We start from the raw sequence: 445,223 nt of genomic DNA on the forward strand, positions 1-445,223 counted from the left end.
GCCTCGACCACGGGCCACGGCACCAACATCATCGCGGGCCTGGGCGTGTCGATGCGTTCGACGGCCTGGCCGGTGATCTTCGTGTGCATCGCCATCCTGGCCTCGTACGCGCTGGCCGGCCTGTTCGGCATCGCGGTGGCCGCGACCTCCATGCTCAGCATGGCCGGCATCGTGGTGGCGCTGGACGCCTATGGCCCCATCACCGACAACGCCGGCGGCATCGCCGAGATGAGCGAGCTGCCCGCGAGCGTGCGCGACATCACCGACCCGCTGGACGCGGTGGGCAACACCACCAAGGCCGTGACCAAGGGCTACGCGATCGGCTCGGCCGGCCTCGCGGCGCTGGTGCTGTTCGCCGACTACACGCACAAGCTCGAGAGCTTCGGCCTGAACATCACCTTCAATCTCAGCGATCCGATGGTGATCGTCGGCCTGTTCATCGGCGGCTTGATCCCCTACCTGTTCGGCGCGATGGCGATGGAGGCCGTGGGCCGCGCCGCGGGCTCGGTGGTCGAGGAAGTGCGCCGGCAGTTCCGCGACATCCCCGGCATCATGGAAGGCACCGCCAAGCCCGAATACGGCAAGGCCGTGAGCATGCTCACTGGCGCGGCCATCAAGGAGATGATGATCCCCTCGCTGCTGCCGGTGCTGGTGCCGATCGTGGTCGGCCTGCTGCTCGGACCGAAGGCCCTGGGCGGCCTGCTGATGGGGACCATCGTCACGGGCCTGTTCGTCGCCATCTCCATGTGCACCGGCGGCGGTGCCTGGGACAACGCCAAGAAGTACATCGAGGACGGCCACTTCGGCGGCAAGGGCAGCGAGACGCACAAGGCCGCCGTCACCGGCGACACCGTGGGCGATCCCTACAAGGACACGGCCGGCCCGGCCGTGAACCCGCTGATCAAGATCATCAACATCGTGGCGCTGCTGCATCGTGCCGCTGGTGGTGAAGTTCCATGCCGGCGATGCGACGGCGGCCGTGCCGCCCCCGGCACCCGTGGCCGCCACGGCACCGGCCGCGGTCAGCACGCCTGCGGGCGCCGTGGTTTCGGGCGCGGTGACCGCGGCCGAAGCCGCCGCGATCAAGGTCGAGAACGGCGTGGTCAAGTCTACTTCGCCACCGGCAGCGCCGAGGTCGCGCCCAATGCCAGGGAGGCGCTGGCCGACGTGATCAAGGCGGTGCAGAGCGGCAACACGGTGCTGGTGAGCGGCTACCACGACGCCACCGGCGACGCCGCGAAGAACGCCGAGCTCGCCAAGCAGCGCGCGATGGCGGTCGGCGATGCGCTCAAGGCCGCCGGCGCGCCCGAGGACAAGATCGAGCTCGCCAAGCCCGAGCAGACCCAGGCCGACGGCCCCGCGGGCGAGGCGCGGCGCGTCGAGGTGAAAGTGAAGTCCTGAGGCTCGCGCCCGACTGAAACGCCATTCCGGAAGGGGCGATGCCGCATCGGCGTCGCCCCTTTTTCTTGCGCGCTCGAGAACGCGTGCCATCGAAGCGAGGTGCACGCGCCACGTTTCGCGTGACCGGGCCGCGCCGGCCCGCTACGCTTGCGCGCCAGGCCTTTCGAATCCGATGACACACCTTCACTGTCGCAACGCCCTCCTCCAGGCCTTGGCGCCGCTGCTGCTCGCGGCCACCGGCGGCGCGGTTTTCGCGCAGGCTTCTTCATCAGCCGACGAGGCCACCGCGATGAGCTTCGACGCCGCGCGCGCCCGCATGCTCGACCGCTCCGACAAGCTCGCGGCCGCGCGCGCCGCGGTCGAGGCCAAGCAGTTGCAGGGCGATGGGCTCAAGCGGCTGGGCGGCCCGGTGGTCAGCGTGTCGGGACTGGCCTATGCGTACAACGCCAACCTGAACCTCGACCTCGATCCGCTCAACCAGAAGCTCGGCCAGATCGGGCAGGCGCTGCCGCCGTCGATCCAGAACTTCATCGCGCGCGTGCCGATCCCGCAGCTGCCCAACAGCTACACCCTGAACCGGCACGACACCGGTTCCAACGCCTCGGTGTCGGCGGTCTGGCCGATCTACCTGGGCGGTGCCACCGACGCGGTGCGCGGCTTCGTGTCGGCGCAGACGCGCGAGGCCGAGGCCGATGCCGAACAGACGAGCCACGAGGTCGACACGCTGCTGGTGCAGCGCTACTTCGGCGCCCAGCTCGCGCAGCGCGCGGCGCAGTTGCGCGCGCAGGCCGAGCGCACCATCGCGCAGCACGACGCGGCGGCGCAGAAGATGCTCGCGGCCGGCGTGATCTCGCGCGTCGAACGGCTGCAGGCCAGCGCGGCCTACGAGGAGGCGCGCCGCAACGCGCGCAAGGCCGAGAACGACGCCGCGCTCGCGGCCGTGGCGCTGGCGCGCACGGTGCGCGCCGAGGGCCGCGTGGCGCCGCAGACGCCGCTGTTCGTGATCAGCGCACCGATAGAACCGCTGGGCTGGTTCATCGATTCGGCGCTCAACCGCCATCCGGGCCTCGACAAGGTCGCGGCCAAGAAGTCGCAGGCCGAACAGCTGCACGAGGGCGAGGAAGCGCTGCGTCGCCCGCAGGTGATCGCCTTCGGCACGCGCCAGCTCAAGAGCGGCAATGCCGACTGGGTGGCCGGCCTGGGCGTGCGCTGGACCTTGTACGACTCGGTCGACCGCGATGCGCTCTCGGCCGCGTCGCAAAGGCAGGTCGAGCAGGCCGAACGCACCGGCGCGCAGGCACGCAGCGACATCTCGCTGCTGGTGGAACGCAACTGGCGTGCGCTCGACAACGCGCGCCGCCAGTACCTCGAGATGCAGGCCTCGGTGGAACTGGCGCGCGAGGTGCTGAAGCTGCGCACCTCGGGCCTGCGCGAAGGCACCAGCACCACGCTCGACCTGATCGACGCCGAGACCAACCAGGCCAAGGTGCTGACCGAGCGCGCGCAGGCCGCCAACGAGTACGTGCAGGCGCTGGCCCAGTTGCTCGAGAGCGCGGGCCTGTCCGACCGCTTTTCCGACTACATCGCGCGTGCCGACGTGAAGGTGAACTGAATGATGAGTGCCAAGACCCGCCAACTGATCGCGATCCTGGCCGCGCTGCTCGTGCTGGCGCTGCTGGCCTGGGGCTTCTGGCGCGCCTCCCGGCCCGCGCCCGAGGTGTTCCAGGGCCAGATGGAGGCGCGCGAGACCGACGTGGCCGGCAAGGTGACGGCGCGCGTGGCCGAGGTGCTGGTGAAGGAAGGCGACCGCATCCAGGCCGGCGCGGTGCTGGTGCGCATGGACAGCCCCGAGGTGCGCGCCAAGCTCGCGCAGGCCACCGCCGCCGAGCAGGCCGCGCAGGCTGTGGCCCAGAAGGCGCAGAACGGCGCACGGCCGCAGGAGATCGAGATGGCGCGCATGCAGTGGCAGCGCGCCGAGACCGCGGCCCAGCTCGCGCAGACCTCGTTCCGTCGCGTCGACGGCCTCGCGCGCGAAGGCCTGGTGGCCGACCAGAAGCGCGACGAGGCCGAGGCCAACTGGAAGGCCTCGCGCGACGCGGCGATCGCCGCCAGGGCGCAGTACGACATGGCGCGCGCCGGCGCGCGTCCCGAGGACCAGGCCGCGGCCAGCGCGCAGGCGCGCCAGGTGGCCGGCGTGGTCGCGGAAGCCGAAGCCGCCAGGGCCGAGACCGAGCTACGCAGCCCGGTCGCCGGCGAGGTGGCCAAGGTGCTGGCCAAGGTCGGCGAACTCTCGCCGCAGGGCGTGGCGGTGGTCACGGTGGTCGACCTGGCCGACCAGTGGGTGGTGCTCAACGTGCGCGAGGACCGGCTGCCGCGCTTCGCGATGGGCAGCGAGTTCGAGGCCCGCCTGCCCGCGCTGGCCGAGGACCGGCGCACGGCGCGCTTCAAGGTCTACTACAGCGGCGTGCTGCCCGACTTCGCGACCTGGCGCGCCACCCGCGGCGGCGCCGGCTTCGACGTGCGTACCTTCGAGGTCCGCGCGCGGCCGCTGCAGCCGATCGAGGGTGCGCGGCCCGGCATGAGCGTGCTGGTCGACTAGCACATGAGCCTTCGCGGCTTCTCCACCGCCAGCGCACGGCGCGAGTTCGCGCTGCTGCGCACGCGGCCCTGGGACCTCGCGATGATCACCTGGGTGCCACTGCTCGCGGTGCTCCTGATCTGGTGGATCTTCTCGGCCGGCCTGCCCGAGCGGCTGCCGATCGGCGTGCTCGACCAGGACCGCTCGGCGCTGTCGCGCCAGATCGTGCGCTTCCTCGATGCCACGCCGGGCCTGCGCGTGGTGCAGCGCTTCGACGACGAAGGCGCGATGGCGCGCGCGCTCACCAGCGGCGCGGTCGATGCCGCGGTGCAGCTGCCGCGCGATCTCAACCGCGAGGTCAAGCAGGGCCGCACCGGCCAGGTCGTGCTGCTGCACAACGCCCAGCTCGGCACCCATTCGAGCCTGATCCAGCGCGACGTGCGCACCGTGGTCGCCACGGTCTCGGGTGGCGTCGAGCTCGCGGTGCGCAACAAGCGCGGCGAATCGATGATCGCCGCGCGCGCGACCATGGAGCCGCTGAAGGCCGGCACCGTCGCGCTGTTCAACACCTCGGGCGACTACGAGCAGTTCCTCGGCGCCGCGCTGATCCCGGCGCTGCTGCACATCCTCGCGATGACCGCCGGCGCCTGGGCCGTGGGCCGCGAGCTGCGCGACCGCAGCATCGGCGGCTGGCTCGGCGCCGCGCCGCGCTGGCACGAGGCGCTGGCCGCGCTCGCGGGCAAGCTCGCGCTACCGTTCGCGAGCCTGTCGCTGGTGGGCATCGCCGCCATGCTGTGGATCACGGCCGGGCGCGGCTGGCATCCGGTGGGCTCGCTCGGCTGGACGCTGTTCGCGCTGGTGGTGTTCCTCGCGCTGTCGATCGCGCTCGGCGGCTTCGTGGCGGCGCTCACGCGCTCGCTGCGCACCGCGCTGTCGGCCACCGGCTTCATCACCGCGCCGGCCTTCGCGTTCGGCGGCGTGGGCTTCCCGCTGGTGGCCATGCCCGCGCTAGCGCAGCGGTGGGCCGCGCTGCTGCCCTACACCCACTACATCCGCGTGCAGATGGAGCAGCTGCAGATGGGCGCGCCGCTGGCCTATTCGGCCGCAACGCCGCTGTGGATGGTGCTGGGCAGCGCCGTGCTGCTGGCCGCGACGGCCACCGCGCTGGGCCGCGCCGCGCGCGCACCCGATTCGTGGGGCGGCCGCTGATGGAGCGGCAGCGCGCCCTCGCCCGCTTCGGCGCCGCCTGGAGCGACACCGCGCTGGCCGTGCTGCGCGACAAGGGCGTGCTGCTGATCATGCTGCTGGCGCCGATCATCTACGGCTTCTTCTACCCCTGGCCGTACGGCTCGCAGGCCGTGACCCGCGTGCCGGTGGGGGTGGTCGACCAGGACCACACCGGGCTGTCGCGCCAGATCGCGCGCTTCGCGATGGCCAATCCGCGACTGGACGTGCGCCTGGTGACGGCCGACGTGCACGAGGCGCAGCAGGCCCTGTGGCGAGGCGAGATCGAGGGCTATGCATTGCTGCCGGCCGACCTCAAGCGCAGCGTGCTGCGCGGCCTGCCGGCGGTGGTGAGCATCGAGGGCAACGGCGCCTACGCGCTGCTCAACAAGGCGGTGCTCTACGGTTTCTCGGAAGCGGTGGGCACGGTCTCGGCCGGCGTCGAGATTCGCAAACTGCAGGCCGGCGGCCAGAGCGCCGTGCAGGCGGCGCGCAGCCGCAGCCCGCTGGTCACGCAACTGGTGGCGCTGTTCAATCCCACCGAGGGCTACGGCAGCTACGTGGTGCCGGCGGTGGCGCTGCTGATCCTGCAGCAGACGCTGCTGATGGGCACCGCGATGCTGGCCGGCACCTGGGCCGAGGCGCGGCGGCTGCGCGCCTCGATGAGCGCCTGGCTGGGCCGGCTGGCGGCGCTGTCGGGCTTCGGCGTGCTCAGCGGCATCTTCTATTTCGGCTGGGTGTTTTTTTTGCAGGATTACCCGCGCGGCGGCAACCCCTTCGGCGCGCTGGTGCTGCTGGCCTTCTACGTGCCCGCGATCTGCACGCTGGGCCTGCTGCTGGGCTGCTGGTTCCGCGACCGCGAACGGGCGCTGCAGGTGCTCCTGTTCACGGCCCTGCCGATGGCTTTTCTGTCGGGTTTCTCGTGGCCGGTCGAGGCCCTGCCCGCGCCGCTGCAGGCCCTGCGCTGGCTGTTCCCGAGCACGGCGGGCATCCAGGCCTCGCTGCGGCTCAACCAGATGGGCGCGCCGCTGCACGACGTGCTGCCGCACCTGGGCGTGCTGCTGGCCCTGCTGTTCGCCGGCCTGCTGGCGCTGTGGCTCGCGGCGACGCCGCGGCGGGCGGCACCCGCCTAACGCTGGCTCTCCGCCGCCACCGCGCGCACCAGCCGCGTGGCCGGCGCGACCAGCTCGCGCAGGTCGCCCGCGCGCTCCTGCTCGATGGCTTGCAGCACCAGCTCGTTGATGCCGCCGACCACCGTCATCGCCATCTCGCTCGTCAGGTGCGCCTGCGGGCCCGGGCCGGTCGTGCCGCTGCTGTTGATCGCGGCCTGGATGAAATTCGCGATCTCGTCGTTGACCCGGCGCCGCGCCACCAGCCCCGGCATGCCCAGGCCCAGGATCTCGACGAACAGCGTGCGCAGCAGCACCGGGTCCTGCGCGAGGTAGTCGAGGTAGGCCGTGATCGCGCGCTCCACCTGCGCATGCCAGGGCTGCACCGGGTCGAAGGCCTCGCTGACCGCCTGCAGCGCCAGGTGGCTGGCCGCCTCGTAGAGCGCGATCAGGCATTCGGTCTTGGTCGCGAAATGCTCGTAGAAGGTGCGGCGCGACACCGAGGCCTCGCGCACGATGTCGGCGATGGTGGTGTCGGCATAGCCCTTGGCGGCCACCGCGCGGGCCATGCCCTCGAGCAGCCGGCGGTAGTGCTCGTTGCGCGATTCGGCCGGAGTCTGGGAGGTGTTGTCGGTGACGGCACTCATGAACGGAACATTTTCGTACGCACTGGTACTTGACAGTACCAAGCACCCGGAGGCACCATGCAGGCATTGCGGTACGCATCTGTACCACGCCCCTTGCCACCACCATTCCGATTCACGAGGATTGTCTTCATGAGCACCGAACTCGTCGTCCGCCGCCTTCTGATCGACCTCCAGGCCCCGTTTGCCCGCGACTGGTGCGGCGGCGACGCATTCTCCACCGCCTTCTTCAACGCCCTGTCGATGAGTTTCCCCTTCGGCGAGCAGTTCTTCATCGACGCCGTGCGCGACGCCGTCGCCACCCTGCCGCCCGAGACGCAGGACCAATACCGCGCCGACGTGCGCGGCTTCATCGGCCAGGAGGCGACGCACCGGCGCATCCATTCGCTGTTCAACGCCCACCTCGAGAAGCAGGGCCTGGTCGACCGCTGGACCGAGCGCGCGAGCAAGCGGCTGTCGCTGATGGAAGGCGCCGATCCCCGCCACGCGCTCGCGGTGACGGCCGCCACCGAGCACTTCACGGCCATGTTCGCCGAGTGGCTGCTCGCGCATCCGCAGATCCTCGACGGCGCCGAGCCCCGGCTGCGCACCATGTGGCTGTGGCACAGCGCCGAGGAGCTCGAGCACAAGAGCGTGGCCTTCGACGTCTACCGGGCCGCGGGCGGCTCCGACGAATGGCGCACGCGCTGGTTCCGCCGCGTCACGCTGATGTTCCTCGGCGACCTGATGCACCAGACGCTGGCCAACCTGCGGCACGAGAAGCAGTTGTGGAAATGGTCGACCTGGAAGAGCGCCGCGCGCATCCTGCTCGCGCGCGACGGCCTGCTGCGCGGCAACTACGCGATGTGGCGCCGCTACCTGCGCGCCGATTTCCATCCCACCCAGCAGGACAGCAGCCTGTCGGAGCGCTGGCTGGTGGACAACCGCGCGGCTTACGTGCCGGTCGGCGGAGCGGCCAAGGCGCAGCCGGAAGCGGCCGCGGCCTGAGCGCGGTTCTTCAGAAGAAGCTGGTGCGGTGCTGCGGCACCGTGCCGCTCGCCTGCTGCTGCGGGTCGACGCGCAGCGGCACCTCGTGCAGGGTGTCGAAGTCCGAGGGCGCGTCGGGCACGCGCATCACGGCCTCGAGCTCGTGCATCGAGGCCACCCAGCGGCCGGCCGGCGACTCGGCCGGCTCGTCGTTGGCGAAGGTGCCGTCGCGGATGTAGAAGGTCTCGCCCTCGGGACGCTCGCCGTGCAGCTCGACCAGGCGGGCGATCGAGAAGTTGTAGGTCACCAGCTTCTCGCGCGTCAGGCGGTCCTTGCCGCCGCAGTTGAACGAGCCCTCGGACGCGATCACGATGCACGAGCCGTCCACGCTGCTGTCGGTGCCATGGCCCGAGCGCCAGATGGCGTTGGGCAGCCGCACCCGCACCTTGTCGATGACCAGGTCGCGCTGCTTGTTGAGGCTGCCCAGCGGCGGCACCAGCGAACGCAACTGCCGCAGGCGCTCGGCAAAGTTGTCGTCCATCAGGAATTCCACATGATGCGACGCGCTGCCCGAAGACCGCTTGACCACCTGCATGACCACGTGACGCGGTTTAGCCACGGCAGCTTCCTTTCGCGCGCGCGAACTGTCGCACTACGCCAAAAGCATTCATTGCCTTGCTGCAAATCATCTGATGTCGGCCTGAAATTAGAACTTTTTGACCAATGCAATTACATGCATCAATTGTTTCTAACTGTATAACTATTGCAGTCAACTTGGAAGCCGGACGACGGCATGCCCGCACGGGCATGTCGCCAACGCGTCGCCCCGCCGTGCTAGGCGAGACGGATCGATAGACGCCCCCGCGGGCGTTGGGTCATTCGGGCGACGACGGCGCGGCCGCGGCGGCTTCCAGCGCCTCGTCGAGCGCCTTGCAGGACGGCGCGCAGACGGTCTGGGACTTGCCGAGCACCTGGCGGGTGCGCAGCTGCGAACGCACGCGGTGCTTGCCGCACATGAAGCACGACATGGTGGCGCCGCTGAACGACGCGGAGGCGCGGAACGGGGACCCCGGCGTCTTCGACTTGTAGCGCAGGCCGTCTTCCAGGACGGCAGTCTTCACCTCAGCCTTGGCCATCGGTTTCTTCCTTCTTGTTCGGTTCGGGGCGGCGCATGGCGCGCGCGATTGCTTCCCTGGCGCGGGTCTCGGCCGCCAGCGAGGCGTCGAGCGCGGAGCGGCACAGGCCGGCGTGCTGGTAGTTGAGGTTCTCGTACACCTCGGCGGCGGCCGGATAGGCGTCGAGCAGGCGGCTGAGGTCGGCGCCCGATTCGACGTCTTCGAACTCGTGCACCAGGTGCGCGACCACCGAGCGGTACTGCTCGGCACCGACGGGCACCTTGCTGTGTTCCAGCCGCTCGAGCAACTGGGCCAGCACATGGGTCACCGACAGATCGGTCTTGGGGGACGGAGTGTGGGTCGTGTTCATGGTCTGCATCTGGGGACAGCATACCCCTATGCAAGTGGCGGGGTGTCGGCCGAAGCCCCTTCCCCGGCCGGGACGAAGCCGGATTCGCCGCCCTCGCCGCTCCTCGCGGCCTTCATGCGCTGCAGCAGGCTGTGCAGCATTTCGGTCGAGAGGCCATGGATCACCAGCCGGTGCCCGGCCCGCAGGGTCGACAGCGGCACCAGCGGATGCTTGTTGTTGACCAGGATCAGGTGCTCGGGCGCCGCGAGGATGGTGGCGGCATAGATGCCGATGGTTTCATCCAGTTGCAGCGAGTTGGCGGCGCGCCAGAAGTCGTTGTCGGTCAGCATCAGCTGGTAGAGCGGCGTGAACAGCTCGATGGCGCTCTGCAGATCGAGGAAGTTGAGCCGCCCATGCGGCATGTCCTCCAGGCGCAGCGCGGGCTCCCGGATCATCGAGAAATCGGGCGCGTCCGCCTTGCCCAGCGCCAGCCCGCGGTCGCGCAGCGCCTGGTTCAGCCGGATCACGAAATTGAAGAGGTTCAGGTCGTGCTTGAGGAACATGTCGTCCTTCAGCGCCTCGATGTCCGGCGGCTCCAGCGGTGAGGTGACCACCGGCGCCGGTGAATTGCGCCCGATGAAGGCCAGCACCTGCGAGCCCAGGTGGAAATGCCGCAGGATCAGCCAGTTGGCCTCGGGCGAGACGAAATGCTGGAGCCCCCAGGCCAGGATGCGGTGCAGCAGCCGCGAGTGCGACCAGTTGCGCGGCACGAACACCTTCACCACCTGGATCAGGATGATGGTGGCGCGCGCGATCGGCCGCAGGAACGGCAGCAGGTACTGCCGCGAGCCCGAGCTCGAATCGGCGAGCCAGGCGGCCTTGACCTCGTCGGGCAGCGGCGTGCTCTGGTCGAGGTAGAGCGCCAGCCAGGGGCTGGGGTCGCGCTCGTCGTGCCCGCGGGCCAGGAATTCAGGCGTTCGCATGGGAAATCCGCTCGGTGATGTGCTGGAACTGCATCAGGTAGAGGGCGGCCGTGTGGCGCGCCGTGTCGGCGATCTGGCGCGCGGCGCGGGCCTGGCCCTCGACGGCCATCACCATCTCGACCGCGAGCAACCAGCGGTTCAGGTGGTTCTCGTCGTTGTGGCCGTGGTATTCGAGGAAGCGGAAGGCATCGGGCGGCAGCCGCAGGCTGGCCTTGAGCAGCGGCAGCAGCGCCGGCACGATGCGCTGCCCCGTGCCCTCGATGATGTAGATCGCGCCCAGCAGGCCGATCGGGTCGCGCGTGGCGGCCAGCGCATGCAGGTAGGCGTTGAGCGCCTCGCCGCCCGGGTTGCGGCGCAGGTCCTCGATGCGCTCGACCGTGCCGCCGGCCTTGCGGTAGTCGCTGAACAGGATCTGGAAGTCGTTCTGCTCCTCGCCCGCGTGCACGCCGATCAGCGAGGACAGCGCCTGGTACGGCTCGCTCAGCGAGGCCGCGCCCTCGCGCATCCAGAGGCTGCCTTCGCGCACTTGCGGCACCCACTGCTCCATCCAGTTCAGGTAGTCGGGCACGGCGAAGCGGCGCTCGCGGATCTGCCGCACGAGCGGCGTGCGCCAGACGCGCGAGCGGTAGTCGTGCCAGATGGCGGCCAGCTCGGTCAGCAGCGCGCCCAGGCCCGCGGGCGCGGCGGCCGGGTCGTGCGGCGGCGCGATCACGAGCTCGTCGTCGGCCGTGGCCACGGTAGCGCGCGGCGCGACCATCACGGGCGGCGCCTCCACCGCCTCCACCTCGAACAGCATGTAGGCCGCCATGAAGCGCCCCGACTCCGGCACGTAGCAGAAGACCTGCTCGCCGGGCTTCAGCGCGCGGGTGTGGAGGAACTCGGCCAGCATCACCAGGATCGACGCCGCCCCGGTGTTGCCGCGCCACGCGAGGTTGCTCCACCAGCGCTCGCGCGGGATCGACAGCTCGGCCTTGGCCATCAGGTCCTCGACCACGGGGATGAACTTCTCCGACGAGTAGTGGCAGAGGAAATGGTCGACGCGCTTGGGATCGACCCAGCCGTCGCGCACCAGCCCCGCGTACTCGTGGATGCCGATGTCGAACAGGTGCGGCAGCAGCCGGATGTCCTGGCGCAGCGACAGCGCGCCGGCCGCCTCGGCCTCGGACCAGGAAGCGAAGTCGAGGTGGCCGCGCGCGCGGTCCTCGGTCAGGCCCAGCTGCATGCAGACCGGGTAGTCACCCGAGAACGAGCGCTGGTGCACCCACTTCAGGCGCAGCCGCAGGCCCGGCGAACCGGCCAGCGCGGGTGCGCCATCGGACAGCAGCAGCGCCCCGGCGCCGTCCGACAGCATCCAGCGCAGGAAGTGCGAGTCGAAGTCGGTCTCGTAGCCGCGCGCCGCGAAGCGCGAGCGCTTGAACAGCCGCGAGGGCATCTCGCTGGCCACCGCGAGCGCCGAGCGGTGCGCGCCCAGCTCGATGCCCTGCGCCGCGGCCTGTATCGCCGACACGCCGGCCGCGCAGATGCCGTGCACCGCGAGCGTTTCCATCGGCGCTGCCGCGAGCTCGCCCTGGATCATGTTGGCGAAGCCGGGCATCAGCGTGTCGCCGCCCGAGGAGCCGCTGGCCAGCAGCGACACGCGCGACAGCTCGGCGCCGCCGCGTTGCAGGCAGTCGCGGATCGCGCCGGCCGCCATCTGCGCATTGGTGTGGCGCGTCGCGCCTTCGGCATCGATCGCGTAGTGCCGTGTCTGGATGCCGTTCTCGGCCAGGATGCGGCGCTTGATGCGCTCGGACATCCGGTTGAGCGGCGCGATGAAGTCGTCCATGCGCTCGTTGGGCACGGGGTCGCCAGGCATGAAATAGCCGGCGCTTTCGAGGTAGACGCGTTGGAAGGGAACTGGCATGTGTCAGGAAGTGAAGGAATCGCCCGGCATCAGCGGTCGGCTGCGCCATCGCGGCCAGAGCGCGCCGAGCACGAACACGCGCGCCATGTACGGCACCAGCCCGCCCTCGTTGAGCGACGGATCGACCCGCGCGCGGTAGTGCGTGCGATGCAGATGCGTGAGCTCGGACCAATGGGCATGCGGGTTCTCGTGGTGCGCTGTGTGGAGCCCGATGTTGAACAGCAGCGGATTGACCCAGCCCTCGAAATTGCGCGCGTAGTTCAGCGGGGTACCCGGGGTATCGCCGCGCGCCCCTCGTTCGGGCCGGCGGCCGTCGGCGTGCGCGTGCTGCAGGTAGTTGGTGGCCAGCAGCCAGTGCAGGCCGTGCAGCTGCGGCAGGATCACGAACACCAGCGCCTTGCGCCAGTCGAGCGCGAGCAGCGCGGCCCAGCTCGCGAGCCACAGCGCGTACTGCGCCATGCAGTAGCGCCAGGCCCCGCGCCGATGGCGATGCAGCCGCCCCAGCCACGCGATGAACAGCGGGAACAGCACCCACACCGCCTGGAACGGATGCAGCAGGTAGCCGCGCAGATGGTTGCTGTCGCCGCCGAAGCGGTAGGTGCGCGCCACATCGTTCGGGCCATGGCGATGGCGGTGGTGGTTCGCCACGTGCGCGGGCCAGAACACGAAGGTCGGATGGCCCTGCAGCAGCGTGATCCAGGAGTCGGTCAGGCGGTTCATGCGCCGGCCGCGCCACATGCGCAGGTGCACGTGGTTGTGGTGGATCACGCCAACGCCGAGCGTGAGGAACAGCATCGGCGCATAGAGCCAGAGGCTGAACCCATGCACCCATTGCCAGGCGGCGAGCGCCGGCAGGGCCGCGAGGTAGAGCAGGCTCTGCCAGTCGCGCCAGTGACGCAGCCGCGGCATCTCAGGCCGGCCTGCCATCGTGCGTGGCCGCACGGCCGCGCTGCCTGTCGCGAAAGCCCCGGAACAGCGGCTCGGCCGCGTCGGCCGCGATGCGGGTGCCGAAGAGCCGGTCCATGAAGGTGAACTGGAAGCCGTAGTTGCCGTTGTGGCAGGCGTGGTGCAGGTGGTGGCGGCGGCTGGCCGCGAACCAGTGGCTGTACGACACGCGCGGGAAGAAGTCGTAGTTCGAATGCCCGACGCTGTTGAAGAACAGGCTGAACACCGGCACCGAGGCCAGCGACCAGAAGCTGAAGTCGTGCAGCACCATCGGCAGCAGGATCACGTTGCCGAGCATCGCGGCCTCCAGCGGATGGAAGCTGTAGGTGGCCCAGGGCGTGGTCACGAAGGAGCGATGGTGCGGCCCATGGAAGCGCCGCAGCCAGCGCGTGTGCAGCAGCCGGTGGTTGAGCCAGAAATGCACGTCGTTCCACAGCGCGAGCACCACGATCTCCAGCACGACCTGGCGCCAGCCCGCATCGGGATCGAGCCGCGCCCAGCCCAGCTGCAGCAGCCCCCAGGGAAACACCATGCCGAGCCCGAAGATCAGCACCGAGATGCCCGATTGCGTGAGCTCGCGCCGCAGTTGCCCGGGCTGCAGCGGCCGCGGATCGAGCACCCGGCCGATCCCCAGCGCCGGCAGCACGCGCTTCGTCAGCAGGGTGTTGAGCGCGCCGAAGCCGAGGTAGATGCCGCCGAAGAACAGCAGCCCCCACAGCATCACCTGCGGGGCGGAAAGGGACGTGAAGGTCTGCGCCATCCCCCCGAGGCTACAGCAGCATCTCGGGCACGATCGGGGCGATCAGCATGTTGTAGAAGCGCTGGAAGAAATCCGACTCGGGCTCGGCGGTCAGGATCAGCTCCTTCTCGCCGTCGGTCGTGAGCCATTCCAGGGTGCCCGTGCCCTTGGCCAGGCGCAGCCGGTAGGAGTTCTGCAGCTTGCTGATGTTGATCACGCGCAGCATCTCGCGCGCGAGCTGCGGGCTGTCGGCCACCACGCCCATCTCGGTGTTCTGGCTGGCCGAGCGCGGGTCGAGATTCATCGAGCCGATGAAGATGCGGCGCTTGTCGATGGCCGCGGTCTTGGCATGCAGCCGGCCCAGCGACTTGCCGAACATGCCGAAGCGCTCGCCCGCGCTGGTGCGCTTGGGGCTCAGCTCGTAGACGTCGGCGCCGCTGCGCAGCAGCCGTTCGCGGTAGCGCACGTAGCCGGTGTGCACCAGCGGCTCGTCGTTGGCGGCCAGCGAGTTGGTCAGCAGCGTGAGCTTGACCTTGCGCTTCGTCAGTTCCTCGAAGGCCGCCATGCCGCGCTCGCCCGGTACCAGGTAGGGCGAGGTCAGGTCGACCTCGCTCTGCGCATCGAGCATCAAGGTCCAGACCTTCATCGTCACGCTGGTGGCGATGGCCTCCTCGGCGGTCATGGTGGTCGGCTTGGTCGGCGGATCGGCGATGGCGCGCGCCTCGCCCCACAACAGGCCCATGCGGCCCGCGTCGAGCTCCTCGGCGATCGGTCCGTAGCCGAGGATGTCGACCGACGGCAGCACGATCTTCGGCGGCGGCGCGGCCATGCCGATCCAGGCATCGAAATCGGCCGCACCCGGCGCACGGCCGCCCTCGCCCGTCACGATGTCGGCCACCGGCCAGACCTGCCGGCTGTTCCAGTAAGTGTCGAAGATCGATTCGAGCTGCGGCACCACCTTGCCGACCACCAGCGCGTCCATGTCGATGAAGTTCTGCGCCTCGCTGAGCACGAAGTACTCGTCGGCGATGTTGCGCCCGCCCACCACCGCCATCGCGCCGTCGGCGATGAACAGCTTGTTGTGCATGCGGTGGTTGAGCCGCGCGATCTCCAGCGGCGAGGCCGCGAAGCGCGACAAGAGCCCGCCGCCGCGCCCGCAGCAGAAGGGATTGAACAGCCGCACCTGCACGTTGGGCACGGCGGCCAGCGCCAGCAGCAGTTGCTGGCTCTTCATGGTGTAGAGGTCGTCGACCAGCAGGCGCACCTGCACGCCGCGCGCGGCCGCCTCGCGCAGCGAACGCAGCAGCAGCCGGCCGGTGGCGTCGTTCTCGAGCTGGTAGTACTGCACCACGAGCGAACGCTGGGCCCGCTGCGCGAGCTGGATGCGCGCGTCGAGCGAATACACGCCCAGCGGCATCAGCCGGAAGCCCGAGTGCTCGCCGGGCGGCGTCGAGGCCTCGGCGATCTTCGCCAGCCGGGTCGAGGGATCGAAGGCCGCGGCATGCTCGGCGGGCCGTTCGCGCGCGGGCGGCAGCGAACCGCAGGCGGCGAGCGTCGCGGCCACGCCGAGGGCGTACACGAGGCGCAGCGCGCGCCGGATCCAGGCATTCGTCGTCATTTTCCGTTCTTCCCCGCCATCGGCGCGATGAGCGCGCTCCCGGGGCCGCATCTTCCCTCTTTTCGAGCGCGGCCCCTGCGGCAAGTACGGCGCGCACGCCGCGCCGGTTTCAGCGGCGGCATCGTCCTAGAATCCGCCCCCACAGCGACCGGAGCACACCGCCATGCAACTTCCGACCTTCTCGCGCGCGGCATTCGGAGCACTCGCGCTGGCCGCGGCGGCGCTCTGCGCACCCGCGCGCGCCGCGCTCGACATCGGCGACCCCGCGCCCCGCTTCACCGCCACCGCCGCGCTCGGCGGCAAGACCTTCCGCTACTCGCTGGCCGATGCGCTCGCCAAGGGGCCGGTGGTGCTGTACTTCTTCCCGGCCGCCGACTCGAACGAGTGCTCGATCGAGGCCCATGCCTTCGCCGAGGCCATCGACCAGTTCGCGGCCCTGGGCGCGACGGTGATCGGCGTCTCGGCCGACGACATCGACACGCTGTCGAAGTTCTCGGTCAAGTCCTGCCAGAGCCGATTTCCGGTCGCCTCCGACGAATCGAAGAGCGTGATCCAGTCCTTCGACGCGGTGATGCAGACCCGGCCCGACTTCGCCAACCGGCTGTCGTACGTGATCGCGCCCGACGGCAGGGTCGCCTCGTACTACCAGAACCTCAATCCCGACAAGCATGTCGAGCGCATGCTCAATGCGGTGAAGGCGCTGCCCAAGGCCGCACGGTAGGCGCCGCGCGGGGTTTCGCCGCTTCGCGCAAAATCCCGGCCCATGCAGCTCAACTTCATCGCCAACGCCGACGTTCCCTCGGCCTCCGGCCGCACCCTCCCCGTCATCGACCCTTCCGACGGCCAGCCCTACGACGAGATCCAGCGCAGCAATGCCGCCGACATCGACAGCGCGGTGCGCGCCGCGCGCGACTGCTTCGAGGGCGTGTGGCACAAGGTCAGCGCGGCCGACCGTGGCCGGCTGCTGTTCAAGCTCTCGCAGAAGATCGCCGAGCATGTCGACGAGCTCGCGGCGATCGAGCAGCGCGACTGCGGCAAGCCCGTGAAGCAGGCGCGCGCCGATGCGCTCGCGCTGGTGCGCTACTTCGAGTTCTATGCCGGTGCCTGCGACAAGCTGCACGGCGAGACCATCCCCTACCAGGACGGCTACAGCGTCTTCACCTGGCGCGAGCCGCACGGCGTGACCGGCCACGTGATCCCCTGGAACTACCCGATGCAGATCTTCGGACGCAGCGTGGGCGGCGCGCTCGCGGCCGGCAACGTCTGCGTGGTCAAGCCGGCCGAGGACGCCTGCCTGTCGCTGATCCGCGTCGCGCAGCTCGCGGCCGAGGTCGGCTTTCCGGCCGGCGCGCTCAACATCGTCACGGGTTACGGCCACGAGGTGGGCGACGCGCTCGCGCGCCACGAGGGCATCGACCACATCAGCTTCACCGGCAGCCCGAAGATCGGCACCTTGATCCAGCAGGTGGCGGCCGAGCGCCATTGCCCGGTCACGCTCGAGCTCGGCGGCAAGAGCCCGCAGATCATCTTCGCCGACGCCAACCTCGACGCGGCGATCCCGGTGCTGATCAACGCCATCGTGCAGAACGCCGGCCAGACCTGCTCGGCCGGCTCGCGCGTGCTGGTCGAGCGAGCCATCTACGAGCCGCTGCTCGAGCGCCTGGGCCACGCCTTCGAGGCGCTGCGCGTGGGCCCGGCCGCGATGGACCTCGACGTCGGTCCGCTGATCCGCCAGACCCAGCAGCAGCGCGTGTGGGACTTCCTCAGCGACGCGCAGGTGGCCGGCATCCCGATGGTGGCGCAGGGCATCGTGGTCGACGAGGCGCCCGAGACCGGCTTCTACCAGGCGCCCACGCTGCTGCGCGACGTGCCGGTGACCCACCGCCTCGCACAGGAGGAAGTGTTCGGCCCGGTGCTCGCCGCCATGGCCTTCGCCGACGAGGACGAAGCGGTGGCACTTGCCAACGCCACCCAGTTCGGCCTGGTCGCCGGCATCTGGACCGAGAACGGCGCGCGCCAGTTCCGCATGGCCAAACGCGTGCGCAGCGGCCAGGTGTTCATCAACAACTACGGCGCCGGCGGCGGCGTCGAGCTGCCCTTCGGCGGCGTCAAGTCCTCGGGCTACGGCCGCGAGAAGGGCTTCGAGGCGCTGTACGGCTTCACCACGCTGAAGACTGTGGCGGTGAAGCACGGCTGAGATCGCCTCCCTTCAAGAAAAACGCGGCGGACCGCCAGGCCCGCCGCGTTTTTCTTGCGGCTAGCAGCCGCTCAGCCCAGCGCCGTATCGAGCAGCATCATCAGCACGAAGCCCACCATGAGCCCGCCGGTGGCGAAGGCCTCGTGCCCCTTGCGGTGCGACTCGGGAATGATCTCGTGGCTGATCACGAACAACATCGCGCCCGCCGCGAAGCCGAGCCCCCAGGGCAGCAGCATCGCCGAATGGCCGACCACGGCCGCGCCGAGCACCGCGCCCAGCGGCTCGACCAGGCCCGAGGCCATGCCGATCAGCACGGCGAACATGCGGCTGTAGCCCGCGGCCAGCAGCGCCACCGCCACCACCAGGCCCTCGGGCACGTCCTGGATCGCGATGCCGGTGGCCAGCGCGTCGGCGCGCAGGCCGTTGTTGCCCGCGTAGCCGACACCGATCGCCAGCCCCTCGGGCACGTTGTGCAGCGCGATCGCGAACACGAAGAGCCAGGTGCGCCGGATCTGGCGCGCCGCCTGCCCCTCGCGGCCCTTGATGAAATGCTCGTGCGGCAGCACGCGGTCCATCACCATCAGCGCGATGCCGCCGAGCAGGATCGCACCGCCGATCACGCCGCCGGCGGCCCAGTCGCCACCGCCGAAGACGCCGATCGACTTGGCGGCCTCGAGGCCCGGAATGATCAGCGAGAAGGCACAGGCCGCGAGCATCACGCCAGCGCCGAAGCCGAACAGCGTGTCCTGCACGCGGTCGGGCAGGCGCTGCGAGAAGATCACGGGCGTGGTGCCCAGCGCCGTGGCGAAGGCCGCCACCGAGCCGCCGAGGAACGCGTTCCAGACCACCGGGTCGGCGGTCACGAAACGCCAGAAGTGCGCCACCACGACGAGCGCGCCGGCCGCCACGATCGCCAGCCCGAGCCATTCGCGCGCGCTGCGGGCGGGACGCGGGCCGTGCATGGCGGGGGCCGCGGCCGGTTGCTCGGAGCTGTCGGGGTTCATGCGTCGGGATTTCCGCCGCGCAGCGCCGCGGCATGGCGACGGGCCACCTCGGCCCAGTTGACGACGTTGTAGAAGGCCGCGATGTATTCCGGGCGGCGGTTCTGGTACTTGAGGTAGTAGGCGTGCTCCCACACGTCGAGCCCGAGGATCGGCACGTTGCCCGAGCCGATGCCGCGCATCAGCGGGCTGTCCTGGTTGCCGCTGCTCTCCACCGCGAGCTTGCCGGCGGGCGTGACCGTGAGCCAGGCCCAGCCGCTGCCGAAGCGCGTGAGCGCGGCCTTGGTGAAGGCCTCCTTGAAGGCCTCGAAGCCGCCGAGGTCGGCATCGATGGCCTTGGCGAGCTCGCCTTCGGGCAAGCCGCCGCCGCCCTGGCCCACGGGCGCCATCACGGTCCAGAACAGGCCGTGGTTGGCGTGGCCGCCGCCGTTGTTGCGCACCGCCGCGCGCAGGGCCTCGGGCAATTGCTCGACGCCGGCGATCAGCGCCTCGACCGGCTGGCCTTCGTGCGGCGTGTCCTTGAGCGCGGCGTTGAGGTTGTTGACGTAGGTCTGGTGGTGCTTGCCATGGTGGATTTCCATCGTCTGCGCGTCGATGTGCGGCTCGAGCGCGTCGAAGGCATAGGGCAAGGCGGGAAGAACGTAGGGCACGATGACAAAGCTCCTGGTTGAAAGAAGCCCTTTGCGTCGTCCATTCGCTACGTACTCAGGCGCACAAATGATAATAGTTCGCATTGTCCATGTCCAGACAGGCGGCACGAGAATGACGAGAACCCGCCAGACGGTTTGCGGCCGATACACTGGCCGGGCCGTCGCCGCCCGAGCAAAGAACGCCCGATGAACGCTCCACGCCCCCTGCCCTTCGTCCGCCTCCTCCCCGTGCTGGCGCTCGCGGCCGCCGGCCTCGCCCGCGCCGACTTCGCCTCGCCGCCGCCCGGCGAGTACATCTACGAGGGCGGCAACGGCGCGCTGCGGATCAAGCCCAACGGCCATTTCGACATCACGACCATCGGCGCCAACGCCCACACCTGCGCCCTCGACGGCACGCTCGCGCGCGGCACGGCGAAACTCGACGACTCGAGCTGCGTGGTGAATTTCACCGTCGACGGCGGCACGGTCAAGGTCGGCAGCAACGGCGTCGACCAGTGCCGCGACAGCTGCGGCGCCCGCGCCACCTTCGAGGGCACCTACACCCGCCCGGCGCCGGCCTGCACCGACCGGGCCGTGGCCGCCTCGCGCCAGGGCTTCAAGCGCCGCTACGACGCGCGCGACTACGCCGCCGCCCTCACCACGCTGGCGCCGGTGCTCAGCCAGTGCGACAAGACCCTGGACTGGATCAGCAAGGGCTGGATGCGCAACGACCTCGCGCTGACCCAGTACAAGCTCGGCGACCGCGCCGCCTGCCTGCAGACCCTGGCGCCGCTGGCCGAGAGCGCGGGCAAGAGCGACGAGCAGATCCAGGAGGAGTACCCGCCGGCCGACGCCGAGATCTACCTGCCGGTGGTGCGCGCCACCCGTACCAACCTCAAGCTCTGCCGCGGTTGAACGGCCCCGAATCGCCGAAGCTTGACCGCGGGCAAGGTCCGCCGCGGCGCGATCCAGTAGCCTGCGCGGCACGGGCCCTTGGCCCATGGCGCAAAATCGGAGCTTCCGCCCCATGAACAACCGCAGCAGCCACAGCACCGTCATCCCGATCGCCGAGATCGGCCGCGCGCGCCCCGCCCCCGTCGTGCCCGGCGTTGCACTGCCCGCCACCGGCGTGCTGCACGACCGCCTGGGCCGGCCGCTGACCGACCTGCGCATCAGCGTGACCGACCGCTGCAACTTCCGCTGCAGCTACTGCATGCCGAAGGACGTGTTCGACAAGGACTACCAGTACCTGCCGCACAGCGCGCTGCTGAGCTTCGAGGAGATCACGCGGCTGGCGCGCCAGTTCGCCGCGCACGGCGTGCGCAAGATCCGGCTGACCGGCGGCGAGCCGCTGCTGCGCAAGAACATCGAGGGCCTGATCGAACAGCTCGCCGCGCTGCGCACGCCCGCGGGCGAGCCGCTCGAGCTCACGCTCACCACCAACGGCTCGCTGCTCAAGCGCAAGGCCACCGCGCTCAAGGCCGCCGGCCTGCAGCGCGTGACCGTGAGCCTCGACAGCCTCGACGACGCCGTGTTCCGCCACATGAACGACGTCGACTTTCCTGTCGCCGACGTGCTCGCCGGCATCGAGGCCGCGCATGCCGCGGGCCTGGGCCCGATCAAGGTCAACATGGTGGTCAAGCGCGGCACCAACGAGCAGGAGATCCTGCCGATGGCGCGCCACTTCCGCGACCAGCTCGACGGCAAGGTCGTGCTGCGTTTCATCGAATACATGGACGTCGGCGCCACCAACGGCTGGCGCATGGACGAGGTGCTGCCCTCGGCCGAGGTCGTCGCGCGCATCGGCGCCGAGTTCCCGCTGCGCCCGCTCGAGGCCAGCGCGGCCGGCGAGACCGCCCAGCGCTGGGCCTATGCCGACGGCCGCGGCGAGATCGGCGTCATCAGCAGCGTCACGCAGGCCTTCTGCCACGACTGCAGCCGCGCGCGGCTGTCGACCGAGGGCAAGCTCTACCTGTGCCTGTTCGCGAGCGCCGGCCACGACCTGCGCCCGCTGCTGCGCGGCGGCGCCAGCGACGAGGAGATCGCCTCGGCCATCGGCCACGTCTGGCAGGGCCGCGCCGACCGCTACTCGGAACTGCGCGCGCTGCGCGGCCCCGACGACGGCGGCGCCAAGACGCAGCGCCGCGTCGAGATGAGCTACATCGGCGGATGAGCGCTCCGATGGGCCGCATCGCCGACATCGCCGCCGGCCTCGCCGGCCACGACCCCCAGGACCTCGGCGTCGACGGCGTGCGCGGTTTCATCGAGCGGCTGGTCGAAGGCGCCGTCGTCGCGCAGCATGAACAGCTCGGCCTGCGCCAGGCGCTCGGCCGGGTGCTGGCCGAGGACATCGTCTCGCCCGTCAGCGTGCCGCCGCACGACAACTCCGCCATGGACGGCTTCGCCTTCGACGGCGCGCTGCTGCGCGACGACGCGCCCAGCGATGCCTCGGTCTCGCTGCGCATCGCCGGCACCGCGCTGGCCGGCGCCACCTGGCGCGGCGCCCTGGCCCCGGGCGACGCGGTGCGCATCATGACCGGCGCCGTCATGCCCGCCGGGCTCGACACCGTGATCCCGCAGGAGTTCTGCCGCGTCGAGGACGATCGCCTGAGCTTCCCCGCGCGCGTGGTGCGCCGCGGCGACAACCGCCGCCTCGCGGGCGAGGACCTGATGCAGGGACAGCCCGCGCTGCGCCGCGGCCAGCGGTTGTCGCCCGCCGCGCTCGGCATGGTCGCGAGCCTGGGCCTGACCGGCGTGCCGGTGCTGCGCCGGCTGCGCGTGGCCTGCCTGTCGACCGGCGACGAGATCCTCGAGGTCGGCGACACGCCGCGCGAGGGCGCGGTCTACGACAGCAACCGCTACACCGTCACCGCCCTGCTCGAGCGGCTGGGCTGCGAGGTCATCGACCTCGGCCTGGTGCGCGACGATCCCGCTTCGCTGGCGGCGGCCGTGCAGCGCGCGGCGCGCGAGGCCGATGCCATCGTCACCAGCGGCGGCGTCAGCGCCGGCGCGGCCGACCACACGCGCGACGTGATGCGGCAGCTCGGCGACATCGCCTTCTGGCGCGTCGCGATGCGTCCGGGCCGGCCCATGGCCGTGGGCCTGATCCCGCGCGAGCCCCAGGGCTCGGAATCTGCCGTGCTGTTCGGCCTGCCCGGCAACCCGGTCGCCGTGATGGTCACCTTCCTCGCCTTCGTGCGGCCCGCGTTGCTGCGCATGATGGGCTGCCATGCCGCCGCTGCCGCGCACCCGCCGCTGCTGCGCGCGCGCAGCCTCGGGCCGATCCGCAAGAAGCCGGGCCGCACCGAGTACCAGCGCGGCTTCGTGCAGTCGGTGCCCGGCACGCTGCCCGAGGTGCGGGTGGCGCTCAACCAGGGCTCGGGCGTGCTCAGCTCGATGGTCGAGGCCAATGGCCTCGTGGTGCTGCACCACGACCAGGGCCCGGTGGCCGCGGGCGACGAGGTCGACGTGATGATGTTCGACGGGATCGTCTAGGGCCTTTTCACTCCGCCGTGATGTTCGCGGCCTTGATGATCTGGGCCCACTTGCGCGTCTCGCTGCCGATGAACGCGCTGAACTCTGCGGCGCTGCCGCCACGCAGTTGCAGTCCTGCCGCCTCGGCCTTGCGGCGCACGTCCGCGTTGGCCACGGCCGCGTTGATCTCGGCATTCAGGCGCTCGACCACCGCCGCCGGCGTGCCCGCGGGCGCCAGCATGCCGTACCAGCCGTAGCCCACGACCGATGGCAGGCCCTGCTCGCGCAGGGTGGGCGCATCGGGGTACAGCGGCGAACGCTCCTCGTTGGCCACGCCCAGCACCCGCAGCTTGCCGGCCTGGATGTGCGGCACCGCGGTCGAGATGGCGGTCAGCGTGGCGTCGATGCGCCCGGCCAGCAGTTCGGTGTAGGCCGGCGCGTCGCCGCGGTACTGCACCACCACGCCCTTGGCGCCCGCCGCGCGCAGCAGCAGCTCGGCCGTCAGGTGCGGCGCGGAGCCCGCGCCCGGCGAGCCGAAGGTGGCGCCCCCGGGCTGCGCCTTCGCATGCTTCACGAACTCGGCCAGCGTCTTGTAAGGCGCCTGGGCATTGACCACCAGGAACAGCGGCGCGATCGCGGTGCTGGCGATGGCGGCGAAGCTCTTGTGCACGTCGTACGGCAGGTCCTTGTACAGCGCCTCGCCGATGGCGATCGGCGCAGCCGCGTGCAGCAGCGTGTAGCCATCGGGCGGCGCCTTGGCCACGAAGTCGTTGGCGATGCGCGTGCCCGCGCCCGCCTTGTTCTCGACCACGATGCCCTGGCCCAGCCGGCGCCCGAGGAAGTCGCCGAGCACGCGCGTGAGGATGTCGTTGGAGCCGCCCGCGCCATAGGGCGAGATCATGCGGATCGGCCGCGCGGGCCAGGCCTGCGCGAAAGCCGGCGCGCTCCAGGGCAGCGCCAGGCCGGCGGCCGCGGCGAGAAGGTGGCGGCGGTTCAGGGTCGTCATGCGTGTCGTCTCCATTTTTTTAAGTGTGTTCGTTCGTCGTGTCTCAAGCCTGCCGGATCGGCGGATAGTCGAAGCGCAGCGCCAGATGGTCGGCATGCGGCTGGTAGAGCCTCAGCACCACATAGAACCGCTCGTCGCGCGGCGCGGGCAGCCAGTTCATGCCCGGCCCCGGATCGTCGGCCTGCAGCCGGATCGCGAGGCTGCCGTCGGCCTCGTGGCGCAGGCCCGGCGTACGGTCGCCGATCGAATAGCGCGCGATCGGGTTGGCCACGAACAGGCAGTCGCTGCGTCGGTACATCGTGAGCGACCAGAAGGCGCCCACCTTCGGCGCCCGGCCCGGCGCGAAGCGCAGCTCGTAGCGCCGCGATCCATCGAGCGGCTCGCCCCGCGCGTCGACCTCGGCCGTCGGGTACATCGCCTCGTCGATGCCGAGCGCACCGATGAAGTTGCGCGCGATGCGCGCGCGCGTCGGCAGATCGTCGCCCCAGTGCGTGCGCACCATGACCGGGATGGCCCAGCCGCCGCCGAGGTCGTGCGGCTGGCCGGCGTTGCGCAGGCCTTCGTAGACGGCCGGCAATGCGGCCTCGAGCGCGCCGGCCGCGGGCGGCCATGCGAGCCGCTCGCCCTCGGGCACGGGATTGCGCCGCAGCGCGGCCTCCACGACCTGGCGATACAGCTCGGGCGCGGGAATGCGCGTGTCGCGGCCGTCGAGCACGGTGTCGACGCGCATCGCCGCGTCGGCGCCATCGAGCCGCACGAGCCGCAAACCCGCCTGCAATGCGCGCACGCGCTCGGCATCGGCGCCGTCGTCCTCCACGAGGATGCGGCCGATCAGCCAGACGTCGTCGCCCGCCGCGCGGATCGTGTGCGTGATGCCCTCGGGCACTGCGCCGCGCCAGCCCGGCCCATGGACCAGCGTGCGCTGCGCCCGGTTGCCGGTGGTGCGCCGCCCCACGTAGGCGAAGGGGTTGGTCCAGGCATCGAGCAGCCCGAGGGTCCAGTAGCGCTCGCCCATGTCGGGCGACTCGATGACCACCGGCCCCTCGCGGAGGTCGAGCCAGGCGTTGCTGTAGACGGTGTCGTTGTTCGGGCTCACCACCTCCCGGTCCTCGGGCCCGAGGCGGCGGTGCGTGTGGGTGAACTGGTTGACCCAGCGCATGCCGGTGCCCGGTTCCGTCGCGGCGAAGCCCAGCCGCGGATGGCGGCGCGCGGTGGTCGCGGCGCGCATGCGCATCATCTCGAACAGCGGCAGCGTCTGGATGACCGCGGCTTCGTCGGGGTGTGTGAACAGGTCCATGGTGTCTTTCTCTCTCATCCGGCGCTCAGGCCACGGCGCCGTCGCGGCGCAGCTCGGCGATTTCCTGCGCGCCGAAACCCAGCGCGCCCAGCACCTCGTCGGTGTCCGCGCCGCAGGCGGAGGCGGCGCGCGGCCGGGCGCGCGGCGCGTCGCCGAGGCTGTAGGGCAAGGCAAGCGAGGGGTAGCGACTGCCGTCGGCCGCGACCGCATCGACCAGCATGCCGCTGGCCTGCACGTCCTCGCTGTCGAGCACCTGCCGGTAGCTGCGCACCGCGCCGACGACGATCTGGTTGCGGCTCAGCAGCGCCACGCACTCCTCGCTGGTGAAGGCAGACAGGCACTCGCGCAGCACCGCGCGCAGTTCGGTGCGATGCCGCACGCGCAGGGCGTTGCTGCGAAAGCGCGGATCGTCCGCGAGCGCCTCGCGCCCCACGACGCGGCAAAAGCGCGCCCAGTGCTCGTCCGCATAGGCCGACAGCACGATATGCCCGTCGCGCGTGGGCACCACCTCGGCGGCTGGCGCGTTGTTCGGCTGGCCGTCGCCGATGCGCGTCGGCTCGGGCGCGCCGCCCAGGTAGTCGCACCAGGTGGTGGCCTGCAGGTGCAGCGCCACCTCGAGCAGCGAGGTGCGCAGCGTCTCGCCCCGGCCGGTGCGCGTGCGGCCATAGAGCGCCGCCAGCACCGCCTGCGCGCCCAGGTGCCCCGCGGCCGCGTCGATGACCGGCACGCCCACCTTCTGCGGCAGCCGGTCCGGCTCGCCCGTCACCGACATCAGCCCGCTCTCGGCCTGCGCGGCCACGTCGTAGCCGGGACGCGCGCTCGAGGGCCCGCGGTTGCCGAAGCCCGAGATCGAGAGGTAGATCAGCTTCGGGAAGCGCTCGCGCACCGGCTCCGGCCCGAAGCCCAGGGCTTCCACCGCGCCCGGGCGCAGGTTCTGGATCAGCACGTCGCTGCCCTCGATCAGCCGCCACGCGACCGCGCGCCCGGCCTCGCTCTTGAGGTCGAGCGCAATCGAGCGCTTGCCGCGGCTGTAGGCCCGGATCATCGACTCGCCGTAGCGCCCGATGTGGCGCGCCTGGTCGCCCGCGATCGGCTCGATCTTGATGACCTCGGCGCCCAGCTCGGCCAGCACCATCGCCGCGCCCGGGCCGGCGATGTACTGCCCATGTCGATCACGCGCACTCCCGCCAGCGGTGCCGCGGGGCCGGATGTCTCGGTCGTTATATCGGTCGTTGTCTCGGTGTTCATCGGCCCGGACCTTATCCCCTTCCCCTATTCTTGAAAATTCGATAATCGTGAGGGAGCGATCACGATCAGCTATCGCCTCCGACACCGGGAATGCCCATGGACGCCAAGACCCACCATCTCGTGCGCAAGCTGCGCCTGCGGCACCTCGAGCTGCTCGCCGCGCTCTCCGAGACCGCCACCATGCGCGGCGCGGCGGCACGGCTGCACCTGAGCCAGCCCGCGATCAGCAAGATGCTCGGCGAGATCGAGGGCTGCTTCGGCGCGCGGCTGTTCGAGCGCAGCCACCAGGGCATCCACGCCAACGCGCTGGGCGCGAGCGCCGTGTTTCGCGCGCGGGCGGTGCTCAACGAACTCGCGCGCGCCACCGAGGACGTCGACGCGCTGCAGGGCGGCGCCGCGGCGGTGCTGCGGGTCGGCGCGCCCTCCGTCACCGCCACCATCCCGGCCGCCATCGCCGAGCTGCGCCGACGCGTGCCGGGCGCCGCCGTGCTGCTGCGCGAGGGCCGCGTCCACGAGCTGATCGAACGGCTGCTCGAGGGCGAGCTCGACTGCGTCTTCGGCGCCATCACGCCCGAGCTGTCCGCGAGCGACATCGCGCCGCGGCTCGAGCCCGTGGTGCTGCTCGAGGACGAACTCTGCGTGCTCGCCTCCACCGCTCACCCCGGCAACGACGACGGCGCCCGGCGCAAGCTGCGCTGGGCCGACCTGGCCCAGGCCTCCTGGGTACTGCCGCCGCGCGAGACGCTGGTGCGGCAGGCCTTCATGACGGCCTTCCTCAACGACGGCGCGACGCCGCCGATGCCGGTCGTCGAGGCCCTGTCGTCGGTGACGGTCGGCGCGGTGCTGCGCCGCGATCCGTCGCTGCTGTGCGCGGTGCGGCTGGAGCATGCGATCGACGAGATCGCGCGCGGCGGCGTGCGCCGGCTCGCCGTCGCGCCGAAGGTGAGCTTGCCGTCTTTCGGCCTGTTCCTGCGCCGCGACGGCATGGAGCGCCCGCCGATCCTGGCCGAGTTCGCCGAGGCGGTGCGGCGCGGGGCCGCGACGATGGCGCCGAAGCGGCGCGCCAGGCCCGCGGCCTGAGCGGACTCAGGGCGCCAGATACTCCTTCGAGATCCCCGCCCCCACCGTGTACTTCGGATCCACGAAGTTGCCCAGCCGCACCTTGCCGCACTGGCTCAGCATCATGTAGGCGTCCCAGCGGTCGTAGCCGTACTCGGCCTCCATCCACAGCACCAGTTCCTTGTAGGCGATGCGGGTGGCGTCCTCGAGCGGGCGGGCGCTGCCGATGGCCATGATCATGGCCTCGGTCTCCAGCCGCGGCCACTCGAGCTTCCAGCCCTTGATCAGGTCGACGCGGATGGTCGTGAGGCTCGGGTACTCGACCGCGGTGCCGCAGACCTCGCCGTCGCCCTGGCAGGCGTGGGCGTCGCCGATGAACAGCCGCCCGCCCGGCGTGCGCACCGGCAGGTAGGTGATGCTGCCCGGGCCCATGTCGGGCAGGTCCATGTTGCCGCCGTGCTGGTCGGGCGTGAGGCTGTTGATGGAGTCGAGCTCGGGCGAGCAGCTCAGCGTGCCGATGTGCGGGCGGTACGGCAGCGTGACGCGCTTGCTCCAGTACACGCCCTCCTCGTCCACGTCGATCTTGCGCACGGTCTCGGGCAGCGGCTGGTTCAGCAGCGCGGTGAAGGCGGTGCCGCTCAGCGCGCCGAAGTCCGGGATCATGCAGCAGGTGCCGCGCGGGTTGGGCCCGCGCGGCGCCATCGATTCGATGTGCACCGCGATCGCGTCGCCGGGCTCGGCGCCCTCGATCATGATCGGGCCGTTCTGCGGATTGACGAAGGGCATGGTCAGCACCTTCGAGGGCAGGTCCTGCTCGGTCCTGACCTTGCCGTCGAAGGCATCGCGCGTCTCGACCACGATGCGGTCGCCGGGCTTCACCGTCAGCACGGGCTGGGTGTAGGGACCGATGGTGAAGTGGTAGGTGCCCTGCTTCGCCTCGGTGAGTTCGTGGGTGGCCACGCTGCGGCTGCGGCCCTCGCCGCGCGTCTGCATGATCGATCGTTCGAGCCAGCTCATGGATTGGGTCTCCTTTGGGGTTGCTTCACAGCGAGAGGTGCTCGCGCACCGCCTGCGCGTTCATGGCGCCGGGCTCGATGCGCCCGACGATGCGGCCCTTCTCCATCACGTAAGCGCGCTCGCCCACGTCGAGGATGGTGTCGAGGTTCTGCTCGACGAAGAGGATGGTGGTGCCGAGGTCGCGCCGGATCGCGCGCAGCACGTCGCAGATCAGCTGCACGATCGAGGGCTGGATGCCTTCCGAGGGTTCGTCGAGCAGCATCAGCGCCGGGTTGCCCACCAGCGCGCGGCCGATGGCGAGCTGCTGCTGCTCGCCGCCCGACATGGTGCCCGCGAGCTGGTCGCGCCGCTCGGCCAGGCGCGGGAAGTACTGGTAGACCAGCTCGGGCTGCTTGCGGCCGCGCGGCCCGCCGATCAACTCGCCCACCATCAGGTTCTCGGCCACGGTCATGCGCGGGAACACCTCGCGCCCCTGCGGCACATAGCCGATGCCCAGTCGCGCGCGCGCATCGCTGGCCAGGGTCTCGATGTCGCGCCCCAGGAAGCGGATGCCGCCGCCGCGCGTGCGCAAGAGGCCCATGAGGCAGCGCATGGTGGTGGTCTTGCCCACGCCGTTGCGCCCGATCAGCGCCACGATCTCGCCCTTGCCCACCGTCAGGTCGACGCCCTGGAGGATCGGCGTGGCGCCATAGCCGGCCTGCAGGCCGCGGATCTCGAGCACGGTCTCAGTGGTGTTCATGCGTCTTCCCCAGGTAGATCTCGGCCACGCGCGGGATCGGCGATCACCTCGGCGATCGAGCCCTCGGCGAACACCTTGCCGAAGTGCAGCACGGTCACGCGCTGCGCGATCTGGCGGATGAAGGCCATGTCGTGCTCGACCACCAGCACCGTCATGCCCTCGGCATTGAGCTTCTGGATCAGCTCGCCGGTCTTGAAGGTCTCCTCGGGCGACAGCCCCGCCGTGGGCTCGTCCATCAGCAGCAGCACCGGCTTGAGCGCCAGCGCCATGCCGATCTCCAGCCATTGCTGCTGGCCGTGGGCCAGCTCGCCCGCGGGCTTGTCGGCATCGGCCGCGAGGTCCAGCAGCTCGAGCAGCCGGTCCTCCTCGCGCCGCAGCTCGGCCAGCCGCGCATGGTGCTGCAGCGCGATGTGGATGTTCTGCCGCACCGGCAGTTCGCGGAACACGCTGGGCGCCTGCATCTTGATGCTCATGCCCTGCTGCACGCGCTGGTAGGGCCGCTCGCCGGTCACCTCGCGGCCCTGGAACTCGATGCGCCCCTCGCTCGCTTCGTGGGTGCCGACGATCAGCTTGAACAGCGTGCTCTTGCCCGCGCCGTTGGGCCCGATCAGGCAATGGATCTCGCCGCGGCGCACCGAGAGGTCGACCTCCGACACCGCCGCATGGCCGCCGAAGCGCTTCGACAGGCCGTGGGTCTGCAACAAGACCTCGTTCATGCGCGCACCTCCGCGGTCGTGGCTTCGGGCAGCTTCGACGGTGCCGCAGGCTTGGCCGCGCCGCGCCGCGCGAACAGCCGCCGCACCGCGTTCGCCACGCCGATCACGAAGCCCTGCGGCGCCACCATCACGGTGCACAGCAGCATCGCGCCCATCAGCAGCAGCGCCGCCTGCTGGCTGTAGACCGTCAGCGCCTGGAAGGCCCAGAGCACGAGGAAGGACCCGACCAGCGTGGCCGTGATGTCGCCGCGGCCCGAGAACGCGACCCAGACGATCGGCATCGCCGCGGCCGGCAAGCCGATGCTCGCGGGCGTGATGAACTGGCCCCAGGAGGTGTAGAGCACGCCGCTCAGACCCGCCAGCGCGGAGCCGATCACGAAGGTGGCGAGCTGGTACTTGCGCACGTCGTAGCCGAGCAGCTCGGCGCGCTGCGGGTCCTCGCGCACCGCCACCACCACGTTGCCGAAGCGCGAGTTCAGCAGGATGCGCAGGCCCAGGTAGACCACGAGGATCAGCGCCACCACCAGGTAGTACAGCGCCACGCCCTCGAAGAACAGCGGCTCGCCGCCGAACCACGGGATGTTCAACGGCGCCATGTCCTTCATGCCGTTGAAGCCGTTGAGCCGCGCGTTGCCGATGTGCCATTCGGGCCCGGCCGTCTGGCCGAGGAAGAAGGCCAGCACCAGCGTGGCCGACAAGGTGACGATGCCGAAGAACACGCCGCCCACGCGGCCCCAGATCATGAAGTAGCCGAGCACCGCCGCCGCCAGCGCGGCCAGGCCGAGCGCCAGCGCCAGCGCGAGGAAGGTGGTGCCCGACTCGCCGCCCAGGTTGGTGGCCAGCACGCCGTAGCCGTAGCCGGCCACGCCGAAGAAGAAGGTCTGGCCGAAGGACAGCATGCCGCCGTAGCCCCAGACCAGGCACAGGCCCATGGCCATGAAGGTCCAGGTCAGCAGATAGGCCATGTTGCCGACGTCGTAGGAATCGGCGACGGCCGGGTATGCGAGCACCAGGACCAGCACGGCGAGGAAGGGAAGCCAGAAGACGCGGCTGGCGCCCAGCGTCTGCGGCCCGTTGATGAGTTGGAACATGCGAGAAGGACTCCGTGCAGGGGAAGACACCGTTCAGCGGGTGCGCCGGGCCAGCCAGCCCGACACCCCTTCGGGCAGGATGCGGATCACCACGATCACCGCCAGCAGCATTCCGATCTGGCCCACGATCTGGCCGCCCCAGCCGTTGAGGCCGGTGCGGATGACCGCGAGCAGGATGCCGGCCGGCGCGGTGCCCAGCAGCACGTTGGCGCCGCCCACCACCACGGTGACGAAGCTCTCGACCAGGAAGGCCGCGCCCATGGTCGGGATCAGGGTCATGGTCGGCGCATAGAGCGCGCCGCACAGCCCCGCGAGGCCGGCACCGATGCCGAAGCTCAGCGCGTACACGCGGCCCACGCGCACGCCGGTGGCCTGCGCGATCGAGGCGTTCTGCATGGTGGCGCGCGCATGCACGCCGAAGCGGGTGCGCATGAAGACCAGGTAGATGCCGCCGAGCACCGCCACCGCGGCCCCGAACAGCACCAGCCGGTAGACCGAGAAGCTGTAGCCGCCCACGCTGAAGCTGCCCTCGGGCGTGCCCACGCCCGCGAGCGTGGAGCCGAACACCAGCAGCATGCCCTGCGTGACGATCAGGCTCAGGCCGAAGGTGGCGAGCAGCGAGTCGAGCGGCCGCTTGTAGAGCTTGCGCACCAGGCTCCACTCCACGGCCATGCCGATCAGGCCGGCCGCGAGCGTGCCGCACAGCTGCGCGAGCGGCAGCGGCAGCCCGCCGTGCACCAGGCCCACGGTGACGTAGGCGCCGCACATGATGAACTCGCCGTGCGCCATGTTGATCACGCCCATCATCCCGAACACCACGGCCAGGCCGGCCGCGGAAAGGATGAGGAACGCGAACACGTCGGCGAACTGGTAGAGGAAGGAGAAGATTTCGGCGAACACCGCGGCTCCCGGTCAGTGGCTGGCTGCTGCGGACACGCTCAGGACTTCTTCGGCAGGTCCGAGGGCGTGTATTGCTTGCGGTCGTTCTTCTTCGTCAGGTCGCAGCCGATCTGGCCGAGCCAGTAGGGCTGGATGGTCGCGTAGTCCTTGAGCACCTTCACCGCATGCTTGTCGTCGACCGAGATCAGCCGCATCTGGTGCGACACGTGCTGACTCTTGGGATCGATGCAGATCTTGCCCTCGGCGGACTCGATGCAGGCGTCGCCGGTGGCGATCACCTTGCGCAGGTCGGCCAGCTTGGTCGACTTGGCCTTCTCCACCAGCGCCTTGTACATGTAGAGCGCGTTGTAGGCGTTGTAGCCCATGTCGTTGATGTAGGGCTCGTTCGGGAACTTGGCGTGCCAGCGCTTCTTGAACTCGGTGGCCGCGGGCGTGTCGATCTCCTCGAACCAGTTGGCCGTGGCATGCATGCGGTTGAGCGCGGGCGGCGCGAAGCGCTTGTGCTCGAAGCCCAGCATCACCTTCACCGACGAGCCCATCGGCAGGTTCAGCTTGGCGGCCGCGGCCTGTTCGAAGAAGGAATCCTGCGCCGCCCCCACGTTGAGCATCAAGAGCCAGTCGGGCTTGGCCTTCTGGATGTTCTGGATCGTCTGCGCGAACTGCGACACGCCCAGCGGGATGAACTCCTCGCCCACCACGGTGCCGCCCAGGTCCTTGAGGATGGTGCGGTTCCACTCGGCGGAGATCTGGCCGAAGTTGTAGTCGGCGGCCACCACGTAGACCTTCTTGCCGAAGGTCTGGACCATGTAGGGGATCAGCGTGGAGAACTGCTGCTCGGGCACCGCGCCCATGCTGATCATGTTGGCGTCGCACACGCCGCCCTCGTACTGGTTGGTATAGAAGTACGGGGTCTGCGTGCGGTCGACGATCGGGCGCACCGCCTCGCGCGAGGCCGAGGTGATGCCGCCGATCAGCAGGTCGACCTTGTCCTTGCTCAGGAGGCGCCGCGTGAACTCCTGGTAGCGCGCGTTGTCGCCCTGCGGATCGAGGTGGATCAGCTCGATCTGGCGGCCCATGATGCCGCCGGCCTTGTTGATCTCCTCCACGGCCAGCAGCGAGCCGTTGAGCTTGGGCTTGCCGAGCACGGCGAGGTCGCCCGAGACGTCTTCCATCAGGCCGATCTTCAGCGGATCGGCGGCCATCGCCGAGGTGGCCAGCGCCAGCGTGCAGCCCAGGGAGAGAAGCGCATTGCGTAGTGTCATGGTGGTGCTTTCGAGGGAAGGAGAAAAGAACGAGGGAGAACGAAGGAATGGGAAGCCCGCGGCGCTCACAGCGCGGGGTGGCGGCGGTGCCAGTCGGTGAGCTGCTGGAAGGCCGCGCCGGCGCGCACCAGCAGCGCCTCGTCGAAGTGGCGCGACACGAACTGGAAGGCCACCGGCATGCCCGCGGGCGTGAAGCCGCCGGGCAGCGTGATCGTGGGGCTGCCGGTCATGTCGAAGGGACAGGTGTAGCGCAGCATCGCGGCCATCAGCTCGGCATCGACGCCCATCTGCGCCATGCGCTCCATGGTCGGCGAAGCGATGCCCGTGGCCGGGATCAACAGCAGGTCGATGTCCTCGAACATCGCGCGCACGCGGCCGCTGAAATCGTGGCGGTGCAGCACGATCTTCTGGTAGTCGGTGCCGCTTTGCGCCAGGCCCAGCTCGATCAGGCCGGCCACGGCCGGGCCGTACATCTCCTTGCGCGCCGGATAGGTCTTCTCGTGCACCACCGCGGCCTCGATGCCGCACAGCGGGAACCAGTCGGCCAGCGCCTGCGCCGGATCGGGAAAGCGCACCTCGCGCAGTTCGCCGCCCAGCGTCTTCACCGCGGCGACGGCGGCATCGAAGACCTCGCGCGTCGGCGCGTCCACGCCCTCGGTGGCCCAGCGCAGGTCGATGCCCACGCGCAGCCCGGCCAGGCCCCGGCCGATGTCGGCCAGGTAGTCGGGCACCGGCAGCAGGCTGGCGGTGGGATCGTTCGCGTCGGCGCCCGCGATGGCGCCGAGCATCGCGCCGGCATCGGCGGCGCTGCGCGTCATCGGGCCGATGTGGTCGAGCGTGGCGGCGAGCTCGAAGGCGCCATGGCGGCTCACGCGGCCCCAGGTCGGCTTCAGGCCCGTGAGGCCGTTGGCGGCCGAGGGAAAGCGGATCGATCCTCCCGTGTCGGTGCCCAGCGAGCCGTAGCACAGGCCCGCCGCGGTGGCCACGCCCGAGCCGCTCGAGGACACGCCCGGCCAGTGCGCCGCATTCCAGGGATTGACCGGCGGCGACACGCTCGGATGGTGGTCGGCATAGGCGCTCTCGGTGAGTTGCAGCTTGCCGAGGATCGGCGCGCCGGCCTCGCGCAGCTTGCGCACCACGGTGCCGTCGACCTCGGGCACGAAGTCCTGGTAGAGCGTCATGCCCGCGGCCGTGGGCACGCCCGCGGTCCAGCACAGGTCCTTCACCGCCACCGGCACGCCGTGCAGCGGGCCGCGCGATTCGCCGCGCGCGATCTCGGCATCGGCACGCCTGGCCTCGGCCAGCGCCGAGTCGGCCATCACGCGCACATAGCTGCGCAGGCCGCCGTCGACCTGCCCGATGCGGTCGAGCTGGGCCTGCGTGACCTCGACGCTCGAGAGTTCCTTCGACTGGATCAGGCGGCCGACTTCGAGCAGTTCGAGGTAGTGCAGATCGGTGTTCGGCATGGTGTGGAGGCTCCGTTCGTTGTGGATGGAAAAGGGGTCGGCCTGTAGGAAGACGCCGACGTCGAAGGTATAGAAGCACCGCCTTCGCGGCTTGGCTCGCAGCGCCATCGCGATGTGCTGGCGCGGCCAGTCGTGGGTGGGTTGGCGCTTTCAGGCCAGCGCGGGCGCGCGGCGGTGGAAGTCGGTGGCCTGCTGGAACGCATGGCCCGCGCGCAGCAGCGCGGCCTCGGCGAAGGGTCGGCCGATCAGTTGCATGCCGATCGGCAGGCCATCGGGATCGAAGCCGCAGGGCACGTTGAGCGAGGGCAGGCCCGTGAGGCTGGCCACGCCGGTGAACTGCATGATCGCGGACAGCATGTCTTCGGGCCGGCCCGGCTCGATCTCCACGCTGGTTTCGCCGATGCGCGTGGCCGCGAAGGGCAGCGAGGGACAGACGAACACGTCGACGCGGCGGAAGGCCTCGAGGAACTCGGCGCGCAACAAGGCACGGTAGCGCTGCGCCTGCAGGTAGTGGGTGGCCAGCAGCATCTCGCCGGCCTCGAGCAGCGTGCGCACGTCGTCGCCGTAGTCGCCGGGCCGCTCGCGCAGGTTGCGCTGGTGGTAGGTGCTGGGCTCGGCCGACTCGATGGTGAGCTGGGCCGAGATGTTGCCGTGGATGTGGCCGATGTCGACCTCGACCACCTGCGCGCCGAGTTCGACGAATGCCGCGATCGCGGCCTTCACGGCGTCGTGCACCGGCGCCTGCAGGTGCTCGAAGAAATAGCCCGGCACGATGCCGATGCGCAGGTGGCGGCAGCCGCCCTCGAGGTCCTGCAGGTAGTCGTCCACCGCGCGCGGCGCGCTGGCCGCGTCCTTCGGATCGAAGCCCGCGATGGCGCCGAACATCAGCGCGCAGTCCTCCACGCTGCGGGCCATCGGGCCCACCGTGTCCATGCTCCAGGCCAGCGGGATCACGCCGTGGTTGCTGACCCGGCCATAGGTGGGCCGCAGCCCGACGATGCCGTTGATGGCCGAGGGTAGCCGGATCGAGCCGCCGGTGTCGGTGCCGATGGCGCCGAAGCACAGGCGCGCGGCCACCGCCACGGCCGAGCCGCCGCTGGAGCCGGCCGGGAAGCGATCGGTGTCCCAGGGGTTGCGCACCGCGCCGTAGTGCGGGTTGGCCGAGGTGCCGCCCCAGGCGAACTCGTGCATGTTGGTCTTGCCGATGAACAGCGCGCCGGCCTGGCGCAACCGTGTGGCGACAGTGGCGTCGGCCTCGGGCACCCAGTCGGCCAGCAGCTTGCTGCCGGCCGTGGTGCGGCTGCCGCGCAGCGCGACGTTGTCCTTGAGCGCCAGCGGCACGCCGTGCAGCGGTCCGAGCTCGTGGCCCGCGGCCGACAGCATCTCGGCCGCGCGCGCGACCTGCAGCGCCTGTTCCTCGAACACGGTGATGAAGGACCTGAGAACGCCGTCGTGGGCGCGGATGCGCGCGAGCGAGGCCTCGACCAGTTCCACGGGCGAGACCTGGCGCGCGCGCACCAGGCGCGCCGCTTCGGCGAGGCCCAAGTTCGCGATGTCGTTCATGCACCCTCCTCCGGCAGCTCGTGCGCATGCGTGAAGGCCGTGACCGGCATCAGCGCCTGCCGCGCGGGATCGCTCATCTGCGCGCTGAGCGCATGGGCGGCGGGGATCCATGCCTGTAGCACGGCATCGACCGCGGCCAGCCGCTCGGGGCTCAGTTCGAGGCCGGCGCAGCGCGCCAGCGCGGCGGTGTCGATCGCCGGCGGTGTACCGGATGGGTCGGATGGATCGGAGGGGGAGGAAGGCATCGTCGTTTCCTTGCGTGAAGCGCCCGTCGGGGGGCTGGCTTCACGATAGGCAACGACGCCGTTCGCGGCTTGGCTGCGCCTGCCATCGCGATGGGCTGGAACCGCCAGCCGCGCAGCGCCGCGCTCAGTGGCGGCGCAACAGGGTCTGCGGCGTCACGCCGTAGGCCTTCTTGAACACGCGGCAGAAATGCGAGAGATCGCTGAAGCCGTGCTGGAACGCGGCCTGCGTGACCTGCCGCACCCGGCCTTCGCTGAGCGCCGCATGGCTGGCCTCGAGGCGCTGCTTCCACAGGTGCTGGATCGGCGTGCTGCCGTGTTCGGCGAACACGCGCGCCAGCGTGCGCGCCGACACGTGCTGCGCCGCGGCGATCTGCTCCACGTCGAGCTCGCAGTCGTCGAGGTGCGCGGCGATGTACTCGCGCGTGCGCTGGTAGAGCTGGGCATGCGAGGACAGCGCGGCCTCGGCGCCGTCGCTCTGCACCTGCAGCACGGCCGAGAGCATGTCGAGCATCGAGCCCGCGAGGCTGGCCTCCATGGCCTCGCTACCCGAGAGCTCGAGGCTCGCCGCCTCGCGGATCATGTGGCCGAGCAGCCGCGCCGTGGGATGGCCCTCGGCCAAGTGCATCGCCGTGAGGTTGTGGGCCTCGGGAAAACGGCACAGCAGTTGCCGGCGCGGAATGCGAACCAGCAGCGTGGACTCGGGCGCGAGGTCGAAGCTGAAGGGCCGCGCGGCGTCGTAGAGCACGATGTCGCCGTTGCGCTGCACCACTTCCCGCCCCGACTGCGAGAGCACGCCGTGGCCCGACACCATCAGGCTCAGCATGAAGTCCTCGTTGGGGCCGCTGCGCAAATGCTGGGCATCGCGCTCCCAGACATGGCGCGGCGAGGACATCTCGGCCAGCGCGAGCTTGCCGAGCGAGCGCAGCTTGAAGCGCGCGTTGAAATGCTGGCGGTCGGGCACCACGCTCTTGGCCGGGATCAGGTGCTGGCACACCACGTCGCTCCAGTAGGCAAAGCGCTGGGCGTCGTCGACCGTGTCGGTGGAGTAGTCGATGTGCATGCTGCGAGCGAAGGGTTGGAAACCATCTCTCGATGGCCATCGCAACGCCTCAAGCAACATCCATGCCCTTGCCGAGGCCTGCCCGCGCACTCGAGCGCGCGGGCCCCGCTTCCCTCTGAGGGCTGACCCGTAGTCGCCGCGTGTCCAGCCGCGCGCTCAGCCGCGGCCGAGCGCCTTGTCCACGCCCTTGTTGGCCAGCATGTCGGCGCGCTCGTTGCCCGGGTCGCCCGAATGGCCCTTGACCCAGCGCCACTCGATGGCGTGGCCGCCCTCCTGCACCAGCTTGTCCAGCCGCTGCCAGAGCTCGACATTCTTCACCGGCTGCTTGGTCGAGGTGAGCCAGCCCTTGGCCTTCCAGCCGCGGATCCATTCGGTGATGCCCTGGCGCACGTACTGGCTGTCGAGGTAGAGCGTGACCTTGCAGGGCCGCTTGAGCGCGCTCAGGCCTTCGATCACGGCCGTGAGCTCCATGCGGTTGTTGGTGGTGTTCAGCTCGCCGCCGAACAGCTCCTTCTCGGTGGGGCCCGACTTGAGCCAGGCGCCCCAGCCTCCGGGGCCGGGATTGCCCTTGCAGGCACCATCGGTGTAGATCACGACTTCGTTCAAGCTCTCTGTTCCTTCATTTCTTCACTGTCGATATTCATCATTCGCTCTCGGCTCGGCGTCCTTCGCGGTGCACCTTGCCCGCTATCGGCACCGGCGCCGTGGCGCGGGCGCTGGCGCGGCGCCATTCGGGGCTCAGCAAACGCATGCCGCGCACGCGCTTGACCGCCACCAGGAAGTAGGCCGCGCCGAAGATCGGCCACCAGCGCTCGCCGGCCACGTCCATCCAGCGGCTGCGCTCGAGCCAGGCCTCGCTGCGCGCGGACGGCCGGTAGACGCCGAAGCGGCCCGACTCGACCTCGAAGCTCAAGAGGCGCAGCCAGTCGCGCATGCGCCAGTAGCCGATCAACTCGCCGCCCTCGGGCAGGAAGAGTTCGCCGAAGCCCAGGCGCCGGTACAGGTGCGCGCGGCGCTGCCGCATGCCCCAGAGGCTGGTCGGGTTGAGCCCGCAGATCACCACCCGGCCCTCGGGCACCAGCACCCGCTCGACCTCGCGCAGCGTGGCGTGCGGATCGGGGCTGAGCTCGAGCGCATGCGGCAGCACCACCAGGTCGAGGCTGTTGGCCGCGAACGGCAGCGCCGCGAAATCGGTCAGCAGCACGGCCTGCGGCGCATGCGCCAGGTGCGCCGGATCGTCGAGCGCGAGCCAGCGATGCGGCATGCGGTTGGCGCGCAGGCCCTCGACCTGGGCGGCCCCGAGCTGCAGCGCGTGGTAGCCGAACACGTCGGCCACGGCCTGGTCGAACTGGGCTTGTTCCCAGGCGAGAAGGTAGCGTCCGGGGGGGGTCGCGAACCACTCCTGCAAACCTATAATTTGACCGCTCATGACCCTCGTTCCGCTGCCCGCCTTCGCCGACAACTACATCTGGATGCTGCAGGACGGGTCCAACGCGATCGTGGTGGACCCGGGCGATGCCCGGCCGGTGCTCGACGCACTGGCAAGCGGCAAGCTGCAACTGGCCGCGATTCTAGTCACGCACCATCACGCCGATCACACGGGCGGCGTGGCCGAACTGCGCGCCGCCACCGGCGCCGCCGTGGGGGGCCGAGGCACGAGCGCATCCCCGAGCCCTACGCGCCGCTGGTGCAGGGCGACCATGCAGACGCGCTGGGCCTGCGCTTCGAAGTGATCGACGTGCCGGGCCACACGGCCGGCCACATCGCCTACTTCCTGCCAGCCGCCGAGGGCCGCGCGCCGCTGCTGTTCTGCGGCGACACCCTGTTCTCCGGCGGCTGCGGCCGCCTGTTCGAGGGCACGCCCGCGCAGATGCTGGCCTCGCTCGACGCGCTCGCCGCGCTGCCCGGCGACACCCGCGTATGCTGCGCCCACGAATACACACTTTCTAACCTGCGCTTCGCCCAGGCGGTGGAACCCGGCAACACCGACCTGACTCAGTACCGGGCGCGTTGCGAAAGCCTGCGCGCCCAGGGCGAGCCCACGCTGCCGTCGCAGCTGGCCCTCGAACGCCGGATCAACCCCTTTCTTCGCAGCCGCGAAGCCACTGTCCTTCGAGCGGTGCGCGCGCATGCCGAGCTGTCCCCCGAAGCGGGCGAAGCCGACGTGTTCGCCGCGCTGCGCCAATGGAAAAACGACTTCCGATGAAACTCACCGCTGCCGCCTGCCTTGCAGGCATCCTGTTGCTCGCCGGCTGCGCGGGCACCGGCACCCCCTCTTCCTCGTCTTCCTCCCCTTCCCCCTCCTTCCCCCCACCGCCGGCGGCACCGGCTCCCTCGCCGCCGGCCGCGCCGCGCCCATCTACCCGAGCGGCCAGCTCGCCCCCATCGCCAGCAGCGAGGCGCGCTCGCAGAGCGTGGTCACGCTGGCCCCGCCGGCCGACATGTGGGACCGCATCCGCCGCGGCTTCAAGATGCCCGACCTCGACAGCGACCTGGTGCGCGATCGCGAGCAGTGGTATGCGAGCCGGCCCGACTACATCCAGCGCATGACCGAGCGCTCGAACAAGTACATCTTCCACATCGTCGAGGAACTCGAGCGGCGCAACATGCCCACCGAGCTGGCGCTGCTGCCCTACATCGAGAGCGCCTTCAATCCGCAGGCCGTGTCGAGCGCGCGCGCGGCCGGCATGTGGCAGTTCATGCCGGCCACCGGCACCGACTTCGACCTCAAGCAGAACATCTTCCGCGACGACCGCCGCGACGTGGGTGGCCTCCACGCGCGCCGCGCTCGACTACCTGCAGAAGCTCTACAACATGTTCGGCGACTGGCAGCTCGCGCTGGCCGCCTACAACTGGGGCGAAGGCAGCGTGAGCCGCGCCATCGCCAAGAACCAGCGCCTGGGCCTGCCCACCACCTACAGCGACCTCACGATGCCGGCCGAGACCCGCATGTACGTGCCCAAGCTGCAGGCGGTGAAGAACATCGTCGCCAACCCGCAGGCCTTCAACGCCGAGCTGCCGGTGATCGCGAACCACCCCTACTTCCAGACCGTGCCGCTCACGCGCGACCTCGACGTGGAACTGGCCGCCAAGCTCGCCGACGTGCGCATCGAGGACTTCCGCGCGCTCAACCCGGCCGCCCACAAGCCGGTGCTGATCGCCGCCGGCACCTCCGAGATCCTGCTGCCCTGGGACAACGCCGCCGTGTTCCAGCGCAACTTCGACGCCTACACGCAGGGCCAGTACGCGAGCTGGACCGCCTGGGTCGTGCCCACCACCATGACCGTGGCCGACGCCGCCCAGCGCGCCGGCATGAGCGAGTCGGACCTGCGCGCGCTCAACAACGTGCCGCCGCGCATGCTGATCAAGGCCGGCTCCACGCTGATCGTGCCGCGCGGCGCGCGCGTCAAGGAAGACGTGGCGGCGGTGGTGGCCGACAGCGGCCACCTGAGCTTCCAGCCCGAGATCGTCACGCGCCGCACCACCGTCAAGGCCGGCCGCAGCGACAACGTGGCGAGCATCGCGCGCCGCTACAACCTCAAGCCCGCGAACGTCGCCGAGTGGAACGACGTCAAGCCCAACCATGCCTTCAAGCGCGGCATCAGCGTGGTGGTCTACCTGCCGGTGCGTGCCGCCCCGGCCGCGCGCGTCGGCTCGGGTGCCGGTCCCCGCGGCGCGCAGCAACGCGCGCGGCCGCCCGGTGGTCCAGGTCAAGCGCGGCAGCAACGTGAGCAAGGTGCCGGCCAGCGCGCCGAGCAAGCAGGTGGTGCGCGAGAAGCGCGGCGGCACGCCCTCGAAAAAGAAGCGCTGAAGCGGCGGCAAGACCGGCGCATCGCCTTTCGCGGCGCCGGTCATGGATAACTAGATCAGGAGGGCCACGACATGGCAGTGGAAGGAAGCGCGGGCGATCTCGTCAAGGTCGTCACGCTGTTGGGGGCCGCGGTGGTCGCGGTGCCGCTGTTCAAGCGCATCGGGCTCGGCTCGGTGCTGGGCTACCTGGCCGCGGGTCTGGCCATCGGCCCGTTCGGCTTCGGCCTCTTCACCGATCCCCAGACCATCCTGCACACGGCCGAGCTCGGCGTCGTGATGTTCCTGTTCGTGATCGGCCTCGAGATGCGGCCCTCGCACCTGTGGAGCATGCGGCGCGACATCTTCGGCCTCGGCAGCCTGCAGGTGGTGGTCTGTGGCCTGCTGCTGACCGGCGTGGGCATGGCCTTCGGCTTCCCGCTCGCCGTGTCCTTCGTCTGCGCGATGGGCTTCGTGCTGACCTCCACCGCCATCGTGATGCAGTTGCTCGGCGAACGCGGCGACATCGCGGCGCCGCGCGGCCAGAAGATCGTCGCCGTGCTGCTGTTCGAGGACCTGCTGATCGTGCCGCTGCTGGCCATCGTGGCCTTCATCGCGCCGGCCGACGCCACGCAGCACGCGGTCGAGGCCGGCTCGCGCTGGGTCGGCGTGGGCATCGCGCTGGCCGCGCTCGCGGCGCTGGTGGCGGCCGGCATCTGGCTCTTGAACCCGCTGTTCCGCGTGCTCGCCAACTCGAAGGCGCGCGAGGTCATGACCGCCGCCGCGCTGCTGGTGGTGCTGGGCGCCGCGCTGCTGATGCAACTCGGTGGCCTTTCGATGGCCATGGGCGCCTTCATCGCGGGCGTGCTGCTGTCCGAGTCCACCTTCCGCCACCAGCTCGAGGCCGACATCGAGCCCTTCCGCGGCCTCCTGCTCGGGCTGTTCTTCATCGGCGTGGGCATGTCGCTCGACCTCGCGGTGGTGGCGCGCAACTGGCAGCTGATCCTGGCCGGGGTGCTCTCGATGATGGTCGTGAAGTCGCTGTGCATCTACGTGGTGGCGCGGCTCGCGAAGAGCTCGCGCGCCGACGCGCTCGACCGCGCGGTGCTGATGGCCCAGGGCGGCGAGTTCGCGTTCGTGCTGTTCTCCTCCGCGCTCGCCGCGGGCGTCATCAGCCCGGTGGTCAACGCCAACATGACGGCGGTGGTGGTGCTCTCGATGGCACTCACGCCGCTGGTGGTGCTCGCGCACCGCCGCTTCGCGCCGGCCGCGGCCGCGTCGATGGACGGCATCGACAAGGCCGAGGACCTGGTCGGCAATGTGCTGCTGATCGGCTTCGGCCGCTTCGGCCAGATCGCGGTGCAGGGCGCGCTGGCGCGCGGCGCCTCGATCTCGATCATCGACACCGACACCGAGGCGATCCGCGTCGCCGCCCTGTTCGGTTTCAAGGTCTACTACGGCGACGGCTCGCGCGCCGACGTGCTGCATGCCGCCGGCGCCCACGGCGCGCGCGTCATCATGGTGTGCGTGAACGACAAGGCCGCGACCACGCGCATCGTCGAGCTGCTCAAGGCCGAGTTCCCGCATGCGCAGCTGCTGGTGCGCGCCTACGACCGCGAGCACATGCTCGAGATCGGCAAGCTCAACGTCGACTTCCAGATCCGCGAGACCTTCGAATCGGCCATGGCCTTCGGCCGCCAGGGCGTGCTGGCGCTCGGTGCCTCCGACACCGAGGCCGACGAGGTGATCGACGAACTGCGGCGGCGCGACGCGGAGCGCGTGGTGCTCGAGATGGCCGGCGGCATCTTCGCGGGCCGCGCGCTGGTGCAGGTCAACGCCGAGGCGCACGGCAAGAACGCCTGAGGGCGTCCGCACACGGCCGCGCGGCTTAGAGCTTCTCGGTCTCGCCGCTGCGCGGCTGCCACTTCATGAGCCGCTTCTCGATCAGGCCCACCAGCGCGTCGAGCGCGAGCGCGAAGGCCGTCAGCACCACGATGCCCGCGAACACGGTGTTGACGTCGAAGGTGCCCTCGGCCTGCAGGATCAGGTAGCCGACGCCGCGCGCCGAGCCCAGGTACTCGCCCACCACCGCGCCCACGAAGGCCAGGCCCACCGAGGTGTGCAGGCTCGAGAACACCCAGCTGGTGGCGCTCGGCAGGTAGACGGTGCGCAGCAGCTGGCGCTGGTTGGCGCCCAGCATGCGCGCATTGGCCAGCACCACCGGGCTCACCTCGCGCACGCCCTGGTAGACGTTGAAGAACACGATGAAGAACACCAGCGTGACCGCCAGCGCCACCTTGCTCCAGATGCCGAGGCCGAACCACAGCGCGAAGATCGGCGCCAGGATCACGCGCGGCATCGAGTTGGCGGCCTTGATGTAGGGATCGAGGATCAGGCTCGCGGTGGGCGCGAGCGCGAGCCACAGGCCGCAGCCCAGGCCCAGCACGGTGCCGATGCCGAAGGCCAGCACGGTTTCGAGCAGCGTGGTGCCCAGGTGCAGGTAGATGTCGGCATTGCCCTTGAGCCCGTCGGGGAACAGCGGGTTCGCCGGCACCTCGAAGGGCAGGAACCAGCTCCAGATGCGACCGGCCACCTGGATCGGCTCGCCGAGGAAGAAGGCCACCTGCTGGTTGCGCGAGGCCAGGTGCCAGCCCACCAGGATCACGACCAGCAGCACCAGCTGCCAGAAGCGCGCATTGCGTTCGTTGAGGGCCAGGCGCGACATCATGCGGCCTTCTTCAGTTGCTGCGCGTAGCCCTTGAGCACCTCGTCGCGCAGCACTTCCCAGATCTGGGTGTGCAGCTCGACGAAGCGCGGCTGGGTGCGCACCTCGGCCACGTCGCGCGGACGCGGCAGGTCGATCTCGAACTCGCCGATCGGATGGGTGGCCGGCCCGGCCGAGAGCACCACCACGCGGTCGCTCATCGCGATCGCCTCGTCGAGGTCATGGGTGATGAACAGCACGGCCTTCTTCTTCGCGCTCCACAGGTCGAGCACCTCGTTCTCCATCAGCTGGCGGGTCTGGATGTCGAGCGCGCTGAAGGGCTCGTCCATCAGGATGATGTCGGGGTCGAGCACCAGCGTCTGCGCCAGCGCCACGCGCTTGCGCATGCCGCCCGAGAGCTGGTGCGGATAGCGGTCGCCGAAGCCCGAGAGGCCCACGCGCGCGAGCCAGGCCTCGGCCTCGCGGCGCGCCTGCGCATCGGGCACGCCGCGGTATTGCAGCCCGACCATCACGTTGTCGATGGCGCTGCGCCAGGGCATCAGCGCCTCGGTCTGGAACATGTAGCCCGCGCGCGCGTTGATGCCCGAAAGCGGCTGGCCGAACACCTTGACCGTGCCGGACGAAGGCTGCAGCAGCCCCGCGCCGATGTTGAGCAGGGTCGACTTGCCGCAGCCCGTGGGGCCGACCACCGACACGAACTCGCCGGCGCGCACGCGCAAGGTGGTGTCGGCCACCGCGGTGTAGCGCTGGCCGGGGTCGTCCTTCGAATGGAAGATGCAGCTGATCGAGAGGAGTTCGAGTGCGTGGTCGGACATGTCGGAACTGGATGGCTGGCGGTGCGCGTCCCCCAGAAAAAACCCGGCCGAAGCCGGGTCGCGGGACATCGAGGTCAGGCCTTGAACCTGTCCTTCGCTCGCCGTGCGAAATCGTTGGTGTAGGTTTTCGCGAGGTCGATCTTGTCGGCCTTGACGGAAGTATCGAAGCTCGCGATCGCGGCCAGCGCGGTCTTGGGCCCTTCGGACGGCACGATGCCGTCGGGCGCGATCGATTCGCGCACCTTGTCGAACGAGGCGAGGTAGAGCGCGCGGTCGCCGAGCAGGTAGGTCTCGGGCACGGTCTTGATGATGTCGCCCGGGCCCGCGGTCTGCAGCCACTTGAGGCCATGCACGATCGCGTTGGCCAGCGCCTGGCAGGTGTTGGGGTTCTTCTGCACGAAGTCGACCGGCGCGTAGAGGCAGGCGGCCGGCATCGGCCCGCCGAACACCTGCTGCGTGCCCTTGAGCGTGCGGGTGTCGCTGATGATCTTCACGTCGCCCTTCTGCTCGAGCATGGTCATCACCGGGTCGGTGTTGCTGATGGCGTCGATCTGGCCCGAGCGCAGCGCGGTGAGCGCGCCGGCGGCGACGCCCACGCCGATGTAGCTCACGTCGCTGGCCTTGAGGCCGCCGCGCGAGAGCACGAGGTTGGCCACCATGTTGGTCGACGAGCCCGGCGCCGAGACGCCGATCTTCTTGCCCTTGAGGTCGGGGATGCCGGCATAGCTCGACATGTTCTTGGTCGACACGCCCATCGCGATCTGCGGTGCGCGGCCCTGCAGCACGAAGGCCTGGAAGAACTGGTTCTTGGCCTGCAGGTTGATGGTGTGCTCGTAGGCACCCGAGCACACGTCGGCCGAGCCGCCGACCACCGCCTGCAGCGCACGCGCGCCGCCCGCGAAGTCGGAGATCTCGACGTCGAGTCCCTCGGCCTTGAAGTAGCCGAGCTGCTCGGAGATGGTGAGCGGCAGGTAGTAGAACGCCGCCTTGCCGCCGACCGCGATCGAGATCTTGGTTTTCTCCAGCTTCGGCTGCGCGAACACCCGCGGCAACGCGATGGTGGCGGCGGCGATGGCCGAGGCGGAGATGAGGGTGCGGCGGTGAAGCATGGAACGTGGCCTGCGGCGGCTTGGGGTGGCTCTGGGGTGCGTCGAAAGTGAATCGAGCTTAGGGGCGCGCGCAGGGTCGCTGCATCGGGGTCATCCCGTGCGGGTTTTCACGTAAGCATGAAGGCCTCTCACAGAGTGAAAAAGGCCGGGTTCGGTCGCGCTACTTCGCGAGGAACAGGATCGCGATGTTGACCACGAACGCGGCCGCCCAGACCGCGCTGCGCAGCGCCGGGATGCCCTTGATGTAGAGCGCGAGATAGGCCACGCGCAGCAGCACGTAGGCGATCGCGAGGCGGTCGATCCACAGCTGCGCGGCGCCGAGCTGGTGCGCGATGAGCACCGCGCCGATGAAGAAGGGCAGGCCCTCGAAGCTGTTGGCCTGCGCGGCATTGGCGCGCGCGCGCCAGCCCGCCTGCCTGGCGGCCCAGTCGCGCGGCTGCGCGTTGTCGCTGGGACGGAAGGCGCCGGCCTTGGCGATCCAGGCCGCGAGGTACGGCAGGCCGCAGGCGATGAAGACGCACCAGTGGGCGACGGTGAGCAGCGACAGGGTCATGGTGTCTCCGGAATCTCCTGGATGCGCGGCGCGGTACGGGCGCCGCGCTGCGGCGGTGGCCGCCGCGGGATCAGCGCCGGTCGACCAGCGCGTGCGCGATGGTGCCGAGGTCCACGTACTCGAGCTCGCTGCCCGCGGGCACGCCGCGCGCGAGCCGCGTGACCGTGAGGCCGCGCTGACGCAGCGCATCGCCGATGACGTGCGCCGTGGCCTCGCCCTCGGCCGTGAAGTTGGTCGCGAGGATCACCTCGGCCACGGTGCCGTCGAGCGCGCGCTCGAACAGCTTCTGCAGGCCCAGGTCCTTGGGACCGATGCCGTCGAGCGGACTGAGCTTGCCCATCAGCACGAAGTAGTAGCCGCGGAAGGCGTTGGTGCGTTCGAGCGCGGCCTGGTCGGCCGGCGTCTCGACCACGCAGAGCTTGGTCGGGTCGCGCCGCACGTCGAGGCAGACGTTGCACACCGGCATCTCGGTGAAGGTGTTGCAGCGCTCGCAATGGCGCACCTGCCCGGCCGCCTGCTGCAATGCGCGCGCGAGCAGTTGCGCGCCCTCGCGGTCGTGCTGCAGCAGGTGGAAGGCCATGCGCGAGGCCGACTTGACGCCCACGCCCGGCAGGCGGCGCAGCGCATCGACGAGCGCGTCGAGGGAACCGGCGTCGGACACGTCAGCCTTGGTGGCGCGGCGGCATCAGAACGGCAGCTTCATGCCCGGGGGCAGGCCCGGCATGCCGGCGGTCAGCTTGCCCATCTTCTGCTCGCTGGTCTCCTCGGCCTTGCGCACGGCGGCATTGAAGGCGGCGGCCACGAGGTCCTCGAGCATGTCCTTGTCGTCGGCCAGCAGGCTCGGGTCGATGGTGATGCGCTTGACGTCGTGCTTGCAGGTCATCACGACCTTGACGAGGCCGGCGCCCGATTCGCCCTCGACCTCGATGTGGGCCAGTTCTTCCTGGGCCTTCTTGAGGTTGTCCTGCATTGCCTGCGCCTGCTTCATGAGGCCGGCCAGTTGTCCTTTGTTGAACATCGTTGGTCCTGTGGATCGGTTGGGTGGATGGGGAAGGATAAGAGATGGAAGCGCGGAGGGCGGCGAAGCCTCGCCGCCGCAAGGGCCACGGCCGATTGTCGCCGCTGCGCGTGGCCCGTCCGCTCAGGCCGGTTTGAGCGAGCCCGGGACGATCCTCGCGTCGAAGTCGCGCATCAGGGCCTGGATCTCGGGATCGCTGCGGATCGCCTCCTCGGCGATGCGCTGGCGCTCGTCGGCGGCGGCCTTGTTGCGGCGCGCCGGGCTGTCGACCACGCCGCCGACCTCGATCGCGAGCTTGACCTCGTGGCCGATCGCGGCCAGCGCGGCGATCAGCTTCTCGCGGCTCGAGGGCTGGTTGAGCGACTCGCGCTCGATGCGCAGCAGCCACTGGTCGGTGTCGCGCGCCACCAGCTGCGACTGCAGCGCGAGTTCGCGCGTGAGCGCGGCGATGCTCTCGGCCGCGATCAGCTGCGTGACCGTGGCGAACCAGAAATCGCCCTCCTCGCTCGGCGGGATCGGCGCGGCGGGGGCCTGAGCGCCATCGCGCGGCGTGTCGCGCGCGCCGGGGCGGCGGCTGCACGCGCATCGGCACGGCGACCACCTGGGCGGGATCGGGTTCGGGCACGTCCTCGGGCGGACGCGCCTCGGGCCGGCGCGCGGGCTGGTCGACGACCGGCAAGCGGTGGCCCGCGGGGGCGGCGGTCGACGGTTGCGCAGGTGCGGCACTTGGCGCCGGACGCGGCACTTCGGCCGACATGCTGCGCACCGGGATCGGCCGCGGCGGCTGCACGGGGGCGGCAACGGGTGCCGGCGCCGCCGCCGGGGCTTCATTCAGAGTTTTTTTTTCCGCGGAGGCCGAGCCGGCCGCGTTCTGCGCAGGCTTGAACGCCAGCAAGCGCAGCAGCACCATCGTGAGCGCGGCGTATTCGTCGGGTGCGAGGCCGAGCTCGCCGCGGCCGTGCAGGCACAGGCTGTAGAGCAGTTGCGTTTCGTCGGCCGGCATCAGCAGCGCGAGCCGCGCGGTGTCGGCCGCATCGGGATCGGTGGCGGACGTGGCGGCCTCGGCGCGCGAAGGCACGGCCTGCAGCACCGCCATGGCCTGCAGCACCGCGGTCATCTCCTCGAGCGTGGAGGCGGCCGACATGCCGTCGATGCGCAGCGCCTCGGAGGTCTCGACCACGGTCTTGCCGTCGCCCTGCGCGAGCGCCTCGATCAGGCGGAACACATGGCCGCGGTCGACGCTGCCGAGCATCTGGCGCACGCCGGCCTCGACCAGCTCGCCGTTGCCGAAGGCGATCGCCTGGTCGGTCAGCGAGAGCGCGTCGCGCATCGAGCCGCGTGCCGCGCGCGCGAGCAGGCGCAGCGCCTGCGGCTCGGCCGGCACCTGTTCGGTCTGCAGCACCGAGGTCAGGTGCTCGAGCACCGTCTCGGGCGCCATCGGGCGCAGGTTGAACTGCAGGCAGCGCGACAGCACCGTGACCGGCACCTTCTGCGGATCGGTGGTGGCCAGCACGAACTTGAGGTACTCGGGCGGCTCCTCGAGCGTCTTCAGCATCGCGTTGAACGCGGTGTTGGTCAGCATGTGCACTTCGTCGATCATGAAGACCTTGAAGCGGCCCTGCACCGGCTTGTAGACCGCCTGCTCGAGCAGCGACTGCACCTCGTCCACGCCGCGGTTCGAGGCCGCGTCGAGCTCGGTGTAGTCGACGAAGCGGCCGGCGTCGATGTCGCGGCAGGCCTGGCACACGCCGCAGGGCGTGGCGGTGATGCCGCCCTGCCCGTCCGGGCCCTGGCAGTTGAGCGACTTGGCCAGGATGCGCGAGACGGTGGTCTTGCCCACGCCGCGCGTGCCGGTGAACAGGTAGGCGTGATGCAGGCGCTGGGTGGTGAGCGCGTTCTCGAGCGCCTGCACCACGTGCCCCTGACCGACCATCTCAGCGAAGGTTTTCGGACGGAACTTGCGGGCGAGCACGATATAGGACATTGCACCCATTCTAAAAGCCGCGAAGGGACGCTTCGGCGCCCGCCTCCTCGATGTTTCTCATCGATCGATTCACCGCCCCGGCGAAGGGGGCAACGCGAGCGAGGTTAGAATCGATCCTGACGGGCCTCCCTGCATGGTGAAGTGGCCAACCGGGTCAGGTGGGGAACCAAGCAGCCCTAACTGCGTAGTCAGTGCCAGGGGTAAGGCTCGTCAACTTCTTCAGCGCTCTCGTTCCGCCCCGGAACGGGAGCCGCGCCGAAAAATCCAAAGCCTCACGACAGCCCCAGCCGCGCGAGCACGCCACGCGCGGCCGCGACGCCGCTGGCCATCGAGGCCGTGAGCAGGTAGCCGCCGGTCGGCGCTTCCCAGTCGAGCATCTCCCCCGCGACGAACACACCGGGCAGCGCGCTCGCCATCAGTTGCGCATCGAGCGCCTCGAAGCGCACGCCGCCCGCGGTGCTGATCGCCTCGTCGACCGGGCGCGCGGCCAGCAGCCGCAACGGCACGGCCTTGATCGCTTGCGCGAGCTGCAGCGGATCGTGCATCGCCTCGCGGCTCAGCACCTCGTAGAGCACGCCGGCCTTGATGCCCTCGAGGCCGAGCCGGCTCTTGAGGTGGCTGCCGAGCGAACGCGCGCCGCGCGGATGCCTGACCGCGGCCAGCACCTGCTCGGCGCTGCGGTCGGGCAACAGGTCGAGCAGCAATGTGGCGCTGCCGTTCGCGGCGATCTCGTCGCGCAGCAGGGCCGAGACGGCATAGACGAGGCTGCCCTCGATGCCGCCCGCCGTGGCGACGAACTCGCCCTTGCGCGCGAACTGCCGGCCGCGGCTGTCGGTGAACGACACGGCCACCGACTTGAAGGGCTGGCCCGCGAAACGCTCCGAGAAATGCGCGCTCCAGCCGCTGCCGTCGAAGCCGCAGTTGGCGGGTTGCAAAGCGGCCACCGCCACGCCCTGTGCCTGCAGCCGCGGCGCCCAGGCGCCGTCGGAGCCGAGCCGCGCCCAGCTCGCGCCGCCGAGCGCGAGCACCACCGCATCGGCCGAGGCCTCGACCTCGCCCGCGGGCGTTTCGAAGCGCAATACGCCGGGCGAGACCGCGGCATCGCCGATCCAGCGATGCCGCATGTGGAACTGCACGCCGGCCTCGCGCAGCCGGTGCAGCCAGGCACGCAGCAGCGGCGCGGCCTTCATGTCGGTGGGGAACACGCGGCCCGAGCTGCCGACGAAGGTCTCGATGCCCAGGCCCGCGGCCCATTCGCGCAGCTGCGCGGGACCGAAGGCCGCGAGCATCGGCTCGAGCTCGGCGCGGCGTTCGCCGAAGCGGCCCACGAAGGCCTCGAAGGGCTCGGAGTGCGTGAGGTTGAGCCCGCCGCGACCCGCGAGCAGGAACTTGCGCCCCACCGAAGGCATGGCGTCGTAGAGGTGCACGCTCGCACCGGCCGCGGAGAGGATTTCCGCCGCCATCAGGCCGGCGGGGCCGCCGCCGATCACGGCGACGGTGGAAGAAGAAGTCATTCGAGGTTCACCAGTTCGCCCTGCCCGGTCAGGAACGCGGCGCGTACCGTGGCACCGGGATGGGCCTGCTGCACGGCCGCGCGGTAGCGCTGCATCTGTGCGATGAGCGCGGCATCGCGCTCGGGCCTTGCGGCCGATTTGTAGTCGAGGATCCACCAGGTGCCGCTGGCGCGCTCGCGCACCAGCCGGTCGATGCGCAGCGTGTCGCCTTGGTGCACCAGCGTGACCTCGTTGCCGTGCCAGTCGATGGCCTCGAGGTCCCAGGCCCAGGCACCCGCGCCGGCGCGGATGCGCGCGGCCAGCGCCGCGGCGCCGCGCGCCTGTTGCGCGTCGAGCAGGAACTCCTGCGCCGCCGCGCGCACATGGGCCGCGGCCAGGGGCTCGCCGGGCACCGACCATTCGAGCAGCCGGTGCATCGCCTGGCCGAAGGCCGCGGCGCGCGCGTCGAGGGTGGCCGCCTTCTCCTTGCGCGCGACGCGCACCGGCGGCGTCGCGGAAGCGAACGGCGGCAGCTCGTGGATCGCGAACACGGCCTGCGCCTGCGCCGCGAGCGGGGCCACCAGCGGCTCGTCGGCATCGACGGTCTCGCAGGCCTCGGCCAGCCGCGCCCACCAGCTGCCCTCGTTGGCGCGCGCGGGGCGCACCGACGACAGCACCAGCCGCGCGCGGGCGCGCGTGGTCGCGACATAGAGGCCGTTGAGTTCCTCGCGGTGGCGCGCGCGCTGCTCGTCGAGCAGCAGCGATGCCGCGCAGGCCGGCGGCGTCTTCTCGCTCGCGAGGAAGACGAAGCGCGTCGGCACGCGGTCGCCGCCCTTCCATTCGACCAGCACGCCCATGGTCTGGGCGCGCGGCGGCGGCGCGTCGCAGTCGAGCATCAGCACGGTGTCGGCCTCGAGGCCCTTGGCGCCGTGCACCGTCAGCAATTGCACCGCCTCGGGCGCGGCCACCGACGGGGCGCGCACGCCGCCGGCACGCAGCGCGCGCACCAGCGCGTAGGGCGTGACGAAGCGCGCGCCGTCGATATCGAGCGACGCGGCCAGCAGGCCCCGCAGGTTGGCCAGCGCGCCCTGGCGCAGCGCGGCGGGCACGGCCGCGCCGAACTTCGCGAGCACGTCGCCTTCATGGAAGATCGCGTCGAGCGCATCGTGCGGCGGCAGCGTGGCGAGCCAGCGCTGCCAGCGCTTGAGACGCGGCGCGGCCTCGGCCAGCGCGGCCGGCAGGTCCTCGCCGGTCTGCAGCAGCCGGAACCAGCTCCAGCCCGGCAGCGCGCGCTGGCGCAGCGCCAGTTGCACCAGATCGTCGTCGCCGATGCCGAACAGCGGCGACTTGAGCGCGCGCGCCAGCGAGAGATCGTGCGCGGGCGAGACCAGCGCATCGATCAGCGCCACCATGTCCTGCACCTCGGGCGCATCGTGCAGCTCGTTCTTCTCGGGCTGCTGCACCGGGATGTGGCGCTGGCGCAGCGCGTCCTGCATGGCGGCGAGCCGGCTGCGGCGGCGCGACAGCACCATGATCTGGCGCGGCGGCGTGCCGTCGGCGATCAGTTGCGCGATCCAGCGCGCGGCCTGCTCGCATTCCTTCTGCAGCAATTGCTCCTCGGGCAGCACGCGCGGCGTGACCAGGCTGTCGCGCCAGTGCAGCATGCCGTCGTCGGCCGGTGCCGCTTCCGCCGCGGCTTCGGCGGCATCGCGCTCGATGGCAGGCAGCTTCAGCAGCGCGCCCTCGTCGCTGCGCTCGGTGGTGTGGGCACGGAAGCCGTCGAACTCGCCGGCCTCCTGCGCGGCCAGCATCGCCTGGTTGACCAGGCCCACGACGGCGCGCGCATTGCGGTGCGTGTGGTCGCAGTTGAGCAGCTCGCCGCCGAGGCCCTCGCGCACGAACTTCTTCGCGGCGATGAAGACCTGCGGCTCGGCGCGGCGGAAGCGGTAGATGCTCTGCTTCGGATCGCCCACGACGAACACGCGCGGCGCGCTGCCGCCCGCGCCCACGTAGGCACTGAGCCAGCCATAGAGCGCCTGCCACTGCAGCGGGTTGGTGTCCTGGAACTCGTCGATCAAGAGGTGCGCGATGCGCGCATCGAGCCGCTCCTGCACCCAGCCCGACAGCGCCGACTGGCCCAGCAGCAGTTGCGCGGCCTGCTCGACGTCGTTCATGTCGACCCAGCCATGAGCGCGCTTGACGCCCGCGAAGGCGTCGATCAAAAGGCGCGTGAGCCGCGTCATGCGCTGCTGGTAGAGCCAGGCCGCGTGCTGGGCCTGCGCGGCGCACAGCAGTTGCAGTTCGGCCTCGGCCTCCTGCGCGGCCGGGTACTTCTGCAGGTTCTTGTTGAGCCGGTCTTCGGTCGCGACGAAGAAGCTCTTGCGCAGCAGCGCGAGCGCCGACGGCAGCGCGGACTCGGCCGGCTCGCCGGTGCCGAAGATGTCGACGACGGCCTCGGCCGCCTTCTGCGGCGTCTTGTTGGTCTCGCGGCCGAGCGCGGCGGCGCGGTCGAGCCAGCGCCGGCGCACGGCCTCGCCGCGCAGCGCGTCGGTGGGCGTGTCGAAGCCGGCCAGCGCCGGATGCAGGTCGGCGAAATGCCGCACCGCATCGGCCGGTTCGGCGAGCGAGAACTCCACGCGCCGCGTGAGCGCCTCGCCGAGCGCCTTGGCGGTCTGCGAGCGGCCGTAGGTGGCGACCACCGCGTAGTAGTCGGCCAGCGCGTCGGGGTCGGCGGTCACGGCCTCGAAGAAGGGGCGCCAGGTGCGCGAGCGCGCCTCGGCATCGTCTTCGAGCAGTTCGTAGTTCGACGGCAGGCCGAGCTCGCGCAGCACCGCCAGCGGCGCATTGCGCAGCAGGCCCGCGAACCAGGCGTGGAAGGTGCGGAACTGCACCGGCCGGCCGCCTTCGAGCAGGTGCCGGTACAGGCCCTTGAGGCGCGGCGCGGCGGCCAGCGCCTCGGCCGGCGGCATGCCGCGCATCACGAGTTCCTCGACCAGCTTCTCGGGCTCGCGCTCGGCGAAGGTCTCGAGCCACTGGTCGAGCCGCTCGCGCATCTCGCCGGCCGCCTTCTTGGTGAAGGTGATGGCGAGGATCTCGTGCGGCTGGCAGGCATTGGCGCCGTCGTCGAGCAGCGCGCGCACGATGCGCGACACCAGCATCCAGGTCTTGCCCGCGCCCGCGCAGGCCTCGACCGCCACCGAGCGCCGCGGATCGCAGGCAACGGTGTAGAAGGCCTCGCGCGGCACGCGCTGGCCGTTGTGTTCGTAGGCGGCGCCGTTCATGGCGTGCTCCCCTGCAGCACGGCGGCGCCGGCATCGTCGCTCCAGAAATCCTTGCGGCACAGGCCGCGCGCGGTGCAGTGCTCGCACACCGTGCCCTCGCCCAGCGGCGGCAGCGGCGTGCCGTCGGCGATGCGCCGGAAGTCGTCGAGGATGCCGGCCACCAGCGCATCGCGCGCCTGCACCACCACCGGCTGCTCCACCGTCTGCGTGCCCGAGGACTTCTCGCCCACGTTGACGTAGGCCGCGCGCAGCGTGTCGTCGGCCACCAGCGCGGCATAGAAGGCCAGCTGCGTGTCCTCGGTCGGCTCCTTCACGCGCTCCTTGGTCACGGCCGAGGACTCGGTCTTGTAGTCGATCACGAAGGGCTGGCCATCGGGCATGCGGTCGATGCGGTCGAGCCGGCCCACCAGTTGCAGCGCGCCCAGCGGCTGCTCCTTCCAGGGTTCGGACTCGACGAAGACCGCGCCCGCTGCCTCGTGGCCCGCGAGCCAGTCGAGGTAGCCGTCGCGCACCGCGGGCCAGGCCGCGGCGAAGGGCAGGAACTCCGCGTCCGACAGACCGTATTCGCGCGTGGCGCGCACGGCCGCGTCCTCGATGAAGCGCAGGCGCTCGCCGGCGTCGCGCGTGGGCGTCTGCTGCAGCGTCTCGTGGAAGTGGCCGAGCACCGCATGCAGCCAGTTGCCGAAGTCGCGCTTGTCGACCTCGGCATCGAGCTCGTCGACGCTGCGCAGGCCGAGCTGGCGCAGCGCGAAGAAGCGATAGGGACAGCGGCGCAGGTCCTCGTAGACGCTGGTCGACACGTTGCGCAGCGGCAGCAGCGCGCCCGAGGGCATCGGATAGAGGGTGGGACGCACGGGCACCTCGCGCCGCGTGCGCGGGATCGTCGGTGAACGCGAGCGCGTGGTCGAGCTCGAGGCCCTGCACCAGCGGGCTGGGCCGCACGGGCTCGCCACTGGCATCGGCGCCGCGCCACAGCAGTTCGCACCAGGGATTGCACAGGGCCGCGTTCCAGGCCGCGCGCTGCGCCGCCTCGAGCGCCTCGCGCGAAGGCAGGCCGAGCTCGAGCCGCTGCGCGGCGCTCCAGTTGCCGGGCGGCTCGGGCGATGCGGGCAGGCGGCGGTCGTCGCAGCCCGGGATCACGATCGCGCCGAAGGCCCGGCCCAGCAGCTGGTGCAGCGGCAGCACGATCACCTGCGGTATCTCGCCCATGACCGGCGGCACGAAGCTCGCGTCCTCGAGCACGTCGCGCACCCAGGCCGTGAATTCGGACAGCGTGTGACGGCCTCCAGGAAAAGCCTCGTCGTCGCCGTGCGCACCGGCATCGAGCCACAGCGCCGAGATCACCTTGCCGCCCGCGAGGTCCGCTTCGAGCGGCTCCCACTGGCCGGCTGCCTCGAGCAGCGCGCGCAGCGCACCCAGCCATTCGGCGAGCGGGCGCGCACGTGCCATCGGCGCGCGGCGGGCCTCGATCTCGTTCGTGAAGGGCATCAGCGCGACGTCCTGCGGCTTCTCGCTGCGCGCGGCCTGCGCGCACCAGGCCGACCAGTCGCGCACGCCCTCGCGCCGCAATCTCGACTCGAGTCCCTGCACCGCGAGCGCATCGCCGTCGGCGCCGCTCTTGAGCCAGTCGAGCACCTGGTCGCTGCCGGCGTCGTGCGCGCAGGCGCGCAGCGCGCTCATCAGCATGGCGGCGGCCGGCGTGGTCGAGAGCTTCCAGCCGGTCTCGTCCTGCGCCGTGACGCCCTGCCCCTTGAGCCGCGCGCCGATGCGGCGCGTGAGCGCGCGGTCGGTCGCGACCAGCGCGACCGGGCTGCGGCCCTCGGCCAGGTGGCGCAGCGCGCAGGCCGCGGCAAGCTCGGCCTCGTCCTCGGGATCGATGGCCACATGGGCCGCGGACTGCCCGCGCGGCGCGATGGCCGGCACCAGCGACAGGCGCACGGCGCGCTCGCCCCACAGGCTGCACAGGGTCTGCGTCAGCGGATCGGTCTGGAAGCCCTCGAGCACGATCAGCACGTCGATCTGCGCGCGCGCGGGCTCGCGCAGCAGCACGTCGGTGGCATAGCTCGCGTTCGCGGCCCAGGCGACCGCGATGCGGATCAGCGCGCTCTCGATGCGGAACCACTCCGATTCGCTGCCCGCATCGGCCACGCCCGCGGCGCGCTCGGCCCAGGTGCTGCCGCGTTCGTCGGGCGCGACCGCGGCCGCGAGCGGCGCGAGCTGATAGGCCAGCTCGACCACGCGGCCCGCGAGCGCGAAGCGTTCGGCGCCGAAGCCGGTCTGCGAGAGCAGGCCCTGCGCGGTCACGAGGTCGCGCGCCATGTCGAAGGCGATGTCGTAGTCCGAGGGCACGAAGCCGCCCGCGCTGCGCGCCCAGTTGCGCGTGGTCTCGAAGCGCGGCACGAAGCCCGGCGAACCGCAGCGCGCCCACATGGCCTGCGCCACGCCCATGAGCTGCGCATAGGGCACCAGCACCATCGTGCGCGCCGCATGCGCCTGGCGTTCGGCGAGCACGCGCACGATGCGCGCGACCACACCATCGGCAGGGTCGCACCACAGGGCCTGGACGGGATGGCCTTCGTTCATGTTCTGTCGCGGGGGATTCGGTGGCGGGGCGGGTCGCGACGAGGGCTCTGGCTATCGGCGCCATAGCCTTCGTGCATGCCACGTCACCCCTTGGTTTCTGTCACAATGACCCGCACTGTAGCTGCACCGAAACTCCCCGCGCACAAGGACTCCATCATGGCCAGCGAGCTGATCAAACACATCTCCGATTCCTCCTTCGAAGCCGACGTGCTCAAGTCCAGCCAGCCCGTGCTGGTCGACTACTGGGCCGAATGGTGCGGCCCCTGCAAGATGATCGCCCCGATCCTCGACGAAGTGTCGAGCGCCTACGAAGGCAAGCTGCAGATCGCCAAGCTCAACGTCGACGAGAACCGCGACATCCCCGCCAAGTTCGGCATTCGCGGCATCCCCACGCTGATGCTGTTCAAGGACGGCCAGCTCGCCGCCACCAAGGTCGGCGCCATGAGCAAAGCCCAGCTCACCGCCTTCATCGACCAGCAACTCGCCTGAGTGCTTTCTAACCGGCCAGCGCGCAACGCGTTGGCCGGCGCGTTTTTCCTGTCATAATCACCAGCAGATCGCCGGCCCTTTCAGGTAGCCGGTTCGAGTTCCCCGGTCAGTGAGGCAGTTCTCGTCTCACATCGAACCACCCCCCTGTTCTCCGTTTCCCCTCGATTGCCCCCGCAAGGGGTCGTTCCATGCACTTAAACGAACTCAAGGCACTCCACGTGTCTGAAGTCCTCAAGCAGGCCGAAGCCCTTGAGATCGAAAACGTCGGCCGCATGCGCAAGCAGGAGCTGATGTTCGCGATCATCAAGAAGCGCGCGAAGGCCGGCGAACAGGTCTTCGCCGACGGTGTGCTCGAAATCCTGCCCGACGGCTTCGGCTTCCTGCGCAGCCCGGACACCAGCTTCACCGCCAGCACCGACGACATCTACATCAGCCCGAGCCAGGTGCGCCGCTTCAACCTGCACACCGGCGACATGATCGAGGGCGAGGTGCGCATTCCGAAGGACGGCGAGCGCTACTTCGCGCTGACCAAGCTCGACGCCGTCAACGGCGGACCGCCCGAGCAGAACAAGCACAAGGTGATGTTCGAGAACCTGACGCCGCTGTTCCCCAAGGAACAGATGCGCCTCGAACGCGACGGCATCAAGGGCGAAGAGAACATCACCGGCCGCGTGATCGACATCATCGCGCCCATCGGCAAGGGCCAGCGCGCCCTGCTCGTGGCGCCGCCCAAGAGCGGCAAGACGGTGATGATGCAGCACATCGCGCACGCGATCAGCGCCAACTACCCCGAGGTCCACATGATGGTGCTGCTCGTCGACGAGCGCCCCGAAGAAGTGACCGAAATGCAGCGCACGGTGAAGGGCGAGGTCATCGCCTCCACCTTCGACGAGCCTGCTGCGCGCCACGTGCACGTGGCCGAAATGGTGATCGAGCGCGCCAAGCGCCTGGTCGAGCTCAAGAAGGACGTGGTGATCCTGCTCGACTCGATCACGCGTCTCGCACGCGCCTACAACAACGTCGTGCCCTCGTCGGGCAAGGTGCTGACCGGCGGTGTCGACGCCAACGCACTGCAGCGTCCCAAGCGCTTCCTGGGCGCGGCGCGCAATGTCGAGGAAGGCGGCTCGCTCGACCATCATCGGCACCGCGCTGATCGACACCGGCAGCCGCATGGACGAAGTGATCTTCGAAGAGTTCAAGGGCACCGGCAACTCCGAAATCCACCTCGACCGCCGCCTCTACGAGAAGCGCGTGTTCCCCTCGATCCAGCTCAACCGCAGCGGCACGCGCCGCGAGGAGCTGCTGCTCGCGCCCGAGATCCTGCAGAAGACCCGCATCCTGCGCCAGCTCATGTACAACATGGACGAGATCGAGTCGATGGAGCTGATGCTCAAGAACATGAAGGCGACGAAGACCAATGTCGAGTTCTTCGACATGATGCGTCGCGGGGGTTGAGCCGGTCTTCGACCGAAGCTCGCCTCCCAAGAAGCGCGTTGCATCGCAAGATGCAGCGCGCTTTTTTTCATGGGCGCGCGACCGGCAGCGCGCGGCCTTCCTCGGCGCTGCGCCGGCCGAGATCGAGCAGTTCCATCAGCGCCACCGCCTGCGCGGGCGGCACGGGATTCGGGCCCTGGCCGAGGATCGCGTCGCGCACGGCCGCGTAGTAGGCGACATAGTCGCCCGCGCGCGTGGGCCAGGCGCGCTTCGCCACGGTGCCGTCGGCCGCGGGCAGCACGAGTTCGCCATCGAGCGGATCGGCGCCCCACCCCACCATCGGCGGCCGCTGGCCGGCGCGCAGCGCGTCCTCCTGCGGATCGACGCCGTGCTTGACGTAGCTGCCGCGGGTGCCGTGCACGAGGTAGCGCGGCGCCGCATGGGCGGCGAGCGTGGTCGAGTGCAGCACCACGCGCAGCGGCGCATGCGGCCCCGACTCGTAGCGCAGCACCGCGTGGAAGTAGTCCTCGACCTGGGCACCGTCGCGCAGCACGGCGGTGTCGAGCTGCAGGGTGTCGGGCATGCCGAACAGTTGCACCGCCTGGTCGACCAGGTGCGCGCCCAGATCGACCCAGATGCCCGCGCCCGGCACCTTCTGCTCGCGCCAGCGCTCGCGCACCTCGGGCCGGTAGCGGTCGAAATGCGACTCGAAATAGACCGGGCGGCCCAGTTCGCCGCTGGCCAGCAGTTCCTTCAGGGTCAGGAAATCGGCGTCGTAGCGGCGGTTCTGGTAGACCGCGAGCACCAGCTTGTTGCGCTCGGACAACGCCTGGAGCTCGCGCGCCTCGGCGGCATCGAGGGTGAAGGGCTTGTCGACCACCACGTGCTTGCCGGCCAGCAATGCCGCTTTCGCGACCGGATGGTGCTGGGCATTCGGCGTGGCGACCACGACGAGGTCGATGTCCGGCCGCGCGACCAGCGCCGCCGTGTCGGGCACCACGGCCACGCCGGGCCAGTCGGCATGCACCTTGTGCGGCTGGGAACTGGCCACGGCCGCCAGTTCGAGCCCGGGCACGGCCGACAGCACGGGGGCATGGAAGGTCTGGCCGGCGAAGCCGTAGCCGACGAGGCCGGCGCGCAGGGGTCTGGAGGTCATGGGAGGGCTGGTTTCGCTGGGGACGGGCCAAAGTGGCCGCCATCGGCCCAGTATGCGATAATCGGCGGCTTCGCGAAAAGTGCGGCCGGCGTCCTGCCCGCCAGTGGCTCTCGCATCGACCCCCAAGGAAAGACCATGGCAAAAGAAGGCATCCACCCGAATTACCGCGAAGTCCTGTTCGTCGACATGTCGAACGGCTTCAAGTTCGTGACCCGTTCCTGCGTGAACACGAAGGAAACCGCCAAGGCGGACGACGGCCGCGAGCTGCCCCTGTTCAAGCTGGACACGACCAGCGAATCGCACCCGTTCTACACCGGCACCCAGAAGTCGGTCGACAACATGGGCGGTCGCGTCGAGAAGTTCCGCAACCGCTTCGGCAAGACGACCGGCGCCGCTGCCTCCAAGTAAGGCACGCACCCAGGCTCAGGCCTGGCGTCGAGGGCAGCCCGGTTTACCGCGCTGCCCTTTTTCTTTCCCCCACCCGCCGCCGCCCATCGCCCTTTGAACCAGCCCACGCCCGCGATCGTTGCCCAGAATGCCGTGCGCCGGCTGCCGCGCATCGCGCTGCTGCTGCTGTGCGCCGCCTACCTGCTGCCGGGTCTGGTCGGCCGGGGCCCGTGGAAGAGCGCCGACATCACGGCCTTCGGCTACATGGCCGAGCTGGCGCGCAGCACCGAGGGCCTCGCGCGCTGGTTCGATCCGCGCCTGCTGGGCATTGCGCCCGAAACGCCCGCGCTGGTGCCGTACTGGATCGGCGCGCTGGCGATCAAGATCGCACCTGCCTGGCTGCATCCCGACTTCGCGGTGCGCATCGTGTTCGCGCTGCTGCTGTGGGGCACCTTCACCGCGACCTGGTACGCGGTCTATTACCTGGCGCGCACCGCGCGCGCCCAGCCCGTGGCCTTCGCCTTCGGCGGCGAGGCGCGGCCGACCGACTACGCGCGCGCCATGGCCGACGGCGCCCTGCTCGCGCTGATCGCCTGCCTGGGCCTGGCCCAGCTCGGCCATGAAACCACGCCCGCGCTGGCCCAGCTCTACTTCGCCTCGCACCTGTTCTACGGCGTGGCGGCCCTGCCCTACCGGCGCGCCGGCCGGTCATCGCGCTGGTGGTCGGCACGCTGGGCATGACGCTCAGCGGCGGCCCGACCGTCGGCCTGGCCCTGGCCACGGGCAGCGTGCTGTTCATCGCCTACGAGCGCCGCCGCATGCGCCGCGCCGCCGAGCCCGCGAGCACCGGCTGGTCGGGCATGGGCGAGGACGAAGGCCCGGGCTACACGCGCGGCGCGCTGTTGACCATGGCCGGCGTGACGCTGCTGGCCGCGGCGCTCGCGATCGGCCTCGGCCTGCTGCAGTGGAAGATCGACCTGCCCGGCGCCCATCCCGGCACCTCGGTCGCGGGCGACATCCGCAGCCAGGCCCGGCTGCTGCTGTGGTTCACCTGGCCGGCCTGGCCGCTCGCGCTGTGGACGCTGTGGCGCTGGCGCCGCCAGCTCGCGGCGCGCCACGTGGCGCTGCCGTTCTGGTTCGCGCTGGTGCCGCTGGCCGCCACCTGGACCACCGACTACTCCGACCGCTCGCTGATGCTGGCGCTGCCGGCGATGGCCACGCTCGCGGCCTTCGCGCTGCCGACCTTCCGGCGCAGCGTGGCGGCGCTGGTCGACTGGTTCACCCTGCTCTTCTTCAGCGGCCTCGCGCTGCTGGGCTGGATCTACTGGATCGCGATGCAGACCGGCTACCCGCCCAAGCCCGCGGCCAGCGTGGCGCGGCTGGTGCCGGGCTTCGTGCCCGAGTTCTCGCCGATCGCCTTCGTGCTCGCGCTCGCCGCCACCATCGCCTGGTGCTGGCTGGTGCGCTGGCGCACCGGCCGCCACCGCGCGGCACTCTGGAAGACGCTGGTGCTGCCGGCCGGCGGTACCGCGCTGTGCTGGATGCTGCTGATGACGCTGTGGCTGCCGCCGATCGACTACGCGCGCAGCTACGCGCCGCAGGTGCGCGCGGTGACCGAGCGCGTGGGCCATCCCAAGTGCGTGGCCGAGCTGGCGTTCAGCCGCGCCCACATCGCGGCGCTGCAGTACCACGGCCGCTTCGACCTGCAGCCGCTGCTGCTGGGCACCGACTGCCCGTGGCTGCTGGTGGCCCCGGAGACCATCGAGCGGCTGCACACCATCATCTCGCTCGACCAATGGCGCTTCGCTGGGACCCTGCGCCGCCCCAGCAGTCCCTCCGACGACCTGCTGCTGTACGAGAAGATCGCGCCGCGGTGAGGGGCGAACGCGGACTGATCGCCCGCCACGCGGGCACGGTGCTGGTCGGCCAGCTGGCCGTGATGGCCTTCGGCGTGACCGACACCATCGTGGCCGGCCGCTATTCCGAGGACGCGCTGGCCGCCCTGTCGGTCGGCGCCGCCATCTTCGTCAGCGTCTACGTCTCGCTCATGGGCGTGCTGCAGGCCCTGCTGCCGGTGTGGGCCGAGCTGCACGGCGGCGGCCGCGGCGCCGAGGTGGGCCGCTCGGTGCGGCAGTCGCTCTACCTCGCGGGACTGGCGATCGTGGTGGGCATGGCGCTGCTGCTGCTGCCGGGCCCGGCGCTGCAATGGACCCAGGTGCCGCCCGCGATGCGCGGCGAGGTCGAGGCCTACCTGATGGTGCTGGCTTTCGGGCTTGCACCCGCGCTGCTGTTCCGCCTCTTCAGCACGCTGAGCCAGAGCCTGGGCAAGCCCCAGCTCGTGACCTGGCTGCAGCTGGGCTCGCTGGCGATCAAGCTGCCGCTGTCGGTCTGGTTCCACCTTCGGCGGCGCGGGCCTGCCGGCCATGGGCCTGGTCGGCTGCGGCTGGGCCACGCTGGTCGTCAACTGGGCGATGCTCGGCTGCGCCGTGTGGCTGCTGCGCGCCAGTCCGTTCTACCGCGGCTACCGGCTCTGGCAGGCGATCGAGAAGCCCGACTGGGCGCAGATCGGCCAGTTCGCGCGCCTGGGCGTGCCGGCCGGCCTCGCGGTGCTGGTCGAGGTCACCTCGTTCACGCTGATGGCGCTGTTCATCGCACGCCTGGGCACCACCGGCGGCCGCCGCGCACCAGATCGCCGCCAACCTGCTGGCCGTGGCCTACATGGTGCCACTGTCGCTCGCGATCGCCACCAGCGCGCGCGTGAGCTTCTGGCTCGGCGCCGGCGATCCGGTGCTGGCGCGGCGCGCCTGCCGCACCGGCTTCGAGCTGACGGTGCTGTGCGCGCTGCTGTTCGCGCTCGCCATGTGGGGGCTGCGTTTCCAGCTCGCGGCCGTGTACTCGGACAAGCCGGCCGTGATCGCGCTCGCGGGCGCGCTGCTGCTCGTGGTGGCGCTCTACCACTTCGCCGATGCGCTGCAGACGCTCTGCGTGTTCGTGCTGCGCTGCTACCGCGTCACGCTCGCGCCGCTGGCGATCTACTGCACGCTGCTGTGGGTCGTGGGCCTGGGCGGCAGCTACCTGCTGGCCTACCGCGGGCTCGGCCCCTGGCCGGCCATGCAGTCGCCGCTGGCGTTCTGGATCATGGGCGCCGCGGCGCTGGCCGTCACGGCGCTGCTGTTCGGCGCGTTGCTGCGCTGGACCATGGCGCACCGCGTGCGCGGCTGAGCGGCTGAACGGTGAAAGCGCCGCGGCCGTTCAGGCCGGCTGCCGCGCCATCACCCGCGCCTCGCGCACGCGCGTGGCCGGGAACAGCAGCGTGAAGCGCGACCCCTTGCCCACCGTGCTCTCGATGCGCAACTCCGCGCCGTGGCGCTGGGCGATGTGCTTCACGATCGCCAACCCGAGCCCGGTGCCGCCGGTCTCGCGCGAGCGGCTGCGGTCGATGCGGTAGAAGCGCTCGGTCAGCCGCGGGATATGCTCGGCCGCGATGCCCGGGCCGGTGTCCTTCACCGCGTACTCGCCGCGGCCGTCGGGCAGCACGCGCCAGCTCACCGCCACCTCGCCGCCGCCGGGCGTGTAGCGGATCGCGTTGCTCAGCAGGTTCGACATCGCGCTCTGCAGCTCGGTGGCCGCGCCCGACACTTCCGAATCGGCATCGATGGCGAACGACAGCTTGTGGCCCAGCTGCGGCGAGAGCCGGCCCGACAGGCCGCGGCCCTCGTCCTCGCACTGCGCGAGCAAGGCGCGGATGCGCGTCCACTGGGTGCCGCCCGGGGCGGCGCTGCCCTCGAGCCGCGACAGGGTCAGCAGGTCGTTGACCAGCGTCTCCATGCGATGCGACTGCTGTCCCATCAGGCCGAGGTAGCGCGCGCGTTCGTCGGCATCGAGCGGCAGGTTCTGCAGCGTCTCGACGAAACCGGCCAGCACCGTGAGCGGCGTGCGGATCTCGTGCCGAGACGTTGGCGACGAAGTCGCGCCGCATCGCCTCGGCCTGCTCGAGCGCGGTGATGTCGCGCGTGAGCAGCATGCGGCGGTTGCCCGCGTAGGGATGCACCTGCACCGACAGCCGCACCGGGTGGCTGCGCTGGGCGCCCAGGCCGTGGCCGTCGATGACGACGTCGCGGCTGTAGTTCCACGACGCGAGGTAGGCCACGAACGCCGGATCGCGCACGAGGTTGGCCAGGTGCTGCAGCAGGTCGCGCTCGGCATCGATGCCGAACTGCGCCGCCGCGGTCTGGTTGCACCACTCGATGCGGCCCTGCTCGTCGAGCAGCACCACGCCGTTGGGCGAGGCCTGGATCGCGGCCAGGAACTCATGCAGCCGGTCCTCGGCCTGACGGATCTGCTGCTCGCGGTCGCGCAGCAGCTTGCGGATGCGCTCGGCCAGCTCGCCCCACATGCCGACGCCGCGGCTGGGCAGGCCCACCGCGTCGTTGCGCAGGATCAGCAGCAGCCGCTTGGCGCGCCAGGCATCGAAGCCCAGCCAGACCACCGCGCCGGCCCAGGCGCCGAGCCAGCCGAGTTTCCAGCCGAAAAAGGCTGTAACGCCCGCTCCGCCAAGGAGAGACGCTATTAAAAATGTAGCGATGCGAAACGGCATGGCGGGCGATTATCCGCGCCCGCGGGCGGAGACGCTCACGGCGGTCAAACGGTGGCTTGGGCCGTCAGGCGGTAGCCGGCGCCGCGCACCGTCTCGACCATCGGCGAGGCCGCGCCCAGCGATTCGCGCAGGCGCTTGACGTGCACGTCGACCGTGCGCTCCTCGATGTAGACGTGGTCGCCCCACACCTTGTCGAGCAGCTGGGCCCGGCTGTGGACGCGCTCGGCGTGCTGCATCAGGTAGGCCAGCAGCTTGAACTCGGTCGGACCAACCTTCAGCGCATTGCCCTGCCAGGTCACGCGGTGGGTGGCGGTGTCGAGCGCGAGCTCGCCGATCTCGACGCGCTCGGTCACCACCTCGGGCGCGCGGCGGCGCAGCACGGCGCGGATGCGCGCCAGCATCTCCTGGGTGGAGAACGGCTTGGTGATGTAGTCGTCGGCACCGGCATCGAGGCCGGCCACCTTGTCGGGCTCGTCGCCGCGCGCGGTCAGCATCAGGATCGGGACGGCCTTGGTACGGGGGTCCTTGCGCCACTGGCGCGCGAGCTGCAGGCCGCTCTGGCCCGGCAGCATCCAGTCGAGCAGGATCAGGTCCGGCAGGAAGGCATCGATCTCGCGCTGGGCCGCCGCGCCATCCTCCGACCAGATCGGCTCGAAGCCGTTGTGGCGGAGGTTGACGGCGATCAGCTCGGCGATCGAGGACTCGTCTTCGACGATCAGGACTCGGGGTTTTTTCATGCTTTCTTGGGAGTCTTGCCGCAGTCGTACTGGCCGTTACTGCAGCGCCGACTCGATTTCCTGCATCGAAGTGTGCCGCACATCGGCACCCTTGACGATGTAGATGATGAACTCGGCGATGTTCTTGGCGTGGTCGCCGATGCGCTCGATGGCCTTGGCCAGGAACAGCAGGTCGAGGCTGGCGGAGATGGTGCGCGGGTCTTCCATCATGTAGGTGACCAGCTTGCGCACGAAGCCGTCGAACTCCTTGTCGATCAGGTCGTCGTCCTTGAGGATCGACAGCGCCGCGGCGGTGTCGAGGCGCGCGAACGCGTCGAGCGCGGTGCGCAGCAGGTTCGACGCCAGGTCGGCCGCGATGCGCAGCTCGGTGGTCGGCAGCATGCGCGAAGCGCCGCTCTCGATGATCGACTTGACCATGCGCGCGATCTTGTTGGCCTCGTCGCCCACGCGCTCGAGGTTGGCGGTGGTCTTCGAGATCGCGATCAGAAGGCGCAGGTCGCGCGCGGTCGGCTGGCGACGCGCGATGATCGACGACAGCTCGCGGTCGATCTCGATCTCCATCGCATTCACGCGATGCTCGGTCTCCATCACGCGGTCGGCCGCGTCCGAATCGAACTGCAGCAGCGCGTAGATCGCCTGGTGGATCTGCGACTCGACCATGCCGCCGAGTTCCATCACGCGCGACGAGACGCCGTTGAGTTCGCTGTCGAACTGGCTGGAGAGGTGTTTTTTCAGTCATGGTGTCGTCCTCTTTGCGTTGTTGCATCAGCCGAAGCGGCCGGTGATGTAGTCCTCGGTCTCCTTGCGCTGCGGCTTGAAGAACATCTGCTCGGTGGCGCCGAACTCGATCAGGTCGCCCAGGTACATGTAGGCGGTGTAGTCGCTGCAGCGGGCGGCCTGCTGCATGTTGTGGGTCACGATGACCACCGTGTATTCGTTCTTCAGCTCGGCGATCAGTTCCTCGATCTTGGCGGTCGAGATCGGGTCCAGGGCCGAGCAGGGTTCGTCGAGCAGCAGCACTTCGGCTTGATCGCAATGCCGCGCGCGATGCACAGGCGCTGTTGCTGGCCGCCCCGAGAGGCCCGAGCCGCTCTGCTGCAGCTTGTCGCGCACTTCGGTCCACAGGGCCGCCTTCTTCAGCGCCCATTCGACGCGGTCGTCCATGTCGCTGGCCGAGAGGTTCTCGAACAGCTTCACGCCGAAGGCGATGTTGTCGTAGATCGACATCGGGAACGGCGTCGGCTTCTGGAACACCATGCCGACCTTGGCGCGGATCAGCGCCACGTCCTGCTTGCTGGTCAGCAGGTTCTCGCCGTCGAGCTCGATGGCGCCTTCGGCGCGCTGCTCGGGATAGAGCTCGAACATGCGGTTGAAGGTGCGCAGCAAGGTCGACTTGCCGCAGCCCGAGGGGCCGATGAAGGCCGTGACCTTGTTCTCGGGGATCTCGAGGTTGATGCCCTTGAGCGCGTGGAACTTGCCGTAGTAGAAGTTCAGGTTCTTGACCGAGATCTTCGCGGGCGATGCGGCGACGGTGGGAGCGGTGATGGGTGCCATGTTGCGTTTCTCTTGTTCGTTCTGTGCTGTGTGCATGAAAGCCGCGTCGGCTTCAGTGCTTGGAGCGCGTGAGGACCCGCGCCAGGATGTTGAGGGCGAGCACCGCGACGGTGATCAGGAACACGCCGGCCCAGGCGAGCTGTTGCCAGTTCTCGTAGGGGCTCATGGCGAACTTGAAGATCGTCACCGGCAGGCTGGCCATCGGCTGCGTCACGTCGGCGGTCCAGAACTGGTTGTTCAGCGCGGTGAACAGCAGCGGCGCGGTCTCGCCGGCGATGCGGGCCACGGCCAGCAGGATGCCGGTCACGACACCGGCGCGCGCGGCGCGCAGCGTGATGCTCAGGATCACCTTCCACTTCGGCGTGCCGAGGGCGTAGGCGGCTTCGCGCAGGCCCGGGGGCACCAGCTGCAGCATGTTCTCGGTGGTGCGGATCACGACCGGGATCACGATCAGCGCGAGCGACAGCGCACCGGCCAGGCCCGAGAAGTTCTTGAAGTAGGCCACGACCACCGCGTAGACGAACAGGCCGATGACGATCGACGGCGCCGACAGCAGGATGTCGTTGACGAAGCGCGTGACCGAGGACAGCATGCCCTTGGGGTTGTATTCGGCCAGGTAGATGCCGGCCATGATGCCGATCGGCGTGCCGACGAAGGTCGCCAGCAGCACCATCACGAAGGAGCCGAAGATCGCGTTCAGGATGCCGCCCGCTTCGTTCGGCGGCGGGGTCATCTCGGTGAAGGCCGCGATCGACAGGCCGCCGATGCCGAGGCGCAGGGTCTCCCAGAGGATCCAGACGAGCCAGAACACGCCGAACACCATCGCGGCGAGCGACAGCGTGAGGGCGATCTTGTTGACGCGGTTGCGCGAGGCGAAGCGGGCCTGGCGGGTTTCGGCCAGGGTCTTGGCGTTGATGAGGGATTGGCTTGTGCTCACGACTTCTTTCCTTCGCTCTTCTTCATCTGCGCCAGCAGCACCTTCGACAGCGACAGCACGACGAAGGTGATGAAGAACAGCACGAGGCCCAGGTACATCAGCGCGGCCTGGTGCAGGCCGGCACCGGCTTCGGCGAACTCGTTGGCGAGCGCCGAGGTGATGCTGTTGGCCGCCTCGAACACCGACAGCGAGTTCAGCTGGTTCATGTTGCCGATCACGAAGGTGACGGCCATGGTCTCGCCGAGCGCGCGGCCCAGGCCGAGCATGATGCCGCCGACGACGCCGGCCTTGGTGTAGGGCAGCACGACCTTGGAGACGACCTCCCAGGTGGTGGAACCGAGGCCGTAGGCCGATTCCTTGAGCAGCGGGGGCGTGACCTCGAACACGTCGCGCATCACCGAGGCGATGAACGGGATGATCATGATCGCGAGGATGATGCCGGCCGAGAGGATGCCGATGCCCACCGGGGGACCGGACACCAGCGCGCCGAGGTAGGGCACGCCGGCCAGCAGCTTCTGCAGCGGCTGCTGGACCCAGGTCGAGAGGATGGGGCCGAACACCAGCAGGCCCCACATGCCGTACACGATGGAGGGCACGGCGGCCAGCAGTTCGATGGCGGTGCCCAGCGGGCGCTTGAGCCAGCCGGGCGAGAGTTCGGTGAGGAAGAGCGCGATGCCGAAGCTCACGGGCACCGCGATCACCAGGGCGATGGCCGAGGTGGCCAGCGTGCCGTAGATCATCACGAGGCCGCCGTATTCGTTCTGGACCGGGTCCCACACGCTGCTCGTGAGGAAGCCGAGGCCGTACTTGGTGATGGCGGGCCAGGCACCGACGATCAGCGACAGCAGGATGCCGATCAGCATCGCGAGCGTCAGCAGCGCGGCACCCTTGGCGGCCAGGCCGAACAGGCGATCGACCATGGGACCGGAGCGCGATGCCTTCATCGGCGGCGGTGCGGTGGTGCGGCCCTGCTCGGCGGAAAGATCGAGCGCGGTGGCGGCGGCGGGGAAAGTGGATGACACGTGTCGCTCCGGCAAGGACGAAAGCGGCGCGCCATCGAGCGGATTGCTGCTCATGGACGCGCCGTGTTTTCTTTTTCTGATCGGGAAGGAGAAGGCTTACTTGAAGGCGACGGGCTTGCCCGAAGCGTCCTTCACCTCACCCCAGGCCTTGGCGATCGTGGCCTTCACGGCGTCGGGCATCGGCACGTAGTCCAGGTCGTCGGCCGTCTTGTCGCCGCTCTTGTAGGCCCAGTCGAAGAACTTCAGCACGGTGGTGGCATTGGCCGGCTTGTCCTGCGTCTTGTGCAGCAGGATGAAGGTGGCGCCGGTGATCGGCCATGCACCCTTGTCCGACTGGTTCGTCAGCACTTGATAGAAGCTCTTGTTCCAGTCGGCACCGGCGGCGGCGGCCTTGAAGGCGGTGTCGTCGGGCGAGACGAAGTTGCCGGCGGCGTTCTGCAGCTGGGCATAGGTCATCTTGTTCTGCTTGACGTAGGCGTATTCCACGTAGCCGATCGAGTTCGGCAGGCGGCCCACGAAGGCGGCGACGCCTTCATTGCCCTTGCCGCCCGCGCCGGTGGGCCAGTTCACGGCCGTGCCTTCGCCGACCTTGCTCTTCCACTCGGCGTTGACCTTCGACAGGTAGTTGGTGAACAGGAAGCTGGTGCCCGAACCGTCGGCGCGGCGAACTGGGGCGATGGCGGCGTCGGGCAGGTTCAGCGAACCGTTCAGGGCCTTGATCGCGGGGTCGTTCCACTTCGTGATCTTGCCGAGGTAGATGTCGCCCAGCACCTGGCCGCTGAGCTTGAGTTCTCCGGGCTTGATGCCCTGGATGTTCACGACCGGGATCACGCCGCCGATGACGGTGGGGAACTGCATCAGGCCCTTGGCCTGGAGTTCCTCGTCCTTCAGGGGAGCGTCCGACGCGCCGAAGTCGACGGTCTTGGCTTCGATCTGCTTCAGGCCGGCGCCCGAACCGACCGACTGGTAGTTGATCTTGACGCCGGTGGCCTTGTTGAAGTCCGAAGCCCACTTGGCATACAGCGGTGCGGGGAAGCTGGCGCCGGCACCGGTCACGTCCTGGGCGAACGCGGGAAGAGCGAAAACCGCGGCGACGAGGCCGGCGGTTGCAAATTTGAACGTCGTTTTCATGAAGCTTCCTTTAGAAGTAAGAAGTAGTCCCCTTGCGGGCTTGCGACGGACTCTAGAAAGCTTGTGTGACATCGATGTGACACCCCTCTGTCGAGGGAAAATGGGGCTGTGGAGCCCTCCGGCTCTGTGACGCTGTCACACAACCGTCATGCGCCCCAACTAGCCTCTCGAACCTCGCTGCGGTGGGGTTGGAAGGCGGTGGGGAAACCGTCAACGACATACGAATCAGGCTCCGCCTCTTTACTACAACATGCAAAACGGCACCCGCCTCGCAGCGGTCGATCTCGGTTCCAACAGCTTCCGGCTCGAAATCGGCCAGGTCGACCACGGCCAGATCCACCGCACCGAATACCTGAAGGAGACCGTGCGCCAGGGCAACGGCCTGGACAGCGCGCGCAACCTCACGCCCGAAGCCATGCAGCGCGGCTGGGACGCCCTCGCCCGCTTCGGCGAGCGGCTGGCCGGCTTCAAGCGCTCGCAGGTGCGGGCCGTCGCCACCCAGACGCTGCGCGAGGCGCGCAACCGCGAGGAATTCCTGCTGCGCGCGCGCACCATCCTGGGTTTCGGCATCGACGTGATCCCGGGGCGCGAGGAAGCCCGCCTAATCTATCAGGGCGTGGCGCACATGCTGCCCCACAACGACGCCTCGGACCGCGAACGCCGGCTGGTGATCGACATCGGCGGGCGCTCCACCGAAATGATCATCGGCCGCGCCCTCGAAGCCGAGCTGATGGAGTCGTACCGCGTCGGCAGCGTCGCCTGGTCGATGAAGCACTTTCCCGAAGGCCAGTTCACCGCCGCCGCCTTCCGGGCCGCCGAGGTCGCGGCCAAGGCGGTGCTCGACGACGCGCTCGGCAGCTACACGCGCGACCAGTGGGACGTGGCCTATGGCGCCTCGGGCACGATCGGCGCGGTCGGCGACGTGCTGGCCGCGGCCGGCGGCGAGCCCGGCGTGGTCCGGCGCGAGGGCCTCGACTGGCTGCTCGACCGGCTGCTCAAGGCCGGCGGCGCCGACAAGCTGCGCATCGAGGGTATGCGCGATGACCGCAAGGCGGTCATCGGCGGCGGCCTCAGCGTGCTGCGCGCGGTGTTCGACCTGCTGGGCATCGAGGAGATGAAGGTGGCCCAGGGCGCGCTGCGCCATGGCGTGCTCTACGAACTGCTCGAACGCGACGAGAGCGTGGCCGACATGCGCACCACCACGGTCGCGCGGCTCGCCACCCGTTTCGCGGTCGACCCCATCCAGGCCCGCCGCGTGGGCGATGCCGCCGCCGCCCTGTTCGTGCAGCTGGCGCCGGCCGCGCGCGGCGGCAGCACCACCAGCCGCGCCGGCCGCGCGCTGCGCAAGCTCGGCTGGGCCGCGCAGCTGCACGAGATCGGCGCGCTGGTCTCGCACAGCGACTATCACAAGCACGGCGCCTACATCCTCGACAACACCGACGCGCCCGGCTTCGCGGTCAACGAGCTGCACGCCCTCGCCCAATTGGTGCTGGGTCAGCGCGGCAAGCTGCGCAAGCTCGAGGCCTCGCTCGACGACGAGACCTTCGTCATGCAGCTGCTGGCGCTGCGGCTCGCGGTGATCCTGTGCCACGCGCGGCGCGACCCCGCGCCCGACGCCCTGCACCTGTCGACGCTCGGCACCCGCACCTTCTCGATCGCCTGCGCGCCCGACTGGGCCGAGGCCTTTCCGCAGTCGGCCCACCTGCTGCGCGAGGAGGTGCTGGCCTGGCAGAAGATCAGCACCTGGCGCGTGGACCTGGCGGGCTGCTGAGCCGTCCGGCCGGATGGCCGGCGGACAGCCGGCAGCGCTGCCCGCGGAGCCGGCACCGAATGCGCGGCGTGGCCGCGCGCAGCCTCAGAGCAGTTCGGGCGACTGCACCGTCACCACGACGGTCTGCACGTCGCCATCGCGCTCGCGCGTGCGGATCCACCACAGCGCGCCCTTGCGCACCGGGCAGCTGTCCTGCTTCAGGCCCAGCAGCAGCGAGATCGCCTGCCCCAGCGAGGGCTGGTGGCCGATCATCAGCACCACCGACTTGCCGTTGGGCCAGCCGGCCGAGGCCAGCAGCGCGTCGGCGGTGGTGTCGGGCGCCAGTTCGCTGCGCAGCTTGTACTTGCGCCCGAGCGCCAGCGCGGTCTGTTCGCAGCGCCGCGCGGGGCTGCTGATGATGCGCGTGCCGTCGGGCAGCTGGCGGTCGAGCCAGCTGGCCATGCGCTTGGCCTGCTTCTCGCCGCGCGCGGTGAGCGAGCGCTGCATGTCGTCGCAGCCCTCGGTCCAGTCATCGGCTTCCGCATGGCGCCAGAAGATCAGGTCCATGGTCATCGTCTTTCGAACTTCGGCTTCATTGACCGGATGCGACGTCACGGGGCCCTCGCGCTGCGTAGCGGTTCATCAGGGCCGCCTGCGCGCCATGCGCCTCGATCGCGCGCGACGCGCCGGCCTCGCCCGGGTGCGTGTCGTGGTCGACCCGGGTGTAGACCCCGTCGGCGCCCAGGTCCCAGGCATCGCGTCCGTCGTGCAGGTAGGCGACCAGGCACTCGTCGATGAGGCGCTGGCGCAGCACCGGGTCGGTCACGGGCCAGGCGAGCTCGATGCGCCGCATCATGTTGCGGTTCATCCAGTCGGCGCTCGAGAGGTAGAGCGACTCGTCCTCGCCATGGCGGAAATAGAACACCCGCGAATGCTCGAGGAAGCGGCCGATCACCGAGCGCACGCGGATGTTGTCGGTCAGCCCCGGCACCTGGGCCGGCAGCGTGCAGGCACCGCGCACGATCAGGTCGATCTTCACGCCCTTCTGCCCCGCATGCACCAGCGCCGCGACCAGCTCCTCGTCGGTCAGCGCATTCATCTTGGCGACGATGCGCGTGGGCTCGCCGCGCTCGGCAGCCGCGGCCAGCGTGGCGATCTGTGCGCGGATGTTGCTGTGCAGGTCGAAGGGCGCGAGCCATACGCGGTGGAGCTTGGGCAGCTTGCTCTGGCTCGCGAGGTGCACGAACACCGCTTCCATGTCGGCGGTCAGCAGCGGATCGGCCGTGAGGTGGCTGATGTCGGTGTACAGGCGCGCGGTGCGCGGGTTGTAGTTGCCGGTCGACAGGTGGCCGTAGCGGCGCATCTGCTTGCCCTCGCGGCGCGTCACCAGCAGCATCTTGGCGTGGGTCTTCAGTCCCACCACGCCGTACACCACCTGGGCGCCGATCGACTCGAGCATCTCGGCCCAGTTGATGTTGGCCTCTTCGTCGAAGCGCGCCTTGAGCTCCACCACCACGGTGACTTCCTTGCCGCGGCGCACCGCCTCGCGCAGCAGCTCCATCAGCTCGGAGTCGGCGCCGGTGCGGTAGATGGTCTGCTTGATCGCCAGCACCTGCGGGTCCTGCACCGCCTCGCGCAGGAAGGCCAGCACGCCCTCGAAGCTCTCGAAGGGCTGGTGGATCAGCACGTCGCCGCGCTGCAGCCGCTCGAAGAAGGACTGCGAGGGCGACAGCGTGATCGGGTAGGAGGCCTGGTAGGGCTTGAAGCGCAGCTTCGGCTCGTCGAGCAGGTCGGCCAGCTGGGTGAAGCGCGCGAGGTTGACCGGGCCGTGCACGCGGTACAGCGCCTCGGGCGGCAGGTTGAACTGCTCGAGCAGGAAGCTCGCGAGCGACTCGGCGCAGCTGGCCGACACCTCCAGGCGCACCGCCTGGCCGAAGTGCCGGTGCTGCAGGCCCTGGCGCAGCGCGGTGCGCAGGTTCTTCACGTCCTCCTCGTCCACCGCGAGGTCGGAATGGCGCGTGACGCGGAACTGCGAGAAGTCGCCGACCTCGCGCCCCGTGAACATCGAGGACAGGTGCGCGCGCACCACGCTCGACAGCGCCACGAACAGCGTCTTGCCGTCCGACACCTTGGCCGGCATCTTGATGAGCCGCGGCAGCACGCGGGGCACCTTGACGATCTGGATCGGGTTCTCGCGCCCGAAGGCGTCCTTGCCGCCCAGGCGCACGATGAAGTTGAGCGACTTGTTCGCCACCTGCGGGAACGGGTGCGAGGGATCGAGCCCCACGGGCAGCAGCAGCGGGCGCACCTCGCGCTCGAAATACTCGGCCACCCACTTGCGCTGCGCCGGGTTGCGCTCGCCGTGCGAAATGATGTGGATGCCGTGCGTGCCGAAGGTCGGCATCAGCTCGTCGTTGTAGAGCGCGTACTGGCGCGCCACCAGCTTGTGGACCGCTTCGGCCAGCCGGCGGAACGACTCGACCGTGTAGGTGCCCTTGTGGTCGTCGGCGCTGCCCGCGATCAGATGCGGCGCGGCGCGGACCTCGAAGAACTCGTCGAGGTTCGACGAGACGATGCACAGGTAGCGCAGCCGTTCGATCAGCGGTACCTCGGGGCGATGCGCCCAGTCGAGCACCCGCTCGTTGAACGACAGGATGCTGTGGTCGCGGTCAAGCAAGGTGAATTTCGGCGTCTCGGCCACCGAAGTCAGCGAATCGGCCGGATCTGAAGGCATGGACACGGATTCTGGAACAAGCGGCACCACTGCCGTGCTCGATAAAGGGAATGTGACAGTGTCATGCGGGTTTGTGACATTTGCATGACTGTCCCGTGACGCTGCCGACATGCCTACTTTCGACCGCTCTTCCCCGTCCGCAGGCAGGACGGACGACCCGTTCGCGGGTCGGACGACCGCTGGTTTCATGCGCCCAGGAAGTGCTTGCGGTAGCGCGCCGGCAGGTCGTCGATGCGCATCAGCATCGGCAGGTCGGCGGTGTTGAAGTCCGGGTCCCAGGCCGGCGCGCCGAGCACCTTGGCGCCCAGGCGCAGGTAGCCCTTGATCAGCGCGGGCGGTTCCACGTCGAGGCTGCCGTCGAGGCGCTCGACCGGCAGCGCGAGCCGCGGCTGCACCTGGTACTGGATCGGCGCCATGTGGCTGGCCGAGAGCTGGCGCCAGATGCTGGCCGCCGCGTCGCCGCAGGTCACGCCGTTGTGCGACATCGGGATGCTGGCGCAGCCGATCATCGTGTCGAGCTTGTTGCGGTGCATGAAACCGGCCAGCGCGCCCCACAGGGCCAGGATCACCCCGCCCTGGCGGTGCTCGGGGTGCACGCAGCTGCGGCCCAGCTCCACCATGCGCTCGCGCAGGTCGCGCAGGCGGGTCAGGTCGAATTCGGTGTCGCTGTAGGTGCTGCCCACGCGGCGCGCCTGGGCCGGCGTCAGCACGCGGTAGGTGCCGATGACCTGCTGCGTCAGTTCGTCGCGCACCAGCAGGTGCTCGCAGAAATCGTCGAACAGGTCCACGTCGTGGCCGGGCAGCGAGGTGGAGATGCGGGCCCCCATCTCGCCGACGAACACTTCATAGCGCAGGCGCTGGGCGGCACGGACGTCGTCCTGGTGACGGGCCCAACCCACGGTGATGCCCTGTTTGGCCTCGATGACGGGGGCCGGCAGCACGACCGCGGGGCCGATGGCAGCGGGGGCCTTGGGCGTCGCGCTGACGGCGGCGGCGGTGCCGGCGACGACGGGCGCGGGCCAGAGGGCTGCGCGGAGCCCGATCTGCGACAGCGGAAATGTCGGGTTGGGCAGTTCTTTCATGTGGAAACCCTTTCTGCTGGGCGAGTCTCGGCACCCGTGGTGAAAAGCGCGTGTCATGGCCGTGGCAATTGCATGACGATGTGACGGGCCGCCGGGCGCCCTTCTTTGGCGTCTAATGCCCCGACCGCCGACGCTCGGCACCCCCCACCGGAGACCCAGGACCGATGGCCACCGCAGACACTTCCAGCACCGCCGCCGCCGGCGGTAACCGACAGTTGCAGACCTTTCCGGTGCTCAACGACACCGAGATCGCGCGCATCGCGCGTTTCGGCAGCGTGCAGCACTTCGCGCGCGGCAGCCGGCTGTTCACCGCCGGCGAAGTCGGCGCCGGCATGTTCGTGCTGCTCAAGGGCGTGGTCTCGGTCACCCAGCGCGACGGCCTGGGCCACGTGGTGCCGATCGTGCGCCAGGGGCCGGGCGAGTTCCTGGCCGAGGTCGGCCAGCTCAGCGGCCGCCCCGCCCTGGTCGACGGCCATGCCGAGGAGGACGTCGAGGCGCTGGTGCTGCCGCCCGCGCAACTGCGCGCGCTGCTCGTGGCCGAGGCCGACCTCGGCGAGCGCATCACCCCGCGCGCTGATCCTGCGGCGCGTGGCGCTGATCGAATCGGGCGCCGCCGGCCCGGTGCTGATCGGCCAGCCGCAGTCGCCCGACATGGCGCGGCTCGAGAACTTCCTGCGCCGCAACGGCCATCCCTATCACCTGGTCGACGCCGACCAGGACCCCGACGCCGCCGCGCTGCTGGCGCAGTACGGCGACCACCAGCTGCTGGCCGTGTGCCCCAACGGCTCGGTGCTGGTGAACCCGAGCGAGGACGCGCTGGCGCTGTGCCTGGGCATGGTCGATGCCGCTGCGCACGACGAGCTCTACGACGTGGCCGTGGTCGGCGCCGGCCCGGCCGGCCTCGCGACCGCCGTCTATGCCGCCTCCGAAGGGCTGCGCGTGATCGTGCTCGACTGCCGCGCCTTCGGCGGCCAGGCCGGCGCCAGCGCGCGCATCGAGAACTACCTGGGCTTTCCCACCGGCATCTCGGGCCAGGCACTGGCCGGCCGGGCCTTCGTGCAGGCGCAGAAGTTCGGCGTCGAGATGCTGATCCCGGCTAAGGTGGCCTCGCTCGACTGCGCGCGCACCAACCCCGACGGCAGCCTCGCCATCGCGCTGGCCGATGGCCGCCGCATTTCGGCACGCACAGTGGTCGTGGCCAGCGGCGCGCGCTACCGCCGCCCCGGCGTGCCCAGGCTGCACGAATTCGAGGGCCGCGGCATCTGGTACTGGGCCTCGGCCATCGAGGCCAAGCTCTGCGCGCAGCAGGAGGTCGCGCTGGTCGGCGGCGGCAACTCGGCCGGCCAGGCGGCCGTGTTCCTCTCGCACCATGCGGCCAAGGTCAACGTGCTGGTGCGCGGGCCCTCGCTCGCGGCCAGCATGTCGCGCTATTTGATCGACCGCATCGAGGCCACGCCCAACATCTCGCTGCAGCCGCACACCGAACTCGTGCGACTTCATGGCGACCCCGACGCGGGCCTCACCGGCGCCACCTGGCGCTGCCACAGCACCGGCGCCGAGCACGACTGCCCCGCGCGCAACATCTTCCTGTTCGTCGGCGCCGAACCCGAGACCGATTGGCTCGCGGGCTGCGGCGTCGCGGTCGACAAGCACGGCTTCGTGCAGACCGGTTCCGACGCCAGCGCCGGCTTTCCCGCGCGCCCGGCCACCGCGCTCGAGACCAGCGTGCCCGGCGTCTTCGCCGTCGGCGACGTGCGCTCGGGCTCGGTCAAGCGCGTGGGCGGCGCGATCGGCGAAGGCGCGGCGGTGGTCGCGCTGATCCACCAGCACCTGGCCTCGAACTCGGCCGTGGCCTGAGTCCCGATCCCTCACCCATTCATCCAGGAGAACCCGCGCATGCGCATCAAGCCCTGCGAACACGTCCCCGCGGAGATCGCCGCGCCCCACACCTTGCGCGGCTGCGAGGAATGCCTCAAGACCGGCGACAGCTGGGTGCATCTGCGCCTGTGCGTGCACTGCGGCCACGTCGGCTGCTGCGATTCGTCGAAGAACCGGCATGCCACGCGCCACTCGCAGGCCGAGGGCCATGCCGTGATCCAGTCGCTGGAACCCGGCGAGGACTGGATGTGGTGCAACGCGCACGAGCGACAGGTGGGCTGAGGCGCGCGCCGGTCATTGGCCGCGCCATGCACGTCCGCGCGGCCGCCTGTATATGCTGGCTGCCGCGTCGAGGAGCCCCTCTTCGCCGCCCCCCATCCAGACCGGAGACTCGACAACATGCCCGAACCGAAGACCATCGAGGTCTATTCCTGGCCCACGCCCAACGGCCACAAGATCCACATCATGCTCGAGGAGTGCGGCCTGCCCTACCGCGCGCATCCCATCGACATCGGCAAGGGCGACCAGTTCGCGCCCGACTTCCTGCAGATCAGCCCCAACAACAAGATCCCCGCCATCACCGACCCCGACGGTCCGGACGGCGCGCCCATCTCGCTGTTCGAATCGGGCGCCATCCTCGTCTACCTGGCCGGCAAGACCGGCCAGTTCCTGCCCCAGGGCGACCGCGCGCGCTACGACGTGCTGCAGTGGCTGATGTTCCAGATGGGCGGCGTCGGCCCCATGCTCGGCCAGGCGCATCATTTCCGCCTCTACGCGCCCGAGAAGATCGCCTATGCCATCGACCGCTACACCAACGAGGCCAGGCGCCTCTACGGCGTGATCGACAAGCAGCTGTCGAAGCACCGCTTCATCGCCGGCCCCGACTACAGCATCGCCGACATCGCCATCTTCCCGTGGCTGCGCAGCTGGCAGAACCAGGGCATCACCCTCGAGGACTATCCGCGCCTGAAGGACTGGTTCGACGGCATCGCCGAGCGTCCCGCCGTGCAGCGCGGCGTGAAGGTGCTCGCCGACCTGCGCAAGCCCATCACCGACGACAAGGCGCGCGAGATGCTTTTCGGCAAGACCCAGTACGAGAAGCGCTGAGACCGCCTCATATTCGGGCTAGAATAGAAGGCTTGTCGGGGTGTAGCGCAGCCTGGTAGCGCATCTGGTTTGGGACCAGAGGGTCGAAGGTTCGAATCCTTTCGCCCCGACCAAGAATCTTCTTTCCTGCTTTGCTTTCTGTTCCGCCTGGAATCTGCCCGTAGCTCAGTTGGATAGAGCACCTGCCTTCTAAGCAGGTTGTCGGGGGTTCGATCCCCTCCGGGCAGGCCAACTCCGTTGTTGATTTCCCTGGGTTTTTCCGACACACCGCGAAAAACCGAACCGCCCAAAGCGACTCAGAACGACCCTCCGCTACCCCGAAAGGTAGCGGCACTACTCGCCCGTTCTCGTACGCATCTGCCATGGCGCAGAACATCCAAGCAGGCGACGGGCGCTACCGACTTCGCATCGAGCACAAGCGGCTTGATCGCCACAACTTCTCCACCTTGAGGCCGAAGCAGTCGAATATCGCGACAGGCTCAAGTCCTATTTGAGAAGCGCGGCATGGTGCCACGAGGCATCCAATTCGATGCGCAGACGACGAAACGTCCGCTCATGATGGCGATGGCCTCAGCCACCTGGCGGTCCTGACTCCCGTTGAACAGCGCGTGACCCAGCCAGAGGATGGCGATCAGCGTGGTGCCGGGCCTTCAGGATGACGTTGCGGTGCCAGGGCCGCATGATGAAGCGCCGCTGGGCCCGGTTGGGCTTGAACGGCATGACGAACGAATCGCCCTCGTCGATGACCTCGCCGTCCTCGTTCTTGGGTGACTCGCCCTTGGCGATGATCCGGTAGAGGCAGCCACTGAACAACCGCCATTCCGGGTCACGCAGGCAGCGCTCGAGCTCGGCCGCGTCCCTGGACACTTGGTCGGCGTGCTTGGCGATGTGCGGCCCACGCTTGGGCCGGCGGCGGTTGTCCCAGCGGTGGCCGAGCTGCGTGTCGACGGCGCCGCCGGGCGCGACGTCCAGCGCGGTGTCGTCCTCATCCAACGTGCCCGGGTCGACAGGGCGCGCCGACGCCTTAGCCTGGAGTGCCATCGTCCACGTCCTGGCGCAGCATGAAGCCGCTGGTGCCGGCCGGTGCCTCGGGGTCGTTGGCCACGGGCCGGAACCCGTTGCCGTTGCCGTTTGCGATGCTGTGCAGCAGGGCAGCCAGCGGGTCGGTCTTCTGCTGGTTGTCCTTCTCGTAGAGGCCCAGGTGCTTGAACAGCTTCTCCATCGCCGCGCCCTTGTCGTGCATGGAGATCTCGATGCCGTACTTCGTCATCTTTGCGCCCGCATAGAGCGCGACCGCCTGGGGCGACAGGCGGCGCGTGTCGGCGAGCACCGTGCGCGGATGGCCGTCGCCGCCGCAGTCCGGGCAGGCCGGGTGCGGCGGCATCAGCGGGTCGAAGCCGATGCCGCCCTTCTCGTCGAACTCAGCTGGCGCCGCGTTCTTTAGGGCGTGCTGCTCGCGATCGTGGTTGAACTCGCCGACCGTGCGCTGGTACCTGAAGCCCTCGCCCCAGCAGTGCCGGCAGCAGCCGACCTTCACCTGCACCAGCTCGCGCGGGTCGGCCAGCACGATGTTCCAGGCCTCCGTCACCACGCGGTCGGCATCCACCTGGGTGCGCTCCTGCTGCGCCTTCCGGGCGTCTGCGATCGCGGCCTGGATGTACGGTTTTGACAGGTTCTCGGACGCCATCTGCCGCGCGCTGTCCGGGCTGTAGCCGGCGCGGATGGCAGCCTGCGTGCCGTTGAGGTCGACCAGGTATTCGTCGACGAAGCGCTGCTGCAGGTCGGTGAGCCCGAACTGGGCCGGCTCTGCTGCTGGTCGGCGTGGCTTCTTCGCCTTGGCGGCCGGGGCCTTCTTGCGCGCAGGCGAACCCGCGGCCTTCTTGCGGGCTGCGGGCTTGGTGGTGGTCTTCTTCGGTGCGGGCGTCTGCTTCTTCGCCGGCTTGGGTGCTGCCATGCAGCCAAGTCTTCCGCGCGCGGACGCGAGGGGCGAACCCTATAGGGGTGACTGGGCTATTCTTCGCCCTAAACGAGGAGCTGCAATGGCCGGTTTAGTGGACGAACTTGTCGAAATGGCAACAAATGAGAGCGCGGCCATCGGCGCGTTGCTCCGCCGAGCACTTGTTGTTGCCCAGCGCCTCGAGGCTCCGGAAATCAAGGACTGGATCGAATCAGAGCTTGCAGGCTTTGCCGACAAGGAGTGCCCGCCCTACAGGAAGGTAGTCGGGCAACTCAAGGTGCGCAACCCGTTCCACGGTTGGCAACCCGTGCACATTGAGGACCAGGCACTCTCAGATGCCCTGTGCGTTCGACATGTAGCGCAGTCCGCGATCGAGCTTTCAGATCTTCTTGATGGCGCTAAACGGACTCTGATATACCGCTATCCTGGACCCCAAGCGCTTGAAATCATGCGTCTGATTGGCACCGATCTCGAGCCAGGTCTTTACATTCCTCGCCCGTCCATTGTTCGAGTACTTGGTTCTGTTCGGGACAATGTGTTGAGGTTTGCCCTCGACCTTGACCGACGGGGCATCAAGGGGGAAGGCCAGACCTTTACCCACGGAGAAAAAGCGTTGGGACAGAGCAATCACTACAACACCACGATCCACAACCATATTGGATCGATGGTTGATTCGCAACTCCAGCAGTATTCATCTGGTACGCAGCAGATGGGTATGAACACGCAAGCGATCGCCGCCTTCACCGAAGCCATACGAGCAGCAATGGAGGAACTGCGCCTGTCAAAGGAATCGCAAGCAGAACTTGAGGCTGAAATCACAACCATCCAGGCCCAACTCAACTCGCCCAAACCCAAAGGTGGGGTGGTGCGCGCCTGTCTGACAAGTGCGAAGACAATTCTTGAAGGTGCGATGGGGAACGTCGCAGCCGCACCACTCCTCGCTCAACTCCATCTTCTTCTACCTACACCACCGGTGTCAGAAAAGCCCGCCAGGGTGATCCTGGCGGGCGAACGTGCGACCGAGGCCGCTCGGGAGACAACTGGCCGGCGTAGCGCCGGGGGTTCGGTCCATCCGACTTACGCGCTGCTCGCGCGCTGGACCGTGCGGTTCTCGTCCCACCCTGCAACCCCTGGGACGAGCAGGAGGAAAAATCCGGAGTGGCTTACCCCTACTCCAGCACCAGGGCTGGCGCCGTGTTCGGGGTGCGTGCTCGGCGAGGTGATGTTCGCGCGGGCTGTCGATACGGCGAATCCCTACAGGGGAGGGCCGGCTGCCGACGCCGGGACCCTGTATAAATTAGTCGCCCGCATGGGCGACAACAAGCAGCATGGAGAAGGAGACGTCAGGTGACGAAACTGTCTACACGACAAAGTGAGGTTGAAAAGCTCGAGGGCTTCAAAATCAACATATTCGACGGGAAAGGCGCGATCGCAGACCCGTCGACACAGGGCATTCCGGATTACGACTTCAAGCGGAAGTTGGCCGGCTCGGATACGGTCGTTGGGTTCCGCAACCGTTTCGAAAGCGCGTACCCCGGCTATACATGCGAGGTGCTCGACGGCACCGGCGCCGTCGCTCACGGCAATACGCAGCTCAAAACGGTCCGAAAAACCTACTGAGAGACAGCGGCACTTTACGAGCCCGCCATGCGGGCTTTTTTTTATGTCCCCCTGCGTGAAGGGTGAGAGTGGGTCGGCTTTCTCCAAACCTTGCTCCGTCCCATCACCCGTTGCGCGGGTCGAATGCAGATAGGTTCGGCGGTCACGCTTCGCAAACGTCGGGTTGCGATGGACGAATTTGAACCGCCGACCTCTGAGTTATGAGCCCTGTGCTCAACCAGGCTGAGCTTCACCGCGATCAAAGTGTGCGCCATTGGCTGCCGGCTTGCTCGCCCTACAGAAGGGAGTGTCGAACAGCTGTGCCTGGCTCGGGTCGGTCGGCGCTTCGAGCGCGGCGACGCGACGACGCAAGCGCTTGATCTCCTCGGCCAACTCGGCGGCCAGCAGCGCGGCGTTGCGCCCGGTCTCGATCGCGATGGCCTGGGCGGCCGCGCCAGCCTGCAGCGTGGCCAGCATGCGATCCTCGCGGGAGGTCAGCGTCAGCACCATGTCACCGATCTCGATCTTCACCCAGCCGTCGGGCAGCAGCGTCTTCGACATGGCGCGCGCCGGCGGGTGCTGGACGGCCGGCACGTACACCCCGCGCTGCACGCGCAGGATGTCGCCGCGGTCGACCAGCGTACCGATGTGGTCGTCGATCACGCTGAGCGTCAGGCCGGTGAACCAGCAGCAGGCAGCGCTGGCCGCGCGCCATGTTGAGCCGCGTGCGATTCCCCAGGTTCTTCGTCTTCAGCCACAGCCTCCTGAAGTCAGTGTCGTTGGTCGCCGCCATGCGTACGATTCGGCCAACAGCAGGCTCCGGCGGCACGAGCACGTTCACGCTCGGCTCGCGCGCCATGTCCACGTCGAACAGCCTTGGCTGCGGCGCTGAAAGACGGTGCGTTGGAGCGGCGCGCTGTGTTCATGGCATGCCCTGGGCTAAGTCGATGTCTATCTCGTGCGCGATGGTCGGCGCGATCTGGTTGCTCCCCTTCCGGGATGAAGCGTGGAGCCACGCTACGATGAACCGATGCCCGATCACCTAAAACGACACGCTACCTTCCTGCTGTGTGCCGCGGCCCTCGTGAGCGCCTGCAGCACCCCCGCCGATCACGAACCTGATCCACCTGCGCGCACAACGAAACCCCAAACCACCACCCTCCCCCCTGCCCAAGCCCTGACCCCGCAAGCCCAAGGCAAACGCATCCACTGGAGCGGCGGCATCAACGCCATCACGCCAGAGGAAGGCTCTCGCCAGTGCTTCACCCTGCTGCACGCCACCTTCGATGCGCAAGGCGTGCTGCAGTGGCCGCGCAACGAACAGGAGTTCATCGCCTGCGGCGCGGGTTACTACGACGGCAACCTCGTGGCCCAGTACACGCTGGTGAGCTTCGATGGCCGCGTGGCCGGGCAGCGGATGATCCTGGGCAAGCCGGTGCCGGTGATCGAGATCGAGGCCCTGTACCGGCACTCCGACTGCACGCAAGGCAACGAGAAGATTCCCGAGTGCTACTCGGGCCTGCTGCAGCCCCGGAAGCCCTGAGGGCGCGCCGAATCCGAAGCGCGCTTGCGTGCGTATCAGTGGCGCGTCATGGCAACGAGCATTTCCGCTCCGCGCGGACATCGAAGACGCGGGAGACCTATGAAGCCTTCGATCCGCCTTGCGCGCCGGCCCTGGATGTTTGGCGCATTGCTCAGCAGCGCCACGGCCTGGGCCCAGCCCGTCCACCTGCCGCCCATCGAAGTGAGCGGCCCGCGCGACGCGGCCATCGGCACGGCCGACAGCGCGAGCGAAGGCGCGGTGGAGAAAGCCTCGTTCCAGGCCCGCCCCAAGCTGCGCCCCGGCGACATCGTCGAGGCCGTGCCCGGCGTGGTCGCCACGCAGCACTCGGGCGACGGCAAGGCCAACCAGTACTTCCTGCGCGGCTTCAACCTCGACCACGGCACCGACTTCGCGGTCACGGTCGACGGCATGCCCGTCAACATGCCATCGCACGGCCACGGTCAGGGCTTCGCTGACCTCAACTTCCTGATCCCCGACCTGGTCTCGGGCGTGCGCTATCGCAAGGGACCCTACTTCGCCGACGGCGGCGACTTCGCGCTGGCGGGCACGGCCTCGCTCGACTACGTGAGCGCGCTCGATGCGCCCTTCGCCGAAGTCACGCTGGGCGCGAACAACTTCCGCCGCCTGCTCGCGGCCGGCTCGCGCACCGTGCAGGACCAGACCTGGCTCGGTGCCATCGAGCTCGAAGGCAACAACGGGCCCTGGGACACGCCCGAGCGCCTGCGCAAGGCCAACGCCGTGCTGCGCTATTCGCAGGGCTCACCCGTGCGCGGCCTCAGCATCACGGCCATGGCCTACCAGAGCCGCTGGAACTCGACCGACCAGATCCCCGAGCGCCTGGTCGACAGCGGCGAGCTCTCGCGCTTCGGCTCGCTCAACACCACCGATGGCGGCAAGACGCGGCGCCTCAGCCTGTCGGGCAAGTGGTTCGACAACAGTCCCGAAGGGCAGACGCAACTCAGTGGCTATGTCATCGACTACCGCTTCGACCTGTTCTCGGACTTCACCTATTTCCTCAACAACCCCGAGCAGGGCGACCAGTTCGAGCAGACCGACCGCCGCCGGGTCTTCGGGCTGCAGGGCACGCACAGCCGGCCGAATCAGATCGGCGGACTGGATGGCGTGCTGAGCTTCGGCGGAAGCTGGCGCGGCGACCGCATCGGCGAGGTCGGGCTCTACAACACGGTGGCGCGCGAGCGGACCTCGACCGTGCGCAACGACAAGGTGCAGCAGGACCTGTTCTCCGTTCATGCCCAGCAGCTCGTGAACTTCAGCGAACGCTGGCGCGGCTACGTGGGCCTGCGCGGCGACCTGTTGCGCTACGACGTGCAGGGGCGCGAACCGCTCTACGGCCCAGTCAACAGCGGACGCGGCCACGATTCGCTCGTGAGCCCCAAGGCCGGCCTGGCCTTCACCGTGACGCCGGCGCACGAGCTCTACCTCAACCTGGGCACGGGCTTCCACAGCAACGACGTGCGCGGCGCGACGATCAACGTCGATCCGACGAACGGCCTGCCCGCGGACCGCGTGCCCGCGCTCGTGAAGGGCCGCGGCGCCGAGATCGGCTGGCGCTTCCAGCCCAGCGACGACTTCAGCCTCACCACGGCGCTGTGGCAGCTACGACTCGACTCCGAACTGGTCTATGTCGGCGACGCCGGCACCACCGAGCCCGGCCGCGCCAGCAGCCGCCGCGGCATCGAGGCCACGATGCGCTGGAAGCTCGGTTCGCGCTGGCGCTTCGAGGCCGACGCGGCGATCTCGCGCGCGCGCTTCCGGGGCCTGGCGCCCGAGGGCGAAGGCAACTACATCGACAACGCGGTGGAGCGGGTGTTCGCCGCGGGCGTCATCTACACCGAAGGCCCGCTGACGGCCTCGCTTCGCCTGCGCTACATGGGCCCGCGCGCGCTCGACACCTTGAACACGGTGCGCTCGCGTGCCACCACGCTGCTGAACTTCGGCGCGCGCTATGCGGTCAACAAGCAGCTCACGCTGGGCCTGGACGTGTTCAACCTCGCGGGCAGGAAGGGCAACGACATCGAGTACTTCTATGCCTCGTGCAGCGCGGGCGAAGTGGCGCGCGGCGCCTGCGGCGACGGCATCGACGGCCGCCACATCCATCCGATGGAGCCGCGCAGCGCGCGGGTCAGCGCACGCTGGACCTTCTAGATCGGGCGTCCCCGTTCAGGCGAACGGCAGGATCTTCACGTCGAACACGCGCTCGCAGAACCAGATGGCCGCCACCGCCACGGCCACGACCGAGCCACCGCGCAGCACCACCGGCGCATAGCCGCGCCAGCCGCGCAGCGACAGCAGCACGACCAGTGCCACGGCCACCACCATGAGCTGGCCCGCTTCGACGCCAAGGTTGAACTGCAGCAGCGCGAGCACGAAGCCGCGCAGCGGCAGGTCGAGTTCGCCGAGCGCGCCCGCGAAGCCGAAGCCATGGATCAGGCCGAACAGGAAGCTGAAGAGCTTGCGCCGGCCGCGCAGCAGCGGCCGCAGGTTGTCGACGGCCGCGAGGATGATGGTGATCGCGATGCCGGGCTCGACGATGCGCGGCGAGAGGCTCACGATCTTGAGCCCGGCCAGTGCCAGCGTGATCGAGTGCGCGATGGTGAACATGGTGACGATGCCGAGCATCGGCCAGATCGCATCGCGCCAGTGCCTCACCGGTGTCCAGCCGCCATCGCCGCGCCGCAGCAGCACGGCGGGCAGCAGCAGGCACAGCAGGAACAGGATGTGGTCGTAGCCGATCAGGATGTGATGGATGCCATCGCGGAAGAAGCCGGGGCTGTCGCTCTCGGCGTTCGCCGCGGGCGTTGAAGATCCGGCCACTGCGCCCGGCCATGGCAGCGCCACGCCGCCGGCCGCGGGATCGAGCGAGTGCACGGCGGGCGAGCCGCCGCCGTCCGAAGCCAGCCGCAGCAAGCCGCGGTGCGTCGGATCGATCTCGCGGAACAGCCGGTAGTCGATCTCGAGCGTCGGCCCCGTATCGCATCGCGCATGCAGTTGCAGCACGAGGTAGGCACCGTCGACGCGGTCCTCGACCGCGGGCGGCCGCGCCTCGGCCAGCGCGCAGCGGCCCTGCTGCAGTTGCAACCGCGCGAGCGCATAGGCGCGGATGTCGTCGAGCCGCGAACGCACCTCGCCCCAGCGCAGCTGGCGGTCGCCGTCGCGGTCGAGCTCGAGCGTCGCGTCGAGATCGCGCAGCGCAATGTCCCAGCGCAGATCCAGGCCCTCGGCATCGCGCTGGATCTGCAGGTAGGCATCGCTGGCCTTGTGGGCGCGCGCGCTGCCCGGCGCGAACGCCAGCAGCAGCGCCAGCACGAACAGCAAGGCGGTCGCCAACCCGATGCGGCGTCGTTCAGGGAATGGCATCGACACGGGCGTCCTTCAGTCCGATCTCGCGCATCAGCGCCCTCGCCTCCTCGCGCGCTGCCGCATCGCCGGCGGCCGAGGCCGCGCGCGCGAACACCAGCATGTCGACCGGCTCGCGCTGCAGGCGCACGTTGAGGCGGGCCAGCTCGACGGCGCGCTTCGCATCGCCCTGCACGTCGAGCGCGAACATCGCTTCCTCGCGCGCATGCTGCGCGGTGGTGCCGGGGCGCAATGCCGCGGCCTCGAAGCGCTCGCGCAGTTCCTCGGCTTCGGGAACCACCGCGCGCGATGCCGGCGGCTTGCCTGCCTGCGTGCGCGCGATGGCCAGCCGCAGCAGCACCGCATCGCTGCGCGCTTCCTTCGCGAGCAGCGACGGGATCTCGCCCGCGCGCCCCGCGCGCTGCAGGAAGTCGCTGTACGCCAGCAGCAGATAGCCGGAACGCTCGGCCGCGAGCGCCTTGCGGTACGCAGCATCCGCCTCGGCGGGCCGGCCCGCGAGTTCCTCGATCTCGGCGATCGAGGTCCACAGCCATTGCCGCGTGCCAGCCTGTGGCGATCCGGCCAGCGCGGGGTCGGCCAGCAGGCCTCGCAGCGCGTCGCGCGCGGCGGCATGGTTGCCGCGCAGGCCGGCGTTCTCGGCCAGGCAGGCCACGCCATAGAGCGCCGGGCCCACGCGGCCGAGCGCGCGGCAGGCGGCATCGGACTCGTTGTAGCGCCCGCGCACGCGCAGCACGGTGGCGAGCGTGATCCACCCTTGGGGATCGGCGGGCCGGCGCGCCAGCGCGGCCTTCAACAGGGATTCGGCGCCGTCGAAGTCGTGCAGGAACTGGGCCACGGTGGCGCGCATCACCAGCACCGCGGGCGGCGTCTGGGCGATGGGCGTGGTGTCCCAGGCCTGCAGCGCGGCCGCGGCCTGGCCGGCGTAGCGCGCATCGCCCTGCGAGCGCGCGAGATCGAGGTAGGTGGTCGCGGCCTCGATCGCGGTGGCCTCGTCGCCGGGCCGCTGCGCGAGTTCGCGGCGCAGCTTGCGCTGCGCATCGAGCCAGCCGGCGATCGCGGGCAGCTTCTCGACCACCTCGTCGTCGCTGGCCGGCACGCGGGGCGCCGCGAGCGCGGCGCCGGCCGCGGCCAGCGACAGGAGCAGCGCCGCCGCGGACCGCTGCGCCAGCCTCATTGCGTGGCGACGGGGTCCTTGGTCTCCGACGTCGGCGCCGGGTCGAAGGCCGCCACGTTGGCCGGCTCCGCCGTGTCGAGCACCGAGGCGACCAGCGACTGCACGTAGGCGATGAAGCTGTCGTACGCGTCGGCCTGCGGCGGCGGGTTCTCGGGCGGGTTGTTGCCGCTCACCGGCGGGAACGGATAGAACGCGGCGCCACCGCCGCCGCCCCCGCCGCAGCCGGCGAGGAAGGCAGCCACCAGCAGCAGGCCGGCGATGCGAGGAATGTTGCGGTTCATGCCGGCATCCTCCTCAGCGCGCGGCCGAGACCGAGGTCGAACCCGGCAGCGGCGTGTTCAGGTACGGGAAGGCATCGGGGAACTCCGTGGGGCTCTGCGCGGCGCCGTCGGTCAGAGGGGCACTGCCCGCGGGCGCGTCGGCCGGCTTGCAGCCGACCTTGAAGGTGTCGTTGGCACCGGTGGCCACGCACAGCACCCCCATCGCCACGCGCAGTTCGGCATCGACCACGTCGTCACCCGGCCGGCGTCCGTTCGGGAAGCCCGCGAGGTCGTTGCCGAGCACGCCGAGGTTGCTCTGGTTCGCCTTGATCGTGGGCACGATCGAGGTGTTGAGCCGCAGCATCTCCGAGGCCTTGACGTTGGCCGGCTTGTTCAGGCCCTCGACGCCCGTGAGGAAGGCCGCGACCAGGTCGGTGCGCGGGAAGTTCGTGGGCGCGGGCGCCTGGAACAGCGTCTGCACCAGCGCCGGCAGGGTCGGGTTGGTCACGTAGTCGGCGAACTGCGCGTCGTCCTGCGGCTTGGAGCTGTTGAAGCGGTCCTTGTCCTTCAGGCCGATCACCACCTCGTTGACCAGCGGCATGCCCAGTCGCGAGACCTGCGCCCAGGCACCGCCGTTGATCGCGGTGGTGCCGTGGCCGCTCTTGGGCGGGCTGGCGATCAGGCGGCCCTGGCGCACGCTGGCCGTGGTCCAGCCGCCCACGATCGGCTGGCCGGCCGTGGTGATGCACGAGATCGGCACCTCGAGCGCCATCGTCGTCACGTTCTTGCCGGCCAGCGCGTCGGGGTTGGCCGAGCTCGAGCCCACCGGATTGAGGTTGATCAGGTCGAACACCTGGCCCAGGGCCACGCTGAACGGGTCCTTGCGCTGGCCGACGAACACGCGGCCCGGCGTGGCGCAGCCCGGGATGTTGACCGTGTAGAGGTGCTGGTTGGCATAGCTGGCATAGCCGGTCGGGCCGCCGAAGGTCTTGTCGCCGATGTTGTCGGTGGGCTTGTCGAACTCGGTGCCGCCGCCGGCCTTGGTCACGGCCTCCACCTTGCCCTTGCGGCGGTCGCCGCGCACGATGTTGAGCGTGTAGGTCTCGCGCAGGTTGCTGGTGGCCTGGTTCGGCCCGCTGATGCCGCCGGCCTGCACCAGCGGAATCGACACCTGCTTGCCCGCGATCGGCAGCTGGATGTCGCGCAGCGTGTTCTTGAACCTGAACTGGAAGGTGATGTCCTCGACCGCGTTGCCGTCGGTGTCGAGGTGGATCTCGTACAGGCCGTTCGGGTCCATGGTGAAGTAGTTCGGGCCGCCGTACGGGCTCTGGTCGGGCTGGTAGTTCGCGATCAGCGTCACGAAGTCCTGGCGACCGGCTTCGTAGCTGCGGAACATGTAGAAGTCGGTGGCATCGAGCTTGGGCATGCCCGCGATCGACGGCGCCTCGCGGTGGCTGGATGCGATGGCACCCACGGCGGTCACGGCAGTCAGCACGAAGACACAGGCCCTCGCGGGCGGCAGGGAGAATTTCATCGGCATCACCTCGGTGTAAATGGTGGATTCGGCAGGCACGACTCGTCCGACGCGAACGTCGGCTCTGGATGAGTACGGGCCACAAGTTCAACCGGATGCGCTTTTTTACCGAGGGTATTCACCGCGCCGCGCGGGCGTGGAAGTGCTATACGCGCGCTCCCGCGAGGGCGCGCGCGGTGTCTGCTTGCGTCACCGGAATGCCGCGAACTCAGCGGCTCGCGAAGACCAGCACCGAGCGCCCGGTCGCGAGATAGTCGGCGCGCGCCGCGTCGTCGCCCAGGGCCGGATCGGCCGTGTCCAGCACCAGCGTCCACGCACCGGCGGGTGCGGCCGGCAGGGTGAAGGGCACGGCCTCGTGCCAGGCGTTGAACACCAGCAGCACGCTCGCGTCGTGCGCCGTCACCGGAATCGCCGACACCGGCGCGCGGCCGTCGAGCAGCAGCGCGAACGAGCGCGTCTGCGGATCGTCCCAGTGCGAGGGCTGCATCTCCTCGCCGGCCGGGGTGAACCAGGTCGAGTCCTTGGCGCCGATGTCCTCGAACCAGGCGCCGGCCAGGAAACGGTTGCGCCGCAGCACCGGGAATTCCTTGCGCAGCGCGAGCAGGCGGGCCGAGAACTCGCCGAGCGCGCGCCCCGCGTCGCCACCGGCCGTGGCCCAGTCCACCCACGAGATCTCGTTGTCCTGGCAGTAGGCGTTGTTGTTGCCCTGCTGCGTGCGGCCGAACTCGTCGCCGGCCAGCAGCATCGGCGTGCCCTGCGACAGCAGCAGCGTGGCCAGCAGGTTGCGCTGCTGGCGCGCGCGCAGCGCGAGCACGGCCTCGTCGTCGGTCGGGCCTTCGACGCCGCAGTTCCACGAGCGGTTGTCCGAGTGGCCGTCGCGGTTGTCCTCGCCGTTGGCCTCGTTGTGCTTGTCGTTGTAGCTCACGGTGTCGGCCAGGGTGAAGCCGTCGTGCGCGCTGATGAAGTTGACGCTGGCCCAGGGCCGGCGACCGCGGTGGTTGAAGCGCTCGCCGCTCGCGGTGAGGCACTGCGCGAGCTTGCCGGCCATGCCCTCCTCGCCCTTCCACCAGGCGCGCACGGTGTCGCGGAACTGGTCGTTCCATTCGGCCCAGCCGGGCGGGAAGCCGCCGACCTGGTAGCCGCCCGGCCCGATGTCCCAGGGCTCGGCGATCAGCTTCACGCTCGAGAGCACGGGGTCCTGCCGGCAGCTCTTGAGGAAGCCGCCGCCTTCGTCGAAACCGTGCGGCTCGCGCGCGAGGATGGTCGCGAGGTCGAAGCGGAAGCCGTCCACGCGCATCTCGGTCACCCAGTAGCGCAGGCTGTCGGTCACCATCTGCAGCACGCGCGGATGGCTGAGGTTCACCGTGTTGCCGGTGCCGGTGTCGTTGATGTAGTAGCGCGGCGTGTCGGGCAGCAGCCGGTAGTAGCTCGCGTTGTCGATGCCCTTGAACGAGATCGTCGGGCCGAGCTCGTTGCCCTCGGGCGTGTGGTTGTAGACCACGTCGAGGATCACCTCGAGGCCGTGCGCGTGGAAGCGGTCGACCATGTGCTTGAACTCGTCGATCTGCGGCCCGTCCATGTAGCGCGGATCGAGCGCGAAGAAGCCGATGGTGTCGTAGCCCCAGAAGTTGGTCAGGTCCTTCTCGAGCAGCGAGGACTGGTTCAGGAACATCTGCACCGGCAGCAGCTCCACGCTGGTCACGCCGAGCGCGCGGATCGGCGCCAGCACCTCGTCGCGCGCCATGCCCGCGAAGGTGCCGCGGAACTGCTCGGGCACCTGCGGGTGCTTCATGGTGAAGCCGCGCACATGGGTCTCGTAGAACACGGTCTCGGGCCAGGGCACGCGCAGCGCATCGGTCTGGGTCCACTCGAAGCGCGAATCGACCACCACGCACTTGGGCACCAGCGGCGCGCTGTCGCGCTCGTCGAAGCTCAGGTCGCCGTCGGCATGGCCCACGGTGTAGCCGAACAGCTCGGGGCCCCACTTCAGCTCGCCCATGTAGGCCTTGGCATAGGGGTCGAGCAACAGCTTGTGGTGATTGAAGCGATGACCCTTCTCGGGCTCGTAGGGACCGTGCACGCGCAGGCCGTAGCGCGCGCCGGGCTGCAGGCCGGGCACGAAGCCGTGCCAGATCTCGTCGGTGTACTCGGGCAGCGTGACGCAGCCGACCTGCGTGGTGCCGGCCTCGTCGAAGATGCAGACGTCGACCCGCGTGGCATGGGCCGAGAACACGGCGAAGTTGACGCCGTCGCCATTGAAGGTGGCGCCCAGCGGGTGCGCGGTGCCTTCGAGCACCGTCAGGGGGGTCGTAGCGTGAGGGGTGTCGGCCATGGCGTGTGGGTGATCGGGCTGGGAGTTGCGGAAAGGGACGGCAAAGTCTCCGTGTCCCCCGCGCCCGCGTGCGGCAGCACTTGGCGCGGCCTCGCGTAGGCGGCGCGCCCGTCATCCGCCGAGGCGGGTGCGGCTCGATAATGCGGCCCGTCGCCGGACCCGGAACCCCGGGCTCCCCGCCCGAGTCCACCACGGCTCCTTCGCAACCGCCTTCCCCTCCCATGACCGACAAAGAACGCCTCGACTACCTCCAGGGACAAGTGGCCGCGCTCAAGAGCTTCTGCCTCGCCCTGATGTCCTCGCACCCCAATCCCCGGCTGCTGTTCGACCGGATGGAGCGCTTCGGCAACCAGCAGGCGGGCATCCTGCTGGGCCAGCCCACGTCGGACGCGCTGCTGCAGGGCGCCGATGCCATGCGCGACCAGCTGCTGGCCTATGCGCGGGAGCTGCAGGCGGCGATCGACAAGAAGGCGGACGCCGACAAGGCCTGACGCCCGCGTTCGGCTGCAGCGGCGACCCGGGCCGCTATCGCGCGTCCAGCTCGGTCGAGGTCTCGAACTCGATGCCGCCGACGAACTTCTGCAGGACGTTGTAGATCAGGCAGCCGATGGCCACCGCGCAGTAGGCGAAGACCAGGTACATGAGCGGCGCGAGCAGCAGGAGCAGCAGCGACGGCCCGCTCTTGCCGGCCGGCTGCACCAGCGCGAACAGCAGCGCGAAGGGAATGAGGAACACCAGCGAGGTGACCGCCATCATGACGCCGAACACCTTGCCGTTCTGATGCGGCGAGAGCCGCGAGATCTGTTGTTTCATGGGGCGGCGCCTCCTCGCGCCTGGGGTCGAAATCGAACGGATAGCGTACCAGCGCGGGCCTGGCGGCGACGGTGTTACGCTCTCGGGCGCCCTCCTGCCCGCCCCCGTGCAGGCAGTGAAGGCCCAGCCACCCGCGGCCCGTCCGCCACGCAAGGAAGCCAAGGCCACGGCCTGCAGCGCAACCTTCCCCGACATTCCATTTCCATGTCCACCTCCACCCCGATCACCTCCTCCCGCACGCTGTCCTACGTCGCGCTGTTCGCCGCGCTGATCGCCGCGCTCGGCGCCGTCCCCCGCATCGACCTGGCCCTGGGCGTGCCGATCACCCTGCAGACCCTCGGCGTGATGCTCGCGGGCTGCCTGCTCGGACCGCGCCGCGGCTTTCTCGCGGTGGCGCTGCTGCTCGTGGGCGTGGCGCTCGGCCTGCCGCTGCTGTCCGGCGGCCGCGGCGGTCCCGGCGCGTTCGTGACGCCCTCCGCCGGCTTCCTCGTGGGCTGGCTGTTCGGCGCCTTCGCCTGCGGCTGGATCATGCGGCGCTTCGCCGCCGCGCGCGGACGCGCGCTGTTCGCCGCGGCGCTGGCCGCCTCGTTCATCGGCGGCATCGTCGTGGTCTACCTGTTCGGCATCGCGGGGCTGTCGCTGGTGGCCCACCTGCCGCTGCAGAAGGCGGCGCTCGCGAGCCTGGTCTTCGTGCCCGGCGACCTCGTCAAGTGCGTGGTCTGCGCGCTGGTGGTGCAGACCGTGGCGCGCGGCCTTCCGAGCTGGCGCCTCGATCGCGACTGATGACCGGCCCGGCGCCCGATTTCCAGACCGTTCACGCGCCGCTCGCCTGGTGGGCGCGGCACACGCCCGATGCCCTCGCGCTCGACGATGGCCACACGCGACTGAGTTTCGCCGCGCTCGCGGACCGCGTCGCAAGTGAGGCCGCCGCACTCGACGCCGCGGCCACGCCGACGGTCGCCTGGGCCAGCGCGAGCGCCTCGCCGGCCGACCAGTTGGTGAGCTTCCTCGCGATCCTCGCGAGCAACCGCACGGCGGCCGTCGGCGATCCCGACTGGCCCGAAGCCGTCCGCGACAAGGTAAGGGCGCGCATGGCGCAGCACCTGGGCGCGGCCGCCGGCATCGAGGAAGCGCGCGCGAGCACGCCCTTCTACATCGGCTTCACCTCGGGCAGCACCGGCGTGCCCAAGGGCTTCCGACGCACGCACGGATCGTGGACCCACAGCTTCGAGATCTGCGTGCAAAGCTTCGGCCCCGCCACCGGCACCACCGTGCTGGTGCCGGGCCGGCTCTCGCATTCGCTGTTCCTGTTCGGCGCGCTGCTGGGCCTGTGGACCGGCGCCGGCATGCGCCTGCAACGCCAGTTCTCGGCGGCGGCCGCGCTCGACACGCTGCAGCGCGGCCTCGCGGGCAGCCTGGTCGCCGTGCCCAGCCAGCTGCTGCTGATGCTCGAGCATGCGCAACGCCATGGCCTGGCGCCCATCACGGGCACGCGCCTCCTGATGATCAGCGGCGCCCCGTGGCCGCGCGCGCGCACCGCGGCGCTGCGCGCGCTGTTTCCCGCGGCGCGCATCGTCGAGTTCTACGGCGCCTCGGAAACCTCGTTCATCGCCTGGGCCGACAGCGACGAGGCCCTGCCCGACGACGTGGTCGGCCGGCCCTTCGCCGATGTCGAGCTCAGGATCGAGCCGCCCCTGCCCGGACTGATCTACGTGCGCAGTCCCATGGTGTTCAGCGACTACGTGACGCTGACGGCCGAGGAAGACGGCACCGCCGTGCTGCGCGACGGCGACTGGCTCTCGGTGCGCGACATGGGCCATGTGGATGCGGACGGCTTCCTGCACCTGGTCGGCCGGCAGCAGCGCATGCTGCTCGTGCAGGGCAAGAACCTGTTTCCCGAGGAAGTCGAGAACGTGCTGGCCGGGCATCCGGCGATCGCGGCCGCGTCGATCCAGGGGCTGCCGCATCCGCTGCGCGGCATGGAGGCCGTGGCCCTGCTCGCGCTGTCGCAACCGGTCTCACGCGAAGAACTGCAGGCCTGGTGCCGCGACCGGCTCGAGCCCTTCAAGCTGCCGAGGCGCTTCTACCGCGTCGATGCCTGGCCTCGCACACCGAGCGGCAAGACGGATCACGCCGCGCTGGCGCGACAGTTGGCCGACGCGTCCTCGGAGCCATGGAGCCGGCTGTGAATCCACCCGTGATCCTCGGCTGGGCCCGCAGCGCGGTGGTGCCGGTCGGCGGTGCACTCGGCGCGCTGGCCGCGCACGAGATCGGCGCACCGGTGCTGCAGGCCTTGCTGGCGCGTTCGGGCGTTCCGGCGCAGGCGGTCGATGCGGTCGTCGCCGGCAACGCGCTGGGCGCGGGCGGCAATCCCGCGCGCATGGTCGCGCTGGCCGCCGGCCTGCCAGACCGCATCGCCGCGCTGTCGGTCGACACCCAGTGCTGTGCCGGCCTCGATGCCCTGACCCTGGCCGCCGGCCTGCTGGCCAGCGGCAATGCCGCCATCGCGATCGCGGGCGGCGTCGAGGCCTGGAGCCGCGCACCGATCCGCCAGCATCGCCCGCGCGATGTCGGCGAGGCGCCCGTGCCCTACGACCGCCCCGCCTTCGCGCCCGATCCGGCGCGCGATCCCGACCTGCTGCTCGCCGCCGCGCGCCACGCCGCGCTGCATTCGATCGGCCGCGCGCAACAGGATGAGTTCGCCGCCCAAAGCCATGCGAAGGCGCTCGCATGGCGCGAACGCATGTCGCCGGAGATCGTGCCCATCGGCGCCGCCACCCACGACAGCTACGCGCGCGAACTCACGGCCTCGCGCATGGCCCGCATGCCGATCGAGGCGGTCGCCGACACGCTATCCGACCCGGTCGTTGCGCTAGAGATGGCCGTCAGCCGCCTCGCGATCGCCCCGCGCGCCGACGGCGCCGCCTTCGTGCTGCTCGCCACGCCGCAGGCCGCGGCCGCGCTGAAGATCGCGCCGCGCTTCCATTGGCTGGGTGGCACCTCGATCGGCGTGGCGCCGGAGATGCCGATGCTCGGCGCCTCCACCGCCGCCGAAGCCCTGCTGCGCCGCGCCGGCCTCGATGCGGGCGCGCTCTGGGGCGCGGAACTGCACGAGGCCTTCGCCGTGCAGGCGCTGTCGTTCATGCAAGCCCTGGGTTTGCAGCCCTCGCGTCTGAACCGCGGCGGCGGCGGCCTGGGCCGCGGGCATCCGATCGGCGCCTCGGGCGCGATCAGCCTGGTGCGCCTGCTCGCCGACATGCAGCACGATGCCCCATCGGGCGCGCACGGCCTCGCGGCGATCGCCGGCGCGGGTGGCCTGGGCGCGGCGGGGCTGGTGCAGCGGCTCTAGCTAGCGCATCACGCGGAAGAAGTCGTCGAGCGGCCGCCGCGCGGTCCGCACGGCGTTCTCGGGCGCCCGCGGATCGGCATAGCCCAGCGCCAGGCCGCAGACGATGTGGTGCTCGTCGCCCAGCCCCAGCGTCGAGCGCACCAGGCCCGGATAGGACGCGATCGCGCCGATCGCGCAACTGCCGATGCCCTGCGCGTTCGCGGCCATCATCAGCGCGAACAGGCACATGCCCAGGTCCATGTAGCAGCCGCTGCCCATGCGCGCATCGATCAGCACCAGCAGCGCCACCGGCGCATCGAAGAAGCGGAAGTTGCGCTCGAACTGTGCATCGCGCGCGGCACGGTCCTCGCGCGCCGCCCCCAGCGCGCCATAGAGCGCCTGCGCCGCCGCGACCTGGCGCCGGCGCAGGCTGTGCGGCATCGGGCGCGGAAAGTAGCTGTAGTCCTCGGCCTCCTGCTCGCCGTTGCGGAACGCGCCCACCAGCGCCGCGCTCAGGCGTGCGCGGGCATCGCCTTCGAGCGAGATGAACTCGCCGGGCTGCAGGTTCGCGCCACTGGGCGCGCGGCGCGCCTGGATCAGGAGCTGCTCGAGGCAGCCCTCGGGCAGAGCCTGGTCGGTGAAGCCGCGGGTCGAGCCGCGTTGCGCGAGCAGCGTCTGGAGTGCGAGGGGGTCGGGGACGGGAGAAGCGGCTGCCGGGTCGGAATCGAGGAGGCTGTGCATGCCGCATTTTCGCAAGCAATCGAGGACACGACCGGCTCCCAGCGGGGCAACCGCCCTCAGCACCTCGCCCTGAACTGCTGGTCGCGAACCTCCTTGCGCCGCTCCGCGATCCACGACTGGGATGCTCCGCTCTGCGGTTGCCGCGCCAGGCGGTCGTAGTACTCGACCTGCTGGTTGAAGTAAGCGCACCGCGAGGCATCCCCACCGCCGCCCGTCACGCCCGGCGTGCTCGCGCCGCGTTGCTCCATCGCCTGCTGCTGCACCGCATGGCCTTGCCGCGTCTGTTGGTCGGCAATCTGCACCTGCTGTTCCCACGACAAGCCGGCCGGGACCGACTCGATGCGTTCCACCAGCGCGCCGCGCTCACGGCAATGGGTCGACGACCAGAACCGCCCGCCGCTGTTGCTCACGCACAGGAACACCTGAGCCGCGCCGGCCGCATCGAGATTGCGCACCGGCGGCGACACGTCGACCACTCGGCCCTTGCCGTTGCCGCAGGGTTCGCTGCCGTACTGGTTGCCGCAGCGATAGACCTGCTGGGCATGCGCGACGCCGCCGACGCACAGAAGAATGAAAGCGATGGGGATGAGACGCATGAGGAGGTGCATGGATGAAGCCGCCGGGCAGACCATCTGGATTTCAAAGAGCCTTCGTGTAGAGAAACCGATCCTTCACCATCCAGACGATCACCGCCTTCGGCTGCCTCGTCAACGACAGCATGAACCCCGGATCGTTCGGCTTCATCCACAGCTGCATGCCACCCGCCACGGTCGTCGGCGGGCCGAGGGCGGCCACGAGAAAAGCCTCGACGTTCTCGGCGCCCAGCGCCTCCAGCTTCGCCGCGAAGCCCCGCTCCTCGGCCGTCATCGCCGCCAGTGCCTGCGCGTTCCTCGCCGCCGGCGATTGCCCGGATCGAATCCGTAGAGCAGGCGGTTCAGCACGCCGTTCGAACTCTCCACGCCCAGAATGCCCATCAGCTCCTCGAAGTAGCCCACCGCGCGCTCGCGTTCCTCGGTGTCCTCGTTCTCCCAGGCGGGATAGGCGGCCTTGAACGCGGCCATGAGCTTGTCCTTGGGATTCGGCCGGTCTGCGAGCGGCTGCAGCTGCATGGCCAGCGCATTGATGGTGGCCTCGAAGCGCAGGCGCGCCGGCTCGTTCATCGCGCCCGGGTACAGGGCTTCCGGCAGGAACTTCTTCTTGGCGATGAACGCGGACAGCGCCCGGGCCTGGGGGCCCGGCGGCGTGGAAGGCGAAGGTGGAGCGGCCATGGCGAGCTGACAGAAGAGGACGAGGGCGAGCAGGAAGACGCGCATGCCGCGCACCATACCTGCAGTCGACGCCGCCGGGCGCCCCCGCTTTCCCCACTCCCCGCATATCCATGCATGGATTTCTTCGTTGGTCCGGCACCGGCCGCTTCCTAGCATCGGCCATCCCTGTTCAGAGGCAGTTCCGCTGCCGGTCGCCATGTCCATCGAGAAGCTCTCCCCCTCCCGCGAATCCGCAACCGATGCGCTGCGCGCGCCCTCGCGCCGCGGCCTGCTGCAAACCCTCGTCTCGCTGGGCACGGTGGGCAGCCTCGGCGGGCTCGGCGCGGCCGCGCTCGTCGGCTGCTCGCGCGACGAGGCGAAGTCCGCTTCGGCCAATGCGCCGGCCGTCGTCAGGAAGACCGGCGACAAGGTCGCGTTCAAGTACCCCGACAACCCCTCGTTCGACCTGATCTACCTGGCCGACCAGCTCGGCTACTTCGAGGGCACGAACACGCGGCCGCAGTACGTGGGCAAGATCGCGGCGCCGCAGATCATTCCGCTCGTGGGCACCGGCGAGATCGACTTCGGCAGCCGCATGGTGCCGCTGGTGATCTCGGCCATCGCCTCGGGCGCCGACCTCAAGGTGGTGGCGGCCGGCGGCAAGACGCTGGAGGAAGCGCCGCACATGAAGTACTTCGTGCGCAAGGACTCGGGTATCTCCAAGCCCAAGGACCTCGAGGGCAAGACCATCGGCTTCAACAGCTTCGGCGCCTGCGCCGAGTTCGTGACCAAGAAGTACCTGCGCCAGCATGGCGTGGACGTGAACAAGATCAACTTCGTGGTGGTGCCCGACGAGCAGGCCGAGCAGACGCTGGTCACGCGCAACACCGACCTCGCGATCATCCACGCGCCCTTCTCGGGCCGCGCCGACCATGCCGACGCGCTGGTGCGGCTGTGGAGCGACTTCGACCTCGACGGCGGCCTCGGCGGCATGGCGCCCTACAGCGCGCACGGCCGCTTCATCCGCGAGCATCCCGAGGCGGTGCGCGACGTGGTGACGGCGCTGGCCAAGGCCGGCAACTGGGTCAACGCGAATCCCGAGGAAGCGCGCAAGCTGGTCGCCAAGCGCATCAACATGGACCTGCGGAACGTGGACCGCTACGCCTACGTCGAGGACCTGGTGGTGACCGAGCCGCCGATCGAGTACTACGTCGACATCCTGCAGTCCGAGGGCAAGATCCCGGCCGGCAAGGTGGCGGTGAAGGACGTCTACACGAACGAGTTCAACCCCTACGCGCAGGCGCCCTCGCAGCCCGCCGCGGCGAAGACCTGAGCGGCGCGCGCATGAGCGGCATCAAGATCTCGGCGCGCGACGTGCGCATGGACTACGCGGCGCGCGGCGCGAGCGAGCGCGTGCGCGTGCTCGAGGGCTTCGACCTCGACGTGCGCGAGGGCGAGTTCCTCTCGGTGCTCGGCCCCTCGGGCTGCGGCAAGTCGACCTTCCTAGGCATCCTGGCCGGGCTCACCGAGCGCACCGGCGGTCGCATCGCCATCGACGGCCAGCCGGTCGCGGGCGTGCACCGCAACCAGGGCGTGGTGTTCCAGGGCTATGCGCTGTTCCCGTGGCTCACGGTGCTCGACAACATCGCGGTGGGCCTCGAGATCCGCGGCATCGGCAAGGCCGCGCGCCGCCGCACCGCGCAGGAGTACCTCGAGCTGGTGGGCCTGCACGGTTTCGGCGAACGCTATCCGCACGAGATCTCGGGCGGCATGAAGCAGCGCGTGGCGATCGCGCGCTCGCTGGCCTACCGGCCCGACGTGCTGCTGATGGACGAGCCCTTCGCCGCGCTCGACGCGCAGACGCGCGAGATCCTGCAGGGCGAGCTGCTGCGCATCTGGGAGCAGTACCGCAAGACCATCGTCTTCATCACGCACAGCCTCGAGGAGGCGGTCTACCTGTCCGATCGCGTGGCCGTGATGACGCAGCGGCCCGGCCGCATCAAGGCGATCATCGACATCCCGCTGGCGCGGCCGCGCTCGGCCGAGCTGCGCCATTCGAGCGAGTTCGCGGCCCTGCGCCAGCGCGCCTGGGAGGTGCTGAAGGACGAGGTGCAGGTCGGGCTGAAGCCGCGTTCCCTCGAAGGAGTGGTCTCGTGAGCGCCGTGCTCGAAGGCGCGCCCGCCGCGCCAGCGCCGCGCCGCACGCTGGCGCGCTTCGCCCGGTTCGCGGGCCGCTTCGCCGAACGCGCCGCCGGCATCGTGCTGTTCCTCGCGCTGTGGGAAGCGCTGCCGCGCCTGGGCATCGTGAGCGACGCCTACCTGAGCCCGCCCTCGGCCGTGCTCGCGAGCATCGGCCAGTTGCTCGACAACGGCCAGCTCTGGAAGCACGTGGCCGCGAGCCTGCAGCGCTCGCTCTGGGGCCTGGTGCTCGCGAGCGGCGCGGGCGTGCTGCTGGGCCTGCTGGTCGGCGGCTTCCGCCGGCTCGCGGCCATCGTCGACCCGGTGCTGCAGCTGTTCCGCCAGACCTCGGCCTTCGCGCTGTTCCCGGTCTTCATCCTGTTCCTCGGCATCGGCGAGCTGTCGAAGGTGGCGATCATCTTCTGGGCCTCGTTCTGGCCGGTGCTGCTGAGCACGGTGAGCGGCGTGAAGCAGGTCGACCGGCTGCTGGTGAACTCCGCGTTGTCGATGGGCGCCTCGCGCCGCTTCGTCTTCTTCAAGGTGGTGCTGCCGGCCTCGCTGCCCTCGATCTTCACGGGCGTGCGGCTCGCGGGCGCCTACAGCATCACGGCGCTGGTGGCGGCCGAGATGATCGGCGCGCACTCGGGCCTGGGTTTCCTCACGCTCAACTCGCAGGAGACCTTCCAGATCCCGACCATGTACGCCGGCATCCTGCTGCTCGCGGTGCTCGGGCTGCTGCTGAACTACCTGCTGGCGCTGCTCGAGCGCCGGCTGCTGCGCTGGCGGCGCGGGTTGAGCCTCGATGAGTGAGAACCCGCGTCCGCCCTCCGCCGTGGCCGGCCTGCTCGACGGCATCGGCCGCTGGCCCAGCCTGGTCGCGGCCGGTCCGGTGCTCGCGGTGGTCGCCGCGCTGGCCGCCGCCGGCGGTGCCTGGCCGAATGCCGACAACGCGCCGCGCGAGCGCGGCCTGTCGGGTCCCGCGACCTGGCTCGCGTGGCTGCCTCCGCTGGCCGTGCCCGCGCTGGCCACGCCGCTGAACCAGTTGCCCAAGGGCCCGGTGCTCGCGCGCGCGATCGCGCGCGGCGAACTGGTCGTTGGCGTGCGGCGCTATCCGCGCCCTGCTCCGCCCGGCTCGCCAACGCCGCCCGAACCCGATGCCTTCGACGCCACCCTGGCGCGCGAACTCGCCGCCTCGCTGGGCGTGAAGGCCGTGCTGGTCGGCCTCGCGCCCGACGAACGCGACGAAGCCCTGCGCGACGGCCGTGTCGACCTGCTGGTGGCCGGCGTGCCGGCCCAGGGGGCGCGCACCGACGAAGGCGGCGCCGGCATCGATGCCGCGCCCGGCAGCTACGACACCGGCCGCGGCCAGGTGGTCGCGCTGCGCCGCGGCCGCGTGCAGGACGAGGAGGCGCTGCGCGGCGCCTCGGTCTGCGTCGGCGAAGGCTCGGGCTATGCGGGCGCGGTGGCGCTGCGCTATGGCGCGCAGCCGCGCAACTATCCCTCGGCGGTGCATGCGGCCTCGGCCTTCATGGCCGGCGAATGCGCGGCGCTGGCCGAAGACGCGCAGGTGCTCGAGCGGCTGATGGGCAACGAGGAATGGCGCTTCTACAAGCCGGTGGCGCAGGACCTGCGCGCGCCGGCCGACGCGGCCGTGCGGCTCGCGGCCGGAGACGCCGTGTCGCGCGACTACATCGCCGCCGCGCTGCGGCGCTGGCGCGCCGACGGCACGCTGGCGCAGGCGCGGGGGGCGCGTGCGGGGAATCTGCAGTTCGAGATCACCTTGTTAAAGGATGGGTTGGTCTGCCATTCGTGAGGAACGGGCAGCCAACACGCAGCCGCTCAAAAACCGTTCTCGCTGAGCTTGTCGAAGCGCCGCGCGAGGCTTCGACAGGCTCAGCCCGAACGGTTTGGAGCGTTCAGCCTTCCATGCCTTCACGCGACGCCCACTGCCACTGCCCCAACGCGAAGTCCTGCGTCACCAGCTTCTCCGTCAGCAGGAACTTCTTCACCTCCTCGATCAGCCCCAGCCCCTCGGCGGGATAGGCCGCCTCGGGGTACTGGCTCAGCGGATGCGAGGCCTTGACCGCCTCGAGCGGGAAGCCACTGACCTCGGCATGGAAGGCGTAGTAGGCCGCGCTGTCGGCGCGCATCTCGGCGATGGCGGCGCGGCGCGCGCGGGTCCAGGCGGCCGGCAGGCCGGGCGCAGTGGCGAGCAGCTTCGACGAGGCGACGATCACCGAGGTGCCGCGCAGGGTGGGATGGCGGTCGGCCTCGTCGATCACGGGGTAGCCGCGCGATGCGAGCAGCGGCCCGACGTCGATCTGGGCCGCGAAGGCGGCGATCGAGCGCTGGTCGAGCGCGGCCTCGCCGTCGCGCGGGAACATGTGGATCACCTTCACCGACTTCTGCAGGCCATGCTCCTTGAGCAGGCCCAGCACGTAGCGGTGCATGTAGGAACCGCGCGCCACGCCGATGGCCTGGCCCTCGAGCTCGCGCACGCTGCGCACGCCGTCGCGCGGCGTGAGCAGCCAGACGTTCATGCCCACGGTGTCGAAGCCGATCAGCCGCGCATCGAGCCCGCGCGAGCGCGCGACCACGGCGGGCGTGTCGCCGTAGATGCCGACGTCGAGCACGCCCGAGATGAAGGCTTCGTTGAGGTCGGGTCCGTTCGGGAAGTTGCGCGTGACCACCTCCTTGAAACCCAGCGGCGCGAGCTCGCGCTGCAACAGGCCCTGGCGCAGCGCCCAGCCGGTGGCGGCCGCGGGCTTCCTGCCCGGACCGATGTAGCCCAGGCGCAGCACGCCCGCGCCCGGTGCACCCTGCGCGATCGAGAACAGCGGCAGTGTGGCGGCGGAAGCGGCAACGGCGCCGCGCAGCAGCCGCCGGCGGCCGGTATCGACGGGCGCCGCCATCAGTGCGCGCGCCGCAGCAGTTCGAAGCTGGCGTCGGCCGAGGCCGTCGACTGGCGGCCGCGCCCCCAGCCGATGTCGCGGCGGTAGCTGCCCATCAGCGCCTGGGCGGCCACGTCGCGCTCCTCGGCGGTGGCGCCGCGGTCGGCGATCGGCGCGACGTAGAGCGCGTCCTCGGGGCAGTAGAGCTCGCACATGAAGCAGGTCTGGCAGTCGTCCTGGCGCGCGATGCGCGGCAGGCCGCCGGGCACGGCCTCGAACACGTTGGTCGGGCAGGCGCTCACGCAGATGTTGCAGGCGGTGCAGCGTTCGGCGCTGATGAGTTCGATCATGCGGCCACCTCTTCCTCGGCGCGCCGTTGCACGGCGTGGTGCTGTACCCAGACCTCGTCGAGCCCGCCGCTCAGGAGGCGATGGCGCTGGGTCGGGTCGATGGCCGAATGCTCGCGCCGGCGGTGCATGCCGCGCGTCTCGGTGCGCTGCAGCGCGCTGCGGTACATCCAGCGCGAGGTGGCCAGCATGGCGGCCGCTTCGCGCGCGCGCACCGCGTCGGCCGCGCTGGCCGCCGGCGCGCCCTGGCGCAGGCGCTCCCACAGGGCGTCGAGCCGCGCGAGAGAATCGCGCAGCGCATCGCCTTCGCGGAACCAGTTGCGTTCGTAGGGGAAGACCTCGGCCTGCACCGCGCGCACCACGGCCTGGCTGTCCCAGGCCTGCGCGCCGCGCGTGGACAGCGCGACGCCGCCGGCACGCAGGGCCGTGCGTTGCGAACGCGCGCGTGCATCGCGCCCGAAATCGGCCGCGCCGGCGCCGGCCCAGAAACCCGAGGACAGCGCCCAGGCCGCGTTGTGGCTGCCGCCGCCGGTGAAGCCGCCGCAGATGAGCTCGCGCGTGGCCGCGTCGCCCGCGGCATAAAGGCCGGCCACGGTGGTGGCGCAGCTGTCGTCCACCAGGTGCAGGCCACCGGTGCCGCGCACCGTGCCCTCGAGCCGCAGCGTGACCGGGAAGTGCTGCGTGAAGGGATCGATGCCCTGGCGGTCGAAGGAGACGAAGAAGTTCGGCTGCGCGGTGCGCATCCAGGCGCGGATCTGCGCGTCGGCGCGGTCGAGGCAGGCGTAGACCGGTTGGGTCTGCAGCGTCTGCGCGATCACGCCGCGGCCCTTGGACGAACCCGCGCCCTCGATCGCCACGCCATCGGCCGTGTAGAAGGTGGCCCAGTTGTAGAACAGCGACTTGGTGACCGACGAGAACGCCGGGCCGAGCCCGTAGGCGTTGGAGAACTCCATGCCCGACAGGGCCGCGCCGACTTCGGCCGCCATCAGCTGGCCGTCGCCGGTCAGCACGTTGCAGCCCAGCGCGCGGCTCAGGAAGGCGCAGCCACCGGTGGCGATGACCACCGCGCCCGCGCGCACCACCCAGCTTTCGCCGCTCTGTCGGTTCACGCCGGTGGCGCCGCAGACGGTGCCGTGCTCGTCGACCAGCAGCTCGAGCACCGGACTGTGGTCGAGGATGCGCGCGCCCGCGGCCTTCACGCGCTTGCGCATCAGCCGCATGTACTCGGGGCCCTGCAGCGAGGTGCAGCGCAGCGCGCCCTGGTCGTCGACCGGGAACGGATAGCCCCATTCCTTGAGCGTCTCGACATTGGTCCAGGTCTGCTCGAGCACGCGGTCCATCCAGGCGTGCTCGGCCAGCTGGCCGCCCATGGCGAAGCGGCTGGCCTTGGCCTCCTCGCGCGCCGTGCCTTCGGCCGGCACGTGCCACAGGCCGGTGCCCGAGGGCGCGGTGGCGCCCGAGGTGCCGCAGAAGCCCTTGTCGGCCAGCAGCACGCGCGCGCCGCGCGCGGCAGCGCTCACCGCGGCCCAGGCGCCGGCCGGGCCGCCGCCGATCACCAGCACGTCGGCCTCGTGGCGCGTGCCGCCATCGGCGCCCGAAGAAGCTGCCGCTCGAAATCCCTGGCGCCCATGTCGCGTGTCCTCTGCTGCAAGAAAGAAAAGAGGACCGACCGTAGCGCCGGCTCGGGCGCGGCACAAAGAAGGAATGCGTGCTTCGATATGCGCGGCCCTGGAATGCCGCTCAGGTACCCAGCCGCAGCCTGAGCCCGGCCCCAGACCGCCAGCAGCACGGCCGCGCCGAACACCCAGCCCGAGAGCGCGCCGGCCATGGTGCCCGACAGCAGGTTGCCGACGGTGCAGCCCAGGCCGGTCATCGCGCCCCAACCGAGCAGCAGGCCGCCGCCGAGCCCGCGCGCGACCTGCGCCGGCCGCGGCCACGCGGGCCGGAACTGCCCGCTCGCGAGCGCGGCCGCGAAGGCGCCGGCGACGAGGCCGCCGACCAGCAGCGCGTTCGGCGTCTGCCACAGGCTCTGCGCCACGGCCGTGACGCAGCCGGCGAAGCCGTCGAGGCCCTCGAGCCGCTGCGGCAGCAGGCCCTGCCCTTCGCCGGCCGCGCGCGCCGCGCTGCCGAGCGCGGCCGTCACGCCCAGCGGCCGCAGCCGCAGCACCACGATCACGGCGATGGCACCCACCGCGAGGCCGCCCCAGACGTAGGGCCAGCGCCCCTGCAGCAGCGCGCGCAGCGCGGCGCCGAAGCTCGCGGGCGCGGCGGCGTTCCGCGCGGGCGGCAGGCGCCGCCACAGCAGCGCGCTCGCGAGCGCCAGCACCGCGAGCTGCAGCGCCGCCGAGCCCGCATAGCCGAGGTGGTGCGGCAGCCAGGGCACGGGCGCGGTGGCGATGGTCGCGCTGTAGAGCGGGTTCCAGGTGTTGAAGCCGAGCACGAAGCCCAGCGCCGCGCCCGCGAGCGCGAAGGGCGCGGTGGGCGAGCCCTCGCCGAGCCGGTACCAGTGCGCGCTGATGCACGAGCCCGACACCACCATGCCCGCGCCGAAGGCCAGGCCCGCGAGCACCAGCGCCCAGCTCACCGGGCCGATGTGCGCATCGGGCGGCAGCCGGCCCGGCTGCGGCACCGGCAGCCAGCCGCTCATCACCACGTGCATGCCGAGCGTGCCCACCGCGAGCGCCGCGACGATCGCGAGCAGGCCGCGCGCATCGCCACGTTCGAAGTAGTCGCGCGCATGGCAGTAGAAGCAGAAGCGCGAGCGCTGCAGCACGATGCCGAGCACCGCGCCGATGCCCAGCGCGAAGGCCAGCGCGCGGCCGCCGCTGCGCTCGCCGAGCAGGTGCACGCCGGTCGCGAGCAGCACGAGCACGACCGAGGCCACGGCCAGCGCGGGCCAGCGCGCCGCGCCCGTGCCATCCAAAAAAAACGAGCCCGAAGGCTCGCCCAATGCCGTCCGCGCTTCCGGCGGACGGCCACCCAACTCCTGGTGACTCATTGAAGTACCTTCGTGCTTCGCACTACGGTGCGAGCTTGCTTGGGGCGGCCCGGCGCGGCGCTCACGCACCCTCCTCGTTCTTCTTCTCTCCTCGCATCACTTCGATGCCCAGACGGTGCCGCTCGGGTTGTTCACCGGCACGCCGACCGCGTTGCCGTACTCGGTCCACGAGCCGTCGTAGTTGCGCACGTTCTTGTAGCCGAGGATGCGGTGCAGCGCGAACCAGGTGTGGCTCGAGCGCTCGCCGATGCGGCAGTAGGTGATGACCGGCTTGCTGCCGTCGATGCCGGCGGCGGCGTAGAGCGCCTTCAGCTCGGCCGGCGACTTGAAGGTGCCGTCCTCGTTGACCGCGCGGCCCCAGGGCACGTTGGCCGCGCCGGGGATGTGCCCCGCGCGCACCGCGAGTTCGGCGGCACCCGGCGGCGCGAAGATCTTGCCGCTGTATTCGTCGGCCGAGCGGATGTCGACCAGGCGAGTGTCCGACTTGCCGTCGGCCACCGCCACCACGTCGGTCAGGCGCGCGCGCAGCGCCGGGTCGGGCCGGCTCGCCTTGAAGGCGGTGGCGGCGTACTCGGGCGTGCGGTTCTCGAGCGTGCGGTTCTCGGCCTCCCACTTCTTGCGGCCGCCGTCGAGCAGCTTCACGTTGTTCAACCCGTACTGCTCGAACACCCAGGCACCCCAGGCCGCGAACCAGTTGTTGTTGTCGCCGTACAGCACGATGGTGGTGTCCTTGTCGACACCCGCCGCCGACAGCAGCTTCTCGAACTGGGCCTGGCTCACGATGTCGCGGCGCACGCGGTCGTTGAGGTCGTTGTGCCACGAGAAGTTGACCGCGCCGGGGATGTGGCCGCGCTCGTAGAGGCCGGGGTTCACGCTGACCTCGATCACGCGCACCTTGGCGTTCCGGAGGTTCTTCTCGAGCCACTCGGTGGACACCAGCGCCTCGCCGGCCTCGGTCGTGGATTGGGCGAAGGCCGCGGGGGCGCTCGCGAGGAAGGTCAGCGTGGCAAGGGAGGCGACTCGCCACCAGCGGCTCAGGATCGACATGCGTAACTCCTTGTGAAAAGTGCAGGCCGCACTGTAGGGAGTCGACGCACGCTCACCAACGAAGCGTTTGCGATATGGCTATGACCAATGCATCTGAAAGCGGCACCCGCTTCGGCGCGATCAGGCCGAGGGCTTCGCGCCCTTGCGGCCGAACACCTCGGGCGCCACCAGCATGAAGGCGCGCACGCGGTCGGCCAGCACCGCGTCGAGGTCCTCGGGCATGGCCTCGGCGTAGATCCAGCGCCGCACGCCGATGTAGAAGATCCCGCCGTGCATGCCCCACATCAGCTCGCGCTCGCGCTCGGTGGGCCTGGCGCGCCCCGTGAGGCCGAGCTCGTGGCGCATCTCGCGCCAGATGTGCGGGAACAGCCGCTCCTTGAGCAGTTCCATGTACTGTCCCGGCACGTAACCGTCGGACAGCCCCGAGAACACCAGGATGCGCACCCACTCCTTGGTGAGGATCGCGCGCGCATAGGCGCCGTAGAAGCGCACGCCAACCGCGCCTCGAGCGGCGTGGAACGGTCGGACAGCCACTCCTCCCACTCCTGCTGCCAGCGCTCGAGGTAGACCTCCTCGTACACGCGCTCGATCAGCGCGCGCTTGTTCGGGAAGTAGTGATAGAGCAGCGGATGCGTGATGCCGATCTGCTGCGCCAGCTCGCGCGTCTGGCCGTCGAGGCCGCGCTCCGAGAAGAAGGCGATCGCGCCGTCGAGGATCTGGCGCTCGCGGTCCTCGGTCGAGAGCCGCTGGCGCGCGGGTTTGACGGCCACGTTCTTCGGGTCTTCGGATGCGTCTTTCATGAAACGGCTGTTGTCTTCGGTGTTGTCGTTGGAGGGTCGCAATTTACCTCATGGTAAGTACCAATGATCTTATTGACCAATCGTTAAATACTCCGGCCCATGCGAACGGCACCGGCTCCCGGTGCGCCACCGAAGAAAGAGACGACGGATGGAACTGCAAGGCGAACAGTGGATTCCCGCGGGCCGCGAGACGGTCTGGCGCGCCCTCGACGATCCCGAGCTGCTGGCGCGCTGCGTGCCCGGCTGCGAGGAGATCCGCCGGCTCGGCGAGAACGAGATGGAGGCGCGGCTGCTCGCCAAGATCGGCCCGGTGCGCGCGCATTTCAGCGGCCGCATCCGCCGGCTCGACGTGGTCGAACCGCAGAGCTGCCGCATCGCCTTCGAGGGCAGCGGCGGCGCGGCCGGCATGGCCAAGGGCGAATCGCGCGTCACGCTCGCCACCGAGGGCAACGGCACGCGGCTGACCTACACGGTCGAGGCGGCCGTCGGCGGCAAGCTCGGGCAGATCGGCGGCCGGCTCGTGAATGCCTCGGCACGCAAGATGGCCGACGAGTTCTTTCTCGCGCTCAACGAGCAGCTCGCGCCCAAGCCCGCGGCGCAGGTGCTCGAAGCCGCGGCGGACATGCCCGAGGCACGGCGCGAACCGGCCCCCACGTTGGCGGCACCCGTGCGCGCCGCCGCCGCATCGGCCGGCTTCGGCCCCTGGTCCGGCGAACTGCAGCGCCTGCTGTGGCTCGCGATCGGCAGCGGCATCGGCTGGCTCGCGAGCCGCGCGTTCTGAGCCAGGAAAGCCCGCGATGAAAGCCCCCGCCTTCTCCTACCTGCGCGCGCAGAGCCTGGCCCAGACCTCGGCCCTGCTGCGCGAGCACGGCGACGCGGCCCGCGTGCTGGCCGGCGGTCAGACCCTGCTGGCCACGCTCAACATGCGGCTGTCGAAGCCGCAACTGCTGATCGACATCGCCGCCCTGCCCGAGCTGCGCGGCATCGAGCTGCGCGGCGACTTCCTGCGCATCGGCGCGCTGGTGCGGCACGTCGACATCGAATGCTCGGAACTGATCGCGCAGCGGCTGCCGCTGCTGTCGCAGGCCGCGCCGCACGTGGCGCATGCGGCGATCCGCAACCGCGGCACGCTCGGCGGCTCGATCGCCTTCGCCGATCCCGCGGCCGAGTGGCCGGCCTGCGCGCTCGCGGCCGATGCCGAGCTGATCGTGAGCGACGGCCAGCGCGAGCGCCGCGTGATGGCCGGCGACTTCTTCATCGACCTCTACCAGACCGACCTGCGCGCGCATGAGGTGCTGGTGGCGCTCGAGTTCCCGCTGCCGGGCCCGGCGCGCCGCTTCGCCTTCGCCGAACTCGCGCGGCGCCATGGCGACTACGCCATCGTGGGTATCGCGCTGGCCGCCGACGTGCACGAGGGCCGGCTGTCCGACCTGCGCATCGCCTTCTTCGGCATGGGCAACACGCCGATGCGCGCGCTCGGCGCCGAGACCCGGCTGGCCGGCACCCGGGCCGACGAAAGCACGCTCGAGGCCGCCGTGCTGAGCCTCGACGAAGACATGCAGCCCGATGCCGACCTGCACAGCAGCGCCGCGGCCAAGCGCCACCTGGCCGGCGTGCTGCTGCGGCGCGCGGTCGAGCGCGTGCTGCAACCGGAGACCGCCCAGTGATGGACACCACCGACACCCACGACCTCAAGCTCGCGGTGCGCATCGAGGTCAACGGCGAGGTGCACGCCTGCCGCGTGGAGCCGCGCCAGCACCTGGTCGACTGGCTGCGCGACGAGCTCGGCCTCAAGGGCACGCGCGTGGGCTGCGAGCACGGCGTGTGCGGCGCCTGCACGGTGCTGATCGACGGCGAGATCGCGCGCGGCTGCCTGGTGCTCGCGGTGCAGGCCGACGGCCGGCGCATCGAGACCATCGAGGGCCTGTCCGACGCCGGCACGCTCGCCGACCTGCAGCGCAGCTTCTCGGCGCGCAATGCCGCGCAGTGCGGCGCCTGCACCTCGGGCATGCTGCTGACCGCGCATGCGCTGCTCGAACGCACGCCCTGCCCGGGCCGCGAAACGATCCGCGAACAGATCTCGGGCAACTACTGCCGCTGCACGGGCTACCACGCGATCGTCGACGCGATCGCGCTGGCCGGGCAGGAACGGCAGGCACGATGCGGCGGCTGTACCGGCGCCGCGGGGAGTGCGGCATGAACGACCTCACCCTCCCCGCGCCGGTGCGCGAGATCGAGGCGCAGCGCTACATCGGCCAGTCGGTCGAGCGACCCAGCATGCAGCGGCTCACGCAGGGCCGCGCGAACTACGTCGACGACCTCGAGCTGCCGCGCATGCTGCACGTGGTCTACCTGCGCAGCCCGCATGCGCATGCGCGCATCGTGCGCATCGATGCCGAGGCGGCGCGCCGCATGCCGGGCATCGCGGCCATCGTCGACGGCCGCCAGCTCGCGGCGGTCTGCGCGCCCTGGGTCGGCACGCTCAAGCACCTGGCAGGCATGCGCTCGCCGCCGCAGCATGCGCTGGCGATCGAGCGCGCCACCTGGCAGGGCGAGGCGGTGCTCGCCATCCTCGGCCGCACCCGCGCGCTGGCCGAGGACGCGCTCGACGCGGTCCAGGTCGAATGGGAGCCGCTGCCCGCCGCGGTGCACATGGACACGGCGCTCGATGCCGCCACGCCGGTGATCCATCCCGAGCTCGGCAGCAACCTGTGCTTCCACCGCGAGATCGACACCGGCGGCGTGGAAGCGGTGTTCGAGGGCGCCGACGTGGTGGTCGAGGACGAGTTCCGCTTCGGCCGCCACACCGGCGTGACGCTGGAGCCGCGCGCCGTGCTGGCCGACTTCACGCCCACCGGCCGGCGTCTCGTGGTGCACCACTCGCACCAGGCGCCGCACATGATGGCCGACCTCTATGCGCGCCAGCTCGGCCTGCAGGAGGCCGACGTGCGCGTGGTCTGCCGCGACGTCGGCGGCTCCTTCGGCATCAAGGTGCATGCCTATGCCGACGACTTCGCGACGGTGGCGCTGTCGGTGCTGCTGGGGCGGCCCGTCAAGTTCGTCGCCGACCGGCTCGAGTCCTTCGTCACCGACGTGCATGCGCGCGAGCACCGCGTGAAGGCGCGGCTCGCGCTGGCACACGACGGCCGCATGCTGGCGTTCCAGATCGACGACCTCACGGGCATCGGCCCGTTCTCGATGTTCCCGCGCACCAGCGCGATCGAGGGCAACCAGGTCATCAACATCACGGGCGGCCCCTACAAGCACGCGCACTACAAGGCCACGCTCGATGTCGCCTTCCTCAACAAGGTGCAGACCAGCCAGTACCGCGGCGTCGGCCATCCGATCGCCTGCACGGTGACCGAGGGGCTGGTCGATCTCGCCGCGGCGAAGCTGGGCATCGACCCGCTCGAACTGCGCCGCCGCAACGTGATGGAGGACGGCAGCTATCCGCGCCAGGGTGCCTCGGGCATCCTGCTCGAGGGGCTGTCGCACCAGGCCTGCCTGGACCGCATCGAGACGCTGATGGACTACGGCGCGCTGCGCCGCGAGCAGGCCGCGCTGCGCGAGCGCGGCGTGCACCGCGGCATCGGCTTGGCGGCGCTGATCGAGCTGACCAATCCCGGCCCGGCCTTCTACGGCGTGGGCGGCGCGCGCATCGCGGCGCAGGACGGCGCGACCGTGCGGCTCGACCCCACCGGCGTGGTGCACTGCGCCACCGGCGTGGGCGAACAGGGCCAGGGCACCGAGACCATCTTCGCGCAGATCGTGGCCGACACGCTGGGCCTGCCGATGGCCTCGGTGCGCGTGCTGACGGGCGACACCGCGGCCACGCCCTACGGCGGCGGCACCTGGGCCTCGCGCGGCGCGGGCATCGGCGGCGAGGCCGTGCTGCTCGCGAGCCGCGACCTGCGCCGCCACATCCTGGCGCTGGCGGCCGCGCACCTGAAGCGGCCGGCCGAGGGCCTGACGATCGCGCACGGCGAGGTGCGCTGCCTGGCCACCGGCGACACGCTGTCCGACCTGGCCGAGCTCGGCCGGCTCGCGCACTTCCGCCCGACCTGCTGCCCGCGGGCTTCCAGCCCGAGCTGGTGGTCACGCGCCACTATGCGCAACGCGACTATCCCTTCGTCTTCACCAACGGCGTGCAGGCCTCGTATGTCGAGGTCGACGTCGACACCGGCTTCGTGCGGCTGCTGCGCCACTGGGTGGTGGAGGACTGCGGGCGCGTGCTCAACCCGATGCTGGTCGACGAGCAGATCCGCGGCGCCGTGGTGCAGGGCATCGGCGGCGTGCTCTACGAGGAATGCCTCTACGACGACCACGGCCTGATGCGCAACGGCAGCATGGCCGACTACCTGGTGCCGATGGCCTTCGAGATGCCCGACATCGAGGTGGCCCACATCGAGACGCCCACGCGCACCTCGCAGCTCGGCGCCAAGGGCGCGGGCGAGGCCGGCACGGCGGGTGCGCCGGCCGCCGTGCTCAACGCGATCAACGACGCGCTGCGGCCCTTCGGCGCCCACGTGTCGGAACAGCCCGTGACCCCTGAGAAAGTGCTGCGCGCCCTCGGGCGCATCTGATCCCCGGCCGCGCGGGCGCCCTCCCCCGGCCCGCGCCTTCATCGCTTGCATTGACCCGAACGACAAGGAGACACGCCATGACCTCGCCCCTCGACCTTCCCTCCCCCTCGCTGCGCCGGCGCACCGTGCTGCAGGCCGCCGGCGGCGCCCTGCTGGCCTCGGGCGCCGCGCTGCCGCTGCGCGCGCTGGCGCAGAACGAACCGTTTCGCGTCGGCCTGCCGATCCCGCTGACCGGGCCCTTCGCGGCCGAGGCGCGCGCGGTGCAGCAGGGCGCCGAACTCGCGGTCAAGGAGTTCAACGCGGCCGGCGGCCGGCGCGCCGAGCTGCTGGTGCGCGACGACAAGCTCAACCCGCAGGAGGCCGTCACGCGCACGGTCGAGCTGATCGAGAAGGACCGCGCGCACTTCATCGTGGGCTCGGTGTCGGCGGCGGTGCAGCTGTCGGTCAACAACGCCACCAAGCAGCGCAAGATCATCTACAACTCGGTGAGCCAGTCCGACTCGATCAACGAGGCCAAGGACTTCAGCAAGTACACCTTCCACGAGTGCCTGAACCCGCACATGACCGCGGGCGCGGTGGCGCGCTACGCCTTCCCGAAGATGGGCAAGCGCGTGGTGTTCCTCACGGCCGACTACGCCTACGGCCACGAGATGTCGCGCGGCTTCCTCGCGGCCGGCAAAGCCTTCGGCATCGAGGTACTGGCCGACATCCGCCATCCGCTGGGCCAGACCGATTTCTCGAGCTACTTCCCGCGCATCCTCGCGCTCAAGCCCGACGTGCTGGTGGTCTGCAACTTCGGCCGCGACCAGTCGATCGCCTTCCGCCAGGCCGGCGACTTCGGCGTCAAGCAGAAGTCGAAGATCATCGCGCCGCTCTTGATGCACTCGGGCCGCATGGTCGACGGCCACGAGGTGTATGCCGACATCATCGGCGGCACCGGCTACTACTGGGGCATGGAGGAGAGCACGCCCTCGGCGCGCGCCTTCAACACGGCGTTTCGCGCGGCCAACGGCGGCACCGCGCCGACCGACTACGCGGGCCTGGGCTATGCGGGCGTGCGCAACCTGCTGGCCGCGGCGAAGCAGGCCGGAAGCACCGACAGCGACCGCGTGGTCGAGGCGCTGCAGGCCCTCAGGAGCGACGCCTACAAGGGGCCGACCTACTACCGCGCCTGCGACCACCAGTCGGTGCAGTCGGTGCTGATCGTGGAGTCGAAGCCCGCCGCGCAGGCCAAGGGCAAGGACGACATCTTCCGCATCGTCGCCACCGAGGCCCCCGACGAGGCACGCATGCGCAGCTGCGCCGAGCTGGGCCACGCCTGAGAGCCTCGCCGTGGAACTCTCCGTCTCCCTGCTGCTCCAGCAGCTCTTCGTGGGCCTGGCGCTCGGTGCCATCTACGTGCTGGTGGCCGTCGGCCTGTCGCTCATCTTCGGGCTGCTGGGCGTGGTCAACTTCGCGCACGGCGCCTTCTACATGCTGGGCGCCTACGTGGCGGTCTATGCCTACGGCCTCACCGGCAGCTTCTGGTGGTGCCTGCTGCTGGTGCCGCTCGCGGTCGGCCTGCTGGGGCTGGTGGCCGAGCGCTGGCTGATCCGGCCGCTGTACGGCCGCGGCGTCGACTACCCGCTGCTGCTGACCTTCGGCCTGGCCTACGTGCTGGTCGACGGCGTGCGCATGGTCTGGGGCGTGCAGGGCGAGGCCTTCGCCACGCCCGAGGCGCTGCGCGGCGCGGTCGACCTGGGCTTCGGCGTGTTCCCGCTCTACCGGCTGTTCCTGCTCGGCCTGTGCGCGGCACTGCTGCTGGCGCTGTGGCTGTTCATCGAGAAGACGCGCCTGGGCCTGGTGATCCGCGCCGGTGCGCGCGATCCGCTGGTGCTCAAGGTGCTGGGCATCGATGTGGGCCGCGTGTGGCTCTTGATCTTCGGCCTCGGCACCGCGCTCGCGGGCCTGGCCGGGCTGCTGGCGGCGCCGCTGCGCGGGGTGAATCCCGAGATGGGCGGCTCGGTGCTGATCGAGGCCTTCGTGGTCACCGTGATCGGCGGCATGGGCTCGCTGGTCGGCGCCATCGTGGCCGGCCTGCTGGTGGGCGTGGTGGTGGCGATGACCACGCTGTTCCAGCCCGAGCTCGCCGAACTCGCCATCTTCGCGCTGATGGCCGCGGTGCTGATCCTGCGGCCCAACGGGCTGTTCGGCGCGCGCGACTGAAGGCGCGCCCTTCGCTTCCAACGCTTTCCAGACCATGTCCACCACCACTTCCTCCTCCCCGCCCCCGCTGCGCGCGCCGCGCGCCGAAGCCGCCGCGGCCCCGGGCGCGCGACGGCTGCGCGAGGCGGCCACGCGCCACCGCGTGCCGCTGAGCATCGCGGTGCTCGCGCTGTTCCCGCTGGTCGTTCCCTTCCACGCGATGGCGATCAACATCCTGCTGTTCGGCCTGTTCGCCGCGGGCTACAACCTGACCTTCGGCTACACCGGCAAGCTGTCGTTCGGCCACGCGGCCTTCTACGGCAGCGGTGCCTACGCCTGCGGCATCCTGATCGCCAGCTACGGCCTGCCCTGGCCGCTGGCCGTGGCGGCGGGCATCGCGCTCGGCGGGCTGGTGGCGCTGGCCATCGGCGCGCTCGCGATCCGCACGCGCGGCATCTACTTCGCGATGGTCACGCTGTCGCTCGCGCAGTGCGTGTACTTCGCGGCCTTCCACGCGACCTCGCTGACCGGCGGCGACAACGGCCTGCGCGGCGTGAACGTGCCCACGCTGCGCCTCGGCAGCTGGCAGGTCGACCTGCTGCAGCCGCTGAACCGCTACTACTTCATGCTCTGCTTCGTGGCGCTGGCCGTGTGGCTGCTGTCGCGCATCCTGCAGTCGCCGTTCGGCGCGGTGCTCGAGGCGGTGCGCGAGAACGAGCAGCGCGCCCGCGCTTCGGGCTTCGACGTGGAGCGCGCCAAGCTGCTGTCGTTCGTGATCTCGGGCCTGTTCTGCGGGCTGGCCGGCGCGCTGACGGCGATCAACCTCGCGACCGTGGGCATCGACACCCTGTCGTACCACACCTCGGGCCAGGTGATGATGGTCACGCTGCTCGGCGGCATGGGCACCTTCTTCGGGCCCTTCGTGGGCGCCGGCGTGTTCCTCGCGATGGAGCATGCGTTGACGGCCGTGACCGAGCGCTGGCAGCTGATCGTCGGGGTGATCTTCATCGCGCTGGTGCTGTTCTTCCCGAAGGGCATCTGGGGCACGCTTCTCGCGAGGATGGAACGATGACGACCACGCATCGGGACGCCATCCTCGAGACGCGCGGCCTCACCAAGCGCTTCGGCCAATTCACCGCCAACGAGGACATCGGCGTGAGCTTCCCGCGCGGGCAGCTCACCGCGATCATCGGTCCCAATGGCGCGGGCAAGTCGACCTTCTTCAACATGGTCTCGGGCGCCTTCGCGCCGAGCGCCGGCGAGATCCGCTTCGACGGCCGCGACATCACCGGGCTGGCCCAGCACCGCTTCGCGCACCTGGGCATCGCCAAGTCCTTCCAGGTGACCAACCTGTTCCCCGACCTCACCGTGCTGGAGAACGTGCGCGTGGCGGTGCAGGCGCTCGACAGCGGCTTCGACTGCTGGCGCCCGCGCGCCGCGCGCCGCGACTGGATCGAGAAGGCCGAGCGGCTGCTCGAGCGGGTGCAGCTGCAGGACAAGCGCGGCTTTCGCGCCGAGCGGCTCTCGCACGGCGAGCAGCGCGCGCTCGAGATCGCGGTGGCGCTGGCGAGCGACCCGAAGCTGCTGCTGCTCGACGAGCCCACGGCCGGCATGAGCCCCGAGGAGACGCGCTCGGTGATGGACCTGATCCTCGCGCTGGTGGCCGAACGCACGGTGGCGCTGGTGGAGCACAAGATGAAACTGATCATGGGCGTGAGCGACCGCATCGTGGTGCTGCACCAGGGCCGCCTGCTGGCCCAGGGCAGCCCCGCGGAGATCCGCGCCAACGAGGACGTGCAGCGCGTCTACCTCGGCCACGGAGGGCAACACCGATGACCCCAACGCAACCACCGCTGCTCGCGGTGCAGAAGCTCGAGGCCTGGTATGGCCGCAGCCACATCCTGCAGGGCGTCGACCTCGAGGTGCACGCGGGCGAGATCGTCTGCCTGATCGGGCGCAACGGCGCGGGCAAGACCACGATCATGCGCAGCATCATGGGCCTGATGGGCCGCACGCGCGGCAGCGTGCTGTTCGACGGCGTGTCGCTGCTGGGCCTGCCGCCGCACCGGCGCTTCCACCAGGGACTGGCCTACGTGTTCGAGGAACGCCGCATCGTGCCCGGGCTCACGGTGCTCGAGAACCTGCGCTTGGGCATCCTGGCCTCGGGCCGGCGCGCGCGCGAGCAGGAGCTGATCGACGAGGTGGCGCAAACCTTTCCGCGCCTCAAGGAGCGGCTCGCGCAGGTGGCGGTCACGATGTCGGGCGGCGAGCAGCAGATGCTCGCGATCGCGCGCGCGATGGTGGCGCACCCCAAGCTGGTGATGCTCGACGAGCCCAGCGAGGGGATCATGCCGGTGCTGGTGGACGAGATGTTCGCGCTGTTCGCGGCCTGGAAGCGCGCCGGCAAGACGCTGCTGCTGGTGGAGCAGAACGTCGAGCTGGCGCTGTCGATCGCGGACCGCGCCTACATCGTCGACCAGGGCTGCATCGCGCACCACGCGGGCGCGGCCGAGCTGCTGGCCGACCGCGAGATCCAGGAGCGCTACTGCTCGGTGTAGCGCGCCCGGGCCTGGCTCAGGCCCCGTCGACCACCGGGTTCGACAGCAGGCCCACGCCCTCGATCTCGACCTCGCAGACGTCGCCGGCCTTCATGAACACCTGCGGCTTGCGCGCCAGGCCCACGCCCGAGGGCGTGCCCGCGATGATGATGTCGCCGGGCTGCAGCGCGAAGGGCTCGGAGCACACCGACACCAGCGTCGCTACGTCGAAGATCATGTCGCGCGTGTTGGCGTCCTGCAGCACCTGGCCATTGAGCCGGGTCTGCAGCCTGAGGCCGGCGGCGCCCGCGGGCAGCTCGTCGGCGGTCACGAACTCGGGACCGAACGAACCCGAGCGATCGAAGTTCTTGCCCATCATCCATTGCGCCGACTTGAACTGGTAGTCGCGGATCGAGCCGTCGTTGAACACCGAGTAGCCGGCCACGTGGTCGAGCGCCTGGTCCTTGGCGATGTAGCGGCCGGCCTTGCCGATCACGATGACCAGTTCGCCCTCGTAGTCGAACTGGGTCGAGACGTGCGGGCGCTCGAGCGCCTTGCCGTGGCCCACCCACGAGGAGGCGAAGCGGTGGAACAGCACCGGGTAGGTCGGCGGGTCGAACTTGCTCTCGGCCGCATGGTCGATGTAGTTGAGGCCGACCGCGATCGCCTTGGCGGGCGACTGCACGGGCGGCAGCCAGTCGAGGCCGGCCAGCGGCAGCCGGCTGCGCGCGGTCTCGCCGGCGCGGCGCGCGGCGGCCAGGCCCTCGGGGCCGGCGCGCAGTAGCTCGTCGAGCGTGGCGGGCAGGCCTTCGGCGCTGAGGTTTACGACTTCGTCGCCAAGACGAAGACCGAGGGCGGGCTTGCCGCTGCTTTGAAAGGCCAGGAGGCGCATGGGAGTTCCTTGTGGTGGGTGAAAGAGGAAGGGGAAGGCGAAAGGATCAGGCGGCGGGATCGGCGGCCGGCGGCGCGGGCTCGATCTCGAAGTTGGTGACGAAGTCCTCGGGCACGCGCGGGCCCCAGGCATAGAAGGAGTCTTCGGGCGGATGGTCGGCGGCGGGCCAGTCGAAGTCGCCGGGCACGAAGTCGATGTCGTACGAATACTCGGAGTAGCTGCCCCAGGGATCGCGCACGTAGTGGAAGTAGTTCGAGCCCAGCACGTGGCGCCCCACGCCCCAGCCACGCACGTGGCCGGCGGCCAGCATCTGCTCCATGCCGCGGCCGACCTCGTCGATGTCGGCCACGTCCCAGCTCAGGTGATGCAGGCCGGGCCCGCCCGACTTGGCCATCGCGATCAGGTGGTGGTCGCTGCCGTGCACGCCGTGCATGAAGACGATCAGATCGCCCGAGCGGTCGGAGACGCGCAGGCCCAGCGCCTCCTCGAAGAAGCGCACCGCTTCCGGCACCTTGGCGCTGAACAGCAGCACGTGCGAGAGCCGGCGCGGCTGCACCTTCGGGATGCGCGCGCGGTTCAGCGAAGCGCCCACGCCCGGCGGCGGACGCGGCGCGAGCACCCGTTCGCCCGCGGCTTCGGGCGAACTCTTGGCGGCCACCACGACCTGCACCGGAAAGCCGTCGGGGTGCAGCAGCCAGAGGCCGGCCTCGCCGCCCTGCCCCGCGCTCAGCGGATGGGCCTCGCAGCGCGGCAGGCCGAGCTGTTGCGCACGCGCGGCGATGGCGTCGAAGTCTTCCGCGAAGCAGCCGAAGCGCAGGTACTGCAGCTTCTTGGGCTGGCCCGGCGCTTCGTACAGCGAACCCCAGGCCTGCGGATGGCCCACGGTGTGGAGGTCGAGCCGGCCGCCATCGCGGCGCGGATCGAGGCCGAAGGCGGCATAGAAGCGCTCGGCCTCGGCGAGGTCGGGCACGGTGAACACGAAGCGGTCGAGCGAATGCACGGCCTGCAGCGCGGCGCGCGGCGGGTTCTTGACGGTGCGAAGCGAGGTGTCGGTCATGGTGGCTTGTCTCCAGTGGACGGGTGGATCCGTGGTTTTTCGTTCGAATAATATATTATTTATTGAATCATAGATTTAAAAGCCTGCCAAGTATGATCCGGGCCAACGCAACGCCACGGCGCGAAAGGACGCGATGAACGAGAAGACCAAGGGCATGAGCCAGACCCGGCTGGTGTTCACCCACCTGCGCGCCGCCATCGTCGGCGGCCGCCTGCTGCCCGACGCCAAGCTCAACATCGCCGCGCTGGCCGAGGAGCTCGACGTGAGCGCGGGCGCGGTGCGCGAGGGGCTGGCGATGCTCGAGGCCGAATCGCTGGTGGTGTCGGAGCCCGCGCGCGGCTTCCGGGTCAGCCCGATCTCCGAGCCCGAGCTCGAGGACCTGGTGCAGGCACGCATCGAGATCGAGAAGCTCTGCCTGGCCGAGGCGATCCGCCACGGCGGCCTCGAATGGGAAGGCCGCGTGGTGTCGGCCCATCACCGGCTGTCGCGGCTGGCCGAGCTGCAACACGAGCTGCCGCGGACCTTGCTGAGCGAGGACTGGACCACCGCCCATGCCGAGTTCCACCATGCGCTGGTGAGCGGCTGCCCCAACGGCTGGCTGCTGCGCATGCACCTGATGCTCTACCAGCAGAGCGAGCGCTATCGGCAGCTGTCGGCACCACTGGGCGGCGACCAGCGCGATGTGCGCGGCGAGCACCAGGCGCTGGTCGACGCGGTGCTCGGCAAGGACGTGCAGGCCGCGCAGGCGCTGATCGTGGAGCATCTGCAGACCACGGGGCGCCTGCTGGTCGAGGGCCTGCGCGCGCAGGCGCCGAAGGCCGCGAAGCGCCGGGCGTAGCCGCGCGGCCATCCCTCGGCCATTGCGCCGCCACATCACAGCTATATCGCGCGGCCCCTTCAACCGGCCCGCCCGGCATCGCAAGCTTGCTGCATCTTCAACAAAGCATGCAAGGAGCGACACGATGTTCGCGATGCAGTATTCGCACCGGCTGCCGGCCGGCCACGACATGGAAGCCATCCGCCGCCGCGCGGCGCAGCGCGGGCCGCTGTGGGACGACACCGAGGGCCTGGTGTTCAAGGCCTTCGTCTCGCAGGAGCGCGGACGGCATCGTGCCGTCGGCAACCTCTACGCCTCGGTCTACCTGTGGCGCGAACCGGCGGCCGCGACCTCGTTCCTGATGACCGAGCGCTTCCAGAACGTGATCGACAGCTTCGGACGGCCGAGCGTGGAGAGCTGGCTGCCGCTCGATGCACGCGCCGGCGCGGCTCGCACCGAACGCGCGGTCTGGCTGCGACGCAGCGAACAGACGCTCGACGCCGATGCCGACCGCGCGGCGGTGTTCGCCGCGCAGGCCCGCGAGCCGGAAGCCGGCGTGGTCGCGACCTGGAGCGCGCTCGACCTCGCCGCCTGGCGCATCGTGCGCTTCACGCTGCTGACCGACGCGCCCGAGCCGGCCGACGGCGAAGCGATCTACGAGGTGCTGCACCTCGCGAAGCCGGGCCTGGCGGCGCTGCCATGAGCACCGCCTTCGACCTGCTCGCCGGCCATCTGCTGGCCGTGCTTTCGAGCGCCGCCGTGCTGGCGATGGCCACCGCCGTGGCGGCCATCGCCCTGCGCGCGTTCAGCGCCTGAAGCCGCCGGCCGTCGCGCGCATCGCATCCGACAGCGACTTCAGGGCGCGCCGCGCGGGCGCGTCGGACACGCCCGCGTGCAGCACCACGTCGCGCGCGGGCAGCGGCGGCAGGCCCAGCACCGGGCCGATCTCGATCGTGCCGGCCGGCGCCACGCGGCGCCCGAGCGCGGCCACCGCGAGTCCGGCCGAGACGGCCGCGCCCACCGTGAGGATGCCGCCGCCCACGAACACCTCGGACCAGGACACGCCGCCCTGCGCCAGCGCCGTGATGGCCATCTGCCGCACGCTGCAGGGCTCGGCCTGTGTCGCCAGCGGCAGCGGTTCGCCCGAGTGGTGGATGAAGTCGGGCGCGGCCATCCAGCCGAAGGGCTCCTCGAACAGCACCTCGCCGTCGAGCCGGCGGCTGTCGTGGCGCAGCACCAGCACGGCATCGAGCGCGCCGCGGTCGAAGGCCTCGAGCAGTTCGCGCGAGGTGGAGACGCGCACCTCCATCACCACGCCGGGCTCGGCCTGCTTCACGCGGCGCAGCAGCAGCGGCAGCTCGGCGCCGACGATGTGATGGCTCAGGCCCACCACCAGCCTGCGGCGCGGCGCCGCGAAGGCATCGAGCGCGCCGCTGTGCGCGGCCAGCAGGTTGCGCGCGAAGGGCAGGAAGGCATCGCCCTCGGCCGACAACCGCACGCTGCGCGGCGTGCGTTCGAGCAGCCGGCGGCCCAGGCCGTCCTCGAGCCGCTTGATGCGCAGGCTCACGGCCGACTGGGTGCCGTCGAGCGCCTCGGCCGCGCGCGTGAAGCTGCGCAGGTCGGCGACCAGCACGAAGGCCTGCACGGCCTCGATGTCGAGCGCCTTCATGGCGCGCGCCCGTCGAAGGCTCGGGGATCGGTGGGGACGATGGAAGGCGCGCTCATTTCGATGCGATCATTTCACAAGGCATTCGCCCGCGTGTTCCGGCGCGGCACATCGACCCTCCACAGAAAGAGACATCCCGTGTCCCTCGAAACCCACTCCCCCGTGAATGCGCCGCTGATCGGCGTGCCCGGCGGCCGCCAGCAGCTCGACACGCCGGCCCTCTTGATCGAGCTGAGCGCGATGACGCGCAACATCGAGCGCATGGCCGCCTTCGCGCGCTCGCGCGGCGTGGGCCTGCGGCCGCACGTGAAGACGCACAAGTCGGTGGCGATCGCGCGCATGCAGGTCGCGGCCGGCGCCATCGGCGTGAGCTGCGTGACGGTGGGCGAGGCCGAGGTGATGGTCGCGGGCGGCATCCCGGGCGTGCTGCTGACCTCGCCCGCGGTCACGCCGAGCAAGATCGCGCGCGTGCTCAAGCTCGCGCGCCAGGCCGGCCCCGGCGGGCTGATGGTGGTGATCGACGATCCGCGCAATGCCGCCGAGCTCGCGCGCGCGGCCGCCGCCCTGCCTCATCCGCTCGACGTGCTGGTCGACTACGGCGCGGGCTACAACCGCACCGGCGCCGCCACCGAAGCCCAGGTGCTGGCACTGGCCGCGGCGATCGCGGCCGAACCGCGGCTGCGGCTGCGGGGCCTGCAGGCCTATGCGGGCAACCTGCAGCACATCGTGGAGCGCGAACACCGCAGCGCCTCGGCCGCGGGCCTGCGCCAGACGGTGGCGCGGATCGTGGCCGCGGCCGAGCGCCAGGGCATCCGCTTCGAGATCGTGACCGGCGCCGGCACCGGCACCCACGACCTCGATGCGCAGGGCGACGGCTTCACCGAGCTGCAGGCCGGCTCGTACGTGTTCATGGATGCCGAGTACGCGCAGGTGCTGGCCGGCAACGGGCCCGGCCAGGCGTTCGAGGTTTCGCTGTTCGTGCAGACCGCGGTGGTCAGCACGCAGGCGGCCGACTGGGTGACCGTGGACGGCGGCAGCAAGTGCTTCGCCACCGACAGCGGCGTGCCGCTGGTGGCGCGCGGCGCCGGCACGGGCAGCCGCTATGCCTTCTTCGGCGACGAGCACGGCAAGCTCTTGGTGCCGGCCGACGCGCGCCCGGCGCTGGGCGCGCGTGTCGAGTTCGTGACGCCGCACTGCGATCCGACGGTGAACCTGCACGACGTCTACCACGTGGTCGAGGACGACACGCTGGTCGCCATCTGGCCGGTGGATGCGCGCGGGAAGCGCTGAGGAAGAGGAAGAAGGCCGCTCAGACGCGCGGCAAGGCGGCCAGGTAGGTCGACACCACGATCGCCGCCGCGCGGTCGAGCTGCAAGATGTCGGCCACGTCGAAGGCATGCGGCGCGGTGCGCCCGGTCGCGCCCAGCGGCTTGCGGATCTCGACCAGCACCTCGGCCGCGAGCTCGCGATCGCTGCGCGGACGGCCGTCGGCATGCATCACCCAGGCATCGACGTCGTCCATTGCGATGGTGCGGAACACGCCGACGATCGGGACGTACTTGTAGCGATCCTCGCCCACCAGGATGGGGACGTTCAGATTGCAGAAAAACGTGGTCGTCGACATGCAGGATCGCTGCCGTTTGGCAAGGTTCTTTTAGTAGTTGATGAAGGTGATACGAAGAATTTCCCGGAACTGGCGTGAACTGACCATCAGTCCGTGACCTACTGCACACAAGTGGCCTGAAAAGCCTCAGGACGCCAAAAAGAATACTTACATTTTACATGAACGTAAATCTTTGTGTCAGATCCGCATCAATTTGTTAATCGTTTGAGCGAAAAAGATCACATGTGACGGCCATCAGGCAGGCGGCGCCGGGCTGACGCGCAGGCGCGCGCCGCGGCGCGGGACGCGTCGCGGCGCGGGACGCGTCGCGGACGAGAACGGACCGCCTCGCGGGCGGTGACGGTGAGATTTCCCCGGGAGGGTGTCGCGGTCGCTCAGCCGGGCGCGGTAAAGCGCGGCGCGCGCCGCTCGATGTTGGCGCGCACCGCCTCGACCTGGTTCGGGCTGCCGATCAGCGCCTGCTGTTCCACCGACTCGGCGATCAAGAGCTCGGCCGCGCTGTGCGCCAGCGAGGCATTGAGCAGCCGCTTGCCGGCGCGGATCGCGTCGGGGCTCTTGCCCGCGATCTCGTGCGCCATCGCGAGCGCCTCGGCCAGCGGATCGGCCGCAAGGCGCGTGGCGAAGCCCAGCTGCAGCGCCTCCTCGCCCGAGAACACGCGGCCGGTGTAGGTGAGCTCGCGCACCACGTCGCTGCGCGCGAGTTCGCGCATCAGCACCATGCCGCCCATGTCGGGCACCAGGCCCCACTTGATCTCCATCACCGACAGCCTGGTGTCGGGCGCGACGATGCGGATGTCCGCGCCCAGCGCCACCTGCAGCCCGCCACCGAAGGCCACGCCATGCACCGCGGCGATCACCGGCACCGGCACCTCGCGCCACACCATCGCGACCTGCTGCGCGGCATTGGCCAGGCCGTGCGTGCGCGCCACCAGCCCGGCGCCATCGGCCGACTGGCCCAGCACCTCGCCGGCCGCGCCCTGCTCCATGCGCTGGAACGAGGCCATGTCGAGCCCCGCGCAGAAGGCCTTGCCGCGACCGGCGATCACCACCGCGCGCACCGTGGCGTCGGCGCGCAGCGCTTCGCCGGCGGCGATCAGCGCATCGAACATCGCGGGGTCGAGCGCGTTCATCTTGTCGGCGCGGTCCAGCTGCAGTTCCACCACGCCGTCGGGGTGGCGGATCGTTTCGATGCGTTCGGTCATGCGGTGTGTCTCCTGGGGTCGTTGGCAAAGTATCGCGCGCCGCGGCGCTCGGCGATGATGGCGGCTGTCGCCGACCCAACACCGCACCGCCGCCCATGTCCCTCGACCGCCGCCGCTTCCTGCAATCGGGCACCGCCGCCGTGGTGGCGCTGCTGGCCCAGCATCCCGCCGGGGCCACCAAGCCCACGGTGTCCATCGAAGGCGCGGAAGCACTGGGCTTCACGGCCGTGCCGGCCTCGCTGCGCGACGCGGTCGTGGTGCCGCCCGAGTACGAATGGCAGCTGCTCTACCCCTGGGGCACGCCCACCGGCATCGCGGGCCAGCCGATGCCCGCCTTCGCGCCCGACGGCGGCAACAGCGCGGCCGACCAGGCGCTGCAGGCCGGCATGCACCACGACGGCATGCATTTCTTTCCGCTCGCCACGCCCGGGCGCGCGCTGCTCGTGATGAACCACGAGTACACCGACGAGCAGCTGCTGCATGCCGACGGCGCGAAGGAATGGAACGCGCAGAAGGTGCGCAAGTCGCTGCATGCGATGGGCGTGTCGGTGATCGAGATCGCGCGCACGCCCGAGGGCGGCTGGCGCCAGGTGCTGCCCTCGCCCTATGCGCGCCGCGTGCACGGCAACACGCCGATGCGCATCGCCGGCCCGGCCGCGGGTTCGCCGCGCCTGCGCACCGGGCTCGATCCCACCGGCACCGAGGTGCTCGGCACCTTCGCCAACTGCGCGATGGGCGTCACGCCCTGGGGCACCTATCTGACCTGCGAGGAGAACTTCCACGGCTACTTCGGCGGCCCGAAGGAGGCGGCGAAGGAAGCCACGCCCGCGCAGCGCCGCTACGGCACGGTGGCGGGCTCGCAATGGGTCGAGTACTGGCGCTTCGACGAACGCTTCGACCTGAGCCGCCATCCCAACGAGCCGCACCGCTTCGGCTGGGTGGTCGAGATCGACCCCTTCGATCCCGCCGCCAGGCCCGTCAAGCGCACCGCGCTGGGCCGCAAGCGCCAGGAGAGCGCGACCTGCACCGTGACCAGGGACGGCCGCGTGGCGGTCTACATGGGCGACGACGCGCGCTTCGAATACATCTACAAGTACCTGAGCAGGGACCGCATCGCGCCCGCCGGCGCGGGCTCGCGCGCGGCGGCCAACGCGCGGCTGCTCGACGAGGGCACGCTGTACGTCGCGCGCTTCGACGCCGACGGCCGCGGCCGCTGGATCGAGCTGGTGCACGGCCGCCCCGGGCTCGACGCCGCGGCCGGCTTCGCCGACCAGGCCGAGGTGCTGGTCCATGCGCGGCTCGCGGCCGACGCGGTGGGCGGCACGAAGATGGACCGCCCCGAGTGGATCGCGATCAGCCCCGGCGGCGAGGTCTACGTCACGCTCACCAACAACAGCCAGCGCGGCGACCTCGGCAAGCCCGGCCCCGATGCCGCGAACCCGCGTGCCGACAACCTGTTCGGCGGCATCCTGCGCTGGCGCGAGGACGACGGCGACGCGGCGAGCGCGGGCTTCGCCTGGGAGCATTTCGTGCTCGCGGGCGACACCGCGCAGCCCGCCAGCGGCGCGCGCTATCCGAGCGCCGACGCCGACCTGTTCGGCAGCCCCGACGGCCTGCACTTCGACAGCGGCGGCCTGCTGTGGATCCAGACCGACATGAGCGGCCAGCTGATCGGCAAGCCGCCCTACACCGCGCTGGGCAACAACCAGATGCTGGTGGCCGACCCGGCCACGGGCCGCATCAAGCGCTTCCTGACCGGGCCCAGCGGCTGCGAGATCACGGGCTGCGTGGTCGCGCCCGACCGAAGCGCGCTGTTCGTCAACGTCCAGCATCCGGGCGAGTCGCGCGACGATGGCAGCGCCACGCACAACAGCGCCTGGCCCGATGGCACCGCGCCGGGCAGCGCGCGGCCGCGCTCCGCGACGCTGGTGATCCGGCGGCGCGACGGCGGCATCGTCGGCACCTAGATCGGCACCGGAGGAGACGCCCATGAGCATCCGCATCGTTCGACTCGGCACGCCGCGCAGCCCCGGCGAAGGCCTGCGCGTGGGCACCGTGCGGCGCCCGCCGCGCGGCGTGCCCAGGAGCGAATTCGCATCGCAGGACTGGTACGACGTCTGGTACCCGAACCTCGCGCCCTCGACCGAGACCATGAAGCTGGGCCAGGCCGCGCGGACGCCGGCCGAGTGGACGGCCTTCATGCGCAAGTACAAGGCCGAGATGGCCGAAGCCGACGCGAGCCGCAGCCTCGACCTGCTCGCGGCGCTCTCGCACCAGACCGCGCTGGCCGTGGGCTGCTATTGCGAGGACGAGTCGCGCTGCCACCGCTCGCTGCTGCGCGGCCTCTTGGCCGAGCGCGGCGCCGACCTCGCGGCCTGATCAGGCCTGCGGCAGCGCCGCGAACACCGGCAGGGCCTCGGCGCGCGCGGCATGGGCCGCGAGCGCCGGAAAGCGTGCGGGGTCCACCAGCTCGGGCAGCATCAGCTGCGTGAACGACCAGGCCACGGCCGCCGAGACGGCGTCCTGCGTCAGCGCCGCTTCGTCGGCGGTCCATGGCGCCGCCGCCACCTCGCGCTCGAGTTCGTCATAGGCCGCCAGCAATTGCCCCAGCACCCGGTCCACCCAGGGCTGGTGCAGCTTCTCGGCTGGCCGGAGGTCACGCTCGTAGACGATCTGCACCGTCTTCTCGCAGGCCGCGAGCGCGAGCCCCGTGAGACGCAGCGCGCGCAGCCGCGCCGCCGCTTCGGCCGGCCACAGGCTGCGGCCGGCGAGGAACTCCGCGTACTCGACGATCAAGGTCGAATCCATCAGCACCGCGCCGTCGTCGAGCACCAGCGTCGGTGCCTTGACCACCGGGTTGATCGCCTGGAATCGGTCGAAGGTGCTGAACACCGAGAGCGAATGGTGTTCGTAGGGAATGCCCAGCAGCCGCAGCGAGATGGCCGCGCGGCGCACATAGGGCGAGTCGAGCATGCCGACGAGTTGCATGGGGGTTCCTCCTTGGGTCTTGAACGAAGCCACGACCTTAGCGGCGCCCTCGGCGCGCGGGCCACGGGCATTCATCGAAAATCGGCGCTCCCGGCCGATGGACCATCGGCGAACCTTTCCGCTCATCGCGCATGGACATCGACAAGAAAGACCGCCTGATCCTCGAGGCCCTGCAGGCCGACGCGCGCCAGAGCCTCGCGGCGCTGGGCAAGCGCATCGGCCTGTCGCAGCCGGCCATGAGCGAGCGCGTGCGCAAGCTCGAGGACGCGGGCGTGATCGAGGGCTACGGCGCGCGCGTCAACCTGCGCGCGCTCGGCGTGGGGCTGCAGGCCATCATCCGCATCGACACCACGCATGCGGGCATCGCGCGCTACCTGAAGCTGTTCGAGCAGATGCCCGAGGTGCTGAGCGCCGACCGCGTGACCGGCGAGGACTGCTTCATCGTGCGCTGCGCGATCGCCGAGCCGGCCGACCTGGAGCGCGTGGTGGACGCGCTCGCGGTCGACGGCGCGGTCACCACCTCGCTGGTGCTGTCGAGCCCCGTGAACAAGCACGTCACCGTGCAAGCGGCGAAGCCGCCGAGGAAGTAGCGCGCAGGCTCAGCGCTGCGTCTTGTCCTTCTGGTTCTGCGCCTCGATGCGCTCGCGCGCGGCCAGCCAGTCGCCGTCGCTCCACTGGCGCAGCTCGTAGAAGTTGCCGCCATTGGCCAGCGCGTTGGCGCCGTCCATCATGATGCTCTGGCCCGTGAGCCAGTCGCACTGGCCCGGCGACATCAGGAAGGCCGCGAGGTTCTGCAGCTCGCTCATGCGGCCGGTGCGCGCCATCGGGCTCATCGCGATGGTTCGCGCGCCGGGCTCCTCGCCGGGGTTCAGGCGCTTGCTCATGCCTTCGGTCGGGATCTCGCCCGGGCCCACGGCATTGAGCCGCACGCCGTAGCGCGCCCACTCCACCGCGAGCGACTTGGTCATCACCTCGATGCCGGCCTTGCTCATTGCCGAAGGCACCACGTAGGGGCTGCCGTTGTCGACCCAGGTCACGATGATGCTCATCACGCTGCGGAAGGCGTCGCCGGCCTTCCACTGGCCCGACTTGGCCTCGGCCACCCAGCGCTTGCCCACGGCCTGCGTGACGTAGAAGCTGCCGTGGAAGACGATGTTCGCGATCGCGTCGAAGGCGCGCGGCGAGAGGCTCTCGGTCGGCGAGACGAAGTTGCCGGCCGCGTTGTTCACCAGGCCGGTGAGGCCGCCGCTCTGCCAGAGGCTCTCGACCATCTCGTCCACGCTCTGGGCAACGCGGATGTCGACGCCGAAGGTGTCGATGCGCCGTTCGGGAAACCGCTGGCGCCATTCGGCCGCGGTCTCCTCGCAGACCGACTGGCGCCGGCCGCAGATCGCGATGTCGGCGCCCAGGCCGAGGAAGCGCTCGGCCATCGCGCGGCCGAGCCCGGTGCCGCCGCCGGTCACGAGGATGCGCTGGCCGCTCATGAGGGAAGGTTGGAACATGCGTCGTCTCCTGGAGGTTTGCCTGACGGCGGCCATGCTACGCGCGGCGGGCGCCGCGCGCATCGGGGGGCCGGGTCGCGGGCGCGACGCGGGGCTGGGGCGAGAATGGCCGCTTCCGCAGACTGCCCCGATCCCCTCGCCACCCATGCCCGACTCCATCGACGCCTCCTCGCAGCCGCTCGCCGGCATGCGCATCCTGAGCCTCGCGCTCAACTTGCCCGGCCCGGCCGCGCTGCTGCGCTGCCGCCGCATGGGCGCCGATTGCCTGAAGTTCGAGCCGCCCGCGGGTGACCCGATGGCGCTCTACAACCAGGCGGCCTACGCCGCGCTGCACGAGGGCATCGCGATCGAGCAGGCCGACCTCAAGAGCGAGGCCGGCCAGCGCGCGCTGCACGAGGCGCTCGCGCGCACCGACGTGCTGCTGACCTCGTTCCGTCCCTCGGCGCTGGCCAAGCTCGGGCTGGACTGGCATGCGCTGCATGCGCGCCATCCGGCGCTGTCGCAGGTGGCGATCGTCGGCGCCCACGGCGAGCGCGCCGAGGAGCCGGGCCACGACCTGACCTACCTCGCCGAGAGCGGCCTGGTCACCGGCACCGCGCTGCCGGCCACGCTGTTCGCCGACATGGGCGGCGCGCTGCTCGCGAGCGAGGCGGTGCTCAAGGCGCTGCTGCTGCGCGCGCGCGGCGCCGTGGCCGAGGGCGTGTACCTCGAGGTCGCGCTCAATGTCTCGGCCGACTGGCTCGCGCTGCCGCGCGCCTGGGGCCTGACGCAGCCGCAAGGCGCGGTCGGCGGCGCGCATGCGGGCTACCGCGTCTATCCCTGCGCCGACGGCCGCGTGGCGGTGGCCGCGCTCGAGCCGCATTTCGCCGACCGGCTGTGCGAGGCCGCGGGCCTGGCCTCGCGCGACATGATGGCGCCGGCCACGCACGAGGGCGTGGCGGCCTGGATCGCGCAGCGCAGCCGCGCCGAGCTCGAGGCGATGGCGCGCGAGCGCGACGTGCCGCTGCTCACGCTCGCCGACTGAAGCGCTCCGGCGGACCTCAGAGCTTGATACCCGCCGCCTTCACCGTCGGCCCGAGCACCGCCACCTGCTCCTTCACGATGCCCTCGAAGCGGGCCGTTGTCTCGGGCTTGGCCACGATGCCCAGCTCGATCAGCTTCTTCTGCACCTCGGCCATGGCCAGCACCTCGTTGCAGGCGGCGTGCAGGCGCGCCACCACCTCGGGCGGCAGCTTCGCGGGGCCGCTGAGGCCGAAGAAGTTCTCGAGCACCAGCTTGGGCTGACCGACTTCGGCGATGGCGGGCACCTCGGGCATCAGCGGCGAGCGCGCGTTGCCCGTGACCGCCAGCGGCACCAGTTGGCCGCTCTTGAAGTACGGCACGTAGGCGGTGATCACGTCGATCCCCACGGGGATGGTGTTGGCGATCAGGTCGGTGGTCATCGGCGCCCCGCCGCGGTAGGGCACATGCTCCAGGTGCAGCCCGGTCACGCGCCGGATCAACTCGCCGTGGATGTGGCCGATCGAGCCCGGACCGCCCGAGCCGAAGTCCAGCCGCCCGTCCTTGCGCGCGCGGGCCTCGAGGTCGGCGAAGCTCGCGATGCCCGAACCCTTGCTGGCCATCACCACCAGCGGCGCCGATCCCAGCGCGGCGATGTGGCTGAAGGCCGCGACCGGGTCGTAGGGCTGCTTGTCGAGCGTGAACGGGCCGAGCGCGATCGGCGTGGTGTTGGCGAGCATCAGCGTGTAGCCGTCGGGCGCCGCGGCCGCGACCTGGGCGCCGCCGATGGTGCCGCCCGCGCCGGGCTTGTTGTCGATCACCACCGCCTGGCCGAGCCGGCGCGCGAGCTGCTCGCCCATCACGCGCGCCAGGATGTCGCTGGAGCCGCCGGGCGGGAAGGTCACGACGATCCTGATCGGACGGTCGGGCCACTGCGCGAAGGCCGGCAGCGCGAGCGCGGCGGCGCCGGCCGCCAGCAGTTGCAGCGCGCCGCGGCGCGAGGGTCGAGCGAGGGAGAGGTCGGTGGAGGTCATGGCACGGTCCAGCAAGAGCGATGCCCGCACTCTAGGAAGCGGCCCATGGCACGCCAATCGCTAGCGCGTTATGTGCGGCATAGCAAAGCGCCGGGCCTGCACGATGGCTCGGCACCAAAGCTGTGCGGCGCCCTTCCCTCCATGTCCCGCGCCAACGACCCTTTCGACACCTACCTGCTGCGCGTCTTCGCCGTGCTGCTGGCCGAGCGCAGCGTCTCGCGCGCCGCCACCCGGCTCAACCAGTCGCAGCCGGCCGTGAGCGCGGCGCTCAAGCGGCTGCGCGAGATCTTCGACGACCCGCTGCTGGTGAAGGACAAGCAGCGCATGGTGCCGACCGAGCGCGCGCTGCGGCTCGAAGCCTCGGTGCGCGTGGTGCTCGGCGAGATCGACGCCCTGCTCGCGCCGGCCGACAGCTTCGATCCCGCGACCACGCGGCTGACCTTCCACCTCGGCACGCCCGACTACCTGGCGCCGCCGCTGATGGCCGCGGTGGTGCAGTACCTGCGCGGCACCGCGCCGGGCGCGCGCCTGTTCATGCATCCGCTGGGACCCGAGTTCGATGTCGAGGCCGCGCTGGCCGACGGTTCGCTCGACGTGGTGGTCGGCAACTGGCCGCAGCCGCCCGAGCACCTGCACACCACCTTGCTGATGGAGGACGAGATCGTCTGCCTGGTCGACCGCGACCATCCGGGCGCGCACGGACTCACCTTGAGCGACTACCTGCACGGCGCCCACGTGGTGCCGCAGCTCTACAGCACCCTGCAGCGCGGCGTGGTCGAGAGCCACCTGGCCACGCTGCGCCTGGCGCGCACGCCGACCGTGACGGTGCCCTACTTCTCGATGGCGCCGCAGCTGCTGCCCGGCACCGACCTGATCTTCACCACCAGCCGGCATTTCGCGCAGCACTACGCCGCGCTGCTGCCGCTGGCGATCGTGCCGGCGCCGCTCGACTTTCCGCCGATGCGCTTCTACCAGCTCTGGCATGCACGCCACCAGCGCGCGCCGGGGCATGTGTGGTTCCGCTCGCTGCTGTCGGCCGTGATGCGCACGGCCGGCGCCACGCGGCATCTGCGGATGCCGCCGGCGCCGGAACCCGGGAAGCCGGAACTCAGGAAGGCAGCCGCAGCGCCCCGAGCTTCCTATCGAGCTTGATCAGCCACAGCCGCGTGGGCCGCTCGAGGTCGGTGCCGCGCGTGAGGCGCGCACCGGTCACGCCCTCGGGGCAGCCGCTCACGATCGTGCCGGCCGCATTCACGGTGCAGTCCTCGACGCTGCCGGCCACGGTGTTGCCGTTGGCGTCGAGCAGGATGGTGCGCAGGCCGAAGTCGTCGTCGTTGACCAGCGCCAGCGTCTGGTCGTCCACGACGGTCAGGCCCTCTGCCTTCTCGGCCAGCCAGCCCAGCGCATTGAGGTCGAGCAGCTCGGTCTTGCGCATCGTCACGACCTTCGAATAGTCGGCCGCACCCGAGGGCGCCTGCGTGATGCTGCTGATCTCGAGCTCGTGCCCTTGCGCTGCGATGTCGGTCGCGTTGGCCGGCAGCTCCACCAGCATCAGCTTGTTGACCACCTTGGCGTCGCTCTTGCGCGCGCCCTGCTCGATCACGATGAAGCGGCCGTTGCCCAGGCTCACGACGTCGCCGAGCTTGGCGTTGCCGGTGCGGTCCTTGTCGTACTGGCTGCCGTCGATCGGGTAGGCGTAGAGCTTCGAGGTCTCGGTCGCCGGATCGAACTCGAGCCAGCGCGTGAACTTCGCGATGTGGCGCACGTCGGTGTTGCTGCCGCCGGGCGGCTTGGCCTTGATCGACTTGCCGCTCTCGTCGCGCGGATCGATCGGGCTCTGCAGGAAACCGTGCAGCCGGCCGCTGGCGACGTCGAGCGTCAGGCCTTCCATGCCGCGGTTGGGACGGCGCTTGGCCAGCACCAGCGGCAGGTCGTGCGCCGAGGCGCCGGGCGCGTACTTCTTCTCGATCACGCCGGTGGCGATGTTCAGGCGTGCGATGAAGGGGCCGTACTCGTCGCTGGTCCACAGCACGTTGCGCGCCTTGTCGAGCACCAGCGTCTCGGGGTCGAGGCCGTTGGCGTCGTAGCCGGCCTTGGCTTCGTCGAACACGTAGCGGTCGGTCAGCGGCGTCTCGCCGGTCGAGCCGATGCCCGAGCGCGGCGGCAGGCCGGTGATCTTGCGGTTGGCGTCGATCTTGAGGGGCACGCTCGAGCTCAGCACCGCGCCGGTCTTGCCGATGCGGATCAGGCCGAAGCTGGGCGCGAACGACGGCGCCGGGAACACCTTGCTGATGCTGAGCGTGTCGCTGCCGGGGATCGGCGCGTTCGGGCCGTCGCCGTTCGGGCCGCGGTCGGTGATGGCATAGAACTCGAGCGCGCCGTCGTCGGCCTTGCCCTTGAAGGCCAGGCCCGAGCCATAGGCCGGCAGGAAGCCCTTGGGGAAATCGGCCTGCACCTTCGGGTTCGCGCCCTCGTAGGGCACGTTGAACTTCTGGTCGGCCTGCAGCTGGTAGCGCGTGACGCTGGCGCCGATGCTGCCGAGCGCGTTCGACTGGGTGAAGGCCTCGGTCACGGGTGCGTCGAGGCGCGCGGCCAGCGTGTTCTCGAAGTGCTCGCGCGCGAGCATGCGGCGCGCGGCATCGACGCTGCGGCTCGCGTAGGGCGCGGGCAGCCCGGCCAGCACGGCGTTGAGCGTGGTGTTGAAGGCCTCGGCCGAGGCCGCGAAGTCGAGCGAGCCGGCCTTGAGCGCGGCCTTCAGCGCGGGCGCGAGGCGGATGCCGTTGGAGGGATCGAGGTCCTCGTCGAAGCTCTGCAGCGCGAGCAGGCGGTTGACCACCGCGTCGGCCTTGACGTCGCTGCCGCCCACGAGGGTCAGCGGCGTGACCGTGCTGCCGCAGGCGGCGCTGCCGATGGCGAGCGCGCCGACCGAGAAGCTCACGGTCTCGCCGTCCTTGCATGTGAACTCGCCGTTGGCATTGGTCGCGGCCTTGGCGCCGCCGCCGGCCACGTAGTCCAGGCCCTCGACCGCGGCATCGAGGAAGGTGCCGGTCTTCGATGGCGCGGCGGGCGGGTTGTTGCCGCCACCGCCGCCGGGCTGGAACACGAAGCCACCGCCGCCTCCGCTGCCGCCGCCACAGGCCGCGAGCAAGGCGCTCGCGCCCGCGAGCACCAGCCATCCGATCCCCGGCCGCGCGGCCGCCCTCTGCATCTTCTTCGTCATGTGTCTTTCATCTCCGTGTCATGGCCGCGCGCGGTTGCGCGCGGGCCGGGCGATTAGCTCCGGCGCGTGTGACAGGAAAGTGAAAGCGCGGGCCGGACCGTCAGCGGCCCAGCCCCTCGCGCTGCCGGTCCTCGCGCTTGAGCGCGAGGTAGGTGTCGAGGTCGATCTCGTGCAGCTGGCGCGGGAACTGCTCGGCGGCCGCGAACCAGTGGCGCTGCCGCTGCTCGGACTGGCCCTTGGCATCGGCCGCGAGGTAGGCGTCGAGCGTGAGGAAGTAGCGCATCGCATTGCGCTCCACCAGCCCGCGCATGCCGCGGATGTACTCGGGCTTGCCGTCGGGCGCCTGCCCCACCACGGTGAAGCCGACCTTGTCGCGCCCGAAGGTCGCGAGGTAGGCCTGGGTGGCGAGCTTCACCATCATGCTGTGGTCGTAGCTGTAGCTGAAGTGCAGGAAGCTCTTGCGCTCGTCGAGCGCCACCGCCTCCAGCGTGACGTGGTAGTTGCTGGTGCCGAAGGGGCCGCTGGCGGCCGACAGGTCGATCATCAGGTGCTCGGGCGTCGCGCTCGCCACGCGGTAGGCGAAGGGCAGCTCGAAGGCCTGGTCGACCGGCTTGTCGTAGCGCCGCACCACGTAGAGCGTGAGCGTCTCGCGGCCCGGCGCGCCGCTCACGCGGCAGCGCCGGTTGTTGACGTGCAGCAGCATCAGCTCGCACCAGTTGGCCGAGCCCTTGAGCGCGCTGCCGACCTCCGACAGCGGATGCTCGACCACCGCGTAGACGTCGCCTTGCAGCCCGTCGGGCGTCTCGATCGAATCGAGCTGTATGGGGCGGCCGAAGCTGCTGCGCTCGAGCTTGTCCTTGATCTGCTTGTGCCGGGCGCGCAGCGCCTGCGCGGGCGCTTCGCCGGCCGCCGGCTCGGTGGCCGTGGGCGCGGCGCCGGCCTGGAGACTGCCCGCCAGCAGCCAGCCGCACAGGACGGCGCCACAGGCACGCCCCAGGCGTCGCGCTGGCGAGAACATGCCGGGACCGGGCCGGTGGAACGAAATGCGCATCGGGCCACACCATACAACGGCGTGGCCCTTCGCGTGCTCGGGCGCTTCCCGCCCCGCGACCACGCCGATCTAGCACGACCCCAGTGCGCCGTGAGGGACGTGTTCATCAGCCTGGTCGAGGTGGTCGAGGAGAACCGGTCGTTCGGGAACGCAGCGATGCAGTACGCGCAGTCCAGGCGCCGCCCGCCAACGCCACGCCCGGCAGCACCAGCGCGAGCGCGAGCCAGGTCGAGGCCGTGAGCGGCTCGCGCAGCAGCCAGGCCGCGCCCACGGCGGTCATCAGCGGCACCAGCGCGCCCGAGAGCGAGGCGCGCGCCGCGCCCAGCCGCGCGACGGCCACGCCGTAGAGCGCGAGCCCGAGCAGGCCCGCGAACAGCCCCTGCCCCACGGCCTGCAGCGCCACGTCGCGCAGGGGCGCGCTCAGCAGCTTCGGCGCGCCCGCGAACCACAGCAGCGGCAGCAACAGCACCGTCGAGCCGATGTTGATCGCGGCCGCGCCCTGCCAGGCCGTGAGCCCACTGCGGCGCAGCGCCAGGGTGTAGCCCGACCACAGCAGCGCGGCGAGCAGGAACAGCAGGTCGCCGCGCCATGCCGAAGCGGTCGCGGCCAGGCCGCCGAGGCCGGACACCGCGAGCCCCGCGGCCATCAGCGCCAGCCCGACGCAGCGCGAGCGCGCGGGCCGCTCGCCATCGAGCCACCAGCCGCCGAGCGCGGTGAACAGCGGCACGCTGCCGGCCACGAACACGCCCATGTGGGCGGCCGGCGCCCACTGGGCGCCGGCCATCACCACCAGCCCGAACGGCAGGCCGCCACCGAGCACCAGCAACGCGCCCTGCCGTGCCGGCAGCGCGCGCAGCACCGCGCCCGAGGCCCACGCCACCGGCAGCAGCACCAGCGCGGGAATCGCATAGCGCAGCACCGCGAGTTCGAGCGGGCCGAGCGAGGTGGTGACGCCATGGCGCGAGGCGATCTGCCAGCCGCTGCCGATCAGCGCGGTGGCGAGCGCGGCGAGCACGCCTGTCCAGGGAAGGGATCGGTTCATGCGGCCAGTCTGGCCGTGCGCGCCCGGCGGCGCTATCAAGATCCTGCGCAGCTGCGTGCGGACTTACGCGGCGTGCAGCGCGCGGCGCGCCTCGCCGGGCGTCACGCCGACCTCGCGCAGGAACAGCGCGCCGAGGTGGCTCTGGCTGCAGAAGCCGAGCGCGTGCGCCAGGCCCGCGAGATCGCGTTCGCCGGCATCGAGCTGCGCGAGCGCCGCGGCCAGCCGCAGGTGCAGCCGGTACTGGTGCGGACTCAGGCCGGTGCGGCGGCGAAAGCTGCGGGCCAGATGGAACGGCGAACTGCTGGCGGCTTCGGCCAGTTCGTGCAGCGACAACGTGCGGCCCTCCGCCGCCTCCGCCACCAGGCAGCGCCGCGCGCGGCCCACGGCGCCTTCGCTGTGCGCGAGACCACCGGCCGCGAGAGCGTCGGCGATCAATCGTGGCGTGGCATCGACGCCATCGAGCCCCGCTTCGAGGCGACGCCAGTGCAGGCGCAGCCGGTACAGGGCGCGCGGCGACAGCAGGCGTTGGGCTGCGTCGCCGGTCCAGGGCGCGTCGGCCACGCCGTCGGCGGCGCTCACGACCACGCTGCAGCGCGACTCGCGCGCCTGGGGGGCGCAACTGGTAGCGCTGGGCGGGCGCGACGCGCAGGGCCGTCAGCGCATCGATCCAGGCGCCGCGGCCGTCGTCGCCGCGGAACTCCACCGCGGCGACATCAAAGGGCAGCACGAGCCGGCCCGAGAGCGCGGTGTAGACGGGACTCCATTGCGGCGCGGTCGCGTGCGAACGCACGCGCTCCACGCGCCAGCGCGGATCGGTCGCCAGGAGGATGCGTTGCTGTGCCATGGCGGCCGGGGCGATCGCCGGAGCCGGATCGCCCGCCGCTTCAGCGCACCTTGCGCGCCGAGGGCTTGCCGCCGGCGGGCTTGGCCGAGGGGCGGCCCGAACCGGTGTCGCGCGGCGGCAGCCCGGTGTGCTGCGTGAGGATGCGCCCCTTCGATGGCTTGACCATCGGCAGCTTCACCGAGGGCGCGGCCTTGGCGGTCTTCACCGGGGGTGCGCTGGTCGAGTTCTTGCGGCGCGCGCTGGTGTAGCCGCCGTCGGTCAGCGGCTGCCAGGTCGGGATCAGGTGGTGCTTGCCGTTGCCGATCAGGTCGGCGCGGCCCATGGCCTTGAGCGCCTCGCGCAGCAGCGGCCAGTTGTTGGCGTCGTGGTAGCGCAGGAAGGCCTTGTGCAGCCGGCGCCGCTTCTCGCCGCGCACGATGTCCACCGTTTCGCTCTCGCGCGTGATCTTGCGCAGCGGGTTGCGGTTGCTGTGGTACATGGTCGTGGCCGTGGCCATCGGGCTCGGGTAGAAGGTCTGCACCTGGTCGGCGCGGAAACCGTTCTTCTTGAGCCAGATCGCCAAGTTCATCATGTCCTCGTCGCTGGTGCCCGGATGCGCGGCGATGAAGTACGGGATCAGGTACTGCTTCTTGCCCGCCTCGGCCGAGTACTTCTCGAACATCTGCTTGAACTTGTCGTAGCTGCCGATGCCGGGCTTCATCATCTTGCTGAGCGGGCCCTGCTCGGTGTGCTCGGGCGCGATCTTCAGGTAGCCGCCCACGTGGTGCTGCACCAGTTCCTTCACGTACTCGGGCGACTGCACGGCGAGGTCGTAGCGCAGGCCCGAGCCGATCAGGATCTTCTTGATGCCGCGCAGCGCGCGCGCGCGGCGGTAGATCTTGATCAGCGGATCGTGGTTGGTGTTGAGGTTCTGGCAGATGCCCGGGTACACGCAGCTGGGCTTGCGGCAGGCGGCCTCGATCTCGGGCGACTTGCAGCCGATGCGGTACATGTTGGCCGTGGGGCCGCCGAGGTCGGAGATGGTGCCGGTGAAGCCCTTCACGCTGTCGCGGATGGCCTCGACCTCCTTGATGATCGAGTCTTCGGAGCGGCTCTGGATGATCCGGCCCTCGTGCTCGGTGATCGAGCAGAAGGTGCAGCCGCCGAAGCAGCCGCGCATGATGTTCACGCTGAAGCGGATCATCTCCCAGGCCGGGATCTTGGTCGCGCCGTCGTGGCTGCCGTTCTCGTCGGCATAGCGCGGATGCGGGCTGCGCGCATACGGCAGGTCGAACACGTGGTCCATCTCGGCCGTGGTCAGCGGGATCGGCGGCGGGTTGATCCAGACGTCGCGCGCGGTCGTGCCCTCGCCATGCGCCTGCACCAGCGCGCGCGCATTGCCGGGGTTGGTCTCGAGGTGCAGCACGCGGTTGGCGTGCGCATAGAGCACCGGGTCGGCGCGCACCTGCTCGTACGAGGGCAGGCGGATCACCGAGCGGTCGCGCGGCGGCACCTTGGTCTTGCCGCGGCCCTGCAGCGCGGGGTTGGGCACGAACTGCAGCGGCTTGATGGCGGGGTTCAGCACCGCTGCGGCGGCGGCCGGCGAACCGGCGACCTCGGCCGCCTTGGCGACCGCCTCGGCCTCGTCCTCGCGCGCGCAGCTCGCGCCGTTGGCCTTGGCCTGGTCCGAGACCATCAGGTAGGGGTTGACGTGCGCCTCGACGCGGCCGGGCTCGTCGACGCTGGTGGAATCGATCTCGAACCAGCCCTCGGGCGTTTCGCGGCGCACGTAGGCGGTGCCGCGCACGTCGTCGATCTGGTGCACCGGCTCGCGCGCGGCGAGGCGGTGCGCGATCTCGACGATGGCGCGCTCGGCGTTGCCGTACAGCAGCAGGTCGCACTTGGAATCGACCACGATCGAGCGGCGGACCTTGTCCTGCCAGTAGTCGTAGTGGGCGATGCGGCGCAGGCTGCCTTCGATGCCGCCGAGCACGATCGGCACGTCGTTCCAGGCTTCCTTGCAGCGCTGCGAATACACGATGGCCGCGCGATCGGGCCGCGCACCGCCGACGTCGCCGGGCGTGTAGGCGTCGTCGCTGCGGATCTTGCGGTCCGCGGTGTAGCGGTTGATCATCGAATCCATGTTGCCGGCGGTCACGCCGAAGAACAGGTTCGGCTTGCCGAGCGCCTTGAAGGGCTCGGCGCTCTGCCAGTCGGGCTGGGCGATGATGCCCACGCGGAAGCCCTGCGCCTCGAGCATGCGGCCGATCACCGACATGCCGAAGCTCGGATGGTCGACGTAGGCGTCGCCGGTGACGATCACCACGTCGCAGCTGTCCCAGCCGAGCGCCTCCATCTCCTGGCGCGAGGTCGGCAGGAACTTCGCCGTGCCGAAGCGGGCTGCCCAGTACTTGCGGTAGCTGGTCAGCGGCTTGGCGGCGCGCGCGAAAAAGGAGACGTCGACGGGGGCGTTCATCAAATGGGGGTGGTGCGGCAGGCGGCCTCGAACGGAAACGAGAGGTGCGGCTGCGATGGGTAACCCGCGATTTTAGGGTTTTCCACCCTTCCTGTCCCGTGAAAGCGATGGGACGGGGTCTCGATTAGGGGCATCGGCCCAGGCTGGGCTCTCTTTATTGAAAGCCAAAGTCATTCAATTACTTGCTTTTGTCAATGAATTGACGCACAGTCGGGCCCATGCCGTCCACCGAATCCCCCGCTGTTCCTGTCGAGGCCGTCAAGGCCGTGCGCCGTTTCAACCGCTTCTTCACGCGCCAGGCCGGCGTGCTCGAGCCCTACCTCGGCGGCGCGCTGCCGCTGACCGAGGTGCGCGTGCTCTACGAACTCGCGCACCGCGACGCACCGGTGGCGACCGACCTCGCACGCGAGTTGGGCCTGGACGGCGGCTACCTGAGCCGCATCCTCAAGCGCTTCGAGGCCGAGGGCTGGATCGTGCGCTCGCCGAGCCCGCGCGACGCGCGCCAGAGCCTGCTGACCCTGACCGAGACCGGCCATGCCGCCTTCGCGCCGCTGCAGCAGAAGTCGCGCGAGGAAGCCGCCGCCCTGCTCGCGCCGCTGCCGCCGCGCGAGCGCGAACAGGTGGTCGAGGCCATGGGACGGATCGAGCGCCTGCTCGACCCCACCGCGCCGCGCGCGCCCACGCGCACGGTGGTGCTGCGCGATCCCAAGCCCGGCGACATGGGCTGGGTGGTGCAGCAGCACGGCGAGCTCTATGCGCGCGAATACGGATGGAACGGCGAGTTCGAGGCGCTGGTCGCGGAGATCGTGGCGCAGTACATCCGCAAGTTCCAGCCCGAATGGGAGAAGGGCTGGATCGCCGAACTCGACGGCGAGCGCGTGGGCGCGATCTTCGTGGTGCGCAAGTCGGCCACCACCGCGCAGCTTCGGCTGCTGCTGCTCACGCCCTCCCGCGCGCGGCCTGGGCCTGGGCAGCCGGCTCACCGACGAATGCATCGCCTTCGCGCGCGCCAGGGGCTATCGCAAGATGGTGCTGTGGACCAACAGTTGCCTCACGGCCGCGCGTGCGATCTATGCCAAGCGCGGCTTCGAACTCGAGAAGACCGAAGCCTACGAGGGCTTCGGCCAGCAACTGGTCGGCGAGACCTGGTCGCTGAAGCTCTGATCCTGCCTTGCTCCCTCCCCCAGCGGGGGAGGGAGAAGACTCGATTGCATGTACCAGCCGTGGCTCACCACCAGCGACTGGCCGGTGAGCGCATTGGTCGGGAAGGCCGCGAACAGCAGCGCCACGCGCGCCACGTCGTCGGTGGTGGTGAATTCGCCATCCACCGTTTCCTTGAGCATCACCTTCTTGATGACTTCCTGCTCGCTGATGCCCAGGGTCTTGGCCTGCTCGGGGATCTGCTTCTCGACCAGCGGCGTGCGCACGAAGCCCGGGCAGATCACGTTGGCGCGCACGCCGTGCTTGGCGCCTTCCTTGGCCACCGTCTTCGCGAGGCCGATCAGGCCGTGCTTGGCCGTGACGTAGGGGGCCTTGAGCAGCGAGGCTTCCTTCGAGTGCACCGAGCCCATGTAGATCACGCTGCCGCCGCGGCCCTGCGCATACATGTGCTTGAGGCAGGCCTTGGTCGTGAGGAAGGCGCCGTCGAGGTGGATCGCGAGCATCTTCTTCCAGTCGGCGAAGCTGAACTCCTCGACCGGATGCACGATCTGGATGCCGGCGTTGCTCACCAGGATGTCGATGCCGCCGAAGGCCTTGGCGGCCTCCTCGACCGAAGCGTCGACCTGCGCCTCGTTGGTCACGTCGACCGCCACGCCGATGGCCTGCGCGCCCGTGGCCTTGAGCTCGGCCGCGGTGGCGTCGGCCGCTTCCTTGTTGAGGTCGGCGATGACGATCTTCGCGCCTTCCTGCGCGAAGAGGATCGCGATCTCCTTGCCGATGCCGCTGGCCGAGCCGGTGATGTAGGCGACCTTGTCCTTGAGTTGCATGTGGGTTCCTTGGGTTAGGGTTGCGAAGAAGACGAAGAAGGCGAAGCGAGATAGTCGAGCTCGACCGTGCCGAGCGCGAGCGTCATGTCGGCGATGTAGTGCACGGCCGATTCGACCTTGCGCACCGGCAGCTCGGCCACCGGCGCGAGCGCATGCGGATGCAGCTCGAGCGAGGCCGGGCCGGTCCAGGCGCCGTGCAGCGTGACATCGACCATGTGGTAGCGCACCAGCTCGCAGATGCGCGGCGTGCCATCCACGTGCGGAATGATCTTGAGCAGGAAGTTGGGCTGCGCGATGCCTGCAAGGATCGGGCCGGGCTCGAGCGCGCGGTGCTTGAAGCCCATCGTGGCCTTGGCCACGCGCAGCTTGCCGTAGTCGAGGGTGCCGACGATGGTGTCGGTCTCGTAGTCGAACTGCGGCGAGGCCAGCTTCTTCGGAAAGCCCAGAGCTCGCGCCCGCCGGCGATCGGCGGATGGTCGTTGAGGTACATCGCATGCACGTAGGCGCCCTGCTCCAGGCCGCGCGCGGTGCGCAACTGCACCGGGATGACCTGGCCCGACTCGGTGTAGTCGCCGAAGCCGGTGGAGTCGGGCATGCGGGATGAACTCGTACTTGACGAGCGGCTCGACCACCTCGAGCGGCTCGGGCACCACGGCGCGCAAGGCGTCGAGGTCGGTGCGGTAGGTGATCACCATGAATTCGCGCCGCATGAAGCGGTACGGTCCGGGCGGAAAGGCGGGGCTGGTCAGCGGCATGGCGAAAGCCTGGCGCCGCACGTCTTCAATGTTCACGACATTCCTCCTTTGAAGCATCTTGAATCCGGCAACCAGTCTCATGCCGGTTTCTTAGCCGGGGCTGAATCGTGAGGGCGATTCCTCTCGTCAGCGTGACAGGCCGGGCCGCTTCACGCGGCCGCTGCCGCCCTCGCCGAGGTCGAAGGTGGTGACGCCGTTGACCGCGGCGTCGCTGCGCAAGGTCTCGGGATGCGCGAGCACGCGGCGCATGTCGCGCGCGCCCGACTCCCAGTGCTCCTCGACCGCCGCGCGCGAGAACTCGTAGTCCTTCGACTCGAGCTCGTAGGGCTTGTCGCGGTAGATCAGGTGGAAGATGTCGATCGGGTGGTGCGTGAGCTCGGCCTGCACCGCCTCGACCGCGGCATCGCGACGCAGATGCGGCGGCAGCTTCTCGATCAGGTCGGCGATCGCCTGCTGCAGGTTCATGTTGGCCGCGAGCGCATCGGTGTTCATGCGCGTGCGGCTCGAATAGGTGATGTCCTTCTGCCGCTCCATCACGCCCGACAGCGTGCGCGGCATCTCGCCGCGCGCATTGAACAGGTCGACCTGCAGCACCACCAGCGGCTCGCTGCGCGGATGAAGGTCGAGCACGTACTGCAGCGGCGTGTTCGAGACGATGCCGCCATCCCAGTAGTCGTCGCCGTCGATGTGCACCGGCGCGAAGCCCGGCGGCAGCGCGCCGCTGGCCATGATGTGCTCGGGCCCGATGCGCTGGCGCGTGTTGTCGAAGTACACCGAGTTGCCGGTGCGCACGTTGACCGCGCCCACGCTGAAGCGCGCCTCGCAGTGGTTGATGCGGTCGAAGTCGACCAGGCGCTCGAGCGTGGCCTTCAGCGGCGTGGTGTCGTAGTAGCTCAGAAGCGGTGCCGCGCCGCCGAGCAGCAGGGCCGGCGAATAGCGCGGCTCGAAGAAGCCGGGAATGCCCACCAGCGAGGCCATGGTCGCGCTCCACTGGTTCTGCGTGGCGCGGTCGCCGAGCCAGGAAGGCAGGCGCTGCGAAGGGCCCGAGGACACGAGGTGCCAGAACTCGCGCAGCCGGTCGACCCGGTGCTCGGGCGCATTGCCCGCGATCAGCGCGGCGTTGATCGCGCCGATCGACACGCCCGCGATCCAGTGCGGCTGCAACTCGGTCTCGCTGAGCGCCGCATAGACGCCGGCCTGGTAGGCGCCGAGCGCGCCGCCGCCCTGCAGCACCAGGGCCTTGCGCGCGGAGCGCATGTCCTCGCGCCGCGCCACGAAGGCTTCGAGCTTGCGGGCCGCGGAAGCGGCCTGGCTCTTGCGGCGGGTGGTAGAAGACGGGGAACGGGGGGAAGGAGAGACAGGGGAGGAACGGGGCTTCTTCGGGGACGTCGTCATGCGGGCATTTGACATCAGCCCCGTGACCCCCGACTGACCAGGGGACACTCGAAGCCGCGTTCAGCGGACCTGCTTCACATCTTCGGCAGCAATTGCCCGCGGATCTCGCCGCCCGGATTGGCGGCCGTGTGGACGTTGGCGTACCACTTGCCCGCGCTGAGGTCGGCCGCCTGCGCCGGCGTGAGCGTGGCCTCGCCCTCGATCGGGCTGGCCGCGTTCGAGAACGGCAGCACCACGCCGGCATTGGCGCCGGCCGGTGCCGGACCATGGAAGTGGGCCGCCGTGGCCGGACCGCTGAGGCCGGTGTAGGTGATCTTGTACTTGAGGACGTTGGTGTCGCGGTTGAGCCAGGCCTCGGCCATGCCGCTGCCGCGCGTCATGTTCGGTGGCACCTCGCTGGCCGCGTTCATGGTGCCGCTGAAGCTCGCGACATTGGCCTTGGACATCATGCCGCAGCCGGCCAGTGCCGCGCTGGCCGCGCCGGCGACGAGGGCGGCGCGCAAGAGGGTGCCGTATCGGTTCATGGGAAGTCTCCTGATCGTGAATGGATGCGGACCAGCATAGGCAGGGCATCCGCGATCCCTTGTCGGCCACCACCCCGAGTTCGCCGTGCGCACGGCGCCGGCCTCGCCATTGAAAGTCGATTGAAAGAAGACAATGCCGCGATGATTTCCGCCCCCGAATCCTCAACCTCCCCCGCCCTGCCCTCGGCGCACGATGTGGTGCAGTTCTGGCGCGAGGCCGGCCCCAAGCGCTGGTTCGCCAAGGACGAGGCCTTCGATGCCGAGTTCGCCCATCGCTTCGTCGAGGTCCACCATGCCGCCGCGCGCGGCGAGCTCGACGGCTGGATGCACGATGCCGAAGGCACGCTCGCGCTGCTGGTGCTGCTCGACCAGCTGCCGCGCAACGCCTGGCGCGACAACGCCCACATGCTGGCGACCGACGGCAAGGCGCTGGCCGTCGCGCACCTTGCAGTCGACGCCGGCTTCGATCGCCAGCTCGAGGAAGTGCTGCGGCCATTCTTCTACATGCCCTTCATGCATTCCGAGGTGCTGGCCGAGCAGGAGCGCTCGGTCGTGCACTGCAGCGCGCTCGATGCCAACACCCATCGCTTCGCGGTGCTGCACCGGGACATCGTGGCGCGCTTCGGCCGCTTTCCGCATCGCAACCGGATGCTGGGCCGCGCGAGCACGCCCGAGGAGCTTCAGTTCCTCGCCGAGGGCGGCTTCAAGGGCTGAGCGCGTTCAGAGATCGCCGCCCGAGCGCGTGCGCGCCGGCACGTGCTCGTCCTTGCCGGCGCCGATGCCGACGTCGGAGTGCTTGAGCGAGCCATAGCTGCGCGCATAGACCCAGGTGAACTCGGCGCCCAGCAGGAAGATCTGCGCCGAGTAGTAGACCCACACCAGCACCACCACCAGCGAGCCCGCGGCGCCGTAGCCCGAGGCCACGCTGCTCTTGCCGATGTACAGCCCGATCAGGTGCTTGCCGACGGTGAACAGCAGCGCCGTCACCGCCGCGCCCACCCACACGTCGCGCCACTGCACCTTGGTGCGCGGCATGATCTTGTAGATCATCGCGAAGATCACGGTGACCATGCCGAAGCTGAACACGAAGTTGACCCACTGGGCCAGCGTCTCCCAGGCGCCGAACATCGGCGACCACCACTTGCCGAGCGCGGCCAGCGCGGCGCTCGCCACCAGCGACACCATCAAGAGGAAGCCGATGCCCATCACCATGCTGAAGGACAGCAGGCGCACGCGCAGCAGGTTGAAGATGCCGCTGCTCTTGGCGCGCGCGGGGGCGCGCCAGATGCGGTCGAGCGCGTCCTGCAGTTCGCCGAACACGGTGGTGGCGCCGACCACCAGCAGCGCGATGCCGATCAGGGTGGCGACGATGCCCTCGCGCGGCTTGTTGACCGCCTGCAGCATGCTCTGCACCGCGGCCGCGCCCTGCTCGCCCATCAAGCCCGAGAGCTGCAGGAGGATCTCGCCGCGCGCGGCCTCCTGCCCGAACACCAGCCCGGCGACGGCGATCACGATCAGCAGCAGCGGCGCGATCGAGAACACGGTGTAGTAGGCGAGCGCGGCGCCCATGCTCGGGGCGTAGTCGTTCGACCAGGAGGCGACGGCGCGGCGGCAGAGATCGAAGAGGGGTCGCAGGTACATGGCGCAAAGTCTCCTGTCGGTGAGCGGTGCCGTCCTGTCGGAGCGGCACCCGGCATCTTGCCGTCTGCCTACGATAATCGCTCAAACATGCAACCGTCTCCCCCAGCCTCCGGCGCGGCGGCGCCCTCCACGCCCTCGCACCCGCAGTCGCCGCGCGACCTCTTCGTGTCCTTCACCTTCCTGGCGCTGCAGGGCTTCGGTGGCGTGCTGGCCATCGTGCAGCGCGAGATGGTCGAGAAGAAGAAGTGGCTCACGCCCGAGCAGTTCCTCGAGGACTGGGCCGTGGCCCAGGTGATGCCGGGGCCCAACGTGATCAACCTCGCGCTGATGATCGGCGACCGCTACTTCGGCCTGCGCGGCGCGCTCGCCGCGGTGGCCGGCATGCTCACGGTGCCGCTGTTCGTGATCCTCGCGCTCGCGGTGCTCTACGCGCACTACGCGGGCAACCCGCAGGTCGCGGGCGCGCTGCGCGGGCATGGGCGCGGTATCGGGCGGGCTGATCGCGGCCACCGGCATCAAGCTGATCCCGCAGCTGCGCAAGCATCCGCTGGGCTTCGCCACCTGCCTGGCGTTCGTGGCGCTGGTGTTCGGCGCCATCGCGTGGGCGCGCATCCCGCTGGGCTGGGTGCTGCTGGTGCTCGGCGGCGTGGCCTGCGGCTGGACCTGGAAGAGGATCGAGCCATGAACATCGTTATGCACTGGCACGACTGGCTCGCGTTGTTCGGCCAATACATGCTGCTGTCGATGCTCTCGATCAGCGGCGCCATCACCACCGTGCCCGACATGCACCGCTACCTGGTGGCGCAGCACGGCTGGCTCACCGACGCGCAGTTCACCTCCTCGGTCGCCATCGCGCAGGCCGCGCCCGGGCCCAACGTGCTGTTCGTCGGACTCATGGGCTGGAACGTCGGCCTCAACGCGGGCGGCGGCATCGGCGCCGGGCCCTCGGCCTGGCTGCTCGGCCTGTTCGGGCTGGCCGTGACCATGGTCGGCATCATGCTGCCGAGCACCACCCTGACCTACTTCGCCACCCGCTGGGGCCACCGCAATCGCACCCGCCGCGGCGTGCGCGCCTTCAAGCAGGGCATGGCGCCCGTGGTGGTGGGCCTGTTGATCGCCACCGGCTGGGGTGCTGGCCGCCGGCAACCACGTGGGCAACGCACCGGCCTGGCACCTGTGGCTGCTGACCGGCGTGGCCGCGCTCATCGTCTGGCGCACGCGCATCCACCTGCTGTGGCTGCTGGGCGCCGGCGCGGCGCTCGGCGCCATCGGTTTCGTCTCGAACTTCGCCTCCTTCTTCGTCCACCCCCTTCTTCCTTCCTCAGGAGCTTTCCCATGTCGCAACTTCGCCCCCTCGGCCGCTCCGGCCTCCAGGTGTCCCCGCTCGCCTTCGGCGGCAACGTGTTCGGCTGGACCGTCGACGAGGCCGCCTCGTTCAAGCTGCTCGATGCCTGGCTCGACGCCGGCTTCAACTTCGTCGACACCGCCGACGTCTACTCGTACTGGGTGCCGGGCCACAGCGGCGGCGAGTCCGAGACCATCATCGGCAAGTGGCTCAAGCAGAGCGGCAAGCGCAGCCGCGTGGTGCTGGCCACCAAGCTCGGCAAGTCGATGGGCGAAGGCAAGGTCGGGCTCTCGCCGGCCTACATCCGCGAGGCGGTCGAGGCCTCGCTCAAGCGCCTGCAGACCGACTACATCGACCTCTACCAGTCGCACGACGACGACGCCAACACGCCGCTCGAGGACACGCTGGGCGCCTTCGACGACCTCGTGAAGGCCGGCAAGGTGCGCGCCATCGGCGCCTCGAACTTCACGGCGCCGCGGCTGGCCGAGGCGCTCGACGTCTCCGAGCGCCTGGGCATCGCGCGCTACGAGAGCCTGCAGCCGCTGTACAACCTCTACGACCGCGCCGTGTTCGAGGACGATCTCGAGCCGCTGTGCCTGAAGCGCGAGGTCGGCGTGATCAACTTCTATGCGCTGGCCGCCGGCTTCCTCACCGGCAAGTACCGCACCGAGGCCGACGCGGCCAAGAGCGCGCGCGGCGCCAGCACCACCAAGAAGTACCTCAACCCGCGCGGGCTGCGCATCCTCGAGGCGCTCGACAAGGTGGCCCAGCAGTACAACGCGAAGCCGGGCCAGGTCGCGATCGCCTGGCAGATCGCTCGCCCCTCGGTGACCGCACCGATCGCGAGCGCGACCTCGATCGCCCAGCTCGACGAACTGGTGACCGCCACCCAGCTCAAGCTCGACGCGGGCACGATCGCGATGCTCGATCGCGCGAGCGAGGAAGAAGGCAAGGCGGCCGCCTGAGGACGCGGCGATGAGCGACTTCGAAGCCATCGCGGCGCCTTCGCTCGAACACTTCGCCGACCTGCGCGTGGAGGTCGGCCAACCCCAGGTGCTGGGCCAGGGGCCGGGCGGCCTGCGCCGCGTGGTGCCGATCACCGGCGGCCAGGCGCAGGGCCATGGCTGGACCGCGCGCGTGCTGCCGGGCGGCAGCGACTTCCAGCTGATCGTGGGCGAGACCCTCTCGGTGCTCGATGCGCGCTACGGCCTCGAGACCGATGCGGGCGACCTCGTCTACGTGCAGAACCATGCGATCCGCAGCGCCTCGCGCGAAACCATGGCGCGGCTGCTGCGCGGCGAGCCGGTCGATCCGGTGCAGGTGTATTTCCGCTGCACGCCGCATTTCGAGACCGCCTCGCCCGCGCTGGCCTGGATCGCCGAACGGCTGTTCCTCGGCGCCGGCGTGCGCCGGCCGGCCCAGGTGGTGATGCGCTTCTGGGCCGTGAACTGAGGATCAGCCGTCGACCGGCTCGGCGGGCGTGGCCAGGATGCGCTGGTAGAAGGCCACGTCGAGCCACCGGCCGAACTTGAAGCCCGCCTGCCGCACCGTGCCCGCGTGCTCGAAGCCCAGGCGCTCGTGCAGCGCGATGCTGCCGGCGTTCTGGGCGTCGATCGCGCCGACCAGCACGTGCACCTCGCGCGCCTGCGCCTCGGCCACGATCGCCTCGAGCAGCGTGCGGCCCAGGCCCTTGCCGCGGTCGGCGGCATCGACGTACACCGAGTGCTCGACCGTGTACTTGTAGGCCGGGAAGGCGCGGAAGCTGCCGTAGCTCGCGAAGCCCATGAGGCGGCCGTCATCGTCCACCGCGCCGATCACCGGGAAGCCGTTGGCGCGCTTGGTGGCGAACCAGCCGGCCATCTGCTCGGGCGTGCGCGGCTTGTAGTCGTAGAGCGCGGTCGAGGTGACGATGGCGTCGTTGAGGATCGCGAGGATGGTGCCGGCGTGGGCTTCCTCGGTGCAGGGGATCAGGCGCATGGGGCTCCTTTGCGGCATTGCGCGGTTGTTCACTATAGGAGAATAATAGTCTCTTATGAGAAACGACGCATCCTCTTCCGCCACGGAACCCGCCGAGCCCATCGATGCGCTGATCGCCCGGCGGCTGCTGGCGCTGCGGCAGGCGCAGGGCCTGAGCTTGGCGGAGCTGGCCGAGCGCTCGGGCGTGAGCAAGGCGATGATCTCCAAGGTCGAGCGTGCGCAGAGCAGCCCCACGGCCGTGCTGCTGGGCCGGCTGGCCGCGGGGCTGGGCGTGCCGCTGGCGCAGTTGCTGACGCAGGACGAGGGCCGCGACACGCAGCGGCTGCGTCCCCGCGCCGCGCAGGCGGTGTGGCGCGATCCCGGCGCGGGCTACCTGCGCCGGCAGGTGCTCGAGCGCGGCGCGGCCGGCGGCATCGAGCTGGTCGAGGTCGAGCTGCCGCGCGCGGCGCGGGTCGCCTATCCGCGCTGGAGCGGCAAGCCCTACCGCCAATGCCTGTGGCTGCTCGAGGGCGAACTGCAGGTCGACTATGGCGAGGAGCGCTTCCGGCTCGCGAGCGGCGACTGCCTGGATTTCGGGGTCGACCGCGCGCTGGTGTTCCAGGCGCTGGGCGACGGCGGTTGCCGCTACCTGCTGGTGGCCGACCAGGACCTGCGCCCCCAGTAGGCCCGCTCCCACAGCCGCTGGCGGCACCGGCCGGTGCGGGCGGCCCGCGCGCTCCAGATACTGCGAGACATCACAGCTTCGGAGGAACACGCATGTCGTTCGCGCTCTACATGATCGGTTTTCTGATCTTCATGGCCGGCCTGATCTGGGGCGCCTCGGTGGCCGGCGTGCCAACGCTCTACATCGGCATCGGCTCGCTGATCCTGCTGGGCATCGGCATCTTCAGCGCCGTGGGCCGCACCCGCGGCAAGGATCCGTCGCAGTGAGGACGCGGCGCGGCGTTCAAGCGCCGCGCTGACGCATCGCCTCGTAAAGGCACACGCCGCTGGCGACCGAGACGTTGAGGCTCTCGACCGCACCCGCCATCGGAATGCTGACCAGCTCGTCGCAGGTCTTGCGCGTGAGCTGGCGCATGCCCTCGCCCTCGGCACCGAGCACCAGCGCCAGCGGGCGCTTGAAGTCGCTCTGGTAGATGGTGCCGGGCGCGTCGTCGCTGGTGCCCACGCACCAGATGCTGCGCTCCTTGAGCTCGTTGAGCGTGCGCGCGAGGTTGGTCACCATGAAATAGGGCACCGTCTCGGCCGCGCCGCTGGCGACCTTGGCCACGGTGGCGTTGATGCCGGCCGCATGGTCCTTGGGCGCGATCACCGCATGGGCACCGGCCCCGTCGGCCACGCGCAGGCAGGCGCCGAGGTTGTGAGGATCGGTCACGCCGTCGAGCACCAGCAAGAGCGGCACGGTGCCGGCCTCCTCCAGGCCCTCGAGCAGTTCGTCGAGCGAATGGATCTGAGCGGCCGGCTCCACGCGCGCCACCACGCCCTGGTGGCCGTGGCTGCCGCTGAGCTTGGCGAGCCGCGCGCCGTCGGCCTCGACCAGCCGCACGCCGGCATCCTGGGCCCGCGCCATGAACTGTTTCATGCGCGCATCGCGCCGGCTGGCGTCGAACAGCACCTCGAGCACGGACTTGGGCGCGGTCTTGATGCGCACGCCCACGGCATGGAAGCCGAAGATCACTTTGGGAGAAGACATGCGCCGATTATCGAGGGAGCCCGCCCTCGCCCGCCCTCGCCCGGCTTCAGGCCAGCGGCAGGCCGGCGCGCGCCTGCGCCAGCTCGTCGTGCAGCTGCTGCACCGCGAGCGCGCGCGGATGCACGCGCTGCGCGTCGCCCACGCTCTCGAGGTACTCGCAGGCCGAGAAACGGTCGGCCATCTGCTCGTAGCGCGCCACCCAGGCCTCCCGTTGCGCGAGCCGCTCGGGTGCCACGGGCCAGACGCCGGGGCGCGGCCGCATCGGATCGCCGATGCCGATGCGCCAGGGCTTGGCGCTCACACGCGCGCGAAAGCAGTTCTGGTTGCGGCACATGCGCGCATAGACCTTGTCGGCGCCCAGCGTCTGGAAGACGTCGGCGACCGCGGCATCGGAAGGCGCGAACACGTCGTGCATGGCGAGCGCGCGCAGGCCCGCGGGCGTGCGGTAGAGCCGCAGGTGCCAATCGGGATGCTGGTGGATGAAGCGCTCGATGCGCGCGCGCACCGCCGCCAGTGGATCGCCCTGGGGTTCGGCCAGGCGCAGGCCCTCGGCGCGCACGCGCCAGAAGCCGAAGCCCGCCACCAGCACGGCGGCCGCCACGGCCAGCGGCCACGACTTGGTGGCATAGCCCGCGACCAGCGCGCCGATGAGCGCGGCGACGATGACGGTGAGCCCGCGCGCATTGCCGCGCTGGGCGTCCTCGAAGTCGACATCGACGAACAGCACGTCGGGCGTGTTGAGGCAGCGCGCGCCATAGCCGTTGCGCGTGACGATGTCCTCGCCATGGCGCTCGACGATCTCCTCGCGGATCGGCATGCCGTCGGCGCCGTTGTAGGCCACCTTGCGTTCGCGGCGCTCGAGCTTCTCGCCGCCGACGATGCGCTCGAAGGCCTCGCGCGTGCGCTGGTCGGCGTGGGCCTGCGCGGCCACGGGGCTGTCGTCGGACCAGCCGAAACGGCGCACCGTGAGCTGGCGGCCGTCGATGCGTTCCTGGATGCGGCCTTCGGCCCAGAACTGCGGAACGATCATCGGGCTCAGGCGCTGACGAAAAAGAAGACGGCGGCCGCCACGGCGACCACCAGCACGATCGCCAGCCACTTGACGCCGCCGCCCGAAGGCACGCGGCCGGGCTCGGCCATCGGGTCGAAGGCGCCATGCGGCACCGACTGGCCGTGCTCGCCATGCTCGTCGACCCGCTTCAGCGATTCGGCCAGGCCGAGGCCGGTGGCCTCGCGCACGATCTTCACCGCCTCGACCTTGCGGCCCTGCGCCAGAGCCGCGATCGCCTCGGCCGGCAGGCCCTGCGCGCCGCCGCTCAAAAGCCGGTTCCATTCATCGGTCTCGGGCGCGGGTTCGCCCTCCACCGCGTTGGCATGCCGCTCGACCAGTTCCTTGGACTCCTTGAGGCCGAGGCCGGTGCGGTCGCGCACGATCTTGATGGCCTCGATCAGGTTGCCGCGCTGCAGCGCGACTCGGGCATCGGGGGGTAGCTCGTCCTGCATCTTGAATCTCCTCCTGCAGGCCCGGTTGTACCCGAAGCCCTCAGACTGCCGCGTCGGCGTTCTTCTCGTTGAGGATCACGCGGCCGGCCTCGATCATGATGCGACGCTCGCACTGGGCCGCGATCCCGCGGTCGTGCGTCACCAGCACGAGCGTGGTGCCGAGTTCGCGGTTGAGGTCGAACATCAGCCGCATCACCTGCTCGCCGGTGGCGAAGTCGAGGCTGCCCGTGGGCTCGTCGGCCAGCAGCAAGGCCGGCTGCACCACGAAGGCCCGCGCCAGCGCCACGCGCTGCTGCTCGCCGCCCGACAGCACCTTGGGATAGTGGTTGAGCCGCTGGCCCAGGCCGACGCGGCCCAGCATCTCGGTCGCGGCCTTGCGGGCATCCTTGCGGTTGGCCAGCTCCAGCGGCAGCATCACGTTCTCGAGGGCGCTGAGGTTGCCCAGCAGCTGGAAGCTCTGGAACACGAAGCCCACGCGCTGCGCGCGCAAGGCGGCCCGGTCATCCTCGTCGATGGCGAAGATGTCGTCGCCGGCCAGCTTCACCGTGCCGCGCGTGGGCGTGTCGAGCCCGGCGACGATCGACAGCAAGGTGCTCTTGCCCGACCCCGACGCACCCACGATGGCCGCGGTTTCCCGGGCCCCGAGGGTGAAATCGATGTCCTGCAGAATGTCCAGGGTACCGGTCGAGTCGGTGACGGACTTGAACACATGCTCGACGGCGACAATCGCATTGGACGGGGGTTGGGACATGGAAAGGCTTTGGTTTTGAATCGACGTGACTTTATCTTGACCACTGCCGCGCTCGGCAGTTCCGGGCCATGGCGTGGGGCGATGGCGCAGGGCGCCGCCGCGCGCAAGCCGGTGATCCTCGTGCTCGGCGATTCGCTGAGCGCCGAGTACGGCTTGAAGCGCGGCGAAGGCTGGGTGCCGCTGCTCGAGAAGCGCCTCGCGCAGCAGAAGCTCGACGCCACCGTGGTCAACGCCAGCATCAGCGGCGACACCAGCTCGGGCGGACGCGCGCGCTTCGCGGCACTGCTCGCGCAGCACAAGCCCAGCCATCTGGTGCTCGAGCTCGGCGCCAACGACGCGCTGCGCGGCCTGCCGCTCGCCGACACCGAGGCCAACCTGCTGCAGATCACGCAGTCCGCGCAGGCCGCGGGCGCCAAGGTGCTGATCGTGGGCATCCAGGTGCCGCCCAACTACGGCGGCGACTACACGCGGCGCTTCGAGGCGGTATTCGCCAAGGTGGCGTCCACCACCAGGTCGGCGCTGGTGCCCTTCCTGCTCAAGGGCGTGGCCGATGCGCCGAACGCGATGTCGCTGTTCCAGGCCGACCGCATCCATCCGACGGCGGCGGCGCAGCCGCAGCTGCTCGACAACGTCTGGCCCGAACTGCGCAAGCTGCTCGCCGCCAAGTAGGGCCGCGCCCTTCACCGTTCGCGCCAGCAAAAAGCCGCTGCGGGGCCGACAGGCCCCCAGCGGCTTCGTCATCGAGAACGGAAAAGGTTCCGGGCGGGACAGCGTTCAACCGTTCTTGGTCGGCAGCTCCGGCACGGTCGGCGGATCGCGTTCGAGCGAGGCCACGTCGTCTTCCGGATCGCCCGGCGCGAGGCCGTCGCTGCTCGGGGAAAGCTTGCGGTTCGCCTTTTCGCGGAGCTTTTCTTCCTTCTTCTTCTTGCGAGCCAGCTCCTTTTGCCGCTTCTCGTAACCGTAATTCGGTGTTGCCACTGATCTCTCCTTCAGGCGAAGCAGTCGACGACTGCGCGTCGGGGTACTGTAAGCGATAACCGGAGCGCCTCCGGCGCGGGCCGGTCAGGCCATCCGCGCGAGCGCCTGCTGCAGGTCGGCGCGCAGATCGTCCACGTCCTCCAGGCCGATCGAGAAGCGCACCAGCGTGCCCTTGTAGGGCCAGGGTGCGACGTCGGGGTCGCGCATCAGGCCGATGTCGTAGGGCACCACCAGGCTGATCGGCCCGCCCCACGAGTAGCCGAGGCGGAACAGCTGCAGGCTGTCGCAGAAGCGGTCGACCTGCTCGGTGCCGTAGCGCTCGTCGAAGACGATCGAGAACAGGCCCGCCGCGAGGTCGGCCTCGCCGCACAGCGCGCGCCAATGGCGGTGACCGGGCGAGCTCTCGATCGCCGGATGCAGCACCTGCGCGACCTCGTCGCGGTCGGTGAGCCAGCGCGCGAGCTCGCGCGCCGCGCGGTCGTGCGCCGCATAGCGCAGCCCGATGCTCGGCAGCGAGCGCAGCAGCGTCTCGACGTCACCCACGCCCACGCCGAAGCCGATGCGCATGTGTGTGAGCTTGAGCGCGCGGTGCAGCCGCTCGTCGCGCGTGACCACGCTGCCCATGAGCACGTCGCCGCCGCCGCTCGGGTACTTGGTGAGCGCATGCACCGAGATGTCGACGCCCTGCCCGCTGCCGTTGAAGTCGAAGGGCGCGAAGGCCAGGCCCGCGCCCCAGGTGTTGTCGAGCGCGCTGAGCACGCCGCCGCGCGCGGCAGGCGGCCGCGAGCGCGGGCAGGTCCGGGAACTCCATCGTCACCGAGCCCGCGGCCTCGAGCCACACCAGCTTCGTGCGCGGCGACATCTTGGCCGCGAGGTCCTCGGGATTCATGGCGTCGTACAGGCGGTACGCGATGCCGAAGTTCGCGAGCTCGCCGGTGGCCAGCGCCTTGTTGGGGCCGTAGGCGTTGTCGGGGATCAGCACCTCGTCGCCGGTCTTAAGGAAAGCGAAGGCCACGAGCGAGATCGCCGCGAGGCCGCTGGGCACCAGCAGGCATTCGGTGCCGCCCTCGAGGGTGGCCAGGCGCTCCTCGAGCGTGAAGGTGGTGGGCGTGCCGTGCAGGCCGTAGGTGTAGCCGGCCTTGGTCTTCCAGTCGCGCGCGCGCATCGCGGCCACGTCGGCGAAGAACACCGTCGAGGCCTTGTAGACGCCGGGCTGGGGCGCGTCGAAGGTGGCGGGCGGCACGTAGGGGTGATGGATCAGGGTCGTGGAAGGCTTGCTCATGCGGTCGATGCTAGCGCGCCCCCGTGGGCCGAGCTTTCGTGTGCTTTTTTAAAAACAGTTCTTGTGTTTAAATCAAGTGTATGAAATCGAACCCACCCTCCCCGGCGGCCTCCTATGCGCTCGCGGACCTGTGCGTGCTGGCCGACCTGCCGCCGCGCACGGTGCGCTACTACGTGCAGATCGGCATCGTCGACCGGCCCGAAGGCGAGACCCGCGCGGCGCGCTACGGCGCGCGCCACCTCGAGCAGCTGCTGCTCATCAGGAAGTGGACGGCGGCCGGCGTCTCGCTCGAGCGCATCCGCGAGCTGCTGCAGGGCCAGGAGGCGCCGGTGCCAGCGCGCCCGCGCATGGCCGGCTCGGTGGAGGTGCGCAGCCACCTGACGGTGGCCGACGGCGTCGAGGTGGTGATCGAACCCGGCCGGGCCGGGCTGTCGCCGGAGCAGGTGCGCGGTTTCATCCAGGGCGTGATGGCGGCCTTCGCCGCGGCTTGCGCCCCCTCCCCCGTCGACGGCCCCGCCGCCGACGTTCCGAAGAAGAACTGACGACACAGGAAAGGGCAATCCCATGAGCTATCAGGAACACGCACGCATGACGACCGCGAACGGCGACAGCATGCTGCTCGAAGGCGTGAAAGCCAGCGGCGACCTGCGCGGCGTGCTGCTCGAGATGACGGTCGAGCAGCGCTTCCGCAATCCGGGAGCCTCCAACGTCGAGGTGGTCTACGGCTTTCCGCTGCCGTGGGGCGCGGTGCTGCTGGGCGTCGACGTGCAGCTCGGCGAGCGGCAACTGCGCGGCACGGTGGTCGAGAAGGCCGAGGCCGAGGTCGCCTACGAAGGCGCGCTGGCCGAGGGCCACGCGGCCATCATGCTGGAGAAGAACCACGACCGCAGCTACACGCTGAACCTCGGCAACCTCGCGGCGAACGAGGCCTGCGTGGTCACCCTGCGCTATGCGCAGACGCTGGCCTTCGAGCAGCAGGGCCTGCGCCTGCTGATCCCGACGGTGATCGCGCCGCGCTACGGCGACCCGGTCGCCGACGGCGGGCTGCAGCCGCACCAGGCCCCCGCGTACAGCCCTGTGGCGTCCTACCCCTTCGACATCGAGCTGCGCCTGCATGGCGAACTGGCACGAGCGCGCGTGGCCTCGCCCAGCCATCCGGTGGGCGTGGCGATGCGGCCCGCGAGCGGGCTGCTGCAGGTGTCGCTGGCGCGCCGCAGCGCGCTCGACCGCGACTTCGTGCTGGTGGTCGACCAGCTCGCGCAGGCCTCGGTGGCCGTGGTGGCGCGCGACGATGTCGTGCCCGGCGGCATCGTCGCGCTCGCGAGCTTCTGCCCGCAGGTGCCGGCGCGCGGCCCGGCCAGCACCGACGTGCAATTGCTCGTCGACTGCTCGGGCTCGATGGCCGGCGACAGCATCGATGCCGCCCGGCGCGCGCTGCAATCGATCGTTACGCAGTTGGGCGCGGGCGACCGCTTCTCGCTCTCGCGCTTCGGCACCACGGTCGAGCACCGTTCGCGTGGCCTGTGGCAGCTCACCGAGGTCACGCGACTGGCCGCGCAGCGCTGGATCGGCGCGCTGCAGGCCGACCTGGGCGGCACCGAGATGGAGAGCGCGCTGGCCTCGACCTTCGCGCTGGGCACCGGCGCGTCGAGCGACGTGCTGGTGGTCACCGACGGCGAGATCAGCGCCATCGACGCGACCGTCGAATCGGCCAAGGCCTCGGGGCACCGCGTGTTCGTGGTCGGCATCGGCAGCAGCCCGGCCGAGAGCCACCTGCGGCGCCTGGCCGAGGCCACGGGCGGGGCCTGCGACTTCGTCTCGCCCGGCGAGGCGGTCGAGCCGGCCGTGCTGCGCATGTTCGCGCGGCTGCGCTCGCCGCGGCTCGATGCGCTGCGCGTCGAATGGCCCGGCGGCGCGCGGCCGCGGTGGACCTCCGCCCTGCCGCTCTCGGCCTTCGGCGCCGACACGGTGAACGTGTTCGCGCTGTTCGACGTGGTGCCCGAAGGCGAGGTGCGGCTGCTCGGCGTGCGCGCGGGCGGCGATGCGGCCGAGGAAGTCATCGGCAATGCGCGCGTGAATGCCGTGGCCGAGCCGATCGACGCGCTCGGCCGGATCGCCGCGCACGCACGGGTGGCCGAGCTCGGCACGGAGGACGTGGCGCAAGCCCGCCGCCTCGCCGTCGCCTACCAGCTCGTGACCGACCTGACCAACTACCTGCTCGTGGTCGAACGCGCAGAGGGCGAGCGCGCGACCGACATGCCCGAACTGCGCAAGGTGGCGCAGATGGTGCCGGCGGGCTGGGGCGGCACCGGCTCCGTGCAGTTCGACGCCATGCTCGCGGCACCGGCGTCGGCGCCGATGCTGATGCGCACGCGCGGCATGCCGATGGCGGCCGCCGCCGGTGGCGCGCCCCGCCGAATGATGAAGATGCAGGCGAACTCGGCGGCCGAGTCCGTGGCGATGGCCCCGGCGGGCACGCCGCGCGCGCTCGCCGCCTGGCTGCGCAAGGCACCGCCGAACGCCTGGCCGACCACCTATGCCGCGCTGACGGCCCAGGGCATTCCGCAGGAAGTGGTCGACTGGCTCGAGCTGGTGATGGCGGCGCTGGACGGCACGCAGCGCACGGAGGCGACCGTGGTGGCCTCGTTCCTTCACCTGCTGGCCAACGTGCGGGTCTTCGAGCAGTCCGGCCAGCCCGAAGGCGTGCTGCGCGGCACCGCCCATGCCGTGCGCCGCCTGCGCGAGGCCTTCGGCCGCGGGCCGGCCAGCATGGCCCCCGAGGTCGACATGCGCTTCGTCGAGCAACTGGCGACCCAACTGGCCGGCATGACGCCCGAGCGCTGGCCCGACCCGGTCTACGCGCTGCACGCGGAGGCCCAGGCCTGAGATGCGGCAGCTCACGCGCGCGCCCGTGCCGCACCTGCGGCCCTTCGTGCGGCAGGTCTGGGCCTGGGCACCCGGCGCCGAGGGCGCCGGGGCCGAACGCCCCGGCGCGCGCGAGCATGTGCTGCCCACGGGCGGCATGCACCTGGTGTTCCGGCTCTCGGGGCCGCCGCTCAAGCTGTTCGGCCACGCGGCCGACACCGAGGGTCGGACCTACGGCCATGCCATCGTCGGCGGCGCGCGCAGCAGCTTCTACCTGCGCGACGTCTCGGTGGCCACGCGCTCGGTCGGCGCCCAGTTGCAGCCCGGCGCGGCGCGCGCACTGCTGGGCGCGCCGGAAGACGCGTTGTCGGGCCAGCACACGCCGCTCGACGCGCTCTGGGGCGCGCGCGAGGCGGCGGATGCGCTCGAGCGGCTGCATGCCGAGGACGACCTGGCGCGCCAGCTCGCCCTGTTCGAGGCGATGCTGTCGGCGCGGCTGGCACTCGCGCTGCGCGCCGGCCTGCGCGGGCTGCATCCGGCGATCGCGGCGGCGCTCGGGCCGCTCGCGGGCGAGAACCCGGCCATCGGCGCGCTGGTGGCCGACAGCGGCTACAGCCACCGGCGCTTCATCGCGCTGTTCCGCGGTGCCATCGGGCTCTCGCCGAAGGAGTACGCGCGCGTGATGCGCTTCGACCGCGCGCTGGCGCTGGCGGCCGATCCGGCGCGGCCCTGGGCCGAGATCGCGTTCGAGGCCGGCTATGCCGACCAGGCGCACCTGAGCCGCGAGTTCTCGGCGCTCGCGGGCATGGCGCCGCAGGCCTGGCGACGCACGGGCGCCACGTCGCCACGCCACGTGGCGGCGCCCGCGGACGCCGCTACCGGTCAAATTCGTTCAAGACGGCCACGCTGAAGGCTTCCAGAATCGGTGCCGACACGCGATTTCTTCCACGAACCACGACGAGAGGCACCCCATGGCGATCCACGAGCTCTTCCCCTACATCTGCGTCCACGATGCCAAGGCCGCGGTCGACTTCTACTGCGAGGTGTTCCAGGTCAAGGAGATCTTCCGCCTGGTCGAGCCCAGCGGCCGCGTCGGCCATGTCGAGCTCGACTTCCACAACGGCGCGATCCTGATGATCTCGGACGAGTACCCCGAGTACGGCATCCCGAGCGCGAAGACGCTGGGCGGCAGCGCGGTCACCCTGCACCTGCACGTGGACGACGCCGACGCGGTGGTCGCGCGCGCGGTGGCGGCCGGCGCCACGCTCGAGATGCCGACCGAGGACCGCTTCTACGGCGAGCGCTCGGGCGTGTTCCGCGATCCCTTCGGCCACCGCTGGAACGTGGGCCACAGCATCGAGAAACTGTCGCCCGAGGAGATGCAGCGGCGCTACACGGCGATGTTCGAGAACGGCGACGGCGCCTGCTGACGCGCCATGAAAAACGCCCCGGCAGGCCGGGGCGTCGAGATTCGGCGTCTGGCGACAAGCCTCAGACCGACCACTTCTCGATCAGGTTCTCGGGCCGCAGCGAGTCGTAGCCCTCGAAGGGCTGGTGGATCCACGGATTGGTCTGCAGGAACTCCACCGAGTAGTCTGGCGTGAAGGTCGAGAGCGCCTTGGTCCACAGCACCGCGCTGCGCAGTTCGGTGATCGGCGCGTAGTTGTTGCGCAGCATGTTGATCACCGCATGCAGCGTGTGGCCCGAGTCGGCCAGGTCATCGACCAGCAGCACCTTGCCGGCGATCTCGCCCTTGGGCGTGGTGATGTAGCGCGCGATGTCGAGGTGGCCCTGGATGGTGCCGGCATCGGCCCGGTAGGAACTGGTCGACATGATCGCCAGCGGCTTGTCGAAGATGCGCGACAGCACGTCGCCCGGGCGCATGCCGCCGCGGGCCAGGCACAGGATGGTGTCGAACTCCCAACCCGACTGGTGCACCTTGATCGCGAGCTTCTCGATCAGGTTGTGGTACTCGTCGTAGCTCACGTAGAGGTGCTTGCCGTCTTCGGTCAACATGGGGGATGGGCTCCTGGATGAATAGCGGATGTCGCCCGGGTCAGCGGGCGCAGGGGGCTTCTTTTTTGGGGTTGTCGTCGAGCCGGGAAATCAGTCGGCCAGATAGGGGTGGCGCATCATGATCGTGTGATCGCGGTCGGGGCTGGTCGACACCATGTGGATCGGCACGCCGGTGACCTGCTCGATGCGCTGCAGGTACAGCCGCGCGTTGACCGGCAGCTTGTCGTACTGCGTCACGCCGACCGTGCTTTCGCTCCAGCCTTCGAGGGTTTCGTAGATCGGGGTGCAGCGCTCGATCTCGTCGGCGCCCATCGGCAGGATGTCGGTGGTCTCGCCATCGAGCTCGTAGCCGGTGCACAGCTCGAGCTTCTCGAGGCCGTCGAGCACGTCGAGCTTGGTGATGCACAGGCCCGACAGGCCGTTGACCTGCGCCGAGCGCTTGAGCAGCGCGGCATCGAACCAGCCGCAGCGGCGGCTGCGGCCCGTGGTCACGCCCTTCTCTGCGCCCACGGTGCTCATGTGATAGCCGGGGGTGCCGGGCGTGGCCCAGTCGAGCTCGGTCGGGAACGGACCGCCGCCCACGCGCGTGCAGTAGGCCTTGGTGATGCCGAGGATGTAGTGCAGCATGCCCGGGCCCACGCCCGAACCGGCGGCGGCGTTGCCGGCCACGCAGTTGCTCGAGGTGACGTAGGGGTAGGTGCCGTGGTCGACGTCGAGCAGCGTGCCCTGCGCGCCTTCGAACAGCAGGTTGGCGCCGTCGCGATGGGCGTCGTTCAGTTCGCGCGACACGTCGGCCATCATCGGCTTGAGCAGCGCGGCGTGGCGCATGGCTTCGTCGAACACGGTGTCGAAGTCGATCGCGGTCGAGCCCAGCACCTCGACCAGCACGTGGTTGTGCAGCTCGAGCAGCACGCGCAGCTTGGCCGCGAAGCGCTCGGGGTGCTTGAGGTCCTGCACGCGCAGCGCACGGCGCGCGATCTTGTCTTCGTAGGCCGGGCCGATGCCGCGGCCGGTGGTGCCGATCTTCTCGACGCCGCCCTTTTCGCGGTAGGCCTCGCGCGCGATGTCCAGCGCCGAGTGGAACGGCAGGATCAGCGGGCAGGCCTCGCTGATGCGCAGGCGCGAACGCACTTCCACGCCGGCCTTCTCGAGCCCTTCGATCTCCTCGAACAGCTTGGCCGCCGACAGCACCACACCGTTGCCGATGTAGCACTTCACGCCGGGACGCATGATGCCGCTGGGGATCAGGTGCAGCGCGGTCTTCACGCCGTTGATCACGAGCGTGTGGCCCGCGTTGTGGCCGCCCTGGAAGCGGACCACGCCCTGGGCGCTCTCGGTCAGCCAGTCGACCAGCTTGCCTTTGCCCTCGTCGCCCCATTGGGTGCCGACGACGACCACGTTTCTTCCGGTGGTTACGCTCATGCTCGTTCCATTGCTAAAAATTCAGATCGTTCGGACTTGCCACTGGCCGGCCTGCTCGACGAGCTCGCGGTCGCAGTGGAACTCATCGATTTCGCTGCCATGGCCCGGCAGCACGCACACCACGGTTTCGCCGGCCTTGCGCAGCCCGGCGATGGCCTGACGCAGGCCGGTTTCGTCGCTCCACGGCGCGCGGATCGCCGCGCGCAGCGGACGCTTCGGCAGCACGCCGACCAGCTCGCGCACGTCGAGGCTGAAGCCGACCGCCGGACGGTTGCGGCCGAACACCGCCCCCACCTCGTCGTAGCGGCCGCCGCGCACCAGCGAATCGGCCGCGCCCGGCACGTAGATGCCGAAGCGCATGCCGCTGTAGTAGGCATAGCCGCGCAGGTCGGCCAGGTCGAATGTGATCTTGCGGCCCGCCACGCCGTCGAGGCCGGCGGCCAGCAGCTTCAGGTCGGACAGCGCCGCGCGCACCGCGGGCGTGCCCTGCAGCGCCTGGGCGGCCTCGTCGAGCACGGCGGCGTCGCCGTAGAGCTGGATCAGGGCCAGCAGGCCTTCGCGCGAGGCCGCGGGGAAATCGCGCGTCAGCGCGCGCAGCTCGCTCGCGTCCTTGGCGGCCAGCGCCGCATGCACGCGCGCCAGCACGGCCGCGTCGACCGGCACGCCGGCGAACAGCGCGCGCACGATGCGGGCATCGGCGAGGTCGACGATCACGCCCTCGCGCAGGCCGGCCGCGTCGAGGCAATCGAGCGCGAGCAGCAGGGTTTCGGTGTCGGCCTCGAGGCCGGCATGGCCATAGATCTCGGCGCCGAACTGCAGCGGCTCGCGCGTGGCGTGCGGGCGGTCGGGACGGGTATGGAGCACCGGGCCGCAGTAGCACAGCCGTGCCACGCCATCGCGGTTGAGCAGGTGGGCATCGATGCGCGCGACCTGCGGCGTGGTGTCGGCCCGCAGGCCCATCGAGCGGCCCGAGAGCTGATCGACCAGCTTGAAGGTCTGCAGGTCGAGCGCCTCGCCGGTGCCCGAGAGCAGCGACTCCAGATGCTCGAGCAGCGGCGGCATCACCAGCTCGTAGCCGTAGCTGCGGGCGGTGTCGAGCAACTGGCGGCGAAGTTCTTCGATGTGGCGCGCCTCGGAGGGCAGCACATCGGCAATGTGATCCGGGAGGACCCAGGCGGACATGGGGATCGGGGGCGTGGTTAAACCGGAATTCTACCGGCAGCCGAAAAGCGCCCCGGCGGCGCCCGCTCGAAGCGGGCGGCGAGGCGGTCGAAAAGCAGCGCTGCCGGCCTCAGGCCAGCAGCCAGAGCAGGCACAGGCCGAGCACGATGCAGCACAGGCCGAAGAAGCGCAGCTGCCCGTCGCGCAGCTGCATCAGCTGACCGAAGCCGCGGCGCCAGCCGCCGGGCGACACGAAGGGCAGGATGCCCTCGATCACCAGCACCAGCGCCAGCGCGCTCCAGAAGGTGTCGGAACTCACGTTCCCGAAACCGAGGCGAGCGGAGGCGTCAACGGCGCGGGGCGCCGGCGGCCGAACCCGAGCCCTGCATCGCGCGGAAGAAGTCCGACGAGGGATCGACCACCATCACGTCGCTCTTCTTGTTGAAGCTCTGCTTGTAGGCCTCGAGGCTGCGGTAGAACTGCGCGAACTGCGGATCGCGGCCGAAGGACTCGCTGTAGACCGAGGCGGCCTGGGCATCGCCCTCGCCCTTGATCTTCTGCGCGTCGCGGTAGGCATTGGCGACGATCACTTCGCGCTGGCGGTCGGCGTCGGCGCGGATCTTCTCGCCTTCGGCCGTACCGGTGGAACGCAGCTCGTTGGCCACGCGCTTGCGCTCGGCCTCCATGCGGCGGTAGACCGATTCGGTGATGGCTTCCACGTAGTCGACGCGCGTGATGCGCACGTCCACCACATCGACGCCCCAGGGCTTGGCGCCCTTCACCACGGTCAGCACCTCGCGCTGCACGTCGGCCATCAGGGCCTCGCGGCGCACCGAGATCAGGTCGCGCACGGTGCGCTTGTTGATGTTTTCCTGGAACGCGTTGCGCACCACGCGGTTGAGCTGCATGGCACCGGCGTTCTCGTCGAGGCCGACGTTGCGGATGTAGGCCTGCGGGTCGGTGATGCGCCAGCGCACGTACCAGTCGATCACCACGCGTTGCTTCTCGGCCGTGAGCATGGGCTCGGTGTCGAGGCTCGACAACGTGAGCAGCCGCTTGTCGATGTACGACACGTTCTGGAACGGCGGCGGCAGCTTGAAGTTGAGGCCGGGCTCGGTGATGACCTGCTTGATCTGGCCCAGGGCGTAGACCACGCCGAACTGGCGCTGGTCGACCACGAAGAGGGTCGAGCTCAGCAGCACCAGCAGCACGAGGATCGACGAAGCGATGAATCCGATTCTGTTCATGTTCTTGTTGCCTTCCAGGTTCAACGCACGTCGCGGTCACGCGAGCGGCCGTCGCGGGCACGCATGTCGTTGGTCGGCGCGACCGGGATCACCGAGGACTGCACCGGCGCGGTACCGGCGACGCTCGGGCTGGCGGCATCGACCGGGGTGGCCTGGTTGTTGCCGGTCTGCTGGATCAGCTTGTCGAGCGGCAGGTACAGCAGGTTCGAGCCCTGCTTGCTGTCGACCAGCACCTTGGTCGTGCTGGCGTAGATCTGCTGCATCGCGTCGGTGTACATGCGGTCGCGCGTGACCTGCGGCGCCTTCTGGTACTCGGTCAGCACCGAGGCGAAGCGGCCGGCATCACCCTGGGCCTGCGCCACGATGCGTGCCTTGTAGGCCTCGGACTCTTCCTTCAGGCGCGAAGCGGTACCGGTGGCCAGCGGCACCACGTTGTTGGCATAGGCCTGCGCCTCGTTCTTGGCGCGCTCGCGTTCCTGGCCGGCCTTGAGCACGTCGTCGAAGGCGGCCTGCACCTGCTCGGGCGGACGCACGCCGCCCTGCTGGAGGTTGATGCCGACCACTTCGACGCCGACCTGGTAGCGGTCGAGGATGTTCTGCATGAGCTGGCGCACGCGCGGCGCGATCTGGTCGCGTTCCTCGGCGAGGGCCGCGTCCATCTTCATCTTGCCGACGACTTCGCGCACGGCGGTCTCGGCCACCTGCACCACCGTGTCGGCGGGCGTCTTGCTCTCGTAGAGCCAGGCGCGCGCATCGCTCAGGCGGTACTGCACGGCGAACTTGATCTCGACGATGTTCTCGTCCTCGGTCAGCATGGCCGACTCGCGCAGGCCGGTGGAACGCACGATGGCGTCGCGGCCGACGTCGGTCGAGCGGATCTGCGTGACGACCACGGTCTCGTGGCGCTGGATCGGGTACGGCAGGCGCCAGTTGAAGCCCGCGCCCACGGTGGTCTTGTAGCGGCCGAACTGGGTGATGACGGCCTGCTGGCCTTCGTTCACGATGAAGAAGCCGGTGCCGAGCCAGATCAGCAAGGCGACGATGGCCACCAGGCCGATGCCGAAGCCGGCGTTCTTCATGTCGGGTTTGTAGCCATTGCCGCCACCGTTGCCGCCGCTGGGACGGTTGTTGTTGCCTCGGCCACCGCCGAAGAAGCCGCCGAGCTTGCGGTTGAGATCGCGCCAGAGTTCGTCGAGGTCCGGCGGACCCTGGTTCGGACCCTGGCCGCGCGGGCGGTTGTTGTTGCCGTTGTTGCCCGAAGGCGGGGGCGTGGGGGCACCCGGGGGATCGGCGTCGGGAGGCCTGTTGCCCGAAGGGCGATCGCCATTGGAGGAGGACGAATCGTCGCCCCGCCCCCATCGGCCATCGTTCAGGTTGAACATGCCCAAGAACCCTTTCCACACTGGCTTTGCATTCATTCGCGTCGTTCTCTTGTCAGTGGCGGGATTGTGCCCAATCAATGGGTGGCGCCGTGCAATTCAGCGTCACCCTCAGGGGTCATGGTATCGGCGATCGAGCCCGAGAGGCGGGCCAGCTCCGCGCGCAGCAGGGGCAGGCCCTCGCCGCTGCGGGCGCTCAGGAAGATGCGCGGAACCTGCACGCCGTCGATCTCCATGTCGTCCTGCAGATGCAGCGGACGTTGCGTGCTTTCAAGGGCATCGAGCTTGTTGAAGACCAGCAATTGCGGCACGGTGTCGGCGCCGATCTCGCGCAGCACCGTCTGCACCTCGGCCATCTGCTCGGGATGGTGCGGGTTCGAGGCATCGACCACGTGCAGCAGCAGGTCGGCATCGACCGCTTCCTGCAGGGTCGCCTTGAAGGCGTCGACCAGGCCGTGCGGCAGGTCGCGGATGAAGCCCACGGTGTCGGAGATCGACACCTGCCGGCGCGCATCGCCGAGGTAGAGGTTGCGCGTCGTGGTGTCGAGCGTGGCGAACAGCTGGTCGGCCGCGTAGGCGCGGGCCTTCACAAGCGCATTGAACAGCGAGGACTTGCCCGCGTTGGTATAGCCCACCAGCGAGATGTTGAAGGTCTCGCGGCGCTCGCGCTGGCGCCGCTGCGTGCCGCGCTGCTTCTGCACCTTGGCCAGCCGCTCGCGCGTGCGCTTGATCGACTCGGCGATCATCCGGCGGTCGAGCTCGATCTGCTTCTCGCCCGGGCCGCCGCGCACGCCGGCACCGCCGGTCTGGCGCTCCAGGTGGGACCAGCGGCGCACGAGGCGCGTGCTCAGGTACTGCAGGCGGGCGAGCTCGACCTGCAGCTTGCCTTCGTGCGAGCGCGCGCGCTGCGCGAAGATCTCGAGGATGAGGAAGGTCCGGTCGTACACCGCGACGTCGAGCTGGCGCTCGAGGTTGCGCTGCTGGGCCGGGCTCAGCGACTGGTCGAAGATGACCTCGCTCGCGCGATGCATCGCGGCGAGCTCCTTGATCTCGTCGGCCTTGCCGCTGCCCACGAAAAGCGCCGCATCGGGCACCTTGCGCTTGCACACGAGGCGCGCCACGGGCGAGAGGCCCGCGGTTTGCGCGAGCAGGCCGAGTTCTTCGAGTTCGCTGTCGAAATGGGGCAGCCCGAAGTCGACGCCGACGAGAACGACGGCGCCTTCCTGGCGGGAATTCAGTTCAGACAAGCGGTATCAGAAAAGGGGAAAAGCGCGGCGGGTTTGACACCGCCGCGCTCCGCGCCGATCAGGCTGCGGCGTCGTCGTTCTCGTTGGCCGAGAAGTTGACGGCACGACCCGGCACGATGGTGGAAATGGCGTGCTTGTAGACCATCTGTGTCACCGTGTTGCGAAGCAACACGACGTACTGGTCGAAAGACTCGATCTGACCCTGCAGCTTGATACCGTTCACCAAATAAATGGAAACCGGCACATGCTCGCGACGCAGTGTGTTCAGAAACGGGTCTTGTAGAAGTTGCCCTTTATTGCTCACGATATTCTCCGTGTTCAAGAGTAGTTGTTGGAAAAGGGACCTTAACACAGGCCTCCCGCGCTGCAGCATTCCGCGCCAAAAGCCTTTGAAAAATAACGGTTCTCAAAAGGCGGAACTTCCGTTCCGGCGCCCGCTCATCGGCCGCCAACAGCCCTCAAAGACTCATTCGTCCTTGTCGGCGTAAGGATTGTGGGAGCTCTTGAATTCGATTCGCAGCGGCGTTCCGACCAGATCGAATTCCTTGCGGAAGCGTCCTTCGAGAAAGCGCTTGTAGGCGTCGGTCACATGCTCGAGCGAATTGCCGTGGATCACGATCAAGGGCGGATTCATGCCGCCCTGGTGCGCATAGCGCAGCTTGGGACGGAACATGCCGGTGCGCTTGGGCGTCTGGAATTGCACCGCCTCGAGCAGCAGCCGGGTCAGCACCGGCGTCGACATCTTGCGCGTGGCCGACTTGTGGGCCTGCGCGATGGCCTGCCACAGCGGTCCCAGGCCCTGGCGCTTGATGGCCGAGATGAAATGCAGCGAGGCGAACTTGAGGAACACCAACCGGGTCTCGATCTGGCGCTGGATCTGCTCGCGCTGATAGCTGTCGACCGCATCCCACTTGTTGATGGCGATCACCACCGCGCGGCCGCTCTCGAGGATGTAGCCCGCGATGTGGGCGTCCTGGTCGGTCACGCCCTGGGTCGCGTCGAGCAGCAGCAGCACGACGTTGGCCGACTCGATGGCCTGCAGCGTCTTGACCACCGAGAACTTCTCGATCGCCTCGAACACCCTGCCCTTGCGGCGCAGTCCGGCGGTGTCGATCAGCTCGAAACGCTGGCCGTTGCGCTCGAAGGGCACCGAGATCGCGTCGCGCGTGGTGCCGGGCATGTCGAAGGCCACGAGCCGCTCTTCGCCGAGCCAGGTGTTGATCAGCGTGGACTTGCCCACGTTCGGCCGCCCCGCCACCGCGAGCTTGATCGGCTTGTTGACGTCGTCCTCGCCGTCCTCGTCGTCTTCGGGCTCGGGCAGGTTCAGCGACTCGAGCGCCAGTTCGACCAGGCCCCGGATGCCCTGCCCGTGCGCGGCCGAGACGCCATGCACCTCGCCCAGGCCCAGCTCGTAGAAGTCGACCAGCTTGGCGCCGTCGTGCATGCCTTCGGACTTGTTGGCCACCAGGATGCAGGGCTTGCCCAGGCGGCGCAGCTCGTTGGCGATGTCGTGGTCCTGCGCCGACAGCCCCTCGCGGGCGTCGACCACGAACACCACCACGTCGGCCTCGGCCACGGCCTGGCGCGTCTGCTTGGCCATCTCCTTGAAGATGCCGCTGCCCGCGTCGGGTTCGAAGCCGCCGGTGTCGATCACGATGAACTCGTGCTTGCCCAGGCGGCCGTTGCCGTAGTGGCGGTCGCGCGTCAGCCCGGCGAAGTCCGCCACGATGGCGTCGCGCGTCTGGGTCAGCCGGTTGAACAGGGTCGACTTGCCGACGTTGGGACGGCCCACCAGGGCCATGACGGGTTTCATGGCCGCTCCTTCGCGGATTCGCAATTCATGGCCATGCCTGGAAAGAAGATCAGTCGGGACGGTAGCCGAAAACGCCGCCGTTGGCCGTGACGACGACCACCGTGTTGCCCACGACCACCGGTGCTGCCGCGATGGCCGAGCCATCGGGCGTGACGCGGTTCAGCAGGCCGCCGTTCTCGCGCGAGACGAACAGCAGCAGACCGGTGCTGTCGCCGATGACCAGCGAGCGGCCCACGGCCAGCGGCGCGGTCAGCGTGCGATTCTTGAAGGTGGTGGTCTGCCAGGCGCGCTCGCCGTCGGCACGGCGCCAGGCGTTCACGCTGCCATCTGCCTCGGTGCCGTAGACGAAGCCGTCGTCGCCGCCCAGGCCTTCGGCGCCCGAGGCCGGCTTGCTCCAGGACAGCGTGCCGCGCAGGGTGTCGACGCAGCCGACGCTGGCGTAGTAGGCGCGCGCGCAGACGGTGTCGCCCACGCGGCTCACGCTGCCGGTCAGGTCGACCAGGCGCTCGACGTCGTTGGTGCCGCGCGGGGCCGCGATCGGCGATTCCCAGCGCGAGGTGCCGTTCGCCGGGTTGATGCCCGCGAGACGGCCGCCGATGCCGGCCACCAAGGTGTCGCCCACGGCGAGCAACACGCCCGGCTTCTCGAGCACGAGGTTCTCGCCGGTGCGCTGCTGCGACCAGAGGCGGCGGCCGCTCTCGCCGTCCCAGGCGCTGAGGTTGCGGTCGGCGGTCTGCACGAAGACGCGGCGGCCGGCCACCAGCGGCGCGGTGAAGGCCTGCGCCGTGAGGCGCTGCTTCCAGATCACCTTGCCGCCCTGCAGCGCGACCAGCTCGTTGCCGGTGGTGACCACGGCAGTGATCGAGCCGTCGCTGCCCACGCCCGCCGCCAGCGGCGCGCCGACGCTGGCGCGCCAGGTTTCGCGGCCCGCGCGGGCATCGATGCCGACCACGGTGCCGTCGGCCGCGGCCACGGTCACGATGTCGCCGCTGATGTCGGTGGTGAGCGGGAACTTGACCGCCGGGATCTTCACGCTCCAGGCCTGGCGCACGCCGATCAGCGAGGCATTGGTCGGCAGTTCGGCCGGCTTCGGCTTGGAGGTGCTCGAGCAGGCGGCCAGGACCGCTACCAGAACAAGAGCAGACCCCGCGCGCACGGCGGTCGATTCAGGCATGAAACGCATGAAATTCATGATGGCGGGCGATCAGGATTTGGCAGGAACTGCGGGGGTGACGGTGATGCTGGGCGCCAGGCTCTTGGGGTCGACGCCGACCGCGTTGAGCTTGAATTCGACCAGCCGGCGGTATTCGGAGGCGGCCCCCAGGCCGGTCCAGGCCTTGCGGTACTCGGCCTGCGCCTCGTCGCGCTTGCCCTGGGCCATGTAGATGTCGCCCTTGCGGTCGGCCACCAGCGGTTCGAATTCCTTCGGCACGTTGCCCGAGAGCTGCTTGATCGCGTCGTCGTAGGACTTGGCGTCGAGCAGCTCGGCCGCGAGACGCAGCCGGGCAATGGCCTGGTAGCCGGGATCGGTGGCCTTGTCGGCCACCCAGCCGAGCGCGGCGCGCGAGGCTTCGGCATTGCCCTTGTCGTAGAGCGTCTTGGCGGCCAGCAGGCCGGCCTGCTGCGCATAGGCGGTGCCGGCGAAGCGTTCCTTCATGTCGTTGAACACGCGCTCGATGCGGGCGGCATCGCCCGACTGGGCGCTGCGCTCGACCTCGTCGTACAGCGCCGCCGCCTGGGCCGCCTTGCTGCGCTGGAAGTATTGCCAGCCGTTCCAGGCCACGAAGGCGCCGGCGACGAGCAGCACGACCCAGGTGATCAGGGTGCCGTAGGTGTTCCAGAAATGCTTGAGCTGGTCGAGCTGTTCCTGTTCTTCGAGATCGAGATGGGTTGCCATGCGCTGTCAGTGGTTGGAAGGACTCGAGGCCGCGGTGCGCCGGATGCGCCCGTGTGTTTTCATGATCCGCCTCCGTGAGGCTGAAAGACTCAAGTACGGCCCGATGATTCCCCGGGAGCCGGCGATTGTAGGGTGGCGGCCCAGCCGGCCACGTCCGCGAGCGGACGGGCCACCTGCGAACCGCTGCCGTCGCGCAAGGATTTCACGGTGACTTCGCCGCGCGCGAGTTCGTCCTCGCCGAAGATCAGCGCAAAGCGCGCCCCGCTCGCATCGGCCTTCTTGAACTGCGCCTTCATGGCGCCGCCGCCCGCATGCTGCACCACGGCCACGCCGGCCGCGCGCAACTGCTCGAGCACCACCATCGCCTGCGGCAGCGCCGTGGCCGAGGGCACGATGGCATAGGCCGCGGGCGCGCTGCCGGGCACCGGCAGCCCGAGCTCCTGGATCAGCAGCAGCAGGCGCTCGATGCCCAGGCCGAAGCCCACGGCCGGCGCGGACTTGCCGCCCATCTGGCCGATCAGGCCGTCGTAGCGGCCGCCGCCGCACACCGTGCCCTGCGAGCCGAGCTGCTCGGTGACCCACTCGAACACGGTCAGGTTGTAGTAGTCCATGCCGCGCACCAGGCGCGGATTGACGCGGTAGGCCAGGCCCGCGGCGTCGAGCACCGCGCGCACCGCGGCGAAGTGCGCGCGCGATTCCTCGCCGAGGAAGTCCATCAGCTGCGGCGCGGCCTCGACCATCGCCTGCATGGCGGGATTCTTGGTGTCGAGGATGCGCAGCGGGTTGCTGTGCAGGCGGCGCTGCGCATCGGCGTCGAGCAGTTCGGCATGCGCCTCGAAGTGGCGGATCAGCGCCTCGCGGTGCGCCTGGCGCTCGGCCGGCTGGCCCAGGCTGTTGAGCTCGAGCCGCACGTGCTGGCCCTCGACCAGCCCGAGCTCGCGCCACAGCGCGCGCACCATGAGGATCAGCTCGGCATCGACGTCCGGCCCCGCGAAGCCCAGCGCCTCGACGTCGAGCTGGTGGAACTGGCGGTAGCGGCCCTTCTGCGGCCGCTCGTGGCGGAACATCGGGCCCATGGTCCACAGCCGCAGCGGGCCGTTGTAGAGCGCGTTGTGCTCGACCATGGCGCGCACGATGCCGGCGGTCGCCTCGGGACGCAGCGTGAGCCGGTCGCCGTTCATCGAGTCGGTGAAGGAGTACATCTCCTTCTCGACGATGTCGGTCACCTCGCCGAGGCCGCGCACGAACAGCGCCGTGGGCTCGACCACCGGCGTGACGATGTACTGGTAGCCATAGCGCGCGAGCAGCGAGCGCACCGTCTGCTCGAACCACGACCACAGGGCCGAGTCGGGCAGGCGGTCGGTGCGCGGCACGCTCGCCGGCAATATGTCGTTCATGCCTTTGACGGCATTGATCTTGTCAGCCATGGGAGAGGGAGTGGTCAGGCGACGTCGGCAGCCTGGGGCTGGCCGAAGCGCTTTTCGATGTAGGTTTCGACGAGCTGGTGGAACTCGTTGGCGATATTGTCGCCGCGCAGCGTGAGGGCCTTTTCGCCGTCGATGAAGACCGGCGCGGCGGGTGCCTCGCCGGTGCCGGGCAGGCTGATGCCGATGTCCGCGTGCTTGCTCTCGCCGGGGCCGTTGACGATGCAGCCCATCACGGCCACCTTCATCGTCTCGACGCCCGGGTACTTCTTGCGCCAGACCGGCATCTGCAGGCGCAGGTAGTCGTCGATCTGCTTGGCCAGTTCCTGGAAGGTGGTGCTGGTGGTGCGGCCGCACCCCGGGCAGGCGGTGACGCTCGGCACGAAGATGCGCAGGCCCAGCGACTGCAGGATCTCGGAGGCGATCACCACCTCCTGCGTGCGCGACTCGCCCGGCTGCGGCGTGAGCGACACGCGGATGGTGTCGCCGATGCCTTCCTGCAGCAGGATCGACAGCGCGGTGGCCGAGGCCACCGTGCCCTTGGTGCCCATGCCGGCCTCGGTCAGGCCCAGGTGCAGCGCATAGTCGCAGCGCCGCGCGAGTTCGCGGTAGACCGAGATCAGGTCCTGCACGCCGCTGACCTTGCACGACAGGATGATCTGCTCGCCGGCCATGCCCATGGATTCGGCCAGCTTCGCGGATTCGATGGCCGAGGTGATCAGCGCCTCGTACATGACCTGCTTGGCGTCCCAGGGCCGCGCGCGCAGGCTGTTGGTGTCCATCAGGCTGGCCAGCAGCTCCTGGTCGAGGCTGCCCCAGTTCACGCCGATGCGCACCGGCTTGTTCCAGCGCATGGCCGCGTCGATCATCTGGCCGAACTGGCGGTCCTTCTTGTCGCCCTTGCCCACGTTGCCGGGGTTGATGCGGTACTTGCTCAACGCCTCGGCGCAGGCCGGATAGTCGGTCAGCAGCCGGTGGCCGTTGTAGTGGAAGTCGCCGACCAGCGGCACGTCGATGCCCATGCGGTCGAGCTGCTCGCGGATGTAGGGCACCTGCGCCGCCGCCTCGGGCGTGTTGACCGTGATGCGGACCATCTCGGAGCCGGCCTGGGCCAGTTCCTTGACCTGGATCGCGGTGCCGATCGCGTCGACCGTGTCGGTGTTGGTCATCGACTGCACGCGCACCGGCGCATCGCCGCCGACCGTGACCACGCGCGGGCCCCAGACCACGCGGGCCTGGCGCGAGCGGCGCGCCTTGGGCGCCGCGGATTCGATCGGCTGGGGTTCGCTCACGATTTCACCTCGAAGCGCGCAACGCCGCCGTTGCGCGTGAAGGGTTTGAGATCGAAGGGCTTGCCGAGCACCTGCACATCGACGCTCGATGCGCGCCCCGACCACCACCGAGAGCGGCAGCGCCCCCGACAGCCCGACCGTCTCGCCGGCCAGCAGGCTGCGCCGCAGCAACTGCTTGCCCGCCGAGTCGGTGACGGTGATCCAGCATTCCTCGCGCGCCACGAAGACCAGCGCCTGGCCGCTCGCGGCGGCAGCGGAGGCCGCGGCAGCGGGCGGCGTGGCGGCGGGCGTTGCCGCGGCCGGCGTCGCCGGGGCGGTCGCAACGGCCGGCGCCGGCGTGGTGGCGCTGCCGATGGCGGCGGCCGGAACCGGCACGTTCTCGGTCGCGATGCCTGGCGTGGCGCCGGCGGCCGCGGGCGCTTCGCCGGCGTTCGGCCCGATCTCGGCCGCGCCGCGCGCCGTGATGCGCGACATCGTGGCGCCGATGCGGTCGAACACCGATTGCGGCAGCCAGAAGATCGCGGCCGCGCCGACCAGCAGCAGCGCGACCACGGTCAGCAGCGCGCGCGACGGCAGCCCGGTCGAACGACCGCTGCCCCAGCGCGAGGTGCCGGAGACGATGTGGGTCTTGAGATTGCGGTCGGCCATCGCCACCGTGGCCTTGGGCGCGCCCGGCAGCTTGGCGAGCACCGGCGCCGGATCGACGCGCAGCGCACGGCAGACGCTGCTGGCGAGCGCGCGCGCGAACACCGGATCGGGCAAGGCGGCGATGTCGTCGGCCTCGAGCGCCAAGAGCTTCTGCGCCGGCACCTTGAGGGCGGCCGCGACCATCTCGATGTGCAGGCCGTGCGCCTCGCGCGCCTCGCGCAGCATGGTGCCGGCGGACTTGTCGCTGTTGTCGGCTTCCTCGAGCGGGACCACCGCGGAAGTGCCGAATTCGGAAACCCGTTCAGTCATTGAAATTCCCGCGCTCGAACGCCGAAGCTTCGCGCGACTGCGGGAAGCGGCGCTGCAGCTGCCCGCCCAGCTGCGCGACCGCCTCGCGGTTGTTGAGACTGCGCTCGATCTTGATCCCCAGCCACAGGGTTTCGGCATTGGCCGAGGGACCGTTGTTGACACGGCGCACGTAGAACTGCGCGCGCGACCATTCCCCGCGCTTCGCGAGCAGCGAGGCGAGGTTGAAGCCGACCACCGGATTGCCGGCATCGATCTCGTAGGCCGCCTGCAGCGAGCGCTCGGCTTCGACGGGCTGGCCCGCGCGCATCTCGCACAGGCCCTGCGTCATCAGCGTCTTGGCGCGTTCGGTGTAGGCCGGCGTGGCCAGCGCCTCGGTGAACTGCTGGGCCGCGTCGCGGTAGCGGTTCTGCTGGCACAGCAGCCAGCCGTAGTTGTGACGCGTGTTGCCGTCGCGCGGATTGAGCGCCAGCGCGCGGCGGAAGCTGTCCTCGGCCAGGCCTGCGTCTTCCATGCGCATGTAGACCAGCCCGCGCAGCGCGAAGGCGTCGGCATAGCTGGGGTCGGCGTTGAGCGCCTGCTTGATCTCGTCGAGCGCGACCGTGTTCTGGCCATGCTCGAAATAGCCGGCCGCGAGCTCCATGCGCAGGCGGGCGCGGCGGCGCGCGTTCGACTCGTCCGACTCGGTGACGAGCTGGGTGCCCGCGGACGAGCTGGCCGAATCGAGGCTGGTGGTCGTGGTGCGGGTGTTCACGCACCCCGAGAGCAGCAGCGCCGCGAAGCCCGCGACACTGACGGCCAGCACGCGTTGCAGCCCGGCGCTCGCCGTCGGAAAAGCCATGCTGATCGGTTCAATGCTCCTGGGAGGCGGTGGAAGCGGCCTTTCGGACCGGATGCAACACGACCGTTCGCTCCGTTCCCGAGGCGGACGACGCCAGGCGGCGCTGCGCCATCCGCTCGGCCGCGCGGGTGCGGTCCTTGACGTCGCCGGCCAGCTGGCCGCAGGCGGCGTCGATGTCGTCGCCGCGCGTCTTGCGCACCGTGGTCACCAGGCCGGCTTCGCTCAGCATCTTCGCCGAAGGCCAGCACGCGCGGCTGCGGCGAGCGCAGCAGGCCGGATGCCGGGAACGGGTTGAACGGGATCAGGTTGAACTTGCACGACACGCCGTGCGTGCGCACCAGCTCGATGAGCTGGCGAGCATGTTCGGGCTGGTCGTTGACGCCGTCGAGCATGCAGTACTCGAAGGTGATGAAGTCGCGCGGCGCATGCACGAGGTAGCGCTTGCAGGCCTCGAGCAGCTCGGCGATCGGGTACTTGCGGTTCAGCGGCACCAGGTCGTCGCGCAGCGGATCGTTGGGCGCGTGCAGCGAGACGGCGAGCGCCACCGCGCAGTCGGTGCCCAGGCGGTCGATCATCGGCACCACGCCCGAGGTCGAGACCGTGACGCGGCGGCGCGAGAGGCCGTAGCCGTTGTCGTCGAGCATGGTGCGCAGCGCGGGCACCAGCGCCGAATAGTTCTGCAGCGGCTCGCCCATGCCCATCATCACCACGTTGGAAATGACGCGCTCGTCGCGCTTCAGGTGCTTGCGCAGGAAATGCTCGGCGAACCACAGCTGGGCGACGATCTCGCCCGTGCTCAGGTTGCGGCTGAAGCCCTGGTGGCCGGTCGAGCAGAAGCGGCAGCCCACCGCGCAGCCGGCCTGGGACGACACGCACAGCGTGCCGCGGTCGTCCTCGGGAATGAAGACGGCTTCGACGGCATTGCCGTCACCGACGTCGAACAGCCACTTGATCGTGCCGTCCTTGGATTCGTGCTGGGTGATGACCGGTAGCGCCTCGACGCGCGCGGTCGTCGCGAGTTTCTCGCGCAGCGACTCGGCCAGATCGGTCATCTGGGAGAAGTCGCTGGCGCCACGCTGGTGGATCCAGCGGAACAGCTGCGTGGCGCGGAATTTCCTCTCGCCGAGTTTTTCGCAGAACGCAGCCAACCCCTCGAGATCGAAATCGAGCAGGTTGGCCGTGGTCATGGATTCGGTCGAGATACGGCTTCAGCGTGCGTAGACGTTGAGGCCGGCGAAGAAGAACGCCACTTCGTTGGCGGCGGTTTCGGGAGCGTCCGAACCGTGCACGGCGTTGGCGTCGATGCTGTCGGCGAAGTCGGCGCGGGATCGTGCCGGCAGCGGCCTTCTTCGGGTCGGTGGCGCCCATCAGGTCACGGTTCTTGGCGATCGCGTTCTCGCCTTCGAGCACTTGCACGAACACCGGGCCCGAGATCATGAACTCGACCAGGTCCTTGAAGAAGGGACGTTCCTTGTGCACGGCGTAGAACTGCTCGGCTTCGTTGCGCGACAGGTGGACCAGCTTGGCGGCCACGATCTTCAGGCCGGCGGCCTCGAAGCGGGAAACGATCTTGCCGATGACGTTCTTGGCGACGGCGTCGGGCTTGATGATGGAGAGGGTACGTTCGATAGCCATGGAAGTGCTTTCTGAGCTTGCTTGATTCTGAAGTTTTTTGTCACAACTGCAACGATATTGTTGCGCTGTATCCCGACAAAGCCCGCGATTTTAACCGGCGCGGCTCACCATCCTGGTGAAAACCCCGCGAAAGGCCGCGCGGGCGCGGCTGTTTTTGTTCAGCGTCCGCGGCGCCGGCCACCGCCGCCGCCCTGCCCGCCGAAGCCGCCGCCACCACCCCCCCGCCGCCGCCGCCCCCACCGCCACGGCGGCCGGAGCCGCCCTGGCGCTGTTCCTTGCGCTGGCGCGTGAAGCTGTCGGCGCCGATGTAGCCCAGCGAGGTCTTCATCGGATCGGGCTGGTTGGCACCGCTCGGCGGACGATCGTCGCCGCCCTGCCGATTGCGGTTGCCGCCGTTGTTGTTGTTGCGCCGGCCCTGCTGCTGTCGCGGCGGACCGCCGTTGCCGCCACCCGGGCCGCGGTTGTTGCGCGGGCCGCGCGGCGGGCGTGCCTCGCCCATCGGGCTCGGGATCGGACCGTCGTCGCGCGCCTGGGCACCGGCACCGCCATTGCGGCCGCCGCGGCGCTTCTTGTTGCGGCCGTTGCGGCCACCGCCGCCATCGGGCCCCTGGCCGCGCTGCTGCTGCGGGCCCGGCCGCGCCTGCGCGCCACCCGAGGCCTGGAACAGCGCGCGGATGTCGCGCTCGTCGAGCTCCATCCAGGCGCCGCGCTTGAGGCCGCGCGGCAGCACCATCGCGCCGTAGCGGATGCGGATCAGCCGGCTGACCGCATGACCCACCGACTCGAACAGCCGGCGCACTTCGCGATTGCGGCCTTCGGAGATGGTGACGCGGTACCAGCAGTTGGAGCCTTCGCCGCCACCGTCCTCGATGGTGCCGAACTGCGCCATGCCGTCGTCGAGGCGCACGCCGTCGAGCAGCTTCTGCCGCTCTTCGCTGCTGATCGCGCCGAGCACGCGCACCGCGTACTCGCGCTCCAGGCCGAAGCGCGGATGCATCAACTGGTTGGCCAGGTCGCCCGAGCTGCTGAACAGCAGCAGGCCTTCGGTGTTGAGGTCGAGCCGGCCGACCGACTGCCACTTGCCCTGGTGCAGGCGCGGCAGCTTGCGGAACACGGTCGGGCGGTTCTGCGGGTCGTCGTGCGTGACGACCTCGCCCACGGGCTTGTGATAGGCGATCACGCGCGGCGGCGGCGGCGCGATCCGGTAGCGGATCGGCTTTCCGTTGATCTTGACCTGGTCGCCGTACTGGATGCGCTGGCCGATGTGGGCCGGCTCGTTGTTGACCGAGATTCGCCCCTGCAGGATCAGCTGCTCCATCTCCAGACGCGAGCCGAGGCCGGCCTGCGCCAGCACCTTGTGCAGCTTGGGCGAATCGGCCTCGGGCAGCAGCACGCGCTTGAGCGGCGCCACCTCGGGGCTGTCCTCGTCGGCGTCGAACTGGCCCGAGATGACGTCGGCGAAGCGGATCGGCTCGGGCGGCGGCGCATTGCGCTGCTCGCGCTCGGCGGCGCGGCGCGCGCGGTCGAGGTCGTCCTCCTCGTCGTCGGGGTCTTCCTCGTCTTCTTCGTCGTCGAAGCGGTCGTCCGAGTCGTCCTCGTCGCGCGGCTGCGCGCGCACCGGTTCGGCGCGCGCGGGTTCGGGCACGGGTTCGGGTTCCGGCTCGGGCGTCGGTGCCGCGACGGGCTCGGGTGCCGCCTCGAGCACGGGCGGCTCGGAGTCGGCCGCGGGCGCTGCCTCGGCGACGGCCTTCGGCTTGCGCGGGCGCTTCGGCTTGGCGGGCTTGGCCGGTTCCTCGGCGCTCTCGGCGGCAACGGCCGCTTCGGGTTCGGGTTCAGGCACGGCCGGCGCCGGCGCTTCGGCGGCCTCCACGGCCTCCTTCTTGCGCCGCGGACGCCGCTTCGGTGCCGCGCCCTCCTCCGCCGTCGCTACGGCTTTCGCAGCATCTCCCGCGGACTGGCCGGTCGTTTCCGGCGTGTTTTCGTTGGACAAGGGGTCGATCGGCAGGATCGCCGCTTCGTCGGGGTCGGATGAGCTGATGAGGTCTTTCCGGGGAGGACTGCGTCAGGATCGGTCGCGTCCGGCGGCGGAGCGTCGGGATCGATGCGGGGTTCTTCGGAGGGTTCGGTATCGGCGCAAGCCTGGGCTTGCGCGGGGGCTGGCTGTTCGGCGTCGCCGCTGCCTCGCTCGTCGAGGGCGACGGCATCGCCGGGCTCGGGCGCCGTGTCGGGCGACGCTGCGTCAGCGACCGCCTGCAGGGCTTCGGGCTGCTGTTGTTCTGCCGGGGTGGTGGGCGCAGTCTGCGCCTCTTCCACCGCCACGGCAACCGCTGCATCGTCGGCGGCGGGCTCATCGATCGGCAGCGCCGGCTGGTTGCCGCCGCCCGCGCGCTCGAGCGAATCGACCAGCGCCGCCTGCTGCGCCGGCGTTCTCGATCACCGGCAGCTGGTCGAGCCAGGCCAGGCCGAGGTCATCGAGGAACTGGCGCGTGGTCGCGTACAGCGCCGGACGCCCGACGGTCTCGCGATGGCCGATCACCTCGACCCAGTTGCGGTCCTCGAGCTGCTTGAGGATCAGCGAGTTGATGGTGACGCCGCGGATGTCTTCCATGTCGCCGCGCGTGACCGGCTGGCGGTAGGCGATGATGGCCAGCGTCTCGAGCGCCGCACGGGTATAGCGCGGCGGCTTCTCGGGGTGCAGGCGGTCGAGGTGGTCGCGCATCTCGGGCCGGCTCTGGAAGCGCCAGCCACTGCCCACGCTGACCAGTTCGAGGCCGCGTTGCGCCCAGTCTTCCTGCAGCTCGAGAAGCAGCGACTTGATCGTGTCCACACCCAGTGCGTCGTCGAACAGCACGCGCAGTTCGCGCACCGGCAGCGGCTGGCTCGAACAGATCAAGGCGGTTTCGAGAATGCGCTTGGCATCCGCCGTATTCATGGTTCGCGTTGTCCGGGAAAAGGCGCCTTGGAGGACGCTTTTTTTGTTCAGAAGGATGGAAGGAGGCGTTGCCGGCACGCGGCGAGTGCAACGCGGGGCCGGCATCAAGCAGTGGCCGGCGCGGCGGCCCTGGGGGCCGTCAGGCCCGATTGTAGTCCAGCCCCCAGGCCCGCAAGGCCTCGGCGAGATCGGCCGGCAAGGCCGAATGCAGCGCGATCGGCGCCTTGGTGACCGGATGGACGAAGGCCAGCCGGAACGCATGCAGCGCCTGCCGCGCGAGGCCCGCGGCGGCCGTGCCGCCGTAGAGCGTGTCGCCCACCAGCGGATGGCCGATCGATGCCATGTGCACGCGGATCTGGTGCGTGCGGCCGGTTTCGAGGGTGCAGTGCACCACGCAGCCGCGCTCCTCGCTGTCCAGGCGCTCGATCAGGGTGCGGGCGGTCTTGCCGGCGTGCTGCTGCAGGTCGACCACCGCCATGCGCAGCCGGTTGCGCGGATCGCGGCCGATGGCGGCGTCGACCTGGCGCGCGGCCGGGCCGGTCCAGGGCTTGTGGCCCAGCGCCAGGTACTGGCGCTTGACCTCGCGCGCGGCGATCAGCGCCACCAGCGCGTCCATCGCGGCTCGCGTGCGCGCGACCATCATCAACCCGCTGGTGTCGCGGTCGAGCCGGTGCACGATGCCCGCGCGCGGCAGCAGCAGCGCCTTGGGATCGAGCGCGAGCAGGCCGTTGAGCAGCGTGCCGCTCCAGTGGCCGGGGCGGGATGCACCACCAGGCCGGCCGGCTTGTCGATCACGCGCAGGTGCTCGTCCTCGTAGACGGTGACGATCTCCATCGGCTCGGGCCGGAAGGCCTGGCTCTGGGGCGTGGGCCGCAGTTCGATGCGCCCCGCCTGCCCGGCCCGCACGGCCGCCGAGGCCTTGGTGGCGGCGCGGCCCTGCAGCTCGACGGCGCCGGCCTCGATCAGTTGCTGCAGGTAGCTGCGCGAGAACTCGGGAACCAACGCGGCCAGCGCGCGATCCAGTCGCAGTCCGTGCTGCGCGGGGTCGACGACGAAATCCCGCCACTCGCTGGCTTCTGACGGATCGGCGCCCTCGTCGAGCTCGGCCGCCTCCGGGGAGTTGTCGCGGGGGTCGGTCGATATAATTGAGGGCAACTGTTTCACGAAAGCCGCATGTGATGATTCGCGCCAAATTATCGGTCCCAGCCCTGGATGGCGCTCGGCGCCCTCGCGCTGCTCGCCGGCTGTTCGAGCACCAAGGACGACAAGACCGCGACCTGGAGCCCCAACCGGATCTACGCCGAAGCCAAGGACGAGGCCGGTTCCGGCGCCTACGACAAGGCCGTGCCGCTGTACGAGAAGCTCGAGGGCCGCGCCGCCGGCACCCCCCTGGCCCAGCAGGCCCAGCTCGAGAAGGCCTACGCCCAGTACAAGGGTGGCGACAAGGCCGCCGCGGTCTCCACCATCGACCGCTTCCTGAAGCTGCATCCCGCCAGCCCCGCGCTCGACTATGCGCTGTACCTCAAGGGCGTGGTCAACTTCAACGACGACCTCGGCATGTTCGCGTTCCTCACGCGCCAGGACCTGTCGGAGCGCGACCAGAAGGCGGCCAAGGAGTCGTTCGAGTCGTTCAAGGAGCTGGTCACCCGCTTCCCCGACTCGCGCTACACGCCCGATGCGCGCCAGCGCATGAACTACATCGTGAACTCGCTCGCCCAGTACGAGGTTCACGTGGCGCGCTACTACTACTCGCGCGGCGCCTACCTGGCGGCCATCAACCGCGCCCAGAGCGCGATCGCCGACTACCGCGAAGTGCCCGCCGTCGAGGAAGCGCTCTACATCATCGTGCGCTCGTACGACGCGCTCGGCATGAACGACCTGCGCGACGACGCGCAGCGCGTGCTGACCTCCAACTACCCGCAGAGCACCTACCTGACCCAGGGCTTCAAGACCAAGGACGATCCCTGGTGGAAGATGTGGTGATCGCGGCGGCCAGCCGGTTCGGCTGACGCCAGAGACACGAAAAGCCCGACGGCGCGAGCCCTCGGGCTTTTTTATCGCCCGCGCGGCGCGAACCTCAGTCCTGCACCGGCACGGCCAGCTCCGCGATCGCCGCGTCGAGGTCGGCCTCGGTCTCGAGCCGCCGCATCGGCGGCAGCGCCCCGAGCAGGCGGCGGCCATAGCCCATCGCGACCAGGCGCGTGTCGCAGATCACGAGCACGCCGCTGTCGGTCTCGCGCCGGATCAAGCGCCCCGCCCCCTGCTTGAGCGCCACCGCCGCCTCGGGCAGCGAGTAGTCGCCAAAGGAGCTGCGGCCCTGCGCCTCGAGCCGCTGCGAGCGCGCCTCGACCAGCGGATCGTTGGGCGGCGGGAACGGCAGCTTGTCGATCACCACCAGCTGCAGGGCGTCGCCGGGTGCATCGAAGCCTTCCCAGAACGAGGCCGAGGCGACCAGCACGCAGCCGGGGCGCCCCATCGTGTCGCCCTCGCGGAAGCGGTCCATGAGCACCCGCTTGGGCAGTTCGCCCTGCACCAGCACCCTCGGGCCGCCGCTCGATGCCCAGACGCTCGATCTGCTGGCGGATCTCGTCGCCCACGGTGCGCAGCGCGCGCAGCGTGGTCGTCAGCACCAGCGTGCGGCCACCGAGCGCGCCGGCGCCGCGCGCGGCCAGTTGCGCCACGCGCAGGCTGTGCGAGGGCTCGTTGGGCTTGGGGAAGGCGCGAGGCACGTACAGCGCGGCCTGCGCGGCGTAGTCGAAGGGGCTGCGCACGCGCAGCACCTCCGCGTCCTCGAGGCCGCACGGCTCGGTGAACCAGCGCAGCGTGGGGTCGTCGCCCAGCGTGGCGGAAGTGAAGACCCAGGCGCGGCGGCGGCGCTCGGTGGCCGCGGATTCGGGCTCGTGCGCGCGCGGCGGCTCGTCGTCATCGTCGTCGCCGCCGCCCTGCGCATCGAGCCAGGCGTCGTAGTCGTCGACGGCCTCGCGGGCGCCGGGCACCGGCGCCTCGTCGTCGCGTGGCTTGGCGATCTTGAGCACGCGCGTGCGCATCGCCTCGGCGATGTCGAGCGGCGACTCCACCAGCCGCAACTGCGTGCCCACGTCGACCCAGCGCACCGATTCCGGCGCGCAGGCGCGCGCGAACTTGGCGGCGCGCTTCGCGAGTTCGCGCGCGCGCTCGAGCAGCCGCACGAAATCGGGCGACAGCTCGCTGACCGTGTCGAGCCCTTCGGCCGCTTCCTCGAAGGCGATCTGCAGCGTGTCGAGCGCACCCTGCCATTCGTGCTCGCCGATGCCCTCGGGCGAAGGCCCGGCCCAGCGCAGCTTCGCGCCCGGCCACTGCTTGCCCACCGCCAGCCGCAGCTCGCGCGCCGCGCGCTCGAGCCCGGCCACGATGCCCTGCCAGTCGACAAGCCCGCGCGCATGCGTGAGGCCGGCCGCGAGCACGTCGCGCGCGAAGTCGAGCGCCTGCCCGGTGCCGAGGTTGGTGCCGAGGAACTGCACGCCGGTTTCGTTGAGCTGGTGCGCCTCGTCGAACACCACCACGCTGACGCTCGGCAGCAGCTCGGCCATGCCGGTCTCGCGCACCGCGAGGTCGGCGAAGAACAGGTGGTGGTTGATGACCACCACGTCGGCCGCGAGCGCCTCGCGCCGCGCGAGGTTGACGTGGCAGGGCTTGAACTGCGGGCACTGCGCGCCCAGGCAGTTCTCGCGCGTGGAGCTCACCAGCGGGATCAGCGGCGAGCGCTCGTCGAGCCCCGGCAGTTCGGCGAGGTCGCCGGTGCGCGTGGCCTTGGACCATTGCTCGATCTTCGCCAGCGTGCGCAGGCTGCCGCGCTCGGGCAGCGAGGCGTCGTGGCGCGCCATGTCGAGCCGGTGCAGGCAGAGGTAGCTGCCGCGGCCCTTGAGCAGCGCGGTGCGCACCGGCAGGCCCAGCGCTTCCACGAGTCGCGGCAGGTCGCGGCCGAAGAGCTGGTCCTGCAGCGCCTTGGTGGCGGTCGAGAGCAGCACGCGCTCGCCGCTCAGCAGCGCGGGCACCAGGTACGAGAAGGTCTTGCCGACGCCGGTGCCGGCCTCGACCACCAGCATGCCGCCCTGCTCGATGGTGCGCGCCACGGCCATCGCCATCTCGGTCTGGCCCGAGCGTTCGCGGAACTGCTCGGCCGCGCGCGAGAGCACGCCGCCGTCCGAGAAAGCTTCCAGCACCTTCGATGCGAGCGTGTCTTCCATGCCCACCGCGCTCATGCGGGCTCCTTCGGATCGATCGCGTTCTCGAGCCGCACGATCTGGTCGCGCAGCGCGAGGCGGCGCTTCTTGAGGCGGCGCAGCAGCAGTTCGTCCCGCGGCACGACCTCGCTCAGGCCGTCGATGGACGCGTCGAGGTCCGCATGCTCGATGCGCAGCTCGATCAGTTGGCGGGAAAGGGAGTGGAGATTGGAATCCAACGTGGGAGGAGCGAGCGCATCTTCTGCGCGGCCCGTGCTCGTGTTCATTCGATAATACGTCGTGACACGAACTCCAGAGAAGACAGGCGGCGCTGCATCGGCGCATTCGCGCTCATGACCCAAGGCTTCCGACTCGTTGCCGCCACCGGCCTGCACAAGGGCGACCGCCCCTACCAGCAGGACCAGGTGCTGCTGATCGCGCATCCGCGAACGCCCGGCTGCGTGCTGGCCGTGGTGGCCGACGGCATGGGCGGACGCAGCGGCGGCCGCAAGGCCTCCGACCAGGTGCTGATGACCGCGCGCCAGCTGTTCGCGCGCTACAACCCCGTGCGCGACCAGGCCGAGGCGCTGCTGCGCCAGTTGCTCGAGGACGCGCACACGGTGATCAAGCTCACGGCCGTGTCGAGCGAGCAGGAACCGCACAGCACGCTGGCCGCCTTCCTCATGAACCCGAACGGCGACTGCGCCTGGATCCATGCGGGCGATTCGCGCATCTACCACTTCCGCGACGGCCGGCTGATCAAGCGCACGCGCGACCATTCGTACGTGCAGACGCTGATCGACCGCGGCGAGATCACCGAGGCCGAGGCCAACGTGCATCCGCAGGGCAACATCCTGCTCGGCTGCCTGGGCATGCGCTCGACGCCGCCGCCGATCGCGCCCGACCATGTGCCGAGGATGCAGCCCGGCGACCTGCTGATGGCCTGCAGCGACGGCCTGTGGCACTACTTCACCCCCGAGGAACTCGCGAGCGTGCTGAATGCGCAGCCGCCGCGCGACGCGGTGGAAATCCTGGTGGGCGAAGCACGCCGCCGGGGCGCATGGCACCGGCGACAACATCTCGATCGCGGTGCTCAAGCTCGAACCGCTGCCGGCGGCCTGAGATCCACGGCCCAAAGTCCCATGGGCCGTTGCGAAGCGCTCAGGGCTTCGCGGCCGGTTCCGCAGGCGGCAGCGGCGCGCCGCGCGGCTTGGTGCGGTGGCTGTTCTGGCGCTCGCGGCTCGCGCGATGCTCCTCGGCCTTGCGCTGCTTCTCCTCGTAGCGCTGAACCTGCTCGGGTGCTTCGGCACGGCGCTGTGCAGCCTTGGCCTGTTCGGCCGCCTGGTTGGTCTGCTTCTGGTCGAACTGGCGCTGGCGCTCGGGCGCCTCGGCGGCCGTCGTGGCACGGCCCTGGGCGTGGTCGGCGGCGCGCTGTTCGCGCTCGCGCTGGTTCTGCTGGGACTGCTCGCGCTGCTGCGCGGAATCCTGCGGCCGTTCGGTGGCCTTCTTCTCGTCGAGCTTGCGCAGCTCGGCGGCGCCGCGGCGCTGGCGCTCGATGTCGTTGATCGACGATTCCTGGCGCTTGAGGTGGTCGTTCTCGGTGCGGCGACGCGCGCGGCTGTCGCGCAGGCAGTCCTCGACCGCGAACTTGGCGTAGCAAGCCTTGCGCTCGCTCTCGTAGCGCGCCTCGATGGCGGCGCGCTCGGTGGCCAGGCGGTTGCGTGCGGCCTCGAGTTCGGCGACGCCGGCGGCGGCGTTGGACTGGGCCCAGACCGGCAGGCCGGCCAACGACATCCACAGGGCAAGGACGAGGGTTTTCTTCATGTGAGGCGAGTGTCGACGATGCGGCGTTCCAGCGCGAGGAATTCGGCCGACTGCATCTCGTTGAGCCGCGAGACCGTGCGCGGAAACTCGTGCGCCAGCGGCCCCTCGGTGTACAACGCCTCGGCCGGCACCTCGGCCGACATGATGAGCTTGACGCGGCGGTCGTACAGCACGTCGACCAGCCAGGTGAAGCGGCGCGCCTCGGAGGCCATGCGCACCGGCATGTGCGGCACGTCGGACAGCAGCACGGTGTGGAACTGGCTCGCGATCTCGAGGTAGTCGTTCTGCGAGCGCGGACCGCCGCACAGCGTCTTGAAATCGAACCAAACCACGCCGCCGGCCTTGCGCCGCGCGCGGATCTCGCGCGACTCGATGTGCAGCACCGGGTTCTCGTCGGCGGTCTCGGCCAGCTTCTCGAAGGCCTTGCGCATCTCCTTCTCGGTCTCGCCGTCGTTCGGCGTGAGGTACATGCGCAGCTGCTCCATGGTGCGGCGCCGGTAGTCGGTGCCGTTGTCCACGCTGAGCACCTCGAGCTTCTGGTTCAGCAGCTCGATGGCGGGGAGGATGCGGTCGCGGTGCAGCCCGCCGGGATAGAGGTCGTCGGGCTTGAAATTGGAGGTGGTGACGAAGCCCACGCCGTTCTCGAACAGCGCGATCAGCAGCCGATGCAGGATCATCGCGTCGGTGATGTCGGCGACGTGGAACTCGTCGAAACAGATCAGCTTGTAGCGCTTGGAGATGCGCAGGCCCAGCTCGTCGAGCGGGTTGACGGTGCCCTGCAGCTCGCGCAGTTCGCGGTGCACCTCGCGCATGAACTCGTGGAAGTGCAAACGCGTCTTGCGCCGCAGCGGCACGGCGTTGAAGAAGAGGTCCATCAGGAAGCTCTTCCCGCGCCCCACCCCGCCGTACATGTAGACGCCGCGCGGCAGCTCGGGCCGGTTGATGAGCTTCTTCAGTGCGTTGGAACGCTGCGACTTGTAGGCCGCCCATTCCGCGGCGCAGCGGTCGAGCGCCTCGACGGCCCGCATCTGCGCGGGATCGCTCTTGAACCCGCGTGCCGCGAGTTCCGCTTCATAGGCCTGTTTGACGCTCAAGGGATCGGAATGCTAGGTATGGGGTGGCTGCGGGCGGCCCGCGAAGGGCTGCCCGCAGCGGGGTCGCCGCTGATCAGAAGTTCAGCGTGCGCTTGTCCACCGCGAGCGCGGCTTCCTTGGTGGCTTCCGACAGCGAGGGGTGCGCGTGGCAGATGCGCGCGATGTCCTCGGCGCTGGCCTTGAACTCCATCGCCACCACGGCTTCGGAGATCAGTTCGCTGGCCTGCGGGCCGACGATGTGCACGCCCAGGATCTCGTCCGTGGCCGCGTCGGCCAGGAACTTGACCATGCCGGTCGTGTCGCCGAGCGCACGCGCGCGGCCGTTGGCCAGAAAACGGGAAGGTGCCGGCCTTGTAGGCGCGGCCCGAGGCCTTGAGCTGCTGCTCGGTCTGGCCGACCCATGCGATCTCGGGGCTGGTGTAGATCACCCACGGCACGGTGTTGAAGTTGACGTGCCCGTGCTGGCCGGCAATGCGTTCGGCCACGGCAACGCCCTCTTCTTCCGCCTTGTGCGCGAGCATCGGGCCGCGCACCACGTCGCCGATCGCCCACACGTTCGGCAGGCTGGTCTTGCAGTCGTCGTCCACGGCGATGGCGCCGCGCTCGTCGAGCTTCAGGCCCACGGCTTCGGCGTTCAGGCCGATGGTGTTGGGCACGCGGCCGATCGAGACGATCAGCTTGTCGACCTCGAGCGTCTGGGCCTCGCCCTTGGCGTTGGTCCAGGCCACGCTCACGCCGTTCTTGCCCGACTTGATCTCGCCGACCTTCACGCCGAGCTCGATCTTCAGGCCCTGCTTGTCGAAGGCCTTCTTGGCTTCCTTGGCGATCTGCTCGTCGACCGCGCCGAGAAAGGTCGGCAGCGCTTCGAGCACCGTGACTTCGGCGCCGAGGCGGCGCCACACCGAGCCCATCTCGAGGCCGATGACGCCCGAGCCGATCAGGCCCAGCTTCTTCGGCACCGCGCCGATGCGCAGGGCGCCGTCGTTCGAGAGGATGTTCTCCTCGTCGAAGGCCGCGCCCGGCAGCGCACGGGCGTTGGAGCCGGTGGCGACGATGATGTGCTTGCCGGTGATGGTTTCCTCGGCGGCGCCGGCCACCTTGATGTCGTAGCCGGCGTCACCGGACTTCTCGAACGAACCGCGGCCGTGGAAGAAGCTGATCTTGTTCTTCTTGAACAGGTACAGGATGCCGTCGTTGTTCTGCTTCACGACCTGGTCCTTGCGGGCCAGCATCTTGGCGAGGTCGATGCCGAGGCCCTCGACCTTGATGCCGTGGTCGGCGAAGTGGTGGTTCGCCTGGTCGTAGTGCTCCGACGACTGCAGCAGCGCCTTCGAGGGGATGCAGCCGACGTTGGTGCAGGTGCCGCCCGGTGCCGGGCCGCCCTTGCCGTTCTTCCACTCGTCGATGCAGGCGACGTTGAAGCCGAGCTGCGCCGCGCGGATGGCGGCGATGTAGCCGCCGGGGCCGCCGCCGATGACGATGACGTCGAATTGTTTGTTGGCCATCTGTTCGTGCCTCCGATCAGATGTCGAACAGGAGGCGCGACGGATCCTCGAGCGCTTCCTTCATGGCGACCAGGCCCAGCACGGCTTCGCGGCCGTCGATGATGCGGTGGTCGTAGCTCATCGCCAGGTAGTTCATCGGGCGGATGACGATCTGGCCGTTCTCGACCACGGCGCGGTCCTTGGTGGCGTGCACGCCGAGGATCGCGGACTGGGGCGGGTTGATGATCGGCGTCGAGAGCATCGAGCCGAAGGTGCCGCCGTTCGAGATCGAGAAGGTGCCGCCGGTCATCTCTTCGATGCCGAGCTTGCCGTCCTGGGCCTTCTTGCCGTACTCGGCGATCTTCTTCTCGATGTCGGCGAAGCTCATCTGGTCCGCATTGCGCAGGATCGGCACCACCAGGCCGCGCGGCGAACCGACGGCAATGCCGATGTCGAAGTAGCCGTGGTACAGGATGTCGTTGCCGTCGACCGAGGCGTTGATCACCGGGTACTTCTTGAGCGCGTGCACCGCGGCCTTCACGAAGAAGCTCATGAAGCCGAGCTTCACGCCGTGTTCCTTGGTGAAGCTGTCCTGGAAGCGCTTGCGCAGTTCCATGACGGGGGCCATGTTCACTTCGTTGAAGGTGGTCAGGATCGCGTTGGTCGACTGCGACTGGATCAGGCGCTCGGCGATGCGCGCGCGCAGGCGGCTCATCGGCACGCGCTGTTCGGGGCGGTCGCCCAGGTCCGGCGCGCTGGTGGGCGCGGCGACCTGCGGCAGCGCGGGCTTGGCGGCCGGCGCGGGGATCGCGGCGGGCGCGGCCTTGGCGGTGGCACCCGAGGCCACGGCGCCGAGCACGTCGCCCTTGGTCACGCGGCCGTCCTTGCCGGTGCCGGCCACGTCGCTGGTCTTGAGGTTGTTGTCGGCCAGCAGCTTGGCGGCGGCGGGCATGGCGACGTCGGACTTGGCACCGCCGGTGGCGGCGGCAGCGGCCGCGGGTGCGGCGGCGGCGGGTGCCGGGGCGGCAGCGGCGGGCGCGGCGGCCGGGGCGGCGGCGCCGGCCTTGCCTTCGGTGTCGATCTTCGCGATCAGCTGGTCGGCCACGACGGTGGCGCCGTCGCCTTGCACGATCTCGGCCAGCACGCCGGCGGCGGGGGCCGGCACTTCGAGCACGACCTTGTCGGTCTCGATCTCGATCAGGATTTCATCGATGGCGACGGCTTCGCCGGCCTTCTTCTTCCAGGTGAGCATGGTGGCTTCGGCCACCGATTCGGACAGCTGAGGGACTTTGACTTCTACGATAGACATTTGGAGTTTGCTCCGCTTTGATTTGTGTGTGCCCCTGGGGCCGGGGTTCGCCCGGCCCGCCCCTCGTGGGGGATCGGGCGATGTGGCCGTGCTACATGCGCCCGAGCGGGTTGTTCGTGTTGAGAAAGGATCGTTCTATTACTTGGTCAGCACGAAGCCCTTGAGCTTGGCGAAGGCGGCATCGACCAATGCCTTCTGCTGTTCCTGGTGCAGGTGCGAGTAGCCGACGGCCGGCGACGCCGAGGCCGCGCGGCCGGCGTAGCCGAGCTTCTGGCCTTCCTGCATGTTCTCGTGGATGTAGTGCTGCACGAAGAACCAGGCGCCCTGGTTCTGCGGTTCGTCCTGGCACCACACCACGTCGACGAGGTTCGGGTACTTCTTGATCTCGGCCGCGAAGGCCTTGTGCGGGAACGGATAGAGCTGCTCGACGCGGATGATCGCCACGTCCTCGTCGCCGCGTTCCTCGCGCTTCTTGGCCAGGTCGTAGTAGACCTTGCCCGAGCACGCGACCAGGCGCTTGACCTTCTCGGCCTTGAGCGCCTTGCTTTCCGGGATGATGGTCTGGAAGCTGCCCTTGGTGAACTCGGCCAGCGGCGAGGTCGCGTCCTTGTTGCGCAGCAGCGACTTGGGCGTGAGGATGATCAGCGGCTTGCGCAGGTTGCGCACCATCTGGCGGCGCAGCACGTGGAAGATCTGGCTGGCCGTGGTCGGCTGCACCACCTGCATGTTGGTGTCGGCGCTCAGCTGCATGAAGCGCTCGAGGCGCGCCGAGCTGTGCTCGGGGCCCTGGCCTTCGTAGCCGTGCGGCAGCATCATCGTGAGGCCGTTGACGCGGCCCCACTTGACTTCGCCCGAGGCGATGAACTGGTCGATCACCACCTGCGCGCCGTTCACGAAGTCGCCGAACTGGGCTTCCCAGATCACCAGCGTGTTCGGATCGTTCGAGGCGTAGCCGTATTCGAACGCGAGCACCGCTTCTTCCGACAGGATCGAGTCGATCACGACGAACGGGGCCTGGTTGTCGGCCACGTTCGACAGCGGCGTGTAGGTGCCTTCGTCGAACTTCTCGCGGTTCTGGTCGTGCAGCACGGCGTGGCGGTGCGTGAACGTGCCGCGGCCCGAGTCCTCGCCCGACAGGCGCACCGGGTAGCCGCTGGCCACCAGCGAGGCGAAGGCCATGTGCTCGCCCATGCCCCAGTCGACGTTCACGTCGCCGCGGCCCATGGCGGCGCGGTCGTCCAGCACCTTCTTGACCAGCGGATGCACCGTGAAGCCTTGCGGCACGGTGGTGATCTTCTCGGCCAGGCGCTTCCACTCGCTCGAGGGGATCGCGGTGTCGCCGGCGTCGGTCCACTTCTTGTTGAGGTACGGGCTCCAGTCGACGGCGTACTTGCTCTTGAAGTTGGTCAGCACCGGGTCGACCGTGTTCTTGCCTTCGTCGAAGGCGGCGCGCTGCGCCTTGACCATGTCGTCGCCGAGCGTGTCGCCCAGGCCCTGCGCGGCCAGCTTGTCGGCGTACAGCTTGCGCGTGCCGGGATGCTGGGCGATCTTCTTGTACATCAGCGGCTGGGTCAGCGAGGGGGTGTCCTGCTCGTTGTGGCCCAGCTTGCGGAAGCAGATGATGTCCACGACCACGTCCTTCTGGAATTCCATGCGGAAGTCCAGCGCGATCTGGGTGGCGAGCACCACGGCTTCGGGATCGTCGCCGTTCACGTGCAGCACCGGCGCCTCGATCATCTTGACGATGTCGGTGCAATACAGCGTCGAGCGGCTGTCGCGCGGGTCGCTGGTGGTGAAGCCGATCTGGTTGTTGATGACGATGTGCACCGTGCCGCCCGTGGAGTAGCCACGGGTTTCGGCCAGCGCCAGCGTTTCCATCACGACGCCCTGGCCCGCGAAGGCGGCGTCGCCGTGCACGATCACGGGCAGCACCTGCTTGCCCAGCGGGTCGGCGCGGCGGTCCATGCGCGCGCGCACCGAGCCTTCGACCACGGGATTCACGATCTCGAGGTGCGAGGGGTTGAACGCGAGGCTCAGGTGGACCGGGCCGCCGGGGGTGGTCACGTCCGAGCTGAAGCCCTGGTGGTACTTGACGTCGCCGCTGGGCAGGTCTTCGGGCGCGGTGTGGTCGAACTCCGCGAACAGGTCGGCCGGCATCTTGCCGAGCGAGTTCACGAGCACGTTGAGGCGGCCGCGGTGGGCCATGCCGATCACGATTTCCTGCACGCCCTTGGCGCCGGCCTGGTTGATCAGCTCGTCCATCGAGACGATGAAGCTCTCGCCGCCTTCGAGCGAGAAGCGCTTCTGGCCGACGTACTTGGTGTGCAGGAAGCGCTCGAGGCCCTCGGCCGCGGTCAGGCGGTTGAGCACGTGCTTCTTCTGCTCGGCGCTGAGCTTGGGGTTGGTGCGGGCGCTTTCGAGCCGCTGCTGCCACCAGCGCTTGTGGTTCTGGTCGGTGGTGTACATGTACTCGGCACCCATGGTGCCGCAGTACGTTTCGCGCAGTGCGTTGAGCAGGTCGCGCAAGGACATGGTGTCCTTGCCGAAGAAGGTGTTGCTGGTGTTGAACACCGTCTCGAGGTCGGCGTCGGTGAAGCCGTAGAACGAGGGCTCGAGTTCGGGAATGGCGGGACGCTCGGCGCGCTTGAGCGGATCGAGGTCGGCCCAGCGGGCGCCGACGTTGCGGTAGGCGGCGATCAGCTGCTGGACGGCGGTGCGCTTGCGGCCGAGTTCGGAATCGGCGCCGCTGGCCTGCACGACCTTGGTCGTGCCCTGCTTCGCCAGTTCGGCGAAGGCGTTGATGACCGGCTGGTGCGGAACGTCGCGGGTGTTGGTGCCGTCGGCGGCGGGGACGTGCTGCAGCGCGTCGAAGTAGGTGCGCCAGTTGTCGGGCACGCTGCCGGGGTTGGCGAGGTAGTTTTCGTACATCTCCTCGACATAGGGCGCGTTGCCGCCGAAGAGATAGGTGTTGCCTTGGTAGGCGGCATACACCGATGGAGTCGATGAATCGCTCATATTGCGCTGACCTTCGCTTCCCTGTGGGAAGCACGAGCTGGTTTAAGAAACCTTCCGCGACACGGCTGAACCGATTGGCGGATGCGACTGTGGCTGGGGAAGGGCCTGAGTACCGGGCGATTGTGCCACGCCAACCATATGACGGTTGAAAGCGGATGCACAACCCCCCAGGCGAGGGCTCAGGCCGGGTTGAGCAACAGCTTGATCTGCTGCAGCGTGGCGGGGTCGTCGATGGTCGTCAGGTCGCCCGGATCGCGGCCCTCGCAGACCGCCTGGATGGCGCGGCGCAGCAATTTGCCGCTGCGGGTCTTGGGCAGCCCGCCCACGAAGCGCACCCGTGCCGGCCGGGCCAGCGCGCCGAGCTGGTCGGCCACGGTCTTCATGATCTCGCCCTCGAGCTTGAGCGCCACCGCCTCGTCGCTCACGGCCTGCCCGTCCTTGGGCACCACGAAGGCCATCGCGACCTGTCCCTTGAGCGCATCGGCCACGCCCACCACGGCCACCTCGGCCACGCCCGCGTGGCCCGAGATGCTCTCCTCGATCTCGCGCGTGCCGAGTCGGTGGCCGGCCACGTTGATCACGTCGTCGGTGCGCCCGAGGATGTAGAAATAGCCGTCCTCGTCGCGGATGCCCCAGTCGAAGGTCGAATAGACCATCTTGCCGGGCACGCTCTTCCAGTAGGTGTTGACGAAGCGCGCGTCGTCCTTCCAGATGGTCTGCATGAAGCCCGGCGGCGTCGGGCCCTCGACCACGACCACGCCCTTCTCGTTCGGGGCGGTCAGTTCCTCGCCGGTCGACTCGTGCAGGATCTTCACCTTGTAGCCGTACATCGGCACGCCGGGGCTGCCGAACTTGCTGGGCTTCTTCTCGATGCCGTTGGCGATGGTGATGATCGGCCAGCCCGATTCGGTCTGCCAGTAGTTGTCGATGATTGGCACGCCCAGGCCCTCGGCGATCCAGCGGCCCGTGGGCTCGTCGAGCGGCTCGCCGGCCAGGAACAGCGCGCGCAAGGTGGAGAGGTCATATTCTTGAGCAGCGCCGGGTCCTGCTTCTTGAGCACGCGCACCGCGGTCGGCGCGCTGAACATCACCGTCACCTTGTACTTCTCGACCAGCCGCCACCAGATGCCGCCGTCGGGCTGGCCGTCGAGCCCCTGCGTGGGCAGGCCCTCGTACATCACCGTCGCCATGCCGGCGATCAGCGGGCCGTAGACGATGTAGCTGTGGCCCACGACCCAGCCGATGTCGCTGGTGGAGAAATAGGTCTCGCCGGCCCGGCCGTCGAAGATGTGCTTCATGCTCGCGGCCAGCGCCACCGCGTAGCCGCCCACGTCGCGCTGCACGCCCTTGGGCTTGCCGGTGGTGCCGCTGGTGTAGATGGTGTAGCTGATCTCGGTCGACTCGAGCCAGGTGCAGGGCACCTGCGCGTCGAGGTGCTTCTGCCGCAGCTCGCTCGCCAGGTGGTCGCGCCCCGCCACCAGCGCCATCGGGGCCAGGCCGCGGTCGGTCAGCAGCACCGCATCGGGCTTGTGCTTCGACAGGCGGATCGCTTCGTCGAGCAGCGGCTTGTACGCGATCACCTTGCCGCCGCGCGAACCGGCGTCGGCGCTCACCACCACCTTGGGCTCGGCGTCCTCGATGCGGGTGGCCAGCGAGCCGCTCGCGAAGCCGCCGAACACCACGCAGTGGATGGCGCCGATGCGCGCGCAGGCCAGCATCGCGAACGCGGCCTCGGGGATCATCGGCATGTAGATCAGCACGCGGTCGCCGCGGCCCACGCCCAGTTCGATCAGGCTGGCGGCGGTGCGCTGCACCTCGGCATGCAGCTCGCGGAAGCTGTAGCTCTTCTCGGTGCCGGTCTCGGTCGAGACGAAGATCAGCGCCGGCTGGTCGCCGCGCTCGGCCAGATGGCGGTCGACGGCGTTGTGGCACAGATTGGTGGTGCCGCCGACGAACCAGCGTGCGAACGGCGGCTGGCTGGCGTCGAGGATCTGCTGCGGCGGGCTCTGCCAGTCGATGAGCCGGGCCTGCTCGGCCCAGAAGGCCTCGGGCGCGTCGATGGACTGGCGATGGAAATCTTCGTAGCGGCTCATCGGTGTTGTCTCCTGATCTTTGGAAATCGGTCCGGCGCCGGCCCCGCGAGCGGCTGGCGTCGAAACTGAATTCATAATTATGGAGACCGATCTTGCAGCAGGCTGACGCGCACCACAAGCGGATGAAACCGGGGCCGGCCGTCTGCCGCCCCTCTTCTATTAGTTGGAAGGTGCCCGGCCCGCTCAGCGAACCAGCGCGAGCAACTCGGGAAAGGCCGGATGCTCGGCTGTGCGCAGCCATTCGAAGCCGACCATCTCCGTCGTCACCAGTTCGGCGCCGGCGCCGGCCAGGCGGTCGAAGGCGGCGTCGCGGTTGCGCTCGGTGCGCGAACCGCAGGCATCGGTGACGACCCAGACCTCGAACTCGTCCTCCAGCAGGTCGAGCGCCGTCTGCAGCAGGCAGACATGGGCTTCGCAGCCGGCGATGACGATGGTGTTGCGCTCCTCCGCGGCCGCGGCCGGCTTCTGCAGGTGCTTGGGCAAGCTGCGCGCATTGCCCTGGGGCGCCTTGGCCGGCACGCGCAGCCATTCGCCCAGTCCCTCTTCCACGCCGCTGAAGTGCATCTTCGGCAGCGTGCGGCGGCACAGCGCGCGGATGTCGGGCAGGTTCTCGCCGAGCTTGGACGGGTTGTGCTCGGTGCCGAAGACCGGCACGTCGAACAGCCGGGCCATCTTGCCGAGGCGAACCGCGTTCTGCGCCACCGCCTCCGACTCGAAGATCGCCGGCATCAGTCGAGCCTGATAGTCGACCAGCACGAGTTGGGATTGGGATGCGTCGAGCAGCATGGGCGGGGTTCTTTCTTCTGACGAGGGTTGCGGGGCGACCGTGCGCCCGAAACCCTGGAAACTAACACCAAAGCACCGGCGCGCGGACCCGCTCAGGCGGCCGGCGCCCCGACGCGGTCCACGAGCTGCCCGATGTAGGCCTCGAACAGCGCATCGGCCGACTGCCCGAACATGCGGATGCGCCCGGTGTGCCGCATCAGCAGCAGGCCGACGCCGTGCGCGAACAGCGCGGTGTTCTCGCGCAGCGCGTCGGCGGCACCGAGCCCCATCGCGCGCAGCGCTTCCTCGCAGGGGTTGAGCGCTTCCTTCAACTGGTCGTTGAGCGCGTGATCGAGCTCGCTGGTCAGGCCGCGCGGCCGCATGCCGTGCACCAGGTAGAAGCCGAGGTCGAGCTCGCGCGGATGGGCCGCATAGAAGCCGAACCAGGCCCGCGCCTTGGACGCCAATGTCAGCGCGGGCCGGTCCGCGAAGGCCTCGGCCTCGGCCACCGCGGTGCACAGGCGCAGCAGCGATTCGTCGAGCAACGCGGCATAGATCGCCTCCTTGCTCTCGAAGTACGAATAGATGGCGCCGGGCGTGTAGCCCGCGCGGCGCGCGATCTCGCGAATGCTCGCGCCCTCGATGCCGGCCTCGGAGAACACGGCCCGCGCCGCGTCGAGCACCAGCGCGCGGCGCGCGTCGCTCAGGGTCTGTCGTCGTTGGAGCTTGGCCTGCATGGGCTGGACTGTAGCCCTTCTTTTAAGCGTTGCTCATTTTTCTTAACGGTTGATCAATTTTTTGAACAGTGTTTAAATTTCGTGGAGCCGGCTCGTTCCGGCCCCACGACAACCACCGGAGACACACACAATGAACGCCCCGCTCCCCTCGGCCGCGCTGATGTCCGGCGCCGACTACCGCGAATCGCTGCGCCGCTACAAGCCGACTGTCTACGTCGACGGCCGGCGGGTCGAGAGCGTGGCCGACGAGCCCGCGTTCCGCCCCGGCATCAACGCCATCGCCCTGACCTACGACCATGCGCTGAAGGCGCAGTACGAACCGCTGATGACCGCGGTGCAGCACACCAGCGGCAAGCGCGTGAACCGGCTCTCGCACCTCAACACCAGCGCCGGCGACCTGCTCAACAAGCTCGAGGCGGTGCGGCTGGTGTGCCAGGAAACCGGCTGCGCGCAGCGCTACCTCACGCACGACGCGCTCAACGCGATCGCCCAGGTGTCGGCGCGCATCGACGACGCGCGTGGCGGCGGCGAGCACACGGCGCGCTTCCTCGAGTACCTGCACCGCGTCCAGGACCAGGACCTGACGCTGGGCGTGGCCATGACCGATGCCAAGGGCGACCGCAGCCGCCGGCCGCACGAGCAGGCCAACGTCGACAGCTACGTGCACGTGGTGGAGCGCAACGCGCGCGGCATCGTGATCTCGGGCACCAAGGCCATCGTGACCGGCGCGCCCTACGTGCACGAGCTGCTGGTCATGCCCTGCCGCAACATGGGCCGCGAGGATGCCGACTTCGCCGTCTGCTGCGCGGTGCCGCTGGACGCGCCGGGCCTGACCATCGTGGCGCGACCGGCCGGCCGGCCCGGCGAGAAGCTCGAGCACGGCGACGCCCTGTTCAGCCGCAAGTACGGCCAGAGCACCGGCGTGTGCATCTTCGACCGCGTGCTGGTGCCATGGGAGCGCGTGTTCTACGACGGCTCCGACGGCAGCTGGGAGCATTCGGGCCACCTCACCTACAGCTACGCCACCCACCACCGCCACAGCTGCATCGGCGCGCGCGCCGGCTTCGGCGACCTGCTGATCGGCGCCGGCGCGCTGATGTGCGAGGCCAATGGCTTCGACCCGGGCAAGGAAAGCCACCTGCGCGAGCAGATGGTCGAGCTCATCACCATCACCGAGGGCTTCTTCGCCTGCGGCGTGGCCGCCAGCGTCTACGGCAAGGCCGACGAACACTGCCCGGTCTTCATGCCCGACCCGGTGTTCAGCAACATCGGCAAGCTGCTGCTCGCGACCAAGATCTACGACATGCACCGCATCGCCCACACCGTGAGCGGCGGCCTGATCGTCACGCTGCCCGGCCCCGACGAGGACCACAACCCCGAGACCGCGGCGCGGCTGTCGGACGTGCTGCGCGCCAATCCGGCCGTGCCCTACGAACAGCGCATCGAGGCGGCCCGCTTCATCGAGGACCTGACGGCCGGCTACCAAGGCGGCTGGTACAGCGTGATCAGCCTGCATGGCGGCGGTTCGCCGGCGGCGATGAAGCAGGAGATCTGGCGCCACTACCCGGTGGGATCGAAGGTGGAGCTGGTCGAGCGGCTGCTCGAGCGCGGCATCGCGGCCGACGGCTCGCCCGCGGCCGCGCCGCACGATCCGCAGCGCGCGATCACGCGCAACCGCCAGCCCGGCAAGTGCTGCGACACGGGCTGCACCACGCCCGGACAGCCGGTGATGGTCGAACTGCCCAAACCTCACCGCGCCCAGGCCTAGACTCGGCGGGATGAAAGTCCTGACGAAGCGGCTCTGCCTCGCGACCCTCGGCGTCGGTGCCGCGCTGCTGCTGGCCGGTTGCGGCGGCGTGCGCAAGAGCACGGTGCCGCTGGCGACCGTGCTCGAGACCCAGCGCTGCACGCGCCAGGCCGACACCCTGCTCGTGATGCTGCCGGGCGTCCATTCGACGCCCGACGAGTTCGAGCGCGAGGGCTTCGTCGAGGCGGTGCGCGAGAACCGGCTCGCGGTCGACGTGATGCTGGTCGACGCGCACCTCGGCTACTACAACGACAGGACCGTGCTCGAGCGGCTGGAGGCCGACGTGATCGCCCCCGCGCGGCGCCAGGGCTACCGCCAGATCTGGATCGTCGGCATCTCGCTCGGCGGATTCGGCGGCCTGCTCTATGCGCAGACGCATCCGGGCGAACTGGCCGGCGTGGTGGCGATCGCGCCCTACCTCGGCGAACGCACCCTGAGCACCGACATCGCCAACGCGGGCGGACTCGCGAAGTGGAACGGGCCGCTCGACAGCGGCGCCGGCATTCCGCGCACGCCGAACGAAACCCAGCTCTGGCAATGGCTGCGCGGCTACGCGGGCCACACGCAGACGGCGGGCGCGCGGCCGCCGCTGTACCTGGGCTACGGGCTCGACGACCGCTTCGCCTTCAGCCACCGGCTGCTGGCGGGCGTGCTGCCGGCCGAACGCGTTGTCACCACCGAGGGCGGCCACGACTGGCCCGAATGGCGGCGCCTGTGGCAGCGGCTGCTGCCGACGCTGTCGCTGCCCGGCTGCCCCGGCTGAATCTCAGTTCGGCCGCAGCCGCAGCAGCTTGCCGTTCGACTCGTCGGTCAGCACGTAGAGCAGACCGTCGGGCCCCTGCTTCACGTCGCGGATGCGCGCGCGTCCGTCCTCGAGCAGCTTGTGCTCGGCCACCACCTTGCCGTTCTTGAGCTCGATGCGGTCGAGGTAGCCGAACTTCAGCGAGCCGACGAACAGGTTGCCCTTCCACGCGGCGCCGTAGCGGTCGCTGGTGAGAAAGGCCATGCCCGAGGTCGCGATCGAGGGCACCCAGTAGTGCAGCGGCTGCTCCATGCCTTCCTTGGCCGTGATGCCGTCGCCGATCTTGCCGCCGCCGTAGTTCTCGCCGTAGGTGATGACGGGCCAGCCGTGGTTGCGCCCGGCCTGGGCGATGTTGATCTCGTCACCACCCTGCGGGCCGTGCTCGGTCATCCACAGACGGCCGTCGGGGCCGAGCGTGGCGCCCTGCCCGTTGCGATGGCCGTAGCTCCAGATCTCGGGCAGCGCGCCGGGCCGGCCGACGAAGGGGTTGTCCTTCGGCACGCTGCCGTCCTTGCCGATGCGCACGATCTTGCCGAGATGGTTGTCGAGCTTCTGGGCGTCTTCCTTGCGGCTGAAGCGGTCGCCAAGCGTGAGGTAGAGCGTGCCGTCGCCGCCGTCGACGATGCGGCAGCCGAAGTGGGCGCGGCTCGCGACCTTGGGTTTCTGGCTGAAGACGATCTGCAGGTTCTCGAGCCGCGTGTCGTCGGACGAGAGCCGCGCCCGCGCGAGCGCCGTGCTGTTGGCGCTGCCGCCGGCATCGGGCTCCGAGAAGCAGAAGTACAGCGTGCGGTTGCTGCGGAAGTCCGCGTCGACGAGCACGTCGAGCAGACCGCCCTGCCCGCCCGCCGCAATGGCCGGCAGGCCCGCCAGCGGCGCGCCCAGCTTGCCGTCCTTCGCGACGATGCGCATGCGCCCCGGCTTCTCGGTGACCACGAAACGATCGCCCGGCAGGAAGCCCACGCCCCAGGGACTCTCGAGCCCCGAAGTCACCGTCTCAGATCGCCCTTGCGCCATGGCGGCCGCGCCAAAGATCAAACCCGACATGACGACGACACGGCCGAGGAGGCGCCGGGAAGGCTTGGAGAGCGATTTCATGTGTTTTCCCGCAAAACGAATGATCTTGGCGGTTTTTCAAACCCACATGAAGACAGTTGTCGACTTCGAAGGGTCTTGGAGGCCGAACTGCTTATCCGGCATCACCGGTCAATCGTTACATTTTAGTTGTCCGATGATTCAAAATTTCCAAGTAAATCAATGGGTTGGCGGCACAATCTCTAATTCATCTCAAATTGACAGCGCCAGCCGTCATCAATATCCTACGCGCCATGCGTTTTTTTCGTCCTACCCGCGTCCCTCCTGATTGCCGTCGCTGCCCACGCAGCTCCCCAACCACCGGACCGGTCCGACGAAGTCGGCCAACTGCTGGCCGAAAAGGGCCTGGTGGGGCAACTGAGGCAAGTCCGCCAGACCGTCACCGAGCGCACCTCCGACCTCGTGATGACCGCCATCGGTTTCCTCGGTGTTCCGTACCGCCGCGGCGGTAATTCGGAGGACACCGGCTTCGATTGCAGCGGCTTCGTGCGCGCCATGTACAACCAGACGGTCGGCCACATGCTGCCGCGCCGCGCCGAGGAACAGGCTGCCGCCACCGAGAAGATCGACCGCAGTGAACTCAAGCCCGGCGACCTCGTGTTCTTCAACACCATGCGCCGCGCCTTCAGCCATGTCGGCATCTACGTCGGCGAAGGCAAGTTCATCCACTCGCCGCGTTCGGGTGCCCAGGTGCGCGTGGAAGACATGAACGGCAGCTACTGGAGCCGCCGCTTCGACGGCGCCCGCCGCGTGCTCGGCGGCGGATCGAACGACGAGATCCGCGCCGCCGCGGCGTCGGCCCGCACCGGCGACTGAATTTCCCCTTCTTCGGCCCGTTTCGCACAGGGGCCCGGACGAAAAAAAATCCCGCAGCCGCGGGATTTTTTCTTTGGGGCGAAGGCCGCAACGCGGCCCCCGATCCTTCAGCGCTTCTGCGGCGGCAGGTCGGTGCAGGTGCCGTGCGCCACTTCCGCCGCCATGCCGATGCTCTCGCCCAGCGTCGGGTGCGGATGGATGGTCTTGCCGATGTCGATCTCGTCGGCGCCCATCTCGATGGCCAGCGCGATCTCGCCGATCATGTCGCCCGCATGGGTGCCCACGATGCCGCCGCCGAGGATGCGGTGCGTCTCGGCGTCGAACAGCAGCTTGGTGAAGCCCTCGTCGCGGCCGTTGGCGATCGCGCGGCCCGAGGCGGTCCACGGGAAATGGCCCTTCTTGACCTTGATGCCCTCGGACTTGGCCTGGTCCTCGGTCAGGCCCACCCACGCCACCTCGGGGTCGGTGTAGGCCACGCTCGGGATCACGCGGGCATTGAAGGCCGCGCTCGCCAGTTCCTTGTCGCCCTTGAGCTCGCCCGCGATCACCTCGGCCGCCACGTGCGCCTCGTGCACCGCCTTGTGGGCCAGCATCGGCTGGCCGACGATGTCGCCGATGGCGAAGATGTGCGGCACGTTGGTGCGCATCTGGATGTCGACCGGGATGAAGCCGCGATCGCCCACGGCCACGCCGGCCTTCTCGGCACCGATCTTCTTGCCGTTGGGGCTGCGGCCCACGGCCTGCAGCACCAGGTCGTAGACCTGCGGTTCCTTGGGCGCGTTCTCGCCCTCGAAGGTGACCTTGATGCCCTCCTTCGTCGCCTCGGCACCGACCGTTTTGGTCTTGAGCATGAGGTTGTCGAAGCGCGGCGCGTTCATCTTCTGCCAGACCTTCACCAGGTCGCGGTCGGCGCCCTGCATCAGGCCGTCGAGCATCTCGACCACGTCCAGGCGCGCGCCCAGCGAGGAATACACCGTGCCCATCTCGAGGCCGATGATGCCGCCGCCCAGGATCAGCATGCGCTTGGGATCGGTGCCGAGCTCGAGCGCGCCGGTGGAGTCGACCACGCGCGGGTCCTTCGGCATGAAGGGCAGGCTCACGGCCTGCGAACCGGCGGCGATGATGGCGCTGCGGAACTTCACGGTCTGCTTGCTGCCGGTGGTGTCCCAGCCGGTGCCCGAGGTCTCCTCGACCTCGATGTGATGCGGGTCGACGAAGTTGCCCACGCCGCGCAGCACCGTGACCTTGCGCATCTTGGCCATGGCCGTGAGGCCGCTCGTGAGCTTGCCCACCACCTTGTTCTTGTGGCCCAGCAGCTTGGCGCGGTCGACCGTGGGCGCGGCGAAGCTCACGCCGAGGTCGGCGAAGTGCTTGACCTCGTCCATCACCGAGGCCACGTGCAGCAGCGCCTTCGAGGGGATGCAGCCGACGTTGAGGCAGACGCCGCCGAGGGTGGCGTAGCGCTCGATCAGCACGACCTTCAGGCCGAGGTCGGCGGCGCGGAAGGCGGCCGAGTAGCCGCCGGGGCCGGCGCCCAGCACGATGACGTCGCATTCGACGTCGACCTTGCCGCCATAGTTCGAGGCCGCGGGCGCGGCGACCGGTGCGGGCGCGGCAGCCTTGGGCGCGGGCGCCGCGGCGGCAGGCGCCGGGGCGGCAGCGGCGGGCGCAGGCGCGGCGGCGGCATCCGCCTCCAGCGTCAGCACCACCGAGCCTTCCTTGACCTTGTCGCCCACCTTCACCGCCAGCGACTTCACCACGCCGGCCGCGGACGACGGGATCTCCATCGAGGCCTTGTCCGATTCGACCGTGATCAGCGATTGCTCGGCCTTCACCGTGTCGCCCACCTTCACCAGCACCTCGATCACCGCCACTTCGTCGAAGTCGCCGATGTCGGGCACCTTGATTTGTTGTTCGCTCATTTGGACACTTTCAGTTTGAGTGTGAGAGAGTCGACCGGTCCGGCCGAATTGCGATCGAATTCGCAGGCGGCGGCGATCCCCGCCTCCGCCACGTCGCGCGCCGAGCGCGACTTCTGGTCGTACACCGCATGCATGGCGCCGAGCGCGAAGCTGCGTCCCGAGCCGATGCTCCAGAACTGCTTGAACTCGAACACCTCGCGGTAGCTGTAGATGCCGTAGATCCCGCTCGCGTTGGCCAGCAGCATCGTGAACTGGCTCGACTCGTAGGGCTCGTGGTCGTCTTCCTTGGTCTCCATGAAGAACGAGCTCTTGAGCACCGGATGCAGCATCGTGAAGGTGCGGAACACCTCGTGCTTGCTGCCGAACAGCAGCGACTCGCGCGGCTGCGCGGCCAGCGCATGCTGCAGCACCAGGAAGTGCGCCGCGGCGCCGGCCATCGCGAACAGGCTGTGGCCGGCGGCGTCCTCGATCGAGAAGATCTTCTGGTTCGCCTCCTGCCGGTGCGTGAGCCGCGTGTCCCCGAAGGTCACGAGCGCGTCGGCCGCCATGGCGACCTGGCCGTTCTTGCGGACGGCCACGACCGTGGTCATGGGGCCTCGCGCCGGTTCGCCAGGGGCGCCGAGGCCGCCGAAGCAGCCTGGGCGCTCATAGCAGCACGCGGCGGAAGTCGGCGAGCACCTGGCCCAGGTAGGCGTTGAAACGCGCCGCCGAGGCACCGTCGATCACGCGGTGGTCGTACGACAGCGACAGCGGCAGCGTCAGGCGCGGCACGAACTGCTTGCCGTCCCACACCGGCTTCATCGCGCTCTTCGAGAGGCCGAGGATGGCCACTTCGGGAGCGTTGATGATCGGCGTGAAGTGCGTGCCGCCGATGCCGCCGAGCGAGCTGATCGAGAAGCAGCCGCCCTGCATGTCGGCCGCGCCGAGCTTGCCGTCGCGCGCCTTCTTGGCGAGCTCGCCCATCTCCTGGCTGATCTGCAGGATGCCCTTCTTGTCGGCATCGCGCAGCACCGGCACCACGAGGCCGTTGGGCGTGTCGGCCGCGAAGCCGATGTGGAAGTACTGCTTGTAGACCAGCGTGTCGCCGTCGAGGCTGGTGTTGAACTCGGGGAACTTCTTGAGCGCCGAGACCACCGCCTTGATCACGAAGGCCAGCATCGTGACCTTCACGCCCGACTTCTCGTTCTCCTTGTTGGTGGCAACGCGGAAGGCCTCGAGCTCGGTGATGTCGGCATCGTCGTTGTTCGTGACGTGCGGGATCATCACCCAGTTGCGGTGCAGGTTCGCGCCGCTGATCTTCTTGATGCGCGACAGGTCCTTGCGCTCGACCGTGCCGAACTTCGTGAAGTCGACCTTCGGCCAGGGCAAGAGACCCAGCGCGGCGCCGTCGGCACCGCCACCGCCCGCGGGCTTGGCCGCGGCGGACGCCTTGGTGGTGGCCTGGCCGCTCATCACGGCCTTGGTGAAGCCCTGGACGTCTTCCTGCGTGATGCGGCCCTTGGGACCGGAACCCTTGACCTCCTCGAGCGGCACGCCGAGCTCGCGCGCGAACTTGCGCACCGAGGGCGAGGCATGCGGCAGGCCGGCCGACGGGCTCTTGGTGGGATCGTGCGGCGCGGCGGCTGCCGGCGCGGGAGCGGCCGCAGCCGGAGCCGGCGCGGAGGCCGAAGCCGTGGCGGGCGCGGCGGCGGCCGCAGCCGCGGGAGCCGGCGCCGGTGCGGGCGCGGCGCCTGCAGCGGGGGCGGCGCCTTCGATCACCGCGATCAGGTCGCCGATGTTGACGACGTCGCCGACCTTGACCTTGAGTTCCTTGAGCGTGCCGGCGGCCGACGACGGGATCTCCATCGAGGCCTTGTCCGATTCGACCGTGATCAGCGACTGCTCGACCTTGATGGTGTCGCCGGGCTTGACCAGCACTTCGATCACCGCGACGTCCTTGAAGTCGCCGATGTCGGGCACCTTCACGTCGACCGGGCCCGCGGCGGCGGCCGGTGCCGCAGCCGGGGCGGCCGCGGGAGCGGGTGCCGCGGCGGCCGGCGCCGGAGCACTGGCTGCGGGTGCGGCCGCGGGTGCCGGCGCGGCGGCCTGCCCGGCCCCTTCGGCCTCGAGCACCAGCACCACCGAACCTTGCTTCACCTTGCTGCCGACCTCGACCTTGAGTTCCTTGACCACGCCGGCGGACGACGACGGAATCTCCATCGAGGCCTTGTCCGACTCCACGGTGATGAGCGACTGCTCGGGCTTGACCGTGTCGCCCACTTTCACCAGCACCTCGATCACAGCGACTTCATCGAAATCGCCGATGTCGGGTACCTTGACTTCCACTGCTGCCATATCGTTTGTCTCCCGCCGGAAGGCGCGTCCTGGTTATGGGGAATCGTGATTACGCGTAGAGCGGGTTCACCTTGTCGGCATTGATGCCGTACTTCTTGATCGCCTCGGCCACCTTGGCGGCCGGCAGCACGCCGTCCTCGGCCAGGGCCTTGAGCGCGGCGACGACGATGTAGTGGCGGTTGACCTCGAAGTGCTCGCGCAGCTTGCTGCGGAAGTCGCTGCGGCCGAAGCCGTCGGTGCCCAGCACCTTGTAGTTGCGGCCCTTGGGGATGAAGGGGCGGATCTGCTCGGCGTAGGCCTTCATGTAGTCGGTCGACGCGACCACCGGGCCCGTGCTGCCGCCGAGCTGCTGCGCCACGAAGGGCACGCGCGCTTCCTCGGTCGGGTGCAGCAGGTTCCAGCGGTCGGCGTCCTGGCCGTCGCGCGTCAGCTCGTTGAAGCTCGGGCAGCTCCAGACGCCGGCGCTCACGCCCCAGTCCTTCTCGAGCAGTTCCTGCGCCGCGAAGCTCTCGCGCAGGATGGTGCCGGAGCCCAGCAGTTGCACCGTGGGGGCTTCCTTGCCCTTGGCGGCCTTGACCGCCGGCGCCTGCCGGCACAGGTACATGCCCTTGATGATCTGTTCCTCGGTGCCGGGCTGCAGGCCGGGCATCGGGTAGTTCTCGTTGAGCAGAGTGATGTAGTAGTAGACGTTGTCCTGCTTCTCGACCATGCGCTTCAAGCCATGGTGCAGGATCACGCCGACTTCGTGCGCGAAGGTCGGGTCGTAGCTGACGCAGTTCGGGATGGTGTTGGCCAGGATGTGGCTGTGGCCGTCCTCGTGCTGCAGGCCTTCGCCGTTCAGCGTGGTGCGCCCCGAGGTGCCGCCGAGCAGGAAGCCGCGCGCCTGCATGTCGCCGGCCGCCCAGGCCAGGTCTCCGATGCGCTGGAAGCCGAACATCGAGTAGTACACGTAGAACGGCACCATGATGCGGTTGTTCGTGCTGTACGACGTGGCCGCCGCGATCCAGCTCGACATGCCGCCGGCCTCGTTGATGCCTTCCTGCAGGATCTGGCCGGCCTTGTCTTCCTTGTAGTACATGACCTGGTCCTTGTCGACCGGGGTGTACTGCTGACCGTGCGGGTTGTAGATGCCGACCTGGCGGAACAGGCCTTCCATGCCGAAGGTGCGCGCCTCGTCCACGAGGATCGGCACCACGCGCGGGCCCAGGGCCTGGTCGCGCAGCAGCTGCGTGAGGAAGCGCACGTAGGCCTGCGTGGTCGAGATCTCGCGGCCTTCGGCCGTAGGCTCGAGCACCGCCTTGAAGGTCTCGAGCGCGGGTACGGTGAAGCTCTCCTCGGCCTTCACGCGGCGGTGCGGCAGGTAGCCCCCCAGCGCCTTGCGGCGCTCGTGCAGGTACTTCATTTCCGGCGTGTCGTCGGCCGGCTTGTAGAACGGCAGCTCGGCGATCTGGCTGTCGGGGATCGGGATGTTGAAGCGATCGCGGAAGGCGCGGATGTCGTCGTCGTTGAGCTTCTTGGTCTGGTGGACCGTGTTCTTGCCCTCGCCGATCTTGCCCATGCCGAAGCCCTTGACGGTCTTGACGAGCAGCACGGTGGGCTGGCCCTGGTGGTTCTGCGCCGCGTGGAAGGCCGCGTAGACCTTCTGCGAGTCGTGGCCGCCGCGCTGCAGGTTCCAGACCTCGTCGTCGCTCAGGTGCTCGACCATCTTCAGGGTGCGCGGATCGCGGCCGAAGAAGTTCTTGCGCACGTAGGCGCCGTCGTTGGCCTTGAACGACTGGTAGTCGCCGTCGTTGCACTCCATCATGATCTTGCGCAGCGCGCCGTCATGGTCCTTCTCGAGCAGCGCGTCCCAGCCCTTGCCCCAGATCAGCTTGACCACGTTCCAGTTGGCGCCGCGGAACTCGCCCTCGAGCTCCTGGATGATCTTGCCGTTGCCGCGCACCGGGCCGTCGAGGCGCTGCAGGTTGCAGTTGATGACGAAGATCAGGTTGTCGAGGTTCTCGCGCGCCGCCAGGCCGATGGCGCCCAGCGATTCGACCTCGTCCATCTCGCCGTCGCCGCAGAACACCCAAACCTTGCGGTTCTCGGTGTTGGCGATGCCGCGGGCATGCAGGTACTTGAGGAAGCGCGCCTGGTAGATCGCCATCAGCGGGCCCAGGCCCATCGAGACCGTCGGGAACTGCCAGAACTCGGGCATCAGCTTGGGATGCGGATAGCTCGACAGGCCCTTGCCGTCGACTTCCTGGCGGAAGTTGAGCAGCTGCTCCTCGGTCAGGCGGCCTTCGAGGTAGGCGCGGGCGTAGATGCCGGGCGAGACGTGGCCCTGGATGTAGAGCAGGTCGCCGCCGTGGTTCTCGCTCTCGGCGTGCCAGAAGTGGTTGAAGCCGGCGCCGAACATGCTGGCCAGCGAGGCGAAGGAGCCGATGTGGCCGCCGAGGTCGCCGCCTTCGGGCGGGTGGTGGCGGTTGGCCTTGACCACCATCGCCATCGCGTTCCAGCGCATGTAGGCGCGCAGGCGCTGTTCGATCTCGAGGTTGCCGGGGCTGCGCGCTTCCTGCGAGGGTTCGATGGTGTTGACGTAGCCCGTGTTGGCCGAGAACGGCATGTCGACCGTGTTCTGGCGGGCGTGCTCCAGGAGCTGTTCGAGCAGGAAGTGCGCACGCTCGGGGCCCTCGCTCTGGATCACGGCGGACAAGGCGTCCATCCACTCGCGCGTTTCCTGGGAATCCGCGTCGTTCGCGGCCGGGCCGAAGTGCTTCTCGGGATTTGCCGACATGCTTGTCTCTCCTTTTGGGGCTGTGGGCGTAATTTAGGCGCTCTGCGTGTGAGCGCGCGGAGTGTCGCACAGAAATACTGCGATTTCAAATAGTGCGTATAGATTTCTTAATGTGACATTTTGACGATTTTCAACTGCCCCTAGACCGTGCCGGGACCAGTGCCACCGTCGATAACCCGGGCCTTGGGAAGCTCGCCACCTAATAAACTCCCCCAATGCCTTTTTCCTCTCCGCTGGCCGTGGCCCGCAGTGCCGTCAACGCCTCGCCGCTGTCGTGGTGGCGCCGCTGGTGGCGCCGCCAGACCCCGGTGCTGCAGGACGCCGTCGCGATGCTGGCCCCGATGGCCGCCGTGCTGCTGTTCCTCGCGGCGATCGTCACCGCCTTCTGGTATCTGCGCACCGAGGAGGTCGAGCGCGAGCAGGAGTCGGTGCGCCGCGACGTCGAGTACGCCCAGCAGCGCATGCGGCTGCGGCTGCTGGAGCGCCAGGAGCAGCTGATGCGCATCGCGCGCGATGCCTCCAACCGCGAGATCGACCCGATCGAGTTCACCAGCCGCGCCGAATCGCTGGTGAGCCAGTTCCCCGAGCTGCAGACCATCACCTGGATCGACGACCGCCGCCGCTTCAAGGCCGGCTATGCCGCGCCCCAGCGTGCATCCCGCGCAGCAGCACCTGATCGGCGACGTGCTGCGCCCCGGCGACATCGAGAGCAACTACGCGCTGGCGCGCGAGCTGCGCCAGCCGGTGTTCTCCCAGCCCGCGGCCGGCGGCGATCCGCCGGCCATGCTGCAGCTGCACATCCCGCTGTTCGACCAGGGCCTGTTCGCGGGCGTGGTGCTCGGCGAGTTCTCGGTCGACGGCCTGCTGCGCTACGGCATGCCGTCCGAGGTGCAGGCGCGCTATGCGGTGTCGCTGCTCGACGCCAAGGGCAAGGTGATCGCGGGCAACACCGCCAACCTGCGCGAGACCGGCGCGCGCCTCTTGCCCTGGAGCGAACGCACCAACGAATACGAAGTGCCCGTCTCGCCCGTGGGCAACGCGCTGGTGCTGCGCGCCCAGGCCTACCGCACCTCGCAGGGCGTGGTCGGCAACGGGCTGTTCTGGCTGGTCTGCGCGCTCAGCGTGCTCACCAGCTGGATGCTGATCGGCACCTGGCGCCACACGCGCCGCAGGCTGCAGGCGCAGCAGCGGCTGGTGGCCGAGACCAACTTCCGCCGCGCGATGGAGAACTCGATGCTGACCGGCATGCGGGTGCTCGACCTGCAGGGCCGCATCACCTACGTCAATGCCGCCTTCTGCGCGATGACCGGCTGGGCCGAAGAGGAGCTGGTCGGCCAGACGCCGCCCTTCCCCTACTGGCTCGAATCCGACCGCGAGGTCATGAACGAGCGGCTCGAGGAGGAACTGCACGGCCGCGCCCTGCCCGGCGGCTTCCAGGTGCGGGTGAAGCGCAAGAACGGCAGTGTGTTCGACGCGCGGCTGTACGTGTCGCCGCTGATCGACGCGCGCGGCCACCAGACCGGCTGGATGACCTCGATGACCGACATCACCGAGCCCACGCGCATCCGCGAGCAGCTGTCGGCTTCCTACGAGCGCTTCACCACCGTGCTCGAGGCGCTCGATGCCGCGGTGTCGGTGGCGCCGATCGGCAGCGAGGAGCTGCTGTTCGCCAACAAGCTCTACCGCCTGTGGTTCGGCTCCGACACCGTCGGCCACCTGGGCATGGTGGCGCAGGCCGGCGTGCCGGCCTCGAACGCGCACGACGAAGGCCTGGACGACGTCGACCCCTACGCCGGCCTGCCGATCGACACGCTGACCGCCGCGCAGGCGGCCAACAACGAGATCTTCGTGCCCGAGCTCGGCAAGTGGCTCGAGGTGCGCTCGCGCTACCTGACCTGGGTCGACGGCCGCCTGGCGCAGCTGGTGATCGCCACCGACATCACGCCGCGCCGCGATGCCGAGGAACAGGCGGCCGCGCAGGCCGACCGCGCGCAATCGGCGAGCCGGCTCATCACCATGGGCGAGATGGCCTCGAGCGTGGCGCACGAGCTGAACCAGCCGCTGACGGCGATCAGCAACTACTGCAACGGGATGATGTCGCGCATCAAGAGCCAGTCGATCGACAACGACGCGCTGCTGGCCGCGCTCGAGAAGACCTCGAAGCAGGCCCAGCGCGCGGGCCAGATCATCCAGCGCATCCGTTCCTTCGTGAAGCGCAGCGAACCCAACCGCACGCCGGCCGACGTGGCGACCATGGTCAGCGAGGCGGTCGAGCTGGCCGGCATCGAGCTGCGCCGGCGCAACGTGCGCCTGAACCACTACGTGGCGGCGCGGCTGCCGATGGTGCGCGTCGACCCGATCCTGATTGAGCAGGTGATGGTCAACCTGCTGAAGAACGCGGCCGAGTCGATCGACCTCGCCGAGCGCCCGCTGGCGCGGCGCAGCGTCGAACTGCGCGTGCTGCCGAAGGTGATCGAGGGCCACAACGCGATCGAGTTCTCGGTGCAGGACACCGGCAAGGGCCTCGCGCCCGAGGTCATGGACCGGCTCTACGAGGCCTTCTTCTCGACCAAGCCCGAGGGCATGGGCATCGGGCTGAACCTGTGCCGCACCATCGTCGAGTCGCACCGCGGCCGGATGCAGGCGGAGAACATCTACAATGGCCCGGATGTGATCGGATGCCGTTTCTCCTTCTGGATTCCGGTGTTGGACGCTATCAGTTCCCTAGCAAGTGACGAGGTAAAGGTACCTGCATGAGTTTGATTCCGAAAAAGGGCACTGTGTATGTCGTCGATGACGACGAAGCGGTACGCGATTCGCTCCAATGGCTGCTCGAAGGCAAGGACTACCGGGTCCGCTGTTTCGATTCCGCCGAGTCCTTCCTCTCCCGCTACGACCCCCGCGAGGTGGCCTGCCTGATCGTCGACATCCGCATGGGTGGCATGACGGGTCTGGAGCTGCAGGACCGGTTGATAGAGCGCCGCTCGCCGCTGCCGATCGTGGTCATCACCGGCCACGGAGACGTGCCGATGGCCGTCGACAGCATGAAGAAGGGCGCGATGGATTTCATCCAGAAGCCCTTCAACGACGAGGAACTCGTCGCGCTGGTCGAGCGCATGCTCGAACACGCGCGCGGCGCCTTCACGCAGCACCAGCAGTCGGCCAGCCGCGATGCGCTGCTGTCCAAGCTCACGGGCCGCGAGGCGCAGGTGCTCGAGCGCATCGTCGCCGGCCGCCTCAACAAGCAGATCGCCGACGACCTCGGCATCAGCATCAAGACCGTCGAGGCGCATCGCGCCAACATCATGGAGAAGCTCAACGCCAACACCGTGGCCGATCTGCTGAAGATCGCGCTCGGACAGGCGGCGCCCGCTGCCAAGGCCTAGAAGCCAGCTATCTGCCTGATAGCGATGCATGACCCCCACGCCTGCGCAAGCGGGCGTTTTTACTTGGAAAATCGAAACCGATGACCGCCCAACTGATCGACGGCAACGCCCTCGCCAAAACCATCCGCGCCGAAGTCGCCGGCCGCACCGCGGCGCTCAAGGCCCGCGGCGTGAACCCGGCCCTTTTCCATCATCCTCGTGGGCGAGGACCCGGCCAGCCAGGTCTATACCAAGCACAAGGTCAACGACAGCACGCAGACCGGCCTCTCGGCCACGCTCGAGACCTATCCGGCCGACCTCAGCGAGGCCGACCTGCTCGCGCGCATCCGCGTGCTCAACGACGACCCGGCGGTGCACGGCATCCTGGTGCAGCTGCCGCTGCCCAAGCACATGGACAGCCAGAAGGTCATCGAGACCATCTCGCCCGCGAAGGACGTCGACGGCTTCCACGTCGCCAGCGCCGGCGCGCTGATGACCGGCGCGCCGGGCTTCTGGCCCTGCACGCCCTTCGGCTGCATGAAGATGCTCGAATCGATCGGCTACGACCTGCGCGGCAAGCACGCGGTGGTGATCGGCCGCAGCAACATCGTCGGCAAGCCGATGGCCATGATGCTGCTGGCCAAGAGCGCCACCGTGACCATCTGCCACAGCGCCACGCAGGACCTGGGCGCCATCACGCGCCAGGCCGACGTGATCGTCGCGGCCGTCGGCAAGCTCAACCTCCTCACGGCCGACATGGTCAAGCCCGGCGCGGTGGTCATCGACGTCGGCATGAACCGCAAGGCCGACGGCAAGCTCGCGGGCGACGTCGACTTCGACGGCGTGAAGGAAGTCGCCGGCTGGATCACCCCGGTGCCCGGCGGCGTCGGCCCGATGACGCGCGCCATGCTGCTCGCCAACACCCTTGAAGCGGCCGAACGCGCCGCCAAGTGAACACCATGGCCACCTCGAACAACCCCCTCCTCGATTTCACCGACCTCCCGCTGTTCGACCGCATCCGGCCCGAACACGTTGCCCCCGCGGTCGACGTGCTGCTCGCCGAAGCCGAGACCGCGCTGCAGACGGTGACGGCACCCGACTTCCCCGCCAGCTGGAGCGCGATCTCCAAGGTGCTCGACGTGGCCTCGGAACGCTTCAGCCGCGCCTGGAGCGCGGTCGGCCATCTCAATGCCGTGGCCGACACGCCCGAGCTGCGCGCCGCCTACAACGAGGCGATGCCGCGCGTCACCGCGTTCTGGACCCGCCTGGGCTCCGACGAGCGCCTGTACGCGAAGTACAAGGCGATCGACGTCGCCACGCTCGATACCGAGCAGCGCCAGGCGCATCGCAACGCGGTGCGCAACTTCGTGCTCGGCGGGGCCGAACTGCAGGGCGAGGCCAAGCAGCGCTTCGCCGAGATCCAGGAACGCCAGGCGGAACTGAGCCAGAAGTTCAGCGAGAACGCGCTCGACGCGACCGATGCCTTCGCCTACTACGCGCAGTTCGGCGAGCTCGAGGGCGTGCCGGAAGACGTGGTCAATGCCGCGCGCGCCGCGGCCGAAGCCGAGGCCAAGGACGGCTACAAGCTCACGCTCAAGATGCCCTGCTACCTGCCGGTGATGCAGTTCGCCAAGAGCAGCGCGCTGCGCGAGACGCTCTACCGCGCCTACGTCACGCGCGCCAGCGAACTCGGCGACCCGGCCTTCGACAACACGGCGCTGATCGGCGAGATCCTCGCGCTGCGCGAGGAAGAGGCCAAGCTGCTGGGCTACCGCAACTTCGGCGAGCTCTCGGTGGTGCCGAAGATGGCCGAGTCGCCCGAGCAGGTGGTGAAGTTCCTGCGCGACCTCGCGGCCAAGGCCCGCCCCTACGGCGAGCGCGACCTCGCCGACCTGCGCGCCTTCGCATCCACGCAACTGGGCCTGGCCGATCCGCAGCCCTGGGACTGGAGCTACATCGGCGAGAAGCTCAAGGAAGCGCGCTATGCCTTCAGCGAGCAGGAGGTCAAGCAGTACTTCCCGGCGCCCAAGGTGATGGCGGGGCTGTTCAAGATCGTCGAAACGCTGTTCGAGGTCTCGATCCGCCGCGACAGCGCGCCGACCTGGCATCCGAGCGTCGAGTTCTACCGCATCGAGCGCGCCGGCCAGAAGGTCGGCCAGTTCTACCTCGACCCCTCCGCGCGCGCCGCCAAGCGCGGCGGCGCCTGGATGGACGACGTGCGCGCCCGCTGGCCGCGGCCCGACGACGGCCGGCTGCAGACGCCGATCGCGCAACTGGTCTGCAATTTCGCCGAGGGCGTGGGCGGCAAGCCGCCGCTGCTCACGCACGACGACGTGACCACCCTGTTCCACGAATTCGGCCACGGCCTGCACCACATGCTCACGCAGGTGAACGAGCGCGACGTGTCGGGCATCAGCGGCGTCGAATGGGATGCGGTCGAGTTGCCGAGCCAGTTCATGGAGAACTTCTGCTGGGAGTGGACGTGCTGAGCCACATGACGGCCCACGTCGACACCGGCGCGCCGCTTCCGCGCGCGCTGTTCGACAAGATGACCGCCGCCAAGAACTTCCAGAGCGGGCTGCAGACGCTGCGCCAGATCGAGTTCTCGCTGTTCGACATGCTGCTGCACACCGAGTACCACGCCGCGGCCGCCAAGCCCGGCGACGTGCTCGCGCTGCTGGCCCAGGTGCGCGCCGAGGTGGCCGTGATGCCCTCGCCGCCCTTCAGCCGCACGCCGAACACCTTCAGCCACATCTTCTCGGGCGGCTATGCGGCCGGCTACTACAGCTACAAGTGGGCCGAGGTGCTGAGCGCCGACGCCTACGCGGCCTTCGAGGAAACCGTGGGCGCCAACGGCGAGCCGAGCATCGAGACCGGCCGCAAGTACCGCCAGGCCATCCTCGAGGCCGGCGGCAGCCGCAGCGCGATGGAGTCGTTCAAGGCCTTCCGCGGCCGCGAACCCCAGCTTGATGCGCTGCTGCGACACCAGGGCATGGCCGAGCCGCAGCCGGCTTGATGCGGCGCGCTGAAGCTTGAGATACTCGGGCCATGCGCCCGATTTACAAATTCTCACCAAGTCGCCTGACCGGTTTCGTCCTCCTGCTCGCCGTCGCGGGCGCGATGGCGCAACCGGTCTACCGGCAGGTCGACAAGAACGGCCGGGTCACCTTCTCGGACCGCGCCCCCACCGCCAGTACCGAACCCGCCGCCAATGCGCAGCCGACGCCCGCCACGGGCGCCAACGCGGGCCTGCCCTACGAGCTGCGCCAGATCGCGCAGCGCTATCCCGTCACGCTCTACAGCGGCGACGAATGCGGCCCCTGCTCGATGGCGCGCACGCTGCTCGTCACACGCGGCATCCCGTTCCAGGAACGCACGGTGAACAGCAACCAAGACGTGGAGGCACTGCAGAAACTCAGCGGCCAGAACTCGCTGCCGCTGTTGACCATCGGCGCGCAGCAGTTGCCCGGCTTCTCCGACACGCAGTGGGGGCAGTACCTCGACGCGGCCGGCTATCCCCGTAGCAACGGCCTGCCGAGCGGCTACCGCCATCCGCCGGCGCAGCCGATGGTCGCGCAGGTCACGCGCGCACCGGCGCCCGCACCCACCGCCCCGCGCGCGGCGCGCCGACGAGCAGCCGCTGCCCGCGGCACCGCCGAGCGGCCCGACGCCGGAAAACCCGGCCGGCATCAAGTTCTGATCAGGCGAAGTCCAGCGTGCGCACGCCTTCGGGCGTGCCCAGCAGGCATACGTTCGCCTTCTGGTGCGCGAACACGCCCACGGTGACCACGCCGGGCCACTGGCTCACCTCGGATTCGAAGGCCAGCGGATCGGCGATCTTCAGACCCGTCACGTCGACGATGTGCTGGCCGTTGTCGGTGACCAGCGGCAGGCCGTCCTTCTCGCGCACCTGGGCCAGGCCGCCCAGCGCCGCGAACTGCCGCATCACGCGGCGCGCCGCCATCGGGATCACCTCGACCGGCAGCGGGAAGGCACCGAGCGTGTCGACCAGCTTCGAGGCATCGGCGATGCAGACGAAGCGGCGCGACTGGGCCGCGACGATCTTCTCGCGCGTGAGCGCGGCACCGCCGCCCTTGACCATGAAGCCGCGGTGATCGATTTCGTCGGCGCCATCGATGTAGACCCCCAGCTCCTCGACCTCGTTGCTGTCGAACACCGGGATGCCCAGCGCCTGCAGGCGCTCGGTGGAGGCGACCGAGCTCGAGACCGCGCCGCGGATCTGGTCCTTGATCGTGGCCAGCGCGTCGATGAACTTGTTGACCGTCGAGCCGGTGCCCACGCCCACGATCTCGCCCTTCACCACGTAGGCCAGGGCGGCGCGGCCCACCTGGGCCTTGAGTTCGTCCTGGGAGATGGGGGTGGCTGCGGCGGAAGAAGAAGGAAGGGGTGCGGTCATCGCGGAGAATCCTGGGCTCATTGAAGCCCCGAATTATCCGACGATGTCCCTGCTGCCCTCCTCGCTCTACGGCCTGGCCCGCCCCTTCCTGTTCGGTTTCGACCCGGAGCATGCCCATGAACTGACGCTCGACGGGCTCGCGCGCACGCAGAACACGCCGCTGGCCTGCGCCTATGCGGCGCCGCGCGTCGACGATCCCGTCACCCTGGCCGGCCTGCGCTTCCCGAACCGTGTCGGCCTCGCCGCCGGTCTCGACAAGAACGCGCGCTGCATCGATGCCTTCGCCACCATGGGCTTCGGCTTCGTCGAGGTCGGCACCGTCACGCCCAAGGGCCAGCCCGGCAATCCGCGCCCGCGCATCTTTCGCCTGCCCGAGCGCCAGGCGCTGATCAACCGGCTCGGCTTCAGACAACGATGGACTCGACGCCTTCCTGGCCAACGTGCAGAAGGCGCGCTTCCGCCGCAACGCAGCCAGCGCCAAGGCGCCGATGCTGCTGGGCCTGAACATCGGCAAGAACGCCGCCACGCCGATCGAGCGCGCGATGGACGACTACATCGCCTGCCTCGATGGCGTGTACCCGCATGCCGACTACGTGACGATCAACATCTCGAGCCCCAACACCGCCAACCTGCGCAGCCTGCAGAGCGACGAGGCGCTCGACGCGCTGCTCGGCGCCGTGGCCGAGCGGCGCGAGACGCTGGCGCGCCAGCCCCTCGGTGGCGCGCCGCGCCGCGTGCCGCTGTTCGTGAAGATCGCGCCCGACCTCGACGAGGCGCAGGTGGCGGTGATCGCCGCCACGCTGCGCCGCCATGGCATGGACGGCGTGATCGCCACCAACACCACGCTGGCGCGCGACGCGGTCGAGGGGCTGCGGCATGCGAAGGAAGCCGGCGGCCTGTCGGGCGCGCCGGTGCGCGAATCGAGCAACCGCGTGATCGCCCAACTGCGCGCCGCCTTGGGCAAGGACTTCCCGATCGTCGGCGTGGGCGGCATCCTCGGTGCGGCCGACGCCAGGGCCAAGATCGCGGCGGGCGCGGACGTGGTGCAAATCTACACCGGCCTGATCTACCGCGGCCCGGCGCTGGTCCATGAAACGGCACAGGCGCTGCAGCGGGATCGCGGCAACGCCTGAGCTTTTTCAGTGGGAAGGCGGGCGAGCGCGGCTCGCCGGCCGTTTCAGCGCATGCGCCAGAGGATCGGCGCGACGAAGGTCGCCCAGCGCAGCAGGCGCTTCGGGCGAACCACCACCAGCGCCGCAGCAACGGCAACGCCCGTGGCCACCGGATGCTCGCGCGCGATGCGCAACGCCGTGGCGGTAGGCGTTTCGTCGGGCGGCGGCGGTGCCGGCCGCTCCTCGTCTGGCGCGGCGGCGGTGCCGCCACCCTGCAAGGTCGCGATGCGCAGGCGCTGGCGCTCGATGCGCTCGATCAGTTCCTCGCGCGTGGCCGGACGGCGCGGCGCCGCCTCGTCCTCTTCGCCGGCCTCGTCGCCAAGCCCCGAAGCGCTCCTGCACCCAGGTCCAGTCGCGCGCCAGTTCCTCGCGGGTCGGCGTGAAGCTGTTCGAGGCACCGCGCAGCTGGGTCCACAGGCCCCAGGCGGCCGCGAGCCACAGCACGATCCAGAGCGCGGCCACCGACCAGGCGGCGGTGGTGCGCTGCGGTGTGTCCCAGAAATGGACCACGACGGCCACCGACAGCAGCGCGACGGCGATCGTCGTCAGGCCCAAGAGCACGATCGCGAGGACCAGCACCAGCTTGAGCCGTTGCTTCTCCTCCTCCCAGGCCATGCGCAGCAGCTGCACACGGTCTTCGGCGGCCATCGCGCCTTCGGCCGCGGCAATGCGCAGCCGGCGCAGGCGCCGGTCCAATCCGAGGAGAGAGAGCAACCTCACCGGCGGCCCTCCGCGGTCATGGCTCGATCAGCGGCGACCAAGCAGCAGGCCCACCAGCACACCGACGGCCAGCGCGCCAGCGGCGATCTGCCAGGGTTCGTCGTGGGCATAGGCGTTGGTGGCCGAGGCGGCTTCGCGAGCCTTCTTGGCGGCGAGGCGGCTCTTCTCGGCGGCGAGCTCGCGAGCGATCGCGAGCTTGGTGTCGATGCGCTGGCGCAGCGCCTTGATGTGGGGAACCGAATCCAGGTCCTTGCTGGCGAGCACGCCACGCACGTCGCTCGCGATGTCCTCGGCTGCCGCCTCGAGATTCTTGGATGCACTCATTGGAAACCTTCCTCCGTGATGACACCGGCAACGCGCCGGCGGCTTCACGCCTACAAATGGCGTGCTGTCATGTTACAGGCTCCATTGCCCACGGAGGACCGCATCCACAAAGAGTTCTGCAAGAGATCGTTCGCGATCGGCTCGGAACTCAGTTCCTCTGTCGCGAGCAGGTCCGCCACGTGGCGGCCGATCGCGAGGCTGCTCGTGAGCCCCGGCGACTCGATGCCGAACAGGTTGACCAGGCCTCGCACGCCATGCGCGCTCGGTCCGTCGATGCGGAAGTCGGCCGCGGGATCGCCGGGGCCCGAGATCTTTCGGCCGCATGCCCGCGTAGCCCGGGATCAGCGCGCCATCGGGCAGCGCGGGCCAGTACTTGCGCACCTCGGCATAGAAGGCCTCGCCGCGCGCGGGGTCCACCACCAGGTCGTCGGGCGAATTCACCCATTGCACGTCGGGTCCGAACTTGGCCTGCCCGCCGAGGTCGATCGTCAGGTGCACGCCGAGGCCGCCGGGCTCGGGCACCGGATAGACCAGCCGACCGAAGGGTGCGCGGCCCGACAGGGTGAAGTAGTTGCCCTTCGCGAACCAGGCAGTGGGCACGGCCTCAGTAGCGAGTCCTCCGAAGTGGCGTGCCAGATCGGGCGCGCTCGACCCGGCCGCGTTGACCACGCTGCGGCAGCGCAACCGCGTGCCGTCCTGCGCGGTCAGCACGATGCCGCCCGCTTCCAGGTCGGCGCGCGTCACGGCCGACTTCAAAGCCAGCATGCCGCCGGCGTTCTCGAGATCGCCGAGCAGGCTCAGCATCAGCGCATGGCTGTCGACGATGCCGGTGCTCGGCGAAACCAGCGCGGCCATGCAGCGCAGTTGCGGTTCGAGCGCGACGGCCTGCGCGGCCGAGATCGTTTCGAGGTCGTCGACGCCGTTGGCCGCGGCCTTGAGACGGATCGCCTCGAGCTGCACCACCTGCTCGGCGGAAGTCGCGACGATCAATTTGCCGCAGCGCCGGTGCGGCACGCCGCGCGCCTCGGCATACGCGTAGAGCAATTGCTTGCCTTCGACACAGAGCTTCGCTTTCAACGAGCCTTGCGGGTAGTAGATCCCCGCATGGATGACTTCGCTGTTGCGCGAACTCGTGCCGGTGCCGATGGCGCCTTCGGCCTCGAGCACCATCACTTCACGGCCCGCGAGCGCGAGTGCGCGCGCCACGGCCAGACCCACCACACCACCGCCGATGACGGCGCAATCGAGATCGTCCATGCGGCGAGCTTAGCGCGAGCGCCGCGCCCGTGAAGATCAGGTCGCAGTCGGTGGCGGCTCGGGATCGGTGGGCTCGTCGGCGCCTTGTTCGGCCCCTCGTCGGGCTCCACGGGCAGGCCCGGCGTGGGCGTGATCGGTGTCGGAAGATCGGGTGCGGTCGCCATGATCTGTTCTCCTGGGTTGAAGTCGTGCCTCGGTTCTAGGCGCGAAGGCCCGCACCACCAGCAGCACACGACGGCACCTGTCGTCGGCGCGCACCGACACGCGAACGGCAATGCCGTCGGGCCGATGCACCGACGGAGAAGAAAAAATGGAACCTGGAAATTGGTGGGCGGTGGAGGCTTCGAACCTCCGACCCCAGCAGTGTGAATGCTGTGCTCTACCCCTGAGCTAACCGCCCCTGACGCCTCTGCCCGATCTCTTCGATGGGCTTCAGCGCCTGGATGAATCGCGTTCTGCGAAGCCTTAGATTATGCCACAGCTTTTCAAGCGTTTTGGCGAAAGAGCGTGCGACCGTTGCTCGATTTGTCGAGTTGGGACAACACGGCGTCGTGCTCGGCGAGTTCGTGCTCGGTCGCGACCAGCACCGGCAGCTCGATGCGGCTCAAGTCGATGGCGATCACCGTGGTACCGACTTCGGGCTCGGCGGTGGCCACGTCGATCAACAGCGCGTCCTGGCCGCGCGTGAGATTGATGTAGACGTCGGCCAGCAACTGGGCGTCGAGCTTGGCGCCGTGGAAGGTCCGGTTCGAGCGGTCGACACCGAAGCGGTCGCACAGCGCGTCGAGCGAGTTGCGCTTGCCCGGGTACACCTGCTTGGCCATGGCCAGCGTGTCGGTCACCTCGCTCACGAAGGTCTTGAGCGGCGGCAGGCCGGCGCGCTCGAATTCCTTGTTGAGGAAGCCCACGTCGAAGGCCGCGTTGTGGATGATCAGTTCGGCGCCGCGCAGGTACTCGACGATGTCATTGGCCAGGGTGGCGAACTTCGGCTTGTCGCGCAGGAAGTCGGTCGTCAGGCCGTGCACCTTGAGCGCATCCTCGTGGCTCTCGCGCTCGGGGTTGAAGTAGATGTGCAGGTCGTTGCCGGTGAGCTTGCGGTTGAACAGCTCCACGCAACCGAGCTCGATGACACGGTCGCCGTTCTCGGCCGACAGACCGGTGGTTTCCGTATCGAGAACGATCAGACGACTCATCAGTGGTTTTCCTTCGCGTGGTTGATCGAGTACTTCGGAATCTCGATCGTCACATTCTCCTGCGCCAGGATCGCCTGGCAACTCAGGCGCGATTGCGGCTCCAGGCCCCAGGCGCGGTCGAGCAGGTCTTCCTCGCCCTCCTCGGCCTCGTTGAGTGAACCGCCGCCCACGCGCACGATCACGTGGCAGGTGGTGCAGGCGCAGCTCATCTCGCAGGCGTGCTCGATGTTGATGTCGTTGTCGAGCAGGGCTTCGCAGATCGAGGTGCCCGCGGGCGCGGTGATCTCGGCGCCCTGCGGGCAGTATTCGGGATGCGGATAAATCTTGATCGTGGGCATGCAGCGCCTGCGTTGTCGTTCTGTGCGGTGTTCTGTCTTAGAGCGATTCGACCTTGCGCCCCGAGAGCGCGCGGGCGATGCCGGCATTCATGCGCTGCGCGGCGAAGGGTTCGGTGATCTCGGCCAGCGCCTTGGTCGCGGCCTCGATCGCGGCCGCGTCGCTGCCCTGGGCACCCAGGCGCAGCGCGTCCATCGACGCATCGATGGCCGCGCGCTCCTCGGCGTCGAGCAGGTCGCCGTCGGCATCGAGCGCGCTCTTCGTCGCGAGCAGCATGCGCTCGGCATCGACGCGGGCCTCGACCAGCGCGCGCGCCTGCATGTCCTGCTGCGCCGTCGAGAAGCTCTCCTGCAGCATGGTTGCGATCTGGTCGTCCGAAAGTCCGTAGGAAGGCTTGACGGTGACGCTGGCTTCCACGCCGCTGGCCTGCTCCTTGGCGCTCACGCTCAGCAGGCCGTCGGCATCGACCGTGAAGGTCACGCGGATGCGCGCGGCGCCTGCGGTCATCGGCGGAATGCCGCGCAAGGTGAAGCGCGCGAGGCTGCGGCAATCGGCCACCAGGTCGCGCTCGCCCTGCACCACGTGCAGCGCCAGCGCGGTCTGGCCGTCCTGGTAGGTGGTGAAGTCCTGCGCCATCGCGGTCGGGATGGTCTGGTTGCGCGGCACGATGCGCTCGACCAGCCCGCCCATGGTCTCGAGGCCCAGCGACAGCGGAATCACGTCGAGCAGCAGCAGTTCGCCCGCGCCGTTGTTGCCGGCCAGCTGATTCGCCTGGATCGCGGCGCCGAGCGCGACGACCTCGTCGGGGTTCAGGTTGACCAGCGGCTCGCGGCCGAAGAATTCGGCAACCGCCTCGCGGACCTGCGGCATGCGCGTCGATCCGCCCACCAGCACGATGCCCTGCAGGTCGTCGGCCTTGAGCCTGGCATCGCGCAGCGCCTTGCGCACGGCGGCCAGGGTGCGGTCGGTGAGCGCCTTGGTCGCCGCGTCGAACTGCGCGCGCTGCAGAGCGAAGCGAATCGGCTGGCCGCCCACGTCGGCGGCGAAGGTCACGGTGTCGGCATCGGTCAGCGCTTCCTTGGCGGCACGCGCCGCCACGAGCACCGCAGCCTTGTCGGTTTCGCTCGCGGTGTGAACACCGCTTTGCGCCAGCACGAAATCGGCCAGCGCATGGTCGTAGTCGTCGCCGCCGAGCGCCGAGTCGCCGCCGGTCGCGATGACCTCGAACACGCCCTGCGTGAGCCGCAGGATGGAGATGTCGAAGGTGCCGCCGCCGAGGTCGTAGACCGCGTAGACGCCCTCGCTCGCGTTGTCGAGGCCGTAGGCGATGGCGGCCGCGGTGGGCTCGCTGATCAGCCGCAGCACGTTGAGGCCGGCCAGCTGCGCCGCGTCCTTCGTGGCCTGGCGCTGGCCCTCGTCGAAGTAGGCCGGCACGGTGATGACCGCGCCGTAGAGCTCGTCGTCGAAGGTGTCCTCGGCGCGGTAGCGCAGCGTCGCGAGGATCTCGGCGCTGATCTCGACCGGCGACTTGTCGCCCGCTGCGGTGTGCACCTGCACCATGCCGCCGTCGCCACCGCCGATGGCATAGGACATCGCTTCGCGGTGGGTCACGTCGGCCAGCCCGCGGCCCATGAGCCGCTTGACCGAGGTGATGGTGTTCGAGGGGTCCTGTGCGCGCGCGGCGACCGCGTCGAAACCGATCTGGCGGCGCTCCTTGTCGAGGTAGCGCACCACCGAGGGCAGCAGCACGCGGCCCTGGTCGTCGGGCAGGCATTCGGCCACGCCGTTGCGCACCGAGGCCACCAGCGAATGCGTGGTGCCGAGGTCGATGCCGACGGCGATGCGGCGCTGATGCGGATCCGGGGCCTGGCCGGGTTCGGAAATCTGAAGAAGAGCCATAGGGCTTTATTGTCCCAACTGATCCGATTTGGCTTCGACGTCGTGGCCGAAGCGCTCAATGAACATGAGGGCTCTCACCTGCTGCGCAGCGGCGGGGTAATCGCCCTTCTCGTCGATCAGCCAGTCGAGCGACGAGAGCGCGCGGGCACGGCCCGCGTCGACCTCGGCTTGCAGCTTGTCGAGCGCGGCGATGTCCTCGACCTCGTCGAGCGCCTCGCGCCACTCCATCTGCTGCATCAGGAAGTCGGACGGCATCGCCGTGTTGTTCTCGGCATTGACCGGAGCGCCGTGCAGCTCGCAGAGGTAGCTCGCGCGCCGCACCGGATCCTTGAGCCGCTGGTAGCGCCTCGTTGATGCGCACCGACCATTGCATGGCCACGCGCTGCGCCGCCGCGCCCTGCGCGGCGAAGCGGTCGGGATGGGCTTCGCGCTGCAGCTCTTTCCAGCGCGCGTCCAGCGCCGCGCGGTCCTGCGCGAAAGTCGCGGGGACGGCGAACAGCTCGAAGTCGGTGTCGTTCAGGTTCATGGCAAGAAAAAACCGCCAGCACATGACATGGTGGCGGCTGTTGTCGCGGTCAGCGACTGCGCATCAGATGCGGAAGCTTTCCCCGCAACCGCAGCGGTCGCGTTCGTTCGGGTTGTTGAACTTGAAGCCCTCGTTGAGGCCCTCGCGCACGAAGTCCAGCTGCGTGCCGTCGATGTAGGCCAGGCTCTTCGGGTCCACCAGCACCTTCACGCCTTGGTCCTCGAACACCACGTCTTCGGGCGTCAGCTCGTCCACGTACTCGAGCTTGTAGGCCAGGCCCGAGCAGCCCGTGGTCTTCACGCCCAGCCGCACGCCCACGCCCTTGCCTCGCTTGCCGAGGTAGCGATTCACATGGCGCGCGGCGGCTTCTGTCAGCGTGACGGCCATCTCAGTGCACTGCCGCGGCTTCGGCGCTCTTCGCGCCGTGCTTGGCCTTGTAGTCGCTCACGGCCGCCTTGATCGCGTCCTCGGCGAGGATCGAGCAGTGGATCTTGACCGGGGGCAGCGCCGAGTTCCTCGGCGATCTGCGCGTTCTTGAGCGCGGCGGCTTCGTCGAGCGTCTTGCCCTTGACCCATTCGGTCACGAGCGACGACGAGGCGATCGCCGAGCCGCAGCCGTAGGTCTTGAAGCGCGCGTCTTCGATCACGCCGGTTTCGGGGTTGACCTTGATCTGCAGCTTCATCACGTCGCCGCAGGCCGGCGCGCCGACCATGCCGGTGCCGACCGAATCGTCGCCCTTTTCGAAGGAGCCGACGTTGCGCGGGTTTTCGTAGTGGTCGATGACCTTGGAAGAATATGCCATGGTGTACCTCTCAAACTGTGTTCAAACGTGGAGCTTCGGAGCGGTCTCGCGTCACTGCCTCAGTGCGCCGACCACTGGATCGTGCTGATGTCGACGCCGTCCTGGAACATTTCCCACAGGGGGCTCAATTCGCGCAGCTTGGCCACGTTGTGCTTGATGGTCGAGACGGCGTAGTCGATCTCTTCCTCGGTCGTGAAACGGCCGATGGTCATGCGCAGGCTGCTGTGGGCCAGTTCGTCGCTGCGGCCCAGGGCGCGCAGCACGTAGCTGGGCTCGAGGCTGGCCGAGGTGCAGGCCGAACCCGACGACACCGCCAGGCCCTTGATGCCCATGATCAGCGACTCGCCCTCGACGTAATTGAAGCTCATGTTCAGGTTGTGCGGCACGCGGTGCTCGAGGTCGCCGTTGATGAAGACCTGTTCCACGTCCTTCAGGCCGTCGAGCAGGCGCTTCTGCAGCCGCGCGGCCTTGGCGATGTCTTCCTTCATCTCGACCCTGGCGATGCGGAAGGCCTCGCCCATGCCCACGATCTGGTGCGTGGGCAGCGTGCCCGAACGCATGCCGCGCTCGTGGCCGCCACCATGCATCTGGGCCTCGAGCCGCACGCGCGGCTTGCGGCGCACGTACAGCGCGCCGATGCCCTTGGGGCCGTAGGTCTTGTGCGACGCCAGGCTCATCAGGTCGATCGGCAGCTTGGCGATGTCGATCTCGACCTTGCCGGTGGCCTGCGCGGCGTCGACGTGGAAGATCACGCCCTTCTCGCGGCAGATGTTGCCGAGCGCCACCACGTCCTGCACCACGCCGATCTCGTTGTTCACGAACATCACGCTCGCGAGGATCGTGTCGGGGCGGATCGCGGCCTTGAATTTCTCGAGGTCGAGCAGGCCGTCTTCCTGCACGTCGAGGTAGGTGACCTCGAAGCCCTGGCGCTCGAGTTCGCGCATGGTGTCGAGCACGGCCTTGTGCTCGGTCTTCACCGTGATCAGGTGCTTGCCCTTGCCCTTGTAGAACTGCGCCGCGCCCTTGAGCGCGAGGTTGTTCGACTCGGTGGCGCCGAGGTCCACACGATCTCGCGCGGATCGGCACCGATCAGCTCGGCCACGTAGCCACGGGCCTTCTCGACCGCTTCTTCCGCTTCCCAGCCCCAGGCGTGGCTGCGCGACGCCGGGTTGCCGAAGTGCTCACGCAACCAGGGAATCATGGCGTCGACCACGCGCGGGTCGACCGGCGTGGTGGCGCCGTAGTCGAGATAGATCGGGAAATGAGGAGTTACGTCCATGGCTGGCTCGTGCTGGCGTGGGGGTTGTTCTTGGTCGCTGTTCGTTCACTGGCGGCGCCCGGCGTGGGCGCCGCGTCGGTCTCGTCTCGAAGCGTCTGCGTCGCGGTCCTCAGGACTTGGCGAACACGTTGCCGAGGGCAAACACCGAATTCGGTGCGTTGACGCGGATCGGCTTGACCACCGGCTGCGCGGAAATGGCGCGCTTGACGACGGGCTTGTTCTCGATCTGCACGCCCTTGGCGATCTGGTCGTCGACCAGCTTCTGCAGGGTGACCGAATCGAGGAACTCGACCATGCGCTGGTTCAGCGAGGCCCAGAGTTCGTGGGTCATGCAGCGGCCCTGTTCGCCGAGGCAGTTTTCCTTGCCGCCGCACTGGGTGGCGTCGATCGGTTCGTCGACCGACACGATGATGTCGGCCACGGTGATGTCGGCGGCCTTGCGGCCCAGGCTGTAGCCACCGCCCGGACCCCGGGTGGATTCGACGAGTTCGTGACGGCGCAGCTTGCCGAAAAGTTGCTCGAGGTACGACAGCGAGATCTGCTGCCGCTGGCTGATCGCGGCCAGCGTGACCGGACCGGTGTTCTGGCGCAGCGCCAGATCGATCATGGCTGTGACCGCAAAACGGCCTTTGGTAGTGAGACGCATCGCAAGCTCCTTTTAGCGCTTACCGTTGAAATGACACCGTTGCCCGGGAGCCACGGTGATCTCGTCTCCGCCCTGCCCGACTCTTGACACTGGTGAGCCAGTGGGTGTGAGTCGGTCCTTCATCGCGAAGTTTCTTTTTTGTTGAGTGTTTCGCTCAAGTATATCAGAAGGCCCCGAACTTTGCTCGGGTAAACCCGATTCCGGGCGATCGGGGGCGCGGCTACCGAAGGCCTTCGGCCTACTTGGCCGGCGTCACGGCGATGTTGTCGCCGCCCGCGGCACCGAAGGCCTGCTCGCGCAGCAGCGCCAACTGGTCGCGCACCCGCGCCGCCTTCTCGAACTCGAGGTTGCGCGCGTGCTCGAGCATCTGCTTCTCGAGCCGCTTGATCTCGCGCGCGATGTCCTTCTCGCTCATGTCCTCGACCTTGGCGCGTTCCAGGTCCAGCTTGGCCATTTCCTTGCCGGTCTTCTCGCTGTAGACGCCGTCGATCAGGTCGCGCACCTGCTTCACGATGCTGCGCGGCGTGATGCCGTTGGCTTCGTTGTGGGCGACCTGGCGCGCGCGCCGACGCTCGGTCTCGCCGATGGCGCGCTTCATCGATTCGGTCATCCGGTCGGCATACAGGATGGCCTTGCCGTTCAGGTTGCGCGCCGCCCGGCCGATGGTCTGGATCAGCGAGCGCTCGGCGCGCAGGAAGCCTTCCTTGTCGGCATCGAGGATCGCCACCAGCGAGACCTCGGGAATGTCCAGCCCCTCGCGCAGCAGGTTGATGCCCACCAGCACGTCGAAGGCGCCCAGGCGCAGGTCGCGCAGGATCTCCACCCGCTCTACCGTGTCGACGTCGCTGTGCAGGTAGCGCACCTTCACGCCGTTGTCGCCCAGGTAGTCGGTGAGCTGCTCGGCCATGCGCTTGGTCAGGGTGGTGATCAGCACGCGCTCGTTCTTCTCGACGCGCACGTGGATCTCCTGCAGCACATCGTCGACCTGGTGGGTGGCCGGCCGGACCTCCACCTCGGGATCGATCAGACCCGTGGGCCGCACCAGCTGCTCGACCACCTGGCCGGCGTGCTGCTTCTCGTAGTCGGCCGGCGTGGCCGACACGAAGATGCACTGGCGCATGCGCTTCTCGAATTCCTCGAGCTTGAGCGGCCGGTTGTCGAGCGCGCTCGGCAGCCGGAAGCCGTACTCGACCAGCGTGGTCTTGCGCGCCCGGTCGCCGTTGTACATGCCGCCGAGCTGGCCGATCATCTGATGGCTCTCGTCGAGGAACATCAGGGCGTCCTTCGGCAGGTAGTCGGTCAGCGTGGGCGGCGGGTCGCCGGGCGCCGCGCCCGAGAGGTGGCGCGTGTAGTTCTCGATGCCCTTGCAGTGGCCGATCTCGGCCAGCATCTCGAGGTCGAAGCGGGTGCGCTGCTCGAGGCGCTGGGCCTCCACCAGCTTGCCCGCGGCCACGAGTTCCTTGAGCCTTTCGTCGAGCTCGATCTTGATGGTTTCCACCGCCGCCAGCACCTTGTCGCGCGGCGTCACGTAGTGGCTCGAGGGGTAGACCGTGAAGCGCGGCACCTTCTGGCGGATGCGCCCGGTCAGCGGGTCGAACAGCTGCAGCGACTCGATCTCGTCGTCGAACAGCTCGAAGCGGATGGCAAGCTCGCTGTGTTCGGCCGGGAACACGTCGATGGTGTCGCCGCGCACGCGGAAGGTGCCGCGCGCGAAGTCCTGCTCGTTGCGCGTGTACTGCATGCGGATCAGCTGGGCGATCAGGTCGCGCTGGCCGACCTTGTCGCCCACGCGCGCGATCAGCCGCATCTCCATGTAGTCCTCGGGCGTGCCGATGCCGTAGATCGCGCTCACGGTGGCCACGATCACGGTGTCGCGCCGCTCCAGCACGCTCTTGGTGGCCGACAGCCGCATCTGCTCGATGTGCTCGTTGATCGAGGAGTCCTTCTCGATGAACAGGTCGCGCTGCCGGCACGTAGGCCTCGGGCTGGTAGTAGTCGTAATAGCTGACGAAGTACTCGACGGCGTTCTTCGGGAAGAACTCGCGGAATTCGCTGTAGAGCTGCGCCGCCAGGGTCTTGTTGGGCGCGAACACGATGGCCGGGCGCCCGGTGCGGGCGATCACGTTGGCCATGGTGAAGGTCTTGCCCGAGCCGGTCACGCCCAGCAGGGTCTGGAACACCTCGCCGTCGCTCACGCCCTCGACCAGTTGGTCGATGGCCTTCGGCTGGTCGCCGGCCGGCGGATAGGGCTGGTACAGCTCGAAAGGCGAGCCCGGGAAGCTGATGAATTCGCCCTGGGGAGCCGGCCCCACGGGGTCGGCGTTGTTCGAGTCTGCTATGGCTTCGTTGGTCTCTGGCATGGCTGTACCCGTCAGGTGGCGTGGCGCCGGTAAAATTCAAGGCAACCGCAAAGCTTATAGCCTCGAGCGGTTGCCAGCGAAGCTTTCATCCCAAAGGACCTTTCCATGTCTATGTTCACCGCGGTCGAGATGGCACCGCGCGATCCGATCCTCGGCCTCAACGAGCAATTTGCCGCCGACACCAACCCCAACAAGGTCAATCTCGGCGTCGGCGTCTACTACGATGACAACGGCAGCTGCCCCTGCTGCAGTGCGTGCAGGCGGCCGAGCAGAACATGATGAAAGCGCCCACGGCGCGTGGTTATCTGCCCATCGACGGCATCGCTGCGTACGACAACGCCGTGAAGGTGCTGGTCTTCGGCGCCGACAGCGAACCCGTCACCTCGGGCCGCGTCGCCACGATCCAGGCCATCGGCGGCACCGGCGGCCTCAAGGTCGGCGCCGACTTCCTCAAGAAGCTCAACCCCGCCGCCAAGGTGCTGATCAGCGACCCGAGCTGGGAAAACCACCGCGCGCTGTTCACCAACGCCGGCTTCGAGGTCGAGAGCTACCCTACTACGACGCCGCCAAGCGAGGCATCGACTTCGACGGCATGCTGGCCGCGCTCAACGCCGCTCCGGCCGGCACCGTGGTCGTGCTGCACGCCTGCTGCCACAACCCGACCGGCTACGACATCACGCCCGCGCAGTGGGACCAGGTCGTCGCCGCCGTCAAGGCCAAGGGCCTGGTGCCCTTCCTCGACATGGCCTACCAGGGCTTCGGCTACGGCCTGCAGGAAGATGGCGCGGCCGTCGCCAAGTTCGTCGCGGCCGGCCTGACCTTCTTCGTCTCGACCTCGTTCTCCAAGAGCTTCAGCCTCTACGGCGAGCGCGTTGGCGCCCTGTCCGTGCTGTGCGAGAACAAGGAAGAAGCCGCGCGCGTGCTGTCGCAGCTGAAGATCGCCATCCGCACCAACTACAGCAACCCGCCCACGCACGGCGGCGCCGTGGTGGCCGCGGTGCTCGGCAACCCCGAGCTGCGCGCCCTGTGGGAGAAGGAACTGGGCGAGATGCGCGTGCGCATCAAGGCCATGCGCCAGAAGCTGGTCGACGGCCTCAAGGCCGCCGGCGTGAAGGAAGACATGAGCTTCATCACCACCCAGATCGGCATGTTCAGCTACTCGGGCCTGACCAAGGACCAGATGGTGCGCCTGCGCAACGAGTTCGGCGTCTACGGCACCGACACCGGCCGTATGTGCGTGGCCGCGCTCAACAGCAAGAACATCGAGCACGTCTGCGCGTCGATCGCCAAGGTCATCTGAGACCGGGCGCCGCGGGCGCATGAAGCGGTCGTGGCCGCGCGGTGATTCGCTCGAGTCACCTGCGCGACACAACTTGTTCACGCAAGCCCGCGGCCATCTCCGAGGGCCCTCCCGGGCCTAGGGTTAGGCCCCCTGCGCGTGTCGAAATGCGCTGATATCTGCACCGCAACATTCCAACTCGACACAGCGATGCTCTACCAACTCTACGAAGCCCAGCGTTCCCTCATGGAACCGTTCGCGGACTTCGCCCAGGCCGCCTCCAAGCTCTACAGCCCCGGCGCCGTCTGGAGCCAGCTGCCCGGAGCGCAGCGCATGGCGGCGAGCTACGACCTGCTCTATCGCCTCGGCAAGGACTACGAGAAGCCCGAGTTCAACATCAAGTCGGTCAAGGTCGACGGCGACGACGTCGTGATCCAGGAAGTGATCGAGCTGGAAAAGCCCTTCTGCCAGCTGCGGCGCTTCAAGCGCTTCACCGACGAGCCGGACATCCTCAAGACGCTCAGAGAGCCAGCCCGTGGTGCTGGTGGTGGCGCCGCTGTCGGGCCGACTACGCCACCCTGCTGCGCGACACGGTGCGCACCCTGCTGCAGGGCCACAAGGTCTACATCACCGACTGGAAGAACGCGCGCCTGGTGCCGCTGTCGGACGGCGAGTTCCACCTCGACGACTACATCAACTACGTGCAGGAGTTCATCCGCCGCCTGCAGGCCGAGTACGGCAACTGCCACGTGGTCAGCGTGTGCCAGCCCACGGTGCCGGTGCTGGCCGCCGTGTCGCTGATGGCCAGCCGCGGCGAGGCGCTGCCGCTCACCATGACGATGATGGGCGGCCCGATCGACGCCCGCAAGTCGCCCACGGCGGTCAACAACCTCGCGATGAACAAGAGCTTCGAGTGGTTCGAGAACAACGTGATCTACCGCGTGCCCCAGGGCTTCCCGGGCGCGGGCCGGCGCGTCTACCCGGGCTTCCTGCAGCACACGGGCTTCGTCGCGATGAACCCCGACCGCCACGCGAGCAGCCACTACGACTACTTCAAGGACCTGATCAAGGGCGACGACGCGAGCGCCGAGGCGCACCGCAAGTTTTACGACGAGTACAACGCCGTGCTCGACATGGATGCCGATTACTACCTCGAGACGATCCGCACCGTGTTCCAGGAATTCGACCTGGTCAACGGCACCTGGGACGTGAAGAGCCCCACGGGCGAAGTCGAGCGCGTGCGCCCGCAGGACATCCGCGCCACCGCGCTGCTCACGGTCGAGGGCGAGCTCGACGACATCTCGGGCTCGGGCCAGACCGAGGCCGCGCACGAGCTGTGCACCGGCATCGACGATGCGAAGCGCGAGCATTACGAGGTCAAGGGCGCGGGCCACTACGGCATCTTCAGCGGCCGCCGCTGGCGCGAACTGGTCTACCCCAAGATGCAGAAGTTCATCGCCGCCAACGACCAGCCGCAGAGCCGCGCCGGCGCGCGCGAGAGCCTGGCGGCGGAAGACCAGGTCAAGCCCGACCGCAAGCTGGCTGCCACCACGGCCACGGCACCCGCGAAGAAGGCCATCGCGGCCAAGAAGGCCGCACCGGCAGCCGCGAAGCGCGCGCCCGCCCCGAAGAAGACCGTGGCGCGCAAGACCCGCGCCGCGGCGCGCTGAGCGCCCTCTCCCTCCCGTGAACGGACTGGCCGCACGCATCCACGACGCACTGCCCCAGACGCAGTGCACCCGTTGCGGCTATCCGGACTGCGAGGGCTATGCGCAGGCCGTGGCCGGCGCCGAGGCCGAGATCAACCAGTGCCCGCCCGGCGGCGCCGAGGGCGTCGAGCGGCTGGCGCAGCTCACCGGCCGCCCCGTGCAGGCGCTCGACCCGGCCTTCGGCACCGAGGGCCCGCGCCGGCTGGCGGTGATCGACGAGGCCTGGTGCATCGGCTGCACGCTGTGCCTCGATGCCTGCCCGACCGACGCCATCCTCGGCATCAACAAGCGCATGCACACCGTGATCGACGCGCACTGCACGGGCTGCGAACTCTGCATCCCGGTCTGCCCGGTCGACTGCATCTCGCTCGAGGACGCCACGCCGGGCCGCACCGGCTGGCAGGCCTGGTCGCCCGCGCAGGCGGCCCATGCCCGCGCGCGCTATGCCCTGCACGGCCAGCACCGGCCCACCGATGCGCGCCAGGGCAAGAAGCGCCCCGAAGCCGAGGTCGAGGCGCCCAGCGCCGAGGCTCGCAAACGCTCGGTGGTCGAGGCCGCGCTCGCGCGCGCCCGTGCCGCCGCCCAACGTCCCTCCACGCCCAAGCCATGAACCTCGACACCCTGCTCGTCTTCGTGCTCGCCTCCCTCGCCCTCGCCGTGATCCCGGGCCCGACCATGCTGCTCGCGCTGTCGAACGGCATCGACGGCGGCATGCGCCGCGCGAGCTGGGGCATCGTTGGTGCCTCGCTCGGCAGCAGCATCGTGATCGCCGTCGTCGCACTCGGCCTGGGCTCGCTGCTGGCGGCCTCGGAATGGCTGTTCAACGCGATCCGCGTGGCCGGCGTGGCCTACCTCGTGTGGCTGGGCATCAAGCTCTGGCGCAGCGACGCCACCGACCTCGGCGCCGCGCTCGCGAAGTCCTCGCCCGAGAGCCGGCTGCATGGCCGCATCGCGCTGCTGCGCAGCCTCGCGGTGGCGCTGTCGAATCCCAAGTCGCTGCTGTTCTTCGCGGCCTTCCTGCCGCAGTTCGTCGACATCGCGCAGCCGCAGGGCCCGCAGTACCTGCTGCTGGGCGGCATCTTCGTGCTGCTCGACACCTGCGTGATGCTGGCCTATGCCGGCGCCGGCACGCAGGCCGTGCGCTGGCTCTCCAGGCGCGGCCTCAAGGCGCTGAACCGCGGCTGCGCCGTGGGCATGTGGCTGCTGGCGGCCACGCTGGCGGTGTGGCGCCGCCCAGGCGCCTGAGCCACGGGCCCGCTCAGTTCCTGGCCGAGCGCTTGAGCAGCAGCATCAGCACGCCCGCCAGGATCACCGTCACCGCGTACCACTCGAAGCGCGTGACCGTCTCGCCGGCGATCCACACGCCCAGCAGCATCGCGATCACCGGATTGACGAAGGTGTAGCTGGCCGCCAGCGCGGCCGGCGCGCGCGCCAGCAGCAGCATGTAGGCGTTGAAGGCGATCAACGAACCGAACACCACCAGGTAGAACCAGGCCGCCGTGGCCTGCGGCGCGGGCGGCCACGCCAGGCTCTCGCCCGAGACCGCCGCCAGCACCAGCAGCACCACGCCGCCGCAGATCATCTCGCTCGCGAAGCCCATCGCGCCCGGTGCGAGCGGCAGCGCGCGCTGGCTCAGCACGCTGCCGGCCGACCAGCAGACACAGGCGATGCTGATCGCGGCCAGCCCCGTCGGCGAGGCCTGGAAGCCGCTGCCCTGGGTCAGCATCAGCACGCCGACCAGGCCCAGCGCGATGCCGATCGCCTCGAGCTTGGTCGGCACGATGCCCCAGATCAGGTTGAGCAGCGCGATGATCAGCGGCACCACCGCGATGAAGGCCACGACCAGGCCCGAGCCCACCGAGACCTCGGCATGCGCGGTGCCACCCATGCCGCCGCCGAGCATCAGCGTGCCGACCACCAGCGCGTTGCGCCACTGCAGCCGGTTCGGCCAGGGCGCGCCGCGCCAGCGCATCCAGGCCGCGAGCAGCAGGCCCGCGAACAGGAAGCGCGAACCCATCTGCAGGAAGGGCGGGAAGCTGATCAACGCGTACTTGATCGCGAGGTAGGTCGAGCCCCAGACCAGCCAGGTGGCGGCGAGGCAGAGCCAGATGATCGGCGGCAGTCCGCCGCGCGCGGACGGCGTGGAAGTGGCGAGCGAGAGCATGTCGAGGGTGTCTGTTGTTATGGCCCGTTGTGGACCGAGCCGCTCCATGGTATGAAGGCCGCCGCCGCGCTTCCATGCGCAAATCACGGTTCTGGCGGCTCGCGGCCGTCGATTTGAAGGACTTCGATGGAATCCACCTTGAACCCCACGCTCGATGCCCACGACACCCGCATCCTGGCCGAGCTGCAGAAGGATGCGCGCCTCACCATGGCCGAGCTCGGCCGGCGCGTGCACCTGAGCCAACCGGCGGTGACCGAGCGCGTGAAGAAGCTCGAGGCCGCGGGCGTGATCAGCGGCTACCGCGCCACCGTCAACCTAGCCAAGCTGGGCTACGGCATCCGCGCGATGATCCGCGTCGGCCGCGCCGACTACGACCGCGTCGTGAAGCTGGTGCAGGACACGCCCGAATGCGTGAACGCCTACAACGTGACCGGCGAGGACAGCTGGATCCTCGAGATCGCGGTGATCGACGTGAGCCACCTCGACGCGGTGGTCACCAAGTTCTGCATCCTCACCGAGACCGCGACCTCGATCATCCTGAACCCGGCGCGCGAGCACCAGCCGATGCTGCCGCCGCACCGCTCGGACGTGAAGCCGCCGATCAGGAAGGTCGTGAACGCCTGAAGGCGTCCGGGCTCAGCGCCCGGCGAGCGCGTCGAAGGCCTTCACCACCTCGGGCGGCGCCTGCACCATCTCGATCAGCACGCCCTCGCCCGCGATCGGGAACTCGTCGTTCGCCTTCGGATGCAAAAAGCAGATGTCGAAGCCCGCCGCGCCCTTGCGGATGCCGCCGGGCGCGAAGCGCACGCCCTGCGACGTCAGCCATTCGACGGCCGTCGGCAGGTCGTCGATCCACAGGCCCACGTGGTTGAGCGGCGTGGCGTGCACAGCGGGCTTCTTCTCGGGATCGAGCGGCTGCATCAGGTCGACCTCGACCTTGAACGGGCCGGTGCCGATCGCGCAGATGTCCTCGTCCACGTTCTCGCGCTCGCTTCGGAAGGTGCCCGTGACCTCGAGCCCCAGCATGTCGACCCAGAGCTTCTGCAGCCGGGTCTTGTCGGGACCGCCGATCGCGATCTGCTGGATGCCCAGCACGCGGAAGGGACGTTGGATGGCGCTCATTGGCAGGACTCCGGGTTCGTGTCGGTCGAGGCGCGGTGCGAGCGCAGCCCCAGCTTGCGCAACAGCTGCACGTCGGCCTCGACGTCGGGATTGCCCGTGACCAGCAGCTTGTCGCCGTAGAAGATCGAATTCGCGCCGGCCATGAAGCACAGCGCCTGCACCGCCTCGCCCATCTGCTGGCGGCCGGCCGACAGGCGCACGCGCGCGGTCGGCATGGTGATGCGCGCGACCGCGATCATGCGCACGAAGTCGAAGGGATCGATCGGTTCCGAGTCGGCCAGCGGCGTGCCGGGCACGCGCACCAGGCTGTTGATCGGCACGGACTCCGGGTACGGATCGAGGTTGGCCAGCTGCGCGATCAGCCCCGCGCGGTGCACCGGCGCCTCGCCCATGCCCACGATGCCGCCGCAGCACACGCTGATGCCGGCGCTGCGCACATGGGCCAGCGTGTCGAGCCGGTCCTGGTAGCTGCGGGTGTCGACGATGTCGGTGTAGTACTCGGGCGCGGTGTCGAGGTTGTGGTTGTAGTAGTCGAGGCCCGCGGCCTTGAGCTGCCGCGCATGGTGCGGCTCGAGCATGCCGAGCGTGGCGCAGGTCTGCAGGCCCAGGCCCTTCACGGCCTCGACCAGCACCGCCACCTTCTCGACGTCGCGGTCCTCGGGCGCGCGCCAGGCCGCGCCCATGCAGAAGCGCGTGGCGCCCGCGTCCTTGGCGGCCTGCGCGGCGCGCAGCACCTCGTCGACCTCCATCAGCTTCTGCGCCTTCACGCCGGTGTCGAACTCGGCCGACTGCGGGCAGTAGCCGCAGTTCTCGGGGCAGCCGCCGGTCTTCACCGACAACAGCGTGGCCAGCTCGATGTCGCCCGCGGGAAAGTGCTGGCGATGCACCGTCTGGGCCTCGAACAGCAGCTCCATCAGCGGCTTGTCGAGCAGCGCCTGGATCGCCTCGACCGACCAGCGGCCTTCGGGCGCCGGCGTCGCCACCGGCTTCGCGGGCCGGTGCAGCACCACGGCCTGCAGGTCGCTGGCCCCCATCAGTTGAACTCCAGGATGATCTGGTCGACCGCGAGCGACTCGCCCTTGGCCGCGGAGATCTTGCCGACCACGCCGTCCTGCGCGGCGAACAGCACGTTCTCCATCTTCATCGCCTCGATCACCGCGAGCTTCTCGCCGGCCTGCACCTGCTGGCCCGGCTGCACCGCCACCTCGACCAGCAGCCCCGGCATCGGCGACATCAGGAACTTGCTGAGGTCCGGCGGCGCCTTGTGCGGCATCAGCGCGAGCAGGCGCGCGCCCAGCGGCGACAGCACCATGGCCTCGATCTGGCGGCCATCGTTCGACACCCGCAGCGCCAGCGGATTCTTGCCGGCGCCGCGCTCCACCTGCGCGGTGAAGTGCTTGTCGTTGACGATGCCCTGCACGCGCACCGCGCCCAGCGCGAGGCTGCTGTCGATCTTGTAGGTGCTCTTGCCGCCGACCGTGACCGCGCTCGCGCCGGTCTTGCCGTGGAAGTCGCTCACGGTCACCGGGTGGTGCACGTGCTCGCCCTGGGCGCCGAGTTCCACCACCACGAACTGCTCGCCCACCTTCACGCCATGGCCTTCGAGCTGGCCGCTGATGCCCGAGGCGCGCGCGCGGTAGCGGCGGTGCACGTAGGCCGCCAGCGCGACCAGGAAATCGGGCTCGCTGTGCGGCACGTCCTCGGCATGGAAGCCCTTGCCGTAGTTCTCGGCGATGAAGCCGGTGTTGAAGTCGCCGGCCACGAACTTCGGATGCGCAAGCAGCGCGGCCTGGAACGGGATGTTGCTGCTGATGCCGCGGATCACGAAGCCGTTGAGCGCCTCGCGCATGCGAGCGATCGCGTGGTTGCGGTCCTTGCCGTGCACGATCAGCTTGGCGATCATCGAGTCGTAGTACATCGGGATCTCGCCGCCCTCGTACACGCCGGTGTCCACGCGCACGCCCTGCAGGTGCTCGGTGTCGCTCGCGAACATAGTCTCGGCCGGCGGCTGGAACTTCACCAGCCGGCCGGTCGAGGGCAGGAAGTTGCGGAACGGGTCCTCGGCATTGATGCGGCACTCGATCGCCCAGCCGTCGCGCTTGACCTGCTCCTGCGTCAGCGGCAGTGCCTCGCCGGCCGCCACGCGGATCATCAGTTCCACCAGGTCGAGGCCGGTGATGCACTCGGTCACCGGATGCTCCACCTGCAGGCGGGTGTTCATCTCGAGGAAGTAGAAGCTCTGGTCCTTGCCGACCACGAACTCCACCGTGCCCGCGCTCTGGTAGTTCACGGCCTTGGCCAGCGCCACCGCCTGCTCGCCCATCGCCTTGCGCGTGGCATCGCTGATGAAGGGCGACGGCGCCTCCTCGATCACCTTCTGGTGGCGGCGCTGGATCGAGCATTCGCGCTCGTTGAGGTAGATCACGTGGCCGTGCGAGTCGCCGAGCACCTGGATCTCGATGTGGCGCGGCTCCTCGACGAACTTCTCGATGAACACGCGGTCGTCGCCGAAGCTGTTGCGTGCTTCGTTGCGGCAGGAGGTGAAGCCCTCGAAGGCCTCCTTGTCGTTGAAGGCCACGCGCAGGCCCTTGCCGCCGCCGCCGGCCGAGGCCTTGATCATCACCGGGTAGCCGATGTCCTTCGCGATCTCGACCGCGCGCTCGGCGGTCTCGATGGCGTCGTTCCAGCCCGGGATGGTGTTGACCTTGGCCTCGTTGGCGAGCTTCTTCGAGGCGATCTTGTCGCCCATGGCCGCGATCGAGTAGTGCTTGGGGCCGATGAAGGCGATGCCCTCTTCCTCGACCCTCTTCGCGAAGCTTTCGTTCTCCGACAGGAAGCCGTAGCCCGGATGCACGGCCTCGGCGCCGGTCTCTTCTTGCAGGCCTCGATGATGCGGTCGGCCAGCAGGTAGCTCTCGCGGCTGGGCGCGGCGCCGATGTGCACGGCCTCGTCGGCCAGTTCGACGTGGCGGGCTTCCTTGTCGGCGTCGGAATAGACGGCGACCGTGAGGATGCCCATCTTCTTGGCCGTTTGAATGACGCGGCAGGCAATCTCGCCGCGGTTCGCAATCAGGATCTTCTTGAACATTTTTTGTCTTTCCTTTGCATCCCCAACACCGTTCGGGCTGAGCTTGTCGAAGCCGGGGTCAGTCCTTCGACAGGCTCAGGACGAACGGTGGGTGATGACGTTGATCGTTCAGAGCGGAATGTTGCCGTGCTTGCGCCACGGGTTCTCGAGCTTCTTCTCGCGCAGCATCACCAGCGAGCGGCAGATGCGCTTGCGCGTCTCGTGCGGCAGGATCACGTCGTCGATGTAGCCGCGCGCGCTCGCCACGTAGGGGTTGGCGAAGCGGGCCTTGTACTCGGCCTCGCGCGCCGCGAGCTTGGCCGGATCGTTCTTGTCCTCGCGGAAGATGATCTCGACCGCGCCCTTGGCACCCATCACCGCGATCTCGGCGCGCGGCCAGGCCAGGTTGACGTCGCCGCGCAGGTGCTTGGAGGCCATCACGTCGTAGGCGCCGCCGTAGGCCTTGCGCGTGATGACGGTGATCTTCGGCACCGTGCACTCGGCATAGGCGTAGAGCAGCTTGGCGCCGTGCTTGATGATGCCGCCGTACTCCTGGCCGGTGCCGGGCATGAAGCCGGGCACGTCGACGAAGGTCACGACCGGGATGTTGAAGGCATCGCAGAAGCGCACGAAGCGCGCGGCCTTGATGCTGCTCTTGATGTCGAGGCAGCCCGCCAGCACCAGCGGCTGGTTGGCGACGATGCCCACGGTCTGGCCTTCCATGCGCGCGAAGCCGATCACGATGTTCTTCGCGTAGTCGGGCTGCAGCTCGAAGAAGTCGCCGTCGTCCGCGACCTTGAAGATCAGCTCCTTCATGTCGTAGGGCTTGTTCGCGTTCTCGGGCACCAGCGTGTCGAGCGAATAGTCGGGCCGGTCGGCCGGATCGCCCTGGCCGTTGTTGCCCAGGCGCACCGGCGGCTTCTCGCGGTTGTTCAGCGGCAGGTAGTTGTAGAGGCGGCGCAGCATCATCAGCGCCTCGACGTCGTTCTCGAACGCCATGTCGGCCACGCCGCTGCGCGTGGTGTGGGTCACGGCGCCGCCCAGTTCCTCGGCCGTCACGCTTCTCGTGCGTCACGGTCTTCACCACCTCGGGGCCGGTGACGAACATGTAGCTCGAATCCTTCACCATGAAGATGAAGTCGGTCATGGCCGGCGAATACACCGCGCCGCCCGCGCACGGGCCCATGATCATGCTGATCTGCGGCACCACGCCCGAGGCCATCACGTTGCGCTGGAACACGTCGGCATAGCCGCCGAGCGAGGCCACGCCTTCCTGGATGCGCGCGCCGCCCGAGTCGTTGAGGCCGATCACCGGGGCGCCGACCTTCATCGCCTGGTCCATCACCTTGCAGATCTTCTCTGCATGCGCTTCGCTGAGCGCGCCGCCGAAGACGGTGAAGTCCTGGCTGAAGACGAACACCAGGCGGCCGTTGATCATGCCGTAGCCCGTGACCACGCCGTCGCCCGGGATCTTGTTGTCGGCCATGCCGAAGTCGGTCGAGCGGTGCTCGACGAACATGTCCCATTCCTCGAAGGTGCCGTCGTCCAGCAGCAGCTCGAGGCGTTCGCGCGCCGTGAGCTTGCCCTTGGCGTGCTGCGCGTCGATGCGCTTCTGTCCACCGCCCAGGCGGGCCTGCGCACGGCGCTTTTCGAGTTCGTCGATCAGTTCTTGCATGAGAAAAGCCTCTTTGAAAAATCAGCAGTCATAGGTTTCGCTGTACTGGAACGATGCCCCCGGCATGGTGGCCAGGATGTCCATGAATTGCGCGATCGCGCCGCACCGCTCGCGCGGGCGATAGGGCGACGTGTTGGCGAGCGGGCCGAACGAGAGATCGGTGCTGCCGCCGCCCTTGGCCGGCAGCACCTGCACCCATTGCGCCGCGAGGCTTTCGCCGCGGCGGCAGAAGACGGTGTCGTGGAGATCGGAGACGCCCCAGGCATCGCCGGAGGCCGAGGACCACAGCACCAATCGATGGTTGGCGGCGCCCTCGCCCTGCAGCAGCGCGAAGCCGGGCAAGGTGAAGTGCAGCGCGGGCATGCGCAGCACGCGCTGCGACGCACTTCTTGCGTCGTTGCGCGCAGGGCCGGCCTCGAGTCTCGCCACCGCATGCGCGCCGCGCAGCATGGCGTCGAGCGCCAGTTGCTCGCGCTGCCAGGCCTCGGCCCACGGCGCGGCGGCGGCAACCTCGTCGTCCCAGTCGACGAACAGGATGCCGCTGGTCTTCACGGCCGCCTCGTCGTCGCGCGGCGCGCCGTACCACGAGACGCCCACGCGCACGCTCCCCAGGCGCCACTCGGCGTTGACGGCCACGCTCCAGGAATTCTCTTCCTTGAAGCGCGCGGGCCGCGCGTCGCCATGGTTCGGCATGCCGAGCCGTTCGACCAGTCGTGCATGCGCGCGCAGCGCGAAGTCGACGTGCGACTCGCCCGCCGGCAGGTCCAGCCGGTGCCACACCTGCATCACCGGACGCCCGGGCCGCGGCACCATGAGTTCCATGCGGCTGCTGCGCAGCCCGAGCACGTCCGCGCCCGCCACATGCCAGACGTTGACGCCGGCGGCGGTCGCATGCACGGGCCGCAGCCCGCGCGCCTCCAGCTGCTCGAAGGTCGTGCCCCAGGCAAAGCTGCCCGCCGCGGTGTCGAAACCGCGCGCGAAGCCGTGGTCGTTCAGTGGGCCGATGCGCTCTCGTCGCCTGCATAGAGGCCGAGCAGGCGGCGCGCCGCGGTCGACGGCGCCAGCTCGAGCGCGCCCACCTGGCCCAGCAGCGCCGGCAGCTCCTCCTTCACGCGCGGGTGATGGCGGAAGGCATGGCGCAGTCCCGCTTCGATGCGCTCCCACATCCACGACTTGGCCTGCTGCTGGCGGCGGCCCATGAGCCGGCCGTTGGCAGCCTGCAGCGCGCGAAAGCGTTCGACATGGGTCCAGAACGCCTCGACGCCCTGCCCGAGCAATGCGCTGAGCTGGATCGCCTGCGGATGCCAGAAGCTCTCGTCGTGGCGCGCATGGTCGGGATGGCCGTGCTGGCCGAACAGCCGCAGCGCCGAGGTGATCTGCGCCTGCGCGCGCGTGGCGGCGTCCTTGTCGATGTCGGCCTTGTTGATGACGACCAGGTCGGCGATCTCCATCACGCCCTTCTTGATCGCCTGCAGGTCGTCGCCGGCGTTGGGCAGCTGCATCAGCACGAACATGTCGGTCATGCCCGATACCGCGGTCTCGCTCTGGCCCACGCCCACGGTCTCGACGATCACCACGTCGTAGCCCGCGGCCTCGCACACCAGCATCGCCTCGCGCGTCTTCTCGGCCACGCCGCCGAGCGTGCCGCTCGAGGGGCTGGGGCGGATGTAGGCGCGCTCGTGCACCGAGAGCCGTTCCATGCGCGTCTTGTCGCCGAGGATGGAGCCGCCCGAGACGGTGGACGAGGGGTCGATGGTGAGCACCGCGACGCGGTGGCCCTTGTCGATCAGCAGCAGGCCCAGGGTCTCGATGAAGGTCGACTTGCCCACGCCGGGGCACGCCCGAGATGCCGAGCCGGAACGAGTTGCCGGTGCGCGGCAGCAGCGCGGTGAGCAGCTCGTCGGCCTGCGCGCGGTGGTCGGCACGGGTGGATTCGAGCAGCGTGATGGCTTTGGCGATGGCACGGCGCTGGACGAGGCCGTCGCCTGCGAGGACACCGTTCAGGATGGCGGCAAAACGATCGTCTGCCCCCGCCCGTTCGGGGTGAGCTTGGCCTGTCCTGAGCTTGTCGAAGGATTGAAGTTGTGCCACGCCTTCGACAAGCTCAGGCCGAACGGATAGGGATGGCGAATGCGCCTCCCCACGTTCGGGCAGAGTTGATGGGGACGACGAATGCGCCCCCAACCGTTCGGGCTGAGCCTGTCGAAGCCGCTCCCCACCGTCCTCGGGTCGGGAATTGGATCGCGACCTGGCCAGCGACTGAATCGCCTCCCAGTCGCCGCGGATCAACGCTTCCTTCTTGGCACGCGACCAGCCCTTGATCTGCTGCTCGAACGCGATCGCCGCCTCACGCGTTTCGAATTCGCCCTGCCATACGAGTTCGACAGGCTTGCGCGTCGACGTATAGCCGATCCCGCCATCGAGGTGTTGCCTCATCCGGGCTTCGATATCGTCGTCTGCCCGCGTAATAGGAGCCATCCGAACAGTGCAGCAGATAAACGTAGAAGGGTTTCACGTCAGCGGAGTGCAGGGAAAGGCTTCGACAAGCTCAGCCCGAACGGTTGTTGGCGAACAGCGAGCAAGAGACGGTCGCGACGAAAGATCGCCCACGTCCGCTCTCGTCAGGCCGCGACCGCCGCGCGGATCTGCTCCAGCACGTCCTTCGCGCTCGCCGGGATCGGCGTGCCCGGTCCGTAGATGCCCTTCACGCCGGCCTCGTAGAGGAAGTCGTAGTCCTGGCGCGGGATCACGCCGCCGACGAACACGATGATGTCGTCCGCGCCCTGCTTGCGCAGCTCCGCGATGATCGCGGGCACCAGCGTCTTGTGGCCGGCCGCGAGCGTGCTCACCCCCCACCGCATGCACGTCGTTCTCGATCGCCTGGCGCGCGCACTCCTCGGGCGTCTGGAACAGCGGCCCCATGTCGACGTCGAAGCCCAGGTCGGCGAAGGCCGTGGCCACCACCTTGGCGCCGCGGTCGTGGCCGTCCTGGCCCAGTTTGGAGATCATCACGCGTGGACGGCGGCCCTGCTCCTCGGCGAAGGCGTTGATCTCGGTCTTGAGGTTCTCCCAGCCCTCGGCGGAGTCGTAGGCGGCGGCATAGACGCCGGTCACCTTCTGGGTGTCGGCGCGGTGGCGGCCGAAGGACTTCTCGAGCGCGTCGGAGATCTCGCCGACGGTGGCGCGCAGGCGCACCGCGTCGATGCTCAGCGCGAGCAGGTTGCCGCTGCCGTTCTCGGCCGCCTCGGTCAGCGCGTCGAGCGCGGCCTGCACCTTGGCACCGTCGCGCGCGGCGCGGATCTTCTGCAGCCGCGCCACCTGCTGGTCGCGCACCTTCACGTTGTCGATCGAGAGGCTCTCGATCGCGTCCTCGTTCTTGAGCTTGTACTTGTTGACGCCGACGATCACGTCCTTGCCCGAGTCGATGCGCGCCTGCTTCTCGGCGGCCGCGGCCTCGATCTTGAGCTTGGCCCAGCCGCTGTCCACGGCCTTGGTCATGCCGCCCATGGCCTCGACCTCCTCGATGATGGTCCAGGCCGCGTCGGCCATGTCCTGCGTGAGCTTCTCCATCATGTAGCTGCCGGCCCAGGGGTCGATCACGTTCGTGATGTGCGTCTCTTCCTGGATGATGAGCTGCGTGTTGCGCGCGATGCGGGCGCTGAACTCGGTCGGCAGCGCGATGGCTTCGTCGAGCGCGTTGGTGTGCAGGCTCTGCGTGCCGCCGAACACCGCGGCCATCGCCTCGATGGTGGTGCGCACCACGTTGTTGTAGGGGTCCTGCTCGGTCAGGCTCCAGCCCGAGGTCTGGCAGTGGGTGCGCAGCATCAGGCTCTTGGGGTTCTTGGGCTCGAACTCCTTCATGATCCGGCACCACAGCAGGCGCGCCGCGCGCATCTTGGCCACCTCGAGGTAGAAGTTCATGCCGATGGCCCAGAAGAAGCTGAGGCGTCCGGCGAAGCCGTCGACGTCGAGGCCCTTGGCCAGCGCGGTCTTCACGTATTCCTTGCCGTCGGCCAGCGTGAAGGCCAGCTCCAGCGCCTGGTTGGCGCCGGCTTCCTGCATGTGGTAGCCGCTGATCGAAATCGAGTTGAACTTCGGCATGTTCTGCGCCGTGTACTCGATGATGTCGCCGATGATCCGCATGCTCGGCGCGGGCGGGAAGATGTAGGTGTTGCGGACCATGAACTCCTTGAGGATGTCGTTCTGGATGGTTCCGCTGAGCTGGTCCTGCGCCACGCCCTGTTCTTCCGCCGCCACCACGTAGCCCGCGAGCACCGGCAGCACCGCGCCGTTCATGGTCATCGACACGCTGACCTTGTCGAGCGGGATCTGGTCGAACAGGATCTTCATGTCCTCGACCGAATCGATCGCCACGCCGGCCTTGCCCACGTCGCCGGTCACGCGCGGATGGTCGCTGTCGTAGCCGCGGTGGGTGGCGAGGTCGAAGGCCACGCTCACGCCCTGCCCGCCGGCGGCCAGCGCCTTGCGGTAGAAGGCGTTCGATTCCTCGGCGGTCGAGAAGCCGGCGTACTGGCGGATGGTCCACGGGCGCACCGCGTACATCGTGGCCTGCGGGCCGCGCAGGTAGGGCTCGAAGCCCGGCAGCGTGTCGGTGTACTTCAGGTCCTGCAGGTCGGCCGCGGTGTACAGCGGCTTGACGCTGATGCCGTCGGGCGTGATCCAGTTCAGCGCGGCGACGTCGCCGCCGGGGGCCGACTTGGCGGCGGCCTTGGCCCAGGCCTCGAGAGTGGCGGGCTTGAAGGAGGGTTCGGGTTTGCTGCTCATGGAGGCGCCGCTTCGCAGTGTGTCGTGCAGGGGGTGTGCTGCTGGAGGAAAGGATTCGCTGGAATCGCTGGGGGTCCGCAGGGATTTGCAGGCCGGCCGCGAGTCTAACCGATCCATAATTATTAATTCAAACGCGATTTTTGAAGTACAGTCCCGCCCATGTCCGCCGTCACCCTCACCCCGCGCGCCCTCTATGAAGAGGTGGCCGAGCTGCTGCGCCAGCGGATCTTCCGCCGCGAGCTCGAACCGGGCAGCTGGATCGACGAGCTCAAGCTCGCCGAGGAGTACGGCATCAGTCGCACGCCGCTGCGCGAGGCTTTGAAGGTGCTGGCCGCCGAGGGCCTGGTGACGATGAAGGTGCGCCGTGGCGCCTATGTGACCGAGGTGTCGGAGCAGGACCTGGCCGACGTCTACCACCTGCTCTCGTTGCTCGAGAGCGATGCCGCCGGCGTGGTGGCCGAGCGCGCCACCGAGGCCCAGCTCGCCGAGCTGCGCGCGCTGCATGCCGAGCTCGAGGCCGCCGCCGCGCCCGAAGACCGCGAGCATTTCTTCGCGGTCAACGAGCGCTTCCACATGCGCCTGCTGGCCATCGCCAACAACAAGTGGCGCGACCAGATGGTGGCCGACCTGCGCAAGGTGATGAAGCTCAACCGCCACAACTCGCTGCTCAAGGCCGGGCGGATCGGGGAGTCGCTGGCCGAGCATCGCGCGGTGATGGCCGCGATCGAGGCGCGCGATGGCGAGGCCGCCATGGCGCGCATGCGCGAGCACTTCAGCAACGGGCTGGAAGCGGCGGCCTAGCGTTCGCCACCGGACCGCGCGGCGGCCTGCTTCTCTTCACTCAATCGAGATCGACCGTGCCCGCCTCGGCCGCGATGCGCTGCGCCGTCTCGAGCAGCCGAGGCGCCACGCGCGCCAGCATGGTGTCCTTGGGCAGCAGGTAGGCCGGGCCGCCGCAGCTCACCGCGTAACGCTCGCCGCGCGGACCGCGCAGCGCGAAGCCCAGCGCATGGATGTGCGGATGCCATTCGCCGAACGAGCCGCAGTAGCCCACGCGCGCGTACTCCTCCATGCTCGAGATCAGCCCCGGCTCGATGCGCGGCCAGTTCTCGCCGCTTTCCTGCCGGATCTGCGCCAGCAGCGCCTCCTGCTCGGGCGCCGCGAGCGAGGCCAGGTAGGCCCGCCCGGCGGCCGAGGTGGCGATCGTCATGCGCGAGCCGACCTCGATGCGCGAGCTGATCATCACCGAGCGCGGACGCAGCGAATCGATGATCAGCATGTCGAGCTCGTCGCGCACGCCCATGTGCACGCTCGCGCCCGAGAAGTCCGACAGCGCCGCGAGATGCGGGCGCGCCACCGTGCGCAGGTCGAAGTGCCGCAGGTAGCGGCTGCTCATGTCGAGCAGCGCCGACCCCAGGCTGAAACGCTCGCTGTCCTGCGACTGCCGCAGATAGCCCGCTCCGACCAGGGTGGCCGTGAGCCGCGACACCGTCGCCTTGGGAATGCCGGTCGCATCCGCCAGTTCGCGGTTGCCCATGGGCGCCGCCGCCATCCCGATCACCTTCAGCAGAGCCAGTCCCCTGGCGAGCGCGCTCACCTCTTCCCTGCCGCCAGACGCGTCATTCATTTTTAGAAACCTTTGCTTCCCTGATGGATCTTTGTTGCCATTTTTCAGCAAAAACGGGTTGACGCGAGAACTTTGGAGGATCATTATTTCGGAACACTGTTTCAAAATAAAGAGATGACGAGACAAAACCCCCACTTCTCGCCGCCGTCGCCGCGCCGCCGCGACCTGCTCTGCACCGGCCTCGGCCTCCTGGCCGGCGCCAGCCTCCCGGGTTTCGCGCAGGCCGCCGCGCCCGCCGCCGCCACATTCCCCAAGGGACCGGTGAAGCTCATCGTGCCGTTCGCCCCCGGTGGGCCGACCGACACCGTCGGCCGGCTCATCGCCATGAAGCTGCAGGAAAGCTGGGGCCAGCCGGTCATCGTCGACTACAAGCCCGGCGCGGGCACCGCCATCGGTGCCGACTTCGTCGCCAAGGCCCCGCCCGACGGGCTGACCATCGGCATGGTGAATTCCTCGTTCGCGGTGAACCCCTCGCTGCGCAAGACCCTGCCCTACGACACGCTCAAGGACATCGCGGGCATCACGCAGATCGCCAACCTGCAGCTGGCCATCGTGGCCCGGCCCGACGCGCCCTTCAACACGCTGGCCGAGCTGATCGCCTATGCGAAGAAGAACCCCGGCAAGCTGACCTACGGCACGCCCGGGGCCGGCAGCACCACCCACCTGGGGGCCGAGCTGCTCAAGCGCGAGGCCGGCTTCGACATGCTGCACGCGCCCTTCAAGGGCAGCTCGCCCGCGCACACCGAACTCATGGGCGGTCGTATCGACCTCGTGGTCGACCCCTTCCTCTCGGTGCTGCCCTTCGTCAAGGCCGGCCGCATGAAGCTGATCGCCACCCTCGGCGACAAGCCGGTGCCCGGCTTCAGCTATCCGACCGTCGCGCAGACCCTGCCCGGCTTCCACGTCAACGCGCTGCTCGGCTTCATCGCGCCGCACGGCACGCCGCCGGCCGTCATCGAGAAGATCCAGTCGGACACCCGCCGCGTGCTGCTCGATCCCGAAATGCGCAAGCGCGTGGAGGAACAGGGCATGGAGGTGGTCGCCTCCACGCCCGCGCAGTTCGACGCCTTCGTGCAGTCGGAGATGAAGCGCTGGGCGCGCGTCATCGCCGACGCGGGCATCCAGCCCGAGTGAGCCCCTCTTTCCATCCGGACACCCTTCCCATGCCCCTAGCACTCACCCCCCTGCATCCGCATTTCGCCGCCGAAGCGCGCGGCATCGACATCGCCCGGCCGCTCTCGAGCGACGAGGTCAGGCAGATCAACGCCGCGATGAACCGCTATGCCGTGCTGGTCTGGCGCGGCCAGCCGCTCACGGGCCAGCAGCAGCTCGATTTCGCCAAGGCCTTCGGGCCGCTCGACCTCGGCCTCAAGAAGGTGTTCAAGCGTCCCGAGCGGCTCGAGGACGAGCGCCTGATCGACATCTCGAACGTCGATGCGCAAGGCAACGTCGCGCGCCGCGATTCACCGAAGAACCTCTCGAACTTCGCCAACCAGCTCTGGCACAGCGACAGCTCGTTCCAGAACCCGCGCGCCGCCTATTCGATGCTGCATGCGCTGGTGCTGCCGAGCTGGGGCGGCAACACCGAGTTCACCGACCTGCGCGCCGCCTACGACGCCCTGCCCGAACGCGACAAGGCCGAACTCGAAGGCCTGAGCGCCGAGCACTACGCGCTGCACACGCGCATCCTGCTGGGCGACGAGGCTTACACCGACGAACAGAAGAAGACCATCCCGCCGGCCACCTGGCCGCTGGTGCAGACGCATCCCGGCTCGGGGCGCAAGCTGCTGTTCGTGGGCGTGCATGCGCGCGAGATCGTCGGCTGGCCCGTGGCCGAGGCCCGCATGCGCCTCGCGGACCTGCTCGAGCACGCGACCCAGCGCGAGTTCGTCTACCGCCACGAATGGCAGGTGCACGACCTCGTGATGTGGGACAACCGCAGCACCCTGCACCGCGGCCGGCGCTTCGACATCGCCGAGCGCCGCGAGCTGCGCCGCACCACCATCGAGGACGTGCCCGAGGCCACGCTGATGGCGGCCTGAAAAGAAGCAAAGGAAGCAGGAGCGCGGCTCAGGCCGCCTGCGCCACCGGCTCGTGCGCGATCGCCATCACCTCGTGCGGCGACTTGCTCTTCATCCGGTGGTCGCTCCACACCTGGCGCCAGCGGCGCGCGCCCGGCAGCCCGTTGCGCAGGCCCAGCATGTGGCGCGCGATGTTCGACCACGGCGTGCCGTGCTCGGCCGCCTCGCGCACCATGTAGTCGCACATCAGGGTCTCGACCTCCTCGCGCGTGCGTTCCGAGGGCGCCGCGCCGAAGAACTCCGCGTCCCATTCGGCCAGCCACCAGGGGTTGTGGTACGCCTCGCGCCCCACCATCACCCCGTCGAGCAGCCGCAGGTGCTCGTGCACCTGTGCATTGAGCGTGATGCCGCCGTTGATCGAGAACTTCAGCGCCGGAAAGTCGTGCTTGAGCCGGTGCACCAGCGCGTAGCGCAGCGGCGGAATCTCGCGGTTCTGCTTCGGGCTCAGTCCCTTGAGCCAGGCATTGCGCGCATGCACGATGAAGGTCTTGCAACCGGCTTCGCTGACCTGGCCCACGAAGTCGCGCACGAACTCGTAGCTCTCGATCTTGTCGATGCCGATGCGGTGCTTCACCGTCACCGGCACGCTGCTCGCGTCGACCATCGCCTTCACGCAGTCGGCCACCAGCTGCGGCTCGTTCATCAGGCAGGCACCGAAGGCGCCGCGCTGCACGCGCTCGCTCGGGCAGCCGCAGTTGAGGTTGATCTCGTCGTAGCCCCATTGCTCGCCGAGCTTCGCGCAGTGCGCGAGATCGGCCGGCTCGCTGCCGCCGAGCTGCAGCGCCAGCGGATGCTCCTCGGCGTTGAAGCGCAGGTGCCGCGGCACATCGCCATGCACCAGCGCGCCGGTCGTCACCATCTCGGTGTAGAGCAGCGCGTGGCGGCTCAGCAGGCGGTGGAGATACCTGCAATGGCGGTCGGTCCAGTCCATCATGGGCGCCACGGACAGGCGCATGGCGTCGAGTGCCTGGGCCGCTTCAGGGCCTCGCACTGGATCGGGCCCGGGCCCGGCGTTTTCTGGGTTGTCGTTCGGTGTCATTCGATGTCTTTGGGCGCCGCCACTTCTCTCGCTCGCGAACGCGCAGGGCGCGAGCGTAGCGCACCTGGCCATTCCGCTCCGTGGCGACAGCGCTTGACCTCAAGCTTGGTTGAGGTTTTACAGTCCGCCGCGCTCACCCGAATACCCGCGTGGGCTTCACCGATGAACCCATGGCGGCAACCAATGTCCCGCCGAAATCAGGAGCTGTGTTGATGAGGTCGTGGATCGATGCCGTGTTGGAAAGTCAACTGCTGTGGCTGGCCGCCCGGATACTTCTCGCCGTGGTCTTCGCCGCGTCGGGTCTTGCCAAGGCGCTGAACTTCGCGGGCGGGGTGGGCGAGATGCGCGCGGCGGGCCTCGAGCCGGCCTGGGCCTTCAACGTCGCCACCATCTTCGTGCTGCTGGCCGGCTCGCTGCTGCTGCTGGTCGACCGCGCCGTGTGGCTGGGCGCCGGCGCGCTCTCGGTGTTCCTGCTGCTCACGATCGCGATCGTGCATCGCTTCTGGTCGCTGCCCGAGCCGCGCGCCACGCTGTCGCTGTACTTTGCGCTCGAGCATGTCTCCATCATCGGCGGGCTGCTCGCGGCGGCGATCGCGAGCCACCTGCGGCGGCAGCTCGGCGGCTGAGCACCACATCGCCTCTATCACCCATATCGCCTATAAGACGCCGATCCGACTCCGAGCCATTCCGCCATGCCAGAGAACCATCCCGCCGAGCCCGCCAAGGTCCTGACCGTCGGCGAGGTCGCCCGGCGCAGCGGCGTCGCCGTCTCGACGGTGCACTTCTACGAATCGAAGGGGCTGATCAAGGGCTGGCGCAGCGAGGGCAACCAGCGCCGCTATCCGCGCGAGGTGCTGCGCCACATCGCGGTGATCCGCGTGGCGCAGCGCACGGGCATTCCGCTCGAGACCATCCGCGACTCGCTGTCGCGGCTGCCCGAGGGGCGCATCCTCAACGCCGCGCAGTGGAAGGCCCTGTCCGCGCACTGGCGCGACGAGCTCGACGCGCGCATCCGCGTGCTGACCCGGCTGCGCGACGACCTCGGCGAATGCATCGGCTGCGGCTGCCTGTCGATGACCGACTGCCCGCTGCGCAATCCCGGTGACAGGCTGGGCGCCGAGGGGCCGGGGGCGGTGCTGCTCGACGATCCGCCTTGAGCCCGCGCCACGCTCGGACATGGCGCGCGCACTAGACTCCCTTCGCGCATGACCTTGCTAGATACCCCCGCCCTCCGCCGGCTCGCCGAAGCCGCCACGCCCACGCGCCCCACCTGCGCCTGCCGCCTGCAGGACGCCAAGGCCTGGGAAAGCATCACCGAGGAACGCTGGCCCAAGGCGTTGATGGAACAGGTCGGCACGCTGCGCGACCCCGAGGCCTACGAACCCACGTTCGAGGAATTCCACCCGGCCGGCACGCGCTACGACTCGCCCGAGGCGCCGATCTCGGTCGCGCACTTCCCGTACAACCGCTGCGACGTCTACCGCTGCAGCGCCTGCGCGCGGCTGGTGCTGCGCTACACCGAGTTCGGCGGCTACTACATCGACCACCGCGTGCGGGTGGTCGATGCCGCGCTGATCGCCGACTGATCAGCCCTCGCCCACGTATCGCTTCCAACCCGCAAAAACCGTTCACGCTGAGCTTGTCGAAGCGCCGCGCGAGGCGTCGATCCTCGGACAAGCTACGCTCGTGAGGTTCTTTCGCGGCGGGATCCGGTGGACCCTCGCGGCACAATGGTCCGCGTGCCGCTGTTTCCCCACCGCCTGCTCGCCGGCCTCGCGCTGGCCTCCCTCTTCGCCACCGCCCACGCGACCGAGCCGCTGCTGCTCGTCACCGAGCCCGCTGTGCTGCAGGCCGCCGAGAAGTCCGGCGCCGGCTTCGCACATTGGCTGGCGGAGACGCCGGCCACCGACGGCATCGCGAGCAACCAGGCGCTGATGCGTTCGAATGCCTGGCGCTCCATCGCCGCCCCCATCGACACCAGTCTCGCGGCCATCCAGCGCCGCGACAGGCAGGCCGGCGTCGGCATCGCCAAGTACCCGCACCGCCTGTTCGACGCGCGCTGGCTCGCGAGCCCCGATGCCTTCTTCGAACTGGTGGGCGTGGCCAACCGCATGGACCGCCGCCCGTTCCAGGACGGCGCCTGCGGCGAGACCCGGCTCGTGTACCGCCTCGCCTACCGCACGAGCGCGATGCAGTCGCGGCTGCCGATGACCGTCAACGTCGAACTGCGCGGTGACGCGCCCGATGCCGACGGCGGCTGCGCCTCGGCCGCGAAGCGCTGGCAGCCGCCGCAGGCCGCGATGGCCGACGAGGCGCTGGGCCGCTGGCTGGTGTCGGCCGACGGTCCGCTCGCGCCGCAGCGGCTCGCGCCCGCACGCATCTCCCAACTCACGGTGAACCTGCAGAGCGTGCGCTGGCCCTCGGCCGTGCGGCCCGATCTCGGCGGCCATGCCGAATACATGCTGCGGGCCTTCCGCTGGAATGCAGCCGCGAAGCGCTACGACGTGGGTCCGCTCGAGAACACGCCCGATGTCGCGAAGCTCAAGGCCAGCGCGCCGCTGCGCCAGGAACTCCAGCAATGGCTTCGCCAGCCCGGGAACCTGCGCGCGCTCGACGAAGCCACGCTCAGGATCCCCGAACGCTTTCTCGCCACCGAGGCCATCTCGGTCGCGCCGCGCGGCCTCGAGCGCCTCGCCAACCGTCCGTTCGAGCAGCTCTTCCCCGAAAGCGAATGGCAGGCCGTGCCCGGCAGCCGCACGCTGCAGTCGCCGCGGGCCCTGCTGCGCCGGCTCGACGACCTCAGTTGCATGGGCTGCCACCAGAGCCGCGCGGTCGCGGGCTTCCATCTGCTGGGCGTGGACCGCCGCGGCGCCTCGCGCAGCTTCACGCCCGGCAATGCGCTCGCGGTGCCGCACTCGCCGCATCTGCAGGACGAACTCGCGCGCCGTGCACGCTACCTGCAGGCAGCGCTGACCACGCCGAAGCCCGATCCCTTCCGGCCGCTCGCGGAGCCGCTCGATGCGAACACACGACCGGAACCGGCGATCGTCGGCGCGCGCTGCGAGCCCACGCGCATCACGGCCTCGGCCAACCCCTGGCTCGACCGCGCCGAGAAGCTGCCGCGCACCGCCTGCGACGGCGCCGCCTCGGTCTGCGAGAAGACCTCGGTCGGCTTCCCCGGCGGCATGTGCTCGGGCCCCTGCGATCCCAAGGACCCGAACGGCACCTGCGGCGGCATCGCGATCCTCAGCGATTTCAACCAGTGCCTGGCGGCGAAGCGCCCGTTCGGCGAATGCCTCGCGAAGCACACGCGCCCCGGCAACCTGCGCAGCTGCTCGGCCACCGCGCCCTGCCGCGACGACTACATCTGCGCGCAGGCTGAAGGCCAGCCCGAGGGGCGCGGGGCGTGCATCCCGCCGTACTTCCTGTTCCAGATGCGCGTGGACGGTCATTCCTGATTTGCTCCCTCCCCCGCTGGGGGAGGGCCGTGGTGGGGGCGCCGGGCGCATCCATCGCCCCGCGCACATTGACCGCCCGGGGCCCCCATCCCGACCTTCCCCCAAAGGGGGAAGGAGTCCAGATAGGAGTCAACCCTCGTTCGCCGCCGGCCGCATCTTCCACGCCGACAGCGCCGCCACCGCCCCCAGCACCGCCACATACGCCCCCACCGGCACGATGCTGCCGTACTTCGCGACCAGCGTCGCCGCGATGATCGGCGCCAGCCCGCCGCCGAGCGCGGCCGCCATCTGGATGCCGATGGAGATGCCCGAGTAGCGCAGCTCGGCCGGGAACTGCGCCGCGTAGAGGTTCGACTGCGGCGCGAACATCAGCGGGTAGTTGAGCGCGAGCGCCACCACCATCGCCACCGTGTAGGCCGTGAGCGAGCCGCTGCCGATGGCCTGGAACAGCGGCAGCGCCATCAAGGCCAGCAGCACGCCGCCGAATACGTAGAGCCGCCGCGCGCCGACGCGGTCGGCCAGCCAGCCGAACAGCGGAATGGTCAGCACCATCAGCGACGAACCCAGCACCAGCGCATGCAGCGCATCGCCGCGCGAGAAGCCCAGCCGCGTGACCGCATAGGAGATCGAGAACACCAGGATGGTGTAGATCAGCGTGACCTCGGCCAGCTTTCCGCCGATGGTCAGCAGCAGCGGCCGCCAGTGCGCCAGCACCACTTCGCGCGCGGGCAGCGCGGCGGTCTTGCGGTGCGCCTTCACGGCCTCGAACTCGGGCGACTCGTCGATGCGCGTGCGGATGAAGATGCCCACCGCGATCAAGAGCGCGCTGGCCAGGAACGGCAGCCGCCAGCCCCAGTGCAGGAAGGCGTCCTCGGGCAGCTGCGTGACCAGCGCGAAGGCGCCCGAGGACAGCAACACGCCGATCGGCGCGCCCATCTGCGGCATGCTGCCCACGAGCGAGCGCCAGCGCGGCGGCGCATGCTCCACCGCCATCAGCATCGCGCCGCCGAGCTCGCCGCCGAAGGACAGGCCCTGGCCGATGCGCAGCAGCACCAGCAGCACCGCGGCCCAGAGCCCGATCGACTCGTAGGTCGGCAGCACGCCGATCAGCACCGTGCAAATGCCCATCATCAAGAGGCTCAGCGTGAGCATGGCCTTGCGGCCCAGCCGGTCGCCGTAGTGGCCGAACACGATGCCGCCGATCGGCCGCGCGAGCATGCCGCTCGCGAAGGTGCCGAAGGCCGCAAGCGTGCCGGTCACCGGATCGAAATTCGGGAAGAACAGCTTGTTGAAGACCAGCGCGGCCGCCGTGCCGTAGGCCAGGAAGTCGAAGCCCTCGATGGCGGTGCCGGCCATGGTGGCGGCGCCGACCTTCCAGACGCTCTGCGGCTTGGCGGCCGCGGGCGCGGCGGCGCCCACCGGGGTGGCGATAGTGTTCATGCGGGGAGCTCCTCGTTGTGGTTCGGAATCGAAGCCGGATGGCGCCGGTGCCAGTCGGTCGCGCCCTGGTAGGCGCGGCCGGCGCGCAGCATCGTTGCCTCGTGCAGGTGCGCCGCCACGAGCTGGAAGCCGATCGGATGGCCCTCGGGCGTGAAGCCGCAGGGCAAGGTCAGCGTCGGATGGCCGCTCATGTCGTAGGGCGCGGTGAAGCGCAGCAGCTTGAGCAGGTCGCCCTCGTCGGTGCCCAGCGTGGCCATGCGCGCATTGCTGAAACCGGCGTCGCAGGTCACGGGGATCGCGAGCAGGTCGATGTCGCCGAACAGCTTGGTCAGCGCGCCACGGAAGTTCAGCCGCTGCATCAGCAGCTTCTGCAGCTCGATGCCCGACTGCGCGCGGCCCACCTCGATGAAGCCCGAGAGCACCGGGCCGTAGCGCTCCTTCTGCGCCGGGTACGTGGCCTCGTGCGCGGCCGCCATCTCCACGGCCGAGAAGCGCAGCCAGCCCGCGATCACCTCCGACGGATCGGGCAGCCGCACCTCGCGCAGCGTGGCGCCCAGCCCGGTGAGCGTGGCCAGCGCCGCCTGCATCGCGGCGCGCGTGGGTGCATCGACGTCGCGCGCGATGTGCTCGGCATCGATGCCGATGCGCAGCCCCGCCACGCCCTGGGCCGACAGCGCCAGGTAGTCGGGCACGGCATCGGGCAGCGCCGTGGGGTCGTCCTCGTCGGCACCGGCCAGCGCGGCGAGCATCGCCGCCGCGTCGGCCGCGCTGCGCGTCATCGGCCCCACATGGTCGAGCGAGGCCGAGTTCTCGAACACGCCGAAGCGCGACACGCGGCCCCAGCTCGGCTTCAGCCCCGTGAGGTTGTTGGCCGCGCAGGGAAAGCGGATCGATCCGCCCGTGTCGGTGCCCAGCGAGCCGAAGCACAGGCCCGCGGCCGTGCCCACGCCCGAGCCGCTCGAGGAGGCACCGGGCCACTGGCCCGCGTTCCATGGATTGACCGGCGCGACGATGCTGCGGTGGTGCTCGGCGAACGCGCCCTCGGTGTGCTGCAGCTTGCCGAGGATCACCGCGCCGGCCTCGCGCAGCCTGCGCACCACGGTCGAGTCGCGCTCGGGCCTGAAGTCGGCATGGACCTCGGTGCCATTGGCGCAGACCACGCCGACCGCATGGCAGTTGTCCTTGATCGCCACCGGCACGCCGTGCAGCGGACCGCGCCAGCCGCCACGCGCGATCTCCTCCTCGGCACGGCGCGCCTCGGCGCGTGCGCTCTCGGGCATGGTGCGCGCATAGGCATGCAGCGCGGGGTCGACGGCCTCGATGCGCGCCAGCATGCGCTCGGTCAGTTCCACCGGCGACAGCGCGCGCTCGCGCAGCCGCTGCGCCACCTCGGTCAGTTCCAGGAAATGCAGGTCCTCGCTCATCTCAGATCTCCTTGGCCTCGAGCTGCCGCGCGAACATCGCGAAGCTGGCTTTCACGATGCTCGGCTGCAGCAGGAAGTCGTGCGATTCGCGTGCCAGCGCCGGGTCGACCAGCTTGAGCCGGCCGTAGGCGCTCTGCGCGATCAGCTGGTTGCGCGCGGCGCGCTCGATCAGCACCGAGAGGTAGAGCGACTCCTCCACGCTCGAGGTGGCGGCCAGGAAGCCATGGTTGGCCAGCAGCACGCAGCGCTTGGCGCCGAGCGCGGCCGAGATGATCTCGCCCTCCACATCGGCGATCGGCAGGCCCGGCCATTCGGCGAGGAAGGCGCAGTCGTCGAAGAAGGGCGTGGCATCCATGTGCGCGACCTGCAGCGGCTCGCCGGTCATCGACAGCGCCGACACATAGGGCGGATGGGTGTGGATCACGCAGTTGACGTCGGGCCGGCGCCGGTACACCCAGAGGTGGAAACGCACGGCCGGGTTGGGCACGCCGCGGCCCTCGAGCACGCGCAGCGAATCGTCGATGCGCATCACCGAGCCCGCGCGGATCTCGCCGAACGCATGCGCCAGCGGCGTGGTGAGGAAGCTGCCGTCGGCCTGGCGCACCGTGATCTGGCCGGCCAGGGTTTCGGAATGGCCCTCCTTCGCGAGGATGCGGCAGCTCAGCGCGAGCTTCTCGGCATCGCTCCAGTGGCCGACGGTGAGGCCGTCGAGCTTGAAGGGCGCGTCGGGGGAGGGGGCGTCTGTGACGGTGGGGTTCACGCGGAGTTCCTTCATCGGTGGTCGATGGCCGCCAATGTAGGAAGCGATGCCGCGCCGGGCCTTGCGCCTGCGCGCACGCGCATTGATCCAGCGCGCCAACGCAACAGGCCCCCGACCCCGCCCGCTAGTGGAAAGTCTCGATGTGCGGCCGCGGCGCGCCCTCCAGACTGCGGGCGCGGACCGCCCTTGGCACGAACCATGCACGCGGCCCGGCCCCACCCCACCATGCACCACGACCCGACCCCGCACCTGAGCTTCGCGCCGCACCTGCGCCCCTTCTATCCGGGCGACCTGCGCGGCTACTCGACCACGCTCGACGCGCTGGTCTACCCCCGGCGAACTCAGCGTGCAGCACAGCCATCCGCGCATGAACCTCGAGGCCTGCCGGCTCGTGGGCGGCGGCATCGCGGTCAGCTTCGATTCCACGCCGATGCAGGTGCGCCATGCGGCGGGCCAGTCCGGCCACGACGGCGCGGGCGAGGTGCTCGCGATGATCGCGGTCGATGGCCAGGGCACGATCGAGCAGGCCGGCCGCCGGCTGCCCTTCCGCAAGGGCGACATCGTGTTCCGCACCACGCGGCTGCCCTCGACCTGCGCGCTCGACGAATCGGGCCGGCTGGTGCAGCTGCGGCTGCCGGCCGGGCGCTTCTTCGGCATCTATGCCGACCTGCGCGACAACTTCGAGCCCTCGCTGGCGCAGGCCGGCTCGATGCTGGCCGAGTCGGCGCGCCAGCAGCTCGACCGCCTGTTCGCGGTGCAGGCCCAGCCGCATCCGGCGCTGGCCTATTTCTCGGAGCAGTCCTTCGTCTCGCTGCTCGCGGCCATCTACTGCGAAGCGGTGGCCGGCGCGCCGCGGGCCGGCGATGCGGGCGCGGCCAGGCGCCACGAGCGCGACCGCTGGCAGCGGCTCGCGGCCTATGTCGAGGCCAACCTCTGCGATCCCGAGCTGTCGGTCGAGGCGATCGCGCGCGAGCTGTGCATCTCCAAGCGGCTGGTGCACCGCCTGTTCGCCACGCAGCAGACGCAGTACGGCGCCTACCTGCGCGAGCGCCGCCTCGAGCGCGCGGCCGAGGAGCTGGCCAACGAGCGGCTCGCGCAGCTCAGCGTGACCGAGATCGCGTTCCGCAACGGCTTCAACGACCCCAGCCATTTCAGCCGCGCCTTCCGCGACCGCTTCGGCACCACGCCGGGCGGCTACCGCGCGGCCCGATCGCTGGCTTGATCAGGCCAGGAAGCCGCCGTCCACCGTCAGCGCCGCGCCGGTGACGAAGCTGGCGTCGGGTCCCGCGAGGTAGGCCACCATGCCCGCGATCTCGCTGTCGTGTCCCATGCGTCCCAACGCCATCAGCGGCTCCAGCCGCTCGCCGTAGGCCGACTTCGGCGCCATGTCGGTGTCGGTCGGCCCGGGCTGCACCACGTTCACCGTGATGCCCCGGGGCCCGAGGTCGCGCGCGAGGCCGCGCGCCATCGAGGCCACCGCGCCCTTGGTCATCGCATAGACCGACGAACCCGCGAAGCCCGCGCGCTCGGCCACCACGCTGCCGGTGATGACGATGCGCCCGCCGCGCTCCATGTGCCTGGCCGCCGCCTGCACCGCCACGAAGGCCGCGCGCACGTTGACCGCGAACATGCGGTCGAAGTCGGCGAGCGCGTAGTCCTCGACCATGCCACCGACGAGGATGCCGGCGTTATTCACCAGCAGGTGCAGCCCGCCGAAGGCCTCGGCCGCCGCATCGACCGCCTGCCGAACGGCCTGGGCATCGGCGCTGTCGGCGCGCAGCGCGAGCGCGCGGCCGCCCTGCCCTTCGATCTCGGCCACGAGCGCGCGCGCCGCCGCGTCCGACGATGCATAGGTGAACGCCACGGCCGCGCCGTCGTTCGCGAGCCGCCGCACGATGGCCGCGCCGATGCCGCGCGAGCCGCCGGTCACGAGGGCAGTCTTGCCGGAGAGGGATTTCGTCATATCGACTTCCTTTTTTAACGGATCGATCGATCCAGAATAGAACAAAAAAAAGCGCACCCGAAACCGGGCGCGCACACACACGCATTCAACGCAGGCCGCGCATCGCCATGCGCGCGATGTCGCGCAGGTCCTCGACCGAAGCGCCGCCACGCCCCGAGATCTTGAGCCCCGACAGCGTGGCCATCAGGAACTGCGCGGCCGCGCGCGGCGCGAGCGCGGCATCGATCTCGCCCGCGGCCTGGGCCTCGCCGATGCGGCCCTCGATGGCCGACTGCAGCATGCGGCCCGCGGTGTCGGTCAGCAGGCTCACCTCGGCATCGCCGCGGCCGAATTCGCAGACCGCGCCGATGCCCATGCAGCCCGGCTGGCCCTGCGCGCCGAAATGGGTCGCCATGCCGTCGAGCATGGCCGCCAGCCCCGCGCGCGGCGAGGCGCCGCCATGCAGCGCGCGGATGTGCTGCGACACATGGCCCACGGCGTACTGCTGCAGCGCCTCGAGATAGAGCCGGCGCTTGTCGCCGAAGGTGTCGTACATGCTCTGGCGGCTGATGCCCATGGCGGCGAGCAGCATCTCGGTCGAGGTGCCGTCGTAGCCGTGGTCGCAGAACACGGCGATCGCGCCCTGCAGGGCGGCGTTGCGGTCGAAGGCTTTGGGTCGGGCCATGGCGGGCGAGTCTATCTATTCCGGATTACCCTGTCCAGAACAGGTGATTCCGCAATCGCCTTCGCCCTTCCCCCTCAGGCCGGCACCGCCTCGCGCGCCACCGGGCCCGCCGCGGCGCGCGGCGCCACGAGCCGCGAGCGCAACGCATCGCGGCGCACCTGCGCGGCGGCGATGCTCGCCTCCTTCACATGGCCATAGCCGCGGATCTGCTCGGGCAGCTTCGCGAGCGCCAGCGCCGTGTCGGCGTCGACCTCGTCCCAGCGCGCGAGGATGTCCTCGATGCCCGCGCGGTACTCCTCGATCAGGCGGCGCTCCGTGCGGCGTTCCTCGGTGCGGCCGAAGGGATCGAAGGCCGTGCCGCGCAGCCGGCGCAGCGCGGCCAGCACGCGGAAGCCCTGCAGCATCCACGGCCCGAAGGCGCGCTTGACCGGCCGGCCCTGCGCATCGCGCTGGCCGAGGATCGGCGGCGCAAGGTGGAAGCGCAGCTTCGGCGTGCCCTCGAATTCCTGCTGCAGCTTCTTCATGAAGGCGCCGTCGGTGTACAGGCGCGCGACCTCGTACTCGTCCTTGTAGGCCATCAGCTTGAACAGGTTGGACGCCACCGCGCGCGTGAAGCGGTCGCCGCCGCCGCGAGCCTGCTCCACGCCGCGCACCCGCGCCACGAAGTCCGAGAAACGCCGCGCATAGGCCGCGTCCTGGTAGGCGGTGAGGAAGGCGGTGCGGTCCGCGAGCAAGGCATCGAGCCCCTGTGGCAGTTGCAGCGCCACCGGCTGCGCGGGCGAGGCCTCGCGCGCCACGGCCGCGAGGTCGAGCGCGGCGCGCCGGCCCCAGTGGAAGGCCTGCTGGTTGGCCTTCACGGCCACGCCGTTGATCTCGATCGCGCGCAGCAGCGCGGCCGAACTCAGCGGCACGCAGCCCTTCTGGAACGCGAAGCCCAAAAGGAACAGGTTGGCCGCGATGGCGTCGCCCATGAGACGGGTCGCGAGGCCCGTGGCGTCGATGAAGTCGGCCTTGCCGGCCACCGATTCCTCGATCAGCGCGCGCACCTGGCCGGCCGGGAAGGTCCAGTCGGGGTCCTGCGCGAAATGGCCGGTGGGCTGCTCGAAGGTGTTCACCAGCGCATAGCTGCGGCCCGGGCGCATCTTGGCGATGGCGTCGGGCGCGCCCGCGGTCAGCATGTCGCAGCCCAGCACCAGGTCGGCTTCGCCGGTGGGAATGCGCTGCGCCTTGAGCTGCGCCGCGTCGCGCGCCAGCCGCACGTGCGAGGTCACCGAGCCGTTCTTCTGCGACATGCCCGTCATGTCGAGCACGCTCGCGGCCTGGCCCTCGAGGTGCGCGGCCATGCCGATCAGCGCGCCGATGGTGATGACGCCGGTGCCGCCGATGCCGGTGATGAGGATGTTGTGCATGCCCTCGATCGCATGCACGGGCGGCTCGGGCAGCGCCGCGTCGGCCTCGGCGCCACGCGCGGCCACCGGCTCGATGCGCCGCGGCTTCACGCCTTCCACGCTCACGAAGCTCGGGCAGAAGCCCTTGACGCACGAGTAGTCGGCATTGCACGCGCTCTGGTCCACGCGGCGCTTCAGGCCATGGGGCGTGGGCTGCGGCAGCAGCGAGGTGCAGTTCGACTGCTCGCCGCAGTCGCCGCAGCCCTCGCACACGGCCTCGTTGATGAACACGCGGTGCGAGGCCTGCGGGAACTCGCCCTTCTTGCGGCGCCGGCGCTTCTCGGCCGCGCAGACCTGGTCGTAGATCAGCACCGACACGCCCTCGTAGTCGCGCAGCGTGCGCTGCACCGCATCCATCTCGTCGCGGTGGTGGACGGTGAGGACGAAGCCGCCGCCATCGGCCGGCAGCGGCGAACGGTCGCGCCAGCGCGTCGGGTCCTCGGCCACCAGCGCGATGCGGCGCACGCCCTCGGCCGCCACCTGGTGCGCGATGCGCGGCACGCTCACGGGCCCGTCGACGGGCTGGCCGCCGGTCATTGCCACGGCGTCGTTGTAGAGGATCTTGTAGGTGATGTTCACGCCCGCGGCCACGGCGGCGCGGATCGCCATCGAGCCCGAGTGGTAGTAGGTGCCGTCGCCGAGGTTGGCGAACACGTGGTTGCGCTTGGAGAACCAGGCCTGGCCGAGCCAGGGCGCGCCCTCGCCGCCCATGTGGGTCGTGGTGCGGTTGTGCTCGGGATAGATCGCGGTCGCCATCACGTGGCAGCCGATGCCGGCCAGCGCCAGGCTGCCCTCGGGCACCTTGGTCGAGGTGTTGTGCGGGCAGCCCGAGCAGTACCAGGCCGGCCGCGCCGGCGTGGCCACGGCCTTGCCGAGCACCACGTCCTTGGCGTCGAGGATCGCCAGCCGCGTGCGGATCATGTCGCTGGTGTGGAAGCGCGCCACCCGCGCCGCGATCACGCGCGCGATCTGCGCCACCGAGAAGTCGGCCGTGGCCGGCAGCAGCCACTGGCCGCGCGGATGCGCGCCCCACTCACCGCGCTCGTCGAACTTGCCGATCACGCGCGGGCGCACGTCCTCGCGCCAGTTGTAGAGATGCTCCTTGAGCTGGTACTCGACGATCTGGCGCTTCTCCTCGATCACCAGGATCTCGTCGAGCCCGTCGGCGAACTCGCGGGATCGAGTCGGGCTCCAGCGGCCAGGGCATCGCCACCTTGAACACGCGGATGCCGATGCGCGCCGCCTCGGCCGCGTCGATGCCCAGTTCCTCGAGCGCCTCGAGCGCATCGCGGTACGACTTGCCCGAGGCCACGATGCCCAGCCGCGCCGAGGGCGCGTCGATGGTCACGCGGTTGAGCCGGTTGGCGCGCGCATAGGCGATGGCCGCGTAGATCTTCGCGTCCTGCATCAGCGCCTCCTGCTTGCGCGCCTGCACGCCCAGCGTGTCGGTCGACAGCCGCGCATGCATGCCGCCCGCGGGCGGCACGAAGTCCTCGGGCAGCAGGGTGCGCACGTTCTGCGCGTCGGCCGGGATCGAGCCCGACGACTCCACCGTGTCGGCCAGCGCCTTGAAGCCCACGGGCAGCCCGGCGAAGCGCGACATCGCGAAGCCGTGCAGGCCCAGCTCGATGTACTCCTCCACGCTCTGCGGATAGAGCATCGGGATCATCGAGGCCGCGAACAGGTGGTCGCTCTGGTTCGGCAGTGTCGACGAATAGGCGCCATGGTCGTCGCCCGCCACCAGCAGCACGCCGCCATGGGGCGAGGTGCCCGCGTGGCTCATGTGCTTGAAGACGTCGCCGCAGCGGTCCACGCCGGGCGCCTTGCCGTACCACATGGCGAACACGCCATCGACCGCGCTCTCGCCGGTCAGGTGCACCTGCTGCGTGCCCCAGACGGCGGTGGCCGCCAGTTCCTCGTTCACGCCGGGCAGGAACTTGACGTGGTTGGCATCGAGGTGCGGCTGTGCCTTCCACAGCGCCTCGTCGAGTCCGCCGAGCGGCGAGCCGCGGTAGCCGGAGACGAAGCCGGCCGTATCGAGGCCGTTGGCCTGGTCGCGCCATCGCTGCACGAGCATGAGGCGCACCAGTGCCTGGATGCCGCTCAGGTAGACGCGGCCGGACGTGGATGTGTACTTGTCGTCCAGCGAGACGCTGGCGAGATCGTGGGACATGAGAGAAGGCTCCGGTAAGAGTCGCGAGAGATGCCCGTTCGGCCACCGGTAAGCGGCCTGCGGGCGGAACACGCGCCGCGGGTAAGCGGCGCGCGTTGGGGAAGATAGCGCAATGGAGGAACGAGGTCGGTACCTCATCGCCCCACCCGTTCGGGCTGAGCTTGTCGAAGCCTTGTGCGGCGCTTCGATCCTTCGACAGGCTCAGGACGGGCCGAGCTCAGCGTGAACGGTCCTTGCTTGTTGGGTACCACTCGATATCAGGCCTCCTTGTACCAACGGTCCTTGGCCAGCATCACCTCGTTGTGCGCCGCGCCGGCCGGCATCATCGGAAAGCAGTTCTCCTGCGCCGCCACCTGCACGTCGAGGAAGAACGGCCCCTCGCTCGCCAGGCATTCGGCCAGCGCCGCGGGCAGCTCGGCCGGATCGCTCACGCGCCGCGCGCCCCAGCCGAAAGCCTTGGCCAGCGCCACGAAATCGGGCAGCGCCTCGTTCCAGCTGTGGCTCAGGCGGTTGCCGTGGTTGAGCTCCTGCCACTGGCGCACCATGCCCATGTAGCCGTTGTTGCACAGCACCAGCTTGACCGCCGCGCGGTGCTGCACCGCGGTCGAGAGCTCCTGGATGTTCATCAGCACCGAGGCGTCGCCGCTCACGCACACGGCCAGCGCCTCGGGATGCGCCACCTGCGCGCCGATCGCGGCCGGCAGGCCGTAGCCCATGGTGCCGGCACCGCCCGAGGTGAGCCAGCGGCGCGGCCGGTCGAAGCGTAGGTACTGCGCGGCCCACATCTGGTGCTGGCCCACGTCGGTCGAGACGATGGTGTCGCGCCCCGTGTCGCCGATCGCCTGCTGCAGCGAGGCCATGAGCCGTTGCGGCAGGATCGCGTCGGTGCGCGGCGCGAAGCCCAGGCAGTCCTCGGCGCGCCAGCCTTCGATGCGCTGCCACCAGGGCGCGAGCCGCGCGGCCTCGAAGCGCTCGGGCAGCAGCGCGAGCAGCGCCTCGAGCACGGCCGCGCAGTCGCCCACCATCGGCACGTCGACCTGCACCACCTTGTTGATGCTGCTCGGGTCGATATCGATGTGGATCTTGCGCGCATGCGGGCAGAAGCGGTCGAGCTTGCCGGTCACGCGGTCGTCGAAGCGCGCGCCCACGCAGACCACGAGGTCGGCCTCGTGCATCGCGAGGTTGGCCTCGAGCGTGCCGTGCATGCCGAGCATGCCGAGGAAGGCCGGGTCGGAGGCCGGGAACGCGCCAGCCCCATCAGCGTGAGCGTGCATGGCGCATGCAGCCTGCGCACCAGCTGCGTGAAGGCCTCGCAGGCCGCGGGGCCGGCATTGATGAGGCCGCCGCCGCCATAGAGCACCGGCCGGCGCGCGGTCGAGATCAGGTCGGCCGCGCGCTGCATGCAGGCGCGCGGCGGCACCGGAGCGCGGTGCGTGCGCAGCGGCCGCGGCGCGGGCACCGGCGCGCCCTGCCCCGGCAGCGCGAGCTGCACGTCCTTCGGCACGTCGAGCAGCACCGGGCCCGGCCGGCCCGCGGCCGCGATCTCGAGCGCGCGCCGCACCATCGTCGGCACCTCGTCGGGCATCCGCACCTGGTGGTTCCACTTGGTCACCGGGCGCGACATGCCGAGCGCATCGCTTTCCTGGAAGGCCTGCGTGCCGATCACCGCGGTCGACACCTGGCCGCTGATGCACAGGAGCGGCACCGAATCGCTGATCGCGTCGAGCAGGCCCGAGATGGTGTTGCCCACGCCCGGCCCCGAGGTGACCAGCACCACGCCCACGCGGCCGGTGGTGCGGCGCATAGCCCTCGGCCGCGTGCACGGCCGCCTGCTCGTGGCGCACCAGCACATGGCGCAGCCGCGGCTCGCCGTGCAGCGCGTCGTACAGCGGCAGCGCGGCGCCGCCCGGGTAGCCGAAGAGGGTGTCGACGCCGCAGGCCACCAGCGTGTCGAGCAGCGCCTCGGCGCCGTTGCGCACGCGCGGCGCGGTGTCGATGGCGAGCGCGGTATCGAGGGGCAGGTCGGTGGCCGCGTCGATGTCCGAAGAATTTTCGGCATCCAGCGTCAGGGCGAGGTCGTTGGGGAGGTCGAGCAGTCTCATGCCGTCAATTCTTCCGTGTTTGAGGCAGAATTTGCTTCTGATTTTTGGATATTCAGGCCTCAAACATGAAAATCAATCGCAAATCTTCGCAATATGACGAAGGACTTTTCGACAAGATCGACATGGCGATCCTCCGGGTTCTGCTGCTCGATTCGCGCAAGACCCTGCAGGACATCAGCGCCGAGGTCGGCCTCTCGCCCACCAGCTGCTGGACGCGCATCAAGAAGCTCGAGGCCCAGGGCGTGATCAAGCGCTACACCGTCGACATCGATCCGGCCAAGCTCGGCTACCAGGACTCGGTGATCGTGCAGGTCACGCTCGAGAGCCACACCGACGAGACGCTCTACGACTTCGGCCGCACCCTGGCCACCATCCCCGAGATCCAGGAGGCCTACCTGGTCTCGGGCGACTACGACTACTACATCCGCATCGCGGTGCGCGACACGCGCGACTACGAACGGCTGCTGCGCGAGAAGCTCTACAAGATCCCGGCATCCGGCACAGCAAGTCGCACTTCGTGCTGCGGGTGCTGAAGGAAGCGAGCATGCCGATCCTGTGAGGCCGAGGAAAAGCCGTTCGGGCTCAGCCTGTCGAAGCCTTGCGCGAGGCTTCGACGGGCTCAGCCCGAACGGATTGGGGTTGGGGACGAGGTTGGGGTTGAGGCTACTGCTGCTGCACCGTGATCGCCTTCGCCGTCAGCGAGGCATCGAAGTTCAGCATCGCCGGATACTGTGGCCAGTTCACGCCCAGCGCCGCGTTGTTCGGATCGCCGCCGCGCGCGAACGCCGCCAGGCTCTTCATCATCGCGTCCGACAGCTGCAACCGTCCCGGCTCGTTGGCCTTCGAATTGGCGAACTTCGAATAGAGCGACGGCCCGAAGTTGCCGAACACGAACGGCAGGTCGAAGGTGTGGGCCGCGCCGAAGATGTCGTTGAACGGCGCCGGCGACTTGTCCCAGTTGAACTGGTACCACCACAGCGGCACCTTCTGCGCCGCGAGCACCGGGAAGATCTGCTTGCGCAGCGCGATGAAGAAGTACTGGTTGTAGAGATCGGTGCGCGCGTTGAAGCCGGTCACCGGCGTGGTCACCGGCAGGTACTGGCCCGGGATCCACTGCTCGAGCGAGGTCGCGGGCGCTGCGTTCGGGTCGTAGTTGTAGGCCATCGAGAACACCGTCGGGTCGTCGAGCAGCCGGCCGCTGATGCCGCCGAATGCCGGCGAGCTCGCGAGGTTCTGTGGGAACAGCTCGGTCTCGTCGCGCGTGTAGCCGGCCAGCACCGGCACCTTGAGGAACTCGCCCGCGTTGATCGCCGCGATCGGGTTGGTCGGCACCACCACGCCGTCGTTGAGCGGATTCGAGGCCGACAGCCCCTGCGGCGCCAGCTTGTTGAGCACCGTCTGCAGCAGCGTGTCGGCGCTCTTCGAGCGCAGGTAGGCCGCGAGGTCGGCATTGCTCTGCGACGCGATGTAGGCGGTGGCCGCGGCCGTGTCCTTCACCGTGCCGTCGGCCACGAGCAGCGCCGCCAGCAGCGCGTTGTTCTGGTTCGGCACCGTGGTCGCGGTGGCGACGCCGCCGCTCAGCGGCACCAGGCGCTGGAACAGCGCGGGCTTGGTGTTGACCACCAGCGGCGAGACCATCAGCGCATAGATGTTGACCGCGCCGGCCGACTGGCCCATCAGCGTGACGTTGGCCGGGTCGCCGCCGAAGCGCGCGATGTTCGCGTTGACGAACTTCATGCCCTTGATCAGGTCGAGGATCGCGTAGTTGCCCGAGTCGTCGTTCGCGTCCACGCCGGCCTTGAGCTGCGGCGAGGCCAGGAAGCCGAGGATGCCGAGCCGGTAGTTGATCGACACCACCACCGCGTTGGCCGCCTTCGCGAGCGCCGCGCCGTCGTAGACCGGGTCGCCGGTGTAGCCCGTGATGTTGCTGCCGCCGTAGACGAACACGATGACGGGCAGCTTGTCGGTCGCGGCCGCGGTCGAGGGCGTCCAGATGTTGAGGTAGAGGCAGTCCTCCGAACCGGTGGTCTTGCCGATCGAAGTGCCGATGGTCTCGTCGTAGCGGTTGTTCTGGCCCGGTCCGTAGAGCCGGCCCGTCTGCGCGCAGGCGTTGCCGAGCTTCTGCGTGGTCTTCGTCGCGGTCCACGGCTCGGGGTCGACCGGCGCCTTCCAGCGCAGCGCGCCGACCGGCGGCTTCGCGAAGGGCACGCCCTTCCAGCTGTAGGTGCCGTTGGTCGCGGAGTCGTCGTTGCCCTGCACGGGTCCGTAGGCCGTGGTGCGCAGCACCGGGGACTGCGCGGGCGGCGTGTCGGGCGGCGGGTTGCTCGTCGTGGGTGGGGGCAAGGCCACGAAGCCGGCACTGCCGCCTCCACCGCCGCCGCAGGCCGTGAGTTGCAGCAGGGCAAGAACGGCGCAGGCGGCACCGGCGCGCAGATGGCGAATCGTCATGAAGTCTCCTGTTTTTTCCAGTGGTGATGGCCGCCGGCCCGAGGACCGGTGGCCATCCGCTAGTCTCGGCACGGCGGGCGCCGATTCCAATGTGGCGCGCACACACCTTTGGCCCGTGTTCTATGTGAGGGCAGGGGCCCGCGCGGCGATCGGCGCGGGATAATCGACCCCGACCCGCGAAGACGGGACAGCGAACGGGTCGCCTGTGCGCGCGGCCGTTCGATCGGGGAGAAACCGGCGGCCCGCGGGCGCGCCCCTCGCTGCAAAGGCCGGCGCCCGTCCGGCGCACGCCGCGAGCAGACAGCGAGTTCCAAGGCGCAAGCGTTCGATGAGACAGGGCAACAACGACGGCGAGCGAGCCGGTCGGGGAATCGCGGCCTTCTGGCGCGCGCTGCCGCTGATCGTGCTGCTGCTGTGCTGCGCGCGCTCCCCCGCCGCCGCAGCCGCGCCGCCGGACGACCAGCCCATCCACATCACCGAGGCCGAGCTGCAGTCGGTCAATGGCACCGGCTTCACGGCCCCGCCGCTGCTGTCCGTCGATGCCGAACTGCCGCGCGATGGCTGGAAGCCGGTCGGCCTGCCCTACACCGCCGACCGCGAGCTCGTGCCCACTGCTTCCAGTGGCATGCGCACCGTCACCGACTGGTACCGCCTCGACCTCGGCCGCTTGCCGCCCTCGATGCAGCCGCGTCTGCTCTATCTGCCGCGCTGGAAGACGCTGGGCCACATCGCCGTGTATGGCGACGGCGTGCTCATCTACCAGTCGCACGGCAGCCCGATCCACAACGGCTACAACCATCCGTTGCTGCTGCCGCTCAACCTCGCGGCGCAGGCACCCACGCCCGCGTCGGTGCTGATCCGCGTCGACCGGCTGCGAAGCAGCGGCAGCGGCCTGTCGACCGTGCGCGTGGGCCACGAGGACGACCTGTCCTGGCGCTACCAGGCGCGCCAGTTGCTGCAGGTGCAGCTGCCGTTCATGGGCAGCGCCGCCTTCCTCGCGGTCGGCGCCTTCGCCTTCGCCGTGTGGCTGGGCAAGCGGCGCGAGCCGCTGTACCTGCTGTTCTTCGCCATCTCGGCGGCGGCGTTCATGCGCATGCTGCACTACTACGTGGGCGGCAGCTACATCCCGATGTCCGACGAGTGGTTCGAATGGATGACCGTGGCAAGCCTGCTGTGGCTGATCCTGTTCGTCCACCTGTTCCTCGAGCGCCTGCACCGCCAGCCCTCGCCCTGGCTCACGCGGCTGTCGGTCGGCCTCGTGCTGGCCTGCAACCTCGCCACCCTGCCGCACGTCTCGCGCTCGATCGTCAGCCTCTACCTGTTCACGCCGCTGCTGAACCTCGCCGTGCTGCCCGTGGCCGTGCTGATCTTCTCGGTGAACCTGCGCAAGGCCTATCGCGTGCAGCTGCCCGAGGGCCGGCTGGTCGCGGCCTGGACCATGATCGCCGTCGCGTTCACCGGCTACGACGCCCTGCTGCAGAACAACCTCGTGGGCCCCGAGAGCGTCTACACCTCGCCCTACGCCATCATCGGCCTGTTCTTCGTCTTCTCGTACATCATGTTCCTGCGCTACACCGGCGCCTTCGCCGAGGTGGCGCGGCTCAACAAGGGCCTGGCGCACCGGCTGAGCGAGCGCGAGGACGAGCTCAAGCAGAGCTACGAGCGGCTGCGCGTGGTGGAGAACGAGCAGATGCTCAACGCCGAGCGCCGCCGTCTCATGCAGGACATGCACGACGGCCTCGGCTCCTCGCTGATCGGCGCCATCCGCTCGGTGGAGCAAGGCAGCATGAGCGACGCCTGCATCGCCGACATGCTCAAGGCCTGCATGGACGACCTCAAGCTCGCCATCGATTCCATGGAGATCGTCGACCCCGACCTGCTGCTGCTGCTCGCGACGCTGCGCTTCAGGCTCGCGCCGCGCATCGAGGGCGCCGGCATCGCGCTGCGCTGGGAGGTGCGGCCCGTGCCGCACCTGCCCTGGCTCGACCCGGGCAGCGCGCTGCACATCCTGCGCATCATGCAGGAGTGCATCGCCAACGTGATGCGCCACACGCGCGCCACCACCCTGCGCGTGAGCACCGCGTCCACCGACGATTTGGTGTGCGTGACCATCGAGGACAACGGCGCCGGCTTCGACGTGGCCGAGGCGCTGCAACGCGGTGGGCGCGGGCTGCGCAATCAGCAGCAGCGCGCACGCGCGATCGGCGGAACCGTGGGATGGCAGTCGGGCAGCGAGGGCACGCGCTTCACGCTGTGGCTGCCGATCGAACGCGAGACCGTACCCGCCACGGCCTGAGCCCTGGCCGCCCGGTTGCTCAGAGACGCGCCGCGGCGCTCGGCTGGCTCGGCAGGCGCAGCGTGCTGGCCTGGGAGTCCGGCGGGCACGGCGCATCGGAGTAGACCGCATCGCCTTCGGGCATGACGCACTTCTGGACCTCGATGAAGGCCGGCGCGGCCTTCTTCTTCGTGGCCGCGTCGGCACTGGCCATCGTCGTGTCGAGCCGGGCAATCGATGACACGACGGGCGCGCGGACCGGCTCGACACGCGGCGCGTTGTCGATGACGGGCGCGGGCGCCTTCGCCTGCTCCGGCACGATCGACGGCGGCAGACGCGGTGCGCGCCCCGCGCTCTCGTGCACCAGGCTGCTGAGCGCCAGGTAGAACAGGAACACCGCGAGCAAGGCGACGCCCAGCCCCAGGCCCCAGTACCTGGGCGCGCGGACCGCGCGCAGCGACTCCATCAGCGGCGCGGCCATGCCAGGCCTCCGGACTGCAAGGCACCCGCCAGCTTCGCGATGCCGCCCGTGCCGCTCGCGGCCCGTCCGATCAGCGCGCCGCCCGCTGCCCCGGCGACGATGCGCGTGAGGAAGGAACGGCTGCGGCCGGCGGCCAGCAGCAGCAACACGCCGGCGCCGAGCACGATCAGGTGCTCGCCGGGATAGTCGGCGCGGGCGGCGTCGACCTGCTTGAACTTGTCGATGGTTTGTTCGAGGGTCATGGCTGAAGGTCCTTCCTGTCTTCAGCCGTTGTACGGTTCCGATGTCGCCTGGCCTTGTAGGCGCGCGCCATCTGGCCCCTAGGAATCCACCTCGAAAACGCCGCGGATGGCGCCTCGCGGCAGTGCCGGCAGCGACTCGGGCTCGACCGGTGACGCGGCCCGCTTCCCGTCGGGCAGCACGAACAGCCCGATAGGCTCGGGGCCGAAGGCAAGGATGCTCATACGCTTTTGCGATGGCTCCACCAACAGTGGCGACTCATCACGGTCTTTCCGGGTATCCAATGAAATGCAGCGATGCATGGGCGCCCGTCCCCGGCTCTTCCGCAACAGGATGAACGGGTCCCTTGGCAAGATATTCCATGCGATCGTTCGCGACGGCCGCCACATGGATCTCGGCCTCGGCGACGCCAGCACGCGAGATCGTGAACAGCGGCGAGCCGCGAGGTGTCGATTGGGTCGAGGTCTCCGCGATCTTCTCGATCGATGCCGATGGCGATGTCAATGGCAGCTACGGCTATGTCTACGACGCCCGGGGCCCCATCTCGGCGCGGCGGACGGCAGGTAGCGCGCCGCGCCGGCGGTCCCGCACGACGGTTCGCGCGAGACCGCGCCGCATCAAAGCAGCTGATAGATGCGGAAGTCGACCCGTCCCGCCGACATCTCGTTGTAGCCCACGAGCACCAGGTCGTTGACCCAGGTGTAGCGCGCGTCCGATGTCTCGAGCTTGGGCGTGGTGCGCAGGTAGGTCTCGCCGAACGCGAGTCGCTCGCCCCTGGCCAGCCGCGCGCGGCCATCTGGCGGCAGCCTGGCGACGCCCTTGCTCTCGAAGTAGATGAGCGCGCCATCGTCGGTGCGCAAGGCACCGCGGATGTCGAGCCGGCTGATGCCGTCCGCGCCGATTGCGACCCAGTCGACGCTGCCCGGCAGGAACTGGCCGCTGAGCTTCGGCCCGTCGAGCCGGCCGCCCTTGCCGATGTAGGGCACCAGCGTGCCGCGCGGCGTGGGCACGACGATCGGCGTCTCGAGATCGACCCGCAGGTCGCACAGGTGCCGGATCGGCAGCGCTTCGAACAGCGGCTGTTCGAGCAGTGGTCGCTTGTCGAGGATGGCGCTCATGGTCAGCTCAATGCAGCCTTGATTTCGGCGTAGTCGAAGAAGGTGTCCTTGCGCGTGACGAGCCCGTCGCCGTCGACCTCGACCACGTCCAGCGCATGGAAGCCGCGACGCTCCTTGCCCGGCGGCTGGAAGGTCAGCGTCCAGTCGAGCGTCCAGTGCCGCTCGCCCAGCAACAGGCGGCGCGTTTCCACACCGAAGCCCGGATAGCGCGCGAAGACTTCGCCGAACTCCTTCAGCAACGCGTCGTTGCCCCGCACCGCCGTGCCGCGGCCGTGCGCCTGGAAGCTCGAGTCCGGCGCATGCAGGGCCACGATCGCCTCGGGGTCGTGGGAGAGCCAGGCCGAGGCGTAGCGATCGGCGATGGCGGCAAGATCCAACTTGACAGGTTCAGACATGGGAAGCCTTTCGAAGGGTCGATTGCATTCGCGGAAGTCCTATCGATTCCGCGGTGCGCGAGGCGGGTTTCACCCCACCCGGCGAACGGTCGCGACTATACCTATGATTTTCATAGTGACAAGCGGTATGATGCCGGCAATGACCCAAAAATCGCCTCCACCCGCGTCCGCCGAGCACGAGGCGGCGCATGCGCATTCGACCCTGTGCCCGATCGCACGCGCACAGGTCATCGTCGGCGACCGCTGGACCGTGCTCGTGCTGCGCGAGCTGTTCCTCGGCAATCGCCGTTTCGAGGAGATCCAGGTGCAGACCCAGGCCACGCCGCAGATGGTGGCGAGCCGACTCAAGAAGCTGGAGGCCGAAGGACTGATCGAGCGCCGCCTCTACAGCGAGCGCCCGCCGCGGCACGAGTACCACCTCACGCCGATGGGCATCTCGTTCCACCCGGTGTTCCTCGCACTGCGCGCCTGGGGCGAGACATGGTGCAAGGGCGAGCACGAGGAGGTCGCGATTCGCTACACCCACATCCCCTGCGGGCAGGACCCGGGACTGGGGCCGGCCTGTCAGTCGTGCGGGAAGGAGATGCGGCGGGAGGAACTGTCGGCGCGGCTCAGCGGGTCGTTCGATGCGGAGCGGCGGGAGCGGTTGCAGGCGTTCAAGGCGGGGCGGGTGTAGGGAGAGTCAGCGGCTCCCCGCTCATCGCTTCCCCGCCGCCCCACGCTCGATCACCTTGCCCGTCTCGTTCCCCTCCTCCCGTCCATCCGCATAGCGCCGCATGTAGTCGAACACCTTCGCCTGCGACACCTTCACCATCTGCCCCGCGTGCAGGCCGGCCACTTCCACCGGCTCGTTCTTCAGCATGCCGTCGATCGCGTCACCCTTCCAGCCCGTGACCTCGACCCACATCCACTCGTTGCCGCCGCTGCGGGTGATGAAGGGTGCCTTCACGAGGATGTATTCGCTCGGCGCGAGGCCCTTGGCGAACGCGTCGCGCAGCACGGGCAGTTGCGTTCGAGCGAGCTTGCTGGCCGCGAGGATCTGCTCGTTGTGCTTGATGCGCGACACCGAATCGTCGGCGGCGCCGAAGGTGCTCTTGAGCAGGGCCATTTGCTGCGCCGAGCGGTCGGGGCCCGGGTAACGGTCGAAGCCGATCTCGTAGAGCCGGTTGCGCGGATCGCCGCTCTCCCAGGTGCCCGCCACCAGCGACAGCCTGGCGGGCGTGGTGCCCTTGGCCTCCTTGTCCTTCGGGTCGCGCAGGCCGCCCTGCTTGAGCGTGCGCAGGTCCAGGTCGAACTGGCCGGGCCTCGCGATCTGCGCGCCCTCCGCCATTGCCTGCGCGAAGCCGTTGACCAGAATGCCCATCGGTCGATTCATCGACCACGAGAACTGGCTCACCACCACGTCGGGCAGGCCGAACTTTCTCATGCCGAGCGTGATGGCGCGCGCGAGCTTGTTGTCGGCCTGGTAGGCGTGGATCACGATCTGCGAGGCGATGTCGGGAATGCCGCTGGCCCAGGGGTCGACGCGCCGCTTCTGCCATTCGTCGGGCGTGAACAGCTCGCGCGTCTCCTCGTCCCAGACGAAGCCGTTGGTGTCGCGCGCCACCTGCAGCGTGAGTTCGAGCGCCTTGCGCATGGCCGGCAGTGCCAGCTTCGAGGGATGCGCGAAATCGATGATCAGCGCCTGGCTGCTGCCCTGCAGCGCCTCGGCCTGCTCGCGCGTGATGCCATGGCCGAAGCGCTGCAGCATCTCCATCTCGGGCGCGCGATAGGTCTGCTGCACGGTCGTGGTGTTCCAGTTCGCGAACAGCACGGGGGCGGACACCTCGGAAGGCCTCGGCATCGATGCCAGCAGCTTGGGCGCGTCTGCGAGCTTGGCAAGCCGGCTGCGCAGCGTGGCCATGGGATCGACCTTGGGTCGCGGTGCGTAGTAGATCGCGAACTGCGCGTGGACCGGGCCGGCTTGCAGCGGCGAGCCTGCGGGCACGGGGGTGCCGGGCTTGGGGGCGGTGGCGGGTGCGGCGGCCTGTTGTGCCTGTGCGAACGCAGGCAGCGGTGCAAGCGCCGGAGCGCACAGCAGCAGGGCAGCGAGCAGGAGAGGACGGAGCGACTTGGGCGGGAGACGCATGGTTCCGAGTCTGGGTGGTGAAGGGTTGGCGGATTGTCGGGGGAGTTGCGTGACGAACGCCTACCCGATGCAGCACATGGCTCATGAGGAAGATCCGGCCATCGGCGGCAGCCCGCCGGACTGACGACTCTCGAAGCCTGTCGTTCGCGGCGCCGGCACAGTGCGGCCATTGCAGACCCTTCGCTCACGAACATCGTGCGAAGATCTTTCATGTGGAACCACGATCACGAGAAACGGTTTGCGCTCCCACCGTTGCAGGCGGTCGACTGACCCATTTGCCGTTCCCCGAGCGAGCATGACCGATGACCCCGAATCCACCCGCGCTTCCCGACCGCATCCAGACCGCGCGCCTCGAACTCCGCGCACCCGAGATTTCCGATGCGTCGGCGATGTACGCCTCGTACACGCAAGATGCGGAAGTCGCGCGGTACATGGTGTGGCGTCCCCACGCATCCGAGAATGCAACGCGCGATTTCGTCGCTGCATGCGTCGCTCATTGGCACACCGGTTCGGCCCGTCCCTACGTCATCACCCTGAAGACAAGCGGTGAGCTCGTGGGAATGCTCGAGGCGCGTACCAGGGGGCACATCGTGAACATCGGCTACGTGCTTGCACGCGAGCATTGGCGTCAGGGCCTGATGCCGGAAGCCGTTCGGGCCTTGACGGCAGAGGCGCTGGGACTGCCAGAGGTATTCCGTGTCGAGGCAACCTGCGATGTCGACAACCTGGCGTCGGCGAGGGTGCTGGAGAAAAGCGGCTTTCTGCTGGAAGGCCGACTCGCCCGCTTCACGGTTCATCCGAACATCGATGTCGAGCCGCGCGACTGCCTCATCTATGCGGCCTGCCGGTAGTGGTGAGGACGTCGACACAGAAGTGTTGCCTTGGCTCGACGCTGGGATCGGCAAGGTTCATGGATTGCAAGCAGGCAGAGCAGAAACGGCCCGCGTTCGCGTTCGATCGCCTCAAGCCGCCTTGCGCCGCAGAAACATGTGCGTAGCCCGCTCCCCGCCACCTGCCGCTCGCAGCTGTAGCCCAGCGCCGGAAGATCCAGCCCTTCGAACAGCGCCTCGCCCTGGCCCAGCAGCACCGGCCGCACCGCCAGGTGCAGTTCGTCGAGCAATCCGGCCTTCAGATACTCACGCACGGTCGCAACGCCGCCGCCCACCCGCACATCGCGCCCGGCCGCGGCATCGCGCGCCAGTGCCAGCGCCTCATGGATGCCACCGGTCACGAAGTGGAAGGTGGTGCCGCCTTGCATCGTCAACGGCGCGCGCGCATGGTGGGTCAGCACGAAGACCGGCACGTGGTACGGCGGCTCGTCGCCCCACCAGCCCTTCCAGTTCTCGTCGGGCCACGGGCCGCGCACCGGACCGAACATGTTGCGCCCGAGGATCCAGGCGCCCATCGAAGCGAAGCCCTGCTCGGCGATCTCGTTGTCGACGCCGGTCTCGCCCTTGGCATCGCTCCCCTTCTGCATCTGCTGCCAGACCTGCGTGGGAAAGAACCAGTCCATGAGTTCGGGACCGCGAACGCCCAGCGGGTTCTGCAAGCTCTGATCGGGTCCGGCGGCGAAACCGTCGAGCGAAACGCCGAAGCTGCGCACGAGCAATCGGGACATGCTGTCGTCTCCTGCAAAAAAGGAGGAGCAGTCTAGCGCTCGGTGCTCCTGAAAGGCGACGACGTTGTTGGTAATAAGAAGGTTCGAAAAGCCGAACGCGTCATGGGGTGGGCTAGGATGAAGAACGCGTCCCGGGTCTGCCATGGCTCGGGAAACCATGAGATTCATTCGTTGGTCTGCCGCGCTCGTGCCGGCACCACTCGCTCCGAACAGATCCCCATGTCCCTGCGCTCCCTCTTCTCATCGTCCGGCAAGAACAAACCCACCGAACCCCAAGCCGAGGCCGTCCACACGACCCAGGGATGCCAACGCCTCGGCCACCCCCGAGTTCCGCATTCGCGTGAGCAACAAGGCCATTCCCGACGCGGACGTCGCCTGGTTCCTTCACTTCCTCGAGAGCCGCGTGGCAGAAAGAAAAGTTCAGCGGCGGCCAGAGCCTCCAGGTCGGCTGGATGTACACGAAGATCGAGGACACCGACGACGGCTTCCTGCGGATCACGGAACCGGACATGCAGCAGATCCCCGTGCGCTTCATCGATTCGGTGGACAGCACCTTGATGCAACTGCGCAACCAGAAGGATGTCGTCGAGAGCCTCGTCGCGGAGGTCGCGCCGGAGTTTCCTTCCTTGCAGGACAGCGTCGTGGTGCACGTGGACTACAAGTCGGCGTCGCGCATCCTGCTCACGCGCGCGGAGCCTGCCGACGCGAACGACTCGGGCTGGTGGTTCACCGATCTCGACGACAAGGAAGGTTCTCAAGATCCGTCGCGCTTCACGAAGACCTCGCTCTATCAGTTGGCGATCGACCGGCCGGACCTGGTGAAGTTCTTCGCCGTGCCGGCGGACCTTCGCGTCTACATCAAGGGGCCCGTCATCGCCGTACTGGGGCCCGAGAGCGAGATCGAGCAGAAGCCCAGGCTCCTACCTGAGCGAACTGAACCGCGCCGGGCAAGAGCGCGCCTGACAAAGGAACCCCAGCCATGACCATCAAGCGAATGGACAACGTCCTGATCGTCGTCGACGATCTCGAAGCCGTGAAGGCGTTCTTCATCGAACTGGGCCTCGCGCTCGAAGGCCAGACCACGGTGGAAGGGCCCGACGTCGGCAAGCTCGTCGGGCTCGGCAACGTGAAATCCACCATCGCGATGCTGCGCACGCCCGATGGGCAAGGCATCGAGCTCGACAAGTTCCACACGCCGGAGGCCGTGCGGTTCGGGCCCGTGGCAACGCCGGTGAACGCCCTGGGAATTCGCCGCGTGATGTTCGCCGTCGATGGCCTCGACGACGTCGTCGCGCGCATGCAGGCCCATGGCGCCGAAATCATCGGACAGATGCAGTATGGAGAGTCGTACAAGCTCGCCTACATTCGCGGGCCCGAGGGCATCATCGTCGGGCTGGCGGAGCAGCTCGGGTAGGCGCCAACATCTTCGAGCATTCGTCTACGGCGACCCATGCGATGTTCTTCTTCAAAAAATCCTCGCAGCGAAAGCCCAAGCTCCTTCAGCTCTCCGAGTATCTCGACCTCCTGGAAGGTGGTTTGGTCAGCACCGACATTTCAGACGCAACGAAGGCCTCAGCCCTGAACCTGGCGCGTGAAGTCTGGGACTCGCTCGCTCTGGGCGCATGGATCGCGATCAACCCTACCGCCGTCATTGCATGGCGCAACAAGAAGAGTGGCCATGTACTTGTCCACATACCAGTTGCCGGGGACGATTGCTTTCTGATCGTTCCGCTCGTGGATGAAGCGGCCGCACCGGACTCCTACATCTTGTTCGACATAGGCGCCGAATATGTGAATGCGACGTTCTCCTGCCCGGCCCTTGAACTCGCAGGCATCGCCACTGAAGACGACATTCGCCAAGCAATCCCCGAATTGCGAGGAAAGGCAGATCCCTTCGCCATCCTGGACTTGCGTGGAGGCACTTACATGCAGGTCTACGCGGATGCGCAAGGTTTTCATCTCGAGCACCAACTCGTGACTTCCGCTGCGCACTACCGCTGCCTGGACGTTGTCGGCCCCGATGAAGCGGTCGATGCATTCCTTTCGTACGCTTTCGGAAACTACGACTGGGCGTACAAGAGACGTTGGGAACGAATCGCACTGTGACGGCAAGAACCCGCGTCGTCGCTCTGGTGTAAAGTCCCCCGCCGAGCCCACAAACTCGCCGCGCTGCAAATCGCACGCACCCTCATCCAGCCCCAAAGGCCCGATGAACCCCAGCTCCTGTTGACCCGACGAGAGCCACCACGTACCCATCCTCGACGGATGGCTCTTGTTGTCAGGTCACCGCATCCCCGCAAGAGAGATGCGCGCAAGGAGTTGCCCCGTGCCCCCTCATCATCGAAACGCCCCACCCCTCTGGCTGCTGATCGCCCTGTCGGCGCTTGGCGTTCTGCCGCTGAACATGTTCGTTCCTTCCCTGCCAAGCATCGCGCGGGAGTTCGACGCCGAGTTCGCGACGATCAATATCGCCGTGGCCGGCTACGCCGTCGTCACCGCGTTGACGCACCTGATTGCCGGCGCGCTGTCCGACAGGTTCGGGCGCAAGCCCGTTCTGCTGGTCGCGCTGCTCGTCTTCGTGATCGGCTCCATCGGATGCCTCTTCGCGCGCAGCATCGAAGTGTTCCTGGCCTGCAGGCTGCTCCAGGGCACCGCCATTGCCGGATACGCCATGTCGCTGGCCGCGATCCGGGACACGGCGGGCGAAGGCATGGTCAGCCAGATCGGCTATGTCTCGTCCGCCTGGGCGATAGCCCCGATGCTCGGCCCCACCGTAGGTGGCATTTTCGACAGCTGGCTGGGCTGGCGCGCGAACTTCGCCGCCTTCGCGCTCATGGGAACCGCGGCGCTATGCCTGGCCCTGCGCTACCTGCCGGAGACACACCACCATCGCTCCACGACGATGTCGGAACAGCTCGACGGGTACGGCCAACTGCTTCGCTCCGGGCAGCTCTGGGCCTATGGGCTCTGCATGGCCTCTTCCATCGGCACGCTCTACGTCTTCATCGGCGGCGCGCCCGCCGTGGCCATGCAAACGTATGGAACCTCCGCGGCGATGGTGGGCGCCTACATGGGACTGGTGCCCGCGGCCTTCATCGTCGGAAGCTACACGGTTGCACGCTGCGGACGGCGGTGGCAGCCGATCCAGTTCATCGTTGCCGGGCGACTGCTGACCTGCGCAGGCCTGCTGGTCGGCGTGGCGTTGGCAGCGCTGGGGTTTGCTCATCCGCTCGCGTTCTTCGGCCCCTGCGTGTGCGTGGGACTGGGCAACGGATTGACAATGCCCACGGCCAACAGCCGTGTGCTGTCGATCCACGCGGGCTTCGCCGGCACCGCGCTGGGCCTGGCTTCGGCCATGACGGCCATCGGCGCTGGCGCCACTGCCTTTGCGGCCGGGTTGTTCGTCGACGAGTCCCATCCACGCAACGCCCTGCTCGCGGCGATGTCGACCACGTCGCTACTCTCCTTGGGCATCGCCGTATTCATCGCACGTTCGGAGCGGCAACAACGGCGCATTCGATCGCAACCAGACTGAGGTTTTTCAGATGAACGTCAATCCGACAATCGATTCCACGCTTCGTGTCGCGTTGGTCACGGGATCCACTTCCGGCATCGGTGCCGCCATCGCGCGCAAGCTGAGTCACGCGGGCTATGCCGTGGTCCTTCACTCTCGAAGTTCCGCGGAAACAGGCCGTGCAATGGCTGCTGAGATGAAGCAGGCCATCTACATTCAAGCCGATCTTGCCCTGGAAGCAGACAGGGTGCGGCTCGTCAGCGAAGCGATCGCCGCCTGGGGCCGACTCGACGTGCTGGTCAACAACGCGGGCATCAGCAAAGTCATTCCGCACGCGGACCTCGCCGCCGCCACTTCCGCGGTGTGGCATGAACTCCACGAAGTCAACGTCGTGGCGCCGTTCCATCTCATCAGGTTGGCCGAGTCGGCCTTGCGCGAAGCCGCCCTGCGCCGTCGAGCAGGCTGCATCGTCAACATCAGCTCACACGCGGGCGTCCGCCCGAAGGGCGCATCCATTCCCTATGCGGTCAGCAAGGCCGCGCTCAATCACATGACCCGCCTGCTCGCGCTGTCGCTGGGGCCGGACATTCGCGTCAACGCCGTGGCGCCAGGTCTGGTCGACACGCCGCTCACAGCAGACTGGACCGCCGCACAGGAGCTGTGGCGCGAGCGTGCTCCCATGCATCGGGCCGCAAGCCCGGACGACATCGCGCACGCTGTTGCAATGCTGGTTGCCTCGGACTACCTCACCGGTGAAGTGCTGCTGTCGGATGGCGGATTGAATCTGACCTAGGTGGGACACCTGCGATGGCCGCCACCACTCTGCATGAGAAGACTAGGCGGCCTCCGCAGGGGGCTTCGCGATGAAGGCCTGCTTTCCATGCCGATCGAAACCGGCCGATTCGTAGAACTTCAACGTCGCCTCATCCTTGCGACCGGTCATCAGCATCACCTTGTAGCAGCCCGCGGACCAGGCCGTGTCGAGCGCTTCGGCCAACAAGGCCTTCGCGTAGCCTCTGCCGCGGTACGCCGCATGCGTCACCACGTTCTCGATCACGCCGTAGGGCCTGCAGCCGCGCGTGAGGTTGGGGATCAAGGTCAGGTTGCAGCTGGAGACCAGCTCGGTGCCGTCGAATCCACCGAAGTAGTGGAAGTGACGACTTGCAAGGATCTCCTGCCAGACTGCTTCGACGACAAGCGGTGCGGGAAGCGGGTCCTCCGTCGCGTGAAGGTGCTTGTAGAGATCGAGCAGCGCTGGCAGGTCGGTTTCGAGAAGCTTGCGAGTTTTCATGTTCGGCGTGAACGGAAGGTCGAGTCCCTTGCAGCGCGCGGGCCATATCCGCGATTCTCGCCAGCACACCAGCTTGCGCGGCGGCAATCGCGGCATGGAGGCTCATTGCATGGCTTCGAGGTCAACAATGAGACGCCCACTCCATTCGCTCAGTACGAGGCCACCTTCAGAACCTCGCGCCGAGTTTGCATTCGGCCACCTTCTCAGCGCTGTAAATCTCTACAGTAGATGCCCCTCTCCTCCAACGACCCGTTATGTGGGCAAGAAAGGCAGCACACACGAACCCTGAACGGATAGATAGATGAACGAATCAACCGCTTCGCCTCGCGGCGGGCCGTCGATGCATCGAGCATCGCGGCGAACGTGGGGCACAAAAGGCGACGGCCAAGGTGCTGACACACCCTGGCCGTCTAACCACAAGACGTGCAACACCTTGAAAGGAGCACACCAAATGGCTAGACGGATTATGGCCCGGCGTCGCACGCCGGTATCTCGCGACGCGGCAGCGCCCACCTACACAGGACCCGGGCCCGAGGATCTTCTGGAGAACAAGTTGGAGCAGCTCACATCGCTGCTTTGGTGTAGCCATGGGAGCGGAACCCGATGGCGCGAGGATGCAGGGGGGTACCCATCTCAACAACGTGATCTGGCTGGCCTATGAGCTGGCGCGTGAAGCGAGCGAGTTGCATCAACAGTCGGCATACCGATGAGCTGTTTGAAGGGATGTATTGAGGAAATTACGCAAAAACGATCAGATATCTTGAGAAACTTATCCTCGCGCAATCGTCCCTCACATCCAATCTCCAAGCTTCAAATTCGCCTTTGCAGCGGGCCCAGTCCTTCGACTTGCTTGACTCACCGTCGTAAAGCGGTCGATCAACCAATCTCGTTTGCGATGCGTTTGGGCCCAGATTGGACTTAGGCCACTGCAGGCGCCGCGCCACCGTCAGAAGCTGGAACGCCTCCAATCTCAATCGCCGGTGCTGCCGGCGTACTCGGCCCCGGAAGCTCATGGACGTCCGACAGTCCACGCTCGATGGCACGCGTCCGGCGGCCCAGTTCGTCGAACTTGTTCGCCGCCTGATCGATCGACTTCTTGGTCGCATCGACGATGTCGCCAAACTTCTTGAACTCGGCCTTGGCCAGGCCCAGCACCTTCCAGACCTCCGAAGAGCGCTTCTCAATGGCCAGCGTCCGGAAGCCCAAGCGAACGCTGTTCAACAGTGCCGAGAGCGTGGTTGGACCTGCAATGATGACCCGGAGGTCCATCTGCAGCTGCTCATGCAGGCCCGGGAACCTCATGGCCTCAGCGAACAGTCCTTCGGTCGGTAGGAACAGCACCGCAAAGTCTGTCGTCAAAGGCGGCCGGATGTACTTGACCGAGATCTTCTTGGCCTCAGCTTTCAGGGGACGACTCAAAGGCCGAAGTCGCCTGAAGGATCTCAGCCCGGTCACCGGTCTCGTGGGCGTCGAGCAGCATCTGATACGGCTCGACGGGGTACTTTGAGTCGATGGGCAGCCAGACCGGCTCTTCATCGGCCGGGCTGGGGATGCGGACCGCGAACTCGACAATCTCGTTGCTGTTGCTGCCACCAGTCTTCAGGTTCTTCCTGAACTGCTCTGCGGTGAACAAGCTCTCGATGATGGCGCCGAGCTGCACCTCACCCCATGTGCCACGAGTACGGACGTTCTGCATGACCTTCTTCAGATCGCCGACATTGCCTGCCAAGCTCTTCATCTCGCCGAGGCCAGCATGAACTTGCTCCAGACGCTCGCTGACCAGCCTGAAGGAATCCCCAAGACGTTGCTCCAACGTCGCATGGAGCTTCTCATCGACGGTGCGACGCATCTCCTCGAGCTTCTTGCCGTTGTCTTCCTGGATGGCCGCCAAGCGCTCATTCAGAGTCGTGCGCACCTGTTCTGAGCTCTACTGGTTGGCCGCCGAGACCGACAGCAGCTTCTGGCTGACCGACTCCTGCAACGTCGAGAATTGGTTGCGCATCTGGTTGCCGTTACCTTCGAGCTGGTCCTTCATCGCCGACGACATCGACTTCAGCTGCTCCAGCACGTCGGTCTTCAGCGACTCAAGCGTCTGACGCGCGATCTGGCTCAGCGCGTCGAAACGCTCTTGGATGCAGGTCTCGAAAGCTGTGGCGTTTTCCGCTACGGCCTGCCGCGACTTGACCGTCTCTTCCGCGAGATTCCTCAGCAACACTGACAGCTCCTCTCGGAAGGCCGTCAGCGTCTGTGTGGCCTCTGCTCGACCAGCAGCCGCATCCTGGTTCGCCTGTGCAAGATGTGCCAGAAGCGCTTGGCCCGACTGTTGCAGCTGGGTGGAGAGCGCCAATTGCAGAGCTTCAAATCTTGCAGTCAGAGATCCGTCCAGACTGGCCAGGCGTTGCTCGAGCTTGCCTTCAAACTGGCCGAAGGCCTCCTTGAGCTCAATGCGAGAGCTTCGCGACTCTTCGAGTGCCTTGCCCATCTGCTCGTTGACGGCAGTGCGGCTAGCTTCGAGGCCTTGGGATGTAGCTTCCTGGAACTGGGTCAGCTTGCGACCAAGCGCAAGCTCGAAGCTTGAGATGCGAGCTTCGAGGCGTTCCTCAAACATCTGGAACGCTGCCTGCAGCTCGACTCGCCCGTTTCGTGACTCTTCCAGGGTCCGGCCTAGCTGGTCGTCAAGTGTCTTTCGGGAGGCGGCAAAGCCTGCCCCCATCTCCTCCGTGAAGGCCTGGAGACGTCGCTCAACGCTCTGCGCGCCACCTTCCAGTCGACCTTGACCTTCAACAACGCGAGACACGTTTTGCTCAAGGAGCGACAGCCGCGTGGTGAGCTCTAGGGGCATCTCCAACCGCGGCCTGCGGAGCAATAGAACCAGCCCAACCAGCAGCGACAGGCCGGTCAATGCAACAAGAACGTACAGCGTCGTTTGCTCATCAGCCATTTTGGGGTCCACGATGGATGTTCAGGATCAATGTTGGGGCGGCTTCGGGCTTCCCACTGAAGCAATCCAGCAAAGCGTGTTGACCAAGCCCATCTGGGCAGGGGTCATGCACTTGATGGAAGTGAGTTCTGGATTGGCCACGAGGACGGCAAGTGACTTGGCGCGAGAGACGGCCACGTTGAGCCGGTTCTTGCTGAACAGGAACTCCATGAAACGTGGCAGCTCTGCCTCGCTGGAGGTCGTCATGGAGATGAGCACCACCTCGGCTTCTTGCCCTTGGAACTTGTCCACCGTTCCAACGCGCGCATCTGCAGGGAGCGTCTCACGCAGCAGGTTCACCTGCATGTTGTACGGAGCGACCACGAGGATGTTTTCAGCCGTCATTGGGCGAACCGATCCGTCGTTAGCCGTGTAGCGCTGGCGCAAGAGGTCCTCGTAGAGCTGCCTGATCAGCAGAGCCTCCTCCTGGCTCTGCTGAGAGCACCCCGAGTGGTCGATCGGCGCAAAAACAATTCCCGCAGGCTTGAACAGCGGCAGCGCATCGTCACGCAGGACGAGCACACGTTTCACGTTGTTCGCCTGCGGTTCCAGCCGCGAATCGTAAACCGCATCCGAGATGAAGGAGCACACCTCGGGATGCATCCGCCAAGTTGTCTCCAGAAAGATGCCTCGGTTGGGTGCAATCGTCGCTACGCCATCCAGCAGGTAGTCCAACGAAGAATCTCCTGAGCGTCCAGGATGGACACCCTGGGTCGGCTGAGAAAGCTGCATTTGGTCGCCCAGCAGTACCAGGTTGCGCGCACTGGTACCCACGGCAATCAGATTGGCCAGGGACACCTGCCCTGCCTCATCAACGAAAAGGTAGTCCAGATACTGGTCAGCGCTCGGTCGCGCGAACAGCCAAGCTGTACCTGCAACCAGGTTCGCACCGCACGAGAATGCCTCATCGTTGTCGTAGACGTTCTCGATGCCCTCACCTGGGTACTCCGAGTCTTCTCCTTTGGTGGACTTCTTGACGCCTTTGAAGGACACGCCCTGCTCCTTCGCCACCTCGACCACTTTCTCCAGCAGATGATTGATGGGTCGATGCGAGTTCGACGTGACCCCCACCCGCTTGCCGGCAGCCAGCAGTGCCACGATAACGTGCGAGCCGGTGTAGGTCTTTCCGGCACCGGGCGGTCCCTGGATGAACAGGTAGCTGTCCTGCATGTTCAACACCACCGCAGAACAGGCCTCGACCGTCGCGGCTCCCTCGATCATGTGAGCTTCAGGGGCCTTGCTTGCAATCGACGGCACATCTCGGCGAAGCACACTCTCCAGGGCCAGGTACCGATGGTCTGGGCTGCTGCCGGTTTCAAAGACACCTTGTTAAGGTGTGAAATGAAACCGGAGGTGGTTCATGGAGAGAAGAAGGACATTCAGCCGCGAGTTCAAGCTCGAGGCGGTCAAGCTGGTCACTGAGCGTGGGGTGACCGTGGCCCAGGCGGCCAAGGACCTGGACGTACACGAGAACGTGCTGCGCAAATGGGTTCGCGAGCTGCGTGAGGCACCGCAGGAGGCCTTTCCGGGCAATGGCAAGCAGACGGCCCAGGACGCGGAGATAGCCAGGCTGCGCAAGGAAGTGGCCAAGCTCAAGATGGAGCGCGACATCTTGAAAAAAGCCGCGGCCTACTTCGCGAAGGAGTCGATGTGAAGTTCGGCTTCGTGGCGAAACACCGAGGGGCATGGCCGGTCAATCTGATGTGCGAGGCGCTCGGTGTCTCGCGAGGCGGCTTCTACGCTTGGCTGGCGCGCCCCAGGAGCCGGCGCAGCCTCGATGACGAGAAGCTGGGCGCTCAGGTGCACCAGAGCTTCGTGCACAGCGACCGCACCTATGGCGCCAGGCGCGTGTGGCGCGATGTACTGGAGCAGGGCCAGCCTTGTGGCCTGCACCGCATCGAGCGGCTCATGCGCGAGCAGGCTCTTCGTGCACGTCCCAGGCGCCGGGGCTTACCCAAGGACCGGGGCGAGCGCTGTGCGATTGCCGACAACGTGCTGGACCGCCAGTTCCAGGCCGATGCACCGAACCAGAAGTGGGTGGCCGACTTCACCTACATCTGGACGGCCGAAGGCTGGCTGTACGTGGCAGCGGTGCTGGACCTTTACTCGCGTCGCATCGTGGGCTGGTCGATGCAAGAGAGCATGACCTCGCAGCTCGTGGTGGACGCGCTGATGATGGCCGTATGGCGCCGGGGCAAGCCAGTAGCACTGCTTCATCACTCGGACCAGGGCAGTCAATACACCAGTGCGCACTTCCAGCAACTGCTGCGCGAGCAAGGCATCACCTGCAGCATGAGCAGAGCCGGCGAGGTCTGGGACAACTCGGCGATGGAGAGCTTCTTCAGCTCAATGAAGACCGAGCGCACGGCCAGGCGCGTGTACCGCAGTCGGGAGCAAGCTCGGGCCGATGTGTTCGACTACATCGAGCGGTTCTACAACCCGATGCGCCGGCATTCGACGCTCGGCTACGTCAGTCCCGTACAGTTCGAACAAGCTCAAAAAGCTTAGGTCGGTGTCAACGAAACCGGCAGCAGCCCACATCCTGGATGACTGCCGTCGAGATTGGCTTGCCCGGGCCAAGATTCAAGTGAGGCGGCGGAGCCTCCTTGGACGGACCGACCTTGAACTGAACAAGCTTGGCTTCGACACCCATCCGAATGTCGCCGAGCGCATCCGCGTTGTCCGCTCGGGTGACGCTGCTGCCATCACGAAGCTTGGTCTCCTGGACGGGGTATGTGTAGGTGTAGATGAGAGAACGCTTGTCCTTGAACGGAGGATTGTTCGGGTCAACTCGGAGCCCAGCCAGGCACTCGGGGTCCTCCATCAGCTCGTCTTCGCTCATCTCCATGCGTGCAAACATGGCCCAGTACGCTGGCTTGTCAGCGCGTCGGTGGAAGTCGAGCAACTGGTAGGTCAGCTCCCGGGCAGACTGGTCAGCCGCCCAGGTGAGCCGATCTTCGGGCAACGGCTCAACCAAGGCCGCCCGATACGGAACCAGGCGAGCCTCCGCATCACTCAAGGGCTGCGATGAAGACGAAGCCGCAGCGCCTCCATTCAACACCGGAGCCGCGGCCCACGGCATCGCACCAGGCCGCAGGGTCAGGAGCCAGTCCCTGAGCTCCTGCGTGGATCGAACGTCGTCTTCGTTGTACTTCTCGATGGCGTCCAACAGGGCTTGATCGTCGGTCTCCTTCCAGCGCTCGTACCAGACGATGCTGGCGCCGGCATTGGTGACGTCGCCCTCGCGTGCTTCGAGATAAAAATGCTCAATGTTCTTGATGGAGTAGCGAGGCTCGGAGACCATGATGCCTTCACGCACCACTTGGTAGAGGTCAACAAGCACGCCGCGGCGCAGCCAGTTGTCAACCTCGGCTTCGCGTGTCGCGTGAAACGTCATCAGCTTCTTGAGCGCCGTCTCCTCGTACTTCGCATAGTGGTAGACGTGCGCATCGGGAAATTCCTTCAAGCGTGCCACTACGAAGTCGACGAAGCGTTCGAAGGCAACTCGCTCTTCCTGACGGCTGTGAGCCCAGAAGCCCTTGAAGACCCACTTGCCGCCATCGCTTAGGTAGAGCCCCGAACAGGTACTCCAACCCGCCCTCTTCCAGCGGGTCGCCTTCCATGTCGAAAAACATGTCGCCCGGGCTCGGCTTTGGCATTCGACGCAGGCCTCGCCCCAATTCCTCCGGCAGGAGCACCACTCGGCCTTTGCCGGTGCTCCTGGCCTCGACTTGAAGGCTCGCCTGAGCGCGCAGTTTCTCCAGCGTCGCCGCAGGAAATTTGGCCACCTGCGCACCAGGCTGCAGCTCAGCCAGCTTGGCCATCGTGTCGACGCCCGCCGCCCGGAGCTTCTGGATCTGGCCACGGGCGATATTGGCAACCTGGTTGAGGTGATCATCCTCCAACCACTGCGCCTTGCAAAGATGACTCCAGCGGCACACATCGCAGTGATTGCAGGGCTCCGGGTAGGTCTCCTTGCGCCCCTCTTCCATGCGCACCAGAAAGCGCGCCAGCAAGGCCTCGAAGTAATGCGCGTAGTCGACGCAACGATAGGTTTTGCGCGTCCGGTCTCCCAGGATGACATGCATCGACTGAGGCGCCACGCCCTGCACTACTGCCAGCAGCTTCGAATAGAACGACAGCTGCACCAGGAACTTGGCTTTGGGCGTCCGCGAGAGCTTGGTGTCGGAGACCTCGTAGCTGTAATCGCCCAGCGCCGAAGGGGTTGGCACCTTGATCAAGAAGTCAGCGAAACCGGCGAGGTTTCCCTGAAGCAAGGTGGCCTGAAAGATGACATCGACCCCAGCCTGCATGGCATCGATGGTTGCTGCGACCTTGCTTTCAAGCGTGGTGTTGCCGTCGGCGATGTCGACGACCGCCAGCCCCTGATCTCGCAAGTGCTGCACGTAGGCGTCTTCGTGCTCATAGCCCTTTTGCTGGATGAGCTGAGTCGACTCGTCCACATCCGCCAGCGGCAGTGGATATTCGAGATGACGCAAGTCGAGCGACGTGATGTGCTCGCACTCGAGGAAATTGACCAGATCAGTCGCGGCGTAAAGGCGCCCCGAATCTCGGTTCTGCATATCCTCTCCCCCTTTCAACCATTTTGTTAAGGGGGCTCGGCGTCGTCCATAGGGGGCGGCACCGAGCGGATGACACCCAGCGCGAGCTGCGCTGTGAGGCAAGCCCTCAACGGCAGATCAGCATGCGACAAGAGGTGGGGCATTACGCCCCGCCCTCAAAAGGCAGCACCGCTTACTTGCCGTGCTCCTTGCGCACGCCTTTGAAGGGCGTACCGTCCTTCTTCTGGTCCATGAAGCGGCCGGTGTCGGTATCGCGCTTCACCCAGGTCTCGGTGACGGGGTTGTGGGTCTGCGAGCGGTCGCGCACGGCGCCACGGCGAGCGTTGTCACCAACAGGTGCGTTCTTAGCCATTTGGATCTCCTTAGACGTTGAGGGTGTGGGTCCAGCGCGGCAGTCCGCTGCGGGACAGGAAGTCCACCAGGTGCTTGCTGCCGAAAAACCGGATACGGTCGCCGGAGCTGTAGGCCAGAGCCGCCTGGTCCACCCGCAGGTTGCTCGCGCGCGCCTTGGCGGTCAGTTGCGCCAGGAGCTCGCCGTTGGCGCTCGTGGTGCCGCTGCTCGACCGGGCGTCGAAGACTGCGAAATTGACCCAGCCGCCGCTGACAGCGGGCTGCCGGAGGTGGGCAAAATTGATCTGCATCGCGTTACTCCATGCCCACTTCAACTGCAGGCATGAAACGAATTCTTCAGTGCCACCAGCTCACGGAATGAGCTAGCCATATGGCCTCACTTGTAGATCTTTGCGGCGGCGCGCAACTGATCCCGAACCCGCGCGCGCAGCTCCGGCGGAGCCAAGACTTCCACGTCCGCGCCGAACCGTAGGATGTCCATCACCAGCTCCTGGTCCTTGGAGTACGGCACTTCGAGCTGGTAGCTGCCATCATCTAGCCACGTGCAGGCCTGGTGCGTGTGCCAGCGCTCGAGCGACACGTATTGCGCTCTGGTCTTGCTGAACTTGAGCACCGCCCATTTGTCGGCCTTGCCCGCATAGATGCCGTAGCCGCTCTGGAAGTGCTCCGCCAAGACCTCCCTGGCCACCTCTTTGGCAGGTATATCGGTGAGTTCCACATGCTGGATCGCGTCCAGGGCAAAGGAGCGAAGCTCTTTGCGCCAGTGGCACCAGGCGTCCAACAGCCAGTTCTCCCTGTAATGGACCAGCCGTATGGGGGGAAACCTCACGATCATTCACTTCGTTCTTGTCGCGGTGGTAGTAGCGCAGGCTAACCCTCTTGCGCTCAAGCACCGCCTGCGTCAACAGCTCGAAGTTCTTCACCTCGACGCGCCTGCCTGCGAAGTGGATGAGCTTGATGCGCTTCTCGATGTCCTTGGCCGTGGCCGGCGACTCGCCCAGCAGCGCCTCCAGCTTGTCTTTCAGAGGCTGGAGATGCGGCTCGAGCAAGCCCGGTTGAACGCCCGTTATCAGGTGTTGCATCGCCAAAAGTGCGTAGATCTCGCTGGCGTTGAACCACAGGCCTGGCAACTCAAATCGCTTGCCGCCGGGAAGGTCACCAATGACCCACTTTTTCACGTACCGGTCGAAGCTGATCGGGCAGTCGAGGCGGTCCCTCAGGATGTCGATGTCGCGCTTCAGCGTGGACATCGAGACCTCAAGCTCGTCCATGAGCTCTTGCATCGTCGCGCCATCCCTGAGACGCACGATGCCCAGGATCTTGTGGACACGCTCCGTGCTCTCCTTCTTCGCTCTTGGCGGCATCTTCACTCCCTCGTGAAAACTTGGTGCTTCTTGGTTTTGGCGGAGTACAGCAGGAGAGGTAAAGCTGCGCAAGCTTTCAAGAAGCACGGACGAGCGCGTTGCTTTATTGCAACATATCGCCCATCAGCTTTGCATTGCTACCACTCAGCCCATTGATTCTCACCGATGACCATCTCTTTTTAGCTTGTTATGGCACTAACAACCTATGAAACGCCACTATGCGGCTAGGCCATCTAACGAATTGACTTGGCGACCTTGCTGAGCAAACCTCGACTTCTCACTCAAGCAACGACCGAGCGGCATTTGATCTCAGCAACTCTGTGCCCACGCTCTCCTGAGGAATCCACAGACCTTCTTTCCACATCGCCTCGATATCTGGGGCGAGGCTCGGAAGCCATCGTCGCAGCATCGCCAGGTCGTCAAGCACTCGACGAACGCCGTCCCTTCGTCGGCCGGATGCCAAGGCCAGACTGTACAAATCGAGATCTGGCGAGATCTGCTCAACGCCAACGCCTTTCATGCGTAAAGGAATCGCAAATCCGTCGGGGTCAAGGTCACCGAAATACAGCACTGAGGTGCCCTGCACCTCTCGCAGGACTTCATCGAGCGCCCTACTCGTTGAAGAAACCGCGTAGCCGGCACCGTAAATGACAGCCGCGTACCTCCTCGCAGTCACGTTCCACTCGCCCAGGCTCCAATAGGTGTGATGGTTCTCGACGATCACCACGGGCCGCCCAGGCGCTTCAGCCTTCCGGTACGGCAGCGGCGGGGAAACCAAGAAGGCGCCGATTGCGCTTAAGGGCAGCCGGCCAGAGAACAACGCATCGTTGCGTACGCGTTGATCCAGAAACTTCTCATCTCCGAAGATGTCAAGCGCCCGCTCCTTCAAAGGCACTGGCATGAGCTCACCGTTGCGTCGTCGAAGCCATTCGTTGATGGCAAAGGCAGCCTGCCTCTCAGAGTCAGTCAAGCGCGTCCAGAACCCAAATGAAGGTAGCCACGGCAACACGGCCCAATCCGGCTGCGCTGCTCGCTGCCCCTCGCTGGTGAGCGTGATGAACTTCGGCATGCGCGGCGTACCGAGCTTCTCGAAGCTGCTGTCTGCTGGGAGAGACAACACGCCCTGGTCCGACATCTGCTCGAGTGCGTCCAGCATCAGGGAGTCCCGCCCGGGATGTTGTACCTGCTCTGGATGCAGACTGAGCCAAGCCTGTCGTAGCTCCACCAGATTCACGCGCTTTCGTGGACGCGCTCGAAGATGGTTCAAGAACCCAGAACTCACGTTGGGGCCTCCGGGGATGTCATGTCAGTAAACGTCGCCGAAACCATCTCGATGTGGGAACGTTGAGAGCGGGAGTTCATGTGCGACTTGCGAAGGCGAATGACACGCCGGAAGCCAGCCAGGATGTTGGCATCAGCGTTCGCCGTGAAGAAGATGAGCTGAACGCCGATCTCCTTTGCCAGCAGGCGTTGGGCATCGATCAGGGCGCGTGTCTGCACCTTCGCGAAAGGATTGTCGAGGATCAACGGTCCGCCCCCTGCGCGCTTTGCGGAAGCCTGGGTGTCAGCTCGCAACTGGCTGATGAGGAGGTACAGGAACATTGCGATGACGGTGCCCTGCCCCTTGGACCCTTTGAGCTCGCTTGCAAGCTGGTATTGGTGGGCCTCGTTCTGCTCCATCTTCAGAACCTTGATGCCCAGGTCCTGACCGCCGCTAATTTCCACGAGGCTCTGGGCCACAAGATCCGCGCCCTTCGCGGGAACCACGCTCTTCTCGATCATCTTCGAAAAGTACTTGCGGATGGCCTCTTTTCGGGCGTCGACAGAGATCCCCTGGAACCTCGCCTTCATGGTGATGATGTGTTTTCCGCCAACGTACGGCGCAGCAGCGGGCATTGTTTTTCCGCAAGCACGCGTGAGCATGGACATGCCTTCAAACGTCAGGTTGTACAGCTCACCAACCGAGTTCTGGATGTCGGGCTCCATGGTGTCTAGCGTGTCCTGCACGGCGACGATACGGTCCTTGGTGAGCTCCAGCACCCGAAGCCGATCAGAGCATGCGTGGTCGAAGTTGCTGTCGGAGATGTCTCGAGCAAGTTCTGCCTCCACATCGACAAGGTCTTTGGACGATGCGACGGCGCTCAAGCTTTGGAAGGCGCTGCGGGCCTTCTCCCTCTGCGCGTCAACACGCTCCCTTTGATCTCTATGACGATGGATGAGGCTGTTCGTGTACTCCTCAAAATCTGGCGGTAGGACCAGGTGGTCGTAGTCCTCGGTCATCCAAGGTACAGCCGCAGCCAGCGAAGCATTCAAGCTCTTGAGTCTCGCCGCAGCCAGGTCAGCTTCACCCGCGCGCGCCCGAGAGCCAGCCGCAGCTTTCCGGGCTCTTTCAGCCATCTGCGAAGCGGCCGCCGCTTCCTGCTCGGAGGCTGAGATCTGCTCAACGAGGGCAACATCATTCAGCGCGAGCAAGTCCGGAGTCGGTGTGCTCGCAAGCTTGTGCTGCGCCCAATACAACTCACGCTCAGTCTTGATCGAGACGTGGTCGTTGACAGCCGCTTCCTTTGATCTTCCGAGGCGCTCATTCAATATCGCCTGGTCTCGAAGCTCCGCTTCAAAGTCCAGCCCAAGTAGAGCTCGCAGAGCCTGCTCATCGAAGGCTGCGAACTCTTGAAACGCGGCCTCCGAGTCCTTCCGCGCAGCTTGGGCGCTCCTCAGACGCTCGGCAAGCATGGGGTCTCGGTCACTCTGACGCGCCCGCAGAACCTCGACGGCATGCGCGTAGGTCATTCTCAACGAATCAAGCGCCTGGGGCTTCGCCCGAAGGTGCTCGTCCGCTGGATACTTTTTGTCGATGTAGTCGATCGCAGCCCTATCAGTGCCATGCTTGGTGGCGTTGGCCTCGTGGCGCACACGATCAAGGTTTGAGCTCTGGCGATTAGTGTCAACATCAACACGCTGTCGGGCGAGATCTGCCAGCAGGTCGGTTTGAACACGCGCTTGGGACTGAAGCTCCAGCATCCGACGCTGAATTTCTGGCCGCTTCGATTCGTAGTCTCTCTGGAAGCTCCTGAGCTGGCGGATGCCTCCGTTGACGCTCTCGATTCGAGCTGGCAAGGGCTTGCGCTGCAACGAGACCTGCTCTGCCGACTTCTTACAGGCAAGCGCCTTTGCGCTGAGCTCTTCCTGATGGGTTCTTGCCGCCGTCTCTTCTGCCCTCTTTTCCTCAAGTTCGGCATCCGCTTGGCGCAGCCGGACTGCACCGAACTCAGTTTGATAACGAACAAGCTTCGCGCGCCCCTCGTTGCCTTCTCTCTTGCGCTGTTGGTAAGCGCGCCGCTGGTCCTCGGACGCAACGATCCGCTTATCCAAGTGTCCCAATGCGACCTGGGCTGCTGACTTGTTAAAGAGCGCTGCATCCTCGGGGGCAAGCACCAAGCGCTCCCCGATCGTGGATTTGGCTTCGAGCGACTGGACCGCCACGGTGACCGGTGCTCGCAGTTTGACCTTGAGGTCAGGCAGCTTGTCCACAAGCTTTGCCCAATCTCCTTCGGCGATCGAAACTCCTAGAAACCGTGCAGGGTCGGACAGGACGACCGGCTTGGCTTGGTCCTCGTCCGGCAGCATGTCTGCGATGTAGGAGCTGGCTGCTCGAGCAGAACGAATGCCATTTGCCGTCAGCTGCTTGACCGCAGCATCCACGTCAGCGCTACGTCCGGCAAGGCCGGTCTCCAAAATCGAGCTGCGCTCCGTGCTCAATTGAGCCAGAAGCACGTCGCATCCACTGATCTCCTCTTCAGAGGCTGCAATCAGAGCATCTAGCTGTTCCAGAAGTGTCGGTTCATCAGCATCCGCCAGCTCCGCGTCCGCGGCGATACGCATGACCTCCATTTGAGCGATCGAATCCCGTAGCGCCTGCCCGCTGGCGAGAAGTTTCTCCAGTGGATCCTGAGCTGCCTTGGCAAGAGCCGCCTTGGCCCCAAACTCGGCGGCTCCCTCTCGATGCTGACGTTCTTCCTCGTTAAGCTCTTCAATCTGCTGGTCGAGTCCGGCCAGTTGTGCCTCAAGCTCAACAACTGATGCTGCGTGTCGCTCGATCGCCGTGGCAACAGATCCGTCCGCTATATCCAACAGCTGTTCAGCGACCAGACGCTGATGCTGCTGCTGATAGGCCGTTTCAAATCCCTCGTGCTGCCCCTTCTCGGAAGCAATCCTCTGGAGTGCGTTGTTCGCTTCGCGCTCCTCCGTAGCAATACCCTCGAGACGCTGCTTGGCTTTAGTCTCAGCAGCAGAGCATTCCAGGGCTCTTTGTGCCTCGCTTGCCTGAGCGGATGCCAGCGCGCTGTCTAGAAGGGCACCCTCCACCTCTGCTTGATGCTGCGCAGGCTTCAGGCCCTCCTCCTCGAGCTCCATCATTGCCTGGAGCGAGTTCGCGGCCTCTGTCTTGGCCGTCAGCACCCCAAGCGCTTTGGACCCGCGAAGCATCTGCAGGCGTTGCTCACCTTCAGCCGACCTCTCCTCGGCGTCCTCCTTTGCGGCAAGGGCCACGGCAGCCTTGCGGTCCAGCTGCAGCCCCTTCATGGTCACAACGCCATCCTGGTGGTATCGAGCGTTCTTGTCTCCGGTCTCTGCGATGCCATCCTGATCGGTCGCAAAACCGCGCTTCACGAGCGCCTCTGCCTCTTTCTCTTGAGATCCGCACCGCAACGAGGCGGCCAGACTTGCCGCATGGCGTCGAGTAGCTTCGTGCTCTTCCAGTGCCGATTGATAGGCCGCAGCTGCATCAACGAACGGAAGCATAACCGCATGAAGCCTGTTGAGCTGCTCCAGCTGCTTCTCGTAGCGTGGCCGGGACTTCAACTTGTCAGCCGTGTGTGCCAGCGCATCGCGAACAGTGGCTGACCGCTCCGGATCTAGCGTAAGGATGAGGAAACGTCGCAGGAGGTCGGCCTCGGAGTTGAAGGTCAGGAACCCCTCCTCCATGCCGCCTTCGTTGCTGTTGAAGTCGACCTGCATTCGCAGTAGCTCGATGTCGAGCATGCGCACGCCGCCCAAATGCTTGACCCAGTCGTCTTGGTTCTTGGTACGGAAGAAGTCCCCACGAGAGCGAGAAGACGCCTCCTGCATCCACTGCACGAACTCGGGCATCGACCGGCATGGTGTCCCGCTCAGACCTGGCGCGGGCACGTCGTTCATGGACAGACCGTCTGCAACTTCAAACGCGAAGAACCAGCGGTCGGCCTCTGCGCCGCGTTCGATGGTGTCTTTGATGGTGACGGCCTGGCCAATAAGCAGCTTGTAGTCCGGTGCGCCGGCCGAGCGCCCTGGCATGCACCACTCGATCAAGATGAACGAGGGCCGACCATCTCGCGAGAAGTACTCTTGAAACCGATGATTCGACTTCTGCAGATGCTGCAGCCACCTGTCTTGCTTCGGGTCGAAGCAGCTGAAGATATACGACAAGAGCGACGTCTTTCCGCCAGCATTCTCCAGATTGAAGACGGTGTCCGTTGGGTCGTCGGTGTCCGGGTCATTCAGTGCGAAGACATGGCTGTCGTACCAAGCCGTCGGACTGCCAAAGTGGCTGACGTGCATCCGGGAAATCTGCTGCATTTCAAGCGCCTCCGGCAGCGTTCGCCGCATCGCGTGTCAGGTGAAACAAGGCGGGCAGAGTGAGCTCCCTCAAATGCACCCTCAGCCTGTGCGTGGCCGTATAGAGCGACTGCGCGTCGTCGTCGCTCTCACGAAACGACCTGATCAAGCCATACTCGAGCATCTTGTTCACCGCGATCCTCACGAAACCATCGATGGAGGAAGACGCCGCGCGCTCTGCTTTCGGGTTCACTGCGGGTAGTCGCTTCAAGTACTGCCACCCCGGCTCCAGTTCTTCAGCAACCGACTCAGGCACATCGGAGTCTTGAGCATCAGACAGCCGGCTGACCAGACCGAGCAGCGTGTCCCTGAATCTGGCCAGCGTTGCAGGCAAAGGCGCCTTGGCGTCGTCGTCCAGTCGATCTGTTGTAGAAAAGAACACGGCCGCTATTGCCAGGTGGGCCATGGCGAGCGCGACCTTTTGCTCCGAGGTGAATGTGCCTCGCAGGTCCGTCATCCTCAGCGAAAACCGGCTGTTTTTTGAGGACGGTGCAACGATCAGACCGCGCTCGCTGACGTCCAGGATTGAAAGCTCCATCCCGATCGCCGACTCCTGGACCGCTGTACAGAACGTCGGATCTGCCCGGTAGCGCGAGAGCAGGTCTCGGTACTCTGCGTCGTTCGACGGTGTACCGGTGAGGTGGAGCGCTTTGTACAGGAGCCTGCTCGCGTCTCGATTGATGCTGCTCATCTGTCCTCCAAGGGATCAAAACGAAGGTTGTCGCCAGCGGCAACGTCCGATGAAAAGCTGCCGTCAGCCTCCGCGCGGAAGCCTTTGAATAGGTTCTCGCTGTCGGGGTAGCTTCTGTAGAGCATGTAGACAACGCATTGGCGCTCTATCGCGGACAGCCCGTCGTCCTCGGCTAAAGCGAGGAGTTCATCAAGCTTCCAACTGCCCCCGATGTCGAACTTCCGGTTCAACCAAGCCTGGACAGACTTCGACGTCTCCTCCGGGAACGGGTCAACGTAGACCTTGAAGGGCAGCATCTCTGCCCCTTCCGAGTCGTCATCCATCGGTTCGTCGTACTCTCGCTTGGCCAGCAGCAGTGCCAGCAGGTCAGAGAGATCCGGCGCCTTGGGAAAGACGGCTGGGTACAGTCCTAGCAAAAGCGCATCGACTCCTTTTGCCAGCTCGGCCTGAGATGTACTCAGGGCATCGGGCAACAGACGGGTCTCCAGGTCGGGAAATGACGAAGGCCGTCGTGACCGGAAGGCACCTGCTTGAGCAGTCATGAACTTTTCACCTGCGACGGTGACGTCCACCTGCAGATGTGCGCGCACGCCACTGGCGCTCCTGAGCACGTCGTTCAGGCGAATCAGCTGCCCACGGCGCTTGCCCTTCGGGCAACGAGATGAGCTGCTCCCGCACCGACTCCTCCATCCGCCGGTCTTCCTCTTGCCGAGCGTGGATGTGGAGACGTGCTTCTGTCAGTCGAGGAGCAATGTTCGAGCCCAAGCAACCGAACCAGGCGCACGCCAAGCTTGATGGATGAAGTCACGGATTTTGCTGGCGGTGCTCAATCGACAGCATCCGAGCCCGCCGCGCGAACTCGTAGGCTTGGTCAAACCGACCACGCTCGATGAGCAACTGGAGCATGCGCTCCACCAGTATCTGGTGATCCTCGACTTTCAGGTCGAGCATCCCCATCAAGACGAGATAGCCTTCCGAGGTAGGCCGGTAGCGATACACGTCTTCCAGGTCCGGCTCGTGGGTCGTCAGCCTGAACTTGACCGCGCGTATCTCTCCCGAGGGCGCGTGGAAAAACTCGTAGGAATGCTCTTGATAGTTGTTGGACGCGTTGTCGAGCGCGTCCACAACGATCTCCGCAATCCGTCGGCACTGAGCTGCGGTGGCCGCCGGCTTCATCCGGGTCACGATCCCGCCCAAGTACTGCACCACCTCCTCCTGGGTATAGCCAACAGCCACCGCTGTCCCCTCCATCATGTGGGTCAGGGCAGCGAGGCTCATGTAGTGCGTATCAACCCCGTCGAACAGGCCGCGCCCCTCAGAGGAAGCATCTGAGTACTTGTTCTTGGTGAGCTCCAGCTGGAACAGCGGCCTCATCAGCAGCAGATTTCGCTGCTGAGGCGTCAGATCTAACAGCGCATCCAACGAGGCCACTGTGCTCATAGCGGCCCACGCAGAAATGACGACGGCGCAGTCACGCACCGCCTACGATCAAGCAACGGCATTGTTTTCGCCTCCTTTCTGATTATCTGGGGAGCGAGAACTGGACCGTCCAGCAGCGAAAACCTACCCAGAGGGATACCCCTCCTCGGTAGGAGCCCTGGTTTGCCCGAAAGGCATTCGCGACGGGTAGAAAAGCGCCCATGCCGCAATCTAGTGCGGACACCAGCTCACGGAATGAACTATCGCGCTTCGTTTCCCAAGAATGCGCCAAGGCACCGAGACGTCAGAGCGCTATAGCGCGGCCCACAAGCAACGGTGCTATCGCTTTTCAGCCTTTGCCAGCGCTGCCTGGGCGTTGATATGGTCGCTCTCGCATTGACCAGACCGGTGTTCGCCCGCAGCGTGTTCACGGCTTCAGCCACAGACGCATTGGCCTGCCCGCCCAGAGTGTGACCAGCTTGTCCTGCAGCGCAAGCTGCTGCTCACCATCACTGTTTGAGCCGCAAGCGCGCCAATCTCCCCTGCCTCCTGAGCGTTGGCTTGCGCCTGGAACTAGTTCCCGTGTTGTTGTGCACGCTACAAAAACCAGAAATAGAGTTCCTCAAAGCGGGCATCGGCGAACTTCCGCATTCAGTCTAGGGCCGACACGCCACCCCCTCCACCACCCTCTCCCTCACCCACCGATGCCCCGCATCCCGATGCTTCCTCTCATGCCAAAGCATTGCCATCTCATACCCCGGCACCTCCAGCGGCGCCTCCACCACGCGTAGCTCCGCAGCCCCGCGCGCCAGCCGCTCGGGCAGCATCGCGACCATGTCGGTGGTCTGCAGCACCGAGATCATGAAAAGGAAGTGCGGCACCGAGAGCGCCACGCGCCGCGTGAGGCCCTTCTCGGCCAGCGCTTCATCGGTGGGCCCGCTGAAGCCGCCGCCGCTGAGCGACACCACGACGTGCTCGAGTGCGCAGAACTGCGCCAGGGTGGGCCGGCGCTTCAGGCGCGGGTGGCCGGCGCGGCCGGCGAGCACATAGCGTTCGTGGAACAGCACGCGCCGGTGCAGGCCCGGCGGCGCGCCCACGCTGGTGTGAAAGAACAGGTCGACCTCGCCCTGCTCCAGCTGCCGCGCCATGCGCAGCGGCACGGCCTCGACCACGGCCAGCCGGGTGTGGGGCGCGGCGGCGCGGATGGCGGCGAGCGCGGGCAGCAGGATGGCCGACTCGGCATAGTCGGCGGCGGCCATGCGCCAGGTGGTGGTGGCCTCGGCGGGGTCGAAGGGCTTGCTGGGCGCGACGGCGCGGCCCAGCGATTCGAGGGCCTCGCGCAGCGGCTCGCGCAACTCGTCGGCGCGCGCGGTGGGCCGCATGCCGCGCTGGGCGGGCACGAGCAACGGGTCCTTGAACACCTCGCGCAGCTTGGCGAGCTGCACGCTCACCGAAGGCTGCGAGAGGTTCAGTCGCTTGGCCGCGCGGGTGACGTTGCGCTCGGCCAGTAGGGTGTCGAGCGTAAGCAGCAGGTTGAGGTCGAGACGGCTCAAATTGTTCATGGCAATTCCTGGAATTCGAACTATTCATTTCCAATATATCGCCACGCTGCCTAACCTGCGGTCATCGCTCCTCTTCCTTTCTTCCGACCTCAGGTGAATCCATGAACGTACTCCTCGTGCTCGCGCATCCCGAACCCGCCTCGCTCAACGGCTCGCTGCATCGCTTCATGCGCGATCGGCTCGAGGCGCAGGGCCATTCGGTGCGCACCTCCGATCTCTATGCGATGCGCTGGAAGCCCGCGCTCGAAGCAGCTGACTTCCCGGCGCGCGACGCGGCCGCCCCCTTCGACCCCGCGCTCGATTCGCTGCGCGCCTTCGAAACCGGCACGCAGGCGGCCGACATCGAGGCCGAGCAGCAGAAGCTGCTGTGGGCCGACGCGGTGATCCTGCAGTTTCCGCTCTGGTGGTATTCGATGCCGGCGATCCTCAAGGGCTGGATCGAGCGCATCTATGCCTATGGCTTCGCCTACGGAGTGGGCGAACATTCCGACAGCCACTGGGGCGACCGCTTCGGCGAAGGCTCGATGGCGGGCAAGCGGCGCGATGGTGGTCACCACCACGGGCGGCTGGGCCTCGCACTACGCGCCGCGCGGCATCAACGGGCCGATGGACGACCTGCTGTTCCCGATCCATCACGGGATCCTCTACTACCCGGGCTTCGAGGTGCTGCCGCCCTACGTGGTGCATCGCACGGGCAAGGTCGACGCGGCCGCCTACGCGCGCATCGAGCAGGAACTGGGGGCGAGGATGGACACGCTGTTCAGCACGGCACCGATCCCGTTTCGCCGTCAGAACCACGGCGACTACGAGATTCCCGCCCTCACCCTGCGGCCCGACATTGCGCCGGGCCGCTCGGGCTTCGGGGTGCACCAGGCACCGGCCGAAGCCCAGGCTGTCGCCGAGGCTTAGGGCAGCACGGGGGTCGCAGCCGCGGCGGCGATCGCGGCGTCGGCGTCCACGCGCAGCATGAAGCGCCGGGCCACGAGGTCGTTGGCGGCGGCGGTCACGGCCGACACGTAGCCCGCCTGGTCGGTGTAGCGCTCCTGCAGCGACAGGCGCGGGTCGCCGCTGCCGGTGCGCGCAGCCGTGGTCTTTGCGAACGGGAAGTACGCGCCGAACAGGCCGGCCTGGTCGATGGTGGCGGGCTTGCTGGTGTAGTTCCAGCCGGTGTTGGTGCCCAGGGGCACGGCCACGTCGAGGCTGCGGATGCCGGCGATGTCGTTGCCGTCGGCATCGACCTGCGGCACGAGGATGGCGTAGTCGCGGCCCAGGTAGGCCGGCGGCACCTGGGTGGGAATGCCGCTCTCGTCCTGCGGACGGTAGTTCGGGCCCCAGTCGAGCAGCGAGAAGGTGTTGACCAGGCCGGTATAGGCCACGCCCGGAATGGCCGGGAACTTCACCTGCTGCGGACGCACCAGGGTGCTGTCGGCGAGCCTGGGCACCTGGCTGTCGGGCGGGTTGGTGCCCTTCACGACCCAGTCCTCGAGGTTCTGGTAGAGCGCGCGCACCACGGGGATCACGCCGGCATTGCCGTTGGTGGCATAGAGCGCGCCGGCCGCGCTGCCGGGCATCGATGGCAGGCCCAGCAGGTGATGGCTGCTGGCGTAGTAGTACACGCGCGCATTGGCGGGCTGCGCGAGGTCGGTGGTGCCCCAGGCGTCGGTCAGGAGCGGCGAGCCCTGCAGCACGTAGAACTCGGTGCCGCTGAAGCCGATGAAGAGCTTGGGGCAGGTGCCGGTCGCTTCGCAGCGCGACAGGATGCCGCCGCGGCGCTGGGCCACGTCGTCGACGTAGTCCTTCGACAGGCCGCGCGTGCCGGCCTGGCCGAAGGCGGTGTGGTCGGTGCGCACGCCACCGCCGCCGCCCGGAATGGCAAAGCGGGTGTTGATGTTGGTCTGGCGCGCGGCGATCTGCGCGAACACGCCGTCGAACACCTTGCGGCCCGCGCGGTCCTCGTTGAAGCCGAGGTGCACGAAGGTCTTCATGAAGTTGCCGCACTGCGACACGCCCGATGCAATGGTGTTGCGAATGGCGCTGGCCACGGGGTTGGCGGTGCCGGCGGCATCGCTGGCCTCGTGGTGGAAGAAGGCGATCATGTCGCGCAGCGCCGCGAGGCCCAGGCCCATGACCTTGGGGTCCTTGGCGACGTAAACGAGCTCGTACATGTAGGCCGGGTCCCAGCCAGCCTTGAGGCACACGCTGGTTTCATCGGGCGTGCCCGGGAACGGGTTGCCGGCGGCGCACTTGGCGAACTTCCATTCGCTGGCCGGGATGAGCTGGCGCGCGTCCTCCTCGTTGATGCGGCGCGTGAGCACGTAGCCCGGCTTGGTGTTGTCGAGGCTGGCGGTGGCGTAGGCCTGCATCGCGGCATTGAACGGGCCGCCGGGCAGCGGCAGCGAATCGCCGGTGGCCACGGTGGGCAGCAGCTCGGCGCGGTACGGGCCGGTGATGGTGCTGCCATCAGGGTTCTTCGCCACGGGCACGGTCAGCGTGACCTTGCCGGCGGCGGCGGGCACGTCGCCCTGCCAGGCGGCGGTGAGGAACACGTAGCCGCGCGATGCGAAATAGGGATCGAGGTTGACGATGTTGCCGCGGTTGGGCGCGTCGTAGCGCAGCACGCCGCTGGCCTTGCTCATGTCCTTGGGCTTGAAGAGCACGAACTCGGACTTGTATTCGACCTTGCCGTTGGCATTGGTCGGCGCGAGCGCGAGGTCCTGGATGATGGCGTTGTGCGTGTCCTTCGGGTCGACCTCGCCGGTGAAGGTGCCGGTGATCTTCTCGTAGGCGCCGGCGCTGCCGAAGCTGCCGGGCACGTCCTCGGTCCTGGCGATCGAGAGCGTGTACTTGGGCGCGCTGGCCGCGGGCGGTGGGTTGCTGGCGGGCGGGTTGCTGGCGGGCGGGGGCAGCAGCAGGCCGCCGCCGCCTCCACCGCTGCCGCCGCAGGCGGTCAGAAAAAGCGCGGCCGTGACCGCGCTGGCAGCCGCGAGGCTCCATCGATTCATGTCTGTCTCCTGTTTTTTGCTGGATGGATGGCCGGCGCCCGTTGAATGCGAGCGACGGCCGGTGCGGCGCCGATCTCCGCGAAGGCGTATCTGACGTGCCGGGCCTCGTAGGGTGTCGCCGTCGATCGACAGCACCCGTTCGGGCTGAGCTTGTCGAAGCCTCGCGCGGCGCTTCGACAGGCTCAGCGTGAACGGATCTATTTCATCGAAGGCGAGTTCGTATCGGCCAGCCCGGCCTCGCTACTCATTCGGCCTCGATGCCGGCCGCCTTCACGATGCGGCCCCACTTCTGCGATTCGCCGGCCTGGAACTTCGCGAGGTCCTCGGGCGTGGTGGTGAAGACCTCGGTGCCGCTCGGCTCGTAGAAGGCGGTCTTCGCGCTGTCGCTCTTCGCGGCCTTCACCAGCAGTTCGTTGAGGCGCTTGACCACGGCCGGCGGGGTCTTCGCGGGGGCGTAGGCGGCGAACCAGTAGCCCATCTCGTAACCCTTGACGCCGGCCTCGGCGATGGTGGGCACGTCGGGCGCGAGCGGCGAGCGGCTGGCGCTCGACATGCCGAGCGCGCGCAGCTTGCCGCCCTTGACCTGCGGCAGGCCGGTGGCGGTGTCGGTGATCATCATGTCGATCTGGCCGCCGAGCAGGTCGGTCACGGCCAGGGTGTTGCTCTTGTAGGGCACGTGCAGCAGCTTGATGTCGGCCATCTGCTGCAGCAGCTCGCCAGCCATGCGGCTCGACGAACTGCCGCTGCCGAAGCTCAGCTTGCCCGGCTCCTTCTTCGCGAGCGCGATGAAGTCGGCCACGCTCTTCACGTTCGAAGACGGGTTCACCACCATGATCTGGCCGCCCTTGCCCAGGCCGGCGACGGGCGCGAATTCCTTCACCGGGTCGTAGGGCAGCTTCTTGTAGAGATGCTCGTTGGCCGCGTGCGTGGTGTTGGTGGTGATGAGCACGGTGTAGCCGTCGGCCGGCGCCTTGGCGACGAACTGCGAGGCGATGAAGCCGCTGGCGCCGGCGCGGTTGTCGATGACCACGGCCTGCTTGGTCTCGGCCGTGATGACGTTGCCGAGGGCGCGCGCGATCTGGTCGGTGGCGGTGCCGGCCGCGAAGGGCACGACGAAGGTGATCGGCTTCTCGGGGAAGGACTGCGCCTGGCCCAGCAGCGGGGCCAGGGCCAGCGCGGCGCCGAGCAGGGTGAGGGAACGTCGGTTCATGGTCTTGTTGTCTCCGGGATCGATGGTTGGAAATTCGGTGAAGGGTTGCTTCGGCGCTCAGGGGCCGGCCAGGTGATGCGCAAGCTCGCTCGGCACGCGCACGGGCATGTCGAGCAGCAGGAACGAGAGCGCCTTGCCGTGGGTGTCGAGGTTGAGCGCGTCGTTGACGCCGCCGTCGAGCACGGCGTCGAGCACGAAGTTCATGGCGTGCAGCTTCGGCAGCAGGAAGCGCTGCACCTGCGAGGGCGCGCGGTGGCGAAACTGTTCCGCCACGCGCTCGGGCGTGAGCTGCTCGGCGAGCACGGGATAGAGCGCCGGGTGCCAGGCGATGACGCTGATGTTCGAGCGATCGCCCTTGTCGCCGGTGCGGCCGTGGGCGGCGCGGTAGAGAGGAACTTCGAGGCTCATGGCTTGGCTCCTTCCCCCTTTGGGGGAAGGTCGGGATGGGGGCGGCGAGCGGTGGAGAGGGCGTGGCGGTGGTTCAGGCCCGGCACCCTCACCCTGGCCCTCTCCCGCACGCGGGAGAGGGGACAAGGCAGGACTCCCTCTCCCCTTGGGGAGAGGGTTGGGGTGAGGGCTCGGGCGGTCGATGAAACGCGACGGTCGCAAAGGCCCGGTGCCCCCACCCCGGCCCTCCCCCAGCGGGGGAGGGAGAAAGACACGGTCTTGCTCATGGCTTGGCTCCTTCCCCCTTTGGGGGAAGGTCGGGATGGGGGCAGCGGGCGGTGGAGAGGCAATGGCGGTCGTCGAGGCCCAGCACCCTCACCCTGACCCTCTCCCGCATGCGGGAGAGGGGACAAGGCAGGACACCCTCTCCCCCTGGGGAGAGGGTGGGGGTGAGGGCTCGGGCGGTCGATGACGTGCGACGGTCGCGAAGGGCCGGTGCCCCCACCCCGGCCCTCCCCCAAAGGGGGAGGGAGAAAGACACGGCCTTGCTCATGCGCCCTCTCCTTCATCGAGCAACTCGAAGCGCACCGGCACCGCCTCGCGCGGCAGCAGGCACGAAATCGTGTTGAGCCGCGGCGTGAGCGCGGTGCGCACACCGCCGCCGCCCGCGGGCCCGCAGGTGTAGAGGGCCGTGACCTCGCGTGCCAGCCGCTCGGCCTGCGCGCGCTCGGCATGGGTGGCGGCCACGCGCAGCCGCACGTCGCGCAATCCGCTGTCGGGCGTGGCCGCGAGCGCCTGGCCGGCGTCGTCGCCGAAGATGCTCAGCGCGCCGATCAGGTCCACGCGCAAGGCAAGCCCATCGAGCCGTTCGCGCAGCACCTGCGCCGCGAGCCGTGCCCGTGCCTCGGCACGCGGCCCTGCATAGGAGATCTCGCCCTCGGCGAGCCACCCGCCCTCGTGGCAGACGTTGACCTTGTAGTGCGCCGGCCGCGCATGGCCGCGCACGCCCGAGAGCGCCACGCGGTCGGCACCGGGCAGCGCATGCACCTCGGCCTCGGCGATGTCGGCCACCACGTCGGGCGTGAGGTAGGCGGCGGGGTCGTGCACCTCGTAGAGCAGTTGCTCCTTCACCGTGGCCTCGCTCACGAGGCCGCCGGTGCCGTCGGCCTTGCCGATGGTGCAGTGGCCGTCGGCATCGATCTCGGCAATCGGAAAGCCCACGGCCGCGAGGCCCGGCACGTCCTTGTAGCCGGGGTCGGCGAAATAGCCGCCGCAGACCTGCGCGCCGCATTCGAGCAGGTGCCCGGCCATGGTCGCGCGGCCGAGCCGGTGCCAGTCGTCGGCGCGCCAGCCGAAGTGCGACAGCACGGGGCCGACGGTCAGCGAGGGATCGGCCACGCGGCCGCACACCACCACCTGCGCGCCCGCGTCGAGCGCGGCGGCGATCGGCTCGGCGCCGATATAGGCATTGGCACTGACCACCCGCAGCCCGTCCATCGCGGCGCCGAGCGCCTCGCGCAGCAACGCGCGGTGGGCCGGGCCCGAGAGGTCGTCGCCCTCCACCACCGCGATGCGCGGCACCGGCGCGCCGAGTTCGCGGGCCATCCGCGCGATGTGGCGTGCCGCGGCGCGCGGGTTGGCGGCGCCGAAGTTGCTGACGATGCGGATGCCGTTGTCGAGGCAGCGCGCGAGCACGGGGCGCAGCATGGCGTCGAGCAGCGGTTCGTAGCCGGCCTCGGGGTCGGCACGCCGGCGCAGTTGCGCCAGCGCGAGCGTGCGCTCGGCCAGGGTCTCGAAGATCAGGAAGGCGCGCTGCCCGGCGGGGCCGTGGCGCAGTCGCGCGATCAGGGTGTCGACCACCGGTCCGGCGGCGTCGGTGCGGTCGCCGGAGAAACCGGCGGCGCATCCGATCAGGAGGGGCGGCGATGCGGGGGAGTCCATGGCCGGCGACTGTAGGCACCCGTACCTGATCCGTAAAATCGAAAGTTCAGATCGATTGATCTGGATTTCGAATAACAACGACCGAGCCCCGGAGACAAGCGATGAGCACCAGCAGCGCCGCCGCGCGCAAGACACCCGATCTCTCGACCCGCCAGCTGCGCGCCTTCCTCGCGCTGGCCGAGCTGCGCAGCTTCACGCGCGCGGCGCAGGCCAGCCACCTGTCGCAGCCGGCCTTCAGCGCGCTGATCCGCACGCTCGAGGACGCGGTGGGCACGCGGCTGTTCGACCGCGACACGCGCAGCGTGCAGCTGACGCCCGAGGGCCGGCTGTTCGAGGGCTCGGCGCGCCGACTGCTCGACGACATGGGCGGCGCCATGGCCGACCTGGCCGACCACGTGGAACGCCGCAAGGGCCGGGTGCGCGTGGCCGCCCTGCCCTCGCTGGCCGCGGGCTGGCTGCCGAGCGTGTTCGCGGAGTTCATGCAGACCTGGCCCGGCATCCGCGTCGACCTCGACGATGCGCTGTCCGATGCCTGCATCGCGCTGGTGCGCAGCGGCCAGGCCGACTTCGCGCTCGCGGCTTCGGGCGCGGGCGAGGCGGCCTACAGCGACCTGCGCGGCCAGCGGCTGTGCGCCGACCGCTTCCACCTGGTGTGCCGCACCGACCATCCGCTCGCGCGCGAGACCCGGCTGACGGCCAAGAAGCTCGCGCCCTGGCCCTTCATCCAGATGGCGCGCAACAGCAGCGTGCGGCAGGCGCTCGACGTGGCGCTGCATCCGCTGCGGCTCAACGCGGTGTTCGAGGTCGAGCACCTGGCCACGGTGATGGGGCTGGTCGAGGCCGGGCTCGGCATCAGCGTGGTGCCGGCGCTCACGCTGTTCCACTTCCGGCGCGAGACGCTGGTGACGCGGCCGCTGCCGCTGCCCGCGCTCACGCGCACGGTCTACCTGGTACAGCGCAGCGAGGGCAGCCTGTCGGTGGCGGCGCAGACGCTGCACGACCTGATCGTGGCGCGGCTGGGCAAGCTCAAGCTCGACGACTTCTAGCGCTTCAGCCCTCGCCGCCGGCCGCCCTGGCCGCCGCGGCCACCATCTCGCGCAGCCAGGCATGCGCGGCGTCGTGGTCGTTGCGCCCGTGCCAGACCGCGCGCGTGACCACGGTGGCGGCGCGGTACGGCGGCTGGCGCTGCAACAGTTCGCCGGCACGCGCGAGGTAGGCGCCGAGCGAGGCCGGCACGATCGACAGCATGTCGCTCTCGCGCAGCAGCGCGGGAATGGCCAGCGAATGCGGCACGGTCACGCGCAGGCGCGGCGCCTGGCCGATCGCGGCCAGGGCCTCGGCGAGCGCGGAGCGGTCGAACATCTCGGACTGGCGCGCGAGGCCGCGCTCGAGGATGAAGCCGTCGACGGCGCCCTCCTCCTGCCCGCCGAGCGAGGTGGTGACCAGCGCGTACTTCGCGAGGTCGCGCACCGCGAGCTTCCGCCTGGCCGCCGGATGGCCCTTGCGCATCAGGATCACCTCGCCCTGCGACAGCAGCGTGCGCGCATTGAGCCGCGCCGGCACCTGCGAGAAGGTGCCGATGGCGAGGTCGATGCGGCCCAGGTCGATCTGCTCGGCGAGGTCGAGCCGGGTCGAGGGCCGGATCACCAGGTCGACGCCGGGCGCGGCCTGCTGCAGCGCGCGCGTGAGGCCGGCGACGATGACCGCCGTGATGTGGTCGTTGGCCGCGATCGTGAAGCGGCGCGAGGACAGCGCGGGATCGAAAGGCTCGACGCCGAGCGTGGCCTCGATGCGGCGCAGCGCATCGCGCAGCGCGGGCGCCATCGCGCTCGCGCGGCCGGTGGGCTGCATGCCCTTGCCGGTGCGCACGAACAGCTCGTCGCCCACCAGCTCGCGCAGCCGCGTGAGCGCATGGCTCACGGCCGACTGGCTGAGGTTGAGCCGGCGGCCGGCCAGGATCAGGTTGCGGTCCTCGAAGACCGCGTCGAAGACCTTCAGCAGGTTTAGGTCCATGCGTCCGATGCTCATGGCGCGCTTCTTCATGAGTTGAATGCCGTGCATTCTGCGCTTGCAAAAGCGCCAGTTCCATTCAATTCGGGGCCGGCCGATCATTCGGCCACTTCACACCACGAGGCCCGCCATGAACGCACTCACACGCCGCCGCTTCACGCAGGCCGCGCTCGCCCTTCCAGCAGCCGGCTGGCTGCCGCGCGCCTTCGCGCAGTCGCAGGGCAGCCCGGGCAAGCTGCTGGTCGGCTACCCGGCCGGCGGCACGCTCGACACCACGGCGCGGCAGCTCGCCGAAGCCTGGCGCAAGCAGGGCCGGCACTACCTCGTCGACAACCGCGCGGGCGCGGCCGGGCGCATCGCGAGCGGCCAGCTCAAGCGCGAGAAGCCCGATGCGAGCGTGCTGCTGTGCACGCAGGCCTCGGCGCTCACGATCTACCCGCATGTCTACAGCAAGCTGGCCTACGACCCGGCCACCGACTTCGTGCCGGTCTCGCCGCTGGTGATCGCGACCTGCGCGCTGGCGGTGAGCGCAGCGGTGCCGGCCTCGGTGAAGACACTGCAGGACTACGTGGCCTGGGTGCGCGCCACGCCCACGGGCGCCAGCTACGCCTCGCCGGCCGCGGGATCGGTGGCGCACTTTCTCGGCTGGCAGCTGTCGGAGGCCGGCGGACTCGAGCTGCAGCACGTGGGCTACCGCGGCTCGGCACCCGCGATGCAGGACCTGCTGGGCGGCCAGATCCCGGCCTACCTCGGCTTCGTGGCCGACTTCATGCCCTACCTGCAGTCGGGCAAGCTGCGCATCCTCGCCGTGAGCGGCGAGCAGCGCTCGCGCTTCATGCCGGCCGTGCCCACCTTCGCCGAACAGGGCTTCGCGCAGATCCGCGGTGCCGAGAACTACGGCGTGTTCGCGCCGCCCGGCACGCCCGAGGCCGGCGTGCGCGCGCTGCACGAGGCGATGGTCGTGGCCAGCAAGGACCCGGGCCTGCGCGCGGCCTTCGACCAGGTCGGCCTCGAGGTCCACACACAGGCGCCCGACGACTACGCGCGCCAGATCCGGCGCGAGCGCGAAGCCTGGGGACCCGTGGTGCGGGCCTCGGGCTTCCGCTCGGACGAATGAACCCTCCAACCCCCACGAGCAAAGACATGAGCACGACACACACCGACCGCGAGGAACTGATCGAGCGAAGCCTTCCCTTCCTCGAGGAGATCAAGGACATGACCACGGGCACCGAGGTCGAGCAGTGGCTCAACCGCACCCATGGCCCCGACAGCGCGCTCTACCGGTCGCTGGCGCGGCTGGTGAGGCAAGGCGTGCGCGACGGCTGGGCCGCCAATGTCGAACTCGACGGGCCCATCTACCGCCGCAGCCGCATCGCCGAGCCCTCGGAGCGCACCTTGGGCTTCAGCATCACGGCCGTCTACATGGACAGCACCGGCAACACGCAAGGCAACCCGGGCCACGCCTACCGCGGCCAGTACCACGCCCATCCCTACGGCGAGTTCAACATGGTGGTGCCGCTCAACGAAGGCGCCGCGCTCAACGGACCCAACGGCTGGTGCGAGGCCGGCTGGACCGCGCCCGCGCCGGGCAGCCACCATTACCCCGAGGCGCGCGGCGGCGCGGTGATCGCATTGTTCTTCCTGCCGGCGGGGCGCATCGCCTACCACCCGGCGCCACGGGACTGAGCGATGCAGCGGGCCGACGCTCCCACCGACAGCGCACGCCATGTCGACGCGGTGCTGCGTGCGCGCCGCTCGGTGCGCGCCTTTGCGCCGCGGGCGCTGCCGCAGGCGCTGGTGCGCGAGATCCTGCAGGTGGCGGCCACGGCGCCGAGCAATTCGAACACCCAGCCCTGGCGCGTGCACGTGCTGGCCGGCGCGCCGCTGAAGGCGCTCGGCGATGCGCTCGACGCGGCCTTCGTGGCGGGCGATTTCGAGGCGCCTTCGCACTTTCCCGATCCGCTGCCCGCCCCCTTCTGCGAGCACCAGTCGGCCTTCGCGGCGCGCTACTACGGCGCGCTGGGCATCGACCGCGCGGACGCCGCGGCCCGCGCGCGGCAGACGCGGCGCAACTACGGCTTCTTCGGCGCGCCGGTCGGGCTGATCTTCGGCATCGATGCGCGGCTCGCGCGCCACAGCTGGCTCGACCTCGGCCTGTTCGTGCAGAACGTGATGATCGCGGCCAAGGCGCGCGGCATCGACACCTGCCCGCAGGTCTCGTTCGCGCCCTTCCATGCGCTGATCGCCAAGCGGCTGGGCATGCCTGCCGAGGAGGTCACGGCCTGCGGCATGTCGATGGGCTGGGGCGATCCGTCGGCCGAGGTCAACCGGATGGCGATGCCGCGGCGGGCGGTCGAGGACTTCGCGTGCTTCGACGGCTTCGGCGAAGCCTCGACCAGTTGAGACAAGCCGCGCCGCACGCCGCTGGCCACAATGAAGCCCCACCCGTGAAGGCCGCATCGATGGCACAGGCGCATGCAGCATGACGAACAGAAGGCGCTGATCCGGCGCGCGCTGGCATTGATCGCCAGCGGCGGCACCGAGCGCGGCGAACCCTCGCTGAGTCCGGTGTCGCGCTACCTCGACCCCGAGCGCCATGCGCGCGAGGTCGAGCGCATCTTCCGCCGCCATCCGTTGGCGTTGTGCCCCTCTGCCGCGCTCGCACGGCCCGGCGACACGCTGGCCATCGACGCGGCCGGCATGCCGCTGCTGCTGGTGCGCACGCGCGAGGGCGAGCTGCGCGGCTTCGTCAACGCCTGCCGCCATCGCGGCGCGCGGCTGCGGCCGGCCGGCGCGTCGAACCAGCGCGTGCTCGTGTGCCCGTACCACAGCTGGACCTACGGTCTCGACGGCAGCCTGCGCGGGCGGCCCGGCGAGGCCGACTTTCCGCATGCGCCGGCCAAGGACTGCCAGCTCGCGCGCGTGCCCGTGGCCGAGGCGCTGGGTTTCGTCTGGGCGATTCCGCGCGTGGCGAGCAGCGAGGACGATGCGTGCATCGACATGCAAGGCTGGCTCGGCCGCTTCGGCGCCGACCTGCGCCACTGGGGCTACGACCGCTGGGTGCCGTTCGACCAGCGCGAGTTCGCGAACGCCGCCAACTGGAAGATCCCGTTCGAGGCCAACCTCGAGACCTACCACTTCCAGTACGCGCACCGCGACAGCATCGCGCAGATGTTCCACGACAACCTGCTGATCGCCGACCACGAGGGCGCGCACCAGCGCATCTTCCTGCCCAAGCGCGGCATCGAGCGGCTACGCGATGTGCCCGAGGACCAGTGGCAGCTCGGGCCGCATTCGAACGTCATCTACTACTTCTTTCCGGCCACCTTCATCCTGCACGAAGGCGACCATGCGAACGCCTTCACCGTGCTGCCCGAGGCCCCCGAACGCTCGCGCGTGATCGCGACCATGCTGATCCCCGAGCCACCCGCGAACGAGAAGGCGCAACGGCACTGGCGCCGCAACCTCGACTCGTACTGGGGCGCGCTGGCCGAGGACTTCGCGCTCGGCGTGTCGGTGCAGTCCACGCTCGCGAGCGGCGCGCAGGCGTCGCTGTACCTCGGCGCGACCGAGTGCTGCTCGGCGAAGTTCCACGCGGACGTGGAAGCGGCGCTCTCCTGAAGCACCTCCTCGGCCATCGGCCGCGGCACGGGTCGACTTGACATGCAGGTATTTGCCTGCATATCATCCGCTCACGCACGAACAACGACGAATGGACGCTGACAAGGTTTTCAAGGCACTGGGCGACCCCACCCGCAGGAAGCTGCTCGATCTGCTGCACGACCACAACGGGCAGACGCTCGGCGAGCTCTGCGAGCACCTGGACATGGCGCGGCAATCGGTCACGCAGCACATCGGGCTGCTCGAGGCGGCCAACCTGGTGACCACGGTCTGGCGCGGCCGCGAGAAGCTGCACTTCATCAACCCGGTGCCGCTGCACGAGGTCTACGAGCGTTGGGTGCGCAAGTTCGAACGTCAGCGGCTCACGCTGCTGCACGACCTCAAGAAGGAACTCGAAGGAGAGTGACGATGAAGCCAGAGAAGATCAGCTATGTCTACGTGACCTACATCCGCTCGACGCCCGAGAAGGTGTTCGAGGCCATCACCCGGCCCGAGATCGCGCGGCGCTACTGGGGCCACGAGAACGTCTCCGACTGGAAACCCGGCTCGCCGTGGCAGCACGTGCGCGCCAGCGACGAGCGCACGGTCGAGCTGGTGGGCCAGGTGGTCGAGATCGCGCCGCCGACGCGGCTGGTCATCACCTGGGCCGGCGCCTCGCAGGCGGCCGACCCCGGGGCCTACAGCCGCGTGGCCTTCGACATCGTGCCGTACGAGGACATGGTGCGGCTCACCGTCACGCACGACGAGCTCGAGGCCGGCAGCGGCATGGCCAAGGGCATCCAGCAGGGCTGGCCGATCGTGCTGTCGAGCCTCAAGTCGCTGCTCGAGACCGGCGAGGGCATCGACGTCTTCGCGAAGCCCAAGGCGGCCTGAGGCCGCGCACCCGGAGCAACGCCATGACCCAGCCCTACACCGGCGGTTGCGCCTGCGGCGCGATCCGCTACAGCACGCCGCATGCGCCGATCTTCCAGAACCATTGCCAGTGCAGCGACTGCCGGCGGCGCAGCGGCACCGGGCATGGCTCGTACCTGACCTTTCCCGCGCGCGCCGACATGGCGATCACCGGCGCGGCCAGCGAATGGGCGATGGCGGCCGACAGCGGCCAGCAGAAAAGCCATGCCTTCTGCCCGGTCTGCGGCACGCCGCTGTTCGTGCGCTTCTCGGGCATGCCCGAGCTGATCGCGGTGCATGCGGGCAGCCTCGACGAACCCGAACGCTTCGCGCCGCAGGCGCTCACGTACCACGTGCGCGGGCTGGCGTGGGATGGTCTCGATCCCGCGCTGCAGGCCTTCGAGCGGATGCCGACGGCTTAGGCCAGCGCGTCGGGCACGCCCGGCACCGCGGGCTTCACGCTGGCCTCGGCGGGCGGAATCGGAATCATCGTGTCCCCTGCTTCCGCGGCCGCCACGGCCGACGCCACCGATCCAGCAGCCTCGGCCAGCGCGGCTTGCGCGGTCGGGTTCGGCGTCGGCTCTCCGATCTTGCGCAGCGTGTTGCGGTCGGTGTGGGCGAAAGGCTCGGGCTTGCCGCGCACGTCGAGCAGCGTCGTCTGTTCGTACGACCAACTGCCGTCGTCGTGCAGCGTCACGTCGATGGTGTAGCGCAGGGTCTTGAACGCGTGCTCGAGGAAGGGGTTGGCGAGGATGCCGTTGGTGTCGCCGCCGCGCACGGCCTCGAGGCGGAAGCTGCGCGCGTCGGGCGCGGCCTGGCCGGTGGCCATGGCCGTGAGGCCGCGCGGAATCGACAGCGTCTGGACCAGCGCGCCGGTGGCCGGCTCCCAGAGCCAGTAGCCGACCTGATCGTGGAAGGTCTCGACGTCGTCGGGCTTCACGATGCGCAGGTGGTAGCGCAGGCCGTAGAAGATCTGCGGGCCGTTGGTCTGCGCGTCGATCGGCTGGAACTCGGCATGCTCGATGAAGGCCTCGGCCTCGGGGCCGTCCTCCTTCGGGCTCACGTCGTGGCCCATGGTGCCCATCCAGATGCCGGCCAGGCCGGTCAGCGGGCCGAGGTTGGCGAGCGTGTGCGGATCGGGCTCGGGTTCGGTGTAGATGTCCTGCGGAAAATCGGCCATGGGGCACTCCTCTTGTTCGTTGTTCGTGATGCGATGGGAAACGGATCGGGGGCCGGGATCACTGGTCGAGCCGGATGCCGACCTTGGCGATGATCGCGCCCCACTTGCGGCCTTCGCTGTCGATGAAGGCCCTGAATTCCTCGGGCGAGCCGCCGCCCACGGCCAGCCCCTGGTTGGCGAGCAGTTCGCGCACGGCGGGATCGCGCAGCACGGCGTTGACGTCGGCATTGATGCGGCGCACCACTTCGCCCGGCGTGCCGGCGGGCGCGAACAGGCCGTTCCAGGCCAGCGACTCGAAGCCCGGGTAGCCCGACTCGGCGACCGTCGGCAGCTCCTTCATGAGCTCGAAGCGCTGCGCGCTGGTGATCGCGATCAGCTTCACGCGCTTGCCCTGGATCAGCGGCAGCAGCGCGGGCGCCACGGTGAACAGCGCCTGCGTGTCGCCCGAGGCCAGCGAGAGCCCGGCCGGCGGCGAGCCCGCGTAGGGCACGTGCACCGCCTCGATGTGCGTGACGCTGCGCAGCAGCTCCATCGTGAGGTGCGAGGAACTGCCCGCGCCCACCGAGGCATAGCTGAAGCGGTCGCGCTGCCCCTTCACCCAGGCGATGAACTCGGGCAGCGTGTTGGCCGGGTTGCTCGCCTGCACCGCGAGCACGTTGGGCTGCGAGGTGGTCAGCACGATCGGCAGCAGGTCGCGCGCCGGCGCATACGGCATGCGCGCGTACATGTAGGGGCCGAAGGCGATCGGGCCGTTGAAACCGATGCCCAGCACATGGCCGTCGGGCGGCGCCTTCGCCACCGCGTCCATGCCGATGAGCCCGCCGGCGCCGGCCTTGGTCTCGACCACCACCGGCTGCTTCCACACGGTGCGCAGGCGGTCGGCCAGGGTGCGCGCGATCAGGTCGAGCGAGCTGCCCGCGGGCGCGGGCACGACGATGCGCACGGGCTTCACGGGCCAGTCCTGGGCCTGGGCGCCCAGCGACAGCGTGCAGGCGCACAGCAGTGCGGCGATGCGGTGGAGAAAACGGGCCATGGTCATGTCGATGGACGATCGCGTTGTACGTCGCACACTCCGCATGAAAGGAAGGATGACGCCGAATACGGGAGCGGACTTCCGGACGCAAATGACGCGAAGGTTGCGCGAAGGACGCGAAAGGAAGGCAAGAAAAATTTTGAATTTCTCTTTCGCGCCCTTTGCGAAACCTTCGCGTCCTCTGCGTCCGGCTGTTGGTATTTCATCTCAGCGCGCGGGCGACGCCGCATGGAAGCGCTCGCGCGCCTGCCCCAGCAGCTCGACGCAGCGCGCATCGAACTCCGGCGTGTAGCGCACGTCGGGCACCACGATGTTGAAGGCCGCGGGCGCGGCCGGGTCGCCCGAATCGATGGCGATGGCGATGCCCACCACGCCCGGCGTGTGCTCGCCGCGCGAATAGGCGATGCCGCTTTCGCCGACCTCCTCGAGCTGGCGCTTGAGCACCGCGAGCGTGGTGGCGGTGGCGGGCGTCTGGGCCTGCAGCCGCACGTTCTTGAGGTAGGCCTGGCGCCGCGCCGCGGGCATGGCCGCGAGGATCGCCTTGCCGGCCGAGGTCGAGTAGAGCGGGAAGCTGTCGCCCACCGCCATGCGGTAGGACAGCGGCGCGCGCGACTCGGCCACGCAGGCGCGCTCGACCTCGTCGCCACGCAGCACCGAGAACGAGGTCGCCTCGCCCGCGGTGCGCGCGAGCCAGTCGACGATGGGCCGGGCCTGCGCCATCAGCCGTTCGCGCAGGCCGCTGCCGCGCACCAGCTCGAACACGGCCGGGCCCAGCGCATAGGTGCTCTGCGCGCCGTCGAAGCCGAGGAACTCGCGCGCCACCAGGTTGCGCAGCAGGTGCGTGAGGCTGCTCTTGGGGATGCCGAGCGCGATGCCGATCTCGTGATGGGTCAGCGCCCCGCCCTGGCGCGCGAGGAGCTGGAGGATGTCGAGCACCCGGTCCGCCGACTTCACGGCGGCCGATTCGGGTGGCTTGCTGTCTGCTGCGTCCATGGGTGCCTGTGCTGTGAGGTGCGCCGATTCTAGGAAGCGCGCGGCCCGCGTCCCACCGATCGGCGCGCCGGTGTTTGACAGCCGCGGTTTGCGTGTTTATATTCTGGAACAGTTCATATACATGAACAAACATCGATTCCAGGCCACCCCGCGTTCAAGCATCGAAACACCTCGCCGTCTTATGCAGCGCCTCTATTTCCACGAAATCCTCGACCCGGTGCGCCAGCCCGGCGCCCACACCCGCTATCTCGAGACCCTGGGCCGCCTGGTGCGCACCGAGGGCAATGCCCGCGGTTCGGCCAGCAACGGCTGCATGGCGGCCTGGGTGCCGGTGTTCCTCACGGGGCGCTGGCCCGAGATCGTGACCTTCTGGGAGATGCAGGGCGGCTGGGAGGGCTTCGGGCGCCACTTCGACGCCACGCCCGACCTGTTCCACGAACCGCTCGAGCGCTTCTACGGCGAGCGCACGGGCGGCTTCGACCGCGTGCTGGTGGCGGCCGACTACAGCATCGACCGCGCGCGGCTCCTGGCCGAGGGCGTGCGCGCGCCGGTGGTGCTGCAGCAGACCATCGGCCTCGAGGCCGGCGGCGCAAGCGACTACCTCGCGCGGCTCGGCGAGGCCGCTGCGCGCATCGAGGGCCCGGGCGCGCCGCGCCTGTTCGGCGCCTACGAGACCGCGCTGCGCAACGGCAGCGAGGCGCTGGTGTTGTGGGCCTTCGACGATTTCGCCGCGCTCGCGGCCTTGCAGGCGCGGCCCGAGGCGGTGCCCGGCTGGGCCGATTGGGCCCGCACCGCGCGGCAGCACGAACGCACGCACACCGGCCTGGTGCTGCGGCCGGCCGACTGGTCGCCGCTGCGCTGAATCCCTTTTTTCATGACCTTCGAACCTGGAGACAACGCAATGGAACGCAGACGATTCCTCGAAAGCAGCGGCGCGCTCGGCGCCGCGGCGGCGGCCACGGTCGCCTCGGCGGCCGCGACCGCCCTGCCCGGCTGCAGCAGCGCCGCGCCGGCACCGCGCCCCTCGGGCAAGACCTTCGTGCTGGTGCACGGTGCCTGGCACGGCGCCTGGTCGTGGGAGCGGCTGACCCCGCTGCTGCGCGCCCGGGGCCACGAGGTGCGCGTGCTCACGCTCGCGGGTGTCGGCGAACGCATCGGCGAGATCTCGACCGCGATCGACCTCGAGACCCACATCGCCGACGTGACCGGCTTCATCCGCAGCCAGGACCTGCGCCAGGTGGTGCTGGTGGGCCACAGCTATGGCGGCTACCCGATCACCGGCGCGCTCGACCGGCTCGCCGCCGAGCGCCGCATCGACACGGTGGTGTACCTCGACGCCTTCGCGCCGCACGACGGCGAACGCATGCTCGACTACCTCGACGCCACCGGCAAGGCCGAGCTGCAGGCCGCGCATCGCGCGGGCAATCCGCGCTGGCCCAAGCTGCCGGCCAAGGCCTTCGGCCTGGGCAATCCGGCCGACATCGCCTGGGTCGACGCGCGCCTGACCGACCACCCGAACGGCACCTACCTGCAGCCGATCTCGCTGCGCGCCGCGCCCGGCGCGGCCGCGCGCAAGCGGCTCTACATCGCGGCCTCGGCGCCCGCCATGCCGGTGTTCGACGCGCACAAGGCGCGGGTGCGCAAGGACCCGGCCTGGACCTTCGTCGAGGTGCAGGGCGGCCACGACGCGATGGTCGACCACGCCGACACGATCGCGCGGCTGCTCGATGCGCATGCCTGATTCCTCCCACTTCCTCTTGCTCCCATGAAGCTCATCCTACAACCCGCCGCGGCGATCGCATGCCTGGCACTGGCCGGCGCCGCGCACGCACAGCCCGCGCCCATGCCCACGCTGCTCGAGGCCGCCACCGCGATCCGCGAGAAAACCACCACCAGCTGCGAACTGGTCGAGCGCTCGCTGCGCGCGGCCGACCTGCACCAGGACCTGCATGCCTTCATCACTATCGACCGCATCGGCGCGCGCCGCGCCTGCGCCGAGGCCGACCGCGCCGTGGCGCAGGGCCGCAGGCTCGGGCGGCTGCATGGCGTGCCGGTCGCGATCAAGGACAACATCCTCGTCAAGGGCCTGCCCTTCACCGGCGGCACGCGCGCGCTGCAGGGCTACGTGGCGACGCAGGACGCGCCGGCCGTGGCGCGGCTGCGCGCCGAGGGCGCGATCGTGATCGGCAAGCTCAACCTGCACGAGCTGGCCTTCGGCGCCACCGGCAACAACTTCGCCTATGGCGCGGTGGGCAATGCCTACGACCCGAGCCGCTTCGCGGGCGGCTCCAGCGGCGGCTCGGGCGCGGCCGTGGGCGCGCGCATCGTGCCGGCCGCGCTCGGCACCGACACCGGTGGCTCGGTGCGCATCCCGGCCGCGCTCAACGGCATCGTGGGGCTGCGACCGACCGCGGGCCGCTATTCGGGCGAAGGCGTGCTGCCGGTCTCGACCGCACGCGACACCATCGGCCCGCTGGCGCGCAGCGTGGCCGACCTGGCACTGCTCGACGAGATCCTTTCGGGCAGCCGCGGCGAGGTGCAGCCGAAGCCGCCTGCCGGCCTGCGCCTGGGCGTGGCGCGCGCAGCTTTCTACGACAACGCCGACGAGGCCACGCGCCGCGCCTTCGACGCCGCGCTCGACAAGCTCAAGGGCGCGGGCGCGCAGATCGTCGAGATCGAGCTCCCGCAGCTGCGCGAGGTTGCGGCCAAGGTCGCGCCGGTCACCGACTACGAGGCGCGCGTGGGCATCGCCGCCTTTCTCGCGAAGTACAAGACCGGCGTGAGCCTCGACCGGCTGGTGGCCGACATCGCGAGCCCCGACGTGGCGGCGGGCTTTCGCAACCGCATCGTGTCGGCCAGCGCGCCGACGCGCGAGGCCTACGAGACCGCGCTCAAGGTCGAGCGGCCGAAGCTGCAGGCGCTGCTGCGCGGCGCGTTCGAGAGCAACCGGCTCGACGCCCTGCTCTACCCCGTGACGCTGGCGCCGGCGCTGCCGATCCGCGGCACCGAGATGAGCGTGACGATCAATGGCCGCACCACCAGCACGCTGGCCGCCTACATCGCCAACACCGGCCCCACCAGCACGGCCGTGCTGCCGGGCGTGACGGTGCCGATCGCGCTGTCCGACGAGGGCCTGCCGATCGGCCTGGCCATCGACGGCCTGTGGAACAGCGACCGCGCGCTGCTCGCGATCGCGATGGGCATGGAAACGATCTTCCCGGCGCTGCCGGCTCCCAAGCAATGAAAGAAGGCATGACGCAAAGACAAGACATCCCCGGCGAGAACCGCTTCGACGTGATCGTGATCGGCGGCGGCAGCGCCGGCGTGGCGGCCGCGATCTCTTCCGCGCGCGGCGGCGCGCGCACCCTGCTGGTCGAATCGGCGCCGATGATCGGCGGCGAGCTGATCAGCGGCATCTCGATGCTCGGCTGCCTCTCGACGCGCGGCGACTGGATCGTGGGCGGCGTGGTCACCGAGCTGCTCGACCGGCTCAAGCCGCTGGGCGGCTACATCGGCCCGGTGTTCGACTACCGCGCGCTGCACCTGGTGTGCTTCGACACCGAGCTCATGAAGATCGCGGTGATGCAGGCCGTGGCCGAGGCCGGCGTGCACCTGCGCGTGCAGGCCTTCTTCTGCGGCATCGAGACCGATGGCGAGGAAACCCGCGTGCGGCTGATGCACAAGGGCGGCGAGGCCTGGTACGCGGCGCGCGTGGTGATCGACTGCTCGGGCGACGGCGACGTGGCCGTGGCCGCGGGCGCACCGAGCGAGAAAGGCGCGCCCGGCACCGGCGCGCTGCAGCCGCCGAGCCTGGTCTACCGCGTGTGCGGCGTCGAGACCGAGCCGCTGCTGCGCTTCGTGCGCGACAACCCCACGCACTTCGGCCTCGGCGACTACCCGGGCCTGGGCATGGATGCGCGCCAGTGCGCCGAGGCGCTGTACGCCCAGGGCCACCCCAAGGTGCTGCTGCGCGGCACGCAGGGCCTGCTCAAGCAGGCGATCGATGCCGGCGAGATGTACCCGACCTCGGTGCTCGCGATCGTGCCGACCTCGACCGCGCGCAAGGAGGTCAGCATCAACTCGACCCAGCTCGCGGGCGTGGACGGCACGCGCGCGGCCTCGCTGAGCGAAGCGCTGCCGCAGCTGATGGCACAGGTGTCGCAGGGCCTGGCCTTCCTGCGCCGGCGCGTGCCGGGCTTCGAGCAGGCGGCGCTGGCGGCGGTGGCGCCGAAGATCGGCGTGCGCGAGACGCGGCGCATCCTCGGCGAGCACGTGCTCGACGAGGCCGACATCATGCAGGGCCGCAAGCGCGCCGACGGCATTGCCAAGGGCGGCCACGAGCTCGACATCCTCGCGGTCGACGGCCACCGGCACGAGACCATCGCCGAGGGCGGCTCCTACGACATCCCCTACGAATGCCTGGTGCCGCGCGGCCAGCGCCGGCTGCTGGTGGCGGGGCGCTGCATCTCGAGCACGCGCGAGGCGCAGAGCTCGGTGCGCGTGATGGGCACCTGCATGGCGATGGGCCAGGCGGCCGGCACCGCGGCGGCGCTGTGCGCGCTCGACGACGGCTGGAGCGGCGACGTGCGCGACGTGGACCGCGCGCGACTGCGCCGCACCCTGATCGCCGACGGCGCCGTGCTCGAGGGGACGCTGTAGTGGGCCGCACGCTGTCGCTCGCGCACCTGAGCCTGATCGACGCCACGCCGAGCGAGCTGGTGCGCGCGGCCGGCGAGGCCGGATTCCGCTCGGTCGGCCTGCGGCTGCATCCAGCCCGGCCGGGCGAGGCGCCGCATCCGATGCACGAGGGCTCGCCGATGTTGGCCGAGACGCGCGCACTGATGAGCGCGCTGGACGTGGCGGTGCACGACGTCGAGGTGGTGCGGCTGTCGGCCGGCTTCGAGGCGCGGCGCTTCGAGCCGATGCTGGCCGTGGCGGCGTCGCTGGGCGCGCGCTGGCTGGTGGTGAACGGCGACGACGACGATCATGCGCGCGCCGCCGCCCACCTCGCGGCGCTCGGCGAGATCGCGGGTGCGCATGGCCTCTCGCTCGGGCTCGAGTTCATGGTCTACACGGCCGTGCCCACGCTCGATGCCGCGCTGCGGCTGGTGCGCGAGACCGGACGATCAAACGTGCATGTGCTTATCGACACGCTGCACTTCTTTCGCAGCGGCGCGACGGCCGATCGCATCGCGCGCACGCCGGGAATCGCGCGCGGCTGGGCGCAGTTCAGCGATGCGCCCGCGCGGCGCCATCCGGCCCTGTCGCCCGGCGAGGAAGCGCGCGCGCACCGCCTGCTGCCGGGCGAAGGCGCGCTGCCGCTGGCGGATGTGCTCGATGCGGTGGCGGCCGACGCCGTGCTGTCGATCGAGGCACCCTCGGCCGTGCGCCGCCATCACCTCGGCATGGCAAGGCGCGCCGAACTGGCGTACACCACGGCCAGGCGCTGGCTCGACGCCGCCGCACGACCGCAGCAGGAACACGCTCATGCCCTCCACTGACACGCACGCATCTCTTCAACCCGCCCTGCGGCTCGACGGCCGCACCGCGGTGCTCGGCATCCTCGGCGACCCGGTCGCGCAGGTGAAGGCACCCGCGCCGCTCACGGCACGGCTGCAGCAGCAGGGCCTCAATGCCGTCCTGGTGCCGGTGCATGTGCGCGCCGACGACGTGGCGGCCCTGCTGCCCGCGCTGCTCACGCTGCACAACCTCGCGGGCTTCATCGTCACCGTGCCGCACAAGCAGCGCGTGGCGGACCTGATCGGCGATGGCCTGCTGCCCGGCGCCCGGCGCGCCAACGCCGCCAACGTGGTGCGCCGCACCGCCCAGGGCGGCTGGCAGGGCGAGTTGCTCGATGGCACCGGCTTCGTGGCGGGCTTGCGCGCCGCGGGCTTCGATCCGCGCGGACGCGCGGCCTGCATCGCGGGCGCGGGCGGCGCGGCCTCGGCCATTGCCTTCGCGCTCGCCGATGCCGGGGCGCGCTCGGTGCGTGTCTGCGACATCGACGCGGCGAAGGCCGAGGCACTCGCGCGGCAGCTGCAACTGCATAGCGTGGAGGCCGGCACCTGGAACGGCCGCGAGCCCGGCGAGGCCGAACTGCTGGTGAACGCCACGCCCGTCGGCATGCGCGCGGACGATCCACTGCCCGTGCCCGCCGGCGCGCTGCGCGCCGGCCTCTGGGTGGCCGAGGTCATCATGGCGCCGGCCGTCACGCCGCTGCTGCAGGTGGCGCGCGAGCGCGGCTGCATCGCGCACGAAGGCCGCCACATGATGGAGCGGCAGCTCGGGTTGATGGCCGATTTCTTCGAGCCCGCGATCCTCGCGATCGCGCCCGAGCGGCTGGAGGTGACGGCATGACGCGCGCCTTCATCGACGGCTTCGAGCCGCGCCTCGTCGACGTGGGCGAGGCGCGGGATCTTCGCGGAGATCGGCGGCTCGGGCCCGCCCCTGCTGCTGCTCCACGGCTACCCGCAGACGCATGCGGCCTGGCACCGCGTGGCGCCGGTGCTCGCGCGCCACTACACGGTGGTGGCGGCCGACCTGCGCGGCTATGGCGACAGCCTCGGCCCGCCCGGCGATCCGCTGCACGCGGCGCACAGCAAGCGCGCGGTGGCGGCCGACCAGGCGGCGCTGATGCGCGCGCTGGGCTTCGAGCGCTTCGCGGTGATCGGCCACGACCGCGGCGCGCGCGTGGCGCACCGGCTGTGCCTCGACCATCCGCAACGCGTCGCGGCCTTCGGCTCGATCACCGTGATTCCCACCGTCGAGATGTGGGCGCGCGCGAACAAGGACTTCGGCCTCAAGAGCTGGCACTGGTTCATGCTGGCCCAGCCCTTCGACCTGCCCGAGCGCCTGCTCGCGGCCGACCCGGCCTTCTTCCTCGACTGGACGCTGCGCAACATGGTGCGGCGCTTCGACGCGGTGACGCCCGAGGCCCATGCCGAGTACCTGCGCGCCTTCTCGCGCGAGAGCGTGCGCCACGCGATGATCGAGGACTACCGCGCCGCCGCGTCGATCGACCTCGAGCACGACGAACACGGCCGTGCCGCCGGCGAGCGCGTGCGCTGCCCGGTGCATGTGCTGTGGGAGCGCGGGCGCTTCCCGGCCGAACGCACGCCGGTCCACATCTGGCGCGACGCGGCGGCCGAAGGCACGCCCGTGGGTGGCGGCGAGATCGACTGCGGCCACCTGATGATGGAAGAAGCGCCCGAGGCGGTGCTCGCCGAGCTGCTGCCCTTCCTGCGCGCGCACTGGCCTTCGCCGAGTGCCGCGCATCCGAGCCACATCCCCTGAACACGAACCCGAGGGCGCATCGCACGCCCTCTTGCTGGAGACATGCCATGACTTTCCGCCACCGCCTTCTTTCGCCGCGCCGCGCGCTGCTGCTCGCCGCCGGCCTCGCGCTGACCGCGCCCCTGTGCGCCATCGCGCAGGGTGCCTATCCCTCGAAGCCGATCCACCTGGTGGTGGGCTTCCCGCCCGGCGGGCCGGCCGACCTCGCGGCGCGCATCGTCGGCGAGAAGCTCGCGCAGGACCTGCGCCAGCCGGTGCTGGTCGAGAACCGGCCCGGCGCCTCGCAGAACATCGCGGCCGACTACGTGGCCAAGAGCACGGCCGACGGCTACACGCTGCTGATGGGCAGCACCGCGGTGGTGGTGAACCACTTCCTCTACAAGGACATGCGCTTCGACGTGTTCAACGACCTCGTGCCCGTGGGCACGGCCGCGCGCACGCCGCTGATGGTGGTGGCCAATCCGCGCTTCGCCGCGAAGAACATGAAGGAGCTGGTGGCCGCCGCCAAGGCCGCGCCCGGCAAGATCAACTACGGCTCGGGCGTGCGCGCGAGCACCACCCACCTGGCGGTGGAGGCCTTCAAGGCGCAAGCCGGCATCGAGATCTCGAACATTCCCTACCAGGGCGCGGGCCCGATGCTGACCGACCTGATGGGCGGCCAGGTCAGCTTCGCCTTCGACACCATGGTGACCTCGATGCCGCTGGTGAAGGCCGGCCGATTGCATGCGCTGGCGGTCACCAGCGCCACGCGCTCGCCGATCGCGCCCGAGCTGCCGACCGTGGCCGAGTCGGGCTACCCGGGCTTCGAGGCCATCGGCTGGTTCGGCATCCTCGCGCCCAAGGGCACGCCGCAGCCTGTGGTGCAGCGGCTCGAATGCCTCGCTGCAGAAGGTGCTGGCCGCGCCCGACGTGGCACAGCGCCTGGCCGGCGCGGGCGGCGACGTGATGCCGGGCACGCCCGAGGACTTCGCGCGGCTGATGCGCAGCGAATCGGAGAAATGGGGCGGCGTGATCAAGCGCGTGGGCATCACGCTCGACTGAGAAGGAGTGAATGAACCTGCTGCGCGCCCCGATCTCGCATCTGCGGTCCTCGCCGTACGTGAGTACGGCTCCGGTCCTCGACGCGACCTCGGGCCGCTCGCGACGGTTCCTTCACACCTTCTGAACGCCAGCTTCAGAGCGCGGCGATCGCGGCCTGCCGCGCGCGGTCGATCTCCGCGTGGTGGGCCTCGGCCCAGCGGTCGACCGCGATCAGCGTGCGGCTCAGCGACAGCCCCAGCGGGCTCAGCCGGTACTCGACGTGCGGCGGCACGGTCTGGTGGTCCTCGCGCAGCACCAGGCCGTTGATCTCGAGATCGCGCAGGGTCTGCGTCAGCATCTTCTGCGAGATGCCGCCGACCCGGCGCAGCAGTTCGTTGTTGCGCAGCGGCTGGTCGCGCAGCAGCGGAATGATCAGCAGCGCCCACTTGTTGGCGACGAGCTCGAGCACGCGGCGCGAGGGGCAGCCGGCGCTCCAGACGTCGGCGGGCGCGGGCTCTGCCACGGCGGCGGGTTTCTTCGATGCGGGCATGGCGATTCCCATGGTTACCAGAAGGTGCGTACTTGTGGCTTGGTGCCTGGGCCGGAATTATCCGTTTCCACATCAACCCTGCACACAACGGAGGAACGGATCATGGGATGGTTGTTACTGCTGGCGGCCGGCCTGGTCGAGATCGCGATGGCCGCGGCGCTCAAGCGCTCGGAGGACTGGACCCGGCTCTGGCCCTCGGTCGTCGGCGTGGCGAGCGCGTTGCTGAGCATCTTCCTGCTCGCCAGGTCACTGCGCTATCTGCCGCTGGGCCCGGCCTATGCGGTGTGGACCGGCATCGGCTCGGTCGGCGTGGTGCTGATGGGCGTGCTCGCCTTCGGCGAGGCGCTGTCGGGTCCGCGCCTGGCCTGCATCGCGCTGGTGGTGGCGGGCACCGTCGGCCTGCGCACGCTGGAGGGCTGAGCGGCATGGCTTCGACGATCCTCCACATCCAGGCCTCGCCCTCGGGCGCGCGCTCGCGCTCGATCGACACGGCGCAACATTTCCTGCAGCGGCTGCGCGAGCGCGACCCCGCGGCCGAGATCCGCACCCTCGACGTCTGGGCGCTCGACCTGCCGCCCTTCGACGCCACCATGATCGACGCCAAGTTCGCGGTGCTGCGCGCGCAGACCGCCACCGACGAACAGCGGCGCCACTGGCGGCGCGCCGTGCGCCTCGCGCAGGAGTTCAACGCGGCCGACAAGTACGTGTTCAGCCTGCCGATGTGGAACTTCGGCCTGCCCTACCGGCTGAAGCACTACATCGACGTCGTGACCCTGCCGGGCGAGAACTGGCGCTGGTCGGCGCAGGAGGGCTACACCGGCCTGCTGCACGGCAAGCGCGCGGCGCTGGTCTATTCGAGCGCGGGCGACTACCCGGTGGGCCTGCCTTCGCATGCGCGCGATTTCCAGAAGCCGTACATGCGCACCTGGCTCGAGTTCCTCGGCATCGTCGACGTGGTGGAGCTGGCCGTGGCGCCGACGCTGGCGCCACCCGAGGCGGTGGCCGCCAACCTCGCGCGCGCCAGGGCGCGGGCCGACGAACTCGCGCGCGACTTCTAACTTCTAGCGCGGCGGCTCGCCCACGCCATCGAAGCGCTGCGCGAGCCACACCAGCAGCGGCATCGCCACGGCCCAGACGACGGCCAGCACCACGAGCGCCGGCACCCGGTCGACGAACTGGGCCGCGCCCAGCTTCACGCCCGCGACGAACGACGCCGGCCCGCAGACCGCGCCCAGCACCGCCGCGAGCAGGTAGCGCCGCCGCAGCCAGCGCAAGGTGACGTTGAGCGCGATCGCGAACAGGCCCCACAGCGCGACCATCCAGTACGGCGCGAGCTGCGCGACCGGCTGGCCCGAGGGATAGCGCACCAGCCCGCCGAGGGCATGGCCGGTCTCGATCACCACGCCCAGCGCGCAGGCGATGGCCACCAGCCGGGCCTCCTGCGCGGGCCGGGCCGATACCCACAGGTGCCAGGCTATCGCCGCCGCGACGCAGGCCGTGCCCCACAGCGGATGGCCATGCGCCGCGCCGAGCACGGCCGCGAACCAGGCGAGCTGGAACACGACGAAATTGGTAATCCGAACGGCGGTCATGGCAACAGGTACGCGCGCCGCGGCGATCCGGATGCCGCGATCTACATCGCGGGAGCGTGCGTGCGCGCCGCCGCGCGGCGCAGGCTCTGCGGCGGCTGGCCGAAGGCGCGGTGGAAGGCGCGCCGCATGCGCTCGGGATCGGAGAAGCCGGTCTGCGCCGCGATGCGGTCGACCGACTGGCCGCCCTCCTCGATCAGGATGCGCGCGGTCTCCACGCGCAGCTTCTCGATCGCGCGCGCCGGCGACTGGCCGGTTTCGGCCAGGAAGGCACGGCTGAACTGGCGCGGGCTCAGGTGCGCCACCTCGGCGAGCTGGTCGACCGAGAGGTTCTTGTGCAGGTTCTTCTTCGCATAGTCGAGCGCCTGCTGGATGCGGTCGGTGCGCGGTTCGAGCTCGAGCAGCGCCGAGAACTGCGACTGCCCGCCCGCGCGCCGGTGGTAGATCACCAGCTTGCGCGCCACCGAGCGCGACAGCTCGAGGCCCAGGTCGCCCTCGACCAGCGCGAGCGCGAGGTCGATGCAGGCGGTCATGCCGGCCGAGGTCCAGACTGGGCCGTCCTGGATGAAGATGCCGTCCTCCTCCACGCGGATGGCCGGGAAGCCGCGCTGCAGCTCGCGCGCGAAATGCCAGTGCGTGGTGGCGCGGCGACCGTCGAGCAGGCCGGCCTCGGCCAGCACGAAAGCGCCGGTGCAGATGCTGCCCAGGCGCCGCGTGCGCGGCAGCGCGCGGCGCAGGAAGTCGAGCAGGCCGTCCGAACTCGGCGGCACCGTGGTCGAGCCCGCGACCAGCAGCGTGTCGAAGCGGCGCCGGTCGAAGGCGCGCGAATCGACCGTGACGCCGGCCGTGCTGGCCACCGGGCCGCCGTGCTCCGACAGCACCTCGAGCTCGTAGACCGTGCGCCCGGCCTCGGCGTTCGCAAGCTCGAAGACCGAGAGGGCGACCAGGTCGAGGATCTGGAAACCGGGAAAGACGACGAGGCCGATGCGCTGGGTCATGATGTCTTTAAACGAGGGAAACATGTCATTTGAGACATCAGTGTCCGGCCCAAACTCCTGGCTGTCAAACCACCTTTCCTCATCCCCTTCGACATCCAAGGACCTTTCCCATGAGCTCGCAAGACATCGCCATCTCCGCCCCCGGCAAGGGCACCGCGCTGATCACCGGCGCGTCCACCGGCATCGGCGCCGTCTACGCCGAGCGCCTCGCACGCCGCGGCCACGACCTCGTGCTGGTCGCGCGCAACAAGGAGCGCCTCGAGGCGCTGGCCGAACGGCTGGTGCGGGAGACCGGCCGCCGCGTCGAGGTGCTCGCGGCCGACCTCACGGCCACCGCCGACCTGCGCCGGGTCGAGGAGCGGCTGCGTACCGACGAACGCATCACCCTGCTGCTCAACAACGCCGGCCTCGGCGCCACCGCGACCCTGCTCGATTCCGACCCCGACCAGATCGACACCATGATCCAGCTCAACGTGGTCGCGCTCACGCGCCTCACGCGCGCCGTGGCGCCGGGCTTCGTCGCGCGCGGCGGCGGCGCGCTGATCAACATCGCCTCGATCGTCGCGCTCTCGCCCGAGCTGCTCAACGGCAGCTACAGCGGCAGCAAGGCCTACGTGGTCAACCTGAGCCAGTCGCTGCACCACGAGCTCGGCGCCAAGGGCGTGAAGGTGCAGGCCGTGCTGCCGGGCGCGACGCGCACCGACTTCTGGGGCATCGCGGGCGTGCCGGTGGAGCACCTGCCGCAGGAGATCGTGATGTCGGCCGAGGACCTGGTCGACAGCGCGCTGGCCGGCTTCGACGCGGGCGAGCTGATCACCATCCCCTCGCTGCCCGACGTCGAAGACTGGAAGCGCTTCGACGCCGCGCGCCAGGCGCTGGGCCCGAACCTGTCGCGCAGCGTGCCGGCGTCGCGCTACGCGAAGGCGGCGACAGCAACAGCAGCCTGAGCGGCGCGCGCTCGCGGCCCGCGCCTTGACCTTGGCGCGGGCAGGTGGATTCGCGCGGGCGGCGCGGCCCCACCCGCCCGGCGGCAAGATGGCCGGCCATCCTCAGGAGCCCGCCCCATGAACAGCCCCCGAAGCATCAAGATCCCCGGCCCCGACCATCCGATCACCGTCGCGCCCAATCCCGCGCGCGTGGTCGTGACGCTCGCCGGCCACACCATCGCCGACACCCGCGCCGCCCTCACCCTGCGCGAGGCCTCGTACCCGGCCGTGCAGTACATCCCGCGCGCCGACGTCGACATGTCGCTGCTCGAGCGCAGCACGCACACCACCTACTGCCCGTACAAGGGCGAATGCAACTACTTCAGCATCCCGGCCGGCGGGGAGCGCTCGGTCAATGCGGTGTGGACCTACGAGTCGCCGTATGACGCGGTGGCGGGGATCAAGGACCATGTGGCGTTCTATGTGGATCGGGTGGATGGGGTCGAAGAGCGGGCGGGCTGACTGTCGGACCTCCTTCACCGTCGATCGGCGCGATGGCGCAGCGCCAAAGAAGAAGCCGGCCCCTGCTTTCGCAAGGGCCGGCTTCTTTTTGTTTGAACCGCTGGCCTCACCGCAGGGGCTGCCCCCGCGATGCGACCGAGTTCCCGGTGCCGATTACAGCGGCAGCGAGTCGCCGCGAGCAGCAGCACGGGCTTGTGCGCGCACCGCATTGCGGTCCACGGTGCTGGCGACCAGCGGAGCCACGCCCGACGAAGCGCCTTCGGCGTAGGGGTTGTCGCTGTGTGCAGCAGCAACCGCTTCGGCACGCACGGCGGCACGGCTGGTCTGCGACACGATCACCTGGGCCGGGCCGGCGTTGGCGCCTTCGGCATAGGGGTCGGCGCTGCGAGCGGCGATGACGGCCTGGCCGGCGACTTCGGCGCGGCTGGCGGCCGAGGTCAGGGGATGCACGCCCTCATAGGTTTCTGCATGGGCTGCACCGGCAGCGGCGAGCAGGGAGAGGGCAACGGCGGAGAGGAGCTTCGAGGCGTTCATTTTGAGTATTCCTTCAATTCTTGTGACTTGACTTTGGATGATTCGAACCGGTCTTGGGGGGCGCCGTCCCTTCGGGGGCGGCCACCTCGTCAGTGCCTGTTCACCCAGATCAGTCGCTGCCTTCTGCTTGTCTTGGAGTCGGCGGCTGGTCCGTGAGATGAATTGTGCGCCTCAACCCTAGGTAAAAACCCTAGGCAAATGGAACCGCGGCGTTCACGGGAAGGAAACAATCGATCGCCCGCGACCCGCCTGCCCCCTTCTGCCTCCCCTCATCGGCCCTCGAGGAAATCGACCACCGCGCCCACGAACTCCTTCGGAAACTCCACGTTCGACAGATGCACCGCGGGCAGGGTCAGCAGCCGCGCGCCCGGCACGGTGGCCGCGATCAGCTCGCCATGGCTCGCGGCCGTGACCGGATCGAACTCGCCCGCGATCACCAGCGTGGGCCGCTCGATCAGCGCGATGGGCCGGCGCAGGTCGGCGTCGCGCACGGCGGCGAGCGCGCCGGCCAGGCCCTGCGGGTCGATCTCGAGCAGCACCTGGCGCAAGGCCTGCACCACGGGGCCGTTCTCGGTCAACAGCCGCTCGGGGAACCAGTTGCGCAGGAAGCCCTCGGCCGTCTCCTTCATGTCGGGGGCGGCGAGCACGCCGACGATGCGCTCGTCGAACACGCTGGCCGGGCCGAGCCACGAGGAGGTGTTGGCCAGCACCAGCCGGTCGATGCGCTCGGGCGCATGCACGCCCAGCCACTGGCCGATGAAGCCGCCGAGCGAGAGGCCGAGGAAATGCGCGCGCTCGATCTTCAGCGCGTCGAGCAGCTCGATCACGTCGCGGCCGAGCCGGTCCATCGAATAGGCGCCCGGCGTGACGCCCGAGCCGCCATGGCCGCGCGTGTCGTAGCGCAGCACGTGGAAATGCCGGCCCAGCGCCTCGACCTCGCCGTCCCACATCGAGAGCGTGGTGCCGATGGAGTTCGACAGCAGCAGCACGGGCTTGCCGGCATCGCCATCGAAGCGGTAGGCGATGCGGGCGCCGTCGCCGGCGGTGGTGGTGTGGGTGAAGTGGCTCATGGCGTGCTTTCCTTGGCATGGCTTCGGAGCCTCGGGCCCCTGCAACGGCGATCACCGTGCGTCAAATCGTAGTTGCGCCACCTGGCGAAAGAAATTACAAAGTTCGATCAATCCTTGTCAGCAAATCGAACATGAGCGAATTCACCCTGCACGACCTCCAATGCTTCGACGCGGTGGTGCGCGCGGGCGGCTTCCAGGCCGCCGCCACGCAGTTGCATCGCTCGCATCCGGCGGTGTTCGCGGCCGTGGCCAAGCTCGAGCGGCAGCTCGGCCTGGTGCTGCTCGACCGCGGCGGCTACCGCGTGCAGCCCACCGAGGCCGGCCGCTCCTTCCATGCGCGCGCGCAGTCGCTGCTGCGCGAGCTCGAGGGCTTGCGCGGCCATGCGCGCCAGCTCGCGGTGGGCGAGGAAAGCGAGCTGCGCGTGGTGATCGGCGACCTGTGCCCGCGGCCGCAGGTGCTGGCGATGCTGGCGCGCTTCTTCGCCCGCTGCCCGGGCACGCGGCTCGCGCTGTACTTCGAGGCGGTGGCCGGTCCGGCCGAGCGGCTGTTCGACGGCGAGGCCGACCTGATCCTGCACGGCATCGACAAGCGCGATCCGCGGCTCGAGTGGATCGACCTGTGCAAGGTGCCCTTCGTGCCCGTGGTGGCGCCGGCCCTGCTGGCCGAGCCGCTGCCGCGCGCGCCGGGGCCCGAGCGCCATGCGCGCCTACACCCAGTGCGTGATGCGCGACACGGCGCGCCACACGCCGCCCCAGGACCACTTCCTGATCGAGGGCGCGCACCAGTGCACCGTGGCCGACCAGCTCATGAAGAAGGAAGTGATCCTGCTGGGCCTGGGCTGGGGCCACATGCCGCGCTTCCTGATCGAGGAGGAACTGCGCGACGGCCGGCTGCGCTCGATCGCGGGCCGCCACCTGCCCGGCAGCGTCGAGGAGCTGGTGGCGGCGCGCCGGCGCGACCGCTCGCCGGGGCCGGTCGCGAGCCGGCTCTGGGCCCACATCGAGGCCGAGGCGCCGGCGCTGCGCCGCGCGCTGGCCGGCACTGGCGAGGCCGCTAGCGCCCCAGGTCCTTCGCCGACACCCCGGCGATCCCCCAGTTCTCCTTCGGCACGTCGTGCAGCCACACGCGCACGTTCTCCTTCGGCGCGTTGACGGCCTCGACGATGGCGGCCGTGACCTTCTCGATCAGCGCGCGCTTCTGCTCCTCGGTGCGGCCTTCGATCAGGTAGATCTGTGCAAACGGCATGGTCCGGCTCCTTCCGTGTTCAGACGAAGCGCAGCCCGACGCTGCCCATGCCCTGCACCTTGAGCGTGACCGCGTCGCCCGCCTGCACGGCCACCGCCTCGGTGATGCCGCCCGAGAGGATCAGCGTGCCGGCAGGAATCTCCTCGCCGCGCGCGCCCAGGTGGTTGGCCAGCATCGCGATGGCCGCGGCCGGATGGCCGAGCACCGCCGCGCCGGCGCCGAAGGCCACGGGCTGGCCGTTCTTCTCGAGCACGATGCCCGTGGTGCGCAGGTCGACCTCGCTCGCGGGCACGGCCCGGCCCCCGACCACGAAACGCGAGGCCGAGGTGTTGTCGGCCACCACGCTCTTGAGGTCGAACTTGAAGTCGCGGTAGCGGCTGTCGATCACCTCGATGCCGGGCAGCACGAAGTCGGTGGCCGCGAGCACCGCGCCGATGTGGCAGCCCGGGCCGATGAGCGCGCGCTTCGTCACGAAGGCGATCTCGGGCTCGACCTTCGGATGGATCAGCTCGCTCACCCTGCACTCGCCGCCCTCGGGCACGGCGTAGTTTTCGGCCATGAAGCCGAAGACCGGCGTGGTCACGCCCATCTGCTTCATCTTGGCGTGCGAGGTCAGGCCGGCCTTGAGGCCGACGATGCGCAGGCCGCGCGACGTCTTGCGGCGGCGGATCTCGTCCTGGATCGCATAGGCGTCGTCCCAATCCATCTGCGGGTATTCGTCGGTGATCTTGGGCGTGTCGCGCGCCTCGAGCTCGCAGGTCTCGAGGTGCTCGGCGAGCGCGGCGATGGTCTTCGCATCGAGCTTCATGCCGCCACCTCCTGACGCGAGCGCGCCAGCGTGATCGCCGTGTCCTCGATCATGTCCTCCTGCCCGCCGACCATGCCGCGCCGGCCGAGCTCGACCAGGATCTCGCGCGCCGGCACGCCGTACTTCTTCTCGGCGCGCTTGGCGAACAGCAGGAAGCTCGAGTACACGCCCGCGTAGCCCAGCGTGAGCGAGTCGCGGTCGACACGGATCGCGTGGTCCATGATCGGCACGACGCGGTCCTCGGCCACGTCCTGGATGCCGAACACGTCGACGCCGGTCTCGATGCCCATGCGGTCGCAGACCGCGACGAACACCTCCATCGGCGTGTTGCCCGCGCCCGCGCCCAGCCCCGCGGCGGCGGCGTCGATGCGGTTCGCGCCCGCCTCCACCGCGGCGATCGAGTTCGCGATGCCCATGGCGAGGTTGTGGTGACCGTGGAAGCCCAGCTCGGTGTCGGGCTTCAATGCCGCGCGCACCGCGCCCAGCCGCGCCTTCACGTCCTCGGGCAGCATGTGGCCGGCCGAGTCGGTCACGTAGATGCAGTTGGCGCCGTAGCCTTCCATCAGCAGCGCCTGGCGCACCAGCAGTTCGGGCGAGGCCATGTGGGCCATCATGAGGAAGCCGACCGTGTCGAGGCCGAGCTTGCGCGCCATCGCGATGTGCTGCTCCGACACGTCGGCCTCGGTGCAGTGGGTGGCCACGCGCACCGTGTGCACGCCCAGGCCGTGCGCCATGCGCAGGTGGTCGACGGTGCCGATGCCCGGGATCAGCAGCGCCGAGACCTTGGCGCGCTTCATCAGCGGGATCACCGTGCCGAGGTACTGCTCGTCGGAGTGGGCCGGGAAGCCGTAGTTGACCGAGCTGCCGCCCAGGCCGTCGCCATGCGTGACCTCGATCAGCGGCACGCCCGCCTCGTCGAGGCCGGTGGCGATGTGCTTCATCTGTTCGAGCGTCATCAGGTGGCGCTTGGGATGCATGCCGTCGCGCAGCGTCATGTCGTGCACGGTGACGCGGCGGCCCTTGAGGGTGTTGGTGTTCATGGGGTGGGTGCTCCTATGCCGCGACGGCTTCGGGTTGCGGGCGCCGGCGAGCATCGCCTCGGCGAACATCTCCGCCGTGCGCGCCGCGGCGGCGGTCATGATGTCGAGGTTGCCGGCGTACTTGGGCAGGTAGTCGCCCAGGCCCTCGACCTCGAGGTAGATCGACACGCGCTTGCCGTCGAACACCGGACCGTTGACCAGCTTGTAGCCCGGCACGTAGCGCCGCACCTCGGCGATCATGGCGTGCACCGAGGCGGTGATGCGCGCCTCGTCGGGCGTGTCCTCGGTCAGGCAGTGCACCGTGTCGCGCATGATCAGCGGCGGCTCGGCGGGGTTGACGATGATGATGGCCTTGCCCTTCGCGGCGCCGCCCACGCGCTCGACCGCGTCGGCCGTGGTGCGGGTGAACTCGTCGATGTTCTTGCGCGTGCCCGGGCCGACCGAGCGGCTGGCCACGGTGGCCACGATCTCACCGTAGGCCACGGGCTGCACGCGCGACACCGCCGCCACCATCGGGATGGTGGCCTGGCCGCCGCAGGTGACCATGTTGACGTTGGCGGGCCGTTCGCCGGCATCGGCAATCAGCGCCTGCAGGTTGACCGGCGGCACGCAGAACGGGCCGATGGCCGCAGGCGTGAGGTCGATCATCAGCACGCCGAGCGCATGGAGCTTCGCGCTGTTCTCGGCATGCACGTAGGCGCTGGTGGCATCGAAGGCGATCCGCACGCCGTCGGCCTTCACGTGCGGCAGCAGGCCGTCCACGCCCTCGGCGGTGGTCTTCAGGCCCATCTCGCGGGCACGCTTCAGGCCGTCGGACTCGGGGTCGATGCCCACCATCCACACGGGCTCGAGCACCGGGCTGCGCTGCAGCTTCGCGAGCAGGTCGGTGCCGATGTTGCCCGGGCCGATCAGCGCGCACTTGATCTTGTTCGTCATGGGTTTTTTCTCCGTCAATGGAAGCGCACCGAGCAGCCGCCGAGGCCGCCGATGGAGACGCGGAAGTTGTCGCCGGCCTTGGCCGGGAACATGGCGGCGAGCGCGCCCGAGAGGATCACCTCGCCGGCCTTGAGGCCGATGCCGAGCGCGCCGAGGGTGTTGGCCAGCCACGCCACCGCGTTGACCGGCGAGCCGAGCGCGGCGGCGCCCGCGCCGGTGGCGATGATCTCGCCGTTTTTCTCGAGCACCATGCCGCAGGTCGAGAGGTCGACGCGGCGCGGATCGACCGCGCTGTCGCCGAGCACGAACACGCCGCACGAAGCGTTGTCGGCCACGGTGTCTGCAATCTTGATCTTCCAGTCGCGGATGCGCGAGTCGACGATCTCGAAGCAGGGCATCACGCATTCGGTGGCGGCCAGCACGTCGGCATTGACTATGCCCGGGCCCATCAGGTCGCGCTTGAGGATGAAGGCGATCTCGCCCTCGGCCTTGGGCTGGATCAGCGTGGTGCTGTCGATCGACTCGCCCTCGCCGACGATCATGCCGTCGAGCAGGTAGCCGAAGTCGGGCTGGAACACGCCGAGCATGTTCATCACGGCGCGCGAGGTCACGCCGATCTTCTTGCCGACGATGCGCTCGCCGGCCTCGAGGCGGCGCGCGATCATGCGCTGCTGCACGCCGTAGGCATCGGCCACGGTGATGTCCTCGTGCCGGCTGGTGAGCGGATCGACGACGCCGCGCGCGCGCAGCGCCTCGTAGAGCTCGTCGCCGAGCTGCTGGATCAGTGTGGGGTCCATGGTCTCTCTTTGCATTGGGATGGAAGAAATCAGTCGGCCTCGGCCAGGAAGTCGCCGACCAGCCGCGCGAAGCGCGCGGCATGCTCGATCTGGGTCCAGTGGCCGCAGCGGCCGAACACATGCAGCTGGCTGTCGCCGATCCACTGGGACAGCGTCAGCGAGGTGGCGAGCGGGATCACGCGGTCCTCGCGGCCGTGGATCAGCAATGTGGGATGCGGCAGCGCGCGGATGTCGGCCTCGGGACTGGCGAGCGCATCGACCCAGCGCTGGCGCGGCGCCGGGAACATGGCGCCGAAGGACTCCTGGAAGCCCGGTCGGATGCTGGCCTCGTAGCGCAGCTGCGCGAGCTCGTCGCTGACCAGCGTGCGGTCGAAGGCGAACACGTCCATGATGCGGCGCATGTTCTCGAACGAGGGCGTGTAGCCCCAGACGGCGTCGAGGCCCGGCGTGATCGCGAAGGGCACGCCCACGCTGCCCATCAGCACCAGCCGGCGCACGCGCTGCGGCGCGCGGATGGCCAGCGCCAGCGCGAGCGCGCCGCCGAAGGAGTTGCCGATCAGGTCGGTGCGTTCGATGTCGAGCGCATCGAGCAGGTCGAGCGCCTGGCGCACCCAGCCATCCATGTCGTAACGCGCGCCGGGCACGCGCTCGGTGAAGCCGAAGCCGGCCATGTCGGCGCGATCGCGCGCCGGCTCGCGGCCAGCACCGGCAGCACGAGCCGCCAGTTGGCCCAGGCACTGACGCCCGGGCCCGAGCCGTGGATCAGCAGCACGGGCGCTCCTTGCCCCAGGTCGTGCACGTTGGTGGCGAAGCCGCCGGTGCGCGCGCTGTGGGCGATTTCGGGACTGGTCACTGCCGCGTCCTCAGAGCTTGATGCAGACGTTGCGGAGCTCGGTGTAGAACTCCAGCGAATGCACGCCGCCCTCGCGGCCGATGCCCGAGGCCTTGGCGCCGCCGAAGGCGGTGCGCAGGTCGCGCAGGAACCAGCTGTTGACCCAGCAGATGCCGACCTCGACGCGCTTGGCGACGCGGTGCGCGCGGCCGAGGTTCTCGGTCCACACGGTGGTGGCGAGGCCGTAGTCGGTGGCGTTGGCGAGCGCGATCGCCTCCTCCTCGGTGTCGAAGGGGGCGATGTGGCAGCAGGGGCCGAAGATCTCCTCTCGGATCACCGCGGCAGTCTCGGGCAAGCCGGTCCAGATGGTCGGCTGCACCCAGTTGCCTTCGGCCAGCGCGCCCTTCATGGCCGGCACGCCGCCGCCCGTGACGACGGTCGCGCCCTCCTGCACGGCCTTCTCGTAGTACGAGAGCACCTTGTGCTGGTGCTCGCGCCGAGATCAGCGGGCCGAGGCCGACGCCGGGTTCTTCGGAAGGTCCTGGCTTCAACGCCTCGGCCTTGGCCTTGAGCGCCGCGACGAACCTGTCGAAGATCGGCCGCTGCACATAGACCCGCTCGGTGCCCAGGCAGACCTGGCCGCAGTTCTCGAAGGCCGAGCGCGTGATGCCGGCCACGGCCTTGTCGAAGTCGGCATCGGCGAACACGATGCCGGCGTTCTTGCCGCCGAGCTCGAAGGACACGGGCCGCACGCCCTTGGCGGCCGCGGCCATGATGGCCTCGCCGGTGCGGGTCTCGCCGGTGAAGGTGATGCCGTTCACGCCCGGATGCCGGGTCAGGAACTCGCCGGCCGAGTCGGGCCCGAAGCCGTGCACGACGTTGTAGACGCCCGGCGGAATGCCGACGGCATTCATCACCTCACCGAGCAGGGTGGCGGTGGCGGGCGTTTCCTCCGAGGGCTTGACGACGACGGTGTTGCCGCAGGCCAGCGCGGGGCCGACCTTCCAGGTCATCAGCAGCAGCGGCAGGTTCCAGGGGCAGACGACGCCGATGACGCCCAGCGGCGAGCGCACGGCGTAGTTGAGCGCCTGGCCGCCGTCGGGCGTGGCCATCTCGAAGCTCTCGGTGGGCACGTTCTTCACGATGTCGGCGAACACCTTGAAGTTGGCCGCGCCGCGCGGGATGTCGACATGCGAGGCCAGCGCATGCGGCTTGCCGGTGTCGGCCATCTCGGCGGCGAGAAAATCGTCGAAGCGCCGGTTGATCTCGTCGGCCACCGCATGCAGCAGCTCGACGCGGCGCGCGACGCTCATGCGGCCCCATTCGCCATCGAGCGCGGCGCGGGCCGCGCGCACGGCGGCATCGACCTCGACCGCGCCGGCCTCGTGCACCAGGCCGATCAGACGGTTGTCGACCGGCGCCCGGTTCTCGAAGGTCTTCGCGCCGGCGACGAACTCGCCGCCGATGAAGTTCATGAACTGCTTCATCGAGCGCTCCTCAGGTCAGCACGCTCAGGAAGTTCTCGTTGAGCTTGCGGTCGTGATAGAAGATCGCGCGCCCGAGCTCGTCGTCGGTCCACACCAGCGGCGGCTTGTCCGGGTAGTAGATGTAGCCGCCCGAGAACACCTCGTTGCGGTTGCCGCTCGGGTCGAAGAAATAGATGGTTTCGCCGCGCGTGATGCCGTGGCGCGTGGGGCCGATGTCGAGCGACACGCGCTTCTTCGAGATGATGTCGGCCGCCTTCAGCACCTCGCCCCAGTTGTCGAGCAGGAACGACGCATGGTGGAACTTGTTCTTCTCGGCATGCCGGATGAAAGCGATGTCGTGCGGCTTGGTCGAGCAGGTCAGGAAGGCCGCGATGTACATGCGCTCGGGACCGGCCACCACGCTCTCGGCGAGCTGGAAGCCCAGCACGTCGATGAACAGCTTCATGGTGCCGTCGAGGTCGTCGCCGTACAGCAGGCAATGGTCGAAGCGCGAGGGCGCCATGCCCTTGAGGTCGTCGGGATAGACCTCGGGGTTCTCGTAGGACATGCCGTTGCCGACCTTCTCCTTCTCGGCGAACAATTCGATCGCATGGCCGGTGGGCACGGTGAAGCGAAAGCGCCGGCCGGTGCGCAGATGCTCGCCGGCCTCGATCCACTGCGGCTCGGTCGCGAGGCCGCTGGCCTTGACATCGGCCGCGAGCTTCTCGAGCGTGGCGGGCGAATCGACGCGAAAGCCCATGAAGTCCATGCCGGCCTCGTCGGCCTCGCGCAGCACCACGCTGTGGTGATCGTGCTCGTCCCAGGCCTTGAGGTAGATGCGGCCCTGCGGATCGCGCGCGGTTTTCGATCAGGCCCAGCACGTCGCGGTAATGCTTGAGCGCGGCCTCGATGTCGAGCACGCGCAGTTGCACGTGTCCGGGACGGATGACGCCGGTGATTGCCATGAGAGTCTCCTTGGTGGTTGAAAAGATTTCAGGTGGGGGAACTGGAATTTCTGGAAGCCGTTGCCGTCGCCGCATGCCGTTCGATGCAGCGGGCCAACTTGTCGACGGCGCGCAGCGCGAGGTCGCTTTGCGGATAGGCCCTGCAGGCGAGCACGTAGCCCTGGGCTTCTTCCGCGGCGCTGACGTGGCAGCGACTCATGCGGTCGTGGCGCACATGGCCCGATTCGATGCGGACCTTGCAGACGCCGCAGCCGCCGCCTCGGCAGCCGACGGGGATGCCTTTGCGGCCCAGTTGCTCCATGCCGCCGAGCAGGGTCTGGTCGGGTTTGCAGGGGTAGCGTTCGCCGGTGTTGTCTATGGCTACTGAGAAGGTCATGAAGGTTCTCGTTTGGTTGGCCGGGGGCGCGTGCACAGGACAGCGGGTACTTCCCTCCGCGAATGTCCCCCGGCCTTCGGCCTCCTCCTTAATTTCGCTGCGGGAAGCACCCGCTGCCCTGTGCACGGATGCGCTGCGGTGGTGCCGGCCGCACCACAACCGTTGCGTCCAGGCGCACGTCGATGGGGTACTCCCCGCAGCGAAATCAAGGAGGAGCCGAAGGCGGGGGACATTCGGCGGAGGGGAGTACCCCATCGGCGTGCGCCCGCCCCGACGTATCCAAAAAAAGACGAGCCATCGCTAAAGCGCCTTGAACAAAGGACTGCGAGGCGCAGCAGAAGCCGCATCCGCCGCCGTAAAGAACTTCTCGGTATAGATATCGCGCTCGAACAGCCGCCCCTGCATCAACGTCGCGATACAAGCCTCGGTCATCGGCGGCGGCCCGCACAGATAGGCCTTGTGCCCCCGGAAGTCGTTCGCGAAATGCGCCTTCAACGCTTCGTGCGCATAGCCCCGCGCACCGGCCCAGTCCGAGCCTTCGGGCGGGTCCGACAGCACCGGCAGATAGCTGAAGTTCGGATGCGCGTCCGCCAGCTGCTCGAACAGCTCGCGAAAGTACAGCTCCTCGGCATTACGCGCCCCCTGGATCAGCGTGATCGGCAAGGTGCAGCCCTCGGCCAGCAGATCGAGCACCATCGACTTCGGGCTCGACAGCCCCGAGCCGCCGGCCACGAAGATCATCGGCAGCCGCGCCGACTTGCGCACGAAGAAGCGCCCGTTGGGAGCCGTGAAGCGCAGCCGCTGGCCCGGCTGCAGCGCGTCGTGCAGCCAGCCCGTGGCGCGACCGCCGGGCACGCGGCGGATGTGCAGCTCGACCAGGTCGTCGCCCGGTGCATTCGCGATCGAGAAGGCGCGCTCCCCTTCCACCCCCGGCACCTGCAGCATCACGTACTGCCCGGCCTGGAACGAGGCCGCGCGTTCCGTGCGCAGCCACAGGCCGCGGATCGTCGGCGTCAGCATGCGCGCCTCCACCACCTCGGCATCGAAGTCCTCGAGCGGCAGGAAGCGCGCGTCGGGGTCCTCGTCGATCTCGGCCTCGATCACCAGGTCGGCCTGCGCCATCGCGCAGCACGCCAGGATCTTGCCCTCGTCGCGCTCGAAATCCATCAGCGCGAAGTTCGAGGCATCGCCGTGGTCGCATTCGCCCTCGAGCACTTGCACCTTGCAGGTGCCGCACACCCCGTGGCCGCAGGCGTGCGGCAGCCACACGCCCGCGCGCAGGCAGGCATCGAGCACCGTCTGGCCGTCGCGCGCCGCCACGCCCTGGCCCAGTGGCTCGATCATGATCTGGAAGCTCATGGCATCGCTCCTTGCTCGGTGGGCAGCCTCAGCTGCACGAACCCTCGATGCCGCGCAGGCCCGGCGTGCGGAAGCGGATCGCCGACTTGTGGACCAGCCCGTTGTCGGCCAGCGACTTCGCGGCATCGGGCACGAAGGCCTTGCCCGAGTCGAACCACTCGGCCGTGGTCCAGTCGATCCTTTCGAAATCGGGATGGCTGCCGTAGACGCCGGGCAGCACCTCCGACAGCAGCGCGCCGAAGGGCATGGCCGCGGGCAGCGGCAGGCACACGGGCGAACAGAACAGCAGATGGTCTTCCCAGCCGATGTAGAGCAGGCGGTTGCCGTGGAAGCGCTCCTCGGCATCGGCGACGGTGCCGGTGTAGCCCGGGGCGAGTGCAATGACGGACATGTTTTTTCTCCTGGATGAATGACGGCTTCGGCTCGTGGCTCAAGCGACGATCGCCTCTTGCTCGGGCGGGGCGCGGCGCTCGCCCGAGGTGTCCTGTCCCGTCCATCGATCCCAGTTCGCCTTGTCCGGGGAGCCGTTGAACTCGCCGTTGTCCGCGCCCGCGTTGATGTGGTAGTAGTCGAGCACCGCCGCGAGCGGGTTGAAGCCCTCGACCGTCGGGTCGGTGCCCTCGGGGAAGCAGTTGCCCTGGTAGATCTGGTGCACCGGCAGCCAGGCCTGCACGTACTTCTCGGGCTCGCCGTCGAACACGTCCTTGCAGCCGTCGGAGCAGAAGTGGTACTTCATGCCGTGGTAGCTGCTCTCGCGATAGCAGATCTTGGTCGGGTCGTCGGGCTCGGTGAAGGCCATCGGGATCTGGCAGGTCTGGCACAGCATCGGCAGCGTGTTGTTGAACCAGCGCTTGCCCTGCTGCTCCTGCGCGGCCAGCCATTCGAAGCGCGGGCGGTACAGCGCATCGAAGGTGTCGGGGTACTTGGCCGACAGCCACTCCATCTCGTCGGGGCGCGGTGCCCACACGTTGATGTTGGCCGCGTGGCCGTAGTTGTTGAAGATGGCCCAGGCCTCGTGCGAGAGGCGGCCCTTCTCCTTGCTCGCCACCTCGTGGTACTTGGGCATGCGGATGCCGTAGCGCGAGAGGTCCTGGAACAGCGCGCCGCCGTTCTTCTCGAAATACATCTCCCAGGCCTCGGACCAGCTCATCACCCGCTTGGGCAGCATGTAGTCCATCATCATCGACACCAGCGTCAGCAGCCGGTAGCCGCGCCAGAACCACTTGTCGACCCACTTCTGCACGATCGGCACGTTGCCCGGGTCCTGCTCGAGGATGAACTTCACCACCTCCAGGCCCAGCGTCATGTGGCGCGACTCGTCGCTCTGGGCCGAGAAGCCGAAGGTCACGGTGGCCATGTCGCCGTTGTAGGCGGCGCCGCTCATGAAGGGCATGAACAGCAGGTTGGTCAGCACGTACTCGAACGAGAACGAGATCGCGGTCACGAACTCGAAGGGCCCCGCGCTCATCGCGTCCTCGAAGTAGCTCTTGGGCACCGACAGGTACCACACGCGGTCGTGCATGTGCTGCGGATCGTGCAGGCCGTTGAAGTACTTGTTGAAGTGGCTGATGGTGTGGAACTGCGTCTGCGCATGGCGCAGCTCGTCGATCGACTGCATCTGGCAGGCCACGCGCGCGCCCACGCCGCGGAACGACCGCCCGGCCATCGCATAGCCGCGGTGCGCCGCGTACTCGAGCGGCGACACGCCCGTGAGGAACAGCTTCAGCGTGTTCAGGTAGCGCGGGTCGCTGATGTTGAACTGGCCGTTGTTTTGCTGGAACGCGTCGATGATCGCGTAGAGCTTCTTCTCCTTCTCGCCCTGGAACTTCCAGTAGGCGTCCATCGTGAGGCGGAACGGGTCCTCCCACTGGTCCCAGTCGTGGATCTTGATGCCCTCGAACTGGTCGAAGGGGAACACGTCGTCCATCGACTGGTAGCTGGTCTCCCAGCCGAGGCCGCGGGTCATCATGGCGTAGCGTTCCTTGAGGCCGAGGCGCTTGCCGGTGCTGCTGGTAGGGGTCGTCATGGCGTTGTCGTCCTGTGCGTTGTCGTTGTGGGTGCGGTGGTCGTCGGGGTGCGCGCGCTCAGGCGCCCCAGTGCAGCGAGAACTCGTCGTCGGTCTCCTCGATGCTTCCCGACAGCGAGATCAGGCTCAGGTGCAGCTCCTGCAGGTCCCAGCGGCGGCCGAGCAGCGACTCGACCGTGGCGCGGCGCAGCGTGAGCCGGCCGGGCGCATCGATCTTGACCATGGCGGGGTACTCGCTGACGATGGCTTCGGGGTTGTCGGCCACGATGGCCTCGACGATGGCGCGGGCGCTCTCGCTGATCTGCAGCGCGATGAAGACCGGCGTGCGGGACAGTGCTGCGGTGGCGGTGGTCATGGGGATGGGTCTCCTTGCGGTGGTGATTCAAGCGGTGCGCACCGAGCGCGCGAAGCGGGCGTCGAGCGCCGTGGCGAGTTCCTGCAGCGCGGGCGCGCCCTGGGCGCCAAGCGCCAGCGCGGCCAGCGGCGCGAGCGCCTCGGCGATCTGCGCGCGCCAGTCGGCGTACCAGGCCGCGAGCCTTGCTGCATTGGCCGGCGACTCGTCGGCCGCGGTCTTCAGCGTGGCATCGACCCAGCGCGCGTTCTCGTCGAACCACTCGTTCATGAACTCGGTCAGCATCGCCAGCGCATGGCCGGTGGCCGCGCCCTGCGCGTTCACGTAGTGGCGATAGACCAGCGGATACAGCAGGCCGTCGAACACCAGGTTCTGCGCCACGAACAGCTCGAACCAGTCCTTCGTGACGAACAGGTTCTCCATCGTGCGGCGCACGCCCTGCCAGGCCGGGTGCGACATCCAGGCCTCCTTGCCCGCGTCGAGCGCCTGGCCCGAGTTGCCGTCGAGCTGCAGGCCGATGCGCGAGAGGTACTGCGCGATGCCGAGCCGGTCCATGGCCGCGAAGACGAAGGGCTGCGTGATCGCGGTGCCGTAGCCGTAGCCGCAGCAGTAGCTGTGGTTCATGTTGGCGCCCCACTCGTAGTGGCGCAGCGGCACCAGCACCTGCTGCAGCGACTCGCGCACGCCGGCATCGGCCTGCGCCAGCAGCTGGCGCTTGTCGGCGAACTCGAACTGTCGGTCGGCGCCCTCCTGCTGGCGCGCGCGCGTCATCGTGTAGACGCCGTAATAGAAATGGCGCGGGTCCTTGAACGCATACCAGTCGGCCATGACGATCGCGGTGCGGCGCTTGTCGTAGAGCTCGTGCTGCGGATCCCACAGCGGCCGGTAGTGGAAGTTGGCCGTTGGCTGCATGTCCAGCGTGGCTTCCTGGTAGCGCGAGGCCGGCTTGTCGCCGAGCCGCCGCGCCACGTGCGAGAAGGTCTGGCGGATCGGCCGGATGTCCGAGGTCTTGATGTCGACTTGCACGGTGGGGTCTCCTTGGGTTGTCTCTAAAGAAAACGGTGGGTGGGCGTTTCAGTGCTCGATGCCGGGCGCGCCGAAGCGCCACTTCATGCGCTCGAAGTCCAGGCGCGCGCCCTCCTCGGTCGTCAGGTGGCGCACCTCGTGGCGGGTGCAGAACTCGCGGAACTGGTCGAACAGCAGCACCAGCTCGACCGCGAGCTCGGGGTCGCCGATGGCGAACTCGAACTCGACGAAGCGGGCATCGCGGGTACCGGTCACGCGCACGAAACAGGGCTGGCCGGTCATCCGGGCCGCGCTGTCGCTGGGGTGGCTCGCAGGCATCGAAGGCATCACTTGTTCAATCCATCACTTGGTGGACGACAACGGCGCCGCCCATGCCTGTAAGGGCAACGGGCGTGCCAGCGCGGCTAAGTGATTGATTTGCAAAGGCCCGCGATGCCGGTGGGCCGCGAGCACCGGGTAGTCCCGGATGCTCGTTTGATCATTTGCTGCGGTGCAGCTTGATCAAATGGTGAAAACGCCGCGAACGGCTCAGGAGGCCGGCAGGCCTTCCTTCTTGAGGCGGTAGGCCAGCTGCGGCCGCGTGATGCCCAGCAGGCGCGCCGCCTGCGAGAGATTGCCCTTGGCGCGCTGCATCGCGGTCTGCATCAGGCGCCGCTCGAGCGAGGCGATGTCGATGTTCTGCTCGAGCACGCGCTGGCACAGCGCGTCGAGCTCGCTGCCCTCGCCCGCGGCCTCGGCCGGTGCGCCGACCTGGCCCTTGGCATCGAGCCCGCTGCCGTCGGGCATGCCGGGCGGCGACATCCACAGGTGGCTGGCCTCGATGTCGCCGTGGTCGCTCGCCAGCAGCACGGCGCGCTCGATCACGTTCTCGAGCTCGCGGATGTTGCCGGGCCAGGCGTGCTTCTGCACGTCGCGCGCGGCCTTGTCGGTCAGGCCGCGCAGCTTCTTGCCGTAGAGCGCGCTGTACTTCTCGACGAAGCGCGTCACCAGCGCCGGGATGTCGGCCGTGCGCTCGCGCAGCGGCGGGATCGAGATCGGGAAGGTGTTGAGGCGGTAGAACAGGTCGGTGCGGAAGCGCCCGGCCTGCATCGCCTGCTGCAGGTTGACGTTGGTGGCGGCGACGATGCGCACGTCGACCTTGATCGGCTGCTCGGCACCCAGGCGCTCGACCTCGCCGGTCTGCAGCACCCGCAGCAGCTTGACCTGCGCGGCCAGCGGCAGGTCGCCGACCTCGTCGAGGAACAGCGTGCCGCCGTGCGCGCGCTCGAAGCGGCCGGCGCGCGCATGGTGGGCGCCGGTGTAGGCGCCCTTCTCCACGCCGAACAGCTCGGCCTCCATCAGATCGGCCGGGATCGCGGCGCAGTTCACCGCGATGAAGGGCTGGCGCGCGCGCGGGCCGTTGTCGTGCAGCCAGCGCGCGAACACCTCCTTGCCCACGCCGGTCTCGCCGAGCAGCAGCACCGTGATCGCGCTGTCGACCGCGCTGCGCATCAGCTCGAAGGCGGCACGGAAGCCCGGCGACACGCCGACCAGCTTCTGGTCGTACTCGCGCCGCGGCTGCAGCCGGCGGATGTGCTGCAGCCCGAGGTTGAACTCGATCAGGTTCTCGGCCACGTGGTGCTGGCGGAAGTAGTCGAGGTAGTGGTCGTCGTGCCAGTCCTCGGCCGGCTGGCCGACGATGCGGCAGCGGCTGTCGCCCATGCTGCGTGCACTCGACCTCCTTGAACACCACCATGCGCCCCATGAAGGCCGTGGTGTAGCCCGAGGCATAGCCGATCTGCGACCAGCACTGCGGGTCCTCGCCATAGCCGAAGTCGGCCACGTGGGCCTCGCACTCCCACGAGTTCTCCCAGAGGAACTCGCCGTAGAACTGCCGGGTCGCGATGTCGAATTCGAGCTGCGTCTTCTGCACCGAGACGATGCCCTCGATCGAATGCAGGCGTGGCCCCAGCATGAAGGCGTCTTCGGCGCGCATGCCGGCGCGGCGTTCGCGCACCGCCACCTCGCCGTCGCGCAGCCCCGACGCGAAGCCCATGCGCACCAGCAGGCCGCGCGCGCGCTCGATGCCGAGCGAGTCGAGCAGTTCCTTGCGCAGCTCGGCGAAGGCGCGCGCATGCAGGAGCAGCATACGCTGCTCGTCCAGCCAGATATGGCCCGAGCCGGCGCTGAAGCGCAGGAGCGAGAGAAGTTCTCCCACGGGGTGTCTCCTAGTTTTGGGGGCGTTCGGTGCGCATTGTGCGGCACGCACCGCGGAAAACGCCACGCCCTTTCAGTCCGCCCCGTCGAGCGGCAGCAGCCTGTTCGACACCAGCGTCGACTTGACGATCGAAGTGCTGGTGGTCGCGAAACTGGCGATCTTGCGCAGGCAATGATCGAGTTCCTCGATGTTGCGCAGGTGCATGCGGCAGACGAAGGCATCGTCGCCGGTCACCTTGTCGCATTGGACGATCTCTTCGATCTCGGTGATGAGCTTTTCGACCCGCGCCAGCTCTCCGGGCAGCGGACGGACCCGGACGATCGCCGCGATCGGGAAGCCCAGGGCCTTGGGCGATACCTGGATCGAGCACTTCTCGATGATTCCCTGCTCGACCAGGCGCCGCAAGCGCTCGGCGCAACTGGGCTGCGACAGGTGGACTTTCTCGCTGAGCGCCTTGACCGTGATCCGGCTGTCCTGGTGCAGGATCTTCAGGATTCTTCTGTCGATTTTGTCCATCGTCATTAAATAAGGAGAAGCTGGAAGAGAAGGTTATTTAAGTGAGGCGATCCATTTCACATCGAAGATAAATCGATTCCGACCCTCTGCGTCGCTCCATAGGATCAGGTCTCACTTCTCGAGTCCTTCCCATGAAGCAATCCGGTGTCTTCGAAATGCTCGCCGCCATGGCCATCTGCGGCACCATCGGCATCACGGTCCTGATGTCCGGCCAATCCGAAGTCAGCCTCATCTTCTACCGCTGCTTCTTCGGCGCGCTAGTGCTGCTGGCGATCTGCCTGCTGCGCGGCTACATCAGTGCCTCGATCCTGAAGCCCAGGCTCATCGCGTATTCCCTCGTGGGCGGCGCCGCATTGCTGGCGAACTGGTATTTTCTTTTTCGCGGCCTACGAGAAGACCCTCCATCGGCGTCGCAACCACCGTCTACAACACGCAGTCGATCATCATGATCGTGCTGGGCTTCCTGGTCTTCAAGGAGCGCATCACCGCGAACATCGCGCTGTGGACGGCGGTATCGCTGACGGGCCTGTTCTTCATCTCCAACCTCACGGCAGCTCCCTCCATCGACGCTCACGGCGCTGGATCGCCTGCCGGCAACTCCGTCGACGCTCGTTACTTCCTGGGCGTACTTCAAGCGTTGGCAGCCGCCTCGCTCTATGCCGTGGCCGCGCTGTTCGCACGACTGCTCAAGGGTAATCCGCCAACGCTCATCGCGCTCCTTCAGATGGTGCTCGGGGCAGTCGTTCTGTGGCCTTTCGCCGATTTCGGCGGGCTGCTTTCGCAGGGATTCAACCGCCAGGCCATCGCCACGGTGCTGCTGGGCGTCTTCCACACCGGCGTCATGTACATCCTTCTTTACGGCGCGCTGCAGAAGCTCGAGGCCTCCCAGGCCGCCTCGTATTTCGTTCCTGTACCCCGCGCTCGCCATCTTCATCGACTCGACCTTCCTCGATGTGAAGTTGTCGCTGCATCAGTACGTGGGCATCGCATTGATTCTGCTGGGTGCGGCGGGGATCAACCTGAAATGGAATTGACTGCGGTGCGATCGACAAGAAGAACCTTGGCGAACGACAGAAACAGCGGAAGTTAAGAGAGATCGCGAGGAACGCGTCAACCCTGCGCCTTGCGCGTCTCGATCCAGTGCACGACCTTGCCCGCGTGGCTGTGCGGCGCCTTGGCGCCCACGCGCCCCGCCAGGTCGGCCAGCGTCTGGGAGGACAGCACCTGCCGCATCCGTTCCTCGGCCTCGAGCATCACCGCGTGGATCGAGCAGACACCGTCCATCGCCCAGCGCGGCGCCTCGCCGTCGAAGATCGCGCAGCGTCCGCGAATCTCGCGGCACTCGAACAGCGCCTTCGGCCCGTCGATGGCTTCCACCACCTCGAGCACGCTGATCCGGTCGGCGGGCCTGGCCAGGCGGAAGCCGCCGTTCTTACCCTCGGTCGCCTCGGTCAGGCCGGCCTTGCGCAGCTTGGTGAAGAGCTTGGCCACGAACTCCACCGACAGGCCCTGGAGCTCGGCGAGGTCGCGCACGCTGGCTTCGGTGCCTCCGGTGGGAGGCCCCGACAGATAGAGAAGGCAATGCAGTCCGTATTCGACACCGGCACTGATGTGGCTCAAGCTGGCTCCCGTGGGAATGGAGGGGCGGATCGTAACTGAGCCACCTCTCGCGCGGAGCGGCGCGGCGGCGGCGCTCACTTCTTGTCGAGCGTGACCAGGTTCTTCTCCTTCGAATCGGCCACGAAGATCGCGAGCAGCTTCGCGGGCTCGGTGGCGCTCGCGTTGTCGCTCACCGCGTGGTGGGCACCGGGCTGCTCGGTCCAGCTCTCGCCCGCGCGGTAGACGACCTCCTGGCCGTTGTCGAGCTTGCTGCGATCGCGCCTTCCAGCACATAGCCGACGACGAAGGCCTGGCCGTGGCGATGCGCGGGCGTCTTCGCGCCGGGGGGCGTAGCTGACGATCAGCGCCGTGAGCGTCTTGCCGGGCACGTTGGCGATCGCATGGGCGAAGGCCGGAACGATGACTTCGCGTTGCGGCTCGGGCGGTGCCGCGAAGGCGGACCCCGCGGCGGTGAAGGCGAGGAGCGCGAGTGCGAGCGATGCGGTTTTCATGGGAGGTCTTCCTTGGGTTGGCGTTGCGGATGTGCACGAGCGGGTGCCGTGCGTCTAACGAGGGTCGTTGGCGGCGACCCGTATGGATTCGCCGTCGACATGGACATCGACCACCAGCCGCTCGAACGCGCGCTGCTCATCGGCGCTCAGGCCCTGGGCCGACACCTTCAGCGCATTGCGATAGCACGGCAGCATCAGCGCGGCGATGGCGCGCCACGTCTCGTCGCCCGTCGCGATCGCGGACTCGCATCGAAGGATGTTCGTGTACGCGCCCAGCATGGCGAGAGGTCGGTTCATGAAATCGGCGATTGAATTTTTTACTACGACCAGTATAGTCGTAGTTAAGCGATCCACAGCGGATCGTCTTGAAGACCCCGTGCGCGCCGCACCCTTCGCGCTGCGCCGCGGGACATGAAACTCGAAGAACCGAACCATCCAAAATGACCCAACGAATCCTGGTTGTAGGCGCCGGCTTTGCCGGCATGTGGAGCGCCTTGAGCGCCGCGCGCGCCCTCGACATGGCAGGCCATGCGAACGACGGCGTGGAGATCCTGCTGGTCGCGCCCGAACCCACGCTGCATGTGCGCCCTCGCCTCTACGAAGTGCCGCAGGAGGCGATGAAGGCGCCGCTGCAGTCCGTGTTCGACACCGTCGGCGTGCGCTTCCTCGCGGCACGCGTGGACCACATCCGCACCGATGCGCAGGAGGTCGACGTGGTCGACGCCGCGGGCGCGCGCCAGACGCTCTCGTACGACAGGCTGGTGCTCGCGGCCGGCAGCCAACTCTTCCGCCCGCCGGTGCCCGGCCTGCATGCGCACGCGCTGAGCGTCGACCAGTACGAGGACGCCGTGGCACTCGACGCGCACCTGCGCAAGCTCACGCAGCAGCCCTCCTCGCTCGCGCGCAACACCATCGTGGTGGTCGGCGGCGGCTTCACCGGCATCGAGACCGCGGCCGAGATGCCCGCGCGGCTGCGCGAGATCATGGGCGGCGACATCGAGCCGCGCGTGATCGTCGTCGAGCGCGCCGATGCAATCGGTCCCGACCTCGGGCCGGGTCCGCGGCCGGTGATCGAGAAGGCACTGAAGTCGCAAGGCGTCAGCTGGCGGCTGGGCGTGGAGGTCGAGAGCATCGACGCCGAGGGAATCACCACCTCGGGCGGCGAGCGCATCGAGGCAGCGACGGTGATCTGGACCGCCGGCATGCGCGCGACCGCGCTGACGCATCAGATCCCCGCCGAGCGCGATGCCGCGGGCCGGATCCTCGTCGACCGCAACCTGCAGGTGCCGGGCGTTCCGAACGTCTTCGTCACGGGCGATGCCGCGCGCGCCGCCACCGACGACGAGGGCAACGTCGCGATGATGTCGTGCCAGCATGCGATGGCGCTGGGCCGCTCGGCCGGCCACAACGTCGCGGCCGACCTGCTGGGGCTGCCGAAGATCGCCTATTCGCAGCCGAAGTACGTGACCTGCCTGGACCTCGGCCCCTGGGGCGCCGTGTACACCGAAGGCTGGTCGCGCGAAGTGAAGATGGAAGGTGCCGAGGCGAAAGCGCTCAAGCACCAGATCAACACCGAGTGGATCTATCCGCCCACCGGCGACCGCGCAGAAATCCTGCGCTCGGCGGATCCCGGCCGCATCGTCGTGGCCTGAGCGGCGTCGCGAGTGCCGGGTGTCAGTACCCGGTCCGCTTCCAGGCGATGCCGTCGGTGGAGCGGTAGGTGCCGCCGGTGGCGCAGCAACCGCCGGCACCGACCGCCATGCGACCCAGTCGGGCCGTCATCACGCTGCCCTCGACCTGCAGCGACTCGCGCTGGCAGACGCTGAAGAAGGGATAGAACTCGGGCTTGAGCACCGAGGTCCATTCGACCTCGCCGCCCTCGAGGCTGCGCACGCTGTAGACCTCGCAGTCGTTCACGACCAGGTGGATCGGCCGCCCGGCAAAGGTGCCGCGGAACATCAGCTCGGGCGGCGCATCGCGCGTGATCTGTGCCTCCTTGCTCAGCGGTGGCGGCGGCTCCGGCCGCTCGCAGCCCGCGAGCGCGACGATCATGGCCAGGCCGCAGGCGATGCGGTGCGGGCCCCTCACGCGACGTCGCTCCCGTCGTCGCGCTCTTCTTCCGCGACGGCACCGCGGTCCTTGATGCGCGTGACCTGCGACAGCAGCGCATCTTCGGCCGCCATGTCGGGCCGCTGCCCGCGATAGACCGGCTGCTCGAAGCTGCCACCCGCATAGCGATAGAGATAGCGCACCTCGACCAGCGTGCCGGGCGCGGGCAGCGCCTCGTTCGGCGGCACGGTGACGTTGCCCAGGTCGACCAGCACGCCGGCCTCGTCGCGCAGGCCCACCGCCACCGAGCGCTGCGCATTGACGCGCAGCACCTCGCAGGTCGCGCTCTGCTGGAACTTGAACTTGAGGCTCGCGTTGCTGCGCCCCGCGGCGAAGGGCGCTGCCAGCGCCTTGAGCACGAAGCCCTCGCCATGCGCGGCGCGCAACTCGGCCGCGCGCCGGTGCTTGGCCGAGGCCTCGGTCTCGAGCGGCAGCACGGCCATCCATGGCAAGGCGGTCGCGAAGGCCTCGAGCCGCCGGAAGCGTTCGACGAAGGCCTGCGCGCGCAGGTCCTCGCCGGCGGCCTCGAGCAGGTCGAAGGCCAGGAAGCCGTCGCCCACGTGCTCGCCCGCGATCACCGCGCGGCCGGCGGGCAGCGCGGCGGTCGCGACCCAGGCCTGCGGTATGTCGACGAACAGGCCGCGGCGGTTGGTGCCGCGCACCGCGTCCTCCTCGATCACCAGCATGCGGTTCTCGCCATCGGCTTTTTCCTGCAGGCCCCAGCCGGGGTCGTCGAGGTAGCGCGTGAGCTGCGTCTCGGCGATGAGAGTCGGCAGCTGCGGCAGCTCGCCACTCATGCGGCCCGCGAATTCGGAAGCGGTGTAGAGCGCGCCCGATGCATCGGTGGTGTAGCCCTTGCCGGTCTTCTCCTTCACCACCTTCTGGTAGATCTTGAGCGCGGCCTCGTAGCCGATCGGGCTGCTGGTCTTGGTGCCGGTGGCGAGCGTGCCACCGCGCCGGCCGTTGCCGTAGTCGACCACCCAGCCCTCGTCCTTGGGCCGCAGGTGGACCTGGTAGACCTTGTCGGAGCCCTGGCCGGTGAAGTAGAGGAAGCTGGATTGCGAAAGCGATTCGGTGCTGGACATGGCGGCGGATGCGATGGAACGAACGGCGCCGTGGCATGGCACGACGCTGCGATGCTACACAGCACACGCGATGTCGCCCAATGACTTTAGGCACTGGCGCCGCGCGCCCGGCGCACCTAGCCTACGCCCGCACAGGCGAACACAAGGGGACGGCGCCATGGGATTTCTGGACAAGGTCCGCAAGCTTTTTTCATTCAGTTTCAACCGGCTCGAGGACAGCACGCCGCTGACGCCGGCGCAGCATCGCGGCCTCGCGCTCGGCGCGGTCTATGCGGCCGAGTCCTACCTGCCGATCAACGCGCTCACCACCGAATCGGACCGCGCCACCGCCGTGGCGCTGCTGGCCTCGGCCTGGGGCGTCACCAACGCCAGCAGCGCGCGCGAGGTCACCGAGTCGCTGCTCTCGCAGGGCCATCGTGCGCACTACGCGGTGGTGAACCCGCGCGTCGAGCGCCTGCACCGCGGCAGCCGAAGCGATGCGGCGGCAGTGGCGCAGGCCAACCTCGCGGCGCTGCCCGGCGAAGCGGTGGCGCGCGGCCTCGACCTCGAGAGCACGCGCGACTACTACGAAAGTTGGCACGAGGCCGCCGAGGAAGGCCTGTTCGACAAGCTGCCACGGCCGCTGCCCGCGAGCATCATGGCCTGGGACATGGGCCGGCTGGTGCAGCTGCACCGGCTGATCCAGGATGCGCGGCTGCTGCGCGCCGAGGAGTCGTGGAACGCGATCGCGAGCGCGGCGCGCCTCGCGCAGCCCGCCTACCAGTCGTGGCGCGACTTCGGCGACAGCTTCGTGGTCGGGCGCGCGTTCTGGCTCGCCACCCACGATCTCGACCGCATCGCCGAGGACACCGACACCTTCCAGCGCGCCACCGCCCACCTGCTCTCGCACGAGCACAGCCCGTGGCGGCAGATGGCGTGGTGAGCCGGCGCTCATCCGCGCGTCATCGAAGCGTGCAGTATCAGGGCCTAAGATAGGCGGCTGCCCCGACCGGCCACACTGCAGGATCGGGGCATTCAACCGAAGGCAGGGAGGCCTCCGCGTGAAGCGCATTCGATCCGAGAAACTCACACGAACGAGACCGGGGACATCGACGGTCACGGAACACGTCACCATCGAACTGTTCGAGCTGCCCGCCGACGCCGGGCACGTGGTGCACCTGAGCAGCAGTCGCGACGGACTGCAGTGGCGCGAGACCGTGCTGACACCCTCGCCGCTCGCGCTCGACAAGGCGATGGCGGTGTTCGGCGATGCGCTCGCCGCGCAGCTCTCTCGCGGCCTCGCGCTCGAAGGCGCGCCGGTCGTGGCATCGGCACCGGCCGCCCCCATCGCCGCCGCGTCCCTTTCCCCTGCCGACACCCTTCTTCTAGACCGCATCGCGCCCGATGCCTGGCGCCTGCTGCCGCCGCTGCGCCGCAGCCGCACCGTGTGGCGCCTTGGCGAACGCCGGCTCGCGCAGGCGGTGCCGCGGCTGGTCGAACTGATCGAGACCGGCGACGCGATGCTCGACTACTGCATCGCCTGGGCCATCGGCCGCTGCGGCGACGCGGGCGCCTTCGAGGCGATGGTCGAACTCTCGCGCCGCGCGACCGACCCCAAGGTGACGCGCATCGCGCGCTGGGCCGCGCTCGCGCTGTGGCCCGCCGAACGGCGCGCCGCAGAGGCCGAGCGCATCGTCGACGACTGGCCCGGCTCGCTGCGCCGCGCCTGGACCGAGGCGCAGGTCGTGCCGGTGGCCGAGGCCGCCGCGCTGCTGCGCGAGCGGCTCGCCGATCCCGCGCACTGGCAGAGCCTCGCGCACACCGACTGGACGCAGCAGCTGTTCGAACTCGCGCTGCTCGAAGGCCTCGACGAAGACCAGCCCGCCGGCCTGGCGCGCCGTGCGCTGCACGACCTGGCGCAGCAGCTCTCGCTGGCCGCGGGCAGCTTCCGCGCCTGGCGCCGGCTCTACAAGGGCGCCGAGTTCGCGGGCGACTACCGCCTGCTGGGCCTGCTGAACCAGCGCCTCGAAACGCAGCGCGCGGGCTTTCGCGGCACCAGCCAATGGGCCATGCTCAACGGCCGCTACGTCGACATCGCGAAGGAGATCGTGCGCCCCGACAGCCGGCTCGCGTTAGCCAGCGCACGCACGACTACCTGCGCCGCCGCACCTGGCGCACCCTGCGCCGGCTCGCGCTGCGCGGCGCGGCCGACGAGCGCGACTGGCTGCGCCTCGCGATGGGCGTGCTGCTCGCGGCCGACGATGCGGACGCGGCCGTCGCGGCGCGCCATGAAGATGCAGGCTGGAACCGCGAGACGCGCGTCTGGCACAGCGGCCCCTACAGCCGCTGGCTGGTCGTGATGCAGCTGCTGCATCGCCATGACCCCGAATGGACCGCGCTGGCGGGCGGCCTCTACTGGCGCCGCGAGACGCCGCCGGCCGAGCACCGCGCGCAACGCGGCGAGGCCTGGCCCGAACGCTGGGACCGCCATCCCGAGGCGCTGCTGCAGCTGATGCGGCAGTCGCGCTGCGCCGGCGTGCATGCCTTCGCGGCGCGTGCGCTGCAGGACAACCGCAGCTTCTGCCAGGCGCTCGATGGCAGCGTGCTGCGCGAACTGCTCGCGAGCGTCTGGAGCGACACGGCGCGTTTCGCCCTGGCGCTGGTGCGCGAGCGCATCGAGGCCGGCGAGCCCGCCGGCCCCTGGCTCGTGCCGCTGATCGATTCGCCACTGGACGAAGCACGTCGCCATGCGCTCGACCTGATCGCCGAGGACCCGGCGCGCTACAGCCGCGACGTCGAGCTGCTGCTGCGCCTGCTGGTCTCGGCCGATGCCGAGGTGCGCCGCGCCTCGCGCCTGCTGCTGCAGGCCGCGGCCGGCCAGCCCGACGCCGCCGACGGTTTCGACGCACTGTGCACCGCGCTGCTCGACTGGCTCGCGCGCTGCGATGCGCAGGCACCCGAACTCGCAGCCATCTGCGAGAACCTGCAATGGGCGCTGCAGAACCCGCTGCGCGAAGCCGGCGCGAAGGCGCCGCTAGCCGAACTGCTGGGCCTGTTCGACCACGCGAGCCCCGACGTGGTCGCGCTCGCGGCCGAGTGGCTGCTGCTGCATCCGGCATCCGTGCAAGGCCTGCCGATCGAGGTGCTGACGCGGCTGCTGCAGTCGGACGACGAGCGCCTGCGCGGCGCCGGCGTGCGCCTGTTCACCGCGCTGCCCGACGACACGCTGCTCGCGCAGCCGGCGCTGTTCGCCGTGTTCTGCGCCAGCCCGATGCCGCGCGTGCGCAGCGCGGTCGCGCCCAAGCTCGCGCAGCTGCTGCCCGGCCATCCGGACTTCGGCGCGGCGCTGATGCCGATGCTGCGCGACGAGCTGTTCCGCACCGAAGCGGCCGAGGGCGTGTTCGATTCGCTGCTGCAGTGGCTGTGCGGGCCGCTGGCCGCGCACACGCGCGCGGGCGACAGCGCCACCACCGTGCGGCTGCTCGAGGCGCGCAGCAAGGGCGCGCAACGGCTGGGTGCCTGGCTGCTGCCGCAGCAGCCGGCCGAAGCCTTCGACGTGCTGCAGACCGCGAGCCTGGGGCTGGTCGATGCCGCAGCCGCGCGCCAATGGGCCTGCGAACAGCTCGCCGCGCAACCTGAGCGCACGCTCGCGCAGCTCGACGACGCGCTGCGCATCTTCGACAGCCGCTGGGACGATGCGCTCGCCTGGGCGCGCCAGTGGTTCGCATCGCAAGGCCAGTCACCGCAATGGACACCCGCGCTGCTGGTGCGCCTGTGCGACCACAAGGATCCCGGCGCGCAGCGCCTGGGCCGCGAGCTGCTGACCGCGCACTTCGAACTCACCGACGTCACCGCCTACATGCTGCAGCTGAGCCAGCATCCCTCGAGCGGCATGCAGCTGTTCGTGACCAACTGGCTGGCGGCGGCCGCGGGCGGCAAGCCCGAGGTGCTGGCACGGCTCGAGCCCTACTTCCTCACCGTGCTGTCGCAGGCCAACCGCGGCCGGCTCGCGAAGGCGCGCGTGAGCGAGTTCCTCGCGGCGCAGGCCGAACAGTCCGAAGAGGCGGCGCGCATCGTCGCGCGCGTGTTCGCGCGCCAGGCCGTGAGCGGCGCCATCACCGAGCGCGCCCGCTACGTCACCGGCCTGCGCGACATCCAGCAACGCTATCCGGCGCTCGAGAACCCGCTGCAGGCCGCGCCCGTGCGCGCCGTCGCGCCACGCCGGGCCGCCGTCGCCGGAGGTCCCGCCGCATGAAGTTCCAGTACCGCTATTTCGGCCACTCGGGCGCGCAGCAGACGCCCACCAGCACCGCGCTGCAGTTCGCGCCCGACACCCTGCGCGCGCCCGTGCACTTCATCGGCGAGGTCAACCGGCACCTGCCGTTTCGCGAAGGCATGTCGGCGCTGCACGACGTGGTGGTGGGCGACCTGCGCTTCCAGCCGCGCGACAAGAGCGCCTACCTCGAATGGCTCGCGAGCCAGGAAGGCGAACTGCTCGCGCAGTACATGGCGCGCAGCGACGAGCTCAAGGCCCGCATGGCGCCGCTGCGCGAGGAGCTCGACGTGCTGCGCCAGCGCAAGTCGGCCATGCTGCAGCCCTTCTACAAGGCGCAGAAGCGCTACTTCGACCACCTCTACAAGGTCAACCGCGAAGCCTGGTTCGTGCTCGACCCGGTGATCACGGTGCATCCCGACCGCGTGTTCTTCGAGTGCTTCAGCCAGGACGAGTCGAGCTACGGCATGTTCTCCTGCGGCCACGAGGTCTTCGACCGCGTGAGCGACCATGCCTTCGGCACCACCAACGTCGACTACTCCGAGTCGCTCTACGACGAGTTCCAGAAGATCCGCGACTACAAGGCCACGCGGCTGGCGATCGATCCCGGCGGCTTCCAGGTACAGAGCGGCAACGACCCGGCCTTCCACGAACCCAAGATCGAGGTGCCCGACAGCTGGGTGCGCGGCTTCCTGCAGGTCAGCAGCGCGATGCTGCTGCCCGCGCACCGGCTGCAGCTGCATCCGATGGACGTGCACAACATCTGCCTGGTGCTGCGGCGGCGCAAGGAGCGCGCGGGCCCGCGCTCGCTGCGCTTCATCCTGCGGCCCGGGCAGCCGGTGCGCATCCTGTTCGAGCCCTGGGGCCACGAACTGGTGTGCCCGCGTTCCTCGCACGACGCGCCCGCCGACATCGACATCCGCGTCTGGGGCCGGCGTCGGCTGCTGCAGCTCGAGCGGCTGGTGCCGGTCGCACAGGGCTTCACGGTGCACCTGCTGGGCACCGGCATGCCGAGCTTCTGGGTCGCGCGGCTGCCCGACATGGAGTTCACGCTGGGCCTGTCGGGCTGGACCGCCAACGACTGGTCGCGCAACGGCCACTTCGAGCTGCTGCAGCCGCGCCATGACGTCGACCAGGACAGCCTGCTGCGCGTGTTCGCGGCGCTGGGCGAACGCTGGCGCGCCACCACCGCCGAACTGGCCGCGGCCACCGGCCTCTCGCCGCTCACCGTCGAGTCGGCGCTCGGCGGCTATGTGCAGGCCGGGCGCGTGGTGTACGACATCGCGCACGGCGTGTGGCGCCTGCGCGAACTGAGCCGCGAGCCGCTGCCGATGGAGCGGGCTGCGCCATGCCAGCCCGGAGGAAGCGGCCGCCGCCGAACTGGTGCAGGCCGGACGCCTGAAGGACACGAAGGTCGAGGCCCGTGCCGACGGCGGCCTGCTGCTCAGCGGCCTGTGCGGCACCAAGTCCTCGCGCCAGTACCAGGTGCGGCTGCAGCTCGATGCCGACCAGCGCGTGGCCACCGGCGAATGCCAGTGCGACCACTTCATCCGCCTGCGCATGACGAAGGGGCCGTGCGAACACATGCTCGCGCTGCGCCTGGCCACGGCCTCGGCCGCGCTGGCCCTTGGCACCACCGCGGGCGCACCGACGCCCGCGACCGACTCGGAAGAAAGGACTGCAAGCATCGGCTGATACACTGGTTTTGCGAACGGGGCGGGAAGGCTCTTGCAATCCGGATGGCGCATCGCCATCCTCGATCTCAGCACTTCCCAGGCTTCACTGGACATCTCTTCACTGTGCCGTACGCGCATGGTGGCGCGATGACGGTGCGGCTTCTTCGAAGCTCATCGCGCCACCATGCGCGTACGGCGTCGAGTGGAGCTGTCCAGTCTTCAGGCTCTTCGACGAGATTCCCGTCCCGTTCGCATCTTTTTCTTCCAGTGCATCGGTCCATGCGGCGCACACCGCCCATGACCCCACCCTCTCCCTCCTCCGTCCCCGATTCGGCACTCACGCGCGAGCAGCTCTACGCGCGCATCCGCGCGAGCTCCAAGCAGGAGGTCGTGCTCGAGGAGATGCAGCGCCTGGGCTTCTGGCCGCGCGACACAGCGCAGCCCACGGTCGAGGCGCAACTGATCCGCCGCGAGGGCGAGCTGCAGACCGCGCTGCGCGATCTGGGCGACGAGCTGCGCGGCATCGAGGACCGCGAGACCGCGCTCAAGTCGATGCGCAAGGAGCGCATGGCGCGGGCGCGCGAACGCCGCGAGGAAACGCGCCAGCGCCTCGCGCAACAGCGCCATGCGCGCGCGCTCGACTGGCACGGCCGGCGCCAGCGCGAGCTGCTGTACCTGGGCGAAGGCGTCTCGGGCGGCCTCAACGAGGCGCGCAGCGACGAACAGTCGCTCGCGCACCATGCGCTGCCGGCGCTGCACGACGCCACCGACCTCGCGCGCGCCATGGGCCTGGAGCTGGGCGAGCTGCGCTTTTTTGGCCTGGCACCGCGAGGTCGCGCGCGTGAGCCACTACCAGCGCTTCACCGTGCCCAAGAAGACCGGCGGCGAACGCCGGATCTCGGCGCCGATGCCGCGGCTCAAGCGCGCGCAGTACTGGGTGCTCGACAACGTGCTGGCCAAGGTGCCGGTGCACGAAGCCGTGCACGGCTTCCTGCCGGGCCGCTCGATCCTCAGCAATGCCGCGCCGCACGTGGGGCAGGCGGTGGTGGTCAACCTCGACCTCCAGGACTTTCTTTCCCTCGATCGGCCTGCGCCGCGTGCGCGGCGTGTTCCGCCAGCTCGGCTACTCGCCGCAGGTCGCGACCCTGTTCGCGCTGCTCGCGACCGAGGCGCCGACCGACGAGGTCGAGCTCGACGGCGAGCGCTACTTCGTCGCGCGCGGCGAGCGCGTGCTGCCGCAGGGCGCGCCCACCAGCCCGATGCTCACCAACGTGCTGTGCCGCCGGCTCGACGCGCGGCTGGCCGCCTGCGCCGCCAAGCTGGGCTTTCGCTACACGCGCTATGCCGACGACCTGAGCTTCTCGGCCGATGCCGAACATGGCCGCGACGTCGGCAAGCTCCTGTGGCGCGCCAAGCAGATCGTGGCCAGCGAAGGCTTCGTGGTGCATCCCGAGAAGCAGCAGGTGATGCGCCGCCACCAGCAGCAGCACGTGACCGGCATCGTGGTCAACGACAAGCTCTCGACCGACCGCGACACCTTGCGGCGCTTTCGCGCCGTGCTGCACCAGGCCGAACGCCACGGTCCGCAGGGCCTGCACTGGAACGGCCAGCACGACCTGGTCGCCGCGCTGCGCGGCTATGCGAACTTCATCGCGATGGCCGACCCGGCGCGCGCCGAGCCCTACCTGCGGCGCGTGAAGGCGCTTGCCGCGAAGCATGCATCGGCGCCCGCGACGGCCGCGACGCCGGCCCGCGCGCCGCTGCCCGCGGGCCACTTCCGCCGCCAGTCGGCCGCCGGGGCTCGCGCCCCTGCCCACGTGGTGGCAACCCGCGCGCGCGCCCGAACCGGTGCTCGAGAAAACGCCCGAGCAGATCGCGGCCGAGAAGAAGGCGAAGCGCGAGGCCGAACGCGAACGCCAGCGCGCGCAGGAGGAGCCGCAGCGGGTCGAGCAGGCACCGCCGCGCACAGCCGAGCCCGCCGCGGCCGCGCAAACCGCGAAGCCACGCAGCACGCTGTCGCTGCTGGGCCTGTGGGTCAGCATCGCGATCCAGGGCACCTACGTGCTGGGCTTCCTGCTGTCGCTGCGCGATGCCTGGCTGATCGGCCTCATGACGGGCGCGATCTGGGTCGCCAACATCTACCAGCGCAAGGCCGGCTGGATGCGCTTCTTCATCGCGCTGATCGCCGGCTCGGGACTCTCGGCGGTGCTGCGCAAGATGTGGTCCTGAAAAGGCCGGCCCCCAAAAGCGAATCGCCCCGAAGGGCGATCCGCTGCTAGGACGTGGCCGATGTCGATGGCCTCGCCGCCACCGCGGGAGCCTGCGCCGGCGCGCGCATGTCGAACAGCCGGCACTCGGTGGTGGCCTTGGCATACAGCGTGCCGTCCGGCCCCACCAGGTTGGCTTCGGCCAGCGCCGTGCGGCCTTCGATGCGCGTGACCGTGGCCTCGGCGCGCACGCGCCGCACGTCGAGCGTGAGGGCCTTCACGTAGCGGGTCTCGAGTCCGGCGGTGGTGTAGACCTGCCCCGGCGGCAGCGACGAGAGCACCGCGCAGCCCAGCGCCGAATCGAGGATCGAGGTCATCCAGCCGCCGTGGATGGTGCCCATGGGATTGAGGTACTCGCGCTGCGGCGTGCCCTGGAACACGGCCGAACCCTGATGCGCGGCGATGGCATAGAAGGTCAGGTGCCGGGCGAACTCCGCATAGGGAAGCTGGCCGTTCATCATCGCGTGCATCACCTCGAGGCCGCTCTTGCCGACGAGCTGCGCGGGCCGTGCCACACCGACACCGGGACCCGAATTAAGCAGTTCGACTACCTCGCGTTCCTCGGAGAGCCACAGGTCCAGTCGTTGTTCAGGCGTCATTTGAAAAGATCTCGAAAGCAATGCGGATCGGATCGGGAGAAGTGGCACGCAAGGGTGCTTCCTCATGCATCTTCTTGTCGCAGCCAGTTTAGCAATTGCCTGCTGCGAAGACGATGCTTTCGAGGCCCAGCGCCATGCATTCCTTGTCGAATCCTTAAGCCACGTGCGATAGCTGGCGCTGTCGCGCGCCGAACACAACGCCGCCCTCGCGCGAACGACGTGCTTCACAGTTCGCGCGCATGCGACTACATTCGCATCCCTCGACAACCACGCACCACAGGAGGTACGCAATGAACAAGCCAGTCCTTGCCCCCACCACCGTCTCGGTGCCCCGGCCGCTCGAACGCATCGCGCGCACGCCGCTGATGCCTTCGCCTCGCTGAGCGTCGCAGCCCCCGCGCTGCACGCGACGCCGCCCCGCCCGAGATTCGCCAAGCCCGCCGCTCGCGCCATCGCTTGCGGCGCCCGGTCTTTCGTTTTCGAATCAAGGTGCTACACCCATGCCCGATACAGCAGCCGCGCACGCGCGGCATCGTTTGGTTTTTCCCTCGACCGTCCGCATCGCCCTCCTCCCCGCCCGCGCAAGAAGGGAGGTGGCCCCGTGAAGATTCCGCCCCGGCTCCAACCCCTGGTCGACGAAGGCCTGATCGACGGCGTCAGCCGCCAGCTCATGAGTGGCAAGGAGGCGATGGTCTACGTCGTGCACAGCGGCGACGAAGCCCGTTGCGCCAAGGTCTACAAGGAGGCCGACAAGCGCGCCTTCCGCCAGGCCGTGGACTACACCGAGAACCGCAAGATCCGCAACTCACGCGAGCGCCGCGCCGTCGCCAAGGGCACGCGCTTCGGCCGCCGCATGACCGAGAGCCACTGGCAGAGCGCCGAGGTCGATGCGCTCTACCGGCTCGCCGACGCGGGCGTGCGCGTGCCAGAGCCCTTCGGCTTCTGGGAAGGCGTGCTGCTGATGGAGCTCGTGACCGACGCCGAGGGCGCCGCCGCGCCGCGGCTCAACGACGTCGAGTTCACGCCCGACGATGCGCGGCGCCATCACGCCACCCTGGTGCGCGAGGTGATGCGCATGCTGTGCGCGGGCATCGTGCACGGCGACCTCTCGGAGTTCAACGTGCTGCTCGGCGCCGGCGGCCCGGTGATCATCGACCTGCCGCAGGCCGTCGACGCCGCGGGCAACAACCATGCGCAGCGCATGCTGCTGCGCGACGTGGCGAACCTGCGCGAGTTCTTCGGCCGCTTCGCGCCCGAGCTGCACGAGACGCGCCATGGCGAGGAGATCTGGCATCTCTACGAGCGCGGCCTGCTGCGGCCCGAGACCCCGCTGAGCGGTGCGCCGCCGCGCGACACCGGGCCGGTCGACCTCGGCGAGGTGCTGCGCGCGGTGGACGACGCGCGCGCCGAGGAAGCGCGCCGGCGAGAACGGCTGGCGAGCCGGGGCGAGCCCTGAGCCCGGCGGCGACAATCGGCGCAGTCCCGCCTTCCTTCGCCCCGATGTTCCAGCCCACCGACCTCGCGCCCTCCCCGCGTCCCGCGCGCCACTTCGCCTCGGCGCTCTCGCTGGCCGCGGCCTTCGCGCTCGGCGGACCGGCGCTGGTCCATGCGGGCGTGCGGCTCGACGACGACCGCGGCAGCGTGCTCGAGCTGCCGGCACCCGCGCGGCGCATCGTCTCGCTGATGCCTTCGCTGACCGAGACCGTCTGCGCGCTCGATGCCTGCGACCGGCTGGTGGGCATCGACCGCCATGCCAACTGGCCGGTGGCGGTGCAGCGGCTGCCGCAGGTGGGCGGCATCGACGACGCGAACATCGAGCGCATCGTCGCGCTCAAGCCCGACCTGGTTCTGCTGCGCCCGCGCAGCCGTGCCGCCGAACCGCTCGAGCGGCTCGGCATCCGGGTGCTGGCGCTCGATGCCAAGACCCATGCCGACATGCGCCGCGTGATGGAGACCGTGGCGCGCGCCACCGGCCAGCCCGGCAAGGGCGAGGCCTACTGGCGCCGGCTCGATGCCGGCCTCGACGCGGCGCGCGCGCGCGTGCCCGCGGGCTGGCAGGGCCGGCGCGTCTATTTTCGAGGTGCATGGCGGCATGGCGGCCGCGAGCGAGAGCTCCTTCATCGGCGAGACGCTCGCGCGCCTGGGCCTCGCGAACGCGGTGCCCGGCACGCTGGGGCCGTTCCCGAAGATGAGCCCCGAGTTCGTGGTGCGCGCCGATCCCGACGTGCTGATGGTGTCGGCGCTCGGCGAGCTGTCGGCGATGGCCGCGCGGCCCGGCTGGTCGGCGATGAACGCGATCAAGCGCGGCCGCGTCTGCAGCTTCGCGTCGGCGCGCTTCGACCTGATGATGCGGCCCGGTCCGCGGCTGGACGAGGCGGCGGATGCAATCGTCGACTGCCTGGTGCGGCTGGGCGATCCGCGGTCTTGAAACGGGATCGCGTTCGCTCCATCTCCCTACCCGTTCGGGCTGAGCTGGGCCTGTCCTGAGCCTGTCGAAGGATCGAAGCCTTGCGCGGCGCTTCGACAAGCTCAGCGTGAACGGTTGTCCGGCGCGTGGCGCACGACGAATCCACGCACCGGCGCGATCCATTCGACCGCCGCATCCTCGGGCCACACCACGGCCGCGCCCTGCGCGCTGCCCGAGAACAGCATGCGCTCCTCGACCAGCAGCAAGCGCCGCACGCCGGCCTCGTCGCCGTCCAGCACCTGCAGCGTCGCCCCGCCGAGGTCCAGGGATTCCCCAGTCTTCGGCGCGACCGCACGCGCCTCGGGCCAGCCGGCGGCCGATGCCTCGCCGCGCGTGGCCAGCACCCAGCGCACCGGCCCCGGCGCCGCGGCGCGCAGCGCCTCGCCCGGCACCGGATCGATCAGCGCCCAGCCTTCGTCGCCCCCCCACGAAGTGGCTGTGCATTCCATCGCCGCCCGTCACGCGCCAAACGCGCGCCGACAGCCGCATCGACAGCCCCGCTTCGTGCGCCATAGCGCCCGCCGCCCTGCCCGTCGGGATCGACCAGCGCCACCTCGTCGTAGGGCGCTTCGTCCACGTTCACGGGCCGCCGGCCTTCGGGTCCGTCGGCCAGCCGCGGCATGTTGAGACGCACGCGCGCACGGGCGCGCGCCTGCGCGAGGCAATCGGCCACCGAGGCGAAGCCCGCGAGCTCCAGCAGCACACGCCGCGTCACGTTCATCAGCTTGAGCCCGAGTGCCGGGCTCGCGGCCTCGGCCGGCGGCAGCCAGCGGTGCTCGACGATCTCGAAGCCGTCGACCTGCACCTCCTGCCCCGGAGGCATGGCCGCGACGAAGAAGCGCGTGTCGAAGCGCCGCGGCATGCCGGGCGGCGTGAGCCAGTGGCTGAAATAGGCGAGTTGGTCGACCGCGAGCCGCCAGCCCTGGGCGTCGCACAGCGCGAGCAGCGCCTCGGTGCTGTCGGCCACCGCGGCGCGCATCGCGGCCAGCCGCTCGGGATCGACGCGCTCGAGCGCGACCAGTGCGCCCTCGGCGTCGCTCGCGAACAGCACGCCGGCCTCCTCGAAGCATTCGCGCACCGCGGCGGCGTAGTAGTCGAGGCCGCCCGCGGGCAGCGCGAGCCGCGCGCTCGCGGCCGCGTCGTCGAGCTCCGCGCAGCGCGTGTGCAGCTCGCGGTCGTGCGCATCGACCACGCCGCCCGGGAACACGCTGGCGCCGCTGTTTCTGGTCGTCGGGCTTGTCGGCCCGGCGCAGCATCAGCACCTCGAGGCCGCCGGGCCCGTCGCGCAGCAGGATCAGCGAGGCGGCGGTGCGGGATGGGGCGAGGCTTGGGCGGCGGCGTGGCGTTCATGGGAAGCGATTGTCGGTCCGCGGCCGCCGCCTTGCTGTCACGCACGTCCACGGCTGAGCCGGGGGCCGGCGGCGCCGTCCTCGACCTGCCAGCCCTGCGCGCGCAAGGCCTTGCGCAGCCGGTCGGCCCGGGCCCAGTCGCCGGCGGCACGGGCCTCGAGCCGCTCGCGCGCCAGGGCCGCGATCGCCTCGGGCACCGCGCCGCCCTCCTCGCGCCATTCGGCCAGCCGCAGCCCCAGCACCGCCTCGAACACATCGACCGTGGCGCGCCGCGTCGGCGCCGGCAGGTCGCTGCGCACCAGCTCCCACAGCACGGCCAGGCCGCGCGGCAGGTTCAGGTCCTGCTCGACCTCGGCGCGAAAGCGCGCGACGAAGCCCGCATCGGCCATGCCGCCCTCCGGCCAGCCCGCATAGGCGCGGCGCAGGCGGTCGAGCGCCGACTGCGCGCCCGCGATCGCGGCCTCGTTGAAGCGCAGGCTGCTGCGGTAGTGCGCGCCCAGGCACAGGTAGCGGTAGGCCAGCGGATCGATGCCGCGGTCGACCAGGGTCTGGAGCCGCACGAAGTCGCCGCCGGACTTCGACATCTTCAGGTCGTCGTCGAGCGTGAGGAAATGGCCATGCAACCAGAAGTTGGCCAGGCGCGTGCCGTGGCAGGCCTGAGTCTGCGCGATCTCGTTGCTGTGGTGCACGCCGATGTGGTCCTCGCCGCCGCAGTGGATGTCGAACCAGGGCCCGAGGTAGCGGGCCGACATGGCCGAGCACTCGATGTGCCAGCCCGGGAAGCCGCGGCCCCAGGGGCTGTCCCATTCCATCTGGCGCTGGGTGCCGGGCGGGCTGAACTTCCAGAGCGCGAAGTCGGTGGCCTCGCGCTTGTCGCCCATCGCCACGCGCTGGCCCGCGCGCAGGCCGGCCTTGTCCAGCCGCGCGAGGTGGCCGTAGTCGTCCTGCTTCGCGGTGTCGAAGTAGATGCCGTCGGCGGTGCGGTAGGTGAAGCCCTTGCGCTCGAGCTCGGCGATGAAAGCGAGCTGCTCGGGGATGTGGTCGGTGGCGCGCGGCCATTCGGCGGGCTCGCGCAGGTTCAGCGCGCGCCAGTCGGCGCGGAAGGCGGCCGTGAAACGCTCGGCGATGGCCCAGGCCGATTCGCCCGCGCGGCGGCTGCCCTTCTCCATCTTGTCCTCGCCCTCGTCGGCGTCCGAGACCAGGTGGCCGACGTCGGTGATGTTGACCACGTGCCGCACCTCGTGGCCGCCGAACTCGAGCACGCGGCGCAGCAGGTCCTCGAACACGTAGGTGCGCAGGTTGCCGATGTGGGCATGGTCGTAGACGGTGGGACCGCAGCAGTAGAGCCCCACCGGGCCGGGGCGCAGCGGAACGAAGGGGCGCAGGGAGCGCGACCAGGTGTCGTAAAGGACGAGGGACATGCGTGTGGACTCTCGAGGTCGTTGCAAAAAACAAAAAGGCCACCGGTCTTGCAACGGGTGGCCATCGGGCATGCGGGTTCGCGCGAAGTCGCTCTAGCCGCCATCTCCCCATGGCAGCGCGCGACAGCAGGTGCCGGCGATGTGGAGGGAAGGAGCGGGTGGACATGGCCGGGCATCCTAGCCGCTAGGCCTGCCGCGGGTCAAACGCGGCCGCGTCGAGGTAGCGCGCGTCCACGCCGCGGCCAGCGACTGCGCGCGATGCAGCGGCACGCGCGCGGTCTCGAAGCCGACCACGCAGGCCACGTCGGCCGACCCGGGCCGCGCGGGCGACTCGGCGCTGCGGCCATCGGTGAGCAGCCAGAGCCAGCGCCGGCGCTCGGCATGGCGCTCGAGCAGCTCGTCGGCGCGCCGCACGCCCAGCGCCAATGGCGTGCCGCCGCCGGCACCGATGGGCGCGATCCAGTCGTCGTTCCAGGCGCTGGCGCGGCGCGGCGGCAGCCGCAGCTCGACCACCGAGCCCGCGAAGCACAGCAGCGCGACATGGTCGCGGCGGCGGTAGGCCTCGTCCATCAGCGCGAGCAGCAGGCCCTTGGCGCGCGCGAGGCCGCCGTCGTTGCGCATCGAGGCCGAGGCATCGAGCAGGAAGCAGTGCAGCGCGCCCTCGCGTGTCTCGCGCGGACGGCGGCGCAGGTGCTCGCGGCGCAGCGGACCGGCACCGCGCGCGGCGAGCGTGCGCGGCCAGTCGAGCGCCGCGTCGGCGGCGGCGATGCCATGCCAGGCTTCGCGGCCCGGTCCCGATGACGCCTGCCTCCGGTCACCCTGGCGCGCGCCAGCGGGTGCGGTGTTCCGGAGGCTCAGGCTTTTTTTGCGAGCGAGGCGGCCGGGATCAGCGGGCGCAGCGGCTTGACGCGGGCGACGCCGACGGGCTCGGGGGGCAGCGCGCCCCAGTCACCGTCGCCTGAATCGGTATCGGCGCCGTCGTCGATGGCGCTCTCGCCCTCGGCGGCCGATGGCGGTGGCGCGCTCGGCGCCTGCGCGGGCGGCGTCGCCTCCACGCCCGGCTTGCGCCGGTGCAGCAGCACGGCCTCGGCCACGCGCCGCACATGCTGCTCGCCGATCGCCTCCGCCCCTTCGAGCGCGGCCAGCGCGCGCGCCGCGCGCAGCATCACGAGGTCGGCGCGCAGGCCATCGACCTGCGCGGCGATGCACAGCGCGCCCACGGCCTCATGCACCGCATCGCCATACGGCAACGCGGTGGCATCGGCCAAGGTCGCGCGGGCGCGCCGCAGCGACGCGGCGAGCTCGGCCTCGGCCGCCGCATGCCGCGCACGAAAGCCCTCGGGATCGCTGTCGAAGGCCAGCCGCGCGCGCACCACGGCCTGGCGCTCGGCCCGGTCCTCGAGGTTGCGCAGCTGCACGCACAGGCCGAAGCGGTCGAGCAGCTGCGGCCGCAGGCTGCCCTCCTCCGGGTTCATGGTGCCCACGAGCACGAAGCGCGCGGCATGGCGGTGCGAGATGCCGTCGCGCTCGACCGCGTTGACGCCGCTGGCGGCCGCGTCGAGCAGCGAATCGATCAGCGCGTCGGGCAGCAGGTTGATCTCGTCGACGTAGAGCACGCCGCCATGCGCACGCGCGAGCAGGCCCGGCGCGAACTTCAGCGCATGGCCGGCCAGCGCCTGGCCGAGGTCGAGCGTGCCGACCAGGTGCTCGAGGCTGGCGCCCAGCGGCAGGGTGACGAAGGGCGCGCCCGGCAGCAGCTCGGCCAGCGCGCGCGCGGCCGTGGTCTTGGCGGTGCCGCGCGGGCCTTCGATCAGCACGCCGCCGAGCGCGGGATCGGCCGCGGCGAGCAGCAACGCCTCGCGCAGCCGCGGCTGGCCGGCGATGGCGGAAAAGGGGAACGACGCCGGCAGCGGCGCAGCCTGTGTGTTCATCGCGTATGTCCTTCCATCCGCTGCTCGTGCGCGAGCAGCAGGTTCTCGATGCGTTCTCGGTAGTCGCCGGGCGACTGCCGAGAGGCCGCGCTGCATGGCCTCGAGCAGGCGGCTCAGCATGTCGTGCAGCGCGCGCGGATTGTGCGTGTCGACGAAATCGCGGTTCTCGGCGTCGAGCACGTAGGCGTCGGCCACCATCGCGTACTGGTGGTCGCCGACCACGCGCGCGCGGTGGCGTCGAAGCCGAACAGGTAGTCGACCGTGGCCGCCATCTCGAAGGCGCCCTTGTAGCCATGGCGGCGCGCGCCCGCGATCCACTTGGGATTGACCACGCGCGCGCGCACCACGCGGCCGATCTCCTCCTTGAGCGTGCGCACGCGCGGCGCCTGCGGATTGCCATGGTCGCCGTGGTACATGGCCGGCTGGCTGCCGCTCAGGTGGCGCACGGCGGCGGCCATGCCGCCCTGGAACTGGTAGTAGTCGTTCGAGTCGAGCAGGTCGTGCTCGCGGCTGTCCTGGTTCTGCAGCACCACGTCGGTCGCGCGCAGGCGCCGCATCAGCGCCTCGGTGGCGGGCACGCCGTCGCTGTCCTGCCCGTAGGCATGGGCGCTGCCGCCGACATAGGCGCCCGCGAGGTCGTCGTCGCTCTGCCAGTCGCCGCTGTCGAACAGCGGCTGCAGGCCCGAGCCGTAGTGACCGGGCGCCGAGCCGAACACGCGCCAGCCGGCCTGGTTGCGCGCGGCCTCGGCCGGCAGGCCCGCGGCCTCGAGTGCCGTGGCCTCGCGCAGGATGCGCGCGCGGATCGGGTTGCGCTCTGCGTCCTCGTCCTCCTGCGCGGCCACGGCCTGCACCGCCGCGTCGAACATCTGCACCGCGGCCGGAAAGGCATCGCGGAAGAAGCCCGAGATGCGCAGCGTGACGTCGATGCGCGGACGCCCGAGGCCGACCGTGGGCAGCACCTCGAAGTCGACCACGCGCTGGCTGCCCGCGGCCCACTTCGGCCGCACGCCGATCAGCGCGAAGGCCTGCGCGAGGTCGTCGCCGCCGGTGCGCATGGTGGCCGTGCCCCAGACCGACAGGCCGATGCCCGCGGGATAGTCGCCATGCTCCTGCAGGTGGCGCTCGACCAGCTGGGCGGCCGACTTGAGGCCCAGCATCCAGGCGGTGGGGGTGGGAATGGCGCGCGTGTCGACCGCATAGAAATTGCGCCCGGTCGGCAGCACATCGGGCCGGCCGCGCGAAGGCGAGCCGCTGGGCCCGGGCGGCACGAAACGGCCCCGCAGCGCACGCGACAGCTGCAGCAGCTCCTGCGTGCCGCAGGCATCGAGCGCGGGCGCGAGGCGCTCGGCGATGCGCCCAGCACGGCGGCGGTGCGCGGCATGCCGGCCGGGCATTCGCCCGCTTCGACGAGCCGCGTGGCCAGCAGTTCGAGCCGCTCGCGCGTGTCGCCCTGGTGGCGCCAGGGGTCGTCGCTCACCGCCTGCAGCAGCGCGGGCCGCGCGCCCTGCCAGGATTTCGCGGGCTCGATGTCGAGCGGATCGAAGTGCTCGCCGGGCAGCAGGTCGTGCGAGAGCGCGCCCAGCAACCCCGCGTCGGCGCCGCTGCCGTCGCCCGCCGGATAGCGCGCCAGCGCCAGCAGCGTGTCGCGCCGCAGCCGGCCCTCGGGCGAGGCGCCGAACACATGCAGGCCGTCGCGGATCTGGGTCTCCTTGAGCTCGCAGAGGTAGGCATCGACGCGCGCGAGCACGGCATCGTCCTCGGCGCCCACCGCGTCGAGCTCGTCGACCAGGTGCTGGGCGCGCACGGCCGCGAGGATCTGCGCGCGCACGCACGCGCGCGGCGTGCGTCGACCAGCAGCGCGTCGTAGTACTCGTCGACCTGGCGCTCGAGGTCCTGCATCGGGCCGTGGTTCTCGGCGCGCGTGAGCGGCGGCATCAGGTGGTCGACGATCACGGCCTGGGTGCGGCGCTTGGCCTGCGCGCCCTCGCCCGGGTCGTTGACGATGAAGGGATAGACATTGGGCAACGGCCCGAGCACCGCGTCGGGCCAGCAGGCCTGCGTCAGCGCGATGCTCTTGCCCGGCAGCCATTCGAGGTTCCGTGCTTGCCGACATGCACCACCGCGTCGATGCCGAACACGTCGCGCAGCCAGAAGTAGAAGGCCAGGTAGCCGTGCGGCGGCACGGCCTCGGCGTCGTGGTAGCTCGCATAGTCCTGCGAGTCCGAGAGGTTCAGCGCGCGCGCGGGCTGGATGCCGACGAAGACCTGGCCCAGCCGCAGGCCCGCGATCATGAAGCGGCCCTGGCGCAGCATCGGATCCTGCTCGGGCGGGCCCCAGCGTTCGTCGATGGCCGCGGCCATGCCTTCGGGCAGCGCGGCCAGGCGCGCGCGGTAGTCGGCCAGCGCGTAGCTCTGCCAGGCGGGCCGCGCGGGCCATTCGCGCGGGTCGTTGGCGATGCCCTGCTGCAGGGTCCGCATCAGGCTGTCGCCATCGGCCGGCAGCGCCTTCGGGTCGCCGAGCCTGTAGCCCTCGTCGCGCAACGTTCCGAGGATCGCGATCACCGAGGCCGGCGTGTCGAGCCCCACGCCGCTGCCGATGCGGCCCTCGCTGCCCGGGTAGTTGGCGAGCACCAGCGCGAGCCGCTTGTCGGCCGCCGGCAGGCTGCGCAGGCGGCACCAGCGGCGCGCGAGTTCGGCCACGAAGGCGACGCGGTCGGGCTCGGCGCGGTAGCCGACCACCTCGGTCTGCGTCAGCTCGCAGCGGTGCAGCAGGCCCTTGAAGCTCACGGCGCGCGTGACGATGCGGCCGTCCATCTCGGGCAGCGCGACCTGCATCGCGATGTCGCGCGGCCGCAGGCCCTGGCTGTCGGCCAGCCAGTCCTCGCGGTTGCCGCCGCTCACGATCACCTGCAGCACGGGCGCGTCGCCGGCCAGCGCCGGTGATTCGCCGCCCTCGCCGCCGTCATGCCCCAGCGCCGCGAAGGCGGTGGTGTTGAGCACCAGCTGCACCGCATGCGTGGCGCAGAGCTCGCGCAGCGCCGACAGGCACAGCGGGTCCTTGAGCGAATCGAGCGCCAGCGGCAGCGGGTTCAGGCCCTCGGCCTGCAGCGCCTCGGCCAGCGCGTCGAAGGCGGCCGTGTTGCCCGACAGCAGGTGCGAGCGGTAGAACACCAGCGCCACCACCGGCGCGCCGGGCCGCCAGCGCGCGCGCAGGTCGTCGATGCCGGGCACGGCCGAAGTGGCGGGCAGGCCCGGCACATGCAGCGCCACCTGCGGCAGGCTGCGCGGCGGCAGCGGCTCGTCGCCATGGCGCAGGCCATGGAAGGCCACCGCGCGCAGGAACTGCAGCGCATTGGCCGGCCCGCCCGCGCGCAGGTACTGCCACAGCCGGTGGCAGACGGCGCGCGGCGCGGTGCTGCGCGCGAGCAGGTCCTCGTCCTCCTGCAGGTCGCCCGAGAAGATGGCGAGCTGCTGGCCGTGCCGGCGCGCGAGCTGCTCGAGCTGCTGCAGGCCGTAGGGCCAGGCCGAGGCCGCGCCCAGGTGGTCGACCACCACCACGCGCGCATGCCCGCAGCACCTCGTCGGCATAGAGGTCGAACGAGGCCGGCTGGCGCAGGTACATGAGGTTGGCCAGCCGCAGCGAGGGATAGCCGGGATCGCTGGCGGCGAGCGCGCCGCGCGCGGCCGACAGCAGGGCCAGCGTGGTATCGGCCGAACTGAGCACCACGATCTCGCCCGGCGTCTGGTCGAGCCGGGTGACGACGCCCGGGTCGTCCTCGACGAAACGTCCGGGCTGGGTGCTCAGCAGGTGCATCGTCAGGCCGGCAGCGCCGCGCCCTCGAGCACCTCGCGCAGCGCGGCTTCTTCGAGGTCCTCGCCGATGAAGACCAGCTGCGTGCGCGGCGCCTCGCCATCGCGCCAGCGGCGGTCGAAGTGATGGTCGAAGCGCCGGCCCACGCCCTGCACCAGCAGGCGCATCGGCTTGCCCGGCACGGCGACGAAGCCCTTGACGCGGTAGATGGTGTGGCGCTCGACCAGCGCGGCCAGCGCGGCCAGCAGCCGGTCGCGGTCCATCGCGGGCAGGTCGATCACGAGCGAGTCGAACTCGTCGTGGTCGTGGTCTTCCTCGTGGTCGTGGTGGCTCTCGCGCAGGTGGATGGTGGTCTCGGCGGCGCGGCCCTGGCCCAGCAGCAGTGCGAGCGGCAGCTTGCCCTCGGTGGCCGTCACGATCTTGACCTCGGGCGGCAGCTCCTCGCGCACCAGCGCCTCGACGCGCGCGCGCGCGGCCTCGTCGAGCAGGTCGGCCTTGTTGAGCACCACCAGGTCGGCGGCCGAGAGCTGGTCCTCGAACAGCTCGTGCAGCGGCGACTCGTGGTCGAGGTTGGGATCGGCGCGGCGCTGCGCGTCGACCGCCACCGGGTTCTCGGCGAACTGGCCCGCCGCGGCGGCCGGGCCGTCGACCACGGTCACGACCGAGTCGACGGTGAAGACGTTGGCGATGTCGGGCCACTGGAAGGCCTGCACCAGCGGCTTGGGCAGCGCCAGGCCCGAGGTCTCGATCAGCACGGCGTCGAGCTGGTCGCGGCGCTCGGCGAGCTGCAGCATCACGGGCAGGAACTCCTCCTGCACGGTGCAGCAGACGCAGCCGTTGGCGAGTTCGTAGAGCGCGCCCTCGCGCTCGTTGCCCTCGTCGTCGCAGCCGATGCCGCAACCGCGCAGGATCTCGCCGTCGATGCCGAGCTCGCCGAACTCGTTGACGATCACCGCGATGCGGCGGCCCTCGGCATTGCCGAGGATGTGGCGCATCAAGGTGGTCTTGCCGCTGCCGAGGAAGCCCGTGACGATGGTGACGGGGATTTTTGCGTTGCTGGTGGTCATGGAGGGTTCTGGGAGTTCTTTCAGGCGCCGGTGTAGAGGCGACGTTCGACGAAGGCCGAGCCCTGCAGCCGGCGCCAGGCCTTGGCACCGGCGAGCACGCCGAGGTCGACCAGCGGCTCGACCAGCACCACCGTCATGTAGGCGGCGCCGAAGCTGGCGATCTCGCCGAGGTTCGCGAGCCCGGTGCCGCGGCCGTAGAGCGCCCAGAAGCCGACCCACACCACGATGCCCCCTGGTAGGCCACCGACAGCTTGAAGGCCTCGCGGTAGCCGATGTCCACATAGGCCAGCTTCTCGGGAATGATGCGGCGCGCGAGCACTGCGGTGGCGAACAGCGGCACCAGCAGGGTCGTGACGTTCATGCCGTACTGCGGCAGGTCCTGCGGCTCGAAGAACAGGCTCTGCACCAGCAGCCCGCCCGCCAGGCCGATGGCCGCGGGCGCGAGCCCGAACACCAGCAGCAAGGTGGTGCCGAGGATCAGGTGCACTTCCGACACGCCCACCGGGTGGTGCGGCAGCACTTCGAAAAAGCAGAACACCAGCGCCACGGCGATCGCCGAGCGCAGCGCCAGGGCGGCCAGGCCGTCCTTCAGCAGGGTGCTCGAAAGCCACCTTGCCGGTGTAGGCGAGCGCCGCGGCGCCGGTGGCATAGCTCAGAAAGATCTTGGTTCCGTCGACGAGACCGGGTTCGATGTGCATGGGACAGCTCCTGGAGGGCACCGCAGTGCGAAAGTGGATTGGATCATGGACCCGCGATGGCGAGCCCGCTTCATGAAGAACGTTGAGGCAGGCGCCGCACGAGCGCCACCGTGGGAGAACGCGAGCGCGGCCGCGGCCGGCGCCAGCCGATCACCACGCCGCTGGCCGAGGCCACGGCGCCGACGATCGACAACAGCCACACCACCAGGTCCCACGCGGGCCGGTACTGGATCAGCCAGGGGAAGTCGAGGCTGTGGGCGGCATTGAAGAGCCAGCGCCGCAGCCGCGCATTGCGGTCGCTGCTGCCGGCCAACTGGCCGTTGGCGGGGTCGATGTAGAGCCGGGTGCGCGCGGGGTCGTCGAACGCGAGGCGCCAGACCGGCAGCACGCGCTCGCGGTGGTGGCCGTACCAGTGGAAGTCGTAGGCGGTCTGCAGCACGGCCTCGCTCACCGTCGCGCCGGGCCGCAGCCGGGCGGCCGCGCGCACGATGTCCTCGCGCGCGATCGCAGCCGGCGCGCCGCTCGCGGCATCGACCACGCGCACGCGCGCCTTCGCATCGCGCAGCTGCAGCAGCGGCCGGCCGTCGAACCATTGCAGCAGCACCTCGCGCGGTGCGGCGTCGTCCTCGCCCGCCGGCGGCGTGGCGGGCGGCCACGGAAAGGTCGATACATCGCCGCCGGTGTAGCGCGCCATCGCGGCCGCGTCGACCGGGTTGCGCTCGAACCAGCGGTTCGGGTTCATCGAGAGCCAGCCGCTCACGATCCAGGTCAGCACGAAGAAGCCGCCGACCAGGCCCGCGATGTGGTGCCAGGCCATCCAGCCGGTGTAGGGCGTGACGGAACCGTTGCGGAAGCGCCGGCGCAGACGGATGCGCAGGATGCCGATCGCGATGCCGGTCACGGCCGAGACGATGCAGGCGGCCGAGAGCCACACCACCACGTCGTGCCACAGCGGTGGATCGGCGCGCAGCGGCGTGAAGTAGATCCAGTGCGGCACCGCGCCGAGCCAGTTCCAGAAGCGCTCGGAACGCGTGGTGTCGCGCACCACCTCGCCGGTGCGCGCCGACACGTAGAGCTCGGTGCCGGCCGCGTCGTTCAGTTCGATGCGGTGCAGCGGGCGCAGCGGATTTCAGGCCCTGCGGCACGGTCCACTGGTCGCGCTCGAGCGTCTCGGCCCAGCGCGCCGCGGGCTGGCCCGAGAAGTCGCGCGCCACCGCCTCGGCCTGCGCGGCCTCGGTGCCGGCCAGCAATCGGCCATCGCGCGCCGACACCGCATGGCGACCGCCGCGCGCATCGACGATGCGCCACACCGGCTGCGGCTGCGCGCCGCCCTGCATCTCGAGCGCGACGCGGCGCGGCGGCTGCTGGCGTGCTGCTTCGGGCAGGGCCTCGAGCGCGGCCGCGGGCGAAACCCGGGCCTGGCCGACATCGAGCGCGCGCAGGCCCGCGAGCCGCTCGGCCTCGGTGAGCGTGGGATAGCCCACGTACATCATCACCACGCCCGAGACGAACCACATGACGAACAGCAGGCAGCCGCCGATGCCGAACCAGCGGTGGGTCCCGTAGAGCCAGTGGCGCACGAGCGGCCACGCGCGCTGCCAGGCAGTGCTGCGATCGGAGCGGGCGCGGCGCGCGGCGTGCGTCATCTCAGAAGTTCACCAGCGCCGACAGCTCGAAGGAGCGCGGACGGCCCAGCAGCCACTGGTTGCCGCTGTTCGAGAACGACAGCGGATAGCGGCGGTCGCCGAGGTTGTAGCCGCGCAGCGCGAGCTTGAGCGACTTGTTGGCCTGCCAGCTCACCGAGGCGTCGACCACGGTGTAGGAGCCGATCTTGCGCGAGTTGGCCGCGTCGACCTGGCGCGAGCCGACATAGCGCAGGCCGAACTCGGCCTCCCACCGCGGCAGGAAATGCCAGTGCAGGAACAGGTTGGCCGCTTCCTCGGGCACACCGAACGGCGTGTTGCCGGCGCGCGAGACCAGCCGGCCGCTCACGACCTCGTTGAAGTCGTCGTAGCGCGCGCGCAGCTTGGCCGCATTGGCCTCGAGCCGCAGCGTCGGGGTCAGCGCGAGGTCGAGCGTGGCCTCGATGCCCTCGGACGACTGCTTGCCGACCTGCTGCGAGACGGTGGGATTGTTCTGGTCGCGCGACAGCAGCTTATTCTTCTCGATGCGGTAGGCGGCCACGGTCCAGGCGCCGCGGTTGTCGGCCAGCTGGCGCTTGTAGCCGACCTCGACCTGATTGCCGGTGCTGAGGTCGAACGGCGCCTGCGTGGTCGAGGTGCTGATCAGCGAGGTCAGCGGATCGGCCGCGTGCGCCAGCTGCGCATAGAAGGACTGCGAGGCATCGGGCGCATACACCGCGCCGATGCGGCCGGTGGCGTACTCGAAGGTCTTCGTGAGGCTGTTGGCCGCGTTGGCCAGGTCGGTGCGCGCCACCTTCGCATGGTCCCAGCGCAGGCTGGTGACCAGCGACCAGCGTTCGTCGAAGGCCAGCTTGTCCTCGGCGAACACGGCATGGGTGTGGGTGCGGGTCTTGTAGCGCGGCGTGTAGGCCACGGGCGAAGCGTAGTAGCCGGGCAGGAAGACGAAGGGATCGACCACCGAGCGGCCGCCGTAGGGCGAGTCGTTGAGGTGCGTGAAGTCGATGCGGTTCACGTCGAAGCCCACCAGCACCTGGTTCTTCATGCCGAACAGTTCATGGCGGAAGGTGGCGTCGGTGCGGTTGCCGACCTGCTCCTGGTCGTGGCCGATCTCGAGGTAGTCGCCGCGCGTCAGGCGGCGCGTGGCGGCATTGAAGGTATAGGTCTCGCTGTTGCGCCAGTGGCGCTGGCTCGCGAGCCGGTAGAGCTGGTTGTGCACGGTGACGGCATCGCTGGGCGTCCACAGCGCGTCGAGGCGGGTCCACTTGTCGTCGTACTTGAGCTCGGCGTCGTCGACGTTGTAGTTCTGGCGCAGGGTCCGGCCGTCGAGGCGCCCGTCGATCAGCGGCACGCCCTGGTAGCGCTGCGGCGACTGGCGGCCCTCGTCGTGCGACAGGGTGAACTGCAGCTCGGGCGAGACGTCCAGCCGCAGCGCACCACCGACGGCCAGGCTCTCGCCCTCGCCGCGCGCCATGAAGCCGTGGGTGGCGCGGTGGCTGATGTCGAAGCGGTACGAAAGCTTGTCGTTGATCGCGCCGCCGCTGCCGAAGGCGGCCTGGCGCGTGGCGTCGGAGCCGTAGCTCAGCAGCGCCTCGTTGTGGATCGGGCCGCGCGTGGGCTTCTTGGGCACCACGTTGATCGCGCCGCCGATCGCGCCTTCGCCGTACATGACCGAGGCCGCGCCGCGCAGCACCTCGATGCGGTCGACCGACCAGGTGTCGAACGGGAAGGTGACGGTGCCCGCGCCCGCGAACAGCCGCGTGCCGTCGAACAGCTGCATCACCGAGCCATGGCCCGAGAAGCCGCGCGCGGCCATCGAGGTGCCGCCGTTGCCCGGCGCGGGCGAGCCGGTGATGCCGGTGGCGCGGGTGGCGGCGTCGACGATCGAGACATCGCCGCGCGCGCGGAGGGTTTCGCCGGTCAGTACCTCGATGCTGGCGGGCGTCTCGAGCGGCGTAAGGCCGAGCCGGCTGCCGGTCTGCGTGGGCTCGGCGAGCGAGAGCGCGCCCTGGGCGCCGGCCTCGACCTGCACGGGCGGCAGGCTGGTGGCGGCCTGCTGCGCGAAGCCGCTGCCGGCACCGAAGGCCAGGCCGATGGCGGCGGACATGCCGCCGAGGCGGCGGGCGGCCGGGCGGCCCCGGTGGCGGTGACGCGGGCGGCGGCCGGCCGCGCCCGTGCGATCGCCCGACGGCGATGCGTGATCCATGTGACTTCTCCTCCGACCCGCGTCCCCGCAGGTTCTCTGACCGAATGTGGACGCGGCGGGAAGTCGATCGATGGCCGGGACCGGCGGCGGGCAAAGCAAGCGCTTCGCCGGCCGGCGGCCCGGACACGCACTCCCGCAGCGTCCGAGGCGGTGACGAAGGCCGGTATCCGGGCTCGCGGAGCGCAAAGGCGCGCAGTCGAAACTGCAGCGCCGTTGCGGAAGCCCTCGCCTTCCCACGCCTTGCGGGCGCAGTGGCTGCCGATGCCCTGGGGGCATGGCGTGAGGACGTCCAGATCCGCTGACCGTTGCGGGGGCAGCGCAGGAATGGAGGCGTCGATCCGTGAACCGACGCGTCGCACCTGCTTCCCGTTTAACCCCGTGGCCGTGGCATGCATGGCGGGCGGGGCACCTTCGAACCGTGGTGCCGGTGCGTCCTTCCTTCCTCGGAAGAAAGGCCGCACCGAACGGCGGGAATTATAGGGAGCGGGTGCGCGCGGGCTCGTCGGGCGTACGGGTGTCCCGCGCCCGGCCGGGGCCTTCGGCGCCGAACAGGCGGCGCAGCACGCTGACGCCGGCCACCAGCGCATTGGAATAGCTGGTATGCGGCTCGATGGCCGCCTCGAGCGGCAGGTAGGAATGCACCGCGCCCTCGCCCGCGGCATCGTCGACCGCCTCCATCAGCACCCAATAGAACTCGCCGGGCTCCAGTTCGTGAACGGTCAGCGCGAGGTTGCGGGGCGACGGCGACAGGGTGGCGGGGATGGTGTTCACGCGAAGCTCTGGAAGGTAGGCGTTGGCGATGGGGGCGGGCCGCCCGGATCGTAGACACGCCCTGTCACAACGCGCGTGCACTCGATCACGTTCACCGCCGGCGAAAACCCTGTGAGCTTCCTGCGCCAGCCGGTGGCGCCCACCGTTCCCAGCTTCCGGGCTTCTCCTACAGGCGGGCGTTGGTGCGCGACCTAAGTTTTGCCCATGGATCAAACACCCGCGGCACGCCGCATGCCCAGACGACAGGAGGCCCCATGAAGCGATTCACCCTGGATTCCAAGATGCGAGCGACCATCGGCGGCGCCTTCTATCCCACCGGCCATTCGATGGTGATGTTCGGGAACGCCGAGGACGCGGAGCGCGTCGGCCGCGGGCTCGTCGAGAAGGGCGTGAGCGCGGACGACATCTTCCTGCTGCCGCCCGCGACGGTGTTGGCGGAGATCACGCCGACGGTGGCCGAGGCCGACAACCCCCTGCCCTCCGCGGGCACCGAGGGCGCGACGGTGCGCGCCTACACCAAGCTGGCGCGCGAAGGCCACACGGCGCTGCTGGTGCGCACCGAGGAGCAGGAAGACGCCGAACGCATGATGGAGGTGGTGCGCACGGTTCCCTACTCGATCGCGCAGCGCTACCGCACGCTGGTGATCGAGGACCTCTAGAACCAGGGCGTTCAGGCCGGCGCGGCCGGCACGCTCGGCGTGCCATGGGCGCCGTTGGGCGCGGGCGGCGCCACGGCGCGGCGCACCACGTCGCGCGCCATCGCCTGGGCCAGCTCGTGCTCGCCGAGGAAGACGGTGGCCGAGACTTCGCGCGTGAGCAGTTCCGCTTCCTCTTCGTTGTGGCTGCGGATCACGGTCTCGATGGTCGGGTTGAGGGTGCGCGCGGTCTCGATCATCTGCCGCACGTTGAGTGCGGCCGGCGTGGCCACCACCAGCACGCGGGCGCGCGCGATGTGGGCCTGGATCAGCACAGCCGGATCGGCCGCGTCGCCATAGACGGCGGCACCGCCCTCCTCGCGCAGCTTCTCGACCAGCTCGCGGTTCTGCTCGGCCACCACGTAGGGGATGTCGTGCGCCTTGAGCTCGGCGGCGATGCGGCGCCCGACCCGGCCATAACCGACCAGCACGACCTGGCGCGAGAGATAGCGCGCCTCGGTGCTCATCGGCAGCTCGGCCAGCGGGTCGTCGCGCGCCTCGAGGCGGCGCGCGAACGAGGAATGGGCATGCAGCCATTTCTGCAGCGGCGCGATCAGGCTGAACCACAGCGGGTTGGTGGCGATGGAGATCAGGGCGCCGGCCAGGATCAGGCTCTGGCCCTCGGCGGGCATGAGGCCCAGCGAGACGCCCAGGCCCACGAGGATGAACGAGAACTCGCCGATCTGCGCCAGGCTGGCGCTGACGGTGAGCGCGGTGGCCAGCGGATAGCGCAGCACCAGCACCAGGCCGCAGGCGGCGAGCGACTTGCCCAGCACGATCACCAGCACCACGGCCAGCACCTGCAGCGGGCGCTCGAGCAGCACGGAGGGATCGAACAGCATGCCGACCGAGACGAAGAACAGCACGGCGAAGGCGTCGCGCAGCGGCAGCGATTCCTGGGCGGCGCGGTGGCTGAACTGCGATTCGCGCATGACCATGCCGGCGAAGAAGGCGCCGAGCGCGAAGGAGACGCCGAACAGGGCGGCCGAGGCGAAGGCGATGCTGACGGCGGCGGCCACCACGCACAGGGTGAACAGCTCGCGCGAGCCGGTGCGCGCGACCTGCCAGAGGATCCACGGGAAGACGCGGCGCCCGACGATCAGCATGAGGGCGACGAAGCCGCCGACCTGCAGCAGGGTGAGGCCCAGGGTCTGCCACAGCGGCGAGGCATCGGTGCCGGCGGCACGGCCGCCGAGGGTTTCGGCGAGCGGGGGCAGCAGCACGAGCACCAGCACCATGGCGAGGTCTTCCACCACCAGCCAGCCGACGGCGATGCGGCCGGTGAAGGAATCGAGAATGCCCAGGCTCTCGAGCGCGCGCAGCAGCACGACCGTGCTGGCGACCGAGAGCGCCAGGCCGAACACCAGCGCGGCGCCGAGGTTCCAGCCCCACCAGAGCGCGAGCGCGCCGCCGAGCAGCGTGGCCACGGTGATCTGCAGCAGCGCGCCGGGCAGCGCGATCTTGCGCACGGCCAGCAGGTCGTCGAGCGAGAAATGCAGCCCCACGCCGAACATCAGCAGCATCACGCCGATCTCGGCCAGCTGCGCGGCGATGCCGGCATCGGCCACGAAGCCGGGCGTGAAGGGGCCGATGATGACGCCGGCCAGCAGGTAGCCGACCAGGGCCGGCAGGCGAAGGCGCGCGGCGAAGAAGCCGAGCACCAGGGCCAGGCCGAGGCCGGCGGCGATGGTGTTGATGAGTGAGACGCTGTGGGGCATCGGCCGATTTTGCAGGAACGTGGGGGTCTCGTTCATTACACGTATGCAAGGCGGTTGCATTTGCCGGGGTATGGCCGTGACCTGTTCGTTCGGGGCGCGTGCACAGGGCACCGGGTACTCCCCTCCGCGAATGTCCCCCGGCCTTCGGCCTCCTCCTTGATTTCGCTGCGGGGAGTACCCGGTGCCCTGTGCACGGGAAGCGCTGCGCTCCGGTTGTCCGCTGGGAGAGCTGCGGGCATGAAAAAACCCGCCGAAGCGGGTTTGTGTTTTCTCGCGAAGCTCGCTCAGTGCATGTGCAGGCCGCCGTTGACCGAGAAGTCGGCGCCGGTCGAGTAGCCGCCCTCGTCGGTGGCCAGCCACGCGATGATGGAAGCGATCTCGCTCGGCTCGCCCAGGCGCTTGACCGGGATCGTGGCGACGATCTTGTCGAGCACTTCCTGGCGGATGGCCTTCACCATGTCGGTGCCGATGTAGCCGGGGCTCACGGTGTTGACCGTCACGCCCTTGCCCGCGAGCTCCTGGGCCAGCGCCATCGTGAAGCCGTGCATGCCGGCCTTGGCCGCCGAGTAGTTGGTCTGGCCCGCCTGGCCCTTGGCGCCATTGACCGAGCTGATGTTGATGATGCGGCCCCAGCCCTTTTCGACCATGTCGCCCACCACCTGCTTGGTGACGTTGAACATGCTGTTGAGATTGGTCTCGATGACCGCGCTCCAGTCCTCGGGCGTCATCTTGAGGAACATGCGGTCGCGCGTGATGCCGGCGTTGTTGACCAGCACGTCGATGGCGCCGTGCGCCGCCTTCGCGGCCGAGAAGGCCTCGACCGTGGACTGCCAGTCGCCGACATTGCCGACCGAGGCGTGGAACTCGAAACCCAGGGCTTTCTGTTCGGCCAGCCACTTCGAATAATCGCGGGTGGGGCCGCAACCGGCGACGACGCGGAAGCCGTCCTTGTGGAGACGCTGGCAGATGGCTGTTCCGATGCCACCCATGCCTCCAGTGACATATGCAACTTTCTTGCTCATGAGAAATTCCTTGTGTGTACTTGTCGAAAGCCTTTGAACGGCCGCCTTCACTCTAGCGAGTTTCGGACCACCCTCCGTCTCGGGAAAAACACTGACCTGGGGTGTTTATCGGGTGTCACGATGTATTCGCGCAGCGCTGTTCCATCATTCTCCACGCGGGGCGCATACGCTCTTGCGTTCGCTTCGTTTCGAAGGAGTTCCAAAGTATGACTGCAGGTGTCAGCGTAAGTCCCGAGGCGGCAAACCCTGAGCCGCTGGGCGCGATCGCCGCGCGCGTCGGCGCACTGCTGCGCGAGCGCGGCCAGACCGTGGCGGTGGTCGAGTCCTCGGCCGGCGGACTGGTGTCGGCCGCGCTGCTCGCGATCCCCGGTGCCTCGGCCTACTTCCGCGGCGGCGCGGTGGTCTATTCGCGGCGCGCGGGCCGCGCGCTGCTCGGGCTCACCGCCGAGGACATGGCCGGCCTGCGCGGCGAGACCGAGCCCTATGCCTTGCTGATCGCCGGGCGCATGCGCGACAGCCATCATTCGGGCTGGGGCATCGCCGAGACCGGCGCGGCCGGTCCGTCGGGCAGCCCCTATGGCGATGCGCCAGGGCGGGTCTGCCTCGCGGTGGTCGGCGGGCCGGACGGGGTGTCCGAGAGCCGCACCATCGAGACCGGCGGCAACGACCGGCCCGCGAACATGGACCTGTTCGCGCGCCACCTGCTCGCGCTGTTCGAGCAGGTGCTGCGCGCGGGCTGACGGCCAGGGGCGTCAGTCGGCCTGTACCCCGGCCGCCTTGATCACCTTGCCCCACTTGTCGATCTCGGCCACGAGGTGCGTGCGCAGGCCTTCGGGCGTCTGCTTGTCGAGCGGCACGATCTCCGAGCTCAGCTCGGCCAGCCGCTGCTTCACCATGTCGTCCTGCAGGGCGGCGCGCAGCGCGACGTTGAGCTTGTCGAGCACCGCCGGCGGCGTGCCCTTGGGTGCGTAGATGCCGTGCCAGACCTTCACGTCGAAGCCCTTGAGGCCCTGCTCGTCGAGCGTGGGCAGGTTGGGCATGCTCGACAGGCGCTTGGGCGTGGTCACGCCGAACACCTTCACGCGCGTGCCGTCCTTGATCACCGGCGCGGTCTGCGTGGTCTGGTCGCACAGCAGGTCGACCTGACCGCCCATCAGGTCGTTGAGCGCGGGGCCGGCGCCCTTGTAGGGCACGGTCGTGAGCTGCACGCCGATCTGGTGCGCGAACAGCATGCCGCACAGCTGCGAGACCGCGCCGACGCCGGCATTGGCGAGCGAGACCTTGTCGCGGTTGGCCTTCACGTAGGTCAGCAGCTCCTGGAAGTTGTTCGCCGGGAAGTCCTTGCGCGACAGCAGGGTCATCGGCACGTCCATCACCTGGCCGATGTACTCGAAGTCCTTGAGCGGGTCGTAGTTGAGCTTCTTGTAGAGCGCGGGCGCGGTGGCCATGCCCATGTGGTGGATCAGGATGGTGTTGCCGTTGGGCGCGGCCTTGGCCACGCGGGTCGGCGCGATGGTGCCGCCGGCGCCCACCGTGTTCTCGACCACCACCGTCTGGCCCAGCGACTTGCCCATGGGCACCGCGAGCATGCGCGCCACCACGTCGGTGGGGCCGCCGGCCGAGTACGGCACCACCATCACGATCGGCTTGTCGGGCCAGGCGCCCTGCGCCGAAGCGCTCCAGGGCGCGGCCACGAGGCCGATGGCCAGGGCGGCGGCCGCGGCGAGGCGCAGGGGGCGGCGCTCGCGCGCGGGGTTCGATGCATTCATGTCTCTTGTCTCCTTCTTCTTGCCTTGGGTTGATGAACGAATGAATGTCCTGGGAAGGCTCAGTGCGGCGGCGCCTGCGCATCGAGCGCGAGCAGGCGCTGCGCGAGCTTGACCACCGGTGCGTCGACCATGCGGCCGTCGAGATTCACGACGCCGCCGCCGGCGAGCGCCACGGCCTCGACCACGCGCCGCGCCCACGCCAGTTCGTCGGCGCCGGGCCCGAGCGCCGCATGCACCGGAGCCACCTGCGCGGGATGGATGCAGAGCTTGGCGCCGAAGCCGCCGCGCCGCGCACGCGCCGCCTCGGCCGTGAGCCGCTCGGGGTCGCGCCAGTCGGTCGCGATGCCGTCGATGGGCGCGGCCAGGTTGGCGCGGCGCGAGGCCAGCACCAGCGCGAGCCGTACCGGCACCAGCTCGGCCTCCTGCGCGTCGCAGGCCATGCCGAGGTCGGCCTGGAAATCGAGGTGCCCGAAGGCCAGCCGCAGCACCTGGGGCGCGGCGGCGATCGCATCGAGCGCCGCGAGGCCCGCGGCCGATTCGATCAGCGGCACCAGCACGGCTTCCGGTCCGGCGGCCTCGGCCAGCCGCGCCAGCGGGTCGGCGCCTTCGGCCTTGGGCAGCACCGCGCCCGCGATGGCGCGCGCCGCCGCGAGCCGCGCGACCAGCGCGAGGTCGTCGGCATGCCAGGGCGTGCCCGGCGCGTTGATGCGCAGCAGCAGGCGCGCGCGGCCGGCTGCGGGCAATGCGGCGAAGAGCTCGGGCAGGGCCTCGCGCGCGGCGGGCTTGCGCTCGGGCGCGACCGCGTCCTCGAGGTCGACGATGACCGCGCCGGCGCCGCTCGCCAGCGCGCGCGCATGGCGTTCGGGCCGGTCGGCCGGCACGAACAGGAAGGTGCGCGCGAGCCCCAGGGCCTGGGCGCTCATATGGCCCCGGCCTCGCGCAGTGCCGCGATCTGCTCCTCACTGCGGCCCAGCGCGCGCAGGATCGCATCGGTGTGCTCGCCCACGGCGGGGATGGCATCCATGCGGTAGTCGAAGGCGCTCTGGCGCCCGGCCGGCAGCAGCGCGGGTATGGGCCCGGCCGGCGAGTCGACCTGGCGCCAGCGCTCGCGCGCCTGCAGCTGCGGATGCGCCCAGAGCCCGGCCATGTCGTTCATGCGCGCGTTGGCGATCTGGGCGGCGTCGAGGCGCTCGAGCACCTGGGCGGTGCTCAGCGCGCCGAACAGGCCGACGACGATGGCGCGCAGTTCCTCGCGGTGTTCGTTGCGCCGCGCATTGCTGTCGAAGCGCGCGTCGGTGGCCAGCGCGGGCTGCAGCAGCACCTTCTCGCAGAACAGCTTCCACTCGCGCTCGTTCTGCAGCCCCAGCATCACCGTGCCGCCGTCGCCCGCGGGGAACGGGCCATAGGGATAGATGGTGGCGTGCGAGGCGGCGCTGCGCGGCGGCGGCGTCGCGCCCTGGTAGGCGTAGTACATCGGAAAACCCATCCACTCGGCCAGCGACTCGAGCATCGAGACGTCGATGTGCGAGCCCTTGCCGGTCTTGCCGCGCTGGAGCAGCGCGGCCAGGATGCCGGTGTAGGCATACATGCCCGCGGCGATGTCGGCGATGGAGTTGCCCGACTTGCAGGGGTCCTCGGGCGTGCCGGTGACCGAGAGGAAGCCGGCCTCGCTCTGGATCAGCAGGTCGTAGGCCTTCTTGTCGCGGTACGGGCCGTCCTCGCCATAGCCCGAGATGTCGCAGACGACGAGCCGCGGGTACTTGGCCTGCAGCGCCTGCGCGCCGAGCCCCATGCGTGCCGCGGCGCCCGGCGCGAGGTTCTGCACCAGCACGTCGGCGCCGGCCACCAGTTCCTGCAGCACCTCGAGCGCGGCGGGCTGCTTGAGGTCGAGCGAGATGCTTTCCTTCGAGCGGTTGACCCAGACGAAGTGCGAGGCCTCGCCGGCCACGCGCTGGTCGTAGGCGCGCGGCGAAGTCGCCCACGCCCGGGCGCTCCACCTTGATGACGCGCGCGCCGAGGTCGGCGAGCTGGCGGGTGCAGAAAGGCGCCGCGATCGCATGTTCGAGCGACACCACCGTGATCCCATCGAGGGGTCTTGTCATTGCTTGATTTCCTGGAAGAAGAGAGTCCTCAGGCCAGCACCGCGGTGGCCTGCATCGTGAGCCAGCCCTCGGCGTCCTCGCCCCAGAGCGCGAAGCTCTTGCCGTCGGCGCCGGGCTTGCCATGCACGCGGAACGGCGCGATGTCGAAGGTGGGCCGCACGGCGCGGAACTCGAAGCGCGCGAGCGGGCGCGTCGCCCGTGTGTCGGCGCAGCAGGTCGACCAGCAGGGTCGCGATCAGCGGGCCGTGCACGATCAGGCCCGGATAGCCCTCGACCTCGGTGACGTAGCGCCGGTCGTAGTGGATGCGGTGGCCGTTGAAGGTCAGCGCCGAGTAGCGGAACAGCAGCACGTCGTCGGGCACGATGTCGCGGCTGAAGGCGGCGTCCTTCGGCGCGGCCTTGGGCGCCGGCGCGGCCTCGCCCGGTTGCGGCGCGGCGCGGTAGACGATGTCGTGTTCCTCGGTCAGCGCGAGGCCGCGCGCGTTGTGCACCTCGTGGCGTACCAGCACGAACACCAGTTCGCCGCTGCGGCCGGTCTTGTGCTCGACCGAGACGATGGTCGAGCGCCGCTCCACCGTGTCGCCCACGGCCAGTGGATTGCCGGTCTCCCAGCGCAGCCGGCCGCCGGCCCACATGCGGCGCGGCAGCGGCACCGGCGGCAGGAAGCCGCCGCGCTTCGCATGGCCATCGGGGCCGATCTCGGACTGCCGGTGGTGCGGCAGGAAATAGAGCCAGTGCCACAGCGCGGGCAGCGGCGTGCCGGCGGTCGGCGCGGGATCGTCGCGGTCGAGCGTGGCCGAGAGCGCGCGCACCGGGCTCGCGACGATCTGGTCGTGCAGGCTTTCGCTGCGGCCCTGCCAGGCCTGCAGGCCGGCGAGCGCGGCGGCGTCGATGGCGGGGGTGTCGTGTGGGGTCATCCGTTCTCCTGAATCCGGGTCAATCGACCGAGGCGCCCGATTGCTTGACGATGCGCGCCCACTTGCCGAGGTCGTCGTGCAGCAGCGCCGCGAACTGCTCGGGCGAGGTCGGCGGCGCGACCTCCACACCCTGCTGCTCGAGCTTCTCGCGCAGGTCCTTCGCGGCCAGCGCCTTGTGCATGGTGTCCTGCAGCTTCGCGAGCACCTCGCTCGGCACGCCGGCGGGCGCGAACAGGCCGATCCACAGGGTGCCGTCGTAGCCCGGCACCGCCTCGGCGATGGCGGGCACGTCGGGCAGCGCCGGCGAACGCTTCGCGCCGCTGACGGCCAGCGCGCGCAGCTTGCCGGCCTTGATGTGCGGCAGCGCCGAAGGCAGGCTCGCGAACACGATCGGCAGCTGGCCGCCGAGCACGTCGTTGATGGCCGGCGCCACGCCCTTGTAGGGCACGTGCTCGAGCGAGATGCCGGCCATGCTGTTGAGCATCTCGCCGAGCAGGTGGTTGAGCGTGCCGTTGCCGGCCGAGGCGTACTGGTAGTGCGCGCCCTTCTGCCGCGCGAGCGCCAGCAGTTCGGGCAGGGTCTTGGCGGGGAAACCGGGATTGACCAGCAGCACGTTGGGCACGGCGCCGATCAGGCCCACGGGCTTGAAGTCCTTCTCGGGATCGAAGCCGGGGTTGCGGTAGAGCGCGGGATTGATCGCCTGGCTGCTGCTGATGGTCATCAGCAGGGTCTGGCCGTCCTTCGGCGCCTTGGCCGCGAGCTGCGTGCCGATGTTGCCGCCCGCGCCGGGGCGGTTGTCGACCACCACGCCGACGCCGAGCAGCTCGCCGAGCTTCTGGCCCACGAGCCGGCCGACGATGTCGTTGGTGCCGCCCGCGGCCTGCGGCACGATCAGGGTGACGGGACGCGTGGGATAGGTGCTGGCCGCTGGCTGCGCCGAGGCGCCGGTCGACAGCACGGCGATCAATGCCGCGGCGAACCACGAGAAAAGAGAAGAAGAAAGCGCCGTTGCGCGAGAAGCCATGCCTGTCTCCGGTGTGTCGTGAAGGCCGCGGTGCTCCCCGGCCATGGCGCATGGTGCGCCGGGCCCGCGCCCTGGCGCAATCTCCGATTTCGGAACCCAGCCTTCGGTCTGACCGAAGCCTCGCGGTCGACGGCTACCATCGGGCCATGCTCTTCGACCTCACCGACCTGCGCCTGTTCGTGGCCACGGCCGAGCTCGGCAGCCTCACGCGCGCGGCCGACCGGCAGCACCTGTCGCTGGCCGCGGCGAGCGCCCGCATCAAGGCGCTCGAGAACCAGGCCGGCCTGCAGCTGTTGCAGCGCGAAGCGCGCGGCGTGCGCCTGCTGCCACCGGGCGAGGCCTTCCTGCACCACGCGAGGCTGCTGCTGAATCAGACCGACCAGCTGCGCTCCGACCTGCTCGAGTACGGCGGCGGCCTGCGCGGCCACCTGCGCGTGTTCGCCAACACCACGGCCGTGACCGACTTCCTGCCCGAGATCCTGCCGGCCTTCCTCGCCGCCAATCCGCGCATCAACGTCGACCTTCAGGAAAAACCGAACGCTCAGATCCCGCGCGGCGTGCGCGACGGACGCGCCGACATCGGCATCGTCGCGGGCAGCGTCGACACCCTGGGCCTGGAATCGATCCACTTCAGCACCGACCGCCTGGTGCTGGTGACCTCGCGCCAGCACCGCTTCGCTCGGCTGCGCACCATCGCCTTCGCCGAGACGCTCGACGAGGACGCCATCGGCATGCAGCAGGGCAGCACCTTGCAGGCCTTCCTGGGACAGGTCACGGACCGCATCGGCAAGCGCCAGAAGCTGCGCATCCAGCTCGGCAGCTTCGACGCCATGTGCCGGATGATCGGCAGCGGCGTGGGCATCGGCGTCGTGCCCGAGTCGGCCGCGCGCCGCAACCAGGAGGGCATGAAGCTCGCGCTGATCGAACTCAGCGATGCCTGGTGCGTGCGCGAGCGCTATCTGCTGGTGAGGGAACGCGCGGCGCTGCCGGTGTATGCGCAGGCGCTGGTGAACACGCTGTGCCGCCATTACGCGGCCGATGCGGCCGGCGCCTGAGAGCGCTTTTCCGTGGGACTGCGCCTACTTGCGCGCGACTCCTGAGTTCCGCCGCTTCATCCCCACTTTCTGTGCACAACTTTGGGGACAACTCATGTGGAGCCTTGTAAAACGAATTTAAGTCGTTGTTTTATAAAGGGATTCCACACTTTGCTCAAAAAACGGGCGGTGTACAAGATCAACAGGCTCAGCCCGCGTTGGCGTCGAGCTTGTCCTGCGTGCGGGTCTGGAAGTCGGCCGCGTCGTGGCGCTCGTGCAGCTGGCTCTCGGGCTGGCCCCAGGCGCGGTTGACCATGCGGCCGCGTTGCGCCGCCGGGCGCTGCGCGATCTCGTCGTTCCAGCGCAGCACGTTCTGGTATTCGCTCACCTGCAGGAACTCGCCCGATTCGTAGAGCTGCCCCTTGGCGAGCGCGCCGTACCAGGGCCAGACCGCGATGTCGGCGATGGTGTAGTCGTCGCCCGCGAGGTAGCGGCTCTCGGCCAGCCGGCGGTCGAGCACGTCGAGCTGGCGCTTGACCTCCATCGCGAAGCGGTCGATCGCGTACTCGATCTTGGTCGGCGCATAGGCATAGAAATGGCCGAAGCCACCGCCCAGGTAGGGCGCGCTGCCCATCTGCCAGAACAGCCACGACAGGCATTCGGCGCGCGCCGCGCGCTCGGTCGGAAGAAAGGCATTGCCGAACTTCTCGGCCAGGTACTGCAGGATCGCGCCCGACTCGAAGACGCGGATCGGCGTGGCGCCGCTGCGGTCCAGCAGCGCGGGAATCTTGGAGTTGGGATTGACGGCCACGAAGCCGCTGCCGAACTGGTCGCCCTCGCTGATGCGGATCAGCCAGGCGTCGTACTCGGCGCCCGCGTGGCCCAGCGCCAGCAGTTCCTCGAGCATCACTGTCACTTTCACGCCGTTGGGCGTCGCCAGCGAATAGAGTTGCAGCGGATGCCGCCCCACCGGCAGGTCCTTCTCATGGGTGGCGCCCGCGATCGGGCGATTGATGTTCGCGAAGCGGCCGCCGCTTTCCTTGTTCCAGGACCAGACGGTGGGCGGCGTATAGGCGATCGTGCCATTCATGCAATGAGTTCCAGGAGTTGGACAGACGATGAACATTCTCTATGACTGCGCCACCGCGCCGAGTCCGCGCCGCGCGCGCATCCTGCTGGCCGAGAAGGGCATTGCCCACGAGACGGTGCAGGTCGACCTGGTTCGTGGTGAGCAATTGGGCGAGGCCTATCGCGCCATCAATCCGCAGTGCACGGTGCCCGCGCTGCGCACCGCCGAAGACGGCCTGCTGACCGACAACGCCGCCATCGCGGCCTGGGCCGAGGCGCGCCATCCCGAGCCGCCGCTGATGGGCCGCACGCCGGCCGAGAAGGCCGAGGTCGCGAGCTGGCACTGGCGCGTGGAATTCGAAGGGCTGCTGGCGATCGCCGAGACCCTGCGCAACGGCTCGCCGGCCATGGCCGACCGCGCGTTGCCGGGCCCGGTGAACTACGCGCAGATCCCCGAACTCGCGCAGCGCGGGCTGGCGCGGGTGCAGCATTTCTTCGAGACCCTGAACGACCGGCTGGCCGGCCGCGAGTTCATCGCGACCGACCGCTTCAGCCTGGCCGACATCACCGCCGTGGTGGCAGTGGATTTCGCGCGCATCGTGCGCGTGAAGCCCGGGGAACAGCACCCCGAGCTGGTGCGCTGGCGCGCGGCGATGGCGCAGCGGCCGTCGATGTCGCTCTGAGCGACGACGACGGCGCGCCGGGGGTCAGCGCTCGATGGTAAGCGCCACGCCCATGCCGCCGCCGATGCACAGCGAGGCGATGCCCTTCTTGGCGTTCTGGCGCTGCATCTCGTGCAGCAGCGTCACCAGGATGCGGCAGCCCGACGCGCCGATCGGATGGCCGATGGCGATGGCGCCGCCGTTGACGTTGACCTTGTTGATGTCCCAGCCCATTTCCTTGTTCACGGCGCAGGCCTGCGCGGCGAAGGCTTCGTTGATCTCGAGCAGGTCGAGGTCGGCGGCCTTCCAGCCGGCGCGCTGCAGCGCCTTGGTCGAGGCCGGCACCGGGCCCATGCCCATGATCGCGGGGTCGAGGCCGGCGGTGGCGTAGCTGGCGATGCGGCCCAGCGGCTTGAGGCCGAGAGCGGCCGCCTTCTTGGCGGTCATCACGAGCACGGCGGCGGCGCCGTCGTTCAGGCCCGAGGCATTGCCCGCGGTCACGCCGCCGGCCTTGTCGAAGGCGGGGCGCAGGCCGGCCAGGCCTTCGGCGCTGGTCTTGCGGTTGATGAACTCGTCCTTGTCGAAGACGACCGGGTCGCCCTTCTTCTGCGGGATGGTGACGGGAACGATCTCGTCCTTGAACTTGCCGGCGTCCTGCGCGGCGGCGGCCTTGGTCTGGCTGGCGAGCGCCAGTTCGTCCTGCGCGGCGCGGTCGATGCCGTACTTCTTGGCCACGTTCTCGGCCGTGATGCCCATGTGGTACTGGTTGTAGACGTCCCACAGGCCGTCGACGATCATGGTGTCGACCAGCTTCCAGTCGCCCATGCGCTGGCCGTTGCGCGAGTTCGGCAGCACGTGCGGCGCGAGGCTCATGCTCTCCTGGCCGCCGGCCACGACGATGTCCGCTGTCACCCGTGGCAACCGCCTGGGCCGCGAGCATCACGGCCTTCAGGCCCGAGCCGCAGACGGCGTTGATCGTGAGCGCGGGCGTCTCCTTGGCGCCGCCGCTCTTGAGCCACGCCTGGCGCGCGGGATTCTGGCCGGCGCCGGCCGCGAGCACCTGGCCCATGATGGCTTCGCCGACCTGCTCGGGCGTGAGGTTGGCACGCGCGATCACTTCCTTGATGACGATGGCGCCCAGTTCGGTGGCCGCGATGCCGGCGAGCGAGCCGCCGAACTTGCCGACGGCGGTGCGCGCGGCCGAAACGATGACGATGTCTTCCATGAGGTTCTCCGTTGAGGTGATTTGAAATTCGGTAATGCGAGCGTCAGGCCCGGGCCTTGACGTAGCGGCCTGGCGCGGGCTCGATGGCCTGGTAGGCCTTGCCCTTGCCGTAGGTCTTGGGCGCGGGGATCTGCTTGCCCGCGTGGCCCTTGAGCCACTGGGACCAGTCGGTCCACCAGCTGCCCGGATGCTCCTGCGCGCCGGCCAGCCATTCGGCCTGCGTCTTCGGCAGCTTGCCGTCGGCGCGGATCCAGTGGCTGCGCTTGTTCTTGGCCGGCGGGTTGATCACGCCCGCGATATGGCCCGAGGCGCCCATCACGAAGCGCTTCCTGCCCGGCAGGATCTGGGTCGAGGCGTAGGCGCCGCCGATCGGCACGATGTGGTCCTCGCGCGAGCCGTAGATGTAGGCCGGGATGTCGATGCGGCGCAGGTCGATCTTCTCGCCGCAGACCGTGAGCGCGTCGGGCTCGGCCAGCTTGTTCTCGTGGTACGTGTTGCGCAGGTACCAGGCGTAGAACGGGCCCGGCAGGTTGGTGGCGTCGCTGTTCCAGTAGAGCAGGTCGAAGGGCGGCGGGGTCTCGCCCTTGAGGTAGTTGCCCACCACGTAGTTCCAGACCAGGTCGTTGGGACGCAGGAAGCTGAAGGTGGAAGCCAGGTCGCCGCCGGGCAGCAGGCCGCCCTTGCCGAGCTGCATCTCGCGGTACTGCACCATGGGCTCGTCGACGAAGATGTCGAGGATGCCGGTGTCGCTGAAGTCGAGGAAGGTGGTCAGCAAGGTGACCGAGGCGGCCGGTTCCTCGCCGCGCGCGGCCAGCACCGCGAGCGCGGTCGACAGGATGGTGCCGCCGACGCAGAAGCCCAGCGTGTTGATCTGCGGGCTGCCGCTGATCTCCTGCACCCGGTGGATGGCCTCGATCGCGGCCTGCTCGATGTAGTCGTCCCAGGTCGCCTGCGCGAGCGATTCGTCGGGATTGCGCCAGCTCACCACGAACACGCGGTGGCCCTGCTCGTTGGCATAGCGGATCAGCGAGTTCTCGGGTTGCAGGTCGAGGATGTAGAACTTGTTGATGCACGGCGGCACCAGCAGGAACGGGCGCTCGTAGACCTTGGCGGTCAGCGGCTTGTATTCGAGCAGCTGGAAGAACGCGTTCTCGAACACCACCGCGCCCTCGGTGGTGGCGACGTTGCGCCCCACTTCGAAGGCGCTCTCGTCGGTCATGCTCAGGTGGCCCTGGCGCACGTCGTGCAGCAGGTTCTGGATGCCCTTGGCGATGCTCTCGCCCTGGGTGTCGATCGCCTTCTTCTGCGCCTCGGCATTGAAGGCCAGCGAATTGCTCGGCGACGAGGCCGCCATCCACTGCTCGACCGCGAAGCGCAGCCGTGCCTTGGTCTTCTCGTCGGCATCGATGGCCTCGGCCATCTTCAGCAGGGTGCGGCCGTTGAGCAGGTAGATCGCGGCCGAGAAGGCCGACAGCGGGTTGCCGCTCCAGGCCTCGCCGGCGAAGCGTCGGTCGCCCTCGGGCTTGGCGCCGAAGCCCTGGCCCCAGAGCGCGGTGGCTTCCGCGAGGTACTGCTGCTGGATGGCCTGCAGTGCCGCGGGATCGATCGAGAACTTGGGCAACTCCGGCATCGTCCCCAAGGGGGGCATGCCTGGCATTTCAGGCATCTGCCACAGCGGTTTGCCATTGCCGGTCCAGGCGCCCTGCCCGGCCGGCTGCTGGAAGGACTCCAGCGCCTTGCGCCACCCCTGGGTGAGCGCCTGTTGAAAGGGTTCGAACGCGTCGGCCCCCGTTGCTTTCGTCATGGTGTCTCCTGCTCCTCGCCTGAAATCGATCCGGATGGCTTTGCGTCGTTTGAGTATGCTGCATTCGCAAGACGCTCACAACGCCGCGCCGGCGCGGTCCGGACCCCGGTGGCCGTCATCGCACGGCCGGTGTGGAAACACGCTTTACTTCCTCTTTCGTTCGCCCCGCTCTCCTTCCCCATGTTCATTCATCTCGTCGTGATCGGCTGGCTCTACGTGGTGCTGATGATGGCGGTGGCCGAGGCCACCAACACCACCGGGACCGTGCTCGGCGCCATCATCACCTTTCTACTGTACGGGCTCGCCCCCGTGGCACTGGTGGTTTACCTGATGAGCACGCCCGCGCGGCGCCGGGCGCTGAAGGAAAAGGAACGGGCCGCGCAGGAGGCGGCGCGCCGCGCGCGGCCGCCGAGGAGCTGGCGGCGCAAGCCGGACATTCAGACCTTCCAGACCAGCGCGGCGAAACGCCCGCTGACCCCGTCGCGCCGGTGCGAAAAGAACCCTGAGGCATTGCGCACGGTGCACCAGGCGTCGCCGCCGTCGTTGCCGTGGATCCGCTCGATGCCGAGCGCGCGCAGCCGCTGGCGTGCGAGCGCGGGCAGGTCGGCCAGCCACTTGCCCGGCGCGGCGCCGGGCCGAAAGCACCCGGCGGCCTCGGGCCCATGGGCCTCGAAGGCGGCCTTGACCTCGGTGCCGACCTCGAAGGCCGACGGGCCGATGCAGGGGCCGAGCCAGGCGATGACATCGCCGCCGGCTTGCCCGTCGTCCTCGAAGGCGCGGAAGGCCTGCTCCAGCACCCCGCCCGCGAGCCCGCGCCAGCCCGCATGGGCGGCCGCCACGCGCCGGCCCTCGGCATCGCAGAACAGCACCGGCAGGCAGTCGGCGACCATGATCGTGCAGGCCGCGCCCGCCACCGTGGCGGTGCAGGCATCGGCCGCGGTGCCGTCGGCCACGCCCGGTGCGTCGAGCGACACCACGCCCGTGCCGTGCACCTGCTGCAGGAACACCGGCCGCGCGCCGATCGCCTCGCGCAGCCGCGCGCGGTTGGCCGCGACATGGGCCGGGTCGTCGCCGACGTGGTCGCCGAGGTTGAGGCTGGCGTAGCGCCCCTCGGGCCCCTGCGAAACACCGCCCTCGCGCGTGGTGCAGACGGCGCGCACGTGGGCCGGCACCGGCCAGTCGGGCACCAGCCAGGGCAGCGCCATCAGGCCTCCGCGTCGGGCGACTGCGAGGGCTGCGCGCGCTGGAAGGCGTCGAGCTGCATGCAGGCGTCGAAGGCCGCCATGCTGCGCGGCAGGCCGCTGAAGTCGCAGTCGAAGCGGCGGCCGTTGAAGACCTGCGGCACCAGGCAGCAGTCGGCCAGGGTGGGCTTGTCGCCCCAGCAGAAGGTGCTGGCGGGCTGCTGCGCGAGCTGGCGCTCGAAGGCCAGCATGCCGTCGCGCACCCAGTGGCGGTACCAGGCGTTCTTGGCCTCCTCGTCGAGCTTCAGGTCCTTCACGAGGTACTTGAGCACGCGCAGGTTGTTCAGCGGATGGATCTCGCAGGCGATCGACTGCGCCAGCGCGCGCACATGGGCGCGGCCCGCGGGATCGCTCGGCAGCAGCGGCGGCTCGGGATGCACCTCGTCGAGGTACTCCATGATCGCCAGCGACTGCGAAAAGCGCTCGCCGTCGTCCTCGAGCAGCGGCACCAGGTTGTCGGCCGAGATCGCCGCGTAAGGACCGGTGCGGTGCTCGCCGCGCGCGATGTGCACGGGGATGTATTCGTAGTCGAGCCCCTTGAGATTGAGCGCGATGCGAACGCGGAACGAGGAGGAGGAGCGGAAGTAGTTGTGCAGCTTCATGGTCATGGTTTCGAGGATAGCGTCGGTGCGATTCAGGAGCGGGGCACTGCGGCAAGCACGCAGCGCAGGTCGCGAAGGGTGGCCGCGGGATGTTCCCGTTGCCAGGCGTCGAGCGGGGCGCGCACGGCGGTCTCCCCGCGCGTGGCCAGGCCCAGGCGCCAGGGCCCGCGCGGGCCCACGGTCTGGTCGGCCGGATGTTCGTGGCCTTCGCCGTCCCCGTAGGGCCGGCCTTCGGAGCAGGCCGCGCAGAGCATGCGAATGCCCAGGCTCCAGTTCTCGGCGCCGTCGCCGGCTTCATGGAAGCGCGCGATCAGGGTGTCGACCTCTTCCTGCGACGCGCCCTCGATCCAGAGCTCGAAGGTGGCGTAGTCGGAGGGCGCGATCAGCGCGAGCGCGTCGAACACCGCCACCTCGCGCCCCTGATGCAGCCGATAGCCGTTGGGCGCGCCGTCGTGCAGCACGAGATCGCCGTAGCGGTGGCCCGAGCTGGGCAAGGGCACGTTGCGCAGGATCGCGCGCGCGGGATCGATGCGGTCGGCCCACAGCACCTCGCTGGCCTCGTCGCCATGCACGCGGATCGGCGTCAGGCCGGCGAAATGGTCGACCGGGCCCTCGCCCTCGGCCAGCGGGATGCCGTAGAGGCGCCAGGCGCGTCGCGCCGTGGCCCAGTCGCCGAGCGCGGTGGCGGCGATGCCGAGGTTCCAGACCGCGCCCTCGTTGCCCGGGTCGCACTGCACGGCGCGCGCATTGGCCTCGAGCGAGGCGGCCCAGTCGCCGCGGTACTTGTGGATCAGGCCGGCGTTGTACCAGGGCACGGCCCAGTCGGGACGGTGGCTGCTGGCCTCGGCATAGGCCTGCAGCGCGCCGTCCTCGTCGCCGTCGTCCTGGCGCGTGTTGCCGAGATCGTTGCAGGCCTGGGCCTTGCCGGCTTTTCCGAATCGAAGGGGCATGGGGAGGAGCGAAGCGGTGGCGGGGCGGTGCGGGGCGGAAAGCGGGCCGTATTTTGCGCCCTGGACGCGGCACCGCCACCCGCAGACCCCGATGGCCGGCCCCGGCGCCCCGGCGCCCGGCCGGCGCCTCTGGCACACTGCCGGCTTCCCCCTCTCCCGCTTCGCCTCCAAAGGATACTTTTCCATGGCCTCCGAGTTCGTCTTCGCCCCGCCCGCGACCGTTTCCGTTCCCGTCGTCGGACAGACCGCCCGCTTCCCGGTGCATCGCATCTACTGCGTGGGCCGCAACTACGAAGATCACGCCAAGGAAATGGGCTTCACCGGCCGCGAACCGCCGTTCTTCTTCATGAAGCCCGCCGACGCCGCCGTGGTGGTCGAGGCCGGCCAGACCGGCACCGTGGACTACCCCACGCTGACCAAGAACCTGCACCACGAGATCGAACTCGTGGTGGCGATCGGCACCGGCGGCAAGAACATCTCGGCCGCCGACGCGCACAAGCACATCTTCGGCTACGCCGTGGGCCTGGACATGACCCGCCGCGACCTGCAGAACGAGATGAAGAAGCAGGGCCGCCCCTGGGACATCGGCAAGGGCTTCGAACAGAGCGCGCCGATCGGCCCGATCGTGCCGGTGGCGCAGGCCGGCGACGCCGAGAAGGCCGAGATCTCGCTGCAGGTCAACGGCACCGATCGCCAGCGCAGCAACGTGAGCAAGCTGATCTGGAACGTGGCAGAGACCATCGAGCACCTGTCGGCCGCCTGGGAGCTGCAACCCGGCGACCTGATCTACAGCGGCACGCCCGAAGGCGTGGCGGCGGTGGTCGCGGGCGACACGCTGGTGGGCGAAGTCGCCGGCCTGCCCGTGCTGACCGTCAAGATCGTCTGAGGCCGCGAGCACGCCCGCCCCATGCTGCTGCGCATCCCCATCAAGCATTGCAAGAACTGCGGCACCGCGGTGGTCTACCGCGTGCCCGACGACGGCGACACCAAGGAACGCGCCGTCTGCCCGGCCTGCAACACGATCCACTACGAGAACCCGCTCAACGTGGTGGGGACCATCCCCGTGCTCGGCGACAAGGTGCTGCTGTGCAAGCGCAACATCGAGCCGCGCTGGGGCAAGTGGACGCTGCCGGCGGGCTTCATGGAGCTCGAGGAGACCACGGCCCAGGGCGCGGCGCGCGAGACCGACGAGGAAGCCGGTGCGAATTTCGAGATCGAGGGCCTGTTCGCGGTGATGAGCGTGCCGCGCGTGGGACAGGTGCACCTGTTCTACCGTGCGCGCCTGCTCGACGACCGCTTCGATCCGGGCCACGAGACCATCGAGGCGAAGCTCTTCGCCGAAGAGGAGATTCCCTGGGACGAGATCGCCTTCCGCACGGTGCGCGAGGCGCTGCAGCACTACTTCGAGGATCGGCGCCGCGGCAGCTTCGACCGCGTCCACACGATCGACATCGTCTGACCCGATGAAGCACGCCATCTCCCTTCGACACGGCGCGGCACTCGCTCTCGCCGCCGCCCTGCTGGCCGCCACCGCGGCGCGCGCCGAGACCGTGGGCGAGGTCGACACCGCCTTCAAGCTGATCGGCCCCGACCACAAGATCGTGATCGAGGCCTACGACGACCCCAAGGTCAACGGCGTGACCTGCTACGTCTCGCGCGCCAAGACCGGCGGCATCGCGGGCGCCTTCGGCGTGGCCGAGGACAAGGCCGAGGCCTCGATCGCCTGCCGCCAGGTCGGCCCGGTGAACGTCACGCAGCCGCTGCCCAAGCGCGAGGAGGTCTACAGCGAACGGCTGTCGGTGCTGTTCAAGCGGCTGCGCGTGGTGCGCATGGTCGACGCGCGGCGCAACACGCTGGTCTACCTCACCTACTCCGACCTGCTGATCGACGGCTCGCCGAAGAACAGCGTCACCGCGGTGCCGATCGACCGCGGCACGCCGATCCCGCTGAAGTGATCGCCCGAGGCCGCGCGATCGTTCGCGCGCGCCAAATCCCTGCCGGCCTGGAGGGAAGCGTCCGACGACTTGCTAGCATCGACCGACCGGGCCGCACGGCCCCGGGATCCGAGGGAACCCTTCAGAACGTCCCCGTTCCAACCGAGCGCCATGCACCTTCAGACTTTTGTTTTCCGAATCGGCGCCGCGGCGCTGCTCGCCGCCGGCATCGCCGCCTGCACGACCACGCCGCTGCCGCCCATGCAACAGCCCGGCCGCACCGCGACCCCGCCGCCGCAGCGCCAGGCCTTGTTCATCCGGCCCGCCGCCGGCACCACCATCGGCCGCTTCGACGGCGTGCGCAACAAGGGCGTGGACATCGCCGGCAACCTCGGCGACCCGATCGTGGCCTCGGCCGACGGCCGCGTGGTGTACGTGGGCAACGAGCTCGCGGCCTACGGCAACATGGTCATCGTCAAGCACAACGACACCCTTCCTCACCGCCTATGCCCACGCGAGCACCATCCTCGTGAAGGAAGGCGCGGTGGTGCGCCAGGGCGAGAAGATCGCCGAGATGGGATCGGGCGGTGACGCCAACCGCGTGAAGCTGCGTTTCGAGATCCGCAAAAACGGCGTGGCCGTCGATCCCGAGCCCTACCTGAGCGGCCGCCTGCAGCAGTAGGCGGGCCTCACAGCAGGCTCTCGGGCACCAGCGGCGCGAGCAGCTCGAGCCGCCAGCGCGCCCAGAAAGTTCGTCTCCGGCTCGGTGTGCAGGATGGTGTCGGCGCCATCGCCCGCGGCCGGGCTCACCCATTCGATGCCACCGCGCGGCCGAGCTGCAGCTGGTAGGCGCCGTCGAGCCGGATGAAGCCGATCAGGCTGTTGAGCTGCTGCGCGATCTGCGGGCTGAAGATGAACAGGCCGATCTCGGTGTTGTGCAGCACCGAGCGCGGATCGAAGTTCATCGAGCCGATGAAGACCGTGCGCCCGTCGATCACCGCCGACTTGCCGTGCAGCCGGCCGCTCGAGGTCTCGTACATGCCGAAGCGCCGGCTCTGCTCGACCCGCTTGGGACTGAGCTCGTAGAGCGCCACGCCCAGGCGCAGCATCTCGGCGCGGTAGCGGCGGTAGCCGATGTGCACCAGCGACTCGTCGGTGGCCGCCAGCGAGTTGGTGACCATGATGTAGCCCACGCCGTTGCCGCGCACATGCCGGATGGTTTCCATGCCGCCGCGGCCCGGGATCAGGTAGGGCGTGGTCTGCATGATCTCGGTGCGCGCGCCGCGCAGGTGACGCTGCAGGTTGAACTGCACGCTGTCGGGCGAGACGTCGGCCGGCGCGCCGCGGCTCTCCTCGGGTGCCAGCGCCTTGGCGGGCGCGTCCGCGTAGGCCTCGGCGCGCGCCCAGGCCAGTTGCAGCTGGCCCGCGTCGAGGTCGGCCGCCAGCGGATGGTGGCCCAGCAGGTCGGTGGCCGAGGGTTGCTCGGGCTCGGGCGTGCCCGGCCCGCTCGTGAGCTCGTCGAAGCGCGAGCGCAGTGCCTGCGGCGAGGCGCCGTCGGCCGACACCAGCGACTCGATCGGATAGACGTAGGGGCTGTTCCAGTAGATGTCGAACAGCGACGAGAGCTTGTGGACCACGGGCCCGGCCACCAGCGTGTCGATGTCGATGAAGTTCGAGCCGCCGTCGCGCAGGAAGTACTCGTTGGCGATGTTGCGCCCGCCCATCACCGCCATCGTGTCGTCGACCACGAACAGCTTGTTGTGCATGCGGCGGTGCACGCGGTTGAAGTCGAGCAGCGACGCGGTCCAGCGCGTGCCGAAGTGCTCGCGGCCGGCGGGAAAGGGATTGAACATCCGCACCTCGACGTTCGGATGTGCGGCCAGGCCCAGGAACAGCGGATCGGCGCCGGCCGTGTAGAGATCGTCGACCAGCAGCCGCACGCGCACGCCGCGCTTCGCCGCGTCGCGCAGGTGGCGCAGCAGGTAGCGACCGGTCTCGTCGTTCTGCACCAGGTAGTACTGCACGTCGACCGAGCGCTCGGCGCGGCGGGATCAGCTCGATGCGCGCATGCAGCGAGAACTGCGCCATCGGCAGCAGGCGGAAGCCGCTGAGCGGCTCGTCCTCGCCGCGCGGCGCGGTCGCCGTCACGAGGCGGCCGAGCGTGGTGTCGGCGCCGTTCGGGATCGTCACCGACGACCGGCGCGCGACCTCGGTGGGCAGGCCCGCGCAGCCGCCCAGCAGCAGCGCGAAGCCGAGCGTGAGCCAGAAGGCGATCGGCCAGGCGCGGCCGATGCGGCCTGCGGGCAAGGTGGCGGGCGAAGCGGAGGGATGTGGCAAGGGGATGGCCGCACCGGAAGGCGATGCGGGCGGCGGTTTCTACCACGAGGCGGGGACCCGATGCAGCCTGCGTAATGTTGAGGCAATGCGCCTGCCTAGCATCGGGGCCGACGCGCCTCTCTCCCACGGCTGCCGCGTCCCGCACCTGGCGGCCTGCCGCGCCGCACCGGGTTCCCTCCATCGCTTCGCAGACCCTGCCGCACATCGATGACCCTCGGACTCGCCACGCCGTCTCTTCCTCTTGCCTCGACCTGGCCGATCGCTGGCCCCGCAGCGATCGCGCAAGACGCCAGACCGCGCCGGCTCGAACTGGTCGATGCCTTGCGCGGCTTTGCGTTGTTCGGCGCGCCGGCCGTGGCCCTGCGCGGCTTCGCGCCGTCCGACTTCGCGGGCGCCGCCGCCTCGTGGCCGCTGCTCGTGCTGGCGGGACTGCTGGCCGGCCTTGTCTTCGGCCATGCGCAGGTGCTGCGGCAGTCGGTGGCCCATCGACGGTTCTGGCGTTGGCTGCCGCTGGCGAGCCTCGCGGCGGGCTGGCTGCTCGCGTCGCAGGTTCCTGCCGGTCGATTCACGGCCGGCCTGCTCCACGCGGCCGCGGCGCTTTTCTGCATCGCGGCCTTCGTGCTGCTGTTCCAGCGCACCGCCTGGCGGCGCCGGCTGCGCAAGCTGACACCGCTCGGGCGCATGGCCTGGAGCAACGGCTTCGTGCAACTGCTGGCGGGCCTGAGCCTCTTCTACGGCGTCGGCCCGGGCCTGTGCCCGAAGTTCGGCGTGGCGGGCATGGCCATCGCCTGCATGGCGATCCTGGCGCTGCAAGCGGCCGCGAGCTGCTGGTGGCTGCGCCGCTACCGGCTCGGCCCGCTCGAATGGGCCTGGCGCAGCCTGGTGCGGGGGCGCATGGCGCCGATGCGCTCGAACCGGGAAGGACAGGCCTGATGGCAGCGGGCGCCTCTAAGAGAGACTTAACAATGCACTGCAACAATTCGCGGCGGATGGCCGGAGAGCCGCCCAGGGACCACGCAACACCGCGCCCTCGTCGGGAATCTCATGGCCAACCCGTTTTCGCCCTGCCCTTGCAGCATCGAGCATCTGAACAGCGCCCCGCAGCAGGCGTGGATGCGCTTCTTCCCGTGGCTGAAACCCTACCGCTGCGGGAACTGCGGCAAGTCGCAGCTGTTGCCGCAAAGGGGCGTCGAACGGGCCCTGACGAGCCTGGGCAGCAGGAAGCTTCCGCGCCGAGCCCGCCCCAAGCAGGCAAGGCTTCTGTAGCACGCCAGTCACGGGTGGGAGCTCTGCTCTTCCGGTCCCTGCTGGCTTGCGGTACAACGTGTAGGTGTAACCCCCTGTAAACCGTGGGGTGCGAACTTACGTTAGGACCGCATGCGAGCATCCGACCCTTTCTTCATCGCTTTCGTTTTCATCGCCGGCATTGGTGCTGGCGCCGCCCTCATGGCCATGCTGGCCATCCTGCGGGCGGAGAAGCCGCGACGGCAGCCGAAGCCTCGTGCTCAGCGCGAGCACGTCGTCATCGGACAGACGGGTTTCGGCAGCCTCTGAGAGGCGCGGCGCAACGGTGATGCGCCAGGCGCGACGCCGCGAACGCGGGCGCAGCCTGGGAGTGCGAGGGCCCGGCGTCGAGGCCCCGCCGCTCAGAGGCGAAAGCCCGTCTTTCCCTCGTCGATCATGCGATGGGCGAAGGCGACGCAATTCGAGAGAAGCTCTTCCTCGGACCTGAAGGTGCCGATGCCGTGGCGGATGCGCCGAGATGCCTGGCCTTCCTTCTCGAAAGTCACCCACGCGGGCCATTCGCCATTTTCCGGGTCCTGGATGTGGCGGCGTGCAACGATGCCGTCCTTCTTGAGGATTTCGATGTGCTGCATCGGATGTCCATTTTTTTCTTGAGTGCGGGATTATTCTCGCGACAAGGTCTCAGGAACATGTCAGGCATCGGCGGAGTTGTCACGGCAGGTAAGGGATGGCGGCGATATGAAGCGGGCGCGCGGCTTCAGGCGGCATGAATCGGCGTCATGCTTTTCGGACACCTGCTCGCGGCGAAATCACTGTATATTCAAACAGTATTTCCACGCCGATTCTTGCCATGACCCAAGTTGAGTTGTTCCATCAACCGGCCATCGTCGATGGCGCCCATCCCGAGCCTTTCGAAGAAGCACCGCCGGCGCGGCAGAAAGCAGGGCCAGCACGGTCTTCCGCGGAGCCGGATACCGAGCCTCACGCCGGTTACGAGGTGCTCCTCGCCGACTATGCACACGCCACCGACGAAGCCATCGGCCTGGCGCAGCGGCGTTTCCAGCGCGAGCTCGAGCGCCAACTGGGCAGCGAGGTACTGCCGGCGCTGCGCGCTTTCCAGAACGCGAGCGAATCGAGCGAGAACGAACTCTCGAAGGCCGACATCGCGCTCGCGCGCCGCTGGGCCAAGGCCTACGACACGGCCAGGACCGCGGGCTTCCGGGATCTGGGCGATACGGACGAGGCCTTCTTCGAGGTCCGCGCGACGGCGTAGTCCTCGAGTAGTGGCCCGGTCGGGCCGGCACAATGGCCGCTTCTCATTCAGGTCCCGAGGAACATCCGCCTATGGCCGACGACGTCTCCATGGTCTTCTTCGCATCGAGCGCCTCCAGCCCCGATCTGAACGAGGCCGCGCGACTGCTGACCGAGCAAGGCCTGGACGTCGCCGCCGACGGCGACGCGCTCGTCGTCCAGTGGGAAGACGACGGCCCCGCCCTACGGATCAGGCTGTCCGCCGCGCCGCACGTGAACGCGGAAGCCATCGAGATCGCAGAAGGTACGGCGCATTCCTCCGCCATGCGCGGATGCAATGCCCGTTTCGAGATCGACATCGACGACCTCGACGAGACCCTCGACGAGATCAACACGCTGATCGAGGTGCAGGCGACGCTGCAGGATGCGACGGGCGGCTACCTCTTCAATTCGTGGAACGGCGAGCTGAGCGCGCCGGATTCATCGCGCGGCTGATCGCGGCTCTACGAAACGAGCACCTCTCGGACACGACAAAAAAAACGGGTCAGAGCTTGTGGCTCTGACCCGTTGTTCCATCTCGCGATGATTGTTGGTCGGTGTGAAAGGATTCGAACCTTCGACCCCTTGCACCCCATGCAAGTGCGCTACCAGGCTGCGCCACACACCGAAGCTCTCGATTATAGCCTTCTCTTTTCAGCGTCCGACGGTCAGCAACTCACGAATTTCAAAAAGCTCGCGGCGAAGCTGCAACAACTGCGACAGGTCGACGCTGCGGGCCGCGCTCGGCGCGGCTTCTTCGTCGTGCAGTGCGGCCTCGAACGCCTCGTGATCGATCTCGACGGCCTCCATGCCCTCGAGCGGAACCTCGCCCGCCTTGCGACGGTCGCGTTCGTGCTGCACCAGTTCCTGCAGCTTGTTGCGCGCACCGCTGATCGTGAAGCCCTGGTCGTAGAGCAGGTCGCGGATGCGGCGGATCATCAGCACTTCATGGTGCTGGTAGTAGCGCCGGTTGCCGCGCCGCTTCATCGGGCGCAACTGCGTGAACTCCTGCTCCCAGTAGCGCAGCACATGCGGTTTCACCCCACAGAGTTCGCCGACCTCACCGATGGTGAAGTAGCGTTTGACGGGGATGGGCGGGAGTGCCTTGTCGGCCATGTTCTCCATTGAAATCAACTCTGCGCGCGGCAAACCTCAGAGGTTACTCCACGGAAGCGCGCACGAACAAGCCTTATTCGGAACCCAGGCTCCACTCGACCTCGGGAGAGGCGTTCGGATCGATGTTCCCGTGAATCTGTTCCTTGAGCTTCGCGCTCGCGTGGAAGGTCGCGACGCGCCGCTCGCCGATCGGAATGGCTTCGCCGGTGCGCGGATTGCGGCCCGGCCGCGGCGCCTTCACGCGGATCTGGAAGTTGCCGAAGCCCGAGATCTTCACGTCCGTGCCTTCGATCAGGCTGTTGGCGACCAGGTCGAAGAAGGCCTCGACCATGTCCTTGGACTCGCGCTTGTTCAGGCCGATCTGCTCGAACAGCAGGTCGGCCAGATGCGCCTTGGTGAGCGCGGGCGTCTCGAGTGCTTCGAGCGTGAATTCGACGGCATTCATTCGGGTCATCCTCTCAGGCGTCCGCCCACCTTCGCGGCCAGTTGATCGACGATGGCGCGCACGGCCGGCTCGACCTGCTCGTCGGTCAGGGTGGCGCTGTCGCCCTGGAAGCTCAGGCGCACCGCCATGCTCTTCTCGCCGGGTTGCAGGCCACCGGCCGCGGCCACCGTGCCGTCGCGCGCGGGCTGCGGCCGGTAGATGTCGAACAGCACGGCGTCGCGCAGCAGGCCCTGTGCGGCACCGGTCGAACGGATGGCGTCGATCAGCGCATCGTGCGTGACGGCTTCCGCCACCACCACCGCGATGTCGCGCTCGACCGCCTGGTGCTTGGGCACGGCCTGCGCCACCGGTACCGGACGCGCGGTGACCGCATCGAGGTCGAGTTCGAACAGCACGGCGGGCTGCGCGAAGTCCCACTTCTGGCGCCAGCGCGGATGCAGCTCGCCGACGAAGCCGATGGCCTTGCCGTCGATCGTCACGCGCGCCGAGCGGCCCGGATGCAGGGCCGGATGCTCGGCAGGCTCGAAGCGCGGCACCAGCGGCGCGAGCAGCGCCTCGACATCGCCCTTCACGTCGTAGAAGTCGACGCGCTGCGCCTTGCCGTCCCAGCGCGCTTCGTCGGCATCGCCCCAGGCGAGACTGGCCACGCGCATCGGCTGATGCACGCCGCGCACGGTGCTGTCGGTGGTGACCACGCCGTCGTCGCGCAGGAACACGCGGCCCACCTCGAACACGCGCACGCGCGGCGCCTTGCGGTCGAGGTTGAACTTGAGCACCTGCAGCAGCGAGCCGAGCAGCGACGAACGCATCACGCTCATCTGGCTCGCGATCGGGTTCAAGAGCTTGACCGGGTTGTCGTTGCCCGCGAGCTCCTTCTCCCAGTCGGCTTCGACGAAGCTGAAGTTAATGGTTTCCTGGTAGCCCAGCGCGGCCAGGCCGCGGCGCACCGCGAAACGGCTGCGCTGCGCTTCGGGACGCACGCGCGCGGTGATCGGCGCGAGCGGCGCGGTGGTCGGCAGGTTGTTGAAGCCGATCAGGCGCGCGACCTCCTCGATCAGGTCTTCCTCGATCAGCAGATCGAAGCGGTGCGGCGGCGGCACGATGGTCAGCGTGCCATCGCCTTCGGTCAGCGCGAAGCCCAGCCGGCGCAGCGCGTCCACGCACTGGGCCTGGGTCAGTGGCATGCCGATCACGCGCGCGGCGCGCGCGCCACGCGCAGCGTCACGGGCAGCGCCTCGGGCACGCGCAGGATCTGGTCGTCCATGGCACCGGCCTGGCCGCCGCAGATCTCGACGATCAGCTGCGTGATGCGCTCGATGATCTCGACGGTGCGGCTCGGGTCGACGCCGCGCTCGTAGCGATGACCGGCGTCGGTCGAGAAGTTGAAGCGGCGCGAACGGCCCTGCACCGCTTCGGGCCACCAGAACGCGGCCTCGACGTAGATGTTGCGCGTGTCGTCCGAGACTGCGGTGGCGTCGCCACCCATGATGCCCGCGAGCGATTCGACTTCGCGGTCGTCGGCGATCACGCCCACCTTGTCGTCGACCGTGATCGTGGTGCCATTGAGCAGCTTGAGCTGTTCGCCGGCCTTGCCCCAGCGCACGGTGAGGCCGCCGTGGATCTTGTCGAGGTCGAAGATGTGGCTGGGCTGGCCGTACTCGAACATCACGTAGTTCGAGATGTCGACCAGCGGCGTCACGCTGCGCTGGCCGCAGCGCGCGAGGCGCTCGACCATCCAGGCCGGGGTCGCGACCTTGGTGTCGACGCCGCGCACGATGCGGCCCGAGAAGCGGCCGCAGAGCTCGGGCGCCTCGACCTTCACCGGCAGCTTGTCGGCGAAGGCCGCCTCGACCGGCGCCACGGTGCGCGGCTTGAGCGGCGCACCGGTCAGCGCGGCGAGTTCGCGCGCCACGCCGTACACGCTGAGGCCGTGCGCGAGGTTGGGCGTGAGCTTGAGCGTGAGCAGCGTGTCGTCGAGCTTGAGCACTTCGCGCACGTCGACGCCGATGGGCGCATCGGCCGCGAGTTCGAGCAGGCCGCCGTGGTCTTCGCTCAGCTGCAGTTCGCGCGCCGAGCACAGCATGCCCTGGCTCTCGACGCCGCGAAGCTTGCCGAGCTTGATCAGGAACGGCTTGCCGTCCTCGCCGGGCGGCAGTTCGGCACCCACCAGCGCGCACGGCACCTTGATGCCGACGCGCGCATTGGGCGCGCCGCACACGATGTTGAGCAAGGCGCCCTGCCCCGCGTCGACCTGGCACACGCGCAGGCGGTCGGCGTTCGGGTGCTGGACGGCTTCCTTGATCTCGCCCACCACGATGCGCGTGAAGGGCGGTGCCGCCGGCCGGCGCTCCTCGACCTCGAAGCCGCCCATGGTGAGCGTTTCGGCCAGTTCGGCGCTGTCGATGGGCGGGTTGCAGAACTCGCGCAGCCAGGATTCCGGGAATTGCATCTCTTCGATCTCGATCTGTTTTTCTGGTGTGGAAGGTCTCGTTTCGTCTCGCGCGTCAGCGGGTCACTGGAATTGCGAGAGGAAGCGCAGGTCGCCGTCGAAGAACAGGCGAAGGTCGTTCACGCCGTAGCGCAGCATCGTGAGGCGGTCGGGGCCCATGCCGAAGGCGAAGCCGATGTAGCGCTCGGGGTCGAGGCCCATGTTGCGCACCACGTTCGGATGCACCTGGCCCGAACCCGACACCTCGAGCCAGCGACCGGCCAGCGGGCCGCTCTGGAACTGGATGTCGATCTCGGCGCTCGGTTCGGTGAACGGGAAGAAGCTCGGCCGGAAGCGCAGCACGAGGTCGTCGCGCTCGAAGAAGGTGCGGCAGAAGTCGGTGAAGACGACCTTGAGGTCCTTGAAGCTCACGTTCTCGCCGAGCCACAGGCCTTCGCACTGATGGAACATCGGCGAATGGGTGGCGTCGCTGTCGACGCGGTAGGTGCGGCCCGGCGCGATCACGCGGATCTCGGGCGCCTTGATCGTGCCGGTGGTGTCGGCGGCCGCGGCCGCGAACTCAGCCGCGTACTTCTTGATGTGCTGGTGGGCGTAGCGCACCTGCATCGGGCTGGTGTGCGGACGCAGGTTGTAGGGGATGCCGTCCTCGCCGTTCAGGTCGACGTAGAAGGTGTCCTGCATCGAACGCGCCGGATGGTTCGGCGGGTTGTTGAGCGAGGTGAAGCTGTGCCAGTCGCTCTCGATCTCAGGACCGTCGGCCACGTCGAAGCCCATGCTCGAGAAGATCTCCTCGATGCGCTCGAGGGTACGGCTCACCGGGTGCAGGCCGCCGGGGATGCGGCGGCGGCCGGGCAGGCTCACGTCGAGCGCCTCGGCGCGCAGCTGCTGCGAGAGTTCCTCGTCGGCCAGTTGCTGGCGGCGTTCGTTCAGGGCGGACTCGATCGCCTGCTTGGCCACGTTGATGGCGGCACCGCGCGACTTCTTCTCGTCGACGCTCAGCGCGGCCATGCCCTTCATCAGCTCGGTGATGCGGCCCGACTTGCCCAGGAACTGGGCCTTGGCGTTCTCGAGCTCAGCGGGGGTCTTCGCCTGCGCGAAGGCGGCACGTGCGGTGTCGACCAGGGAGTCCAACTCGTTCATAGCAACAACAGATTTCTTCGGGGAAAAATAAAAAAGGGCTGGTGCTCTTTCAAGCGCCAGCCCTTGTGCCGTGGGCGCAGGAAACTGTCCGGGGACGGTTACCCGCTGTGCAGAATCAAGCAGCCAGCTTGGCCTTGACCTGCTCCACGATGCCCGCAAAAGCGGCCTTGTCGTGCACGGCGATGTCCGCAAGCATCTTGCGGTCGATCTCGATCCCGGCCTTGCGGATGCCGTTGGCGAACTGGCTGTAGGTCAGGCCCAGTTCACGCGAGGCGGCGTTGATACGCGCGATCCACAGTTGACGGAACACGCGCTTCTTGGTGCGGCGGTCACGGTAGGCGTATTGGCCTGCCTTCATCACCGCCTGTTTGGCGATGCGGAAGACATTGCCGCGGCGACCGCGGAAACCCTTGGCGAGTGCGAGAACTTTCTTGTGGCGGGCGCGAGCCGTTACACCACGTTTGACGCGAGGCATGTGATTACTCCTTGTTCGTCAGTTGATCAAATGCCCATGCCGGGCAGCATCGCGGCCATCGAAACCATGTTGGTTTTCGTGCACCGACACCGCACCACGCAGGTGACGCTTGTTCTTGGTGGTCTTCTTGGTCAGGATGTGACGCTTGAAGGCTTGACCGCGCTTGACGGTGCCACCGGGACGAACGCGGAAACGTTTCTTCGCGCTGCTCTTGGTCTTCATTTTGGGCATGTGAATGCTCCTTTAATTTGTGCTCGTGAGGCGCCGTGGATGAACTCCATGGACTTGTTGGCCCCGAGACACTTCTTCATCTCGCCACCGCCCGCGCTTGCCTTGCAGCGCGCGCCGGCGATCGGCGAAATCCCTTCGAATTCTCACATCCGATCAAGCCAGCGGCTCGCACCGCCGGACCCGACCGGATCTTTGTTCGCTCAGGCGCCAGCCGGAGCCGGTGCCGCCGCGTTTTCCGTCGCCGGCTTGGCCGGAGCCCCACCGGGCTTCTTGCGGCCCGGCGCGATCATCATGATCATCTGCCGGCCTTCGAGCTTCGGAAACTGCTCGACGAGGATCGTGTCGCCGAGCTCGTCGCGGATGCGCTGCAACAGGGCCAGACCGAGTTCCTGGTGCGTGATCTCGCGCCCCCGGAAGCGCAGCGTGATCTTGCACTTGTCGCCATCCTCAAGAAAGCGCCGGATGTTGCGCATCTTGATGTTGTAGTCGCCATCGTCGGTACCGGGCCGGAACTTGATTTCCTTGACCTCGATGACCTTCTGCTTGGACTTCGCCTCGGCCGCCTTCTTCTGCTCGTGGTACTTGAACTTGCCGTACTCGATCAGGCGGCACACCGGTGGATTGGCCGCCGCGACGACCTCCACCAGATCCACGTCCTGCTCACCGGCGAGACGCAAGGCCTCCGCAAGACTCACAACACCCAATTGCTCGTTATCCGGGCCGATCAGGCGGACTTCCGGGGCCATGATTTCCCGGTTCAGGCGATGTTGGCGTTCCTCGCGGTGGCGGCGGTCGCGAAATGCAGTAGCGATGGTTGGTATCCTCTAAGTTTTGCTACAAAAAGAGTAGCGAAAGCCGCTCAGTCCTCGCGGGCAAGCGGTACATTTGGCAGAAACATGTGGGGTGTTTCGACGACAAATCAACGCTTGTCAGCAACATCCTGGACGAGCCGTTGCGCGAACGATTCGAGGGACATTGCACCGAGGTCTTGGTTGCCTCGGGGCGCGCACTGCAACGGCGCCAGCTTCCTTTTCCTTGTCGCCCACGACAACGATGTAAGGGAGCTTTTGCAACGAATGCTTGCGTATTTTATACGTAATCTTCTCGTTGTGCAGATCGAGCTGGACCCTAAGCCCTTGATTTTGCAGCGTTTTCGCAACTTGCGCGGCGTAATCGGCCTGTCCTTCGCTGATATTGAGCACCGCCACCTGCACCGGAGCGAGCCAGGCGGGCATCGCGCCGGCATGGTGTTCGATCAGCATGCCGATGAATCGCTCGAGGCTGCCCACGATCGCACGGTGCAGCATCACCGGGTGCGCGCGGCCGCTCGATTCCGTCACGTACTCGCCACCCAGGCGCTCGGCCGTGTTGAAGTCGACCTGCATCGTGCCGCACTGCCACTGGCGGCCGATCGCATCGCGCAGCGTGTATTCGATCTTCGGGCCATAGAAGGCGCCGTCGCCCGGAGCGATCACGAACTCCACGCCCGAGCGGCGCAGCGATTCCATCACTGCATGCTCGGCCTTGTCCCAGAGCTCGTCCGAACCCACGCGGTTCTCGGGCCGCGTCGCGACCTTGTAGAGGATGTCCGTGAAGCCGAAGTCCGCGTACACCTTCTGCAGCTGCGCCGTGTAGGCGATGCATTCGTCGAGGATCTGGTCCTCCGTGCAGAAGATGTGGCCGTCGTCCTGCGTGAAGCCACGCACGCGCATGATCCCGTGCAGCGCGCCGCTCGGTTCGTTGCGGTGGCACTGGCCGAACTCGCCGTAGCGCAGCGGCAGGTCGCGGTAGCTGCGCAGGTCGCTCTTGAAGATCAGCACGTGGCCCGGGCAGTTCATCGGCTTCAACGCGTACTCGCGCTTTTCCGACTCCGTCGTGAACATGTTGTCGCGGTAGTTCTGCCAGTGGCCCGTCTTCTCCCACAGGCTCTTGTCGAGGATCTGCGGACCCTTCACTTCCCAGTAGCCCGTGTCGCGGTAGATGCCGCGCATGTACTGCTCGACCTGCTGCCAGACCGCCCAGCCCTTGGGATGCCAGAACACCACGCCCGGCGCCACTTCGTCGATGTGGAACAGGTCGAGTTCCTTGCCGAGGCGGCGGTGGTCGCGCTTCTCGGCTTCCTCGATGCGCTGGATGTACTGGTCGAGCTGCTTCTTGTCGGCCCAGGCCGTGCCGTAGATGCGCTGCAGCTGCTCGTTCTTGGCATCGCCGCGCCAGTAGGCGCCGGCCAGCTTCGTGAGCTTGAAGACCTTGAGGAAACGCGTGTTCGGCACGTGCGGGCCGCGGCACATGTCGACGTATTCCTGGTGGTAGTACAGGCCCATGGCCTGCTCGTCGGGCATGTCCTCGACCAGGCGCAGCTTGTAGTCCTCGCCGCGCGACTTGAAGACCTCGATCACCTCGGCACGTGGCGTCATCTTCTTGACCACGTCGTAGTCCTGCGCGATCAGCTCGCGCATGCGCGCCTCGATCGCGGCCATGTCCTCGGGCGTGAAGGGGCGTTCGAACGCGATGTCGTAGTAGAAGCCCTCCTCGATCACCGGGCCGATCACCATCCGGGCCGTCGGATAGAGCTGCTTGACCGCGTGGCCGACCAGGTGGGCCGTCGAGTGGCGGATGATCTCCAGGCCCTCGTCGTCCTTGGGCGTGATGATGTGGAGCTTGGCATCGTGGTCGATGATGTCGCTGGCGTCGACCAGCCGGCCGTCGACCTTGCCGGCCACCGTCATCTTGGCGAGGCCGGGGCCGATGGACTTGGCGACGTCGGCCACCGAGACCGGGCCGGGATACTCGCGCTGCGAGTTGTCAGGAAGCGTGATGTGGATCATGAAAAACCTCGGGCGAAAAACAAAAAAGCGCGGTGGATGACCGCGCTTTGCTGTGGCAGGGAAGCTGGCTCGAACCAGCGCGCGCGGTTTAGCGGGCGCTTCCTTCGAAGAAGAAAACACCGCAGATGGCTTGCGGGGTAGTTCGCGGTGTCATAACCAAAGTGCCTTTCTCGCCCTTGTTGACTGACAGTGGAGCCCATGATTCTAGCCGCTCGGCGCGCCGAGCGCGCCGAGCGCGCCGCGGCACGCGAAGTCCGCCTGGGCGAGCCGGCATTCGCACGCACGAAAAAAAGCCCGGCGCGCGGCCGGGCTTCAAGGTGACAGCGAATGTCGAGTCGGTCGCTCAGTGGAACTGCTCTTCTTCCGTCGAACCGGTCAGTGCCTTCACGCTCGACTGGCCGCCCTGGATCACGGTGGTCACGTCGTCGAAGTAGCCCGCGCCGACTTCCTGCTGGTGCGACACGAAGGTGTAGCCCTGTTCGCGCGCCGCGAATTCCGGCTCCTGGACCATGTTCACGTAGTGCTTCATGCCCTCGCCGCGTGCATAGGCGTGCGCGAACTTGAAGGTGTTGTACCAATTGACGTGGATGCCGGCCAGCGTGATGAACTGGTACTTGTAGCCCAGGTCCGAGAGGTCTTCCTGGAAGGTCGCGATCTGCTTGTCGTCCAGGTTCTTCTTCCAGTTGAACGACGGCGAGCAGTTGTACGACAGCAGCTTGCCCGGGCAGGCGGCGTGCACGGCCTGCGCGAACTCGCGGGCGAAGCCGATGTCGGGCACGCCGGTTTCGCACCACACCAGGTCGGCATAAGGCGCGTAGGCGACGCCGCGGCTGATGGCCTGCTCGAGGCCGTTCTTCACGCGGTAAAAGCCTTCCGAGGTGCGCTCGCCGGTCAGGAAGGGCTTGTCGTTGGCGTCGTGGTCCGACGTGATCAGGTTCGCGGCTTCGGCGTCGGTGCGGGCCAGCACGATGGTGGGCACGCCCAGCACGTCGGCGGCGAAGCGCGCGGCGATCAGCTTCTCGCAGGCTTCGCGCGTCGGCACCAGCACCTTGCCACCCATGTGGCCGCACTTCTTGACGGCGGCCAGCTGGTCTTCGAAGTGCACGCCGGCGGCACCCGCGGCGATCATGTTCTTCATCAGTTCGAAGGCGTTGAGCACGCCGCCGAAACCGGCTTCGGCATCGGCCACGATCGGCAGGAAGTAGTCGATGAACTCCTTGTCGCCCGGGTTCACGCCACGGCCCCACTGGATTTCATCGGCGCGGCGGAAGGTGTTGTTGATGCGGCGGACCATGGTGGGCACCGAGTCGTACGCGTAGAGCGACTGGTCGGGGTACATGGTTTCGGAGCTGTTGCCGTCGGCGGCCACTTGCCAGCCCGACAGGTACACGGCTTCGAGGCCGGCCTTGGCCTGCTGCATCGCCTGGCCGGCGGAGATCGCGCCGAAGGCGTTCACGTAGCCCTTCTTCGAACCGCCGTTGATCTTGTCCCAGAGCTTCTCGGCGCCGCGCTTGGCGAGCGTGTAGTCGATCGGGAACGAACCGCGCAGGCGCACGACGTCGGCCGCGCTGTAGCCGCGCTTCACGCCCTTCCAGCGGGCGTCCGTGGCCCATTCTTTCTCGAGGGCGGCAATCTGCTGTTCGCGGCTGAGTTGTTCGGTGAGGGTCTGGGGCATGGTCACTCCGTGAGTTGATTGAAGGGTTGGTTTCGAGCGTTTCGGCGCTGCGGCCATGGGCTAACTGTAATCGCGCCGCCCACTCTTATGTCTTATAGAAGACATATTTTTGCATTAACAAAATCAACAACTTACGGAGATATTTCTCAATGAGAAAACAACTTTCTCATATCGAGAAAAATACTGCGGTGCAGCAGCGGCGATTTTCACGATGCGCAATCACTCTTTCGTCTGTGAAAAACGCGGGCTAGAACGCGCGCCGTCAACGCCGAGAATGCGCGATCCAGTCGCCGCCCGCGATCACCGCGCGCCCTTCGATGCGCGACGGATGGATCTCGTAGACCAGGCAATCGCAGGCGCGGCCGTTGGTGGCCTCCACGCGCAGCCAGCGCTTGATGTACTCGCCCGAATCGTCGTCGGCCACTTCCTCGAGCCGGTCGAGCGCGACCTCCACCTGCGCATCGATCGCGTAGATCTCGCCCTTCACGCGGCCCTCGCCGCCCAGCATCATGCCCGGATAGGCGCCGAGGTCGTAGAGCGTGCCCGCGACCTCGGCGTCGGCCACGCGGAGCGGCAGCGGCGCGAAGCGCGCGATGTCGTTGCGCCCGCCCGCGCGCAAGGTGCCGTAGACGAAGACGTGGCGCACGCCCGGCGCATGCGTCGATTGCGGCATCATCGATGCTTCCTTTCTCCAAATCACCCCAGTCTATTGAACCCCCGCCGCACCCGCCCAGGCCGGCTCATGGCCTACGGCTGCCTCGCGCTGAGCATGTCGCTCGTGGGCTGCTACGTCGCCCTCTCAAAGCCGCTGGTCGCGGCCTTCCCGGTGCTGCTGCTGGCCTGGCTGCGCTTCGGCATCGCGGCGCTCGCCATGCCGCACTGGTTGCGCCGCGCACCCGACGAAGCGCCGATGACCGCGCGCACGCGCTGGCTGGTGTTCCTCGAATCCTTCCTCGGCAATTTCCTGTTCTCGATCTGCATGCTGTTCGGCGTGAGCCTCACGAGCGCGGTCTCGGCGGGCGTGATCATGGCGTCGATCCCGGCGGCGGTCGCGGTGGCGAGCTGGCTGTTCCTGCGCGAGCGCATCACGCTGCGCATCGGCCTCGCGATCCTCTGCGCCGCGATCGGCATCGGGCTGCTCGCGCTCGCGCCGGCGCATGCGAGCGCGCACCCGGGCACGGGCGCCTCCTCGTCGACGCCGTGGCTCGGAAACCTGCTGGTGTTCTGCGCGGTGCTCTGCGAGGCCGCCTATGCGGTGATCGGCAAGTCGCTCACCGGCCGGCTCGGACCCAAGCGGATCTCCTCGCTGATCAACCTCTGGGGCTTCGTGCTCAGCACGCCGCTGGGCATCTGGTTCGCGCTGCAGTTCGACTTCGCCGCGGTGCGCCCCGGCCTCTGGCTGCTGCTGGTCGCCTACGCACTCGCAGCGAGCATCTGGACGGTGTGGCTCTGGATGACCGGACTGCGCCACATACCCGCCGCGCAGGCCGGTGTTTTCGCGGTGATGCTGCCCGTGAGCGCAGCGCTCGTGGGCGTGCTCGTGCTCGGGGAAAGCCTCTCCCTGGTGCAGCTGTTCGCGTTCGCGCTCGCTCTCGCAGGCGTCTTCCTGGCGACCTGGCCCGCGCGCCGCAGGCAAAACGGGCGCTCTCCCTCTGAAAAAACAACAACCTCCAATGAAAAAAGCGCTTTTTCCCTTGGAAACGCGTTTTTTCTCATTTAGCATCCGCGATGCCAGTGGAGACCCTGTTTTTCATTGGTGACGTTCAACCAAAAAAGGAAATCAACCATGGCAACTGCAAAGAAGGCTCCGGCCAAGAAAGCGCCGGCTAAGAAGGCCGCTGCTCCCGCGAAGAAGGCTGCTGCTCCCGCGAAGAAGGCCGCTGCACCGGCGAAGAAGGCTGCTGCTCCTGCGAAGAAGGCTGCCGCACCGGCGAAGAAGGCTGCTGCTCCCGCCAAGAAGGCTGCACCCGCGAAGAAGGCTGCTGCAAAGGCTCCCGCCAAGAAGCGCACCCCGAACGCCGCCTTCATGAAGGCCCTGACCCCCAGCCCCGCACTGGCTGCCGTGGTCGGTTCGACGCCGCTGCCGCGCACCGCCGTCGTGAGCAAGCTGTGGGACTACATCAAGAAGAACAACCTGCAAGACAAGGCCAACAAGCGCAACATCAACGCCGACGCCAAGCTGAAGGAAATCTTCGGCAAGGCTCAAGTGTCGATGTTCGAACTGGCCGCGCTGATCGGCAAGCACGTCAAGTAAGCGCACCACTCGAACGACCTCCGGGTCGATCAGGAAAGCCGGCGACAGCCGGCTTTTTTTCGTCCGTACTTTTCGCGATCGCCTCAGCGCGAAGCGCCGGCATCGTGCGCGAAGAAGCGCGAGGGCGTGCAACCGAAATGGCGCCGGAAGGTCTCGATGAAGGCACTCACCGAGCTGTAGCCCACCGTCAGCGCCACCGTCGTCACGGGCTCGCCCACGCCCAGCAATTGCACCGCCTTGAGCAACCGTCCCTGCTGGCGCCACTGCGCGAAGCTCAGGCCGGTCTCGGCGGCGAAGCGGCGCGTGAGCGTGCGGCGCGCCATGCCGATGCGATCGGCCCATTGCTCGATCGTGTCGTCGCGCGCGGGATCGTCGGCCAGCGCGGTGGCCAGCGCGAGCAGGCGCCGCTCCTGCGGCAATGCGAGATGCAGCGAGGTCCGCGCGCCCGCCGCCAGTTCGTCGACCAGCACCGCCACCAGCCGCAGGCGGCGCGCTGCCTCCCCCTCCTCGCCGAGCGACACCAGCCGCCCCACCAGCTCGCGGATCAGCGGCGTCGACGCGAACACATGCGGCTGCGCGGGCAAGGCCGTCGTCAGCGCCGGATCGAGATAGAGGCTCCACCCGGCCGTCGCGCCATGGCTCTGTGCCGCGTGCGCGCAGCGCGGCGCGATCCAGCCGATCCACCCGGGCGGCAGCACCCAGCGCCCCGCGCTGGTCTCGATCAGCTGCAGGCCCGCGCGCAGCGCGAACAGCTGGCCTTCCTCGTGCGCATGCGCGCCCGTGGTGCGCGGTGCCTCGTAGGCGTTGAGATCGAGCCTCACCGCGGGCTCAGCCATCGCGTCGCTCCATCCGTGACATGGCCCGATGGCGATACCGATTGGCACCGCGCCGCAAGCCCGCGACGCGACGCCTGCCTAGCATCGAAGCCTTCGATCCACCCTTCCCTCTCTTCCTCAAGGAACCGCCATGAAAGCCCAGGATGTCCTGCCCGATGACCAGAACTTCGCCGTCCTCAACGGCCAGCCCGTGCGCAAGGGCTCGGTCGGTGCCTTCCTCGCCAACGTGCGCGTGCTGGAGGATGCTCAGGCCGGCGAGGCGCAGCGTCAGGCCGCGCACGAGGACCTCGTCGGCCTGATCCCCGCGCTCGAGGCGCTCGGCCTGTTCGAGGTGTTCGAGCTGCGCTCCGCAGCCCTGCGCGCGGAGGTCGCGAGGCATCGCGCCGCGCTCAGCTCCGCGCCTGCTGCTGCGCCGCGCGCCTGATCGACGACAGCGTGCCGCGCGTGGTGATGACCTCGGGGTCGAGCGGAATCTCGATCAGCGTGCCGGTGTCGGCCGCCAGCGCGCGCAGCAGCGCGGCCTCGAACTGCGCGGTCTCGGTCACACGCTCGGCCGCGTAGCCGTAGGCGCGCGCCAGGCCGCAGAAATCGGGATTGCGCAGCGCGGTGCCGCTGGTGCGCTCGGGGTACTCGCGCTCCTGGTGCATGCGGATGGTGCCGAACATGCCGTTGTTCAGCAGCACCACGATGCTCTTGCCGCCATGCTGCGCGGCCGTTGCCAGCTCCTGGCCCGTCATCAGGAAATCGCCGTCGCCCGCGATCGTGAAGGCCACCCGGCCGGTCGCGAGGCTGGTGGCGATGCCGGCCGGCACGCCGTAGCCCATGGCGCCGCTGGTGGGCGCCAGCTGCGTCTTGTGGCCCTTGGCGAGGCCGTGGTAGCGGAAGTAGCGGTGCACCCAGCTCGCGAAGTTGCCGGCGCCGTTGGTGATCGTGGCATCGGCCGGCAGGTGCTTCTGCAGCGTCGCCAACACCACCGCCATGTCGACCGCGCCGCGCGGCGTTTCCGCCGGCATGCCGGCCAGCGCCTGCGGCTCGAGCCAGGCCTGGTAGTCGGCGTTCGCCTGCAGAGCCCAGTCCTCCCAGGGCAGCGTGGGCGGCGCGCTCAGCACCTCGAGGCTGCGCGCCGCGGCGCTCATGCCGGCATTGATCGCCAGGTCGGCCTGGTAGACGCGGTTGAGCTCCTCGGCGCTGGCATGGATGTGCACCAGCGCCTGCTTCGCCTTCGGCGCCTCGAGCAGCGTGTAGCCGCCGGTGGTCATCTCGCCCAGGCGCGGGCCGATGGCGAGGATCAGGTCGGCGTCCTTCACGCGCTGCGCCAGCTTCGGATTGATCGCGATGCCGACGTCGCCCGCGTAGAGCGGATGGTGGTTGTCGAAGGTGTCCTGGAACCGGAAGGCATTGGTCACCGGCAGGCGCCAGTTCTCGGCGAAGCGCTGCAGCGCCTGCGCGGCCTGCGCGGTCCAGCCGCCGCCGCCGGCGATCACCAGCGGCTGGCGCGATTTCAGCAGCAGCTCGCGCAGGGTGCGCAGCGCGCCCGGGTCGCTCCAGGGCTCGACCGCCTCCACCCGCGGCAGCGGCCGCGCGGCGGTCTCGCTGCGCAGCATGTCCTCGGGCAGCACCAGCACCACCGGGCCGGGGCGGCCGTTCATCGCGGTCGAGAAGGCGCGCGCGATGTACTCGGGGATGCGGTTCGCATCGTCGATGCGCTCCACGCGCTTGGCGAAGCCCTTGGTGCTCGGTCCGAAGAAGCTGCCGTAGTCGACCTCCTGGAAGGCCTCGCGGTCGCGGAAGTCGCTGCCCACGTCGCCGACGAACAGCACCATCGGCGTGGAATCCTGGAAGGCGTTGTGCACGCCGATCGAGGCATTGGTGGCGCCCGGGCCGCGCGTCACGAAGCAGATGCCGGGACGGCCCGTGAGCTTGCCGTGCGCCTCGGCCATGAAGGCCGCGCCGCCCTCCTGCCGGTTGACGATGAAACGCGCGCGCTCGCCGTAGGCATGGAAGCCGTCGAGCACCGCGAGGAAACTCTCGCCGGGCACGCCGAACGCGATCTCCATGCCCTGTTCGAGCAGGCACTCGACGATCAGGTGGCCTGCGGGTTGTGATGTACTCATGAGCAGTAGAACTCCAACACTTTGTCCGCGGCGATTATGTGCGCCCGCCCCGCCTCCCTTGTTTTAATTCCCCAAATGGTTAAATTCGCGCCATGAAGGCCACCGCCCCCGAAACGCTGGAACCCCGCTCGCGCGATGCCGACCGTTCGCAGCTCGCGATCCTCGCCTCGGCGCGCGACGAGTTCTCGGCGCGCGGCCTCGCCGGCGCCCGCATGGACAGCATCGCCGAGCGCGCGGGCCTCAACAAGCGGCTCATCTACTACTACTTCGGCAGCAAGGACGACCTGTTCCTCGCGGTGCTCGAGCGCACCTACGCCGACATCCGCGAGGCCGAGCAGCGGCTGCACCTCGACGAGATCGATCCGGTCGAGGCGATCCGCCAGCTGGTGTCCTTCACCTGGCACTACTACCTCGAGCATCCCGAGTTCATCACTCTGCTCAACAGCGAGAACCTGCACCAGGCCTCGCACCTCAAGCGCTCGGAGCGCATCCAGGAGATGAACTCGCCGCTGGTGCAGCTGCTCGACACGGTGCTCGAGCGCGGCCGGCGCGACAACCTGTTCCGCGCGGGCGTCGATCCGGTGCAGCTCTACATCTCGATCGCCTCGCTGTGCTACTTCTACCTCTCGAACAACCACACGCTCTCGGCCATCTTCGGCCGTGACCTGCGCGCGCCCAAGGCGATGGCGCAGCGCCTCTCGCACATGACCGACCTCGTGCTCGGCTACGTGCTGCACTGACAAGCCCTTCCTCAGCCTCCCGCCGCCCCTCTTGCGGCGGCAGAGCCGCGCGCGCCATCGCCGCGCGAGACGCCTCCCATCGCCTTCCCGATCTACGGGTATCCACCAGGGTCCACCCGTTGACGCTGCCGCGCCCGCGTTCCTAGAATCGGTAATTCACTTATTGGTGAATTGAGCTCGCAACGACACCAGCGGCCCCGCCGCGCGGAGAACAAAGACCCATGAAGCAATTCGCACGCAACGCCACGCTGGCCGCGATCGTCGGCCTGGGCGCCCTGCTCCCCGCCCTCGCCGGCGCGGAAGCCGCCTACCCCAGCAAGCCGATCCGCGTGATCGTGCCCTTCGCGGCCGGCAGCACCACCGACATCATTGCCCGCGCCATCGCCGACAAGATGGGCGCGAGCATGGGCCAGCCGCTGGTGATCGAGAACCGCGGCGGCGCCAGCGGCACCATCGGCCAGCAGGCGGTGGCCACGGCGGCGGCCGACGGCTACACGGTGATGATCCATTCGTCGTCGCACACGGTCAGCCCCTCGACCTTCGCCAAGCTGCCCTTCGACACGGTGAACGACTTCGCGGGCGTCACGCCGATCTCCTCGCTGCCCAACGCGCTGGTGATCGCGCCCTCGAAGAACATCAAGACGCTGCCGCAACTGCTGGCCGCTGCGCGCGCCAAGCCCGGCAGCATGAACTTCGCCTCGGCCGGCCAGGGCAGCGCCACGCACCTGAACGCCGAGAAGTTCAAGATGGCCGCCAAGATCGACGCCACCAACATCCCGTTCAAGGGATCGGGCGAGGCGGTCACCGAGGTGCTCTCGGGCCGCGTCGACTACTACTTCTCGCCGATCGCGCCGGTCATCGGCCAGATCAAGGAAGGCCAGCTGCTGGCGCTCGCCGTGGGTTCGCCCAAGCGCGCGGCCGCCCTGCCCGACGTGCCCACCACCGCCGAGGCCGGCGTGCCCGGCTCCGAGTTCAACTTCTGGATCGGAATGATGGCGCCCGCGAAGACGCCGCGCGCCGTGGTCGACCGCCTGCACGACGAAGTGGCGAAGGCCCTCGCCACGCCCGAGGTGAAGGAGCGCTTCCTCAAGCTCGGCGCCGATGCCTGGACGCTCAAGCCCGCGCAGTTCGATGCCTACATCAAGCAGGAGATCGCGAGCAATGCCGAGCTCGTGAAGGCCGCCGGCCTCGCGGTCCAGCAGTAAGGCCTCTCGCGACAGCGCCCGCTTCTTTCGCAGCCCACCGACTTCCGACCGAACGCCCCGCGCCGCCACCGGCGCGCTCTCCATGATCCGCAAACTCCTGCTCTCCCCGGCGCTGCGCCCCTTCCTGCTGATCCTGCTGCTGCTGGTGCTGTGGGACCTCGCGATCCGCCTCTTCAAGATCCCGGCCTATCTGATCCCGCCGCCGTGGGAGGTGGTCAAGCAGCTGGTCAACGAATGGCCGCGCCTGCTGACCGAGAGCTGGAAGACCACGCTGGCCACGCTCGGCGGCTTCGGCCTCACGATCGTGATCGGCATCCCGATCGCGATGGTCATCGCCTACTCGCGGCTGGTCGAGTCGTACGTCTATCCGCTGCTGGTGTTCTCGCAGAGCATCCCCAAGGTGGCGATCGCGCCGCTGTTCGTGGTGTGGTTCGGCTTCGGCATCTTCCCCAAGGTGATCTCGGCCTTCCTGCTGGGCTTCTTCCCGGTGGTGGTCTCCACCGTGATGGGCTTCAAGTCGGTCGAGCCCGACATGCTCGACCTCGCGCGCTCGATGGGCGCGAGCCGGCTGCAGACCTTCTTCAAGATCAGCCTGCCGCAGGCGCTGCCGCAGATCTTCAGCGGCCTCAAGGTCTCGGTCACGCTGGCCGTCGTCGGCGCGGTGGTCGGCGAATTCGTCGGCTCCAACTCGGGCATCGGCTACGTGCTGCAGGTGGCCAACGGCAACTTCGACCTGCCGCTGATGTTCGCCGCGCTGGTCGTGCTCTCGAGCATTGGCGTGGTCCTGTTCGTGGCGGTCGACCTGGTCGAGCGCGTGATGATCCCCTGGCACGCCTCGCAGCGCCACGCCAACTGAGTGCCCCTTCCTGGTTCCTTCGCCCAAGCCAACAACTCTCCCGGAGACAAGACATGAAGAAACTGCTTCCCTCGCTGCTCGCCGCCGCCGCGCTCGCCACCTTCGCCATCGCCCCGGCGCATGCGCAGGGCGACAAGCCCAAGGACAAGGTCACGCTGATGCTCAACTGGTATCTCTACAGCGAGCACGCGCCCTTCTTCCTCGGCAAGGAAAAGGGCTTCTACGCCGAGGAAGGCATCGACCTCGACATCCAGGAAGGCCGCGGCTCCGCCGTCACCGCGCAGGCGGTGGCCGCCAAGTCGGCGACCTTCGGCTACATCGACGTCACGACCATGATCAAGGCCGCCGCCAAGGGCGCGCCGCTGAAGTCCACCGGCGTGCTGTTCCAGGTCAGCCCGATGTCGGTCATGGGCTTCACCGAGAAGAACATCAAGACGCCGAAGGACATCGTCGGCAAGACCGTGGCCGTCACGCCGGGCGACTCGATGTCGCAGATGTGGCCGCTGTTCCTCAAGGTCAACGACATCAAGCCCGACCAGGTGAAGATCGTCTCGGGCGACGGCCAGACCAAGCTCAATGCAGTGATCAACGGCCAGGCCGACCTGTTGCTGGGCTACGTGATGGACCAGGCCATCAAGCTGCAGGACGCCACCGGCAAGCCGGTGTCGCCGATCCGCTTCGCCGACTCGGGCGTGAACCAGATCAGCTCCGGGATCATCACCAACAAGAACCTGCTGACCGAGAACCCCGACCTGGTGAAGCGCTTCATGCGCGCCTCGACCAAGGCCGCCGAAGCCGCCGAGAAGAGCCCCGAGGCCGCGGTCGACGCGATGCTCAAGGCCAACCCCAAGGCCGGCGTGCGCGACACGCTGATCGTGGGCATGAAGCAGAGCGTGGCGCTCTATCACACCAAGGACACGGCGAACCAGCGCCCCTTCCGCGTGGCGATGAAGAACGTCAACGACTCGCTGGACCTGCTGGTGCAGTACGGCGGCATGGACGCCTCGACGCGCGGCAAGCCCGAGGACTACGTGACGCTCGACTTCCTGCCGTAAACAGCTCGCCCCCAGGCTCCGCGCACTTCGTGTCGCTTCTCCCACCCCCTACCGGGGGCAACACCAGCGGCCCGGCAAAGCCGGTTCCGCGGTGTTCCCCGAAAACGCCGCAAGCGCCCCGTCACCTCGTTCGCTTCGTCCTTTACTACGCTCCATGTCTCCAGTCCAACTGATCGAAGCGCGCGGCGTCTCGAAGATCTACCAAAGCAAGGATGGCCCCGTCGAGTCGCTGAAGCCGCTCGACTTCGCCATCAAGGAAGGCGAGTTCGTCTCGGTCGTCGGCCCCTCGGGCTGCGGCAAGAGCACCCTGCTGAAGATGGTGGCGGGCCTGCTGCCGATCAGCGGCGGCAGCCTCACGCTGGCGGGCAAGCCGATCCAGGGTCCGCAGAAGGACGTGGGCATCGTGTTCCAGAGCGCGGTGCTGCTGCCCTGGCGCAGCGTGGAGGACAACATCCTGCTGCAGGCCGAGATGCGCCACCTGCCGATGGACGCCGCCAGGGCACGCGCCCGCGACCTGATGGCCATGGCCGGCCTCAAGGGCTTCGAGCGCAAGTACCCCTGGCAGCTCTCGGGCGGCATGCAGCAGCGCGCCTCGATCTGCCGCGCGCTGCTGCACGACCCGTCGGTGCTGCTGATGGACGAACCCTTCGGCGCGCTCGACGCGATGACGCGCGAGAAGATGAACCTCGAGCTGCAGCGCATCTGGATGGCCTCGAAGAAGACCGTGATGCTGATCACCCACAGCATCCCCGAGGCCATCTTCCTGTCGGACCGCGTGATCGTGATGAGCGAGCGCCCCGGCTCGATCGCGGCCGTCTACGACATCGAACTGCCGCGCGCCCGCACCCTCGACATGATGGCCTCGACCGAGTTCGGCCATTACACGAAGCTGGTGCGCGCGCATTTCTTCTCGCAGGGCATCCTGGACCACTGAGAGCGAAGCCATGGACGCGCCCCGTTTCCACGTCGAGGAGATCCGCTTCGCCGAGCGCGATGTCGCGCTGCGACTGCCGTTCCGCTTCGGCGCCGCCACCGTCACCGCCTGCCCGCAGGTCTACGTGCGCGCGCGCATCCGCTTCGAGGACGGCCGCACGGCCAGCGGTTGCGCGGCCGAGATGATGGTGCCCAAGTGGTTCGACAAGAACCCCGCGCTCACCAACGAACAGAACTTCGAGCAGCTGCGCTTCGCGCTGCGCGACGCGCGCGAGGCCTACACCGGCGAGGCCGATGCGCAGACCGCGTGGACGCATTTCGCCGCCAACTACGCCGCGCTGATGGCGCGCGCCCGGGCCAAGGGCCTGCAGCCGCTGGTGGCGGGCTACGGCCCGGCCCTGGTCGACCGCGCGATCTTCGATGCGCTGTGCCTGCACGCCGGCACCGGTTTCGCCGCCGCGATGAGCGCCAACCTCGGCGGCATCGACATCGCGGGCAGCGGCCTGGCCGACGACCTCGCTGGCTTCGACATGCCCGGCTTCCTCGCGCAACAGCGCCCCGCGGACCATATCGCCGCGCGCCACACCGTGGGCCTGGCCGATGCGATCGACGACGACGATGCATGGCCCGATGCGCCCGCCGACGGCCTGCCCACCACGCTCGTGGCCGCCGTGCGCCGCTACGGCCTCACGCACTTCAAGCTCAAGCTCTGCGGCGACACCGCGCGCGACATCGACCGGCTCGAGCGCATCGCGCGCGCCATCGACGGCCATGCGCAGCTGGTCACGCTCGACGGCAACGAGCAGTACGCCGACGCCGATGCCTTCGGCGCCTTCCTCGACCGCCTGCTGTCCACGCCCGCGCTGTGGACGCTCGCGAAGAAGACCGTGTTCGTCGAGCAGCCGATCCGGCGCGACGCCGCGCTCGAGCGCGACGTGCGCTCGCTCGGCCGGCGCATCCCGCTGCTCATCGACGAATCCGACGCCACGCTCGATGCCTTCGTGCGGGCGCGCGAACTCGGCTACACCGGCGTGTCGAGCAAGAGCTGCAAGGGCTTCTACAAGTCGGCCGTCAACGCGGCGCGCTGCGCGCGCTGGAACGCGGCCGACGACGGCACGCACTACTTCCTCTCGGGCGAGGACCTGACCATGCAGGCCGGCCTCGGCGTGCAGCAGGACCTGGCACTCGTGAGCTGGCTCGGCCTCTCGCACGTCGAGCGCAACGGCCACCACTACGTCAACGGCCTCGCGGCCGTGCCCGAGGCCGAGCAGCAGGCACTGCTGCGCGCCCACCCCGATCTCTACGAATCCAGCGATGGCGCGGTGCGCCTCGCGATCCGCGGCGGACAGCTCGCCCTGTCCTCGCTCGTCTCCGCGCCCGGCTTCGCCACCGGCCAGCCCGGCGCGGGCATCTCGTGGGACGCCATGCGTTCCGTCTACTGAAGCAGCGCTTCTCTGTCCCCCTCTCTCACTCAAGGAAAGAACATGCCCACCCAACGTCTAGGAATCATCATGCACGGCGTCACAGGCCGCATGGGCATGAACCAGCACCTGATCCGCTCGATCTGCGCCATCCGCGCCCAGGGCGGCGTGACGCTGTCGAACGGCGACAAGGTGATGCCCGACCCGATCCTGATCGGCCGCAACGCCGAGAAGATCGAGGCACTGGCCAAGGCCCACGGCATCCAGCGCTGGGGCACCGACCTCGACAAGGCGCTCGAGAACAAGGACGACACCGTCTTCTTCGACGCCGGCACCACGCAGATGCGCCCCACCCTGCTGGCCAAGGCGATCCGCGCCGGCAAGCACGTCTACTGCGAGAAGCCGATCGCCACCAACCTCAACGAGGCGGTGGAGATCGCGCGCCTGGCCGAGGAAGCCAAGGAGAAGCATGGCCTCAAGCACGGCGCGGTGCAGGACAAGCTGTTCCTGCCCGGCCTGCGCAAGCTCGACATGCTGCGCCGCGCCGGCTTCTTCGGCCGCATGCTCAGCGTGCGCCTGGAGTTCGGCTACTGGGTGTTCGAGGGCGACCTGCAGCCGATCCAGCGCCCGAGCTGGAACTACCGCAAGGAAGACGGCGGCGGGATGATCCTCGACATGATGTGCCACTGGCGCTACGTGCTCGACAACCTGTTCGGCGAGGTCAAGTCGGTGTCGTGCCTGGGTACCACCCACATCCCGAAGCGCTGGGACGAGGCCGGCCAGCCCTACGAGGCCACCGCCGACGACGCCGCCTACGCCACCTGCGAGCTCACCGGCCACAACGGCGAGCCGGTGATCGCTCAGATCAACATGAGCTGGGTCACGCGCGTGCGCCGCGACGACCTCGTGACCTTCCACGTCGACGGCACCGACGGCTCGGCCGTGGCCGGCCTGTCGAGCTGCCGCGCCCAGTCGCGCGTGGCCACGCCGCGCCCGGTGTGGAACCCCGACGAGAAGCAGACCATGAACTTCCTCGACCAGTGGCAGGAGATCCCGGACTCGCAGGTCTACGACAACGGCTTCAAGATCCAGTGGGAACACTTCATCCGCCACGTGGTGGAGGACGCGCCCTACAAGTGGACCCTGCCCGAAGGCGCCAAGGGCGTGCAGCTGGTCGAGGCCGCGCTCGAGTCGTGGCAGGACCGCCGCTGGGTCGACGTGCCCGCGCTGAAGGTCTGAGACCCGGAGACCCGACTGCATGGCCCTCTCGCTCAAGCTCCCCACCGCCGGCGGCGCGCTCGCCGACTACGCGCTGCGCGGCAGCACGCCGCCGAAGCCGCCCGCTGGCGTTCGCTTCGACCGCATCGCCTATTCGGCCGCGCACGTCGTGGCCGACCCGCTCGCGGCCATCGATCCCTGGCTGCAATGCGCGGTCGACTGGGACGCCACCCTCGCCTACCGGCGCCACCTCTACGCACTCGGCCTGGGCGTGGCGGAGGCCATGGACACCGCGCAGCGCGGCATGGGCCTGGACTGGCCGACCTCGCTCGAGCTGATCCGCCGCTCGATCGACGCCGCCAGCGACATCCCCGGCGCGCTCGTGGCCTCGGGCTGCGGCACCGACCACCTCGACCTCGACGCGGTGAAGAGCGTGGACGACGTGATCCGCGGCTACGAGGAACAGATGGCCGCCATCGAGAAGCTCGGCGGCAAGCTGATCGTGATGTGCAGCCGCGCGCTGGTGCGCGTGGCGAAGGGCCCGGCCGACTACGAGCGCGTGTACGACCGCATCCTGAGCCAGGCGAAGCAGCCCGTGGTGCTGCACTGGCTCGGCGAGATGTTCGACCCCGCGCTGGCCGGCTACTGGGGCACGACCGACGTCGATGCCGCGATGGAAACCGCGCTCGGCGTGATCGCGGCCCATCCCGACAAGGTCGACGGCATCAAGATCTCGCTGCTCGACAAGGACAAGGAGATCGCGATGCGCCGCCGCCTGCCGACCACCGGCGGCCCCGACGGCCAGGGCGTTCGCATGTACACCGGCGACGACTTCAACTACGCCGAGCTGATCGCGGGCGACGGCCACGGCAGCCACCCCGACGCACGGCAAGAGCGATGCGCTGCTGGGCATCTTCGACGCCATCGCGCCGGCCGCCAGCGCCGCGCTCGGCGAACTGGCCGCGGGCCGCGTCGAACGCTTCCACGAGATCCTCGGCCCCACCGTGCCGCTGTCGCGCCACATCTTTGCCGCGCCCACGCGCTTCTACAAGACCGGCGTGGTGTTCATGGCCTGGCTCAACGGCCACCAGAAGCACTTCACCATGGTCGGCGGCCAGCAGAGCACGCGCTCGCTGCAGCACTTCGCCGAACTGTTCCGGCTGGCCGACGCGGCCAACCTGTTCGAGCAGCCCGAGCTCGCGGTGCGGCGCATGAAGACGCTGCTGTCGCTGCACGGCGTGGAGTGAGCCCATTTATGCGCGATTTCTCGCAGAACCACGACTGGCTCTCGATCAACACCGCCACGGTGCGCAAGCAGTCGGGCGTTGAGGTGCCGCTCGACCGCATCGTCGACCAATGCGCCGAGCGCGGCATCCGCGCCATCAGCCCGTGGCGCGACCAGGTCGCGGCCGTCGGCATCGACAAGATCGCGCGCCAACTGAAGGCGCACGGCATCGGGCTTTCGGGCTACTGCCGCGGCGGCTTCTTCCCGGCGCCCGATGCCGCGGGCCTGAAGGCCGCGCTCGACGACAACCGCCGCGCCATCGACGAGGCGAAGACGCTCGACGCGCCCTGCCTCGTGCTGGTGGTCGGCGCGCTGCCCGGCGCGCTCGACGGCAAGGCGGCCTACCACGACATCGCCCGCGCACGTGGCGAGGTGCGCGACGGCATTGCGGCCTCGCTCGAGTACGCGCGCGAGGTCGGCATGCCGCTGGCCATCGAGCCCCTGCACCCCATGCAGGCGGCCGACCGCGCCTGCATCAACACGCTGGAGCATGCGCTCGACCTCTGCGACGAGCTCGATGCCGGCAGGAGCGGCATGCTCGGCGTGGCGCTCGACATCTACCACGTGTGGTGGGACCCGAAGCTGCAGCAGCAGATCGCGCGCGCGGGCCGCGAGCGCCTGCTGGCCTACCACGTGTGCGACTGGCTCACGCCCACGCGCGACCTGCTGTCCGACCGCGGGATGATGGGCGACGGCGTGGTCGAGCTCAAGAAGATCCGCGGCTGGGTCGAAGACGCCGGCTTCGCGGGCTTCAGCGAGGTCGAGATCTTCTCGAACCTCGACTGGTGGCAGCGGCCGGGGGCCGAGACGCTCGACGTCTGCATCGAGCGGCATCGCAGCGCGGTCTGAGCTCGCCCCCGGGGCGAGCAAGCCATGGCGGCCTGTGCTGCAATGCGCCCATGCCCGCCCCCAGCCTCGACGACCTGCGCCGCTACGCCGTGGCGCGCACCCTGTTCAAGCCCACGACGCTCCCCGGCGCGATCAAGAAACTCGGCTTCGTGCAGGCCGATCCGATCCGCGCGCCGGCACGCGCGCAGGACCTGACGCTGCGCCACCGCGTCAACGACTACCGCGCGGGCGACCTCGAGCGCCGCTACACGCGGCTCGCGATCGAGGAGGACTGCCTGGTCAACTACGGCTTCCTGCCGCGCGAGCACCTGGCGCTGATGCATCCGCGCGAGGCCGCGAAGCCCTGGGACGCGGAGACGCGGCGCAAGGCCGCCGAGGTGCTGGCCTTCGTGCGCGAGCGCGGCCGCGTGCATCCGCGCGAGGTCGAGCAGCACTTCGCGCACGGCCGCATGCGCAACTACTGGGGCGGCTCGGGCAATGCGTCGACGCACCTGCTCGACGGCATGCACTACCGCGGCCTGCTGCGCGTGGTGCGGCGCGACAGCGGCACGCGCATCTACGAGGCGGTCGAGCATGCGCCGGCCGACGAGAGCCCGGCCGGCCGCGCGCGCGCCGCGCGGCCGCGCTGATCGAACTGATCGTGCGCAAGTACGCGCCGCTGCCGGCCGGCAGCCTGACCTACCTGGTGCGGCTGCTCGGCTACGGTGCGCCGCACCTGGCGGCACAGACGCAGGCCGCGCTGCGCGTCGCGCGCGAGGAGCTCGCGAGCCTGCGCATCGACGGCACCACCTGGTACTGGCCGGCCGACGAGAACCCGGCCTCGCGCCGCCATGCGCCCGACGACGCGGTGCGCCTGCTCGCGCCCTTCGACCCCGTGGTGTGGGACCGCCGCCGCTTCGAGCTGCTCTGGGGCTGGACCTACAAGTTCGAGGCCTACACGCCAGCGCCGCAGCGCCAGTTCGGCTACTACGCGCTGCCGCTGCTGTGGCACGACCGCGTGATCGGCTGGGCCAACGTGAGCGCGCCCGAGGGGCGGCCCCAGCCCGCCTTCGGCTACGTGGAGGGCCGCAAGCCGCACGGCGCGGCCTTCCGCGCGGCGCTCGACGACGAACTCGGGCGCATGGCGGAGTTCCTCGCGGCGCGCTGAGCCGGCCGCGGGCCACCCCCGGCGGCCTGGGGTCTTGGCCCATGCGCGACAGGGCCGGGCGCGCCGCCTGCCTAGAATCGCCCCCGCCCCGGTGCGAGCCGGGGCAAGCGTTCTCAGGGCGGGGTGCAATTCCCCACCGGCGGTGATGGCGGCGTTCTTCGAACCGAAGGCGCCGCATGAGCCCGCGAGCGCCCGTGGCTTGCAACGAGCCGCGGGGTCAGCAGACCCGGTGCGATCCCGGGGCCGACGGTCACAGTCCGGATGAAAGAGAGCGCGAAATGCGGGCCGGCCCGCGCGCTTCTTCCGTGGAGCGTGCGGTCTGCTCCGTGGTTTCGTGCGCCCTGATTCAGGAAACCTGCTTTTGAAGAGGCACACCATGAGTCAGATCAACGACCTTCCCCTTTCCGCCATCGCCGCGACGGACGCACCGCGCGGCCAGCGCATCGCCTTCGTCGAGGCGCAGTGGCATTCCGACATCGTCCACCAGGCGCGCGACGCCTTCCTCGAGGAGATGGAGCGCCTGGGCGTGCCGCGCGATCGCATCGACGTCTTCGACGTGCCCGGTGCCTTCGAGATCCCGCTGCATGCCAAGCGGCTCGCGCTGTCGGGCCGCTATGCCGGCATCGTGGCCTGCGCGCTGGTGGTGGACGGCGGCATCTACCGCCACGAGTTCGTGGCCAGCACGGTGGTCAGCACGCTGATGTCGCTGCAGCTCGAGACCAATGTGCCGATCTTCTCGGCCGTGCTCACGCCGCACCACTTCCACGAGCACGTGGAGCACCGCAAGTACTTCCACCGCCATTTCGCGGTCAAGGGTTCCGAGGTGGCCGAGGCCTGCGTCAAGACGCTGAAAGGTCTGCAAGAGGTCGAAACGCTGCTGGCGGCCTGAACCCCGGCGCGCTAGTCTGGGCGGATGGCCTCCCCGTCATCCCCCACTTCATCGCCCTCCGCCGCGCGCGGTCGCTACACGCTCTACGGCGCGCCCGGCTCGGGCGCCACGCCCGTGCATGCGGCGCTCACGCTGATCGGTCTCGGCGACCGGGTCGACACGGTCGACATCGCGACCTGGGAAGGCGATGCCGAGCGCGAGCGCATCGCCGACCTCAACCCGATGCGCCAGGTGCCTGCGCTGATGCTGCCCTCGGGCGAGCTGATGACCGAGAGCGCGGCGATCCTGCTCTGGCTCGGCGACCGCCATCCCGAGGCCGGCCTCTGCCCCGCGCCCGGCGATGCGCTGCGCGCGCAGTACCTGCGCTGGATGGTCTACCTGCCGGCCGCGATCTATTCGATGTTCTGGGTGCGCGACGATCCCGCGCGCCTGGTGCCCGACAAGGCGGCGCAGCCCGCGATGCTCGAGCGCTCGGCCGAGCGCGTGGCCCATTGCTGGCGGCTGATGGACACGCAGATCGCCGCGCCCTCGCCCTATCTGCTCGGCGAGCGCATCGGCATGCTCGACCTCTACGTGACCGTGATGTCGCGCTGGACGCCGTGCCGCGAGCGCTTCTACCGCGAGGCGCCGCGCATGGCCGAGGTGGTGAAGCGCGTCGATGCCGAACCGCGGCTGGCCGCGTTCTGGGCCGAGCGCTTTCCGTTCACGCCGGGCTGGGAACGCGGCGAGTGACGCACGTCGATCCGCGGCTTCCGATAATCGCGCCATGACCCGCAAAGAAGCCACCACCGACTACCCGATGACGATCTACCACAAGCCCAACTGCAGCACTTCGCGCAACGTGCTGTCGTTGATCCGCGAAAGCGGCGTGGAGCCCGAGATCGTCGAGTACCTGAAGACGCCGCCGTCGAAGAAGAAGCTGCGCGAGCTCGCCGACGCGATGGGCCTGAAGGCGCGCGAACTGCTGCGCACCAAGGAAGAACCGTACGCCGCGCTGAAGCTCGACGACCCGACGTGGAGCGACGACCAGATCCTCGGCTTCATCGTCGAGCACCCGATCCTGCTGCAGCGCCCGATCGTGGTGTCGCCGCGTGGCACGCTGATGTGCCGGCCCTGGGAACGGGTGCGCGAGATCCTGCCTGCGGCCTAAGGGCTGTCCGATTCGCGCAGTGTCCAGCCGTTGCCGCTGGACGCCAGGCGATGGGTCGGCGCAAGCGCGTCGAGGAAGCGCGCATCGTGCGAGGCCACGACGAGCACGCCCGGGAAGCCCTTGAGCGCCTGCTCGAGCGCGAGCACCGAGGCGATGTCGAGATGGTTCGTGGGCTCGTCGAGCAACAGCATCTGGGCCGGTTCGCCGCGCCACAGCGCGCAGGCCAGCGCGGCCTTGAGCCGTTCGCCGCCGCTCAGTTGCGCGAGCGGCCTCAGCACCTCGCTCGCACCGAGCCCCAGCAGCGCGAGCCGGGTGCGCAGCTCGCCTTCGGACAGCGGCGAATGCAGCGCATCGAGCTGCCGCAGCAACGACCGGTCGAGCGGCATCGCGGCGCCGCCGTCCTGATCGAGCCATGCCGAGCGCAGCGGAGCCTCGCAACGCCCGGCGATCGGCGCCTGCCGTCCCGCGAGCATGCGCAGCAGGCTGGTCTTGCCGCAGCCGTTGGGGCCGCCGATGCCGATGCGCACGGGGCCCTGCAGGCACAGGTCCAGCGGCTTCGCGCCGGCTGGCTGCGCGGGCACCGCCCCCTCGAGCCACAGCACGCGGCGCCCCGCGGGAACCACCGAGTCCGGCAATGCAAGCGCAATCGCCGACGGCGGTGCCACGCCGGCGGCCGCCTCGCGCACCGCGACATCAAGCGCCGCGCGGCTCTCGCGCTGGCGCTCGTGCTCGCGGCCCGCGTGGGCCTCGGCATTGCCCTTGAGACGGCCCAGGTGGAGACCGCCTAGATTGGCATCGCGCGCCCAGGCCGCGCCGCGTGCGCTGCGCCGCTGCTGCGCGTCGTGCTGCCGGCGCAGTTCGCGCAAGGCGGCGTCGCGCTCGTTGCGCGCATGCGCGAGCCGGGCCTGCGCGGCATCGGCCTCGCGCTCGCGCCAGGCGCTGTAGGCCTGCCAGCCGCCGGTGCAGCCGCGCAGGCCGCCGGCCGGCGTGATCTCGACGATGCGGTCCATGCCCTCGAGCAGTTCGCGGTCGTGGCTCGCGACCACCACCACGCCGCGCCAGGCCGCGAGCCGCTCGCGCAGCCAGCGCCGCGCATCGGCATCGAGAGGGTTGCTGGGCTCGTCGAGCAGCAGTGCGTCGGCGCCCGAGAGAAAGGCGCCGGCCAGCGCGACGCGGGTGCGCTCGCCGCCGCTCAGGCTGTCGGCGCGGCGGTCGATGGCGAAGGGCAGGCCCGCGTCGGCGAGCGCGGCCGCGAAGCGCGCGGGCAGGTCCCAGCAGCCCTCGGCGTCATCGAAATCGGCGGGCGTGCCGTGGCCGGCCTCGATGCGCGCGAGCGCGGCGAAAGGCCGTGCGAGACCCGCGAGCGCGGCCAGGTCCACATCCGGCGCGGCGCCGGCGTTCTGCGCCACGTGCACGCAGCGCGACGGCCGCACGATCGCGCCAGCGGTGGGTTCGCGCCGGCCCGCGAGCAGGTCGAGCAGCATCGACTTGCCGGCGCCATTGCGTCCGACCAGCCCGATGCGCCCGGGCTGGAAGGTCTCGTGGAGATCGTCGAACAGCAGGGTCCCGCCCGGCAGCGCGAGGCTGGCGTGGCGCAGCTCGAAGCCGGCGGTGGCGGAAAGAGAAAAGGAAGCGTCCGGCCCTGAACCCGGGCGCGGTGCGTGCGTGCGATGAGCCATGCGGCCCTCCGATGAATCGTTGGCAAGGCGATGCACGGTGGTCATGCATCGCGGCGATCAAGGAAGGCTCAAAGGCGCATTTCGGGGGGACGCTCCGGAAAAAACGAAAGGGCCGTGAAAGGCCCCGGGCCGGTTTGGAGGCAGTCCTCCCGTGAAGGTTCCGCGACTTTTCTTCAGCGCCGCAGCAGCACCGGCAACGCCGAGGCCAGCATCGCCACGCCCGAGGCCGTCAGCAGGCTCAGCACGATCTTGCGGAAGGTGGCCTCGCTGATGCCGATGTACAGCCGCGCGCCGAGCCGCACCGGCACGAACACGGCCATCGCGACCAGGCCCAGCAGCGGGATCGTCGACACGGCGACGCCGCCGCGCGCCACGTGCAGCGAGAAGGCCACCACCAGCATCGTGAGGTTGAAGTTCTGGATCACCGCGCGCTGGGTGTCGCGCTCGAAGCCGCGCAGGGTGCACCACAGCGTGGGCACCACGCCCGAGAAGCCGCCGATGCCGGCCATCGCGCCGCCGATGGCACCGGCCACGCCGTCGGCCACCCGGCCGCCGAAGCGCACGCGCGGCAGCCGCTGCGACATCAGCATCGCGGGGCACCACAGCACCAGCACCGCGCCAAGGCAGACCTTGAACAGCTCGACGTCGAGGTGCGGCAGCAGCCAGACGCCGAAGGGAATGCCCGCGAGGCCGCCGGCGACGAAGGGCCACAACAGGTGCCGATCGAAGCGGCGGCGCACGCTGAAGGCGGTGATCAGCTGCCCGGTCATGCCACCGAACAGCGCGAGGATGGCCGCGAGCTGCGGGTCGAGGGTCCAGGCCCAGACCGACATCGCCACCATGCTGAACGCAAAGCCCGAGAGGCCCTGCACGAATCCCGCCAGCACCGCGCCGACGATCACAGAGAGATACAAGGCCTGCATGCGGCCGATGATATCGGCCGCCCCCTGCGAGCGAAGGGACTCAGGCCGAGGCCGGCACCAGCGCCGTGCGGCGCACGCGCGTCACGTTGAAGGCGCTCGCGATCAGCACGCCCTGCACCAGCGCCAGGCCCACGATCACGGCCACGTACTGGCCATGGTCCATGAGGCGGCCGAAGATCAGCGGCGCCACGGCCTGCCCGATGTCGAGGCCGGCGTAGACCACGCCGTAGACGCGGCCGGTGGCATTGGGCGGCGTCGAGCGCTTGACCAGCAGGTCGCGCGAGGGACCGGCCACGCCCGAGACGAAGCCCATGGCGCCGAACAGCACCGGCACCACCAGCGGCGGGAAGTCGGCGAAGGCCAGCACCAAGGCCAGCGCGGCGGCGATGCCGAAGCCCAGGCCCACGATGCGCTCGCAGCGCGAGGGATCGGAGGCCAGGAAGCCGCCCGCCACCATGCCGGCCGAGCTCGCCACCATGTAGACCGTGAGGCACACCGCCACGACGCCGACCGGCACCGCGTGCAGGTGGCCGGCCGCGACCGGCGCGAAGGTCTGGACCACGCTGATCACCGCCGCATAGAAGAAGAAGAAACCGAAGCACATCCACACGGCCGGGATGCGCAGGAAGTCGAACTGCCCGCCCGTCGCGGCCTCGCCCTGGCCGGTGGCCTTGTGCACGGCCTGCACGTCGAGGTCGAGCACGCGGCGGTAGACCCACAGCACCAGCAGCACCACGATCGCGAGCACGCCGGCCGAAGCCAGCGCCACGCGCCACGAGGTGGCGATGGCGATCGGCACCACGAAGGCCGGCGCCAGTGCCCAGCCCAGGCTGCCGGTGATGCCGTGCACGCTGTAGGCATGGCCCAGGCGCGTGGGCGCGACCTTGCGGTTGAACAGCGTGTAGTCGACCGGGTGGAACACGCCGTTGCCGATGCCGCCAACCACGGCGCACAGCAGCAGCATCCAGTAGCTCTGCGCTGCCGCGTAGCCGAAGGCGGCCAGGCCCAGCGCGCCCAGGCCCACGAACAGCACCGGCCGCGGGCCCAGCTTGTCGACGATGAAGCCCGAGGCGGCCTGCACGATGCACGAGACCACGAAGAACACGGTCAGCACCGCGCCCAGCTCGGTGTAGCTCACGCCGAAGGCGTCCTTGAGCCAGGGGAACAGCGGCGCCAGGATCAATTGGCTGAAGTGGCTGATCGCATGCGCCAGCCCAACCAGGCCGATCAGTTGGGCGTCCTTGCGCAGGGTGGTCGGGGCGGTGGCGTTGGGAGTGGTCGAGGCGGAGGAAGACATGGATTGCTACAAAAAACCGGGGCAAGCCCCGATGCTATGTCCGGGCCCGGCGGCAGAATGGCGATACCGCGACAACATTTGTCGAAACTATGCCAAGCGAGCCCCCCACCCCTGCGGACGGCGCCGTGCGCCCCGACAAGCCGCGCGCGGCCCCGGTGCCCGCGCCGGTCACCAGCGTGGCCTCGCTCACGCCGCACCTGTACGCGCCCGACGCGGTGCGGCCGCTGCGCGCCAAGGAACACTTCCTGAGCGCCGACACCTTCGTCGAGCTGCACCAGCATCCGTGGCCGCAGCTCACCTTCTCGACCCGCGGCGTGATCCGCCTCAACACCCAGGACGGCAGCTACATCGTGCCGCCCTCGCGCGCGGTCTGGGTGCCGGCCGACATGCCGCACAGCATCATGCTGATCGAGGACGCGGAGCTGCGCACCATCTACCTGCATGCCTGGCTGGGCCCGGCCTGGGAGAAATGCGAGGTGCTCGAGATCAGCCCGCTGCTGCGCGCGCTGATGCTGGCGCTGGACACCACGCCCGACGGCCTGCCGCCCACCGACGCGCATGCGCCGCAGCGCGAACGCATGATCGCGCCGCTGCTGGTCGACGAGCTCGAGCGCGCCACGCAGATCCGCATCGACGTGCCGCTGCCCGCCGACAAGCGGCTGCGCCAGCTCTGCGAGGCGCTGCTGCGCAACCCGGCCGACCGCGCCACCCTGGCCGAACGCGCCGCCAGCATCGGCGCCAGCGAGCGCACGGTGGCGCGCATGTTCCGCGACCAGCTCGGCATGAGCTGGCAGCAGTGGCGCCAGCAGGCGGTGATGGCGCATGCGCTGCCGCTGCTGGCACGCGGCATGGCGGTGAGCCAGGTGGCGGCGGCCAGTGGCTACGCCACCGACAGCGCCTTCTGCGCGATGTTCAAGGCCGCCACCGGGCGCTCGCCGACTTCGTTCCAGCATCGCAAGCGCGGCCCCTCGTCCGCCCACGCCTGAGGTGCTTTGCGCCGGGCGGTCACGGGGCTCTGGCAAGATCGCCGCCACCCCGCCATGAACCGACCGCTCCCCCTGCCCCTGCCCGCCGCGCCGGCCACGCCCACCTGGGGCGCCGAGATCGGGCGCCGCGTGCGCAGCCTGTTCCTGCTGAAGGCGGTCGGCACCACGGTCTTCACCTGGCTGTTCTTCATTGGCTACTTCCACCTGCTGCGCAACCCGGCCTTCCCGGTCGCGGTGATGCCGCTGACGGCGCTCGACGCGCTGGTCCCGTTCCAGCCGCACTTCCTGGGCGCCTACCTGTCGCTGTGGCTCTACGTGGGCGTGGCGCCCGGGCTGCAGCCGAACTTCCGCGAGCTGCTGGTCTACGGCCTCTGGGTCGGCGGGCTGTGCCTCACCGGGCTGGGCCTGTTCTATCTGTGGCCGACGCAGATACCTCCTCTGGCCATCGACGTTTCGGGCTATCCGGGCTTCGAGATGCTGCAGGGCGTGGACGCGGCCGGCAACGCCTGCCCCTCGATGCACGTGGCGGTGGCGATCTTCACCGCGGTGCGGCTCGAGCACGTGCTGCGCGAGGCCCGCACGCCGCTGTGGCCGCGGCTGCTGAACTGGCTGTGGTTCGCGGCCATCGCCTGGTCGACGCTGGCGGTCAAGCAGCACGTGGCGCTCGATGCACTGGCCGGCGCGCTGCTGGGCCTGGCCTTCGCGCTGCCCTCGCTGCGCTGGCGTCCGGGTTACCGAGCACGCTGATTCCCCCTTACGGCCGGCATGTCCCTGCGGTGGGAGCGGATATCATTGGCGCTCACCGACCCTAGACATACGCCGAGCGAGGAAGGGATCGATTGCAATCGATCAGCGGCTGGCAAGAGAGACCACAGGCATCGCACGATGAGTTCGCTGAAGGAATTGCAGGACCTGATCCAAGAGAAGTACGGCATCGAACCGTCGACGCTCGACCCCCATGCCTCCATGCGGGAGAAAGGCGGGCTCGATTCGCTGGCGCTGGCCGAATTCCTGTTCGCCATCGAAGACCACTTCGGCATCACCATGCCCGACGAGGACGCCAACATCGACACGCTGGCCGAACTGGCCGTGCTGGTCGACAAGGTCCGCGCCGCCAAGCCAGCGTGAACACGCCCTCGGAGGTCGCCGTCACCGGGCTGGGCGTCGTCGCCCCGCACGGCGACCATCCCGACACCCTGTTCGAAGCCCTGCTGCAGGGCCGCTCGGCCATCGCGCCGGTGTTCCCCGAACTCCCCAAGCCGGCCGCCGCCGCCACCGTCGCCTTCGACGAGAGCCGCTGGTTCACCAAGCTGCAGCTCGCGGGCGTCGACCGCGTGAGCCAGCTCGCGGTGGCCGCCGCCGATCTCGCGATGCGCGATGCCGGCATTCCCGCCCTCGCCGACAGCGGCCTCGATGCCGAGCGCGTGGGCGTCTACGGCGGCTGCGGCATGGGCGGCGCGGCCGCGCTCGAGGCCGCCTACCGCGGCAACGGCCGCGTGTCGCCGCTGACCATTCCGGCCTTCATGCCCGATGCGCCGGCGGCCCATGTGTCGATGCGCCAGGGCGTGCTGGGCCCGGTGCTCACCTACTCGGTGGCCTGCGCCTCGTCGTCGGTGGCGATCGCCGAGGCCGCCAAGGCGATCCAGCGCGGCGAGGTCGACCTGGCCATCGCGGGCGGCAGCGAAGCGCTGATCGTGCCCGGCGTGGTGCTGGCCTGGCAGGCCATGATGACGCTGGCCGGCTTCCAGCCCGGCGAGGCGGCGCGGGCGGTCCGGCCCTTCGCGGCCGACCGCAGCGGCTTCGCGCTCGGCGAGGGCGCGGCCTTCGTGGTGCTCGAGTCGGCCGAACGCGCACGCCGGCGCGGCGCGCGCATCCATGCGCTGCTCGCGGGCTGGGGCCTGAGCAGCGACGCCACCCATCTCACCAAGCCCGACGCACCCGGCCAGGCGCGCGCGCTGCGTTCGGCCCTGCGCCAGGCCGGCCTGGCACCGCGCGACGTGGGCTACTGCAACGCGCACGGCACCGCCACCCGCATCGGCGACGCGGTGGAGCGCAACGCGCTGGCCGCGGTCTGGGGCGACGATCTCGACGGCTTGCGCACCAGCTCGACCAAGGCGCTGCATGGCCACCTGCTCGGCGGCGCCGGTGCGCTCGAGGCGGTCATCACCATCCTCGCGCTGCGCGAACGCCGGCTGCCGCCCAACGTGAACGGCGGCCTGGTCGATCCCGACTGCGCGCTGAACCTGGTGGCCGCAGGCGACGCCGATGCGCCCGCGCTCGAGGCGGCGATCAGCAACTCCTTCGCCTTCGGCGGCACCAACTCCGTGCTGCTGTTCCGCCGCGCCTGAGGCCCTGTCCCGCTCAAGGGGTGGGCAGCTCGCAGATCCAGTCGACGAAGGCCGTCACCAGCGGATCGGCCGCCCGGTTCGGCGGCACGAACACGCTGTAGCCGCGGCGCGACGGCGCCTCGTGCGCGCAGGCCAGCGCCAGTTCGCCCGAGCGCAGCGCGCGCTCCACGAAATAGCGCGGCACCAGGCCCACGCCGAGGTCGGCGCGCACGGCCTCGAGCAGCATCGAGAACAGGTCGAAGCGATGGCCGGCGACGAGGTTGTCGGGCGCCTGCGTCGCGGTCGGCGCCTGCGCGAACCACTCCTCCCAGGCGCCGAGCCGCGTGCGCAGATGAAGCAGGCGCGCGTCGCGGAAATCGCCGCGCGCCATCCGGTCCCGGCCGGCCGCGCCGGGCGCGCAGACCGCCACGCAGGCCTCGGGCATCAGCGGCCGCGCCTCGGCGCCCGGCCACACGGCGTCGTCGTACTGCACGCCGACATCGAAGGGCATGTCCTCCATGTAGAGCAGCGTCGGGAACACCTGCAGGTGCAGGCTGCAGCCCGGCTGGCGCGCGGTGAAGCCCGGCAGCCGCGGCAGCAGCCAGCCCTCGGCCAGCACCGGCACCGCGCCCACGATCAGCCGCAGGCCGTCGGTGCGCCGCGCCATGGCCTCGAGCGTGTGGTCCTGCAGCCGCAGCAGGTCGCCCGCGATCTGGCCGTGGTAGCGGCGGCCGGCCTCGGTCAGCGTGGTGCCGCGCGCGGAACGCTGCACCAGCCGCACGCCGATCTGGGTCTCGAGCAGCCGCAGCTGCTGGCTCACGGCGCTGTGCGTGAGGCACAGCTCCTCGGCGGCGCGGCTCACGCCGTGGTGGCGCGCGACCGCGTCGAAGACCAGCAACGCGCGCGTGCTCGGGATGTGGCGTTTCATCGTCATCGTTAGAAAAACTGACAGCGAAGAAGATTAAACCCGAGCGCGATGCTCATCCCCCGATAAGAATCGCCGGCGGCCCGTCGTCACGAATCGATGACACGACGGTTTTTCTTTCAACCCCAGACTTCCATCGCCCGGACCCCCCGCATGCCCCGCTCGTCGTTTCGCCTCGCTCCCATCGCCCTCGCCCTTCTCTGCGCCGCCGGCGCGGCCTTCGCCCAGGGCGGCGCCATCGCCAACCCGCCGCAGGTGCGGCCCGAGGTCGACAAGGCCTACACGCAGCTGATGGCCGCGCCCGCGGTCCAGAAGCTGCTCGAGGCGGTCAAGGCCGACCACGAGCGCTCGGTCGAGGACCTGAAGCTGCTGACCGAGATCGAGGCGCCGCCCTTCAAGGAACAGAAGCGCGCCGAGGCCTTCCTCGCACGCATGAAGGCGCTGGGCCTGGCGGACGCGAAGATCGACGCCGAGGGCAACGTGGTCGGGCTGCGCAAGGGCACCGGCAACGGCCCGAAGCTGCTGGTCTCGGCCCACCTCGACACCGTGTTCCCCGCCGGCACCGACGTGAAGGTCAAGGAACGCGACGGCAAGCTCTACGCCCCGGGGATCTCCGACGACACGCGCGGCCTGTCGGTGCTGCTGTCCTGGCTCAAGGTGCTCAACGACAACAAGGTCCAGACCCAGGGCGACCTGCTGTTCGTCGGCAACGTCGGCGAGGAGGAACTGGGCAACCTGCGCGGCATGAAGGCGATCTTCCGCGACCACCTCGACATCGACGGCATGGTCGGCCTCGAGCCGGCGGCCGACGGCACGGTGCTGATCCTCGGCACCGGCAGCCACCGCTACGAGGTCAGCTTCAAGGGCCCGGGCGGCCACAGCTACGGCGCCTTCGGCCAGGTACCCAGCGCGATCCACGGCATGGGCCGCGCCATCGCCAAGATCGCCGAGGTGCGCACGCCCAGCTTCCCCAAGACCACCTTCACGGTCGGCACGGTCGGCGGCGGCACCTCGGTCAACACCATCGCGCCCGACGCGCGCATGGCGATCGACATCCGCTCCGACGACATGGGCTCGCTGCTCGAAGCAGAGAAGAAGATCCTCGCCACGCTCGACGAAGCGGTGGCCGAGGAGAACAAGCGCTGGAACGTGAACACGCTGAGCGTGAGCACCAAGCTGATCGGCGACCGTCCGGGCGGCCGCACGCCGCCCGATTCGGTGATCGTCGAGGCCGCCACGCGCGCCAACGCGGCCTTCGGCCACAAGACGCTGCTGACCGGCGCCAGCACCGACGCCAACGTGCCGATGGCGCTGGGCATCCCCGCGATCATCGTCGGCGGCGGCGGCAAGACCGGCGGCTTCCACGCGCTCAGCGAATGGATCGACGTGACCGACGGCTGGAAGGGCGCGCAGAACTCGCTGGTGACGGTGCTCGGCCTGGTCGGCGTGGCGGGCGTGAGCGAGCCGCTGCTGCCGAAGCGGCCCGCGCGCACGCGCTGAAAGGGACCGATCGGCGACCTCCTCGCGCCACCGCGGCGGCGTATGCTGTGCCCGCATATCCATTCGCACCAAGGAGGTCGCCATGAAGTTCCGTTCCCCCCTGATCGCGCTCGCCCTGCTCGCGGCCGGCGCCTCGGCGAACGCCGAATCGAAGCTGCTCGACCAGCTCAAGAACCAGATGGGCGGCGGCGCGGCGACCAGCGCCGGCAACAGCGGCAGCAGCGGCGCCGGCGGGCTGGCCGAGAACTTCGGCTTCTCGATGCCCGCGATCGGCAACAGCACCGTAGGCAACGCGGCCGGCGTGCTGCAGTACTGCATCAAGAACAACTACCTGGGCGGCGGCGACGCGGCCTCGGTCAAGGACAAGCTGCTGGCCAAGATCACCGGCCAGAAGCAGCAGCAGAGCGGCTTCGCGAGCGGCGCCAAGGGACTGCTCAAGGGCGGCGACGGCCAGACGCTCAACTTCAAGCTGCTGAGCTCGAAGGTCAAGGAAAAGGGCTGCGATTACGTGCTGAAGAACGCCACCAGGCTGCTCTGAGGGCGCGCCGCGCGTCGCGCCCGGGGTAAACCGCGCTGCCCGCGGCGAGGCGGCGCACTTAACATCGGGCGGTCGCGGCATTTCCGCCCTCCCCTTTCGTTTCCCCGCCGCGCCCGCCCACGCCCCGCGTGCGCGACCGCCCGCTTTCCATGACGCCGCCACCCGCCACTTCCGCTTCCTCCCCCTCCCTGCGCCAGCGCCTGGCGCGCTGGGTTCCCTGCCTGGGCTGGCCGCGCCCCTCCGCCACCCTGCTGCGCGGCGAGGCGATGGCCGGCATCACCGTCGCGCTGATGGTGATCCCGCAGGGCGTGGCCTATGCCGCGCTCGCGGGCATGCCGCTGGTCACCGGCGTCTACGCGGCGCTGTTCCCGGCGCTGATCGCCGTGATGTTCAGTTCCTCGCAGCGGCTGTCGGTCGGGCCGACCGCGCTCACCAGCCTGCTCGTGGGTGCCTCGCTCGCGCCGCTGGCGGTGGCCGGCAGCCCCGAATGGGTGGCGATGGCGGTGTGGCTCACGCTGATGTCGGGCGCGATCCAGATCGTGCTGGGCGCGGGCGGCTTCGGCTGGATGCTGAGGCTGGTGAACTCGCCGGTGCTGATCGGCTTCACGCAGGGCGCGGCGGTGCTGATCGCGATCTCGCAGCTGCCGGCGCTCCTGGGCTTCACCGGGCGCACCATCCCGCAGGTGCTCAGCGGCGACGGCCCGCTGCCCGACCTCACGGCCATCGCCTTCGGCCTCGGCGGCATCGCCGTGCTGTGGCTGGGCAAGCGCTTCGTGCCACGCTTTCCCACCACCATGGCGCTGGTGGCCGGCGCGGCCGCGCTGAGCTGGGGCATCAGCTATGCGCTGCGCGGCGGCGCGGTGGTCGGCAGCCTGCCCTCGGGCCTGCCCGATTTCTACTGGCCCGGCCTGCTGCCGGCCGGCACCTTCAGCGCGCTGGTGCTGCCGGCGCTGATGATCACGCTGGTGAGCTTCCTCGAGACTGCCTCGAGCGCCAAGGTCGACAACGCGCGCGCCGGCACGCTGTGGAACGAGAACCAGGACCTGATCGGCCAGGGCCTGGCCAAGCTGGCCTCGGGCTTCACCGGCGCCTTTCCCACCAGCTCCTCGTTCTCGCGCTCGGCGATCACGCTCTACGCCGGCGCGCAGACCGGCTGGGCCACGCTGTTCAGCGTGGTGGTGGTGGCCGGCGCGCTGCTGTGGCTGATGCCGCTGCTCTACCACGTGCCGCAGGCGGTGCTGGCCTCGGTGGTGGTGACGGCCATCCTCGGGCTGGTCAAGCCCTCGAGCTTCACCGCGCTGTGGCGCATCTCGCGGCTCGAGGCCGGCATCGCCATCGGCACCTTCGTGCTCACCATCGCGACCGCACCCAGCATCTACTGGGGCGTGCTCGGCGGCCTGCTCGCGAGCCTGGCGAACTACATGTACCGCCACCTGCATCCGCGCATCATCGAGGTCGGCCTGCATCCCGACGGCAGCCTGCGCGACCGCCACCTGTGGAAGCTGCCGCCGCTGGCGCCGCACCTGCATGCGCTGCGCATGGACGCCGAGCTCGACTTCGCCTCGGCCTCCACGCTCGAGCGCGCGCTCACGGTGGCGCTGGCCGACCGGCCCGACCTCACCGACGTGTGCCTGTTCGCCCAGCCGATCAACCGCATCGACATCACGGGCGCCGAGGTGTTCGGCTCGATCCGCCGCATGCTCGAGTCGCGCGGCGTGCGGCTGCACCTGAGCGGCCTCAAGCTGCCCGCGATGCAGGTGCTGGAACGCGCCGGCCTGCTGGCGCCGGGGCCGCTCTTGTTCAGCTACCGCACCGACGGCGAGGCGCTGGCGGCGCTGGTGCCGCGCATCGAGGTGCCGGTGCCGGCCGAGGCCGAGGCCCGGGTCGCGCACTGAGCGAGCGCCCATGAAGACCACGATCGAGGAACTGCTGGCCTTCCGCACCGTGGTCGACACCGGCTCGATCACGGCCGCGGCCGAGCAGCTCTCGCAGACGGTCTCGGGCGTGAGCCGCGCGCTGAGCCGGCTCGAGCAGAAGCTGGCCACCACGCTGCTGCGCCGCACCACCCGGCGGCTCGAGCTGACCGAGGAAGGCGCGGCCTTCCTGCAGCGCACCCGCAGCATCCTCGACGCCATCGACGAGGCCGAGGAGCAGATGGCCTCGCGCCGCGAGCAGCCCGCGGGCCGGCTTCGCGTGAATGCCGCCTCGCCCTACATGCTGCATGCGGTGGTGCCGCTGGTGGCCGAGTTCCGCCGCCGCTATCCGCAGATCGAGCTCGAGCTCGACACCGACGACCTGCCGATCGACCTGCTCGAGCGCCGCACCGACATCGCGATCCGCATCGGTCCGCTGCGCGACTCCACGCTGCATGCGCGGCCGCTGGGCACGCACCGGCTGCGCGTGCTCGCGAGCCCGGCCTACCTCGAGGCCCACGGCCGGCCGCGCAAGGTGGAGGAGCTCGCCACGCACACGCTGCTGGGCTTCACCCAGCCCGAGTCGCTCAACCGCTGGCCGCTGCGCGGCCCGCACGGCGACGAATGGCAGATCGCGCCCAGCCTCGCGGCCTCGAGCGGCGAGACCCTGCGCCAGCTCGCACTGGCCGGCGTGGGCATGGTGTGCCTGTCGGACTTCATGACCGCGGCCGACCGCGCGAGCGGCGCGCTGGTGCAGGTGCTGGCCAGGGACACGGTCGACGTGCGCCAGCCGGTCAACGCGGTCTACTACCGCAACACGCAGCTGTCGGCGCGCATCACCTCGTTTCTGGATTTCCTGGCCGAGCGGCTCGCGGACTGAGCCGCGCCGCGCGCCTGTTGCGCCTATTGCGCCTTGGCGACGAAGGGCTCGACCGCCGCCGAGCGGATCTCGTAGCCGCTCACGCCCATGTCGGCCGAGGCGTAGCGCGCCGCGCGCAGGGTGCCGCGCACGTGCACCGTGTCCATCGCATGCAGGCCCTTCACCGTCTCGTGGGCGATCACGCGCACGATCTGGTTGGCCGGCGGCGGCGGCGTGTGGATGCAGGCGCCGAAGTACGGCACCAGCAGGAACTCGCGAATGCCGTCGGGCGAGGCGTCCAGCGGCACCACGAAGCCGGTCAGGCGGCCGTCGACGCCGTCGAGCGCCACGTTCACCGGCGCGTTGTCCCAGACCGCGCGCATCTCGTCGAGCATCTGGATCGCGCGCGGGTCGTTGTCGCGCAGCGATTCGAGGGCTGATGTTGCGGTAGCGCTGGGTCGGGTCCCAGCTCTTGGGGGATCAGTTCCTCCCACTTGAGCTCGGGCGCCACGCCGGCCGCCGCGCTGGCCGGCGCGGCACGCTCGGGTCCGCATCCGGCCAGCAGCCCCGCGGCCAGCGCCAGCGCGAGGGCGACGGCCCGCGCGGGCCGCCAGTGCATGGGAAAGCGGTCATGGGCTCGATTGTGCAAGCAGCGCCATGACGCAGGTTTAAGCAGGACTTAACCGGCCCTCCCCAAAACCGGCCGAACACGACAGAATCGCGCGCACCACGAAACATGAGGAGCAGCACATGGCGGCAACGGTCTGGCTGGGGTTGACTTCGTTGGGGATCGTCCATACGGCGATCAGCCTGGTGGCGCTGGCGGCCGGGGCGCTGGCCCTGATCCGCCACAAGGAGATCTCCTGGCGCACCGGGCTCGGCCGGCTCTACGTCTGGACCACGGTGCTGACCTGCCTCACGGGCTTCGGCATCTTCCAGCATGGCGGCTTCGGCCGGCCGCACGTGCTGGGCATCGTGACCCTGCTGGCGCTGGCCATCGGCTTCCAGGCCGGGCGCGGACGGCTGTTCGGGCGCTTCGCGCGCCATGCCGAGCTGGCGGCCTACTCGGCCACCTTCATGTTCCACTGGATTCCGACCTTCACCGAGACGCTGACGCGGCTGCCGCTCGGCGCGCCGCTGCTGGCGAGCCCCGATGCGCCCGAACTCAAGGCGATCACCGGCGTGCTGCTGGTGCTCTATGCGGTGGGCCTGACCCTGCAGATCCGGCGGCTGCGCGGCGGCACGGCGCCGCTCAGTCCCCCCGGACCGGTCCGCGCAGGCTCTTGACCTGCGAGCGCTGGCTCTTGCCTTCGAGCCGGCGCTGCTTCGAACCGTAGGTGGGCTTGGTGGCGCGCCGCGCGCGCGGCACCGTCGCCACGCTGTCGACAACTGCCTGCAGGCGCGCGATGGCATCGGCGCGGTTCATCTCCTGGCTGCGGTGCTGCTGGGCCTTGAGCACCAGCACGCCCTCCTGCGTGATGCGGCTGTCGCGCAGCGCGAGCAGCCGTTCCTTCAGGTCCTCGGGCAGCGAGCTCGCGCGGATGTCGTAGCGCAGATGGACCGCGCTCGAGACCTTGTTGACGTTCTGCCCGCCCGCGCCCTGGGCACGGATCGCGCTGAAATCGATCTCGGATTCGTCGACGAGGATGGGGGGATGGCGCTGCACGGGCTGCATTGTGCGCGGTGCGGCGAAGCGGGAAGCAAGGCAGAGCGGTGTGGTGAGAGGCATGTCGCGTCGGGCAGACCACCCCGCCCGACGCGCTGCACACACCCGGAGTCCTCTCCTCGATCACTCGCTCCTCCTCTCCGGGCAGGCAGAAGATTAGCGAGGGCATGGCGTCGGGTCCTCCTCCTTGTGGAGGATGCCGCCACACCCCGGCTTCTGTTCCTCGCCCCGCGATCAGACGCGCTCGAACACCGCGGCGATGCCTTGCCCGCCGCCGATGCACATCGTGACCAGCGCATAGCGGC

371 protein-coding genes, 6 tRNA genes, 1 other RNA gene, 73 pseudogenes and 2 riboswitches (2 of these 453 only partly in view) are annotated in these 445,223 nt (G+C 69.3%); of the genes and pseudogenes, 178 read left to right on the forward strand and 273 right to left on the reverse strand.

The window, feature by feature from the left end; all coding sequences use genetic code 11:
• The 5 genes and pseudogenes from ACHMXE_RS29360 to ACHMXE_RS29380 all read left to right on the forward strand — a co-directional run.
• Positions 1 to 1,401, forward strand: a pseudogene (locus ACHMXE_RS29360) (sodium-translocating pyrophosphatase); it begins 1,104 nt to the left of the window's first position.
• Positions 1,402 to 1,612: 211 nt separating this feature from the next.
• Positions 1,613 to 3,013 carry a TolC family protein gene (locus ACHMXE_RS29365; protein WP_395347683.1) on the forward strand — a complete coding sequence of 467 codons (1,401 nt, stop codon included), beginning with the start codon at positions 1,613 to 1,615 and terminating at the stop codon, positions 3,011 to 3,013.
• A complete protein-coding gene (locus tag ACHMXE_RS29370) occupies positions 3,014 to 4,000 on the forward strand; it encodes an HlyD family secretion protein (protein WP_395347684.1) in 987 nt (328 codons plus the stop codon).
• A gap of 3 nt (positions 4,001 to 4,003) precedes the next feature.
• Positions 4,004 to 5,188 (forward strand): ABC transporter permease, encoded by a 1,185-nt coding sequence (locus ACHMXE_RS29375; protein ID WP_395347686.1) that lies wholly within the window; start codon positions 4,004 to 4,006, stop codon positions 5,186 to 5,188.
• Positions 5,188 to 6,336, forward strand: coding sequence for an ABC transporter permease (locus ACHMXE_RS29380; RefSeq protein WP_395347687.1), 1,149 nt, complete (start codon positions 5,188 to 5,190; stop codon positions 6,334 to 6,336). Before ACHMXE_RS29375 ends, ACHMXE_RS29380 begins: the two co-directional genes overlap by 1 nt.
• Here the strand turns inward: ACHMXE_RS29380 and ACHMXE_RS29385 are convergent.
• Positions 6,333 to 6,959, reverse strand: coding sequence for a TetR/AcrR family transcriptional regulator (locus tag ACHMXE_RS29385; RefSeq protein WP_395347688.1), 627 nt, complete (start codon positions 6,957 to 6,959; stop codon positions 6,333 to 6,335). The genes ACHMXE_RS29380 and ACHMXE_RS29385 overlap by 4 nt on opposite strands.
• 129 nt (positions 6,960 to 7,088) lie before the next feature.
• Here ACHMXE_RS29385 and ACHMXE_RS29390 point away from each other — a divergent pair, with 129 nt between their 5' ends.
• Complete coding sequence (locus ACHMXE_RS29390) at positions 7,089 to 7,943, forward strand: metal-dependent hydrolase (RefSeq protein ID WP_395347689.1); 855 nt, start codon at positions 7,089 to 7,091, stop codon at positions 7,941 to 7,943.
• Positions 7,944 to 7,953: 10 nt separating this feature from the next.
• Here ACHMXE_RS29390 and ACHMXE_RS29395 read toward each other — a convergent pair whose 3' ends face one another.
• The 8 genes from ACHMXE_RS29395 to ACHMXE_RS29430 all read right to left on the reverse strand — a co-directional run bounded on the left by ACHMXE_RS29395 (position 7,954) and on the right by ACHMXE_RS29430 (position 15,574).
• Entirely contained in the window at positions 7,954 to 8,541 is a 588-nt protein-coding gene (locus ACHMXE_RS29395; protein ID WP_203205651.1) for a hypothetical protein, read from the reverse strand.
• A gap of 256 nt (positions 8,542 to 8,797) precedes the next feature.
• Positions 8,798 to 9,058 carry a hypothetical protein gene (locus ACHMXE_RS29400; RefSeq protein ID WP_057592505.1) on the reverse strand — a complete coding sequence of 87 codons (261 nt, stop codon included), beginning with the start codon at positions 9,056 to 9,058 and terminating at the stop codon, positions 8,798 to 8,800.
• Positions 9,045 to 9,416 carry a hypothetical protein gene (locus tag ACHMXE_RS29405; RefSeq protein ID WP_209540633.1) on the reverse strand — a complete coding sequence of 124 codons (372 nt, stop codon included), beginning with the start codon at positions 9,414 to 9,416 and terminating at the stop codon, positions 9,045 to 9,047. The genes ACHMXE_RS29400 and ACHMXE_RS29405 overlap by 14 nt, the downstream gene beginning before the upstream one ends.
• 17 nt (positions 9,417 to 9,433) lie before the next feature.
• On the reverse strand, positions 9,434 to 10,369 hold the full coding sequence (locus ACHMXE_RS29410) for a DUF6999 family protein (protein WP_395347692.1): 936 nt from the start codon (positions 10,367 to 10,369) through the stop codon (positions 9,434 to 9,436).
• The gene (locus tag ACHMXE_RS29415; RefSeq protein WP_395347693.1) at positions 10,356 to 12,272 is read right to left on the reverse strand and encodes an iron-containing redox enzyme family protein; all 1,917 of its coding nucleotides are present in this window, start codon (positions 12,270 to 12,272) and stop codon (positions 10,356 to 10,358) included. Before ACHMXE_RS29415 ends, ACHMXE_RS29410 begins: the two co-directional genes overlap by 14 nt.
• A gap of 3 nt (positions 12,273 to 12,275) precedes the next feature.
• Positions 12,276 to 13,199 carry a fatty acid desaturase gene (locus tag ACHMXE_RS29420; protein ID WP_395347695.1) on the reverse strand — a complete coding sequence of 308 codons (924 nt, stop codon included), beginning with the start codon at positions 13,197 to 13,199 and terminating at the stop codon, positions 12,276 to 12,278.
• Entirely contained in the window at positions 13,183 to 13,977 is a 795-nt protein-coding gene (locus ACHMXE_RS29425) for a sterol desaturase family protein (RefSeq protein WP_395347696.1), read from the reverse strand. The genes ACHMXE_RS29420 and ACHMXE_RS29425 overlap by 17 nt, the downstream gene beginning before the upstream one ends.
• Before the next feature lie 10 nt (positions 13,978 to 13,987).
• Positions 13,988 to 15,574, reverse strand: coding sequence for a phospholipase D family protein (locus ACHMXE_RS29430; RefSeq protein ID WP_209540638.1), 1,587 nt, complete (start codon positions 15,572 to 15,574; stop codon positions 13,988 to 13,990).
• Positions 15,575 to 15,737: 163 nt separating this feature from the next.
• On the opposite strand from ACHMXE_RS29430, the gene ACHMXE_RS29435 reads away from it, so the two are divergent.
• Positions 15,738 to 16,295: a peroxiredoxin gene (locus ACHMXE_RS29435; protein ID WP_395347697.1), complete on the forward strand. Its 558-nt coding sequence runs from the start codon at positions 15,738 to 15,740 to the stop codon at positions 16,293 to 16,295.
• Positions 16,296 to 16,337: 42 nt separating this feature from the next.
• Complete coding sequence (locus ACHMXE_RS29440) at positions 16,338 to 17,771, forward strand: aldehyde dehydrogenase family protein (RefSeq protein WP_261213849.1); 1,434 nt, start codon at positions 16,338 to 16,340, stop codon at positions 17,769 to 17,771.
• Between the two features lie 71 nt (positions 17,772 to 17,842).
• Here ACHMXE_RS29440 and ACHMXE_RS29445 read toward each other — a convergent pair whose 3' ends face one another.
• Positions 17,843 to 18,733, reverse strand: a complete 891-nt coding sequence (locus ACHMXE_RS29445; protein WP_395352853.1) for a ZIP family metal transporter — start codon at positions 18,731 to 18,733, stop codon at positions 17,843 to 17,845.
• A gap of 38 nt (positions 18,734 to 18,771) precedes the next feature.
• The gene (locus ACHMXE_RS29450) at positions 18,772 to 19,422 is read right to left on the reverse strand and encodes a superoxide dismutase (protein WP_395347698.1); all 651 of its coding nucleotides are present in this window, start codon (positions 19,420 to 19,422) and stop codon (positions 18,772 to 18,774) included.
• 186 nt (positions 19,423 to 19,608) lie between these two features.
• Between ACHMXE_RS29450 and ACHMXE_RS29455 the strand changes: the two genes are divergently transcribed.
• The 3 genes from ACHMXE_RS29455 to glp all read left to right on the forward strand — a co-directional run bounded on the left by ACHMXE_RS29455 (position 19,609) and on the right by glp (position 22,896).
• Positions 19,609 to 20,316 carry a hypothetical protein gene (locus ACHMXE_RS29455; RefSeq protein WP_395347700.1) on the forward strand — a complete coding sequence of 236 codons (708 nt, stop codon included), beginning with the start codon at positions 19,609 to 19,611 and terminating at the stop codon, positions 20,314 to 20,316.
• A gap of 112 nt (positions 20,317 to 20,428) precedes the next feature.
• Positions 20,429 to 21,574 (forward strand): GTP 3',8-cyclase MoaA, encoded by a 1,146-nt coding sequence (gene moaA / locus ACHMXE_RS29460; protein ID WP_395347701.1) that lies wholly within the window; start codon positions 20,429 to 20,431, stop codon positions 21,572 to 21,574.
• A gap of 8 nt (positions 21,575 to 21,582) precedes the next feature.
• A complete protein-coding gene (gene glp / locus ACHMXE_RS29465; RefSeq protein ID WP_395352855.1) occupies positions 21,583 to 22,896 on the forward strand; it encodes a gephyrin-like molybdotransferase Glp in 1,314 nt (437 codons plus the stop codon).
• 7 nt (positions 22,897 to 22,903) lie between these two features.
• On the opposite strand, the gene ACHMXE_RS29470 is transcribed toward glp, so the two are convergent.
• The 3 genes from ACHMXE_RS29470 to ACHMXE_RS29480 are packed head-to-tail and all read right to left on the reverse strand — an operon-like array spanning position 22,904 to position 26,313.
• Positions 22,904 to 23,881 (reverse strand): Bug family tripartite tricarboxylate transporter substrate binding protein, encoded by a 978-nt coding sequence (locus ACHMXE_RS29470; RefSeq protein WP_395347702.1) that lies wholly within the window; start codon positions 23,879 to 23,881, stop codon positions 22,904 to 22,906.
• A gap of 43 nt (positions 23,882 to 23,924) precedes the next feature.
• The gene (locus ACHMXE_RS29475) at positions 23,925 to 25,178 is read right to left on the reverse strand and encodes a DUF1254 domain-containing protein (RefSeq protein ID WP_395347703.1); all 1,254 of its coding nucleotides are present in this window, start codon (positions 25,176 to 25,178) and stop codon (positions 23,925 to 23,927) included.
• 25 nt (positions 25,179 to 25,203) lie between these two features.
• Complete coding sequence (locus ACHMXE_RS29480) at positions 25,204 to 26,313, reverse strand: CaiB/BaiF CoA transferase family protein (protein WP_395347704.1); 1,110 nt, start codon at positions 26,311 to 26,313, stop codon at positions 25,204 to 25,206.
• A gap of 209 nt (positions 26,314 to 26,522) precedes the next feature.
• Here ACHMXE_RS29480 and ACHMXE_RS29485 point away from each other — a divergent pair, with 209 nt between their 5' ends.
• Positions 26,523 to 27,506 (forward strand): LysR substrate-binding domain-containing protein, encoded by a 984-nt coding sequence (locus ACHMXE_RS29485; protein ID WP_203205639.1) that lies wholly within the window; start codon positions 26,523 to 26,525, stop codon positions 27,504 to 27,506.
• A gap of 6 nt (positions 27,507 to 27,512) precedes the next feature.
• On the opposite strand, the gene ACHMXE_RS29490 is transcribed toward ACHMXE_RS29485, so the two are convergent.
• From ACHMXE_RS29490 to ACHMXE_RS29545, 12 genes are all read right to left on the reverse strand, one after another.
• A complete protein-coding gene (locus ACHMXE_RS29490) occupies positions 27,513 to 28,502 on the reverse strand; it encodes an acetamidase/formamidase family protein (RefSeq protein WP_209540647.1) in 990 nt (329 codons plus the stop codon).
• 25 nt (positions 28,503 to 28,527) lie between these two features.
• Positions 28,528 to 29,241 carry an ABC transporter ATP-binding protein gene (locus tag ACHMXE_RS29495; protein WP_203205638.1) on the reverse strand — a complete coding sequence of 238 codons (714 nt, stop codon included), beginning with the start codon at positions 29,239 to 29,241 and terminating at the stop codon, positions 28,528 to 28,530.
• Entirely contained in the window at positions 29,238 to 29,957 is a 720-nt protein-coding gene (locus tag ACHMXE_RS29500) for an ABC transporter ATP-binding protein (protein ID WP_395347705.1), read from the reverse strand. The genes ACHMXE_RS29495 and ACHMXE_RS29500 overlap by 4 nt, the downstream gene beginning before the upstream one ends.
• Positions 29,954 to 31,048: a branched-chain amino acid ABC transporter permease gene (locus ACHMXE_RS29505; protein WP_395347706.1), complete on the reverse strand. Its 1,095-nt coding sequence runs from the start codon at positions 31,046 to 31,048 to the stop codon at positions 29,954 to 29,956. Before ACHMXE_RS29505 ends, ACHMXE_RS29500 begins: the two co-directional genes overlap by 4 nt.
• A gap of 33 nt (positions 31,049 to 31,081) precedes the next feature.
• Positions 31,082 to 31,948 (reverse strand): branched-chain amino acid ABC transporter permease, encoded by an 867-nt coding sequence (locus tag ACHMXE_RS29510; RefSeq protein WP_395347708.1) that lies wholly within the window; start codon positions 31,946 to 31,948, stop codon positions 31,082 to 31,084.
• A gap of 38 nt (positions 31,949 to 31,986) precedes the next feature.
• Positions 31,987 to 33,210 carry an urea ABC transporter substrate-binding protein gene (locus ACHMXE_RS29515; RefSeq protein ID WP_395347710.1) on the reverse strand — a complete coding sequence of 408 codons (1,224 nt, stop codon included), beginning with the start codon at positions 33,208 to 33,210 and terminating at the stop codon, positions 31,987 to 31,989.
• A gap of 65 nt (positions 33,211 to 33,275) precedes the next feature.
• Positions 33,276 to 34,676, reverse strand: coding sequence for an amidase (locus ACHMXE_RS29520; RefSeq protein WP_395347712.1), 1,401 nt, complete (start codon positions 34,674 to 34,676; stop codon positions 33,276 to 33,278).
• A 150-nt stretch (positions 34,677 to 34,826) separates the two neighbouring features.
• Positions 34,827 to 36,239 (reverse strand): amidase, encoded by a 1,413-nt coding sequence (locus tag ACHMXE_RS29525; protein ID WP_395347713.1) that lies wholly within the window; start codon positions 36,237 to 36,239, stop codon positions 34,827 to 34,829.
• Positions 36,236 to 36,484 (reverse strand): hypothetical protein, encoded by a 249-nt coding sequence (locus tag ACHMXE_RS29530; RefSeq protein WP_395347714.1) that lies wholly within the window; start codon positions 36,482 to 36,484, stop codon positions 36,236 to 36,238. Before ACHMXE_RS29530 ends, ACHMXE_RS29525 begins: the two co-directional genes overlap by 4 nt.
• Before the next feature lie 124 nt (positions 36,485 to 36,608).
• Positions 36,609 to 37,544, reverse strand: coding sequence for a helix-turn-helix domain-containing protein (locus tag ACHMXE_RS29535; RefSeq protein WP_395347716.1), 936 nt, complete (start codon positions 37,542 to 37,544; stop codon positions 36,609 to 36,611).
• 156 nt (positions 37,545 to 37,700) lie between these two features.
• Positions 37,701 to 38,150 (reverse strand): ribonuclease HI, encoded by a 450-nt coding sequence (gene rnhA, locus ACHMXE_RS29540; protein WP_395347717.1) that lies wholly within the window; start codon positions 38,148 to 38,150, stop codon positions 37,701 to 37,703.
• Between the two features lie 37 nt (positions 38,151 to 38,187).
• Positions 38,188 to 38,952 (reverse strand): class I SAM-dependent methyltransferase, encoded by a 765-nt coding sequence (locus tag ACHMXE_RS29545; RefSeq protein WP_395352857.1) that lies wholly within the window; start codon positions 38,950 to 38,952, stop codon positions 38,188 to 38,190.
• A 19-nt stretch (positions 38,953 to 38,971) separates the two neighbouring features.
• Here ACHMXE_RS29545 and gloB point away from each other — a divergent pair.
• From gloB to ACHMXE_RS29560, 3 genes and pseudogenes are all read left to right on the forward strand, one after another.
• Positions 38,972 to 39,750 (forward strand): annotated as a pseudogene (gene gloB / locus ACHMXE_RS29550) (hydroxyacylglutathione hydrolase).
• A pseudogene (locus ACHMXE_RS29555) lies at positions 39,747 to 41,355 on the forward strand (transglycosylase SLT domain-containing protein). The pseudogenes gloB and ACHMXE_RS29555 overlap by 4 nt, the downstream one beginning before the upstream one ends.
• Before the next feature lie 71 nt (positions 41,356 to 41,426).
• The gene (locus ACHMXE_RS29560) at positions 41,427 to 43,193 is read left to right on the forward strand and encodes a monovalent cation:proton antiporter-2 (CPA2) family protein (protein ID WP_395347719.1); all 1,767 of its coding nucleotides are present in this window, start codon (positions 41,427 to 41,429) and stop codon (positions 43,191 to 43,193) included.
• A 25-nt stretch (positions 43,194 to 43,218) separates the two neighbouring features.
• On the opposite strand, the gene ACHMXE_RS29565 is transcribed toward ACHMXE_RS29560, so the two are convergent.
• The 7 genes and pseudogenes from ACHMXE_RS29565 to dnaX form a co-directional block, all read right to left on the reverse strand.
• Complete coding sequence (locus ACHMXE_RS29565; protein ID WP_057594209.1) at positions 43,219 to 44,058, reverse strand: ABC transporter permease; 840 nt, start codon at positions 44,056 to 44,058, stop codon at positions 43,219 to 43,221.
• On the reverse strand, positions 44,055 to 44,870 hold the full coding sequence (locus ACHMXE_RS29570; protein WP_209540658.1) for an ABC transporter ATP-binding protein: 816 nt from the start codon (positions 44,868 to 44,870) through the stop codon (positions 44,055 to 44,057). Before ACHMXE_RS29570 ends, ACHMXE_RS29565 begins: the two co-directional genes overlap by 4 nt.
• A 74-nt stretch (positions 44,871 to 44,944) precedes the next feature.
• A complete protein-coding gene (locus tag ACHMXE_RS29575) occupies positions 44,945 to 45,979 on the reverse strand; it encodes an ABC transporter substrate-binding protein (RefSeq protein ID WP_395347721.1) in 1,035 nt (344 codons plus the stop codon).
• Positions 45,980 to 46,139: 160 nt separating this feature from the next.
• On the reverse strand, positions 46,140 to 46,532 hold the full coding sequence (locus tag ACHMXE_RS29580; RefSeq protein ID WP_395347723.1) for an MAPEG family protein: 393 nt from the start codon (positions 46,530 to 46,532) through the stop codon (positions 46,140 to 46,142).
• Between the two features lie 70 nt (positions 46,533 to 46,602).
• Positions 46,603 to 47,193 (reverse strand): recombination mediator RecR, encoded by a 591-nt coding sequence (gene recR, locus ACHMXE_RS29585; RefSeq protein WP_057594213.1) that lies wholly within the window; start codon positions 47,191 to 47,193, stop codon positions 46,603 to 46,605.
• A 24-nt stretch (positions 47,194 to 47,217) separates the two neighbouring features.
• Complete coding sequence (locus ACHMXE_RS29590) at positions 47,218 to 47,550, reverse strand: YbaB/EbfC family nucleoid-associated protein (RefSeq protein ID WP_007836669.1); 333 nt, start codon at positions 47,548 to 47,550, stop codon at positions 47,218 to 47,220.
• 123 nt (positions 47,551 to 47,673) lie between these two features.
• Positions 47,674 to 49,534, reverse strand: a pseudogene (gene dnaX / locus ACHMXE_RS29595) (DNA polymerase III subunit gamma/tau).
• A gap of 118 nt (positions 49,535 to 49,652) precedes the next feature.
• Between dnaX and ffs the strand changes: the two are divergent.
• An RNA gene (ffs, locus tag ACHMXE_RS29600) (signal recognition particle sRNA small type) lies at positions 49,653 to 49,749 on the forward strand.
• Positions 49,750 to 49,806: 57 nt separating this feature from the next.
• On the opposite strand, the gene ACHMXE_RS29605 is transcribed toward ffs, so the two are convergent.
• From ACHMXE_RS29605 to ACHMXE_RS29615, 3 genes and pseudogenes are all read right to left on the reverse strand, one after another.
• Complete coding sequence (locus ACHMXE_RS29605; RefSeq protein ID WP_395347726.1) at positions 49,807 to 51,048, reverse strand: TIGR03862 family flavoprotein; 1,242 nt, start codon at positions 51,046 to 51,048, stop codon at positions 49,807 to 49,809.
• The gene (locus tag ACHMXE_RS29610) at positions 51,045 to 54,308 is read right to left on the reverse strand and encodes a UvrD-helicase domain-containing protein (protein ID WP_395347728.1); all 3,264 of its coding nucleotides are present in this window, start codon (positions 54,306 to 54,308) and stop codon (positions 51,045 to 51,047) included. The genes ACHMXE_RS29605 and ACHMXE_RS29610 overlap by 4 nt, the downstream gene beginning before the upstream one ends.
• A pseudogene (locus ACHMXE_RS29615) lies at positions 54,305 to 56,891 on the reverse strand (PD-(D/E)XK nuclease family protein). Before ACHMXE_RS29615 ends, ACHMXE_RS29610 begins: the two are co-directional and overlap by 4 nt.
• A 156-nt stretch (positions 56,892 to 57,047) precedes the next feature.
• Here ACHMXE_RS29615 and trxA point away from each other — a divergent pair.
• Entirely contained in the window at positions 57,048 to 57,380 is a 333-nt protein-coding gene (trxA, locus tag ACHMXE_RS29620; RefSeq protein WP_057594218.1) for a thioredoxin TrxA, read from the forward strand.
• 188 nt (positions 57,381 to 57,568) lie between these two features.
• Positions 57,569 to 58,835: pseudogene (gene rho / locus ACHMXE_RS29625) on the forward strand (transcription termination factor Rho).
• A gap of 67 nt (positions 58,836 to 58,902) precedes the next feature.
• On the opposite strand, the gene ACHMXE_RS29630 reads toward rho, so the two are convergent.
• Positions 58,903 to 59,970, reverse strand: coding sequence for an oxidoreductase (locus ACHMXE_RS29630; protein WP_395347731.1), 1,068 nt, complete (start codon positions 59,968 to 59,970; stop codon positions 58,903 to 58,905).
• A gap of 135 nt (positions 59,971 to 60,105) precedes the next feature.
• Between ACHMXE_RS29630 and ACHMXE_RS29635 the strand changes: the two genes are divergently transcribed.
• The 3 genes and pseudogenes from ACHMXE_RS29635 (at position 60,106) to ACHMXE_RS29645 (ending at position 63,579) form a co-directional block, all read left to right on the forward strand.
• Positions 60,106 to 60,378 (forward strand): type B 50S ribosomal protein L31, encoded by a 273-nt coding sequence (locus tag ACHMXE_RS29635; RefSeq protein ID WP_093341315.1) that lies wholly within the window; start codon positions 60,106 to 60,108, stop codon positions 60,376 to 60,378.
• Between the two features lie 93 nt (positions 60,379 to 60,471).
• A pseudogene (locus tag ACHMXE_RS29640) lies at positions 60,472 to 62,234 on the forward strand (hypothetical protein).
• Positions 62,231 to 63,579, forward strand: a pseudogene (locus tag ACHMXE_RS29645) (MATE family efflux transporter). Before ACHMXE_RS29640 ends, ACHMXE_RS29645 begins: the two co-directional pseudogenes overlap by 4 nt.
• A 30-nt stretch (positions 63,580 to 63,609) precedes the next feature.
• Here ACHMXE_RS29645 and phoR read toward each other — a convergent pair.
• The 7 genes and pseudogenes from phoR to pstS form a co-directional block, all read right to left on the reverse strand.
• Positions 63,610 to 64,954 (reverse strand): annotated as a pseudogene (phoR, locus tag ACHMXE_RS29650) (phosphate regulon sensor histidine kinase PhoR).
• Positions 64,955 to 64,998: 44 nt separating this feature from the next.
• Positions 64,999 to 65,691 carry a phosphate regulon transcriptional regulator PhoB gene (phoB, locus tag ACHMXE_RS29655; protein ID WP_057594225.1) on the reverse strand — a complete coding sequence of 231 codons (693 nt, stop codon included), beginning with the start codon at positions 65,689 to 65,691 and terminating at the stop codon, positions 64,999 to 65,001.
• Positions 65,692 to 65,727: 36 nt separating this feature from the next.
• Entirely contained in the window at positions 65,728 to 66,426 is a 699-nt protein-coding gene (gene phoU, locus ACHMXE_RS29660; RefSeq protein ID WP_395352860.1) for a phosphate signaling complex protein PhoU, read from the reverse strand.
• Between the two features lie 30 nt (positions 66,427 to 66,456).
• A complete protein-coding gene (locus ACHMXE_RS29665; RefSeq protein ID WP_395347734.1) occupies positions 66,457 to 67,245 on the reverse strand; it encodes a phosphate ABC transporter ATP-binding protein in 789 nt (262 codons plus the stop codon).
• A gap of 52 nt (positions 67,246 to 67,297) precedes the next feature.
• Positions 67,298 to 68,182: a phosphate ABC transporter permease PstA gene (pstA, locus tag ACHMXE_RS29670; RefSeq protein ID WP_203205615.1), complete on the reverse strand. Its 885-nt coding sequence runs from the start codon at positions 68,180 to 68,182 to the stop codon at positions 67,298 to 67,300.
• A complete protein-coding gene (pstC, locus tag ACHMXE_RS29675; protein WP_203205614.1) occupies positions 68,179 to 69,258 on the reverse strand; it encodes a phosphate ABC transporter permease subunit PstC in 1,080 nt (359 codons plus the stop codon). The genes pstA and pstC overlap by 4 nt, the downstream gene beginning before the upstream one ends.
• A gap of 42 nt (positions 69,259 to 69,300) precedes the next feature.
• Positions 69,301 to 70,335 carry a phosphate ABC transporter substrate-binding protein PstS gene (pstS, locus tag ACHMXE_RS29680; RefSeq protein WP_203205613.1) on the reverse strand — a complete coding sequence of 345 codons (1,035 nt, stop codon included), beginning with the start codon at positions 70,333 to 70,335 and terminating at the stop codon, positions 69,301 to 69,303.
• A gap of 250 nt (positions 70,336 to 70,585) precedes the next feature.
• Here pstS and ACHMXE_RS29685 point away from each other — a divergent pair, with 250 nt between their 5' ends.
• Positions 70,586 to 72,106 carry an exopolyphosphatase gene (locus ACHMXE_RS29685; RefSeq protein WP_395347737.1) on the forward strand — a complete coding sequence of 507 codons (1,521 nt, stop codon included), beginning with the start codon at positions 70,586 to 70,588 and terminating at the stop codon, positions 72,104 to 72,106.
• Positions 72,107 to 72,190: 84 nt separating this feature from the next.
• Here ACHMXE_RS29685 and ACHMXE_RS29690 read toward each other — a convergent pair whose 3' ends face one another.
• Genes ACHMXE_RS29690 through ACHMXE_RS29700 form a run of 3 tightly spaced genes read right to left on the reverse strand, consistent with a single transcriptional unit; the run spans position 72,191 to position 75,901 of the window.
• On the reverse strand, positions 72,191 to 72,652 hold the full coding sequence (locus tag ACHMXE_RS29690; RefSeq protein ID WP_057594239.1) for a histidine phosphatase family protein: 462 nt from the start codon (positions 72,650 to 72,652) through the stop codon (positions 72,191 to 72,193).
• Positions 72,653 to 72,677: 25 nt separating this feature from the next.
• Positions 72,678 to 75,008, reverse strand: a complete 2,331-nt coding sequence (gene ppk1, locus ACHMXE_RS29695; protein ID WP_395347740.1) for a polyphosphate kinase 1 — start codon at positions 75,006 to 75,008, stop codon at positions 72,678 to 72,680.
• A complete protein-coding gene (locus ACHMXE_RS29700) occupies positions 75,005 to 75,901 on the reverse strand; it encodes a GNAT family N-acetyltransferase (protein ID WP_203205610.1) in 897 nt (298 codons plus the stop codon). The genes ppk1 and ACHMXE_RS29700 overlap by 4 nt, the downstream gene beginning before the upstream one ends.
• A gap of 164 nt (positions 75,902 to 76,065) precedes the next feature.
• Between ACHMXE_RS29700 and ACHMXE_RS29705 the strand changes: the two are divergent.
• The 5 genes and pseudogenes from ACHMXE_RS29705 (at position 76,066) to ACHMXE_RS29725 (ending at position 79,117) form a co-directional block, all read left to right on the forward strand.
• A pseudogene (locus ACHMXE_RS29705) lies at positions 76,066 to 77,758 on the forward strand (FAD-dependent oxidoreductase).
• Positions 77,759 to 77,797: 39 nt separating this feature from the next.
• The gene (locus ACHMXE_RS29710) at positions 77,798 to 78,061 is read left to right on the forward strand and encodes a UBP-type zinc finger domain-containing protein (RefSeq protein ID WP_203205608.1); all 264 of its coding nucleotides are present in this window, start codon (positions 77,798 to 77,800) and stop codon (positions 78,059 to 78,061) included.
• A gap of 117 nt (positions 78,062 to 78,178) precedes the next feature.
• Positions 78,179 to 78,886 carry a glutathione binding-like protein gene (locus tag ACHMXE_RS29715; protein WP_395347742.1) on the forward strand — a complete coding sequence of 236 codons (708 nt, stop codon included), beginning with the start codon at positions 78,179 to 78,181 and terminating at the stop codon, positions 78,884 to 78,886.
• Positions 78,887 to 78,922: 36 nt separating this feature from the next.
• Positions 78,923 to 78,999: transfer RNA gene (locus ACHMXE_RS29720), tRNA-Pro, on the forward strand.
• 41 nt (positions 79,000 to 79,040) lie between these two features.
• Positions 79,041 to 79,117: transfer RNA gene (locus ACHMXE_RS29725), tRNA-Arg, on the forward strand.
• 339 nt (positions 79,118 to 79,456) lie between these two features.
• On the opposite strand, the gene ACHMXE_RS29730 is transcribed toward ACHMXE_RS29725, so the two are convergent.
• Positions 79,457 to 79,927, reverse strand: coding sequence for a hypothetical protein (locus ACHMXE_RS29730; protein ID WP_395347744.1), 471 nt, complete (start codon positions 79,925 to 79,927; stop codon positions 79,457 to 79,459).
• Positions 79,911 to 80,840 carry a terminase small subunit gene (locus tag ACHMXE_RS29735; RefSeq protein ID WP_395347745.1) on the reverse strand — a complete coding sequence of 310 codons (930 nt, stop codon included), beginning with the start codon at positions 80,838 to 80,840 and terminating at the stop codon, positions 79,911 to 79,913. The genes ACHMXE_RS29730 and ACHMXE_RS29735 overlap by 17 nt, the downstream gene beginning before the upstream one ends.
• A gap of 85 nt (positions 80,841 to 80,925) precedes the next feature.
• Here ACHMXE_RS29735 and ACHMXE_RS29740 point away from each other — a divergent pair, with 85 nt between their 5' ends.
• Positions 80,926 to 82,194 carry a hypothetical protein gene (locus ACHMXE_RS29740; RefSeq protein ID WP_395347746.1) on the forward strand — a complete coding sequence of 423 codons (1,269 nt, stop codon included), beginning with the start codon at positions 80,926 to 80,928 and terminating at the stop codon, positions 82,192 to 82,194.
• Positions 82,191 to 82,463, forward strand: a complete 273-nt coding sequence (locus tag ACHMXE_RS29745; RefSeq protein ID WP_395347747.1) for a hypothetical protein — start codon at positions 82,191 to 82,193, stop codon at positions 82,461 to 82,463. The genes ACHMXE_RS29740 and ACHMXE_RS29745 overlap by 4 nt, the downstream gene beginning before the upstream one ends.
• A gap of 163 nt (positions 82,464 to 82,626) precedes the next feature.
• Here ACHMXE_RS29745 and ACHMXE_RS29750 read toward each other — a convergent pair.
• Positions 82,627 to 82,700: transfer RNA gene (locus tag ACHMXE_RS29750), tRNA-Met, on the reverse strand.
• Complete coding sequence (locus tag ACHMXE_RS29755) at positions 82,677 to 83,105, reverse strand: hypothetical protein (protein WP_395347749.1); 429 nt, start codon at positions 83,103 to 83,105, stop codon at positions 82,677 to 82,679. Before ACHMXE_RS29755 ends, ACHMXE_RS29750 begins: the two co-directional genes overlap by 24 nt.
• A 367-nt stretch (positions 83,106 to 83,472) precedes the next feature.
• Here ACHMXE_RS29755 and ACHMXE_RS29760 point away from each other — a divergent pair, with 367 nt between their 5' ends.
• Together ACHMXE_RS29760 and ACHMXE_RS29765 are read left to right on the forward strand one after the other, a co-directional pair.
• Positions 83,473 to 83,985: a Slp family lipoprotein gene (locus ACHMXE_RS29760; protein WP_395347750.1), complete on the forward strand. Its 513-nt coding sequence runs from the start codon at positions 83,473 to 83,475 to the stop codon at positions 83,983 to 83,985.
• Between the two features lie 99 nt (positions 83,986 to 84,084).
• Complete coding sequence (locus ACHMXE_RS29765) at positions 84,085 to 86,172, forward strand: TonB-dependent receptor (protein ID WP_395347752.1); 2,088 nt, start codon at positions 84,085 to 84,087, stop codon at positions 86,170 to 86,172.
• Between the two features lie 15 nt (positions 86,173 to 86,187).
• Here ACHMXE_RS29765 and ACHMXE_RS29770 read toward each other — a convergent pair whose 3' ends face one another.
• The 5 genes from ACHMXE_RS29770 to glgX form a co-directional block, all read right to left on the reverse strand.
• Positions 86,188 to 87,384: a HupE/UreJ family protein gene (locus ACHMXE_RS29770; RefSeq protein WP_395347753.1), complete on the reverse strand. Its 1,197-nt coding sequence runs from the start codon at positions 87,382 to 87,384 to the stop codon at positions 86,188 to 86,190.
• On the reverse strand, positions 87,371 to 88,558 hold the full coding sequence (locus ACHMXE_RS29775; RefSeq protein WP_395347754.1) for a tetratricopeptide repeat protein: 1,188 nt from the start codon (positions 88,556 to 88,558) through the stop codon (positions 87,371 to 87,373). Before ACHMXE_RS29775 ends, ACHMXE_RS29770 begins: the two co-directional genes overlap by 14 nt.
• Positions 88,555 to 88,839 carry a hypothetical protein gene (locus ACHMXE_RS29780; RefSeq protein ID WP_057591434.1) on the reverse strand — a complete coding sequence of 95 codons (285 nt, stop codon included), beginning with the start codon at positions 88,837 to 88,839 and terminating at the stop codon, positions 88,555 to 88,557. Before ACHMXE_RS29780 ends, ACHMXE_RS29775 begins: the two co-directional genes overlap by 4 nt.
• 13 nt (positions 88,840 to 88,852) lie before the next feature.
• On the reverse strand, positions 88,853 to 90,352 hold the full coding sequence (locus tag ACHMXE_RS29785) for a DUF4331 domain-containing protein (RefSeq protein ID WP_395347755.1): 1,500 nt from the start codon (positions 90,350 to 90,352) through the stop codon (positions 88,853 to 88,855).
• Between the two features lie 208 nt (positions 90,353 to 90,560).
• The gene (gene glgX, locus ACHMXE_RS29790; RefSeq protein ID WP_395347756.1) at positions 90,561 to 92,684 is read right to left on the reverse strand and encodes a glycogen debranching protein GlgX; all 2,124 of its coding nucleotides are present in this window, start codon (positions 92,682 to 92,684) and stop codon (positions 90,561 to 90,563) included.
• A gap of 221 nt (positions 92,685 to 92,905) precedes the next feature.
• Here glgX and ACHMXE_RS29795 point away from each other — a divergent pair, with 221 nt between their 5' ends.
• Positions 92,906 to 93,175, forward strand: coding sequence for a hypothetical protein (locus tag ACHMXE_RS29795; protein WP_203205600.1), 270 nt, complete (start codon positions 92,906 to 92,908; stop codon positions 93,173 to 93,175).
• A gap of 34 nt (positions 93,176 to 93,209) precedes the next feature.
• Here the strand turns inward: ACHMXE_RS29795 and ACHMXE_RS29800 are convergent, their stop codons facing one another.
• Positions 93,210 to 93,497 (reverse strand): hypothetical protein, encoded by a 288-nt coding sequence (locus ACHMXE_RS29800; RefSeq protein WP_203205599.1) that lies wholly within the window; start codon positions 93,495 to 93,497, stop codon positions 93,210 to 93,212.
• Between the two features lie 204 nt (positions 93,498 to 93,701).
• Here ACHMXE_RS29800 and ACHMXE_RS29805 point away from each other — a divergent pair, with 204 nt between their 5' ends.
• From ACHMXE_RS29805 to ACHMXE_RS29815, 3 genes are read left to right on the forward strand one after another with little or no spacing between them, the layout of a single operon-like run.
• Positions 93,702 to 94,280: a biotin transporter BioY gene (locus ACHMXE_RS29805; RefSeq protein ID WP_209540678.1), complete on the forward strand. Its 579-nt coding sequence runs from the start codon at positions 93,702 to 93,704 to the stop codon at positions 94,278 to 94,280.
• Complete coding sequence (locus ACHMXE_RS29810; protein WP_395347758.1) at positions 94,280 to 95,686, forward strand: AMP-binding protein; 1,407 nt, start codon at positions 94,280 to 94,282, stop codon at positions 95,684 to 95,686. The genes ACHMXE_RS29805 and ACHMXE_RS29810 overlap by 1 nt, the downstream gene beginning before the upstream one ends.
• Positions 95,683 to 96,846 (forward strand): acetyl-CoA C-acyltransferase, encoded by a 1,164-nt coding sequence (locus ACHMXE_RS29815; protein ID WP_395347759.1) that lies wholly within the window; start codon positions 95,683 to 95,685, stop codon positions 96,844 to 96,846. The genes ACHMXE_RS29810 and ACHMXE_RS29815 overlap by 4 nt, the downstream gene beginning before the upstream one ends.
• On the opposite strand, the gene ACHMXE_RS29820 is transcribed toward ACHMXE_RS29815, so the two are convergent.
• The 4 genes from ACHMXE_RS29820 to ACHMXE_RS29835 are packed head-to-tail and all read right to left on the reverse strand — an operon-like array spanning position 96,847 to position 98,879.
• Positions 96,847 to 97,566: a nitroreductase family protein gene (locus ACHMXE_RS29820; protein ID WP_395347761.1), complete on the reverse strand. Its 720-nt coding sequence runs from the start codon at positions 97,564 to 97,566 to the stop codon at positions 96,847 to 96,849.
• 56 nt (positions 97,567 to 97,622) lie between these two features.
• Positions 97,623 to 98,174, reverse strand: a complete 552-nt coding sequence (locus tag ACHMXE_RS29825) for a hypothetical protein (RefSeq protein WP_209540682.1) — start codon at positions 98,172 to 98,174, stop codon at positions 97,623 to 97,625.
• A gap of 31 nt (positions 98,175 to 98,205) precedes the next feature.
• A complete protein-coding gene (locus ACHMXE_RS29830) occupies positions 98,206 to 98,433 on the reverse strand; it encodes a hypothetical protein (protein WP_395347762.1) in 228 nt (75 codons plus the stop codon).
• The gene (locus ACHMXE_RS29835) at positions 98,430 to 98,879 is read right to left on the reverse strand and encodes a DUF4844 domain-containing protein (protein WP_395347763.1); all 450 of its coding nucleotides are present in this window, start codon (positions 98,877 to 98,879) and stop codon (positions 98,430 to 98,432) included. The genes ACHMXE_RS29830 and ACHMXE_RS29835 overlap by 4 nt, the downstream gene beginning before the upstream one ends.
• A gap of 151 nt (positions 98,880 to 99,030) precedes the next feature.
• Between ACHMXE_RS29835 and ACHMXE_RS29840 the strand changes: the two genes are divergently transcribed.
• Genes ACHMXE_RS29840 through ACHMXE_RS29855 form a run of 4 tightly spaced genes read left to right on the forward strand, consistent with a single transcriptional unit; the run spans position 99,031 to position 102,803 of the window.
• Positions 99,031 to 100,146 (forward strand): ABC transporter substrate-binding protein, encoded by a 1,116-nt coding sequence (locus ACHMXE_RS29840; protein WP_395347764.1) that lies wholly within the window; start codon positions 99,031 to 99,033, stop codon positions 100,144 to 100,146.
• 11 nt (positions 100,147 to 100,157) lie between these two features.
• The gene (locus ACHMXE_RS29845; protein ID WP_057594250.1) at positions 100,158 to 100,970 is read left to right on the forward strand and encodes an ABC transporter ATP-binding protein; all 813 of its coding nucleotides are present in this window, start codon (positions 100,158 to 100,160) and stop codon (positions 100,968 to 100,970) included.
• Positions 100,967 to 101,800 (forward strand): ABC transporter permease, encoded by an 834-nt coding sequence (locus ACHMXE_RS29850; protein WP_395347766.1) that lies wholly within the window; start codon positions 100,967 to 100,969, stop codon positions 101,798 to 101,800. The genes ACHMXE_RS29845 and ACHMXE_RS29850 overlap by 4 nt, the downstream gene beginning before the upstream one ends.
• Positions 101,793 to 102,803: a substrate-binding periplasmic protein gene (locus tag ACHMXE_RS29855; protein WP_395347767.1), complete on the forward strand. Its 1,011-nt coding sequence runs from the start codon at positions 101,793 to 101,795 to the stop codon at positions 102,801 to 102,803. The genes ACHMXE_RS29850 and ACHMXE_RS29855 overlap by 8 nt, the downstream gene beginning before the upstream one ends.
• A gap of 103 nt (positions 102,804 to 102,906) precedes the next feature.
• Here ACHMXE_RS29855 and ACHMXE_RS29860 read toward each other — a convergent pair whose 3' ends face one another.
• The 7 genes from ACHMXE_RS29860 to ACHMXE_RS29890 form a co-directional block, all read right to left on the reverse strand.
• Positions 102,907 to 103,902 (reverse strand): ABC transporter substrate-binding protein, encoded by a 996-nt coding sequence (locus tag ACHMXE_RS29860; RefSeq protein WP_395347768.1) that lies wholly within the window; start codon positions 103,900 to 103,902, stop codon positions 102,907 to 102,909.
• On the reverse strand, positions 103,902 to 104,231 hold the full coding sequence (locus tag ACHMXE_RS29865; protein WP_057594253.1) for a 4Fe-4S binding protein: 330 nt from the start codon (positions 104,229 to 104,231) through the stop codon (positions 103,902 to 103,904). The genes ACHMXE_RS29860 and ACHMXE_RS29865 overlap by 1 nt, the downstream gene beginning before the upstream one ends.
• Complete coding sequence (locus tag ACHMXE_RS29870; protein ID WP_395347769.1) at positions 104,228 to 105,790, reverse strand: FAD-binding protein; 1,563 nt, start codon at positions 105,788 to 105,790, stop codon at positions 104,228 to 104,230. Before ACHMXE_RS29870 ends, ACHMXE_RS29865 begins: the two co-directional genes overlap by 4 nt.
• Positions 105,781 to 107,226 carry a YeeE/YedE family protein gene (locus tag ACHMXE_RS29875; RefSeq protein ID WP_395347770.1) on the reverse strand — a complete coding sequence of 482 codons (1,446 nt, stop codon included), beginning with the start codon at positions 107,224 to 107,226 and terminating at the stop codon, positions 105,781 to 105,783. The genes ACHMXE_RS29870 and ACHMXE_RS29875 overlap by 10 nt, the downstream gene beginning before the upstream one ends.
• Before the next feature lie 96 nt (positions 107,227 to 107,322).
• A complete protein-coding gene (locus tag ACHMXE_RS29880) occupies positions 107,323 to 108,273 on the reverse strand; it encodes a sulfurtransferase (RefSeq protein ID WP_203205589.1) in 951 nt (316 codons plus the stop codon).
• Positions 108,274 to 108,393: 120 nt separating this feature from the next.
• Positions 108,394 to 108,618, reverse strand: coding sequence for a hypothetical protein (locus ACHMXE_RS29885; RefSeq protein WP_395347771.1), 225 nt, complete (start codon positions 108,616 to 108,618; stop codon positions 108,394 to 108,396).
• On the reverse strand, positions 108,558 to 108,989 hold the full coding sequence (locus ACHMXE_RS29890) for a TetR/AcrR family transcriptional regulator (RefSeq protein ID WP_395352862.1): 432 nt from the start codon (positions 108,987 to 108,989) through the stop codon (positions 108,558 to 108,560). The genes ACHMXE_RS29885 and ACHMXE_RS29890 overlap by 61 nt, the downstream gene beginning before the upstream one ends.
• On the opposite strand from ACHMXE_RS29890, the gene ACHMXE_RS29895 reads away from it, so the two are divergent.
• The 11 genes and pseudogenes from ACHMXE_RS29895 (at position 108,903) to ACHMXE_RS29945 (ending at position 118,398) form a co-directional block, all read left to right on the forward strand.
• Positions 108,903 to 109,130, forward strand: a complete 228-nt coding sequence (locus ACHMXE_RS29895; RefSeq protein WP_395353092.1) for a hypothetical protein — start codon at positions 108,903 to 108,905, stop codon at positions 109,128 to 109,130. The genes ACHMXE_RS29890 and ACHMXE_RS29895 overlap by 87 nt on opposite strands.
• Before the next feature lie 91 nt (positions 109,131 to 109,221).
• Positions 109,222 to 109,854, forward strand: a complete 633-nt coding sequence (locus ACHMXE_RS29900) for a CoxG family protein (RefSeq protein WP_395347773.1) — start codon at positions 109,222 to 109,224, stop codon at positions 109,852 to 109,854.
• A gap of 16 nt (positions 109,855 to 109,870) precedes the next feature.
• Complete coding sequence (locus ACHMXE_RS29905; RefSeq protein WP_057594258.1) at positions 109,871 to 110,740, forward strand: xanthine dehydrogenase family protein subunit M; 870 nt, start codon at positions 109,871 to 109,873, stop codon at positions 110,738 to 110,740.
• Positions 110,740 to 111,273 (forward strand): (2Fe-2S)-binding protein, encoded by a 534-nt coding sequence (locus ACHMXE_RS29910; RefSeq protein WP_395347775.1) that lies wholly within the window; start codon positions 110,740 to 110,742, stop codon positions 111,271 to 111,273. The genes ACHMXE_RS29905 and ACHMXE_RS29910 overlap by 1 nt, the downstream gene beginning before the upstream one ends.
• A gap of 134 nt (positions 111,274 to 111,407) precedes the next feature.
• Positions 111,408 to 113,045: pseudogene (locus tag ACHMXE_RS29915) on the forward strand (xanthine dehydrogenase family protein molybdopterin-binding subunit); the annotation flags it as partial.
• Between the two features lie 119 nt (positions 113,046 to 113,164).
• Positions 113,165 to 113,656 carry a molybdopterin cofactor-binding domain-containing protein gene (locus ACHMXE_RS29920; protein ID WP_395347776.1) on the forward strand — a complete coding sequence of 164 codons (492 nt, stop codon included), beginning with the start codon at positions 113,165 to 113,167 and terminating at the stop codon, positions 113,654 to 113,656.
• Positions 113,657 to 113,733: 77 nt separating this feature from the next.
• Positions 113,734 to 114,978 (forward strand): ABC transporter substrate-binding protein, encoded by a 1,245-nt coding sequence (locus ACHMXE_RS29925; RefSeq protein ID WP_395347778.1) that lies wholly within the window; start codon positions 113,734 to 113,736, stop codon positions 114,976 to 114,978.
• Positions 114,979 to 114,988: 10 nt separating this feature from the next.
• On the forward strand, positions 114,989 to 115,861 hold the full coding sequence (locus tag ACHMXE_RS29930; RefSeq protein ID WP_057594262.1) for a branched-chain amino acid ABC transporter permease: 873 nt from the start codon (positions 114,989 to 114,991) through the stop codon (positions 115,859 to 115,861).
• Between the two features lie 34 nt (positions 115,862 to 115,895).
• A complete protein-coding gene (locus tag ACHMXE_RS29935; RefSeq protein WP_395347780.1) occupies positions 115,896 to 116,912 on the forward strand; it encodes a branched-chain amino acid ABC transporter permease in 1,017 nt (338 codons plus the stop codon).
• The gene (locus ACHMXE_RS29940; protein WP_093342541.1) at positions 116,909 to 117,676 is read left to right on the forward strand and encodes an ABC transporter ATP-binding protein; all 768 of its coding nucleotides are present in this window, start codon (positions 116,909 to 116,911) and stop codon (positions 117,674 to 117,676) included. The genes ACHMXE_RS29935 and ACHMXE_RS29940 overlap by 4 nt, the downstream gene beginning before the upstream one ends.
• Entirely contained in the window at positions 117,673 to 118,398 is a 726-nt protein-coding gene (locus ACHMXE_RS29945; RefSeq protein WP_296734375.1) for an ABC transporter ATP-binding protein, read from the forward strand. Before ACHMXE_RS29940 ends, ACHMXE_RS29945 begins: the two co-directional genes overlap by 4 nt.
• Before the next feature lie 16 nt (positions 118,399 to 118,414).
• On the opposite strand, the gene ACHMXE_RS29950 is transcribed toward ACHMXE_RS29945, so the two are convergent.
• Both ACHMXE_RS29950 and ACHMXE_RS29955 read right to left on the reverse strand, forming a co-directional pair.
• Positions 118,415 to 119,269, reverse strand: a complete 855-nt coding sequence (locus ACHMXE_RS29950; RefSeq protein WP_203205588.1) for a fumarylacetoacetate hydrolase family protein — start codon at positions 119,267 to 119,269, stop codon at positions 118,415 to 118,417.
• Between the two features lie 46 nt (positions 119,270 to 119,315).
• Positions 119,316 to 120,326, reverse strand: coding sequence for a VOC family protein (locus tag ACHMXE_RS29955; protein WP_395347783.1), 1,011 nt, complete (start codon positions 120,324 to 120,326; stop codon positions 119,316 to 119,318).
• Positions 120,327 to 120,459: 133 nt separating this feature from the next.
• On the opposite strand from ACHMXE_RS29955, the gene ACHMXE_RS29960 reads away from it, so the two are divergent.
• Both ACHMXE_RS29960 and ACHMXE_RS29965 read left to right on the forward strand, forming a co-directional pair.
• Positions 120,460 to 121,164 (forward strand): GntR family transcriptional regulator, encoded by a 705-nt coding sequence (locus ACHMXE_RS29960; RefSeq protein ID WP_203205586.1) that lies wholly within the window; start codon positions 120,460 to 120,462, stop codon positions 121,162 to 121,164.
• 124 nt (positions 121,165 to 121,288) lie between these two features.
• A complete protein-coding gene (locus ACHMXE_RS29965) occupies positions 121,289 to 121,846 on the forward strand; it encodes a DUF4865 family protein (protein ID WP_395347784.1) in 558 nt (185 codons plus the stop codon).
• 102 nt (positions 121,847 to 121,948) lie between these two features.
• Here the strand turns inward: ACHMXE_RS29965 and ACHMXE_RS29970 are convergent, their stop codons facing one another.
• Entirely contained in the window at positions 121,949 to 122,812 is an 864-nt protein-coding gene (locus ACHMXE_RS29970; RefSeq protein ID WP_395347785.1) for a LysR family transcriptional regulator, read from the reverse strand.
• A gap of 135 nt (positions 122,813 to 122,947) precedes the next feature.
• Between ACHMXE_RS29970 and ACHMXE_RS29975 the strand changes: the two genes are divergently transcribed.
• Positions 122,948 to 124,099 (forward strand): DSD1 family PLP-dependent enzyme, encoded by a 1,152-nt coding sequence (locus ACHMXE_RS29975; RefSeq protein WP_395347786.1) that lies wholly within the window; start codon positions 122,948 to 122,950, stop codon positions 124,097 to 124,099.
• A 19-nt stretch (positions 124,100 to 124,118) separates the two neighbouring features.
• Here the strand turns inward: ACHMXE_RS29975 and ACHMXE_RS29980 are convergent, their stop codons facing one another.
• Together ACHMXE_RS29980 and ACHMXE_RS29985 are read right to left on the reverse strand one after the other, a co-directional pair.
• A complete protein-coding gene (locus ACHMXE_RS29980; protein WP_093342549.1) occupies positions 124,119 to 124,433 on the reverse strand; it encodes a hypothetical protein in 315 nt (104 codons plus the stop codon).
• Between the two features lie 374 nt (positions 124,434 to 124,807).
• On the reverse strand, positions 124,808 to 125,635 hold the full coding sequence (locus ACHMXE_RS29985) for a crotonase/enoyl-CoA hydratase family protein (RefSeq protein WP_203205582.1): 828 nt from the start codon (positions 125,633 to 125,635) through the stop codon (positions 124,808 to 124,810).
• A 95-nt stretch (positions 125,636 to 125,730) separates the two neighbouring features.
• Between ACHMXE_RS29985 and ACHMXE_RS29990 the strand changes: the two genes are divergently transcribed.
• Both ACHMXE_RS29990 and ACHMXE_RS29995 read left to right on the forward strand, forming a co-directional pair.
• On the forward strand, positions 125,731 to 127,602 hold the full coding sequence (locus tag ACHMXE_RS29990) for a PhoX family protein (protein ID WP_395347787.1): 1,872 nt from the start codon (positions 125,731 to 125,733) through the stop codon (positions 127,600 to 127,602).
• Between the two features lie 22 nt (positions 127,603 to 127,624).
• Positions 127,625 to 128,014: a DUF488 domain-containing protein gene (locus ACHMXE_RS29995; protein WP_395347788.1), complete on the forward strand. Its 390-nt coding sequence runs from the start codon at positions 127,625 to 127,627 to the stop codon at positions 128,012 to 128,014.
• On the opposite strand, the gene ACHMXE_RS30000 is transcribed toward ACHMXE_RS29995, so the two are convergent.
• On the reverse strand, positions 128,015 to 128,623 hold the full coding sequence (locus ACHMXE_RS30000) for a glutathione S-transferase (RefSeq protein ID WP_395347789.1): 609 nt from the start codon (positions 128,621 to 128,623) through the stop codon (positions 128,015 to 128,017). It abuts the gene before it with no gap.
• Positions 128,624 to 128,754: 131 nt separating this feature from the next.
• Here ACHMXE_RS30000 and ACHMXE_RS30005 point away from each other — a divergent pair, with 131 nt between their 5' ends.
• Positions 128,755 to 129,213 carry an Lrp/AsnC family transcriptional regulator gene (locus tag ACHMXE_RS30005; protein WP_395347792.1) on the forward strand — a complete coding sequence of 153 codons (459 nt, stop codon included), beginning with the start codon at positions 128,755 to 128,757 and terminating at the stop codon, positions 129,211 to 129,213.
• A 9-nt stretch (positions 129,214 to 129,222) separates the two neighbouring features.
• Here the strand turns inward: ACHMXE_RS30005 and ACHMXE_RS30010 are convergent, their stop codons facing one another.
• Positions 129,223 to 130,125 carry an SDR family oxidoreductase gene (locus tag ACHMXE_RS30010; RefSeq protein ID WP_395347793.1) on the reverse strand — a complete coding sequence of 301 codons (903 nt, stop codon included), beginning with the start codon at positions 130,123 to 130,125 and terminating at the stop codon, positions 129,223 to 129,225.
• Positions 130,126 to 130,270: 145 nt separating this feature from the next.
• Here ACHMXE_RS30010 and ACHMXE_RS30015 point away from each other — a divergent pair, with 145 nt between their 5' ends.
• Complete coding sequence (locus ACHMXE_RS30015; RefSeq protein WP_395347794.1) at positions 130,271 to 131,149, forward strand: CoA transferase; 879 nt, start codon at positions 130,271 to 130,273, stop codon at positions 131,147 to 131,149.
• Between the two features lie 16 nt (positions 131,150 to 131,165).
• On the opposite strand, the gene ACHMXE_RS30020 is transcribed toward ACHMXE_RS30015, so the two are convergent.
• Positions 131,166 to 132,158: a Bug family tripartite tricarboxylate transporter substrate binding protein gene (locus ACHMXE_RS30020; RefSeq protein ID WP_395347795.1), complete on the reverse strand. Its 993-nt coding sequence runs from the start codon at positions 132,156 to 132,158 to the stop codon at positions 131,166 to 131,168.
• Between the two features lie 141 nt (positions 132,159 to 132,299).
• Here ACHMXE_RS30020 and ACHMXE_RS30025 point away from each other — a divergent pair, with 141 nt between their 5' ends.
• Complete coding sequence (locus ACHMXE_RS30025) at positions 132,300 to 133,310, forward strand: LysR family transcriptional regulator (protein ID WP_395347797.1); 1,011 nt, start codon at positions 132,300 to 132,302, stop codon at positions 133,308 to 133,310.
• On the opposite strand, the gene ACHMXE_RS30030 is transcribed toward ACHMXE_RS30025, so the two are convergent.
• The 5 genes from ACHMXE_RS30030 to ACHMXE_RS30050 form a co-directional block, all read right to left on the reverse strand.
• Positions 133,267 to 135,378: an esterase-like activity of phytase family protein gene (locus ACHMXE_RS30030; protein WP_395347798.1), complete on the reverse strand. Its 2,112-nt coding sequence runs from the start codon at positions 135,376 to 135,378 to the stop codon at positions 133,267 to 133,269. The two genes, ACHMXE_RS30025 and ACHMXE_RS30030, sit on opposite strands and share 44 nt — an antisense overlap.
• Positions 135,379 to 135,478: 100 nt before the next feature.
• On the reverse strand, positions 135,479 to 136,429 hold the full coding sequence (locus ACHMXE_RS30035) for a hypothetical protein (protein WP_395347799.1): 951 nt from the start codon (positions 136,427 to 136,429) through the stop codon (positions 135,479 to 135,481).
• Positions 136,430 to 136,535: 106 nt separating this feature from the next.
• Positions 136,536 to 137,471: a DMT family transporter gene (locus ACHMXE_RS30040; RefSeq protein ID WP_395347800.1), complete on the reverse strand. Its 936-nt coding sequence runs from the start codon at positions 137,469 to 137,471 to the stop codon at positions 136,536 to 136,538.
• 63 nt (positions 137,472 to 137,534) lie between these two features.
• Positions 137,535 to 138,050, reverse strand: a complete 516-nt coding sequence (locus ACHMXE_RS30045) for a helix-turn-helix domain-containing protein (RefSeq protein WP_395347802.1) — start codon at positions 138,048 to 138,050, stop codon at positions 137,535 to 137,537.
• Positions 138,051 to 138,355: 305 nt separating this feature from the next.
• Positions 138,356 to 140,770: a YgiQ family radical SAM protein gene (locus tag ACHMXE_RS30050; protein WP_395347803.1), complete on the reverse strand. Its 2,415-nt coding sequence runs from the start codon at positions 140,768 to 140,770 to the stop codon at positions 138,356 to 138,358.
• A 218-nt stretch (positions 140,771 to 140,988) separates the two neighbouring features.
• Here ACHMXE_RS30050 and ACHMXE_RS30055 point away from each other — a divergent pair.
• Positions 140,989 to 141,934: pseudogene (locus ACHMXE_RS30055) on the forward strand (GNAT family N-acetyltransferase).
• A gap of 44 nt (positions 141,935 to 141,978) precedes the next feature.
• On the opposite strand, the pseudogene ACHMXE_RS30060 reads toward ACHMXE_RS30055, so the two are convergent.
• The 4 genes and pseudogenes from ACHMXE_RS30060 to ACHMXE_RS30075 all read right to left on the reverse strand — a co-directional run.
• Positions 141,979 to 142,758 (reverse strand): annotated as a pseudogene (locus tag ACHMXE_RS30060) (3-hydroxybutyrate dehydrogenase); the annotation flags it as partial.
• 14 nt (positions 142,759 to 142,772) lie between these two features.
• Positions 142,773 to 143,549, reverse strand: a pseudogene (locus tag ACHMXE_RS30065) (acetoacetate decarboxylase).
• 90 nt (positions 143,550 to 143,639) lie between these two features.
• Complete coding sequence (locus ACHMXE_RS30070) at positions 143,640 to 144,908, reverse strand: patatin-like phospholipase family protein (RefSeq protein WP_395347804.1); 1,269 nt, start codon at positions 144,906 to 144,908, stop codon at positions 143,640 to 143,642.
• Positions 144,909 to 144,982: 74 nt separating this feature from the next.
• On the reverse strand, positions 144,983 to 145,432 hold the full coding sequence (locus ACHMXE_RS30075; RefSeq protein WP_093342577.1) for a CHRD domain-containing protein: 450 nt from the start codon (positions 145,430 to 145,432) through the stop codon (positions 144,983 to 144,985).
• Positions 145,433 to 145,573: 141 nt separating this feature from the next.
• Between ACHMXE_RS30075 and ACHMXE_RS30080 the strand changes: the two genes are divergently transcribed.
• A complete protein-coding gene (locus tag ACHMXE_RS30080; protein ID WP_395347805.1) occupies positions 145,574 to 146,146 on the forward strand; it encodes a DUF924 family protein in 573 nt (190 codons plus the stop codon).
• A 6-nt stretch (positions 146,147 to 146,152) separates the two neighbouring features.
• Here the strand turns inward: ACHMXE_RS30080 and ACHMXE_RS30085 are convergent, their stop codons facing one another.
• Entirely contained in the window at positions 146,153 to 147,073 is a 921-nt protein-coding gene (locus ACHMXE_RS30085) for a YihY/virulence factor BrkB family protein (protein WP_281081255.1), read from the reverse strand.
• A gap of 87 nt (positions 147,074 to 147,160) precedes the next feature.
• Here ACHMXE_RS30085 and ACHMXE_RS30090 point away from each other — a divergent pair.
• From ACHMXE_RS30090 to ACHMXE_RS30105, 4 genes and pseudogenes are all read left to right on the forward strand, one after another.
• A pseudogene (locus ACHMXE_RS30090) lies at positions 147,161 to 147,758 on the forward strand (chromate transporter).
• Positions 147,755 to 148,352 (forward strand): annotated as a pseudogene (locus ACHMXE_RS30095) (chromate transporter); the annotation flags it as partial. The pseudogenes ACHMXE_RS30090 and ACHMXE_RS30095, both read left to right, overlap by 4 nt.
• A gap of 56 nt (positions 148,353 to 148,408) precedes the next feature.
• Complete coding sequence (locus tag ACHMXE_RS30100) at positions 148,409 to 149,383, forward strand: aldo/keto reductase (protein ID WP_057594741.1); 975 nt, start codon at positions 148,409 to 148,411, stop codon at positions 149,381 to 149,383.
• Between the two features lie 10 nt (positions 149,384 to 149,393).
• Complete coding sequence (locus ACHMXE_RS30105; protein WP_395347806.1) at positions 149,394 to 149,870, forward strand: DUF3237 domain-containing protein; 477 nt, start codon at positions 149,394 to 149,396, stop codon at positions 149,868 to 149,870.
• 3 nt (positions 149,871 to 149,873) lie between these two features.
• Here the strand turns inward: ACHMXE_RS30105 and ACHMXE_RS30110 are convergent, their stop codons facing one another.
• Positions 149,874 to 150,395, reverse strand: coding sequence for a GNAT family N-acetyltransferase (locus ACHMXE_RS30110; RefSeq protein ID WP_057594739.1), 522 nt, complete (start codon positions 150,393 to 150,395; stop codon positions 149,874 to 149,876).
• A 55-nt stretch (positions 150,396 to 150,450) separates the two neighbouring features.
• On the opposite strand from ACHMXE_RS30110, the gene ACHMXE_RS30115 reads away from it, so the two are divergent.
• A complete protein-coding gene (locus ACHMXE_RS30115; protein WP_395347807.1) occupies positions 150,451 to 151,059 on the forward strand; it encodes a helix-turn-helix domain-containing protein in 609 nt (202 codons plus the stop codon).
• A 92-nt stretch (positions 151,060 to 151,151) separates the two neighbouring features.
• Positions 151,152 to 151,325 carry a hypothetical protein gene (locus ACHMXE_RS30120; protein ID WP_057594737.1) on the forward strand — a complete coding sequence of 58 codons (174 nt, stop codon included), beginning with the start codon at positions 151,152 to 151,154 and terminating at the stop codon, positions 151,323 to 151,325.
• Positions 151,326 to 151,341: 16 nt separating this feature from the next.
• On the opposite strand, the gene rlmB is transcribed toward ACHMXE_RS30120, so the two are convergent.
• Genes rlmB through ACHMXE_RS30140 form a run of 4 tightly spaced genes read right to left on the reverse strand, consistent with a single transcriptional unit; the run spans position 151,342 to position 154,342 of the window.
• The gene (gene rlmB, locus ACHMXE_RS30125) at positions 151,342 to 152,088 is read right to left on the reverse strand and encodes a 23S rRNA (guanosine(2251)-2'-O)-methyltransferase RlmB (RefSeq protein ID WP_093342589.1); all 747 of its coding nucleotides are present in this window, start codon (positions 152,086 to 152,088) and stop codon (positions 151,342 to 151,344) included.
• A 46-nt stretch (positions 152,089 to 152,134) separates the two neighbouring features.
• Positions 152,135 to 153,118: a hypothetical protein gene (locus ACHMXE_RS30130; RefSeq protein WP_395347808.1), complete on the reverse strand. Its 984-nt coding sequence runs from the start codon at positions 153,116 to 153,118 to the stop codon at positions 152,135 to 152,137.
• A gap of 5 nt (positions 153,119 to 153,123) precedes the next feature.
• A complete protein-coding gene (locus ACHMXE_RS30135) occupies positions 153,124 to 153,591 on the reverse strand; it encodes a ribosomal protein L7/L12 (RefSeq protein WP_395347809.1) in 468 nt (155 codons plus the stop codon).
• Between the two features lie 40 nt (positions 153,592 to 153,631).
• Positions 153,632 to 154,342 (reverse strand): ABC transporter ATP-binding protein, encoded by a 711-nt coding sequence (locus ACHMXE_RS30140; protein ID WP_203205561.1) that lies wholly within the window; start codon positions 154,340 to 154,342, stop codon positions 153,632 to 153,634.
• A gap of 81 nt (positions 154,343 to 154,423) precedes the next feature.
• Here ACHMXE_RS30140 and ACHMXE_RS30145 point away from each other — a divergent pair, with 81 nt between their 5' ends.
• Positions 154,424 to 155,011, forward strand: coding sequence for an arylesterase (locus ACHMXE_RS30145; protein WP_395347810.1), 588 nt, complete (start codon positions 154,424 to 154,426; stop codon positions 155,009 to 155,011).
• Positions 155,012 to 155,116: 105 nt separating this feature from the next.
• On the opposite strand, the gene ACHMXE_RS30150 is transcribed toward ACHMXE_RS30145, so the two are convergent.
• Complete coding sequence (locus ACHMXE_RS30150; RefSeq protein WP_057594731.1) at positions 155,117 to 155,320, reverse strand: hypothetical protein; 204 nt, start codon at positions 155,318 to 155,320, stop codon at positions 155,117 to 155,119.
• A gap of 84 nt (positions 155,321 to 155,404) precedes the next feature.
• Positions 155,405 to 156,602, reverse strand: a pseudogene (locus ACHMXE_RS30155) (PLP-dependent transferase).
• Between the two features lie 80 nt (positions 156,603 to 156,682).
• On the opposite strand from ACHMXE_RS30155, the gene ACHMXE_RS30160 reads away from it, so the two are divergent.
• The 4 genes from ACHMXE_RS30160 to ACHMXE_RS30175 all read left to right on the forward strand — a co-directional run bounded on the left by ACHMXE_RS30160 (position 156,683) and on the right by ACHMXE_RS30175 (position 160,897).
• On the forward strand, positions 156,683 to 157,144 hold the full coding sequence (locus ACHMXE_RS30160) for a MerR family transcriptional regulator (protein WP_093342596.1): 462 nt from the start codon (positions 156,683 to 156,685) through the stop codon (positions 157,142 to 157,144).
• Positions 157,145 to 157,166: 22 nt separating this feature from the next.
• Positions 157,167 to 159,488, forward strand: coding sequence for a VIT domain-containing protein (locus tag ACHMXE_RS30165; RefSeq protein ID WP_395347811.1), 2,322 nt, complete (start codon positions 157,167 to 157,169; stop codon positions 159,486 to 159,488).
• A 1-nt stretch (position 159,489) separates the two neighbouring features.
• On the forward strand, positions 159,490 to 160,377 hold the full coding sequence (locus tag ACHMXE_RS30170; protein WP_395347812.1) for a helix-turn-helix domain-containing protein: 888 nt from the start codon (positions 159,490 to 159,492) through the stop codon (positions 160,375 to 160,377).
• 61 nt (positions 160,378 to 160,438) lie between these two features.
• Positions 160,439 to 160,897 carry a VOC family protein gene (locus ACHMXE_RS30175; protein ID WP_203205555.1) on the forward strand — a complete coding sequence of 153 codons (459 nt, stop codon included), beginning with the start codon at positions 160,439 to 160,441 and terminating at the stop codon, positions 160,895 to 160,897.
• A gap of 61 nt (positions 160,898 to 160,958) precedes the next feature.
• Here ACHMXE_RS30175 and ACHMXE_RS30180 read toward each other — a convergent pair whose 3' ends face one another.
• From ACHMXE_RS30180 to ACHMXE_RS30275, 20 genes and pseudogenes are all read right to left on the reverse strand, one after another.
• The gene (locus tag ACHMXE_RS30180) at positions 160,959 to 161,483 is read right to left on the reverse strand and encodes a phosphoribosyltransferase (RefSeq protein WP_395347813.1); all 525 of its coding nucleotides are present in this window, start codon (positions 161,481 to 161,483) and stop codon (positions 160,959 to 160,961) included.
• 90 nt (positions 161,484 to 161,573) lie between these two features.
• Positions 161,574 to 162,905 (reverse strand): adenylosuccinate synthase, encoded by a 1,332-nt coding sequence (locus ACHMXE_RS30185; RefSeq protein WP_395347814.1) that lies wholly within the window; start codon positions 162,903 to 162,905, stop codon positions 161,574 to 161,576.
• Between the two features lie 21 nt (positions 162,906 to 162,926).
• A complete protein-coding gene (locus ACHMXE_RS30190; protein WP_395347815.1) occupies positions 162,927 to 164,087 on the reverse strand; it encodes an ATP phosphoribosyltransferase regulatory subunit in 1,161 nt (386 codons plus the stop codon).
• A 109-nt stretch (positions 164,088 to 164,196) separates the two neighbouring features.
• Positions 164,197 to 164,385 carry a DUF2065 domain-containing protein gene (locus tag ACHMXE_RS30195; protein ID WP_093342605.1) on the reverse strand — a complete coding sequence of 63 codons (189 nt, stop codon included), beginning with the start codon at positions 164,383 to 164,385 and terminating at the stop codon, positions 164,197 to 164,199.
• Positions 164,386 to 164,413: 28 nt separating this feature from the next.
• Entirely contained in the window at positions 164,414 to 165,313 is a 900-nt protein-coding gene (gene hflC / locus ACHMXE_RS30200) for a protease modulator HflC (protein ID WP_203205551.1), read from the reverse strand.
• A 20-nt stretch (positions 165,314 to 165,333) separates the two neighbouring features.
• The gene (hflK, locus tag ACHMXE_RS30205; protein ID WP_395347816.1) at positions 165,334 to 166,695 is read right to left on the reverse strand and encodes an FtsH protease activity modulator HflK; all 1,362 of its coding nucleotides are present in this window, start codon (positions 166,693 to 166,695) and stop codon (positions 165,334 to 165,336) included.
• Between the two features lie 74 nt (positions 166,696 to 166,769).
• On the reverse strand, positions 166,770 to 167,939 hold the full coding sequence (gene hflX, locus ACHMXE_RS30210) for a GTPase HflX (RefSeq protein ID WP_395347817.1): 1,170 nt from the start codon (positions 167,937 to 167,939) through the stop codon (positions 166,770 to 166,772).
• 58 nt (positions 167,940 to 167,997) lie between these two features.
• The gene (gene hfq / locus ACHMXE_RS30215; RefSeq protein WP_056582504.1) at positions 167,998 to 168,243 is read right to left on the reverse strand and encodes an RNA chaperone Hfq; all 246 of its coding nucleotides are present in this window, start codon (positions 168,241 to 168,243) and stop codon (positions 167,998 to 168,000) included.
• Between the two features lie 162 nt (positions 168,244 to 168,405).
• Positions 168,406 to 169,752 carry a ribosome biogenesis GTPase Der gene (der, locus tag ACHMXE_RS30220; RefSeq protein WP_203205549.1) on the reverse strand — a complete coding sequence of 449 codons (1,347 nt, stop codon included), beginning with the start codon at positions 169,750 to 169,752 and terminating at the stop codon, positions 168,406 to 168,408.
• Between the two features lie 49 nt (positions 169,753 to 169,801).
• The gene (gene bamB, locus ACHMXE_RS30225) at positions 169,802 to 170,944 is read right to left on the reverse strand and encodes an outer membrane protein assembly factor BamB (protein WP_395347818.1); all 1,143 of its coding nucleotides are present in this window, start codon (positions 170,942 to 170,944) and stop codon (positions 169,802 to 169,804) included.
• Positions 170,945 to 170,956: 12 nt separating this feature from the next.
• Positions 170,957 to 171,649 carry a tetratricopeptide repeat protein gene (locus ACHMXE_RS30230; protein ID WP_203205547.1) on the reverse strand — a complete coding sequence of 231 codons (693 nt, stop codon included), beginning with the start codon at positions 171,647 to 171,649 and terminating at the stop codon, positions 170,957 to 170,959.
• 89 nt (positions 171,650 to 171,738) lie between these two features.
• A complete protein-coding gene (gene hisS / locus ACHMXE_RS30235) occupies positions 171,739 to 173,076 on the reverse strand; it encodes a histidine--tRNA ligase (protein ID WP_395347819.1) in 1,338 nt (445 codons plus the stop codon).
• Between the two features lie 14 nt (positions 173,077 to 173,090).
• Positions 173,091 to 174,347 carry a flavodoxin-dependent (E)-4-hydroxy-3-methylbut-2-enyl-diphosphate synthase gene (gene ispG / locus ACHMXE_RS30240; RefSeq protein WP_395352864.1) on the reverse strand — a complete coding sequence of 419 codons (1,257 nt, stop codon included), beginning with the start codon at positions 174,345 to 174,347 and terminating at the stop codon, positions 173,091 to 173,093.
• 171 nt (positions 174,348 to 174,518) lie between these two features.
• A pseudogene (locus tag ACHMXE_RS30245) lies at positions 174,519 to 175,322 on the reverse strand (helix-turn-helix domain-containing protein); the annotation flags it as partial.
• On the reverse strand, positions 175,315 to 176,166 hold the full coding sequence (gene pilW, locus ACHMXE_RS30250; RefSeq protein WP_203205545.1) for a type IV pilus biogenesis/stability protein PilW: 852 nt from the start codon (positions 176,164 to 176,166) through the stop codon (positions 175,315 to 175,317). The gene pilW and the pseudogene ACHMXE_RS30245, both read right to left, overlap by 8 nt.
• 4 nt (positions 176,167 to 176,170) lie before the next feature.
• Positions 176,171 to 177,347 (reverse strand): annotated as a pseudogene (gene rlmN, locus ACHMXE_RS30255) (23S rRNA (adenine(2503)-C(2))-methyltransferase RlmN).
• Between the two features lie 21 nt (positions 177,348 to 177,368).
• Positions 177,369 to 177,795: pseudogene (gene ndk / locus ACHMXE_RS30260) on the reverse strand (nucleoside-diphosphate kinase).
• Positions 177,796 to 177,835: 40 nt separating this feature from the next.
• A complete protein-coding gene (locus ACHMXE_RS30265) occupies positions 177,836 to 179,665 on the reverse strand; it encodes a pseudouridine synthase (RefSeq protein WP_395347820.1) in 1,830 nt (609 codons plus the stop codon).
• A gap of 477 nt (positions 179,666 to 180,142) precedes the next feature.
• Positions 180,143 to 180,727 (reverse strand): SMC-Scp complex subunit ScpB, encoded by a 585-nt coding sequence (gene scpB / locus ACHMXE_RS30270; RefSeq protein WP_395347821.1) that lies wholly within the window; start codon positions 180,725 to 180,727, stop codon positions 180,143 to 180,145.
• 139 nt (positions 180,728 to 180,866) lie between these two features.
• A pseudogene (locus ACHMXE_RS30275) lies at positions 180,867 to 181,873 on the reverse strand (RluA family pseudouridine synthase).
• 66 nt (positions 181,874 to 181,939) lie between these two features.
• On the opposite strand from ACHMXE_RS30275, the gene ACHMXE_RS30280 reads away from it, so the two are divergent.
• The gene (locus ACHMXE_RS30280; protein WP_395347823.1) at positions 181,940 to 182,710 is read left to right on the forward strand and encodes an outer membrane protein assembly factor BamD; all 771 of its coding nucleotides are present in this window, start codon (positions 181,940 to 181,942) and stop codon (positions 182,708 to 182,710) included.
• Positions 182,711 to 182,804: 94 nt separating this feature from the next.
• Here ACHMXE_RS30280 and ACHMXE_RS30285 read toward each other — a convergent pair.
• Together ACHMXE_RS30285 and ACHMXE_RS30290 are read right to left on the reverse strand one after the other, a co-directional pair.
• A pseudogene (locus ACHMXE_RS30285) lies at positions 182,805 to 184,953 on the reverse strand (ATP-dependent DNA helicase).
• Between the two features lie 11 nt (positions 184,954 to 184,964).
• Complete coding sequence (locus ACHMXE_RS30290; RefSeq protein ID WP_203205541.1) at positions 184,965 to 185,168, reverse strand: YdcH family protein; 204 nt, start codon at positions 185,166 to 185,168, stop codon at positions 184,965 to 184,967.
• 114 nt (positions 185,169 to 185,282) lie between these two features.
• On the opposite strand from ACHMXE_RS30290, the pseudogene ACHMXE_RS30295 reads away from it, so the two are divergent.
• A pseudogene (locus ACHMXE_RS30295) lies at positions 185,283 to 186,051 on the forward strand (PP2C family protein-serine/threonine phosphatase).
• A 39-nt stretch (positions 186,052 to 186,090) separates the two neighbouring features.
• Here ACHMXE_RS30295 and ACHMXE_RS30300 read toward each other — a convergent pair.
• From ACHMXE_RS30300 to ACHMXE_RS30340, 9 genes and pseudogenes are all read right to left on the reverse strand, one after another.
• Positions 186,091 to 186,753 (reverse strand): hypothetical protein, encoded by a 663-nt coding sequence (locus ACHMXE_RS30300; RefSeq protein ID WP_395347824.1) that lies wholly within the window; start codon positions 186,751 to 186,753, stop codon positions 186,091 to 186,093.
• Positions 186,750 to 187,847, reverse strand: a complete 1,098-nt coding sequence (gene zapE, locus ACHMXE_RS30305) for a cell division protein ZapE (RefSeq protein ID WP_203205538.1) — start codon at positions 187,845 to 187,847, stop codon at positions 186,750 to 186,752. The genes ACHMXE_RS30300 and zapE overlap by 4 nt, the downstream gene beginning before the upstream one ends.
• 73 nt (positions 187,848 to 187,920) lie before the next feature.
• Positions 187,921 to 189,289, reverse strand: a pseudogene (gene lpdA, locus ACHMXE_RS30310) (dihydrolipoyl dehydrogenase).
• Positions 189,284 to 189,352, reverse strand: a pseudogene (locus ACHMXE_RS30315) (hypothetical protein); the annotation flags it as partial. The pseudogenes lpdA (ACHMXE_RS30310) and ACHMXE_RS30315, both read right to left, overlap by 6 nt.
• A gap of 16 nt (positions 189,353 to 189,368) precedes the next feature.
• Positions 189,369 to 190,640 (reverse strand): 2-oxoglutarate dehydrogenase complex dihydrolipoyllysine-residue succinyltransferase, encoded by a 1,272-nt coding sequence (gene odhB / locus ACHMXE_RS30320; protein ID WP_395347827.1) that lies wholly within the window; start codon positions 190,638 to 190,640, stop codon positions 189,369 to 189,371.
• A gap of 138 nt (positions 190,641 to 190,778) precedes the next feature.
• Positions 190,779 to 193,655: a 2-oxoglutarate dehydrogenase E1 component gene (locus tag ACHMXE_RS30325; protein ID WP_203205535.1), complete on the reverse strand. Its 2,877-nt coding sequence runs from the start codon at positions 193,653 to 193,655 to the stop codon at positions 190,779 to 190,781.
• Between the two features lie 179 nt (positions 193,656 to 193,834).
• Positions 193,835 to 195,747 (reverse strand): annotated as a pseudogene (locus ACHMXE_RS30330) (propionate--CoA ligase).
• 183 nt (positions 195,748 to 195,930) lie between these two features.
• The gene (locus ACHMXE_RS30335) at positions 195,931 to 196,533 is read right to left on the reverse strand and encodes an isochorismatase family protein (RefSeq protein WP_093342637.1); all 603 of its coding nucleotides are present in this window, start codon (positions 196,531 to 196,533) and stop codon (positions 195,931 to 195,933) included.
• Positions 196,534 to 196,625: 92 nt separating this feature from the next.
• Complete coding sequence (locus ACHMXE_RS30340; protein ID WP_395347828.1) at positions 196,626 to 197,249, reverse strand: TetR/AcrR family transcriptional regulator; 624 nt, start codon at positions 197,247 to 197,249, stop codon at positions 196,626 to 196,628.
• Between the two features lie 130 nt (positions 197,250 to 197,379).
• On the opposite strand from ACHMXE_RS30340, the gene ACHMXE_RS30345 reads away from it, so the two are divergent.
• Positions 197,380 to 199,017, forward strand: coding sequence for a 4-hydroxyphenylacetate 3-hydroxylase family protein (locus ACHMXE_RS30345; RefSeq protein ID WP_395347829.1), 1,638 nt, complete (start codon positions 197,380 to 197,382; stop codon positions 199,015 to 199,017).
• Positions 199,018 to 199,027: 10 nt separating this feature from the next.
• Positions 199,028 to 199,819, forward strand: coding sequence for an alpha/beta hydrolase (locus ACHMXE_RS30350; RefSeq protein WP_395347831.1), 792 nt, complete (start codon positions 199,028 to 199,030; stop codon positions 199,817 to 199,819).
• A 3-nt stretch (positions 199,820 to 199,822) separates the two neighbouring features.
• Here the strand turns inward: ACHMXE_RS30350 and ACHMXE_RS30355 are convergent, their stop codons facing one another.
• Positions 199,823 to 200,902, reverse strand: coding sequence for a PQQ-dependent sugar dehydrogenase (locus ACHMXE_RS30355; protein WP_395352867.1), 1,080 nt, complete (start codon positions 200,900 to 200,902; stop codon positions 199,823 to 199,825).
• Positions 200,903 to 201,169: 267 nt separating this feature from the next.
• Between ACHMXE_RS30355 and ACHMXE_RS30360 the strand changes: the two genes are divergently transcribed.
• A complete protein-coding gene (locus tag ACHMXE_RS30360; RefSeq protein WP_395352869.1) occupies positions 201,170 to 201,766 on the forward strand; it encodes a C40 family peptidase in 597 nt (198 codons plus the stop codon).
• 107 nt (positions 201,767 to 201,873) lie between these two features.
• On the opposite strand, the gene lpdA (ACHMXE_RS30365) is transcribed toward ACHMXE_RS30360, so the two are convergent.
• The 4 genes from lpdA (ACHMXE_RS30365) to aceE are packed head-to-tail and all read right to left on the reverse strand — an operon-like array spanning position 201,874 to position 208,798.
• Entirely contained in the window at positions 201,874 to 203,688 is a 1,815-nt protein-coding gene (gene lpdA, locus ACHMXE_RS30365) for a dihydrolipoyl dehydrogenase (protein ID WP_395347832.1), read from the reverse strand.
• Entirely contained in the window at positions 203,685 to 204,278 is a 594-nt protein-coding gene (locus ACHMXE_RS30370) for an MFS transporter (RefSeq protein ID WP_057593671.1), read from the reverse strand. Before ACHMXE_RS30370 ends, lpdA (ACHMXE_RS30365) begins: the two co-directional genes overlap by 4 nt.
• A gap of 55 nt (positions 204,279 to 204,333) precedes the next feature.
• Entirely contained in the window at positions 204,334 to 206,022 is a 1,689-nt protein-coding gene (aceF, locus tag ACHMXE_RS30375; protein ID WP_395347833.1) for a dihydrolipoyllysine-residue acetyltransferase, read from the reverse strand.
• Positions 206,023 to 206,071: 49 nt separating this feature from the next.
• Positions 206,072 to 208,798, reverse strand: coding sequence for a pyruvate dehydrogenase (acetyl-transferring), homodimeric type (gene aceE / locus ACHMXE_RS30380; protein WP_395347835.1), 2,727 nt, complete (start codon positions 208,796 to 208,798; stop codon positions 206,072 to 206,074).
• Between the two features lie 215 nt (positions 208,799 to 209,013).
• Here aceE and ACHMXE_RS30385 point away from each other — a divergent pair.
• From ACHMXE_RS30385 to ACHMXE_RS30405, 5 genes and pseudogenes are all read left to right on the forward strand, one after another.
• A pseudogene (locus ACHMXE_RS30385) lies at positions 209,014 to 211,555 on the forward strand (PAS domain S-box protein).
• Positions 211,552 to 212,184, forward strand: coding sequence for a response regulator transcription factor (locus ACHMXE_RS30390; protein ID WP_057593667.1), 633 nt, complete (start codon positions 211,552 to 211,554; stop codon positions 212,182 to 212,184). Before ACHMXE_RS30385 ends, ACHMXE_RS30390 begins: the two are co-directional and overlap by 4 nt.
• A gap of 80 nt (positions 212,185 to 212,264) precedes the next feature.
• Positions 212,265 to 213,117 (forward strand): annotated as a pseudogene (folD, locus tag ACHMXE_RS30395) (bifunctional methylenetetrahydrofolate dehydrogenase/methenyltetrahydrofolate cyclohydrolase FolD).
• 5 nt (positions 213,118 to 213,122) lie between these two features.
• Positions 213,123 to 215,179 (forward strand): annotated as a pseudogene (locus ACHMXE_RS30400) (M3 family metallopeptidase).
• 104 nt (positions 215,180 to 215,283) lie between these two features.
• Positions 215,284 to 215,949: a glutaredoxin domain-containing protein gene (locus tag ACHMXE_RS30405; RefSeq protein WP_395347836.1), complete on the forward strand. Its 666-nt coding sequence runs from the start codon at positions 215,284 to 215,286 to the stop codon at positions 215,947 to 215,949.
• Here the strand turns inward: ACHMXE_RS30405 and rpiA are convergent.
• Entirely contained in the window at positions 215,864 to 216,580 is a 717-nt protein-coding gene (rpiA, locus tag ACHMXE_RS30410) for a ribose-5-phosphate isomerase RpiA (RefSeq protein ID WP_395347837.1), read from the reverse strand. The two genes, ACHMXE_RS30405 and rpiA, sit on opposite strands and share 86 nt — an antisense overlap.
• 43 nt (positions 216,581 to 216,623) lie before the next feature.
• On the opposite strand from rpiA, the pseudogene ACHMXE_RS30415 reads away from it, so the two are divergent.
• A pseudogene (locus tag ACHMXE_RS30415) lies at positions 216,624 to 217,713 on the forward strand (quinone-dependent dihydroorotate dehydrogenase).
• A gap of 6 nt (positions 217,714 to 217,719) precedes the next feature.
• Here ACHMXE_RS30415 and ACHMXE_RS30420 read toward each other — a convergent pair.
• The 3 genes from ACHMXE_RS30420 to ACHMXE_RS30430 form a co-directional block, all read right to left on the reverse strand.
• Positions 217,720 to 218,472 carry a phage holin family protein gene (locus ACHMXE_RS30420; protein WP_395347838.1) on the reverse strand — a complete coding sequence of 251 codons (753 nt, stop codon included), beginning with the start codon at positions 218,470 to 218,472 and terminating at the stop codon, positions 217,720 to 217,722.
• A gap of 27 nt (positions 218,473 to 218,499) precedes the next feature.
• Positions 218,500 to 218,796: a DUF883 family protein gene (locus ACHMXE_RS30425; RefSeq protein WP_057593661.1), complete on the reverse strand. Its 297-nt coding sequence runs from the start codon at positions 218,794 to 218,796 to the stop codon at positions 218,500 to 218,502.
• A gap of 72 nt (positions 218,797 to 218,868) precedes the next feature.
• Positions 218,869 to 219,651, reverse strand: a complete 783-nt coding sequence (locus ACHMXE_RS30430) for an NAD(P)/FAD-dependent oxidoreductase (protein ID WP_395347839.1) — start codon at positions 219,649 to 219,651, stop codon at positions 218,869 to 218,871.
• On the opposite strand from ACHMXE_RS30430, the gene ACHMXE_RS30435 reads away from it, so the two are divergent.
• Positions 219,644 to 219,758: transfer RNA gene (locus tag ACHMXE_RS30435), tRNA-OTHER, on the forward strand. The two genes, ACHMXE_RS30430 and ACHMXE_RS30435, sit on opposite strands and share 8 nt — an antisense overlap.
• A gap of 211 nt (positions 219,759 to 219,969) precedes the next feature.
• Here the strand turns inward: ACHMXE_RS30435 and ACHMXE_RS30440 are convergent.
• The 11 genes and pseudogenes from ACHMXE_RS30440 to uvrB form a co-directional block, all read right to left on the reverse strand.
• Positions 219,970 to 220,053, reverse strand: a pseudogene (locus tag ACHMXE_RS30440) (hypothetical protein); the annotation flags it as partial.
• Between the two features lie 325 nt (positions 220,054 to 220,378).
• A tRNA-Val gene (locus ACHMXE_RS30445) sits at positions 220,379 to 220,453 on the reverse strand.
• An 85-nt stretch (positions 220,454 to 220,538) separates the two neighbouring features.
• Positions 220,539 to 221,246, reverse strand: a complete 708-nt coding sequence (gene dnaQ, locus ACHMXE_RS30450) for a DNA polymerase III subunit epsilon (protein WP_203205519.1) — start codon at positions 221,244 to 221,246, stop codon at positions 220,539 to 220,541.
• Positions 221,246 to 221,584 carry an ISC system 2Fe-2S type ferredoxin gene (fdx, locus tag ACHMXE_RS30455; RefSeq protein ID WP_093342663.1) on the reverse strand — a complete coding sequence of 113 codons (339 nt, stop codon included), beginning with the start codon at positions 221,582 to 221,584 and terminating at the stop codon, positions 221,246 to 221,248. Before fdx ends, dnaQ begins: the two co-directional genes overlap by 1 nt.
• Before the next feature lie 37 nt (positions 221,585 to 221,621).
• Positions 221,622 to 223,481 carry a Fe-S protein assembly chaperone HscA gene (gene hscA / locus ACHMXE_RS30460; RefSeq protein WP_395347841.1) on the reverse strand — a complete coding sequence of 620 codons (1,860 nt, stop codon included), beginning with the start codon at positions 223,479 to 223,481 and terminating at the stop codon, positions 221,622 to 221,624.
• Positions 223,482 to 223,487: 6 nt separating this feature from the next.
• Positions 223,488 to 224,007, reverse strand: a pseudogene (gene hscB / locus ACHMXE_RS30465) (Fe-S protein assembly co-chaperone HscB).
• A gap of 63 nt (positions 224,008 to 224,070) precedes the next feature.
• Entirely contained in the window at positions 224,071 to 224,394 is a 324-nt protein-coding gene (iscA, locus tag ACHMXE_RS30470; protein WP_203205516.1) for an iron-sulfur cluster assembly protein IscA, read from the reverse strand.
• A 94-nt stretch (positions 224,395 to 224,488) separates the two neighbouring features.
• Positions 224,489 to 224,810 (reverse strand): annotated as a pseudogene (locus ACHMXE_RS30475) (iron-sulfur cluster assembly scaffold protein); the annotation flags it as partial.
• Positions 224,811 to 224,869: 59 nt separating this feature from the next.
• Positions 224,870 to 226,089: pseudogene (locus ACHMXE_RS30480) on the reverse strand (IscS subfamily cysteine desulfurase).
• A gap of 109 nt (positions 226,090 to 226,198) precedes the next feature.
• Complete coding sequence (iscR, locus tag ACHMXE_RS30485) at positions 226,199 to 226,735, reverse strand: Fe-S cluster assembly transcriptional regulator IscR (RefSeq protein WP_056580055.1); 537 nt, start codon at positions 226,733 to 226,735, stop codon at positions 226,199 to 226,201.
• Between the two features lie 238 nt (positions 226,736 to 226,973).
• A pseudogene (gene uvrB / locus ACHMXE_RS30490) lies at positions 226,974 to 229,095 on the reverse strand (excinuclease ABC subunit UvrB).
• 105 nt (positions 229,096 to 229,200) lie between these two features.
• Between uvrB and ACHMXE_RS30495 the strand changes: the two are divergent.
• From ACHMXE_RS30495 to ACHMXE_RS30515, 5 genes and pseudogenes are all read left to right on the forward strand, one after another.
• The gene (locus tag ACHMXE_RS30495) at positions 229,201 to 229,374 is read left to right on the forward strand and encodes a hypothetical protein (protein WP_395347842.1); all 174 of its coding nucleotides are present in this window, start codon (positions 229,201 to 229,203) and stop codon (positions 229,372 to 229,374) included.
• Positions 229,374 to 230,395 (forward strand): annotated as a pseudogene (locus ACHMXE_RS30500) (amino acid aminotransferase). Before ACHMXE_RS30495 ends, ACHMXE_RS30500 begins: the two are co-directional and overlap by 1 nt.
• Before the next feature lie 189 nt (positions 230,396 to 230,584).
• Positions 230,585 to 232,044, forward strand: a pseudogene (locus ACHMXE_RS30505) (polyhydroxyalkanoate depolymerase).
• 16 nt (positions 232,045 to 232,060) lie between these two features.
• On the forward strand, positions 232,061 to 232,693 hold the full coding sequence (locus ACHMXE_RS30510) for an RnfABCDGE type electron transport complex subunit B (protein ID WP_395347843.1): 633 nt from the start codon (positions 232,061 to 232,063) through the stop codon (positions 232,691 to 232,693).
• The gene (locus ACHMXE_RS30515) at positions 232,690 to 233,328 is read left to right on the forward strand and encodes a LysE family translocator (RefSeq protein ID WP_395347844.1); all 639 of its coding nucleotides are present in this window, start codon (positions 232,690 to 232,692) and stop codon (positions 233,326 to 233,328) included. The genes ACHMXE_RS30510 and ACHMXE_RS30515 overlap by 4 nt, the downstream gene beginning before the upstream one ends.
• Before the next feature lie 13 nt (positions 233,329 to 233,341).
• Here the strand turns inward: ACHMXE_RS30515 and yedA are convergent, their stop codons facing one another.
• A complete protein-coding gene (gene yedA / locus ACHMXE_RS30520) occupies positions 233,342 to 234,247 on the reverse strand; it encodes a drug/metabolite exporter YedA (RefSeq protein ID WP_395347845.1) in 906 nt (301 codons plus the stop codon).
• 126 nt (positions 234,248 to 234,373) lie between these two features.
• Here yedA and ACHMXE_RS30525 point away from each other — a divergent pair, with 126 nt between their 5' ends.
• Positions 234,374 to 234,871, forward strand: a complete 498-nt coding sequence (locus ACHMXE_RS30525) for an Lrp/AsnC family transcriptional regulator (protein ID WP_208512240.1) — start codon at positions 234,374 to 234,376, stop codon at positions 234,869 to 234,871.
• Positions 234,872 to 234,883: 12 nt separating this feature from the next.
• Here the strand turns inward: ACHMXE_RS30525 and ACHMXE_RS30530 are convergent, their stop codons facing one another.
• The 8 genes and pseudogenes from ACHMXE_RS30530 to scpA all read right to left on the reverse strand — a co-directional run bounded on the left by ACHMXE_RS30530 (position 234,884) and on the right by scpA (position 244,895).
• On the reverse strand, positions 234,884 to 235,369 hold the full coding sequence (locus ACHMXE_RS30530) for a VOC family protein (protein ID WP_203205510.1): 486 nt from the start codon (positions 235,367 to 235,369) through the stop codon (positions 234,884 to 234,886).
• Positions 235,366 to 236,403, reverse strand: coding sequence for a biotin synthase BioB (gene bioB / locus ACHMXE_RS30535; RefSeq protein ID WP_395347846.1), 1,038 nt, complete (start codon positions 236,401 to 236,403; stop codon positions 235,366 to 235,368). The genes ACHMXE_RS30530 and bioB overlap by 4 nt, the downstream gene beginning before the upstream one ends.
• Positions 236,403 to 238,456 (reverse strand): annotated as a pseudogene (locus ACHMXE_RS30540) (acetyl-CoA carboxylase biotin carboxylase subunit). Before ACHMXE_RS30540 ends, bioB begins: the two are co-directional and overlap by 1 nt.
• Positions 238,457 to 238,564: 108 nt before the next feature.
• A pseudogene (locus tag ACHMXE_RS30545) lies at positions 238,565 to 240,110 on the reverse strand (acyl-CoA carboxylase subunit beta).
• A 21-nt stretch (positions 240,111 to 240,131) separates the two neighbouring features.
• Positions 240,132 to 241,007, reverse strand: coding sequence for a hypothetical protein (locus ACHMXE_RS30550; protein WP_395347848.1), 876 nt, complete (start codon positions 241,005 to 241,007; stop codon positions 240,132 to 240,134).
• A 95-nt stretch (positions 241,008 to 241,102) separates the two neighbouring features.
• A pseudogene (gene meaB / locus ACHMXE_RS30555) lies at positions 241,103 to 242,114 on the reverse strand (methylmalonyl Co-A mutase-associated GTPase MeaB).
• 351 nt (positions 242,115 to 242,465) lie between these two features.
• Positions 242,466 to 242,588, reverse strand: a pseudogene (locus ACHMXE_RS30560) (hypothetical protein); the annotation flags it as partial.
• A gap of 143 nt (positions 242,589 to 242,731) precedes the next feature.
• A pseudogene (gene scpA / locus ACHMXE_RS30565) lies at positions 242,732 to 244,895 on the reverse strand (methylmalonyl-CoA mutase).
• Between the two features lie 159 nt (positions 244,896 to 245,054).
• On the opposite strand from scpA, the gene ACHMXE_RS30570 reads away from it, so the two are divergent.
• Positions 245,055 to 245,696 (forward strand): GntR family transcriptional regulator, encoded by a 642-nt coding sequence (locus ACHMXE_RS30570; protein WP_203205502.1) that lies wholly within the window; start codon positions 245,055 to 245,057, stop codon positions 245,694 to 245,696.
• A gap of 40 nt (positions 245,697 to 245,736) precedes the next feature.
• Here ACHMXE_RS30570 and ACHMXE_RS30575 read toward each other — a convergent pair whose 3' ends face one another.
• Positions 245,737 to 246,522, reverse strand: a complete 786-nt coding sequence (locus ACHMXE_RS30575; protein WP_209540758.1) for an IclR family transcriptional regulator — start codon at positions 246,520 to 246,522, stop codon at positions 245,737 to 245,739.
• 114 nt (positions 246,523 to 246,636) lie between these two features.
• Between ACHMXE_RS30575 and ACHMXE_RS30580 the strand changes: the two genes are divergently transcribed.
• Together ACHMXE_RS30580 and ACHMXE_RS30585 are read left to right on the forward strand one after the other, a co-directional pair.
• Positions 246,637 to 247,656: a tripartite tricarboxylate transporter substrate binding protein gene (locus ACHMXE_RS30580; protein ID WP_209540759.1), complete on the forward strand. Its 1,020-nt coding sequence runs from the start codon at positions 246,637 to 246,639 to the stop codon at positions 247,654 to 247,656.
• Between the two features lie 29 nt (positions 247,657 to 247,685).
• The gene (locus ACHMXE_RS30585; protein WP_203205499.1) at positions 247,686 to 248,564 is read left to right on the forward strand and encodes a TauD/TfdA family dioxygenase; all 879 of its coding nucleotides are present in this window, start codon (positions 247,686 to 247,688) and stop codon (positions 248,562 to 248,564) included.
• Positions 248,565 to 248,592: 28 nt separating this feature from the next.
• Here the strand turns inward: ACHMXE_RS30585 and dusA are convergent, their stop codons facing one another.
• Positions 248,593 to 249,642: a tRNA dihydrouridine(20/20a) synthase DusA gene (gene dusA / locus ACHMXE_RS30590; protein WP_395347849.1), complete on the reverse strand. Its 1,050-nt coding sequence runs from the start codon at positions 249,640 to 249,642 to the stop codon at positions 248,593 to 248,595.
• Positions 249,643 to 249,791: 149 nt separating this feature from the next.
• Here dusA and ACHMXE_RS30595 point away from each other — a divergent pair, with 149 nt between their 5' ends.
• The 4 genes from ACHMXE_RS30595 (at position 249,792) to ACHMXE_RS30610 (ending at position 253,100) form a co-directional block, all read left to right on the forward strand.
• Complete coding sequence (locus tag ACHMXE_RS30595) at positions 249,792 to 250,268, forward strand: DoxX family protein (protein ID WP_395347850.1); 477 nt, start codon at positions 249,792 to 249,794, stop codon at positions 250,266 to 250,268.
• A gap of 66 nt (positions 250,269 to 250,334) precedes the next feature.
• On the forward strand, positions 250,335 to 250,799 hold the full coding sequence (gene soxR / locus ACHMXE_RS30600) for a redox-sensitive transcriptional activator SoxR (protein ID WP_203205496.1): 465 nt from the start codon (positions 250,335 to 250,337) through the stop codon (positions 250,797 to 250,799).
• 48 nt (positions 250,800 to 250,847) lie between these two features.
• Complete coding sequence (locus ACHMXE_RS30605) at positions 250,848 to 251,228, forward strand: hypothetical protein (RefSeq protein ID WP_395347851.1); 381 nt, start codon at positions 250,848 to 250,850, stop codon at positions 251,226 to 251,228.
• A 144-nt stretch (positions 251,229 to 251,372) separates the two neighbouring features.
• Positions 251,373 to 253,100 (forward strand): hypothetical protein, encoded by a 1,728-nt coding sequence (locus ACHMXE_RS30610; RefSeq protein WP_395347852.1) that lies wholly within the window; start codon positions 251,373 to 251,375, stop codon positions 253,098 to 253,100.
• A 129-nt stretch (positions 253,101 to 253,229) separates the two neighbouring features.
• Here ACHMXE_RS30610 and ACHMXE_RS30615 read toward each other — a convergent pair whose 3' ends face one another.
• The 3 genes from ACHMXE_RS30615 to ACHMXE_RS30625 are packed head-to-tail and all read right to left on the reverse strand — an operon-like array spanning position 253,230 to position 256,724.
• Positions 253,230 to 254,540: an MFS transporter gene (locus tag ACHMXE_RS30615; RefSeq protein WP_395347854.1), complete on the reverse strand. Its 1,311-nt coding sequence runs from the start codon at positions 254,538 to 254,540 to the stop codon at positions 253,230 to 253,232.
• Positions 254,537 to 255,964 (reverse strand): amidase, encoded by a 1,428-nt coding sequence (locus ACHMXE_RS30620; protein ID WP_395347856.1) that lies wholly within the window; start codon positions 255,962 to 255,964, stop codon positions 254,537 to 254,539. Before ACHMXE_RS30620 ends, ACHMXE_RS30615 begins: the two co-directional genes overlap by 4 nt.
• A gap of 1 nt (position 255,965) precedes the next feature.
• Positions 255,966 to 256,724, reverse strand: a complete 759-nt coding sequence (locus tag ACHMXE_RS30625; protein ID WP_395347857.1) for an aldolase — start codon at positions 256,722 to 256,724, stop codon at positions 255,966 to 255,968.
• Between the two features lie 346 nt (positions 256,725 to 257,070).
• Between ACHMXE_RS30625 and ACHMXE_RS30630 the strand changes: the two genes are divergently transcribed.
• Positions 257,071 to 257,946, forward strand: coding sequence for an AraC family transcriptional regulator (locus ACHMXE_RS30630; RefSeq protein WP_395347858.1), 876 nt, complete (start codon positions 257,071 to 257,073; stop codon positions 257,944 to 257,946).
• Here the strand turns inward: ACHMXE_RS30630 and ACHMXE_RS30635 are convergent, their stop codons facing one another.
• The 4 genes and pseudogenes from ACHMXE_RS30635 to ilvB form a co-directional block, all read right to left on the reverse strand.
• Positions 257,947 to 258,687, reverse strand: coding sequence for an SDR family oxidoreductase (locus tag ACHMXE_RS30635; protein ID WP_395347860.1), 741 nt, complete (start codon positions 258,685 to 258,687; stop codon positions 257,947 to 257,949). It lies immediately after the preceding gene.
• A gap of 85 nt (positions 258,688 to 258,772) precedes the next feature.
• Positions 258,773 to 259,351, reverse strand: a complete 579-nt coding sequence (locus tag ACHMXE_RS30640) for a TetR/AcrR family transcriptional regulator (RefSeq protein ID WP_093342709.1) — start codon at positions 259,349 to 259,351, stop codon at positions 258,773 to 258,775.
• A gap of 74 nt (positions 259,352 to 259,425) precedes the next feature.
• Positions 259,426 to 262,972 (reverse strand): annotated as a pseudogene (locus ACHMXE_RS30645) (indolepyruvate ferredoxin oxidoreductase family protein).
• A gap of 257 nt (positions 262,973 to 263,229) precedes the next feature.
• Positions 263,230 to 265,074: pseudogene (gene ilvB, locus ACHMXE_RS30650) on the reverse strand (biosynthetic-type acetolactate synthase large subunit).
• 65 nt (positions 265,075 to 265,139) lie between these two features.
• Between ilvB and ACHMXE_RS30655 the strand changes: the two are divergent.
• A pseudogene (locus ACHMXE_RS30655) lies at positions 265,140 to 265,633 on the forward strand (Lrp/AsnC family transcriptional regulator).
• A gap of 104 nt (positions 265,634 to 265,737) precedes the next feature.
• On the opposite strand, the gene ACHMXE_RS30660 reads toward ACHMXE_RS30655, so the two are convergent.
• Entirely contained in the window at positions 265,738 to 267,522 is a 1,785-nt protein-coding gene (locus tag ACHMXE_RS30660) for a carboxylesterase/lipase family protein (RefSeq protein WP_395347862.1), read from the reverse strand.
• Between the two features lie 328 nt (positions 267,523 to 267,850).
• Here ACHMXE_RS30660 and ACHMXE_RS30665 point away from each other — a divergent pair, with 328 nt between their 5' ends.
• Positions 267,851 to 269,818: an ATP-binding protein gene (locus ACHMXE_RS30665; RefSeq protein ID WP_395347863.1), complete on the forward strand. Its 1,968-nt coding sequence runs from the start codon at positions 267,851 to 267,853 to the stop codon at positions 269,816 to 269,818.
• Between the two features lie 19 nt (positions 269,819 to 269,837).
• Here the strand turns inward: ACHMXE_RS30665 and ACHMXE_RS30670 are convergent, their stop codons facing one another.
• The 6 genes from ACHMXE_RS30670 to ACHMXE_RS30695 form a co-directional block, all read right to left on the reverse strand.
• The gene (locus ACHMXE_RS30670) at positions 269,838 to 270,278 is read right to left on the reverse strand and encodes a hypothetical protein (RefSeq protein ID WP_395347864.1); all 441 of its coding nucleotides are present in this window, start codon (positions 270,276 to 270,278) and stop codon (positions 269,838 to 269,840) included.
• Positions 270,263 to 270,520: a hypothetical protein gene (locus ACHMXE_RS30675; protein ID WP_057595408.1), complete on the reverse strand. Its 258-nt coding sequence runs from the start codon at positions 270,518 to 270,520 to the stop codon at positions 270,263 to 270,265. Before ACHMXE_RS30675 ends, ACHMXE_RS30670 begins: the two co-directional genes overlap by 16 nt.
• A gap of 78 nt (positions 270,521 to 270,598) precedes the next feature.
• Positions 270,599 to 270,742 carry a hypothetical protein gene (locus ACHMXE_RS30680; RefSeq protein ID WP_395347865.1) on the reverse strand — a complete coding sequence of 48 codons (144 nt, stop codon included), beginning with the start codon at positions 270,740 to 270,742 and terminating at the stop codon, positions 270,599 to 270,601.
• A 37-nt stretch (positions 270,743 to 270,779) separates the two neighbouring features.
• On the reverse strand, positions 270,780 to 271,022 hold the full coding sequence (locus ACHMXE_RS30685) for a hypothetical protein (RefSeq protein ID WP_395347866.1): 243 nt from the start codon (positions 271,020 to 271,022) through the stop codon (positions 270,780 to 270,782).
• A gap of 113 nt (positions 271,023 to 271,135) precedes the next feature.
• Positions 271,136 to 271,636, reverse strand: coding sequence for a DUF3237 domain-containing protein (locus ACHMXE_RS30690; protein ID WP_203205480.1), 501 nt, complete (start codon positions 271,634 to 271,636; stop codon positions 271,136 to 271,138).
• A gap of 2 nt (positions 271,637 to 271,638) precedes the next feature.
• The gene (locus ACHMXE_RS30695; RefSeq protein WP_203205479.1) at positions 271,639 to 272,031 is read right to left on the reverse strand and encodes a nuclear transport factor 2 family protein; all 393 of its coding nucleotides are present in this window, start codon (positions 272,029 to 272,031) and stop codon (positions 271,639 to 271,641) included.
• A gap of 139 nt (positions 272,032 to 272,170) precedes the next feature.
• Between ACHMXE_RS30695 and ACHMXE_RS30700 the strand changes: the two genes are divergently transcribed.
• A complete protein-coding gene (locus ACHMXE_RS30700) occupies positions 272,171 to 272,707 on the forward strand; it encodes a helix-turn-helix domain-containing protein (protein WP_203205478.1) in 537 nt (178 codons plus the stop codon).
• A 21-nt stretch (positions 272,708 to 272,728) separates the two neighbouring features.
• Here ACHMXE_RS30700 and ACHMXE_RS30705 read toward each other — a convergent pair whose 3' ends face one another.
• Positions 272,729 to 274,018 (reverse strand): DUF2314 domain-containing protein, encoded by a 1,290-nt coding sequence (locus ACHMXE_RS30705; protein WP_395347867.1) that lies wholly within the window; start codon positions 274,016 to 274,018, stop codon positions 272,729 to 272,731.
• 443 nt (positions 274,019 to 274,461) lie between these two features.
• On the opposite strand from ACHMXE_RS30705, the gene ACHMXE_RS30710 reads away from it, so the two are divergent.
• Positions 274,462 to 275,010: a GNAT family N-acetyltransferase gene (locus ACHMXE_RS30710; RefSeq protein ID WP_395347868.1), complete on the forward strand. Its 549-nt coding sequence runs from the start codon at positions 274,462 to 274,464 to the stop codon at positions 275,008 to 275,010.
• 111 nt (positions 275,011 to 275,121) lie between these two features.
• Here ACHMXE_RS30710 and ACHMXE_RS30715 read toward each other — a convergent pair.
• Positions 275,122 to 275,777, reverse strand: a pseudogene (locus tag ACHMXE_RS30715) (dihydrofolate reductase family protein).
• Between the two features lie 452 nt (positions 275,778 to 276,229).
• On the opposite strand from ACHMXE_RS30715, the gene ACHMXE_RS30720 reads away from it, so the two are divergent.
• The 5 genes from ACHMXE_RS30720 to ACHMXE_RS30740 all read left to right on the forward strand — a co-directional run bounded on the left by ACHMXE_RS30720 (position 276,230) and on the right by ACHMXE_RS30740 (position 280,084).
• On the forward strand, positions 276,230 to 276,760 hold the full coding sequence (locus ACHMXE_RS30720) for a hypothetical protein (RefSeq protein WP_395347869.1): 531 nt from the start codon (positions 276,230 to 276,232) through the stop codon (positions 276,758 to 276,760).
• A complete protein-coding gene (locus ACHMXE_RS30725; RefSeq protein ID WP_395347871.1) occupies positions 276,757 to 277,191 on the forward strand; it encodes a VOC family protein in 435 nt (144 codons plus the stop codon). The genes ACHMXE_RS30720 and ACHMXE_RS30725 overlap by 4 nt, the downstream gene beginning before the upstream one ends.
• A 41-nt stretch (positions 277,192 to 277,232) precedes the next feature.
• Positions 277,233 to 277,883: a hypothetical protein gene (locus tag ACHMXE_RS30730; RefSeq protein ID WP_395347872.1), complete on the forward strand. Its 651-nt coding sequence runs from the start codon at positions 277,233 to 277,235 to the stop codon at positions 277,881 to 277,883.
• Between the two features lie 220 nt (positions 277,884 to 278,103).
• A complete protein-coding gene (locus ACHMXE_RS30735) occupies positions 278,104 to 279,312 on the forward strand; it encodes a multidrug effflux MFS transporter (protein ID WP_395347873.1) in 1,209 nt (402 codons plus the stop codon).
• A 10-nt stretch (positions 279,313 to 279,322) separates the two neighbouring features.
• Positions 279,323 to 280,084: an SDR family NAD(P)-dependent oxidoreductase gene (locus ACHMXE_RS30740; protein ID WP_395347874.1), complete on the forward strand. Its 762-nt coding sequence runs from the start codon at positions 279,323 to 279,325 to the stop codon at positions 280,082 to 280,084.
• Positions 280,085 to 280,126: 42 nt separating this feature from the next.
• Here ACHMXE_RS30740 and ACHMXE_RS30745 read toward each other — a convergent pair whose 3' ends face one another.
• The 5 genes from ACHMXE_RS30745 to ACHMXE_RS30765 form a co-directional block, all read right to left on the reverse strand.
• Positions 280,127 to 280,678 carry a GNAT family N-acetyltransferase gene (locus ACHMXE_RS30745; RefSeq protein WP_395347875.1) on the reverse strand — a complete coding sequence of 184 codons (552 nt, stop codon included), beginning with the start codon at positions 280,676 to 280,678 and terminating at the stop codon, positions 280,127 to 280,129.
• Between the two features lie 822 nt (positions 280,679 to 281,500).
• Positions 281,501 to 282,001, reverse strand: a complete 501-nt coding sequence (gene rmuC / locus ACHMXE_RS30750; RefSeq protein WP_395347876.1) for a DNA recombination protein RmuC — start codon at positions 281,999 to 282,001, stop codon at positions 281,501 to 281,503.
• Positions 281,979 to 282,473 carry a DNA recombination protein RmuC gene (gene rmuC, locus ACHMXE_RS30755; RefSeq protein ID WP_395347877.1) on the reverse strand — a complete coding sequence of 165 codons (495 nt, stop codon included), beginning with the start codon at positions 282,471 to 282,473 and terminating at the stop codon, positions 281,979 to 281,981. The genes rmuC (ACHMXE_RS30750) and rmuC (ACHMXE_RS30755) overlap by 23 nt, the downstream gene beginning before the upstream one ends.
• A gap of 36 nt (positions 282,474 to 282,509) precedes the next feature.
• Positions 282,510 to 283,523, reverse strand: coding sequence for a hypothetical protein (locus tag ACHMXE_RS30760; RefSeq protein ID WP_395347878.1), 1,014 nt, complete (start codon positions 283,521 to 283,523; stop codon positions 282,510 to 282,512).
• Positions 283,524 to 283,550: 27 nt separating this feature from the next.
• Positions 283,551 to 284,783 carry a DEAD/DEAH box helicase gene (locus ACHMXE_RS30765; RefSeq protein WP_395347879.1) on the reverse strand — a complete coding sequence of 411 codons (1,233 nt, stop codon included), beginning with the start codon at positions 284,781 to 284,783 and terminating at the stop codon, positions 283,551 to 283,553.
• A gap of 139 nt (positions 284,784 to 284,922) precedes the next feature.
• Between ACHMXE_RS30765 and ACHMXE_RS30770 the strand changes: the two genes are divergently transcribed.
• A protein-coding gene (locus ACHMXE_RS30770) for an IS3 family transposase (RefSeq protein ID WP_395347880.1) occupies positions 284,923 to 286,070 on the forward strand; the annotation gives its coding sequence in 2 pieces (ribosomal slippage) (positions 284,923 to 285,184 and positions 285,184 to 286,070; 1,149 coding nt in all).
• Between the two features lie 7 nt (positions 286,071 to 286,077).
• Here ACHMXE_RS30770 and ACHMXE_RS30775 read toward each other — a convergent pair.
• From ACHMXE_RS30775 to ACHMXE_RS30830, 12 genes and pseudogenes are all read right to left on the reverse strand, one after another.
• A pseudogene (locus tag ACHMXE_RS30775) lies at positions 286,078 to 287,088 on the reverse strand (TM0106 family RecB-like putative nuclease); the annotation flags it as partial.
• Positions 287,089 to 287,140: 52 nt separating this feature from the next.
• A pseudogene (locus ACHMXE_RS30780) lies at positions 287,141 to 288,145 on the reverse strand (TM0106 family RecB-like putative nuclease); the annotation flags it as partial.
• A 172-nt stretch (positions 288,146 to 288,317) separates the two neighbouring features.
• Complete coding sequence (locus tag ACHMXE_RS30785) at positions 288,318 to 288,497, reverse strand: hypothetical protein (protein WP_395347881.1); 180 nt, start codon at positions 288,495 to 288,497, stop codon at positions 288,318 to 288,320.
• A 10-nt stretch (positions 288,498 to 288,507) separates the two neighbouring features.
• On the reverse strand, positions 288,508 to 288,786 hold the full coding sequence (locus ACHMXE_RS30790) for a hypothetical protein (RefSeq protein ID WP_395347882.1): 279 nt from the start codon (positions 288,784 to 288,786) through the stop codon (positions 288,508 to 288,510).
• Between the two features lie 86 nt (positions 288,787 to 288,872).
• Complete coding sequence (locus ACHMXE_RS30795) at positions 288,873 to 289,277, reverse strand: helix-turn-helix transcriptional regulator (RefSeq protein WP_395347883.1); 405 nt, start codon at positions 289,275 to 289,277, stop codon at positions 288,873 to 288,875.
• Between the two features lie 472 nt (positions 289,278 to 289,749).
• Positions 289,750 to 289,860: pseudogene (locus tag ACHMXE_RS30800) on the reverse strand (hypothetical protein); the annotation flags it as partial.
• Positions 289,861 to 290,137: 277 nt separating this feature from the next.
• A complete protein-coding gene (locus ACHMXE_RS30805; protein WP_395347884.1) occupies positions 290,138 to 291,016 on the reverse strand; it encodes a Wadjet anti-phage system protein JetD domain-containing protein in 879 nt (292 codons plus the stop codon).
• Positions 291,017 to 291,138: 122 nt separating this feature from the next.
• Positions 291,139 to 295,473: a hypothetical protein gene (locus ACHMXE_RS30810; RefSeq protein WP_395347885.1), complete on the reverse strand. Its 4,335-nt coding sequence runs from the start codon at positions 295,471 to 295,473 to the stop codon at positions 291,139 to 291,141.
• 1 nt (position 295,474) lies between these two features.
• Positions 295,475 to 296,203 (reverse strand): hypothetical protein, encoded by a 729-nt coding sequence (locus ACHMXE_RS30815; protein WP_395347886.1) that lies wholly within the window; start codon positions 296,201 to 296,203, stop codon positions 295,475 to 295,477.
• The gene (locus ACHMXE_RS30820) at positions 296,200 to 296,814 is read right to left on the reverse strand and encodes a hypothetical protein (RefSeq protein WP_395347887.1); all 615 of its coding nucleotides are present in this window, start codon (positions 296,812 to 296,814) and stop codon (positions 296,200 to 296,202) included. The genes ACHMXE_RS30815 and ACHMXE_RS30820 overlap by 4 nt, the downstream gene beginning before the upstream one ends.
• A gap of 193 nt (positions 296,815 to 297,007) precedes the next feature.
• Entirely contained in the window at positions 297,008 to 297,643 is a 636-nt protein-coding gene (locus tag ACHMXE_RS30825) for a hypothetical protein (protein WP_395347888.1), read from the reverse strand.
• Between the two features lie 635 nt (positions 297,644 to 298,278).
• Entirely contained in the window at positions 298,279 to 299,184 is a 906-nt protein-coding gene (locus ACHMXE_RS30830; protein WP_395347889.1) for a LysR family transcriptional regulator, read from the reverse strand.
• Between the two features lie 101 nt (positions 299,185 to 299,285).
• Between ACHMXE_RS30830 and ACHMXE_RS30835 the strand changes: the two are divergent.
• A pseudogene (locus tag ACHMXE_RS30835) lies at positions 299,286 to 300,093 on the forward strand (NAD(P)H-dependent oxidoreductase).
• Here the strand turns inward: ACHMXE_RS30835 and ACHMXE_RS30840 are convergent.
• The 4 genes from ACHMXE_RS30840 to ACHMXE_RS30855 all read right to left on the reverse strand — a co-directional run bounded on the left by ACHMXE_RS30840 (position 300,090) and on the right by ACHMXE_RS30855 (position 305,724).
• Positions 300,090 to 302,186, reverse strand: a complete 2,097-nt coding sequence (locus tag ACHMXE_RS30840) for an alpha/beta hydrolase domain-containing protein (protein ID WP_395347890.1) — start codon at positions 302,184 to 302,186, stop codon at positions 300,090 to 300,092. The pseudogene ACHMXE_RS30835 and the gene ACHMXE_RS30840 sit on opposite strands and share 4 nt — an antisense overlap.
• Before the next feature lie 244 nt (positions 302,187 to 302,430).
• Positions 302,431 to 303,396, reverse strand: coding sequence for a Bug family tripartite tricarboxylate transporter substrate binding protein (locus tag ACHMXE_RS30845; protein WP_395347891.1), 966 nt, complete (start codon positions 303,394 to 303,396; stop codon positions 302,431 to 302,433).
• A 57-nt stretch (positions 303,397 to 303,453) separates the two neighbouring features.
• Positions 303,454 to 303,804 (reverse strand): hypothetical protein, encoded by a 351-nt coding sequence (locus ACHMXE_RS30850; RefSeq protein WP_395347893.1) that lies wholly within the window; start codon positions 303,802 to 303,804, stop codon positions 303,454 to 303,456.
• A gap of 528 nt (positions 303,805 to 304,332) precedes the next feature.
• A complete protein-coding gene (locus ACHMXE_RS30855; RefSeq protein WP_395347895.1) occupies positions 304,333 to 305,724 on the reverse strand; it encodes an acyclic terpene utilization AtuA family protein in 1,392 nt (463 codons plus the stop codon).
• A gap of 101 nt (positions 305,725 to 305,825) precedes the next feature.
• On the opposite strand from ACHMXE_RS30855, the gene ACHMXE_RS30860 reads away from it, so the two are divergent.
• Positions 305,826 to 306,770, forward strand: coding sequence for a LysR family transcriptional regulator (locus tag ACHMXE_RS30860; RefSeq protein WP_203205451.1), 945 nt, complete (start codon positions 305,826 to 305,828; stop codon positions 306,768 to 306,770).
• Positions 306,771 to 306,774: 4 nt separating this feature from the next.
• On the opposite strand, the gene ACHMXE_RS30865 is transcribed toward ACHMXE_RS30860, so the two are convergent.
• Complete coding sequence (locus ACHMXE_RS30865; protein ID WP_296729311.1) at positions 306,775 to 307,752, reverse strand: LysR substrate-binding domain-containing protein; 978 nt, start codon at positions 307,750 to 307,752, stop codon at positions 306,775 to 306,777.
• Positions 307,753 to 307,864: 112 nt separating this feature from the next.
• Here ACHMXE_RS30865 and ACHMXE_RS30870 point away from each other — a divergent pair, with 112 nt between their 5' ends.
• From ACHMXE_RS30870 to ACHMXE_RS30900, 7 genes are all read left to right on the forward strand, one after another.
• Complete coding sequence (locus ACHMXE_RS30870) at positions 307,865 to 308,851, forward strand: tripartite tricarboxylate transporter substrate-binding protein (protein WP_395347896.1); 987 nt, start codon at positions 307,865 to 307,867, stop codon at positions 308,849 to 308,851.
• A 26-nt stretch (positions 308,852 to 308,877) separates the two neighbouring features.
• Positions 308,878 to 309,420, forward strand: coding sequence for a DUF4863 family protein (locus ACHMXE_RS30875; protein ID WP_395347897.1), 543 nt, complete (start codon positions 308,878 to 308,880; stop codon positions 309,418 to 309,420).
• A gap of 3 nt (positions 309,421 to 309,423) precedes the next feature.
• Positions 309,424 to 310,137, forward strand: a complete 714-nt coding sequence (locus ACHMXE_RS30880; RefSeq protein WP_395347898.1) for a nitroreductase — start codon at positions 309,424 to 309,426, stop codon at positions 310,135 to 310,137.
• Between the two features lie 72 nt (positions 310,138 to 310,209).
• Positions 310,210 to 311,355, forward strand: a complete 1,146-nt coding sequence (locus ACHMXE_RS30885) for an SRPBCC family protein (RefSeq protein ID WP_395347900.1) — start codon at positions 310,210 to 310,212, stop codon at positions 311,353 to 311,355.
• A gap of 91 nt (positions 311,356 to 311,446) precedes the next feature.
• The gene (locus tag ACHMXE_RS30890; RefSeq protein WP_203205445.1) at positions 311,447 to 311,761 is read left to right on the forward strand and encodes a helix-turn-helix transcriptional regulator; all 315 of its coding nucleotides are present in this window, start codon (positions 311,447 to 311,449) and stop codon (positions 311,759 to 311,761) included.
• Between the two features lie 2 nt (positions 311,762 to 311,763).
• A complete protein-coding gene (locus ACHMXE_RS30895; RefSeq protein WP_395347901.1) occupies positions 311,764 to 312,228 on the forward strand; it encodes an SRPBCC family protein in 465 nt (154 codons plus the stop codon).
• A gap of 23 nt (positions 312,229 to 312,251) precedes the next feature.
• Entirely contained in the window at positions 312,252 to 312,668 is a 417-nt protein-coding gene (locus ACHMXE_RS30900) for a GFA family protein (RefSeq protein ID WP_395347902.1), read from the forward strand.
• A gap of 125 nt (positions 312,669 to 312,793) precedes the next feature.
• Here the strand turns inward: ACHMXE_RS30900 and ACHMXE_RS30905 are convergent.
• The 3 genes and pseudogenes from ACHMXE_RS30905 to ACHMXE_RS30915 all read right to left on the reverse strand — a co-directional run.
• Positions 312,794 to 313,426 (reverse strand): annotated as a pseudogene (locus ACHMXE_RS30905) (FABP family protein); the annotation flags it as partial.
• Between the two features lie 58 nt (positions 313,427 to 313,484).
• Positions 313,485 to 314,459: a tripartite tricarboxylate transporter substrate binding protein gene (locus tag ACHMXE_RS30910; RefSeq protein ID WP_209540807.1), complete on the reverse strand. Its 975-nt coding sequence runs from the start codon at positions 314,457 to 314,459 to the stop codon at positions 313,485 to 313,487.
• Between the two features lie 207 nt (positions 314,460 to 314,666).
• Entirely contained in the window at positions 314,667 to 315,452 is a 786-nt protein-coding gene (locus ACHMXE_RS30915; RefSeq protein ID WP_057596327.1) for an IclR family transcriptional regulator, read from the reverse strand.
• A gap of 181 nt (positions 315,453 to 315,633) precedes the next feature.
• On the opposite strand from ACHMXE_RS30915, the gene ACHMXE_RS30920 reads away from it, so the two are divergent.
• The 8 genes from ACHMXE_RS30920 to ACHMXE_RS30955 all read left to right on the forward strand — a co-directional run bounded on the left by ACHMXE_RS30920 (position 315,634) and on the right by ACHMXE_RS30955 (position 323,800).
• Positions 315,634 to 316,314: an NIPSNAP family protein gene (locus ACHMXE_RS30920; protein WP_395347903.1), complete on the forward strand. Its 681-nt coding sequence runs from the start codon at positions 315,634 to 315,636 to the stop codon at positions 316,312 to 316,314.
• Positions 316,315 to 316,353: 39 nt separating this feature from the next.
• Positions 316,354 to 317,193, forward strand: coding sequence for an alpha/beta hydrolase (locus ACHMXE_RS30925; RefSeq protein WP_395347904.1), 840 nt, complete (start codon positions 316,354 to 316,356; stop codon positions 317,191 to 317,193).
• Between the two features lie 24 nt (positions 317,194 to 317,217).
• The gene (gene iaaH, locus ACHMXE_RS30930) at positions 317,218 to 318,696 is read left to right on the forward strand and encodes an indoleacetamide hydrolase (RefSeq protein WP_395347905.1); all 1,479 of its coding nucleotides are present in this window, start codon (positions 317,218 to 317,220) and stop codon (positions 318,694 to 318,696) included.
• Between the two features lie 8 nt (positions 318,697 to 318,704).
• A complete protein-coding gene (locus ACHMXE_RS30935) occupies positions 318,705 to 320,111 on the forward strand; it encodes an FAD-dependent oxidoreductase (protein WP_395347906.1) in 1,407 nt (468 codons plus the stop codon).
• Positions 320,111 to 320,953, forward strand: coding sequence for a sugar phosphate isomerase/epimerase family protein (locus tag ACHMXE_RS30940; RefSeq protein ID WP_395347907.1), 843 nt, complete (start codon positions 320,111 to 320,113; stop codon positions 320,951 to 320,953). Before ACHMXE_RS30935 ends, ACHMXE_RS30940 begins: the two co-directional genes overlap by 1 nt.
• Positions 320,940 to 321,809, forward strand: coding sequence for a shikimate dehydrogenase family protein (locus tag ACHMXE_RS30945; protein WP_395347908.1), 870 nt, complete (start codon positions 320,940 to 320,942; stop codon positions 321,807 to 321,809). The genes ACHMXE_RS30940 and ACHMXE_RS30945 overlap by 14 nt, the downstream gene beginning before the upstream one ends.
• A 138-nt stretch (positions 321,810 to 321,947) precedes the next feature.
• Entirely contained in the window at positions 321,948 to 322,745 is a 798-nt protein-coding gene (locus ACHMXE_RS30950; RefSeq protein ID WP_395347910.1) for an alpha/beta fold hydrolase, read from the forward strand.
• A gap of 47 nt (positions 322,746 to 322,792) precedes the next feature.
• Positions 322,793 to 323,800 (forward strand): tripartite tricarboxylate transporter substrate binding protein, encoded by a 1,008-nt coding sequence (locus tag ACHMXE_RS30955; RefSeq protein WP_395347911.1) that lies wholly within the window; start codon positions 322,793 to 322,795, stop codon positions 323,798 to 323,800.
• A 119-nt stretch (positions 323,801 to 323,919) separates the two neighbouring features.
• Here the strand turns inward: ACHMXE_RS30955 and ACHMXE_RS30960 are convergent, their stop codons facing one another.
• Positions 323,920 to 324,315: a winged helix-turn-helix transcriptional regulator gene (locus ACHMXE_RS30960; protein ID WP_395347913.1), complete on the reverse strand. Its 396-nt coding sequence runs from the start codon at positions 324,313 to 324,315 to the stop codon at positions 323,920 to 323,922.
• A 102-nt stretch (positions 324,316 to 324,417) separates the two neighbouring features.
• Here ACHMXE_RS30960 and ACHMXE_RS30965 point away from each other — a divergent pair, with 102 nt between their 5' ends.
• Both ACHMXE_RS30965 and ACHMXE_RS30970 read left to right on the forward strand, forming a co-directional pair.
• Positions 324,418 to 324,735 (forward strand): DMT family transporter, encoded by a 318-nt coding sequence (locus ACHMXE_RS30965; RefSeq protein WP_395347915.1) that lies wholly within the window; start codon positions 324,418 to 324,420, stop codon positions 324,733 to 324,735.
• 5 nt (positions 324,736 to 324,740) lie between these two features.
• Positions 324,741 to 325,373, forward strand: coding sequence for an FMN-dependent NADH-azoreductase (locus tag ACHMXE_RS30970; RefSeq protein WP_395347916.1), 633 nt, complete (start codon positions 324,741 to 324,743; stop codon positions 325,371 to 325,373).
• 3 nt (positions 325,374 to 325,376) lie between these two features.
• On the opposite strand, the gene ACHMXE_RS30975 is transcribed toward ACHMXE_RS30970, so the two are convergent.
• Both ACHMXE_RS30975 and ACHMXE_RS30980 read right to left on the reverse strand, forming a co-directional pair.
• Positions 325,377 to 325,907, reverse strand: a complete 531-nt coding sequence (locus ACHMXE_RS30975) for a DUF2878 family protein (RefSeq protein ID WP_209540816.1) — start codon at positions 325,905 to 325,907, stop codon at positions 325,377 to 325,379.
• A 41-nt stretch (positions 325,908 to 325,948) separates the two neighbouring features.
• On the reverse strand, positions 325,949 to 326,902 hold the full coding sequence (locus tag ACHMXE_RS30980) for a GlxA family transcriptional regulator (RefSeq protein WP_395347918.1): 954 nt from the start codon (positions 326,900 to 326,902) through the stop codon (positions 325,949 to 325,951).
• 110 nt (positions 326,903 to 327,012) lie between these two features.
• Here ACHMXE_RS30980 and ACHMXE_RS30985 point away from each other — a divergent pair, with 110 nt between their 5' ends.
• Positions 327,013 to 327,849 (forward strand): SDR family NAD(P)-dependent oxidoreductase, encoded by an 837-nt coding sequence (locus ACHMXE_RS30985; RefSeq protein ID WP_395347919.1) that lies wholly within the window; start codon positions 327,013 to 327,015, stop codon positions 327,847 to 327,849.
• Positions 327,850 to 327,966: 117 nt separating this feature from the next.
• Positions 327,967 to 328,350, forward strand: coding sequence for a DUF427 domain-containing protein (locus ACHMXE_RS30990; RefSeq protein ID WP_209540819.1), 384 nt, complete (start codon positions 327,967 to 327,969; stop codon positions 328,348 to 328,350).
• A gap of 153 nt (positions 328,351 to 328,503) precedes the next feature.
• Here the strand turns inward: ACHMXE_RS30990 and ACHMXE_RS30995 are convergent, their stop codons facing one another.
• On the reverse strand, positions 328,504 to 328,884 hold the full coding sequence (locus ACHMXE_RS30995; RefSeq protein ID WP_057598380.1) for a hypothetical protein: 381 nt from the start codon (positions 328,882 to 328,884) through the stop codon (positions 328,504 to 328,506).
• 269 nt (positions 328,885 to 329,153) lie between these two features.
• Positions 329,154 to 329,954, reverse strand: a complete 801-nt coding sequence (locus ACHMXE_RS31000; RefSeq protein WP_395347920.1) for an alpha/beta fold hydrolase — start codon at positions 329,952 to 329,954, stop codon at positions 329,154 to 329,156.
• Positions 329,955 to 330,085: 131 nt separating this feature from the next.
• Here ACHMXE_RS31000 and ACHMXE_RS31005 point away from each other — a divergent pair.
• Together ACHMXE_RS31005 and ACHMXE_RS31010 are read left to right on the forward strand one after the other, a co-directional pair.
• Positions 330,086 to 330,571, forward strand: a pseudogene (locus ACHMXE_RS31005) (LysR family transcriptional regulator); the annotation flags it as partial.
• Between the two features lie 190 nt (positions 330,572 to 330,761).
• Positions 330,762 to 330,905, forward strand: a pseudogene (locus ACHMXE_RS31010) (LysR family transcriptional regulator); the annotation flags it as partial.
• A 103-nt stretch (positions 330,906 to 331,008) separates the two neighbouring features.
• On the opposite strand, the pseudogene ACHMXE_RS31015 reads toward ACHMXE_RS31010, so the two are convergent.
• The 18 genes and pseudogenes from ACHMXE_RS31015 to ACHMXE_RS31100 form a co-directional block, all read right to left on the reverse strand.
• A pseudogene (locus ACHMXE_RS31015) lies at positions 331,009 to 331,206 on the reverse strand (2-hydroxymuconate tautomerase); the annotation flags it as partial.
• A 13-nt stretch (positions 331,207 to 331,219) separates the two neighbouring features.
• Positions 331,220 to 332,008, reverse strand: coding sequence for a 2-oxo-3-hexenedioate decarboxylase (dmpH, locus tag ACHMXE_RS31020; protein ID WP_395347921.1), 789 nt, complete (start codon positions 332,006 to 332,008; stop codon positions 331,220 to 331,222).
• A complete protein-coding gene (gene dmpG / locus ACHMXE_RS31025; protein ID WP_395352871.1) occupies positions 332,005 to 333,048 on the reverse strand; it encodes a 4-hydroxy-2-oxovalerate aldolase in 1,044 nt (347 codons plus the stop codon). The genes dmpH and dmpG overlap by 4 nt, the downstream gene beginning before the upstream one ends.
• A gap of 42 nt (positions 333,049 to 333,090) precedes the next feature.
• Positions 333,091 to 333,984, reverse strand: a pseudogene (locus ACHMXE_RS31030) (acetaldehyde dehydrogenase (acetylating)); the annotation flags it as partial.
• A gap of 14 nt (positions 333,985 to 333,998) precedes the next feature.
• Positions 333,999 to 334,781, reverse strand: a complete 783-nt coding sequence (gene dmpE, locus ACHMXE_RS31035) for a 2-oxopent-4-enoate hydratase (RefSeq protein ID WP_395347922.1) — start codon at positions 334,779 to 334,781, stop codon at positions 333,999 to 334,001.
• A 29-nt stretch (positions 334,782 to 334,810) separates the two neighbouring features.
• Positions 334,811 to 335,634, reverse strand: a pseudogene (locus tag ACHMXE_RS31040) (alpha/beta fold hydrolase).
• Positions 335,635 to 335,644: 10 nt separating this feature from the next.
• On the reverse strand, positions 335,645 to 336,022 hold the full coding sequence (locus ACHMXE_RS31045; protein WP_395352873.1) for an aldehyde dehydrogenase family protein: 378 nt from the start codon (positions 336,020 to 336,022) through the stop codon (positions 335,645 to 335,647).
• Between the two features lie 76 nt (positions 336,023 to 336,098).
• Positions 336,099 to 337,100, reverse strand: a pseudogene (locus ACHMXE_RS31050) (aldehyde dehydrogenase family protein); the annotation flags it as partial.
• A gap of 10 nt (positions 337,101 to 337,110) precedes the next feature.
• Positions 337,111 to 338,044: pseudogene (locus ACHMXE_RS31055) on the reverse strand (catechol 2,3-dioxygenase).
• Between the two features lie 28 nt (positions 338,045 to 338,072).
• On the reverse strand, positions 338,073 to 338,420 hold the full coding sequence (locus ACHMXE_RS31060; protein ID WP_395347923.1) for a 2Fe-2S iron-sulfur cluster binding domain-containing protein: 348 nt from the start codon (positions 338,418 to 338,420) through the stop codon (positions 338,073 to 338,075).
• A gap of 300 nt (positions 338,421 to 338,720) precedes the next feature.
• Positions 338,721 to 339,779 carry an NADH:ubiquinone reductase (Na(+)-transporting) subunit F gene (locus ACHMXE_RS31065; protein WP_395347924.1) on the reverse strand — a complete coding sequence of 353 codons (1,059 nt, stop codon included), beginning with the start codon at positions 339,777 to 339,779 and terminating at the stop codon, positions 338,721 to 338,723.
• A 28-nt stretch (positions 339,780 to 339,807) separates the two neighbouring features.
• Positions 339,808 to 340,170, reverse strand: a complete 363-nt coding sequence (locus tag ACHMXE_RS31070; protein ID WP_395347925.1) for a phenol hydroxylase subunit P4 — start codon at positions 340,168 to 340,170, stop codon at positions 339,808 to 339,810.
• A 39-nt stretch (positions 340,171 to 340,209) separates the two neighbouring features.
• A complete protein-coding gene (locus ACHMXE_RS31075) occupies positions 340,210 to 341,805 on the reverse strand; it encodes an aromatic/alkene/methane monooxygenase hydroxylase/oxygenase subunit alpha (protein WP_395347926.1) in 1,596 nt (531 codons plus the stop codon).
• Positions 341,806 to 341,863: 58 nt separating this feature from the next.
• A complete protein-coding gene (locus tag ACHMXE_RS31080; protein ID WP_395347927.1) occupies positions 341,864 to 342,160 on the reverse strand; it encodes an MmoB/DmpM family protein in 297 nt (98 codons plus the stop codon).
• A 27-nt stretch (positions 342,161 to 342,187) separates the two neighbouring features.
• Complete coding sequence (locus tag ACHMXE_RS31085; RefSeq protein WP_395347929.1) at positions 342,188 to 343,183, reverse strand: aromatic/alkene monooxygenase hydroxylase subunit beta; 996 nt, start codon at positions 343,181 to 343,183, stop codon at positions 342,188 to 342,190.
• Positions 343,184 to 343,231: 48 nt separating this feature from the next.
• Complete coding sequence (locus ACHMXE_RS31090) at positions 343,232 to 343,510, reverse strand: phenol hydroxylase subunit (RefSeq protein WP_203205410.1); 279 nt, start codon at positions 343,508 to 343,510, stop codon at positions 343,232 to 343,234.
• A gap of 201 nt (positions 343,511 to 343,711) precedes the next feature.
• Positions 343,712 to 345,380 (reverse strand): annotated as a pseudogene (locus ACHMXE_RS31095) (sigma 54-interacting transcriptional regulator).
• Between the two features lie 72 nt (positions 345,381 to 345,452).
• A complete protein-coding gene (locus tag ACHMXE_RS31100) occupies positions 345,453 to 345,902 on the reverse strand; it encodes an Lrp/AsnC family transcriptional regulator (protein WP_395347930.1) in 450 nt (149 codons plus the stop codon).
• Between the two features lie 125 nt (positions 345,903 to 346,027).
• Between ACHMXE_RS31100 and ACHMXE_RS31105 the strand changes: the two genes are divergently transcribed.
• The gene (locus ACHMXE_RS31105; RefSeq protein ID WP_395347932.1) at positions 346,028 to 346,345 is read left to right on the forward strand and encodes an EamA family transporter; all 318 of its coding nucleotides are present in this window, start codon (positions 346,028 to 346,030) and stop codon (positions 346,343 to 346,345) included.
• Entirely contained in the window at positions 346,342 to 346,986 is a 645-nt protein-coding gene (locus tag ACHMXE_RS31110; RefSeq protein WP_395347933.1) for an EamA family transporter, read from the forward strand. Before ACHMXE_RS31105 ends, ACHMXE_RS31110 begins: the two co-directional genes overlap by 4 nt.
• 20 nt (positions 346,987 to 347,006) lie before the next feature.
• Here ACHMXE_RS31110 and ACHMXE_RS31115 read toward each other — a convergent pair whose 3' ends face one another.
• From ACHMXE_RS31115 to ACHMXE_RS31125, 3 genes and pseudogenes are all read right to left on the reverse strand, one after another.
• Positions 347,007 to 347,516, reverse strand: a complete 510-nt coding sequence (locus ACHMXE_RS31115; protein WP_395347936.1) for an RrF2 family transcriptional regulator — start codon at positions 347,514 to 347,516, stop codon at positions 347,007 to 347,009.
• 74 nt (positions 347,517 to 347,590) lie between these two features.
• Positions 347,591 to 348,007, reverse strand: a pseudogene (locus tag ACHMXE_RS31120) (cupin domain-containing protein).
• Between the two features lie 54 nt (positions 348,008 to 348,061).
• Positions 348,062 to 348,286 carry a hypothetical protein gene (locus ACHMXE_RS31125; RefSeq protein ID WP_395347937.1) on the reverse strand — a complete coding sequence of 75 codons (225 nt, stop codon included), beginning with the start codon at positions 348,284 to 348,286 and terminating at the stop codon, positions 348,062 to 348,064.
• A gap of 161 nt (positions 348,287 to 348,447) precedes the next feature.
• On the opposite strand from ACHMXE_RS31125, the gene ACHMXE_RS31130 reads away from it, so the two are divergent.
• Positions 348,448 to 349,659: an NAD(P)/FAD-dependent oxidoreductase gene (locus tag ACHMXE_RS31130; protein ID WP_395347938.1), complete on the forward strand. Its 1,212-nt coding sequence runs from the start codon at positions 348,448 to 348,450 to the stop codon at positions 349,657 to 349,659.
• Positions 349,660 to 349,681: 22 nt separating this feature from the next.
• Here the strand turns inward: ACHMXE_RS31130 and ACHMXE_RS31135 are convergent, their stop codons facing one another.
• Entirely contained in the window at positions 349,682 to 350,095 is a 414-nt protein-coding gene (locus ACHMXE_RS31135; RefSeq protein ID WP_395347939.1) for a hypothetical protein, read from the reverse strand.
• Positions 350,092 to 351,201 carry an ATP-dependent DNA ligase gene (locus tag ACHMXE_RS31140; RefSeq protein WP_395347940.1) on the reverse strand — a complete coding sequence of 370 codons (1,110 nt, stop codon included), beginning with the start codon at positions 351,199 to 351,201 and terminating at the stop codon, positions 350,092 to 350,094. The genes ACHMXE_RS31135 and ACHMXE_RS31140 overlap by 4 nt, the downstream gene beginning before the upstream one ends.
• A 157-nt stretch (positions 351,202 to 351,358) precedes the next feature.
• On the opposite strand from ACHMXE_RS31140, the gene ACHMXE_RS31145 reads away from it, so the two are divergent.
• Positions 351,359 to 352,123 carry a DUF1266 domain-containing protein gene (locus ACHMXE_RS31145; RefSeq protein ID WP_395347941.1) on the forward strand — a complete coding sequence of 255 codons (765 nt, stop codon included), beginning with the start codon at positions 351,359 to 351,361 and terminating at the stop codon, positions 352,121 to 352,123.
• A gap of 1,293 nt (positions 352,124 to 353,416) precedes the next feature.
• Entirely contained in the window at positions 353,417 to 355,435 is a 2,019-nt protein-coding gene (locus tag ACHMXE_RS31150) for a hypothetical protein (RefSeq protein WP_395347942.1), read from the forward strand.
• Here ACHMXE_RS31150 and ACHMXE_RS31155 read toward each other — a convergent pair.
• Entirely contained in the window at positions 355,345 to 356,742 is a 1,398-nt protein-coding gene (locus tag ACHMXE_RS31155) for a hypothetical protein (protein WP_395347943.1), read from the reverse strand. The genes ACHMXE_RS31150 and ACHMXE_RS31155 overlap by 91 nt on opposite strands.
• A gap of 226 nt (positions 356,743 to 356,968) precedes the next feature.
• Between ACHMXE_RS31155 and ACHMXE_RS31160 the strand changes: the two genes are divergently transcribed.
• The gene (locus ACHMXE_RS31160) at positions 356,969 to 357,148 is read left to right on the forward strand and encodes a hypothetical protein (protein WP_395352875.1); all 180 of its coding nucleotides are present in this window, start codon (positions 356,969 to 356,971) and stop codon (positions 357,146 to 357,148) included.
• Between the two features lie 200 nt (positions 357,149 to 357,348).
• On the opposite strand, the gene ACHMXE_RS31165 is transcribed toward ACHMXE_RS31160, so the two are convergent.
• Positions 357,349 to 357,888 carry a hypothetical protein gene (locus tag ACHMXE_RS31165; protein WP_395347944.1) on the reverse strand — a complete coding sequence of 180 codons (540 nt, stop codon included), beginning with the start codon at positions 357,886 to 357,888 and terminating at the stop codon, positions 357,349 to 357,351.
• A gap of 257 nt (positions 357,889 to 358,145) precedes the next feature.
• Here ACHMXE_RS31165 and ACHMXE_RS31170 point away from each other — a divergent pair.
• Positions 358,146 to 358,574 (forward strand): annotated as a pseudogene (locus ACHMXE_RS31170) (reverse transcriptase domain-containing protein); the annotation flags it as partial.
• 403 nt (positions 358,575 to 358,977) lie between these two features.
• A complete protein-coding gene (locus ACHMXE_RS31175; RefSeq protein ID WP_395353094.1) occupies positions 358,978 to 359,358 on the forward strand; it encodes a hypothetical protein in 381 nt (126 codons plus the stop codon).
• A 46-nt stretch (positions 359,359 to 359,404) separates the two neighbouring features.
• Here ACHMXE_RS31175 and ACHMXE_RS31180 read toward each other — a convergent pair whose 3' ends face one another.
• Positions 359,405 to 359,995, reverse strand: a complete 591-nt coding sequence (locus ACHMXE_RS31180; RefSeq protein ID WP_395347945.1) for a PaaI family thioesterase — start codon at positions 359,993 to 359,995, stop codon at positions 359,405 to 359,407.
• 601 nt (positions 359,996 to 360,596) lie between these two features.
• Here ACHMXE_RS31180 and ACHMXE_RS31185 point away from each other — a divergent pair.
• Both ACHMXE_RS31185 and ACHMXE_RS31190 read left to right on the forward strand, forming a co-directional pair.
• Positions 360,597 to 361,451 carry a PA4780 family RIO1-like protein kinase gene (locus tag ACHMXE_RS31185; RefSeq protein WP_395347946.1) on the forward strand — a complete coding sequence of 285 codons (855 nt, stop codon included), beginning with the start codon at positions 360,597 to 360,599 and terminating at the stop codon, positions 361,449 to 361,451.
• 44 nt (positions 361,452 to 361,495) lie between these two features.
• Positions 361,496 to 362,423, forward strand: a pseudogene (locus tag ACHMXE_RS31190) (ABC transporter substrate-binding protein).
• A 101-nt stretch (positions 362,424 to 362,524) separates the two neighbouring features.
• On the opposite strand, the gene ACHMXE_RS31195 reads toward ACHMXE_RS31190, so the two are convergent.
• From ACHMXE_RS31195 to ACHMXE_RS31245, 11 genes and pseudogenes are all read right to left on the reverse strand, one after another.
• Positions 362,525 to 362,911, reverse strand: a complete 387-nt coding sequence (locus ACHMXE_RS31195; RefSeq protein WP_395347947.1) for a hypothetical protein — start codon at positions 362,909 to 362,911, stop codon at positions 362,525 to 362,527.
• Positions 362,863 to 363,669: an NUDIX hydrolase gene (locus ACHMXE_RS31200; RefSeq protein ID WP_395347948.1), complete on the reverse strand. Its 807-nt coding sequence runs from the start codon at positions 363,667 to 363,669 to the stop codon at positions 362,863 to 362,865. The genes ACHMXE_RS31195 and ACHMXE_RS31200 overlap by 49 nt, the downstream gene beginning before the upstream one ends.
• A gap of 180 nt (positions 363,670 to 363,849) precedes the next feature.
• A complete protein-coding gene (cysS, locus tag ACHMXE_RS31205; protein ID WP_395347949.1) occupies positions 363,850 to 365,232 on the reverse strand; it encodes a cysteine--tRNA ligase in 1,383 nt (460 codons plus the stop codon).
• A gap of 177 nt (positions 365,233 to 365,409) precedes the next feature.
• Positions 365,410 to 366,000, reverse strand: coding sequence for a VWA domain-containing protein (locus ACHMXE_RS31210; protein ID WP_395352877.1), 591 nt, complete (start codon positions 365,998 to 366,000; stop codon positions 365,410 to 365,412).
• Positions 366,001 to 366,086: 86 nt separating this feature from the next.
• Positions 366,087 to 367,385 carry an ATP-binding protein gene (locus ACHMXE_RS31215; RefSeq protein WP_395347950.1) on the reverse strand — a complete coding sequence of 433 codons (1,299 nt, stop codon included), beginning with the start codon at positions 367,383 to 367,385 and terminating at the stop codon, positions 366,087 to 366,089.
• Positions 367,277 to 370,750 (reverse strand): annotated as a pseudogene (gene cobN, locus ACHMXE_RS31220) (cobaltochelatase subunit CobN). Before cobN ends, ACHMXE_RS31215 begins: the two are co-directional and overlap by 109 nt.
• Before the next feature lie 228 nt (positions 370,751 to 370,978).
• The gene (gene cobW / locus ACHMXE_RS31225) at positions 370,979 to 372,040 is read right to left on the reverse strand and encodes a cobalamin biosynthesis protein CobW (RefSeq protein WP_395347951.1); all 1,062 of its coding nucleotides are present in this window, start codon (positions 372,038 to 372,040) and stop codon (positions 370,979 to 370,981) included.
• 20 nt (positions 372,041 to 372,060) lie between these two features.
• Positions 372,061 to 372,738, reverse strand: a pseudogene (locus ACHMXE_RS31230) (energy-coupling factor ABC transporter permease).
• A gap of 70 nt (positions 372,739 to 372,808) precedes the next feature.
• Positions 372,809 to 373,807, reverse strand: coding sequence for a hypothetical protein (locus ACHMXE_RS31235; RefSeq protein ID WP_395347952.1), 999 nt, complete (start codon positions 373,805 to 373,807; stop codon positions 372,809 to 372,811).
• A 578-nt stretch (positions 373,808 to 374,385) separates the two neighbouring features.
• Positions 374,386 to 376,584 (reverse strand): TonB-dependent receptor, encoded by a 2,199-nt coding sequence (locus tag ACHMXE_RS31240; RefSeq protein WP_395347953.1) that lies wholly within the window; start codon positions 376,582 to 376,584, stop codon positions 374,386 to 374,388.
• Positions 376,585 to 376,724: 140 nt separating this feature from the next.
• Positions 376,725 to 377,012, reverse strand: a riboswitch (cobalamin riboswitch).
• 46 nt (positions 377,013 to 377,058) lie between these two features.
• Positions 377,059 to 377,355, reverse strand: coding sequence for a hypothetical protein (locus ACHMXE_RS31245; RefSeq protein ID WP_203205389.1), 297 nt, complete (start codon positions 377,353 to 377,355; stop codon positions 377,059 to 377,061).
• A 254-nt stretch (positions 377,356 to 377,609) separates the two neighbouring features.
• On the opposite strand from ACHMXE_RS31245, the gene ACHMXE_RS31250 reads away from it, so the two are divergent.
• Positions 377,610 to 378,014 (forward strand): hypothetical protein, encoded by a 405-nt coding sequence (locus ACHMXE_RS31250; RefSeq protein WP_203205388.1) that lies wholly within the window; start codon positions 377,610 to 377,612, stop codon positions 378,012 to 378,014.
• Positions 378,015 to 378,025: 11 nt separating this feature from the next.
• Here the strand turns inward: ACHMXE_RS31250 and ybaL are convergent, their stop codons facing one another.
• Together ybaL and phbB are read right to left on the reverse strand one after the other, a co-directional pair.
• A complete protein-coding gene (ybaL, locus tag ACHMXE_RS31255; RefSeq protein WP_203205387.1) occupies positions 378,026 to 379,768 on the reverse strand; it encodes a YbaL family putative K(+) efflux transporter in 1,743 nt (580 codons plus the stop codon).
• Positions 379,769 to 380,052: 284 nt separating this feature from the next.
• A complete protein-coding gene (gene phbB, locus ACHMXE_RS31260) occupies positions 380,053 to 380,790 on the reverse strand; it encodes an acetoacetyl-CoA reductase (protein WP_093342858.1) in 738 nt (245 codons plus the stop codon).
• A 206-nt stretch (positions 380,791 to 380,996) separates the two neighbouring features.
• Between phbB and ACHMXE_RS31265 the strand changes: the two genes are divergently transcribed.
• Positions 380,997 to 381,530 (forward strand): CinA family protein, encoded by a 534-nt coding sequence (locus ACHMXE_RS31265; protein WP_395347954.1) that lies wholly within the window; start codon positions 380,997 to 380,999, stop codon positions 381,528 to 381,530.
• A 12-nt stretch (positions 381,531 to 381,542) separates the two neighbouring features.
• Here the strand turns inward: ACHMXE_RS31265 and ACHMXE_RS31270 are convergent, their stop codons facing one another.
• The 5 genes and pseudogenes from ACHMXE_RS31270 to ACHMXE_RS31290 form a co-directional block, all read right to left on the reverse strand.
• Complete coding sequence (locus ACHMXE_RS31270) at positions 381,543 to 382,559, reverse strand: tripartite tricarboxylate transporter substrate-binding protein (protein ID WP_395347955.1); 1,017 nt, start codon at positions 382,557 to 382,559, stop codon at positions 381,543 to 381,545.
• Positions 382,560 to 382,618: 59 nt separating this feature from the next.
• On the reverse strand, positions 382,619 to 383,482 hold the full coding sequence (locus tag ACHMXE_RS31275) for an HpcH/HpaI aldolase/citrate lyase family protein (RefSeq protein ID WP_395347956.1): 864 nt from the start codon (positions 383,480 to 383,482) through the stop codon (positions 382,619 to 382,621).
• Positions 383,479 to 384,661, reverse strand: a pseudogene (locus ACHMXE_RS31280) (CaiB/BaiF CoA transferase family protein). The gene ACHMXE_RS31275 and the pseudogene ACHMXE_RS31280 overlap by 4 nt, the downstream one beginning before the upstream one ends.
• A 28-nt stretch (positions 384,662 to 384,689) precedes the next feature.
• A pseudogene (locus ACHMXE_RS31285) lies at positions 384,690 to 385,578 on the reverse strand (MaoC family dehydratase N-terminal domain-containing protein).
• 19 nt (positions 385,579 to 385,597) lie between these two features.
• Positions 385,598 to 386,602 (reverse strand): tripartite tricarboxylate transporter substrate binding protein, encoded by a 1,005-nt coding sequence (locus tag ACHMXE_RS31290; protein ID WP_395347957.1) that lies wholly within the window; start codon positions 386,600 to 386,602, stop codon positions 385,598 to 385,600.
• A 146-nt stretch (positions 386,603 to 386,748) separates the two neighbouring features.
• Between ACHMXE_RS31290 and ACHMXE_RS31295 the strand changes: the two genes are divergently transcribed.
• Positions 386,749 to 387,657 (forward strand): LysR family transcriptional regulator, encoded by a 909-nt coding sequence (locus ACHMXE_RS31295; RefSeq protein ID WP_395347958.1) that lies wholly within the window; start codon positions 386,749 to 386,751, stop codon positions 387,655 to 387,657.
• 187 nt (positions 387,658 to 387,844) lie between these two features.
• Here the strand turns inward: ACHMXE_RS31295 and yghU are convergent, their stop codons facing one another.
• A complete protein-coding gene (gene yghU / locus ACHMXE_RS31300; protein ID WP_395347959.1) occupies positions 387,845 to 388,726 on the reverse strand; it encodes a glutathione-dependent disulfide-bond oxidoreductase in 882 nt (293 codons plus the stop codon).
• 28 nt (positions 388,727 to 388,754) lie between these two features.
• Here yghU and ACHMXE_RS31305 point away from each other — a divergent pair, with 28 nt between their 5' ends.
• Positions 388,755 to 389,387: a glutathione binding-like protein gene (locus ACHMXE_RS31305; protein WP_203205378.1), complete on the forward strand. Its 633-nt coding sequence runs from the start codon at positions 388,755 to 388,757 to the stop codon at positions 389,385 to 389,387.
• A 24-nt stretch (positions 389,388 to 389,411) separates the two neighbouring features.
• On the opposite strand, the pseudogene ACHMXE_RS31310 reads toward ACHMXE_RS31305, so the two are convergent.
• From ACHMXE_RS31310 to ACHMXE_RS31330, 5 genes and pseudogenes are all read right to left on the reverse strand, one after another.
• A pseudogene (locus ACHMXE_RS31310) lies at positions 389,412 to 390,591 on the reverse strand (acetyl-CoA C-acetyltransferase).
• A gap of 43 nt (positions 390,592 to 390,634) precedes the next feature.
• A complete protein-coding gene (phaC, locus tag ACHMXE_RS31315) occupies positions 390,635 to 392,395 on the reverse strand; it encodes a class I poly(R)-hydroxyalkanoic acid synthase (protein WP_395347960.1) in 1,761 nt (586 codons plus the stop codon).
• Between the two features lie 437 nt (positions 392,396 to 392,832).
• Positions 392,833 to 393,600: a peptidoglycan editing factor PgeF gene (gene pgeF / locus ACHMXE_RS31320; RefSeq protein WP_395347962.1), complete on the reverse strand. Its 768-nt coding sequence runs from the start codon at positions 393,598 to 393,600 to the stop codon at positions 392,833 to 392,835.
• Positions 393,600 to 394,238, reverse strand: a complete 639-nt coding sequence (gene maiA, locus ACHMXE_RS31325) for a maleylacetoacetate isomerase (protein ID WP_203206151.1) — start codon at positions 394,236 to 394,238, stop codon at positions 393,600 to 393,602. The genes pgeF and maiA overlap by 1 nt, the downstream gene beginning before the upstream one ends.
• 32 nt (positions 394,239 to 394,270) lie before the next feature.
• The gene (locus tag ACHMXE_RS31330) at positions 394,271 to 395,188 is read right to left on the reverse strand and encodes a tetratricopeptide repeat protein (RefSeq protein ID WP_395347963.1); all 918 of its coding nucleotides are present in this window, start codon (positions 395,186 to 395,188) and stop codon (positions 394,271 to 394,273) included.
• Positions 395,189 to 395,372: 184 nt separating this feature from the next.
• On the opposite strand from ACHMXE_RS31330, the gene ACHMXE_RS31335 reads away from it, so the two are divergent.
• From ACHMXE_RS31335 to ACHMXE_RS31355, 5 genes are all read left to right on the forward strand, one after another.
• A complete protein-coding gene (locus ACHMXE_RS31335) occupies positions 395,373 to 396,074 on the forward strand; it encodes a fumarylacetoacetate hydrolase family protein (RefSeq protein WP_057596644.1) in 702 nt (233 codons plus the stop codon).
• A 21-nt stretch (positions 396,075 to 396,095) separates the two neighbouring features.
• Positions 396,096 to 396,647, forward strand: a complete 552-nt coding sequence (locus ACHMXE_RS31340; RefSeq protein ID WP_093342880.1) for an NUDIX hydrolase — start codon at positions 396,096 to 396,098, stop codon at positions 396,645 to 396,647.
• A 4-nt stretch (positions 396,648 to 396,651) separates the two neighbouring features.
• A complete protein-coding gene (locus ACHMXE_RS31345) occupies positions 396,652 to 397,143 on the forward strand; it encodes a CreA family protein (protein ID WP_395347966.1) in 492 nt (163 codons plus the stop codon).
• A 150-nt stretch (positions 397,144 to 397,293) separates the two neighbouring features.
• On the forward strand, positions 397,294 to 397,713 hold the full coding sequence (locus ACHMXE_RS31350; protein WP_395347968.1) for a peptidoglycan DD-metalloendopeptidase family protein: 420 nt from the start codon (positions 397,294 to 397,296) through the stop codon (positions 397,711 to 397,713).
• A complete protein-coding gene (locus ACHMXE_RS31355) occupies positions 397,670 to 397,804 on the forward strand; it encodes a M23 family metallopeptidase (protein ID WP_395352880.1) in 135 nt (44 codons plus the stop codon). Before ACHMXE_RS31350 ends, ACHMXE_RS31355 begins: the two co-directional genes overlap by 44 nt.
• 7 nt (positions 397,805 to 397,811) lie before the next feature.
• Here ACHMXE_RS31355 and ACHMXE_RS31360 read toward each other — a convergent pair.
• Positions 397,812 to 399,429 (reverse strand): annotated as a pseudogene (locus ACHMXE_RS31360) (phospholipase D family protein).
• Between the two features lie 237 nt (positions 399,430 to 399,666).
• Between ACHMXE_RS31360 and ACHMXE_RS31365 the strand changes: the two are divergent.
• Together ACHMXE_RS31365 and ACHMXE_RS31370 are read left to right on the forward strand one after the other, a co-directional pair.
• On the forward strand, positions 399,667 to 400,392 hold the full coding sequence (locus ACHMXE_RS31365; protein WP_395347970.1) for a DUF418 domain-containing protein: 726 nt from the start codon (positions 399,667 to 399,669) through the stop codon (positions 400,390 to 400,392).
• Between the two features lie 444 nt (positions 400,393 to 400,836).
• On the forward strand, positions 400,837 to 401,013 hold the full coding sequence (locus tag ACHMXE_RS31370) for a hypothetical protein (protein ID WP_203205368.1): 177 nt from the start codon (positions 400,837 to 400,839) through the stop codon (positions 401,011 to 401,013).
• Positions 401,014 to 401,105: 92 nt separating this feature from the next.
• Here the strand turns inward: ACHMXE_RS31370 and ACHMXE_RS31375 are convergent, their stop codons facing one another.
• A complete protein-coding gene (locus tag ACHMXE_RS31375) occupies positions 401,106 to 401,336 on the reverse strand; it encodes a hypothetical protein (protein WP_203205367.1) in 231 nt (76 codons plus the stop codon).
• Positions 401,337 to 401,470: 134 nt separating this feature from the next.
• On the opposite strand from ACHMXE_RS31375, the gene ACHMXE_RS31380 reads away from it, so the two are divergent.
• Together ACHMXE_RS31380 and ACHMXE_RS31385 are read left to right on the forward strand one after the other, a co-directional pair.
• A complete protein-coding gene (locus ACHMXE_RS31380) occupies positions 401,471 to 401,977 on the forward strand; it encodes a hypothetical protein (RefSeq protein WP_281081237.1) in 507 nt (168 codons plus the stop codon).
• A 71-nt stretch (positions 401,978 to 402,048) separates the two neighbouring features.
• Entirely contained in the window at positions 402,049 to 402,450 is a 402-nt protein-coding gene (locus tag ACHMXE_RS31385) for a hypothetical protein (protein WP_209540872.1), read from the forward strand.
• A 95-nt stretch (positions 402,451 to 402,545) separates the two neighbouring features.
• Here the strand turns inward: ACHMXE_RS31385 and ACHMXE_RS31390 are convergent.
• The 11 genes and pseudogenes from ACHMXE_RS31390 to ACHMXE_RS31440 all read right to left on the reverse strand — a co-directional run bounded on the left by ACHMXE_RS31390 (position 402,546) and on the right by ACHMXE_RS31440 (position 413,026).
• A tRNA-Pro gene (locus ACHMXE_RS31390) sits at positions 402,546 to 402,622 on the reverse strand.
• 26 nt (positions 402,623 to 402,648) lie between these two features.
• Positions 402,649 to 403,110: a MerR family transcriptional regulator gene (locus tag ACHMXE_RS31395; protein WP_395347972.1), complete on the reverse strand. Its 462-nt coding sequence runs from the start codon at positions 403,108 to 403,110 to the stop codon at positions 402,649 to 402,651.
• A 73-nt stretch (positions 403,111 to 403,183) separates the two neighbouring features.
• A complete protein-coding gene (locus ACHMXE_RS31400; protein ID WP_057596652.1) occupies positions 403,184 to 403,555 on the reverse strand; it encodes an integration host factor subunit alpha in 372 nt (123 codons plus the stop codon).
• Between the two features lie 5 nt (positions 403,556 to 403,560).
• Positions 403,561 to 406,004: pseudogene (pheT, locus tag ACHMXE_RS31405) on the reverse strand (phenylalanine--tRNA ligase subunit beta).
• 63 nt (positions 406,005 to 406,067) lie between these two features.
• Entirely contained in the window at positions 406,068 to 407,144 is a 1,077-nt protein-coding gene (gene pheS, locus ACHMXE_RS31410) for a phenylalanine--tRNA ligase subunit alpha (protein ID WP_203205363.1), read from the reverse strand.
• Positions 407,145 to 407,259: 115 nt separating this feature from the next.
• The gene (rplT, locus tag ACHMXE_RS31415; RefSeq protein WP_012747009.1) at positions 407,260 to 407,619 is read right to left on the reverse strand and encodes a 50S ribosomal protein L20; all 360 of its coding nucleotides are present in this window, start codon (positions 407,617 to 407,619) and stop codon (positions 407,260 to 407,262) included.
• A 26-nt stretch (positions 407,620 to 407,645) separates the two neighbouring features.
• Positions 407,646 to 407,850, reverse strand: a pseudogene (gene rpmI / locus ACHMXE_RS31420) (50S ribosomal protein L35).
• A 200-nt stretch (positions 407,851 to 408,050) separates the two neighbouring features.
• Positions 408,051 to 408,671: a translation initiation factor IF-3 gene (gene infC / locus ACHMXE_RS31425; RefSeq protein ID WP_082322072.1), complete on the reverse strand. Its 621-nt coding sequence runs from the start codon at positions 408,669 to 408,671 to the stop codon at positions 408,051 to 408,053.
• 98 nt (positions 408,672 to 408,769) lie between these two features.
• Positions 408,770 to 410,678: pseudogene (gene thrS, locus ACHMXE_RS31430) on the reverse strand (threonine--tRNA ligase).
• 343 nt (positions 410,679 to 411,021) lie between these two features.
• Positions 411,022 to 412,353 (reverse strand): isocitrate lyase, encoded by a 1,332-nt coding sequence (gene aceA, locus ACHMXE_RS31435; RefSeq protein WP_203205361.1) that lies wholly within the window; start codon positions 412,351 to 412,353, stop codon positions 411,022 to 411,024.
• A 262-nt stretch (positions 412,354 to 412,615) separates the two neighbouring features.
• Positions 412,616 to 413,026, reverse strand: a complete 411-nt coding sequence (locus ACHMXE_RS31440; RefSeq protein WP_395352882.1) for a gamma-glutamylcyclotransferase — start codon at positions 413,024 to 413,026, stop codon at positions 412,616 to 412,618.
• 69 nt (positions 413,027 to 413,095) lie between these two features.
• On the opposite strand from ACHMXE_RS31440, the gene ACHMXE_RS31445 reads away from it, so the two are divergent.
• The gene (locus ACHMXE_RS31445) at positions 413,096 to 414,073 is read left to right on the forward strand and encodes a DMT family transporter (RefSeq protein WP_395352884.1); all 978 of its coding nucleotides are present in this window, start codon (positions 413,096 to 413,098) and stop codon (positions 414,071 to 414,073) included.
• 66 nt (positions 414,074 to 414,139) lie between these two features.
• Positions 414,140 to 414,607 (forward strand): SWIB/MDM2 domain-containing protein, encoded by a 468-nt coding sequence (locus tag ACHMXE_RS31450; RefSeq protein ID WP_093342900.1) that lies wholly within the window; start codon positions 414,140 to 414,142, stop codon positions 414,605 to 414,607.
• Positions 414,608 to 414,690: 83 nt separating this feature from the next.
• Here ACHMXE_RS31450 and ACHMXE_RS31455 read toward each other — a convergent pair whose 3' ends face one another.
• Positions 414,691 to 415,443 (reverse strand): AraC family transcriptional regulator, encoded by a 753-nt coding sequence (locus tag ACHMXE_RS31455; protein ID WP_395347974.1) that lies wholly within the window; start codon positions 415,441 to 415,443, stop codon positions 414,691 to 414,693.
• 130 nt (positions 415,444 to 415,573) lie between these two features.
• Between ACHMXE_RS31455 and ACHMXE_RS31460 the strand changes: the two genes are divergently transcribed.
• Entirely contained in the window at positions 415,574 to 415,867 is a 294-nt protein-coding gene (locus ACHMXE_RS31460) for a hypothetical protein (protein ID WP_395347976.1), read from the forward strand.
• Here the strand turns inward: ACHMXE_RS31460 and ACHMXE_RS31465 are convergent.
• Positions 415,833 to 417,557, reverse strand: coding sequence for a thiamine pyrophosphate-binding protein (locus tag ACHMXE_RS31465; protein WP_395347977.1), 1,725 nt, complete (start codon positions 417,555 to 417,557; stop codon positions 415,833 to 415,835). The genes ACHMXE_RS31460 and ACHMXE_RS31465 overlap by 35 nt on opposite strands.
• Positions 417,558 to 417,649: 92 nt before the next feature.
• On the opposite strand from ACHMXE_RS31465, the gene ACHMXE_RS31470 reads away from it, so the two are divergent.
• The 13 genes and pseudogenes from ACHMXE_RS31470 (at position 417,650) to arsC (ending at position 430,305) form a co-directional block, all read left to right on the forward strand.
• The gene (locus ACHMXE_RS31470) at positions 417,650 to 418,297 is read left to right on the forward strand and encodes a TetR/AcrR family transcriptional regulator (protein ID WP_395347978.1); all 648 of its coding nucleotides are present in this window, start codon (positions 417,650 to 417,652) and stop codon (positions 418,295 to 418,297) included.
• A gap of 221 nt (positions 418,298 to 418,518) precedes the next feature.
• Positions 418,519 to 419,502, forward strand: coding sequence for a tripartite tricarboxylate transporter substrate binding protein (locus ACHMXE_RS31475; RefSeq protein WP_203205356.1), 984 nt, complete (start codon positions 418,519 to 418,521; stop codon positions 419,500 to 419,502).
• Positions 419,503 to 419,584: 82 nt separating this feature from the next.
• A complete protein-coding gene (locus ACHMXE_RS31480) occupies positions 419,585 to 420,358 on the forward strand; it encodes an ABC transporter permease (RefSeq protein WP_203205355.1) in 774 nt (257 codons plus the stop codon).
• A 53-nt stretch (positions 420,359 to 420,411) separates the two neighbouring features.
• Positions 420,412 to 421,413, forward strand: a complete 1,002-nt coding sequence (locus tag ACHMXE_RS31485) for an ABC transporter substrate-binding protein (protein WP_093342909.1) — start codon at positions 420,412 to 420,414, stop codon at positions 421,411 to 421,413.
• A gap of 154 nt (positions 421,414 to 421,567) precedes the next feature.
• On the forward strand, positions 421,568 to 422,347 hold the full coding sequence (locus ACHMXE_RS31490) for an ABC transporter ATP-binding protein (protein WP_395347980.1): 780 nt from the start codon (positions 421,568 to 421,570) through the stop codon (positions 422,345 to 422,347).
• 10 nt (positions 422,348 to 422,357) lie between these two features.
• Entirely contained in the window at positions 422,358 to 423,788 is a 1,431-nt protein-coding gene (locus ACHMXE_RS31495) for an enolase C-terminal domain-like protein (protein ID WP_395347981.1), read from the forward strand.
• A gap of 42 nt (positions 423,789 to 423,830) precedes the next feature.
• Entirely contained in the window at positions 423,831 to 425,006 is a 1,176-nt protein-coding gene (locus ACHMXE_RS31500) for a Gfo/Idh/MocA family protein (protein WP_209540883.1), read from the forward strand.
• A gap of 19 nt (positions 425,007 to 425,025) precedes the next feature.
• Positions 425,026 to 426,232 (forward strand): annotated as a pseudogene (locus ACHMXE_RS31505) (dihydrodipicolinate synthase family protein).
• Between the two features lie 8 nt (positions 426,233 to 426,240).
• Positions 426,241 to 427,119, forward strand: a complete 879-nt coding sequence (locus ACHMXE_RS31510; RefSeq protein WP_395347983.1) for a sugar phosphate isomerase/epimerase family protein — start codon at positions 426,241 to 426,243, stop codon at positions 427,117 to 427,119.
• Positions 427,120 to 427,169: 50 nt separating this feature from the next.
• Positions 427,170 to 428,266: pseudogene (locus ACHMXE_RS31515) on the forward strand (DNA glycosylase AlkZ-like family protein).
• Between the two features lie 105 nt (positions 428,267 to 428,371).
• Positions 428,372 to 428,543: riboswitch (FMN riboswitch) on the forward strand.
• Positions 428,544 to 428,642: 99 nt separating this feature from the next.
• Positions 428,643 to 429,155: a 6,7-dimethyl-8-ribityllumazine synthase gene (locus ACHMXE_RS31520; protein ID WP_093342920.1), complete on the forward strand. Its 513-nt coding sequence runs from the start codon at positions 428,643 to 428,645 to the stop codon at positions 429,153 to 429,155.
• 24 nt (positions 429,156 to 429,179) lie between these two features.
• Positions 429,180 to 429,887 carry a glutathione S-transferase family protein gene (locus ACHMXE_RS31525; RefSeq protein WP_395347985.1) on the forward strand — a complete coding sequence of 236 codons (708 nt, stop codon included), beginning with the start codon at positions 429,180 to 429,182 and terminating at the stop codon, positions 429,885 to 429,887.
• Between the two features lie 34 nt (positions 429,888 to 429,921).
• Entirely contained in the window at positions 429,922 to 430,305 is a 384-nt protein-coding gene (arsC, locus tag ACHMXE_RS31530) for an arsenate reductase (glutaredoxin) (protein ID WP_203205346.1), read from the forward strand.
• Here the strand turns inward: arsC and ACHMXE_RS31535 are convergent.
• From ACHMXE_RS31535 to ACHMXE_RS31545, 3 genes are all read right to left on the reverse strand, one after another.
• The gene (locus ACHMXE_RS31535) at positions 430,302 to 431,984 is read right to left on the reverse strand and encodes an ABC-F family ATP-binding cassette domain-containing protein (RefSeq protein ID WP_395347987.1); all 1,683 of its coding nucleotides are present in this window, start codon (positions 431,982 to 431,984) and stop codon (positions 430,302 to 430,304) included. The genes arsC and ACHMXE_RS31535 overlap by 4 nt on opposite strands.
• A 173-nt stretch (positions 431,985 to 432,157) precedes the next feature.
• Positions 432,158 to 432,907, reverse strand: a complete 750-nt coding sequence (locus tag ACHMXE_RS31540; protein WP_395347988.1) for a sulfite exporter TauE/SafE family protein — start codon at positions 432,905 to 432,907, stop codon at positions 432,158 to 432,160.
• A 40-nt stretch (positions 432,908 to 432,947) separates the two neighbouring features.
• Positions 432,948 to 434,204, reverse strand: a complete 1,257-nt coding sequence (locus ACHMXE_RS31545) for an MFS transporter (RefSeq protein ID WP_395347990.1) — start codon at positions 434,202 to 434,204, stop codon at positions 432,948 to 432,950.
• An 89-nt stretch (positions 434,205 to 434,293) separates the two neighbouring features.
• On the opposite strand from ACHMXE_RS31545, the gene ACHMXE_RS31550 reads away from it, so the two are divergent.
• The 4 genes from ACHMXE_RS31550 (at position 434,294) to ACHMXE_RS31565 (ending at position 437,538) form a co-directional block, all read left to right on the forward strand.
• On the forward strand, positions 434,294 to 435,190 hold the full coding sequence (locus tag ACHMXE_RS31550) for an AraC family transcriptional regulator (RefSeq protein ID WP_395347992.1): 897 nt from the start codon (positions 434,294 to 434,296) through the stop codon (positions 435,188 to 435,190).
• A gap of 54 nt (positions 435,191 to 435,244) precedes the next feature.
• Complete coding sequence (locus ACHMXE_RS31555; RefSeq protein WP_395347993.1) at positions 435,245 to 435,937, forward strand: phosphatase PAP2 family protein; 693 nt, start codon at positions 435,245 to 435,247, stop codon at positions 435,935 to 435,937.
• A 138-nt stretch (positions 435,938 to 436,075) separates the two neighbouring features.
• A complete protein-coding gene (locus tag ACHMXE_RS31560) occupies positions 436,076 to 436,318 on the forward strand; it encodes an acyl carrier protein (protein ID WP_057597863.1) in 243 nt (80 codons plus the stop codon).
• Positions 436,315 to 437,538, forward strand: a complete 1,224-nt coding sequence (locus tag ACHMXE_RS31565; RefSeq protein WP_395347994.1) for a beta-ketoacyl-[acyl-carrier-protein] synthase family protein — start codon at positions 436,315 to 436,317, stop codon at positions 437,536 to 437,538. The genes ACHMXE_RS31560 and ACHMXE_RS31565 overlap by 4 nt, the downstream gene beginning before the upstream one ends.
• A 13-nt stretch (positions 437,539 to 437,551) precedes the next feature.
• On the opposite strand, the gene ACHMXE_RS31570 is transcribed toward ACHMXE_RS31565, so the two are convergent.
• On the reverse strand, positions 437,552 to 438,445 hold the full coding sequence (locus ACHMXE_RS31570) for a LysR substrate-binding domain-containing protein (RefSeq protein ID WP_395347995.1): 894 nt from the start codon (positions 438,443 to 438,445) through the stop codon (positions 437,552 to 437,554).
• A gap of 150 nt (positions 438,446 to 438,595) precedes the next feature.
• Here ACHMXE_RS31570 and ACHMXE_RS31575 point away from each other — a divergent pair, with 150 nt between their 5' ends.
• The 4 genes from ACHMXE_RS31575 (at position 438,596) to ACHMXE_RS31590 (ending at position 443,273) form a co-directional block, all read left to right on the forward strand.
• Positions 438,596 to 439,942 (forward strand): M20/M25/M40 family metallo-hydrolase, encoded by a 1,347-nt coding sequence (locus tag ACHMXE_RS31575; protein WP_395347996.1) that lies wholly within the window; start codon positions 438,596 to 438,598, stop codon positions 439,940 to 439,942.
• A gap of 82 nt (positions 439,943 to 440,024) precedes the next feature.
• Complete coding sequence (locus tag ACHMXE_RS31580; RefSeq protein WP_395347997.1) at positions 440,025 to 440,480, forward strand: DUF2501 domain-containing protein; 456 nt, start codon at positions 440,025 to 440,027, stop codon at positions 440,478 to 440,480.
• A 149-nt stretch (positions 440,481 to 440,629) separates the two neighbouring features.
• Positions 440,630 to 442,375 carry a SulP family inorganic anion transporter gene (locus tag ACHMXE_RS31585; RefSeq protein ID WP_395347999.1) on the forward strand — a complete coding sequence of 582 codons (1,746 nt, stop codon included), beginning with the start codon at positions 440,630 to 440,632 and terminating at the stop codon, positions 442,373 to 442,375.
• Positions 442,376 to 442,385: 10 nt separating this feature from the next.
• Positions 442,386 to 443,273, forward strand: coding sequence for a LysR substrate-binding domain-containing protein (locus ACHMXE_RS31590; protein WP_395348001.1), 888 nt, complete (start codon positions 442,386 to 442,388; stop codon positions 443,271 to 443,273).
• Between the two features lie 23 nt (positions 443,274 to 443,296).
• Here ACHMXE_RS31590 and ACHMXE_RS31595 read toward each other — a convergent pair whose 3' ends face one another.
• On the reverse strand, positions 443,297 to 443,647 hold the full coding sequence (locus ACHMXE_RS31595) for a DUF3299 domain-containing protein (protein ID WP_395348002.1): 351 nt from the start codon (positions 443,645 to 443,647) through the stop codon (positions 443,297 to 443,299).
• A gap of 355 nt (positions 443,648 to 444,002) precedes the next feature.
• On the opposite strand from ACHMXE_RS31595, the gene ACHMXE_RS31600 reads away from it, so the two are divergent.
• Positions 444,003 to 444,539, forward strand: coding sequence for a hypothetical protein (locus ACHMXE_RS31600; RefSeq protein WP_395348003.1), 537 nt, complete (start codon positions 444,003 to 444,005; stop codon positions 444,537 to 444,539).
• On the opposite strand, the gene arfB is transcribed toward ACHMXE_RS31600, so the two are convergent.
• Both arfB and ACHMXE_RS31610 read right to left on the reverse strand, forming a co-directional pair.
• Entirely contained in the window at positions 444,505 to 444,918 is a 414-nt protein-coding gene (gene arfB / locus ACHMXE_RS31605; RefSeq protein ID WP_296777995.1) for an alternative ribosome rescue aminoacyl-tRNA hydrolase ArfB, read from the reverse strand. The genes ACHMXE_RS31600 and arfB overlap by 35 nt on opposite strands.
• A 234-nt stretch (positions 444,919 to 445,152) precedes the next feature.
• A protein-coding gene (locus ACHMXE_RS31610) for an acetyl-CoA C-acyltransferase family protein (protein ID WP_395348004.1) crosses the window boundary here: on the reverse strand, positions 445,153 to 445,223 show its 3' end. 1,114 nt of this gene lie beyond the right edge of the window; the window shows 71 of its 1,185 coding nt (coding positions 1,115–1,185); its start codon lies beyond the right edge, outside the window; it ends in the stop codon at positions 445,153 to 445,155.

This window comes from Variovorax sp. UC122_21 (genome assembly GCF_044056785.1).
GTDB lineage: Bacteria > Pseudomonadota > Gammaproteobacteria > Burkholderiales > Burkholderiaceae_C > Variovorax.

Excerpts from the sequence above, each read along its gene's own strand:
- ACHMXE_RS29370 (WP_395347684.1), top strand. The coding sequence starts at position 3,014 with ATGATGAGTGCCAAGACCCGCCAACTGATCGCGATCCTGGCCGCGCTG.
- ACHMXE_RS29375 (WP_395347686.1), top strand. The coding sequence starts at position 4,004 with ATGAGCCTTCGCGGCTTCTCCACCGCCAGCGCACGGCGCGAGTTCGCG.
- ACHMXE_RS29380 (WP_395347687.1), top strand. The coding sequence starts at position 5,188 with ATGGAGCGGCAGCGCGCCCTCGCCCGCTTCGGCGCCGCCTGGAGCGAC.
- ACHMXE_RS29385 (WP_395347688.1), bottom strand. The coding sequence starts at position 6,959 with ATGAGTGCCGTCACCGACAACACCTCCCAGACTCCGGCCGAATCGCGC.
- ACHMXE_RS29390 (WP_395347689.1), top strand. The coding sequence starts at position 7,089 with ATGAGCACCGAACTCGTCGTCCGCCGCCTTCTGATCGACCTCCAGGCC.
- ACHMXE_RS29400 (WP_057592505.1), bottom strand. The coding sequence starts at position 9,058 with ATGGCCAAGGCTGAGGTGAAGACTGCCGTCCTGGAAGACGGCCTGCGC.
- ACHMXE_RS29405 (WP_209540633.1), bottom strand. The coding sequence starts at position 9,416 with ATGCAGACCATGAACACGACCCACACTCCGTCCCCCAAGACCGATCTG.
- ACHMXE_RS29410 (WP_395347692.1), bottom strand. The coding sequence starts at position 10,369 with ATGCGAACGCCTGAATTCCTGGCCCGCGGGCACGACGAGCGCGACCCC.
- ACHMXE_RS29415 (WP_395347693.1), bottom strand. The coding sequence starts at position 12,272 with ATGCCAGTTCCCTTCCAACGCGTCTACCTCGAAAGCGCCGGCTATTTC.
- ACHMXE_RS29420 (WP_395347695.1), bottom strand. The coding sequence starts at position 13,199 with ATGGCAGGCCGGCCTGAGATGCCGCGGCTGCGTCACTGGCGCGACTGG.
- ACHMXE_RS29425 (WP_395347696.1), bottom strand. The coding sequence starts at position 13,977 with ATGGCGCAGACCTTCACGTCCCTTTCCGCCCCGCAGGTGATGCTGTGG.
- ACHMXE_RS29430 (WP_209540638.1), bottom strand. The coding sequence starts at position 15,574 with ATGACGACGAATGCCTGGATCCGGCGCGCGCTGCGCCTCGTGTACGCC.
- ACHMXE_RS29435 (WP_395347697.1), top strand. The coding sequence starts at position 15,738 with ATGCAACTTCCGACCTTCTCGCGCGCGGCATTCGGAGCACTCGCGCTG.
- ACHMXE_RS29440 (WP_261213849.1), top strand. The coding sequence starts at position 16,338 with ATGCAGCTCAACTTCATCGCCAACGCCGACGTTCCCTCGGCCTCCGGC.
- ACHMXE_RS29445 (WP_395352853.1), bottom strand. The coding sequence starts at position 18,733 with ATGCACGGCCCGCGTCCCGCCCGCAGCGCGCGCGAATGGCTCGGGCTG.
- ACHMXE_RS29455 (WP_395347700.1), top strand. The coding sequence starts at position 19,609 with ATGAACGCTCCACGCCCCCTGCCCTTCGTCCGCCTCCTCCCCGTGCTG.
- moaA (WP_395347701.1), top strand. The coding sequence starts at position 20,429 with ATGAACAACCGCAGCAGCCACAGCACCGTCATCCCGATCGCCGAGATC.
- glp (WP_395352855.1), top strand. The coding sequence starts at position 21,583 with ATGGGCCGCATCGCCGACATCGCCGCCGGCCTCGCCGGCCACGACCCC.
- ACHMXE_RS29470 (WP_395347702.1), bottom strand. The coding sequence starts at position 23,881 with ATGACGACCCTGAACCGCCGCCACCTTCTCGCCGCGGCCGCCGGCCTG.
- ACHMXE_RS29475 (WP_395347703.1), bottom strand. The coding sequence starts at position 25,178 with ATGGACCTGTTCACACACCCCGACGAAGCCGCGGTCATCCAGACGCTG.
- ACHMXE_RS29480 (WP_395347704.1), bottom strand. The coding sequence starts at position 26,313 with ATGGTGCTGGCCGAGCTGGGCGCCGAGGTCATCAAGATCGAGCCGATC.
- ACHMXE_RS29485 (WP_203205639.1), top strand. The coding sequence starts at position 26,523 with ATGGACGCCAAGACCCACCATCTCGTGCGCAAGCTGCGCCTGCGGCAC.
- ACHMXE_RS29490 (WP_209540647.1), bottom strand. The coding sequence starts at position 28,502 with ATGAGCTGGCTCGAACGATCGATCATGCAGACGCGCGGCGAGGGCCGC.
- ACHMXE_RS29495 (WP_203205638.1), bottom strand. The coding sequence starts at position 29,241 with ATGAACACCACTGAGACCGTGCTCGAGATCCGCGGCCTGCAGGCCGGC.
- ACHMXE_RS29500 (WP_395347705.1), bottom strand. The coding sequence starts at position 29,957 with ATGAACGAGGTCTTGTTGCAGACCCACGGCCTGTCGAAGCGCTTCGGC.
- ACHMXE_RS29505 (WP_395347706.1), bottom strand. The coding sequence starts at position 31,048 with ATGTTCCAACTCATCAACGGGCCGCAGACGCTGGGCGCCAGCCGCGTC.
- ACHMXE_RS29515 (WP_395347710.1), bottom strand. The coding sequence starts at position 33,210 with ATGACACTACGCAATGCGCTTCTCTCCCTGGGCTGCACGCTGGCGCTG.
- ACHMXE_RS29520 (WP_395347712.1), bottom strand. The coding sequence starts at position 34,676 with ATGCCGAACACCGATCTGCACTACCTCGAACTGCTCGAAGTCGGCCGC.
- ACHMXE_RS29525 (WP_395347713.1), bottom strand. The coding sequence starts at position 36,239 with ATGAACGACATCGCGAACTTGGGCCTCGCCGAAGCGGCGCGCCTGGTG.
- ACHMXE_RS29530 (WP_395347714.1), bottom strand. The coding sequence starts at position 36,484 with ATGCCTTCCTCCCCCTCCGATCCATCCGACCCATCCGGTACACCGCCG.
- ACHMXE_RS29535 (WP_395347716.1), bottom strand. The coding sequence starts at position 37,544 with ATGCACATCGACTACTCCACCGACACGGTCGACGACGCCCAGCGCTTT.
- ACHMXE_RS29560 (WP_395347719.1), top strand. The coding sequence starts at position 41,427 with ATGGCAGTGGAAGGAAGCGCGGGCGATCTCGTCAAGGTCGTCACGCTG.
- ACHMXE_RS29565 (WP_057594209.1), bottom strand. The coding sequence starts at position 44,058 with ATGATGTCGCGCCTGGCCCTCAACGAACGCAATGCGCGCTTCTGGCAG.
- ACHMXE_RS29570 (WP_209540658.1), bottom strand. The coding sequence starts at position 44,870 with ATGTCCGACCACGCACTCGAACTCCTCTCGATCAGCTGCATCTTCCAT.
- ACHMXE_RS29575 (WP_395347721.1), bottom strand. The coding sequence starts at position 45,979 with ATGCTTCACCGCCGCACCCTCATCTCCGCCTCGGCCATCGCCGCCGCC.
- ACHMXE_RS29580 (WP_395347723.1), bottom strand. The coding sequence starts at position 46,532 with ATGACCCTGTCGCTGCTCACCGTCGCCCACTGGTGCGTCTTCATCGCC.
- ACHMXE_RS29590 (WP_007836669.1), bottom strand. The coding sequence starts at position 47,550 with ATGTTCAACAAAGGACAACTGGCCGGCCTCATGAAGCAGGCGCAGGCA.
- ACHMXE_RS29605 (WP_395347726.1), bottom strand. The coding sequence starts at position 51,048 with ATGACTTCTTCTTCCACCGTCGCCGTGATCGGCGGCGGCCCCGCCGGC.
- ACHMXE_RS29610 (WP_395347728.1), bottom strand. The coding sequence starts at position 54,308 with ATGAACGGCGCCGCCTACGAACACAACGGCCAGCGCGTGCCGCGCGAG.
- trxA (WP_057594218.1), top strand. The coding sequence starts at position 57,048 with ATGGCCAGCGAGCTGATCAAACACATCTCCGATTCCTCCTTCGAAGCC.
- ACHMXE_RS29630 (WP_395347731.1), bottom strand. The coding sequence starts at position 59,970 with ATGACCTCCAGACCCCTGCGCGCCGGCCTCGTCGGCTACGGCTTCGCC.
- ACHMXE_RS29635 (WP_093341315.1), top strand. The coding sequence starts at position 60,106 with ATGGCAAAAGAAGGCATCCACCCGAATTACCGCGAAGTCCTGTTCGTC.
- phoB (WP_057594225.1), bottom strand. The coding sequence starts at position 65,691 with ATGAAAAAACCCCGAGTCCTGATCGTCGAAGACGAGTCCTCGATCGCC.
- ACHMXE_RS29665 (WP_395347734.1), bottom strand. The coding sequence starts at position 67,245 with ATGGCACCCATCACCGCTCCCACCGTCGCCGCATCGCCCGCGAAGATC.
- pstC (WP_203205614.1), bottom strand. The coding sequence starts at position 69,258 with ATGAGCAGCAATCCGCTCGATGGCGCGCCGCTTTCGTCCTTGCCGGAG.
- pstS (WP_203205613.1), bottom strand. The coding sequence starts at position 70,335 with ATGAAAACGACGTTCAAATTTGCAACCGCCGGCCTCGTCGCCGCGGTT.
- ACHMXE_RS29685 (WP_395347737.1), top strand. The coding sequence starts at position 70,586 with ATGCAAAACGGCACCCGCCTCGCAGCGGTCGATCTCGGTTCCAACAGC.
- ACHMXE_RS29690 (WP_057594239.1), bottom strand. The coding sequence starts at position 72,652 with ATGGACCTGATCTTCTGGCGCCATGCGGAAGCCGATGACTGGACCGAG.
- ppk1 (WP_395347740.1), bottom strand. The coding sequence starts at position 75,008 with ATGAAACCAGCGGTCGTCCGACCCGCGAACGGGTCGTCCGTCCTGCCT.
- ACHMXE_RS29700 (WP_203205610.1), bottom strand. The coding sequence starts at position 75,901 with ATGAAAGAACTGCCCAACCCGACATTTCCGCTGTCGCAGATCGGGCTC.
- ACHMXE_RS29710 (WP_203205608.1), top strand. The coding sequence starts at position 77,798 with ATGCGCATCAAGCCCTGCGAACACGTCCCCGCGGAGATCGCCGCGCCC.
- ACHMXE_RS29715 (WP_395347742.1), top strand. The coding sequence starts at position 78,179 with ATGCCCGAACCGAAGACCATCGAGGTCTATTCCTGGCCCACGCCCAAC.
- ACHMXE_RS29730 (WP_395347744.1), bottom strand. The coding sequence starts at position 79,927 with ATGGCACTCCAGGCTAAGGCGTCGGCGCGCCCTGTCGACCCGGGCACG.
- ACHMXE_RS29735 (WP_395347745.1), bottom strand. The coding sequence starts at position 80,840 with ATGGCAGCACCCAAGCCGGCGAAGAAGCAGACGCCCGCACCGAAGAAG.
- ACHMXE_RS29740 (WP_395347746.1), top strand. The coding sequence starts at position 80,926 with ATGGCCGGTTTAGTGGACGAACTTGTCGAAATGGCAACAAATGAGAGC.
- ACHMXE_RS29760 (WP_395347750.1), top strand. The coding sequence starts at position 83,473 with ATGCCCGATCACCTAAAACGACACGCTACCTTCCTGCTGTGTGCCGCG.
- ACHMXE_RS29765 (WP_395347752.1), top strand. The coding sequence starts at position 84,085 with ATGAAGCCTTCGATCCGCCTTGCGCGCCGGCCCTGGATGTTTGGCGCA.
- ACHMXE_RS29770 (WP_395347753.1), bottom strand. The coding sequence starts at position 87,384 with ATGCCATTCCCTGAACGACGCCGCATCGGGTTGGCGACCGCCTTGCTG.
- ACHMXE_RS29775 (WP_395347754.1), bottom strand. The coding sequence starts at position 88,558 with ATGAGGCTGGCGCAGCGGTCCGCGGCGGCGCTGCTCCTGTCGCTGGCC.
- ACHMXE_RS29780 (WP_057591434.1), bottom strand. The coding sequence starts at position 88,839 with ATGAACCGCAACATTCCTCGCATCGCCGGCCTGCTGCTGGTGGCTGCC.
- ACHMXE_RS29785 (WP_395347755.1), bottom strand. The coding sequence starts at position 90,352 with ATGAAATTCTCCCTGCCGCCCGCGAGGGCCTGTGTCTTCGTGCTGACT.
- glgX (WP_395347756.1), bottom strand. The coding sequence starts at position 92,684 with ATGGCCGACACCCCTCACGCTACGACCCCCCTGACGGTGCTCGAAGGC.
- ACHMXE_RS29795 (WP_203205600.1), top strand. The coding sequence starts at position 92,906 with ATGACCGACAAAGAACGCCTCGACTACCTCCAGGGACAAGTGGCCGCG.
- ACHMXE_RS29800 (WP_203205599.1), bottom strand. The coding sequence starts at position 93,497 with ATGAAACAACAGATCTCGCGGCTCTCGCCGCATCAGAACGGCAAGGTG.
- ACHMXE_RS29805 (WP_209540678.1), top strand. The coding sequence starts at position 93,702 with ATGTCCACCTCCACCCCGATCACCTCCTCCCGCACGCTGTCCTACGTC.
- ACHMXE_RS29810 (WP_395347758.1), top strand. The coding sequence starts at position 94,280 with ATGACCGGCCCGGCGCCCGATTTCCAGACCGTTCACGCGCCGCTCGCC.
- ACHMXE_RS29820 (WP_395347761.1), bottom strand. The coding sequence starts at position 97,566 with ATGCACAGCCTCCTCGATTCCGACCCGGCAGCCGCTTCTCCCGTCCCC.
- ACHMXE_RS29825 (WP_209540682.1), bottom strand. The coding sequence starts at position 98,174 with ATGCACCTCCTCATGCGTCTCATCCCCATCGCTTTCATTCTTCTGTGC.
- ACHMXE_RS29830 (WP_395347762.1), bottom strand. The coding sequence starts at position 98,433 with ATGACGGCCGAGGAGCGGGGCTTCGCGGCGAAGCTGGAGGCGCTGGGC.
- ACHMXE_RS29835 (WP_395347763.1), bottom strand. The coding sequence starts at position 98,879 with ATGCGCGTCTTCCTGCTCGCCCTCGTCCTCTTCTGTCAGCTCGCCATG.
- ACHMXE_RS29840 (WP_395347764.1), top strand. The coding sequence starts at position 99,031 with ATGTCCATCGAGAAGCTCTCCCCCTCCCGCGAATCCGCAACCGATGCG.
- ACHMXE_RS29845 (WP_057594250.1), top strand. The coding sequence starts at position 100,158 with ATGAGCGGCATCAAGATCTCGGCGCGCGACGTGCGCATGGACTACGCG.
- ACHMXE_RS29855 (WP_395347767.1), top strand. The coding sequence starts at position 101,793 with ATGAGTGAGAACCCGCGTCCGCCCTCCGCCGTGGCCGGCCTGCTCGAC.
- ACHMXE_RS29860 (WP_395347768.1), bottom strand. The coding sequence starts at position 103,902 with ATGGCGGCGCCCGTCGATACCGGCCGCCGGCGGCTGCTGCGCGGCGCC.
- ACHMXE_RS29865 (WP_057594253.1), bottom strand. The coding sequence starts at position 104,231 with ATGATCGAACTCATCAGCGCCGAACGCTGCACCGCCTGCAACATCTGC.
- ACHMXE_RS29875 (WP_395347770.1), bottom strand. The coding sequence starts at position 107,226 with ATGAGTCACCAGGAGTTGGGTGGCCGTCCGCCGGAAGCGCGGACGGCA.
- ACHMXE_RS29880 (WP_203205589.1), bottom strand. The coding sequence starts at position 108,273 with ATGTCGATCCTGAGCCGCTGGTGGCGAGTCGCCTCCCTTGCCACGCTG.
- ACHMXE_RS29885 (WP_395347771.1), bottom strand. The coding sequence starts at position 108,618 with ATGCGCCACGAGCTCGGCCTCACGGGGCGCGCCAGGCCCACCGAGCGC.
- ACHMXE_RS29895 (WP_395353092.1), top strand. The coding sequence starts at position 108,903 with ATGCGTGATGCCGATCTGCTGCGCCAGCTCGCGCGTCTGGCCGTCGAG.
- ACHMXE_RS29900 (WP_395347773.1), top strand. The coding sequence starts at position 109,222 with ATGGAACTGCAAGGCGAACAGTGGATTCCCGCGGGCCGCGAGACGGTC.
- ACHMXE_RS29905 (WP_057594258.1), top strand. The coding sequence starts at position 109,871 with ATGAAAGCCCCCGCCTTCTCCTACCTGCGCGCGCAGAGCCTGGCCCAG.
- ACHMXE_RS29910 (WP_395347775.1), top strand. The coding sequence starts at position 110,740 with ATGGACACCACCGACACCCACGACCTCAAGCTCGCGGTGCGCATCGAG.
- ACHMXE_RS29925 (WP_395347778.1), top strand. The coding sequence starts at position 113,734 with ATGACCTCGCCCCTCGACCTTCCCTCCCCCTCGCTGCGCCGGCGCACC.
- ACHMXE_RS29935 (WP_395347780.1), top strand. The coding sequence starts at position 115,896 with ATGTCCACCACCACTTCCTCCTCCCCGCCCCCGCTGCGCGCGCCGCGC.
- ACHMXE_RS29940 (WP_093342541.1), top strand. The coding sequence starts at position 116,909 with ATGACGACCACGCATCGGGACGCCATCCTCGAGACGCGCGGCCTCACC.
- ACHMXE_RS29945 (WP_296734375.1), top strand. The coding sequence starts at position 117,673 with ATGACCCCAACGCAACCACCGCTGCTCGCGGTGCAGAAGCTCGAGGCC.
- ACHMXE_RS29950 (WP_203205588.1), bottom strand. The coding sequence starts at position 119,269 with ATGCGCCTCCTGGCCTTTCAAAGCAGCGGCAAGCCCGCCCTCGGTCTT.
- ACHMXE_RS29955 (WP_395347783.1), bottom strand. The coding sequence starts at position 120,326 with ATGACCGACACCTCGCTTCGCACCGTCAAGAACCCGCCGCGCGCCGCG.
- ACHMXE_RS29960 (WP_203205586.1), top strand. The coding sequence starts at position 120,460 with ATGAACGAGAAGACCAAGGGCATGAGCCAGACCCGGCTGGTGTTCACC.
- ACHMXE_RS29965 (WP_395347784.1), top strand. The coding sequence starts at position 121,289 with ATGTTCGCGATGCAGTATTCGCACCGGCTGCCGGCCGGCCACGACATG.
- ACHMXE_RS29970 (WP_395347785.1), bottom strand. The coding sequence starts at position 122,812 with ATGAAGGCGCTCGACATCGAGGCCGTGCAGGCCTTCGTGCTGGTCGCC.
- ACHMXE_RS29980 (WP_093342549.1), bottom strand. The coding sequence starts at position 124,433 with ATGTCGACGACCACGTTTTTCTGCAATCTGAACGTCCCCATCCTGGTG.
- ACHMXE_RS29985 (WP_203205582.1), bottom strand. The coding sequence starts at position 125,635 with ATGACCGAACGCATCGAAACGATCCGCCACCCCGACGGCGTGGTGGAA.
- ACHMXE_RS29990 (WP_395347787.1), top strand. The coding sequence starts at position 125,731 with ATGTCCCTCGACCGCCGCCGCTTCCTGCAATCGGGCACCGCCGCCGTG.
- ACHMXE_RS29995 (WP_395347788.1), top strand. The coding sequence starts at position 127,625 with ATGAGCATCCGCATCGTTCGACTCGGCACGCCGCGCAGCCCCGGCGAA.
- ACHMXE_RS30000 (WP_395347789.1), bottom strand. The coding sequence starts at position 128,623 with ATGCAACTCGTCGGCATGCTCGACTCGCCCTATGTGCGCCGCGCGGCC.
- ACHMXE_RS30005 (WP_395347792.1), top strand. The coding sequence starts at position 128,755 with ATGGACATCGACAAGAAAGACCGCCTGATCCTCGAGGCCCTGCAGGCC.
- ACHMXE_RS30010 (WP_395347793.1), bottom strand. The coding sequence starts at position 130,125 with ATGTTCCAACCTTCCCTCATGAGCGGCCAGCGCATCCTCGTGACCGGC.
- ACHMXE_RS30015 (WP_395347794.1), top strand. The coding sequence starts at position 130,271 with ATGCCCGACTCCATCGACGCCTCCTCGCAGCCGCTCGCCGGCATGCGC.
- ACHMXE_RS30020 (WP_395347795.1), bottom strand. The coding sequence starts at position 132,158 with ATGACCTCCACCGACCTCTCCCTCGCTCGACCCTCGCGCCGCGGCGCG.
- ACHMXE_RS30025 (WP_395347797.1), top strand. The coding sequence starts at position 132,300 with ATGTCCCGCGCCAACGACCCTTTCGACACCTACCTGCTGCGCGTCTTC.
- ACHMXE_RS30030 (WP_395347798.1), bottom strand. The coding sequence starts at position 135,378 with ATGACGAAGAAGATGCAGAGGGCGGCCGCGCGGCCGGGGATCGGATGG.
- ACHMXE_RS30035 (WP_395347799.1), bottom strand. The coding sequence starts at position 136,429 with ATGCGCATTTCGTTCCACCGGCCCGGTCCCGGCATGTTCTCGCCAGCG.
- ACHMXE_RS30040 (WP_395347800.1), bottom strand. The coding sequence starts at position 137,471 with ATGAACCGATCCCTTCCCTGGACAGGCGTGCTCGCCGCGCTCGCCACC.
- ACHMXE_RS30050 (WP_395347803.1), bottom strand. The coding sequence starts at position 140,770 with ATGAACGCCCCCGTCGACGTCTCCTTTTTCGCGCGCGCCGCCAAGCCG.
- ACHMXE_RS30070 (WP_395347804.1), bottom strand. The coding sequence starts at position 144,908 with ATGACGACGTCCCCGAAGAAGCCCCGTTCCTCCCCTGTCTCTCCTTCC.
- ACHMXE_RS30075 (WP_093342577.1), bottom strand. The coding sequence starts at position 145,432 with ATGAACCGATACGGCACCCTCTTGCGCGCCGCCCTCGTCGCCGGCGCG.
- ACHMXE_RS30080 (WP_395347805.1), top strand. The coding sequence starts at position 145,574 with ATGATTTCCGCCCCCGAATCCTCAACCTCCCCCGCCCTGCCCTCGGCG.
- ACHMXE_RS30085 (WP_281081255.1), bottom strand. The coding sequence starts at position 147,073 with ATGTACCTGCGACCCCTCTTCGATCTCTGCCGCCGCGCCGTCGCCTCC.
- ACHMXE_RS30100 (WP_057594741.1), top strand. The coding sequence starts at position 148,409 with ATGTCGCAACTTCGCCCCCTCGGCCGCTCCGGCCTCCAGGTGTCCCCG.
- ACHMXE_RS30105 (WP_395347806.1), top strand. The coding sequence starts at position 149,394 with ATGAGCGACTTCGAAGCCATCGCGGCGCCTTCGCTCGAACACTTCGCC.
- ACHMXE_RS30110 (WP_057594739.1), bottom strand. The coding sequence starts at position 150,395 with ATGCGCCTGATCCCCTGCACCGAGGAAGCCCACGCCGGCACCATCCTC.
- ACHMXE_RS30115 (WP_395347807.1), top strand. The coding sequence starts at position 150,451 with ATGAGAAACGACGCATCCTCTTCCGCCACGGAACCCGCCGAGCCCATC.
- ACHMXE_RS30120 (WP_057594737.1), top strand. The coding sequence starts at position 151,152 with ATGTCGTTCGCGCTCTACATGATCGGTTTTCTGATCTTCATGGCCGGC.
- rlmB (WP_093342589.1), bottom strand. The coding sequence starts at position 152,088 with ATGTCTTCTCCCAAAGTGATCTTCGGCTTCCATGCCGTGGGCGTGCGC.
- ACHMXE_RS30130 (WP_395347808.1), bottom strand. The coding sequence starts at position 153,118 with ATGATCGTTCCGCAGTTCTGGGCCGAAGGCCGCATCCAGGAACGCATC.
- ACHMXE_RS30135 (WP_395347809.1), bottom strand. The coding sequence starts at position 153,591 with ATGCAGGACGAGCTACCCCCCGATGCCCGAGTCGCGCTGCAGCGCGGC.
- ACHMXE_RS30140 (WP_203205561.1), bottom strand. The coding sequence starts at position 154,342 with ATGTCCCAACCCCCGTCCAATGCGATTGTCGCCGTCGAGCATGTGTTC.
- ACHMXE_RS30145 (WP_395347810.1), top strand. The coding sequence starts at position 154,424 with ATGGCGCAGGGCGCCGCCGCGCGCAAGCCGGTGATCCTCGTGCTCGGC.
- ACHMXE_RS30160 (WP_093342596.1), top strand. The coding sequence starts at position 156,683 with ATGAAATCGAACCCACCCTCCCCGGCGGCCTCCTATGCGCTCGCGGAC.
- ACHMXE_RS30165 (WP_395347811.1), top strand. The coding sequence starts at position 157,167 with ATGAGCTATCAGGAACACGCACGCATGACGACCGCGAACGGCGACAGC.
- ACHMXE_RS30170 (WP_395347812.1), top strand. The coding sequence starts at position 159,490 with ATGCGGCAGCTCACGCGCGCGCCCGTGCCGCACCTGCGGCCCTTCGTG.
- ACHMXE_RS30175 (WP_203205555.1), top strand. The coding sequence starts at position 160,439 with ATGGCGATCCACGAGCTCTTCCCCTACATCTGCGTCCACGATGCCAAG.
- ACHMXE_RS30180 (WP_395347813.1), bottom strand. The coding sequence starts at position 161,483 with ATGTTGACCGAAGACGGCAAGCACCTCTACGTGAGCTACGACGAGTAC.
- ACHMXE_RS30185 (WP_395347814.1), bottom strand. The coding sequence starts at position 162,905 with ATGAGCGTAACCACCGGAAGAAACGTGGTCGTCGTCGGCACCCAATGG.
- ACHMXE_RS30190 (WP_395347815.1), bottom strand. The coding sequence starts at position 164,087 with ATGTCCGCCTGGGTCCTCCCGGATCACATTGCCGATGTGCTGCCCTCC.
- hflC (WP_203205551.1), bottom strand. The coding sequence starts at position 165,313 with ATGAACAGAATCGGATTCATCGCTTCGTCGATCCTCGTGCTGCTGGTG.
- hflK (WP_395347816.1), bottom strand. The coding sequence starts at position 166,695 with ATGTTCAACCTGAACGATGGCCGATGGGGGCGGGGCGACGATTCGTCC.
- der (WP_203205549.1), bottom strand. The coding sequence starts at position 169,752 with ATGAAACCCGTCATGGCCCTGGTGGGCCGTCCCAACGTCGGCAAGTCG.
- bamB (WP_395347818.1), bottom strand. The coding sequence starts at position 170,944 with ATGAATTTCATGCGTTTCATGCCTGAATCGACCGCCGTGCGCGCGGGG.
- ACHMXE_RS30230 (WP_203205547.1), bottom strand. The coding sequence starts at position 171,649 with ATGGCAACCCATCTCGATCTCGAAGAACAGGAACAGCTCGACCAGCTC.
- hisS (WP_395347819.1), bottom strand. The coding sequence starts at position 173,076 with ATGGCTGACAAGATCAATGCCGTCAAAGGCATGAACGACATATTGCCG.
- scpB (WP_395347821.1), bottom strand. The coding sequence starts at position 180,727 with ATGAATACGGCGGATGCCAAGCGCATTCTCGAAACCGCCTTGATCTGT.
- ACHMXE_RS30280 (WP_395347823.1), top strand. The coding sequence starts at position 181,940 with ATGGCGCTCGGCGCCCTCGCGCTGCTCGCCGGCTGTTCGAGCACCAAG.
- ACHMXE_RS30300 (WP_395347824.1), bottom strand. The coding sequence starts at position 186,753 with ATGAAGAAAACCCTCGTCCTTGCCCTGTGGATGTCGTTGGCCGGCCTG.
- odhB (WP_395347827.1), bottom strand. The coding sequence starts at position 190,640 with ATGTCTATCGTAGAAGTCAAAGTCCCTCAGCTGTCCGAATCGGTGGCC.
- ACHMXE_RS30325 (WP_203205535.1), bottom strand. The coding sequence starts at position 193,655 with ATGAGCGATTCATCGACTCCATCGGTGTATGCCGCCTACCAAGGCAAC.
- ACHMXE_RS30335 (WP_093342637.1), bottom strand. The coding sequence starts at position 196,533 with ATGCTGCTCGACGCATCCCAATCCCAACTCGTGCTGGTCGACTATCAG.
- ACHMXE_RS30340 (WP_395347828.1), bottom strand. The coding sequence starts at position 197,249 with ATGCAGGCCAAGCTCCAACGACGACAGACCCTGAGCGACGCGCGCCGC.
- ACHMXE_RS30345 (WP_395347829.1), top strand. The coding sequence starts at position 197,380 with ATGAACGCCCCGCTCCCCTCGGCCGCGCTGATGTCCGGCGCCGACTAC.
- ACHMXE_RS30350 (WP_395347831.1), top strand. The coding sequence starts at position 199,028 with ATGAAAGTCCTGACGAAGCGGCTCTGCCTCGCGACCCTCGGCGTCGGT.
- ACHMXE_RS30355 (WP_395352867.1), bottom strand. The coding sequence starts at position 200,902 with ATGTCGGGTTTGATCTTTGGCGCGGCCGCCATGGCGCAAGGGCGATCT.
- lpdA (WP_395347832.1), bottom strand. The coding sequence starts at position 203,688 with ATGAGCGAACAACAAATCAAGGTGCCCGACATCGGCGACTTCGACGAA.
- ACHMXE_RS30370 (WP_057593671.1), bottom strand. The coding sequence starts at position 204,278 with ATGACCACGGTCGTGGCCGTCCGCAAGAACGGCCAGGTCGCCATGGCG.
- aceF (WP_395347833.1), bottom strand. The coding sequence starts at position 206,022 with ATGGCAGCAGTGGAAGTCAAGGTACCCGACATCGGCGATTTCGATGAA.
- aceE (WP_395347835.1), bottom strand. The coding sequence starts at position 208,798 with ATGTCGGCAAATCCCGAGAAGCACTTCGGCCCGGCCGCGAACGACGCG.
- ACHMXE_RS30390 (WP_057593667.1), top strand. The coding sequence starts at position 211,552 with ATGAGTTTGATTCCGAAAAAGGGCACTGTGTATGTCGTCGATGACGAC.
- ACHMXE_RS30405 (WP_395347836.1), top strand. The coding sequence starts at position 215,284 with ATGGCGCAACCGGTCTACCGGCAGGTCGACAAGAACGGCCGGGTCACC.
- rpiA (WP_395347837.1), bottom strand. The coding sequence starts at position 216,580 with ATGACCGCACCCCTTCCTTCTTCTTCCGCCGCAGCCACCCCCATCTCC.
- ACHMXE_RS30425 (WP_057593661.1), bottom strand. The coding sequence starts at position 218,796 with ATGAGTGCATCCAAGAATCTCGAGGCGGCAGCCGAGGACATCGCGAGC.
- ACHMXE_RS30430 (WP_395347839.1), bottom strand. The coding sequence starts at position 219,651 with ATGGCCGCGCTGGTTTCGCCGAGCACCGGCATCGTCGACAGCCATGCG.
- dnaQ (WP_203205519.1), bottom strand. The coding sequence starts at position 221,246 with ATGAGTCGTCTGATCGTTCTCGATACGGAAACCACCGGTCTGTCGGCC.
- fdx (WP_093342663.1), bottom strand. The coding sequence starts at position 221,584 with ATGCCCACGATCAAGATTTATCCGCATCCCGAATACTGCCCGCAGGGC.
- hscA (WP_395347841.1), bottom strand. The coding sequence starts at position 223,481 with ATGGCTCTTCTTCAGATTTCCGAACCCGGCCAGGCCCCGGATCCGCAT.
- iscA (WP_203205516.1), bottom strand. The coding sequence starts at position 224,394 with ATGGCCGTCACGCTGACAGAAGCCGCCGCGCGCCATGTGAATCGCTAC.
- iscR (WP_056580055.1), bottom strand. The coding sequence starts at position 226,735 with ATGCGTCTCACTACCAAAGGCCGTTTTGCGGTCACAGCCATGATCGAT.
- ACHMXE_RS30495 (WP_395347842.1), top strand. The coding sequence starts at position 229,201 with ATGTCTATGTTCACCGCGGTCGAGATGGCACCGCGCGATCCGATCCTC.
- ACHMXE_RS30515 (WP_395347844.1), top strand. The coding sequence starts at position 232,690 with ATGAACCTCGACACCCTGCTCGTCTTCGTGCTCGCCTCCCTCGCCCTC.
- yedA (WP_395347845.1), bottom strand. The coding sequence starts at position 234,247 with ATGCTCTCGCTCGCCACTTCCACGCCGTCCGCGCGCGGCGGACTGCCG.
- ACHMXE_RS30525 (WP_208512240.1), top strand. The coding sequence starts at position 234,374 with ATGGAATCCACCTTGAACCCCACGCTCGATGCCCACGACACCCGCATC.
- ACHMXE_RS30530 (WP_203205510.1), bottom strand. The coding sequence starts at position 235,369 with ATGAGCGCCATCCAACGTCCCTTCCGCGTGCTGGGCATCCAGCAGATC.
- bioB (WP_395347846.1), bottom strand. The coding sequence starts at position 236,403 with ATGGGGGCCAGCGACCTGCAGGCCGTGGTGCTGCACCGGCCCGCGAAG.
- ACHMXE_RS30570 (WP_203205502.1), top strand. The coding sequence starts at position 245,055 with ATGTCCGCCGTCACCCTCACCCCGCGCGCCCTCTATGAAGAGGTGGCC.
- ACHMXE_RS30575 (WP_209540758.1), bottom strand. The coding sequence starts at position 246,522 with ATGAATGACGCGTCTGGCGGCAGGGAAGAGGTGAGCGCGCTCGCCAGG.
- ACHMXE_RS30580 (WP_209540759.1), top strand. The coding sequence starts at position 246,637 with ATGACGAGACAAAACCCCCACTTCTCGCCGCCGTCGCCGCGCCGCCGC.
- ACHMXE_RS30585 (WP_203205499.1), top strand. The coding sequence starts at position 247,686 with ATGCCCCTAGCACTCACCCCCCTGCATCCGCATTTCGCCGCCGAAGCG.
- dusA (WP_395347849.1), bottom strand. The coding sequence starts at position 249,642 with ATGACACCGAACGACAACCCAGAAAACGCCGGGCCCGGGCCCGATCCA.
- soxR (WP_203205496.1), top strand. The coding sequence starts at position 250,335 with ATGCCAGAGAACCATCCCGCCGAGCCCGCCAAGGTCCTGACCGTCGGC.
- ACHMXE_RS30605 (WP_395347851.1), top strand. The coding sequence starts at position 250,848 with ATGACCTTGCTAGATACCCCCGCCCTCCGCCGGCTCGCCGAAGCCGCC.
- ACHMXE_RS30610 (WP_395347852.1), top strand. The coding sequence starts at position 251,373 with ATGGTCCGCGTGCCGCTGTTTCCCCACCGCCTGCTCGCCGGCCTCGCG.
- ACHMXE_RS30615 (WP_395347854.1), bottom strand. The coding sequence starts at position 254,540 with ATGAACACTATCGCCACCCCGGTGGGCGCCGCCGCGCCCGCGGCCGCC.
- ACHMXE_RS30620 (WP_395347856.1), bottom strand. The coding sequence starts at position 255,964 with ATGAGCGAGGACCTGCATTTCCTGGAACTGACCGAGGTGGCGCAGCGG.
- ACHMXE_RS30635 (WP_395347860.1), bottom strand. The coding sequence starts at position 258,687 with ATGACGAAATCCCTCTCCGGCAAGACTGCCCTCGTGACCGGCGGCTCG.
- ACHMXE_RS30640 (WP_093342709.1), bottom strand. The coding sequence starts at position 259,351 with ATGGCCCGACCCAAAGCCTTCGACCGCAACGCCGCCCTGCAGGGCGCG.
- ACHMXE_RS30660 (WP_395347862.1), bottom strand. The coding sequence starts at position 267,522 with ATGACGATTCGCCATCTGCGCGCCGGTGCCGCCTGCGCCGTTCTTGCC.
- ACHMXE_RS30665 (WP_395347863.1), top strand. The coding sequence starts at position 267,851 with ATGAGACAGGGCAACAACGACGGCGAGCGAGCCGGTCGGGGAATCGCG.
- ACHMXE_RS30670 (WP_395347864.1), bottom strand. The coding sequence starts at position 270,278 with ATGGCCGCGCCGCTGATGGAGTCGCTGCGCGCGGTCCGCGCGCCCAGG.
- ACHMXE_RS30675 (WP_057595408.1), bottom strand. The coding sequence starts at position 270,520 with ATGACCCTCGAACAAACCATCGACAAGTTCAAGCAGGTCGACGCCGCC.
- ACHMXE_RS30680 (WP_395347865.1), bottom strand. The coding sequence starts at position 270,742 with ATGAGCATCCTTGCCTTCGGCCCCGAGCCTATCGGGCTGTTCGTGCTG.
- ACHMXE_RS30690 (WP_203205480.1), bottom strand. The coding sequence starts at position 271,636 with ATGAGCGCCATCCTCGACAAGCGACCACTGCTCGAACAGCCGCTGTTC.
- ACHMXE_RS30695 (WP_203205479.1), bottom strand. The coding sequence starts at position 272,031 with ATGTCTGAACCTGTCAAGTTGGATCTTGCCGCCATCGCCGATCGCTAC.
- ACHMXE_RS30700 (WP_203205478.1), top strand. The coding sequence starts at position 272,171 with ATGACCCAAAAATCGCCTCCACCCGCGTCCGCCGAGCACGAGGCGGCG.
- ACHMXE_RS30710 (WP_395347868.1), top strand. The coding sequence starts at position 274,462 with ATGACCCCGAATCCACCCGCGCTTCCCGACCGCATCCAGACCGCGCGC.
- ACHMXE_RS30720 (WP_395347869.1), top strand. The coding sequence starts at position 276,230 with ATGTACACGAAGATCGAGGACACCGACGACGGCTTCCTGCGGATCACG.
- ACHMXE_RS30725 (WP_395347871.1), top strand. The coding sequence starts at position 276,757 with ATGACCATCAAGCGAATGGACAACGTCCTGATCGTCGTCGACGATCTC.
- ACHMXE_RS30730 (WP_395347872.1), top strand. The coding sequence starts at position 277,233 with ATGTTCTTCTTCAAAAAATCCTCGCAGCGAAAGCCCAAGCTCCTTCAG.
- ACHMXE_RS30740 (WP_395347874.1), top strand. The coding sequence starts at position 279,323 with ATGAACGTCAATCCGACAATCGATTCCACGCTTCGTGTCGCGTTGGTC.
- ACHMXE_RS30745 (WP_395347875.1), bottom strand. The coding sequence starts at position 280,678 with ATGCCGCGATTGCCGCCGCGCAAGCTGGTGTGCTGGCGAGAATCGCGG.
- ACHMXE_RS30760 (WP_395347878.1), bottom strand. The coding sequence starts at position 283,523 with ATGGCTGATGAGCAAACGACGCTGTACGTTCTTGTTGCATTGACCGGC.
- ACHMXE_RS30765 (WP_395347879.1), bottom strand. The coding sequence starts at position 284,783 with ATGATCGAGGGAGCCGCGACGGTCGAGGCCTGTTCTGCGGTGGTGTTG.
- ACHMXE_RS30785 (WP_395347881.1), bottom strand. The coding sequence starts at position 288,497 with ATGGCTAAGAACGCACCTGTTGGTGACAACGCTCGCCGTGGCGCCGTG.
- ACHMXE_RS30790 (WP_395347882.1), bottom strand. The coding sequence starts at position 288,786 with ATGCAGATCAATTTTGCCCACCTCCGGCAGCCCGCTGTCAGCGGCGGC.
- ACHMXE_RS30805 (WP_395347884.1), bottom strand. The coding sequence starts at position 291,016 with ATGCTGGACGCACTCGAGCAGATGTCGGACCAGGGCGTGTTGTCTCTC.
- ACHMXE_RS30810 (WP_395347885.1), bottom strand. The coding sequence starts at position 295,473 with ATGCAGCAGATTTCCCGGATGCACGTCAGCCACTTTGGCAGTCCGACG.
- ACHMXE_RS30815 (WP_395347886.1), bottom strand. The coding sequence starts at position 296,203 with ATGAGCAGCATCAATCGAGACGCGAGCAGGCTCCTGTACAAAGCGCTC.
- ACHMXE_RS30825 (WP_395347888.1), bottom strand. The coding sequence starts at position 297,643 with ATGAGCACAGTGGCCTCGTTGGATGCGCTGTTAGATCTGACGCCTCAG.
- ACHMXE_RS30830 (WP_395347889.1), bottom strand. The coding sequence starts at position 299,184 with ATGAACAATTTGAGCCGTCTCGACCTCAACCTGCTGCTTACGCTCGAC.
- ACHMXE_RS30840 (WP_395347890.1), bottom strand. The coding sequence starts at position 302,186 with ATGAATCGATGGAGCCTCGCGGCTGCCAGCGCGGTCACGGCCGCGCTT.
- ACHMXE_RS30845 (WP_395347891.1), bottom strand. The coding sequence starts at position 303,396 with ATGAACCGACGTTCCCTCACCCTGCTCGGCGCCGCGCTGGCCCTGGCC.
- ACHMXE_RS30850 (WP_395347893.1), bottom strand. The coding sequence starts at position 303,804 with ATGAGCCTCGAAGTTCCTCTCTACCGCGCCGCCCACGGCCGCACCGGC.
- ACHMXE_RS30855 (WP_395347895.1), bottom strand. The coding sequence starts at position 305,724 with ATGGACTCCCCCGCATCGCCGCCCCTCCTGATCGGATGCGCCGCCGGT.
- ACHMXE_RS30860 (WP_203205451.1), top strand. The coding sequence starts at position 305,826 with ATGAGCACCAGCAGCGCCGCCGCGCGCAAGACACCCGATCTCTCGACC.
- ACHMXE_RS30865 (WP_296729311.1), bottom strand. The coding sequence starts at position 307,752 with ATGAGCATCGGACGCATGGACCTAAACCTGCTGAAGGTCTTCGACGCG.
- ACHMXE_RS30870 (WP_395347896.1), top strand. The coding sequence starts at position 307,865 with ATGAACGCACTCACACGCCGCCGCTTCACGCAGGCCGCGCTCGCCCTT.
- ACHMXE_RS30875 (WP_395347897.1), top strand. The coding sequence starts at position 308,878 with ATGAGCACGACACACACCGACCGCGAGGAACTGATCGAGCGAAGCCTT.
- ACHMXE_RS30880 (WP_395347898.1), top strand. The coding sequence starts at position 309,424 with ATGCAGCGGGCCGACGCTCCCACCGACAGCGCACGCCATGTCGACGCG.
- ACHMXE_RS30885 (WP_395347900.1), top strand. The coding sequence starts at position 310,210 with ATGCAGCATGACGAACAGAAGGCGCTGATCCGGCGCGCGCTGGCATTG.
- ACHMXE_RS30890 (WP_203205445.1), top strand. The coding sequence starts at position 311,447 with ATGGACGCTGACAAGGTTTTCAAGGCACTGGGCGACCCCACCCGCAGG.
- ACHMXE_RS30895 (WP_395347901.1), top strand. The coding sequence starts at position 311,764 with ATGAAGCCAGAGAAGATCAGCTATGTCTACGTGACCTACATCCGCTCG.
- ACHMXE_RS30900 (WP_395347902.1), top strand. The coding sequence starts at position 312,252 with ATGACCCAGCCCTACACCGGCGGTTGCGCCTGCGGCGCGATCCGCTAC.
- ACHMXE_RS30910 (WP_209540807.1), bottom strand. The coding sequence starts at position 314,459 with ATGGCCCGTTTTCTCCACCGCATCGCCGCACTGCTGTGCGCCTGCACG.
- ACHMXE_RS30915 (WP_057596327.1), bottom strand. The coding sequence starts at position 315,452 with ATGGACGCAGCAGACAGCAAGCCACCCGAATCGGCCGCCGTGAAGTCG.
- ACHMXE_RS30920 (WP_395347903.1), top strand. The coding sequence starts at position 315,634 with ATGCAGCGCCTCTATTTCCACGAAATCCTCGACCCGGTGCGCCAGCCC.
- ACHMXE_RS30925 (WP_395347904.1), top strand. The coding sequence starts at position 316,354 with ATGGAACGCAGACGATTCCTCGAAAGCAGCGGCGCGCTCGGCGCCGCG.
- iaaH (WP_395347905.1), top strand. The coding sequence starts at position 317,218 with ATGAAGCTCATCCTACAACCCGCCGCGGCGATCGCATGCCTGGCACTG.
- ACHMXE_RS30935 (WP_395347906.1), top strand. The coding sequence starts at position 318,705 with ATGACGCAAAGACAAGACATCCCCGGCGAGAACCGCTTCGACGTGATC.
- ACHMXE_RS30945 (WP_395347908.1), top strand. The coding sequence starts at position 320,940 with ATGCCCTCCACTGACACGCACGCATCTCTTCAACCCGCCCTGCGGCTC.
- ACHMXE_RS30955 (WP_395347911.1), top strand. The coding sequence starts at position 322,793 with ATGACTTTCCGCCACCGCCTTCTTTCGCCGCGCCGCGCGCTGCTGCTC.
- ACHMXE_RS30960 (WP_395347913.1), bottom strand. The coding sequence starts at position 324,315 with ATGCCCGCATCGAAGAAACCCGCCGCCGTGGCAGAGCCCGCGCCCGCC.
- ACHMXE_RS30965 (WP_395347915.1), top strand. The coding sequence starts at position 324,418 with ATGGGATGGTTGTTACTGCTGGCGGCCGGCCTGGTCGAGATCGCGATG.
- ACHMXE_RS30970 (WP_395347916.1), top strand. The coding sequence starts at position 324,741 with ATGGCTTCGACGATCCTCCACATCCAGGCCTCGCCCTCGGGCGCGCGC.
- ACHMXE_RS30975 (WP_209540816.1), bottom strand. The coding sequence starts at position 325,907 with ATGACCGCCGTTCGGATTACCAATTTCGTCGTGTTCCAGCTCGCCTGG.
- ACHMXE_RS30980 (WP_395347918.1), bottom strand. The coding sequence starts at position 326,902 with ATGACCCAGCGCATCGGCCTCGTCGTCTTTCCCGGTTTCCAGATCCTC.
- ACHMXE_RS30985 (WP_395347919.1), top strand. The coding sequence starts at position 327,013 with ATGAGCTCGCAAGACATCGCCATCTCCGCCCCCGGCAAGGGCACCGCG.
- ACHMXE_RS30990 (WP_209540819.1), top strand. The coding sequence starts at position 327,967 with ATGAACAGCCCCCGAAGCATCAAGATCCCCGGCCCCGACCATCCGATC.
- ACHMXE_RS30995 (WP_057598380.1), bottom strand. The coding sequence starts at position 328,884 with ATGAACGCCTCGAAGCTCCTCTCCGCCGTTGCCCTCTCCCTGCTCGCC.
- ACHMXE_RS31000 (WP_395347920.1), bottom strand. The coding sequence starts at position 329,954 with ATGAGCCACTTCACCCACACCACCACCGCCGGCGACGGCGCCCGCATC.
- dmpH (WP_395347921.1), bottom strand. The coding sequence starts at position 332,008 with ATGAAGCTCGATGCGAAGACCATCGCCGCGCTCGCCGAGCACCTCGAG.
- dmpG (WP_395352871.1), bottom strand. The coding sequence starts at position 333,048 with ATGAACACCAACACCCTCAAGGGCCGCCGCGTCACCGTGCACGACATG.
- dmpE (WP_395347922.1), bottom strand. The coding sequence starts at position 334,781 with ATGGACCCCACACTGATCCAGCAGCTCGGCGACGAGCTCTACGAGGCG.
- ACHMXE_RS31045 (WP_395352873.1), bottom strand. The coding sequence starts at position 336,022 with ATGAAGGGCGCGCTGGCCGAAGGCAACTGGGTGCAGCCGACCATCTGG.
- ACHMXE_RS31060 (WP_395347923.1), bottom strand. The coding sequence starts at position 338,420 with ATGACCTTCTCAGTAGCCATAGACAACACCGGCGAACGCTACCCCTGC.
- ACHMXE_RS31065 (WP_395347924.1), bottom strand. The coding sequence starts at position 339,779 with ATGAGCTTCCAGATCATGATCGAGCCACTGGGCCAGGGCGTGGCGGCG.
- ACHMXE_RS31070 (WP_395347925.1), bottom strand. The coding sequence starts at position 340,170 with ATGTCCGTCATTGCACTCGCCCCGGGCTACACCGGCACCGTCGCCGAT.
- ACHMXE_RS31075 (WP_395347926.1), bottom strand. The coding sequence starts at position 341,805 with ATGACGACCCCTACCAGCAGCACCGGCAAGCGCCTCGGCCTCAAGGAA.
- ACHMXE_RS31080 (WP_395347927.1), bottom strand. The coding sequence starts at position 342,160 with ATGACCACCGCCACCGCAGCACTGTCCCGCACGCCGGTCTTCATCGCG.
- ACHMXE_RS31090 (WP_203205410.1), bottom strand. The coding sequence starts at position 343,510 with ATGCCTTCGATGCCTGCGAGCCACCCCAGCGACAGCGCGGCCCGGATG.
- ACHMXE_RS31100 (WP_395347930.1), bottom strand. The coding sequence starts at position 345,902 with ATGACGATGGACAAAATCGACAGAAGAATCCTGAAGATCCTGCACCAG.
- ACHMXE_RS31105 (WP_395347932.1), top strand. The coding sequence starts at position 346,028 with ATGAAGCAATCCGGTGTCTTCGAAATGCTCGCCGCCATGGCCATCTGC.
- ACHMXE_RS31110 (WP_395347933.1), top strand. The coding sequence starts at position 346,342 with ATGATCGTGCTGGGCTTCCTGGTCTTCAAGGAGCGCATCACCGCGAAC.
- ACHMXE_RS31125 (WP_395347937.1), bottom strand. The coding sequence starts at position 348,286 with ATGCTGGGCGCGTACACGAACATCCTTCGATGCGAGTCCGCGATCGCG.
- ACHMXE_RS31130 (WP_395347938.1), top strand. The coding sequence starts at position 348,448 with ATGACCCAACGAATCCTGGTTGTAGGCGCCGGCTTTGCCGGCATGTGG.
- ACHMXE_RS31140 (WP_395347940.1), bottom strand. The coding sequence starts at position 351,201 with ATGTCCAGCACCGAATCGCTTTCGCAATCCAGCTTCCTCTACTTCACC.
- ACHMXE_RS31145 (WP_395347941.1), top strand. The coding sequence starts at position 351,359 with ATGGGATTTCTGGACAAGGTCCGCAAGCTTTTTTCATTCAGTTTCAAC.
- ACHMXE_RS31150 (WP_395347942.1), top strand. The coding sequence starts at position 353,417 with ATGGGCGTGCTGCTCGCGGCCGACGATGCGGACGCGGCCGTCGCGGCG.
- ACHMXE_RS31180 (WP_395347945.1), bottom strand. The coding sequence starts at position 359,995 with ATGACGCCTGAACAACGACTGGACCTGTGGCTCTCCGAGGAACGCGAG.
- ACHMXE_RS31195 (WP_395347947.1), bottom strand. The coding sequence starts at position 362,911 with ATGGAATGCACAGCCACTTCGTGGGGGGGCGACGAAGGCTGGGCGCTG.
- cysS (WP_395347949.1), bottom strand. The coding sequence starts at position 365,232 with ATGTCCCTCGTCCTTTACGACACCTGGTCGCGCTCCCTGCGCCCCTTC.
- cobW (WP_395347951.1), bottom strand. The coding sequence starts at position 372,040 with ATGACCACCAGCAACGCAAAAATCCCCGTCACCATCGTCACGGGCTTC.
- ACHMXE_RS31240 (WP_395347953.1), bottom strand. The coding sequence starts at position 376,584 with ATGGATCACGCATCGCCGTCGGGCGATCGCACGGGCGCGGCCGGCCGC.
- ACHMXE_RS31250 (WP_203205388.1), top strand. The coding sequence starts at position 377,610 with ATGAAGCGATTCACCCTGGATTCCAAGATGCGAGCGACCATCGGCGGC.
- ybaL (WP_203205387.1), bottom strand. The coding sequence starts at position 379,768 with ATGCCCCACAGCGTCTCACTCATCAACACCATCGCCGCCGGCCTCGGC.
- phbB (WP_093342858.1), bottom strand. The coding sequence starts at position 380,790 with ATGAGCAAGAAAGTTGCATATGTCACTGGAGGCATGGGTGGCATCGGA.
- ACHMXE_RS31265 (WP_395347954.1), top strand. The coding sequence starts at position 380,997 with ATGACTGCAGGTGTCAGCGTAAGTCCCGAGGCGGCAAACCCTGAGCCG.
- ACHMXE_RS31270 (WP_395347955.1), bottom strand. The coding sequence starts at position 382,559 with ATGAATGCATCGAACCCCGCGCGCGAGCGCCGCCCCCTGCGCCTCGCC.
- ACHMXE_RS31275 (WP_395347956.1), bottom strand. The coding sequence starts at position 383,482 with ATGAGCGCCCAGGCCCTGGGGCTCGCGCGCACCTTCCTGTTCGTGCCG.
- ACHMXE_RS31290 (WP_395347957.1), bottom strand. The coding sequence starts at position 386,602 with ATGGCTTCTCGCGCAACGGCGCTTTCTTCTTCTCTTTTCTCGTGGTTC.
- ACHMXE_RS31295 (WP_395347958.1), top strand. The coding sequence starts at position 386,749 with ATGCTCTTCGACCTCACCGACCTGCGCCTGTTCGTGGCCACGGCCGAG.
- yghU (WP_395347959.1), bottom strand. The coding sequence starts at position 388,726 with ATGAATGGCACGATCGCCTATACGCCGCCCACCGTCTGGTCCTGGAAC.
- ACHMXE_RS31305 (WP_203205378.1), top strand. The coding sequence starts at position 388,755 with ATGAACATTCTCTATGACTGCGCCACCGCGCCGAGTCCGCGCCGCGCG.
- phaC (WP_395347960.1), bottom strand. The coding sequence starts at position 392,395 with ATGACGAAAGCAACGGGGGCCGACGCGTTCGAACCCTTTCAACAGGCG.
- pgeF (WP_395347962.1), bottom strand. The coding sequence starts at position 393,600 with ATGGCGCTGCCCTGGCTGGTGCCCGACTGGCCGGTGCCGGCCCACGTG.
- maiA (WP_203206151.1), bottom strand. The coding sequence starts at position 394,238 with ATGAAGCTGCACAACTACTTCCGCTCCTCCTCCTCGTTCCGCGTTCGC.
- ACHMXE_RS31330 (WP_395347963.1), bottom strand. The coding sequence starts at position 395,188 with ATGCCCCTTCGATTCGGAAAAGCCGGCAAGGCCCAGGCCTGCAACGAT.
- ACHMXE_RS31335 (WP_057596644.1), top strand. The coding sequence starts at position 395,373 with ATGGCCTCCGAGTTCGTCTTCGCCCCGCCCGCGACCGTTTCCGTTCCC.
- ACHMXE_RS31340 (WP_093342880.1), top strand. The coding sequence starts at position 396,096 with ATGCTGCTGCGCATCCCCATCAAGCATTGCAAGAACTGCGGCACCGCG.
- ACHMXE_RS31345 (WP_395347966.1), top strand. The coding sequence starts at position 396,652 with ATGAAGCACGCCATCTCCCTTCGACACGGCGCGGCACTCGCTCTCGCC.
- ACHMXE_RS31350 (WP_395347968.1), top strand. The coding sequence starts at position 397,294 with ATGCACCTTCAGACTTTTGTTTTCCGAATCGGCGCCGCGGCGCTGCTC.
- ACHMXE_RS31365 (WP_395347970.1), top strand. The coding sequence starts at position 399,667 with ATGACCCTCGGACTCGCCACGCCGTCTCTTCCTCTTGCCTCGACCTGG.
- ACHMXE_RS31370 (WP_203205368.1), top strand. The coding sequence starts at position 400,837 with ATGCGAGCATCCGACCCTTTCTTCATCGCTTTCGTTTTCATCGCCGGC.
- ACHMXE_RS31375 (WP_203205367.1), bottom strand. The coding sequence starts at position 401,336 with ATGCAGCACATCGAAATCCTCAAGAAGGACGGCATCGTTGCACGCCGC.
- ACHMXE_RS31380 (WP_281081237.1), top strand. The coding sequence starts at position 401,471 with ATGAATCGGCGTCATGCTTTTCGGACACCTGCTCGCGGCGAAATCACT.
- ACHMXE_RS31385 (WP_209540872.1), top strand. The coding sequence starts at position 402,049 with ATGGCCGACGACGTCTCCATGGTCTTCTTCGCATCGAGCGCCTCCAGC.
- ACHMXE_RS31395 (WP_395347972.1), bottom strand. The coding sequence starts at position 403,110 with ATGGCCGACAAGGCACTCCCGCCCATCCCCGTCAAACGCTACTTCACC.
- ACHMXE_RS31400 (WP_057596652.1), bottom strand. The coding sequence starts at position 403,555 with ATGAATGCCGTCGAATTCACGCTCGAAGCACTCGAGACGCCCGCGCTC.
- pheS (WP_203205363.1), bottom strand. The coding sequence starts at position 407,144 with ATGAACGAGTTGGACTCCCTGGTCGACACCGCACGTGCCGCCTTCGCG.
- rplT (WP_012747009.1), bottom strand. The coding sequence starts at position 407,619 with ATGCCTCGCGTCAAACGTGGTGTAACGGCTCGCGCCCGCCACAAGAAA.
- aceA (WP_203205361.1), bottom strand. The coding sequence starts at position 412,353 with ATGCCCCAGACCCTCACCGAACAACTCAGCCGCGAACAGCAGATTGCC.
- ACHMXE_RS31440 (WP_395352882.1), bottom strand. The coding sequence starts at position 413,026 with ATGCCGCAATCGACGCATGCGCCGGGCGTGCGCCACGTCTTCGTCTAC.
- ACHMXE_RS31445 (WP_395352884.1), top strand. The coding sequence starts at position 413,096 with ATGGCCTACGGCTGCCTCGCGCTGAGCATGTCGCTCGTGGGCTGCTAC.
- ACHMXE_RS31450 (WP_093342900.1), top strand. The coding sequence starts at position 414,140 with ATGGCAACTGCAAAGAAGGCTCCGGCCAAGAAAGCGCCGGCTAAGAAG.
- ACHMXE_RS31455 (WP_395347974.1), bottom strand. The coding sequence starts at position 415,443 with ATGGCTGAGCCCGCGGTGAGGCTCGATCTCAACGCCTACGAGGCACCG.
- ACHMXE_RS31460 (WP_395347976.1), top strand. The coding sequence starts at position 415,574 with ATGAAAGCCCAGGATGTCCTGCCCGATGACCAGAACTTCGCCGTCCTC.
- ACHMXE_RS31465 (WP_395347977.1), bottom strand. The coding sequence starts at position 417,557 with ATGAGTACATCACAACCCGCAGGCCACCTGATCGTCGAGTGCCTGCTC.
- ACHMXE_RS31470 (WP_395347978.1), top strand. The coding sequence starts at position 417,650 with ATGAAGGCCACCGCCCCCGAAACGCTGGAACCCCGCTCGCGCGATGCC.
- ACHMXE_RS31475 (WP_203205356.1), top strand. The coding sequence starts at position 418,519 with ATGAAGCAATTCGCACGCAACGCCACGCTGGCCGCGATCGTCGGCCTG.
- ACHMXE_RS31480 (WP_203205355.1), top strand. The coding sequence starts at position 419,585 with ATGATCCGCAAACTCCTGCTCTCCCCGGCGCTGCGCCCCTTCCTGCTG.
- ACHMXE_RS31485 (WP_093342909.1), top strand. The coding sequence starts at position 420,412 with ATGAAGAAACTGCTTCCCTCGCTGCTCGCCGCCGCCGCGCTCGCCACC.
- ACHMXE_RS31490 (WP_395347980.1), top strand. The coding sequence starts at position 421,568 with ATGTCTCCAGTCCAACTGATCGAAGCGCGCGGCGTCTCGAAGATCTAC.
- ACHMXE_RS31495 (WP_395347981.1), top strand. The coding sequence starts at position 422,358 with ATGGACGCGCCCCGTTTCCACGTCGAGGAGATCCGCTTCGCCGAGCGC.
- ACHMXE_RS31500 (WP_209540883.1), top strand. The coding sequence starts at position 423,831 with ATGCCCACCCAACGTCTAGGAATCATCATGCACGGCGTCACAGGCCGC.
- ACHMXE_RS31510 (WP_395347983.1), top strand. The coding sequence starts at position 426,241 with ATGCGCGATTTCTCGCAGAACCACGACTGGCTCTCGATCAACACCGCC.
- ACHMXE_RS31520 (WP_093342920.1), top strand. The coding sequence starts at position 428,643 with ATGAGTCAGATCAACGACCTTCCCCTTTCCGCCATCGCCGCGACGGAC.
- ACHMXE_RS31525 (WP_395347985.1), top strand. The coding sequence starts at position 429,180 with ATGGCCTCCCCGTCATCCCCCACTTCATCGCCCTCCGCCGCGCGCGGT.
- arsC (WP_203205346.1), top strand. The coding sequence starts at position 429,922 with ATGACCCGCAAAGAAGCCACCACCGACTACCCGATGACGATCTACCAC.
- ACHMXE_RS31535 (WP_395347987.1), bottom strand. The coding sequence starts at position 431,984 with ATGGCTCATCGCACGCACGCACCGCGCCCGGGTTCAGGGCCGGACGCT.
- ACHMXE_RS31540 (WP_395347988.1), bottom strand. The coding sequence starts at position 432,907 with ATGCAGGCCTTGTATCTCTCTGTGATCGTCGGCGCGGTGCTGGCGGGA.
- ACHMXE_RS31545 (WP_395347990.1), bottom strand. The coding sequence starts at position 434,204 with ATGTCTTCCTCCGCCTCGACCACTCCCAACGCCACCGCCCCGACCACC.
- ACHMXE_RS31550 (WP_395347992.1), top strand. The coding sequence starts at position 434,294 with ATGCCAAGCGAGCCCCCCACCCCTGCGGACGGCGCCGTGCGCCCCGAC.
- ACHMXE_RS31555 (WP_395347993.1), top strand. The coding sequence starts at position 435,245 with ATGAACCGACCGCTCCCCCTGCCCCTGCCCGCCGCGCCGGCCACGCCC.
- ACHMXE_RS31560 (WP_057597863.1), top strand. The coding sequence starts at position 436,076 with ATGAGTTCGCTGAAGGAATTGCAGGACCTGATCCAAGAGAAGTACGGC.
- ACHMXE_RS31570 (WP_395347995.1), bottom strand. The coding sequence starts at position 438,445 with ATGAAACGCCACATCCCGAGCACGCGCGCGTTGCTGGTCTTCGACGCG.
- ACHMXE_RS31575 (WP_395347996.1), top strand. The coding sequence starts at position 438,596 with ATGCCCCGCTCGTCGTTTCGCCTCGCTCCCATCGCCCTCGCCCTTCTC.
- ACHMXE_RS31580 (WP_395347997.1), top strand. The coding sequence starts at position 440,025 with ATGAAGTTCCGTTCCCCCCTGATCGCGCTCGCCCTGCTCGCGGCCGGC.
- ACHMXE_RS31585 (WP_395347999.1), top strand. The coding sequence starts at position 440,630 with ATGACGCCGCCACCCGCCACTTCCGCTTCCTCCCCCTCCCTGCGCCAG.
- ACHMXE_RS31590 (WP_395348001.1), top strand. The coding sequence starts at position 442,386 with ATGAAGACCACGATCGAGGAACTGCTGGCCTTCCGCACCGTGGTCGAC.
- ACHMXE_RS31595 (WP_395348002.1), bottom strand. The coding sequence starts at position 443,647 with ATGCTCGACGAGATGCGCGCGGTCTGGGACAACGCGCCGGTGAACGTG.
- ACHMXE_RS31600 (WP_395348003.1), top strand. The coding sequence starts at position 444,003 with ATGGCGGCAACGGTCTGGCTGGGGTTGACTTCGTTGGGGATCGTCCAT.